Raw genomic sequence first — 445,880 nt, forward strand, 5'->3', positions numbered from 1 at the left:
TGGTATCCGGTCGGTACAGGGGTAATGGGGGAATCCAGCACCGACGTATCCGAGTACGAGGAGTACTTCAGGAACAAAATCACAGAGAGCTCGCTCGGACAGGAGTTGTTGGCGAAGATCGAGAGCACCAGCGGCCTGGTCCCCCTTGTGTGGACGGCTGAAGCCACGTACGAGCCAGGCCAGACCGTCGTGTACAACGGGAAGATCTGGCTGTGGTCAGACTCGGCGCCGGGCAACGAGCAGCCGCCCGGCACGAAGTGGCAGAACGTGGGTGATGCGCTTGCCGAGGCCGGGGCACTGGTGGGGCGCATGGATCGCGTCGAGATGGATATCGGCGAGCTGGACGGGAAGGTCACGGCGCAGGGGCAGAAGATCGATGGAATCTTTGCTCAGGTCGACGTGCAGGGCGCGGGTGATGGTGACTGGGGCGCCGGTGATACGACCTCCTATGCCGGGTCGTGGAGCATCCAGGCTGTTTCCGCGTCCGCAGACTATGCGGCTGCCAAGCGCACCGACACCGTCGAGGCCCGTGTTGATGAGACGCAGGCAATCGTGCAAGAGACCGCACAGACCGTTGTTGATTTGAACGGCAAGGTCAGCGCCTCGTGGAGCATGAAGCTGCAGATAACGGCCGATGGTCAGTACTACGCGGCGGGGATGGGCATCGGCATCGAGAACCAGCCTGACGGCAGTTACCAAAGCCAGATCCTGTTCCAGGCTGACCGGATGGCGCTGATCAACCTGGTGAACGGCCAGGTGACCACGCCCTTCGTGATTCAGGGCGGCCAGACGTTCATCAGCCAGGCCCTGATCGGCACGGCGTGGATCAAGAACGCCAATATCGAAGACGCGGCGATCACCAACGCGAAGATCAGCGGCACCATCCAGTCCGACGATTACGTGTCAGGGCAAACCGGCTGGCGGATCAACAAGGCGGCAGGTGGTGGATTCGAGTTCAACGGTGCCGTCGCCGGCGGCTATCGGCTGAACATCACCAACCAAGGCATCTACATCCGCTACCCGAACGGCAATCTCGCCGTGGAGCTTGGAGTGCTGCAGTAATGGTCGACATTGGGCTGAGGGTTCGGAGCGAGAGCGGGTACGTGGAGACCACGGTCACCACGCGGCTGACCAAGATCATCGGGTCGTACACGTTCCCGCTCTACAACCCGGTCAACTCCAACAACAAGTGGATCGCACCGCCCGAGGCAAACGGGGGGCTCATCGTCAATGACTTTTCAGGCGGTGAGCCCTTCTATTACTTCACCTGCGAGGGGCAGAGGTCAGCGTATGGAATGCTCGTTCCTTCGGTGTCCATCTCGGGCAATAGCATCAACTGGAGCTGGGATCCTGATGTGGTGAACTTCCACGTCAGGATGGAGATGTTCCCGAGCCGGCCCACCACCGACACGGTGGGCGGCATCACCCTTCATTACGGGATCTACAGCTGATGGCCGTCGGACTACGCGTACGAAACCAGGGAACCGGGCAGATTCAGATTGGTCTCGGCTATCGAAACCTGCAGCTGGCCAAGTCCGGGACGCTGAACACTGGATCCTTCTCCGGCGGGGCGACCGGCGGCTCGCCGCCGTTTGCCTCATGGTCGCCGCGAGGGGCCCTGGCGTCGACGAACGGGACAACGAACCTCCATGTCTGCCGTTACATCAACGACTCTGTGTCGACGAACACTGGGTTCTCTCTGGTTCAGAGCGGCGTGACGTGCGACGTGTACGCCTCCAGCGCGGCTCCCAACAAAACGTTGGAGTACTACACGTTCAGCGCGGCCGAGCGAGCGGCGAGCGGGCCGGTCGGGCTGCGCATGCGCGGCGAAGACGGCACGGTGTTCTATGACTCGCGGCGGAAGGGGCTGCGGGTCCTGCAGGTGGTGGCGCTGCCAGCGGTTTCAGGTCCTCCGATCGAGGTCGGCCAGTTCTTCCCGGGCGTAAAGATTGGCATCGCCATCCCGTCGCCGCGCTTCTACTACTTCGCGCAATCGCAGGATCGCTGCACGATGACGGCCGACTACTTCCACATGACGAGCGACAACCGGATCTTCATTTCCCGGCTGCAGACGGTTCAGCAGACCCTGATCACCAACACGTTCCCGGTGGGCGGCGTGACGATGGGGCCGCAGAACGCCACGATTTTCATCGTGGACCTGACCGAGGTGCCGCTGGGGTTCGGATGATGCGGGACTATGCGACCTGCAGCAGCAGGTCCTCGCGGTTGTTCCGCGGCGTGTTCACCGCGCGACTGACCCGGTAGGCCTCCATCGCCGGCGGCTCGCTGGCCAGCAGCATGGCCATGGCGTCGTCGGGGCTGGCGGCCATCCACTCATCGAGCTGGCCGGCCTGCAGCCACACCGGCATGCGATCGTGGATGTCGGCCGAGACGCCGCTGCTGTCCCCGGTGATGATGGTGAAGGTGCCCAGGTTGCCGTCGGGCAGCAGTGGGCTGGTGTCCTCCCACAGGCCAGCGGCCAGCAGCGGCCCTGTGGCGTGGATGAACCATGGATCCTTCTTTCCGTCATCGGGGCTCACCGACCACTCGTAGTAGCCCGCCATGGGGATCACGCAGCGGCGCTTCTTGAAGGCCGACCGGAATGCTGGTTTGGTGGCCACCGTCTCGATTCGGGCGTTGATGGTTGATCCCTGCAGGCCCTTGGCCTTGGCCCAGAAAGGCAGCAAGCCCCACGCCAAGCGGGTCACTTGCCGTCCTTCGCCGCGGTCCAGCATCACCGAGGCGCGCTGTGTCGGCGCCAGGTTATAGCTGGGCTGGATCTCGGCCAGGCCGGGGGCAAGGTCAGCCAGCCCCGGCTGGCCAAAGTCGATCACGGGGAGCTGGACGAAGCGGCCGCACATGGCCGGAGGGTAGCCCTGTCGGGCGTACTCGAGGTGTGTAGGGATGAGGGAGGGTCGAGCCTGGCTCGGTCGCAGGCTCTTCCATGGGTGGGCCATCCGTCAGTCGTGACTATTCCCGTACGTCCTTATGAACAGCCTGGCTGAACTGGTCAGAGAGATGGTCAATGAAGGTGGCCAGAAGATTACCGCTCAGTTCCCTGTAACAGAGCTTCTGTTCTTTGGCGGTTGTCTCATTGCGCCAAAAAATAGCGAAGCGAAGGCACTTTTCCTTACCATCGTTGACAACCGTAGGCCTGGCATAGCCGAGATCCTTGAGCTGGGGAGAGGAATGGATGAAGTCGCCATCCTTGTCCATCGTCCACGTTGCGATTCCGCCTTCCTTATTCCCCAGGGCCACTTTTTCTTTGAATGCGTGAAGGAGTGCGTCTGGAGAGGTGCTGTAAAACGAGAGCATTAGGGTCTTCCTTGAGTCTGGTAGGTTGGAGACTAGCTGAAGGTGGGTCGTATAAAAAGGGGAGTGCATGAATGCTTGCGAGTGCAGGGCGGGAAAGACTACGCACCCGAACTCTTTCCCCGCCTCTTACTCCGGCTCACCAAGCGGGAGTTCTAGCGTGTCCCCCTTCTTCGGAAGCACTTGGTCAACCATCTTTACGTAGCGTTGCCAGCCGTGCCCGCTAGCTATAGCTAAGCGCTGAAACATAATAAGGGAATGGAGATGCTGGGCTAGAAGCGGGTGGCCGACGTCATCGGACAACCACTGATGCAATTTGTTAGGTCGCGATCCGCTTTCGCTCTTGGGTGAGCGCAGTTCGAGCTCTTTGAGCACACCTGTACCCAGTCGGTCATAGACCAGGTCGCGAGTGTAGTGCGCAACGACACTGAACCGGTTCTTCTTCATGCCGGGCCATGTCCAGCCCTTCAGCTTGTAGATGTTCTCGTAGAACTCGTCCGGGAATCGCTTACTCCAAGCGGCAAGTTCTTTGCGAAGAACTGCATCCAAGTACTGCTGCAGCGCGTCTCGGGGTCTGACTTCCTGGTAGCCCGTAGCCTCGTCAACCAAAGCAATGATGCCCAGCTGCGACAACGCCCGAACAAGGACCTCCGCCTGCTGCGCGACGACGAGCTGTGTGGCCGTAAGGGCTTTGGCTTCGCGAGCTCGCAGATAGATGTCACACACGGCCGGCAGTGCCTCAGCGCGGAATGCTTCTGAAACGACGCCCTTGGTACTCCGCACTTCGGTCCCGGTCAGAATCTCCTTCAAGTCATTGTTTATAAAGGGGGAGAGGTTCCCAGCCTCGATGAAAACCGGCAATTCGGTCCCGGTGTACTTGCGGCCTCTCCACGGGCGCTTGAGCGCCTTCATGATTCCCCGCGTGCTGATGTACCGGTAGCCATCCTCCAGCACGTAGCAGGGAATGGGTACTTCAGCGATGGTGAGCGTTCCCTCATGGGTCGCTTTTCTCGCTCCCCCCCAACGTGCTTCGGCGGCTCTTTTGGCAATTTCGGAGCGCTTGCTTTCGGAGAGGGCAGAGGCCCTGGCCTTGCCGCCAGCGGACTGCGGGCTTTCGGTAGCTTCTTCGTTCACAGCAAGCACTCCTTCGTAGGATGCTTGCAATATGCATTAGCAAGCATCTTTGCGCAACATGCATGCTGGCCTGAGTTTGGGTAAGTGGGTTGAAGTCGAACGGTTCAGCCGGTGAACGCTTCCTTGTCGCAGCCTTTGCGACCGTCAGCCGTATCCTTCCGGCCATGCTTCCCTCCCATGGCTACCAAGGCTTCCGCGCCGCCCCGATCCCCACCGGCTGGGTCCAGCTGGGCGACACCTGGGTGCTGTGGTGGAACGGCAGTCAGATCGTCAACGTCTCGCCGGCCAAAGATGGCGGTGTGCGCGTCCGCCTCAATGCTCGGAAGATGTGGGATACCAAGGACGTGCGTGCCGCCAGCATCGCCCAAGGCAAGCGCTACGCCGAGCGCTGGTGTGCGGCCAGGCTCTACCCAGAGATGCGCCTGCGCGCGGCTGTGGCCCGGCTGCTGGACACCACGCCAGCCGAACCGCTCGAACCGCTTCCCGGCCTGCCGCCGACCCGCGAGCAGCAGGATCAGGCCCGGCGCCTGGCCGAGGCGACCGCGCTCGCCACTGCGCGAGTCAAGGAAGCGTTGGAGCCGGCCAAGCCGCTGCCGGCGACCAAGCCCCGCCCGAAGGACGCGCGCAAGGCGTGGGTGAGGGCAGGTCTGCAGCAAATGCGCCGCGGCGTGTAGCGAGAGAGGATGAAGAAAAAAAGGCGGAGCCGGAAGATTCACGACTCCATTACGCCATTTTCTTGGAAACCCTTATGCCGCAAGGGTCTTTGGTGCCGGTGAAAGGACTCGAACCTTCATGGGGTCACCCCCGGCTGATTTTGAGTCAGCTGCGTATACCATTCCGCCACACCGGCAGGCAGCGTGCGAGTGTAACCGAGGTCGGCGGGAGATGCATAGTAGGAGGGCCTATCAGGGCGGTTCCTGTCGGCATTGGCTCCTTGGTAGCTATACTCCCAGCGTGCAATTGCCTCCAGGAGCGGTAGCTGATGACAGTGTTGCAGGACCTGAGGGTGCTGGTGGTCGAGAACGACGAAATGAGTGCGGCCCTGCTGCAGATGCAGCTGGTGCATGCCGGTGCGACCGTGGTCGGGCTCGCAGCGAGCGTGTCCGAGGCCCTGCAGCTGCTGGAAAAGAGCGCCCCGGACGTGGCCCTGCTGGATTACCGGCTGGCCCGCAACGAGACCAGTGAGCCGGTGGCCGCAGCGCTTTCGGCACGTGGCATTCCGTTCGTGCTGGCAACCGGGATGCTGGCCGAGCAGCTGCCGGCACCGATGTTGGCCGGCCTGCTGCTGGTCAAGCCGTACCCGTCGGCGGATCTGTCGCGGGCGCTGGCCCGTGCGGTCGGCCGCTCCAGCGTCCAGGCCTGAGCCGCCCGCCATGCGCCGGCGGGGGTATGCTGCCGGGGCCTGAATGCTCAGGCCTACAAGGAGAGTGGCATGCAGAAGTGGATCAAGCGCATGGTTGCTGCGGGTGTCCTTTCGATGGCGGTCTTCGGTGGTACGGCGTCTGCCGCATGGTGCGGCCAGCCCTGTTTCCAGCTCTACAAGAGCTGCATCGCGCGCGGCGGTGAAGTTGAGCAATGCCTGCAGGAACAAGCCTTCTGCGAAGAGGCGATGTGCGGCGGCAACCCCTGATCCAGGAACCCCGCCCAGGCGGGGTTTTTCAATCGCGCGTGGCGCTCAACCCGCTTCCTCGTACACGTAACGGATCTCCTCGCGGTCATCGAGTATCTGGTACTGGCGCGCCAGGTCATCCGGGTCGGGATTGAGCCAGGCGTCGAGGTGTTCCCTGCGGATCGGTACCACGCCGCGGTCATGCCCGGCAGCGGCGATGTCGCTGGGAGGGACGTCGGTGATCGTGGCAAACGACAGCAGGCGGCCTTCCGGTCCTTCCCATTCCGCCCAGAGGCAGGCCAGCAGCAGGTCGCGGGGCGGATCGGGACGGAATTCGAGCACCACGTCCTGTTCCTTTTCGTCGTCACCGAGGGTGCGGCCGGCGATGGCGTGGCGTGGCACGTGCTCGTAGAACGCCTGCACCACCACCACGCCATGGCGCAGTCCGAACGCACCCCGCCAGTAACCTTCCAGACTGTCGCGCCGCGCATTGTAGGTGCCGGGGTACAGCACGTCGTTGCGCGCCGGTTTGTCCGGCAGCCGGCACTGGTAGCGCATCGGCTTGATCACGCGCTGGCCGTTCTCGCTGACCATCACCGGTGCGTAGGTGCCGGGAAAAATGCGGTTGTCGCGCGGCAGCAGCTGTACCCGATGCAGGTCTTCCAATCGGGCGTGCGCGCGCTCGATGCGGTTGCCGGCCACGCGCAGGTCATTGCGTGCCTTCTGCGTGGGCCGGGTGGCCAGCGTGGCATGGGCGATATCGCGTCGTTCGCGTTGCCGGGCCAGTTCGGCCTCCAGTGCCTGCTGCTCCTGCGCATGCCATTGCTGGATCTTCGCCACGATGTCGCGGCCCTGTTCGGTACGCGCACCGGCAAATCCGTCATCCATCGCCTTCGGGGTCTTCGGCCGCTTCTTGCCCGGATCGTGTGCGTACAGGTCGGCGAACTCCTCCAGCGACAGGATGGCACCGAACTCGCGTACCAGCTTGGCGTAGTCGGCGCGGATCAGGGCGGAATAGCACATGGGAAACTCGGGCCTGGGTCGCAACGACTGCGACGTGGATGCGGCAGGATAGCCCGACCCATCTGGAGATACCGCATGAATGATTCCACCTGCCAGTTCCGCGAGGCCGTGCCGACGGTCGAGGACTACTGCCGGTTGCGTGTGCTCGCAGGCCTCAGTGCCAAGAGCCCGGAAGCGGCCATGCGTGCGCTGCCCAACACCTTGTTCGGCGTGTGTGCCTACCAGGGGGCCGAACTGGTGGCGATGGGGCGTATCGTCGGCGATGGCGGCTGCCACCTGCAGGTCTGCGACATCGCGGTGCTGCCGCGGCTGCAGGGGCAGGGACTGGGCAAGGAGGTGATGCGACGCCTGGATGGCTGGATGCAGGCCAGCCTGCCGCCATCGGCGTACGTCAGCCTGCTGGCCGATGGCGAGGCGCATCGGTTGTACGCACAGTTTGGTTTCGCGCCCACGGCACCGGCATCGATCGGGATGTATCGGCGGTTCTGAGCCGTAATCGGGGTGAAGCCATCCACGCATGGCGTGGATTTACCCGGGCCCTGCGGTAGATCCACGCCATGCGTGGATAGGCCTTCCCAGGAACTGCAGGCAAAGAAAAACCCCGGCCGAAACCGGGGTTTTCAAGAATTGGCGTCCCCACGGGGATTCGAACCCCGGTCGCCACCGTGAAAGGGTGATGTCCTAGGCCTCTAGACGATGGGGACGCACGAAAACTTCAAGTTGTAGATCCTTCGACGGCCTAATGTCGAAGTGGTGGAGCCAAGCGGGATCGAACCGCTGACCTCCTGCATGCCATGCAGGCGCTCTCCCAGCTGAGCTATGGCCCCATGAAACTCCGGATGATCTGCCGGGAGCAGAGTCCGTTTTGAAACTGGCGTCCCCACGGGGATTCGAACCCCGGTCGCCACCGTGAAAGGGTGATGTCCTAGGCCTCTAGACGATGGGGACGCACGAAAAACTTCAAGTTGTAGAACCTTCGACGGCCTAATGTCGAAAGTGGTGGAGCCAAGCGGGATCGAACCGCTGACCTCCTGCATGCCATGCAGGCGCTCTCCCAGCTGAGCTATGGCCCCGTGTTACCGAGCCGCCTATCATACCTGCGTGTTCACGTTTGTGGAAGTCTTTTTTGAACTTTTTTCGTTCCGGTTCAACCGCAGCCACGAGGGCAGGGGAACCGCAACGCCACAACCTGAATGCCGGTAGGCGGTGAACAAAAAAGACCCGGTTATCGGCCGGGTCCTCGTTGTTCGTGATGAGTGGCGTCCCCACGGGGATTCGAACCCCGGTCGCCACCGTGAAAGGGTGATGTCCTAGGCCTCTAGACGATGGGGACGCAATTCTCATCAATGTTCTTTAGCGACCTTTCGACGGCCTAATGCCGAAAGATTGGTGGAGCCAAGCGGGATCGAACCGCTGACCTCCTGCATGCCATGCAGGCGCTCTCCCAGCTGAGCTATGGCCCCACGTCGCTGAGGAGCGAAATAATAGCCTTGCCCCAGGGGGTTGGCAAGCATTTGTTGCACTTTTCTTCACGCGCGTTGCGAGGTGGATGTCAGTCGCCCGGACTCACGCAGTGTCATCGGTCAGCGCCGCCAGGATCGGGCATTGATCCAGTGTGCCGTGGCCGGGGCAGGCGTCGACCAGCTGCGAAAGCGCGGTGTGCATGCGCTGCAGTTCGGCCATGCGCTGCGCGATGTCGTGCAGTCGGGCCTGCGCCGTGTCGCGCACGCTGCCCATGTCCTGCGAGTGACGGTCACTGAGTGCCAGCAGTTCGGCGATTTCTTCCAGGCTGAAGCCCAGCGTCTTGGCGCGACGGATGAAGCGCAGCCTGCGCAGGTCCTGCTCGCCGAAGATGCGGTAACCCCCGGCCGAGCGTGCCGCCGTGGGCAGCAGCTGCTGGCGCTCGTAGTAGCGCACCGTATCGATCGGCACGCCGGCCTGGCGCGCCAGTTGACCAATGTTCATGGCGGATTCCTGCGGATGCTGCCGCTCATTGTGAAGCCTTGAGTCTGGTCCAGGGTCAAGGTCCCGTCGCTGACGGCGCATTCAGCGCACTTTGCAACTTTCTTCATAGCCCCGCCGTCGTGGCAGTTCCTACCCTGCGCCTGAACCGGCCGCTGGATGGCCTGCAACGAACCGAGGAGATGGTCTGTGGAAGGATTCAGAAACGAAGGATTCGTCGAGGTCGCGGTGGTCGAGTACCCGGGAGGCGACCCGTCGGCCGCCTCCGTGCTGACTGAGATGGCACATGTCGCCAACCGGCTTGCCCAGCAGCAGCGCCGTCCGTTCAAGCGGGTCCTGGTGACCCGCTGGATCGTGCCGGCCAGCCAGACCGGCGTGCATCGCATTGCCGGCGCGGAGATGCTCGAGGCGGACATTCCCGCCGTGATCGCCGTGCCTGGCCAGATCAGCCAGGGCGTCTGCCTGCGCGCCGATGAGGTGCTGCTGGATTGGCTGCGCGCGCACTACGACGGTGGCAGTCTGCTGGCGGCGGCCAGCGACGGCGTGAGCATGCTCGCGCGTGCCGGACTGCTGGCCGGGCGCACGGTCAGTGGCCCGGACCTCGGGCGTCACCCGGGTCTGCAGGGGCAGTCGGCCAGCTGGGTGCCCAGTGAGCGCGCGCTGGTTGATGACGGCGACCTGCTGACGGTGGCCGGTTCCCAGGCCTGGCGCTTCCTCGCCCTGCGCCTGCTGTACCGGCTGCACGGCCAGGGCGTGGCGAGTTCCGTTGCGCAGCAGCTGGGGATCACGGTGCCGGCGGCGATCCAGCAGGATCTCGAGCGCTTCAGTGCCAACTTCGCCCACGGCGATCGCGACATACTGAAGGCGCAACGCTGGTTGCATACCACCGCTGCGCGCGGCGCCACGCTCGGTGCGATCTGCGAGATTTCCGGGCTGGAGCCGCGGACCCTGCAGCGGCGCTTCCTGAAGGCCACCGGCCTGCGCCCGATCGAGTATTGCCAGCGGTTGCGTATCGCCAAGGCGCAGACGCTGCTGCAGCAGGGCGCGGGTATCGATGAAGTGGCCTGGGGCGTGGGTTACGCCGATCAGAGCGCTTTCCGCCGCCTGTTCCTGCGCATTGTCGGAATGACGCCGGCCAACTATCGCCGGCTGGTCAACAACAAGCGACGCGAGCGGCCGCTGTTGTCATCGGTGGCGGGCAGCCTGCGCGGGCTGCAACCGGTGCCTGGCATGCAGATGCCGCGCAGCGCTGCCTGATGCCTGCGGTGGGCGTCGCGCTTGCAACCTGGGCGCGACGCTTCGACCATGCAGGCAACAGATGATGGGACAGGTGGGCTGATGTCGAGTGTTGGGCCGGTGCCGATGCCGGTGGTGTTGATCCTGATGTGCGTGCTGCTGGCCATGGCCGTGGCACACCTGTGGCCGCGTCGGAAGGACGGGATGGCAGTGCCTTCCGCGGCAAGCATGGTCCTGGACATGTTGCTGATCGGCCTGCTGTGCGGGCGCATCAGCTTCGTGGCCTTGAACTTCGCGCTCTATCGTGAGGCCCCCTGGAGCATCCTGCAGATCGCCGATGGTGGGTATCACCTCTCGGTCGTGCTGGTTGCAGGCCTCGCCTGGGGTGTTTGGCGGCTGAGGCTATGGCGCGCCTTGCGTGCCCCGGTGCTGGCGGGGGCGCTGGTGGGCGTGGTGCTGTGGGCGGCGGGCAGCCACCTGTTGGCAGCATGGCAGGAGCAGCGCATGCCGCTGCCGGCGGTGCAGGTGACCGATCTGCAGGGGCGCGTGATCGACCTGCAGCAGTTCCGGGGCAAACCGCTGGTGCTGAATCTCTGGGCCAGCTGGTGTGGGCCCTGCCGGCGCGAGATGCCGGTGCTGGCATCCGCACAGCAGACCCATACTGACGTGCAGTTCGTGTTCCTCAACCAGGGGGAAACGCTGGTCGAAGTAGAAGGTTTCATCGCGTCCGAGCGGCTTCGGCTGGGCAATGTGCTGCTGGACGATGCCGCCTCCGCGTCAACCGCACTGGGTGTGCAGGCCTATCCGTCGACGCTGTTTTTCGACGCCGAAGGGCGCCTGCGCGAACTGCACCTTGGCGAACTGACGGTGGCGGGCCTTGAACACAAACTGCGTCGGCTGCGGTAGCCTGCGCGGGCATCTCACTACGGAGTTCCCATGTTGTCGACTTCCCTGCGCATCGCTCCGGCGGTGCTGTTGCTGCCGGTCATGCTGGCATTGGCCGCCTGCAGCCAGGCCCAGACCCCGCCGGGCAAGACGGCCGCCGCACCGGCCGCCAGCGCTCCGGCCACTGCGGCCAAGGGTGACCGCCCCGCAGTGCTGAAAGGTATCGAGAAGCATGGCTTCGAAGTCGTTGCTGAGTTCGATGCACCGGGTGGCCTGCGCGGCTTCGCTGGCGTGGTGGGCGGGCAGCAGCCGGCCGCGGCCTACGTCACCGCCGACGGCAAGCACGTGCTGGTAGGCAGCCTGTTCGACGCCGAAGGCAACGATGTGGCCGCCGAGGCGGTGGAGAAGCTGGTCGCCGCACCGATGTCGGCCAAGATGTGGACCAAGCTGGAAGCCAGTGCCTGGGTGCGTGACGGCAAGGCCGATGCGCCGCGCGTGGTCTACACCTTCAGTGATGCCAACTGCCCGTACTGCCACAAGTTCTGGGAAGCGGCCCGCCCGTGGGTCGACGCGGGCAAGGTCCAGCTCCGCCACATCATGGTTGGCGTGATCCGCGAGGACAGCCCGGCCAAGGCCGCCGCCATCCTGTCCGCGCGTGACCCGAGTGCGGCGTTGCTGGAGAACGAACACCAGTTCGATCGTGGTGGCATCAAGGCCCTGCCGAGCATCAGCCGCGAGATCGCTGGCAAGCTCGACGCCAACCAGGTGCTGATGATCGAGTTGGGGTTCCAGGGCACGCCGGGCATCCTGTTCCAGGACGCACAGGGCCAGGTGCAGCGTCGCGCGGGCCTGCCGCAGGGCGCCGACCTGCAGACGGTGTTGGGCCCGCGCTGATCGCCGCCAACGTCGTGATGTAACCCACAGGCCCGCATGGCAGCATGCGGGCCTGTTGCTTTTCGTCGCTCCTGCAGAGGCTGCGGGGCTGCGCAGCAGCTGTTCGTCGTCACGTCTGAATCGTGACTGACATCAAGCATCGCGCCTTGATTCCAATCAAGGTCAAAAACGACAGGCGGATTAGCCTGTGACGCATGGAATACAGCGTCAACGCGCCATGGATGCCGCGCCAGACATGCCCTGAACCGGGGCGGTCGGCACAGCCATTCACGACACTCTCACCCCCCGATTGTTACCCAGACCGCTGCGGTCGCCACCTCTCTGGCAGCGCGGCCTTGATGGGCTCGACACCGGTGCGGGCAGGGCAGTGTCATCGTCCTGTTGCCTGCCGTATGCAGGCTGGCCGGTGTCGTCAACGCAGTATCCGCATTTCCAGCAACGGCAACGCGAGGCCAGGGCGCTGTGCGCCTGTGTCCGGCCAGCGCGTTGCGAGTGTTTGTCCAGGGAGGATGCAATGCGCTTGGCGGTACTGAGTCTGGCCTGTCTGATCGCGCTGGCGATCACGCCGGCGTATGCGCAGCAGGATGGCCAGGAAGATGCGCAGGCGTTGCGCCAGGAAATCGCTGCCATGCGCCAGGCGCTGGAAGGCATGCAGCAGCGCCTGGATCGGCTTGAGCAGCGAGAGGGAGCCGAAGCGGCCACGCCGCAGGTGCCGGCGCCGATGGTTGCCGCCGCCAGCAGCGCCAACCTGCTGCATCCCACCCAGGTGCCGGGCGTGGCGCAGCCGGTGCTGCCGCAGCGCGAATCCGTGGCCGACCCCTCAACGGCGGCCTCGCGTCCCGACAGCGCCGCTGGGCCGACCGACCCGGATCTGAAGGGCTTCTTTGCCATTCCGGGCACCGATACGGTGATCCGCATCGGCGGCTACGCCAAGCTCGATGCGATTGCCGATTCGCGTGCGGCCGGTGACGAGGATCAGTTCATTCCCTCGTCGATGCCGGTGGGTGGCAGTCATCGCGATGTCTCCAACTTCAACATCCATGCCAAGCAGACCCGCTTCAGCTTCGAGGCGCGGCGCCCGACCACGCACGGCAACCTGCGCTTCTACCTGGAGAACGATTTCTTCGGCAGCAGTGATGGGTATGAGTTCCGCCTGCGACATGCCTATGGCCAGCTTGGCAACACCTATGCCGGCTACGGCTATTCCAGCTTCATGGACCCGGACAGCCTGCCCGATACACTGGATTTCGCAGGGCCTGGCGGTGCCGGATACCTGCTGGTGGCGGGCATCCACCACAGCTTTGCGATGGGCAAGGGCAACACCCTGACCGTCGCCGCTGAAGACCCGAAGACTGAACTCGCCGGCGCCAGCGACGTCCGCGCGGCAGTCAACCGCCTGCCCGATGTGACAGTGACCGCGCGCATGGAGCGCGACTGGGGCCACCTGCAGCTGGGCGCGGTGGCACGCAGCCTGGCCTACGACGGCGTTGGCGAGCGCGACCGGCGCACGGCCGGCGGCCTACAGCTGAGCGGCTCGGCCTCAGTGGGCGAGCGCGACCTGCTGCTGTTCGGCGTACTCGGCGGGCGCGGCCTCAGTCGCTACACCGCCGACCTGACCGGCTCCGGACTGGACGCGGTGGTCGGTGCCGATGGCCGTCTCGACGCGCTGGACCTGCACGGCGGTTTCGTCGGCTACACCCATTACTGGTCCGAGCTGTGGCGTTCGAACCTGATCTTCGGCCAGCTGACCCTGGAGCGGAATGCCGCACTGGCGGCCGATGCATTCCGGCAGAGCCGCTACGGCGTGTTCAACCTGATCTGGAGCCCGGCACCGTCGTGGACGATGGGCATGGAGCTACTGTACGGCCGCCTGGAACAGCAGGGCGGCGCGCGCGGCGACACGGTCCGGGTGCAGGGCAGCCTGCAATACAACTTCATCAAATAAGCGCCAGCGGTCGTACGCCAGCGTAACCGTCCCCACGCCCGGCTGCACCGGGCTCATGCCAGTACAGGAGATTGTCATGGCAGAAGCAAAGAAAATCGGGGTGGTCGGAGCCACCTTCCTCGTCGCCGGCAACATGATGGGCTCAGGCGTGTTCCTGTTGCCGTCCAGCCTGGCCAAGATCGGTACCGCCTCGATCTGGGGCTGGCTGATCACCACCGCGGGTGCGCTGCTGCTGGCCTTCGTGTTCGCCAAGCTGGGCAAGCTGGCACCCAAGGCGGGCGGCCCCTATGCCTACGCGCGTGACTGGTTCGGGCCGTACATGGGCTTCCAGACCAACACCATCTACTGGTTCGCCAACTGGATCGGCAACGTCGCCATCCCGATCGCGGCGGTGGGCTACTTCAGCTACTTCTTCCCGATCCTGTCCGAGCCGCTGGTGCGCTGCATCGCGGTGCTGGTGCTGGTGTGGGCGCTGAGCTTCGCCAACATGATCGGTCCGGCCTTCGTCAGCCGCGTGCAGACGGTCACCACCAGCTTCGCGCTGGTGCCGATCCTGGGCATCGCCATCTTCGGCTGGTTCTTCTTCGATGCCGACATCTTCAAGGGCGCCTACAACGTGTCGGGTGAATCCAACTTCGGCGCGATTTCCAGCGCTGCGGCGCTTACGCTGTGGGCCTTCATCGGCGTGGAGTCGGCTTCGGTCACCGCCGGCGTGGTGGAGAACCCGGAAAAGAACGTGGCCCGCGCCACGCTGGCCGGTGTGTTCCTGGCCGCCATCGCCTACATCGCCAGCTCCTCGGTGATCATGGGCATGGTGCCGAACTCGGAACTGCAGGTGTCCGATGCCCCGTTCGCGCTGGCCGCGGCCAAGGCGGTAGGCGGCTGGGGCGGTGCACTGGTCAGCCTGTGCGCCTTCATCGGTGCGGCCGGTTCGCTGGGCGGCTGGATCCTGCTGACCGCACAGAGCGCCAAGGCGGCTTCCGATGATGGCCTGTTCCCGAGCATCTTCAGCAAGACCAACAAGGATGACGTGCCGGTCAAGGGCGTGCTGATCGTGGCGGTGCTGATGACCCTGGCGGTGCTGGTCACCTCCACCTCGGAAACCGCGTCGGCCCAGTTCGACGTGATCACGTCGGCGGCGGTGGTGCTGACCCTGCTGCCCTACATCTACTCGTGCGTGGCCTGCTACTTCGTGGTCGAGCGTTCGCACACCCTGGTCCACACCGGTGCGTTCTGGACCCTGACCAGCCTGACCGTCGTGTACTGCCTGTGGGCGATCTACGGCTCGTCGGGAACCATCGTGCAGTACGCCTTCCTGTTCGTGCTGTTCATCACCGTGTTCTATCCCTTCTTCAGCGAGGAGCGCCGCCAGCAGCGGCAGCGCGCCCGCGAGGCATCGGCCATCAGCGCCGGCGCCCAGCGTTCCTGAGTTCGACAAGGAGAATCAACGTGTACTTCAAGTCCCTGGACTATCCGGTCATTGTCATCGACAACGACTACGAGTCGCCGCGCATCGGCGGCATCCTGATCCGCGCCCTGGTGGAAGAGCTGCGCAGCAACGACCAGCGCGTGCTGTGCGGCCTGAACCTGGATGATGCCCGTGCCGGTGCCCGCACCTACGTGGCGGCCTCGGCGGTGCTGATCTCGATCGACGGCAGCGAAGAGGTGGATGGCGAGTTCCAGCGCCTGACTGCCTTCCTGCGCGAGCAGAGTGCGCGGCGCGCCAACCTGCCGGTGTTCCTGTACGGCGAGCGCCGCACCATCGAGAAGGTGCCGAGCAAGCTGCTCAAGTACATCCATGGCTTCATCTTCCTGTTTGAAGATACCAAGAGCTTCATCTCGCGGCAGGTGATGCGCGCGGCCGAAGACTACATGAAGAACCTGCTGCCACCGTTCTTCAAGGCACTGATCCATCACGCGGCCGAGTCGAACTATTCCTGGCATACGCCGGGCCATGCCGGCGGCGTGGCGTTCACCAAGTCGCCGGTCGGCCGTGCATTCCACCAGTTCTACGGCGAGAACACGCTGCGCAGCGATCTGTCGATCTCGGTGCCGGAGCTGGGCTCGCTGCTTGACCACACCGGCCCGATCAAGGACGCCGAGAACGAAGCGGCGCGCAATTTCGGTGCCGACCATACGTTCTTCGTCACCAACGGAACCTCGACCGCCAACAAGATCGTCTGGCATGGCACGGTGGCGCGCGGTGACGTGGTGTTCGTCGATCGCAACTGCCACAAGTCGCTGCTGCACGCGCTGATCATGACCGGTGCAGTGCCGGTGTACTTCACCCCCAGCCGCAACGCGCACGGCATCATCGGCCCGATCAGCCTTGACCAGTTCACGCCGGAGTCGCTGCAGCAGCGCATTGCCGCCAATCCGCTGGCCAGCCAGGCCTACAAGGCAGGCTCCAAGCCGCGCATCGCGGTGGTCACCAACTCGACCTACGACGGCCTGTGCTACAACGCCGAGAAGATCGCCGACGAGATCGGCAGCGCGGTCGACTTCCTGCATTTCGACGAAGCCTGGTACGCCTACGCCGCGTTCCACCCGTTCTACGAGAACCACTACGGCATGGCCAAGGGCAAGCCGCGTGAGCAGGATGCGATCATCTTCACCACGCATTCGACCCACAAGCTGCTGGCTGCGTTCTCGCAAGCGTCGATGATCCACGTGCGCAATTCGGCGCAGCGCAACCTGGATGCCGAACGCTTCAACGAGTCGTTCATGATGCACACCTCGACCAGCCCGCATTACGGGGTGATCGCGGCCTGTGACGTGGCCTCGAAGATGATGGAAGGCGATGCGGGCCGTTCGCTGGTGCAGGAAATGCACGACGAGGCCATCGCCTTCCGCCGCGCGATGCTGCATGTCCGCGATGATCTCGGCCGCGATGACTGGTGGTTCAGCGTGTGGCAGCCGACCCAGGTCGAGCGCAGCCTGGACAAGGGCGATACGCCGGCACCGCTGGTGGCCAAGCGCGAGGAGTGGTACCTGCAGCCGGATGCGCACTGGCATGGCTTCGAGAACCTGGTCGACGACTATGTGCTGATCGACCCGATCAAGGTGACCCTGCTGACGCCGGGCCTGGCGATGGACGGCAGCATGGGCAAGCTGGGCATCCCGGCAGCAGTGCTGAGCAAGTTCCTGTGGGGCCGCGGCATCACCGTGGAGAAGACCAACCTGTACTCGGTGCTGTTCCTGTTCTCGATGGGCATCACCAAGGGCAAGTGGAGCACCCTGGTGACCGAGCTGATGGCCTTCAAGGAACTCTACGACCGCAACGCGCCGCTGAGCCAGGCACTGCCGACGCTGGCTGCCGACTATCCGAATGCCTACGCCGGCTGGGGCCTGCGTGACCTGTGCGACGCGCTGCATGCGTTCAACCAGGAATTCGCCGTGGCCAAGGTGATGCGCGAGATGTACGTGGATCTGCCGACGCCGGTGATGACCCCGGCCGATGCCTACAACCACCTGGTGAAGGGCGAGATCGAGCGGGTCGACATCGAGCAGATCAGTGGCCGCATTGCGGCGACCATGCTGGTGCCGTACCCGCCGGGCATCCCGACCATCATGCCCGGCGAGCGCTTCGGCGACAGCGACGAGCCGATCATCCAGTCGCTGCGCATCGCCCGCGAGCAGAACGCCCGTTTCCCGGGCTTCGAATCGGACGTGCACGGGCTCATCATCGAGCAGGAGGGTGATGCGGTTTCGTACAAGGTGGAGGTGCTGAAGGCCTGACCCGTAACGGTCGGCCCTTCGGCGAACGATGGATACTGCGCGCGAGCAACGCATCCTGAAGTTCTCGATCGGGGTCACCCTTGCGGTGAGCGCGGTCGGCTTCATCGGTGGCCTGCTGGTGGGATCGCAGGCCATCCTGTTCGACGGCGTGTACAGCCTGGTCGACGTCGCCCTGACCCTGGTGTCGTTGTCGGTGCTGCGGCTGGTGGCGCGGGAGCAGAGCCCGCGCTTCCAGTACGGCTACTGGCACCTGGAGCCGATGGTCGAGGCGCTGGGCGGTGTGATCCTGTCGCTGGCCTGCGTGTATGCGCTGGCCAACGCCGTGATCGGATTGACCACGGGCGGGCACGAGGTGAAGTTCGGGCCCGCGCTGTGGTGGGCGGCACTGCTGAGTGCCAGCAATCTGGCGATGGCGGCATTCGTCGCACAGCGTGCGCGGCACCTGCGCTCCGCCCTGTTGTGGCTGGACGTGCGCGGCTGGCTGCTCGGCGGATTGATGAGCCTGGCGGTGGTGCTGGCCTTCGTGCTGGCGCTGGTCCTGCACGGCGGTAAGTGGCACCACTGGGTGCCGTACCTGGATTCGATCGTGCTGGCGTTGATCAGCCTGGCGGTGCTGCCGGTGCCGGCGCGCAGCGCGTGGAAGGCCATGCGCGAAGTGCTGCAGGTGGCACCGGATGATCTGGACCGGCGCGTGCAGCAGGTGATGCAGGCGTTCGTGGCCGAGCGTGGCTATGCCGGTTTCACCAGCCACGTGGCGAAGATGGGGCGGATGCGCTTCATCGAGATCCATGTGCTGGCTGACCCGGCCATGCCGCTGGGGTCGGTGGGCGAAGTCGACGCGATGCGCGACGAGATCGCGGTGCGGCTGGATGCGCGGGGCAATACCTTCTGGTTGACCATCGATTTCACGGCGGATCCGGCGTGGACGTGATCGTTGCGCGTGGCGAACCGATCTGTTGCACGGGCGTTGTTTGACCTCAACTCATGTTCAGGTTGCAGAATCACTCGCATCCCCAACGAGGCATGCGGCATGAACCTGCTGACCACCCCCGACCTCGGCCACGGCCTGCTGGAACTGTTCAATCCTGCGGGGCTTTACGACCCTTCGGCCAATGGCTACTCGCACGTGGCCGTGGTGCGCCTTCCCGCCCGGGTGATCCATATCGCCGGGCAGGGCGGTGAGGATGCCGATGGCCATCTCTCCCCCGGTTTCGAGGAACAGGTCGAGCAGGCACTGGACAACCTGCAGATTGCATTGGGTTCGGCGCAGGCCAGCCTGGCCGATGTCGCACGGTTGCGCATCCTGGTGGTCGACCACGACGAGGACCGGCTGGGCATCATCGCCCGTCAGGTGCGGCGGCGTTGGCCTAACCGCGCGGCGCCGACCTGCACCCTGATTCCCGTGCCGCGGCTGGCGCTGGACGGCATGCTGTTCGAGATCGAGGCGGAGGCCTACGCCGCCTAGCGCAGGTAGTACTCCACCGGCACCACCAGTTCCTGCGGTGCCTTCATTTCCACGGGAATGGGCGGCAGCGGCTGCGCGCGGCGGAACGTCTGCAGCGCGGCGTCGTCGAGCATCGGTTGGCCACTGGACTGCTCCAACCGCAGCGCCAGCAGGCGTCCCTCGCGATCGATGCTGGCCCTGACCCAGGCGGTCCCCTGCTGCCGGCGCGAGCGCGCGGCGGCGGGGTAGTAGCGGTAACGCTCCAGCCGCGCCATCAGGCGGGCTTCCCACTGGTCGCTGGCGGCGCCGGCCTGGAAGTCCGCCGGTGGTGCGTCGGGAGCGGGCGGCGCGGCCGTGATCGATGCCGGTGCGGGACTTGCATTGGTCACGGCCGCAGGCGGGGCGACCGGCAGGGCTTGCCGGCCAGGGCCACCGCGTTCGCTGGCGGCCACCTCGCCCTCGCTTGCGGCGGTGGGCTTCGGTGGCGGGGGCGACTTCGTTGGTTGCGATGCGCGCGCCTGCTGCGCCTGGCTCGGGGTCTCGGCCTGGCGTTCTTCCACTGGCTGGGGCGGCGTCGCCGGCGCCAGCAGGCGCAGGCTGATGCGCACGTCCTGCTCAGGCGGCGGCAGCAACGGCGGCGTGGCCACCCAGTGCACCAACAGCAGCAGGGGCAACAGGTGCAGGCCGATGCTGATGGCGATCGCCTGCCAGTGGTGGCCGCGCTCACTCATCGTCCAGCACCCATAGCAGATCGGCGTCGGCCGCATCGACGGTTTCACCTGGCGAGGCGAGTGCGATCACCAGCGCCGGCGTGTCCGCTGGCAGGTAGCCCGGGACGCCGGTACCGCGCAGTACATGCCAGCGACCAGCCACCAGCAGCGCGGGCACGGGTGCTGCGGTCAGTACCTGTGCCATGCGCGTGTCGCGGGCCTGTTGCACGGTCAGCATCCCTTCCAGCATCGGTGCTGCGTCCGCATGCTGGGCCAGCACCACGGCCGACAGGCGATGCCGGGCAGCGGGCACCGGGAACCGCACTGCATCCGCGGACGCCAGGCGGGCGTTGACCTCGGCGCGCGCGAGATTGCCGCCGAACAAGGGGATGCTGGCAGCGGTGGCGTCCTGCACCAGCCCCCCATAGGCGATCCACGGCCAGCGCGTATCCCAGCCCAGCAGCTCCTGCAGGCGCGCACCGTCGGCATGGTTGCCCTTGGCCAGCCAGCGCTGCACCCGCTGCAGGCGTGGCTGGCGTTCGCTGGCAATCATCTCCAGCACCAGCGCGCCTTGTGGACGCTGCTGCTGCAGCGCGTGCAGCAGCCAGCGCTGGGCGGCGTGGTCACCGGCCAGGTCGTGGCGTTCGCCCAGCAGCAGTCGCGGGACGTCCGCTGCGCGCTTCACGAATGCCGCTTCGTCCAGGTGCTGGCCACTGGCCAGGTCAATCACCGTGCCTGGCATTGGCTGCGCGCTGGCCATTGCGGCCAGCGCAAGCAGGTACAGTGGCAGCCAGCGACGGCTAGAACGCCACATTGACGCCCATCGAGACAGTGCGGCCACGGCCGTTGCCGCGGTCCAGGATCGGGCTGAAGATGCTGTCGATCGAGGCATTGTTGTCATAGGCCTTGTTCTGCAGGTTTTCGATGTTCAGCCACAGCGTGGTGTTGGGCTGGGGCTTGAAGCTGGCGTAGAAGTCGAGCAGTACACCGGTACCGCCGGTCTTGCGGGTCTGGAAGAAGTCGTAGCCTTCTTCGGTGGGCCCGGAGTATTCGGCGCGCAGGCCGGCCTGCACGCGCTGCTGCCACCAGCGGCCGCCCACGTCCAGCGTCCAGTAGCGGTCGGGCAGGGCGGTGATGTCTTCCAGGTTGACGAATTCGATGGCGGGCGCGCTGGTGTGCGAACGGGTCCAGCTCAGCGTGGCGTGGTAGTGCTCGCTGGCGTAGTGCGCTTCCAGCTCGATACCGCGCATGCGCACCACGCCCGGGTGGTTCATCCAGCGCGTGGTGGTGCTGAAGTCGTCCACGTCCAGCGCATTGGTCCAGGCAGTGAGCTGCGGATCGCTGTCGATCGGTACCACGAAAGGCTCCACTTCCGGCGGATGCACGATCAGCAGGTATTGCGGCTTGATGTAGTCGCGGATGCGGTTGTCGAAGCGGGTGACGCGCAGCTGGGCCAGGTCGCCGTCAACCAGCAGCGAGTCGGTGCTGAGGTTGGCGCCGAACTGCAGGTTGCGCGAGCGCTCACGGCGCAGGAACGGGTTGGCACCCACGCCATCGGCATCGCTCATGCCTTCCAGCGGGATTTTCTCGAAGAACATCTCCTGCACGCGCGGCGGGCGCGATGTGCGCGAGGCTTCGGCGAACAGCTGCAGCCAGTCGGTGGCCTGCCACGAAACCGCCAGGCTGGGGCTGAGCGCGTGCTGGGTGCGGCGCACGTCGATGCCGCCGCCGTTGATCTCCGCGCACTGGCCGGGGACATCCGAGCACACCGGGACGTGGCCACGGATGCCATAGCGATCCTGGCGCAGGCCTGCGGTCAGCGCGTAGACGTCGTACTGCAGCTCCAGCGTGCTGAACACACTGTCCAGCTGGCTGCGACCCTGGGGGTTGGCGCCGCGCAGGGTCGGGGTGTCGGCCACGTAGATGTCCGACTGGTGCTTGATGCCGGTGTTCCAGCGCGCCTGCAGTGCGCCGATGTCGAAGCGGCTGGTGTTGTCGAGTGTCCAGCTGCTCAGGCTGCTGTGGGTGCGGCGGCCGATGTAGCTGGAGTCCTCCACCGGTGGATAGAACAGCCGGGTCTTGTTGCTGGCGAAGGTCGCACGCAGGTCGATCCACGGCGTGTAGGGCGTGTAGTGGTAGCTGGCACGCTGGTTGCGCGCGGAAATCTGCCACGGGTAGTTGTGGTAGAAGTCGTTTTCGTAACGCATGTGGCTCAGGTCCAGCCGATGCTGGTCACTGGGCTGCAGGCGTGCTTTCAACAGCCAGCTGCTGGGTTGCTGGCTGCCGGGGTCGGCATTGTTCTTCTGCCCGCGTGCCGTGGCGTACTCGCCGCTGCGACTGCTGCTGGCGGCGGCCAGCAGGCCGAACTGGCGGTCACCACCGTCTTCGCTGTGGCGCCACGCGCCGGCGAAGGTGCGGCCGCTGCCATAGCCGTTGTTGCCATGGCGATAGCCCGCACGCAGGCCCCAGTCACGGCCTTCGCCGAGCAGGTCGTCGATGTCCAGCGTGCGGAAGTTGGCACTGCCGGCCAGCGTGCCGGCGCCATCACCGCCGGCCACCGCACCGCGCTGCACGTCCACGCCGGCCAGCAGGAATGGGTCGACATAAGCGAACGGGCCGCCCGAGCCATGCCCGGCGTTGTTGCGGAAGGTCTGGGTGACACCATCGATCATGGTGTTGACCCGGCCGGCGCCGGTCATGCCGCGGATGTTGACCTGCAGGCCAGGCTGGCTGCGCGAATGGAAACTGTGGGTGCCGGGCATCGAACGCAGCAGGCTGTTGCCGTCCTGGCGTTCGGCCATCGCCACGCGCTCGCTGCCGACCGCCGGCGCGAAGCCATCGCGCGTGGCCGGCACATACTGGCTGGCGCCTGCACCGGGGGAATGACCCTGCGCGGTATCGCCCTGTACGCGCAGCGGGCCGGTTTGACGGCTGCCATCGGCGGGTTCGGCCGGCGCCGGTTCCAGAGTGGCGCGGCGTGCGTCGATGAAGCGGGGACGCAGGCCGCTGCCGGCCAGCAGGCGCGACAGGGCTTGAGCGTCGTCGAACTGTCCGCGCAGCGCCGGCGCTGTCTGGCCGCCCGGCAGTGCCGCACCGATCACCAGGTCGACACCGGTCAACCGGCTGTAGGCGTCCAGTGCGCTGGCCAGCGGTTGTGCAGGAAGATCGAAGTGGCGGGTGGCGGCCTGCGCGTGTGCGCTGGCGGACAACAACGGAAGCGGACTGGCGCAGGCCAGTGAAAGGGCGAGGACAAGGGGGCGGTGAAACAGCATCGGGGGCTCCAGGGGCTGACGCAGTGCGTCGTCATCCTGGGTAGACGCAGCGGCAGGGCCGATGTCAGGGTGCATCGCGATGTCCCTTGCGTGGTGGCAGCCACACCTGCACGCCCGCGCCCAGGCGGAGCACGCGCACATGCAGCTGCGTGGCCAGCTGGTCACGGCTGCGCGCCGCACCGTCGGCGCTGCCGAGCAGGGTGACCGGCTGCTGGCGCAGGTGTGCGCCGATGATCCAGGTATGGCCGCCATGCCAGCGATCCAGGTCCTGGGCGACGTCGGCCAGGGGCGTGGAGATCCAATGCAGGCGACGTTCGCGCCAGGCCAGCGCACTGTGGCTGGCAGCCTGGCTGACGGTCGCTGCCTGTCCATCGAAGCGCAGCTGCTGCCCTTCGATGGCCTGCTCACTGCGGCTGCCGCTGTCCACGCGGACGCGATGCTCGGTGACGGTGACCACGCTGTCGTTGTCCTGCACGGCAAGGTCGAAGGCCGTGCCGAGCGCGGTGACCGTGCCGTGCGTCGTATGCACCTGGAACGGGTGCTGCACATCGGCGGCTACCTTGAACCAGGCCTGGCCGTGCTGCAGCTGCAGCTGCCGGCGCTGTGCATCGATGCGGATATGGACTTCGCTGCCGGGCGAGAGCAGCACGTGGGAACCATCCGGCAGGACTTCTTCGCGGATCTCGCCTGCCGCCGTGCGCATTACCTGGGCGGCGGGTGGCGCGGCCTGGCGGGTATACAGGCCCAAGGCACAGAGCAGCAGCACGGCAGTGCCGGCGTCGCGCAGGCGCCGGCGCTGCCGCTTGCGCTGGTGCCGCTGCAGGCTGGGCGTCGCGTCACCGGCCTGCCAGAGCGCCTGCAGGTGCTGGTACTGCGCGGCGTGGCGGCAATCGGCGTGGTACCACTGGTTGAAGGCGCGCTCGTCGCGGCCACCGTCGTGGCCGTCCAGCCACCAACGCGCGGCCTCGCGCGCGATCGCTTCGTGGCTCATGCGCCGGGTACCTGCTGCAGCGCCACCAGCGCACGCAGCAGATGGCCGTGCGCGGTCTGACGGCTGATGCCGAGCTGGCGGCCGATCTCGGCCAGTGCCATCTGCTCCACGCGGGCCAGCAGGAATACCTGGCGCGAGCGCGGTGGCAGCGCGGCGATGATCGCATCGAGATGGCGCAGCTGTTCGGCGTCCAGCAGGCGCTGCTCCGGCAGCGGTGCAGGATCGGCGAGGACGTGCAGTTGCGCGTCATCCAGCGCTTCCTCACGACGGCGCTGGCGTTGCCGGTAGTGATCAGCGATCAGATTGTGGGCGACGCGGTACAGGTAGGCACGGCCGTTGCTCAGCAGGCCGCTGGCGGCGACCTTGACGACGCGCAGCCAGGTTTCCTGGACGACGTCATCGGCGTCGCTGCGTTGCGGGAGTTTGCGGCGGACATGGGCGTGCAGCGGCCGGTAATGGGCCGCGCACAGCTGCGCGACATCCGTCGGTTCGACAGGCGTGGACACGGGGCGGGCGACAACTGGGAAAGGGAACAGCCCGCGGCGGCAAGGGCAGCGGCTGCACCTTACAGCAAAAGAGAATCATTTGCATCTATAGATGGGCATGGCACACCTGCCCGGACGCGGGATCAGTGCGGGCGATAATCGCAGTGGATCTGCAGGGCTTCGGTGGGGTTGTGGTGCAGTTCGAAGCCGCAGTGCTGCAGGCTGTGCTTCACCCGCGCGACCGCTTCGGCATGGCGGGCGACGCGACGATCCTGCCAGCGCGGCGGGGTGAACACGCCCAGCGGCAGCAGCCGTAGCCGCTTGCCGCGCAGTACCAGTGAGACATCGATATGACGGCCATCGATATCGTGGCCGTTGGCGCCGAAGATGGCATCGGCTTCATCGTGCCGCTGCGGATAGCAGGTGCGGAAGAGGGTGATGCCGAGTCGCCGCACCAGGCGCCGGAAGCCGCCGAGGCGGCTGTGGCGGGGCTCGAAGCCCCGGGTGAGCAGCAGGCGCAGTTCGGCAGGCAGCAGTGCCTGTGCCTCGAGCAGGCGTTGCAGCACCTCTGCGTCGATCTGGATATGGCGGGAGGGCCAGCGCGGGGCGACACGCAGCCCGTGGTGGCTGCCGCGGTGCAGGGTCAGCATGCGTGAAGCTTCGCATGCGGGCGAACAGCCGGGGTAGTGCCGGCCGCTGGCCGGCACCACCATCGTCGGGTCAGAGGTCGCGGTACTGGATCTGCGACGCCAGTACGCGCAGGCCATCGGCATTGCTGGACAGGATGCGCTCTTCGCCGACACCTTTCTGCCGTTTCAGCTGGAAGCCCTGTTCGGCAGGCAGCTGTGCGGCGATGGCGTCCATGCGTTGCAGAGCATCGGGGCCGCTGCAGTCGAAGTGGCCCCAGTGGGCGCCATCGCGGTGGATCTGCAATCGATAGTTCATCGCGGTAGCTCCGGCAGGCCCTGCAGCCAGTGGTCGAACATCGCGGTGGCGGCCGCGGCCAATGGCGCGCCATAGCGGCGTGCCTGTGCGCGAAGATCGTTCGGATCGATGCCGGCCTGCGCCAGTTCCAGGGTGTGGCCGATCAGCCAGCGCTCGAACTGGCGCGCATCCAGCTCCGGATGGCATTGCAGTGCCAGCGCATGGTTGCCGATGGCGAAGGCCTGGTGGCGGCAGGCCGGCGTGCTGGCCAGGCGGTTGGCACCGGCTGGGAGTTCGAACGCCTCGCCATGCCAATGCAGCACGGGAATGCCTTGTAGGGCCTGCAGCGGTGAACGCTGGCCTTCATCGGTCAACAGCAACGGTGCGAAGCCGATCTCCTTGCCACCACTGGCGGCGACGTCGGCGCCGAGCGCACGGGCCATCAGCTGCGCGCCGAGGCAGATGCCCAGGGTCGGCTGTTGCTGCTGCAGCCGGCGCTGCAGCAGGGCGATGCTGTCGGTGACGAAGGGATAGGTCTCTGTGTCATTGACGCTGATCGGACCGCCCAGCACCACCAGCAGGTCGGCGGTTTCGGCGGAGTCGAGCGCGTCGATACCGGCCTGCAGCACCTGCAGCTGCCAGCCCTGCGCCAGCAGCAGCGGTTGCAGGGTGCCGAGGTCTTCAAAGGCGACGTGTTGCAGAACGACTGCGCGCTTCATGCCGGGGCTCCGCTGGTCGGCCAGTAGAAGCTGTCCGGGGTGGCGCGGACACCGAAGATGGCCTGGCCGACGCGGACCACGGTGGCGCCTTCCTCGATGGCCACTTCGAAGTCGCCGGACATGCCCATCGACAGCTGCGACAGGTCGATGCCCGACGGGGCGGTGCGTTGCAACTGGTCGCGCAGCTCGCGCAGGCGCACGAAGCAGGCGCGCACGCGCTCGACCTCCGGGGTGAAGATGGCCAGTGTCATCAGGCCGCGCACGCGCAGCCGGTCGAATGCGGGAAGCTGCTGCACGAAGGCTTCGACGGCTTCCGGTTCCAGCCCGTACTTGCTGGGCTCGGCCGAGGTGTTGACCTGCACGAACACATCCAGCGTGCGATCTTCCAGTTGCAGGCGCTGCTGCAGGGCCTCGGCCACGCGCAGGCTGTCCAGCGCCTGGAACTCGCTGGCGAAGCGCGCCACGTAGCGCGCCTTGTTGGTCTGCAGGTGGCCGATCACCGACCAGTGCACGCCCAGGTCGGCCATGGTTTCGGCCTTGCGCTGCGCCTCCTGCACCTTGTTTTCGCCCAGTTCGTGGCAACCGGCGGCCACCGCCATGCGGATGCGGGCGTCATCGACGGTCTTGCTGACCGGCAGCAGGCGCACGCTGGCCGGGTCACGGCCAACGCGGGCGCAGGCCGCGGCGATGCGTTGGCGCACCGTGACCAGGTTGGCGGCGATCTGTTCAACGGACTGGGCGACGGGCCAGTCGGCAGCGGCAAGGGGCATGCAGGCACCTCCAATGCAGGATGGCCAGGGTGGGATACACTGGCACAGGACAAGAGATATTTTGGCATAGGACAAAATGAAAATCACCGGGTATAGCGCCGAGTCGATCTTCGACAGCATCCGCGAGGGCATCGGCAAGGGCCGCCTGCCGGCTGGCAGCGTGCTGCCGCCGGTGCGTGAGCTGGCCGAGCAGCTGGGCGTGAACCGCAATACGGTGGCCGCTGCCTACAAGCGATTGGATGCGACGGGCCTGGCCAGCACGGCGGGCCGTCGTGGCACGGTGGTGCGCGGATTGCCGCGGATGCTGGCGCGCGAGGGCAGCACGCCAGGGCTGGCGCTGCAGGACCTCGCCGGTGGCAACCCGGACCCGCGCCTGTTGCCGAACCTGCGCCTGGCCCCGGCGGCACCACGGCTGTATGGCGTGGGCACGGTCGACCCGAGGTTGCAGGCGCTGGCACGCGCCTCGCTGGATGCGGACTGCCCCGAGGGGTACGCGCTGGAGCTGACCCATGGCGCGGTCGATGGCATCGAACGCCTGCTGGCGGCGTGGCTGCTGCCGGGGGATCGCATCGCAGTGGAGGATCCGTGCTTCCTCGGCAGCCTCAATGTGCTCAATGCTGTGGGCCATGCGCCCTTGCCGGTGGCGGTGGACGCGCATGGCATGCAGGTCGAATCGCTGCGGCAGGCGCTGGAGGCCGGTGCACGTGCGGTGTTGCTGACGCCGCGTGCGCACAACCCGACCGGGGCCAGCCTGGATGCGAAGCGGGCACGGGCGTTGCGCCAGTTGCTGGCGGCCTACCCGCAGGTGGCGGTGCTGATCGACGATCACTACGCGCTGCTCTCGCAGCAGGCCTACCACTCGGTACTGCCGCTGGATTGCCGGCGCTGGGCGCTGCTGCGTTCGTTGTCCAAACCGCTCGGCCCGGATCTGCGGCTGGCCTGGCTGGCCTGTGATGAAGAGACCGCGTCGCGGTTGCGGCTGCGGTTGGCGTCCGGCACGGGCTGGGTCAGTCACCTGCTGCAGGATGCAGCGACCTCGGTGCTGGGGTCGGCAACGCAGCGGGCGAAGATCGCCTCGGCGGGCGAGCGTTACCAGCAGCGGCTGCAGTCGTTGCAGGAACTGCTGCGCGCGCGTGGCCTGCCGACGCCGTTGCCGATGGAGGGGCTGAACCTGTGGCTGCCGTTGCCGGCCGACAGCCATCCGCAGGTGCTGGCGCTGGCTTCGCGCGGATGGCATGTGCGTGCTGGCGAGGTGTTCGCGGTGGCGGCGCCGGGGCATGGCCTGCGCATCACCTGCGCGGCGCTGGGGGCCACACAGCTGCGGCCGCTGGCCGATGACCTGGCGGCGGTGTGCGGCTTGTAGCGTCGAGCCATGCTCGACTTTGCTTCGCGTTTGTAGAGCCGAGCCATGCTCGGCTGCTGTTGGTAGAAGCAGTCGAGCGTGGCTCGACGCTACATGACCGTCAGTCGAGCATGGCTTGACGCTACAGAAGCAGATCAGGGCGCGGCGTTGGCGCCCGGGCGCACGTAGTAGGATTGGCCGCTGTCATCGACGAACATCAGTTCCGGCTTGCCCTGCCAGGAGGTGAGCATGGCGCCGGTGTTGTTCTGGTGCTTGACCATCAGGCTGGCGCCGCGGTCCGGGTTGGCCACCACCTTGAACACCTCCGTGGTGCCATTGGCATCGTCCAGGGTCAGCACGGCTTCACCGCCACGATCGCTGGTGCCATAGCCCCCGCGTTCGGAGCCATCCGGGCCGAGCAGGATCAGGCCGGACAGGGCGGTGGCGCGCGGCCCCTGGGTACGGCCCCGGCTGAGTGGGTCGGGCACCGGCGCGCCGAGGATCACCCGTGGTTGGCCGTTGCCATCGTGGATGATCAGCCCGCGCGCTTCGATGATGCGCTGTGGCGATTGGCTGCGATGCAGGTTCCAGGCGGTCCAGCCGGAAACCAGCAGGGCGAGTGTGGAGACCACCAGCGTGGTCAGCAGCAGTGCGCGGGGCATCGTATCGTCCTTCCCTGGATGCAGCGACGATAGCGGATGCGGGGGACTGATGACCAGTTCGTTGTGTGACGGCGTGTATCGTCAATGGAAATCGCGGCTGCGGCTGCGCAGCCCCTGCAGCAGTTCATCCAGGCAATGCATGCGCTGCACGATGACATGCTGCACGCCATCGACGCGTTCCAGGCGGCCGTCGATCTGCATCAGCTGGGTATCGACCAGTACCCGGTGCTGGCGATCGGCCAGGTGCCGCCAGACCACGGCGTTGACCATGCCGGTCTCATCTTCGAGGGTGAGGAAGGTGACGCCGCTGGCGGTCTGCGGGCGCTGGCGCATGCGTACCAGGCCGGCGATGCGCACGCGACGGCCATGGCCGTGGCCCGCCAGCTGCGCGGCATCCAGGCAGCCACGGCTGCGCAGCTGCGTGCGCAGGAACGAGACTGGGTGCCGGCCGAGGGTGGTGCCGGTGCTGCGGTAGTCGGCCTGCATGTCTTCCCAGGCACTGGGCAGGGGCAGTGGAACGCGGGCTTCGGCGGTGGCGCGGGCCTGGTCGAACAGCGGCAGCCGGTTCTCCACGCCGGAGATATCCCAGCGTGCACGATGGCGATGGCCGCTGAGTCCACGCAGTGCACCGGCATCGGCCAGCAGGCCCTGCTGGCGGCGGTCCAGTGCGGTGCGCTGGCACAGGTCGCCGACATCGTCGAACGGGCGGCGCGCACGTTCGCGCATGATGGCCTGTACCGCCGCTTCGTTGCAGCCTTCGACCAGGCGCAGGCCGAGCCGGATCGCCGCTGGCCCCTTGCCGAAATCCAGCGTGCAGTCCCAGTCGCTGTGGCGCACGTCCACCGGCAGCACGCCGATGCCATGCCGGCGCGCGTCCTGCAGCAGTTGGTCGGGGCTGTAGAAGCCCAGCGGCTGGCTGTTGATCAGGCTGGCAGTGAACGCGGCCGGATGGTGGCACTTCAGCCAGCAGCTGGCATAGGTCAGCAGGGCGAAGCTGGCGGCATGGCTTTCCGGGAAACCGTAATCGCCGAAACCCTTGATCTGCTCGAACAGGTGTTCGCCATATTCGCGGCTGAAGCCGTTCTTCAGCATGCCGGACAGCAGCTTCTCGCGATGCGGCTCCAGACCGCCGCGGCGCTTCCAGGCCGCCATCGAACGGCGCAGGGCATCGGCCTCGCCCGGGGTGTAGCCGGCCGCATCCACCGCCAGCTGCATCACCTGCTCCTGGAACAGCGGCACGCCCAGGGTGCGCGCGAACACGCGCTCCAGCTGCGGCGGATACAGCGGTTCTTCGAGGCTGTCCAGCGCCTGCGGCCCCTGTTCGCGCAGCAGGCGGCGCCGCTCCAGGTAGGGGTGCACCATGTCGCCCTGGATCGGGCCCGGACGCACGATCGCCACCTCGATCACCAGGTCATAGAAATTGCGCGGCTGCATGCGCGGCAGCATCGCCATCTGTGCGCGCGACTCGATCTGGAACACGCCGATGGTGTCGGCAGCGCTGATCATGTCGTAGGTGGGGGTGTCCTCGTCGGGGATCGCATCCATACGCCCGCTGTGCAGGCCATGCTGCTGCAGCATCGCCAGGCATTTGCGGATGGCGGTGAGCATGCCCAGCGCCAGGCAGTCGACCTTCATCAGGCCGGTGGCATCCAGATCGTCCTTGTCCCACTGGATGACGGTGCGGTCGGCCATCGCCGCGTTCTCCACCGGCACCAGGGTCGACAGGGGATGCTCTGAAATCACGAAACCGCCCGGGTGCTGCGACAGGTGGCGGGGGAAGTCGATCAGCTCGGCGGTCAGCGCCAGCAGCCGCTGCATCAAGGGCGTGTCCGGGTCGAAACCGCGCTCGCGCAGGGTCTCGGGCAGCGGCACGTGGCCACCCCAATGGTCCATCGCCGCGCCCAGTTCGTTGACCTGGTCCATCGGCAGGCCGAGCGCGCGGGCTACGTCGCGGATCGCGCTGCGGCCACGGTAGCTGATCGCCACCGCAGTCAGGGCGGCGCGCTCGCGGCCGTAGCGCTTGAATACATACTGCAGCACTTCCTCGCGGCGCTCGTGCTCGAAGTCGATGTCGATATCCGGTGGCTCGTCGCGCTCGGCGGAGATGAAGCGCTCGAACAGCAGGTTGCTGCGCGCCGGGTCGATCTCGGTCACGCCCAGCACGAAGCACACCGCCGAGTTGGCCGCCGAGCCACGGCCCTGGCAGAGGATGTCCTGGCTGCGTGCGAAGGCCACGATGTCCTGCACGGTGAGGAAGTAGGAGGCGTAGTTCTTCTGCCGGATCAATGCCAGTTCGTGTTCGATCTGTTTGCGTTGTGCCGGTTCGATGCCGCCTTTCCAGCGCCAGGGGATGCCACGCTCGACCAGCACGCGCAGCCAGCTGTCCGGGTCGTGGCCTTCGGGCACCAGCTCGCGCGGGTAGGTGTACTGCAGCTGCTCCAGGGTGAAGTGGCAGCGCCCGGCGATGCGCAGGGTCTCGGCCAGCAATGCGGGCGGATACAGCTGGGCCAGCGCGGTGCGCGGGCGCAGGTGGCGCTCGCCGTTGGGGAACAGGCGCCAGCCAGCCTCGGCCACGCTGCAGCGGTGGCGGATCGCGGTCAGGGTGTCCTGCAGGGCGCGGCGGCGGCGCACGTGCATGTGCACATCGCCGCTGGCCACCAGCGGCAGGCGGTGTCGTTCGCCGAAAGCCTGCAGCTGCTGCAGGCGGCGCGCGTCGTCGTGCTCGTGGTGCAGCTCCACCGCCAGCCACAGCCGATCAGCGAAGCCGGTGCGCAGCAGCTCCAGGTCGGTGGCGGCCGGTTGCCGGTCCAGCCACAGGCACAGCAGGCCGTCGGGCAGGCCGAGCAGGTCCTCGCGCAGGCAGCGGTATTCGCCCTTGGCGGCCCGTCGCCGGCAGGTGGTGATCAACTGGCACAAGCCGGCGTAGGCGGCCTGGTCGGTGCACAGCAGGGCCAGCTTCGGCCCGTCCTCGACCTGGAATTCGGCGCCGACGATCAGTGCCACGCCATGCGTCTTCGCCGCCTGCCAGGCGCGCACGATGCCGGCCAGCGAGCATTCATCGGTGATCGCCAACGCGCGGTAGCCCTGGCCGGCGGCGCGCGCGAACAGTTCTTCGGCGATCGAGGCGCCACGCTGGAAACTGAAGGCCGACAGGCAGTGCAGTTCGGCGTAGCCGGGCAGTTCGTTGTGCATGACGGCTCAGCCGAACCAGCCGTGCAGCATCCACGGCGCATGCGGGTCATTGCGCTCACGGAAGGCCCAGCCGCGCTGGCCGTGTGCGGTTTCCACCACGTAGTAGTCGCGGCGCGCGTCGGCCTGGTCCCACCAGCCTGATTCGATCCGCTCCGGCCCGGCGACGATGCGCAGGCGCGGGTCACGCAGCGGTTGCGGGGTGTCCAGCAGCCAACCGGGGCGCAGTGGCCAGTATGCCGGTGGCTTGGCCGCAGGCTGGGTGCCGCTGGCACGCTCGGGCCGGTGGTCGGCCTGCACGGCCAGCGGTTGCACGGCGTCATCGCCGAGCCGCGCCCGCAGGCGCTCGCGCAGCTGGCTCCAGGGCATCGCCTGCGCCGGCCGGGTGTCGAACAGGTCGCGCGCGGCGGGCACGAACGGTGGCAGCTGTTCGGCCTGCAGGCGCAGTGCGCGGCTGCCAGCGGGCAGGGCGAACGCTTCCATGCGGTTGCGTGCGATCTCGAACAGCAGCGCGGGATCGCGCTCGGGTGCCAGCAGGCCGATGGTCAGCACGCTGGCCGGCAGCAGGTCATGCTCGAAATGCAGGTCGAAGCGCTGTACGCCGCCATCGCGCGAACACAGGAAGGCCGCCAGGTCCAGCAGCAGGCGGCGCAGCGGGAACAGCAGGGCCTGGCTGGATTCGATCTCGTATTCGAATTCGATGCGTGCATCGAAACGGTCCGGTGGCTGGTAGTAGCGCAGTGGCGCGGTGGGCAGGCCGCGCAATGCGTCCAGCTGTTGCAGCACGTCGGGCGCGAAGCGCCGGGCCAGGCTGTCGCGCGGCAGCTCGAGTACCGCACCCAGCGTGCGCAGCCCGGAGCGGCCGAGCACGGTCACTGCATCGCTGGGCAGGCCGCAGCGCGGCAACGGCAGCTGCGCCAGCGCCGCCGGCAGCTGCTGCGCATCGATGCCGAGGCCATCGTGGACGTTGGCCAGCACGCGCGCGGCATGCGCCGTGGGCGCGGCCACCAGGCGGTGGCGGAACCCGAGTTCATGCAGTTCGTTGCGCAGGCGCTTTTCGATCGTCAGCCAGTCACCGAACAGGGCACGGCTGGCGCCGATTTCCAGCACCAGTGCATGCGGGAAATCGAGGCTGACCTGCGAGCTGTAGGCGTAGGCCCAGCTGGCCAGCAGCTGGCGGGTGTGCTGTTCCGCGTTCGGGTCGTAGTCATGCAGGTGCATGTCCTGCACCAGCACCTGCGCGGCCGACAGCAGCATGCCCGGGCGCAGCCCCGCTGCGCGTGCGGACGGGCTGACCGCACGCAGCACGCGGCGCTGCGCCGGCCCCTGCAGCAACACCAGTGGCCGCTGCGGATCCGGTTGCAGGCGCAGCACGCTGTCCAGCGCCAGCTGCGGCAACAACAGGCAGGCCCAGTGCATGGCGCGGCCTCAGTGGGCGATGGCCAGCGGCAACGGCTGCGCGGGTGGCAGGCCGCCACGGCACTTCAGCACCCGTACCTGGCCGTGGTCGAGCTGCAGGCGCAGGCTGGCCGGGGAGGGGTTGCGCGCTGCCTGCGCCTCGCGGAACACGAAGCCCAGGCACTGGCCGCTGTCGGCGGCGACCTGCAGCCGGCGCAGGGCGCGATCATCGGCCTGGTGCGGCCAGCACAGCACCGCCGCGCAGGCCGCAGAGCGCAGGCATTGTTCGGTGGCCCACAGCGCCTGTTTCGGCGCGGCGTGGATGATCTGCAGCTGGGCCAGGTCCAGCCCGGCGGCGGCCCAGGCCGGGGCGTGCGGGCGGTAGGGCGGGGCGACCAGCACGATCGGGCGGTCGCACTGGCTCAGCTTTGCCAGCGCCGGCCAGACCAGGGCCAGCTCGCCCACGCCGGGCGCTGCCTGCAGTACCTCGCACAGCCCGCTGGCCGGCCAGCCACCGCCGGGCAGGCGTGCATCCAGTGCCGGGTGGCCGCTGGCCAGGTGGTCGCTGGCCGGTCCCTGGCGGGCCGGGCCACGCCACAACTGGCGGCCGTCCAGCAGCCGGTCGAGGGCGACGACGGCGCCCATCAGCCGGTCCTCCAGGGGAGGCGCCGGGTGGGCTGGAAGCGGCAGGAACGGGCGGAAACGACAGGCATGGCGCGAGTATCGACGGGCCGGTATCAGGGGCTGAGAGCGGACATGCTACTCGCCTTGTAAGTAGAATTACTAATGAAATCGGCGGGTCGGGTTTCAGGTTGCTGAAGGGGGAAAGGAGTGCCGACCAAGGTCGGCACCCACAGGCCCCGGTTACGGGCGGACCGGCAGCGCGACCGGGCGCAGCGGCGCGGCATCGCCGCCGCGGATCTTCAGCGGGCCGCCGATGAAGGCGAACTCGTAGACCTTGTCGCGGGCCAGTTCGTCCAGCGCCACCAGCTCGATGATCGGCGCGCCCTGCTGGGCCAGCAGGTAGGTATGCAGCGGCACGTAGTCGTCGGACACCTCCGAGGGGAAGGTCTCGAAGCTGAGGTTGTCGGCGCCGACGATCATCGCGCCGCTGTCTTCCACCAGGAAGCGCGCCGCGTCCAGGCCCATGCCCGGCGGGTTGGCCATGTAGGCCCTGGGCTGTTCGAACAGGCGCATGCGGCCGGTGCGGATCAGCACGATGTCACCCTGCTGCAGCTTCACCTGCTGGCGTGCCAGCGCATCCTTCAGGTCCTGGCGGGTGACGCGGTAGCTGTCCGGCAGCATGTCCACGCCCTTGGCGCCGGCCACATCGATCAGCACGCCGCGTGCGATCAGCGGCGGAAATTTCTCGATGCCGGTGACGTTCCAGCCACGGTCGCCGAGGTGCTTGTCGGCCTGGAAGCCGTTCCAGATCTTTCCGTGGATGCCGAAGTGGTTCAGCGCATCGATGTGGGTGCCGGTGTGGCTGTACATCGAGAACGCGGTGCCGGTGTAGCTGCGGGTGAGGTTCATGGTCTCGCCCACGCCCATCGGGTCGTCCATCACCGTGCCGCGCGGGGTGTGGGTCATCCAGAACTGGTAGTGCGGGTCGCCGGCATCCTGCCAGCTGGGCATGCCGACGTAGTACTCGGTGGCCAGGTCATAGGCCTTGCCGCCGCTGACCCGCGACAGGATCGCCGCGCGCGAGGCGTCGGTGATCAGGTTGAGCCGGCCGATCTCGTCCTTCGGCCCCCAGGGGCTGGTGCCGACCTGCTGGCCGGAGGGAACGCGTTCGTGCGCGGATACAGTGGAGGCGGCGGCAGCGCCGGCCAGCAGCAGGGCCAGCGCGGTGGCCAGGGTACGTGGGGTCATGGGGAATCTCCTTGCAGGGTGGGGGAGGGTGCGGCTCAGGCCGCGACCAGGGGCGCCAGGGCCTGGCGCAGTTGCGGCAGCGGCAGGGTCTGCAGGCGCAGGCCGTTGCCGCCGATCACGGTGGGAATGGAGCGGATGCCGAGGGCGGCGGCGTCGGCACGATCGGCCTGCACGCGCCGGGCTACTGCGTCGCTGCGCATGTGGTCAGCGAAGGCGCCACGGGGATGGCCCAGCGATTCGGCGATATCCAGCAGCACTTCGGCATCGCCGATGTTGCGGTGCTGGTGCAGGTGCGCCCATTGCACCGCATCGAACATCGCGCCATGGGCGTCGTTGCCGCCGAGCATGCCGGCGGACTGGCAGGCCAGTGCGCCGAGCCAGCCGGACGGATACTCGAAGTCCTGTGCGCGCATGCCTTCGATATCGATGCGCGCGCTGTCTTCATGCGCAGCGCAGTCGGTCCAGTGGCGCAGGATGATCGCCTTGGCGCGCTCCATCGAGCCGAACACCTCGACCATCTGCGCGCGCGAGTCCTGCAGCACGAAGCTGCGGTGACGCACCTGGATGCCGAGTTCGGCCGAGACCTGCTGCAGGCGCGGGGCCAGCACGAAGCACCAGCCACAGACCACATCGTGGAAGAAATCGACCACCGGCGCTGCGGTGGCGGGGGAAGGAACGGAAGACATCTGCCTGCCATCGGTGAGAGGGGAGGCGGCAGATTAGGCAGCGCGGCATGGCTGAAACAGCACGCCGCGGGCAGCTCAGTTTTCGCTGGCGGTTACGAATCCAGGCCGGCGCAGCCGGGCAGCTCAGCGTGCAGGAAATCGATGAAGGCACGCACCTTGGGTTGCAGGTGGCGCGATGTGGGGTAGACCGCATGCACGAAGCGTGGTGGATAGCGGTGGTCGGGCAGCACCTGCTGCAGTTCGCCACGGGCCAGCGCCGGCGCCGCCAGGAACGAGGGCAGGGCGCCGATGCCCATGCCGGCCATCAGCAGGTCGCGTAGCAGCAGACTATTGTTGACGGTGACACGCGCCGGCAGGGTGATGGTCACCTGCCCATCGGGGCCGAGCAGCGGCCAGCTGCCGGGCGAGTCGGACAGGCTGTAGGCCAACACGCTGTGCGCCTGCAGATCGTCCACCGCCTGCGGTGCCGGATGCTGCCGCAGGTAGGACGGGGCCGCGCACAGCACCTGCTGCAGCGAGGCCAGCCGGCGCGCAACCAGTCGCGAGTCATCCAGCTCGGCACGCAACCGCAGCGACACATCGAAACCTTCGCCCACCGCATCGAGCAGGCGGTCTTCCATCACCAGGTCCAGCGACAGCTGTGGGTGCTGTTGCAGGAAGCGCGGCAGCAGCGGCGACAGCGTGCTCAGTGCGAACGATTGCGGTGCATTGACACGCAGGCGCCCGGCCACCTCGCCACGCTGTTCGGCGATGCCACGTTCCAATGCGTCCAGCTCGTCGAGCAGGCGGCAGCATTCGCGGTAATAGGCGTGGCCGGTCTCGGTCAGGCTCATGCGCCGCGTGGTCCGCTGCAGCAGCACCACGCCCAGGTGTGTTTCCAGCGTGCGCAACTGCTTGCTCAACCCGGCCGGCGACATGCCCAGGTCTTCGGCGGCGCGGGCCAACCCGCCGCGTTCGACGATGCGGCGGAAGGCGCGCATCAGGTTGAAGGAATCCATGCCGGTCTCGGGCGCGAAGAGGGCGCCATTGTAGAGCCGCGCCGTGCGCGGATGCGGGAAACGCGATGCCGACCACGATGGACATCCACCAGAGACGGGCCGTGTTGCGCCGTTTGTTCAAGCCCGCAACCGTCGCGCCACGGCAGCATGCAGGCCCCTCACGTTTCGGGTTGCCCATGAAGCACTGGATCCTCCGCCTGTATACCCCGTTGTTCCTGCTCGGTTTCGTTGCCGCCGCCGTCGTCTGGGTCGGCCACCTCCACGGCGACCCGCTATGGCTGCTGGCTTTGCTGGCGGTCGCCATCGCGGTCTCGTTCGCTGCCGAACGTGCCTGGCCGTATGACCCCGCGTTCAACCACGGCCAGGGCGACAGCCTGCGTGACACCCTGCATGCGCTGGTCAACGAAAGCCTGAACCTGCTGTCGATCGCCGCAGTGCCGCTGCTGGCAACGCTCATTCCGTGGCAGCTGTGGCCGCTGCAGTGGCCGTTTGTTCTGCAGGTGCTGCTGGCCATCGTCTGCGCCGACCTTGGCATCACCCTGGTGCACTACGCCAGCCATCGCATCGACTGGCTGTGGCGGTTGCACGCGGTACATCACAGCGTCACCCGCATGTACGGTTTCAATGGCCTGATGAAACACCCGCTGCACCAGGCGGCCGAAGTCGTCGGTGGCGTGCTGCCGCTGCTGCTGCTGGGCCTGCCGATGCCGGTGGCCGCGGTGCTGGCGTTCGCCATTGCCATCCAGCTGCTGCTGCAGCACTCCAACGTGGACATGCGCCCGGGCGTGCTGGGCCGGGTGATGGCCTGGGCACCGCTGCACCGCTTCCACCACATGCGTTACGGCACCGCCGGCGACGTCAACTTCGGCCTGTTCCTGACTGTCTGGGATCACCTGCTGGGGACCGCCTTCGATGCGCCCGGCTATCGGCTGCAGCAACGCGACCTCGGCATCGGCAGCCAACCGGACTATCCGCGCGATTATCCGGGGCAGCTGCTGGCGCCGTTCCGCGAACTGCCGCATGGCGAGGTGCCGGAGCTGCCGGACGGGTTGCGCAGGCGCGGATGATCGGCGGTGTCAGGCCGCATGCAGCTGCAGGCCGTGCAGCTGTGCGGCACCGATGCCGAACATGCGGCGCAGGCTGCGTGACAGATGGGCGAGGTCGGCGAATCCGGCCGCGTGTGCGCTGTCGGTCAGGCTGTGCCCGCGCAGATGATGCATCAGTGCGCTGCGCAGCCGTTGCCACAGCACCCAGCCGCGCAGGGTCACCGCCAGATCGGACTGGAAGCGCCGATGCAGTTGGCTGGTCGATAGATGCGCCGCCTCGGCGATATCGGCGGCCGGCACCGGGCCGGGCAGGTGCTGGGCGATACGGGACAGCGCTGCCTGCACGCGGCGGTCCAGCGGTTGCGGCCGGCTCAGCCGTGGCAACCAGTCGTGCAGCGCCAGCGCGTTGCCCGGCAGCGCGTGCAGGTGCTGCTGGATCTGTGCGGGATCGGCGTGCGTCGGCTCCAGGAACACCGTGCAGCCTGCTTGCGGCGCCGACAGGATTGCGTGCGGCTGGAATGACGGCAGCCACAGCCGCTGGCCCTGCTGCTGCACGCCATCGATCTCGACCTGCCAGGGCGCGCCGTCGCTCAGCAGCAGTTGATGGGCGTAGTGCGCGTGCGTATCGCTGCCACCGGCGTGGCCCTGCAGCACGGCTACGTGAGCATCCAGCAGCAGCGTGCCATTCCAGGGCTGGGCGGGGGAGGACATGGAGGAATTGTAGATCCACGCCATGCGTGGATGGATCTCCATCGGAATGGAATATCTGGAGATCCGATCCCGTGCCGACCAACGGTCGGCACCCACCAACAGCAGCAGGTTCCAACAGCTCGCAGGAAACTGTCGAAGGCGGGGTGGGTCCGGTTGCGGGGGCGTGAGCGCCATGGATGGCGCGACCGAGCCTACAAGGACGTATTTACGGCGTCCCCCGCAACCGGACCCACCCCGCCCCCCACGGATAGCCGCTTTTGCTTTTGAGGTTGCCGGCCAGCGGCCGGCACTACCGCAGGTGCCGGGCGCAGCCCGGCCATGCGTACCCTCACCGCCCGTGCGGGTCGGGCCGGTGATGTACGTACTCGACCACGGTGCCATCGGGATGCACCGCATTGAACGCCGCCCCGGTCGGTACCACCTGCAGCGGGAAGATGATCTCGGCGCCCGCGGCGACCAGCTTGTCGTGATAGGGCCGAACGTCATCGACCAGCAGCGTCCCCGTGGTCGAGGTGAATGGCGCCAGCGCTTCATCGCACCCTTCGATCAGCAGGAATGCACCGACCATTGCCAGGCGCAGGCCGGCATCGGGAAACGGAAAACCCGCATCGGCCACCACGCCCTGCAGCTGCTCGTAGAAGGCCACGCTGCGCTCCAGTTCGCCAGGCGCAACAAATACCCGGATCAGCACGCGTGGGCTGCGTTGGCTCGAGGTATCACAGCGGTCGCGCCAGAGATGATCGAAGTCGCGGTGAATGTTCATGGGCGGGGTTCAGGGCCGGTGACGCCCCATTATCGGCAGCCCTGTGCGGCCTGCTGATGACTGCCGGTGATGGCCTGATAACCGGCGGCCAGGTTGCCCCTGTGACTTAGGTCCTGTTGACAGGTGTGAACGCCCTCGCACAATCTTCACATGATTGGGTCGCCCTGCGCGGCCCGGGCAGGCAGGTTGTCACGCCGGGAGGAGGGTCCCGCGCGCAGACCGGCCGGTCCTTCGGCCTGCGGGACGTTGCCTGGCAACCCCTGCGCGGCATGAACGCTGCACCCTTCGGCGGCACTTTCCCTGGACCGATTGCCTTGGCAACGGAATTACGCCTGCCGATGAAAACGTTTACAAAGCCGCTTGCACTGTCCCTGGCCCTGTCTGCCGCACTCGCCGCTCCGGCCTGGGCCGATCCTGCGGCGTTCACCGTGTTGACCCTGGAACAGGCGCCGACCGCCGAGGCGATGCCGGCCCTGGCCGCCCAGCTGAAGAGCCTGAAGGTGGACGCGGTGAGCGTGCGCCAGGTGCAGCGCGGTATCGGCCAGGTCGATCCGCTGCAGGTGCTGGCCGACGGCCTGGGCTACGAGTACCGCTTCATTGCGGCGGGCAAGGACGATGGCCAGACCCAGCGCGGCCAGGCTGTGCTGACCCGGTTGCCAATCGCTGCCGAATCCGGTCCGGACCAGCCGGGCCTGAACTACCTGCGCCTGGACGACGGCCGCCACACCGTGGCGGTCTACACCGATGCCGGTGCAGGTGCCGCACAGTTGCCGGCGCTGGTCACGCGCTCGCGGCTGGGCGCACCGGCGGTGCTGCTTGGCGCGGTGGCCGGTGAATCGGCCAAGGCTGCCGGCTTCGACCCGGCGCGTGTGGCGCTGGAAGCGGATGCCAGCTATTTCAGCGACGGCTTCCAGGCCGCCAGCAGTGCACCGTTCAAGGTGGAAGGCAGCACACTGCATGCCACGCTGCTGACCCTGGCCTACGCCGCCGACAAGCACGGCGACACGCCGTGGATGGACACCACCCTCAACGCCGATGCGCGCGCTGCGCTGCTGCTGAAGGCGATGACCGAGGATGAGAAGTTCCAGATGCTGCACAGCTACTTCGGGCTGGGCAAGGATGGTGGTCCGCTGCCGGAAGGTGCGGTCGGCTCGGCCGGCTTCGTGCCGGGCGTGGCGCGCCTGGGCATTCCGTCGCAGCAGTCGGCCGATGCCGGCGTCGGCGTGACCAATCCGGGTGGCATCCGTCCGGGCGACTTCGCCACGGCGATGCCGTCGGGCCCGTCCACCGCATCGAGCTGGAACCCGCAGGTTGCCTTTGCCGGTGGCGCGACGATGGGCCGCGAGGCGTGGCAGCAGCGCTTCAACATCCTGCTGTCGGGCAGCGTCAACCTGCAGCGCGACCCGCGCAACGGCCGCAATTTCGAATACGCCGGCGAAGACCCGCTGCTGGCCGGTTCGATGGTCGGCGCGCTGATCCAGGGCGTGCAGAGCCAGCACGTGATCTCCTCGATGAAGCACTTCGCGCTGAACGACATGGAGACCCGCCGCAACTTCCACGACGTGCGCATCGGCGAACAGGCCATGCACGAGTCCGACCTGCTGGCCTTCGAGATCGCGCTGGACGCCGGCCGCCCGGGCGTGGCGATGTGCTCGTACAACAAGATCAACGGCACCTACGGCTGCGAGAACGGCTACCTGATGAACCAGGTGCTGAAGCAGGAATGGAAGTTCCCCGGTTTCGTGATGTCCGATTGGGGCGGCGTGCACAGTGGCTCAAAGGCGGCGCTGGCCGGCCTGGACCAGCAGTCGGCCGGTGAAGTGTTCGACGCGGCGGTGTTCTTCGACGAACCGCTGCGCCTGGCCGTGCATGGCGGCGTGGTGCCGCAGGCGCGGCTGAACGACATGGTGGCGCGCATCCTGCGCACGATGTTCCTGCACGGCAACTTCGACAACCCGCCGCAGCACCAGAAAGTCGACGCCGAGGCTGGTTTCGCCGTCGCCCAGCGCACGGTGGAAGAAGGCAGCGTGCTGCTGCGCAATGAAGGCAACCTGCTGCCGCTGGCCGACAGCGTGAAGCGCATCGTCATCATCGGCGGTCATGCCGACAAGGGCGTGATCGGCGGTGGTGGTTCATCGATGGTGGGCGTGACCGCCAAGGGCACCAATGCGGTGCCGGGCGTGCTGCCGACCACCTGGCCGGGCCCGGTGATCTTCCACCCGTCCTCGCCGCTGGAATCGCTGCGTGAGGCACGTCCGGATGCAACCATCGAGTATGTGGACGGCACCAACGCCGCCGCTGCGGCCAAGGCAGCCGCGCAGGCCGACGTGGCCATCGTGTTCGCCACCCAGTGGGCGGCCGAATCGGTGGACCTGCCGGACATGCAGTTGCCGGACAACCAGGACGCCCTGATCTCGGCGGTGGCCAAGGCCAACCCGAAGACCGTGCTGGTGCTGGAAACCAACGGCCCGGTGCGCACGCCGTGGCTGGCGCAGGTGCCGGCGATGCTGCAGGCCTGGTACCCGGGCATCCGCGGTGGCGAAGGCATTGCCGCGCTGCTGACCGGCCAGGTCAATCCGTCCGGCCGCCTGCCGGTGACCTGGGTGGTGGACGAATCGCAGCTGCCGCGCCCGCACATCGACGGACTCGGCTTCAAGCCGGCCAAACCGTTCGGTGATGTGTTCGATTTCGATATCGAAGGCGCCAACGTCGGCTACAAGTGGATGGCGGCCAAGGGCCTGACCCCGACCTTCGCCTTCGGCCATGGCCTGTCCTACACCTCGTTCGCCTATGAAAACCTGAAGGTGAGCGTGGAAGGCTCGCGCCTGGTCGCCAGCGTCGACATCCGCAACACCGGCAAGCGCGCCGGTGCCGACGTCGCCCAGCTGTACCTGAAGCTGCCGGCCGGCAGCACCACGCCGATCCGCCTGATCGGCTACGACAAGGTGACCCTGCAGCCGGGCGAACAGCGCCGCATCCGCATCGAAGCCGAGCCGAAGACCCTGGCCCACTACGATGCGCAGGCCCGCCAGTGGAAGATCGACGGCGGCACCTACCAGGTGCAGCTGTCGCGCAACGCCGCCGAACCGCTGCAGGCGGTGGACGTGCAGCTGGTGGAGCAGGTGCTGCGCTGAGGCTTGAAGGCATGGCCCCGCAAGGGGCCACGCAAAAAAAGGGGACGGAGGGGTTTAAGTCGTTTATGCATAAACGACTTAAACCCCTCCGTCCCCTTTTCAGGTGACGAACCACCCGCGCAGGAAATCGATCAGCTGCCGCACCTTCGGTGAGGGCTGCGTGCTGTGCGGGTAGACCGCGTAAACGCTCTGCTGTGGAAACCGGTGCTGGCGCAGCACCGGGCGCAGGCGATCCTGGGCCAGGTCGTCCTCGATCAGCCAGCGTGGCAGCACGGTGACCCCGGCGCCGGCCACGGCGAAGGCGCGCAGGCTGCTGGCGCCATCCACGCGCACCACTGCATTGCCCGGGTTGGTGGCAAACAAGGCGTCGCTGCCATCCGGTGCCACCACCGGCACGTCGGCCAGGCGCGGGTAGCCGAGGCGGGGCAGGGTGCCCAGCTGCACGGGGTCATCGGCAGCATCGGCAGAGGGCAGGCGTGCCAGCAGGCACGGAGCCGCCACCGCGCACAGTGGGTGCCGTTCCAGTTCACTGGCATGCAGGCCCGAATCGGGCAGGCGACCGAGGCGGATCGCCAGGTCGAAACGTTCGGGAATCAGGTCGGCCGGCGCCGGTGAGGTCGACAGATGCAACTGCAGGGCCGGATGCCGCGCACGGAAGGCCTCCAGTGCGGGAATCAGGCGCAGCTGCGCGTACTCCGGGGTGGTGGTAAGGCGCAGCACGCCCTGCAGCTGATGCTGGTCGCGGCGTGCGGCATCGATCGCCGCCTGTGCGGCATCCAGCGCCTGCACGCAGTGCTGCAGGAACTGCTCGCCGGCATCGGTCAGGGCCAGGTGGCGGGTACTGCGCAGCAGCAGGGTCACGCCCAGCTCCTGCTCCAGCCGCTTCAGGTTGAAGCTGACCACCGCACGGCTCAGGCCCAGGCGGTCGGCGGCGGCGGTCAGGCTGCCGGCCTCGACCACGGCGCGGAAGATATCGAAGCGATCGAGGCTGACCATGGTGGTCCATTGTCAAAACAGATTTGACAGTGTTGCAGCTGCCGTCGTGTTGTTCCAATAAGGTCCGGACGGCATGCTTGCGACTTCCCCGCTGGAGCGCCGCCGATGCCGTCCCCCCGCCTGCGCCATGAGGCGATCTTCCTGCTGGTGTTCGCCCTGGATCTGGTCAACATGTTCATCGCCACGGTGGCCTATCCTGCATTGGCAGCGGAGCTGCACGCCGATATCAGCACCCTGGCCTGGGTGGGCACCGCCTACATGCTGGGCCTGAGCGTGGTGATTCCGCTGGCGCCCTGGCTGGCCGCGCGCTGTGGTGAGCGTCGCCTGCTGCTGGCGGCGTTGCTGCTGTTCGCGGTTGCCGCTGCGCTGGCGGGCGCCGCACCGGGTATCGGCTGGTTGCTGGGCTGGCGGCTGCTGCAGGGCCTGGCCGGTGGCCTGCTGATTCCGGTGGCACAGGCGGCAGCGTACCGGCACTGCACGCCAGACCAGCGTGGCGCGTTGACCCGGCGCATCCTGCTGGTGGCGCTGCTGGTGCCGGCACTGGCGCCCGCGCTCGGTGGGCTGCTGGTGCAGTGGTTGTCCTGGCGCGGTGTGCTCTGGGCCAGCCTGCCGCTGGCCGTGGTGGCGATTGGACTGGTGCTGGCGTGGATGCCGGCCGACGGCGCGCGTGGTGCGCCACGCCTGCAGGCCTATGCGCTGTCCACCGCGATGCTGGCGCTGGGCGCGCTGCTGCTGGCGCTGACCTGGCTGGGCGAACCCGGCCATCGGGCCGCCGGTGCCGTACTGCTGTTGATCGCAATGCTGTTGGCGGCGGCCCACCTGCGGCATGCACGGCAGCAGGCGCAGCCCCTGCTGCGCTGGTCACTGCTGTCCCATCGCGGGCTGCGCCTGGCGATGCTGGTCTATCTGGCAGTGCCCGGTGTGTTCATCGGCAGCCAGCTGGTCAGCACGCTGCAGTTGCACCAGGCCGGTTACAGCGCGGCACGCATCGGTGGGTTGATGCTGCCGTGGGCGCTGGCCTCGGCCATTGCGATCACGGCCAGCAAGCGCCTGCTGGCCCGCTTCGGCCCGGCCACGGTACTGCGTACGGGCATGCTTCTGCAGGCCAGCGGCCTGCTGTTGATGGCGCTGCTGCCGCAGCCGGCCTTCGCGTTGGCCGCGCTGTTGTTCGCGCTGATGGGCGCCGGTGGCAGCCTGTGCAGCAGCACCGCGCAGACGCTGGCCTTCCATGGGGTCGAGGGCGAAGCATTGGGTGATGCCAGCGCACTCTGGAACCTCAACCGCCAGCTCAGCTTCTGCCTGGGCACCGCGGCCATCGCGCTGCTGTTGGCATTGGCCATGCAATGGCTGCCGGCCCATGCCACCCGCGTAGCGCTGGGGCTGGCCGCCGTACTGACCCTGCTGCCTCTGGCGCTGTTGCGCCGGCCGCAACAGCTTTCCTTTCCGCAACCCGAGAATGCCTGATGGATACCACCGCAGAACATGAAATCCACCACCTGCACGACAAACTGCAGGCCTGGTTCCGTGCCGACGTCAGCACCGACGCGCTGCAGGACCTGATGGCGCATTTCTGCGCGGACTTCAGCATGGTCGGCATCGCGGGTCGCAGGCTGGACCGGACTGCCGTGCAGGCGCTGTTCGCGGGCGGCCATGGCGCGCGTCCAGGGCTGCAGATTTCCATCGACGCCGTGCAGGCGGTGGAAGCGCCTTCACCGCTGGCGGTGCTGCGCTATCGCGAAGGGCATTCGATCGATGGCGGCGCACCCGCATGGCGGGAGTCGCTGGCGGTGCTGAGGCAGGAAGAGGGTCGCTGGCGCTGGCTGGCGCTGCATGAAGTGCCGGTGGCCTGACCGGTAGTGCCGGCCGCTGGCCGGCAACCGCGTAACGCGCCCCAGGATCATGAAGTTGCCGGCCAGCGGCCGGCACTACCGGTTGCCGGCGAGCGCAGCGGCACCGGAGGCACATGTGCCATCAGTCCTGCCTGCATCCACCGCAGAATGCAAAGCCTGCACACACTTCACGGCACGGGGCAGGAGTAGGCTTGAGGCTTTCCTGCCGGGAGGGGTTGTCCATGCGTGTGCGTGCCGTTGCTGTAGCCATCGCCCTTTGCCTGTCCAGCACCGTGCTGGCCGCCGATACCCCGCCGATGACCCCGGACATCAGCGGCAAGCCCTTTGTTGCCCCCGATGTCGGCCGCGACTACGACAAGCGCGTGGTGATGGTGCCGATGCGTGATGGCACCAGGCTGTATACGGTGATCGTGGTGCCCAAGGGCGCCCACAACGCGCCGATCCTGCTGACCCGTACGCCCTACGATGCCGCTGGCCGCGCCAACCGCAGTGATTCGCCGCGCATGCGCGACCTGCTGCCGCAGGGCGACGAGGTGTTCGTCGACGGCGGTTACATCCGTGTGTTCCAGGATATCCGTGGCAAGTACGGCTCGGAAGGCGATTACGTGATGACCCGGCCGCTGCGCGGGCCGTTGAACAACACCAAAGTCGACCATTCCACCGACGCCTGGGACACCATCGACTGGCTGGTGAAGAACGTGCCGGAGAGCAACGGCAAGGTCGGCATGCTCGGCTCGTCGTACGAGGGCTTCACCGTGGTGATGGCGCTGACCGACCCGCACCCGGCGCTGAAGGTGGCTGCGCCGCAGAGCCCGATGGTCGATGGCTGGATGGGTGACGACTGGCTCAACTACGGTGCGTTCCGCCAGGTCAATTTCAACTATTTCGCGATGCAGACCGAGAAGCGCGGCAAGGGCACGCCGCTGCCCAGCCTCGGCTACGACGACTACAGCACCTTCCTGCGCATCGGTTCGGCCGGCGACTACGCGCGTTTCACCGGCGTGGACCAGCTGACCTGGTGGAAGAAGCTGGTCGAGCACCCGGCCTATGATGGCTTCTGGCAGGGCCAGGCGCTGGACGCGGTGATGGCGAAGACACCGTTGAAGGTGCCGACCATGTGGCTGCAGGGCCTGTGGGACCAGGAAGACATGTGGGGTGCCAACCACGCCTACCAGGCGATGGAAGGGCGCGACAGCGGCAACAACCGCAACTACCTGGTGATGGGCCCGTGGCGGCACAGCCAGGTGAACTACAGCGGCAGCGAGCTGGGTGCGCTGAAGTTCGATGGCGATACCGCGCTGCAGTTCCGTCGCGATGTGCTCAAGCCGTTCTTCGACCAGTACCTGGTGGACGGTGCGCCGAAGGCGGACACGCCGCCGGTGCTGATCTACAACACCGGTGAAAACCACTGGGATCGCCTGAAGGGCTGGCCGCGCAGCTGCGACAAGGGCTGTGCCGCCAGCAGCAAGCCGCTTTACCTGCGTGCCGGCGGCAAGCTGGCGTTCCAGGCACCGGCGGCGGGCGAGGGTGACTTCGAGGAATACGTGTCCGACCCGGCCAAGCCGGTGCCGTTCGTGCCGCGCCCGGTCCGCTTCGGTGACCGCGACATGTGGACCACCTGGCTGGTCAAGGATCAGCGCTTCGTTGATGGTCGCCCGGACGTGCTGACCTTCATCACCGAACCGCTGACCGCGCCGCTGCGCATCGGCGGCGCGCCGGTGGTGCACCTGCAGGCGTCGACCAGTGGCACCGACAGCGACTGGGTGGTGAAGCTGATCGACGTGTATCCGGACCAGGAAGCGTCGACGCCGGAGATGGGCGGTTACGAGCTGCCGGTGTCGCTAGCGATCTTCCGCGGCCGCTATCGCGAGAGCTTCAGCGATCCGAAGCCGCTGGCCGCCAACCAGGTGCTGCCGTACCGCTTCGACCTGCCCAATGCCAACCACACCTTCCAGAAGGGGCACCGGGTGATGGTGCAGGTGCAGTCCAGCCTGTTCCCGTTGTACGACCGCAACCCGCAGACCTACGTGCCGAACATCTACCTGGCCAAGCCGGGCGATTACCAGAAGGCCACGCAGCGGGTCTGGCACAGTGCGGCGCAGGCCAGCTACATCGATCTGCCGGTGTATTGAAGCGGAGAGGATGATGCCGGGCATAGCCCGGCAGCACGTGGTAGTGCCGGCCGCTGGCCGGCATTCCCATGTTCAAGGATAAAGGTTGTCGCTCGTCAGCAGCCCGCTGTCGAACTTCCGAAAGAGTTCGGCAATAGATTCGGCGATGGGCTTTCTCCGGCTGATGTCGAGATCGCCCATATCGAATGAGACGATCTGTCCGCGACTGAGCGGGCAGAGAACCAGCGCGATGAGCGTCGATCCACCGTCCGTTCCAATGCCCATCAGGGAGTCGCCAAGATAACGACAGATCTGGTAGCTGCGGTTGAGCTGAATGATGCTGGCGACGGACCATAGGTCGACATAAGCATGAGGGAACACGCAGCGCCCACCGTTTGACCAACGCAGGAGCTGTATGAAGTCCTCTGGAATCGCTACCTCGCTCCAATGTGCCTGTAAGCTGCGTAGATCGTCCGCATGCGCGCCTGTCTCGGGTAGCCATGGACTTTGGATGCATCGGATGAAGTAAGGCGTGCTTGGTTGATCTCGGTTGTCCACGAGAAGTCCCTGTAGTCAGCCTTACTACGATGGCGCTGCCCATCTTTGGTGGCAATGGGCATATGCGACATGTGCGGAGATGTCTCGGGAACAAGATCACTTCCGGCGCGTGTCGACCAAGGTCGACACCTAGCAAGGCGGGGCCATGGCATGTCGATTCAGGCGGGTGCAGTAGTGCCGGCCGCTGGCCGGCGTTCGCGATGGCGCGAGAGCGTGTCGACCAAGGTCGACACCTACCCGGGTTGAGCCACAGCGGGTTGATCCAGACGGGTGTGGTAGTGCCGGCCGCTGGCCGGCATCCGCAACGGTGCAGGAGCGTGTCGACCAAGGTCGACACCTACCGGAGCGGGGATCCTCATCCCACCTTCGAGGGCCCCGTACGCCAGCGGCTGGGGACCAGGCCGAAGCGCTTGCGGAACGCGGCGGCGAAGTTGCTGGGGTGGCGGTAGCCACTGGCGGCAGCGGCCTGTTCAACCGTCCAGCCGTCCTCGCGCAGGCCCTGTTCGGCATGGCGCATGCGCTGCTCGTGCAGGTAGTCGAATACCGAGCTTCCATACTGCTGGGCAAAGTGGCGGCGCAATGAGCTGGGGCTCATGCAGGCCAGCCGGGCCAGCTCGACCAGGCTGTGTGCATGACTGGGGTCGTCATGCAGGTAGCTGCGCACCCGTTCCAGGCGCTCACGCTGGCCGGCGCGCAGCGTGCGCACCTGGTCGGTCTGCAGATCCTCGGCCTGCAGGCCGAGGGCCAGCAGCTGCAGTGCCACGCCTTCGCGCCACAAGGCGTCGATGCCGTCCTGCCACGGGCTGTCGAACAACTGGCCCAGCACCGGCAGCATGGTGTGGGGAATGGCCCAGTGGCGGCATTCCAGGTGCGTGCCAAGCGCCTTTTCCAGCTGTGGCATCTGGAAGACATCCGCGTCGATGCCACCCGGCACGATCACGCTGACCCCGCGCAGGCGCGTTTCGCCGGGGTGTGCACCAGTCATCTCGATCTGGTCGCGATGGTGGGCGGTCATCGCGGTGCCGGCACGCAGGGTGAAACTTCCGCGTCGCGGGATACGCACGTCGACCTGGCCCTGCAGCATCACGCGGATGGCGAGCCCGGGGCGCTGCTGCGCGGTAGCCACATAGGGAAACCGGTTGTGCACGTCGGAGGCGATCAGGCTCATGCCACCGCGCATGAACTGTTCGTTGACTTCGCCGTGGCCGGCCCACTGGTCCTCGCGCAGGTGTTCCGGATCAGCGCGGTAATCGAAGCCATGGCGTTGGCCGAAGCGGCGGTAATCGGCAAAGGTGAAGTATCGGGACATCGCTCGGCACGTACAGGAGGGGGGAGGCGCTGGCGGCCATGGGGCCCTGTGCTGCCGCGTAGCGGGCAGCCTGGAAGGCTGGAAAACGCCAGGTTGGAAGGAATGTGTCGAAGAAACTGGAAACGTTTCCCATTGTCGCTGCGAATCATTCGCAGGGGATTTGAATACGGTCAAACCGATTGGTCATTACGGCCAAGTTGAACGGGGCGTCGAACATACGCCAGCGTTTTGGCGCTATATCCGTACTTGATTCCCTACATGAACCTCGGTTGAGGTTTCATTGCTGGAACGATCATCCGCGGGCATGCTGTTGGCCTGCTTGTCACAGCCGGCGGCGTAAGGTGGTTGATTGGCGGCCGCGCGCCGCACCGCTACCCCCACCGTTGGAGAATGCAGATGATTGATTACCAGTTGTCCGGCAAGACCGCGATCGTGACCGGCGGCGTGTCGGGCATCGGCTTGGCCGTGGCACAGACGCTGGCCGCATCCGGTGCCCGTATTTCGGTCTGGGACCTGAAGCAGGATGCGGTGGATGCCACCGTGGCGCAGTTGCGCAGCACCGGTGCACAGGCCATTGGCATCGCGCTGGACGTTACCGACGACGCTGCGGTGGAGGCAGCCGTGCAGCGCACGATCAAGGAACTCGACGGCCTGCATGTGGCGGTCAACAACGCCGGTATCGGCGGGCCGGCGGCCAGTAGCGGTGACTATCCGATCGATGGCTGGCAGCGCGTGATCGACGTCAACCTCACCAGCGTGTTCCTGTGCCAGCGTGCGCAGATCCAGGCGATGCGGGCGGCCGGTACCGGCGGCAGTATCATCAACATGGCCTCGATCCTGGGCCAGGTTGGCTATGCCGGTTCCACTGCGTACGTCGCGGCCAAGCACGGCGTGGTCGGGCTGACCCAGACCGCCGCCTGGGAGCATGCGGGCGATGGTATCCGTGTCAATGCGGTCGGCCCGGGTTTCATCAGCACGCCGCTGCTGGAGAAAATGGACCCGAAGGTGCGTGCCACGCTGGAAGGGCGGCACGCGCTGAAGCGGCTGGGTACGGCGGAGGAAGTGGCGGCACTGGTGGCCTGGCTGGCCAGTGACGATGCCTCGTTCGCGACCGGCGCGTACTACGCCATCGATGGTGGCTACCTCGCGCAGTGATGCGTTGAACGCAGGGTGCGGTGACGCCGGGCATGGCCCGGCGCTACCGGGTGAACGGACTGTGGGGTGGCCTTCACCTCTGTGCCACGGGCGCCACGCGACGCTCCGGGAAACTCCCGGAGCCTGCCCATGGAACTCACCCAGGATGTCTCGATCCTGCTGCGCGTGGCCGCAGCAATGCTGTTCGGCGGCGTGCTCGGCGTCGAGCGCGAGATGGGCAAGCACGCTGCCGGCCTGCGCACGCACATGCTGATTGCCGGCGCTGCTGCGCTGATTGTTGGACTCGGCGATTCAGTGGCAGAGCATTTCCAGCAGGAGCGTTACCGCGACCTGCTGCAGGTTGACCCGGTACGTCTTATCGAAGCGGTGGTGGCCTGCGTGGGATTCGTGGCCGCCGGCACCATCCTGCGCGGCTCGCGCGAGGACCAGGTCAGCGGATTGACCACCGCAAGCTCGTTGATCATGGCGGCGGCCATCGGCATCGCCGTGGGCATCGGCAAGTACGTGATTGCGATCGGGGTGAGCGTGCTGTGCGTGCTGGTGCTGGCAGTGATGCGGCGGTTGGAGAAACGGATTTCGTAGGGAATCTCGAGTTGCCGGCCAGCGGCCGGCACTACCATAGCGATCCATTTGGTCGGACCAATATGGCGCCTAGCCCTATGGTCTAATAGGCGCTTCGCCGGAGCGGCGGTTAAATCCGCTCCACGTGGTCCGATGATTCCACTTATTGGTATGACCAATAAATGTCGACCACGGCGACCCACCGCCCACGGTGGAGCACATCCCGCCCCAGTCGAGAGCCTTCATGCAGCCCTGGCAACACCTGTACGACCCCGCCGGCAACCTGTGGTTGTCCAGCCTGATCGCGCTGCTGCCGATCGCGTTCTTCTTCGTTGCCCTGGCCGTGCTGCGCATGAAGGGCTGGCTCGCCGGCACGATCACTGTGGCCATCGCACTCGGCGTGGCCCTGCTGTTCTACCGCATGCCGTTGACCCAGGCACTGGGCGCGGCCGGATTCGGCTTCGTCTACGGCCTGTGGCCGATCGCCTGGATCATCATCGGCGCGGTGTTCCTCTACAAAGTCTCGGTCAAGACCGGGCAGTTCGACATCATCCGCGCCTCGATCCTGTCGGTGACCGAAGACCAGCGCCTGCAGATGCTGATGGTCGGCTTCGCCTTCGGTGCCTTCCTCGAAGGTGCGGCCGGCTTCGGCGCGCCGGTGGCGATTACCGCGGCGCTGCTGGTCGGGCTGGGCTTCAAGCCGCTGTATGCCGCCGGCCTGTGCCTGATCGTCAACACGGCCCCAGTAGCGTTCGGTGCGATGGGCATTCCGATCATCGTAGCCGGGCAGGTCACCGGCCTGGACGCGTTCGAGATCGGCCAGATGGCCGGCCGCCAGCTGCCGTTCCTGACCCTCATCGTGCTGTTCTGGATCATGGCGATCATGGATGGCTGGCGCGGCATCAAGGAGACCTGGCCGGCGGTGCTGGTGGCCGGTGGTTCGTTCGCCATCGCCCAGTACCTGACCTCCAATTTCATCGGCCCGGAACTGCCGGACATCACCGCGTCGCTGGCATCGCTGGTCTGCCTGACCTTGTTCCTGCGCCGCTGGAAGCCGGTACGGATCTTCCGCTTCGACACCGAAACCAGCGCCGAGGCGGCTGCACAGGCACTGGAAGCGCCGCGCTACAGCGTCGGCCAGATCGCCAAGGCGTGGTCGCCGTTCCTGATTCTCACCGCGATGGTCACGCTGTGGAGCATCAAGCCGTTCAAGTTGCTGTTCGCGGCGGGTGGCCCGCTGGAAAGCTGGGTATTGAAGCTCCCGGTGCCGGGCCTGGACCAGAGGGTGCAGAAGATGCCACCGATCGTGGACGCGCCGCTCAGCTACGAGGCGATCTACAAGTTCGACTGGTTCTCGGCCACCGGTACCTCGATCATCCTCGCCGCAGTGATCGCCATCATCGCGCTGCGCATGCCGGCCCGGTCGGCGTTGCAGACCTTCGGTGAGACGGTGCGTGAGCTGCGCATGCCGATCTATTCGATCGGCATGGTGCTGGCCTTCGCCTTCATCGCCAACTACTCGGGCCTGTCGGCAACGCTGGCGCTGGCACTGGCGCACACCGGTGACGCGTTCCCGTTCTTCTCGCCGTTCCTGGGCTGGCTGGGCGTGTTCCTGACCGGCTCGGACACCTCGTCCAACGCTCTGTTCTCGGCGCTGCAGGCCACCACCGCGCAGCAGATCGGCGTATCCGACGTGCTGCTGGTGGCGGCCAACACCACCGGTGGCGTTACCGGCAAGATGATCTCGCCGCAGTCGATCGCCATTGCCTGCGCTGCGGTCGGCCTGGCCGGCAAGGAATCGGACCTGTTCCGTTTCACGGTCAAGCACAGCCTGATCTTCACCACGATGGTCGGCCTGATCACCCTGGCGCAGGCCTACTGGCTGACCTGGATGATTCCCTGAGCCATGCACGGTCAGCCGACCACCCGCTGCGCGCTTCGGGCCACAATGGCACCATGAGCACGCAACGTATTTCGGACAAGGTGGCCGCGCAGCTGCGCGGCCTGGTGCAGGAACAGCGGCTGCAGCCGGGTGACCGGTTGCCGGCCGAGCGCACCCTGGCGGTGCAGCTGGGGGTCTCGCGCACCGCGCTGCGCGAGGCCATCGCGCAGCTGGCCAGCCAGGGCCTGCTGACCGCACGGGTGGGTGGCGGCACCTACGTGGCCGAACCCGCGGCGCGCGCGCGGCAGGCGCTGGATGAACCGCTGGCGCCGTACCTGCCGCTGTTCCAGGGCGACCCGGAATACCGCTTCGACGTGCTGGAGATCCGCCACGCGCTGGAAGGTGCCACCGCCTGGCATGCGGCGCTGCGCGCGACAGACGATGATCGCACGCGCATCGCCCAGGCCTTCCAGACCATGATGGACGCGCACGGCAAGGACGACCCCACCGGCGAAGCCGAGGCCGATGCCGCCTTCCACCTGTCCATCGCCGAGGCTTCGCACAATCTGGTGCTGCTGCAGGTGATGCGCGGCCTGTTCGAACTGCTGCAGACCAACATCTCGCAGAGCCGCGAGAAGCTCTATACCTCGGCGAGGACCTTCTCGCCGCTGTCCGACCAGCACCGCGAGATGATGGACGCGGTGCTGGCCGGCGACCCCGAACGCGCGCGCGCCGCCGCGCATGCCCACCTCGAGTTCGTGCACACCACGCTGCGCACCCTCGATGACAACGAAGCCCGGCGTGCGCGGGCCTCGCGTCTACCTTCCCCACACGGTTGACCCCATGATCATCTCCGCCTCCACCGATTACCGTGCCGCAGCGCAACGCCGGCTGCCGCCGTTCCTGTTCCACTACATCGATGGCGGCGCGTATGCCGAGCACACGCTGAAGCGCAACGTTTCCGACCTGTCCGACATCGCGCTGCGCCAGCGCATCCTGCGCAACATGTCCGACCTGAGCCTGGAAACCGAACTGTTCGGCGAAACGCTGGCGATGCCGGTGGCGCTGGCGCCGGTCGGACTGACCGGCATGTATGCCCGGCGCGGTGAAGTACAGGCGGCGCGCGCGGCCGACAGCCGTGGCATCCCGTTCACCCTGTCCACCGTATCGGTGTGCCCGATCGAGGAAGTGGCCCCGGCGATCCAGCGGCCGATGTGGTTCCAGCTGTACGTGCTGCGCGATCGGGGCTTCATGCGCAATGCATTGGAGCGCGCACAGGCTGCGGGCGTGACCACGCTGGTGTTCACCGTGGACATGCCGGTGCCGGGCGCGCGCTACCGTGACGCGCACTCGGGCATGAGCGGTCCGAACGCCTCGCTGCGCCGCATCGGCCAGGCCATCACCCATCCGCACTGGGCGTGGGACGTGGGCCTGTTCGGCCGCCCGCATGACCTCGGCAACATCTCCACCTATCGTGGCAACCCGACCGGGCTGGAGGATTACATCGGTTGGTTGGGCAGCAACTTCGATCCGTCCATTTCGTGGAAGGACCTGGAATGGATCCGCGAGTTCTGGAAGGGCCCGATGGTGATCAAGGGCATCCTCGACCCGGATGACGCGCGCGACGCGGTCAAGTTCGGCGCCGATGGCATCGTGGTCTCCAACCACGGTGGTCGCCAGCTGGATGGCGTGCTGTCCACCGCGCGTGCATTGCCGGCGATTGCCGATGCGGTGCAGGGCGACCTGAAGATCCTCGCCGATTCCGGCATCCGCACCGGCCTGGACGTGGTGCGCATGCTGGCGCTGGGGGCCGATACCGTGCTGCTGGGCCGTGCCTTCGTCTATGCGCTGGCCGCACAGGGCGAGGCCGGCGTGGCCAACCTGCTGGACCTGATCGCCAAGGAGATGCGCGTGGCGATGACACTGACCGGCGCGCGCCGCATCGCCGACATCGGCCGCGATTCGCTGGTCAGCCTGCCATGAGTGGCCACGATGCCGTGCTGGCGCAGTTGCGCGACGCAGTCGGCAGTCGCCACGTACTGACCGGCGACAAGGCCACCCGCCGTTTCCGCCGTGGCTACCGCTTCGGTGAGGGCCCGGTGCTGGCGGTGGTGCGCCCGGGTACGCTGCTGGAGCTGTGGCGTGTGCTGCAGGCGGCGGTGCAGGGCGGCGCGGCGATCATCCTGCAGGCAGCCAACACCGGCCTGACCGGTGGCTCGACCCCGGATGGGAACGACTATGGGCGGCCGATCGTGCTGGTCAGCACGCTGCGCCTGACCGGCATCCAGCTGTTGAACGAGGGCCGCCAGGTGCTGTGCCTGCCCGGCGCCACGCTGGACCGCCTGGAGCAGGCGCTGGCACCGCTGGGCCGTGAACCGCATTCGGTGATCGGCTCGTCCTGCATCGGTGCCTCGGTGCTGGGCGGCATCTGCAACAACTCCGGCGGTGCGCTGGTGCGCCGTGGCCCGGCCTACACCGAGCTGGCGTTGTATGCGCAGGTCGATGCGCAGGGCCAGTTGCAGCTGGTCAACCATCTGGGCATCGCGCTGGGTGATGCGCCCGAGCAGATCCTGCAGCGCCTGCAGGCCGGCGACTACAGCGCCGCTGACGTGGGTGACGGCGGTGGCCGCGCTGCATCCGATCCACGCTATGCCGAGGAAGTGCGCAGGGTCGATGCCGATACACCGGCGCGCTTCAACGCCGATCCCAGCCGCCACTTCGAAGCGGCCGGTTCGGCTGGCAAGCTGGCGGTGTTCGCGGTGCGCCTGGACACCTTCGAAAAGGAGGCTGCCGAGGTCTTCTACATCGGCAGCAACCGCACCGACAGCCTCACTGCGATCCGGCGCCAGCTGCTGACCGGCTTCGAGCGCCTGCCGATTGCCGGTGAATACATCCACCGCGATGCCTATGACATCGGCGAGCGCTACGGCAAGGACAGCTTCCTGTTGATCGACCGCCTCGGCACTTCCCGTGTGCCCGCCGCGTTCGCGCTGAAGAGCCGGGTCGATGGCTGGTTCGAACGGCTGGGCCTGCGCGGGGTGACCGACCGGGTGATGCAGGTGCTGACCGGCCTGCTGCCCTCGCACCTGCCCAAGCGCATGGGCGAGTTCCGCCAGCGTTATGAGCATCACCTGTTGCTGAAGGTCTCCGCGCAGGACGCAGCAGAAACCGAGGCCTGGCTGCGCGGCTTCTTCGCCGACCATGAGGGTGGTTACTTCCACTGCACGGCCGATGAGGGGCGCAAGGCCTTCCTGCATCGCTTCGCCGTGGCCGGTGCGGCGGTGCGCTACCGCGAGGTGCATCGCGACCAGGTGCAGGACATCGTGGCGCTGGACATCGCCCTGCGCCGTGATGACGCCGACTGGTTCGAGCAGCTGCCGGCCGATATCGACGGCCGCCTGCTGCACAAGCTGTATTACGGCCACTTCCTGTGCCACGTGTTCCACCAGGACTACATCGCGCGCAAGGGCGAAGACCCGATGGCGATCGAGCATGCGATGTGGGCGCTGCTGGACCAGCGTGGCGCCGAGTATCCGGCCGAGCACAACGTCGGCCACCTGTACCCGGCCAAGCCGGCGCTGGCCGGTTTCTACCGGCAGCTGGACCCGAGCAATACCTTCAACCCGGGTATCGGCCAGACATCGAAGGCGAAGGGATGGGGCAGCTGTGATTGCAGTGGGCATTGACGGATACAACGCGGCTTTACTGTAGAGCCGAGCCTATGCTCGGCTGCTCTTCCCGACAGACAGCAGTCGAGCATGGCTCGACTCTACAAAGGTGAAGTCGAGCGAGCTCGACTCTACCGGGGCAGCGGTTACCATCGGAGTCCCAACCGCAGGAGCCGCCCATGCCCACCCTCGTTGCCCGCACGGCCCTGTGCGCTGCATTGCTGGCGACCCCGCTGCTGGTGTTGGCCCAGTCCTCGATCCTGCCGCAGCAGCGCGACGCCGCCGGCAATGTGATGGAGCCGCTGGGGCAGGTGCTGGAACAGAGCGGGCAGGGCGAGGCACGCATGCAGTACTGCACCCTCGATCGTGCCTGGTGCGTGCGCGTGCAGCCTGTGCCCGAGGACGGTGACCGTCCAACCTCGCTGGAAGTCTCTGAAAAGGTGGCCGGCGAAAGCAAACCGCATGTCTACCACGTCAGCATCGACGTGCCGCAGGAAAGCGAGCTGTCGCTGTGGCCGTGGATCGTGCGGCTGGCGCCGGGCGTGGGCAGCGATGAAGCAGTCACCGATCCGCAGCAGCGTGCCCGTCAGAACGTGCTGGTGGGCGGCATCGTCACGTTCAGCGCGATGTACTCCGGTGGGGGTGCCGACGCGTCCACACTGCAGCTGGCGCGTGTGCGCCACCTGCAGGACGACATCCAGGTGGACGACGACGTGCTGACCCTGCCATGGCTGGGCAACGCGATGATCCGCGCCTGTTTCAGCGAGCAGGACATGAAGCAGCGCGCCGGTGCCTGCCACGATGAGTACGGGTTCTCGGCAAGGCTGGGGCTGGATACGGCCGCCGGGGGCATGCCGGTGCTGCGCTACCAGACGGTGGCAACGCGGTTCCCGGCCGGTGTCTCACGCTTCGAGGATTCGCTGGCCAAGGGGCCGCTGAAGAAGAAGGACCTGCGCACCGAGCAGGACCCGGCGTGCAGCTACACGCGGCTGTTCCGCTTCAGCGATGGGGTGTTCCACCCCGACCAGCCACTGCCGGACTGCGCGGGGTATACCGAACCGTGAACCTTGGATTGTAGAGTCGAGCCATGCTCGACTGGCTTTCGGACGGACCGCACGGAACGCCAGTCGAGCATGGCTCGACGCTACAAAAACTGCTGCCGCGCTTACTCGCAGCGGGTGGACGTGATGATGTTGTCCTTGTCCACGTATACGCGCAGGCGGTCGTGGCGGATGTCCTTGGTGGTGATGGTGTTGGGGCCGATCGGGTTGACCAGGCCGGCACCGCTCTCGCTGGACAGGCGGCGGATGTTGGGTTCATTGGCCGGCTGGCCGATCGCCCAGCCGAGCTGGCTGGCGTCGCAGTGGCCGGTGCCCTTGACCTGCGGGCCCGGGGTGCTGACACAGGCCGACAGCAGCAGGGCAGAGGCCGGCAGCAACAGGGACAGACGGAATGCAGACATGCGAGCGCTCCTGCGCAGGGGAAGATGGCGGGAACGATAGCACCCGGCGCGCGAAAGGCGTCAGCGTCCCGGTCATTGCCCGCACAGCATGGTCATTGCATAGTGGGAGGGATGACTGGCAGCACGCCAGCGGGCAGGCCGGGCCATTCCGGTGCAGGTGCTGGATACGGTATGACGGCAGGCAGTTTCCGCGACAAGCGCAGGGCGATGATGGTACTTGCAGTGTCGGTGCTGGGCGTGGCGTTTGCCGCCACCGCGGCCGAGCCAGTGCCGGCCGCAGCCGCGGAAGCGCCGGTGTTCGGTGCCTGGCGCAACCTGCAGACCGAGGCCGGCTACGCGCCGGCCCAGCGCAATCTGGCCTTCGCGATGCTGCCGCAGGCGGCCACCCGCGGCGACCGTTTCGCCATCCTCGACCGTGAAGGCAAGCGGACAGTGTGCTGCCTGCAGGTGGCCAGCCCGTCGCTGGGCGTGGCTGCGCTGCGCGAGCAGTACCACCTGCCGCAGGCCTGGGTGACCGACCTGAGCAATGGCCGCAGCCCGGCGCGTCCTTATCTGCCGCATGTCTATGCGATGCAGCGGGTGGACGAACTGGCCGACTACGGCTTCGCCGATGTGCCCGGGGCCTACAGCGACCTGGGCGGGCTGCTGGTTCCCGAGGGTGCCGCCCTGGAGGCCGATGGCAGTGCCGTCCTGCTGGGCGACAACCGTTATCCCCTGCATTTCCAGCGCCAGCCGCACGCCGATGACGATGGTGCGCTGGACCGCTACACCCTGCAGGGCGGCGACGGCGGGGCCCCGTTCGTGGTTGAAGTGCCGTTCGGCACCTACTGATTGCAGCATTGCACTGGCTAGAATGCAGCGCGGCGCCGTCTGCCGTGCCTGTTCCGTGAGTCGCTGCCGTGTCCCTGCGCCCTTTGCTGCTGTCGCCCCTGCTGCTGTTGTCCGCCTGCGCCAGCGCGCCGCCTCCGCCGCCGGCCCATTCCGATGCGCTGTGGCGCCTGATCGAGCGTGACTGCAAGGCGGTGGAAGGGCCGCGTGGCAGCTGCCTGCGGGTGGAGACGGCGGCCGACCGCCGCGACGTGCTGGTCAAGGATGCGCACGGCGACTACCAGTTCCTGCTGATGCCGCTGGACAAGGTCAGTGGCATCGAGAGCCACGGCCTGTACCAGCGTGGGGCGCCCAACTATTTTGCGGCCGCCTGGCAGGCGCGCGGGCATACCGAACAGGCCCTGGGCCAGCCGCTGCCGCGCAACGTGGCCAGCCTGGCGCTGAATTCACCGCACGGCCGCTCGCAGCATCAGCTGCATATCCATGTCGACTGCCTGCGCGCGGATGTGCTGCAGGTACTGGATGCACATGCCGGTGCGCTCGGTCCGCGCTGGTCACCGTTGCCGGTGCCGCTGCGCGGGCATCAGTACCAGGCCTATCTGCTGCCGGGTGCGGAACTGACCGCCAATCCGCTCAACCTGCTGGCCTATGGCCTGAGCGGCGTGGGCGATGTGGGCCAGTGGAGCCTGGTGGTGGCCGGACGCGATGACGTGCAGCGCGGCCCCGGCTTCATCCTGCTGGCTACACGCGTGGATGCCGCCAGCGGCAACGATGCCAGCGGCGAGGAGCTGCAGGACCACGCCTGCACGGCGCTGACCGGCGCGGGTGCGGCACTGGAACGGGTGCGTTAACCGATCCGTTGCTGGCAGCTGTGCCAGGCCGGTGCTGTAAGCGCCAGCAATTGGCGGTCATGCCATCCCTGCGCGTCCAGGTGGTAGTCGCGCAGGATCCCTTCGCGGATGAACCCATGGGCGTGCAGCGCCTGGGCAAACGGGGTGGTGCAGCCTGGCGGCAGCAGCACGAAGAGGCGGTGCAGGCCGACATCGTCGAACAGGAACGGGCACAGTGCCCTCAGTGCCGCCTGCGGGTGCGCGTGCTGGTGCTGCAGCGATTGCAGCTCGGCGCAGCGCGAATGCAGCGACTGCAGGCGGATATGCAGCTGGTCGTGCAGGACGCCCTGCGCGTCGTCGAACACGCCCAGCACCAGCAGGTCGTTGTCTTCCTGGAGGCGTGAACGATAGACGCTGGCGAGGAACCGCGCCTCTTCATCAATGCCATGGGGATGCCGCTGGCCACGCTGGCGACGGTCGTCGAAGGCGCGCCAGCGTGGCAGGTCGGTGCGCTGGAACGAACGCAGGGTGATGGGCGTGGCCTGGAGGTGCAGCAAGTGGCGGCGCAGGACGGGTCGTAGCGGAGCGAAGTGGTTGGAAGGGGCGCTGTTGGTCATCCTGGCACGATGCGCACCAGCGATGCGCCAGGCCATGCAATTCATTGCAAAAGCGTGGCGGTGCCGGGAACGGGTCTGATTCGGTTCAGGCATAAGCCCATCAGGGCTGGTCATTTCCGTTGAAACCACCCATTCAGGACACTTTCGTTACGGGATCGTTATGTGCCGTACCGGCTGCGGCTCCCGTACCACCCGCCCACTCCCCCAGGAAGCTCATGTCCGCCTCCCACAAGGCGATGCACCCGCGTCCGCTGGTGCTCGCGCTGTCGTCCCTGATGCTGGTCTCGCTGCCGGCCTTCGCGCAGGAAAGCGCACCCACCACACTGCAGGAAGTGAAGGTCACCGGCTCGCGCATTCCACGTGCCAGTGTCGAGGGGCCATCGCCGGTGACGGTGATCAGCCGTGAGCAGATCGACGCCCAGGGTTACCGCAATGCCTTCGACGCCCTGAGTGCGCTGACCGAGAACACCGGCAACGTACAGGGCGAGGACTTCGGCAATACGTTCACGCCGGCCGCCAACACCATCAACCTGCGTGGCCTGGGCCCGAACCGCACGCTGGTGCTGGTCAACGGCCGCCGCCAGGCCGACTACCCGCTGGCCTACGAGGGCTCGGTGAACGTGGTCAACCTGGCCAACATTCCCAGCGCCCTGATCGAGCGCATCGAAGTGCTGGCCGCCGGTGCGTCAGCGGTCTATGGCTCCGACGCCATTGCCGGTGTGGTCAACATCATCCTCAAGGACCGCTTCGAGGGCGTGGACGTGAACGTGCGCGCCGGCGGCACCCAGCAGGGCGGCGGTGACAACCAGCGCGTGCAGGTGGTCTGGGGCACGTCCGGCGAACGCTGGGACGGCCTGTTCGGTTTCGAGTTCGATGTGCGCAAGGCGATCCACGCGCGCCAGCGCGACTTCATGGATTCGCTGGACGATGACCCCGCCGGCAAGGCACCGCAGGCGACGGCGATCGCCTATCGCCGCAATGCCGCCACCGGTCGCAACATCGATCCGGGCGTCACTGGCTGCGACACAGCGTCTGGCATCTATGGCGGCAGCGTGTTCCGCGCCAACAACCCGCGCCAGGGGTGGTACTGCGGCAGCAACGAGGCCGCCGCCAGCTACTGGACCGTGCAGACCGAGAAGCGCAACCTCAATGGCTACGGCCTGCTGACCTTCCATCTGGACGAGCACACCGACCTGTTCGCCGACCTGGCGGTGGGCAGCGCACGCATCAGCAACAACACCCGCGCCCCGACCTGGACGTCGTCGCGCAACTACTTCTACAACCAGAACACCGGCAACCTGGAGAGCTGGTACCGCCGGTTCGCGCCGGAGGAGATCGGGGGCCTGCCGCGCAACGCCAACCGGTTCCTGGAGAACTCGTGGTCGTTCAACGTGGGCGCGCGCGGCCAGATCGGCGAAAGCGGCTGGGACTATGAAGCGGTCTACAGCCGGTCGCGCTACGAGAACCGCACCCGGCGCCCGGTGCTGCTGGCCGGCATCAACGAGTACCTGCTCGGCCCGCAACGGGGCGTGCGCAACGGCGTGGAGGTCTATGCGCCGGATCCGTCGCGCCTGTTCCAGCCGCTGACGCCGGAGGAATACGGCCGCCTGTCCGGCTACCAGGAAAGCCGCAACGCGGCGTGGCTGCAGACCTTCAGCGCCAGCGTCAACGGCCGCCTGTTCGCGCTGCCGGGCGGTGACGCTGCGCTCGCGGCGGTGGTCGAGGCTGGCAGCCAGGGCTACCGCAACCGCCCGGACCCGCGCCTGGGCACCGGCGAGTTCTGGAACACCAGCGCCGGAATCGGTGCCGTCGGTGATCGTGACCGCTATGCGGCGGGCGTGGAGCTGCAGTTGCCGTTGCTGAAATCGCTGACCACGACGCTGGCCGGTCGCTATGACCAGTACCGCGCCGGCGGCGAGCACATCGGCAAGGCGACCTGGAGCTTCGGCGTCGAGTTCCGCCCGATCGAGAGCCTGTTGATCCGCGGCTCTGCTGCGACCAGCTTCCGTGCGCCGGACATGAACTACGTGTTCGCCACCGAGACCCGCGGCTACAACCCGGGCATGACCGACTACTGGCGCTGCCGCACCGCAGGCCAGTCGTACGACAACTGCGACTTCAACGGCCTGTCGATCGACTACAGCAACCGTGCCAACGCGCAGCTGCAGCCGGAAACCGCCAAGTCCTATGGTTTCGGCGTGGTCTGGTCGCCGCTGTCCGGGCTGGATTTCAGTGCCGATTACTACGACATCCGCATCGACAACGAGGTCACCAGCCTCGACACCAGCCGCATCCTGCGCGACGAGGCCGATTGCCGCCTGGGCCGCACGCTGGGTGGCGAAGCACGCGATATCGGTTCGCCGTTGTGCCAGGACGCGCTGTCGCGGGTGATCCGCAATCCGTCCAACGCCACGGTGCAGCCGGACCAGGTGACCCGCGTGCTGATCAACCCGATCAACGCGGCTTCCGAGTCGGTGCGCGGGCTGGACCTGAAGGGCAACTGGCGCTTCGATGCCGGCCGCTATGGCCGCTTCACCACGCGCCTGGCCTACACCGTGGTGCTGGAGCACACGTACCGGCAGTTCTCAGATGACCCGGAGCGTGACATCCGCAATTCGCTGGATGACTACCAGTGGCGCAGCAAGGCCAACGGCAGCATCACCTGGAATCAGGGTGACTGGACCACCACGCTGTACGGCAACCGTTTCGGCTCGCTTCCGAAGACCGATGGCAGCGGCCGCATCGCACCGTACATGACCTACAACGCCAGCGTGTTCCGCCAGTTCGGCGAGAACCTGTCGGTGGGCGTGATCGTCAACAACCTGCGTGACAGCCGTCCGCCGGCGGACAAGAACGGTGGTGGGTGGCCGTTCTATCCGGTCGGCAACTACGACCCGTATGGTCGCCAGTACTGGCTGCAGCTGGACTACCGGTTCCGCTGATCCGGCTGGCAAACAGAAGGCCCGGCATTGCCGGGCCTTCTGCTGTGTCGATATACGCTGTGATCGCGCGCGCCGGTCGCCTAGGGCAGTGCCTGCTGCAGGTACGACTCGATGACGTAGCTGAAAGGCTGCTGCTGGCGGTCGCGCAGCAGGGCACGCACCTCCAGGATCACGCCGTGATCGCCTTCGCCACGCGGTGGCCAGAAGGTCTGGTCAGCCAGTGTCTGGCGCTGGAAGCCGAGCGGGCCAACCACGCGGCCGAACGGTTCGTCGGTGCCGTCCAGCACCTGGTTCATGGCCGGACTGAGATGGTCCGGCAGGTACCAGTTGTCGGCCTCGGAGAGCACGCGGTTGCCACAGACCAGCTGCACGCGGCGGTAGCGCAGGGCGGTGCCGGGCTGCGTTGCGCCCAGCGCCTGCAGCACGTCGTCCGGGGCAGGCTTGTCCTGGCCGTGCACACGCACCGCGCGCACCCGTGCCTGTTCGGCCAGGCCGTGTTCGGCGCACCAGTGTTCCAGGGTGGCGGTGGCGCTCTGCCCGGACAGCACGCGCTGGTGCAGCCGCTCGACCAGGGCGGCCGAGGCGATGCGCTGTTGGCCAGGCGGCGCCTGCAGCGGTGCGGTGGCGGCCGCATCAGTGGCGGACAGGCTGGCCATCGGGGCAGCAGCAAGCAGGGACGCGGCCTGCCAGCGGCGGAGGCGATCGTGGCGGTCGGACGGGCCCATGCGGCATCACAGCGGAAACAGGTGCCTATGGTACCCGTTCAGGCGTGTGCACGGCGTGGCTGCGACCGGTTGTCGCGGGGGCATTCATTGTTCTGATGAATGTGTGGCATCCAGATATTTCGTTGGCCGATGGCAGTGCCAGCGCGCAGGATGGCGCCATGACTTGGCTTTCCGGGAGTTTCCGATGACGCTTCAGTTCGTCCACGGTGCGGTGGACCGCGCCGGCGCACCGCTGCATTTCCATATCCGTGAGGGGCGCATCCACGGCCTCAATGGCGCTGCCGTGCCGGCCGAAGGGGCGGAAAGCGTCGACTTGCAGGGCTATGCCGTCCTCCCGGGCCTGGTTGACGGCCACATTCATCTGGACAAGAGCTTTGTCGGCGACCGCTGGCACCCGCACCAGCCGGTGAACAGCCTGCGCGAGCGGCTGGCGGTGGAAAAGGCCGCCGTGGCGGCCGCCGCGCCGATGGTGGACCGCGCCGAGGCCTTGATCCGCCAATGCAGTGGCTTCGGCACCGTGGCGATGCGCTGTCACGTCGATATCGACGGCAGCACCGGCCTGCGCCACCTCGAGGCTGTACGCGAAGCGGCGCTGCGCTGTGCCGACATCATGCGCATCCAGCTGGTGGCGTTCCCGCAGGCCGGGGTGATGTCCTGCCCGGGTACGGCCGCCGTGCTGGAGCAGGCGCTTTCCGCGGGCGTGGAAGTGCTCGGCGGCATCGACCCGACCACGCTCGATGGTGATGCCGAAGGCCAACTGGCGTTGCTGTTCGGTCTGGCTGAACGTTATGGCGTGCAGCTGGACATCCATCTGCACGAGCCTGGTGAAACCGGCCTGGCCCAGCTGCTGCGCATCGCCGCGCGGACGCGGGCCGCCGGGCTGCAGGGGCGCGTTGCGGTCAGCCATGCCTATGCGCTGGGTGAAGTGCCGCTGGCACGCGCGCTGCAGGTGGCCGAGGCGCTGGCGACGGCGGGCGTGGCGATCATGAGCAATGCACCGGGCGACCATCCGTTCCCGCCGCTGCGTGCGCTGCATGACGCCGGCGTGCGCGTGTTCGCCGGCAACGACAACATCCGCGACTGCTGGTGGCCGTACGGCAACGGCGACCTGCTGCAGCGGGCGATGCTGCTGGGCTACCGCTCGGGCTTCTACACCGATGCCGATCTGATGCTGGCGCTGGACATGGTCACCACCCATGCCGCGCAGGTGATCGGGCTGCCGCAGTACGGCATTGCCGAAGGCCTGCCGGCCACCTTCGTGGCGGTGCGCGCCGACCACGGTCCGGCGGCCGTGACTGCAGTGCCGGTGGAACGACGCGTGGTAGTTGATGGCCGTTGGCTGTAGATCCACGCTGTGCGTGGATGACTGTGGCCGCGCGGTGGTTCCATCCATGCATGGCGTGGATCCACCCATCACGCCACGCCACGCCAGTTCCGGTTGCGCCGAGCCATGCTCGGCGGCTTCTCAGGCGTAATCGTCGGCGCGGGTAGCGACGAACTCTTCCAGCCACGCCAGCAGATGGGCGATGTCGATGACCTCACCCTGTTCGACGCGCTTGAGCAGCAGTGTGCTGGCGCCGATCTGCAGGCTGCTGTCGGCGTAGCGCAGCACCGCGTCGATGCCCCAGGCATCGGTGACCTGCATCCAGGCCAGGCCGGGAACGCGTTGGGCCAGGGTATCGCCGAACGCCACGCCCAGTGCTTCCCAGCCGTCGCAGTCGTCACGATCGATCAGCTCGGCATCGACCACCCGCTGCAGCGTGGTGGCCGCCAGTGGCCATTGCACCGGCAGCGTTGGGAAGCCGGCGGCCACGCGCGCGGCGATCAGCGAGCGCTGGTGCTGCAGGTGCGTCTGCAGGGCGGCGGGCAGGGGGTCGAAGCGGGCCGGGGTTTCGTCGGACATCACAAAGCGCCGTGGAGCACGGAAACAGCGCGCACTATAGGGGGAGACGCGTGATTTCCGTGCGACAGGCGTGATCAGGTTTCGATGCTCAATGCGCGGATTTCATCCGTACGTGGCGTGGATCTGCAGTGCAGTGCTCAATCCGGTTCGCGCTGTACCTGCCGCCACAGCTCGCTGGCCAGCGCACGCACCGCATCATCGGCATCGGCGCGATGCAGCAGGCCGATCTCGTAGTTGTCGATCACCGGCAGGTCGCGCTCACCATCGATGATGCGGTGATCGCGGGCAACCGCACGGCGCGGCAGCAGGCTGATGCCGATGCCGTCGGCGACCGCCCCCTGGATGCCGCTGAGCGAGGAACTGGTGAAGGCAATGCGCCAACGCAGGCCCAGCGCCTCCACGGCGTGGATCATCTCGTCGCGGTACAGCCCGCGGGGTGGGAACGTGACCAGTGGCAGTGGGTCCTGCAGCAGGCAACTGCTGCGCAGGCTGTCGATCCAGTGCATCGGCTCGCGGCGGCAGTGCACCGCCTGGCGGCTGTTGCGCCGCTGCTTGACCAGCACAAGATCCAGTTCGCCGTGGTCGAAGCCGTGCGCCAGGTCGCGGCTGAGGCCGCTGCTGATTTCCAGTTTCACCTGTGGGTGGCGGCGGCTGAAAGCGGCCAGCATGCGTGTGGTCTGCGCGTTGACGAAGTCCTCGGGGACACCGATGCGCACCGCGGTTTCCACGGTGGCGCCCGCCAGCGCCTGTGCCATTTCCTCGTTCAGGTCGAGCATGCGCCGCGCGTAGCCGAGCAGGGTGTGGCCGGCGTCGGTGGGGTGCACATCGCGGTGCCCGCGCTCGAGCAGGCGATGCCCGGCCAGTTCTTCCAGCCGGCGCACCTTCTGGCTGACCGTGGACTGGGTCGAATGCAGGCGCGTGGCCGCCGTGGTGAAGCTGCCGCAGTCGGCCACCATCACCAACGCCCGCAGCAGGTCCAGTTCGAACAGGGTTCTATTCGATTTGGCACTGTCTTGCATTTGAACATTTCACTTCTGGATACCCAGGCCGACTTCTACCATGCAGGGCAGGGGCCGGCAATGCCCGGCTGTTGCTACCGTCGCCCGGCGTTCCGAGGCGACGGACAGGAGGAAACACCGTCATGCGCTTCCATTGTTCCCCCGCCTGGCCTGCGCCGTTCACACGCGTGCTGTTGCTGTGCCTGCTGGCCATGGTCACCCCTGCCTGCACGGCCACGTCCAGGGCCGACGCGGATGCGCGCCTGCGGGACGCCGCCAGCCGGGGCGACGCCGATGCGGTGCGGCAGGCAATCGAATCTGGCGCCACGCTGGAGGCGCGCGATGGCCAGGGCCGCACCGCGTTGCTGCTGGCCACGCATGGCAACAACGTGGATGCCGCGCGCGAACTGATCGAAGCCGGTGCTGACGTCAACGCCAAGGATGCGCTGCAGGACAGCGCTTACCTGTACGCCGGCGCGCGTGGCCTGGACGAGATCCTGGCGATCACCCTGGCGCACGGCGCCGATCTGCGCAGCACCAACCGCTATGGCGGCACCGCGCTGATTCCGGCCGCCGAACGCGGCCATGTCGCCACCGTACGTACGCTGCTGCGCGCGGGCGTGGCGGTCGATCATGTCAACCGCCTGCACTGGACCGCGCTGCTGGAAGCGATCCTGCTCGGCGATGGCGGCGCGCGCCACGCACAGATCGTGCAGCTGCTGCTGGATGCCGGTGCCGACCCGGAGCTGGCCGATGGCGATGGCGTAACGCCGCTGGCCCATGCGCGCCAGCGCGGCTATACCGGAATTGAAACCCTGCTGCGCCAGCACGGCGCGGTGCGCTGAACCCCAACCCTTCCACCCGCACGCGGGTCGTGCCTACCAGGATGCCGTCCATGTTCCGTTCCCGTCCGCTGTCCCTTGCCATCCTTCTTGCGGTGGCCCCGTTGTCGGCCTCCGCCGCCGAGCGCGCCGACCTGCTGATCCGCAATGCCACCGTGGTCGATGTCGAGCACGCCAGCACGCTGGCCGGGCAGAGCGTGGTGATCCGGGGCGAGGACATCGTCGCCGTCGGTCCGGATGCACAGCTGCGCAGCCAGTGGAGCGCGGCCCGCCAGATCGATGCCAAGGGCAAATACCTGATTCCGGGCCTGTGGGACATGCACGTGCACTTCGGTGGCGGCCCGGCGCTGATCGAAGAGAACAAGGCGCTGCTGCCGCTGTACATCGCGCACGGCATCACCACGGTGCGCGATTGCTCCGGTGATCTTCCCGAACAGGTGCTGCAATGGCGCGGTGAGATCGCCAAGGGCACGCTGTTCGGCCCGCGCCTGCTGAGCTCGGGCGCGAAGATCGAAGGCATCAAGCCGGTCTGGAAGGGCACGATCGAAGTGGGCAGCGAGGCCGACGTCGACAAGGCGATCACCCGCCTGCAGCACGACAAGGTCGATTTCGTGAAGATCACCGACAGCACGTTGAAGCCGGAACTGTTCCTGTACTCGGCCAGTGCCGCACGCAAGGCCGGCTTCAAGGCCTCGGGCCACATCCCGATGGCGCTGACCGTGGAGCAGGCGGTCGATGCCGGCCTGGCCTCGATCGAGCATCTGGACTACGCATTCAAGGCCGGCAGCAAGAACGAAGCGCAGATCGCCGCCGACTTCGGTGCTGGCCGCATCGACCGCGCCGAAGCCAACCGGCGTCTCGACGCCAGCTTCGACCGCGACACCGCGATGCATGCGTACCGCGATTTCGCAAAGCGCGGCGTATTCGTGACCCCGACCCTCAACGGCGGCCGCATCCTCGATTACCTTGACCAGGATGACCACGCCAATGATCCGTACCTGGCCTATATCGGTCCGGGCCTGCGCGCGACCTACCAGTGGCGCGTCGACCGTGCCGCCAAGGCAACGCCGGCGCAGATCGAAGCGCGCCACGCGCAGTACCACCAGGTGGCGGCGGTGCTGCCGATGCTGCAGGAAGCCGGCGTGACGATCATCGCCGGCACCGATGCAGGCTTCCTCAATTCGTTCAACTTCCCGGGCATCGCCCTGCACCAGGAGCTGCAGCTGTTCGTGAAGGAAGGCCTGAGCGCGCCGCAGGCGCTGTCCGCCGCGACCCGTTCCGGCCCGGCCTGGTTCGGCCAGATGGACCGTTACGGTGGTGTCGCACAGGGCAAGGCCGCCGATCTGGTGCTGCTGACCGCCAACCCGCTGCAGGACATTGCCGCCACCGAAAAGATCGACAGCGTGGTCCTGCGTGGCAACGTGTATGACCGCGCCGCGCTGGACAAGATGCTGGCCGATACCAAGGCCAAGGTCGCGGCGTGGAATGCCGAAGCTGCGAAGACGCAATGATGGACAGGGTCAGAGCCCTTCCCCGTGGGAAGGGATCCGACCCCGGGGCCCCGAACGGAATCCACGCATGGCGTGGATCTACCGGAAACCTTCAAGGCATCGCTGCCGGCAGTAGATCCACGCCATGCGTGGATGAGCCCCTTGCTTCCGGCACGGGAACGATCCGGTGCGGGCACCTAGCATGGTGCCCGTTTCCGGTTTGAATCCCTGCATGCCTGTTTCCCCTGCCTTCCTGCTGCCTGCCGCAGAGCCACCGCTTTCGTTGCCACGCCCGTGTTGGGTGATGCTGGCCCTGTGGGGGCTGTTGATCGCCACCGCGGTGCCTGCAGTTCACCTGAGCCAGGCACCCGGTGGTCTGCTGCCGGCGGCGTTGTTCATCCTCGGCGCCGAGCTGCCCTGGATGCTGGCGACGCCGGCGTTGTGGGCAGCGTGCCGGCGCTGGCCACTGCCTGGACGCCGGCACCTGATTGGCTGGCTGGGGCTGGGCCTGCTGCTGACCCCATTGCTGACCGCACTGGGATGGACCTTGGGCCACCTGCTGCTGCAACAGTGGCAGGCGCGACCCTGGCCTGCACCGGCGCAGGTGATGCGTGCGATCGGTATCACGGCCTTGTTCGCATTGCCGACCTTCATCGCGGTGGCGGGCGTGGGCCATGGCCTGGCCGGGTTGCAGCGGTTGAAGGCGCAGTCGGAGGTGCTGCGGCAGGCCCGTGAAGCCGCCCTGCGCCAACATCTGCAGCACCACTTCCTGTTCAACGCGCTCAACGCCATTGGTGGCCTGGCCCTGCAGCGCCCCGGCATGGCGGACATGGCATTGGCACATTTGTCCTCGCTGCTTCGCGATACCCTGCAATGCCCGCCGCATCGCGCCCTGGCCGATGAGCTCGGAGCCGCCCAGGACTATGTGGCCCTGCAGTCGCTGCTGCGCGACGAGGCGTTGCATCTGCACCTGCAGGCCAGCGCCCAGGCGCTGGCGTGGCAGGTGCCGGGCCTGCTGCTGCAGCCATTGATCGAGAACGCGGTCCTGCACAGCGGCTGGCAGCCCGGCGATGCGCCCTTGCGGATCGAGCTGCATGCGCAGGTGGATGGCGGCCTGCTTGAGGTGACGGTGTTCAATCCCTGCCTGCGCCCCTCTACGAGCAACGGACTGGGTACCGGCCACGCTGCGGTGCAGCGGCGGCTGGCGCTGTTGGGAGGCAGGCTGCTGGCCGGCAGCGAGCACGGTGGCTACCGTGCACGGCTGGTCCTGCCGGAGGTCGTCGCATGACGCGTCCATTGAGTGTCCTGCTGGTGGATGACGTTGCACTGGCGCGTGACCGCCTGCGTCAGTTGCTGGTGGACATTCCGCAGGTCCGGGTCGATGCCGAAGCCGCCACTCTTTCGCAGGCACGCGAGCAGCTGCGGGGGCGCCGATTCGATCTGTTGCTGCTGGATCTGGTGCTGCCCGACGGTCGCGGCTGGGAGTTGCCGCAGCAGCAGCCGACGCTGGCGGCACACACCATCTTCGTCACCGCGCTGCCACAGCACGCGCTGCGCGCCTTTGAACTGGGCGTAGCCGACTATCTGCTCAAACCGGTGGCGGCGCCGCGCCTGCAGGAAGCGATCGAGCGCGTGCGCCGGTTGGCGGGGCTGGCACCGGACACGGACCACGGTGCGCCGGCGCTGGCAGTACCTGGCGCCGGTGGCGTCCAGTATGTGCCGCTGGCGCAGATCGACTATGTCGACATGGCCGGGCACTACGCCTGCGTGCACGTAGGACGGCAACTGCATCTGCTGCGTGAACCACTGGCACAGCTGGCGGGGCGACTGGCGGGGGGAGGGCTGCTGCGCGTGCACCGCTCGGTACTGGTGAATCCGCTGCGGGTGCGATCACTGATCGAGCGTCACAATGGCGATGCGCTGCTGGTGCTGGTACTGGCCGACGATGTGCAGCTGCCGGTCAGCCGCAGCTACCGGCCAGCGCTGGAAGCAGCACTGGCGGCACGTACCTGACACACGGCCGGTGCCAGAGAGGGAACGGTTGGCGCCATCGCCGCCGAAGTACGCAATCCAGACGTTGCGGGCAGCGCACCCTGCGGTTTTGCAGAGCGAGGCGGGAGATGCGGATGCGTTGGAGCGTGGGGGTGTTGCTGGGCGTGCTGACGCTGCCTGCGTTGGCTGATGTAAGGGTCAACGTCGAGGATCATCAGGGGCGCGCCGATCGCGTACCCATCATTACCGTCGAGGGGCTGGCGGCGGCCGAGGCGATCCAGCTGCGGTTGTCGATGCAGGACAGCGCCGGCCAGCGCTGGCAGTCACAGGCTGTACTTCGCGCGGACCTCCAGGGGATTGTCGACACCTCACGCAGCGGCTCCGAGCAGGGCAGCTACCGGGGTATCGACGCCAGCGGGCTGATCTGGTCGATGCAGCCGCAGGAAGGAAGGGCCCGTGCACTTCCCGTGCAGTGGCAGCGCTCCGGCGATGGCGTGGGGTTCGAGCCACAGACCTTCGAACTGGAGGTGGAGCGTGCAGGATCGGTGGTCGCACGGCGTTCCCTGCAGCGCCACCTGATGCTGCCTGGGGTGCGGGTGCAACGGGTGCAGATCGAGGGCCGCCCCGCGCACCTGTACCTGCCGGAGGACCTGAAAACCGATGCAGGGGCGCCTGCACTGGTTGCCCTGGGCGGTGCGGAAGGTGGATTCGAGGGTGGCGACCTTTATGCCGCCTGGTTGGCGAGCAACGGCTACGTCGCGCTGTCGGTGGCGTGGTACCGCGGGCCGGGTGTGCCCAAGGACCTGATCGAGGTTCCGCTGGAAACCGTGCGCGATGCAGTGCATTGGCTGCAACGGCATCCCCGCGTGGACCCGCAGCGGGTGGGGCTGATGGGGGGCTCCTGGGGCGGCATCGTGACCATGGCGACGGCGGTGCATCTGCCCGGGCTGCGCGTCGCCGTGTCCTGGGTCGGCAGTCCAGCCCCGTTCCGCGGTATTGCACGTGACGTGGCTCCTGCGGATTTCCGCGCGGTGGAGCGATCACCATTGAGCTGGCAGGGCCGGCCGCTGCCGTGGCTGCCATACCGCGAGGAGGTTGACTGGGGGAGGCCGGGGCCGCAATGGGAACCGGCATTGCGTGCGGCGATGCTGCCCATCGGGAACATTGCCGCCCGCACGCTGTGGATTGGCGGAGGCGATGATCGCCTTGGCGATTCAGGTGTGATGATGGCGGTGGCGCAGCGCCAGCTGGCGGCGGCCGGGCGGGGGGAGCGTGATCGCTTCCTGTATTACGCAGACGCCGGGCATCTGATCACGCCGATCGTGCAGCCGACCACTCATCGCCATGATGTAGGCCCGTTCATTGAAGTGGGGGGTACCGCCGAAGGTCACGCGCGTGCAGACCGTGAGGTAGGGCCCGCAGTGCTGGCGTTCCTGGCCGAGGCGCTGTAGCTGGAAGTGCACCGCCTTGTCCTTGGATCGAACGTCGGGATGGTCGAGCCCGATTGAGATTGATCCACGCATGGCGTGGCTCTACTGCCATCCCATGGATTCCATGCTGTTGCTGTTGAGGTTGCCGGCCAGCGGCCGGCACTACCGCTCGGCAGGGCTGCAAGCCCTGCCGAGCCCCTCTAATCGTGTCCACTGTCGTCAAGGCTGATGATGCCGCGCCGCAGTGCCTGGGTTACCGCATGCGTGCGATCGCCCACGCCCAGCTTGTCCATCAGGCTCTTCATGTGCGCCTTCACCGTCTGCTCGGAAATCTGCATGCGCTCGCCGATCCGCTTGTTCGACAGGCCGCCGGCCACGTGCCGCAGCACTTCGGTCTCGCGCGGCGACAACCGGTCTTCCACCACATGCGCGGCGATGCTGGCCGCCACCGCCGGGGGAATCGGTGCGCGCCGGCCGCCGGCGACCATGCGGATCGTATCGACCAGCTCATGGCGCAGCATGTCCTTCAGCAGGTACGCACTGGCGCCGGCCTGCAGCGCCCTCACCGCGCGTACGTCACCGCGATAGGTGGTCAGCACGATGATGCGTGCACGCGGATCCATCGCGCGGATCCGCACGATGGCCTCGACGCCATCCAGGCGTGGCATCTGCAGGTCCATCAGCACGACGTCCGGCTGCAGCTGCTGGTAGCGCGCGATGGCTTCCTCGCCATCGGCGGCCTCGCCGAGCAGGCGCAGGTCGGAATGGGCGCCCAGCAGTGCCGCCAGGCCGTCGCGCAGCAGCGGATGGTCGTCGACCACCAGCACGCCGATGGGGGCAGGGGACTCAGTCATGGTGTGTTCTACTCCAGGGCCAGCGCCAACGTGATGGACGGCGGTGATACAGGCGCCGGGCAGGCACCGCCAGCGCGACTTCGGTGCCCAGGCCGGGCCGGGTCCACAGCTGCAGTTCGGCGCCGAGGCGCTGCGCACGCTCACGCATGCCCTGCAGGCCCCAATGGCCATGGCCGGCATTCTCGTCGTCGATGCCGACGCCATCGTCGCGCACGTGCAGCAGGAAACACCGTGTGCCGTAGGACAGCTCCACTTCAATGGCGCTGGCATGGGCATGGCGCAACGCGTTGCGGATGGCTTCGCGTCCGATCAGGAACACCTCCTCGGCGGCATCGGCCTGCAGTGCTGGTGTTGCGCCTTCCACGGTCAGGCGCAGCGGATTGGTGCCGTGCCCGGCGTATTCGGCGTGAACATCGGCCAGCGCCGAAGCGAGGTCGCGGCCCGCGAAAGGACCGTCGCGCAGTGCGTTGACCCGCTCGCGACCCTCGGCCAGGTTGCGTTCGGCCAGCTGCATCGCCGATTCCAGCTGGCTGCGCACGGGCTCAGGCGTCTGCGCGGCCTGGCTGATCGCGTGCAGGCGCAGGATCAGGCCCTGGCTGCCCTGCAGCAGGGTGTCATGCAGGTCGCGGGCAATGCGTTCGCGTTCGCCATGGCGTTCCTGCAGGCGCGCGCGGAACAGGGCCGCCAGCTGCCCGCTGCGGATGCGCACCGCCATCACCAGCAGCGCGAGTATCGCGGCTGCGCACAGCAGCTTGAACCACACGGTCTGCATGAAGGTGGGGGCGATGCGGAAGCTGCGGCTGGCCGGTGCAGTGCTCCAGATGCCGTCCTCGTTGGCGGCTTCCACCTCGAACCGGTAATTGCCCGGAGCGAGGTTGGTGTAATACGCGCGGGTGCTGCTGCCGGCATCCTGCCAGCCGTCGTCGACGCCGGACAGGCGATAGCGGTAGCGGTTGCGCTCCGGGCGCGCCAGCGACAGCGCCACGTAATCGATCTGCAATTGGCTGGTGCCGGCCGGAAGGCGCAGGCCATCGCGCAGTGGCTCGTGCTCACTGCCATACAGCACTTCGCCGATGCGCACGCTGGGCGCCATGGTGTTGACGTGCGAGCGGGTGGTGTCCAGCCAGGCCAGGCCCTGGTTGGTGGCCAGCCACAACAGGCCATCGTTGGCCAGTGCGGCGGTGGCGATCGGTCCGCTCTGCAGGGCGATGCCCGGCATGCCATCCACTGCATCGAACAGGCGTGGCGTCACCGGCTGCCCGCTGCGCAGGGCGCGCCGCAGCTGATCGCTCCCCAGCCGGACCAGGCCACGACTGCCATTGAGCCAGAGGTAGCCATTTGCATCGGCGACCATGCCGGTGATGCCTTCCATCACGCCGGCCATGTCGGTGCTCACCTGGACGAACCGGCCATTGCCCAGGCGCACGGCCAACCCGGCCTCGCCAGCAACCAGCAGCAGGTCCTGATGATCGAGTAGCGCCGTGATCGGCCCGACCGACAGGCCGTGGCCGGCGTCGAAGGTTTCGATGCGCGTCGCCCCCACGCGGCGCAACCGGCCATCTGCATAGCCGAGCAGCAGCTGGCCGTTGGCATCCAGTGCCAGCGACGAGCAGGCCTGCTCGGGCAGGCGGCGTTCGCGTTGCCACTGGTCGTGCTGGTAGTGCAGCACCCCCCGTTCGCCGGTGCAGACCCAGGCCTGCTCGTCGTCGGGGAACAGCAGGGCATGCAGTGGTTGCCCGGTGAAGGGCGCAGGCAGCGGAATCCGCGTGGTGCGGCCGGCCACGGTGCGTGCAAGGTTGACCCAGTCGAACTGCCAGATCGGGGTGGGTGCCTGGCGCGCGGCGGCCTGCAGCTGCGAGGCACTGCCATCGAGCAGGATGCGCCTGAGGTCGTAAGGCTTGAGGTCTTCGCCATAGCCATACACATGCCCATCGCTGGCCCGTACCAGTGAGCGGTAGGGATCACTGGGGCCTACCGCCAGCGTGTGCACGCTGCGTGCGCGGAAGCGGTTGAGGCCGAGATTGGTGCCGACCCAGAGATTGCCTTCGCGATCGACGATGATCGGCACGGCCGAGGTGGCGGTCAGCCCGTGTGGCGAATCGAAGCGCTCCATGCGCACGGCGCGGCCACCATCGAAGGTGACGCGGGCGACACCGCCATGCGGGCTCATCGTTGCCCACAGCGCGCCATCGGCAGTGAACTGCAAGCGCGCAGCGACCAGGTCCGGCAGGCGTCGCGCTTCGCGTTCGCTGTCCGGCAGCAGGCCCTGCGCGTTGGCCAGCGGCGACGTACCGCGCACGCGGTCGGCCAGCCAGACTTCGCCCTGCGGGCTTTCGGCCAGCGTCGCCATCTGCGAGACGGCGATGCCGGTGTCTTCGAACGCGGTCTGGCCGGCCGCGCGCATCCAGACCTTCAGGTCGGCCAGTACCCAGAACCTGCCGCGGTTGTCGTGCAGCAGCCATTGCACGCGGTGTTCCGGCACCCCCATGCCAGTGGGCAGCGGCTGCCAGCGTTGGCCATTGAACTCGCGTAGTCCACCATTGATCGCGGCCCACAGCCGGCCGTCACGGTCCTGGCTGAAGTGTGGCACTACACCCACCGGCACGCCCTGGTCGCGGCCGTAGTTGTGCAGCTGGCCGCGCGCGAACTGGCTGATGCCGGCCTGGAAGTAGCCGATCCACAGTGCATCGTCGCGACCCAGCGCAAGGGTGACCATGTTGGTGGACGGGAAATGGCTGCCCGCGGGAGGTGCCTGGCGTTCAAAACGACGACCGTCGAAGCGGTACAGCCCCGAGCCGGTGGCCAGCCACAACAGGCCGTCCCGGTCCTGGGTGATGTCCCAGATATCGCCGGGCGCGCCCTGGCCGACGCGCCAGGCCGTGTGCTCGTAATCGGGCAACCCGCCGCTCACCGGTGGGCGCTGCACGGCAAGGGCGGGCAGGGCGGTCAACAGCAGCAGGCAGGTCAGCAGCGTCCGCAGGCGACGTTGCAACGGGAAGGGGCGGCCACGCATGGCGCGCATTCTGGCAGGTGTGGGGCAGCCAAGGGTGACCCGAACGGGGTAGGCGGCAGGCGCCGCCGTCGGCTATCACGCCGGCATGTCCTCTGGAGCCCGGCAATGCAGCGCCTGTTCGTGATGTTCCCCGACCGCGGTCCGGGCATCGGCCTGCTGTGGCTGCGGCTGTGCGTGGCCGCTGCGTTGTGCCTGCCGGGCGCGCAGGCGGGCTGGCTGTCGGCGCTGTGCCTGCTGGCGGTGGCGATGCTCGCGCTGGGCGTATTGACGCCGCTGGCGGTAGTGCCGGCAACACTGGGCCTGTATGCACAGGCACTGCCGTGGCCACTGGTGGTGTTGCCGCTGGCCTTGCTGGCGCTGGGCCCGGGTGCCTATTCGCTGGATGCGCGGCTGTTCGGTCGTCGCCGGCTCGGCCATCGGCCTCCCCCATTCGGGTAGGTGCCGGCCTCGACCGACGGGGGTAGGGCATCGTGCGGCGGCCACGCACCATGGGCCACCCCCTCGCTGCGTCCCCCATGGCCACCGTTGTTCCGCCCGATCCGCCCGCCGTGTCGCTGGCACCGCAGCAGGCCGCCGCATTGCAGCGCGCCCTGCGCTACGTCGACGAGCATCTGTCACAACCGTTGCGGGTGACCGAACTGGCGCAGGCCGCCTGTGTCAGCCGTTTCCACCTGGTGCGCCTGTTCCGCAGCGGCACCGGTGCAAGCCCGCTGCGCTACGTGCGCCGCCGTCGCATCGAACGCGCGCGGCAACTGCTGCCCGGCGCGCAGCTGCCGATGGCATGCCTGGCGCAGCAGCTGGGCTTCTTCGACCAGAGCCATTTCGTCCGCAGCTTCCGCGCCGAGACCGGCTGCAGCCCCGGCCAGTACCTGGCCGGTGATGCCGCCCTGTTGCTTCCCCCTGATCATGTTTCCAACGGAGTCCATCCATGAGCCTTGCCACCGCCACGCCCGCCCCGGCCCTGCTGTCGCCTACCGACCATGCCCTGGTGCTGATCGACTTCCAGTCGCAGATGGCGTTCGCCACCCACACGATCGACATCTCCGCGCTGCGCAACAACGTGTCGCTGATCAGCAAGGGCGCCAAGGGCTTCAACGTGCCGGTACTGCTGACCACCGTTGCCGAAGCGTCGTTCTCCGGCCCGATGTTCCCGGAACTGCCGGAGATCTTCCCGGGCCAGACAGTGTTCGACCGCACCTCGATGAACACCTGGGAAGACCAGCCGGTGATCGATGAGATCAATCGCATCGGCAAGCGTCGCCTGGTTGTTGCCGGGCTGTGGACCAGCGTCTGCATCGTGGGTCCGGCGCTGTCGGCGCTGGCGCAGGGCTTCGAGGTCTACGTGATCACCGATGCCTGCGGCGATGTCAGCGAAGAAGCCCACGAGCGTGCGATCACCCGAATGGTGCAGGCCGGTGCGGTGCCGATGACCAGCGTGCAGTACCTGCTTGAGCTGCAGCGCGACTGGGCACGGGGTGAGACCTACGAGCTGACCACCGGCATTGCCCGCGACCATGCCGGCGGCTATGGCATCGGCATCCAGTACGCCAAGCGCATGTTCGGCGCGCAGGAAGGCGGGCACTGAGCATGCTGGCCGGCCATGGCCTCGACCTGGCCCTGCTGATGCTGCGCGTGGCGGCAGGAGGCTTCCTGCTGCCGCACGCGCTGGGCAAGCTGTTCGGTTGGTTCGGTGGTCCCGGGCTGACTGGCTTCGCCACGGAGCTGCGCGGCTTCGGCCTACCAGCGGTGGCTCCGCTGCCGCTGCTGCTGGCCCTGCTGCAGGTGCTGTCCGGGCTGGCCGTGCTGCTGGGCTGGCAGACCCGTGTCGCCGCGCTTGCGGCGGCCGCCTTCATCGGCTTCACCGTACTGTTGGCCCTGCCCAGGGGCTGGTTCTGGATGCGCGGTGGCAGCGAGTACCCGTTGATGTGGACCACGGTACTGCTGGCCCTCGCGCTGACCGGGCCCGGCGCCTGGGCACTGGACGGCCAACGCCTTCCAGGAGACCTCGCATGAGTCACGATCCACTCGATCACGGCCGCCGCAACGTGGTGCTGGCTGGCAGCGCCGCGGTGGCGCTGGGCCTGGGCGGCCGTGCCGGTGCCGCACTCGATTCCACTTCCAAGGAGCGTCGCATGAGCACGCTGGTCATCCGCAATGCCCGCATCACCACCCTCGACCCTCAGCAGCCGCATGCACAGGCGCTGGCCGTGCAGGATGGGCGCATCGTTGCCGTCGGCAGCGACGAGGAGATCATGCGCGGCTGGGGCAACGAAGCGACCCTGATCGACGCGCAGGGCCGGCGCCTGCTGCCCGGGCTCAACGACAGCCATACCCATCTGATCCGCGGCGGCCTGAATTACAACCTGGAGCTGCGCTGGGACGGCCTGCGTTCGCTGGCCGACGCGATGGCGATGCTCAAGGCGCAGGTCGACCGCACCCCTGCGCCGCAGTGGGTGCGCGTGGTCGGTGGCTTCACCGCCGCGCAGTTCAACGAGAAGCGCCTGCCCACGCTGCAGGAGCTCAACGACATCGCGCCGGACACGCCGGTGTTCCTGCTGCACCTGTACGACCGGGCGCTGCTCAACCGTGCGGCGTTGCGCGCCTGTGGCTACACCAAGGACACGCCGGATCCGCCGGGTGGGCAGATCGTGCGTGACTCGCTCGGCAACCCGACCGGGCTGCTGCTGGCCAAGCCCAATGCGCTGATCCTGTACGCGACGCTGGCCAAGGGGCCACGCCTGCCGATCGAGTACCAGGCCAACTCGACGCGCCATTTCATGCGCGAACTGAACCGGCTCGGCATCACGTCGGTGATCGATGCCGGCGGTGGTTTCCAGAACTATCCCGAGGACTACCAGGTCATCGAGCAGCTGCATCGCGATGACCAGCTGACGGTGCGCATCGCCTACAACCTGTTCACCCAGAACAAGGGCAGGGAAGTGGACGACTTCCGCGGCTGGAGCGAGATGCTTCAGCCGCGACAGGGCGATGACCTGCTGCGCCACAACGGTGCCGGCGAGATGCTGGTGTTCTCCGCGGCCGACTTCGAGCTGTTCAACGAGCCGCGCCCGGAACTGCCGCCGGAGCTGGAGCCGGAACTGCGCGACGTGGTGAGGCTGCTGGTCGAGAAGCGTTGGCCGTTCCGCATCCATGCGACGTACGACGAGAGCATCACCCGCATCCTCGATGTGTACGAACAGGTCAACCGCGAGGTGCCGTTCGATGGCCTGCACTGGTTCATCGACCACGCCGAGACCATCACCCCGCGCAACATCGAACGCATCCGCGCGCTGGGCGGCGGCATTGCCGTGCAGCATCGCATGGCCTACCAGGGCGAGGCCTTCGTCGAGCGCTACGGCGTGCAGGCAGCGCGGCATACCCCGCCGGTCAAGCGCATGCTGGCCGAAGGCGTGCCGGTCGGTGCAGGAACCGATGCCACCCGTGTGGCCAGCTACAACCCGTGGGTGGCGCTGTCCTGGCTGGTGACCGGACGCACCGTGGGCGGGCTGGCCCTGTATGGCGATGAGAACCTGCTCGAACGTGAGCAGGCGCTGCGCCTGTGGACCCAGGGCAGCGCGTGGTTCTCCGGCGACGAAGCGGTGAAGGGCACGCTGAAGGCCGGCCAGCTCGCCGACTTCATCCTGCTTTCGGCCGACTTCTTCCGCGTGGATGACGCGCAGATCGCCGACATCACCAGCGTGTTGACCGTGGTTGGCGGCCGCATCGTGCATGCCGACGCCGACTATGCAGGGCTTGCGCCGCAGCTGCCGCCGGCGATGCCCAACTGGTCGCCGGTCAACAGGTTCGGTGGCTACCACGTTGGCGGTACCGCCACTGGATTGACCGCCGCGCATCACCACCATCACGGTGTGGCCTGCAGCACCCACGGCGCGCACGGCCATGCGGCCCGGCATGCTGCACCCACCGACGACCTGACCGCGTTCTGGGGCGCGATGGGATGCTCGTGCTTCGCGTTCTGAGCCTTGCGCTGCTGGCCGCACCCTCGCTGGTGCAGGCCTGCGACGGCGGTCACTGCAGCGACGCGGGCGACGGTCAACTGCAATGGGATGCGTCGCTGCGCGTGCGTGGGCTGTACTACGACCCGAGCCGGTTCGGCATTGGCGGTAGCGAGGATGGCTATGGCCTGCTGCGCGCGCTGGCCTCGGCCAGCTATGTGGAAGAGACCTGGCAGGCGAAGCTGCAGCTGGGTGTGCATGGTGAGAGTGGCAAGGCCGGCGGCCCGGGCCGTACCGACCGCAGCGCGCTGGACGTGCAGCAGGCGTACTGGCGCTGGCAGCACGGTGGCCTTCATCTGCAGCTGGGCCGGCAGGAAGCCGGCTACGGCAGCTCTCGGCTGCTGTCGGTGCGCGATGGGCCGAACATCCGCCTGGCGTTCGACGGTGCACGTGCAGGCTGGAAAGGCCGCTTCGGCACGCTGGATCTGACGGCGCTGCGGCCGGTGGAGAACCGACCCGGTGCCTTCGATGATCGCGGCGAACACGGCGCACATCTGTGGGGTGCCTATGCCACCACGGCGCGTGGACAGGGCGCGGGACAGTGGGATCTGTACCTGCTGGACTACCGCCGCGACGGCGCGCGCTTCGCCGCAGGCAGCGGTACCGAACGTCGGCAGACCCTGGGCACGCGCTGGTTCGGCCAGGCTGGTGCACTGGACTGGAACAGCGAGCTGGTGGCGCAGGGCGGTGAACTGCGGACGACCACCGGCACGCTCGATATCCGCGCCTGGACACTGGCTACCGATACGGGGTGGCGCTGGACGAACCTGCCGCTGCAACCGCGGCTGGGGCTGAAGGCGGACATCGCCAGTGGCGATGGAAATCTGCATGACGGCCGCCTGGGAACCTTCAACGCCTTGTTCCCGAAGTCGGCCTATTTCAGCGAGGCCAGCCTGCTGGCCCCGGCCAACCTGATGGACGTCCAGCCGACCCTGACCCTGCGCCTGCACGACGCGGTGACGACGGAACTGGGCGTACAGATGGCCTGGAAGCATCGTCGCGCGGACGCGGTCTACACCACGCCCGCACCGCTGGTGGCGTTGCCGGGCAGCGCCGGTGGCGCGCGCCGCATCGGTACTCAGTACAAATCCGAAACCCGCTGGCAGGCCAGCGAACACTGGCAATGGCAGCTTCAGCTGGCCTGGGTCGATGCCGGGCCTGCACTGAAGCAGGCCGGTGGCCAGGACACGTTGTTCGCCTCGATCGTTGGAGCATGGCAATGGTGAACGCAACCGCGTCGCAACCCCCCGCACAGGCCGCAGGCGCCTGGTCCCCGCTGAAGATCCAGATGTTCCGTTCGATCTGGCTGGCGATCCTGGCCAGCAACATCGGCACCTGGGTCAATGATGTCGCCGCTGCCTGGGTGATGGCCGAGCGTACCGGCTCCCCGTTGATGGTGGCCCTGGTGCAGTCCGCCACCACCGTGCCGATCGTGCTGCTGGCACTGGCCGCCGGAACCCTGGCCGACATCGTCGATCGCCGCAGGTACCTGCTGGCCACCCAGGGCTGGATGCTGCTGGTCGCGGCGGTGATGGCGGCACTGACCGCGATGGACATGCTGACCCCGCAACTGCTGGTGCTGCTGACCTTCTGCATGGGCTGCGGTGCGGCGATGGCGATGCCGGCGCAGGCCGCGATCGTGTCCGAACTGGTGCCGCAGCCGATGCTGGCTTCGGCGGTGGCGCTGAACTCGATCGGCATCAACATCGCGCGCTCGATCGGCCCGGCCATCGGCGGCGTGATCGTTGCCCAGCTGGGCGCCGTCTGGGCGTTCGGCTTCAATGCCATCACCTTCGCCGCGATGCTGTTCGTGGTGTGGGGCTGGAAGCGCGACCCGAAGCAGTCCAGCCTGCCGCCGGAAGGGTTCGGTGCCGGCCTTAAGGCGGGCCTGCGCTATGCCAGCCGCGCCGGGCGGTTGCAGGCGGTGTTGATCAAGTCGGTCGGCTTCTTCTTCTTCGCCGCTGCGATGAACGCGTTGCTGCCGGTGGTGGTACGCGGGCAGATGCACGGCGGGGCGGGGCAGTACGGCATGCTGCTCGGCTGCATCGGCATCGGTGCCGTGGGTGGTGCGTTGCTGCTGCCGAAGCTGCGCGCACAGATGGATCGTGACCTGCTGGTGCTGCTGGCCACCCTGTCGCTGGCCCTGAGCCTGGTCGGCCTGGCGCTGACCCGCAACTGGTACGTGCTGCCGCTGGTGATGCTGATCAACGGTTTTGCCTGGATCACCGTGCTGTCGTCGCTGCAGATCGCGGCGCAGACGGCGGTGCCGGCGTGGGTGCGTGCGCGTGCACTGGCGTTGTACATCATGGTGTTCTCTGCCGGCATGGCCGCCGGCGGGCTGAGCTGGGGCGCGCTGGCACAGCGCACCTCGCCGGAGCTGGCCTTGCTGGTGGCTGCTGCGGGTGCGGTGATCGGCGGGTTGCTGGTGTGGCGCGTGCGCATCGCCGGCACCGAAGACCTCAACCTGCGCCCGGCGGGGCATTGGCCGGCCCCCGAACTGTCGGTACTGGTATCCAACGATCGCGGCCCGGTGCTGGTGACCATCGAGTACCGCATCGATGACGCTGATCGCGCCGCGTTCCAGGCACAGATGCGCGCACTGGGCACGATCCGTCGCCGCGATGGCGCCGTGGTCTGGGGCGTGGTCGAGGATGTGGCCACCCCGGGCATCCACCTGGAGTATTTCGTGACCCCGTCGTGGCTGGAGCACCTGCGCCAGCACGAACGCATCACCGCCGACGACAAGGCGATCCAGGAAGTGCTGCGCGCGTTGCATCGGGGCGAGCGTGCACCGGTGGTGCGTCATTTCGTGGGTGGGCACGATCCCCTGCCGAAGACCGGCGTACCACACCACCACAGCGATATCTGACCCAAAAAGGGGACGGAGGGGATTAAGTCGTTTGTGCACAAACGACTTAATCCCCTCCGTCCCCTTTTTGCGCGATCAATCCATCCCGATCCTGCGCAGCCGGCCAGCGGCCGGCTCTACCACAGGGGCGGCGGCGCTGGGTGACGCCGCCGCCGCACCTCACTTGCGTGCGAACGCCAGCAGGTCGGCGTTGAACTGCTCGGCGTGGGTGACGGTCAGGCCGTGCGGGGCACCGGCGTATACCTTCAGTTCGGCATCCTTGATGATCTGCGAGGAGAGCTTGGCCGAGGCATCGAACGGCACGATCTGGTCGTCGTCGCCGTGCACGACCAGTGCCGGCACGTCGATCTTCTTCAGGTCTTCGGTGTAGTCCACTTCCGAGAATTCGTGCACGCAGTCGTACTGGCCCTTGACGCCACCGAGCATGCCCTGCAGCCAGAACGAATCACGCATGCCCTGGGTGACCGTGTCGCCATCGCGGTTGGCGCCGAAGAACGGGGTGGACAGGTCCTTGAAGAACTGCGAGCGGTCGCCGCCGGTGCCCTTGCGGATGCCGTCGAAGACCTCCAGCGGGGTACCGGCCGGGTTGGCAGCGGTCTTCAGCATCAGCGGCGGCACGGCGCCGACCAGCACCACCTTGGCCACGCGCGTGCTGCCGTGGCGGCCAATGTAGTGGGCCACTTCACCGCCGCCGGTGGAATGGCCGACCAGGATCGCGTCCTTCAGGTCCAGCGCCTCGATCACCGCAGCCAGGTCGTCGGCGTAGGTGTCCATGTTGTTGCCATCCCAGGTCTGGCTGGAACGGCCGTGGCTGCGGCGGTCGTGGGCGATCACGCGGTAGCCGTTCTGGCCCATGAACAGCATCTGCGGGTCCCAGGCATCGGAAGACAGCGGCCAGCCGTGGGCGAACACGATCGGCTGGCCGTTGCCCCAATCCTTGTAGAAGATGCGGGCGCCGTCGGCGACGGTGACGAAGTTGCTCATTGCAGGTTCCTTGGCGGAAGGGAGGGAAGGCATCGGCAGGCTGCCGGTGCCTCCGGCAGTACAGCGCAGGTGCCGGCGACGGACTTGCACCGCTGTGCTGGATTGCAAAGGATGTGACGCATATCGCTCTGGCGGGACCGGAGTCGCGCGCCGAGGATGTCCGCAGCCTGCCTGTGGAACGCCCGGATGCCCGCCACGCGATGGTCCCTGATGGTGTGCCTGCTGTTGCCGATGGCGGCGCCGGCGCAGACCAACGTCTACAAGTGCGTGGGTGGGCCGCACCCGGTCTACCAGCAGACGCCCTGCCAGGGCCGTGCGGCGTGGCGCTGGGAGGTCCCGGAGGAGCAGTCAATGTCCCGTGGTCCGGTGGTTCCCGCAGTCACGCCATCGAAGCCGTCACGTCGCCCGCGCCGTGCCACCCGGGCGCAGGGCGCGCTGATCACGATCAGCACGGATGCTGCGGCCTGCGAGCGTGCGCGCCGGCAGCGCGAGCGGGAGTTGCTCAAGCGCCGACGGCTGGATTTCGTGCAGCGCAGGCAGCTGGATGACGCGGTCTACGACGCCTGCCAGTGAAGTGAGTTGCTGAAGTGCCGAAAACGACAACGGCGCCCTGGGGCGCCGTTGCGTGGAGTAGCGTAAGTGCAGCTCTCAGCGACCGTCGCTGGCGGCGGCCGGGGCGGGCACGCTGTCCGGCTTGGGCAGGCTCAACTCCGGGTTGCCCTGTTCGGCCTGCAGGATCTGGATGCGGCGCTGCAGGGCGTCCAGCTGGTTGTTGGTGCTCTGCACATCGGTGCTGAGGCTCACGGCCTGCTGCTGGGCCTGCTGCAGGGCGGCGCTGACCTGCGCCGACTGCGCCTGCTGCTGTTCCATTTCCTGCTGCAGGGTGCGCAGGCGTTCTTCGTTGTAGGCCACCAGGCGCTCGGTGTAGCGCTTGCCGGCTTCCAGGCGGGTGGTGTCGATGTAGACCTGGGCCAGCTGCTCGGACTGCTGCGCGAAGGTGCGGTAGACACGTTCGGCGTTGTCCACCGCGTCGGTCTTGATCACCCGCCAGAAGTTCTTCTCCTGGAACAGGGCGACGTAGTAGGTCAGGGTGTTGGCGTTGAACAGCAGGCTGGCGCCGTAGTTGCCGTTGTAGGTGGTGCGCAGCTCGGTCAGCTGGCGCAAATCCATCAACTGCTTGAGCTCGTCCACGGTGTTGCGCACCACCGGCGCGCTGCGCGTCGGTTCGGCTGCAGGCTCACGATCGCCACGTGCGGCCATCGCCGCCGGTGCCACCAGCATCATGGCCACGGCCAGCACTGCCGCGCTGCGCGCGTGCCGGGCGAAGACCGCGCCCCCTGAAGTTTCTCGCATGTCTAGACCATCCACGGATGAGTGTGGGTTGAGATGAAGGTGGTTCCCCGCCGGGAGTCTAGCATGCGCGCGGGCGCCGCCAAGGGCGCCCGTCACGGCTCGATTTCAATAGACCAGCTGTGCGGCGCTGCACTGGATCGACTGCACGTTGACGTCGGTCCGGCCCAGCTCCAGGCCCAGCACGCTGGCCAGCAGGTTGGTCAGCAGGGTGCCGACACTGTTGAGCACCGGCCGCAGTGCGGCCAGGATCGGCTTCAGCAGGGTGCACAGCAGGCCGCTGCAGCTGACGCTGCCGTCGGGGTTGGTGACGCCGCTGCCACCGGCACCATCGAGGAAGCCGGCCGGCGCGGTCTGGATGTACGACGCCAGGTTGTTGCGCACGCAGCCGTTGTAGTCGATCAGGTTGCCGAGCAGGCTGTCGCAGCGGTTGATCAGCAGGCCGCCGACCAGCGAGCCGAGCAGGCCATCGAGCAGGCCGAGGCCCTGGCCGGTGACGGTCGTCTTGTAACCGGTCCACACCGAACCGTCTTCCCAGCAGGTGGTCAGGCCCAGCAGGCAAGGCTTGGGGACGCCATTCTTCACCGTCCAGTTGCCCAGCGGCGCGAGATTGCGTGCCGGGTCGCCATCGCGCAGCAGCGGGATGACCTGGTCGACGTTGTAGCGCCCGCCAGTGGGGAAGGCCGCCTGCAGGTAGCGGTCGGCCAGTGCCTTGGCCGTGTCGTTGGCGCTCATGCCCTGCTTGGGCGAGCTGAGCATGCCCGACAGCACCCGCAGTAGTTCGTTGACCAGGCTCGACACCGCGTCACCGATCGCGAGCGGGTTGATCCGGGTCGAGCCGGTCTCGCCGGCAGCCAGGGTCAGGTTCTGCGAGCTGGTCAGCGCGGGCAGGGTGATCTTGTCGTTGATCAGCGGCTGGCCCAGCAGCTTCAACAGCTGCTCGTTCTGCAGCGTGGCGTCGCAGACATTGGCCTTGGAGAAGCGCTGTGCGGGGTCGACATTGCCGACGCAGGCACGCAGCACCGATGAATCGACCTGGATGGTGGCCTTGGGGGGACTGCCGCCGCACTGGATGCCGGTCAGTGTGCCCATGCCGTTGGCCACGTCGACGTGCAGCGGCAGGTGCAGGCGCGTGCCGAGCAGGTTCAGCAGCGGCCCCAGCGCGAACAGGTTGTTGCTGTCCACGTCCACCATCAGCCGCACCTGCGCATTGTAGGCACGGGTGCCGACGCCGCCGATGGCGATCGATGGCGGTTCGACCACGCCGCCCTGGATGTTGATGCCCAGCAGGTCCAGCCCCTTGATCGTCACGCCGTTGCCATCGTTGGCGATGGAGATGGCGGTGTTGATCAGGTTGAGCACGTTGATCTTCGATTCCAGCGCGCTGCCGACGGTGCCGTCGGGTGAGACAACTTCCGCGAACAGGCCACCGCCGCCGGCCTGGCTGCCAAGCACGATGTTGAGCTTGTTGATGTCCAGCTGGGTGGCGACCAGGTCGGACAGGGCGCGCAGCTGCACGCCCACCGTCGAGTCACGGCCGACGACGGTGGCGGTGGCATCGACCAGCTGCGCCAGCGAAATCTTGTTGACCGACAGCAGGCGGTTGAAGTCGGCCACGCTGAGGTTTGCGCTCACCGGGATGTTGAGTGCCTTCAGCAGGCCGGATGGCGTGACGTTGGCCTGCGCCAGGCCGTCATAGGACAGCACCGTGGCATTGGTGACGTCCAGGCCGACCAGGCGCAGGGTCGACAGCAGTACGGAATTGCCATTGGTACGCAGCAGCTGCGAGCCCACCGCGAACACCGCCGTGGGCTCCGAGCGGCGGGCTACCGCCTGTACGCTGACGGTCGGCAGGCTGGTGTTCTGGCCGAAGAAGGGCAGCACGCTGCGCTCGGCGATCACCTGCACGGCATTGCGCGGGTTGCTGGCATCAACGCTGGTGACGAAACGGTTGCTGGTGCCGCGGCTGGCACTCCAGTTGCCGCAGCGGATCTGCAGGGTACCTGCGAACCTGTTCTGGGCCAGCGCGCTTTGCCGGGCTGCGCTGTTGTCGCTGTTGTCCGCACTGCACAGCTCCAGCCGCTGTGCGCCGGCCAGCGCGGCCAGGTCGGCCACCTTCTGCGCATCACGCTTGGCCCAGAACAGATAGCCGATCTCGATCAGGCCCAGCATGGCCAGCAGCGCCAGCATGACCAGCATCATCGTGACCGACATGCCGCCGCGTGGGCGACTGAAACTGAACTGGCGTGGGCGTTTCATGGCCGACCTCAGCGTCCGGAGGAGGAGGCGTCCTTGGACCGGGCAACATCGGTCTCAAAGAAGTCCGGGATCTCGTGTTCAAAGCTCTTCAGGTAACGCGCATAGCTCAGCGTGGCCTGGTCACCCAGGATCGGCAGGCGCTGGCCGGCCTGCTGCCCCGACGCCTGCAGGCGGAACAGGTTGCGGGTGGCTTCGCCGCTCTGCAGGCGCGCACGCGGTGTTGCCGGTGGTGCAACGTCGGTTGCGGGGATTGCCGGCGGCGCCGCAGCCACCGCTGCGGATGCGGCGGGTGAGGACAGCTCCACGGTGGGAAGCGGCTCGGCCTGCATCGGCGCTGCGGCCGGTGCCGACGGCAAGGGGCCACCGAGCATCTGTCCGGTCAATGGCTGTTGCTGTGCCTGCACGGCACCGGCAGCAAGCAGGCAGGACAGCACGGGCAACAGGCGTCGGGTCAGGCGCATCGCGGTCATGGGGTGCTTCCGGTCGGGTGATCGGTGGTGCTGAAGCGTTCCAGCATCGACGGTGGCAGGCGCTGCGGATCGCGCTCGTCACGTGCTTCGCGGCGTGGTTCGGCTGCCAGCCGGGTGCTGCCCGATGCACGGGCGCCGCGTTCGCTGCTGGCCGTGAGCGCAGGCGCCGGGGCGTTGACGGTGGCCGCAGCCTGCCGCTGCTGCAGGCGGGTGCGGATCTGCTGGGCCTGCTGCTGGATGCTGCGGCGCGTTTCCTCGTTGAGGTTGGCCTGTTCCGACAGGCGCTCTGCCGTGGCCTGATCGCCGCGCAGTACCGCCCACAGTGCGAGATTGGCCGTGGCCTTGGCGTTGCCTGGCGAAAGTTCCAGAGCCTTGGCCAGCGGCTCGCGCGCCTGGTCGAACTGGCCGGCGCGCAGCCGCGCATAGCCCAGGTCGCCCAGGTAGTCGGTGTTCAAGGGCTGCAACTGCGTGGCGCGCGCCAGCGCCTGTTCGCTGCCGGTATCGTCGTCGCGGCGTGCCGCGATCAGGCCCAGGCCATGCGCGGCAGCGGCGGCCTGCGGTCCGCTGGACAGCTCGCGATACAGCGCGACCGCTGCGTCGGTCTGGCCGGTCTCGCGCAGTGCATCGGCTTGCAGCAGGCGCAGGGCAGGGCGATCACCATAGCGTTGGCGGAAGGCCTCCACGTGGGCCAGCGAGGCATACCAGGCGCCCTGCTGCTGCATGCGTTCGATCAGTTCCAGATAGGCGTTGCGGCTGTCCTGCGGATCGGGTTCCGGCGGCGCAAGGCTGGGCGCCCGCACGTACTTCGGCGTGGTCGAGGCGCAGCCACTGGCCAGGGCGGCGAGGGCGGTGGCAAGCAGCAGGCAGGAAGTGCGCAGGGCAGGCATCAGGGCGATCCCATCTTGGACATGGTGGTGGCCAGCGCGACCAGCGCTGGACCGGCAAGCACCAGCATCAGTGCCGGCAACAGGGTCAGCATCATCACCACGGTCATCTTCACCGAGAGCTTGCCGACCTTTTCCTTCAACGTGTTGCGGCGCTGTTCGCGCAGGCGGATGCTGAACTGGCGCAGCGGTTCCTGCACCGCGCCGCCGTGTGCATGCACCTGCAGGATCAGCTGCATCAGGCTGGTCAGATCGTCATCGGCGTAGACCTCGCTCAACCGACGCAGTGACTGCGCGCGGGTGCGGCCGTGGGTGTAGGCCACGTTCGCTTCCTGCAGTTCGCCGCCCAGTACCGGCAGCGCATCGCGCAGCTTGTCGCCCAGCGTCTGCAGGCTCTGGTCCATGCTGAAGCCCACGCCCTGCAGCAGGCGCAGCAGGTCGATCAGCAGGGGCAGCTCGTTCTCGACCGCGCGGCGGCGGCGCTTGACCCATGACGACAGCACGAACTTGGGCAGCAGCAGCCCGGCTGCCAGCGCACCGATCACCACCATCACCTTGGCCAGCCCGTGCGCGCTGCTGAACGCCAGCGCCAGGGCCAGCACCAGCAGCGCAAGCAGCAGGCGCAGGCCCAGGTAGATGGCCGTGCCCCGGCGCGTATTCCAGCCGGCCAGGTCCAGCAGCAGCTTGTCCTCGTTGGCCAGCAGCGCGGCCTCCAGGCGGCCACCACTGAGCGAGCGGCCGAAGCGCTCGAGCCAGCCCAGCGAGTCGCGGCGGGTGGCCTCGCTGTCGCGGGCTTCGTCGCGCGGTTGCAGGGCGGTCTTCAGCGTGGCCGAGGTGCGGTGCTCGCGATGGCTGCGAACCCAGCCGGCAATGCCGAGCAGGGCGACACCGGCCGCCAACACCAGCAGTGAGAGAGCGAACCAGGCGGTGGCGCTCATCGGGTACCTCCGTGGCGGCGGCGGGCGGTCATAGCGACTTGGCCAGGCGGTACAGCAGGAACGCTCCGAGCAGTTCCAGGCCCAGTGCGATCAGCAGGATTCGGTGGCCGAGCGGGTCATGCAGCACCGGCTGGAAGAACGCCGGGCTGGAGATCGCCATCAGCACCGCACTGGCCGGTGGCAGCAGCCCCAGCACCCAGGCCGACATGCGCGTTTCCGAGGTGGTGGCCGCCAGCTCCTGCTGGGCCTGCTCCAGGTCGCGCATGAAGTCGCCCATGCGCTGCAGGATCTGGTCGGCGCGGCCGCCGATGCGCACGCTCACCCCGATCACCACCGCCAGCACCTTCAGCACGTCCATGCGATATGGCTGCGCGGCCAGGCTCAACGCGCGATCCAGGTCCATGCCGCTGCGCGCATAGCGCACGGTGGTGTCCAGCAGGCCACGCAGTGGTGCGCTGGTCTGCATCGAAGAGACCTGGAACGCGGCCTGCAGGCTGTTGCCCAGCGCGGTGAGGCGGACCAGGTTGTCGAGGAAGTCCGGCATCTGGTGCAGCAGCTGCGCACGCAGTTTCGTGATCCGGCGCATCACCCACAGCCAGCAGCCCAGCAGGTACAGCAGCAGGGTCAGCGGAAACATCCAGGCCGTGCCCAGCCGCATCGCCGCGACGACCGCAAGCACAACGCCGGGCACCAGCAGCATCAGTGGCAGCTTCCAGCCCGGCTGCAGGCCGGCGCGCTGCAGCACGCCGTCCCAGGGCAGTACACGGCTCCCACTGCTGGCGGGGCGGGCGGAATCGTTGGCTGCGGCAACGGCGGGCCCGGCCGGTACCGCACCGGCGGCGCTGCCGCGCGCCAGCTGCTGCTCGGCATGCTGCAACGAGGCCTGGCGCTGTTCGCGGCTGCTGGCGGTGCCCCACAGCCAGACGGCCAGCGCCAGCAGCACCGAGATGATGCTCAACACGCCCAGCAGCAGGCCGGTACCCATGCTCAGAAATCCCCGTAGAGTGATTCGCGCAGCTCTTGGCGGAACGGCTCCAGCTTGTGCGAATGCGGATGGAAGCCCAGGCCGATCCAGCGGTCGGTCTCGCGGCCGCTGCCGTCGATCTGCACCTCGTGCCGGAACATCTCCTGGGTGGTGATCAGGTTGTCGCTGACCCCGGTGATCTCGGTGATCGAGACCAGCACCCGGCGCCCGCTGCCCAGCCGGGAGATCTGCACGATGAAATCGATGGCGCTGGCGATCTGGCGGCGCAGGCTGTCCTCGCTGCCCTGGAAGCCGGCAAAGCCGGCCAGCATCTCGATGCGGTAGAGGCAGTCGCGGGGTGTATTGGCGTGGATGGTGGCCATCGATCCGTCATGGCCGGTGTTCATCGCCTGCAGCATTTCCAGCACTTCTGCGCCACGCACTTCGCCGACCACGATGCGGTCCGGGCGCATGCGCAGGCTGTTGCGCACCAGGTCGCGGATGCTGACCGCGCCCTGGCCCTCGGCGCCGCCGATGCGGCTCTCCAGGCGCACTACGTGCGGATGGTTCAGCGAAAGCTCGGCGGTGTCTTCCACGGTGATGACGCGCTCGTTGGCCGGCACGTAGCTGGCCAGGGCATTGAGCAGCGAGGTCTTGCCCGAGCTGGTGCCGCCGGAGACCAGGATGTTGCAGCGGCCCAGCACCATTGCCTTCAGCAGGGCCTGCATCGGCGCATCGAAGGTGCCCTTGGCGAGCAGTTCGTCGGGGGTGAACGGGTCCTTGCGGAACTTGCGGATGGACACCATCGGTCCGTCCACCGCCAGCGGCGAGATGATCGCGTTGAGGCGGCCGCCGTTGGGCAGGCGCGCGTCGACCATGGGGTTGGAGTCATCCAGCCGGCGGCCGAGCGGCGCGAGAATGCGACGCAGGATGCGCAGCAGGTGGGTGTCATCGGTGAAGCGCTGGGTGGCGCGCTTGAGCTGGCCGCCCTGCGAAACGTGCACGTCCTTGAAGCCGTTGATCAGGATGTCTTCGATGGAGGGGTCGTGGAGCAGGTCGTCGAGCGGGCCGAAACCGGTCAGCTCCTTGACCAGGCCCTCGGCGACCACCTGCATCTCTTCCTCGTTGATCGGGATGCGCCATTCCTGGATGAAGCCCACGGTCTGCACCTGCACCCAGCGGGCGATGGTGTCCGGGGCCCAGGAATCGATGTCGATGCGCTCGTCCTCGATGCTGTTGAGCAGGTGCTCATGCGCGGCCGACAGCACCTTCTGGTACTGCTCGGTCTGCGCGAACGGCAGGTGGCCCGGGGTAGTTTCGGGCAGCACCGGGCGGGCAACGGCATGCGGGAACGGGGTTACCTTGTCTTCCATTGCGATCCACCCAGGGCAAGGGAGAGTCTTTCCCGCAGGCCATGCGGCTGGACCGGGCAGGCGGCCGGATCCAGGCGTGACACGAGCGGGGCGAGGGCACGCAGATAGGGGTCGCGCGGGGCATCCTGCAGCAGCAGGTGGCCCTGGCTGGCGGCCAGGCGCACGCGCGGTCGTTCGGGCAGCGTCGCCAGCAGCGGTACTTCGAAGCGGCGCGCGATCTGTTCCGGGCTCATGCCGCTGCTGTCATCGTGGCGGTTGATCACCAGCTGCAGGCGCTTCTCGCGTTCGCGCTGGCCGGCCAGGTGCTTCAGCGCCTGGTCCAGCGAGACCAGCGTGGCGATCGAGGCATCGGTGACCAGCCAGATCTCGTCAGCCTGGTCCAGCAACAGGGGCGGAAGCTGCCGCAGCGGGCAGCCGCCGGCGTCGCACAGCACGCTGGCGAACACGCCGCGCAGGCGCTGCAGCAGCGCGCCAGGATCGGAGGGCGGAACGGCATCGCCACCACTGGCACGATCCAGCAGCACCAGTCCGGAGTCATGGCGCGCCATGGCCGTGCGGGCGAGGGTGGCATCGATGCGGCTGGCATTGCGCAGCGCGTCTTCGTAATGGAATCGGCTGTCGAGATTGAGATACAGCGCGAGGTCACCAGAGGGCTGCGCCAGCTCCATCAGCAGGCCGTCCTGCTGCAGGGCTTCGCCCTGGGCCAGGGCACGCGTCTGCTGCGCCAGCACCGAAAGATGTGCGGCCAGGGTGCTGGTGCCGACGCCGGCGCGCACGCCCAGCAACACGATCAGGCGCGCCTTGTGCGCATGCTGGGCAACCGCTGCCGGGCGCGGAGACAGCGCACGCCGCAGGGCCGCCTCGATGCCTGCGTCGTCACTGTCCAGGTCCAGTACATCGCGCAGGCCAGCGCGCAGCGCGATCACCACGCCTTCGACCTGGCCGGCGCTGGTGGCGCCCACTGCCACCAGGGGCAGGTCGGGTTGGGTCTGCTGCAGCTGCTGTGCCAGCACGCTCGAGGCAGCCGCATGCTCGGGCCGGAAGTCGAGCAGGACCAGGCTCTGCGGGCCGCGTTGCAGGTCCTGCGCGGAGGTGGGGGCGTTGCTGTCCTGCCAATGCAGGGCGGTGCTCGGCGGCAGCTTGGCGGCCAGCCGGGGCAGCAGTTCGCGATCCATGCCATACAGGACCAGGTTCATCGGGGGGCCTTGCGGATGCAGCGGCTGGGCAGTGGCGTAGGGCATGGGCGTGGTATCGCAGGCATCATGGAGTCAGCGCGAGAAACCGGGCACCGGGTCCTGGCTGACCGGACCCAGCAGCCAGGAACCCCACTCGGGGAGATGTGGCTTGGCTTCGCGCTCGCCGGGCAGCGGCAGTTCGGTGTTGCGCGCCAGGGGTTGCACCAGGCGCGGGGTGACGATGATCACCAGCTCCTTGTCCTGGCGCTTGTAGTCGAAGTTGCGGAAGAACGAACCGATGATCGGCAGGTCGCCCAGCAGCGGAATCTTGCTGACGTTGGAGACGATGTTGGAGCTGACCAGGCCGCCGATGACGAAACTCTCGCCATCGCCCAGCTCGACGGTGGTGTCGGCGCGGCGGGTGGTGATCGAGGGGATCTGCACGTTGTTGAGCATGATGGAATTGCTGTAGTCCAGGTCGCTCGCCTCGGGCGCCACCTTCAGCGCGATGCGGTTCGCCGCCAGCACGGTCGGGGTCACGGTCAGGCCGATGCCGAACGGCTTGTAGGTGATGGTGGTGGTGCCAAGCCCTTGCGGTTCCAGGATCGGCAGTTCGCCGCCGGCCAGGAAACTGGCGCTCTGCCCGGACAGTGCCACCAGCGTCGGCTCGGCCAGCACGCGGGCCATGCCATTGCTCTGCAGCAGTTCGACGTCGGCGTTCCACAGGCCCTTGGTCGAGCCGAACACCAGGCGGAATGCCGAGGAAATCGGTGACACCGCTTCGTTGCTGACGTTGCCTTCCTTCATGCCCGGCAGTACGCCGGTGTTGCCCGGCAACCCGGTACCGGGCCGCGCGAAGCCATAGGCGAAGCCGCCGTTGCGGTTCTGGAAGTTGATGCCGATCTGCTTCATCGCGGTCTTGTTGAACTCGACCACCTTGACCTCGACCTGGACCACGCCGCCGCTGCTGATGGTGGACGTATCGGCAAGCACACCGTCCTTGCCCAGTGCCATCGCCGCCGTGCGTTGTTCCTGCATGTGCGAGAGCACACTGTCGGTGCTTCCCTGCAACAGGCCCTGCTGGTCCTGCTGGGTGAACACCAGATCATTGCCACCGGTGCTGGCAGCACCCTGTACGGCGCTCTGCACCCGTACTGTCACCCGTTGCGGCTCGGCCTGCTTGCGGTGCCACAGCAGCAGGGTGGTGGTGCCGGGCATCTTGCCCACCAGCAGCGCCTGGCGCTGGCCACGCAGCATCACGATGTCGGCCACGCCGGGGTCGGCAATGGCCACCCGCTCCAGGTCGGCCGGCAGGTTCCAGGGACGCTGCTCACGGGCCTGCAGCACCAGGTCATCGGCGGCCACGCTCGTTGCCGGTGCCAGCAGCACCAGCAGCAGGGCCAGCCAGCGCTGGCGGGGAGAGAGGCGTGGACGGCGGCGACGTTCGGTCATGGATGCGCTCGATGCAGGTCAAAGGGAGCCACGGGGGGCGGAACTGTCGCCACGGATGATCTCGATGCCCGACGCGCGGGGGGCGCTGCGACGTGGCGCCGGTGCACGCGCGGGTGCATCCGCGGTGCTGCGTGGCGGGGCACTGCCACGGCCGGCCAGCGCGTCGCCGTCGATACCGGCGAAGGCGTGGTTCTCCGGGCGCTGCAGTGCCAGCTGCTGCTCCGCGTCGAGCCCACGCAGCGGATCGATCACGCCGCGCGACTGCGGGAACAGCGCCAGGTCGGGCAGGCCGGTATCGGCGGGATTGCGCAGCGCCAGGAACAGCTTGCCCTGCTGTGCACCCAGCAGCAGCCGATTGGCGTCGGCCACCGGTACCGCCAGCACCGCGCTGCGCGCGGGTTGCGGGGCTTCATTGCTGCTGCTGTGGCTGCCGCCACCGCCGGTGATGTCGGCCGCGCGCGGGTCGTTGCGGGTGTCGGCCCCGCTATTGGAGGTGGCCTCTGACGCGACCGGCGCGATGTCCTGCTGGCCATAGCTCAGCACGCGCAGGCGCGACAGCAGCAGGCGCGTCTGCGCGGCTTCGGCGGGGCTGTTGATGCTGGGCTGGGCATTGCGCAGGTTGAGGAAGACGTCGACGAAGTCACCGGGAAGGATGCGGTTGCCGGCACCGACCAGTTCGTCCACGGGCACGGCCAGTGCGCGCTCGCCCGGCCGCAGCTGCAGCGAGAAGCCCTGTGCCAATGCGCTGCTGCTGATCGGGCTGCCTTCGGCGATGTCCTGCACCGGCACCTTGCCGACCACGGCGGCGATGCTGGTGGCGGCACCGGCGACGGGTGAGGTGCGCTGGGCCAGGCGCAGGCCATTGGCGCTGATCGGCTCGCCCGCTGGCAGGCGTGCCACGGCTTCCACCACCGTGATGGCCTGCGCCTCGTTGTGCGCGATTGGCGCGACCGTGACCGGTGCGGCCGGTTTGCGCCCGATCATGAAAGCGATCAGCGCCAGCAGCACGGCCAGGCCGATCAGGGCGACGGCAGCGATGCGGGTCAACTTGAGCATGGGACCGTCTCCAAAATACCGATCATCAGTTGCCGCTGCCGAGATCGAGCTGGGCGACCGCGACGCTGCGGATGGGAGCCTGCATCACCCACTTGTAGAGCGTGGCGGTGCCGGGCAGGAAGGGATAGCTGGCGTAGTCGTAGCTGACCGTCACGGTCATGCACTGGGCCGTGGCCAGGCCGGCGCAGGGCGCCTGTGCCGACACCACGATGGCGTTGCTGCCGCCCGCGCTGCAGTCCACGTTCTGCTTGGAAAACTGCAGCAGCCATTGCATCGAGGTGCGTGCGGCGACGCAGGCGGCAGTGCGCCGCTCGCCGGCCGTGCCGTAACGCAGCGAGGCGCGCGCGCCTTCGGCCGAAGCGGTGGCCAGGGTCTGTTGCGCCGCCATGATCATTACCCCGGAGAAGGTGAACAGCAGCAGCGGCAACAGGCCGAGCATCAGCATCAGCGCGAACTCGATGCTGGCGACGCCGCGTTGCAGGCGTGGGCTGCGGATGTTCATGGTGCACCTCCGTAGATGCTGGCCAGCACCCAGCCGATGGCGGCGAGTGCCAGGTAGGCTGCATAGGGAATGCCACGTCGTCCCTGGCGGGCGGCCTGCATGTCGCGCAGGGCCGGATGCGCTTGCCACTGCGCGTTGGTGCGATTGACCTGCATCTGCAGGTGGCCGGGCAGCAACACGCCCAGGCGCCGGCCAGCCAGCACCAGCACGGCGTGCAGCCCGGCGGCGAGGCTGGCGACCAGCCAGACCGGCAGCAGCGCCTGCCAGCCCAGCATCAGCCCCAGCACGGCGAAGAACTTCACATCACCGGCGCCCATCCAGCGCAGGGCATAGAACGGCAGCAGCGCCAACAGGCCGAGCGCCGCGCCGGCAACGTGGGGCAGCCACGGCTGGCGCGGCGCGCTGAACTGGCCGGCGACGATCACCACGGTGGCGATCACGCATGCGGCGATCAGCCAGGCGTTGGGCACCCGACGGGCATACAGATCACTGATCGCGATCCGCAGGCACACGCCGATGGCCAACAATCCCAGCAGTGTCATCGCACACTCCATCGTCCGTCACTGGACGGTCTTCGCCTGGTTCCATGCGCCCCGCCGTCGCGGCCCTGGCGGCCGCGCGCGGTCGCCGCTTAGGTCGTCGAGCCCGACGCCTTGGTGGCCAGTGCGGAGAGGTTCTTGAACAGCGTTTCGAAGAACCCCTTGATCTGGTCGTTGCCGACCGCGATCAGGATGCCGGCGATGACGGCAGCCAGCAGCCCGTACTCGAGCGCGGTGACGCCGTCTTCTTCCTTCAGGAATTTGCGGATCGATGCGTTCATGACCAATGTCTCCCTCTACCTGTCTGCGGATGCAGTACACCTGCGTTGGGCGGTGGCCCGGCTCCGCCGGGATCGTCCGTGGGCCTCCGCGCGTCCTGGCGGAGGAGGCACGGCGGGTTGGACCCGCTGTGCTCAAGCAGGGTGATCGTCTCCAGGCGGGACATTGGCCGCACGGTCGCGACCGCACGGCGCGGGGCCGGTGGTCGAGGCATCCAATGATGCGTGCGTGGTCATGCTGTCCCCCTGGGTGCGGCCAGATCAGATGGCCGGATCACCGTGATATCGACTTTGCCTGAATGGCGGTTGGCTGCAACTGGAACCTATATGCAAATTCGGCAGAAACCCCGGGATCCTGAAACTTTCAGATTGTTTCTGTGACGAAAATCCGTTCGCAGGCACAACGATTCATGGTCGTGCAGATAATGTGATTCCATTTTCCGGCGCATGCGAAAAGCGTGCCACTCGCTCCGACATTTTCTTCACCTGTGTATCTATTTTCTTCATTTCAGTCCGCGGGTTTACCTTTGCGGATTATTGGGCATACTCGCATTCAAGCTATCGCTTTTCCCTGCACGGCCGCATCGAAGGCGAGGTGGCCGGCACGGCAACGGAAGTGGTTTCTGGATCGCTGCGCGCCCTGTCAGGCAGTGGGGGCCGCATCGCATGGCGGATCAACGGGGGACAACACTGTCATGGTCGATGGTGGGGTAGGAGACAGCGACGACAGCGGCCTGCGGTCGATAGACCTGGCCACGCTGAGCGGCGTGCTTCGTGTCTGTGATGTCGAATTGCTGCTGCTCGATGGCAATGGGCCACGTGCGGCGTTCGCTTCGCGCGTGCACGAGGAAGCCCTGTTCTGCAGCATCAGTTGCGGTTTCCATTGCCGTGGCCGTTTCATGCTGCCACCGGACTGGGCGATGCTGGGTTACCTGCACACCACCGATGAGACGCTGAGCTGGTGCCATGGTGTACCGCTCACGCCGGGCATGGCGTTGACGATCATGCCGGAGGGCATCAGTGAGTTCACCCTGAGCCCGGGCACGCACATGACCCTGATGCTGGTGCCGGTGGCACGGGTGCAGCGCAAGCTGACCGAACTGAGCCTGCGCAGCACGCCTCCCGCTGGCCAGGCACTGTCGCTGTTCAACCTGGCCAGCGAAGCCGCGCCGTTGGCACGCCACTACCAGCAGCTGCATCTGCAGCTGGGGCAGGGTGCAGGCCTGCAGCCGGAAGAAACTGAAACCCTGTTGCACGAACATGTGCAGGCCCTTCTGGGCGCCGGTGTGGCGGATCGCCCGGGCTGCAGCCGTGCACGGCGCACGCATTATCTGATCGCGCAGCGAGCAGAGAACTTCATGCGGCTCAACCTGCGCCGCAATATCTACATGAATGAGATCTGCGATGCCGCCGGCGTCAGTGAGCGCGGCCTGCGCTATGCGTTCGAAGACCTGTTTGGAACCTCGCCGAACCGCTATCTCTCCATGCTGCGCCTGTGCGCGGCCTGCCGCAGCCTGTCGATGGCCGATTCCAGCCGTCGCTCGGTGAAAGCCATCGCCCTCAGCTGCGGCCTGTGGGACCTTTCGCGCTTTGCCGACAATTACCGCAAGGTATTCGGCGAACTGCCGCGCGATACCCTGATGCGCGCGCCCGCGCAGATCGGCCAGCCGGCCTGAGCCAAGCCCCGCAAGGGTTTTCGCGGCGTTCATGCCGGAATTGCGTATCCGCTTGCCGATCATGTTGCCGCTTCTGCATAACCGGCTGCCGATTCCGGCCGTGGATTTGCCGGAATGCGCGATTGCCGTGCCGGATTGAAGTGCGCGGCCGCCGTTGCAACCGCTGAAATGTCACTCACCTGCCTAACGGCAAGTCCACTGACATTCCAGTTGTTCGCCTACGGGGGAAATGCTCATGAACCGCATCTACCGGCGTGTATGGAACCGCCAGCTCAATGCTCTGGTTGTGGCCTCGGAACTGGCCACCGGCGACAGCGGCGGCAGCGCCGCACGCGATCCGCGCGCCTTCCTGCTGATGCCCACCGCCCTGGCCCTGGCACTGCTGTGCGCGCTGGCCAGCGGCCACGCAGGGGCATCGGAAACCAATCAATCGCTGCGTGACCTGCAAGCGCTTGCGGCGAAGTATGCGCAGCCAATGCCGGTCAAGGTCGACGCCGAAGTGGCCCTGGCTGCCGCCGCGCGACAGGCGCAGAGCAGCCCCGCGATCAGTGCGGACGCTCGCCTGGGCCTGCAGTTGAACACCACGTCGCTGCCGGTGGCGCGTGACGTATTGCCGGCCACCGTGCAGGTGAAGCTGGCAGCGGACACCACGCCGAAGCAGGTGGCCGTGCCGGCGCTGGCGGCCGATGTCCGCGCCACTGTCGGCCTGGGCAAGGCTGCGGGCAAGGCCGCACAGGTGGATGCATCGCTGGCAGCGCACGTTGCGCCCGGCGCGCAGGCGCCGTTGGGTGTCACCGCCGATGCACGCGCCAAGGCCAAGGTCGGCGTCGCCGGCCGCCAGGTCGCTTCGATCGATGCTGGTGCCAAGGCCTTGGCGGGCCTCAGCGGTTCGTCCCTGAAGACCTCTGTCGACGCCAACACCGACGCGCATCTGGCGGTGGCTGGCCATCACATCGAAGGTCAGGGCCAGGCCCGGGCGACAGCCGCAGTCACGCTGCCGGCCAAGGAGGAATTGCCGGGTGACACGCATGATCGCGCCATCAGTGCCGCGTTCGATGCCGGCGCCGGCGGCAAGGTGCGGGTGCAGGCGCCGGACGGCCAGGAAGTGATCGCCGACCGCAACCTGAAGCTGGCCGGACAGGCGACCGTCGCCGCGCAGCACAGCGCGCTGGGCGTTGGCAACCTGGTGGGCGGCGCGGTGGGTGCTGTCGGTGGGACGCTTCACGGTGCTGCGGGTGCGGTCGGCAGCACGGTGGGTGGTGCGCTGAACGGCACCGTCGGAACGGTGGGCGGTGCTGTCGGCGGCGCGCTGAACGGTACTGTCGGAACGGTTGCCGGTGCAGTGAGCGGCGCACTGAACGGTACCGTTGGCACCGTTGGCACCGTTGGCAGCGCAGTGGGCGGTGCACTCAATGGCACGGTTGGCCAGGTCGGTAGTGCGGTGGGTGGCACGCTCAACAACACCGTCGGCGCAGTCGGCGGTGCAGTGGGTGGTGCTCTGAACGGCACCGTTGGCACAGTTGGCGGCGCAGTGGGTGGCACGCTCAACAACACGGTCGGCGCAGTCGGTGGCGCACTGAACGGCACCGTTGGCACCGTTGGCAGCGCAGTAGGTGGCGCGCTCAACAACACGGTCGGCGCAGTCGGCGGAGCACTGAACGGCACCGTCGGAACGGTTGGCGGTGCGGTGGGTGGCACGCTCAACAACACGGTCGGCACAGTCGGCGGAGCACTGAACGGCACCGTCGGAACGGTTGGCGGTGCGGTGGGTGGCACGCTCAACAACACGCCCCGCACAGCCAGCGGCGCACTCTACGCCACCGTCGGCACAGTTGGCAGTGCGGTGGGTGGCACGCTCAACAACGCCGTCGGCGCAGTCGGCGGTGCAGTGGGTGGTGCTCTGAACGGCACCGTTGGCACGGTTGGCGGCGCAGTGGGTGGCACGCTCAACAACACGGTCGGCACAGTCGGCGGTGCACTGAACGGCACCGTCGGAACGGTTGGGGGTGCAGTGGGCGGCACGCTCAACAACACGGTCGGCACAGTCGGCGGTGCACTGAACGGCACCGTCGGAACGGTTGGGGGTGCAGTGGGCGGCGCGCTCAACGGCACGGTTGGCCAGGTCGGCAGCGCAGTGGACGGCACGCTCAACAACACGGTCGGCGCAGTTGGTGGTGCACTGAACGGCACCGTCGGAACGGTTGGTAGCGCAGTGGGCGGCACGCTGAACGGCACCGTTGGCACCGTTGGCAGCGCTGTGGGCGGCGCACTCAACGGCACGGTTGGCCAGGTCGGCAGCGCAGTGGGTGGCACGCTCAACAACACCGTCGGCACGGTCGGTGGTGCAGTGGGCGGCATTCTCAACGGCACCACCGGCAGCCCCACCAGCGGCCTGGGCGGTGTGCTGGGTAGCACGCTGGGCAATGTCGGCAGCGCGGTGGGCAACCTGCTCAACGGCAATCTCAATGGCACCATCGGCAATCTGGGCAGCGCCGTGGGTGGCCTGGTCGGTGGCACGCTCAGCGGTCTCGGCCTGACCCAACCCTCTGCGATTCCGCCGACCAGCCCGAAGGCGCCGGCGGCGGCCGACCCGAATGCGGGCCTGATCATCGGTACCGGTGGCCTGGTCGGCAATGTCGGCCAGCTGATCGGGCCGACCACCACCAGCCTGTTCGGTGGCAACGGCTACCTGAGCAACGGCAACCTCAAGCTCAGCAACGCCAACGTGATGCAGACCTATTCAACGGTCAATGTGCTGGGCCTGCCGGTGGTCAACCTGTCGCCGGTCGGCAGCACCCTCAACGGACTGGGCGGCGCTGCCACGGGTGGCAGCTCGCACCTGACCCTGATCGGTGGCGTCACCTCCGACAGCTACATCTACAACATCAACAACGGCAATCCGGGTGGCCTGCTGGGTCTGCTGCTGCCGAAGGATTCCCCGGCCTGGGCGGCCAAGTGCCTGGACATCGCGCTGGCCGACATTTCCTGCTGGGCCGTCAACGCGGCTCAGGATTACCAGGTGCTGATGGGCGATGGTGCCTTCGCCAACGGCTCCAAGGAAGTGGTGATCGGTGCCAACGCGCGCCATGAACTGCCGAAGGTCGATGCCAACGTCGCCTTCCCCGGTGATGGCGTGAACGATCCGAGCAATCCCACCGGCGTGCCGACGGCCGACTATGCCGCGCGCATGGGTCATTCGGTCGTCGTCGGCGACAGCGCCGTCGGTACCGCCAACGGGCAGACCCTGCTGGGTGCCGAATCCACCTCCAACCAGGCCAACTCGGTCGCGCTGGGCTACCGCTCGGCTGCGCTGCGCGGCGCGCAGGCCAGCTACAGTGCCTATGGCCTCACCGCGCCGCAGGTCTCGGCCGGTGAAGTGTCGGTGGGCACCGCCGGCGGTGGCGAGCGCCAGATCACCAATGTGGCTGCCGGCAGCGTCAACACCGACGCGGTCAACGTGGCGCAGCTGAAGGGTGCGATCAGCCTGATCAACGGCGTGGCGGATGCCGCGGTGACCTACGATCTGGATGCCGGCGGCAATCCGAACTATCGCCGAGTCACGCTCGGCGCAGGCACCGGCACCACCACCATCGGCAACCTTGCCGCCGGTGCGGTCACCGCAGGCAGCCTGGAAGCGGTCAACGGCGGCCAGCTGGCGGCGACCAACAGCGCCATCGCCAGCTTCTTCGGTGGCCGCGCGGCCTTCGATCCCGCCAGCGGCATCTTCACCGCACCGCTGTTCGAGATCAGCACGATCTCCACCGGCGGCGCCATCGCCAAGGGCCTGTACACCAACGCCACCGATGCCTTCGCGGCGGTGGATGGCTCGCTGGTCAACCTCAACTCGCAGATCACCGATATCCGCAATGGCGGCACCAAGTACCTGCGGGTGAACTCGACCGGCACCGAGGCGGTGGCCAGTGGCACCGATTCGATCGCGGTCGGCACCAATGCGCGGGCGACGGCGGCCAACAGCATCGCGGTGGGGGCAGGCAGCCTGGCCGATCGTGCCAACTCGGTCTCGATCGGCGCCGCCGGTGCCGAGCGCCAGGTCACCAACATGGCGGCCGGTACCGCGGCGACCGATGCGGTCAACCTGGGCCAGCTGCAGGCCTCGGAGCAGGGCGCGCTGCGCTATGACCTCAACCCCGATGGCAGCGTCAACTACGCCAGCGCCACGCTGGGCCAGACCGGTACCGCCACCACGCTGCGCAACCTCGGCCCGGGCCAGGTCAGTGCCACCAGCAGCGAGGCCATCAACGGTGCCCAGCTGTTCGCGGCCAACCAGGCCGTGGCCACCCACCTCGGCGGTGGTGCTGCGGTCAACGCCAGCGGCGTGCTGACCGCACCGTCGTACTCGATCAACAACGTCGCCGCCAACGGCACCGTGACCAAGGGCAGCTACAACGACGTCGGCACCGCGTTCGATGCGGTCAGCAATTCGCTGGCCAACGTTGCCGACCAGACCGGCGAGATCGACAAGCTGGCTGTGAAGTACGACGTTGATGGCAGTGGCAACGTGCTCAACAGCGTGACCCTCAAGGGGACCGGCACGGGCGCGGTGAAGCTCACCAATGTCGCTGCCGGCAGCATCCTGGCCGGCAGCAGCGACGCCATCACCGGCGACCAGCTGTTCAGCACGAACAGCACCATCGCCAACTACTTCGGCGGCACCACTGCCTTCAACGGCACCACCAATGTGTGGACCGCGCCGACGTTCAGCATCTCCAGCATCGCCACCGATGGCACCTTCACCAGCGGCGATTACAACAACGTCACCGCCGCCTTCACTGCTGTCGATGGTTCGCTGAAGGTCCTCAACCAGCGCATCACCAACGGTGGCGGCAGTGCCTACCTGGCGGTGAATTCGACGGCGGCCGCAGCAACCGCAGCCGGTGCGGAAGCGGTGGCGGTCGGCCCGCAGGCCAGTGCGGCCGGCGCCAACAGCGTGGCGGTCGGCAATGGCGCCAGCAGCAGTGCCGGCAACAGCGTGGCACTGGGTGCCGGCTCGGTGGCCAGCGTCGGTGCGCAGAGCGGTTACACCGGCGCCTATGGGCAGACGGGTGCCAGCAATTCCGCTGGCGAGGTGTCGATCGGCAGCAGTGGCAGCGAGCGCAAGATCACCCACGTCGCGGATGGCTCCGATGACCACGATGCGACCAATGTCGGGCAGCTGAAGAACGGCGTGAACTACGCCATCGACCAGTCCAAGTCCTACACCGACCAGAAGATCCAGAACATCACCAACGTGGCCGGCAGCTTCCGTGCCAACAACACCAACAACCTGGCCGACCCGTCCGCCAGCGGCGCCAATTCGGCCGCCGGTGGTGCAGGCTCCACCGCCGCCGGTGCCAACTCGACCGCGCTGGGCAATGGTTCGCAGGCGCAGGCCGACAACTCGGTGGCGCTGGGTGCGGGTTCGGTGGCGAACCGGGCCAACACGGTCTCGGTCGGCGCCGCCGGTGCCGAACGCCAGGTGGTCAACGTGGCCGACGGCTCGCAGGCCACCGATGCGGTCAACGTGCGCCAGCTGCAGGCTTCGCAGCAGGGCACGATCCGCTACGACACCACGGTGAATGGCGCGACCAACTACAACAGTGTCACCCTGGGCAGCACCAGCAGCGGCCCGACCACGGTCCGCAACGTTGCCGCCGGCACCGCCGGTACCGACGCCGTCAATGTGGACCAGCTGAAGTCGGGCATGGCGCAGACCCTGGACTGGTCGAAGGCCTACACCGACGAGCGCATGGGCGGCTTCGAGCGCGACCTGCGCAAGACCGACAACCGTGCCTCGGCCGGTATCGCCTCGGCAATGGCCACCGCGGCGCTGCCGCAGCCCAGCGAGGCGGGCCGCAGCATGGCCTCGATCGCCGCCGGCAGCTACAACGGCGAATCGGGCGTGGCGCTCGGTATCTCCGGTGTCTCCGAAGGCGGCCGCTGGATCTACAAGTTCAGCGGTTCGACCAACAGCCGTGGCGAGGCCGGTGTGGCCGTCGGTGCCGGCATCCAGTGGTGATCCCCGCCGCCGGGCCGCACGCGCGGCCCGGCATCGCGGAAACGTCTACAGGGGGAATGACATGAAACAGCATCGCATCGCCCGCGCCGGCCAATGCGCCGCCACGCTGGGCCTGATCCTGGGGATGGGCCTGCTGGCCGCCTGCCGCAGCCATGCGCCGGCCGCCGAGGGTCCTGCCGAAGCCACCGCCGTGCACTTCCCGGAGGCCTCGAAGGCCTCGCTGAAGGAGGGCATCTATCCCGACGTCGCCGACCTGCGCCGCTTCGCGCCGGGCATGACCAAGCGGCAGCTGTACACGCTGCTGGGCACGCCGCATTTCAATGAAGGCATGTGGGGCGTGCGCGAGTGGAACTACCTGTTCAATTTCCGCACCGCGCAAGGTGCGGAGTACTTCACCTGCCAGTTCCAGGTCCGTTTTGACAGCAAGGGCATTGCCCAGGCGGGCTACTGGAAGCCGGAATCGTGCGCGGCCGTGCTGGAGCCGCCGCGGCCACCGGCCCCACCAGCACCGGTACCGGCACCGCTGCCGGAACAGCCGCTGCGGCTGTCGGCCGATGCGTTGTTCGGATTCGACAGCGCGGTGCTCAGCGCCGAAGGCCAGCACGCGGTGCAGGGCATCCTGGCGCAGGTACGCGAAGCTGCGCAGGTGCAGTCGATCAGGGTAACCGGCTACACCGACCGTATCGGCAGCGCCAGTTACAACCAGACGTTGTCGCAGCGTCGCGCCGAGGCCGTGCGCAGCGCGCTGGTGCAGGGCGGCGTGCCTGCAGCCAGCATCAGTGCCGAAGGGCGCGGCGCGGCCGAGCCGATCGTGCAGTGCGGACAGCGCAACCGGCGCGAGCTGATTGCCTGCCTGGCGCCGAACCGGCGCGTGCAGATCGCCGGGATGGCACAGCCACGCTGATCTTCCTGCGCCGGGGCGGTGCCCCGGCATCCCGAGTCCCCCCTGACCACCGGCAGGCGTGGCAACGTCTCCCCCGTCGTCCACGCCTGCCGGCGGCTCAGGTTTTCAAATGGTGCACGCGATGAATGCCCAATTCCTGCCCCTCTCCATGAAGACGGAAGCCACTCTCAGCGTGTACGGCCAGCTCGGCAACCATGCCGTGGTGCGCATCCCCGGGCGACGCTTGCCGGGCCTGATCCTGCAGGCCGATACCGTGGCCGGGTTCCTGGCCCAGCTGCAGGAAGCCCAGGCCTGCCTGCGCAGCGGCCGCGCACAGCGCACCGATGCCGAGCTGGACATGCTGATCGACGTGCTGCAGCAGTGGTACGCACTGATCGAATCGCGCCTGGCCGACGCCGGCGAGGCGCTGTAGAAGAAAAAGGGGACGGAGGGGATTAAGTCGTTTCCGGCATACCTGGGGCAAGAACGACTTAATCCCCTCCGTCCCCTTTTCCTAGGCGCGGGCGCGGACCAGCCAGCAGGCGGCATCCACGCGTACGCGGTCGCCTTCGATGAACGGCGCGAATGCGGCCAGTGCCTGGTCGCGGAGCACGGTGGCGCGGTCTTCCGGCATTGCGCGCAGGGCCAGCCCCAACGGGCCCAGCTGGCCGACATAGGTCGGCAGGTCTTGGCGGGCGATCGAGCAGGGCAGGTCTACCGCAACCACCTCCACATCCTTCCAACCGGCGGCCTGGAGCAGCCGCTGGACCTGCCCGCCATCGGCAAAGGCGAACTGTCCCGGCGCGCCGGGTACCCGGGGCGGCAGATCCAGTGCATCGCCGATGGCGCGTTCGGCCGTGGTCATGAATGGGTTCTCGTGGGCACTGCGCCAGGCGATGAAGCGCAGCCCCGCGCCGGGTGTCGCGGCACGATGCAGGTTGGCGAAGGCAGCCTGGCTGTCCTCGAAGAACATCACGCCCAGCCGCGACTGGATCCAGTCGAAGTGCGCGGACGGCAGTGGATGCCGCTGCGCGTCTGCCACGATGAAGTCCGCGTCCAGTCCCGCAGCCTCGGCGCGCTGACGGGCCAGCGCCAGCATCGGCGCGGAGATGTCCAGGCCGGTGCTGTGTGCCGCCGGGCGAGCGCGGGCTGACGCCAGCAGGCTGGCGCCGGTGCCGCAGCCGATGTCGAGCAGTTGCGTGACGGTCTCCGGGAGTTCGGCGACCAGCAGGTCGGCCATCGGCTGGAACAGGCCATCGAGGATGGCCTGCTGGGCGACCCAGATCTGGCCGCCAGGGCCATTCCAGAGCGCATTCTGATCAACAGGGGATGTACTGGCCATGGCCTTGTCCTGCCGGGAAGTTGCCCATAGGTTGATGCTTGAAGGCGACTTGAGGTCAAGCCCGTGCGTGAACTGGATATCGGCGAGGTGGTGAAGCGCAGTGGCGTGCCGGCCTCGACCCTGCGCTACTACGAGCAGCTGGGGTTGTTGCAGGCCCTCGGCCGTCGCGGCCTGCGCCGGCAGTACGACGAGCAGGTGCTGGAACGGCTGGCGCTGATCGGCCTTGGCCAGGCGGCCGGGCTGTCGCTGCAGCAGATCGGGGCATCGCTGCCGCCGCAGCGCGGCTGCCTCACGCTGGATCGTGAGGCGCTGCTGGCGCAGGCTGATGTGCTGCAGCAACAGATCAGCCAGCTGCAGCGGATACGCCGTCACCTGCAACGCGCCGCGGCCTGCCCGGAAGCGCAGGATGCACGCCAGTGCGGTTCGTTCCGCAAGCTGCTGCGCGCGCAGCAGCGCAGGGCGGGTGGGTGAGAGAAGGGCATCCACGCATGGCGTGGATCTACTGCACCACGACCTCGGTAGGTCCACGCCATGCGTGGGTGAATCAATCGCGGGTGCTGACTTCCCAGGTGGCATGCAGCACGCCCGGCACGTGTTCCATCCGTGCCAGCACCACGTCCAGCTCGTCGGCACTGACCGCCGTACTGACCAGCACCGCGATCACGTCGGTGGGGGCGTCGGCATGCTCGACCACCTGAACATCGCCCACCGGGTACTGCGCAGCCTCCAGCGCATCGACCAGGCGCTCGCGCACCCGCGGCACGGCTTCGGCATCCACGCTCAGGCGCACTTCATAGGTGGCTTCGGTCGCCGCCTCGTTGATCGGAATCCGGTTGATCGCATTCACCAGCGGCCGCAGCAGGGTGTTGCCGGCAATGATCAATACCGTCAGCAGCACGCCCTCGGCCAGCATGTCCGCACCGGTGCAGCTGCCGACCGCCGCCGAACACCACAGGGTGGCGGCAGTGTTCAGGCCGCGTACGTTCATGCCTTCCTTCATGATCACGCCGGCGCCGAGGAAGCCGACCCCGGAGACCACGTAGGAGATCACCCGCACCGCCTCGGCGCTGCCGGCGATACGCATGCCCAGGTCGACGAAGGCAGCGGCACCCACCGCCACCAGCACGTTGGTGCGCAGGCCGGCGGTGCGTTGCCGGTACTGGCGCTCGGCGCCGATCAGCGTGCCGAGCACGAAGGCGGCCAGCAGGCTGACCACGGTGTCGGCGAAGGGGCCGGCCTGGAAGGTTTCAATGAAGCGCATGGTCGGAGTCTACCCGGTCGAAGTGACAGTAGATCCACGCCATGCGTGGATTTCCAGCGTGCCAGAAACGACTTAATCCCCTCCGTCCCCTTTTCGCGGGTCAGTCGGTGTCCTCGACGCGCTCGCCCATCAGTTCGCGCTGGCGCTTGTCCAGTTCCTCGGCGTAGCGCTTGCGCACGAAGGCTTCGGAGACCACGCCCAGCACCTGGCCGTCGGCGGCGACCACGGCCAGTTCGTCGGCCTGGGTCTGGTCGAAGCGTTGCATCACGCTGACCACGTCCGAGGCCGGTGACAATGACACGTCACGGTTCTCGGCCAGCTCGCCGATGATGGTCTCCGGCTTCACGCCGTCGCCGTAGACGCGTGGGATCTGCACGATGCCGGCATAGTGGCCTTCGCCATCGATCAGCACGACCCGGCTGCCCGAGCCCAGCGGGAAACGCTGGCGGAAGGCATCGGCGTCGAGGTCGGCCGGGGCGGTGGCCACGCCCTTGCGCATCAGCCGGCCGGCATTGAGGTTCTGCACCCAGCCGACGTCGCGTGCGCTCTTGATGGTCTCGCCGCGCAGGTGCATGCGCCAGGTCGAGAACGAATAGCCGAACCACTGCCGCACCAGCGTGCTGGAGACCAGCACCGCACTCATCACCACGCTGGTCAACAGGAAGTCGTGGGTGCCTTCCAGCACCAGCATGGCCATGGTCATCGGCGCGCCGACCACGGCGGCGGCCAGCGCCGCCATCCCGGCCAGGGCGGCAGAAGTTGCATCAATCACCGGCACGCCGGTGGCCATCGCCAGCAGGCCGGCGAACAGGGCGCCGACCAGGGTGCCCATGAACAACGAGGCGAAGAACAGGCCACCGCGGAAACCAAACCCGAGCGAGATGCCCGAGGCCAGGCACTTCAGCGTGAGCAGCCCGCCGATCCAGATCAGCGGCAGATGCGTGGTCAGGTCCAGGTGCAGGGCGCCATGGCCGGACGACAGCACCTGCGGGCTGGCCAGTGCCAGCGGAATCAGCAGCAGGCCACCCACCACCGGCCGGCCCCACAACGGCAACGGGCTGCGCTTGACCGTGCCTTCGATCGAAGCGATCAGCCGCATCACCGCGATGCCGACCATCGCGCAGCAGCAGCCGAGCAGGCCGTAGATGGCGTAGTCGGCGGCGCGGACATCAATCGTCGAGGCGGCCGGCAGCAGGTAGGCCTCGATGCCGGCCTGGTCGGCCACGAACGCGCCGGCCAGTGCAGCGACCGCCACCGGGGCCAGCGCGGCCGGGGTGTAGGCGCCGATGACGATCTCGAAGGCGTAGAACGCACCGGCCAATGGCGCACCGAAGGCGGCGGCGATGGCACCGGCGGCACCGGCGCCGACCAGGATGCGCACGTCATTGCGGCGCAGGCGCATCACCCGGCCCAGCTGCGAACCACTGCCGGCGCCCATCTGTGTATACGAAGCCTCCAGCCCGACCGAGGCGCCGCAGCCATTGGACAGCAAGGTCTGGGTCAGCACGATCAGGTTGTCGCGCATCGACATGCGGCCGCCATGCAGGGCATTGGCTTCCACCGCATCGAGCAGGGGCCGCTTGAGCCGCGTCGCCGCCAGGCTCACCAGGCCGACCAGCAGGCCACCCAGCGGCAGCACCAGCAGCGCGGTCCAGGTCAGCGAGGGCAGGGAGCTCAGGCGCATGCCTTCGTCCAGCCCGTACAGGGCTCCCTGCAGCCAGCGTGCGATGCCCGACTGCAGCAGGGTCAGGTAGCCGGCAAGCAGGCCGACCAGCAGGGCAAGCGCGATGAACCACAGGTCGCTGCCGCGCAGCCGCAGGCGCAGGCCCTGGAAGGCCGAGTGCAGGCGCGATGGCGAAGCAGGCAGTGACATGGTGGCGGCATGATACGCCGCCACCGTGATCGCCACCGTCACTGCATCGGGCGGTTACTGCCTCAGAAGCGGTAGCGGCCCTGCACGTAGAACGTGCGCGGCGCGGCCACCATGCGGCCAGCGTTGCCATCGACGTTGCGGGTGTACCAGCGCTTGTCGGCCAGGTTGTTCACGCCCAGCGCGATCTCGCTGTCGCCCAGGCCGGGCACCTGCCAGGCCACCTGTGCATTCCACAGGCGCACGCCCGGCACGCGGCCCACGCGCGCGTCGGCGGTCTCATCCCAGGTGTTGGCCGCATCGGAGAACTGGCCGCTCTGGTGGGTGCTGGAGACATTGAAGGTCCAGCCGGCCAGCGCGTAGCGGGCGCCGACGCTGTCGGTGTCGCGCGAGTAGAACGGCACGTCCAGGCCACGGTTGTCGCCGGACTGCTGGATCGCCTTGGTCCAGGTGTAGTTGGCGTACAGCTCCAACCCGGTCAGCGCGCTGTCTTCGCTGAAGTGGTACTCCAGCGCGCTCTCCACGCCCTTGTGGTCGGTGGCGCCGATGTTCTGGAAGGTCGGCGGGGTGATCCCCGGTACCTGCAGGATCTGGTTGTCGAAGCGCATCTTGAACACGGTCACTTCCGCGCGCAGTGCGCCGTCCTGCCAGCGTGCGCCCAGTTCGGTGGTCTTGGCCACTTCCGGGTTCAGCGGGTTGCTGGCGGTCTGCGAATTCAGCTGGATGTTCTGCACCGGCCCGAACGAGGTGGTGTAGTTGCCGAACACGGTCAGCTGCGGGGTCAGCAGGTAGGCGATGTTGAGCGAGGGCAGCGCCTTGTCGTTGCGGCTGCTGAAGGTCGCCGCGCCACCCGCCTGGCGGCGGTCCATGTCGATCCATTCCATGCGCACGCCCGGGGTGATCCGCCATTGGCCGATCGCGATGCGGTCGTCGATGTAGAACGCATGGGCATCGGTCGCGTTGTCGAAGCGGGTGGTGGAGCTGGCCACGCCGGTGCGGCGGGTGACGGTGTAGCTGCGGTCGTTGCCACGCTCGCGCAGGAAACGGTAGCCGGCGGTGATGTCGTGCACGCTGGCGCCCCAGTGCAGGCGCTGGGTGTAGCGCGGCTCGATGCCGAGCACGCGGTAGTCGCGCGGCTGCACGGTCAGCTGGGTATTGGCGGCGTTGATCAGCGAGCTGGCACGGCTGCTCTCGTTGTAATAGGCCAGCACCTCGAACTCGCTGTTGGCCGACAGCGTGTTGGTGTAGCCCAGGTCGATGCCGGTGCGGTGGCCCTTCCAGAAATCGGTGGGGCGGGTGTTCTGGAACGGGTCGGCCTCATACTGCGCGCGGGTCAGGCCGCCCGGGGTCAGCGAGCGCACATCGTAGTAGGACAGCTTGGCACGCAGTTCCTGCTGTTCGTCGATGGCGTAGGCGAACTTCAGCGCCAGGTCGTTGAAGCGGTCATCGCTGCCCTGGCGCCAGCCGCGGCCGTCCTGGCCGGAGTACAGCAGGGCCGCGCCCAGGCCGTTGTCGCCGGTGCCGCCAAGGAAAGCGTTGTACTGGGTGCTGTCGCCGCCGCCATGGTCGTAGGCGGTGTAGCGCACGCCGGCCTCACCGTGCAGGCCGGCACCGGTGGGAATGGCGCGGGTACTGAAGTTGATGATGCCGCCCACGTTCTGCGGCCCGTAGCGCACCGCGCCGCCGCCACGCACCACGTCGATCGATTCGATGTTGGACAGGCTGGTCGGTGCGAACGACAGCTGCGGCTGGCCATACGGCGCCACCGCCAGCGGTACGCCGTCCAGCAGCACGGTCGAGCGCGGCGAGTAGCGCCCGGTCAGGCCGCGCACGCCGATGTTCAGCGACACCGAGCTGCCGGCGGTACCGGAGTTGTCGGTGACCTGCACGCCGGGGATGCGGCGCATGGCATCGCCGATGCTGGCCGCGCCGCTGGCTTCGATGCGCTGACGGTCCACCACGGTGCGCGCGCCAGCGAAGCTCTTCACGCTGTCGTGCAGGCCGGTGCCCAGCCAGCTGCCGGAGACCTGGATGCTGTCCAGCGTGGTGGCGCCGTCCTGGGCGAAGGCGCTGGCGGCCGGAAGCAGGCACAGGGCGAGGGCGGCGGCCAGGGGCAGGCGGGCCGGTTGCGGGGCGTGAATGGGCATCGGTGCAGGTTGTGGAAGGTCGTAAATGAGAATTATTGCTGATTCCATTCGCCAATGGAATGCGTCTGCGGTTCCTGCCGGCGGCCCGGTGGTAAAGTGCGTGATTGCTTCCTGACTCGCTGAGATCCGCCATGTCCCAAGCCGCTTTCTACCCCGTCGGAACCCCTGGCCAGCCGTGGGGAACGGCGGAACGGGAGGCGTGGCGTGGCCGCCAGCAGCGCCTGCGTCGCTACGACGAGGAGGTGCTGCCGCGCATCGAAGCGCTGGCCCCGCGCTTCGACAAGGTGGCCTATGGCCAGCTCGAGTACGCCGGCGAGACCTACACCCTGTTCGCCCTGCGCAGCCGCGACTGGAACCCGGCGCTGCCGGCCGCTCTGGTCACCGGTGGCGTGCACGGCTACGAGACCAGCGGCGTGATGGGCGCGCTGGAGTTCCTCGAAAAGCACGCCGCCGACTATGCCGGCAAGGCCAACTTGCTGGTGGCGCCGTGCGTGAATCCGTGGGGCTTCGAGCGCATCAACCGCTGGAACTTCGATGCGATCGACCCGAACCGCAATTTCCGCGCCGATGGCCCGGCCCGCGAATCGACCGCTGTCATCGAGCTGATCACGCCGTACCAGGGCCAGTTCGTGCTGCACATCGACCTGCACGAAACCACCGACAGCGACGAAAGCGAGTTCCGCCCGGCGCTGGCGGCGCGTGATGGCAAGCCGTTCGAGCCGGGCCTGATTCCCGATGGCTTCTACCTGGTGGACGACAGCGAGAACCCGCAGGCGGCCTTCCAGCAGGCAGTGATCGCCGCGGTGGAAAAGGTCACCCACATCGCGCCGGCCGACGACAAGGGCGAGATCATCGGTTCGCCGGTGGTGGCCCATGGCGTGATCGAGTACCCGCTGGTGAAGCTGGGCCTGTGCGCCGGCATTACCGGCGCGAAGTACACCACCACCACCGAGGTCTACCCGGACAGCCCGCGGGCGACCCCGCAGCAGTGCAACGACGCACAGGTGGCGGCGGTGTGCTCGGCGCTGGATTACGCGCTCGCCCATCGCTGATCGGTTCGGTAGTGCCGGCCGCTGGCCGGCAGCCACGGGACAATGAGATTGCCGGCCAGCGGCCGGCACTACCTCAGCCCAGCGCGTCGGCCCACCAGAGTGCGGCTGGCCCTGGCGGCGTGTCGCGGCGCCACAGCAGGTCGCTGTGGATGCGCCGCGGCCAGCCGGGCAGTACCAGTTCCAGCAGCCGCCCGCGGTCGTAGCGCTGTACCAGCGCCCGCGGCAGTTCGGCCCAGCCGATGCCGTCCTCGGCCATCTCCATCACCATCAGGTAGTCGGTTGCCGTCCAGGCCAGGCCGGTGACCACGCGGGATTGATCGACTTCTGCGCTCAGGCGCACCTGTCTATGTCGCGCCAGCTGTGCGGCGGCGCGACGACCGGCGCTGGCCAGCGGATGCTCGCGCGCCACGTACACCGACAGTTCGCTATGGTGGGCCAGCGGCCGTGCCACCAGCCCATCCGGATAGTGCTCCTGCCGTGGCAGCAGGCCCAGCGCGGCGCGACCGCTGCTCACCAGTTCCAGTACGTCCTCGCCTTCGGCATCCAGCCATTCCAGCTCGATCTCCGGGAATGCCTCGGCGAAGCGTTGCAGGATCCGCTGCTCCGGATCCAGCTGGTACACATCGGAGAACACCACGGTCAGGCGCGCTTCGACCGGTGCGGCCAGGCGCACGCTCAATTGCTGCAGGCGGGCATCGGCCGCGAGGATCTCCTGCGCGTGGCCCAGCACCTGGCGGCCGGCCTCGGTCAGCTGCGGGTAGCGCCCGCTGCGGTCGAACAGGCTCACGCCCAGGTCGGCTTCCAGGTGGGCAATGGCGGTACTGACCGTCGACTGGGTCTTGCGCAGGCGCCGCGCCGCCGCCGAGAACGAGCCCAGCGCCGCGGCTTCGACGAAGGCCTGCAGGGATTCAGGGGAGTAGGGCATTGATCCATCGCTCCTGTCGATGGAATCCATTTTGATACCACCGTAAAAGGCGATGATACTGGCTTCCGTCGCCCCCGTCTGCGGGGCGTTCCGGACCCTCCACGCATGGCGTGGATCCATCGGTGAGGCGGCGTGGTCCCCGCCCTGCAAGGAGCTTCACATGTCCCGTACTGTTCCCGCCCGTGGCGCGCTGGTCGCCTGGGCCTGCCTGACCGTGGCGATCGTCGCCGAAGTGGTCGGCACTTCGTTCATGGCCCATGCCGCCCGCGATGGCGGCTGGACCGGCTACCTGATCATGGCCGGCGCGCTGGCGCTGTCCTACTTCTTCCTGGCGCAGTCGGTGCGCCGTATCGCCGTTGGCGTGGCCTATGCGGTCTGGGAAGGCCTCGGCCTGACCCTGCTGACCGTGGTCGGCCTCACCGTGTTTGGTGAAAGCCTGTCGCTGCAGCAGCTGGCCGGCCTGGTGCTGGCGGTGGTCGGCATCGTCTGCGTCACCCTCGGGGAGGCGCACTGATGAATACCCTCGCTCTGTTTTTCGTGATCTGTTCTGCACTGATCGACGTCGCCGCCAACATGATGGTGGCCAAGTCGGAGGGCTTCCGCCGCTGGCGCTGGGGCGTCGCCGCGATCGTCATGGTCTGGATCGCCTTCGCCCTGCTGGGACAGGCCGTGCGTTACATGGACCTGGCCACCGCCTATGCGATGTGGGGTGCGATCGGTGTGATCGGTACCGCTACCTGCGGCCGCCTGTTGTTCGGCAATCGCCTGCGTCCGATCGGCTGGGTCGGCATCGCGCTGGTCACTTTCGCGGTGCTGCTGCTGAGTACCGCGAAGTGATGTATCGTTGCGCCAACCAAGGTTGGCGCCTGCCAGAACCACGGTTGGGACCTGCCAGCGCGTGAGCTGCCGCAGGCAAGCGCCCCGGGGATGATCTCCCCGGGGCGTTGCTGTTTCTGCAGCACTCAGAAGCGTGCGGTGAAGTTCAGCCGCGTGGTGCGACCCGGGCCCGGCATCAGGCTCATCGCCAGCGTGTCCATGTAGTAGGTGTTGCGCAGGTTGCTGACCACCAGCTCCACTTCGCTGCGCGGGGTGAACTGCCAGCGTGCGTAGAAGTCATAGATCGCGGTCGGCAGGTAGATGTTCTGCAGGCCGGTCGAACCGGTGGTGTTCCAGGGCTTGTCCAGTTCGTGGGTGGGGCCGCTGTTGTAGGTGCGGCGGATGCCGGTATCCAGGCGCTTGTCGAACAGGCGGAAGCCGAGCGTGCTGTGGATCGAGTACTTCGGCGGGTTCTGTGCGTTGACGAACGAGGTGCCGAAGCCGCCGTCCACGCAGTCTGGCGTGGTGTCCAGCTTGCTCCACTTCGCATAGGGGTCTTCGCGCAGGCGCTTGGCGGTGGCCGCATCGCAGGTGCGCGCGCGCTGGTAGTAGCTGGCCGACAGGTCCAGGTAGGCGATGCTGGCGTCATAACCCGACTGCAGCTCGTAGCCGGACACCGTGTAATTGTCGACGTTGTCGACGTAGAAGGCCCAGTTGCTGGAATCGAAGCGGCGGGTGATCGCGTTGTCGATATCGTTCTTGAACCAGGCGACCTTGAACGCCAGGCGATCACCGTCGCGCCACAGGTCCTGCTTGAGCAGGCTGAAGCCGATGTCCCAGGAACGGTTCTTCTCCGGCTTCAGGTCAGCCACCGGCGCCGAGGTGCTGTTGCCCAGCGTCGACTCGAACAGGCTGGGCATCTTCCAGCCCTGCGCGTACTTCACGTAGAAGAACATGTCCGCGTCGAGGTTGAAGCGTGCTTCGGCATAGGGCGCGAAGCCGTGGCCGGAGCGCCGGATCGCCGGCTTGTAGCCCCAGGCGGTGGGAATCTGCTTGGTGTAGAAGCCATTGGCACCACGCGGGTCAGGGATGAACCCGTCGAAGTCATAGGTCTGGCCCAGCGTGCTGTCGCCATAGGGTGTGGCGCGCAGCGAGTCATAGGTGTAGTTGCCCTGTGCATCCGGGTACCACTCCTTGTACCAGCCCGGCAGCAGCTGGCCGCCCTTGCTCAGCCGCGCGAAGGTGTAGCGCAGGTCACGCGATTCGCTGACGAAGGCCACGCGGTTGCGGTCGCGGGTGCGGTAGTCGATGAAGCGGCCGCCGGCTGTCAGCGACAGCCAGTCCCACGGCTGCCACTGCAGCGACGCCACCACGCTGGCCTCGCGGCGCGTGCCCGAGCGCAGGTAACGGTTGTTGTTGTAGTCCACCGGCAGCACCGGCGAGTTCGGCGCGGTGTCTTCATGCTGGAAGGACGCGCCGAAGCGCAGCGTCCAGTCGCCCAGGCCGTTGCTGAAGCGCGTGGTGTTGCTGCTGTCCACGCCCCAGCGCTGGGTCTTCACGTCCGACTGCAGACCGGGGCCGTAGGTCTCGCCCAGCGTGTCGGGCATCTGGTCGGAGGCCATTTCCTTGAACAGCGGCGTGTTGGCGATGTTGCTGTTGAACATGCGGCTGGTGGCGGTGGTGAACCACAGCGTGCTGCTGAGATCCAGCCATGGATGCGCCTCGGGCCGGTACCGGTGGCGCAGCGAGGTGGCATTGACCCGCATTTTCCCCGGCTCGAACTGGAACATGGTGTTGGCCTTGTCCACGTAGGTCACCCATTCGTTGGACTCGCCCACGCGGCCGATCGCCGACGGCATGATCTCGCCGAAGCTCGAATTGAAGTAGCGATGGCTCAGCTCCAGGCGTTGGTCCGGACTGGGCGTCCAGGTGAACTTCAGCAGCGCCGATTCGTTGTCCGTATGCGTGTTGAGCACCTCATCGCCGGGGTGGTACATGTCAGAGACCGCCTGGCTGGACATGCCCGTACCGCCGCTGGACAGGTGCTGGTCGTCGTAGCGATGTGCACCGTTGCTGCCGGCGAAGTAGTTGCCCTGGCGGCGCCGCGCATAGGCCGCGACCAGCTGCCAGTCTTCGCCGCGCTGGGCGAAGGCCACGCTGCCATTCCAGTCGCGCGGGTCACGCAGGCTGTTGCGGTTCTCGCTGCCACGTGCCACCTGCTTGAACACGCGCGTACGGTCGATGCTGTTGTCGGCCACGCCGCCGCGCACGCGCAGGCCCCAGGCCTGGTCGTCGTCGAGGATGTCATCGACATTCAGCGTTTCCATGTAGACCACGCCACCGATCGCGCTGGCCGCATTGGCGGCGAGGCTCGGGCCCTTCTCGATGCTGACCGCGCTGATCAGGTCCGGGTCCAGATAGCTGCGCTGCTGCACGCCGGCATAGCCGCGGTACACGTCGATGGCCTGCTGGCCACCGTCGATGATCACGGGCACCCGGTTCTGGCCCTGCAGGCCGCGGATGTTGACGTCGAGTGCGCCGCCATTGCGCACGTCTGCGGTATGCACGCCGACCGCACCGGCCAGCACATCGCCGATCGACTGGCCGCGGAAGCGTTCCAGCTGCTGGCGGTCCAGGTGCACGCGCGAGCCGCTGTCACGGTAGACCGCATCGGCATCGGCCAGCCCCCACGGCGAAGCACCTTCGCTGGCCTGGCCGGCCACGCGCAGCGTGCCGATCTGGCGCACGCCGGCTTCAGCGTCGGGTGCCGCCTGCAGCGCCACGCCATTGGCATCACGCTGGAAGGTCAGGCCGGTACCGGCCAGCAGCTGCGCCAATGCGGCGTCCGTGCCGAGCGTGGCCTGCACGCCGTTGCTGTGGCGGCCGCGGGTGAGGCGCGCGTCGGCGGCGATGGACAGGCCCGATTGCTGGCCGAACGCGGTCAGGGCCTGGTCGAGCGGGCCAGCTGGAATCTGCCAGCGAACGGCGGCAGCGGTGTCCTGTGCATGGACCGTGGCAGGCAGCAGGCAGGGGGTCGCCAGGGCCATGCACAAGGCGACGGCCAGGGGACGAGGGGAGGGGCAGGGCAGTTTCATGGGGGCGGCAACATCCGCAATGGGTTCCCTTGTAGTGCCCGGTGAGCGCGCAGAAAGGGAACCGCGATTTCAAAGCGGACGCACGACGGTCCACCACGGCCAGCGCTGCTCGATGCGGATCGGCAGGGCGCGGGCCAGCAGTTGCAGAGCCTGCAGGCTGTCCAGGCGCGGTAGTACGGCGGTGACATTCAATGCGGCAAGTGCCGGATCACAGCCCAGATAGCCCTGGTGGTGGCGGGCCAGTTCGTCGATGACGCGGATCAAGGGTGTGTGCTGCACCTGCAGCCGGCCGTCCTGCCAGTCGCCACGCAGTGGATCCGCATCGACCGTCGACAGTCCACCCATCGGGCCGATCCGTGCCGCCCCGCCTGTGGGTACGTCAAGGGTCGCGCCGAACAGCGGCAGGCAGCGCACCACGCCCTCGAACACATCCAGGCGACTGCCCTGCGCCTCGCGGCCTACCGCGAAACGGGTGCCGATCGGCTGCAGGCGCGCGCCCGGCACGTGCACGGTCAAGGGCAGGCCGGCATGGGCGGGGTGGTGGCCGGTCTGCAGCAGCAGTTCGCCACGCAGCAGATGCAGGGCGCGGCGGCCGTTTCCGATGTCGATGGTGACTTCGCTGTCCGCGTTGAGCCACAGCTGGCTGCCATCCATCAGCGACCAGTGCCCGATATGCCCGGCAGCGGTGCGCTGTGTCTGCAGGCCGCGTTGTTCGCGCAGCCCGTGCAGGCCGAGCAGGGAGACCGCACCGATGCCGAGTGCGCCACCGAGACTGCGAAGTGCGCGTCGGCGGCGACGGCCGGCAGCATCGAGCGCCGTGGCAGCAGCCGGTGCCGACAGTGGAGCAAACGACTGCCAGACCGTCTCGACCCGGCGCCACGCATCGGCATGGCCAGCATCGGCATGCAGCCATGCGTGCCATTGCTGCTGGTCGCTGTCACTCCAGCCCTGCTGGCGCAGCGCGAACCACTCTGCCGCCTGCTCCAGCGCCGGGCTGGCCAGTGCGGCATTCATGCCGTGGCGTCGCCGGACAGGCGCAGGCAATGCAGCATCGCCTGCGCCATGTACTTCTTGACCATGCGCTCGGACACGCCCAGTTGTTGGCCGATCTCCGCATAGCCCAGGCCAGACAGTCGTGCCAGCAGGAACGCACGGCGTGGGCGTTCGGCCAGGCCGGACAGCATGTCGGCGATGGCATGCAGCAGCTGCAGCGCCTGCGTGCGTTCTTCCGCCGATGGATGCACTGGCTCCGGTTGCGCAGCCAGTGCGGCCAGGTAGGCACGCTCCAGGTCCGCGCGCTGCCAGTGGTTGACCAGCAGGGCGTGCGCGATGGTGCTGAGGTAAGCGCGCGGCAGCCGCAGTTCGGATGGATCGACGCGACGGCTGAGCAGGCGCACGAAGGTGTCCTGGGTAAGGTCGGCAGCGCAGTCGGCGTTGTGGGTGCGGCGGCGCAGCCAGCCCAGCAGCCAGCCATGGTGTTCGCGGTAGAACCCCGCCAGCGCAGTGCTGGAGGCGGCGGGCACGGCCATCGGCATCGATCATTAATGAGAATGATTCCCATTATATAGTGATCGAACGGCGGACGACAAACCCTGCGCACGCAGCAGCAGGCCGGAGGCGTGCATTTGCGATGCCCGCCGGGCTCGCCGACACTGCGGTTTTCCACAAGGAGTGCCCGCATGTTCAGCCACATCACCGTTGGAACGAACGACATGGACGTCGCGCATCGCTTCTACGATGCCCTGTTCACCGCGTTGGGCGCCCGTCCGGGTGTCTTCGATGACAAGGGTCGGCTGGTGTACTTCAAGGATGGCCGCATGTTCATCGTCACTGCACCGATCGATGGGCAGCCGGCGTGCCATGCCAACGGCGGCACCATCGGTTTCACCCTCGACAGCGCCGAGGCGGTGCGTGGCTGGCAGGATGCGGGCGTGGCCCATGGCGGCACCGCCATCGAAGACCCGGCCGGTATCCGCAACATGGCCGGGCGCCAGCTGTTCCTGGCCTACCTGCGCGATCCGGATGGCAACAAACTGTGCGCGGTGCATGTGATGTCGTGATTGGACAGTATGCGCGTGGCCGCGGTGCACGCGGTCCGCGCGCGGCTGCGCTCGCAGGCACGCTCCGGCGCGCGCGTGATAACACGGATTGGTAGGCCGGGCCTGTGACCACGGGCCGCAACTTCATGCTCTGTCCACTGCGGTTCAGCCAGAATCGGTCGGCTAACCCTTTGATCTACCGGAGAACGCCGCCCCATGGAAGCATTGGAGCCGCAACAATCCCCGGTGCGCACCCTTCGACCTGTGTTCGCCTTCGCGGCGATCGTTGTCGTGGCGTTCGCGCTGTTCGTCAGCCTGTTCCCGCTCGGTGCGGGCCGCCTTCTGGTCAAGGCGCAGGACTGGGCCGCACTCAATGTCGGCTGGTACTACCTGCTGGCGATGACCCTGTACCTGGTGTTCGTGGTCGGCGTGGCGCTGTCCAAGTACGGTGGCATCAAGCTCGGTGCCGACCATGACGAGCCGGAGTTCAGCTATCTCTCCTGGGCCGGCATGCTGTTCGCCGCCGGCATCAGCATCACCCTGTTCTTCTTCTGCGTCTCCGAGCCCCTGACCCATTACATGCAGCCGCCGCAGGGCGACCCGGCTGCGGGCGAGGCCGGGGCGCGCCAGGCCATGCAGCTGCTGTTCCTGCACTGGGGCCTGCATGGCTGGGGCGTGTTCGCGCTGGCGGCGATGGCGATGGCCTACTTCGCCTACCGCCACAACCTGCCGCTGGCGCTGCGTTCGGCGCTGTACCCGCTGATCGGCAAGCGCATCAACGGCCCGATCGGCTACACCGTGGACGCGCTGGGCATTGTCGCCACCGTGTTCGGCATCGGCGCCGACATGGGCTTCGGCGTGCTGCACCTCAACGCCGGCCTGTCGCACCTGTTCAACATCCCGCACTCCAACCTGGTGCAGATCATCCTGGTGGTCAGCATGATGGGTGCGGCGGTGGCCGTGGCCGTCTCCGGGGTGGAGAAGGGCGTGCGCTGGATGGCCAACATCAACATGCTGCTGGCGATCGCGCTGGTGCTGTTCATGCTGTGCGCCGGCCCCACCCAGTACCTGCTCAGCACGCTGATGCAGAACCTGGGCGACTACCTCGGCAGCGTGGTCGGCAAGAGTTTCGACGTGTACGCCTATGGCGGCCGACCGGAATGGCTGGGCGGCTGGACGGTGTTCTACTGGGCCTGGTGGATCGGCTGGGCGCCGTTCGTCGGCCTGTTCATCGCGCGTATCTCGCGCGGCCGCACCATCCGCGAATTCGTGTTCGGCGTGCTGCTGATTCCGCTGGGCTTCACCCTGGCGTGGCTGTCGATCTTCGGCAACAGCGCGCTGGACCAGGTGCTGCATCATGGCCAGCAGCAGCTGGCACAGCTGGCGGTGGATGATCCACCGACGGTGCTGTATGCATTGCTGGATGGCTACCCGTGGAGCCGCACGGTGATCGCCGTGACGGTGCTGGTCAGTTTCATCTTCTTCGTGACGTCGGCGGATTCGGGGGCGGTGGTGTTGTCCACGTTGTCCTCGCATGGCGGCGCGCCTGAGGATGACGGCCCGCGCTGGCTGCGCGTGTTCTGGGGCACCGTGATCGCGGTGCTGACCGCCGGGCTGCTGCTGGCCGGCAGCATCGATGCGCTCAAATCGGCGGTGGTGCTGGCGTCGCTGCCGTTCTCGGCGGTGCTGCTGCTGATGATGTGGGGGTTGACCCGCGCCTTCAGTGACGAATCGCACCGCAAGCGCGCGCTGCAGTACCGGCCCTCGCCGCTGATCGGTGACGACCGCCACCACCAGGGCTGGCGCCAGCGCCTGAGCCAGGCCATGCACTTCCCGGTGCGCGACCAGGTCTACCGCTTCATGGACGACACGGTGAAGCCGGCGATGGAAGCGGTGGCCGAACAGCTGCGCGGGCAGGGCTGGGACGTGGCCACGCGCTTCGAGGCCGGTGACATGGAGCTGTCGGTGAACCACGGCGAGCAGCAGGACTTCCTGTACCGGGTGATCCTGAGTGGCTACCTGACGCCGTCGTTCGCCGCGCAGCAGCTGCGCAACCAGCGCTACTACCGCGCTGAAGTGCACCTGTTCGAAGGCAGCCAGGACTACGACCTGGTCGGCTACAGCCGCAAGCAGATCATCAACGACATCATCAGCCAGTACGAACGGCACCTGCAGTTCCTGCACCTGAGCCGGTGATGCGGTGGGTGCGGACCGTTGGTCCGCACACCCCTGTAGAGCCGAGCCCATGCTCGGCTTCCTGTTGCCGAAGAGCAGCCGAGCATGGGCTCGGCTCTACAGGTGGCCTATCAGAACCGGTAGCGCGCGCCCAGCGAGACGAACTGCCCGCGCAGGTTGTACTGGCTGATGTCGAAGCCGTTGGAGCCACCGGCCGGGTCGAACGGCGGATCCTTGTCGGTCAGGTTCAGCACCGACAGCGACAGCGTGGTGTTGGGAATACCTTCGTAGGCCACGTACAGGTCCAGCTGGTGATACGGCTTGATCCGGTCGCGCAGCCCCGGGTTGCTGGTCGCCGTCGCCACACGCTGGTCATAGCCGCTCACGTACTGCAGGCTCAGCGTGCTGCTCCAGTCGCCCACCGCCCAGTTCAGCGAGGTGGTGCCGCGGGTGCGCGGCAGTGCGCCGTGGCGGTTGTTGCCGGCGCCGTCATACGGTGCCTGGCCGGCCACCAGCGGCTGCTTGAAGCTGAGCAGGTGGGTCCAGCTGCCGGCCACGGTGAAGTTGCCCCAGCCCTCGGTGCGGAAGGTGTGGTTGGCGTCCAGGTCCAGCCCCGAGGTGGTCAGCTCCCCCTGGTTGGCATACTGGTTGGTGATGAACTGGATGCGCCCCTGTGCATCACGCTGCACGCGTCCGGGGAACAGCGTCGGGTTGTCGACGATGAACTGCGCGCTGTCCGGCTTGACCAGGTTGTCCTGCTCGATGCGGTACCAGTCCAGGCCGATGCTGGTATCGCCATCGGGCGACCACACCGCGCCCACGTTGAAGTTGCGCGAGCGCTCGGCCTTCAGGTCCGGGTTACCGGTGCGGATGTTGGTCACGCCACGGCTGCCACCGGGCTGCAGCGGATCCAGTGGATCGATCACCGAGCCATAGCTGACGGTCTGGCCCGGCGCGATCTCCGGCAGCGACGGTGCACGGAAGCCACGCGAGAACGAGCCGCGCAGCAGCAGGCTGTCCAGCGGCTGCCAGCGCAGCGCTACCTTCGGCGAGAACGCGTTGCCGAAGTCGTCATAGTGATCGCCACGACCGGCCACCTGCAGCTCCAGGGTGCGGTGCAGCGGCACGCTCAGTTCGGCGTAGGCGGCGCTGACCTGGCGCTCGCCGTTCACCACGTTGATGGCCGGGCGCAGTTCGGTGCCCGACAGTACCTGCGCACTGGTACGTGCATCCAGCGATTCCTTGCGGAATTCGGCACCCCAGGCGAAGCCGACCGTGCCGGCCGGCAGTTCCCACAGCGAGGTCGATGCTTTGACGTTCAATGAGTGCAGCTTGTACCAGCCCGGTCGCTTGGTCTGCAGGCGCAGGGCATCCAGCGCCCCCGGCGTGCTGGACGGGTTGAGGAAGTTGTAGCTGCCATCGCGCAGGATCTGCTCGAACGCGTAGCGGTTGACGAAGTTGTCCACGTATTCGCGCTGTGCACTCTGCGAGGTCAGCGCTGCCACCTCCCAGTCCCAGCGCTCGCCGCTGCCGCGCACGCCGGCCAGGGCGCGGTAGAACACCTGCGTGTTGTCCTTCAGGCGCGGACCGAGGTCGAAGAAGGTGTACTCGAACGGCAGCGGCGTGCTGCCCGGATTGTTCGGGTGGCCGACCGGCAGCACCGCCGGCACGTCGATCAGGGTGCCGGTGGCCGGGTTGTACGCGCGCAGGCCGGGGCCGACGGTCAGCGGCGCGCTGAAGATCTGGTCGGCCTTGTTGTGGCTGTACAGTAGGTCGGCGAAGGCTTCGACGCTGTCGTTGAAGCGGTAGGTCGCGCTCAACGACGCCTGCAGGCGCTCGGCGCCGGGCTGCAGGGTCTTGAACGGCTGCGCGTTGAAGGCGCAGGCCTGGCCGGGCAGGGTGCTGCCGAAGTCGCTGTACGGGCGCAGCTGGCTGCCGTCGGGGCAGTTGGCGAACGGCTGCGGCGCGCGTGGGTTGGACAGCCAGTTGCCACCGGCGGTGGACCAGCCGGCCAGGCGGCCACCGGGCTTGTCGCGGAAGTCACCACTGCGGGTATAGGCACGGTCGTCGCCATCGAGGCGGTCACGCTTGAGCAGGTCCAGCCCGAACAGCACGTTCCAGCCCTGCTGTTCCAGGTCACCGAAGCCGGCCAGCAGGTTGGCCTTGCGCTCGTCCAGGCCGCCCTGGGTGGCGGTACCGAAGCCGCCGCCGATTTCCACGCCCTGGAAGTTCTTTCGCAGGATGATGTTGATGACGCCGGCGATGGCGTCGGAGCCGTACACCGCCGAGGCACCGTCCTTCAGCACTTCGATGCGTTCGACCGCGCTGATCGGCAGTGCGTTGAGGTCGACGAAGGTGTCCTGGGTATTGAGTGCGAAGCCGAAGTTGGAGACTCGATAGCCGTTGACCAGCACCAGCGTGTTCTTCGGCGACAGGCCGCGCAGGCCGATCGACGCCGAGCCCGCGGCGAAGCTGCCGGTGTACTGCTCGTCGAAACTGTTGCCGGCATTGGCCGACAGGTTGCGCAGCACGTCGGTGAGGGTGGAGCGGCCGGTCTGTTCGATCTGTTCGCGGCTGACGATCTGCACCGGGTTCGGCCCGGCGGTATCGCTGCGCTTGATGTTGGAGCCGGTCACCAGCACGGTGCCGAGGGTGGTGCTGTCCTTGCCGGAGTCGGCGGTTTCAGCGGCGCCGGCAGCGCCGGCGGTGAGGCCCAGCGCAATCGCGCCGGCAAGCAGGTTCAGGGTGGTGCGGTACATGGAAGCGACAACGCCGAACGGGGGAGGAGCCGTCAGTACCGCACGCAGCCGCGCACGCCTTCCAATGACGAAAGCGCATTCAGTTATACATCACAGGTTCTTAACGAAATGGGCGGTCCTGTCATCGACCGCTGCGGTGGGTGCGGACCGATCTGTGGTGGGTGCGGACCGTTGGTCCGCACGCTCCTGGCGGGTCAGAGCCTTTCCATTCTGGAAAGGGATCCGACCCGGGGCCCATCAAGGCCGCAGCAGCACCTTGCCGTTGCGGCCCGAACCCGCGCCTGCCTTCACTGCCTGGGCGATGTCGTCCAGTGCGAAGACCTGCTCCACCGGCAGCGTCAGCTCACCACTGGCCGCACGCTTGAGCAGCTCGCTGACCAGCCGGCGCTTGTCCTCCACTGCCATCGCCTGGCTGACCTTGCTGCCCCAGAAGCCCTTCACCGTGGCTTCCTTGTAGATCAGGCCGCCGGCGGGAATGCGCATCGGTTCGCCGCTCATCACCCCGAACGACACCAGGGTGCCGTGGTGGCCGAGCAGGTCGACCAGATCGCCGCTGGCGTCGCCGCCAATGGAATCCACCGCGGCCGCCGCCTGGGCTTCGCCGGTGGCGGCGCGCACGCGATCCTTCCAGCCGTCCACCGAGGTATCGAACACATGATCGATGCCCAGCGCCTGCAGCTGCGCGACCGCGTCGGCATTGCGCACCAGGTTGGCCACGTGCACGCCGCGCGCCCGCGCCAGCATCGCCAGCGACTTGCCCACCGCGCCGTTGGCGGTGTTCTGCACGATCCACTGGCCCGCTTCGACGTGCAGGAATTCCAGCAGCATCAGCGCGCTCAGCGGCATCGCGATCAGCTGCGCGGCCATTTCGTCGGGGATCGCGTCCGGCATCGGAATCACCATGCGTGCCGGTGCAATGAACGCTTCGGCCCAGGTGCCATGCACCGAAGCGGCGGCAACCCGTTGGCCGATCTGCAGGCCGTCGACGCCTTCGCCAAGCGCATCGACCACGCCCAGCGCTTCACTGCCACCGATGGCCGGCAGCGTCGGCTTGTAGCCGTAGAGGCCGCGCACGGTCAGCAGGTCGTGATTGTGGATGGAAGCCAGCACGGTGCGGATGCGCACCTCGCCGGGGCCGGGCTCGGGCAGGGCGGCATCGGCAATGGCGAGGACGTCGGCCGGGTTGCCGAAGGAGGGGTACTGGGCAGCGCGCATGGGCGATGTTCCGGGGAATGTGGATGTTGTATCGAACTGGGGACGCTGGGGGTGTCGACAAGGCGTCGCCACTGCAACACGGCATCCTGCGACGGATCGTCGCGTCATGTCGTGATTACCGCATCTTGTGTTGACGGCTCGGAATATCCCCACTATGTTGTGGCCGTCACTCCCGGTCAGCCGCCGCCGCCGGACATGCAGCAAACGTCCCGCGGCCCGCCCCTGAAGGCTTGCCGTGTCGACGCGGCCGCCATCGTGCGGACACAGGTCGCCCCCACGGCCCGGATACCGGCCGCAGGCGCAGGCGCATGCCGACGACCTGGTGTTCCCGCGCTTTGGCATCCCACCCCGATCGCCCCGTGCGCCGGTATCGCGTGCAGGGCTGCCACGGCATCGACGCCACCGTGCGTGCGAGCCTGGAGACGCAGGACCATGACCGACAACACCTACCGCGCGGCCGATCTGGCCGGCGCCGGCGACGCTTTGCGCGCTGGTGGCGAGCGCGTGCCAACCTGGATCACCAAGGAGGCCGGCAACCGCCGCCTGCCGTTCGACGCCGAGCGCCTGCAGCGCAGCATCGATGCGGTGCATGCCGAGTTCCCGCAGCTGGATGTGAGCGACTACCGCCGCGTGGTGCAGGCGATGGTCGAGCGCAAGCCGAGCATCAGCGCCGACGACCTGGTCGATCTGCTGATCCGCGAGGCCGAATCGCGCGTGGACCTGGTCGCGCCGGAGTGGGAGCAGTTTGCCGCGCGCATCTACCTGCGCCGCCTGTACAAGCGCGCCAGCCGCAACCGCTTCTACGATGTCAGCCTGAAGTACGGCTCCTACGTGGGCCTGCAGGAAAGCCTGGCTGACCGAGGCATCTACAGCAACGACATCCTGCGCTGCTATTCGAAGGAAGAGCTGCAGCAGGCCGGCGAGATGATCGACCCGGATCGCGACCGCCTGTTTGCCTACAACGGCCTGTACCTGCTGGCCACGCGCTACCTGGCCAGCGACCGCAGTCGTGAGGTCTATGAGCTGCCACAGGAACGCTGGCTGACCATCGCGCTGTACCTGATGCAGGAGGAAAAACCGCGTGAGCGGCGCATGCAGCTGGTTGGCGAGGCGTACTGGGCGCTGTCCAACCTGTACATGACCGTGGCCACGCCGACGCTGGCCAATGCCGGCAAGGTGGGCGGCCAGCTGTCCAGCTGCTTCATCGACACGGTGGACGACAGCCTGCAGGGCATCTATGACTCCAATACCGACATCGCGCGCGTGTCCAAGCACGGCGGCGGCGTTGGTGCCTATCTGGGCTATGTGCGCAGCAGCGGCGCGCCGATCCGTGGCGTGCCCAATTCCTCCGGCGGCGTGGTGCCGTGGATCAAGCAGCTCAACAACACCGCGGTGTCGGTCGACCAGCTCGGCCAGCGCAAGGGCGCGGTGGCGGTGTACCTGGACATCTGGCACCGCGACATCGAAGCCTTCATGGACCTGCGCCTCAACAACGGTGACCAGCGCCTGCGCGCGCACGATGTGTTCACCTCGGTGTGCGTGCCGGACCTGTTCATGGAAGCGGTCGAGCGCCGTGCCGACTGGTACCTGTTCGACCCGCACGAGGTGAAGCAGGCCAAGGGCTGGTACCTGCAGGATTTCTACGACGAGAAGCGTGGTTCGGGCAGCTTCCGCGACCGCTATGCCGAGCTGGTGGCCGATGAACGCATCAGTCGCCGCACGGTGAAGGCCATCGATCTGTTCAAGCGGATCATGCTCAGCCAGCTGGAGACCGGCAACCCGTTCCTGTTCTACCGCGACGAGGTCAACCGTCGTAACCCGAACAAGCACGCGGGCATGATCTATTCCAGCAACCTGTGCACCGAGATCCTGCAGAACATGAGCCCGACGCGGATGATCCAGGAGATCGTCAGCGGCGACCAGATCGTCACCACGCGCCGCGCCGGCGACTTCGTGGTCTGCAACCTGTCCTCGATCAACCTCGGTCGGGCGATCAGTGCGCCGGATGACCTGCTGGCCACCGATGTGCTGGAGCGCCTGATCCCGATCCAGGTGCGCATGCTCGACAACGTGATCGACCTCAACGCACTGCCGGTGCCGCAGGCCACGATCACCAACCGCAAGTACCGCGCCATCGGCCTGGGTACCTTCGGCTGGCACCACCTGCTGGCGCAGCAGGCGATCCAGTGGGAATCGCCGGATGCCGAACAGCTGGCCGACCGCCTGTATGAGCGCATCAACTTCCTGACCATCCAGGCCAGCATGCAGCTGGCAAAGGAGAAGGGCAGCTACCCGATGTTCGCCGGCAGCGATTGGCACAACGGACGCTACTTCAGCGACCGCGACTACAGCGGCGCGGCCTGGGACAGCCTGGCCCGCGAGGTCGCCACGCACGGCCTGCGCAACGGATGGCTGCTGGCGGTCGCGCCGAACATGAGCACCGCGCAGATTGCCGGTTCCACCGCCTCGATCGACCCGATCTACAGCGCGTTCTACTACGAGGAGAAGAAGGACTTCCGGCGGCCGGTGGCAGCACCGGGGCTGTCGCTGGAAACCTGGCCGTATTACGAGAAGGGCGCCTACAAGGTCGATCAGTTCGCCAGCGTCCGCCAGAATGCGCGCCGCCAGCGCCATGTTGATCAGTCGATCAGCTTCAACCTGTACGTGCCCAGCACGATCCGCGCCAGCACGCTGCTGGAGCTGCACCTGAGCGCCTGGCGCGAAGGCCTGAAGACCACCTACTACGTGCGCTCCAACGATATCGACATCAGCGAATGCGAGTGGTGCTCCAGCTGATCACTGCTGACCCACGGTAGTGCCGGCCATTGGCCGGCAACCCCGCGATCTACGGTAGTGCCGGCCGCTGGCCGGCAACACGATAGAAAGAGAACGAAGGCAGAAACCCATGGCAACCCCCCTCGACCGCATCAAGATCCTCGAACCGCGCCATCCCAATCGCAGCACCGGCATCATCAACGGTCGCACCAGCGGCATCCTCAACTGGAACGATATCCCGTACCCGTCCTTCTATCGGGCCTACAAGGAGCTGTCGACCAACTTCTGGATTCCCGACGAGGTCGACATGAAGGCCGATGCGCGCCAGTACGGCGAGCTGTCCGGGCGCGAGAAGAACGCCTACGATTCCATCATCGGCCTGCTCGCCACACTGGATTCACCGCAGACCCGCTTCATCTACAACGTGGCCGAGTACATCACCGACCCGGCTGCGCATGCCAATGCCGCGATCATCGGCCAGCAGGAAGTGATCCACAACGAGAGCTACAGCTACGTGCTGGCCTCGATCACCGACCTGCCGAACCAGAACCGCGTGTTTGAGCTGGCACGCACCCATCCGACCATCATCAAGCGCAACGCACCGATCATGGGCGCGTATGACGATTTCATGCGCGAGAAGACCGCCGAGACCCTGCTGAAGTCGCTGATCCAGTCCTCGATCCTGGAGGGCATCAACTTCTATTCCGGGTTTGCGTACTTCTATAACATGGTGCGGCAGAACCGCATGACCGGCACCGGCAAGATCATCAGCTTCATCAACCGCGACGAGCTGGCCCATACCAAGTTCATCAGCGAGCTGATCCGCGCCATCATCGGCGAGAACCCGGAGCTGCAGACCAACGAACTGACCGCCTATGTGCACCAGGCGTTCGAGCACGCCATCGAACTGGAGACCCAGTGGTCGTCGGAAGTACTCGACGGCATCGACGGTATCGATGTGGAGGAAATGACGCGCTACGTGAAGTACCGGGCCAACAAGATGGCCGGCATGCTCGGCATCGAGCGCCTGTACAGCGATACCACCGACAACGTGATGCCGTGGATCAAGGCCTACGCCGACAACTTCACCGAGACCAAGACCGACTTCTTCGAGATGCGCAATGCAAGTTACAAGAAGACCAACGTCGACAACGGCTTCGACGACCTCTGAGCCCGGCGCGGCGCTGCGCATCCTGCTGGTGGTGGCCTCGTTGAGTGGCAACACCCGCGAGCTTGGCCGGCAGATTGCCGAGCATTGCCGCGCTGCCGGCCATGCCGTCCACTGGCAGGAGGCCGACGACCTGCGCCAGGCGCCGCCGCTGGCGGCCGATGAGGCCGACCTGGTGCTGCTGGGTTGCTGGACCGACAACGCCGGCCGCACGCCGTCGGAGATGAAGGCGTGGGTGGCCGGTATTGCCGAGCGCGGCGAGCAGCCACGGCAGCTGGCGGTGTTCGGCACTGGCGAAACGCAGTGGGGGCAGGAGTACTACTGCGGCGCCGTGCACCGCCTGATCCGCTATTTCCGCAGTGACTACCCGCCGCTGGAAATCGAACAGATGCCGCATGGTCAACGCCATGCGGGGGCCATCGAGGCCTGGACCGACGCGGTCCTGGCCCATTACTGGAGCAACACCGATGCAGATCATCGACGCCACCACGCCTGAGCAGTTCCAGCAGCTGCTGGCCGAACACCCGCGGGTGCTGGTGGATTTCCACAAGGATCAGTGCCCGGGCTGCCGGATGCTGGAAATGTCGCTGCACCGCGTGGCCAACAGCGTGGCGGGGCAGGGCACCACCTTGCTGCGCGTGCAGCTGGAAGTGCTGGGCGAGGCGTTCTTCAGGGAACTGGGGCTGCGGCAGACGCCGACGCTCTCGCTGTTCCGTGACGGTGATGAACGCACCCGCCTGGCCGGGTTCCAGTCGCCGCAGCAGATCGAGGCCGCGATCGCGTTGCATCTGTAGCGCGCGATCCGGGCTTCTGTAGAGTCGAGCCATGCTCGACTGCTGTTCGCACGATGATGGATGGAGTCGAGCATGGCTCGACTCTACAAGAGCATCCACGCATGGCGTGGATCTACTGGCGGAACCCGATGTCTGTAGAGTCGAGCCATGCTCGACTGCTGTTCGCGCGGTGTGCGATGAGTCGAGCATGGCTCGACTCTACAAGAGCATCCACGCATGGCGTGGATCTACTGGGTCCAACCCCTGGATCTGGCCTCACCCGCCGTTGAAGGTATCCACCAGCAGCTTCACGTTCAACACCATGATCACCAGCGCGATCACCCAGGCGATGCTGCCCAGCCAGCGTGGGGCCACCAGTGCACCCATCGTCACCTTGTCGGTCACGATCCGCACCAGCGGGATGATCGCGAACGGCAGCTGCATCGACAGCACCACCTGGCTCAGCACCAGCAGCTTCACCGCGCCCTGGTCGCCGAACAGCATGATCACCACCACCACCGGAATGATCGCCAGCGCCCGCGTGATCAGCCGCCGCAGCCACGGCGGCAGGCGCAGGTGCAGGAAGCCTTCCATGACGATCTGGCCGGCCAACGTCGCGGTCACCGTCGAATTCAGGCCGGAGGCCAGCAGGGCGATCGCGAACAGCGTCGCCGCCGCACCCACGCCCAGCATCGGTGCCAGCAGCTGGTGCGCCTGTTCGATGTCTTCCACATCGAAACGTCCATTGGCATGGAACACCGCCGCCGCCAGGATCAGGATGCTGGCGTTGATGAACAACGCGAGGGTCAGCGCAATGGTGCTGTCGGTGACCGCCCAGCGCAGCGCGCTGCGGCGGCCTTCATCGGTACGCGGGTAGGCGCGGGTCTGCACGATGGAGGAATGCAGGTACAGGTTGTGCGGCATCACCGTGGCGCCAATGATGCCGATGGCGATGTACAGCGCATGCGGATCGGTCACCACCTGTGCGCGCGGTATGAAGCCGCCCAGCACCGCCATCACCGGCGGCGCCGCCATCGCGATCTGCACCACGAAGCACGCGAAGATCACCATCAGCAGCGCGATCACGAAGGCTTCCAGTGCACGGAAACCTCGGTTCATCAGCAGCAGCACCAGCAGCGTATCCAGCGCAGTGATCACCGCGCCCCACAGCAGCGGCAGGTCGAACAACAGCTTCAAGGCGATTGCGGTGCCGATCACCTCGGCCAGGTCGCAGGCGATGATCGCCGCCTCGCACAGCGCCCACAGCGCCAGGTTCACCGGCTTCGGGTAACGCGCGCGGCAGGCCTGCGCCAGGTCCATGCCGGTGGCGATGCCGAGCCGCGCCGACAGCGCCTGCAGGATCACCGCCATCAGGTTGGAAATCAGGATGACCGACAGCAGCAGGTAGCCGAAGCGCGAACCGCCGGCGAGGTCGGTGGCCCAGTTTCCCGGGTCCATGTAGCCGACCGAGATCATGTAGCCGGGGCCGAGGAAGGCCAGCAGGCGGAACCACCAATGGCCCTTGTCGGGCACCGCGACCGAGGCGTTGAGCGCACCCAGGCTGGCCGGAGTGGAGGCCGAAGGGTCGCGGGGCGCCAGGGTGTTCATGGGTCCGAATATAGCTCCTGCTATAGTCATTAGCAATGTGAAACAATCGTCTTTATCGCGTTACTGGTCCAGAATTCAGGTTCAACACCGGAGTACACCGGAAGGACAGGCGCAGGCGTGGGCAAGACCGACGATTCGACATCGCTGAAAAGCACCCCCTTGATCGAGGCCGAGCGCCAGGTCGAGAGCTTCCGGCAGGTACGCGAGGCGCACCGGATGGAGCTGGTGGAGGACTATGTCGAGCTGATCTCGGACCTGCTGGCCGACGGCGGCGAGGCCCGCCAGGTCGATATCGCCACCCGCCTGGGCGTGGCCCAGCCTACCGTGGCGAAGATGCTGCGGCGGCTGGCCCGTGACGGCTGGGTGGTGCAGCGGCCCTACCGCGGTGTGTTCCTGACCCCGGAAGGCGAGGCGCTGGCCCATGCCAGCCGTCAGCGCCACCAGACGGTGGAGCGTTTCCTGCTGGCGCTGGGTGTGGACCCGGATACCGCACGGCGCGATGCCGAGGGTATCGAACACCATGTAAGTGAACAGACGTTGGCGTTGTTCGAAGCGTTCGTGCGCAAGGCCGAGGGCGGGGCGCCGTAACGGTAGCGCCGGGCCATGCCCGGCGGGTGTCCGTGTGGTGGCGGAATCAGGTGTTCTGTAGAGCCGAGCCATGCTCGGCTGCCGTTCGCGCGGTGATGGAATCAGTCGAGCATGGCTCGACTCTACAAATGCATCCACGCATGGCGTGGATCTACTTGCGGAATCTGCTTTTGTTCGCGCGACCCTACAATCCAGGCGGACATCGCGCCTGCTGCTGCGCGCACGCCCGTTTCGTCCATTCCTTCAATACAGGTTGCAGGCCATCGTAGCGGCGCCCGTGCCAGCCATTGGCAAGTACATTCCCGTCGGCATCGATCAGCACCAGGTTCGGCGGTGCCAGCCCAGCCAAGGCCTGCAGTGCCGGCATGCGCGCGGCGCGGCGCGGGTCCAGCACCGGCCACGGCATGTCCTGCGCGTGCATGTAACGGCGCAGTGCGGCCTCGCTCTCATCCAGGCTGACGTACACCACCTCGGTGTCGGCGCCGGCCTGGCGCAGCGCATCGCGCACGCCGCGCAGCGTGGGAACGAAGGCATGGCACGGTGCACACCAGTCGGCGCCGAAATACAGTGCAACCAGTTTCGGTGGCGGCGACCATTGCATCGGCCGCAGCGATCGCTGCTCGGGACGCATCAACGAGGCGGCGACCTGCGTGTGCAGGTCTGCCGCCATCGCCGGTACGGCCAGCAGCAGCGCGCCGGCCAGCAGTAGCGCTCGCAATGCTTCAGCTCGCAGTGCTTCAGAACGCATAGCGCAGGTTGACGTACCACGAGCGCGCGAAACGCGGCCCGTAGACATAGTCGCTGTCACGCAGCGCCCCCACTTCCAGGTCCTTCTGTCGCTGGTCGAAGACGTTCTTGACGCCTGCGGCCACCGACACTTCCTGCTGTGCCTGCGCGCCCAGATGCCGGTGCCAGCGCGCCCCGAGGTCGGTGACCAGGAACGAGCGCGTGCGGTGCAACTCGCCCAGCCGGTTGTTCAGCACCGACATCGGGCCCGTGTGGCGCAGCGCGACGAAGGTCTCCCACGGCTCGGCCGGCATCCAGCTGAGTTGGGCCAGGCCGGTCCAGCGCGGGGTCTTCAGGTAGTCGCGGCTTTCGATCACGGTGTCGCCACCGTCGCCGGTGTCGTCGAAGATGCGTTGCGGTTCGCGGAAGCGCGTGCGGTACCACGAGGCACCGGCGGTCAGGCGCCACTGCGGCGACGGCTGCCAGCCGAGGTTGGTTTCCGCGCCCAGCACATTGGAGCCGGAGGCGTTGTAGCGCAGCTGGCTCAGTTGTCCGTCATCACCGCGCTGGATCTCGCCCAGAGCGAACGTGTCGCGGATACGGGCGTACGAGGCGGTGGCATCCCAGCTCCAGACCGGATTGGCCGGGTCCGAACGCCAGTCGAAGCCGAACAGGGTGGTCAACGCGCGCTCCTCCTTCAGGCCGTCGATGTTGCGCACACGCACCTGTTCGCCACCCAGGGTATCGACATGCACGTCCTCGACGAAGATTTCCGGTGCACGGAAGCCAGTGGCAACGCCTGCCCGCCACTTCAGGTTCGGCGTGGCCTGCCAGGCCAGCGCGATGCGCGGCGAGAACACCGCGTTGTCCAGCTCCGAGCTCTTGTCCACGCGTGCGCCCAGCACCAGGTCGACGTTGTCGCGCAGGCTCCATTCGTCCTGGATGAAGGCGCCCAGATTGTGGAAGGTCGCATCCTCCAGCACGGCGAGACGCTGCCCGTCACCGGTGCGGTTGTCGTCGCGCAGCGCCTCGTGCTTGTACTGCACGCCGAAGGCGAGCGCGTGCGCGCCCAGCCGCCAGTTCAACTGGCTGTCGATGTAGTGCAGCGGGTTGTGGGTGCGGCCGTACTGGCGCCATGAACGCGAGGCCGCGCTGCCGGCGACGTTGGGGTCCAGCTGCGACGGGTCATAGCCGGGCGCGGACGGATCGGTGACCACGTCACCCAGACCGCCATAGAAGCTGTCACGGTCGATGTCGGCGAAGGCGTAGGCCAGGCGGAAGTCGACGTCGGCATTGATCTCCTGGTCCCACGACACGCTGCCGCGCCGGTACTTCGTATCCAGCGATTCGGCGATGTTGGCCAGGTATTCGGGCTGGTCCAGGCGGTTGCCGCCGCGGCGGGTTTCATCGGTCACCTGCAGGTCCAGGCGAAGCCGCGTGCCCGGCGTGGGCGCATACCAGGCCTGCAGCCCGCCGACCTTGAGGTTCTTGCGGGTGATCTCGGTGTAGCCGTCACCGTTGTAGTCGATGCCGCTGTTCCAGTTGCGCTGGGCGATCACCGACAGGCCGGCGTCTGCGTCCTTGGCCACCAGGTCCAGCCGCACGTCGGCGTTCTTCTGCGGTGTTCCCTTCAGGACATCCACGCCGGCCTGCACATGGCCACCGCTGCGCGCCGGCAGCGGCGGGATCAGGTTGATCACACCGGCAACCGCGCCCGGGCCGTACAACGCCGAGCCGCCGCCCTTGACCACTTCGATGCGGTCGACGAACCCGGCCGGGATCTGTTCCAGGCCGTACACGCTGCCCAGCGTGGACAGCAGCGGGATGCCATCGAACAGCAACTGGTTGTAGGCACCGGGCAGGCCCAGCAGCTGCACTTCGCTGGTGTTGCAGTTCTGGCAGTTGCTCTCCACGCGCAGGCCGTTGATCAGCTCGGCGGCACGCGAGAAGTCGGTGGCCGCATGCAGTGCGATGTCTTCCTTGCGCAGCACTTCGGTGCGGATCGGCACGTCCGACAGCAGGCGTTCGCTGCGGGTGGCGGTGCTGACTTTCACCTGCACCCGATCCAGTTCGGTCGGTTTCGGGGTGGCTGCCACTGCGGGCAGTGGCAGGGTGAGGGCAATGGCGGCAGCCAGTGGCAGGCGGCGAAGGAGGGAAACGGGCATGAGGCGTCGTCCTTGGGGAGGGAGGGCGGCGAGGGCGACCTGGCTGGCGCATATGAAAGCAGTGGCTTATCAATATAGCAAGAGCTATATAACGAAGCCGCGGCAATTCGGTGAGGAGCACTCATTCAGGTGGATCATGGGTGTGTTATAACATTACATTAAGCGACCACAACCCTGCCGGTGGTCATGCACGGAGAATGGCGTTGCCGTGTGGCGCAGGGAGACGGGGTCAGAGCCCTTTCCTTTGGAAAGGGATCCGACCCGGGAAGCGGGTTGTCAGCCGCGGCGGAACGCGGCGGGGGTACGCGCGCCGACGATGATCATGCGGATCATCGTGGAGATCTGCTCGACCAGCTCCGGATCCTTCTCCGGCGGCAGGTCCATGGCGGTGGCGCCCATCGCGAACACCAGCCGGGTGATGGCCTTGGCCACCAGTTCCGGCGCATGCAGTACCGCGCCGTCCAATGCAGCCAGGCGCACCAGGTCGTGCTGCAGCTCTTCCTCGAAGTAGTGCAGCTCGCGTTCGACCGCGTGCTTGAAGTCGTCCGAGCCAACCGCGCCCTCGCGCAGCAGCACGTGCAGCAGCTTGTCGTCGGCGCGCAGCTGCTCCATGAAGGTCTCCACCGAGACCCGCACCACGCTGGTGGCGGTGGAGGTGGCACGCTGGCGGGCCTCGCCGATGATGGTGCGCAGCGAGCGGCCGGCCGCATCGATCAGCGCCACGGCCAGTTCGTCCATGTCGCGGAACTGCCGGTAGAAGCTGTTCGGCGCGATGCCGGCCTCACGTGCCACTTCGCGCAGGCTGAGCGTGGACAGGCTGCGGTGCGGCCCGATCAGTTTCAGGGCGGCGGCCAGCAGATCCTCGCGGCTCACCGTACGGCGGGCCGGGCTGTTGGCATCTTCGGGCGTCGACAAGGCGGTGGCAGCGGCCATGGGGGTTCCGGTGGGGCGAGGCTGAATCATACCCAATCCGGTTCAATATACACATGTATACACAGGTGTATGTGCGCCCGTATAGTTCGCCCATGAGCGCTGTCGTCCGTCCGTCCCTGTTCTCTCCTTACCGCTGGGTCTCGCCGTCGCTGTTCGATTTCTGGGCGGGCCAGCTCAATCCCCTGTGGACCCTGCGCGAGCCGGTGGCCCGCCTGGTCCGGCGCGAGCCGGCCGGCGAGGGCGCGGCAACCCTGGTCCTGCGCACCAACCGGCACTGGGCCGGCATGCGCGCTGGCCAGCACGTCACCCTGGGCGTGGAGATTGAAGGGCGCCTGTGGCAGCGCAGCTACAGCCCCACCGCACTTGGCCCGCGCGAGCTGGCGATCACCGTCAAGGCGGTCGACGGCGGCCGGGTCAGCCAGCACCTGGTGAACCATGCGCAGCCGGGCGAGCTGTTCCGCCTCGATGCCGCCTTCGGTGAATTCCATATGCCGGCCGCGGCGCCGGTGCTGCTGCTGGCGGCCGGCAGTGGCATCACGCCGATGCGCAGCCTGTTGCGCGAAGCCTGCCAACGCCCGCTGGCCGCCCCCGTGGATCTGTTCTACTGGGAGCGCAGCGCTGCCCACCTGCAGTTCCGTGATGAGCTGCAGGCATTGGCCGCCAGCCAGCCGAACCTGCGTGTGCACCTGCTGACCACCCGCGAAGGCGATGTACCCGCCGCACGCATCGATGCCCACGACCTTCAGGTGGCCGGCGATGACACCCCGCTGGCGCAGCGCCATGTACTGGCCTGTGGCCCGGATGGATTCGTTGCCGCCGCGCGCGAACGCCTGGCGCACCAGGTCGCCGGTTTCCAGGCAGAAGCGTTCACTCCGCCGGCACCGCTGCGTGACGCCAGCAGTGAAGGGCAGGTGGTGCTGACACTGGCGCGCAGTGGCCGCCAGCTGAGCGTGCCGCGTGGCAGCTCGTTGCTGGAAAGCCTGGAAGCGCATGGCATCAAGCCCAAGCATGGCTGCCGCATGGGCATCTGCAACACCTGCAGCTGTGACCGCGTCAGTGGCGCCACCCGCCACCTGCGTACCGGCGACCTGCAGTCCGAATCGGCACAGCCGGTGCGGATCTGCGTGAGCGCACCGACCACCGACCTGACCCTGGATCTCTGAGGACGCCTGCCATGACCCGCGCTACCGACCGTGCCCTGAGTACTGCCGAGATGCATGCCTTCGGTGAGGAACTCGACGCGATCCGCGACCGTGTGATCGGCAGCCTCGGCGCCTCCGATACCCGCTACATCCGTCGCGTGGCCGCTGCCGTGCGCTGGTTCGGTGTGGGGGGCCGTGGCCTGCTGTTCCTGGCGGCGTTCTCGCCGCTGTTCTGGATGCCGCTGCTGTGGCCGGCCGCGATCACCGGCACGCTGCTGCTGGCGCTGTCGAAGATCCTGGAGAACATGGAGCTGGGCCACAACGTCATGCACGGCCAGTTCGACTGGACCGGCGACCCCAAGCTCAACGGCAACACCTACGAGTGGGACATCGTTGCCACCGCCGACAACTGGCGCAAGACCCACAATTTCCGCCACCACACCTACACCAACGTGCGTGGCATGGACGATGACATCGGTTATGGCCTGCTGCGCATCTTCCCGGAGCAGCGCTGGAAGCCGTTCTACCTGCTGCAGCCGATCATCGCGCCGATCTTCGCGCTGCTGTTCCAGTGGGGCGTGGCCGCGCAGGACCTGCGCCTGGGCCGCTGGCTGAAGGGCCGCATGAGTGCCCGTGCGATGTGGCTGCAGACCCGCCCGGTGGCGCGCAAGATGCTGCGCCAGGTGCTGAAGGACTACGTGTTCTTCCCGCTGCTGGCCGGCCCGTTCTTCCTCACCGTGATGCTGGGCAACCTGGTTGCCAACGGCCTGCGCAACATCTGGACCTACGTGATCATCTTCTGCGGCCACTTCACCGCCGAATCGGAAACCTTCCCGAAGGAATGCCTGCGCAATGAATCGCGCGGCCACTGGTACCTGCGCCAGCTGCGCGGTTCGTCCAACATCAGCGGCGGCTTCCTGATCAACGTGCTTTCGGGCAACCTCAGCCACCAGATCGAGCACCACTTCTACCCGGACCTGCCGGCCAACCGCTACGCGGCCATCGCCAAGGAAGTGAAGGACATCTGTCGCCGTTACGGCCAGCACTACAACAACGGCTCGCTGCCGCGCCAGTTCGGCCAGGTGGTCTGGCGCATCCTGCGCCACGCATTCCCGAGCAAGCCGCGCCGCCTGCCGATGTCGGACATCATGTCCGCACCGGCATCGGCCAACGCGGGCTGATCGACTCAGCCCGCTTTCGCCAGGTCCGCCTGCTCGCGGTCCAGGCGCCGCAGGAACACCTGCATTTCCTTGCGTGCCTGCTGGTCGCCCTTGCTGCCGGCCACGCTCAGCCCGCGCTGCCACGCTTCGCGCGCCGCCTGCGGCTGGCCACTGGCCAGCCAGGCCTTGCCGAGCAGCTTCCACGCCGCTGAATACTGCGGATCAAGCACCACGCAACGGCCAAGATGGGTCGCCGCACGCACCGGGTTGCCGGCATCCAGCCAGCCTTTGCCCAGGCCGAAGCGCAGCAGCGCGCCGTCCTTGCCGGCGGCGAGCATGCATTCCAGAGCCTCGATGTTCATCCGCGCACCTCCACCAGCAGTTCGGCCGGTCCGGGCTGGAAACGGCCGCGATGGAACAGCAGCGGCGCACCGCCGTTCTCGTGTACCGCTATGATGCGACCGGCCAGCAGCAGGTGATCACCCACCGGCCACTGCGCGTGGCGGGTACAGGTGAGATGGGCCACCGCACCGGCGATGCGCGGTGGTGCGTCTTCGTCGTCGTCCAGCAGTGGCAGGTCGTCGAAGCGGTTGCGTACCTGCGGATCGGCGAAGCGCCGTGCCAGTGCTTCCTGGTCGGCCGCCAGCACGCTGATCGCAAAGCGGGTGGCGCGCTGGAAGGTGGACAGGCTCTGCGCGTGCAGCGCCAGGTTCCACAACACCAGCGGCGGCTGCAGCGACACCGGCACGAACGAGTTGATGGTCAGGCCGACCGGTTTTCCCTGCGCATCGCGTGCGCAGACGATGGCGACGCCGGTCGGGAAATGGCCGAGCAGCCGCCGCAATGCACGCGGCGGCATCTTGACCGACGGCACCGGGGCCGGAGCGGGGAAGACCCCCGCCCACGGCCCGGCGTACGGCAGTGTCTCGCCGCTCATGAGGCCCGGGCCTGGCGGTAGCGCCGGCCGACCTCGGCCCAGTTGATGATGTTGAAGAAGGCGCCGATGTAGTCCGGGCGACGGTTCTGGTAGTGCAGGTAGTAGGCGTGCTCCCAGACGTCCAGTGCGAGGATCGGGGTATTGCCGGACAGGCCGACGGCTGCACCCATCAGCGGGCTGTCCTGGTTGGCACTGCTTTCCACCTGCAGGCCGCCATCACGATCGCTGGTCAGCCAGGCCCAGCCACTGCCGAAACGGGTCTGCGCAGCCTTGGTGAAGGCGTCCTTGAAGGCGTCGAAACTGCCGAGGTCACGGTCAATGGCCGCGGCCAGCTCGTCATCGGGCGCGCCGCCGTCGGTGCTGAGCACGGTCCAGAACAGGCTGTGGTTGGCGTGGCCGCCGCCGTTGTTGCGGACCGCGCCGCGCTGCGCCTCGGGCACGGCATCGAGGTTGGCGATCAGCGCCTCGACCGGTTGTTCGGCGATGCCGGCCTGCTCGATGGCGGCATTGAGGTTGTTGACGTAGGTCTGGTGGTGCTTGCTGTGATGGATTTCCATCGTGCGCGCATCGAAATGCGGCTCGAGGGCGTCATAGGCGTAGGGGAGCGGGGGGAGCGAGTACGACATCGAAGCAATCTCCGTGGGGAAGGCCAGGGGGTTGGCCGTGCGGAGATCGTTATCTCACCTCAACATTGGTTGAGGTCAAGAGCGGGATTGAAATGCGTGCGCGTTCATCGCCTTGATTCTTCCTGGCAGGCAGGGGCTGATGGGTCAGCCCCTGCAGGAAAGCTCCCTGCGCTGGCGTGGAGGCGGAATCAAAGGCAGGAGCAGGAGCGGAATGGTAGTGCAGGCCGCTGGCCGGCAATCAGCGAAGGTCGGGTTGCCGGCCAACGGCCTGCACTACCAGAACCCGCTTTCCGAACCCTCACCGGCGCGCTGATGCGCTCCCCCCGCCACAACCGATATCAACAAAAGCGCCGGCAGGCGAACCAGCCGCCAGCGCTTTCATCAACTCAACCACTCCTTGCACGCGCCATCCACCTGCTCGCCGCACGCTTGCTGCATCCGCTGCTGCAACCGCGCCAGCGTCTCAGCGCCCTGGTGCTTGCTGCTCCACGCCTTCAACTGCCCGGCCAGGCGCTCGAAGCGCTGGCGGGTGCGCTGGTGATAGCCCGAAGGCTGTGCTTCCAGTTCGGCGATCAGCGAGGCGGTAGCCTGCTCGATGCGCGGCGCATCGTCCGGCGCCAGCCTGAGCAGGCCCTCCACGTACAGCACGCCCCACTGCACGCGCGTCGCGGGGCCCTGCGCGCCATCGTAGGCACGCTTCAACCACTCCAGCGCCCCGGCGGTGTCGCCACGCTGCTCGGCCAGTTCGGCCAGCTCGGGCATGTAGTAGTACGGCTGCTCGCTGCGCTTCAGTTCGGCCAGTAGCAGGGCCTCGGCACCGGCGTCGTCACCGACCTCGCGCAATGCGTACACCGCGCTGCTGATCGTGGCCTGACGTGCATGCGCATCGGTGGCGGCGGCATCGGCCGCGGCCACGCGCTGCTTGACCCGGTCCACGAGTGCCGCCGGCAACGCGCCCTTCGGTTGCTGCTGGCGGGCCAGCGATACTTCGGTCAGCGCGCGCGACAACGCATCGTCGGCGCGGTCACCGCGCTCGGCATCGGCGCGCTCCAGCGCGACCAGCAGCTGCTGCCCCAGCGTGTTGCTGGTGGCCGGCCCGGCGCTGGCCTGTTTGACCAGCTGCACGCCGGCATAGCCCAGCAACTCACGGTTGCGGCGCACTTCCGCCGGTTGCGCCAGCACCGCCTGCAGCAGCTCGCGTACTTCGGTGGGCGAGGCATCGGGTTTTTCGGCCGTTGCCAAGGCAAGCAGGGCGAAGCGACGCTGCAGGGCGGCATCCGGTGCGGCCTTGGACAACTGGCGCAGCACGTCCTGGCTCCTGCGCTCGCCGGCCAGGCGGTTGGCGTCCACTTCCCAGCCGTAGTCGCCCAGCACCTGCCAGTCTTCGGCGGCCAGTCGGTCCGGCGTTGCCAACGCGGTGGCCAGGGTGGCAGCAACAGCACTGCGGCGGCCTGCGGCAACGGTCAGGGCCCGGGTCAGTTCGGCGGCGTCATTGCCACCGGCGACGCGGGTGATTTCGTTGCGTTGCGGGTCCAGCACGATCAGCGTCGGGTAGCCGCGTACGCCGAAGCGCTCGCCCCAGGCCTGCGCACCTTCCTCGTCGCCATCCAGGTAGACCGGCACGAACTTGCTGGTCAGCGCGATGAACGCCGGGTCCTTGAACAGGCCGGCCTTGAGCTGGTTGCACGGCGGGCACCAGACCGCGCCCCAGTACAGCAGCACCGGCTTGCCGCTGTCGGCGGCCTCGGCGAAGGCATCGTCGACGTCACCCTGGCGCCAGGCGATGGAGCTGGCCGGCGCGGGCGCCTCGGCGGAACTGGCGGTGGAAACCGGGGCCGGAGTGCAGGCGCTCAGCGCCGAAGCCAGCAGCAACACGGAAAGCGCGACGCGCATCGGCAGCATCTCGAAGGGCGGGGTGACAGGCCATTGTAGGAACGGCCGGCGCAGGTGCTGATTCAGTTTGCTTATATCGGACACGCTGCAGGGAATGTGGGCCGGAGGTCAATGCGGACCAGGGGCTGCCCCTGCCGAAGGCGGCGCCGCCCGCACCATCTGCTGGTACACCAGCCCGTTGAACTCGCCGACCTCGCCATCCAGCACGAAGCCATAGCGCAGGTAGGTCGGCACCGCATTGAGCGAGGCACGCACGGTCAGCACCGGTTCGCGCACCTGCGGCAGCACCGCCTCGAACAGCGCATGGCCGATGCCCTGGCCCTGGCAGGCGGGATCGACGAACAGCATCGCCAGGTGCCGGCCCTCCTTCAGTTCGACCACGCCGACCACGCGCGCATCCTGCTCGGCCACCAGGATGTGGTTGTCACCCTGCAGGCGCGCAGCGAACGCATCGGCTGCAGCGACACTGCCGAAGGTGGCGATGCCGGCCGCGCCGAGCGACGGCGCCACTGCCTCGTTGAACGCGGCCAGGCACACCGCACTGATCGCAGGCAGGTCATCGGCATAAGCGGGGCGGATCTTCGGCATGCAGCGTTCTTCCTGTGGTGTGTGGCGTGTCATCGTCGCCGGGTACCTGCACGCTAAGCTGGTGGCATGAGTGAATTCAATCCCGCCTACGCATCGTTGTTTCCGCAACAGGGACTGAGCCTGGGCCTGATGACGCCCGTTGCGGCGCATGGGCTGGCCGATCCGCGCGAGGCGCGGCGCATCGCACGGCTGGCCGACGATCTTGGCTTCGCCGCGTTGTGGACGCGCGACGTGCCGCTGATGGTCCCACAGGGGCCAGACGCGACAGCCAGTGCACTGGACGATCCGTTCCTGTGGCTGGGCATGCTGGCGGCCGCGACCGGGCGCATCGTGGTCGGCAGCGCAGCGATCGTGCTGCCGTTGCGCCAGCCGTTGCAGGTGGCGAAGTCGGCACTGAGCCTGGACCGGATCAGCGATGGGCGCTTCGTGTTGGGCCTGGGTTCGGGTGACCGCCCGGAGGAGTTCGCCGCGTTCGGCGAGGACCTGGAGGGCAGGGCGGCGACCTTCCGTGATCGTTGGTGGTTGCTGCGCGCGGCGCTGTCCCCCGATACGAACGAACGGGCGACCGTCCTGCGGGCGACCGGTGGCTTCGATGTGCTGCCCGCGCCGGCCACGCGAATCCCGATGCTGGTGGTGGGCACGGCACGGCAGAGCCTGCAGTGGATCGCGCGCGAAGCCGAGGGCTGGGCCACCTATCACCGCGAGGAAGCTGCGCAGGAGGGGCGGATCGGCCTGTGGCAGCAGGCGCTGGTGCAGCGTGGTGGGCCAGGCAAGCCGTTCGTGCAGTCGATGCTGCTGGACCTGCAGGCCGATCCGCAGGCGCCGGCCGAGCCGCTGCCGCTGGGCCTGAAGGTCGGCCGCGATGGCCTGCGTGACTACCTGCTGCGCGTACATGCGCAGGGTGTGGCGCATGTGATGTTCAATCTGGTCGACAACGGGCGGCCGATGGATGAAGTGCTGCGTGAGATTGGCGAGCAGGTTCTGCCGGTGGTATCCGCGCACCGACTTTAGAGTCGAGCCATGCTCGACTGCTTCTGTGCGATATGCCGAATCAACGGCAGTCGAGCATGGCTCGACTCTACAGAGTGTGCGCATCTGCGTATCATTCGCATTTGATATCCCGATGCCGGAGCCCCGCGTGACCCAACGTTCCCCCATGCACCCGACTGGACGCCTGTTCGCGGCGGTCGCTTTCATCGAGGCCGTGACCTGGGCCGGCCTGCTCATCGGCATGTGGATGAAGTACGGCCCGATGGCCAACGTGGCACTGGTCAAGCTGTTCGGGCCCCTGCACGGCGTGGCCTTCCTGGTCTATGTGGCGGTCACCCTGTTCGCGGCGGTACGCCTGCGTTGGCCGTGGTGGGCCAGTGCGCTGGCGCTGCTGGCGGCCATTCCGCCGCTGGTGACGCTGCCGCTGGAATGGTGGTTCAAGCGCCGTGGCCTGCTGGGCCTGCGCGTCGTGCGCTGAAGTCGCTGTTGCGTGCCCGTTCAAGAGAATGGGTATCAAATGCAAATACGAGCCGTTATCATTTGCGGGTGGCGTCCGGTCCTGAACAGGGCCGGTGCCAGGCAGGGCGCAGGTGCGCCCGGCGATCCCTCCCTGTTACGGCTGGTGTTCCATGCACGCACGTCCCGTCGTTCCCGGCTTGCCGGCACTGGTGTTGGCCGCCCTGATCGGCACCATGGCGATGATGTCCTTCGTCGCCGTGATCGGCCCGGTGGTCCGCATGCTCGGTCTGTCCGAGTGGCATGCAGGCCTGTCGGTCACCGCCGCAGGCGTGCTGTGGATGCTGGCGGCACGTCCGTGGGGCCAGCTCAGCGATCGCATCGGCCGCAAGCGCGTGCTGATGCTGGCGATGAGCGCGTACACCGTGGTCTACATCGTGCTGGCGGTGTTCATCGACGTCGCCCTGCAGACGGTGCCGCCGGTACTGGTATCGGTGCTGGTGCTGGTCGGTGCGCGTGGCTTGATCGGCCTGTTCTACGCAGCGGTGCCGCCTACCGCTGCCGCGCTGATTGCCGACAAGGCGCCGACCGGGCAGCGCGCCCGCTTCCTCGCCCGTCTGGGCAGTGCCAACGCGCTGGGCATGGTGCTGGGTCCGGCCGCTGCCGGCTGGCTGGCCTATACCAATCTTTCGCTGGCGCTGTATGTGGCCGCGTTGCTGCCGTTGCTGGCACTGGCATTGCTGGCTTGGCGGCTGCCAGCGACGCCGCCGGTGGTGGGGGCTTCCGCGCAGCGCCGCGCGCCGATGAGCCGTCTCGACCCGCGCTTGCGCCTGCCGCAGCTCGCGGCGTTCATCGCAATGGTCTCGGTGACCATCGCGCAGGTGACGGTGGGCTTTTTCGCGATTGATCGCCTTGGCCTGGATGCGGCCGCCGGTGCACGCATGGCCGGCATCGCGCTGACCGCGGTCGGTGTCGGCCTGATCCTGGCGCAGGCGCTGGTAATGAAGCTGGACGTGCATCCTCACCGCTGGATCATCCTCGGCGCCGTGATTTCCGGCATCGGCTTTGCCTCGGTGGCGGGCGTGCAGCAGGCCTGGCAGTTGCCGGCGGCGTACGCGCTGGCCGCATTCGGCATGGGCTTCGTGTTCCCCTCGTTCCAGGCGCTGGCCGCCGACGCGGTGGAAGCGCACGAGCAGGGTGCCGCCGCTGGCACCGTCGCGGCCGCGCAGGGGCTGGGCATGGTGGCCGGGCCGATGCTCGGCACGCTGTTGTATCGCGGCGGGCCCAGCCTGCCATATCTGCTGGTCGGCGCACTGTTGCTGCTGCTGTGTGCGCTGGCCGCAGCGCATCGGATGAAGGAGACCCCATGAACGATTCCCTGATGCAGGGTGCGTGGCCGGAGGCTGCGCCGGCGCCGCTGGAGAGCACTGACGACGCGTCGCTGTTCCTGCTGCAGCATGCCGGCCAGCACGTGCACGCACGTGGTTGCCGGGCCGCGCTGCCGAGTGGCGCCCTGGCAACCCTGGCTGAGCGCGTTGCGGCGTTCTTTGCCCAGCAGCGTGGCGGCCCGGGGCTGCTGGTCGGTGCGGTGCCGTTCGAGCCGCGTGCCGACGATGCGTTGTACCAGCCCGAGCGCCTGTTGCCGGCCCTGCCGTTGCAGCCGCAGGCGGCACCGGCGCTGCAGGGCGCGCTGCAGGCGGAGCCCGCAGCGCAGGACTATGCCGCTGCGGTTGCCGCGGCAGTGAAGGCGTTGCGCGCGCCCGACCAGGACCTGCACAAGGTGGTGCTGGCGCGCAGCCTGTTGGCACGCACCCGCGTGGCGTTGTCTCCGGAGGTGCTGCTGGCGCGGTTGGGCGCGGATCCCTCGGTGGCCACCTATGCGGTGCCGCTGCCGGTCGAACTGGGGCAGGCCCCGGCCTGGCTGGTCGGCGCTACACCGGAACTGCTGCTGCGCAAGCGCGGCGCGGAGCTGTTGTCGCATCCGCTGGCCGGGTCCGCACGCCGCAGTGCCGATGCCGCCGAGGACGAGCGTGCAGCGCAGGCATTGCTGGCTTCAAGCAAGGACCATGACGAGCACCGCCATGTGGTCGAAGCCATCGTCGAGGGCCTGGCACCGTATTGCAGCCACATCGATGCGCAGCCGCGCCCGGCACTGCATGCCACCGCCAGCATGTGGCACCTGGGCACCCGCATCCACGCCACCCTGAAGGATCCGCAGACATCGGCGGCCGAGCTGTTGGCGCAGCTGCATCCCACCCCGGCGGTCTGCGGTACGCCGCGGTTGGCGGCACTGCAGCGCATCCGCGAACTGGAGCCGGTGCCGCGTGGCTTCTATGCCGGCGCGGTCGGCTGGCTGGATGCGCAAGGGGATGGCGACTGGTACGTGGCGATCCGCTGCGCACGCCTGCAGGGTACGCAGCTGCGCCTGTACGCCGGCGCCGGCATCGTCGCTGAGTCGCAGCCCGAGGCCGAGGTGGCCGAGACCGCAGCGAAGTTCGCTGCCCTGTTGAACGCGCTGGGTGTCCATGAATCCGCGCCTGCCATCGAGCCTGCTGCATGAACACGCCTACCGTTTCTTCCCGCCTGCCACTGCAGCAGGTGTGGCCTGATGACCTGATGGCGCGCTATCGCGAGGCGGGTCACTGGCGCGGCGAGACCTTCCCTGCGTTCCTGCGCGAGCGTGCGGAATGCTACGCGGATGACATCGCGGTGGTCGCTGGCGATGTGCGCCTGAGCTATGCGCAGCTGTGGCACGAAGCCGGTCGCATCGGTGCCGGCCTGCTGGCGCTCGGCCTGCAGCCCGGTGAGCGGGTGCTGGTACAGCTGGGCAACACCGCCGGATTCATCACCACCATCTGCGGGCTGTTCCGCGCCGGCCTGGTGCCGGTGTACGCGCTGCCTGCACACCGCATCACCGAACTGGTGCACTTCGCCAACAAGGCCGAAGCCAGTGCCTACATCACTACCGACCTGCACGATGGCTTTGATCATCGCGGGCTGGCGCGGGCGCTGCAGGCCGAGGTGCCGGCACTGCGCCAGGTGGTCATCGATGGCGATGCGGCGGAGTTCACCGCGCTGGAGGCGCTGCAGGGAGACCGCAGCCAGCTGCCGGCCGACCCGGACCCGCAGTCGGTGGCGTTCCTGCAGATTTCCGGAGGCAGCACCGGGTTGTCCAAGCTGATTCCGCGCACCCACGACGACTACATCTATTCGTTCCGTGCCAGCAATGACCTCTGCGGCATCGACCGCGACAGCGTCTACCTGGTCGCGCTGCCGGCCGCGCACAATTTTCCGATGAGCTCGCCCGGTTTCTTCGGCGCGCTGTATGCCGGTGCCCGCGTGGTGCTCAGCCCGGGCCCGGGACCGGATGCGGCCTTCCCGCTGATCGCCCGCGAACGGGTGACCTGCTGCGGGCTGGTGCCGCCGCTGGCGTTGCTGTGGGCACAGGCCGCGGCTACGAGCAAGCACGACCTGTCCAGCCTGCAGGTACTGCAGGTAGGCGGCGCCAAACTGGTGCCGGAAGCCGCACGGCGGGTGATCGATGGCCTTGGCTGCACGCTGCAGCAGGTGTTCGGCATGGCCGAGGGACTGGTCAACTACACGCGCCTGGATGATCCGGAGGAACTGATCGTGGCCTGCCAGGGCCGGCCGATCAGTCCGGATGACGAGGTGCGCGTGGTCGATGACCATGACCAACCGGTAGCCGAAGGCGAAGTGGGGCATCTGCTCACCCGCGGCCCGTACACCATCCGTGGCTACCACAACGATGCGGTGGCCAATGCACGTTCGTTCACCGACGACGGCTTCTACCGCACCGGCGACCGCGTGCAGCAGCTGCCCGGTGGCTACCTGGTGGTGCAGGGCCGCGCCGGTGACCACATCAACCGGGCGGGCGAGAAAATCTCCGCCGAAGAGATCGAAGACCATCTGCTGGCGCACCCCGGCGTGTTCGACGCCGCCGTGGTCTCCATTCCCGACGAGTATCTAGGTGAGCGCAGCTGCGCGTTCGTGATCCAGCAGGGTGAGCCGATCAAGGCGCCGGCACTGAAGGCCTGGATGCGTACGCGCGGCCTGGCCGCCTTCAAGGTGCCGGACCAGGTCGTGTTCGTCGACAGTTTCGATACCACCGCGGTCGGCAAGATCAGCCGCCGCGAACTGCGCGCGCAGCTGCGCGCGCGTCATCTGCAACAGACAGGAGGAACGCGCTGATGGCGCTGCCCCGTATTACCGATTACCCCTTGCCGACCGCCGCCGAACTGCCGCAGGCCCGTGGCCCATGGCGCCCGCAGCGCGATCGAATTGCGCTGCTGGTGCATGACATGCAGCGCTACTTCCTGGCAGCATTCGACGCTGGCAGTGCGCCGCTGCGGCCGGCGGTGGACAATATCGTGCGCCTGCTGGCGCATTGCCGCGCGCACGGCATTCCCGTGTTCTACACCGCCCAGCATGGCGACCAGGATCGCCGTGACCGTGGCCTGCAGGCCGACCTGTGGGGGCCGGGCATGCGCCGCAGCGCCGACCATGAACCGATCATCGAGGCACTGGCACCGCAGCCGGGTGAGCACGTGCTGGTGAAGCACCGCTACAGCGCGTTCCAGCGCAGCAACCTGGAGACGCTGATGCGGGTACGTGGGCGCGACCAGCTGCTGGTGACCGGCGTGTACGCCCATATCGGCTGCACCGCGACCGTGGTGGAGGCGTTCCAGCGTGATATCGAGGCCTTCATCGCCGCCGATGCGGTGGCGGACTTCTCGCGTGCCGACCACGATCAGGCGCTGCATTGGATTGCGCGCACCAGCGGGGTGCCGATGACCACCGATCAGCTGCTGGAGGTGCTGTGATGGCTGCCACGGGTGACATGCTGGATCTGGAGCGGATGCGTGCCGATGTGGCGCGGGTGCTGGAATGCACCCCGGCAGAGATCGGTGACGACGACAACCTGATCGACCTGGACCTGGACTCGATGCGCATGCTTGGCCTGGTCCTGGCCTGGGGTAACACTGGGTTGCCGCTGGAGTTCTCGCAGCTGGCCGAGCACACCACGCTGCGCCAGTGGTGGGGTGTGGTGCAGACGCTGCAGGCCGCGCAGAACGCATGAACGCCGCCGCGCTGGCCACGCCGGTGGCACTGACCGAGGCCCAGGCCGGACTGTGGTTCGCACAGCGGCTGGCACCGGACAATCCGTCGTTCAATACCGCACATGCGGTGTGGATCGACGGTCCGCTGGATGTGGCCGCGTTCGTCGCCGCGGCGGACCAGGCTGCGGGTGAGGCCCAGGCCTTCGCATTGCGCTTTGCCGAGGGGGCCGACGGCCAGCCGTTGCAGTGGCATGACCCGGCGCACGTGCCGCGGCTTTCGGTGCGTGATGTTTCCGCCGAGTCGGATCCCGCCGCTGCGGCCCGCAGGCTGATGCAGGCCGACCGTCTCAGCGCGGTCGATCCGACCCGCGACCGGATCAGCCAGCAGGTGTTGTTCGATCTGGGCGGACAGCGTTGGGTCTGGTACCTGCGCGTGCATCATCTGGCGGCCGACGGCTATGGCATGGCGCTGTTCACTGATCGGGTGTGCGCGTTGCATGCCTGCCGCAGGGGTGAGCCGCTGCCAGGACTGTCCGGTGTGCTGGCGGATGATGCCGCCTACCGTGTCGATCCACGCCGCGTGCAGGCCGGGCACTGGTGGCGCGAGCAGTTGCAGGGGGCGCCGGCAGGCGTGGGCCTGGCGGGTACCGTGGCGGCCAGCGACGATGCGCTGCGCTGGGTGCAGCCGCTGGATGCGGGGTTCCGGGAGCAGCTGCTGCAGGCCTCGGTGCGCTGGTTGCAGCCGTGGCCGGATGTACTGGCCGCGCTCGCCGCCGAGTATCTGCGACGGATGAGCGCTGCCGATGAAGTGGTGCTGGGCGTGCCTTACATGGGGCGGCTTGGCAACGCGTCCGCCCGTGTGCCTGCAATGGTGATGAACGTGCTGCCGCTGCGGGTGGCGGCCGGCGAGGGCAGTGTCGAGGCGTTTACCCGGGCATTGGGCCGGCAACTCAGCCAGGGCCGCAAGCACGGTCGTTATCGTGGCGAGCAGTTGCGCCGTGACCTGGGCCTGGTGGGCGCGCAGCAACGGCTGCATGGTCCGCTGGTGAATGTGCAGCCGTTCTACAAGCCGCTTGCGCTGACCGGCGTGCAGGCAACGCTGGAGGTGCTGTGTACCGGGCCGGTGGATGACCTGACGCTGGGCTTCCGTGGCGACGGCCAGCGCCTGCTCGACCTGGAGATTGAAGCCAATCCTGCGCTCTACAGCCGCGAGGACGTGCAGGCGCACGCGGCGCGGCTGCTGCATTTCGTGTCGGCGGCGCTGGAGGCTGAAGACATCGCGGCGGTGCCGCTGGCCACTGGCGAAGAAACGCAGCAGGTAGTGCACGGTTTCAATGCCACCGCGCATGCACTGCCGCAGACCACGCTGGTTGAGCTGCTGCAACAGGGCATGGACCGCGATCCACACGCACCCGCGCTGGTGTTCGGCGACGCTGCGTTGGATTACGCAACGCTGGAAGCGCGTAGCTTCGCACTCGCCGCGCAGCTGCGCGCGATGGGCGTCGGCCCGGGCAGTGTGGTGGCAGTGGCATTGCCGCGCTCGCTGGAACTGGTGATCGGGCTGGTGGCGGTGCTGCGCGCGGGCGCCGCCTACCTGCCGCTGGATCTGGCGCATCCTGACGAACGCCTTGCCCGCATCCTGGCCTCGGCGCAACCGGCCTGCGTGCTGGCAGCGGCGGACGTGCAGCCGCGACTGGCCGGGGTGCCGGTGCTTGCCCCTGAGCAATGGACCGGGTTGAGTTTCGCAGCGCCGTGGGCCGATCCGGCGCCCAGCGATGCAGCCTATGTGATCTATACCTCCGGCTCGACCGGCGAGCCGAAGGGCGTGGTCATCGAGCACCGTGCCATCGTCAATCGCCTGCTGTGGATGCGCGAGCACTACGGTGTGCGCGCAGATGACCGCGTGCTGCAGAAGACGCCAGCCACCTTCGATGTCTCGGTCTGGGAATTCTTCTTGCCGCTGCTGTGCGGGTCTACGCTGGTGATCGTCGCGCCGGATGCGCATCGTGATCCGACCGAGCTGGCGCGGCTGATCCGCGATCATGGCATCACCACGGCGCACTTCGTGCCCTCGATGCTCGACGCCTTCCTCGCTGCGCCGGCTTCCGAGGGCCTGCAGCTGCGCCGCGTATTCACCAGTGGCGAGGCGCTGGACGCTTCACTGCGCGATCGCTTCCATGCGCGCGTGCACGCCGAACTGCACAACCTGTACGGCCCCACCGAAGCCGCGGTGGACGTCAGCTACTGGCCGGCTTCGGCCCAGGACCACTCGCGGCCAGTGCCAATCGGGTTCCCGGTCTGGAATACCCGCTTGTATGTGCTGGACGCGCGGATGCAGCCGGTGCCGGTCGGTGTGGCCGGCGACCTGTACCTGGGCGGCGTGCAGCTGGCGCGTGGCTACCTCGGCCGCGATGATCTGACCGCCGAGCGCTTCCTGGCCGATCCCTTCCTGCCGGGCGAGCGGATCTACCGCACCGGCGATGTGGCCCGTTGGCGCCGCGATGGTGCGGTCGAGTATCTCGGCCGCAGCGACCATCAGGTGAAACTGCGCGGCCTGCGCATCGAGCTGGGCGAGATCGAGGCGGCACTGCGCGAGCTGCCGGGCATGGAACGCGTGGAAGTGCTGCTGCGCCAGGACACGCCGGGCGATGCGCGGCTGGTGGCCTATGTGCCAGCCGCGCTTGCCGATGCCGTGATGCTGCGCAGCCACCTGACCAAGCGCGTGCCGGACTACATGATGCCCTCGGCGTTCGTCGGTGTGGATCACTGGCCGGTGACCGCGAACGGCAAGCTCGACCGCAATGCCTTGCCGAAGCCGCCGCAGAACGAGATTGCCGGACTGGCGCCGCGCACGCCGCTGGAGCAGGAGCTGGCCGTGCTGTTCGCCCAGGCACTGGGCCGCGATGCGCCCGTGGCGGTGGATGCGGACTTCTTCAGCCTCGGCGGCGACTCGCTGTCCGCGGTGCACCTGCTGCTGGCGATCGAACAACGCTGGCGCTGTGACCTCGGCCTCGGTGCCTTGTTCGCGCAGCCGACCGTGGCCGCGTTGGCGACGCGCATTGCCGAGCCGCCGGCGCTGGCCGACCACGCGTTGGGGCCGGTGATCTCGTTGGCTGCCACTGATGCTGATGGGCCCACTCCGCTGTTCGTGCTGCACCCGGCCGGTGGCATCGCCTGGAACTACCGCAGCCTGGCGCGCGCGCTGCAGCCGGCACGACCGGTGTACGGCCTGCAGTCGCCCGCGCTGGATCCGAAGCAGCCGTTGCCGTCCAGCATCGAAGCCATGGCCAATGACTATGTGCAGCGCGTGGTTGCGCTGCAGCCGAAGGGACCGGTGCATCTGCTGGGCTGGTCGGTGGGCGGCATCCTCGCCCAGGCGATGGCGGTGCGCCTGCATGAAATCGGGCGTGAAGTCGGTGAACTGGTGCTGCTGGACGCCTACCCCAGCGAATGCTGGCGGGCCGAACCGGAACCCGATGCCATCGCCGCATTGCGCGCACTGCTGGCGATTGCCGGCCATGACCCGGACGCGCATCCGGAGCTGGACAGCCGCGAACGCATTCTCGGCTTCCTGCGTCGCGGTGGTAGTGCGCTCGGCAGCCTGCCGGACGTGGTGCTCGATGGCGTGGTGCGCGCAGTGACTGGCACCAACCGACTGATCCGCGAACACATCCACCGTCCGTTCGACGGCACGCTGGTGCACGTCCGCGCTGGCCGGGACCATCAGGCGCGGCCACAGTTGCAGTCGGCACTGTGGCGCGCGCACGCACGCAAGGTGCAGGCGCTGGAACTGCCGTTCCTGCATGCCGAGCTGACCGGGCGCGATGCGGTGGCGCAGCTGGCGCCGTGGCTGTCGGCGCGCCTGCGCCACTGGGATGAGCAACAGGAGATCGCAACATGCAGTTGACCGGCTTTGAAGGTCGCGTGGCACTGGTGACCGGCGCCGCCGGCGGCATCGGCGAGGCACTGGTACGGCTGTTGGCCGAGGCCGGCTGCACGGTGGTGGCGACCGACCGTGAGGCGCCCGTGGTAGTGGATGCACGTGTGCAGGCGTTTGCGCTCGACGTGACCGACAGCGTGGCAGTGGATGCACTGGTGGATCGTGTAGAAGCCAGCATTGGGCCAATTTGCCTTGCCGCCAGCGTGGCGGGCGTCCTGCATGTGGGAGCTGTTACGGAGACCACCGAAGGCGATTGGCGCCGGGTGTTCGCGGTCAATGCCGATGGTGTGTTCCATGTCGGGCGTGCATTGGCGCGGGTGATGTCACCGCGAGGCCAGGGCGCGATCGTCACCGTCAGTTCGAATGCGGCCGCGGTACCGCGGCACGGCATGGCCGCCTATGCCGCGTCCAAGGCCGCCGCCACGATGTTCACCCGCTGCCTCGGGCTTGAGCTGGCGCCGCTCGGCATCCGCTGCAACATCGTCGCCCCGGGCTCAACGCTGACCCCGATGCAGACCGGCATGTGGCAGGACGAGCATGGCGCAGAGCGGGTGATCGCCGGCAACCTGGAGACCTACAAGGCCGGCATCCCGCTGCGCAAGCTGGCCACCCCGGAAGACATTGCCCATTCGGTGATGTTCCTGCTCTCCGAGCAGGCTGGGCACGTCGCGATGAGCGACCTGTACGTGGACGGCGGCGCCACCCTGCGCGGTTGAGTCCTGTCGATACCGGCTGGCAATCCATGGTCCCGGTAGGGCCGGCCGCTGGCCGGCAACCTGCAAGTGTCGGTAGTGCCGGCCGCTGGCCGGCAATCCAACTTCCCTGGTAGTGCCGGCCGCTGGCCGGCAACCTCATTCAACTTCAGACAACTCCGAACACCCCTCGAGGCGTGGCCTGACGTTCAACGCGCAACGATCGCTCCACCATGGGGCATGAGCAGCCATCGCCTCCGCCTGGGCCGGCGTTCCATTGTCGGTCAGGTCTACGTTCTGACAACGACTACACATCTGCGCCGCCGGCTCTTTGAAAGCGAAGCTGCAGTGGCATGTGTAATCGACCAGTTTCATTACATCGAGCGGCGGGGGCTGGTGCAGTCACTCGCATGGGTCGTCATGCCGGATCACCTCCACTGGATGTTCGAGCTGCGTGCAGCTCACCTTCCAGACATTGCACGCCGAATGAAGTCGTCGAGCGCGCTTGCCTTGAATCGCCTACAGGGTCGTCGAAGTACGATCTGGCAGTCTGGCTACTTCGATCATGCCATGAGGGCTGATGAGTCGCTGGCGCGGCAAGCCCTGTACATCCTCGGGAATCCGGTGCGCGCTGGTCTTGCTGGGCAGATTGGCGAGTACCCGCATGCGTGGTCGGTCTGGGCGTAATGCCGGCCAGCGGCCGGCACTACCCGTTGCGTTGAGGGCTGAGGAGTCGCTGGCGCGGCCAGCCCTGTACATCCTCGGGAATCCGGTGCGCGCTGGTCTTGCTGGGCGGATTGGCGAGTACCCGCATGCGTGGTCGGTCTGGGCGTAATGCCGGCCAGCGGCCGGCACTACCCGTTGCGTTGAGGGCTGAGGAGTCGCTGGCGCGGCCAGCCCTGTACATCCTCGGGAATCCGGTGCGCGCTGGTCTTGCTGGGCAGATTGGCGAGTACCTGCATGCGTGGTCGGTCTGGGCGTGATGCCGGCCAGCGGCCGGCACTACTCGTTGCGTTGAGGGCTGAGGAGTCGCTGGCGCGGCAAGCCCTGTACATCCTCGGGAATCCGGTGCGCGCTGGTCTTGCTGGGCAGATTGGCGAGTACCCGCATGCGTGGTCGGTCTGGGCGTGATGCCGGCCAGCGGCCGGCACTACCAGGCTTTCGAGCGAGACGGTTGCGGCAATGCCCGTTGCAGTCAAGGCAGGGTCAGTCGGTAGACCAGCACGCGGTTGTCGTTGTCGTACGGGCTGTCGCAGGGCTGGCCCTGCATGCGGCAGTTGCGGGCGATGAAGTCGTTGTCGTTGCCGATCAGCAGCAGCACGTCGTTCGGATGCTGCGGGTCCAGCGCAGGCAGTACGTCCATGGCCTCCCACTTTTCGGAAAGCAGGCCGGCATGCGGGCCGCGCTTGGTGTCCAGGTCCAGCCCGGCACGCGCGAGCTGGGGGCGGTCGAGCAGGTTCAGCAGTTCGTCGCTGCGTGCGGGCACGATGCCTGCCTTCAACGTGGTATCCGCTGGATCAGCCAGCACCGAGGCCGTGCCGGTTTCGTAGGTGCTGCCGGCCAGGTTGCTGGCTTCGGCCACATCCACCAGCAGCACCGACTTGTAGACGATCGGGTCGTCGCCATCCTTGCCCAGCCCGTTGCCGTCGCGAGCCAGCAGCAGGAAGCGGTGGGCATCCAGCGCGCGCAGTTCGCTCTGCGCGGCGGTGCGGTCCAGCTTGCCCTTGCCGTCGTGCGCGTAGGCGGGCAGAGCCATCACGTAATGGCCGATCGGCTGCTGTGGCGTCGGCGAGGCCGTCACGTCGTAGACCAGTACGCGGGTATTGATGCGGCCCGCCGCGTTGCCCTGTGCGCTGTCCTGCAGCGTGGCACTCTGCAGGGCGACGAACAGGCGGGTGCCGTCGGGTGACAGGCCCATGCCTTCCACGCCCTGGTTGTTGCGTCGGCCGGTCTGGGGTGGCGCCAGCGAACCGAACGCCGGCTTGCCCTCGCGCTGCGGCCTGATCGCGGGCGGTGCCACGATCACGCCCTGCAGCTGACCCTGCGCATCGAAGTAGTAGACGTTGGCGGTGTACTCGTCGCCGATGTAGAAATGGCCATCGGCGGTGAACTGCAGCGACTCGGCATCCAGCGAGACCTTGCCCGCGCCCGCGCCGCTGGCGGGCGAGGGTAGCACCACCTCGCGCTGCGTGATCGTGTGGTCCCGCGGGTCGGCACCGGTGAACGGCTGACCGTTGAAGTCCTTCAGCACCACGCCCTTGTCCGGCACCATCAACAGCGTGCCGAGAGCACCGGGCTTGCCTAGGGCAATGTCGATGCGCAGCTGCATGCGCTCCACGCGTCCAGCGTAGTCGTAGAACAGGCCGGCCTCGGGGTCGTTGCGGCCGCGGTCGGGCAGTGTCCAGAGCACGCCTTCGTAGCCCTTGGTGGTGCGCTTCCAGGTACCGGGCTGCACCGCCAGCGACGAGAACGAGCCCAGCGTGTCGCCGAGGAAGTCCACCGTGCCCGCCGGCAGCCGCCCGGCGGCGACCAGGCCTTTATCCACGTAGGTACGACCGCCCAACTGCAGGGTGCGTGGCGGTGCGCCAGCGGCCTCGTGCGGAGCGGAGTATCCGCTGGCGGAGAGGGTGGCCAGCAGCAGGGCGGTCGCGAACATCGGTGGACTCCGGGCGGTCGATCAGAAGCGAAGGTCGATCGTACCGAACACCTGGCGCGGTGCCGAGGCATGGAACACGTACAGCTTGCCGGCCGGGTCGCTGGGCGCGAACACGCTCGAATCCAGGTTGCTGGCGTAGCGCTTGTTGGTCAGGTTGGTCACGTTGAACGACAGGCGCATGCCCTTGGCGAAGCCGACCTGGCCGAAGTCATAGCCACCGGCCAGATCGAACACGGTAAAGCCGCCGAAGCCCTGGTCGTTGGTGTAGGTGTAGAAACGTTCGCCGGTGTATTTGCCACGCAGGCTGGCGAACCAGCCGTTGTCGCGCCAGGTGATCTCGGTGGCCAGCAGCTGCTTGGGCGTATCGGTCTGGATCTTGCCCTTGATCTGCTGCTCGACACCGGCCTGCACGTAGTTGGAGGCGTAGGTCGAACGGTTCAGCGAGGCCGAGGTGTACCAGCTGAAGTGCTCGTTCGGGGTCCACAGCACGGTCAGCTCGGCACCGCGGCTGTCGACGCCGCCCACGTTGTAGAAGCGGTTGCCGCAGGTCGGGCCGACCGGCTGCCGCGAATCGCAGGGGTTGTACTGCAGCAGGCGGTTGTCGAAGCGCACGCTGTAGGCCGCGATCGAGGCCTGCACGGTATCGGTGACGAAGCGATAGCCGGCTTCGAGTGAGCGCGACTCCTCCGGTTTCAGGTTGCCCTGTGCGTTCCAGGTCGCCTGGCTGACCGCCTGCGGACCGAGCTTGAAGCCGCCCTGGAACATGGCGATGTTCTCGGCATAGCTGGCGAAGATCTCGTGGTGCTCGGTCAGGCGGAAGTTCGCGCCGATGCTGGGCAGGAAATTCTTGCTGGCCTTCAACGAACCGGTGGCGAACTGGTTGTTCGAGGTCGGCGAGATCGGCGTCTTCGCGTCGCCCGGCAGTGCCTGTGCATCGGAGGTGGCGTGTGGGCTCTTGGCGCCGAACTCCAGGGTCAGGCGATCATCGAGCAGGCGCCAGGTGTCCTTCAGGAAGAACTGGTGGGTCTTCCAGCGGGTGCGCTGGGCGAACACGCCCACATCGGAGGGCAGGGTATTCATGCCGCTCAGGTCACGCGGGCCGTCCACGGCAGTCTGGTAGCGCTCGGCGCTGCTGGTGTTGCGCTCGTACCAGACGCCGCCTTCGATGCGGTGCGCGCCCAGCTCCCAGTCGAAGGACAGCGTGCCGCCGTCGCGGTCGATGGTATAGATGGTGTTGCGGAAGATGATCGGAATCTCCTGCGCGGTGCCCTTGTTCGACCACGCGCCGCTGTTCCAGTTGTGGCCTTCGCCACGGTCATCGTGGTGGTAGGCCAGGGCGCGCAGGCTGAAGCCATCGGCCAGGAAGAAATCACCGGCCAGGTAGTACAGGTTGTCGTCACGCAGGATCTGCCCGGCGGTGAAGGCACCATCGGCGTCCTTGTCCGGGCCGCTGCTGTCGCACTTCTTCGCATTGAAGCTGGCGGTGTTGCAGTAGGCCTTGGCCACCGCCTTGTTCCAGTCCGGCGCGTAGCCGCCCCAGTCCCAGCCCAGGCCGCGCGACATCTCGTCCTTGGACAGGTAGAAGTAGTCGGCCTGGGTGGTGCGCGAGGTATCGACGAAACCGGTGATCTGGCCGCGGCCAAAGTTCCACACGCCCTTGGCGTTGAACTGCTTGGTGGTGGATTTGTTGTAGGCGGTCTGGTCGTTCCACAGATCGGAGACGGCATTCATGCCGGAGACGTAGCCGGAGAAACCGTTGTACTCGCCGCTGTCCACGCGCACGAAGGTGCGGCGGTTGGCATCGCTGCCGAAGGTCTGCACCACGCGGCCGCCGAGTTCCTGGGCCGGGCGGTCGGAGGTATAGGAAATCGTGCCGCCGAGGTTGCTGGTGGACGGCGTGCCGAGGCTGCCGATGCCCACCGCCAGTTCGGCGCCGGCCATGTTCTCGCTGATCAGCGCACGGTTGATGGTCAGGCCGTTGTAGTTGTTGTACGCGCCATCGCCCAGCGGCACGCCGTCGAGCGTGTAACCGAGGCGGGTGGAGTTGAAGCCGCGCAGGCTGAGGGTCATCGACTGCTCGTTGGTGCCCAGCGCATCGGCCGACTGCGCGTTGACGCCCGGCAGCAGGTTGAGCGTCTTCTGCAGGCTGGTGCCCGGCGGCAGGATGTCGAGGTTCTCGCGGGTGATGCGCTGCACCTGGCGCGCTTCACCGCTGCCGATCACCGAGACCGCATCGAGGGTGGTGGCGGAGGGCGTGCTGGAGGTCGGGGCAGCATCCTGCGCCCAGGCCGCAGGAGCGAGCGCGATCGACAGCGCAGCGGCCAACAAAGTCTTCGTCATGTTACGGACACTCAGGCAGGCACGAGCCACCGCACGGGCGCGGAGCTCATGGCGTTCAAAAGGGGAGACAACCGATGCGACCGGTGGCGCTTCATGCGCCGTGGGTCAACGTGAAAATGGTGCGCTAGACAGATGACTGTCTGGTGACATGTTCAGTTGTTGTGAGGCGCCTACCAGGACGGGTAGTGCCGGCCGCTGGCCGGCAGCCCGATGAACCTGCGGCTATCAATCAATTGCCGGCCAGCGGCCGGCACTACCAATCGGTGTTCAGCGCGGCTTGCGCGTGCGCTTCGGCTTCGCGGTATCACCACCGCTGGAGGCGCCATCCTGCAGCGCCTGCAACCAGGACAGGGTGTCCACGTAGTCGATGAAGTGGCGCAGGTAACCGGGGCTGGTTGCCTGCATGGTGTCCAGCATGCGCTGCACCAACACCGCCGAGTTCAACGGGCCGCCGTCGGCCGGGGCTTCGGTGCGCAGCGAACGGCGTACCTGCAGCTCGCTGCGCAGCTCCGACCATTCGCGCTGCACCTGCTGCAGCATCGGCACGTGCGGGTAATGCGGCAGCGAGCGCGACCCCGCGTCGAGGTCGCGCACCAGTGCGCGCAGGCCCTCCAGTGCGGGCGGCTTACTTGGCATCCGGGGCCTTGGGCTTGGGAATCGGCGCGATTTCCACGCGCCGGTTGCGCGCGCGGCCGTCTTCGCTGGCATTGGAGCTGACCGGCTGCTCGCTGCCGAACGCGGCGGCGAACACCGCGTCGGCCGGTACGCCATCGGCGATGAGGGTGCGGGTCACGGTCAGGGATCGCTGCGCCGACAGCTCCCAGTTGTCGGCGAAACGCCGGTTACCTTCGCGCACCGGTGCGTCATCGGTGAAGCCGCTGACCATCAGGATCTCTTCGCGCGTGCCCAGGTAGGCGGCCAGCGGTGCGGCCAGGCTGCGCAGCAGCTCCTGGCCTTCCGGCTGCAGCTGGTCGGAGTTCAGCGCGAACAACACGCTGCCACTGATGCCGATGCGGCCATCCACCAGCGTCACGCGACCGGCGGCCAACGGGCCGGCCAGCGCCTGTTCCAGGGTCTGCAGGCGCTTGGCTTCGGCCTGGCGCTGCTTCACTTCCTGGTCCAGCCGCTGCGACAGCTCCAGCTGCACGGCGACCACACCGACGAGTATCAGCACGAACGCACCCAGCAGCACCGACATCAGGTCGCCGAAGGCGGCCCAGATCGGGGCGTGCGAACCGCCATCGACCTCCAGCTCGTCGCTCATGCGCTGCCGGCCTTGCCGCGGCGCGTGGCCAGCTGCTGCAGTTCTTCCATCACCTGCTTCTGCGACAGCAGGCTGAGGTCGACCACCTCGCGCGCCTGCGCCACGTAGTAGGCCAGCTGCTCGTCGCTGCGGGCCAGCGAGGCATCCAGTGCGCCGCCGATCTGTTCCAGGCGGCCGGACAGCTCGGTGGAGGCGCTGCCGAACTGCGCGACCGCCTCACCGAAGGCGCCGGCCAACTGGCCAACGTCGCCCGCGCTGCCGCTGAGCGCTGCGGCAATGCCATCCAGCTTGCCGGTCTCGGCGGCGATATGGTCGGTGAAACGGTTGCCGACGCGTTCCAGCAGCTCGGCCGAACCGCCGACCAGCGCGTCCACCGCGGTGCGCTGCTCGTGCGAAGCATGGTTGATCGCATCCAGCAGGGTCTGCACGGTGGCCAGCAGGCGGCCGCGCTCTTCCAGCATCGCGTTGTCGCGCACCAGGCTCTCGGAGAGCGTGCTGCGCAGCTCGTTGATGACGTCGGCGGCGGCCTTCGGCGCAGCGGCGGCGGTCTGCAGCAGGGTGGACACTTCCGCCAGCGTGGCGCTGGCCTGGGCGCGACCGTTCTCGCCGATCTGCTGCGCGGTTGCCGCCAGCGTGTCGCAGACCTGCTGCTGCTGGGTGGCCAGGCGTTCGCCGTTGGCCTGCAGGCGCTCGGCCAGATCGGTGGAAACATGCTGCAGGGCATCGCTCCAGCGCTGCAGGCGCTGTTCGTCGCCGGCCTGCAGCTGGGCCTGCAGCGCGGCGTGGGCCTGCTGCAGTTCGGCACTGACCGCATCCCAGCGCGCCTGGCGCTGCTGCTCGCGGCTGTCCAGGCTGGCCTGCAGTTCGGCGTGCGCGGTGGCCGTGGCGGCCTGCGCGGCCTGCCACTGCTGCGAACGCTGCAGTTCGTGATCCTGCAGCAGCGCCTGGCTGGCGCTGTGGTGCTGTTCCAGTGACTGCAGCAGCGCCTGCGCACGCGCGTCCAGATGCTCGCTGGCGTCCAGCAACGCCTGCTGCTGGCGTTCGACCAGCGCGGTATTCAATGCCTGCTGCTGTTCGGCGGCGGCGCGCCAGGTCTCGGCATTGCCGCTGGCATCGGCCTGCAGGCGCTCGCCGATGCGCGCGACCAGTGCTTCGGCCTGCGTGCCCTGGCCATCGCTGAAGGCCTGCAGGTGCTGACGCAGATCACTCACCAGCGCCTGTTGTGCCTGGGTCTGCTCGTTCACCACCTTGGCCCAGCTGGCTTCGGTGGCGACGCGGCTGCGCTCGAAACCGTCGCTCAGGCCAGACAACTGCTGCTGCACCGCCTGCTCGACACGGGCATGGAGTGCCTCACCATGGTGGGCCAGGCCGGCCAGCGTGGTTTCGGCCATCGGCTGCAGCGCGCCACCGATGGCAGCGGCGCTGGCCTCGGCACCTTCGCGCAGCGACTGCTGCAGAGAGACGGCCAGGCGTTCCTGCAGCGCCTGGCTCTGGGTCAGGAACTCGGCCTGGCCGGCCAGCAGACGCTCATTGGCGGCCGCACTGTGCTGTTCGAAGGTGCTGGTCATCGCCTGCAGGCGGTCGACCAGCGCCGGCAGCGCGGCGGACTGTGCCTGCAACAGTCGCAGCGATTCGGCGCGCTGCCAGGCCTGCGAGTAGGGGTGCAGGTCGCCGGCAATGGCACGGTCCAGCTGCTGCACGGCCTGCAGGCGGTCACGGCGCAGCAGCGCCGCCAGCAGGCCGAGCATGGCCGAACTGGCAACACCGGCGATCGAGGTGCCGAACGCCACCGCCAGGCCCTGTACTGGCGACGCCAGCGAACCGCGGATGGCGGCCATGTCGGTTGCGCTCTGCAGGGCCAGGCCGGTGCCGCGCAGGGTGTCCATCATGCCCAGCAGGGTACCGAGCATGCCCAGCAGTACCAGCAGGCCAACCAGGTACGGGGTCAGCACCGGCGCGGGCAGGGCGGTGCGTTCGCCTTCCACGCGCAGGCGCACGGCGTTGCGCAGGCCCATCGGCACGCGCTCCAGCCAGGGGGCTAGGCTTTCCTTCGCGCTGGACAGGTCACTCAGTGCGCTGCGCAGGCCGTTGCTGGCCTGGCGGTAGCGGTACAGCTCCACGCCACCGGCGATGTAGCAGGCCGCGATGATCGCCGCCACCGCTGCACCCAACGGATGCACCGAAAAGTAGCCAATGCCGATCCAGCACACGGCCAGCAGGCCGACAAGGAAAACAACGACATGGAAAGCAGTTCTGGACATGGTGTTCCGGTCAGTGGGAGCGCAGGGCGTCTTGCAGCCCTTCGATCGGGTGGAAGCGCAGCTGCAGCTCGGCAAGCAGCAGGGTGCGCATGTCATGGCGGAAGGCCGCGCGCCAGCCGGGCTGGCCGTGCACGCGTTCAAAACGGGCGCCGAGCACCGCCGGCGCAGTGGCCAGCAGGCTGTGCTCGCGCGGAGTGAGGGTCTGTTCCATCACCGCATCGACCTCGGCCAGCCGTGCCAGTTCGGGTGAAACCTGTACCAACTGGTCGCGCAGGCGGCCGCGCAGGCGCCCGGTGGCGGTCTGGATGGCCTGCTGCAGCACCCGGTAGCGCTGGCGCAGCGAGGCGAAGTTGGGGGTGGCGGCGGCTTCGGCCAGGTCCAGCAGGCGCTCGGCCTCGGCATCCTCGCTGATCGAGGCCAGCAGGCTGGCATGGGCCTGGGCGCAGCCGTCCAGCACATCCCCGGCCGCTTCGGCGGCCTCACCCGGCTCGGGCAGGCGTCCGCCGAGCGCCCCGGACAGGGCCACGGCACGGCTCCAGTCCACCCACTGGCCGAGGCGATCGGTCAGGGCGGGACTGCTGGCCGGCATCGCGCCGTCGCTGAGACGGGCGAGCAGGCGGAGGAATTCCGGTCCACCCAGGACCGGCTGCGCTGCTTTCGCCATCAAGGGGTGAGGGGCCAAAAACCGTTGATTTTACAACCAGATGACCCGGCCTGGATGAAGGCGGGGCCGGGGGGAGGGCGCCCGCAGGCGCGACAGGGCTTAGAATGTCCGGCTGCACCCATCCGTTCGACCCTTGGAGTACCCAATGACTGTTGCGCAGTTCTACCCGATCGGCACCCCCGGACAGCCCTGGGGCGACGCGGAACGCGCACAGTGGCGGGCCCGCCAGCAGCGCCAGCGCAGCTACCACGACGACGTGGTGGCCGCGCTTGAACGCCTGGACGACAGCTTCGACGTGATCCAGTACGGCCAGCTCGACTACGCGCCGGACCATTACCCGCTGTTCGCCGTGGTCAACCACGACTGGAACCCGGCGCTGCCGACCGCGCTGATCACCGGCGGCGTGCATGGCTACGAGACCAGCGGCGTGCATGGCGCCCTGCAGTTCCTGGAACAGCAGGCCGAGCGCTACCTGGGCCGGTTGAACCTGATCGTGGCGCCGTGCGTCAGCCCGTGGGGCTACGAGCGCATCCAGCGCTGGAACCCGGATGCCATCGACCCGAACCGCAGCTTCCGTGACGGCGGCCAGATCGAGGAAGCCGCCGCGCTGATGCGCTGGGTGGCCGAGCGCAAGCCGAACCTGCTGGTGCACCTGGACCTGCACGAGACCACCGACAGCGACCTGCACGAGTTCGATCCGGCCCGCTGCGCGCGCGACGGCAAGCCGTTCGAGCGCGACACCATTCCGGATGGCTTCTACGTGATCGGCAACAGCGAAGATCCGCAGGCCGAATTCCAGAAGGCACTGATCACCGCCGTGGCCCCGGTCACCCATATCGCCCCGGCCGACGCCGAAGGCAACCTGGTCGGCCTGCCGCTGCAGTCGCCGGGCGTGGTCTGGGGTGAATCGCGCTCGATCGGCGCCTGCGCCGGCTTCACCGACGCGCGCTTTGCCACCACCACCGAGGTCTACCCGGATAGCCCGCGCACCAACCCGCAGGAATGCAACGACGCCCAGGTGGCGGCGGTCTGCGCGGGTCTGGATTTCGCCCTGGCCACGCAGTAATACCTCCGTCCAGGGGCGCGCCGGGTCATGCCCGGCGGCTCGGGCGTGCGCTAGCCCAGCAGGATCACCCCCCACACTGTGCCGACCATCAGCAGTGCGGTGGTCTGTGCGGCGCTGCCCATGTCCTTGGCGTTCTTGGACAGTGGGTGGTGGTCAAGCGAGATGCGGTCGACCACCGCTTCGATGGCCGAGTTGAGCAGTTCCACCAGCAGGCTGATGAAGCAGACTGCCAGCACCACGGCGCGTTCGACCCGGCTGATGTCCAGCAGGAACGCGGTGGCGATCAGCAGTGCATGCAGCAGCAACAGCTGCCGGAAGGCCGCTTCGCCACGGAAGGTGGCGATGAAGCCATCGCGCGAATGGATCAGCGTATGGAAGATGCGGCGAATCCCGGTCTTGCCGTGCGGGTACTTGCCGCTGTCCCTGGGGTGAGGTGGCTGCATGCCGGTCCTGCCATGAATTGACCTCACGACAGGATGTGCAGGCGGGCGTCGGGAAAGCGTCGGACGCCCGTTGGATTTTCCTTCAGCCGGCCTGGCGCTGCGCCTGGATGGCCTGGTCGAGGGCATCCAGATCATCCGTCGGCGAGGCCAGCCATGCCGGGTACGCCTCGGTCTCGACGAAGGCGGAGGATCGCAGCACGTCATCGAACGCCGGATTGTCCTTCTCCGCATGACGCAGCAGGCCGGACATCAACCCGCAGATGCGGATGGCCGCCTGGAAGGCACCCTGCAATGAACCGGCCGGCTCGGTGACCGTGTTGAGGAAGGCCGCATAGGCCGGCCCATCGAAGACGAAGTCCTCGCGCTGCTGGAAGGCGTCGCCGCTGAGGTTGGCTTCGCCGGAGACGTGCCGTGAGAATCCCCAGGACCAGATGTCGAGGAAACGGAGGTCATCCAGCATCCGGCGCGCATCGTCATTCAGTGGAACGGCACCGGACAGGGCGTGTTCCAGCGTGGCCGCTGCGAACGGTTCGGTGCCTTCGTGGGCCAGGAAATCGCTCAGGCAGCGCAGCGCACCGGGATGATGCGGGTCCAGTTGCAGCGCCCGGTAGATCACGCGGGCGCCTTCCACGTGACGGCCCTGGGCGATGAAGATGTTGAGGGCATGGTGCGCGAGCTGGTCGGCGCTGAGGTCGGCAATCCGGGTCATCGGGTCTGGCGGGTGTGGACGAACGGTGTGGACCAGTCTGACAGATCACTCATTCGGCCGGGCTGCGTGAATCGCGGATCGAATAGATCACCGAGAAGATCTTCCAGCCCTGTTCGGTGCGGATCAGCTGCCACATTTCCTTGCCCCAGTTGGTCTTCACTCCATCGTCGTGGAAGCTGTAGTCGAACGATACCGAGGCCACATCGCCATCCGTCTCGATCTTCGTGTTGGAGAATGTCTCCTCCTTCGGTTTCGGCGAGGCCACCGCCCCGTCGATCAGTGCGATGAAGTTGTTGGCGGGAATCTGCCGTGCCTTGATCGCATCGGGCTTGGCCTTGCGGATGTCCTGCAGGCGCACATCCTCGGAGACGTACTGCCAGCCGATGTCTTCCGGTTTGTCCGAGAAGAACAGGCCCATGTAGGTCGGCTTGTCCTTGTTGATCAGCGAGGTGCGGAACGATTCGACCACCTGTTCGATCGCCTTGACGTCGGCGGGGGCGTTCTGCGCGGCGTAGACCGGCAACCACGCCGGAAGAAAGACGGCGAGGGCGGCGAAGCGTGCACGTGCGTTGGGCATCATGGGGTCCTGGGGAGGAGTGAGGTGGCGCCGGCGCATCACCGCGTGTAGGCGAGTGGAAACATCGTCCTTGTGTCCCCGTGGAATGCGGTCCGACCTATCGGGTCAGGGCGTCGAACAGGCGATTACGGTCCGCATCGCTCATCGACCAGCTCTGCCCGAGCGGGGCCATGCGAACGGATTCGGTCCGGCCACAGGCCCGGTACTGCCAGGTTTCCGAGCCATCGGGCTGGGCTGCCACGTCGATGCCCTCCAGGCGCGCGCACTGCAGCCGGGCCAGCGCCATCGGCGCGAAGTGCAGCATGTAGTGCTGCACCCGGTCGGCCGGCATTGCCGTGCCGGCAGGCAGCGGATGGGCCGGGCCGTACTCGGCGAGCAGGCCAACGCAGGTCGCTGCGGCGGACAGGGGATTGCGACCGAAGGCGCGGGAGGCATCCCGCTCCACGCCTTTTTCCAGCGCCTTGCCTTCCTTGCTGCTGGCATAGACCTCGGCGGCCTGCAGTTGTGCGGCGCCGAGTGTCGACAGCCAGTGCTGGCGGCCCTCCTGCAACTGCAGTTCCAGGCCGGGCAGCGTCTTCTGGCAGCGCGCGGCGATCGCCTGTGTCTGCACGAAGTCCTGGCTGCGATCACCGGTCGTTACAGCCGGTGATGCGGCCGCCGCCGCCGTCGCGAGGGCCATGCAGGCCATGACCAGGCCACATCGCATTCCATTGCGCATCCTGCACCTCATGGAGAGTTTGACGGCGCACGCTAACACGGATGCCGGGCGCCGCAACAGGCCGGTTTGACGTTGAAGAAGGTCTGCGCGGATGATGCGCGGGCGCGCGGCGCAGGAGGGGATCCGTCAATGAAGACGCTGATGTGGGGGCTTGCCGGCCTGTTCGTGGCGTACGTTGCCGGTTGCTCGGCGATCTCAGCGTGGCATTCCCATGCGCTTGCCTCGGTTCCGGCGGGGGCGGGCAAGGCCGAAGTACTCCGGGCGCTGGGGCAACCTGACGTGGTGGAGCACGCCGGTGCTCCCTTTACCCGCTATGCCAGCAGGGGATGCAGTGGTCGCTGTGCGCAGCGATGGTGGTATGAGAACCGGCTGGGCCTGGATACCGAAGCCTGGTCGGTGGAGCTGGATGCTTCCGATCGCGTGCTTGCAACGTCGCGCTGGACATCGCCCTAGAAGACCGCGACGAGCGCATGCGCATCCATCGACCTTTCATTTTCATCGCAAGCCTGGCCCTGATGGCGTTGTGCGGGCTGATGGGTGTACTGGTGCTCATCTATGGCTTCAACGAGCAGGGCCTGCGCTGCGGCAGGCTGTGCTCACTGGAGATCTCCATCCGCCTGCTCTTTGGTGATCGCGGATTCGAATTGCTGGTGGCGATGGGGCTCTTTGCTGCGGCGTTGATGTGCGGGAGTATTGCACTGCGGCCCGGCATGAATGCCGGGCCGCCTCGCAAGCAGGTGCGGCGCCGTGGGCGCAAGCACCGACGATCGGGTCGGCCCCGGTCGTAAGGTGTCTGCACCGGGGTAATTCGCCGCGTGTGGAGACGCAGCAAGTCGCTTCAGCGATGCAGCGCGTCGATGATCAAACCGGTGGCGATCTCCACCAACAGGTACTCGTTATCGGACTGGCGCACCCAACGCCGGTCGCGGCCCGGCTCGCGCAGGTGATAGCGCGCGTAATCGTCCACCCAGTAGCGGCGGTCCACTTCCGCCCATGGCAGGCGCTCGCCGCGACGCCAGGCCTTCTTCTGCCAGCCCGGCGGCGGTGCATCACGGTTGTGTGGGCCACCGGCGTGCGGCGGTGGCCCGTTGCCGCGCGCATTGTGCGGCGGATCGGCGAAGGCGGATGCCGCGGCCAGCGCGGCAGCCGTGGTCAACGCAATGGCGAACAAGCGTGCAGTGTTCATCGCATCCTCCGGGCCTTGCCGCTGCATGCGGCGTGGTGCCGTGGAGTATGGATCAATGAACGTGAACGGACTTCTGAACTGTCACCTTCGCAGCAGGGCGCTTTCCACTGCGCTGCAACTGACGGCTCGGGCGCGACGCCGCCGCCTCCGGCATGGCCGCCTCAGGCGCGCTCGCGTGCCTCATACCAGTCGTGTGACCGGTTCACGATCTTCACCACAGAAAGCATCACGGGGACTTCAATCAGCACTCCCACCACCGTAGCCAGCGCCGCACCGGAGTGGACACCGAACAGGCCCACGGCCGTCGCAACCGCCAGTTCGAAGAAGTTGCTGGCGCCGATCAGCGCCGACGGCCCGGCCACGCAATGCGCCACACCCAGGCGCCGGTTGAGCAGGTACGCCAGGCCGGAGGTGAAATAGACCTGGATCAGGATCGGGACCGCGATCAACGCAATCACCAGCGGCTGCTGCACGATCTGCTGGCCCTGGAACCCGAACAGCAGCACCAGCGTCAGCAGCAGTGCCGACAGTGACAGTGGCCCCAGCCGGCGCAGCGCCGTCTGCAGCCCGGATTCGCCATGGCGTGACAGGATCCAGCGCCGCAGCATCGCGGCCACCAGCACCGGCGCCACGATGTACAGGACGACCGACAGCAGCAACGTATCCCACGGCACGGTGATGGCCGACAGCCCCAGCAGTAGCGCCACCACGGGTGCATAGGCCACCACCATGATCGCGTCGTTCAGTGCCACCTGGCTCAGCGTGAAATTGGCATCGCCGCGGCACAGGTTGCTCCACACGAACACCATGGCCGTGCACGGCGCGGCGGCCAGGAGGATCAGGCCGGCGATGTAGCTGTCGATCTGGCTGGCGGGCAGCCAGTCCGCAAAGACGTGGCGCAGGAAGATCCAGCCCAGCAGCGCCATCGAGAATGGCTTTACGGCCCAGTTGATGAACAGCGTCACCCCGATGCCTTTCCAGTGCTGGCCCAGCTGGCGCATTGCACCGAAATCCACCCGCAGCAGCATCGGGATGATCATCAGCCAGATCAGCACCGCCACCGGCAGGTTGACCTTGGCCACTTCGGCCGCCGCCAGGGAGGCGAAAGCACCGGGCAGGAAGTGCCCGAGCAGCGTGCCGGTGATGATGCACAGCGCGACCCAGAGCGTCAGGTGGCGCTCGAACAGGCCCATGGGTGCCGCTGTGCTCATGGTGTGCGCGCTGCCGGCAGCAGGTGGCCGATCTGGTCCAGCGCCTGCTGGAGCATTCCGCGGTCTTCCCACACGTGCCCGGGCAGCGCCAGCAGGGCCTGCACGCGTGCCTTCACGATGGCATGCGCGTGGGCGAAGGCGGCGGCCCTGTCGGCATCGCTGCCCTCTGCCTCGGCCGGGTCCGGCAGGCCCCAATGGCTGCGGATGAAGTCACCGAACACCACGGGGCAGGCTTCCGCTGCCGCCGCATCGCAGACGGTGATCACAAGATCCATGGGGGCGGCATCAGCGAACTCATCCCAGGATTTGCTGCGCAGTCCCGCGACCGGGATGCCTTCTGCGCGCAGCTGTGCAAGCGCGAACGGATTGACCTGGCCGGTCGGGTGGCTGCCGGCACTGTAGGCCGTGAAGCGGTCGCCGCCCCATGCGCGCAGGGTGGCTTCGGCCAGCACGCTGCGGGCGCTGTTGCCGGTGCAGAGAAACAGGATGGAGCGGGACATGAAGGCGTTTCCGTATCAGCAGCTGCAGGGATTGCCCGACGGTGCGCACTGTTCGCTGGGCGAACCGGCGCAGCAGTTGTGCGTGAGGTACTCGATCAGGCTGGTCATTGCGCTGAAATTCGCGCGGTAGCAGACGTGGCGGCCCTGGCTCTCGCTCTCGACCAGGCCGGCCTGTACCAGCTCCTTCAGGTGGAAGCTGAGGGTGGCGGGAGGAACCTGGAGCGCTGCGGCAATGTCGCCGGCCATGCGACCGGCTGGGCCGGCTTCGACCAGCAAGCGGAAGGCTGCCAGGCGGGTGGCGTGGCCGAGCGCGGTAAGCGCAGTGATTGCATTTGATGTTTCCATATTTCTAGAATAGTCGAATGAATAAGCCGACCACAAGTCCTTCGCTGCCCCATCTGAGGCAAGCCTCCCTTCCCCAGCCTGATCACCAGCGTTTGGCGGCCGAACGCCAGGGGCCGCCACGTATCCTGCTGCTGTACGGCTCACTGCGGCCGCAATCGTTCAGCCGCAAGCTGGCACTGGAGGCCGAACGCCTGCTGCAGCATCTGGGCTGCGAAACGCGCGTGTTCGATCCACATGCCTTGCCGCTGCTGGACAGCGTGGACAAGGAGCACCCGGAAGTGCAGCGGCTGCGCGAGTGGTCGCACTGGTCGGAAGGGCAGGTGTGGGTCAGCCCGGAGCGGCACGGTACGGTGACCGGCGTGTTCAAGAACCAGATCGACTGGCTGCCACTGGAAGACGGCAGCGTGCGGCCGACCCAGGGCAGGACGCTGGCGGTGATGCAGGTCTGCGGCGGTTCGCAGTCGTTCAACACGGTCAATACGCTGCGGGTACTGGGCCGTTGGATGCGCATGCTGACCATTCCCAACCAGTCGTCGGTGGCCAAGGCCTGGCAGGAGTTCGACGAAGACGGGCGGATGAAGCCCTCGCCCTATTACGATCGTGTGGTGGATGTGGTCGAAGAACTGGTGAAGTTCACGCTGCTGACCCGTGGCCGTGCCGACTACCTCGTGGATCGTTACAGCGAGCGCAAGGGCGATGCGTTGGCGGCGGAGCTGGCGCGGGCGGCGGGAGCAACCGGCGTCTAAGGCAGATGCCGAATCGCGCGTGGTTCCCGCTCAGGTAGCTGGCGCGGGCTGCTGGGCTTCCAGTACCCGACAAAGCGCCGGTTTCCGCACCAGGCGGGTGGAGGTTGCACTCTGCCAATCACCCTTCGGGCTGCAACCGCCCCACCGCCTGCGCGCACAACGACTGGCAGGCCATGACCAACCCCTCCATCACCCGGTCGCCCACGTACTGCCCGGGTTCGCCGTTCTGCCGGGTGCGTTCCGCCGCCAGCAGCATTTCCAGCACCACCCGCAATCCGTTCAGCGCGCAATCGGCATCGGCCAGGGCCAGGCAGCGCCCGGGCAGTTGATGCCGCTCCGGCCAGGGTTGGCCATCGGCCGCCGCTCCGGAGCCGATGCGGTTGAGGTTGGCAATGAAGGTGTTCCGGTCAACCGCAGGCGCAGCCGGTGGCGAACCGTCGTCGCGGGCGGTACTGCGGTAGGCGTGCAGATGCGGAAAGTCCGATTCGTTCATGGCAAGGCTCCGTGCAGGGCAATCGGTAGCCGCCACCCGAAAGGTGGCGGGCGGTACGTGGTTCGAATCCGGGTTGGCCTCAAGCCGGCGGGCGCGAACGCCCCCAACGCACCGCCCGCCATAGCCGGCAGACGGATTGCCAGCCGGCGCCACGCATGGTGACGCCGGCTGGCAAGCGCACTTACTCAAGGCCAACACGGGATTCGAAGCCCGGCCACCCTTTTCCGGTGGCACGCCATCTGAGCCCCTGGCGCTGTGCTATGCCAATCAGAAGAGTTGCAAACATCACTCGATTGGAGACGCTTTCGGCATTCTCCCACGCTGTTACGCACTGCCAGCGCTGGCTGGCGTGGTGATCCGCCCGAACTGTGCAATCTGCGACAGGTGTCGAGGTTGGGGGACGTTGGGGAACATCGGGGGAGGGGCGATGGCGACAGGCTTTGTGGGGAGGGCCTGAGTCGAGCATGGCTCGCCTCTACAGCCGTCAAAGCGTGATGTGCGACTCGGGTTGACGTTCCCAGCCACCAAGCGCAGGCTTGTTCAGCATGTTTCCTAAACAGAAGGAGACTTATGACCGCGACCGCTTCGCTGCACCCAACCCCCGACACCCAGGGCCGTTCCCGCCTGTGGAGTGTGTTCTGGCTGCAGGGCGTCATTCCCAGCAACATTCTGTGGGCGGTAGCCCTCTGGGCCCTGGCCAACCAACGCACCACGCTGCTGTTGGGGGTATTTGCCGTGCTGCTGCTTTATACCGGCTGGATCATCCCGGCGGTCTGGCGGGCGGCGCCCACCGCGCGCACCCCCAACCTGGGCGTGGCCGCGCGCGGGCTGACCGTGGCCTGGGGGCTGAACACCGTGCTGGTGATCTTCTTCCTGACCCTGCAGCTGGTGGCTCAATAGAACTGAACAGGCTCGCCGCCCCGGTCGAAGGCGGCGAAGCGGCCGATCTGACCGTCGTGGATGGCGTTGACCATCAGCTGCAGCGGGCGCGCAGCTTCGTCGCTGTTGGGGGCGAAACCGGCGCGGCCGTCCAGCGCGGCCACGAAGACCAGATCCCAGTCGATGCCGGTGGTGGTCGATTCGGTCGCCAGCGCCTGGAAGCTGGGCACCTCAGCCGGCAGCTTGTCCACGCACAGCACCGGCGACAGGGTGCCGCCCTCGCGGCGGTCATGCCGGTCGCGCTGGTCGCTGGTGGGCGATTCGGGCAGCTCGGCGCGCACGAATACGAACAGCAAGCGTTGCGGTTCAGCCTGCTGGCCTGCGGCGTGCAGCAGCTGCTGGAAATCGTTCATCATCATGAGGGTTGTCACACGCCCGCTGCACGGAAAGCCGCATGCTGCCATAACGCCTGCAGCGCGGGGCCGAAGACGATTGATTTAAGTCATGCCCATGGAACTGACTGCCGCGTACTCTGGCAATCGTTCCAGCAGACGAGGGTTTCCGGGCCGTTCCGGGCACAGGCAAGACGGTGGAGCAACAAGGTGGACCAGCCATGAGCCAACTCACCGACGGTTTCGGACGCAGCTTTCCGTACCTGCGCCTGTCGTTGACCGAAGCCTGCAACTTCCGTTGCAGCTACTGCCTGCCCGACGGTTACCAGGCCGATGGCCGCCCGCGCTTCCTGCAGGTGGATGAAATCGCGCGCCTGGTGCGTGCGTTCGCCGCGCTGGGCATGAGCAAGATCCGCCTGACCGGCGGCGAGCCCAGCCTGCGCAAGGACCTGGACGAGATCATCGCCACCGTGGCGGCGGTGCCGGGCATCCGTAAGGTGGCCATCACCACCAATGGCACGCTGCTGCCGCGGCGCCTGCCGGGCTGGCACCGCGCCGGCCTGACCGCGCTGAACGTGAGCATGGACAGCCTGCAGCGCGAACGCTTCAGGACCATCACCGGGCATGACCGCCTGCCGGAGATCGAACAGGGCCTGGCGCTGGCGCAGGCGCTGGGCCTGCCGGCGATCAAGCTCAACGCGGTACTGCTGCGTGGCCTGAACGACGACGAGCTGCCGCAATGGATGGACTACCTGCGCGACCGCCCCTTCAGCGTGCGCTTCATCGAACTGATGCGCACCGGCGACAACGAAGCCTATTTCCAGCGCCACCACCTGCGCGCCGACCTGGTGATCGAGCAGCTGCTGGCGGCCGGCTGGCACGAGCGTCCGCGCGCGGCCGATGCCGGCCCAGCGCGCGAGTTCGGGCATCCGGACCATCGCGGCAGCATCGGCATCATTGCCCCGTATTCGCGTGACTTCTGCAAGGGCTGCAACCGCCTGCGGGTGACCGCCAAGGGCGACCTGCGGCTGTGCCTGTTCGGCGAGTTCGGCGTGCCGCTGCGCCCGCTGCTGCAGAGCGACGATGACCACGACGCGCTGCTGGCACGCATCACCACACAGCTTGGCCTGAAAGCGGCCGGGCATGGACTGCACCAGGGCCAGACCGGGCTGACCCCGCACCTGGCCTCCATCGGAGGATGAGCAACACGATGAGTGGGGAATTGAATGCGGCCTTCCATATGGCCGATGTCCGCGACAAGCGCATCACCCGCCGCCGTGCGGTGGCGGTGGGCGAGCTGCATGCCGGTCCGGTGGCCTATCCGCTGATCGTCGAGCGCCGCCTGCCCAAGGGCGATGCGCTGGTGATGGCCGAGATTGCCGGCCTGCAGGGCGCCAAGATGGCCTCGATGCTGATGCCGCTGTGCCACCCGCTTCCGCTGGAGCTGGTGCAGGTGTTCTGCGCGGCGGTGCCGGAGCGGCAGGCGATCCGCGTGTGGTGCGAGTGCGCCAGCGAGGCGCGCACCGGCGTGGAGATGGAGGCACTGGCTGGCGTCAACGCGGCGCTGCTGACCCTGTACGACCTGAGCAAGCCGGTGGAACCGGCGCTGCGCATCGAAGGCATCCGCTTGCTGTTCAAGGAAGGCGGCAAGCGCGGTGTGTGGCTGCACCCGGATGGCATGGACGATGCCGAGCGCGCGCGGTTCAAGCCGCGTGCGCCGAAGGGCCTGGAGGGCGCGGCCTGTGCGGTGATCACGCTGAGTGATCGTGCCAGCGAGGGCACCTATGAAGATGTGTCTGGCCCGACCCTGGTGACCGGCGTGAAAAAGCTGGGCGGCGAGGTGGTGGCCGCCGAGGTGTTGCCCGATGGTATCGAGCCGTTGGCGGGCCGCCTTCAGGCTCTGGCGGCCGAGGGCGTGCGTCTGTGCCTGTGTACCGGCGGTACCGGGCTGGGCCCGCGTGACCTGACCCCGGAGGCGCTGCGTTCCTTGAACGCACGGCCGGTGCATGGCCTGGCGCAGATGGTGCGCGCACTGAGCGCACAGCACACGCCGATGGCCTGGCTGAGCCGCGCCGAGGTGGTGCAGCTGGGCAACATGCTGGTGTTCGCACTGCCAGGCAGCCCGAAGGCGGCGGCGCAGTGCCTCGATATTCTGGCGCCGGTGCTGGGCCACGCTTTGGCGATGGTCGATGGTGGTGGCCACTGATGATTGCCTACAGCGAAGCCCTGCAGCACCTGCTGGATGCGGCCACGCCGCTGCCGGCCGAGCGCCTGCCGTTGCATGAGGCCGGCGGCCGCACTCTGGCCAGTGACATCATCAGTGGGCAGTCGCTGCCGCCGTTCGACAATTCTGCGATGGACGGTTTCGCGCTGCGCGCCAACGGCGCGACGTTCGAAGCCGGTACCGAATTTGCCGTGCAGGGTTGGCAGGCGGCCGGCGATGCCGGCGCCGAAGGCGGCGAGGGTGCCTGGGAAATCATGACCGGTGCGCGCATGCCGGTTGGGCTGGATACGGTGGTGCCGGTCGAGAACGTGGACGTCCTCGCCAGCGAGGATGGCCGCCCGACCCGCATCGCCTTGAAGGGCACGGTGAAGCCGGGCCAGAACGTGCGCCTGCGCGGCCAGGACGTGAGCGACGGCGAGCGCGTGCTGCAGGCCGGGCAGGTGCTGGATATCAATGCGCGCACCCTGCTGCATGCCATCGGCGTGGGCCAGGTGGCGGTGGTGGCACGGCCGAAGGCTGCGGTGATCGCCACCGGCAAGGAGCTGGTGACCGAGGCGGCGCAGACGCTGGAATCCGGGCAGATCCGTGACAGCAACCGGCCGTACCTGGTCGGCCGCCTGCAGGCCGCCGGTGCCGAGGTGGTCTGGCAGGGTACGGTGGGCGACGACGTGGCCGCGTTCAATGCGGTGCTGGATGAGGCGCTGGGCGCTGGCGCGCAGGTGCTGATCAGCACCGGCGCGGTGTCGGCTGGTCGCTACGATTTCGTTCCCGATGCGCTGCGCGGCCGTGGTGCGCGCATCGTCTTCCACAAGGTGGCGATCCGCCCGGGCAAGCCGCTGCTGTTCGCGGTGCTGCCCAATGGTGTGCTGTACTTCGGCCTGCCGGGCAACCCGGTCTCCGCTGCCGTGGGCCAGCGCTTCTTCGTCGAGCCGGTGCTGCGCCGCCTGTTGGGGCTGGCGCCGGAAGTCATGTTGCAGCTGCCGCTGCAGGCCGACGTGCGCAAGCCGCCGGGCCTGCGCTTCCACGCGCGGGCGCGGGTGGAAGTGGACGGTCAGGGGCGTCTGAGTGCGCGCGTGCTGTCCGGGCAGGAGTCGTTCCGTTTGATGTCCATGCTGCAGGCCAACGCCTGGGTGGTGCTGGAGGCCGAGGGTGACCTGGCCAGCGCTGGTACCTACGTGCGCGTGCAGGGCTGGGGTCACCATGACCCGGTGCAGCTGGCGAGCCAGGAGTCATGATGAAACAGGTGAATCTGCAGTTGTTTGGTGCGTTTTCCGATCTGGATGCCAGCCGCGAGATCGCGGTGGAGGTGGCCGGTGGCACCGTGGCCGATCTGCGCCAGGCGCTGCGCGAACTGCTGCCGCTGCGTTGGCCGGGCTTCCGCGCGGGCCTGCTGGACTACTCGGCGTTTGCCGACCAGCAACGCGTGCTGCGTGACCACGAGGCGCTGCCCGACGATGGCCGGGTGGCGATCCTGCCGCCGGTGAGCGGGGGCTAAGCGATGAGCGAGAAGATCATCGCCAAGGTGGTGGACCGCGCGCAGGCGGCGATCGATCCGGCCGAGGGCATCGCGGCGGTGTCCGATCCGGGTTTCGGTGGCATCGATGTGTTCATCGGCAAGGTGCGCGACGTCAACATCGGCCGGCCGGTGACCGGGATCACCTACGACCTGTTCGAACCGTTGGTGTTGAACGAGTTCAAGCGCTTGGCCGCCGAGGTTGAGGCTACGTTTGGACCGAAGCTGAAGCTGTATGTGGCTCACGCAAAGGGCCGGTTGGGCATTGGCGATGTGGCGGTGGTGGTGGCGGCGGGCAGCCCGCACCGTGACGAGGCGTTCCGGGCCTGCCGGCAGTTGATCGAGGTGGTGAAGCACCAGTGCCCGATCTGGAAGCAGGAGCATTACGAGGACGGCGACAGCGAGTGGAGCGAGGGCTGCAGCCTGTGCCACGCGGACAGCGAACCCGCACATGCCCATGACCATGCGCACGACCACGGGCATTGACCCCGCCCTTCAGGGCGGCGCGGGGTTCAGTAGATCCACGCCATGCGTGGATGAGGGCTTTCCCGCGCATCCGGCCGGCGCAGCCACGCATGGCGTGGCTCTACTGCGATGAGCATCAACGGCATCGTGCTGGCCGGTGGCCTGTCCACCCGGATGGGCCGCGACAAGGCACTGCTGCCGTGGCAGGGCCGCACGCTGCTGGAACACATGCGTGGCCTGTTGACGCAGGCTGGTGCACGCGAGGTCTGGGTCAGCGGAAATTACCCGGCGTTCGGCGGCGTGCCGGACCGCGTGGCACGTTGCGGGCCGCTTGGCGGGCTCTACAGCGTGGCGATGCGCATGCCCGATGGCCCGGCCTGGGTGGTGCCGGTGGATACGCCGCTACTGCCGCCGCGATTGCTGCAGCAATTGCGTGACGGCCATCGCGGTCCATGCACGATCTTTGTGGGCCACCCCCTGCCCATGCTGGTGGATATAGACGATGCTTGTCGCAACGTACTTGGATCGATGCTGGATGACCCGGACGGTCCGCGCTCGCTGCAGGCCCTGCAGCGTCGTCTTGGCGTGAATTCCGTGGCTCTGGCGCCGGTTGACGAGGCCGGGCTGGTCAACTGCAATACCCCCGAACAATGGGAGGATGTTGCGTCATGAAAGTGCAGTTGCAGGACCAATCGGTACGGCTTCGCCTGGACGAGGCCGAGCTGGCGCGCCTGCTGGCCGGTGAATCGGTCGAGAACATGACCCGCTTCGGCGGTATCGAAGGCTGGGGCATGGCGGTGTCGCTGCATGGCGGTGAACAGCCCGTGCTGCTGGACGGCGGCACCTTCTGCCGCCTGGTACTGCCGCGCCCGGCAGTCGAGGCCTTGGCGGCGCGGCTGCCGTGCCGGGATGGCCTGCCATTCGACATCGCCCTGGAAGATGGCAGCCAGCTTCAGCTGCAGTTCGATGTGGACGTGCGCGACAGCGTGCGCCAGCGCGGGGTGACCCGCCGCAACACCGCTTCACCGGTTTGACATTTGTCAGGGGCACGGTGGAAACCGGCCCCTGATTGATCCAGATCAACCCCGTCGTAGTTGCTGCGCGGCCTAATGGCTGCATGACGACGGGTCACAACTTGAAACGCAGTACCCACGTCATTCCACAGCCTTGGAGCCATGTATGACCGTCGGTAGCGATCCTGTTGTCCGCAGCACTGCCAGTCCCGGTCGCGTCATCAGCGACTGGACGCCGGAGGACCCCGGCTATTGGGAGCGCACCGGCAAGCGGGTCGCCACCCGCAACCTGGTCATCTCGATCCCCTCGCTGCTGCTGGCCTTCTCGGTCTGGGTGCTGTTCTCGGCGGTGTCGATCAGCCTGCCGAAGATCGGCTTCAACTTCAGCACCGACCAGCTGTTCTGGCTGGTGGCGCTGCCCAGCCTGTCCGGCGCGACCCTGCGCATCTTCTATTCGTTCGTGATCCCGATCTTCGGCGGCCGCCGCTGGACCGCGCTGTCCACCGCCTCGCTGCTGGCGCCGACGCTCTGGCTCGGCTTTGCGGTGCAGGACCCGGCCACGCCGTACTGGGTGTTCGTGGCCATCGCGATCCTGTGTGGCTTCGGCGGTGCGAACTTCTCGTCGTCGATGTCCAACATCTCCTTCTTCTACCCCAAGCAGAAGCAGGGCCTGGCGCTGGGCCTGAACGCCGGCCTGGGCAATGTGGGCGTGTCGGTGGCGCAGGCGGTGATTCCGCTGGTCATCACCGTGGGCGTGTTCGGTGCGCTGGGTGGTGCGCCGCAGCCCGCGGTGGAGGGTGGGGCGCCGCTGTTCCTGCAGAACGCCGGCTTCATCTGGGTGCCGGCCATCGCGCTGTGCGCCGTCGCGGCCTGGTTCGGCATGAACGACCTGACCAGTGCCCGCTCGTCGTTCTCCGAGCAGGCGGTGATCTTCCGCCGCAAGCACAACTGGCTGATGTGCTGGTTGTACATCGGCACCTTCGGTTCCTACATCGGTTTCTCGGCCGGCTTCCCGATGCTGGTGAAGAGCCAGTTTCCGGACGTGAACCCGCTGGCCTATGCCTTCATCGGCCCGCTGCTGGGTGCACTGATGCGCTCGGTGGGTGGCAGCATGGCCGACCGCTGGGGTGGCGCACGCCTGACCTTCTGGGTGTTCGCGCTGATGATCGCGGCCGTGTTCGGCGTGCTGCACTTCCTGCCCAGCGATGGCCAGGGCGGCAACTTCTACGGCTTCCTGCTCAGCTTCATGGCGCTGTTCGTGCTTAGTGGCATCGGCAACGGCACCACCTTCCGCATGATTCCGGTGATCTTCCGCACCCTGCATGAGCGCTGGTCGGCCAACGACAACGCCGAAGGCAAGGCCACGGCCGCGCACCAGGCCAGCATCGAGTCGGCCGCGGTGGTTGGTTTCTCCGGTGCGATCGGTGCCTATGGCGGCTTCTTCATTCCCAAGAGCTATGGCTCGTCCATCACCTTGACCGGCAGCCCCGACATGGCGCTGTACGGATTCGTTGTTTTCTACGTCACCTGCCTGGCCGTGACCTGGTGGTGGTACTACCGGCGCGGTGCCGAGACACCCTGCTGACGACATGAAAACGCACCGCAGCCAGATGACACACACAGCCACGATGCCGATGTCCGCAAAGGGAGACCCCCGATGAGCTATTTCCTCGATCGCTTGCAGTTCTTCAAGCGTGACCCCCAGACCTTTGCCGATGGCCACGGATTCGCCAAGAGCGAAGGCCGTGACTGGGAAAACAGCTACCGCGCCCGGTGGCAGTACGACAAGATCGTGCGTTCCACCCACGGCGTGAACTGCACCGGTTCGTGCAGCTGGAAGATCTACGTCAAGAACGGCCTGGTCACCTGGGAAACCCAGCAGACCGACTACCCGCGCACGCGCCCGGACCTGCCCAACCATGAACCGCGTGGCTGCCCGCGTGGCGCCAGCTATTCCTGGTACCTGTACAGCGCCAACCGGCTGAAGTACCCGCTGATCCGCGGCACGCTGCTGCGCCTGTGGCGCGAAGCGCGCAAGAGCAAGGCCCCGGTTGATGCCTGGGCCAGCATTGTCGAGGACAAGGAAAAGGCGCGTTCGTACAAGACCCGCCGTGGCATGGGCGGCTTCGTGCGCCTGCAGTGGGAAGAGGCCAACGAGATCATCGCCGCCTCCAACCTGTACACGGTGAAGCAGTATGGCCCGGACCGCGTGGTCGGCTTCTCGCCGATTCCGGCGATGTCGATGGTGTCCTATGCGGCCGGTGCGCGCTACCTGTCGCTGCTGGGCGGCGCCTGCCTGTCCTTCTATGACTGGTACTGCGACCTGCCGCCGGCCTCGCCGCAGATCTGGGGCGAGCAGACCGACGTGCCCGAATCAGCCGACTGGTACAACAGCCGCTACATCATCGCCTGGGGCTCGAACGTGCCGCAGACGCGCACGCCCGATGCGCACTTCTTCACCGAGGCGCGCTACAACGGTACCAAGACGGTGGCGATCTGCCCGGACTATTCCGAGCTGGCCAAGCTGACCGACCACTGGCTGCACCCGAAGCAGGGCACCGACGCGGCGCTGGCCTTCGCCTTCGGCCATGTGATCCTGCGCGAGTTCCACGTCGATTCGCCCTCGCAGTACTTCCAGGACTACTGCCGCCAGTACTCGGACATGCCGATGCTGGTGCGCCTGGAGCGCCGCGACGACGGCCGCCTGGTGCCGGGCCGCTTCCTGCGTGCCAGTGAACTGGGCGGGCTGGGTGAAGCCAACAACCCTGACTGGAAGACGCTGGCCTATGACGAGACCAGCGGCCAGATCGTGGTGCCGAACGGCTCGATCGGCTTCCGCTGGGGCGAGAAGGGTAAGTGGAACATCGAAGAGAAGGAAAGCAAGGGCGCCGATACACGCCTGCGCCTGAGCCTCGCCGATGGCCATGAGGGCATCGAAGCGGTGAGCTTCCCGTACTTCGGTGGCATCGAGACCGACGGCTGGACCGCGGCGCCGGCCGACGACGTGCTTGAGCGCAACATCCCGGTGCGTCGCCTGGCCCTGGCCGACGGTTGCGAGACCCTGGTGGCCACGGTCTACGACCTGCTGCTGGCCCAGTACGGCGTGGACCGTGGCTTTGGCGGCGGCAACGTGGCATCGAGCTTCGACGATATGGTGCCGGGCACCCCGGCCTGGCAGGAGCGCATCACCGGCGTGTCGCGTGCCGAGGTGATCGAGATCGCCCGCGAATTCGCGCGTACCGCCGACAAGACCCATGGCCGCTCGATGATCATCGTCGGCGCGGGCATGAACCACTGGTTCCACAACGACATGAACTACCGCGGCCTGATCAACATGCTGATCATGTGCGGTTGCGTGGGCCAGACCGGTGGTGGTTGGGCGCACTACGTGGGCCAGGAGAAGCTGCGCCCGCAGACCGGCTGGCAGCCGCTGGCGTTCGGCCTGGACTGGAGCCGCCCGCCGCGCCACATGAACGGTACGTCGTTCTTCTACTTCAACACCGGGCAGTGGCGCTACGAGAAGCTGCAGGTGGACGAACTCCTGTCGCCGCTGGCGGACGCGAGCAAGTACAGCGGCAGCCTGGCCGACCTGAACCTGCGCGCGGTGCGCATGGGCTGGCTGCCCTGTGCGCCGCAGCTGGACCGCAACCCGCTGCAGCTGGTACGCGAGGCGGACGCGGCGGGCGTTGCCCCGGCCGACTACGCGCTGGGCAAGTTCAAGGACGGCTCGCTGGACTTCGCCTTCGCCGATCCGGATGCACAGCAGAACCACCCGCGGATGATGTTCATCTGGCGCTCGAATCTGCTCGGTTCCTCGGGCAAGGGCCACGAGTACATGCTGCGGCATCTGCTCGGCACGCGCCACGGCCTGCAGGGCAAGGACCTGGGCGAGATGGGGGCGATCAAGCCCGAGGAAGTGACGTGGCGTGACGAGGCACCGGAAGGCAAGCTGGACCTGCTGGTCACGCTCGACTTCCGCATGTGCACCACCGCGCTGTACTCGGACATCGTGCTGCCGACCGCGACCTGGTACGAGAAGGACGACCTCAACACCTCGGACATGCACCCGTTCATCCACCCGCTGTCGAAGGCGGTGGACCCGGCGTGGGAATCGCGCAGCGACTGGGAGATCTTCAAGGAGGTCGCCCGTACCGTGAGCGAGATGGCGCCAGGCGTGCTGGGCGTGGAGAAGGACCTGGTACTGGTGCCGACCCTGCACGACACTCCGAACGAGCTGGGCATGCCGTTCGGCGTGGCCGACTGGAAGAAGGGCGAGTGCGAGGCCATCCCGGGCCAGACCATGCCGTCGATGACGGTGGTGGAGCGTGACTACCCGAACCTGTACCGCAAGTTCACCTCGCTGGGCCCGCTGCTGGACACGCTGGGCAACGGTGGCAAGGGCATGAGCTGGGACACGAAGCACGAGGTCGAATTCCTCGGCAAGCTCAACCACACCGTGCACGACGCGGGCGTGAGCCAGGGTCGCCCGGCCATTTCGACCGCGATCGATGCGGCCGAGGTGATCCTGCACCTGGCGCCGGAGACCAATGGCCACGTGGCAGTGAAGGCCTGGGAATCGCTGGGGACCTTCACCGGCCGCGAGCATACCCACCTGGCGGTGGGCAAGGAGCACGAGGCGATCCGCTTCCGTGACATCCAGGCACAGCCGCGCAAGATCATCTCCTCGCCGATCTGGTCGGGCCTGGAGGACGACAACGTCAGCTACAACGCTGGCTACACCAACGTGCACGAGCTGATTCCGTGGCGAACGGTGACCGGCCGCCAGCAGTTCTACCAGGACCACGAGTGGATGATCGACTTCGGCGAGGCCTTCATGGGCTACCGGCCGCCGGTCAACACGCGCACGGTGGAGCCGCTGCTGAACCAGCGCCCGAACGGCAACAAGGAGATCGTGCTGAACTGGATCACGCCACACCAGAAGTGGGGCATCCACAGCACCTACAGCGACAACCTGATCATGCAGACGCTGTCGCGCGGTGGCCCGATCGTGTGGATCAGCGAGGACGACGCGCGCAGCGCCGGCATCGTCGACAACGACTGGATCGAGCTGTTCAACGTCAACGGTGCGATTGCCGCGCGTGCGGTGGTCAGCCAGCGCGTGATGCCGGGCATGGCGATGATGTACCACGCCCAGGAACGCATCATCAACGTGCCGGGCTCGGAGATTTCCGGGACCCGCGGCGGCATCCACAACTCGGTGACCCGCATCGTGCTCAAGCCCACCCACATGATCGGCGGCTACGCGCAGCTGGCCTACGGCTTCAACTACTACGGCACCTGCGGCACCAACCGCGACGAGTTCGTGATCGTGCGCAAGATGGACAAGATCGATTGGCTTGACGATGAACAAGGAAGTTCGAGTGTCGCGGGCGCAGGACGCGCAGGAGCGACGGGCGAGGCCGTACCGGCCGCTGCCAAGGAGGTGGTGTGATGAAGGTCCGTGCACAGATCGCGATGGTGCTGAACCTGGACAAGTGCATCGGCTGCCATACCTGCTCGATCACCTGCAAGAACGTCTGGACCTCGCGCGAAGGCGTCGAGTACGCCTGGTTCAACAACGTGGAAACCAAGCCGGGCATCGGCTACCCGAAGGAATGGGAGAACCAGGACAAGTGGAACGGCGGCTGGGTACGTACCCGCGCCGGCAAGCTGGTGCCGCGTGCCGGTGGCCGCTGGCGCATGCTCGCCAAGATCTTCGCCAACCCGGACCTGCCGCAGATCGACGACTACTACGAGCCGTTCGATTTCGACTACCAGAACCTGCACACCGCCAAGGACAGCCAGCACCAGCCCACCGCGCGGCCGCGTTCGCTGATCAGCGGCGAACGCATGCAGAAGATCGAGTGGGGCCCGAACTGGGAGGAAATCCTCGGTTCGGAGTTCAGCAAGCGCTCGCGTGACTACAACTTCGACCAGGTGCAGAAGGAAATCTACGGCGCCTTCGAGAAGACCTTCATGATGTACCTGCCACGCCTGTGCGAGCACTGCCTGAACCCGGCGTGCGTATCGGCGTGCCCGTCGGGCGCGATCTACAAGCGCGAGGAAGACGGCATCGTGCTGATCGACCAGGACAAGTGCCGTGGCTGGCGCATGTGCGTGTCGGCCTGCCCGTACAAGAAGATCTATTACAACTGGAAGAGCGGCAAGTCGGAGAAGTGCATCTTCTGCTATCCGCGCATCGAGATGGGCGAGCCGACCGTGTGCTCGGAGACCTGCGTGGGTCGCATCCGCTACCTGGGTGTGATGCTGTACGACGCCGACCGCATTGCCGAGGCCGCCTCGGTGGCCGCCGAGAAGGACCTGTACCAGGCGCACCTGGACATCTTCCTGGACCCGAACGACCCGGCGGTGATCGCTGCCGCGCGCAAGGAGGGCATCCCGGACAGCTGGCTGGACGCGGCCAAGCAGTCGCCGGTCTACAAGCTGGCCATCGACTGGAAGCTGGCGCTGCCGCTGCACCCGGAGTACCGCACGCTGCCGATGGTCTGGTACGTGCCGCCGCTGTCGCCGATCCAGTCGGCGGCCGAGCGTGGCCGGGTGGGCATGAGCGGCGAGCTGCCGGACGTGGCGTCGCTGCGCATTCCGATGCGCTACCTGGCCAACCTGCTGACGGCCGGTGACGAGGCGCCGGTGGTACGCGCGCTGGAGCGGCTGATGGCGATGCGTGCCTGGCGCCGGGCCAAGAACGTGGACGGCGTGGAAGATACCGCCGTGCTGGAACAGACCGGGCTGAGCATCGCCCAGGTGGAAGAGATGTACCGCTACCTGGCCATCGCCAACTACGAGGACCGTTTCGTGATTCCGACCGGCCACCGCGAGTACGCCAATGATGCCTTCGGCGAGCGCGGCGGCTGCGGCTTCACCTTCGGCAACGGTTGCAATGGTGACAGCCCGGCCGACCTGTTCGGCCAGCGCAAGACCACCACCTTCGTGGTGGACAAGGGACCGAACCACCGCCGCAAGGAGGTGGTGTGATGAGCGTGCTCAAGCTGGTCGGGGTGTTGCTGGATTACCCACGTGAAGAACTGTGGCAGCACGGCGAGGAACTGCTCGCCGCCTGCGACGACCCGGCGCTGAACGCCGCCCGCCGCCAGCAGTTGCGCAGCTTCGTGCAGCAGCTGCTGGCCACCGATGCGCTGGATGCGCAGGCGGCGTGGCTGGCCAGTTTCGACCGCGGCCGCTCGATGAGCCTGCTGCTGTTCGAGCACATCCATGGCGAGTCGCGCGACCGTGGCCAGGCCATGGTCGATCTGGTCGAAACCTACCGCCGCAACGGCTTCGAACTGGATGCACGCGAGCTGCCGGATTACCTGCCGCTGCTGCTGGAGTTCCTGGCCCATCGCCCCGGCAGCGAGGCCCGCGAGTGGCTGCACCACATCGGCCATATCGCCGGGATGCTGGCGGCGCGTGCCGCCGAGCGTGAGCTGCCGCACCGGGTGCTGTTCGAGATCCTGGTCGAAGCCGGCGACGGCAAGGCCGATCTGCAGGCGCTGCGCCAGCGTGCCAGCGAAGAAGTCCGCGACGATACCGCCGAGGCCATGGACCGCTTGTGGGAGGAGGAGGCGGTGCGCTTCGGCGCCGAAGCCCCTGCCGAAGACTGCAAGCCGCCCGTGCGTTCGCCGGCCCGTCCTTCGCATCGAGAGGTCCAGCCATGAGTTACTCCCTGCATCAATTCGCCTTCCAGTACTACCCGTACATCGCCGTGGCGGTGCTGCTGATCGGCAGCTGGGCCCGCTACGACAAGGCCATGTACACCTGGCGCACCGGCTCCAGCCAGATGCTGTCGGACAAGGGCATGCGGATCGGCAGCAACTGCTTCCACATCGGCATCCTGGCCATCCTCGGCGGCCACCTGGTCGGCCTGCTGACCCCGCACGCGGTGTACGAGCACTTCATCACCTCGTCGCAGAAGCAGATGCTGGCGATGGTGGTCGGTGGTGTGTTCGGCGCGCTGTGCTTCATCGGCATCAGCATCCTGCTGGTACGCCGCCTGTTCAACGCGCGGGTACGGGCCACCGGCAGCTTCGGTGACACACTGGTGCTGGTGCTGCTGTTCGCCCAGTTGTGCCTGGGCCTGTACAGCATCCGCATCTCGTCCGGCCACCTGGACGGTGGGGTGATGGTGCAGCTGGCCGAATGGGCGCAGCACATCGTGACCTTCCGTGCCGGTGCCGCTGATTACATCGAGGGCGTCAGTTGGGTCTACAAGATGCATATCTTCCTGGGCCTGACCCTGTTCCTGATCGCGCCGTTCACCCGCCTGGTGCACGTGTGGAGCATTCCGATCAGTTACCTGTGGAGGCCCTACCAGGTGGTGCGCCGCCGCCAGGCCACGCTGCGCTACGGGCCGCGGGAGTAAGCCATGGGCAGCCTGCCGAAATTCCTGCCGATCACCGTGATCGACTCCGCCGCGCCGGTTCCTGCCGAGGCGCATTCGCATCACCACGACGCGGAAGCGCAGGGGCCGCGCTCGCTCGGGCAGCCGGCACCGTGCCGGCTGTTCGTGGACGAGACCGCGATCAGCGAGGCCGACATCGCCCGCGAGATGCAGCACCACCGGGCGATGCGCCCGGAACAGTCACGTGCCGAAGCGGCACGTGCGCTGGTGGTGCGCGAGCTGCTGCGCCTGGAGGCGCAGCGGCTGGGCCTGCAGGCGCCGGAGGGCAACCGGGTCAGCGACGAGGAAGTGCTGATCCAGCAGCTGCTGGAAGACGCGATCGAAGACCGCGTGCCGACCGACGAGGACTGCCGCCGCTACTTCGAACAGAACCCGGAGCGCTTCCGCTCGCCCGATCGCGTGCGCCTGCGCCATATCCTGCTGGCCGCGCCGGCCGACGACGTGGCCGGGCGCTTCGCCGCACGCACCGAAGGCGAGCGGCTGGTCGGACTGCTGAAGGAGTCGCCGCACCTGTTCGCCGATTTCGCCCTGCGCCATTCGCGTTGCCCCTCCCGCAGCGAGGGCGGCGACCTGGGCTGGCTGCAGCGTGGGCAGACCACGCCGGAGTTCGACCGCCAGGTGTTCCGCCTGCGCGAGGGCCTGGCCGGTTTCCCGGTGGAATCGCGCTGGGGCTACCACGTGGTCTGCGTCGATGCCCGCGAGGAAGGCCAGCCGCAGCCGTTCGAGGCCGTGCTGCCGCAGCTGCGTGACTACCTGGAGCTGCAGGTACGGCAGCGCGAGGTGCAGGCCTACCTGCTGCAGCTGCAGGAACGCTACCCGGTGCGCGGGCTGGATGAGATCGAAGCCGAAGCGGATATCGGCTGAACCCCCTTGAACGAGGAGAATTCATGAACCAGGCCCTTGCCCCCGCCAGTGCCGGGCAGCAGCAACGTGCGCTGTGGCTGAGCACGTTCGCCTTCACCGTGTGCTTCGCGGTGTGGATGATCTTTTCGATCATCGGCATCCAGATCAGTCAACAGCTTGGCTTGAATGACACCCAGTTCGGCCTGTTGATCGCCACGCCGGTGCTGACGGGTTCGGTCAGCCGCGTCTTCCTCGGCATCTGGTCCGACCAGTTCGGTGGCCGCAAGGTGATGGTGCTGGTGATGCTGTGTGGCGCCGTGGCCACCTGGATGCTGACCTATGCGCAGACCTACACCCAGTTCCTGATCGCCGCGCTGTGCGTGGGCATCGCCGGCGGCAACTTCTCGGTGGGCGTGGCCTACGTGTCGAAGTGGTTCCCGGCCAGCAAGCAGGGCACTGCGCTGGGCATCTTCGGTGCCGGCAACATCGGCTCGGCGGTGACCAAGCTGTTGGCGCCGCTGGTGATGGTGGCCGCGGGTTGGACCATGGTTGCCAAGGTCTGGGCGGTCGCGCTGGCGGTCACGGCGGTGCTGTTCTTCCTCTTCAGCAAGGAAGATCCGTCGCTGGAGCAGCGCCGCCGCGAGGGCGTGAAGCCGGTGCCGTTCGCCGAGCAGATGGCACCGCTGAAGAACCTGCAGGTCTGGCGATTCTCGCTGTACTACTTCTTCGTGTTCGGCGGCTTCGTGGCGCTGGCGCTGTGGCTGCCGCACTACCTGGTGGGCGCCTACGGCATGGACGTGGGCCACGCCGGCATGCTGGCGGCGTGCTATTCGATCCCGGCCAGCCTGTTCCGCGTGGTCGGTGGCTGGATGTCGGACCGGATGGGCGCGCGCCGGGTGATGTACTGGACCTTCGGCGTGTCGGCCATCTGCACCTTCCTGCTGGCCTACCCGGATACCGAGTACGTGGTGAAGGGCATCCATGGCCCGATCCATTTCCATCTGGCCATCGGCGTGGTGATGTTCACCGTGCTGGTGTTCGTGCTGGGCTTCTTCATGTCGCTGGGCAAGGCCGCAGTCTACAAGCACATTCCGGTGTACTACCCGCAGCACGTGGGTGCGGTGGGCGGTGTGGTCGGCATGATCGGCGGCCTGGGCGGCTTCATCCTGCCGATCGTGTTCGGGGCATTGAACGATGCCGTGGGCATCTGGAGCAGCTGTTTCATGCTGCTGTTCGTGCTGGTGGCGGCTGCACTGGCGTGGATGCACTTTGCGATCCGCCGCATGGAACGCCGCCACTTCCCGCAGATTGACCGCGAGACCGACCTGCCCGAAGCCATCGATGCGGCCGCCGCCGAGCGGGTGCGCGGCAGGTGAACGGGGTTGCCGGCCAGTGGCCGGCACTACCGGGACGGTGCGCGGTGGGTGGAGGGGGTTGCCGGCCAGCGGCGGGCACTACCGGGGTGGTGCGCGGTGGGTGGAGGGGGTTGCCGGCCAGCGGCCGGCACTACCGGGTAGCGGGTGAAAGGGTAGTGCCGGCCGCTGGCCGGCAGGAACCATCAGATGCGCCACGCTTGATTTCAATCAGGGCCACGCGAAGAGGAACGCCCGAAGATGTCTGCCATGAGCTTCCACGTCGATGAGAGTGAGGACACTGCGCTGCAGGCGGCATTGCTGCGGCAGCCCCGGCACGTGCTGTTCCCGCCGGCTGACCAGTTCAGCACCGGGTTTGGCGAAAGCGGCTGGCGTGCCGCCGTGCGCGCCAGCAACGAGCACCTGATCCCGCGTGGCTTGACGCTCGGCTTCCAGGCCGGCCGTGGTGGTCGCGACGTGCCGCCGCAGGCGTATCTGGACACCTTGCTGCTGGCCCTGCAGCTGCAGGCCGATGCCCTGGCCGAGGACCGCGAAGTGGTGGCGATGGTGCTGCAGCTGGGCCTGGCCGAGACCTTGCCACCGCCCCAGCTGGGCCAGCTGCTGGACGCCGTGCCGCAGCACCTGCGCACGGTAGCGCGCCCGCAGGTGGAAGTGCGGCTGGACGCCGGCAGCGCGCTGTCACCGGCGCAGCTGCGGGCGGTGGGCTGCACCCGCCTGAACGTGATCGACCGTGCCGATGCGCCGGGGCCGACCCTGCTGGCACAGGCGCGGCAGGTCGGCTTCACCGCGCGCTACTACCAGCTGCGCGTGCCCGCCAGTGAGGACGCCGGTTTCATCGAGCGCCTGCATGAGGTGCTGGCCGAAGCGCCCGAGCGCATCCTGTTGCCAGCGCCGTGCGCATTGCCACGGGATCCCTCGGCGGCCCACTGGCTGCAGGCCTGGCGCCTGCTGCGCGCCGCCGGTTACGAACCGATCGGTGGTGACCACTACCAGCGCGGCGACCTGCCAAACCCGCATGGGCCGGGTGACGGCCAGCGCCATTGCGACCTGGCGGGTGTGCCACGGCGTGACCGCAGTGATTTCATCGGGCTTGGCCTGTCCGCCTGCAGCCAGATCGGCGAAGTGTTCTACCGGCTGGAGGACGAGCTGGGCGAATGGCGGGCGCGATTGCAGTCCGGTCACATGGGCGTGGCCGCGGGCCTGATCCTGTCCGAGGACGAGCGGATGGCGGCCGAGGTGGCACAGAGCATCGCCTGCGACCATGCCCTGGATGCCGCGGCCTTCGAGTGGCGTAATGATGAACCCTTCGAGGAATGCTTCGCCGAACAGCTGCCGGCGCTGTCGCCGTTGCTGGCGCGCGGCTGGGCGCAGTGGGATGCACGCGTGCTGCGGCTGGCCGAAGAAGGGCGGTTGCTGTGGCGTATGATGGCCGCATGCTTCCGGCCGGCGGCCGCCATCGCTTGAGTCCTGCCTCGATGTCTTCGAATCCGCCTTCCCAGGGCCGTCTCGGCCGGGCCACGCCGAACCCTGCCGCCGCTGATGACGGCGACGCGCTGCACTTCTGCAGCACCTGTGCGTTTTCCGATGCCTGCATGTCACAGGGTTACGACAAGACCGCGCTGGGAGACCTGCACGTGCTGGTCGACCACGTCGGTCCGTTCCATGCGGGTGACTACATCTTCCGCGCCGGCGAATCGTTCGATTCGATCGCGGCGGTGCGCGCCGGCATGGTCAAGACCTTCGTTGATGACAGCCAGGGCAACGAGCAGGTGCTGGGCTTCAGCCTGCCGGGCGAAGTGATCGGCCTGAATGCGATCCACGGTTCGCGCTTCCCCTGCAATGCGGTGGCGCTGGATACGGTGCACCTGTGCCGCATCTCGTTCCCCAAGTTGAGCCTGCTGGCCACGCGCATGCCGGGGCTGCAGGCCAAGCTGTTCAGCCTGCTCAGTGCAGAGATCGGCAAGGTCGCCACGCTGGCCGCCAATCACCGTACCGAAGAGCGGATGGCGGCGTTCCTGCTGGACATGTCCGAGCGCTACGCGCGCCGCGGCTTTTCCGCCACGCGCTTCAACCTGACGATGGCACGCACCGAGATCGCCAATTACCTGCGGATGGCGCCGGAAACCGCCAGCCGCGTGCTGCGCCGCCTGAGCGATGATGGGATCATCGCGGTGAAGCAGCGCGAGATCCTGCTGCTGCAGCCCGAGCGCCTGGCGGCGCTGGCGGTGGCCGACGAATCCGATCCGAACTGAACCTGGCCGGGAGCTGACGATGAAGCGAGCTGGACTGTTGTTGCTGGGACTGCTGGCCACGGTGCCAGCCTGGGCGGCCGACCTGACGGTGTCGGCGGCATCGAGCCTGACCGAGAGCTTCCGCGAACTGGGCACCGCCTACGAGAAGGCGCACCCGGGGACCAAGGTCGATTTCAACTTCGCCGCGTCTGGCGTGCTGCTGCAGCAGATCAGCCGCGGCGCGCCGGTGGATGTCTTCGCGTCGGCCGATGAAACCACGATGGACCAGGCCCAGCAGCAGGACCTGCTGGCGGCCGGAACTCGCGAGGTGTTCGCGGTGAACGCGCTGTGGGTGGTGGTGCCGCCGCAGGCCAAGGCGGCGCCGCGTACCTTGAAGGACCTGGCCGGTGCCGGCGTGCAGCGCATCGCACTGGGCAACCCGGACAGCGTGCCGGTCGGCCGCTATGCCAAGGGCGCACTGGAGGCGGCGGGCCTGTGGCCGTCGGTGCAGGGCAAGACCATCACCACCCAGAACGTTCGCCAGTCGCTGGATTACGTGGCGCGCGGTGAAGTGGATGCCGGCTTCGTCTATGCCACCGATGCGCAGGCCATGCCCGACCGGGTGCGCCGTGCCTTCGCGGTGCCGGTGGCGGGGCGCATCGCCTATCCGCTGGCGGTGACCAAGGCCAGTGTGCAGCCGGCCGAAGCCAAGCGCTTCACCGCCTTCGTACGTTCGGCGCAGGGCCAGGCGATCCTGGCCAAGCACGGGTTCGGCAAGCCCTGAGGCATGGATCTCGACTGGAGCGCACTGGGGTTGTCGCTGAAGGTGGCCGGCTGGGCCACCGCGATCAATCTGGTGCTGGGCGTGGCACTGGGCGCGCTGCTGGCGCGGCGGCGATTTCCCGGCCGTGAGCTGCTGGATTCGCTGCTGACCCTGCCGATGGTGCTGCCACCGACGGTGCTGGGCTACTACCTGCTGGTGCTGATCGGACGCAATGGCCCGATCGGCGCGTGGCTGCAATCGTGGTTCGGCATCAACCTGGTGTTCACCTGGCAGGCGGCGGTGATCGCTGCGGCGGTGGCGTCGCTACCGCTGGTGTTCAAGCCGGCACGCGCGGCATTCGAGGAAGTGGACGGGCAGCTGGAGCAGGCCGCGCGCACGCTTGGGGTGTCCGAAGCAGCGGTGTTCTTCCGCATCACGTTGCCGCTGGCCTGGCGCGGCATCCTCGCCGGCCTGCTGCTGGCGTTTGCACGCGCGATGGGCGAGTTCGGCGCCACCCTGATGGTGGCCGGCAGCATTCCGGGCCGCACGCAGACGCTGTCGATCGCCATCTACGAAGCGGTGCAGGCCGGGCAGGACGGCAAGGCCAATGCGCTGGTGATCCTGACCTCGGTGGTCTGCATCGTGATCCTGCTGCTGGCCGCACGGCTGGTGGGCGGGCGTCGCCGGGAGCTGCGTGATGTGGCTTGATCTGCAGGTGCAGCGTCGCCTGCAGGCGGCCGGCCAGGATTTCATGCTGGACGTAGCTTTGCAGTGCACGCAGCGGCAGGTGGTGCTGTTCGGGCCCTCCGGTGCGGGCAAGAGCCTGACCCTGAAGGCAGTGGCCGGGCTGCTGCGGCCGGGCCAGGGGCATGTACGGCTGCAGGGGCAGACCCTGTTCGATGCGGCCACCGGCGTGGATCTGCCGCCGCAACGCCGCCGGCTGGGCTACGTGTTCCAGGATTACGCGTTGTTCCCGCATCTGAGCGTGCGCCAGAACGTGGCGTTCGGTCTGCAGAAGGGCTGGTTGAATCCGCGCGCCGGGCAGCGCTTCGAAGCGGTGGAGCAGTGGTTGCACGCATTCCGTATCGACACGGTGGGCGATCTGCTGCCCTCGCAGGTATCCGGGGGACAGCGCCAGCGTACCGCCCTGGCGCGCGCCCTGGTGACACAGCCGCAGGCGCTGCTGCTGGATGAGCCGTTCTCCGCGCTGGACCACGACCTGCGCCAGCACCTGCGCCATGAGCTGGAGACCGTGCTGGACAAGACCGGCATCCCGCTGCTGTTGATCAGCCACGACCCGCAGGATGTGGCCATGTTCGGCCAGCAGGTGGCACGCGTAGTGGATGGCCGCATCGTCGGTGAATGACCCGTGATGGACGCACGGGCGATGGTTGGTTGCATCTGATGGTAGTGCCGGCCGCTGGCCGGCAACCATGGAATCCGGGGCAGCCGGCCGGCGGCCGGCTCTATCGGTTCAACCGTTGGTCGCCCACTGGATGAACGCCCAGCGTCGCGTTGGCGCCATGCCGAAGCGGTGCTGCGGCGAGCGTGCATGCCACGCGCGCACGCGTGCGTCCTCATCCGCATCCAACGCACCGAACAGCTCTACTGCCTGGCGCACCAGGCCATCGGCATCCTGCGCGACGTCGCGCACCGATTCGGGCAGGTAGTCGACCTGCGGTTCACGGCCCATGTCCAGCAGCATGTTGATCGGGTAGCGGTGGTCGGGCATCGGCACCCAGTCACGGCCAAGCAGCTCGGCCAACTCCGGCACACCGGCCCGGGGGCCGGTGGCGAAGGTGATGCAGGCACGCTGGCGAGCGTGCGCATCCAGCCTGCGCAGCGCGGCCTCCAGATCCGCCACCATCAGCGAGCGCGAGGCAATGGCCAGATCACAGCGCGGCACGTCGTGCCAGTCGTCGGTCCACGACAACGCCCACGGCGTGACGTTGGAAACGCCGTCGCGGGTGATCGCGGCGCGCAGGCCGTCGAGCATGCCGGTGCTGTAGTCGAGCGCGTGCACTTGGCCGACCTGCGCGGCAATCGGCAGGCTCAACAGGCCGGGGCCACAGCCCACATCCAGCACCGTGGCCACGCCACTGAGATCAAGCCGGTCGAGGAATGCCCCGCTGTAATCATCGTGGCGGCGCTTCCAGCTGGACTGCGCGGCCCGCGCATCCCAGGCGCTGGCCGGCTTGGCCTGGAAGCCGCAGGCCTGCAGGTGCTGCCGGTAGCGTGCGCTGTGATCGATCGGAGTGGGTAGGGGTGTACTCATAGTGGCATTCCAGAAGCGGGCAGGGCGGCGGCGACGCGTGCGGCATCGACGCCATACAGCGCAGCAAGGCGCTCGGGGGTTGCGATCTCGTGGGCACGACCGAGTGCCTGCAGGCTGCCGGCGGACATCAACGCGATGCGGTCGGCCACCTGCAGCGCGTGCTGCGGTTGATGGGTGGACAGCAGCACACCGATGCCACGTTCGGCCAGGCGGCGCACGGTATCGAGGATACGCAGCTGGTTGCCGAAATCGAGGCTGGCGGTAGGTTCATCCATCACCAGCAGTTGCGCCCGCTGGGCCAGTGCACGTGCGATCAGCAGCAGCTGGCGTTCGCCTCCGCTGAGCGTGGTGACGGTGCGTTCGGCCAGGGCCTGCAGGCCCAGTTCGCGCAGGCAGTCATCGGCGATGGCCTCGTCGGCGCGGCCAGGTGCGGACAGCAGGCCCAGGTGCGCGGCACGGCCCATGGCTACCACCTCGCGCACGCGCCAGGCGAAGGGTAGCGGCGCGGCCTGCGGCACGTACGCCATGCGGCGGGCGCGGGCGGCGCGATCATGCGCGCGCAGCGGCGTGCCCTGCAGGTCCACTTCGCCGCGTACCGCAGGCAGCAGGCCGAGCAGGGTGCGGAACAGGGTGGTCTTGCCACAGCCGTTCGGGCCAAGCAGGCACAGCACCTCGCCGGGCTGCACCGACAGTGCAAACGGCACGCCCAGTGCCACGCCGGCATGGCCGATGACCAGGCCACGTGCTTCCAGAAGCGGGGCCGCAGCATTCATGGGCGACGCTCGCTGCGCGCCAGCACCAGCAGGAAACACGGCACGCCGACGAAGGCGGTGAGGATGCCGAGTGGCAGTTCGATCGGCGCCAGGGTGCGCGCGAGCGTATCGGCGGCAAGCAGGAAGCTGGCGCCGAGCAGCAGGCTGGCCGGCAGCAGGCGGCGGAAATCAGCGCCGACCAGCAGCCGCGCGATGTGCGGAACCACCAGCCCGACCCAGCCGATGATGCCGGCCAGTGACACCGCTGCCGCCGTGCACAGCGTAGTGGCGGCGATCAATGTCCAGCGCAGCGGGGTGACCGCCACGCCCAGCGCGCTGGCCTCCTCGTCACCCAGGCCCAGCAGGTTCACCCGCCAGCGCAGCAGCACCAGCGGCAGCAGCCCGATCAGCAGCAATGGCGCAGTGACCTTGAGGTCGTCGATGACCACCGCGTTCAAACCACCCAGCAGCCAGAAGGTGATCGACGGCAGCTGCGTGTAGGGATCGGCCAGCAGCTTCAGCAGCGAGATGCCGGCGCTGAGCAGCGCCGACACCGCAACGCCGGCCAGCACCAGCACCAAGACCGGATCGTGCCGCCGTACCAGCGCTGCCACCAGGCAGACCAGGCCCACGGCCCCCAGCCCACCGGCGAAGGCGATGCCCTGCACCAGCAGCATCGGCAGGCCGAGGAACAGCCCCAGCGAAGCGCCAAGGCCCGCGCCGGCGGAGACGCCGAGGATGTCCGGCGACACCAGCGGATTGCGGAACATGGCCTGGTAGGCCGCACCGGCTGCCGACAGTACCGCGCCGATGAGCATGGCCGCGAGCACGCGTGGCAGGCGGATGTGCCAGAGCGCGGCCTGCACTGCAGGTGGGCTGGGTTCGCCGATGCCGAACAGCTGCCAACCGATCGCGTGCAGCAGCGCCGCCGGGCGTACCGGGAACTGGCCGACCGAGAACGCGAGCAACAACATCGCCAGCAACAGGCTCCAGCCACCGGCATGCCAGGCCCAACGTGGAAGCGTGCGCATGTTCAGGCGTTCGCATCCAGGCTGCGTGCCAGCGCGGTGGGCAATGGTTGGCCCCACAGCAGCTGATGCAGCGAACCGATGCGCGCGCGCAACGCCGCCGGCGCCAATGCGGGCACTGCACCAGGATGCAGCCTGGACAGCAGCCACGGCAGGCCGGGCAGGCGGTTGACGCCGGGCGGACCATCCAGCCATCCGAACGGCAGTACGGGTGCGCAGTACAGGCGACGCTCGCGTACGGCACGCAGGGCGCGCCAGCGCGGATCCTGTGCCGCATGCGCGGCGAACCCGGCATCCTGGGTCAGGATCACGTCCGGATCCCAGGCCAGCAGTTGTTCGAACGACACGCGGGCGAGGCCACCGGCACCGGCGCTGGCGGCCACGTTGCGGCCGCCGCAGAACTCGATGACTTCAGTGTTGATCGAGCCGGACAGGCCGCTTTCCAGGCCGTCGCTGCCACGCCCGTAGTACACCGTGGGCCGCGTTGCTGCAGGCCGCGTCGCCAGCACCTCGCGCACCAGTGCCAGCTGTGCCTCGGCCGCCTGCGCCAGCGCTTCGCCGCGCGCGGCGGCACCCAGCAGCCGGCCCACGTGGCGCAGCTGTGCCGGATGTTCGGGCAGGCGCCCGGCAATCAGTTCGAAGGGAATCGCGGTCTGCTTCCAGACCCGCTCGGCCGAGTCGCGGTAATTGGCATCGAAATCACCGGCATCCAGCACCAGGTCCGGCTGCATCGCGAGCAGGCGTTCAAGGCTGACCGTGCTGCCGCGCCCGGCCAGGCGACCGACCACCGGCAGCGTGCGCAGGGCTGCCGGCAGCTGCTCCAGGGATTCGGGCGAAACCTTCATCGGCCAACCGAGCAGGCGTTCGGGTGCCACGGCGGCAAGCAGTACCGCAGCCGGTGGGCCGGCCGCGAACACGCGCTTGGGCGTGGCCTTGGGCGCACCCAGCCGCAGCACGCGCTGCGCCGGCATCGCCAGCAGCTTGGCATTGGCGACCAGCAACGGTGCGAGCGCGAATGCCTGCAGCAGGGCGCGCCGCCTCATGCGGCGGTCCCCGGTGCGGTGCGGCAGGCATCCCACCAGGCCTGCAACGCCGCGTCATCGGCAGGCAGCTCGACGGCCATGCCGCCGGTGAACTGGCGCCACGCATCGAGGTAGGGCAGCTTCACCGCGGTCAACAACGGAATGCCGGCCAGCATCAATGCCAGCAGCTCATCGGCCATGCCGCCGCCTTCCGACTCCAGCGTGCCGAAACGGTTGGCGATGGCGAGCTCGGCATGTTCCTGCAACGCGCGGCGCAGCACCGAGCTGGCATCGGCGATGCCGCCCGGGTCCAGGTTGCAGCCACAGGAGGCCGGGCCCAGTGCCTGGCTGATCGGGAAGCGCGAACCGGGATCGGTCACGTCCATCAGTGCCATGCGCTTGTTGCCGTTGGCGGTGGGTTCGTGCGGCAGGTGCACCAGCCCGCGCACGCGGTGGCCGGCGGCCAGCTGGCGTGCGGCGAACGCGGCCAGCAGGGCATCGGGCTCGCCGCTGTGGTCATGCACGATCGCGGCAATGCGCGGGGCCTGTAGGGCGGTCATGCTCAGAACCTCCAGTTGGCGTTGGCGAACCAGGTGCGGCCCGGCATCGGGTAGCCGTCGGCCAGTTCGTACCATGTGTCACCGATGTTGCGCACGCCGAGGTCGAAATCCCAGGCCTCGCGCGGGCTCCAGCTCGCCTTGAAGCCAGTGATGCCATAGCCGGGCAGGTCACGTACCGGGCGTGCGGTATCGGCGTAGCTGACCTTGCGGCCCTGTTCGGCTTCCAGCGTGGCCTGCAGCTTCAGTTGTGGCAGCAGTTGCCAGCCCACCGCCATGAACAGCCGTTGGCGCGGACTGTCGAGCAGGGCCACGCGGCGGTCCTGCAGGTTGGTGCGGCGCAGCCAGGTGTAGCTGGTCTGCACGTCCCAGTCGTTGCCGATGCGCTGGCGCAGGCCCAGTTCGACACCCTGGTGGCGGGCCTTGCCGATGTTCTGCGCCTGGTTGCAGGTGCTGCCACCACATTCGCGCGAGGCCACCACCGCGTTCTGGATCAGGTCATCGATGCGGCTCTGGAAGAGGGCGGCCTGCAGTTGGCCGCCTTCCCACCAACGGCCACGCAGGCCCACTTCGAAGTGGGTCGCGTGTTCGGCTTTCAGGTCCGGATTGGGCAGTGCCGCACCCATGCGCGCCGAGTAGCGGTCCTTGATGGTCGGGAAACGCGTGCGCCGCGCGGCGCTTGCGTACCACTGCTGGTCCGGTGCCAGCTGCTGCACGTACTCCAGCACGGCGTTGGTGGCATCGGTGCTGCCGGTTGGCCAGAAGTACACGCGCTTGGCGTCGCGACGGTCATGGCCGATGCCCACGCGCAGGTGCGAGCTGTCGGTCAGCGCGATGCGGTCTTCGATCGCCACCGAGGTGGTGACATCACGGAAGTCCTTGGTGGGCGAGTGCGGGTTGCGCTCGCTGTGCTGGTCTTCCTTGTAGTGGATCGCGAACTGCAGTTCCTGGCGCGGCAGCGCCGTCGTGGCCAGGGTCACCGAGCCGCCCACGGTGCGGTCATCGTAGATGCTGGGGAAGCTGCTGTTGTCCATCGCCACCTGGTAGCTGCCGTCGGTGTACGCGTCCAGGCCGTTGCCATAGGTATCGCGGTAGACGCGGGTGCGCAGCGTGGTGTGCTCACCCAGGCGGGTGTTGCCGATGAAGTACAGGCTGTCCTTGTCCCACCACGGCCAGCGCCAGTAACGGATGCCGCTGCGCGCGGTGCCGGTGTAGACCGGGTTGTCCTTCTCGCCGTCCTGGCGCGCGTAGCCGATCGCGTACTCATCGCCCTCGCGAGGGGTGTAGCCCAGCTTGAACGACAGGCGACGGTCGTCGCGCGAGGCATTGCGCCGGTCCTTGCCGGTATCGGTGGGCACGCGCTTGTAGTCGACGAAGCCATCCGGCAGCGGGAACTCATCGGCTTTCAGGATCGATGCGCCGAGCTGGAAGTACCAGTCGCCACGGCGCCCGCCGAGGTTGACCGCCGCCTTGCGCTCGCCGCCATCGGCGATGCCCAGCCGCACGTCGCCTTCCAATGGGCGCTCAGGACGGCGGCTGACCAGGTTGATCGCACCGCCGAGGATGTTCGGCCCGTACAGCAGCGACGCGCCGCCGCTGGCGACCTGGATCTCGGCGAGATCGAAGGTGGTGAAGCGGCCGAAGTCCACGTAGCCGTCATAGGGCACGTAGAGCGGGATGCCGTCCAGGAACACCGGCACCTGGCGCGCATCGAAGCCGCGCAGGTAGACCATGTCCTCGTTGCGCGAGTTGCGCGCCAGGCTCACGCCCGGCAATACGCTGACCGCATCACCGACCGTGTTGCGGTCGAGCTGCTGGATGCGTTCGGCGTCGAGGCTGCGTTCGGCCACGGTGGGCGAGGTGCCGCGCTCGGCATGCACGTCGATCGTGCCCAGGGTGAACACCGGCGGCGAGGCCGTGTCGGCCGCGGTGGCGGCAAGCGGGAGCAGCAGGGCGGACAGGGGTAGAACGAAACGACAGGTACGCATCCTCGCGAGTCCTCGGGTTCGTTATATCCAAGATGATATAACGGTTGGCAGGGGTCAACTTGATGACCGACCCGGGGATTCTCGGCGCTGGCCGGCACGGCCACCTTGATCGATATCAAGCCCGGTGCAGGGCGGTCACGCCGTACACTGGCCGCTCGCGCGAACGCAGGGATCGAAGCACGATGAGTGAGGCCGAGCCGCCGTTGGAACTGCAGGGCAACCTGTGGCTGAGCATTGCCGGGCAGAGCGTGGGCGGTCGTGGCCGCTTTGCGTTGCTGGGGCTGATCGATGCCTGTGGTTCGATCAGCCAGGCCGCCAAGCGCATGGGCATGACCTACAAGAATGCCTGGGACGCGGTGGATGCGATGAACACCGCTGCCGGCGAGCCGCTGGTCGTGCGCAGCGTGGGCGGTCGTGGAGGCGGCGGTGCGCAGTTGACTGAACGTGGCCGCCAGCTGATCACCCGCTTCGAGGACGTCGAGCGTGCGCATCGCACCTTCCTGCAATCGCTGCAGGCCACCCCGGGGCTGGACGAGGATCTGGCCCTGATCCGGAGAATCGGCATGATCACCAGTGCACGCAACCAGTTCCATGGCCGGGTCAGTGCGCTGGCCAGCGGCGCCGTCAACGATGAAGTGCAGATTGAAGTAGCGCCGGGCCTTGCGCTGGTCGCCACCATCACCCATGGCAGCGTGGAATCGCTGGGCCTGGCGGTGGGCGTGCCGGCCTATGCGCTGGTGAAGGCGTCGTCGGTGATCGTGGCGCAGGGCGAGGGTGCGCGTTACTCGGCACGCAACCAGTTCACCGGCACGGTGGAGCGGATCACCGAGGGCGCGGTGAATGACGAGGTGGTGGTGGACATCGGCCATGGCTGCAGCGTGGTGGCGGTGATCACCCGCGCCAGTACCGCAGCGCTGGAACTGCGCGAAGGCAGCCCGGCAACAGTACTGTTCAAGGCGTCGAGCGTGATTGTGGGCGTGCCGATGTAGAGCAGTCTGGTAGTGCCGGCCGCTGGCCGGCAGCTTCATGGTGCGAAGCGCAGCAGGCCAGCGGCCGGCTCTGCCGATCCAGGATTCGTGCAGTCCAGTGGTGATGGATCAATACAACTCGCAGTGCGTGCGGCCTTCACTTCGCAGCGCGTCCCAGTGCCCTTCGCCACCGATGGCATCGATGGCCTCGCGCACCGCGCTTTCCAGGTGGCTCTTGTTGCCGCACAGGTACAGATGCCCGCCGCGGGCCAGCACATCGCGCACTTCATCGCCGCGCTGCTGCAGCACATGCTGCACATAGACCTTTTCGGCGCCATCGCGCGAGAACGCGGTATGCAGGCCGGCCAGCACACCGCGCGCGTGCCAGTCCTGCAGCTGCTCGCGATACAGGTAGTCGTGCTGGCTGTGCTTCTCGCCGAACACCAGGTGCACTTCGCGTTCGCAGGCGTTGGCCTGCAGCTCCTGCATCAGGCCCATCAGCGGCGCGATGCCGGTGCCGGTGCCGACCAGCAGCAGGGGTGCTTCGCCGGTATCGGGCAGATGGAAGCCCGGATTGGAGCGGCAGTACACACGGGCATGGTCGCCGCCATACAGCAGGCTGCCGGTGGCAGTGCCGAAGCGCTCGCGGCCGCGCAGGGTGTAGCGCACTTCGCGCACGCACAGGCTCAGCTGGTCGTTGCAGGGGTGCGAGGCGATGGAATAGGCGCGCGGCAGGCGCGGTGACAGCAGTTCGCGCAGTCGGGCCAGCGGCACCCTGTCCGGGGTAGCGTGGTCCTGCAGCACGTCCAGCAGGTCCAGCCCGTGCAGGTAGGCGTCCAGCTCGCGCTTCTGGCTGACCTTCAACAGGCCCTTCAGCACCTCGCTGCCGCCGAGCCTGGCCAGTTCGCGCAGCACGCCCTTGCTCAGCAGGCGCAGCTCGCGGTCATGCAGGGCGGCGACGGCGGCGGTGTCGCCATACCAGGTGGCCAATGCCTGCAGCAGGGCAGGGTCGTTCTCAGGTACCACGTGCAGGGTGTCACCGGCGCGATACGCCATGCCACTGCCGGCGATATCCAGCTGCAGGTGCCAGGCGGCCGGGTCGCTGCTGTTCAAGCGGCGGCGCTCGAGAATGGGGGCGGCAAAGGCATTGTCTTCGCCATAGGCGGTGACCTGAAGGCGCAGGTCGTGGCCAGCGTTGACGTCGCCGTCCAGCACCTGGCCCAGCACCGGCTGCCATTGCTGGAAGAACTGCTCGTAGCCCAGGTCGGCATCCACGCGGTGCAGCAGCGGCTGTGCCTGGCGCTCGCTCAGCGCCGCATCCAGCGCCTTGGTGAAGCCGCAGAAACTGGGGTAGCCGGTGTCACCGAGGCCGAACACCGCATAGCGCAGGCCGCTCAACGTCGGAGTCTGGCGCAGCGTTTCGAAGAACTGCTCACCGTTGGCCGGCGGTTCGCCATCGCCGAATGAGCTGGAGATCGCCAGCAGCACGTCGCCGTGGCCGAGGCTGGCCACGTCGATGTCGTTGAAGGGAAGCACCTGCGGCGCGTGCGGCTGCAGGTCCGCGCCCAGGCGCTGGGCCAGGGCGCGGGCATTGCCCGACTCGGACGCGAAACCCACCAGCAGGCGGCTGAAGGGCGTACTGGTCGGGAGGGCGTTCACGCGGCCTCGTAGAAATCGTCGAACTTTTCCTTGCTGAACTCGACCAGGTCGTAGTTCTGCATCAGATCGTTCACCACGCGGCGGATGCTGATGTACGAGGTGATGTTGCCCTCGGCGTCGAACAGCGGCTGCACGGTGGTGTCGACCACGTAGAGCACGCCGCCCTTGCCGAGGTTGGGCACGATGCCGGTCCAGGTCTTGCCGGCCTTGATGGTGTCCCACATGTCCTTGTAGACCGCCTTGGGCACGTCCGGGTGGCGCACGATGCTGTGCGGCTGGCCGATCAGCTCCTCGCGGGCGAAGCCGGTGAGCGTGCAGAACAGGTCGTTGGCGTAGGTGATGTTGCCCTGCAGGTCGGTGGTGGAGATCACCATGACGTTCTGCATGGCATTCAGAAGCTGGGCGTTGTCGGGGGTGTAGCTCATCGCAGGGTCCTTGTGGATGCCGGTAGCGCCGGCGTGTTCGGGTCCTGCATAGAGATACGCCCGCGCGGCGGCGGGCGGTTTGACATTGATCAAGTGGATGGCGGGATCGACTGCGACCGGGTGTCGCAGGGAGAATCTCTGTAGAGCTGAGCCCATGCGCGGCTCATGCGGCAAGCGGGAATGCCAGCAGTCGAGCATGGGCTCGGCTCTACAGGAACGGCGAGCGCGTCAGCCCATCAGATAGCGCAGTACACCCGCCGAGACCACGCCGATCAGCACGGTCGGCAGCATCGACAGCCGCGTGGCGGCCAGCAGGGTGATCGCCAGCGCGGCGAGGTCGGCGGGCTTGTCGGCGACGAAGTCGGGCGCGATCACCGAGATCAGCACGCAGCCCGGCGCGGCTTCCATCACCGTTACCGCGCGCTTGCTCAGCGTGCGGTTGCGCAGGGCGAGGAAGCCGACGATGCGGGTCAGGTAGGTGGCGGCGGCCATCAGCACGATGGTCAGCACCGAGGTCCAGTGGATCAGGCCGTTGAAGATCATGCTGCGTCCTCCGCCAGCAGCCAGGCCGCGGCCAGGCCCGCCAGTGCGCCGCTGGCCACGTACCACGCACCCGGCACCAGCAGGTAGGTGGCAGCGGCGACCACCAGGCTGACCAGCCACGGGCGCGCGGCCTTCATGCCCTGCCACATGCCGCGCAGCAGGACCAGGAACACGGCGGGGAAGGCCATGTCGAAGCCGTAGGCATGGATGTCGCCCAGCATCGGCCCAACGATCGCGCCCAGCGCGGTGCAGGCCACCCAGACCGTGTACAGGCCTGCCGACACGCCCAGGTAATAGGCCAGGCTGAAGCCGAGCGCACGGCGGCGCGCATCGGCCACGCCCATCGCCCAGCTCTCGTCGCACATGAAGAACAGCGCCGGCAGCACGCGGCGGCGCGGCAGGTGCTGCAGCAGCGGGGCCAGGCTGGCGCCCATCAGCAGGTGGCGGCTGTTGACCAGCGCGGTGATCGCCACGATCAGCGCGATATGCGGCGGCGAGGTCCACAGTTCGACGGCGGCGAACTCCGAGCCGCCGGCGAAGTTGAGGCCGGTCATCAGCGGCACTTCCAATGCGCTCAGGCCCTTCTGGGCCGCCTGCGCGCCGAGCACCAGGGCGAAGGGGATGAAGCCGATCATCACCGGCACGGCGGCGCGCAGGCCACGCAGGAATTCGGCACGCGGGGCGGTATCGCAGGTGTCGGGCAGGGGGAGGGTGGTACGGGCGTCCATGGAGCGGCACAACAAGGTGGGGGTGGCCCATGCTAGCGGCCTGATCGCGAAATCGGGTTGCGTTGATGCCATTCGATTCGGGAATATTGAGATTCCATGCGGCCAATGTCGCCAACGGTGAAATCCCATGCAGTACCAGCTCGACAATCTCGATCGCCGCATCCTCGACGCCCTGCAGCGTGACGGACGGCTGCAGAACCTGGAGCTGGCCCGGCTGGTGGGCCTTTCGCCCTCGGCCTGCCTGCGGCGGGTGCGGCTGCTGGAGGAGGGCGGCTACATCGACCGCTACGTCGCCCTGCTGAATGAGGCCAAGGTGGGGCGTGGCTTCACGGTGTTCGTGCGGGTCTGGCTGCGCGGGCAGGACGAAGACACCACCAACCACTTCATCAACAGCATCAAGTCTTTCCCCGAAGTGCTTGAATGTCATCTGATGGCGGGCGACTGCGATTTCCTGCTGCGGGTGGCGGTGGCGGACCTTGATGCCTACCGGCAGTTCCAGATGCAGCACCTGAACCGGATTGCCGGGGTGCAGAACACCAAGACCGAGATCCCGATGCAGCGGATCAAGCAGACCACCCAGCTGCCGCTTTGAGGATGGGTGGTTTCCGGCCGGGTTGCACCCGGCACCCGCGGTAGTGCCGGCCGCTGGCCGGCAACGTCAGGAGCAACGGCCGAAGCAACGGCGTGCATTCCGTGGGATGGCGGGGTGGGTCCGGTTGCAGGGGACGCTGCAAGTACGTCCATGTAAGCTCGGTCGCCGCATCCATGCGGCTCACGCCCCCGCAACCGGACCCACTCCGCCTTCGACAGATTTCCGCGATCTGTCGGAACGGCATGAGCCGCTCTTGGTGGGTGTCGACCTTGGTCGACACGTTTTGGCCGGCAAGGGGTCGGATCCCGTTGCTGCGCAACGGGCTCTGACCCCAGGCGTGGATGACGTGGTCTGTTCGATTCATTGATGCCTGATGAGTGACTGGGTTCACGGAGCCTGGCTCCACGCCGGCCGTAGGCGGCGGTCATCGCAATGACATGTGCCCCCGGTACGGTTTGAGCCCGCTTGCTGGTCGCGCGCGGGCCGGGGTTCCGGTCGTGCCGCGCGTCCACTGCAGCTGCTGTCGCTGCCGAGGGTCATGTGTTCTACGTCAGGGGGCTGAATGGACACCATGCGGTCAGAACTTGGAAGGTGGCCATCGCCGCATGGCTGCTGCTGTCCTTTGCCGCTGTGGCGCAGGACGGTGTTCATGCCTACGACATCCCCGCGCAACCGCTGGAGCAGGCGGTCGAGCGTTTCAGTGTCATCAGCGGGTGGTCGGTGATGTACCCGGGCGACCTTGCCGCCGGCCGCAACAGCCATGCGCTGCGCGCCAGCCTGGCGCCGCTTCCTGCGCTGCAGATGCTGCTGCAGGACACCGGTATCGAGGCCGAGGTGATCGGCGAGCAGCGCGTGGTGCTGCGCCGGGGCGGGCAGCCGGCGGCCGAGGCGGATGTTGGCACCGGCCTTCCCGAGGCCGAGCGTCGGCGCCGCTATGGCGGCCTGCAGCAGCGCCTGCGTGCGGCGTTCTGTGACGACTCCGAGATCGCGCCCGGCCGCTATGCCGCAACGCTGCGCTTCCGCGTCGACGGCGAAGGCCAGGTGCAGCAGCCCGAGCTGCTGTCCGGCAGTGGCAGTGCCCGCCGCGATGCGCGCCTGCTGCAGGCGCTGCAGGGCCTGGTGCTGGCGCCGGATGCCGCTGCGCTGCCGCAGCCGGTGACCCTGCAGATCCGTCCTTCCGGCACCGACCACGACTGTGGCCGGCGCGCGCCCCTTCCATGACTTCAAGGATTCGAACATGAGCAACGGTACGGCTGGGGCAGTTGACCTGATGGACCACCTTCTGGGGGCCTACGACGAGCTGAAGCGCCGGCTGGTGCGCAAGCTGGGCTCGGAAGAGCTGGCCGGTGACGCGCTGCAGGACACCTGGATGCGCCTGAGTGCGCGCCGTGACCGCCTGGATGCCGTGCAGAACCCCGCGGCCTACCTGCTGCGCATGGCGATGAATACCGTGATCGACCGCCAACGTGCCGACCACCGCCTGCTGAGCCTGGAAGAGGTGGAGACGCTGATGGACATGGCCGACCCGGCACCGGGCCCGGCGCAGGCGGCCGAACTGGACTTCGCGCTGGAAGACATGGTCGGTCTGCTGCAGCGCATGCCCGAGCGCCGTCGCCGCATCCTGCTGGCGATCCGCGTCGACGGCCTGCAGCAGCGCGACGTCGCCGATCACCTCGGCGTGTCGCTGCGGTTGGTGCAGCGTGAGTTGAAGGCGGCCCAGGACTATCTGGCCGAGCGCAGCGGGCAGGGGCGCCAGGTGCGGTTCTGAGCGGCGGCATCCGTCTACACTTTGACGCCGAGCAGAACCCCGCAGCGTGCGGGTCCGGCATGAGCCCCCATGGATCCTGACGATCGCCCGCAACGCCCGCTGGATGCCGTCGAGCGTCAGGCCCACGCGTGGGTGGTGCGGCTGACCTCGGGCGAGGCCACTGCGGCCGACGGGCGCAGGTTCCGCGCGTGGTGCGAGGCCGATCCGTGTCATCGCGAAGCATTCGGGCGCGCGCGCCAGCAATGGGAGCAGGTGCGACTGGCCGGCGAGCAGCTGCCTGTCGCCGCACGGCAACCGGTCGCGCCGACACCGGCCCAGCGCTGGAGCCGGCGTGCCTTCCTGGGCGCCGCGATTGCCGCCCCGGCCAGCCTGGTAGTGGTGGCGGCGATCCGCCCGCCGCTGGGGCTGTGGCCCTCGGTGACGGCGATGACGGCCGATTTCCACACCGGTACCGGTGAGCGCCTGCAGATCGCACCTTCGCCACAGCTGAAGATCGAGCTGGATACGCAGAGCAGCCTGCGCCGCCGTGCGGACGCGCAGGGCGAAGGCTTCGAACTGGTGCAGGGCCAGGCCGCGATCGAAACCCAGGCCGGCCTGCGCCTGGCCCTGTTCGCAGGGCCGGGCTGCGTGATTGCCGATGAAGGTGCGGTGCGCCTGGACGTGCGCAACACCCACGGCCAGGTACGGGTGACCTGCCTGCAGGGCAGCGCCCGCATCGAGCATCCGCAGGGCCGCCTGCAGCTGCAGGCGGGCCAGCAGACCCAGTACGACGAGCGCCTCAGTGGCGTGGTGGCCGAAGCCGTGGCCTCGGAAGTGAGTGCCTGGACCGAAGGCATGCTGGTGTTCCGCCGCGCGCCGCTGCGCGAGGTGGTGGATGAAATCAACCGCTACCGCCGCGGCAAGGTGCTGCTGGGCGAATCGGCGTTGGCACGTGCCCCGGTCAGCGGCCGCTTCCGCATCGATGACCCGGACGCGGCGCTGGAGCAGCTGCGACTGACGATGTCGCTGGATCTGCGTCGCTTTCCGGGTGGCATTGCCGTCCTTGGTTAGGTGAAGACGCTGGCCGTGCGCGCCGCGCAGGGCTGTTGCAAGCAAGGAGACGCCAAGGATGCGCAACGAGACCATCGGTGTGCTGGATCTGCGCCGCAATCTGTCGGCGTTGCTGGAAACCACCCAGCGACGGCCTTTGATGGTGCACCGCTACGGCTCGCCATGGGTGTGTGTGGTGTCCGACGCGCAGTGGCAGCAACAGGTCGTGCTGCTGGACTTCGATCCGCAGTCGCACCCGCTGGCGATGCTGTTGCGCCTGCAGCAGCAGGTGTTGCCACTGGCTGAAACCGGTGCGTTGCCGCCTGCGGTGCTTGCACGCGCACTGCTGCTGATGGACATGCATGGCATCGAGGATCTCGCGCAGCTGCACGAGCAGGTGCTGCACCATCGGCTGTGGCACTGGTTCGTGGCGGGCACCCGCGGGGTGATGGACGGCTGGCAGCTGCCGGCGGTGCGCATTGCGATGGCGTCATGGTGCGATGACGTGGACATGACGGATGCGCTGGTCGCGTTCGCCGCGCGCAGCGACGTGGCGGTACTGGCCCGCCGCTGCGGCGGTGACGCACCGCGACTGCAGCGCGAAGCCTTCAGGCGCATGACGCTGCGATGACGTTGCCGATGAAGCGCCATGCAGCGCACAGACTTGCGTTCGCGGTGTCGCTTCACCTGCCTTGCTGACGTCTTCTCCAGAGTACGACGCACCACGCGTCGCGGAGCACGGGCGACGCAGATGGCAGACAGTCGCAGGATCAGCATGCTGGAGCTGGATCGTCACCTGAGCCAGTCTCTGGAGCAGGCGCGGCACACGCCCTTGAACGTGCAACGTTACGGGCACTCGTGGGTCTGGGTGCTGTCCAGTGATGCCTGGGCCGATGCAGCGCGCTGGGCGGCACTGGACAGCAGCGCGCATCCGTTGGCGGCGCTGCGACGCGCCCTCGATCTGCAGCTGCGGCCCTGGCCCGAAGCGGCCATGAACGCGCTGCCGCTTGATGCAGGCGATGTGCGGGTGCTGCAACGTGCGGCCCTGCTGGTGGTCGTGCGTGATCTCAACAGTGCGCAGCGCGTGTACGACGATCTGCGCTATCACCAGGCCTACCGGACGTTCATCGGCCTCGACCATGGCACCGCATGGTCGCCGATGCAGTGCGTGCGCCTGCTGCAGGCGTGCGCGCATCCGCTGCTGCGCGGCTGCATCGACGAAACGCTGGCCAGCGTGCCACCCCACCTGTTCGAGGCGGCACGCGTACCGGCTGCCCCTGCGCCCGCGCAGGCACAGGCGCAGCGAATTGCCGGCGGATGTTTATCGTACTGACACATGCACCGCTGACCATGGCGCAGCGGTCTCTTCCAGGATGACGAGGGCGGAACAATGGCAAGGCAGGTGGGTGGTCGCAGGGCTCGGCAGCAGGGTTTCAGCCTGATCGAGATCATGGTGGTGGTGGTGATCATCGGCATTCTCGCGGCATTGATCGTGCCGCGGTTGATGGACCGTCCCGACCAGGCGCGCGTGGTGGCGGCGCGCCAGGACATCGCGGCGCTGATGCAGGCGCTGAAGCTGTTCAAGCTGGACAATGGTCGCTATCCCAGTGCCGAGCAGGGCCTGCAGGCGCTGGTGAAGCCGCCGCAGGGCAGCGGTGCGATGCCGGTGACACCGTATCTGGATCGCCTGCCGAATGACCCATGGGGCCATCCGTACCAGTACCAGATTCCCGGGACCCATGGCGACATCGATGTGTTCTCGCTGGGTGCGGACAGCAAGCCCGGTGGCGACGCCGGGAACGCGGATATCGGCTCCTGGCAGCTGTGAGGCGTGCTGATGACAGCCCGGACGCGTTCGGTCCCGTGCGCCCGCCAGCGTGGCATGGCGGTGATTGTCGCCCTGCTGGTGGTGGCATTGGTGGCGGTGATTGCCACTGCACTGCTGACCCGGCAGTCGGCGCAGCTGCGCGCGCTGCGTAGTGACCAGCTGCGTGCACAGGTGCGCATGGCGGTCGATGCCACCCTGGAGCGGGCGGCGCAGCAGCTGCGTGACGATGTAAAGGAGCAGCTGACCACGGTGCGTGGCGGCCGTTGGGCGCGTCCGCTGACGCTGCAGGCGCCGTTGGCGGTGCAGCTGCAGCTGGTTGATGCGCAGTCGAAGTTCAACCTGCGCAACCTGCTGGCACATGGCCTGCCGGATCCCGAGGCGCGACGCGCGTTCATCTCGTTGTGTGCTGCACAGGGGCTGGGCCAGGGCGCCTGCGCATCCGCGGCGGACCACATCCAGGCGCGCCTGCGCGACGGCGACATCCAGGCACAGGCCCCACTGCCGCGCGAATCACTGATCGCGCAGGCACTGGCCGGTGCCGATCCGGTGGCACTACAGGCGCTGGCGCGGCGCACCGTGGTGCTGCCGGCGCAGACCCTGGTCAACGCCAACACCAGCGACCTGAGCGTTCTGCAGGCGGTGACGCCTGCGGTCGAGCCGGCACGGCTGCAGGCGCTGCTCAGTGAGCGCGACGGCGGCCATTGGCTGCTCAACCGCGGCGACATCGCCAATCGACTTCAACTGAGCAACGAACAGATGGCCGTGCTTCCCTTGGGCATCCATAGCGAGTGGTTCCTTGCGGTCGGCCAGGTGCAGGCCGATGGCAGTGCGGTCGAGTTCCGTGCGTTGCTCTGGCGCGAGTACCGCGACGATGGGGCGCGCGTGCAGCGCGTGTGGACGAGGATCGGCGCATGAACGTGCAGCTTCGGGTGCGCCTGCCGGCGCTGGAGTGCCTGCGCGCCGACAGCACGGTGGAGTGGGTTCAGCTGCACAAGGGCGAGGTAGTGGCACACGGCCGCGACACGCTGGCCGCGCTTGGTCTGCGTCATCCGAAGGCGACGGTGCGCGCCTGCCTCGATCCGCACGACCTGATCCTGCTGGAACTTCAGCTGCCGCCGTTGTCCGGGCGGCGCCTGCAGTCGGCGCTGCAGGGCGAGGTGGAGGCGATGCTGCTGGATGACCTGCAGGAGGTGGCGCTGGCGCACGGTGCACAGGCGGCTGACGGCACCGTTCCGGTGGCCTGGCTCGGCCAGCAGGCGGTCCTGCAGGCGCAGCAGCTGCTGGCCTCGTGCGCACTGCAGCTGCAGGCGCTGTATCCGACGCCGCTGCTGCTGCCGTGGCAGGACGGACAGGCCACGCTGCAGGTCAGCGGCGAGCACCTGCTGGTGCGCAGCGGGCGCGATCGTGGGTTCGTCCAATGGTATGGCGGACGGGACGCGTGTGCCGTGATGCAGGCCCTGGCCGTGCGCCTGCAACAGGCCGGCGTGCAGGCCGTGCAATGGATCGACAGCGTGCCGCCTGCGTGGCCGGACAGCCTGCCGGCCACCGCCGTCACGCATGAACAGCAGGCGTGTGGCCCTCTGCCGGGGTGGTCATTGCCGCTGCCCGGTGCGGGTCGGCAAGCGCCACGACTGGCGATCGGCCTCGCGTTGGCGGCAGTGCTGCTGGCCGCGCTCGGCCTGCAGCTGCAGGTCTCGCGCTGGCGGATCGAGGGCGAGGCGCTGCAACAGGACATGGCGCGGCAGTTCAGCGCACGCTTCCCGGAGATCACCGATGTGGTGGATCCGGTGCTGCAGGCACGGCGTGCTCTGGCGGTGCCACCGCCGGCGCCGCCGTTGCCGCCGTTGCAACGGCAGGTCGCCAGCACGCTGCAGGCCGTTCCGGAGCTGGCGGGGCAGGTGCGCAGCCTGCATTACCAGCCTGGCCAGCTGGACATGGAGCTGGATGCCGATGCCCAGGCGTTGGCCGATGATCCTCAACGCCTGGAGCACTGGCAGCAGGCGGTGCAGGTGCAGGGCCTGCAGCTGGCGCGCGACGCCGGTGGGCGCCTGCGGGTGAGCGGAGCTGGACAGTGACTGCCCGTACACTGCGGCTGGGGGAGGGAGTGGCGGGCCTGCAGCAGCGCTGGCAGCGCCTGCCACCACGCGACCGGCTGATGCTGTGGGTGATGGTGGTGGCGCTGCTGGCAGCGGGCCTGTGGTCGTTGTGGCTGGAGCCCCTGCTGAAGCAGCGCACGCACTGGCAGGCCGAACTGCCACGGCTGCAGGCGCAGTCCCGCGCACTGGCGCCGCTGCTTCGCGCCCGTGAGCGCCAGCAGCAGGCGCAGGGCCAGCACCCGACGCTGGCCAGCCTGCGGGACGGAATCAGATCCGCCGGCCTTGCCGACGGCCTGCATATCGAAGCGCGCGACGGGCGCTGGCACCTGCAGGTGCAGGCGGTGCCCGCCGACGCGCTATGGAACTGGCTGCTGCCGCTGCTGGCCGACCCGGCCATCGAGCTGCAGCAGCTGCAACTGACACGCACAGGGGATGCGAACATGCCGGCGGCACGGATTTCCGGAAACATCGTGATGGTGGCCACTGCGGGTGCCCATCCATGAGGGCGATGCGCAGCCTTGCCTGCAGTACTGCATTGGCCCTGATCGTGGGCATGGCCCACGTGCCGGCGCCGGTGGCGGCGCAGGACACCCGCGATGAGCCGGTGCAGCTGAACCTGGTGGATACCGATATCGGTGGCGTGCTGCGCATGGCAGCACGGTTCACCGGCCGCCAGTTCCTGGTCGACCCACGGGTGACCGGCAAGATGACAGTGGTCTCCGATGGCCCGGTCAGCCGTACCCAGGCCTACCAGCTGCTGCTGGGCGCGCTGCGCATGCGCGGCTTCGCCGTGGTCGAGAACGGCGGCGTCAGCCGGGTGGTGCCGCAGGCCGACGCCAAGCTGCTCGGTGGCCGCGTGGGCAGTGGCGGTGCAGGGGGCGAGATCGCCACGCGCACCTTCGCGCTGCGCTACGAGAACGCGGCCGCGCTGGTGGCAGTGCTGCGGCCGATGATCAGCCCGGACAATCCGATCACTGCCAACCCGGGCAACAACACCCTGGTGATCACCGACTATGCCGACAACCTGGAGCGCATCGCACGGGTGATCGCCAGCGTCGACACGCCGGCTGGCATGGACACTGATGTGGTGAAGCTGCAGCAGGGCATTGCCGTTGACGTGGCGGCGATGGTCGCGCCGCTGCTGGATGCGCAGGGCGCCGAACCGAGCCAGAAAGTGGTGGTGATGGCCGACCCGCGCAGCAACAGCGTGCTGCTGCGTTCCAGCAGTCCCGGCCGCACCCGTCTGGCGCGGCAGCTGGTGGAGAAACTGGACCGCGCGCAGGACGAGTCCGGCAACCTGCATGTGGTCTACCTGCGCAATGCCCAGGCCAACCAGCTCGCCGGTGTGCTGCGCGGCGTTGTGGCCGGGCAGAGCGATGCACCGGCAATGGGCAGCAACGAAGGCATCACGCCACTGCCCGGCGATGCAAACCGTTCCACACCCGCGCAACCGTCGCAGCCACAGCAGGCCAAGACCGGTGGCAATGCGCTGGAGTCGCAGCGGCTGGACCCGAACCGCCGCGACCCGATCGACGCCGGCAGCACCGGCTTCAGCCAGAACGGCATTTCGGTGCAGGCGGACGTGGCCACCAACACGCTGCTGATCTCGGCGCCGGAGCCGGTGTACCGCAACCTGCGGCGGGTGATCGACCAGCTCGACCAGCGCCGTGCACAGGTGCTGGTGGAAAGCCTGATCGTGGAGGTCAACCAGACCGACGCGGCCGAACTGGGCGTGCAGTGGATGCTGGGCAATGGCCGCACCTTCGGCGGCACCCACTTCGGCGGCACCACCGGCGGCAGCGGGCTGAACACCACCGCACGCACCACCCTGGACGTGTTGCCCAAGGACGGCCTGAAGATCGGCGTCATCGACGGCACCATCAACCTGCCCGGTGTCGGCCAGATCCTCAACATGAAGGCGCTGGCCAACGCGCTGCAGAGCAAGGGCGGTGCCAACATCCTGTCCACGCCGAACCTGATGACGCTGGACAACGAGGCGGCCAGCATCATGGTCGGCCAGACCGTGCCGTTCGTCAGCGGCCGCTACGTGACCGACGGTGGCGGCGGCAGCAACAACCCGTTCCAGACCATCGTGCGCGAGGACGTGGGCCTGAAGCTGCGGGTACGCCCGCAGATTTCCGAGGGCGGCACGGTGAAGCTGGACATCTACCAGGAAGTCAGCAGCATCGACGCGCAGAGTGCGAACAGCACGGCCGGCATCATCACCAACAAGCGCGCCCTGGATACCAGCGTGCTGCTGGACGATGGCCAGATCATGGTGCTGGGTGGCCTGCTGGAAGACAGCGTCAGCCATGGCCGTGATGCAGTGCCGGGGCTTGGAAAGATCCCGGTGCTGGGCGCCTTGTTCCGCAGCGACACGCGCAAGCGCGCCAAGACCAACCTGATGGTGTTCCTGCGCCCGCACGTGGTGCGCGACCCCGCCGCCGGCCAGCGCCTGACCCGCGACCGCTACGACTACATGCGCAACGCGCAGGCCGGCGCGCAGCCAGTACAGAGCTGGGCATTGCCCGCGCTTTCGGCGCCGCAGCTGCCACCGCAGGACCTGTCTGTGCTCGGCCAGGGCAACGCGCGCGATGGGCAGGGCCAGCCGCTGCAGAACACCAGCCTGGCGGCGTTGTACCCGTCCGGTGACGGCGATGCGCAGCTGGTGCAGTTCGCGCAGGGGCTGGACCCGGCGCGTGCCAGCCAGGGCGTGGCACAGGCGCGGGCACTGGGCCTGCAGGCCTATGCCGAAGCGACGCCCGGCGAGAGCGGGCAACGCCTGCGCGTGCGATTGCCACGCGATCCGGCGACGCTGGACCCGGCACTGCAGCAGCTGCGCGGGCTGGGCTACACGCCGGAACTGGTGATTGGGCCGTGAGCGCCGCCGCGCCACTGCCGTACGCCTGGGTGCGCAGCCACGGCGTGATGCTGTCCGAAGCGGGGGGCGAACCGGTGTTGCTTGGCACCGCCGACACCGCGGCGTGGGCCGTGGCCGAGCTGCGCCGCCGGCATGGCCCACTGCCGTTCCATGCCCTGGATGCGGCGACCTGGCAGCAGCGGTTGGGTGAGCAGTACCGTGACGGCGGCGATGCCGCTGCCGTAGTGGGTGCCGCCGAAAGCGAAGTCGATCTGGACCGGCTGATGCAGGACATGCCGGAAGTCACCGACCTGCTGGACGCGCAGGACGATGCGCCGGTGATCCGCATGATCAACGCGCTGCTGGCACAGGCCGCACGCGATGGCGCCAGCGACCTGCACATCGAACCCTTCGAAACCCACTCGGTGGTGCGCTACCGGGTGGACGGCACCCTGCGCGACATGGTGCAGCCACGGCGGGCACTGCACGCGGCACTGGTGTCGCGCATCAAGATCATGGCCCACCTGGACATCGCCGAGAAGCGGCTGCCGCAGGACGGGCGCATCGCGATCCGAGTGGGTGGGCGTCCGCTGGACATCCGTGTCTCCACGGTGCCGACCGGGCACGGCGAGCGCGCCGTGCTGCGACTGCTGGAGAAGGATGCCGGTCGCCTGCAGCTGCAGCGCCTGGGCATGGCCGATGACACCCTGGCCACGTTCACCGGATTGATCCGGCAGCCGCATGGCATCGTGCTGGTCACCGGGCCGACCGGCAGTGGCAAGACCACCTCGCTGTACGCCGCGTTGGGCCAGCTCGACAGCAGCACCAGCAACATCCTCACCGTGGAGGACCCGGTGGAGTATGACTTCGCCGGCATCGGCCAGATCCAGGTCAACGCGCGTATCGGCATGAGCTTCGGCACGGCGCTGCGCGCCATTCTGCGCCAGGACCCGGACACCATCATGATCGGTGAGATCCGCGACCTGGAGACCGCGCAGATTGCGGTGCAGTCGTCGCTGACCGGCCATGGCGTGCTGGCGTCCCTGCACACCAACGACGCAATCTCGGCAGTGACCCGCCTGGCCGATATGGGCGTGGAGCCATTCCTGCTGGCCTCGTCGTTGCGTGGTATACTGGCGCAGCGGCTGGTGCGGCGGCTGTGCACGCAATGCCGGCGTGCCGAGGTGGATGGCGACGGCCGTACCGTGTGGCGCGCGGTGGGCTGCGCGGCCTGTGCCAACAGCGGCTACCGGGGGCGTACCGGCATCCACGAGCTGTTCGTGGTGGACGATCGCGTGCGTGCGCTGATCCATGAAGGGCAGGGTGAACCTGCGCTGCGCGAGGCGGCGCGGCGTGCCGGCATGCGGACCTTGCGCCAGGACGGCCAGCGTTGGGTCGACAGCGGAGTGACCACGCTGGAAGAGATCCTGCGCGTCACCGGCGACGACTGAGGCGGCGATGGCATTGTTCGACTACCAGGCCGCCAACGCGCAGGGCCGCATCGAGAAGGGGCAGCTGGACGCCGACAGCCCGCGCGGCGCGCGCCAGGTGCTGCGCGGTCGTGGGCTGACGCCCGTGCAGGTCAGCGCGGCGCGCAGTGCGGGCAGTGGCTGGGGCACGCGCCGGCTGTCCGCCAGCGAGCTGGCCTGGGCCACGCGCCAGCTGGCCAGCCTGCTGGCCGCGAGCCTGCCGTTGGAAGGTGCATTGAGTGCGGTGATCGAACAGGCCGAGCGCCCGCATGTTGCCCAGGCACTCACCGCCGTACGCGCCGACGTGCGTGCCGGCCAGCGCCTGACCGTGGCATTGGCTGCACGGCCACGTGATTTTCCGCCGATCTACCGGGCGCTGGTGGGCGCCGGTGAGGACTCCGGCGATCTGGCACGGGTGATGGAGCGCCTGGCCGACTACATCGAAGAACGCAATGCGCTGCAGGCCAAGGTGCTGACCGCCTTCATCTACCCGGCGGCGATCAGCCTGGTGTCAGTGGCGATCGTGATCTTCCTGCTCAGCTACGTGGTGCCGCAGGTGGTGACCGCATTCGTGCAGGCGCGGCAGACGCTGCCGATGCTGACCCAGGTGATGCTGGCGGCCAGCGCGTTCGTGCGCAGCTGGGGCGTGTGGGCAGGGCTCGGCATCGCTGCGCTGGTGGTGGCATGGCGGTTGGCGTTGCGCCGGCCCGAACTGCGCCTGCGCTGGGACGCGATGCTGCTGCGGGTGCCCATGGTCGGACGCTTCGTGCTGGGTGTGAACAGTGCGCGCTTCGCCTCCACGCTGGCGATCCTGCTGGATGCCGGTGTGCCGCTGCTGCGTGCACTGGAAGCAGCGCGACAGACCCTGGGAAACGCGCTGCTGGCGCGCTGTGCCGATGATGTGGCTGCACGCGTACGCGAAGGTGCCGCGCTCGGCTCTGCGCTGAAGGTGCAGAAGGTGTATCCGCCGATCCTGGTGCATCTGGTGGCCAGTGGTGAGAAGACCGGTTCGCTGGCGCCGCTGCTGGATCGCGCCGCACAGACCATCTCGCGCGAGATCGAGCGTCGCGCGATGGCGCTCACTGCGCTGCTGGAACCGACCATGATCCTGGTGATGGGTGGCGTGGTGCTGACGATCGTGCTGGCCGTGCTGATGCCGATCATGGAAATGAACCAGCTGGTGCAGTGATGCGCGAAGCGCATCACGGGTAGAGTCGACTGTTGGTCGACTGCCTTTCAAACGCACTTCGAAACGACCCGCGCTCCGCGCGCCAGCCGACTGGCAGTCGACTCTACCCAGACGTCGCCGAAGTGCCACCCATGGCAACAGCCGCAGGTGGCCTGTGGCCACGCTTTCGATTCTCCACACAATCCTCCATACCTTTTTTCGATCTTCCACAGGTTTCTTAAGCGGCCTGTCATCGGCGCGGACCAGCATGGACACGTCGCCGCAGAGTGGGCTGGGAGGCCCTCGGCGGCAGCAGGCGTGTAGTGACCGTTCCTCCCTTGGTGTTTCCCTTCGCAGTAAACCCTTCAGGAGAAGATCATGAACAAGTACAAGACCCTGGCCGCGCTGGTTGCCACCGCGCTGCTCGCTACCGTTGGCGCCGCCTCGGCGCAGACCGTTACCGGCGGTGGCGCTTCGCTGCCGGCCGACCTCTACAAGGGTTCGTCCGACAGCATCCTGCCGGCGAACTTCACCTACGCCGTGACCGGTTCGGGCACCGGCAAGAAGGCCTTCCTGGAAAACAACTCGCTGCTGTTCTCGACCACCGGCACCGTGCACTTCGCCGGCAGCGATTCGGTGCTGAGCGGCACTGAGCTGACCACCTACACCACCAACTTCAACCAGCCGACCAATGCCAACCGCTACGGCGCGCTGATCCAGGTGCCGTCGGTGGCCACCTCGGTCACCATCCCGTTCAACAAGGCCGGTTCTGCGGTGAACCTGAGCGTGGCGCAGATCTGCGGCGTGTTCTCGGGTGCGATCAGCGACTGGTCGACCATCGATGCCAACCGCAGCGGCCCGATCCAGGTGGTGTACCGCCCGGAAAGCAGCGGCACCAGCGAAATGTTCAGCCGCTTCCTGACCGCGGCCTGTGCCGCTGAGAACGCTGACACCTCGAAGCTGGTCGGCGGCAAGTTCGCCATCAAGTCGACCTTCGCCGACCTGTACAAGCGCGATGCCAACGGCAACCTGCCGGCGTTCCTGGTGCCGGCCCCGGCTACCGGTGGCACCTCGCTGTACAACGCTGTCTACGCTGCTGAAGGCCGTATCGGCTACGTTGGCCCGGACGTCATCCCGAACGTGACCGATGCAACCAAGGTCGCCAAGGTCAAGGGCTTCTCGCCGGACCAGGTGAGCGTGCAGGCCACCCTGGACACCGTCGCTCCGCCGACCGGCACCGCTGCCGAGGACCCCGCCAACTGGGTGCCGGTGTTCGGCAACCCGTCGGCCGGCTACCCGATCGCCGGCTACACCAACCTGGTGATCGGCCAGTGCTACAAGGATGCGGCGGTTGCCACCAGCCTGCGCGGCTTCCTGGCCCGTCACTATCCGGCGACCTACACCGTCGCGTATGAGAAGTCGATCACCGACCACGGCTTCATCCCGCTGACCAAGGCGTGGCGCGATGCGATCCGCAACCGTTTCGTGCTGGCCAGCAGCACTGCCGGCCTGAACAACCCCAGCACCTGCGCCAGCATCGGTCGTCCGCTGTAATCCGCAGTACTGGTTGAATCCTGCTTGACCCGACGCCGGCCTCTGGGCCGGCGTCGCCATTTCCGCGACGGTGCCGCCAGTGCAGCGTTTCGCTGTCGGCTTCGTGTCACGTGAACCGTCTATCAGTGGCAGGGCATGCGTTGTGCGTGCCTCCCCGATCGTCGCCGCAGCCGCGGCCCACCAGGTTGATGAGGTCCCGATGTCGCACCCGCTCCCGTCTGCTGTTCATCCGGCCGCGTCGATGCGCCGCAATCATCCGATGGCGTGGGCCATCGCGGTCGCACTGGGCAGCATGGTGGCCCCGGCCAGCCAGGCGCAGCAGGCGTTCAGTCCGGGCTGGTTCGCCGAAAGGGGCGCGGCCCAGGGCAGCGCGGCACAGAGTGGCAGGATGCCCAACGGCGTGCCGATCCAGTTCCAGTTGCCGGCCCAGCAGCAGGATGCAGCGCGGCAGAAGCTGCAGCAGTCGATCGACAATCTGGGCACTGCGGCGCAGGCGATTGCCCTGCAGCAGCGCCTGCAGGAACAGGCGCGGCAGGCGCGCCGCGAGGCTGGCTTCATCGTTGCCGATGGCCTCGGCAAGGACGGCCTGAGCGTCGACCAGAACCCGCTGACCCGTGGCTGGCTCAATGCGCGCGACGCGATCCAGTCGCAGGGCAACGACGGGCGGGTGCAGGTCACGGTCGAGCAGACCGCGGACAAGGCGATCCTGAACTGGGAGACCTTCAACATCGGCGGCAACACCACGCTGAACTTCCTGCAGAACCCCGACTGGGCAGTACTGAACCGCGTCAACGATCCGCAGGCGCGGCCCAGCCAGATCCTGGGCCAGCTGAAGGCCAATGGCACGGTATTCGTGGCCAACCGCAACGGGGTGGTGTTCGGCAACAACAGCCAGGTCAATGTACGCAATCTGCTGGCGGCTGCAGCGCGGATCAGCGATGCGCAGTTCCGCGACAACGGCCTGTACAGCCCCGACGCCAGCAGCAGCGCGCTCAGCGATGCATTTGGCAAGGTGATGGTGGAGCAGGGCGCCCGCATCGCCACCCATGAGCCGACCAGTGCCACGCGCGGCGGTGGCTACGTGCTGCTGGCCGGGCACAGCGTGGAGAATGCTGGCCATATCGAGGCGCGCAAGGGCCAGGTGCAGCTCGCTGCCGGTGACAGTTTCGTGATCCGGCGCGGCGTGGGTACGGCCACCAACACCAGCTCCACCACCCGTGGCAACGAAATCGCGCCGCGCTTTATCGCTGGCAGCATGGCCGGCAGCGTGCGCAATACCGGCCTGCTGCGTGCGCTCGAAGGTGACGTGACTCTGGCCGGGCGCAGCGTCGAGCAGGCCGGTGTGGCCGTGGCGAGTACCACGCTTGCACAGCGCGGCACCGTGCATCTTCTGGCCTCGGCCAGTGATGCAGGCGGCAGCGTCACGCTTGCCGATGGCGCCACCACGGCGGTGTTGATCGAGGACGATGGCAAGACCACGGTGCTGGATACGCAGCGCGACAGCCTCATCAAGGAGTCGGCAGAGCAGGACGCGATCCGCGCTGGCACTCGCTCGGCAACCTTCGACAATCTGTCCCAGCACAATGATCGCCGGGACCAGTCGCGGGTAGAGATCGTCTCGGGTGGCAACATCCATTTCAGCCCGAATTCGCTGACGGTTGCCACGGGCGGCCAGATCATCGCCGATGCGGCGGCCCGCAGCTACGTAGACGACGCCGCGCGCCTGGACGTGTCCGGCGCAGTGGGCGTACAGGTGTCGATGGAGAGCAACAATGTCCAGGTCAAGGTGCAGGGCAACGAACTGCGCGATGCCCTGGACAACCGCGACAGCGGCAAGCTGACCAGCAGCGAGGTCTGGGTCGACCGTCGCAGGCTGGTCCACGTTCCGGCCGGTACCGGGGGCTACGAAGGTGAGCGCTGGTACGCTGCAGGCGGCCTGCTGGAAGTGGGTGGCTACCTCGACAACCAGGGGCACTCGATCGGCGAATGGGCCGCGCAGGGAGGCACCGTCCTGCTGGGCGGCAGGGAAGTGGTCACGCAGGGGAGTTCACGCATCAACCTTGCCGGCGGCAGCCTGGATGTGCAGAGCGGCGTGATCCGGCAGAGCTGGGTGCGCGGCGTCGACGGCCAGGTCTACCGCCTTGATGATGCGCCGGCGGAGATGCTGTTCGATGGCCTGTACAGCGGCCATGAAGTGAAGCAGGAGCGCTGGGGCATCACCGAGACCTTCCGTGATCCGATCGTATTCGCGGCGCAGCGTGTCGATAACGGGTACACGGTCGGCCGCGATGCAGGACGCCTGATCATCTCCGCACCGACCGCGGTGCTGGATGGGAAGGTTGAGACGGCCACCTTCCAGGGCGCGCAGCAGAACCGCAGGCCGGATACCGCGCTGGAGGGTTATGCGCAGGCGCAGACGGCGGTCGCGCGCAATGCGCAGCTGTACCTGGGGCGCTACGACGGCCAGGGCCGCAGCGGTGTGTTCGGCTCGGACGTGCGCCTGGATGACAAGGCTCGGACGAAGGCCGCGTGGTCGCTGCTGGCCCCGGTCAACGAGGAGCGGCGTGGCACGGTGTGGCTGGATATCGCAGAGCTGAGTGCCCAGCAGTGGGGACGGATCGACCTGGCGACCGCCGATCGCATCCGCATCGACGGCAGCCTTCGGCTTCAGGCCGGCGGACAGCTCAACCTGACCGGCAGCGAGGTGGAACTGGCAGGCGACATCGGCATTGCCGGCGGCCAGCTGTTGGCGGGCAACCTGCTGGATGTCCAAGGCCGGCCGACGGCGCTGCTGCACGATGGCCGCGCCCGCACCGCCATTGCCGACGGCACGCGGATCGATCTCTCCGGTGAATGGAACAACGCGTCACTGGCGATTCCGCGCGACGCGAGCGGTGCCTGGACGGATGGCGGCCGCCTGAGCCTAGGCAACAGTCATGACGTGGCCGTGGGCGCCGGGGCAACGGTTGACGTCGAGGCCGGTGCCGCGTTGGACCTGCGCGGCAAGGCCCACATCGGCAAAGGGGGCAGCATCAGCCTGCAGGCGAACAGCGGCACGGTGACGACCGACGGCAGTGGCCGGGTGCAACTGGGCGAGGGGAGCCGGTTCAGTGGTCGAGGACAGGGCAGTGGTTCCTTCTCGCTGGGGACCGGTGGCCAGGTGCGGGTGGGCGGTGCGGAGCTGGCGGGCGCGTTGCGACTGGACCCCGGCCTGTTCGGTAGTGGCTTTGCGCAGTACGACATCAACGGCCACCAGGGCCTGGAGGTGGCCGATGGCACGCGGCTGGTCGCTGCCCTGCCAGGCCTGCGCCTGACCCAGGACGCGCGGATGGCAACCGATCGGGCGTCCGGACTGGCGGCGTGGGATGCGCCGCTGTACAGCGCCGATCCGTCGAGCGGGCGCGTCAGCCAGCGCGCGGGTGCGGGCATCAGCCTGCGTTCGGACCGCAACAGCGTGGGCGGTGACCTGCGGGTCGGCAAGGATGCACTGGTGGCGGTCGATCCAGGGCAGACGATCTCGATGCTGGGTGCAGGCAACATCGATGTTGAAGGCACGCTGCGCGCGAAGGGCGGCCGCATCGTGATCGACGATGTGCGTCCGGAAAATGCTCTGTACGCTGGGCAGCGCACCGAACGCACCTGGCGTTTCGCCGAAGGCGCGCTGCTGGATGCCGATGCAGACGCCATTTCGCTGCCCGATCCCAGCGGCCGTCTGCGCGGGCAGGTGCGCGCGGGTGGACGCATCGAGATTGGTGGGGCGCTGGACTGGGAGACCACCGCATTCGTCGACAACCGACCACCGGAAGCCTTCGTGGTGGTCGAACGCGGTGCGCGCCTGCAGGCGCGGGGTGCGTCGGCCGAACTGGACATCGACGGCCAGGGCCGTGTACGCGTGGACAGCGACGGCGGGCAGATCGTGCTGCGCTCGGCCAATGCGCTGTACCTGGACGGCGGGATGGACGCGGCCGCCGGTGGTGCCGGCGCACGCGGCGGCACGCTTGGGCTGGCCTTTGGCGGCAGCATCCATGCACGTGGCGCCAGCGAGGAGGTACTGCGGGCCCGTGCGATCACCCTCAGCCAGCACAGTGCACCGGCGCAGCCACTGCCGGTCGCGTTGGAGTATGGCCACGCCGCGTTGTCGGTCGAGCAGCTGCAGGCTGGCGGCTTCGACAACCTGTCCATGTTCGGTGACATCCGAGCCGTCGGCGATGTCGACCTGCGCCTGGCCCAGAGCCTGCGCATCCACGGCCAGGGCACTTCGAGCCTGGGCATGGCCGTGGACGCCGGGCCGTCGTCGGCGTTGCGGCTGAGTGCGCCCTACGTCCGCCTGGCGCAGGCGCGCTGGCGCCAGCTGGCGGGCGAGAACCTGCAGGGCACCGCCGCGGTCGCCTCGGCCGGGCCGGAAGATCACGCGCTGGCGGTGCAGGCCGAGCTGATCGACATCCGCGACGTCACCTGGCTGCCGGGTTTCGAGCACGTGGCGCTGGAAAGCCGCAGTGACGTGCGCCTGACCAACGGCATTGCCAGCAGTGGCAGCACCAGCGCGTTGATGACGGCCGGTTCGATGGACGTGACCGCTGCCCGCCTGTACCCCACCACAGGCGCGGTCGGTACGCTGGTGGCCGGCGCTTCGGCGCAGACCGTGCAGACCGCCGATTACTGGGCAGATCCGGACGCGGTGCTGCGCATCCACGGCACAGGTGCGGCTACGCAGCCGACGCCGGAGTCGGCGCTGGGAACGCTTCGCCTGGTGGCCGCCACGGTGCAGCAGGGCGGCAACGTACAGGCGCCGATGGGCACGCTGCAGCTGGGCGGCCTGATCCAGAACGGAACCGTCGGCAGCCGGGTGGAACTGCTGCCGGGCAGCGTTACCTCCACCAGCGGTGCCGGCTTGTCGCTGCCCTATGGTGGCACCGTCGACGGTGTCGACTGGCGGGTCGGCACGCGCAGCCTGAGTTCGCTGACGCCGGCCGGCATCTCCTCGATGGGGGTGACACTGAAGGCCAACGAGATCGAGGTGGCCCCGGGGGCACTGCTGGACATGTCCGGCGGTGGTGAGTTGACCGGTGCCGCCTTCGTGTCAGGACGCGGCGGCTCTGTCGACGTGCTGCGAACGGCATTGGCCGACGCCAATCCGCGCTACGAGTTCAGTGCGTTGGGCAACCTGGTGTACGCGATCGTACCGGGTCGCGCCGGGGCGTTCGCCCCCAGCGGCGAGGAAGGATTCACAGCACCGGCGGTGGGCCAGCAGATCACCGTGCCGGCTGGCGTGCCCGGCTTGGCGGCCGGCACCTACACGCTGATGCCGGCAAGCTATGCGCTGCAGCCCGGTGCATTCCGGGTGGAGCTGGGCGCCACCGGCACCTCGGGCATCGTGCAACCGATTGCGACCGGCACCGGCACCTGGCGCGTATCCGGGCAGCAGCGCACGGCGCTGGGCGCGGCAATCTCGCCGTTGGTCACCGACATCCTGCTGACTCCCGCCGCAGTGGTACGCCGGCACTCGGGCTACAACGAAACCTCCTACAACAGCTTCGCGCAATCGGTGGCCGACCGCCGCGGCGAGTCGCGTGGCTGGCAGACCATCGATGCGCTCGGGTTGACCGTTGCACTGGGCGAAGGCGCAGGTCGTGCAGCAACACCTGCCATCCGCTTCGCCGGCACCGCGCGGTTCACGGCCGCCACCGACAAGGGGCGCGGCGGCACGCTGGCAGCCACGTTGGCCAGCCCGGCGGTCGGTTCACTGGAGATCGTCGATGGCAGCGCGCAATCGCAGGCGCGTGATCGCGGCGCCACCTTCAGCGACGACGCGCTCAATGCCTTCCTGCCGGCGCGGATGATCATCGGCGGGCAGTTCAACCAGGTTGCCTCGCAGGTGGCGGTGACCGGCCAGGCGCGCAGCGTGGCGGTCCGTTCCGGCGTCACCCTGAATGCACCGGAAGTGCTGGTGGCAGCGGCCTCTGGTGGCAGCGGCATCCTGGTCGAGGCCGGCGCTACCCTCGATACACTGCCGTTCGCATCCGCCAATGCGGATGCCAACGCGACCCTGCCTTACCAGGTCTCCGGCGGCCTGCTGGCGGTATCCAACCAGCGGCTGAACCTGATCACCGGCACCACCGACGTGGGGGGCGGCCCGGTGGCGATCGACATTGGTGGTTGCCAGAATGCGTGCAACGGCCAGACCCGGCTGGTCTCCGATGGCAGCATCGCGGTTGCGACCGATGGCACGCTGCAGATGCGCGACTCGGCCAGCTATGGCACCCGCCAGCTCGGCCTGAGCATGGCGGCGCTGAACCTCGGCAGTGCCGAAGCGATCGCGCAGGCCGCTGCGGCAGGGGCGTTGCCCAGTGGCATGACCATGAACCAGTCCGTGCTGCAGCAACTGCTGCGCGGCAATGATGCGACTGGCGCACCGGCGCTGGACACGCTGAGCCTGGTCGCCCGGGACTCTGTCAACGTGTTCGGAAGCGTCGACCTGGACGCGCGCGACGGTGCCACCGGGCGCAGTGGCCTGCAGACGCTTGTGCTCGGTGCGCAGGCCATCCACGGCTATGGTGCGGCGACCGATCGTGCGCGCATCCTGGTGGATACGCTGATCTGGGATGGCGCACTGGCGGCAACACAGACAGCGGGCAGCGACGCGTCGGTGCCGCCGGCCGACCCGATGGCAGGGCGGCTCGGCGCCGGTCAACTGGACATCGTCACCCGCCAGCTGCAACTGGGGCGGGCGCCGTTCAGCCGTCCCAGCTCCGAGGTGCCCGCGAACCGGCAGGTCCTCGGTTTCAGCGCGCTCAACCTGAGTGCTTCCGAGCGGCTGTCGTTCTCCGCGCAGGGTACGCTGGACGTGTTCCAGCGGCGCGGCGACTATCTGGCCGACAAAGGCTGGCAGTACAGCGGAGGCAGCCTCGGCATCGATACCCCGCTGTTGACCGCCGATCCCGCCGCGCAGCTGCGCGTGCGCAGCGGCGGCGACTTCCGCCTGCAGGGTGGCGCCGGCAAGACGGGTGGCGACGCACTGGGCAGTGAGCTGAGCATCGACGCCAACCGGATCGCGCTGGACAGCACGATCGCGCTGGCGTCAGGACGGCTGTCGGCGAACGCACGCGAGGGCATCACGCTTGGCAGCCGGGCGGCGCTGGATCTGGCCGGGCGCAAGGTCTCGCTGTACGACGTGGACAAGTTCAGCTGGGGCGGCGATGTCCTGCTGTCCAGCGACACGGGGGACATCCGCACCGATGCTGCCTCCCGCATCGATGTTTCCGCCCGCAACAACCGCGGCGGGCGCCTGACGGTCACCGCAATGGCCGGCCGAGCCGATCTGGCCGGTGATCTGCAGGGCGCCGCCAGTGGCCGCTACGACGCCGGTGGCACGCTGGTGCCGTACGACGGTGGCGAACTGGTGGTGCGGGCACGCCAGCTGCAGGATTTCGCCGGTCTGAACCAGCGACTGACCGCCGGCGGCGTCGTCGGCGGCCGCAGCTTCCAGATCGGCGAAGGCGATCTGCGGATCGGTGACGAAGTGAAGGCGCGCCGGGTCGACATCAGTGTCGATGCTGGCAGCCTGACCGTGGCAGGCCGCATCGATGCCAGCGGCGAGCAGGTTGGCAGCATCCGCCTGTACGCCCGCGACCAGCTGCAAGTGGACGGCACGCTGGATGCGCACGGTACCCGCGTGCGCGTGGATAGCCATGGCAAGATCATCGGCAGCCCGAACCGGGCCACCATTACCCTGGGCAGCGCCGAAGGCGCCGTCGGCCTGGGCGGCGCGGCACACCTGGACCTGCGTGCCGGCAGCGACGTTGCCGTCGGTGACGGCCCTGGACAGAACGATGGCGTGGCGCGTGGCACGCTGAAGATCGATGTGCCGCGGGTGGGCAGCAACGACGCGGCCATTGCGGCGGCCAATGGCCTGCGCATCGATGGCGCGGCCGACATACAGCTCAATGGTGTCCGCCGCTACGACGATGCGCCTCTGGCCAGCACCGTTGATGTGCGCGGCAACCGCGCGCAGCTGGTCACCCAGCAGTGGCTGGACCAGGTGGTCGATCCGCACAGCGTGGCCTGGATCGATGGTGCGCTGGGCAACCCGGATCTGCAGCAGCGCACGCGCGCGCTGGGCGACGTCCGCCTTCGTCCCGGCGTGCAGGTGGTGGCGCGGCGCAGCGACGTCAACCCGGAGGGTGATCTGACCATTGCCGGCGACATCGATCTGTCCGGCTACCGCTACGGCCCCGATGCCAACCGTGCCGATCCATCGCGGCGTGGCTTCGGCGAATCGGCCTCGCTGGTGCTGCGGGCCGAAGGCAACATCAACGTCTACGGCAGCATCAACGATGGGTTCGCACCGCCGCCGTCCACGCCGGATGAAGGCGGCTGGCAGCTATATGAGGGTCGCAATGGCAGCGCGGGGCACACTCCCTTCGGTGGCGGCCTGGTGGTGCCGGTGGACGGAGTGAAGCTGCAGCCCGGCACCGAGTTCCAGGCCGGCACCCGCCTGAACTATGACGTGCCGGTCGAATCGGTAACGCTTCCGGTCGGTACCGTGCTGCCCGCGCCGATGGTGATCTCGGAGAACCTGCGCCTGCCTGCGGGTACCGTATTGGGTGCGGCAGTGACCACCGAATCCGGGCAAACGCTGGCGGCCGGCACCGTGCTGCAGGAGCCGCTGATGCTGGAGGCCGGTGCGCGGCTGGGAGCCGGCTTCCGCCTGCGCAGTGCGGTACAGATGGCGGCACAGGAGTGGCCCGCCGGCGCGGTGCTGCCGGTTGCGCTGCGACTGGCACGCGAAGTCGCGCTCAAGGTGGGCGCGTATATTCCCTCGTTGACCAAGGTGGAGCTGCCCGGCCACGCGCCGGTGAATCTGAGGCCGGCCGATGCTGACGGCAACCAGGGGCGCAACTGGGCGCTGGCGCCGATGTTGCCCGAGGGCACCACCTCCTGGGACCTGACCGTTGTTGCCGGTGCTGATGCCGGGGCGGCCGATCCACGCAGCCGGCGCTGGGGCAGCGAAGGCAGCGTGGTGCTGGCCGATACCCACCAGGGCTCGATCGGCACGGTCAAGACGGAAATCATCTGGGTGGGGGATCGCGCCTTGACCGAGCAGGCATCGCTGGACTGGATCGGCGACACCTCCTATGCAGGCCGCCCGATCTCGGAGCTGGCCGATATGTTCGGCTTCACCGAAGATGAGTTCTGCGCGATGTCGGCCGACTACTGCGGCCCGGCACCACGCCAGGTGGCCGCGCAGGGCTCGCTGGACTTCTGGGGCGACGAGTCCTACGTGGGCACTTCCGCGAAGGACTTCGCGGCGATGTTCGGCATGACCGAAGACGAGTTCTGCAGCACCGCGCCCACCTACTGCGCCGGCGGTGGCACGCAGACCGAAGTGACCACCTATGGCAAGCGCGCAGGCACGCCGGCGTGGAGCGTACTGCGCACCGGCAAGGGTGACATGGAGCTGCTCGCCGCTGGTGACGTCGTGATGAAGTCTGGCTTCGGTGTCTACACTGCCGGCACTCCCACCGCGCTGGGTGAGGGCCGCGACGCTGCCTTCAATTCGCCCCGTGCGGCGGCCCCTTGGAACACCGCACTGCTGGGGCCGAACCTGGTGCCGGGCAGCTATGACCCCGCGCTGGCCGGCTACCAGGCCTGGTATCCCGATCATGGCGGCAACCTGCGCGTCGAAGCCGGTCGCGATATCGTCGGCGATGCCTGGACCGCCCGCGCAGAGTCGGGCAGCAGTGATCGCGACTGGGCGCTGTACTCCAGTGCCGCGGTCGGCAACTGGCTGTGGCGGCAGGGTACCGGCGGCACCACTGGCGTGGAGCCGGTGCCGACCAGCTGGTGGGTGAATTTCGGCGCCTATACCAACGTCTCCGCTGCCGCCGGCAGCTCCCCACGGATGGTCGGCTTCACCGGCTTCGGCACCCTGGGCGGCGGCGACCTGACGCTTGAGGCCGGGCGCAATGCCGGCGTCCGCGATCCAATGGGCGACGCGCTGGGCTCGCTGAGCGCACCGCGTTCGGGTGCGATCATTGCGGCAGTAGGATCGACCGGCCGGGTCAGCAATGGCCAGCTGCACCTGACCGGAGGCGGCGACCTGCGGTTGCGCATCGGTGGCGCACTGAATCCGAATCTGCAGGCGACGATCTCCAGCCTCAATCCCTCCAGGGCGGGACAGAATCTCGACCTCAACGGTACCTTCACCAATCTGCGTGGCAGCCTCCAGTTCGATGCGGGGCGCATCGGTGCAATGGGCGTTACCCAGGAGAACTACGCGACGCTGGGTGAGCAGCGCGCGGCAGACCTGTTTGCGCCCGACGCCGCCCGCGCGATGGGCGGACCGGTGCTGGTGCTGGGCGATGCGGTCGCGCAGCTGCAGGCGCGGGGTGATGTGGTGCTCGGTGGCGTTGCCGATGCAGGCCGCGTTCCGCTGGCAAACTACAGCGCGGTGCTGCAGGATGATGGCGTGCGCGCTGCAGGCAGTACGTGGTTCTCCCTGTGGACTGCCAACACGGCCGTGGATCTGTTCAGTGCCGGTGGCGATCTCGCGCCGGGCCTCGCCGGGCCGGAAAACGTGACGGGCAGCAATCTGTGGCCCGAGCGAGTCCCGCTTGTAGTGGGCGGCGGCGAGGACCTGCTGAATTACTGGCTCTATCCTTCGCGCTTCAGTGCCATTGCTGCGCAGGGCGACATCAAGCTGGACCGGATCAGCGCCACGCCGGGGACGCAGGATGTGATCCTGCTGGCACCCTCAGCGACAGGACGGCTGGACGTCCTGGCGGGTGGCGGCATTTTCGCCCAGCGTGGCGCGACCCAGATCGCGCGCTCCGGCGCGGATGCGCGCCTGCCGGGACCATTCGACCCCGCATTCCTGGCCCAGCAGGGGGATTCCGGCGGCAATGTGACCCGCTCGCGGCACAACCTGTCGGTCGACGGCAACACCGCCTCGCCGGAGGCGTCGCTTCCGCTGTTCGCGTTCGGTCCGAATACTCCGCTGTCCACAGTGTCTGCGGCACTGGCGCCGAGCCGCTTCTACGCGGTGCAGCGCGACATCACTGGTCTGGCCACCGGTGCACGGCGCAGCCTGGACGGTATCAGTGGGCAGCGCACACAGCTGAACTGGTTCGAGGCCGCCGGCGCGGTGCAACTGCGGGCGGGCCGGGATGTGCTGGGGGTGTCGTTGACCGCGCTCAACAGCACGGCCACCGACATGTCGGTGGTCGAGGCCGGGCGCGATATCGTGCATCTGAATGCGACCATCGCCGGCCCCGGCAACGTCGAGATCAGTGCCGGCCGCCAGCTGCGCCAGGAGGATGCGGGCAGCATCGTCAGCCTCGGTGGCATCGTGCAGGGCGACACCCGTCCCGGCGCCAGCATCGCGCTGACGGCCGGCAACCAGCAGATTGATTTCGCGGCCCTGCGTGCCCGCTACCTGGACCCTGCCAACCTTGCCGATCCGGCGCAATCGCTTGCGTCGCAGCCGGGCAAGGCAGCCAAGGTGTACGACCAGGAACTGAAGCAGTGGCTGCAGCAACGCTTCGGCGTGGCCGCCGACGGCGACGGGGCGCTGGCGGCGTTCGATCGCTTGCCGAAGGAGCAGCAGCGCATCTTCCTGCGTCAGGTCTATTACGCCGAGCTGCGCGAAGGTGGACGTGAGTATACCGATGCAGAAGGGCCACGCTTCGGCTCCTACCTGCGCGGTCGCGAGGCCATCGCCACGCTGATGCCGGACAAGGATGCAACCGGAGCGACCACCGACCGTACCGGCGATATCGTGATGTACGGCGGTTCCGGCGTGCGCACCGAGGCGGGCGGCAACATCGAGCTGATGGCGCCGGGTGGGCAGATCGTGATCGGTGTGCAGGGCGTGGTGCCACCTGCCAGCGCCGGCCTTGTCACTCAGGGGCAGGGCGATATCCGCCTGTTCAGCCAGGACAGCGTGCTGCTGGGTCTGTCGCGGGTGATGACCACGTTCGGTGGTGACATCCTGGCGTGGTCGGAGCAGGGTGACATCAATGCCGGTCGTGGTTCGCGGACGACGTTGTTGTACACGCCACCGCGCCGCGTCTATGACGGCTGGGGCAATGTGATCCTGTCGCCGCAGGCCCCGGCCAGCGGTGCTGGCATCGCGACCCTGAACCCCATCGCCGAAGTGCCGCCGGGCGACGTCGACCTGATCGCGCCGCTGGGCACCATCGATGCGGGCGAAGCGGGCATCCGTGTCTCGGGCAACATCAACCTGGCCGCGCTGCAGGTACTCAATGCGGCCAACATCCAAGTGCAGGGCGAGAGCAAGGGCCTGCCGGTGCTGGCATCGGTCAACGTCAATGCGCTGGCCTCGGCCAGTGCGGCAGCGAACAGCGCCAGCCAGGCGGCACAGGATGTGATGCGCAAGAGCCAGGACGAGGCACGGCGCAACCAGCCGTCGGTGATCAGCGTGCAGATCCTGGGCTTCGGCAGCGGCACCAGCAGCATCACGCCGCCGGCGCGTGGCACCACCGCCAACAGCGGTTACGACGCCGACAGCGCGTTCCAGTTCCCGCAGGCCAGCCGCGACGACGGCACGCAGCGCCGGTAGGTGCCGACCCTGGTCGGCACGATCGCGGCCAGTAGTAGATCCACGCCATGCGTGGATGGGACTGACCAGGAAGAACGGACAGCATCGGGCCAGCCGCCAGGGAACGGTGGCGGCCCCAGCCAGGACGGCACGGAGGGCAGGGAGCGGCCATCAGCGGTGAGGACCACCGACACAGCGCCGCCGGGTGCAGGAGAGCACCCGGCGGCAGGAGGGCAGGGGATCCATGCCATGCGTGGATGCCGGGGCTGGCCTCAGTGCCGACCAACGGTCGGCACCCACCAGGGCAGGCTCGGGGGTAGATGCTCGCCATCACCAGAGCAGGCTCGGTAGTAGATCCACGCCGTGCGTGGATGCGGTGCCACGAACGAATCCTAAAGCTCCAGCACCCGCCGGTAACTCAACGGCCCACGCCCATCGCGCAGGCCCAACCGCAGTTCAAGTCCGGTGGCCGGCAATACCTCGCCTTCGCTCGGCAACACGGCCCATCCCGTTCCAGGCTGCCACGCCCGCACCTCGAACCGTTGTACATCGCGCGCCACCGCAATGCCTCTCGACGGATCCGGTGCGGGCAGGGGATAGCGGTCCGTAGCCGCACCACTGGCCCGCCACAGCGTGTTGCCCTGCCGCCACCAGCGCACCCGCTGCCAGCGCAGCCCATCACTGTCTACGCTGCGGGTGATTTCCAGCGCAAAGCTGCCATCCGGATGCCGTTCGCTCACCAGCGAAGGGGGCAGCAGTCGCTGCGGACGATCTGCCGGGCGCACCGCGCCGTTCATCAGCGCGTCGTCGGCACGCATTTCGATATCGCGCTGGAACTGCTGCAGCACGCGCAGTGCCGTCGTGGTCTCGGCATCGGCCCGGCGCAGGCGCTGGTCGCTGCTGGCCACGCTGTCCAGCGCACGCCAGCAGATCAGTGCCAGCACGCCCATGATGGTGATCGCGATCATCACCTCGAACAGGGTGAAACCTGCTGCCGTACGCTTCATTGCGCCGCCGTCCACGGTAGCTGCATCCGGGCCAGCGACTGCCGCGGTGCATCTTCGGCCACCACGCTCAGTTCCAGTTGCGGCTGGCTGTCGCTGCCGGTGCCGAGATGTTGCAGCACCAGGAACGTGCTGCGCCCCTGCACGCAGCGCAGTCGCGCATCCTGCGGTGGCTGCCCGGCCAGGCGCAGCTCCTGCCAGCGGTCCTGCGCGCACAACAGCGCCAGGCGACGGTCGCGCAGGCGTGACTGATCGTCGGTGGCCACCGCGACCGAGCGCATGACCGCAGCCAGCGCAATCGAAACGATCGCCAGTGCGATCAGCACTTCGATCAGGGTGAATCCGCGCATGTTCCGCTTCACTGCACGACCTGCAACTGTCCGCTGCCATCATCACGAAGACGCAGCTGGCGGCCCTGCAACGACAACGTCAGTTCCCATGCCACGCCGATCCACTCCGGGCTCAGTTCAATCGGCGTGGCCGGCTGCACCACGATGCCCGCCGGTTGCCAGGGCTGTGGGCGCAGCAGGTCGTCGCGTTGCACATCGACCCAGCGGGCACCCTCGCGGCGGCTGAACCGGTAGCCGGCGGCGTCGGCCTGCCAGCGCAGGGGACGGCCATCGATGCGGGCCTCGTCGCGCGCCACCTGCAGGCGCTGCGCCAGTCGCTCGCCTTCCTGCCGCAGCTGGCGCGCGGGGTCGAGCAGGCTGCCCAGGCCCAGGCCGATGCCCGCCGTGCAGATGCCGATGATCACCAGCACCACCATCAGTTCCAGCAGGGTGAAACCACGCGGGATGTGTCGCATCGACATCGCCTCCTGTCCCTTGCCGATGCGTGCCAGCGTAGGCCCGCATGATGAAACAAAAGCGTCAGCCGAACCTGCTAGCGTAGGCGGACACGAACGTGGCGATGATGCGGAACATGGACGGCAGGCGCTGGGATCGGAATCGGATGTTGACCCTGCTGGCGGCAACGCTGCTGCTGGCCGTGGTGGCCTATTGGAGCGTCACCCTGTCTGCGGTGGCGCCTACGGCGGCGGCCAGCGAAGCGCATGCCGAGGCGCCGGCACGGCCGCTGTTCGATGCGGTGGCCAGCCTGCCGCTGGTGCGGCTGCTGTCGCCCGGTGCAGTGCAGACCGAGGTGGTCGTGCTCGGCGTGATGGCCGGTGACCACGCGCCGCTGGCGCTGCTTTCGGTGGATGGCCGTCCTGCCGAAGCCTACGCGCCGGGCCAGCGGTTGGGGCCGTGTACGGTGCTGGCCAGCATCAACGCCAACGCGGTGGAACTGAACCAGGCCGGGCAATCGCGCAGCCTGCCGGTGCCCGCGCTGCCACCGGTGCCGAGCGATGGCATCGTGCCGGCCGTTCCGCAGGGTGGTGCTCCGTAGCGCCGAGCCCACGCCCGGCTGCGTCTGGAAGAACAGTCGAGCATGGCTCGACTCTACAAAATCCAGTCGAGCATGGCTCGACTCTACAGAATCCTGCCGGGCGCGGCCGCGGGTCTGCAGCTGCGCAGGTTCAGCGCGCCGGGCGCTGCGGCACCACCGAACGCCCGAAGGCATCACCCATGCGCTGTCGCGTGCCCTCCAGGTTGTACTGCATCAGCTGGTTGCCGGGCTGCCGCATCAGGCGTTCGGCTTCAGGCAGCGCCGGTGACTTCGCCGATTTCGGCACCGGGGCCAGCTTGCGTTGCAGGCACTCCCAGGCGGGGATGCGCTCGCCGTTGACCTGTACTTCGATGCACGGCGCGGCATCGTCCTGCTTCTTCGCCTCGTCGGCCCAGGCCGTTGGCAACGCCAGCAACACGGCAAGGGCGAGGGCAGGGCGAACGCCCGCCTTCAACGGCTCACTCATCTCGAATCTCCTGCGACAACCGGCGCTCTGCAATGAAGACGTGCGGCGAAGGCAGGGTCCGCCTGCGGGTGTTGCGGCGCTGTCAAAAGATGACAGCGCTGTCACAAAACTGTTGGCGGCTTTGACGCGACGTACACGTCCTGTTGGTAGACCCACGCGCCGCTCCCTGGCCACTCCCTTCGATACGACGCGATGCCTTCGATGAATCCTGTTCCGTGCCGAGCCGTCCGCCTTCCGCTGCGCCTGCATCCATTGATGCTGGCCCTGGCAGCGCTGCCGCTGCCGCTGTTCGCGCAGGAGGCAGCGCCTGCGCCCAGCGTGAACATCAATGAATACATCGTGCGCGGCAATACCGTGCTCGATCCCCGGGACATTGAACGCGCGGTGGAACCGTTCCTCGGCCCTGGCAGGACCCTGGCCGATGTCGAGAAGGCGCGCGATGCGGTCCATGCGCTCTACCAGCAGGCCGGCTACCAGTCGGTCTACGTCGAGCTTCCCGAGCAGCAGGTCAGTGGTGGCGTGGTGCTGCTGAAGGTGCAGCAGACGCCGATCGGCCAGCTGCGCGTGGTCGGTACCCGCCACGAATCGCCCGAACGCATCCGCGATCGCGTACCGGCACTGGCCGAGGGCAAGGTGCCTGATTTCGACCAGGCCCAGAAGGAATTGACCGCGCTGAACGAAGGCGGGCGCCGCCAGGTGATGCCACTGGTTCGCGAAGGCCAGGTGCCGGGCACGATGGATGTGGACCTGCAGGTCGAGGAGAAGTCGCCGTGGCGCACCAGCGTGGCGCTCAACAACGACCACAGCGCCGACACCGAGAAGCTGCGCCTGAGTGCATCGCTGGGCTACGACAACCTGTGGAAGCGCGGGCACAGCGCCAACATCGGCGTGTACCTGGCGCCGGAAGATACAAAGCAGGCCAAGGTGTTCTCGGCCTCGTACACGATGCCGTTCGAAGGCACGCCGTGGAGCCTGGAAGCGTCCGGCTACAAGTCCGACAGCCGCGTGTTGAATGCAGGCGGCCAGGTCGGTACCGGTACCGGTACCAATGTGATCGGCAACGGCCATTCGATCGGCCTCAAGCTCAACTACCGCCTGGCCGGCAGCAGCCAGTGGTGGCGCCAGCTCAGCCTTGGTGTGGATTTCAAGGACACCGAGGAAGACACGCAGATGGGCAAGGACAGCCTGAAGACACCGTTGAAGTACGCGCCGATCACCCTGGCCTTCGTCGGCGTGCGCCAGGGCGAGCAGGATCAGCTGAGCATCAACACCCAGCTGGTGGCCGGTACCCGCCGCCTGTTCGGCTACGGCAGCGACGCCACCGCCTTCGGCCAGAAGCGCTATTGGGCCGACCCGAGCTTCGTGGCCTTCAAGGCCGACGTGGCCAACACCCACACCTTCAGCAATGACTGGCAGTGGTATGCGCGTGGCTCGCTGCAGGTCACCGATGCGCCGCTGGTGTCGGCCGAGCAGTTCGCCGCCGGCGGCATGTACACCGTGCGCGGCTACCTGTCGGCCGAGGCAATCGGCGACTACGGCGGCCTGGCCAGCCTGGAATGGCGCACCCCGGCGTGGTCGCTGTGGAGCGACACTGATCTGCGCGTCTACAGCTTTGCCGATGCGGCCTACCTGCGCCTGCGCCAGCCACTGCCCGAACAGCGTGACAAGTACAACCTGGCCTCGGTCGGCCTGGGCGCGCAGCTGCGCCTGGGCGAGCACCTGCAGCTGCGCCTGGACTACGCCTGGCCCTATGCCGATGGCCCGGTCACGCGCAAGGACGACCCGCGCCTGCATTTCAACATCAGCACCAGTTACTGACCCTTCCCTTGAACATGCGTTCTCCGGAGACCCTTCGCATGGACCGTTTGCTTTCCCGAGTGTTGCTGCTGCTGGCCGCGCTGGTTGCGTTGCCTGCTGCTGCGGCCGATGCCAATTGGTGGCAGGCCGAATGGAAGTACCGCAAGCCGATCACCGTCGACGCCGGCCCGCAGGGCGCGGGCCTGGCCGGTGACCCGGGCCGCACGCCGCTGCTGCTGCGCCTGCATACCGGCAACTTCGGTTTCGACGGTACCCAGGACGCGGGCAACGACCTGCGTTTCGTCTCGGGCGATGGCCGCACCGTGCTGGCCCATCAGATCGAACAGTTCGATCCCAAGCTGGGCCTGGCCCTGGTCTGGGTGGACGTACCGGCAGTCAGCGCCGCCGCGCCGCAGACGATCTGGATGTACTACGGCAATGAGAAGGCACCGGCCAGCGGCAACGGCCAGCAGGTGTTCGACCCGGATTACACGCTGGTCTACCACTTTGCCGAGGCCAATGCGCCGGCGCGCGACACCACCGCTTACGGCAACAACGCCGGTGCCGTCGTGCCGCCGTCCGAGGGCGCGGTGATCGGTCGTGGCGTGCAGCTGGGTGCGGGCCCGCTGCCGCTGCCGGCCAGCGCGTCGCTGGCGCAGGAAGCGGGTACGCCGCTGACGATTTCGGCCTGGATCAAGCCGGGCGGCAACAACGCGGCTCAGGCGATCTACGCGCGTCGTGACGGTGCTTCCGAACTGGTGCTGGGCATCGAGAACCGCGTGCCGTTCGTGCAGCTCAACGGCCAGCGCAGCACCCCGGCGCAGCCGATTCCGGAAGGACAGTGGGCGCACGTGGCACTGACTGCGGAGAAGGGCGCGCTGCAGCTGTACCTCAATGGGCGCGTAGTTGCCCAGCTGAGCGGTGCGCTGCCCGCGCTGACCACCGCGCCGGTGGTGGGCGCCGATGCGCCGGGCGCGGCGCAGCCGCTGGCCAATTTCGAGGGCGCGCTGGATGAGCTGCGCGTCTCGCGTGTGGCACGCCCGGCAGCACTGCTGCTGGCCGATGCCACCGCTCAGGGCGCCGATTCGCGCCTGATCAGCTACGGCGCCGACGAGCAGTCCGCCGGGCAGAGCCACTTCGCCTTCATCCTCAAGGCGATGCCGTTCGATGCCTGGGTGGTGGTCGCCATCCTCGGCCTGATGATGCTGCTGTCGTGGGCGATCATGATTGCCAAGAGCCGCCATTTCGGCCGTACCAGCAAGGCCAATGCGGTGTTCACCGAGAGTTTCGGCAAGCTGTCCGGCGTACCGCTGCGCACCCTGTCCGACATGGACCGCCAGGGCAAGGCACCGACCGCCATGCACGATGGCTCGTTGTGGCGCATCTACCAGGTGGCCATCGATGAAATGCAGCAACGCCACCAGCGTGATGGCAACAGTGGTTACCTCAGTGGTGCCACCATCGCCGCGATCCGCGCCTCGATGGATGCGGTGATGGTGCGCGAGCAGGAAGCGATGGCGCGGCGCATGAACTGGCTGTCGACCACCATCGAAGGCGCACCCTACGTGGGCCTGTTCGGCACCGTGATCGGCATCATGCTGGTGTTCGTGGTGGCGGCGATGGCCGGCGCGGTGGACATCAACTCGGTGGCGCCGGGCATGGCCGCGGCGCTGCTGTGTACCGCAGCCGGCCTCGGCGTCGCGATCCCGGCACTGTTCGGCTACAACTACCTGGGCGCGCGTGCCGAAGCGATCGGTGCGGACATGGCGGTGTTCATCGACGAGTTCGCCGCGCGCCTGGCCGAAGAGCAGGACGGACGCGGCCCGGCCGCGGTCCAGGGCTGAGGGGCGCGCCATGGGCCAGAAGGCGAAGTTCGGCATCAAGAAGCGCGAGAAGGGCATCAACGTGACGCCCTTCGTCGACGTGCTGCTGGTGGTGCTGGTGATCTTCATCCTGACCAGCAACGCCTCCATCCCCGGCATCGAGGTCAACCTGCCGAAGGCCAGCAACAGCGTGGCGCTGGAGAAGCCGAAGACCAAGGCGATCACCATCGACCCCAGCGGCCAGGTGTTCCTGGATGCCTACCCGGTGACGATGGCCGAGCTGGAAGACCGGCTGCGCACCGAGCGCGCGACCACGCCGGATTTCCCGGTGATCGTGCGCGGTGACGCGCAGGTGCAGTACGCCCGCGTGGTCGAGGTGCTGGACCTGTTGCGGCGGCTGGAGCTGGCCCAGGTGGGCCTGGTCACCGGCAAGGCGCAGGGCTGAGGCATGACGGCCCATCAACCCCCTCGGCCGGAGCCCGGCATGCGCGGTCGCCCGTTGCTGGTGACCGTCGCGCTGGTGCTGGCCGCGTTGCTGGTGCTCGGTGTCGCGCTGTGGTGGCTGCTGTTCAAGGACACTGCGAGCACCCGTCGGCCGGTGGTGCAGCCGCCGATGCTGGCGCTGCCGCCACCCCCTCCGCCGCCACCGCCGCCGCCGGAAAAGCCGCCGGAACCGGAAACGCCGCCGGAAGAAACGATGCCTGAGCCGGAGCCGCTGGATCAACCGACGCCGGCCGAAGAGCCGACGCCGACCCCGGACAACGCTGACCCGGTGACGATGAATGCCGATGCGCAGGCCGGCGGTGACAACTTCGGTATCCAGTCCGGCAGCGGTGGCGGCTCGTCCGGCGTCGGCCGTGGCGGTGCCGGCAATGCCACCTATGGGCGCTATCTCGGCTACCTGATGCAGCAGGCGATCTCGCGCGACGACAAGGTCAAGCGCCTGGCGTTCCAGCTGCAGGTGAATGTGTGGCTGGCCAGCGATGGCCGCCTGGAAAAGGTCGAGCTGGTGCGTGGCAGTGGCAACGAGGAGGCCGACGCGGCCGTGCTCGATGCATTGCGTCGCATCGGCAAGGTCGACCAGGCACCTCCGCCGTCGCTTGATTTCCCCGCCCGTGTCCTGATCCAGGGCCGCCGGCCCGGGGCCTGATTCCCGACCTCCGTGATTTCCCTTCTTTCGATGAGAACCGTGATGAACGACCACGTCCGCGCACGAACCGACTCCCGCCGCCCGCGGCCGGCCCGACGGGCGCTGCTGTGCTGCGCCGTGCTGCTCAGCCTGGCCGCCCCGGCCGGTGCGATGGCCGCCGAAACCACCATGGTCAAGCTGATCAAGGGCCTGATCGCCAGCGGTGCACTGAAACCCGAAGACGGCCAGGCATTGCTGGTGCAGGCCGAGGCTGAAGCAGCGGCCGCATCGCGCACCGCGACCACGGCACCTTCGGCCGCCAGCGGTGGCGTGGCCCTGGAGGCCGGTGACGTGCGCGTGCCCTACGTGCCGCAGAGCGTGCGCGACGGCATTCGTGACGAAGTGCGCCAGGACGTGATGGCGCAGGCCAAGTCCGAGGGCTGGGCGGCACCGAACGAAGTGGCTGAGTGGACCAAGCGCATCAAGGTCACCGGTGACATGCGCGTACGCAGCGAGTCGCGCTTCTTCTCCGAACGCAACAGCGACATCGTGAGCAACTGGTCGTCGATCAATTCCGGCAACGGCTTCGACACGAACACCAACACCAACCTGCAGTTGCCGCCGCTGCTGAACACCCGCCAGGACCGCCGCAACCTATGGCGCATCCGCGCCCGCCTGGGCATCGAGGCGACCATCGGCCAGCACACCACGGCCGGTGTGCGCCTGGCCAGCGGCAGCAGCAATGGCCCGGTGTCGACCACCGAGCAGCTGGGGGGTGGCCTGAGCAAGAAGGACGTGTGGCTGGACCAGGCCTGGCTGGCCTACAGCCCGGCCGACTGGGTGACGGTGCGCGGTGGCCGCTTCGGCAATCCGTTCTGGACCAGCGATACGCTGTTCTCCAACGACCTGAACTTCGACGGCCTGGCCGCCAACCTGCAGTACGACTTCGACGGCGGTGACCTCGGCCTGTTCGGCAATCTGGCGGTGGTGCCGCTGGAGTACACCTCCGACAGCGCGCCCAGCCAGAGCCGGGTCAAGACCCCGAACGAGAACAAGTGGCTGTCCGGTGCGCAGGTGGGCGTGAACTGGCGCTTCAACGACGACAATGCGCTGCGTGCCGCGTTGGGCTACTACGACTTCAAGAACATCAGCGGCCGCCTGTCCTCGCCGTGCGCGCTGTATGCGGGCGCAGTGGGCTGCGACACCGACTGGTCGCGCCCGGCGTTCATGCAGAAGGGCAACACCCTGATGCTGATCCGCGACATCGCCCGCAATCCGCTGGATCCGGCCAACACGCCGACCCCGCAGTACGTCGGCCTGGCCTCGGCATTCCGCCTGGCCACGCTGAACCTGCGCTGGGATACCCAGCTGGCCCAGGACATCGGCATGCGCCTGGAGGGCGACTACATCCGCAACCTGGCCTACGACAAGCAGGCCATGTTCAGCCGAGCCAACAACGGCATCGTCAACAACTACGGCGCCGGTGGCACCGCCAGCATCGATACCTTCCGCAGCGGCGACACCGCATGGATGGTGCAGGCCACCTTCGGTGCCACCGAGCTGAAGGAGAAGGGCCAGTGGCAGGCGCTGCTGGGCTACAAGCACATCGAGGCCGATGCGCTGCCCGATGCCTACAACGACCCGAACTTCCACCTCGGCGGCACCAACGCCCGCGGCTACTACGTGGGCGGTGCCTATGCGCTGGATGCGCGCAGCTGGATCAGTGGCAAGTGGATGGCGGCCAAGGAAGTGTCCGGCGCGCCGCTGTCGATCGACGTGTTCCAACTGGAGTTCAATACCGGGTTCTGAGCGGCCGGCGTGATGCGGGTCACGTAGTACGTGGCGGGGGCGCAGCGATGCGCTCGTCTAAGGAAAGGAGACCACGCGTTGTTCAAAAGGAGGAGTGGATGAGCCGTCGCAAGCTGTTCGAGAGTCCCGAACCGTCCAGCCAGATGCTGGGTGTTGGACCGGCCTATGTTTCCGTCGAGGGCCTGCGCCAGCACCTGGCCGAGTTCCTGCTGTATGCGGGCCGGCCGGTGGTGATCATGCGCGGGCGCAGTGAGGTGGGCTATTTCCTGCCGGCGCGCTGCTGGCGCCAGCGTGACGATGATCCGCTGGCGGCCGCCGCCGCCGACCAGCTGCTGGATGCGGCCGGTTTCCAGGCCGAAGACATCCAGCAGGTGGAGCAGGAATTCAACGCCATGCGCCAGCGCACCGTGCTGCATTCACGACGCTGAGCCTTCCGTAGAGCCGAGCATAGGCTCGGCTCTACAGTAGATCCACGCCATGCGTGGATGGGGTTACGCTGCAGCCCCCCGCTCGCTGGTGATGCGTGCACCTTCACGCATCACCAGGGTCACCGGGGTCTTTTCCACCACCTCCAGCAGTCGCTGCCACTGCGCATCGCTCAGCGCGGCGCTGGCATGCAGCACGCGGTGCACGTGGAAGCGTCCATCCTCGTCGCGTTCCGAGCGCAGCTCGGCATGGAACTCGCCCAGTTCCCAGCCCTTGCGCTGTGCATACATGCGCAGGGTAATCGCGGTGCAGGCCGCCAGCGAGGCCAGGTACAGATCGAACGGGGCGAAGCCCTTGCCCTGGCCGCCCAACGATGCCGGCTCGTCCGCATCCACATCAAAGCTGCCATTGCTGATGTGGTGCAGGTAGTTGTCGCCGGTTGAAACAATGCGTGCGTAGGCCATCAGGGTCTCCTGCCATCTGTAGAGTCGAGCCATGCTCGACCAACCCAACTGTAGAGTCGAGCCTTGCTCGACTGCTTCAAAAGACGGCGCGGGCTACCTGCCTGCGCCGCCACGAATTCACTCGGTACGATCGTACGAGAACTGGATGCCCGCCGTACCCCCGGTTTCAATGAAGAGGTTCATGAACGCGGGGACCGTTTCCGAACGCGCCCAGTCGCGCTGCAGCTCGCAGAACAGCTGCGGCACGCTGATCAGCTGGCCACCGGCCTGTTCGATGCGGCGCAGTGCTGCGTCATGCGCCGCCAGCGAGGTACCGCCGACGGCGTCGACCACCACATACACCTCATAGCCTTCCTTCAACGCATCCAGGGCCGGGAAAGTCAGGCACGCCTCGGTCCACAGCGCGGTCATGATCAGCTTGCGGCGGCCGGTGGCTTCCACCGCCCTGCGGAACTCGACGTCCTCCCAGGAGTTGATGGTGGTGCGGTCGTAGGTGGGGTAGTCGCCCAACACCTTGCGCAGCTGTGGAATCGGCGGCTTGTTCAGGCCGGTCTTGACGTTCACCGTCGAATGCACGATCGGCAGACCGTAAGCCACAGCGGCCTTGGCGGTGCCGACGATGTTGTTGACCAGCAGCTGGCGGTCCATCGAGGCGATGGAGTTCACCTGCACCGGCTGGTAGTCGATGATGATGAAGGTGGAATTCTGCGGGGTCAGCAGATGATCGCTGGCCGGGTCGCGGATCGGTTCACTGGACATGATGGGTCTCCGGTTGAAAGGAGTGCCGACAGCGGGCGGCACCCGGGGGCAGCTCAGCTGCGCTGCGAATCCAGCTGCTCCTGGTTCTTCTGCACGTCCTGCGCCTTCAGGTAGCTTTCGATCAGCAGTTGGTAGTTCGGGAAGATCTTCGTGTAGACCTCGGCCCACTGCTGGGCATCGTCGCGGTTCCAGGTGCGCTGGATCTCAGAGGCCACCGCGGCGGTGTCCATCGGCACCACACCGGCCTGCACCACGCGGGCCAGGGTGATCTCCTCGGCCATCTTCGAGTAGGTACCCGACGCGTCGATGACCGCGAACACCTGGTAGCCATCGGCGACGGCGGCGATCGACGGGAAGGCCATGCACACGCTGGTGATGGTGCCGGCAATGATCAGCTGCCTGCGGCCGGTGGCCTTCACCGCGGCAACGAATTCCGGGTTGTCCCAGGCGTTGATCTCGCCCTTGCGCGCCACGTACTGGGCATGCGGGGCTGCGTCGTGGATCTCCGGAATCAGCGGGCCGTTCGGGCCCTGCGGGACCGAGGCGGTGGTGATCACCGGCATCTTTGCCAGCGTGGCCATCCTGGCCAGCGCGGTGGCGTGGGCGCGCACGGTGGTGAACGGCATGTCACCGATGGTCTGGAACAGGCCGCTCTGATGGTCGATCAGCAGCATCGCGGCGTTGTCCGGATCGATCACCGGGCGGGCACCGTTGAAGTTGGCGGGGGTACTCATGGTCAGTCTCCTGGGGGAAGTGGGCGATGGCCCGTTGGCGCGGCGGGTGATCGCCCGCCGCGCGGAAGCGCTCAGTGCGCGATCCGGCCGAAGCGGCCGCTGTTGAAGTCGTTCACCGCCTGCGCGATCTCGGCCTGGCTGTTCATGACGAACGGGCCATAGCCCACCACCGGCTCGTCGATCGGCTCACCGCTGAGCAGCAGCACGGTGGCGTCGCTGTCGGCGTCGACGAACACGTCCTCGCCGCTGCGGTCGAAGGTGACCAGCTGCGCCTCGCCGACCGGCTGGCCGCCGTTGATCCGGACCGTGCCCTTCAGCACCACCAGCGCCAGCGTGCGGCCGTCGGCTACCGGCAGTTCGGCGTGCTGGCCCTGCCGCAGGCGGATGTCCCAGACATCCATCGGCGTGTGGGTACGGGCCGGGCCGGCGTGGCCGTCGAAGTGGCCGGCGATGACACGCACGCGTCCGGCGCCGTCGGGCAGATCCACCGAGGGAATGTCTGCATCGAGCAGGGTCTGGTAGCCCGGCGCACCCATCTTGTCCCGGGCCGGCAGGTTGACCCACAGCTGGACCATGTCCAGGGTGCCGCCGCGCTTGCTGAACTCCGGTGTGTGGAATTCCTCGTGGAGGATGCCGGAGGCGGCGGTCATCCACTGCACGTCACCCGGGCCGATGGTGCCGCCGGCCCCGGTCGAATCGCGGTGGGCGACCTCGCCCTCATAGACGATGGTGACCGTCTCGAAACCGCGGTGCGGATGCTGGCCGACGCCGCGCGGCGCATCGCTGGGGGCGAAGGTGTAGGGGCCGGCATAGTCCAGCAGCAGGAACGGGCTCAGGTGCTGGCCGTGGGTGTTGTAGGAAAACATCGAGCGGGCGGGGAATCCGTCGCCCACCCAGTGCGGGCGGGGGGCGCTGTAGGTACCGGTGACACGCTTCATGGCGATCTCCTGGCCGGGGCTGCCGGCCGCTGTTCTTCGTTGCGGGAGACGATATCGCCGCGACAATAGGGTCGGTAGACGCCAATATTTGCCGTCATAGTCCTATCTGGTGAACAATGGGTGCGCGCCTTGGGCCACAGGAGATCGCCCCGTGTTCATCGCTGATATCCGCCGTTGCGACCTCAACGACCTGTTCTATTTCGCCATGGTGGTCGAGCACGGTGGCTTCTCGCAGGCCGGCCGGGCGCTGGCGATGCCGAAGTCGAAACTGAGCCGGCGCATCGCGCTGCTGGAGGAGCGCCTGGGCGTGCGGCTGATCCAGCGTTCGACCCGGCGCTTCTCGGTCACCGAGGTCGGCCAGGACTACTACCGCCATTGCAAGGCGATGCTGGTCGAGGCCGAAGCGGCCGAAGAAGCGATTGCGCTGTCACGCGCCGAGCCGCGCGGCACGATCCGCCTGGCGTGCCCGATCGCGATCCTGCACGCGCGCATCGGCCCGATGCTGGCCGACTTCCTGGCCCTGCATCCGCAGGTGACGGTGCAGCTGGACGCCACCAACCGCCGCGTGGACGTGGTGGGCGAGGGCGTGGACGTGGCGATCCGGGTACGGCCACCGCCACTGGAGGACAGCGACCTGGTGGTGCGCGTGCTGGCGCGCCGGGTCTGGTGCACCAGTGCCAGTCCGGCGCTGCTGCAGCGGCTGGGCACGCCGCAGGTGCCGGCCGACCTGGCGATGATGCCGACCGTCGATCTGGCATCGCCCAGCCAGCAGCATGTCTGGGAATACACCGGGCCCGACGATGTGCTGGCCAGCGTGCACCACCGCCCGCGGCTGGTCAGCGATGACATGATCGCGCTGCGCACCGCCGCGACAGCCGGAGTGGGCCTGCTGATGCTGCCGCGGATGATGATCAGCGACGAACTGGCCAGTGGTGCGCTGGTGCCGGTGCTGCCGGAATGGGTGCCGAAGCATGGCATCGTGCACGCGGTGTTCCCGTCGCGGCGCGGCTTGTTGCCTGCGGTGCGTGCGCTGATCGATTACCTCGCCGAACGTTTCGAAGCGCTGGACGAACCGTAGGCTCCGCATCCACGCATGGCGTGGATCTACCGGGCCGGGGCGGCTCCCTCCGGCACATACACCATGCGCCCGTCCGGCAACCGATAGGTCACGCCGGCCTTGACCCCGCCACCTTCGCCGATCTCGCCGGTGGACTGGTAGCGGGTCAGTTCCTCGCCCTGCTTCACGGTGATGCGCATGTTGGCCTGGCCGGGGTTCTCGATCACGGTCACGTCCTGGCTGGTGAAAGGATTGAGCGGGTTGCGCACGATCACGATCATCAGGATGCCGGTGACCACCAGGAACAGGTCGATCAGGTTCACCACCGACAGGATCGGGTCATCGGCTTCGTCGTCATCCAGGAAGCGCATCAGTGCGCCTCCTGCAGGCGTTCGAACATGCGCAGTTCCTGCAGCAGCCAGCGCCGGCGCACGGTCAGCACCAGGTAGGTCAGGCTGGCGGCCACCAGGGCCAGGATCACCGACGAGAAGGCCACCACCATGTTCTCGCCCACCCCCTGCGCGTCGCTGCGGGTCAGCGCCAGCAGGGCGGGCCCCATCGGGATCATGGTTGCCACCAGGCCCAGCATCGGTGCGGTTCGCGAGACGATGCGCAGGCCTTCCAGGCGCTTGAGGATATGCAGTTCCAGATCGTCACTGCTGCCGCCGTGGCGGGCCTGCCAGGCCAGCAGTTCGGGCCGGTGGCGGCCACGCCTGCGCTGCAGGCCTTCCCACAGGAAGGCGCCGAAGCTGAGGAAGGCGTAGGCCAGCGACAGCAGGATCAGCAGCAGGACCGGAGCCAGGAACAGGTGGGAGAGATCGTAGAGCGTGGATTCAAGCGCGTTCATGCGGAAGCCGGGTTGGAAGGAGAAGGGGAAGGGTCGGCGCGCCGTGCGTTGCGCCGCGATTGCAGCACGGCGCCTGCGCCGAGCAGGCCCAGCAGCACGGCGAGTGCCCAGCGCGTGGCCGGCGCGTGCGGGGCAGGCGGCGGCACCTGCCGCATCACCTGGCCACGCACGCTGGGCGAGGGGGCCGGTGCCGGCTCGACGGTGGCGGGTTGTCGGGCGGCGGCGGCTACATCGGGTGCCGGTGGGGCGGCCGATGCGCGGCCGAGCCCATAGCCCGGATGCACCTGCGTCGGTACCGGCTCCGATGTCGACGACGCCTGCAGCTGCTGCAGCCGCGCCTGAAGCTCCGCGCGGGTGCGGTCATCGGCGTGCCAGTAGCCGCGCGAGATTGCTTCCTGCAGGCGCTCGATCATCTGCACCTGGGCGCTGGCGTTGTGCTGCTCGAACCACTGCGCCAGGCGCAGCTGCCGGCTGTCGCGCACGAAGGTGTCATGCACCGCCTGCCACTGGTCGGTGCGGACGGTGTCCGGCGCGGTCACCTGCCAGCCGAACAGGTTGTCGACGTTCTTCAGCACTTCCAGCGTGCCGGCATAGCCTTCGGCCTGCATCGCGCCGATCCATTGCGGATTGAGCGTCTGCGCGCGCAGCTCGTCGGCGAGGAAGCGTGCGGTGCTGCGCGTGCGCGGTGCGGGTTCGCGCAGGTCGGAGACGTACAGCGCCGGGCTGGCACCATCGAGGTGGCGCACGGCCAGCGCCAGCCCGCCCAGATACTCGAAGGGGTGGTCGGTGCTGAGCAGGCCATGGGTGTTGGAGGAGCGTGACAGCACTGCCGCCTGCACGCCGCGCAGTTGTTCGGCGAACAGGTTGCCACCGGGCAGGGTGCTCGCCTGGCCATCACTGCCGTAGCCATGCTGCAGGCGATCCAGGAAGCCGCTGGCCAGCGCCGCATCGTCCTTGCCGGCCGTGCTGCCGCGCGCCAGCACGGCATGGTTCAGGCCGCTACCATACTCGCCGGGGGCGTTGCTGAAGATGCGCAGGCGCGACAGACGCTGCGCCTGCTCCGCAGGAACGCCGTCGCGCTGCAGGCGCTGCTGCACGGCCACTGCATTGCCGGCGATCGGATTGCCGGGCGAGGCCGGCATCGCCGCCAGCTGCTCGATGGCGCCAGCCAGCAACCGCAGGAATGGATCGAACTGGTCGCGGTAGACGCTGGTGGCCTGGATCACCACGTCGATGCGCGGGCGTTGCAATTCCGCATCGGGCACGATGTCAAGGGCGATCACCTTGCCAGCACTGTCCCAGCGTGGGCGCAGGCCCAGCGCGTGCAGCACCTGCGCCTCCAGCACGCCGAGGTGGCGGATGGCCTCGCTCGACCACAGGCTGATGGCCAGCTTGCGTGGCAGCTGTCCATCGTGATCATCACGATAGGCCTGCAACAGCTGCTGCAGGGCCAGCTCGCCGCTGTCGAACGCTGCGCGGGTGGGAATGCGGTCGGGCTCGAACGCGAACAGGTTGCGGCCACTGCGCAGTTCCGGCGTGCGGATCGGATCGCCGCCGGCACCAGGCAGCACGAAGCCACCACGCAGGCCGCGCAGCAGCGATTCGACCTCCTGTGTATCGGCCAGGGCTGCATCCAGTTGCACGGCATGCTGCAGCGCTGCGCGCAGATCGGGGGTGGCGACGCTGGCGATCGGCGCACCTTCGCGCAGATGACGCGCCAGCGTGCGATAGGCGAGGCCCTGCTGGATCTGCTGGTAATCCACCGCAGTGGCCTCCATCGGGTCCTCGCCCAGCGCCTTCAGATAGCCGGGCCCCAGCTGCTGCATCACCATCAGCAGGCGGTGTTCGGGCGAAGCTGGTTCGCCGAAGGTATGCAGCCCCAGTGGCAGGTTGCGCCGGGCAAGTTCGTGCAGGTGGTCGTGCAGCACCGGCAGGAAGCTGTCGAAGCGCGCCTGCATGTCCACTGCGCTCCAGCCCAGGTCGGCGGCGATGCCGCTGTCGGTGGCCAGTGCGCGCAGGCGTGCGGCAGTGGCATCACGCACCGGCCCCTGGTCCAGCTGCTGCAGTTCGTGCACCACCGCGTGCAGGTCGCGCAGTTCGTCGTACAGCCCGGACGGTGCAAACGGTGGGGTCTGGTGGCTGACCACCACGGCACGGCCGCGGCGCTTGGCCTGGATCGCCTCGCCGACGTTGTCCTGGATGTACGGGTAGAACACCGGCAGCTCGCCCACTGCCAGCCACGGATAATCGGCAGCCCATAGGCCGCGGTCCTTGCCCGGGGTCCACTCCTGCGTGCCGTGGGTACCGAAGTGGATCAGCGCATCGGCCTTCCACTGCTGGCGCAGGTACAGGTAGGCGGCCAGGTAATAGTGGCTCGGCACTGACGCCATATCGTGGGTGGCTTCGCCAACGCGGCCCGCGCGGGGCGGCTGCGGCATCAGCAGCAGCTTGCCCAGGCGCAGGCGCGGCAGCACGAACACGGCCTGTCCATGCCGCTCGCGTACCGCGGGGTGGCGTGCAGGATCGCCCCACTGGGCGCGCAGTTCGTCGCGGCGCGCGGCGGGCAGGGTGGCCAGCCAGCGGCGGTAGTCGGCCACCGGCAGGGTATCGGCCAGCCCGGCATCGAGCAGCGCGTCCAGCCGCTCCGGATGATAGTAGCCACCGAGCAGGGCCTGCAGCTGCTCGATCAGGGTTTTTTCATCCACCGGCTGCGTTGAATACCCGGCCTGTGCCAGCTGTGGCAGCAGCGCCTCGATGCTGCGCGGCACGTTGAGATGCGACGCGGACAGGTTGCGCTCGCCGTCCGGTGCATTCCAGAACAGCAGCGCCAGGCGCTTGTTGGCGGCAGCCGTGTGGCGCAGCGCGGCCAGCCGCTGCAGTTTGGCAGCCAGCGCATCGATCTGTTCGGGAATCGGCTGCAGTTCGCCACGCGCATTGGCCGAGACCACGATCGGATCACTGGCGCCCCAGGCTTCGGGCACGGCGACGAAGGTCGCCAGGGTCGCCATCGGAATGCCGGTGGTCGCCGCGCGCCAGTCATCCGCATCGCCTTGCCGATGGTTCAGCGCCTGCAGCACCGGCACGTCCAGCGTGGAAAATTCGGCCGCACGCGCGCTGCCGTTCTGCAGATGGGTCAGGTTGATCAGCGCATCCACCTCGATGCCGCGCAGCGCCTGCTGCAGGCCGTCGTCGGCGGCGGCATCGAACCAGACGCCGAACAGCGCGATCCTGCGTGCGCGCCCGGCCTCGATCAGCGCGTCCAGCACCTGGGTCTGCATGCCGCTGAGCATGCTGCCGGAGATCAGCACCGCCACCTTCGGCCATGTTGCCTGATTGTCGCGCTGCCACTGCGCCTGCAATGCGTGCGGGCTGTCCAGCCACTGGCTGCCGGCCGTGCTGTAGCCGGTGGCCGGCAGCACCTGCGGCAGCGGCAGTCCGTCGGTTCCGGCATCGCTGCGCCAGGCCTGCAGGTATGCAGCCAGCGTGCGGATGTTGGCCTCGCCACCGTTGCCGTAGTAGCCGGCGATCCTGCGCGCCACCTCGGCGGGCAGGTGGCCGGAGGCCGGTGCGCCACCTCCCACGCGCAGCCACGGCACCTTGCCGTTCTGCAAGGGCCCATCAACCACCGCCATCACCTGTTCGACATCGGTCGGTCGCGGCGTATCCAGCAGCACCAGGTCGGCGCTCGCCGGCCAGTCGTGCGGCAGCGCGGTCGCAGGGTCGACCACCCGCTGCCGGAAGCGCACCCCTGCGGGCGCGCCCAGCGCGTCCAGGCGGGCGATTTTGCCGGGCAGCACGAAGCTGCTGCTGACCACGTCCATCTGCAGTGGCTCAGGCTCGGCATGGGCCAATGCGGCCGGCATCAGCCACCCGAGCAGCAGCCATGTCCACCCGCTGCGCATGGTCAGAAGGCCAGTTCGATGCCGGCATGCACGTAGCGGCCGGTTTCCGGGTACGGGTACAGCGCACCGGTTTCGTCCAGCCGCTTGTCGGCCAGGTTGTCGATGCCGGCCACCACGCTCACCGCCGCGGTGACGCGCCAGCGCGCATCCAGCGACCACAACCAGTAATCAGGCAGGGTCACCTGGCTGCTGCCGGCCACCTGTTGCTGCGGGCCGATGTACTCGCCGCGCACGGCGGCCTGCAGCGGTCCGCGCTGCCAGTTCAGCGCGGTGGCGCCGCTGCGGCGCGGGCGCTCCGGCAACCACTGGTCGGTCTGGCGGTCGCGCGGGTCCAGCCAGCTCCAGTTCGCTTCGAAGGTCAGATGCTCGCTGATCGGCGCGGTGCCGGCCAGCTCCAGGCCACGGATGCGGGCACGGGCCACGTTGGTGTAGTTGCGCAGTTCGCGGCCGCGCACGCCGCAGGCACGCACGCAGGTGGTCTGGATCAGGTCCTTGAGGTCGTTCTGGAAGGCGGTCGCCTGCAGTGACCAGCGTTGTTGCTGCCAGGCCACCGACAATTCGGCGCTGGTGTTCTGTTCCGGCTTCAGCTGCGGATTGCCGACAATGGTGAAGCGCCCGCCGCCACCCACCGCGGAATACTCCGGCGACAGCTGCTTCAGGCTCGGCGCCTTGAAGCCGCTGCCGATGCCGCCCTTGATCGTCAGTGCTTCGGTGGCATGCCACACCGCATAGGCGCGCGGGCTGTGGTGCCAGCCGAACTCGGGATGGCGGTCGCCGCGGCTGCCGAATACCAGCGAGAGCGCGTCGCTCACCTGGATCTCGTCCTGCACGAACAGCGCGCTCTGATCCGATTGCAGGTGTCCACTGCGTGCGCCGGCCGCATCGTCCAGTTGCTGGCGCCGCCATTCGCCACCGATGCTGACGCGGTGGCGCGCACCCAGCGCAACGGCGGCGCGGGCATCGACGATCTGGTCGGTCAGCTGCTGCGGCCGCGAAGCCTCACCGCGGTCGCGACGGTTGTCGCGGTCCAGCGTCGCGCGGTAGGCACTCACCCGGGTTTGCCCCCAGTCCCAATCGCCCTGATGGCTCAGCGTGGTCTGGCGGCGACGGATGTCGTCGATGGTTTCGTACACATAGGGCGCGGCACCGGCCTGCAGCGCATGGCGGCGTCGTTCCTCGCTGCCCTGCAGGTGCGACAGGTCAATGCGCTGGTGTGCGTCCGGAGTCCAGGTGAGTACCGCGCGGCCGGTGTTGGCGCGGCGCCCCTCCTGCTCGTCCAGGCGGCCGTCGCTCGGATCGCGGCTGGCATCCTTCTGCCGGTGTTCGGCAAACACGCTCAGGCCCAGCGTGCCGGGCAGCAGTGCGCCACCCGCATAGAAGCCGGCCTGGGCGGTGTTGCCACCACGGTCGCCGCCGACCACGCCGGCGTTGTAGACCAGGTTGCCCTGCCAGTCATCGGTGGCGCGGCGGCTGATCACGTTGACCACGCCACCCAGCGCCTCCGAGCCGTACAGCGAGGACATCGGGCCGCGTACCACCTCGATGCGTTCGATCGCCGGGGCCGGCAGCCAGCCCAGGTCGAAATCCGAATGGGCGATGGCATCGGCCGACGCACTGACGCGCTGGCCGTCCAGCAGCACCAGCGTGTAGCCAGGGTCCATGCCGCGGATGCGGATGCTGCGGCGGCCGAAGCCGACCCCGGCCACGGTCACGCCCGGGCTGCCGCGCAGCGCATCGGCCAGGTCCAGCACCGGCCGCAGCTGGATCTGCTCGCGGGTGATCACGCTGATCGAGGCAGGTGCGTCGCTGGCCAGGCGATCGGTAGCGGTTGCGGTGACCACGATCGGGTCCAGCTGCGAAGGGGCGTCGGCCGCCGCTGCCAGTGCGGGGGCCAGGGCAAGGAGGATCGCGCCGGACAGGCGGCGGGCGGGGGTGAACCGGGACATGGGAAGGGGTCGCTACGAATGTGACGATATAACATAGCATTACCTTCACGGAATCTTCATAGGCCGAAGGTCCTGCTCCCGGCGACATCGCTGAACAAGGGTGCGGTATCGCGGCGGGGCGCCTACAATCCGGGCTCGGACCGTCGCCATCACGCCCATCATTCCCCGGTCCGGCCTTGGCACCTATGTCTCCCAATGCCCTGGCGCTGGTCGAGCTGCTGATCCGCGAGCGCCGTGCGTTGTCTCGCTTCATCGCGCGCTACCTCGACCCGGCCAGTACCGAGGACACCCTGCAGAACCTGTACCTGAAGGCCAGCAGCGTGCCCGGTGATCCACCGATCCTGGAGCCGCGCGGCTATCTGTACCGGATGGCCTATCACCATGCGCTCAACCGCAGCCAGGCCGACGCCCGCGAGCGGCGCGCGATGGCCGAGTACGCCACCGACATGGCCGAGGCGGGCCACGACGGCGAGGCCCAGGCGCTGGACCAGGCACAACTGCGCGAGATCACCCAGACCATCCTCGCGCTGCCGGCGCAGGTGCGCGAGTGCTTCGTGCTCAACCGCTACCTGGGCCTGAGCGAACGCGATATTGCCGCGCGCCTGGGAATCTCCAAGAGCCTGGTCGGCAAGCATGTGCTGCGCGCCGCGCTGTTGATCCAGCAGCATCAACAGGGAGCGCGCCGATGACCGGCGTTTGCCGTGGGCAGATCGCGCCCGCCGTTGTCACAACAGGAAAGCGCACCCGTTCGCGGTGCGGCAGGCCACAACCATGACCACGTCCGAACCCTCGCCGCGTCAGGCCAGGCAGGCGTTGCGCTGGGTGATCCGGTGCAGTGCAGGCCCGCTGCCGGAACGCCAGCAACGAACCCTGCAGCGCTGGCTGCAGGCCGATCCGCGCCACGCGCTGGCCTGGCGCCAGCAGCAGGCGTTCTGGCAGGGGCTGGATGCCGCCGGGCCCGACGTGCTGGCGGCGCTGCCCGGGTTGACGGCTGATCGCCAATGGCTGCGTCCGATCACGCCGCGCCGCCGCCTGCCGTGGCTGCTGGCCAGTGCTGCCGCGGTGGTGCTGATGGTTGCCGCTGCGCCGCACGCGCTGCTGCTTGCTCGTAGTGACCTGCGCAGCAGCGATGCGCCGCGCGTGGTGCAGCTGGACGACGGCAGCACCGCCGTACTCGACGCCGGCACCGCACTGGCGATCGAGTTCGATGGCCAGCAGCGCCACCTGCGCCTGCTGCGCGGCCAGGCCTGGTTCCAGGTAGCGCACGAGGCTCGCCCGTTCCAGGTCGAGGCGGCGGGCGGCGTGGTCCGTGACGTCGGCACCGCCTTCAGCGTGTCGATGCTGGATACCACGGTCACCACTCAGGTCAGCGAAGGTGTGGTCGATGTGCGCCCGGGCGATGGCAGCGTGCAGCGCCTGCATGCCGGACAGGCACGCGTGTTCCGTGACGGGCGCTGGCTGCAGCCGGTGCAACTGGAAGATCCGGAGAGCATGGCGCCATGGCGGCGTGGCGAGGTGGTGATCGATGATCAGCCGGCCGCGCAGGCCATCGCCGATCTGGCGCGCTACCGTCGTGCGCCGGTCTGGGTACTGGGCGGGCAGGGTGCACGCGTACGGGTCAGTGGCCTGTTCCATCTGCAGCAACCGGAGACCGCCATCGATGCGGTGGCCGCGCAGGCGGGACTGCGCGTGCAGCGCCTGCCTGGCGGCGCGATGGTGTTGTGGTGAGGTGCAGCCGGTTGGCGGCAGAAAGCGCCGCATGAAAAAAACATGAAAGAACCGTGGGCACTCGCCGTGCCCCGTTGTCTATAGAGGTATAGCCAGAGCGAAACACCGTTTTTCCTCAAGCCAGACACACCACCGGCACCGGATGTGCCGATGGTCCCGCCCCGCTTGAGGAGTTCCTGTCCATGCCGTCCACGGCATCCGCCTGTCATCGCCGCGCCACTGTCCTGGCCCTGGCCATCTCCACCGCATTGCTGCCGCTGGCCTGGGTGCCGGCCGTGCAGGCGCAAACGGCGATCGTCGCGCCGCTGCGCCAGTACACCATTCCGGAACAGCCCCTTGCTGACGCTGTGCGTGCCTTTGGCCGCCAGGCCGATGTGCAGGTGGTGTTCCGCAGCGATCTGGTGGAAGGCCGTCGCTCCAGCGCGGTGAGTGGCGAGTACAGCCAGATGCAGGCCCTGCAGCAGCTGTTGCGTGGCAGCGGCGTGCGCGCGCAGCGCGGCATGGACGGCACCTGGAGCCTGCGTGCCGCAGCGGAGTCGGGTGAAGGGGAAGGGGTGCGGGTGACCGAGACACTGGACGTGGCCGGTCGCCTGCAGTCGGAAGGGGGCGAGGCCCGCGATCGGCGCGGCTACGATGATGTATTCGCGCTGGACCTGACCACGGCGTATTCGGGGCGCGACCGGGTGGAGCGCTACCGCGGCTCCAACCCGGCCGACGTGGTCAAGGATCTGGTCGGTGTGTTCAGTGGCGATGCGCGCAACAGCGGCGCGCTGGACATCAACATCCGTGGCATCCAGGGGCCGGGGCGGGTGCCGGTCAGCATCGACGGTGGCGAACAGGCGTTGACCGTGTGGCGTGGCTACAACGGCGTCAGCAACCGCAACTACATCGATCCCAACCTGATTGGTGGCATCCAGGTCATCAAGGGGCCAGGGCTGGTGCGCGATGTGCACAGCGGGATCGGTGGCGCGCTGGTGATCAAGACCATCGACGTCGATGACATCGTGGAAGCGGGTGAGCGCTTCGGCGGGGAGCTGAAGATCGAAGGCAGCAGCAATGCGGTGGCGCCGCGCCTGCCTCGCCTGCACACCGGCGAGGATTACCGCACGGTGCCGGGGTTCCCGCAGGGCTCGCCGAACTCGCCCTACGACGACCGCACCCTGGTGGTGCCGGTGAAGTCGCGCAGTGGCAACAACCCCTTCGATGGCGAAGACCAGGCCTGGCGCCTGGCGCTGGGTGTGCGTGGCGACAACGTCGACCTGATGGCTGCCTACGCCTGGCGCAAGCGTGGCAACTATTTCTCCGGCACCCAGGGCAGCGCCTACTACGACCAGGACCGGCGTGAGCAGTTCGAGTACCAGGGCATCGACTACATCACCACGCTGGCGCGCTACTTCAAGCCGGGCGATGAAGTGCCCAATACCTCCAGCGAACAGGAGTCCTGGCTGGTCAAGGGCAGCTGGCAGATCAACGACGACCAGCAGCTGAAGGCGACCTGGCGGCGCACGCTGTCGCACTACGGCGAGATCATGCCGTCGCGCATCCTCTCGGCGCCGGACTATGGGCGCATCCAGTGGCCGCTCAGCCGGGTTGCGTCCGATGCCTGGAACCTGGAATACCGCTTCCAGCCGGCCGGCAGCCGCTGGCTGGACCTCTACGCCAACCTGTGGCGCACCGAGACGGACAGCGATACCTACACCGCAGGCGGCTTCCCGAACTTCGCCCCCGGCAATCCGGACTGGAATGCCGGTGCGAGCCCGATTCTGCGCAACACCGCGCTGGCGAATGCGAGCAACGACCGCACCGGCCTGACCCTGAGCAACCGCTTCGCCCTGCATTCCACCCTGGACCTGACCGTGGGCGGCAACTGGCAATACGAGAAGCTGGGTTCGCGTGACCCGTATTTCGGCCCGTCCGATGGCTGGCGCATGTACCCGCGCGCTGGCCGTCGCCAGGAGGGCGAGGGCTACCTCACTCTGGAATGGCGTCCGGTCGACTTCCTGACCCTCAATGCCGGCGTGCGTTACAGCCGTTACTGGGCGTTCGACGACTTCCTGCAGGCCCACCCGGAACTGCAGACAACCTCGATCGTGCCGCGCGAAGCGCAGTACCGGGTGAATGAACTGCCGCCGCGGCCGGACAGCCTGCAGGGCGAGATCGACGCACTCGAGAGCGAGCGGGAATTCTGGGACAGCATCGGCATGGGCTGGATCGTCGATCAGTCGCTGGCCGACCTGCTGCGCAAGTACGAGACACCCATGGAGGTCCAGCACGGCATTCCCTGGTTGCCCGATGCCAATGGCAACTACAGCCGCGCCACCAATCCGTGCCTCAACGGCCAGGTCGCCGCGATCCCCGGGCTGCTGCCGATGGTGCTCGGCACCGACATCCGCTGCAGGATCGGGGGTGGGGCGATGCAGTCCGTGGCCGGGCGCAACGAACGGCACCGCGATCACGCCTGGTTGCCGACGTTCTCGGCGACGGTGCGTTTCTCGCCGGCCGCCCGTGCCTATCTGCGCTACAGCGAGGCGGTGCGCTTCCCCAGCATGTTCGAAAGCACCATTGCGTTCTCCAGCAGCCTCAATCCGCTGTATCCGCTCAAGCCGGAGCATGCCTACAACTACGAGCTGGGGTACGTGCACAACCTTTCCATCCTGTTCGGCAACACCGCCGATGCCGACGTCAAGCTGGCCTACTACGTGCACAAGACCCGCAACGTCATCGAGCGCGATGCGTACTTCATGTTCGACAACATCGACAAGCAGACCATCCGCGGCCTCGAGCTGCAGGCCCGCTTCGACAACCGGCGCTTCTTCACCGACCTGGGCATCAGCCGCGTCCTTGAAAACGAAGTCTGCGATGAAAGCTCGGCGGTACGGCTGGATGCGGACCAGGGGCGGGTGCCCAACTGCGTCCAGGATGGCTTCGTCAGCGGCTATCTGTTGACCCAGGCCACGCCGAAGCTGTCGGTGAACTGGTCACTCGGCACCCGCCTGTTCGATGAGCGCCTGGAACTGGGCAGCCGCATCGTGCACTACCAGCGGCACGACAATCCGGACCTGCAGGCCTACCGCGACCGCCTCGTCGCCGGGGGCAGCAGCCTGCTCTGGCAGAACGTGCCCTTCACCTGGGGAAACATCACCACGGTGGATGCCTACGCCCGCTGGCGTTTCAACGAGCACGCCAGCGTCGAACTGGTCGGCAGCAATCTCGGCAACCGCTATTACGTCGACCCGGCAACACGCTCAACGCTGCCGGCACCGGGCCGCACGATCAAGCTTGGCGTCACCGCGCGCTTCTGAGTCCGCATTCGACAGGGAGAATCATCCATGAAACAGCACCGCACCCTTGTAGTTTTGATCTGCCTGCTGGCTTCCATGCCGGTCATGGCGGCCGACATCGCGGGCGGGCAGAGCCCGGCCCAGGACGGCGTCCATTACATCAACGCAGGCGAATCGACACTCAATGCCGGTCCGCACCGTTCCGGTCGCGCAGGCGTTTCGCTGGGGCCGTATGCCAACGCGGCGCGGGTGGACGTGGCCAGCCTGCTGCCCTACGCCACCACGGTGGTGCGTGGCGCAACCACGGTCCGCACGCTGGGCCCGGACGCAGGCCTGCCGTTCCCCACCGCTGGCGTGGGCCACTTCAGCTTCGTGCAGGTGGGCAATGCAGATGTCTGGTTCGGTGAATGGTCATCCAGCGGCGCGCAGGCGGGCTTCAATCACCGCCAGGTGTTCTTCGTCGGTGACCGTGCCGGTACTTCGCTGCCGGCCGGCGTCGTCACCTACACCCTGGCCGGCATCAACCGCTTCGATGGCAGCGGCGTGCTGGAAGGTGCACTGCGGGCCAATTTCGATACCGGCACCGTCACCGCCGGCCTGGTCGGCACCGGATACAGGCTCGCCGCGAGCGCCACGCTGGATCGTGCCACCGGTGCATTCAGCGGATCGGCCGTTGCCAATGGTTCGATCATCGGTACCAGCAGCGGCCAGTTCTTCGGCGCCGGTGCCAGTGCCGTGACCGGCATCGCCACCTTCGCCGGCAACAGCCAGTTCGATACGTCCTTCGGTGGTCAGCGCAACTGATCCGCCGCCGTTCCTTTTCGTGTTGTACCCGTAGTTCCCTCAATCCAAGGAGCAATACCATGAAAATGATCAACCGTTCCCTGCTGGCCGTCGCCGCTGCGCTGGCCCTGGCCGGTACCGCGCAGGCAGCCGACATCGTCGGCGCTGCCAGCCCGGCGACCGATGCGCAGCTGTACGTCAAGGTCGGTGCGTCGGAAGTCAACGGCGGCCCGCACTCGGCCGGCAAGGCCGGTATCGGCGTCGGTACCGTGTCCAATGCCAAGCCGGTCGATTTCCAGGGGCTAGCGGCCTACTCGGCCCCGACCACCGTCAACGGCGTCACCGTGCGCACCCTGGCCATGCCGATCACCGGTACCCCGGGCAGCCATTCCGGCATGGGCCACTTCAACTTCGTCAAGGTTGGCAGTGGTGACGTGTGGTTCGGCGAATGGTCCAAGGATGGCGCCGCCGGTGGCTTCAACAACCGCCAGGTCTACTTCGTCGGTGACCGTGCCGGCACCACGCTGCCGGCCGGTGTCGCCACCTACAGCGTTGCGGGCCTGAACAAGTTCAACGGCAGCAACCTGCTGTCCGGCACCTTCCGTGCGGACTTCGGCAGCGGCAAGCTGCTCGGCGGCCTGACCGGTGGCGGCCTGGCGATCAACGTCAATGCCAACATCAACAGCGCCAATGCGTCGTTCGCCGGTTCGGCCACCGCCAACGGCAGCGTTGCCGGCACCACCCAGGGCCAGTTCTTCGGCGCCAACGCCGCCACCCTGGCCGGTATCGCCACGTTCGCCGGCAACAGCCAGTACGACACCGCCTTCGGCGGCAGCAAGAACTGATCGCCACGCCCCTGACGGGGCAGGGCAGGGACAAGCCGCGATCCGCCAGTCCCTGCTTCGGCCCGCGGCATGCACCACCACGGATCGACCATGCACCATTCCATTTTCCTTGTCGTATTGCTGTTGGCCGCCGCTGATGTGCGCGCCCAGCAGGACGATCTTCGACGCGTGCTTGAACAGGGCACCGAACTGCGCCACCAGCAGCAGGACCAGCAGCGCCTGCAGCAGGCCGAGTCGGAGCGGCCGACCATCACCATCGACGGCCAGACCCTGCGCGTGGAGCGCACGGTCGATGATCTGGGCCAGGCGCTGTACCTGTCACTGCAGCATCAGCAATGGCAGGCCGCCGCTGCGTTTCTCGCGGAGTACATCGAACTGCCGGGGCATGACCCGCTGCTGCGCCACTATGCACAGGGGGCGCTGGCGCGGGTGGCCGGCGACCATCGTCGCGCGGCGACGGAGTACGAAGCGCTGCTGGCGGCGCAGCCGGATTTCCTGCCGGCCCGCCTCGAACTGGCGCGTGTCTATGCGGAAGACCAGCGCGATCGCGATGCGGTCGCGTTGTTCACGGCCATCGCTGCGGGCATCAATGCCGATGATCCGGCCACGGCCGGCGTCCGCGCGCGCGTGGACGGCTACCTGGCTGCCCTGCAGGCGCGCCAGCGCTGGAAAGGCGCGCTGTCGGCCGGCCCGGCATGGAGTGACAACATCAACCGCAGCTCGGCCAGCCGCACCTGCCTGTTCGGCGTGGGCGACGCCTGCATCATCGAACGGAAACTGCCCGACGCCCAGCGCGCGGCGGGCCTCGACTACGACGCCAGCCTGGAACGGCGCTGGGTGCTCGGCGGGCATCATGGTCTGTACGTGCGCGGTCTCGCCTTCGGTCAGGCATGGCGCGGGCACAGTGCCTACAACGAGCTCAATGCCAACGTGCAGGCGGGTTACAGCTGGCGTAGTGCACGGCAGACCGTGATGCTGGCTCCCAGCTATGACTACCAGGGCCTGGGCAACCATGCGCTGCAGGGCGGCAGTGGCGTGCACGGGGAATGGCAGTACGCCCAGGATGCACGCAGCCTGCTCAAGCTGGAGGCTGACTGGAAGCGCCAGCGGTATCGCCAGCAGGGCCTGGCCAGCAACTACGACGGCGAGCTGGCGTCGCTGTATGCCACCTGGTTCCGCGCGCTCAATCCGCGCTGGACGGTCTTCGCCGGGCTGGATGTCACCGACAGCAGCGCAGCCGACCCGGCCAACGGCTACCGCCAGCGCGGCCTGCGGCTGGGCGCGGCACGGCAGTGGAGTGGCACCTCGGCCACCGTATTCGTGTCGCTGCGCCATCGCGACTACGACGCCTGGAGTCCATTGCTGGAGGCGCGCAGGCAGGACGACGAACAGAACCTGATCGCCATCGTGCGCAGCGAGCGGCTGGCAGTGGCCGGGCTGGTGCCCAGCCTGAGCCTGCGCTACGCCCGCATCGACAGCAACGTCGGCTGGCTGTACAGCCACGACCGCAGCCTGCTCAGCCTGAAATGGGAGCGTGCGTTCTGAACGCGCCGCTGCAATGCCGGAGTGAATGCGCCGTGGCGGCGATCTTCATCGATCATCACGCGCCCTTGTAGCCCGGTTCGCGCATCCTGCGGGCGTTGCGGCAGAGGTGGGCCGCGTGTATCGAGGAGCGCCGGTCGTGCTGGAAGCGGGCAATAAACCAGAGGGCCTGAAAGGGCTGAGGGTGCTGGTGGCGGAGGATGAATTCGCCATCGCGATGTTCCTGGTGGACTACCTGGAGCTGAAGGGCGCGCAGGTGGTGGGGCCGGCCGGAGACCTGCAGGCGCTGGGGCGGCTGCTGGATGACAACCCCATTGATGTGGCCCTGCTGGACATCAACCTGGGCGGTGAACAGGTGTACCCGCTGGCCGATCGCCTGGCCGAGGCGGGCACCCCGTTCATGCTGACCTCCGGCTACGACGACAACCTGCCCAGCCGCTTCGCCAGCGCGCCCCGCTGCACCAAGCCCTATCACATCGAGGCCCTGGTCCAGCAGCTGGCGGGGCTGGTGGCGACGCCGCAGGCCCCTGCGGGCATCGCCTGATTGCGCGGCATGTCGCGCCGCATCGAAGGCCTCCAGTCCGCCGCCTCGCGGGGTTCCATGCCGCCAGCGCCCCGCCTGCAGGCGCGCCTCGACGGCATGGCCGCCCGCATCGCACGCCATGACTGGGCGTCCACCCCGTTGGGCGCGATTGAACGATGGCCGCCGCACCTGCGCGCCACCGTCGACCTGATGCTGGCCCATGGCTTCCCGATGATCGTGCTGTGGGGCGAACAGCTGGTGCAGCTCTACAACGATGGCTATGCCGAGGTCCTGGCCGACAAGCATCCCGCTGGACTCGGCCAGCCGACCCGCGAGTGCTGGCCCGAGGTCTGGCACATCAACGGGCCGCTCTACACCCGCGTCTGGCAGGGCGAGACACTCACCTTCGAGGACAAGCTGTATCCGCTGGTCCGGCGGGGACGGCTGGAAGACATCTGGTTCACCATCACCTACAGCCCGATACGCGGCGAGGAAGGGCGCATCAATGGCGTGCTGGTGACGATGTTCGAGACCACCGCCGCGCATCTGGCGCTGGCCGCGCGCGAGCGCGAGGAACAGCGGCGGCGCGAGAGCGAACGGCGCCTGGAGCTGGCCTTCAGGATGCTGCCGGTGGGACTGTGCATCGTTGATCTGGAGGGCCGCATGCTGCTGTCCAACGACCAGATGCGCGCCTACCTGCCCAGTGGCAAGGTGCCCTCGACCGATGCGGAGAACCTGCATCGCTGGCGTGGCTGGCATGCGGACGGTTCGGCCATCGGGCCCGAGGACTTCGCCATCGCCCGCGCGATGCGCGGCGAAACCGTGGTGCCCGGGCTGGAGTTCCAGTATCTGCACGACGACGGTCGCGCTCGCTGGACGCGTGTGGCGGCCGCACCGCTGCGCGATGCCGAGGGCGAGGTGAGTGGCGTGTTCGCGATCGCCGTGGACATCGACGACCTCAAGCGCGCCACCGAGCGCCAGTCGGTGCTGCTGGCCGAGCTGCAGCATCGGGTCCGCAACATCATGTCCACCATCCATGCCATTGCCTGGCGCACCCGCGTATCGGTCGGTAGCGTGGACGAGTACGCCGAGCGCCTGTGTGCGCGGTTGATGTCACTGGCGCGCACGCAGAGCCTGTTGACCCGCGGCGCCAATGTAGGAGTCTGCCTGCGCGGCATGCTCGACGAGGAGATCGCGGCACAGACACCGGCGGCGGCCGCCTATCACCTGCAGGGTGAGGATGTGCTGTTGCCACCGAAGGCGGCCGAAGTGCTGTCGCTGGCCATCCATGAGCTGGCCACCAACGCGCTCCGGCATGGCGCGCTCACCCACGAGGATGGCCGGATCGACGTCTGCTGGCACCTGCAGGTGCAGGACGGGCAGCCGTGGCTGGGCCTGCACTGGTGCGAGCGCCATGCCGAGGTGGAGGGCTGGGAGATGCCGCGCCAGCGCGGCCTGGGCCGGGTCCTGATCGAGCAGCGGGTGCCCTATGAACTGGCGGGTAGTGGCGAGCTGCGCTTTGGCCCGCAAGGGCTGGATGCCTGGATCCGCTTCCCGCTGCGCGAGCGCGACAGCCTGCTGCAGACCGACGCCCCGGACGCTGGGCCCCTGCGATAAAAGGGGATTTATCTCCAATTTGGCCAATTTGGGTATAGTGGTGCTCATCCACCCTGCCTGGAGCCGTGCCATGACCCTGCCGCTGGATCTGCCTGGCCTCGAGAAGGCCCCGGCCTCGTCGGTGAAGACCCGGGGCTGGCCGAGCCTGATGCGCACGGTGCGCGAAAAGCAGGCGCTGGTCATCACCAACCACAATCACCCGGAAGCGGTGATCGTGGACATCCGCACCTACCAGGAACTGCTGGCCAAGGCCGCTGGCGGTGATGCCGGTGAGCGCAACGAGGAACTGCAGCGCCTGCGCAGCGAGTTTGACCAGACCCTGGCCGGGCTGCAGCGTGGGGAAGGGCTGGGCAAGGTGCTGGGCCAGCCGATCCGGCGCGGCCGCAAGGTCACCCTCGGCCGTCCGCTCTGATCGATGGGACGCATCCTGGCGTTGGCCGGTGTCAATGGCGCTGGCAAGAGTTCGTTGCTGGGCACCTGGCTGGACGCCGAAGGGCTGAGCTGGTTCAACCCGGATTCCTTCACCCGCCGCCTGGTCGATGCCGGCTGGCCATTGCCGGAGGCCAACGCCGAGGCCTGGCAGGAAGGCACCCGACGCCTGCGCCAGGCCATGGCCGAGGGCACCGACTTCGCCTTCGAGACCACACTCGGCGGCAATACCATTCCGCGCCTGCTGCGTGAGGCCTGCGAACGGCATCAGGTGGCGATCTGGTTCTGCGGCCTGGCCAATGTCGAGCTGCATGTCGCCCGTGTCGCCGCGCGAGTGGCCGCCGGTGGCCACGATATCCCGGTGGAGAAGATCCACGCGCGTTTCGATTCCGCGCGCGCGAACCTGCTGGAGCTGCTGCCGTACCTGGCCGAGCTGCATGTCTACGACAACAGCGCACCGGCCGACGCGCAGGGCGGCGTGGTGCCGCTGCCGGTATTGGCCATGGCCGCGGGTGAACTGCAGTACCCGGTTGCGGTAGCCGACCTGCTGCACACGCCGGGCTGGGCCAAGCCCATCGTGATGCGTGCGATGGAGTTGAACACCCCACGCTAGAGCCACGCCTGCATGGATGCCTTGGCTGCGGCTAGACTGACCGTACATTCAAGGAGGATGACATGCACGGACCTGCGACGTTCCGCTCCACTTCGATCTGCCTGGTGCTTGCTGCGCTGGCGCTGTCCAGCCTGCCGGCGATGGCCGGACAGCCGGCCGTCAAGCGCACGGTGCCGCCACCCAGCCTGGTACAGGCCTTCCACGCCGCCGAAGCCAACTTGCGGCTGATTCCCGGCGACGATATCGAATCGGACTTCCGCCCGGTATGGACGGGAGTTGCCGATCTCGATGGTGATGGTCGTTCCGAAGTTGTGTACTTCTACACGTCCACCTACACAGGTGGCAGCTTCGCGCAACGCAATGTGGTGGCGGTGATGACGGCGCTGACGGCAAACGATCCGCGCGGCCAGGAGAACCCGAAGAGCCTGTCACCGGTGGAAGCAGAGGACTATGCCGCCATCCGCAGGTATGGCTATGGCGATGATGCCGGCATCCAGATTCCGGGCGCGGCGCAGTCGATCCGAATCGATGGCAACCGGATCATCGTTGCCTTCACCGTTACCGCGGGCGCAACGGTCTGCGAAATTCCCCGCGATTTCCGCCACGTCTGTCCGCCGGACGGAAACTACACCTGGACGCTGCGCTGGACGCCGGGGAAGTTGACCCGCATCAAGACGTAACGCCAGGCAGCGCCGGGCGTATCCGCCCGGCGCCACTGGCCCAGTAGGTCCACGCCAAATGTGGATGGCGTTTCGCGCCCAGCCTCAGGCCGGCTTCACCTGCTCGGGCTCCGTAACGTCCGGCAGCGGCGGCAGGGTCGGGTCCACCGTCACCGGCACATCGCTCTTCAACAGCGCAGCGGCTTCCTTGTCGCTGCCGACGGCCGGCGGTGAACCGCGCAGCGGCAGGCCGGCGGTTTCCTTCACGAACAGCATGGTCACCAGGCCGATCACCGCCGCGCCCATCAGGTAATAGGCCGGCACCAGCGGGTCGCCGGTACGCTCCACCAGCCACGCGGTCACCAGCGGCGTGGTGCCACCGAACAGCGACACCGACACATTGAAGGCGATCGACAGCGCGCTGTAGCGCACCGGGGTGTAGAACAGCGCCGGCAGCGTGGACGGCATCGAACTGGTGAAGCACACCAGCGCCAACCCCAGCAGCATCAGGCCGAGGAAGATCAGTCCGTCATTGCCGCTGCCGACCAGCAGCAGGCACGGCACCGCCAGCACCAGCAGCGCGATGCAGGCACCGATGATCATCGGGCGGCGGCCAAGCTTGTCACTGAACAATCCGCCGACGATGTTCAGCGGCATCATCACCAGCATCACGATGATGATCAGCAGCAGGCCCTTGCTCTCTGCATAGCCCATGGTGACGCTGAGGTAGCTGGGCATGTAGGTCAGCAGCATGTAATCGGTGACGTTGAACACCAGCACCAGGCCCATGCACACCAGCAGCTGTCGGCCGTGTACCTGGAACAGCGCGCCCAGCCCGGGCCGGTCGTGCTCGCGCTTCTCGGCTTCCTCGGCGAAGGCACGGAATGCCGGGGTTTCCTCCAGTTTCATGCGCATGTACAGGCCGAGCAGGCCCAGCGGGCCGGCCACCAGGAACGGAATGCGCCAGCCCCAGTCCAGCATCTGCTCGCTGCTCAACAGCATGTGCAGTGCGGTGACGGTACCGGCGCCGGCGATGTAGCCGCCCAGCGTGCCGAACTCCAGCCAGCTGCCCATCAGGCCGCGGTTGCGGTCGGTGGAATACTCGGCGATGAAGGTGGCCGCGCCGCCGTACTCGCCACCGGTGGAGAAACCCTGCACCACGCGCGCCAGCAGCAACAGCACCGGCGCCCAGATGCCGATGCGTTCGTAGGCGGGAATCAGGCCGATCGAGAAGGTGCCCAGCGCCATCAGGATCATGGTGAACGCCAGCACTTTCTGGCGGCCATAGCGATCACCCAGCGGGCCGAACACCAGGCCGCCCAGGGGGCGCACCAGGAATGCCACGGTGAAGGTGGCGAAGGCCGCGATCACCTGTGCGGTGGGATTGCTGGACGGGAAGAACACCTGGCCGATGGTGACGGCGAGATAGCCGTAGACACCGAAGTCGAACCACTCCATGGCATTGCCGAGGGCGGCGGCGCCGACGGCGCGCTTGAGCATGGGCTTGTCGACGACGGTGATCTCATCGACCTTCAGGTGGCGGCGGCGTTTGAACCAGCCGAAATGGGCATGTGCATCGGGGGTGTCCTGCATGGGGGCTCCCTTGTGGGTAGAAGTGGGGAAATGAGCGGTGAGACAGGTCCCGGAAATCGGAAACGGCGATGCAGGCGCAAGCGGCGCAGGGGCATCGGAAGGCGGCGTGGGGGCCGGGGAAGGTGTGCAGGCGCAACGCCACGCGCACGGCAAAGCACCGCCGCAGGGGCGGAAACGCGGCAACGCAATCACAGCGGCCGCGAAGTCAGCGGCCGGGGGTCACAGCAGCGTGGGGAGTGCAGGCCGAGGGCCTGCGGGCGTCATCCGCCGGGATCCAGCGCGAGGCGATGGAAGGGCAGGGCGGGAGCAATCGTGGCAAGCGAAGCGCCGGTCGGCAGTGCTTCCCACGTAACAGGTGCGCCCGTCACGTAGTGGGTCGTGTCGATCATCCGTTCATCATAACGGCATCGGCGTGAGCATGCAGAGAAGCGGGCTGATCTGCACGCTGTGTTCCATCGCGCCTGTTCATCTGCGAATGCAATGCGATGACATGCGTTGAACGAACTCTGGTCGCGCCGCTCACGCAACGCTGTCTACGGTGGGGGTGAACGCAATCGAGAAGGAGCATCGCATGACCCGTCGCATTCCCGAAGGTACGCTGATCATCGTCGCCGACGGTGGTTCGGCCCGCGTGTTCACCAACGTCGGCAGCGAACATCAGCTGGCCCTGAAGCAGGAAGGCGAACTGCGCCTGCAGGACATCAGCGAACAGGGTGTCTCCGGGCAGGGGCCGGCCGGTGCGGTGCCCAAGGACATGTCCATCTCCCAGCTCAACGAAGCGACGTTCGCCAAGCAGGTGGCCGAGCAGCTCAACGAAGATGCACTGAACAACCGCTATGCGCACCTGGTGCTGGTGGCCGACCCGACCACGCTGGGGCGCATCCGGCCGCTGCTGCACAAGGAAGTGCAGGCGCGCCTGCTCGGTGATATCGCCAAGGACCTGACCAACGCACCGTTGGCGGATATCCAGAAGATGCTGGCGGCGTAGATTCTTGGAACATCAAAACGGCACTCGGCGCGGCGTCGAAAGGGCCATGCCCTCGTTAGTTCGATGGCGGGGGTGTTTAGACCCTGCAGCGGCGCTGCGGCCGCGTTGATGCGGCCGCAGGTCAGATGGCGCCACCTGCTACCAGGTGTAATTGATGCCGAGTTGCGCACTGGTCTGGTGATAGCCGCCGCTCTTCTGCACCGTCATACCTGCCCAGGCGCCGATGCCGCTGGCGAACTTCATGGAAGCACCTGCAGTGATTTCGCCGCGACTGCGAGGAATACGGGCGTTTGCCAGTTCGTCGCCCATCAGAATCTGAGATCTTGCTCGGTCATGAAGCCAATTGGCAGCGATGTAGGGCTGTACCACGGCAGCGGCACCGCCCCAGCGGGTTACCCCGGATAGGCGTAGCCCCACATGACCGAACACGCCGTTGGCGCCAAGTGTCCTCACCACAGTTCCGTTTGCTTCGGTGTGGCCTTCATTGTCCCATCGGTTGTATCCAATCTGCAGCGACGGTTCCAGATAGACGCTGCGGCTGTCGTTACCAGCAATGCGGAACGTGTAGCCGGACTCAATGGCGCTCTGCCACGCGCGAGCTTCATACCGCTCGGTGTCCAGGCCGATGCCCTCCACGCGATTGCGGAACTGAGCCCGCTGCAGCGAACCATCCACGTAGAAGCCAGCATACGGCTCGTCACTTTCACTGCGGCGCCAGGTGCCGTAAAGGCCCAGCATTTCTCCCTTGACCTTGCCGCGTGCGTAGTAGCCACTAAGTTCATTGGTGGAGGTGCTGGTGGCGTTGCCAGCCGACAACTGCACGCCGATGCTGCCGGCGTCGGCACGCCATACATCGGTACCTACCGTCAGCGATTGACTGTTCCCGCGGATATCCAGTTGACGCGCAATAGCGTCGAAGCCCTGTCGGGATCCACTGGCACGGACCCATGCCCGGCCCGCGTTCTGCCCGGCATGCCGATCGTGGTAACCAGAGCGGAAGAGGGTCTGTGCGGCCTGCAGATTGGACAGATATGCACCGACCTCTGGGCGCAACACCTGTTGGGGATTGCATTGTGGAAGACTGGGATCCAATTCGCAGGGCTCGGGTTGGACGGGCAGCTGCGAGCGGAGGTACCAGTTCCCGTCGGTACCGTTCCCCTTATGCAGGAAGTATTCGTACTGCCCGGCCACGGTACGCCCGAGCAGGTTGAAGGTGGCCGCCGAAGTACCCCTTACAGTTATGAGCTCTATGCCCTTGCTGGTCTGAGCACCGCCGCCGCCGACGTTTCTCACCTCCACGTTGGCGCTGCCGGTTGTGGATCCGCCGATGATGAGTCGATCAGTCGGTGAGTCGTCGCCAGCCAATGCAGTGTTGAAGACGATGGTTCCGATGCTGCCCAGCGAGCTGATTCTGCCCTGGAAGTCCCCTTTGACGTCCAGGGTATGAAAGTCGCCTCCCGCGCCCAGTTCGACCGTATTTCGTCCGTAGAAGTTGAGGCCTGAAATACGTGCGCTGCGTGCGAGTTGCCAGGAGCCGCCAGCCTCCATGTACAGTGCGACGTCTCCGGATATGTCGCCACGCAGCGTAGTGACGTCCCTGAGTGTCACCGTGGCAGTCTCGCCGGGGGCCACGCGAATATCACCGGCAAGATTGCTTTCGCCAATCGAGATGGCCGTAGATGCGCCCGAGGCACGGGGCGATGAGTTGGCTTGAACATCGATGAGGATGCCGTTGCCGGCGATCAGATCAACTTTGCGCAGGATAAGGGAATTGCCCAGGATGTCAGGCGAAGGGGCGACTACGATGGAACTGCCGCTCGTGCCCTCAATGCGTGTCTGATAAGCCCAGAAGACCGTGGGTACATCAGTGCGTGTGGTTTCCCTGGATGCGATGAGTACGCCATTCAGATCGCCGCGCAAGGCAGAGTCACTCAGGTGCACGTCAGCCTTTTCGAGATGAAGCGCAGTGCCGTTGTCATCAGCGGCGGGGCGTGATCTGTCGAATGTCGCAACGAACTTTGTGTTGGAGGCTACAACGTGGCCACCGTTGCTGACATGAACGGCAGTGCCTGCGCCCTCGATGTTGCCGGTGTCAATGCTAAGCCGCGATGGAGGAAGCGTCGTAATCGCCGTGTCTGCACCAAGCGATAGGCCAATGCCGGAGGCGTTCTTCACCGTAGTCCTGGTGAGCGTTGCGTTCGAATTGACAAGTTGCAGAAGCACGCTTCCGGTCGAGCCGGAAAGAGAAGCGTCGGTGGCGACCAAGGTACTCTGGCCGAACAGGCTGACAGAACCCGCTGAAGCCCCAGGGGCCAGCGTTAGGTGTGACGCCTGCTCGATCAGCCAGTCTTCCTTGACATCCGAGTTCGTCACTGTATGGCTTGCCCCTCCGGTGAGGTTCCCCGCGAAAGCTGGCAGTGCCAGACAGAGTGAGAGTGCGGATGTCAGTGCCGCTCGCTGTGTAGAGCAACGCAAGCATGAAATCGGAGCATGGGTGCGAGTGGCCATGGATTCGAGTCCGTTCGAAGAGCAGGTATCTTGAGTGGCTCACATCAGATTGTCGAGAGCCGATTTCGGGGGAGGGCCATGACAGGCCACTAATGCTTCGCGCTACTGGCGATCCTGCGATCCTATGTGCCTCTGCACTGCAGCATGCGACAGGGCAGGCCCGGTGCTACTCTCTGGCCACCACCTGAATCGATCCAAATGCCGATGCCCATGCTGGACCGTCGCCTCCTGATCGCCTTCGCCGCTACCGCCGTGCTTGCCTCCGGTGCCGCCTTGGCGGCCCCGCCGAAAACCGCTGCCGAGCGCGCCTACGCCGCAGTCGATCCCTTCATCGGAACCGGTGGCGAGGGCCACACCTACCCGGGCGCGACGGTGCCGTTCGGCATGGTCCAGCTCAGCCCGGACACACGCATCCAGCCGCGCGAAAAGGCCTATGGCTGGGCGGCCGGTTATCGCTATGACGACAGCAGCATCGTTGGCTTCTCGCATACGCATTTTTCCGGCACCGGTCATTCGGACCTGGGCGACATCCTGCTGATGCCGTTCACCGGCAATCCCGGCCTGGAGCGGGGCGATCCGGAGAAGCCGCGCAGCGGATACGCCTCGCGCTTCCGCCACGCCGACGAGAAGGCCGAGCCGGGCTACTACGCGGTCACCCTGGATGACTACAAGGTGCGCGCCGAGCTGACCACCAGTACCCGCGTGGGCGTGCATCGCTACGCGTTCCCCAAGGGCACCGACGCCAAGGTGCTGCTGGACATGCGCACCAGCATGTACGACTACCCGGGCAAGGTGCTGTGGTCGCGGGTGCGGGTGCGCGCCGACGGTACGGTGACCGGCTTCCGTGAGACGCGCGGCTGGGCGCCGGGCCGCCAGCTGTATTTCGCGATGCGTTTCTCGCGCCCGTTGACCGGGCACGAGCTGCACAACACCGAGCAGGACATCGTCTACAAGGGCTTCCCCCCGCCGGGTGAGAAGGATCCCGCGCAGCGTGCGCAGATCGAAGGCCGCCAGCTGGTCGGTACCTTCGCACTCGGCAAGCTGGACGCACCACTGGTGGTCAAGGTGGCGATCTCGCCGGTCAGCGAAGCCGGTGCCATCGCCAACCTCGACGCGGAAGTGGCTGACTTCGATTTTGACCGTGTGCGTGCGCAGGCAAAGCAGGAATGGACGCAGGCGCTGTCGGTGCTCGATATCGATGCGCCGGAACATGCGCGACGCAGCGCCTATACCGCGCTGTACCACACGATGCTGGGGCCGACGTTGTTCATGGATGCCGATGGCCAGTACCGCGGTTCGGACAACGCGGTGCACAAAGCCGATGGTTTCACGAACTATTCTACGTTCTCGCTGTGGGACACCTACCGTGCGTTGCACCCGTTGTTGACGCTGGTGCAGCCGGAGAAGCGCAACAGCGACTTCGTCAATTCGATGCTGGCCCACCATGAGCACAGCCCTTACGGCATGCTGCCCGTGTGGTCGTTCCATGGCCTGGAAGACTGGTGCATGATCGGCTACCACGCGGTGCCGGTGATCGCCGACGCCTACGTGAAGGGCATCCGCGGCTTCGACGCCGACAAGGCGCTGAAGGCAATGGTCGAGACTGCCAACTACGGCCCGTACGATGGCATCGCGCAGTACCGTGAGCTGGGCTACGTGCCGATCGACGAGGAAGGCGAAGCGGCCAGCAAGACGCTGGAATATGCCTTCGATGACTGGACCATCGCACGCATGGCGCAGGCCATGGGCAAGACCGATATCGCGGCCACCTTCGACAAGCGCGCCGGCAACTGGCGCAATGCCTTCGACAAGGACACCGGCTTCATGCGTGCGCGCAAGCGTGATGGCAGTTTCCGCACGCCGTTCGATCCCAGTGCCAGTGGTTACGGCACCGACTACACCGAGGGCAACGCCTGGCAGTACTCATGGTACGTGCCGCAGGATGTGGCCGGCCTGGCGGCAGCGCACGGTGGCAGTGACAAGCTGCTCGCGCGCCTGGACGAGGTGTTCAACGCCAAGGTCGATCCGTCCATCTTCGAGCACATGGAAGACATCACCGGCCTGATCGGCTGGTATGCGCATGGCAACGAGCCCAGCCACCACGTGGCCTACCTGTATTCGTACGCCGGCCAGCCGTGGCGCACGCAGGCGCGCCTGAAGCAGATCATGGATACCCAGTATGCCGACCGCCCCGATGGCCTGGCCGGCAACGATGACGTCGGCCAGATGTCGGCGTGGTACGTGTTCACCGCGTTGGGCTTCTACCCGGTGGCACCGGGTTCGGGCGAGTACATCCTGGGTCGTCCGTTCCTGCCGAAGACCGCGATGCGACTGCCGAACGGCAAGACCTTCACCATCGTGGCCGACGGGCTGGATGACAAGCACACCTATGTGGGCAGCGTGAGCCTCAACGGCAAGCCGTTGCAGCGCACCTTCCTGCGCCATGACGAGATCCTGGCCGGTGGCGAGCTGCGCTTCAGCATGCAGGCCGAGCCGAACAAGGCATGGCCGGGGCAGGGCGCGCAGGCGCCGTATTCGATGAGCCGGTGATGATGGGTAGGTGCCAACCTTGGTTGGCACGCTACACGGCTGACCTGGAACCTGTAGAGCCGAGCCCATGCTCGGCTCAGGCATCGTGTCAGGAGCAGCCGAGCATAGGCTCGGCTCTACGAGGGCAATTCGACAAAGGTCAGCGGAACCGCAACCCCACCCGCGCGCCACCGATCGGCGCGCCATCAATCACCAGCACCGCACCATGCCGCTGCGCGATCTCGGCCACGATCGCCAGACCCAGCCCGCAGCCGTCGCCCTCGCTGCTGGCCCGGTAGAAGCGTTCCGTGACGCGCGCGCGTTCGGCTTCGGCGATGCCGGCGCCATCATCGTCCACCCATACCTGTACGCCGTCGCTCTCCTGCCGAACGCCGAGGGTGATCACACCGGGCGCGGCGCCATAACGCAGCGCGTTGTCCAGCAGATTGCCCAGTGCCTCGCGCAGCAGCTGTGGATCGCCCTGTACGTGCACGCCGTCGTCGGGTCCGTCGTAACCCAGGTCCACGCCCGTCGCCAACGCACGATCGGCGTAACGCTCGACCACGCCACGCGCCAGCGCAGCCAGGTCCAGCGGTTGCAGCGGCAGCGCGCTGCCATGGGGATCTTCGGAGCGGCTGAGCATCAGCAGCTGATTGACCAGGTGCTGCAGCCGCGCCAGCCCGGCCAGCGTGCCGGACAGCGCCAGCTGCTGTGCCTGCGGATCATGCTGGCGCAATGAACTTTCCAGCTCCACCTGCATTGCCGCAAGCGGCGTGCGCAGCTGGTGTGCGGCATTGCTGACGAAGCGCCGTTGCGCAGCCTGCATGGCGTCCAGTCGCTGCAGTAGTGCGTTGTACGCCTCCACCGCCGGCCACAGCTCGCGTGGGGCTTCCTGCGCGGGCTCCAGTGGCGCCAGCGGGTCCGGACGCGGGCTGACCAAGCGCCGCGCCACCTGGTTGGCATGCCGTGCGGCGGCACCGGTACCGGACCAGGCCAACCATGCGGCCAGCGCCAGGATCGCGGCCTGGAACGGGATGCTGGTCAGCAGCAGCTTGCGTTCCAGGCGATGGCGCTTGCGCAGCGTTTCGGCCACGCGCAGCCGGATATCGTGGCCCGGCCCGGCACTGACCACCACTTCCACCATGCGCACGGCTTGCCCACGAAGGCGCGCATCGTAGTAGACGGCATCGTCATCACCTGCAGGGCCGGCCGCGGGGCGTGGCAGCGCTTCAGGCAGGTCGCCATACAGTCGCCCGCCATCGGCATCCACCACCTCGCCGTGCACTTCGTCGGCGGTGTCCCAGGTGAACATGCGCGACACCGCCGGGGTGATCTCGATCGCGGCACGCCCGTCCTGTACCTTCACCAGCTCGGACAACGACATCGCCGAGTCCAGCAGCCAGCGGTCGTAGACCTGGCCGGCGTAGAAGCGCGCCAGCGCGAAGGAACCCACTGCGCTGCACAGCAGCAGTACCAGCAGCGGCAGCCACAGGCGGCGCAGCAGCAGGCCACGCAGGCTGTGCACGCGCTCAGTCACCGCCGGCCTCCAGCCGATAGCCCAGGCCACGCAGCATGCGGATGCCGACGCCGGCGCGCGCCTGCTCCAGCTTGCGGCGCAGGCGGCTGACATGCACTTCGATCACCGACAGGTTGGCCTCGTGATCCCAGCTGTACAGCGCGTCGAACAGGCGCTGCTTGGTGACGGTGCGGCCGGGGTGCTGCATCAGTGCCTCGACCAGCGACAGCTCGCGGGCGGTCAGTTCGATGCGCTGGCCGTCCACCTGCGCTTCATTGCGGATGCTATCGAAGCACAGGCGGCCCAATCGCTTCTGCGCAGGTGCATCGCTGCGGCGGCGCGACAGTGCACGCAGGCGGGCTTCCAGCTCACCCAGTGCGAACGGCTTGGCCAGGTAATCATCGCCACCGCGGTCCAGGCCAAGAATGCGGTCCTCCACACCATCGCGTGCGGTCAGGATCAGCACCGGCAGGGTGACGCCGTCGTTGCGCAGGCGCGAGAGCAGGTCCAGGCCATCGACGTCGGGCAATGAAAGGTCGAGCACCATCATGTCATACGGCGCGCTGGCCAGTGCAGCCGGCGCGTGCAGCCCACGCGAGAGGTGGTCGCACAGATGGCCGGCACCCTGCAGGGCGCGGATCAGTCCATCGGCCAGGGCGGCGTCGTCTTCGATCAGCAGGATTCGCATTGCAAGCTTCGTGCAAGGTTGGGGCAAGTTTGGCGCAAGTGCGTCACCTTACCGTGACGTGCATGAATTTCTCCCCTCGTCTTGCGGCCCTGCTGGCCGCCCTTTCGTGCGCGCCTGCGGCTTCGGCGCTGTCCCTGGCGGATGCGCAGCGTGCAATGGAAGCGCACAACCCGGACCTGCGCGCGGCGGCACTGGAGCTGCGCGGGGTGCAGGGCGATGCACAGGCAGCGGCATTGCGCCCGGCCACCGAGCTGTCGATCGGCACCAGCAAGATCAGCCCCAAGCACGGTATCGGCCCGGGGCGCTGGCAGGACAAGCGGGTGGACAGCACGTTGGGCCTGGGCTGGACCTGGGAGCGCGGCGGCAAGCGCGCATTGCGCATCCGCCAGGCGGACGCGCTGCTGGAAGTGGCTGGACTGGACATGCTCGATACCCGGCGCCGCCAGCAGGTGGCACTGCATGAAGCCTATTTCGGCCTGAAGGGTGCGCAGGAGCGGGCGCAGATTGCCGACGCCAACCGCCAGAGTTCGGTCGAACAGATGGCGGCGGCCGACAAGCAGGTGGCCACCGGGGCGATGGCGCCGGTGGATCGCGCGCGGCTGGCGGTGGACGATCTGGCGGTGGCCGACGCGGCGCGCGAGGCGGACCTGGATCTGCGCGATGCGCGGCATGCGCTGGGCCTGCTGCTCGGCAGCGATGACAGGCGCGACCTCAGTGCCGATGACCCCTGGCCGGATGCCAGCAGCGTGGCCGATGTGCGCGCGTTCGATCCGCAGCAGCGCGCCGACCTGCGTGCGGCGCGTTCGCGCCTGGCCGCCGCCGACGCGGGCGTGGCACTGGCGCGTAGCGAGCGCCATCGCGACATCCAGCTGGGCGTGGAGGCGGAGCGCGAGCCCACCGACATCAGCGGTGTCACCTGGGGTGTGTCGTTGACCATTCCACTGGGTGGCCCGTCGCGCGCACGCGGCGCGATCCAGCGTGCCGAGGCCGACCGCGACAGCGCCGCGCTGGAATTGCAGGTGCTGCAGCGCGAAGCACGCGCCGAGCTGGATCAGCTGCAGGCCAGCGCGCAGTCCGCCGCACAGCGCCGCAGCGACTACGAGGGGCTGCAGTCCGACGCTGCACGCAAGGCGGTGCAGGGCATCGAATTGGCCTATCGCCGTGGCGCCGCCAGCCTGACCGATCTGCTCGACGCGCGGCGCAGCTGGCGCGATTTCGAGGCCGCGCTGATTGAGGCGCGTGCCGACCATGCCATTGCCCTGGCGCGCTGGGAAGCGGCCACATACGTTGTTGAAGGAGAGTCCCGATGAAGTCCACCGTCGCCCGTCGCCTGCGGGCGCGACACGCCCTGCTGCCGGCCTTGCTGGCGCTGGCCCTGCTGGGCGGCTGCGGTCGCGAGCCGGCGTCCTATGCCGAGGACGCGCCCCAGGTCAGTGCCGGCCAGATCCAGTTTCCCGCCGACAGCCGCCAGCTGGACGTGCTGCGCAGCGAGGCGGTGACCGCCGGCGCCAGCGCCAGCCTGCAGCTGCCGGGCCGGGTGGTCTGGGACGAGACGCGCTCCAGCGCGCTGCGCACGCCGCTGGCGGGGCAGGTGGCGCGCATCGAGGCGCAGCCGGGGCAGAAAGTGAACGCCGGCCAGGTGATCGCCTGGATCACCTCGCCCGAGTTCGGCCAGGCGCAGGCGGAGGGCGTGCGTGGCCGCGCCGAGCTGCAGCAGGCGCGCAAGGAGCTGGACCGTACCCGTGAACTGCATGCCGCGGGCGTGGCTTCCGGCCGTGAGCTGGATGAAGCCGAGGCCAACTTCGCGGGCAGCCAGGCCGATCATGCGCGCGCGACCGCCTTCGCCAGGGCCTATGGCAATGGCCAGCACGTCGACCAGCGCCTGCCGCTGCGCGCGCCCATCGATGGCGTGCTGGTGGAGCGGCGGATGAGCCCGGGCATGTCGGTCAGCCCCGACAGTGAACAACCATTGGCGGTGATCGGCGATCCGGACCGGCTGTGGTTGCTGCTGGACATCCCCGAAAGCCTGGCGGGACGGCTCAAGGCGGGCATGCAGGTGAGCGTGCCCGGTGCCGATGGACAGCCGTTGCAGGCAACCCTGCAGCACGTGGATGACTTCGTCGACAGCGAACGCCGCGTGGTGCAGGCGCGCGCCGAGCTGGACAACCGTGCGCGTGGCTTCAAGGCAGGGCAGTACGTGCGCGCCCAGGTGGCGTTGCCGGCCGAGGGCGGTGTCTCGCTGCCTGATGCCGCAGTGCTGCTGATCGATGGGAAGCAGGTGGTGTTCGTGGAGGAAGGCAAGGGCCGCTTCGTGCGCCATGCCGTGCACGCCGAGGAGCTGGGTGACGGCCGTCTGTGGGTACGTGAGGGCCTGCCCGTGGGCAGCAGGGTGGTGGTCGAAGGGGGCCTGCTGCTGCAGCAGCTGGTCGACAGTGCGCCGGCAGCGGCCAGCACCGGCACGGGGCATGCCGCCCCATGATCGATCGCCTGATTGCCTATTGCCTGCGCCAGCCGCTGATGGTGATGCTGGCGCTGCTGTTGTTCATCGGCGGCGGTATCGCCGCGTTCCGCGTGCTGCCGGTGGAGGCCTTCCCGGACGTCTCCGACACCCAGGTGACGGTGGTGTCGCTGCACCCGGGCCGTGCCGCCGAAGAGGTGGAACGCGAAGTGACGATGCCGCTGGAAGTGGCGCTGTCCGGCATTCCGCATTCGGTGCGGGTGTTCTCGCATACGCAGTTCGGCCTGTCGATGATCATCCTGACCTTCGACGACAAGGCCGATGACTATTTCGCGCGCCAGCAGGTGCTGGAGCGCCTGCAGGGCGTGGAGCTGCCGGAAGGGGTGAGCCCGGAGCTGGAGGCGATGAGTTCGGCGGTGGGCGAGATCTACCGTTACGTGCTCAAGGGCCCGCACATGACGCCGACCCAGCTGCGCACCGTGCAGGAATGGACGATGGAGCGCAGCCTGCGCACCGTGCCGGGCGTGGCCGATGTGATCAGCTTCGGCGGCTTCGCGCGCACCTTCCAGGTCAAGCCGGACCTGGACAAGCTGCGTGACCGCGGGATCAGCCTCGGTGAGTTCGCCGAGGCGCTGGAAAAGGGCAGCTCGAACGCCGGCGGCGGCTACGTGGAGCGCGGCCAGCAGCAGTTCCTGATCCGCGGCGTGGGCCTGATGCGTTCGCCGGCCGACATCGGCAACGTGGTGGTGGCGCAGCGTGGTGGCACGCCGATACTGGTGCGCGACCTGGCCAGCATCGCCGATATCGGCCTGCCACGGCAGGGCCTGGTCGGCCAGGACGACAATGACGATGCGGTGTTCGGCATGGTGCTGATGCGCAAGGGCGAGAATCCGTCCGACGTGCTCGACGCCCTGCATGCGCGCATTGCCGAGATCCAGGCGAACCAGCTGCCGGCCGGGGTCAGCATCGAGCCGTTCTACGACCGCTCGTGGCTGGTCTCGACCACGCTGAAGACCGTTTTCCGCAACCTGCTGGAAGGCGCGGTGCTGGTGTTCCTGGTGCTGTGGCTGTTCCTGTACAACGCCCGTGCCGCGCTGATCGTGGCGGCGATGATGCCGCTGGCGCTGCTGTCGACCTTCCTCGGCCTGCATCTGTGGGGTGTACCGGCCAACCTGCTGTCGCTGGGCGCGATGGACTTCGGCATCATCATCGATGGCGCGGTGATCGTGACAGAGCACATCGTCTCGCGATTGTCGAAGCTGCCCCCCACCGCCGATCGGAAGACGCGGTTCTCGACCATTCTTTCGGCCGCATCGGAAGTGGGTCGGCCGACGTTCTTCTCGATGCTGATCATCATCGCCGCGCATATCCCGATCTTCACCCTGCAGCGCCAGGAAGGCCGCATGTTCGCGCCGATGGCGTACTCGGTGACCTCGGCATTGATCGGTGCGTTGATCCTGGCGCTGACCGTGGTGCCACTGTTCTGCTACTGGTGGCTGCGCCGCGACCGCATGCGCGACGGCAATCCGCTGATGGACCGCCTGACTGGCTGGTATCGGCCGATCCTGGAGCGCGCACTGGCCCGCCCGCGTGCGGTGGTGCTGACCGCGGTTGCGTTGCTGGTCGGCACGCTGGCACTGGGTACCCGCCTGGGTTCGGAATTCCTGCCCGAGCTGGACGAGGGATCGATCTGGCTGACCGCCACGCTCGACCCCAGCACCAGCCTGGCCGAAGCACAGCAGCAGTCGCGGCGCATCCGTGAGCTGGTCGGCACCTTCCCGCAGGTGTCGACGGTGGTGGCCAAGCTGGGGCGCCCGGAAGACGGCTCCGATGCCAAGGGTGCCAACCAGATCGAAGCGCTGGTGGCGTTGAAGCCGGAGAAGGAATGGCCGAAGGGCGTGGACAAGCGGCAGCTGGTCAGTGATCTGCAGCGCACGCTGGAGCAGCGTATTCCAGGGCCGGAGTTCTCGATCTCGCAGCCGGTGCGCGACAACATCCTGGAGAGCATCTCGCAGATCAAGGGCCAGGTGGTGATCAAGGTGAGTGGCTCGGATCTGGACGTGCTCAACCAGCAGGCGCAGGCGATTCTGGGCCAGGTACGTGGCGTGGAGGGCGTGGAGAGTGCCTTCATCGACCGCGACGGCTCATTGCCGCAGCTGCAGATCGAGATCGACCGCGACCGTGCTGCACGCTACGGCCTAAATGTGCGCGACATCGACGAGGTGATCGAGACCGCACTGGGCGGGCGCCAGGTCGGTGAACTGTGGGAAGGTGACCGCAGGTTCCCGATCACGCTGCGCCTGGACGACGCCGACCGCGACCTGCAGCGGCTGCGCACGGTGCCAGTGGGCATCGGCGATGGCCACACGGTGACACTGTCCGACGTGGCCGATTTCCGCATGGCCAGCGGCGCGATCAACATCTCGCGCGAGAACGCACAGCGGGTGAAGGCGGTGAGCATCTTCATCGCCGGCCGCGACATGGGCAGCGTGGTGGCCGACATGCGCAAGCGCGTGGACGCCAGCGTGCAGCTGCCGGAAGGCTACCGGCTGGAGTGGTCCGGCGAGTTCGAGAACCAGCAGCGTGCGATGAAACGGCTGGGATGGGTGATCCCGCTGTCGGTGCTGATCATCTTCGTGCTGCTGTTCGATGCCTTCAAGGACATCAGCAGCGCCGCACTGATCCTGGCCAACGTGCCCCTGGCGATGATCGGCGGCATCCTGGCCCTGTGGCTGACCGGCATTCCGCTGTCGGTGTCGGCGGCCATCGGCTTCATTGCCTTGTTCGGGCAGGCGGTGCTGAACGGCGTGGTGATGCTCAGTCGCTTCGCGCAGCTGCGCGAGCAGGGCATGGACCTGCTGCAGTCGGTGGTGCAGGGCTCGCTGCAGCGCCTGCGTACGGTGCTGATGACCGCGCTGCTGGCGATGTTCGGCCTGCTGCCGATGGCGACCTCGCATGCGATCGGTGCCGAGACCCAGAAACCGCTCGCGGTGGTGGTGATCGGCGGCCTGCTGTCGGCGATGCTGCTGACCCTGCTGGTATTGCCCACGCTGTACTACTGGGTGCATCGTCGCCGCGAGGCCCGGGCCGACTGATCTGCACGGTAGATCCACGCCATGCGTGGATGCGACCCGGCCGCCGGGCATGACCCGGCGCTACCGAGTTCCCGCGCTCCGCGTAGATGCGATCAGTAGATCCACGCCATGCGTGGATGCCGTCCGCGCGATCTATACCATCCCGCCGTTGGCGCGCAGCACTTGGCCATTGATCCACCCGCCGTCCGTTCCAGCCAGGAACCCCACCGCACCGGCGATGTCCTCCGGCGTACCCAGCCGCTCCAGAGGATTCATCTTCGCCAGCCGCTCGATCAGCTCGGGCGACTTGCCGTCCAGGAAAAGATCGGTGGCGGTCGGGCCGGGCGCTACCGCATTCACGGTGATGTTGCGCCCGCGCAGCTCCTTGCTGAGGATCGCGCCCATCGTCTCCACGGCTGCCTTGCTGGCCGCGTACACGCTGTAGTTCTCCAGCCTGATGCCGACCACGCTGGTCGACAGGGTGATCAGCCGGCCACCGTCGCGTACCCGTCGTGCACTTTCGCGCAGCACGTTGAAGGCGCCCTTGAGGTTGATGCCGATCACCCGCTCGAACAGGGCGTCGTCGGTATCGGCCAGCGGTGCCAGCTGCAGCACGCCGGCACTGTTGACCACCACGTCGATGCCACCGAAACGGGCCTCGATGGCGTCGAACAGCTGCCGCACCGCCTGCGGGTCGGCCACGTCGGCCTGCAGCGCGATGGCCTGCGCACCGGCTGCGTTGAGTTCGGCCGCCAAGGCCTCGGCGTCGTCGCGGCGCCCCGCATAGTTGATGGCGACCGCGTGGCCATCGGCGGCCAGGCGGCGGGAGATGGCCGCGCCGATGCCACGGGAACCGCCGGTGACCAGGGCGACAGAGCGGGCGGGGGAGAGGGTCATGGTCGATTCCAGCGGAGCGCGCCGGAGTGGCGCAGGGCCATCTTCGCGACATTGCCTCTTCGGATAATCCTGCATAATCCGTCAACATCATCCGGAGTGCCGAACAATGGACCGCTTCACGGCCATGCGCGCCTTCGTCCGTATCGTCGAGCGCCGCAGCTTCACCCGGGCTTCCGAGGACCTCGGCCTGCCGCGGGCCACGGTGACCGACGCGATCAAGGCGCTGGAACAGCGGCTGGGCGTGCGCCTGCTGCACCGGACCACGCGGCTGGTGGTGCCGACGCTGGAAGGCGAAGCCTTCTATAGCCGTTGCCTGCGCCTGATCGCCGACATGGACGATGCCGAGGCCGCGTTCCGTGATGCGCCCCCACGCGGCCCGCTGCGTATCGAAGTGCATGGCACGCTGGGCAGGCACCTGCTGATCCCGCACCTGCCGGAATTCCTGCAGCGCTACCCGGAGATCGAACTGGAGGTCAGCGAAGGCGACCGCTATGTCGACCTGCTGCGCGAAGGCGTGGATGCGGCGTTGCGGGTGGGGACGCTGGCCGACAGCGATCTGGCGGCGCGCCGGTTGGCGATGCTGCGCGAGGTGACGGTGGCCGCGCCTGGCTACGTGCAGGCCAAGGGCGTGCCGGGCAGCATTGATGCCCTGCAGGACGGCCACCAGATGGTCGGCTACCGCTCCAGCGCCACCGGCCAGCTGATTCCGCTGGAGTTCCAGCAGGGTGGGCAGGTGCGCTACGTGCCGCTGCCGGCGCGGGTGCGAGTGTCCGGCGCGGATGCCTTCCTCGGTGCCGCGCTGGCGGGCCTGGGCATCATCCAGGCGCCGCGCTACCGGATGGACCCGTATATCGCGCGCGGGCAGCTGGTAGAGCTGCTGCCGGAGGCGCCACCGACGCCGAGCCCGTTGAGCCTGGTCTACCCGCGCAACCGCACGCCGTCGCCACGGTTGCGGGTGTTCATCGACTGGGTGGCCGGGGTGTTCGAGCAGACCGGGGTTGCCGGCCAGCGGCCGGCACTACCGAAGCAGCGCTCCTGAGACGCGGTGACCGGCCGGCACTAGCGGGCTGCTGCGCCCGGCAGCACCAGCTCGAACACGGTGCCGGTGTCATCTGACGCAACACTCACGCTGCCGCCATGCGCCTGTGCAATCGCACGGGTGATCGCCAGGCCCAGCCCCGCTCCTTCGTGGCGGCCGCGCTCGCCACGATAGAAGCGATCGAACAGGCGCGGCAGTGCTTCTTCAGCAATCGCGGTTCCGACGTTGTGCACGCTGACCCTGCACACGCCATCGGCCTCGGCCAGCCGCACCCGCACCTCGCTGCCGGCGGTGGCATGCTTCAACGCGTTGGACAGCAGGTTGGCAATCGCCCGGTGCAGCATCAAGCGGTTGCCTTCCACGCTCGCCGCACCTTCGCGGCGCAGGGTCAACTGCCGGTCCTCGGCCAGCAGGTCGTAGAACTCCAGCAGCGAATCCACCACCGCGTCCAGCGCCACCGGCTCGCGCGAGGGCAGAGCGCCCGGCGCTTCGGCCTGCGCCAGGTACAGCAGGTCGCCCACGGTCTGCGCCAGCTGCTGCAGTTCCTCGGCACACGACGCCAGCGTCTCGCGGTAGGCCTCGTTGCTGCGTGGGTGCGCCAGCACCACCTGCACCTGCGTCAGCATGTTCGTTATCGGCGTGCGCAGCTCGTGGGCGAGATCACCGGAGAACCCGGTCAGCCGCGCGAAGTCCTGCTGCAACCGTGCCAGCATGCCGTTGAGGGTCTGCGCCAGCTGTTCCAGTTCGGCCGGTGCACTGCGCGCGCTCAGGCGCCGCTGCAACCGGCCGGCGGTGATCTGCCGGGCTTCATCGGCCAGTGTGCGCAGTGGCCGCAATGTTCGCCGCACGACGTAGCCACCGAGCAGGCTGCTGGCCACGGCGGCACCGATGATCGCGATCGCCAGCAGGTGGCGGAAGCGCTGCAGGAAATCGGCATGGCGGTCGTCGTCGATGGCCAGCAGGGTCACCAGCTGGCTGCCATCGGCCAGGGTCAGGCGCAGGTGCAGGGCATGCATGCAGCGGCCATCGGCGAGGATCCAGTCGTGGCGGCGCGGTGCGGTGTCGATGGGCTGGCTGCGTGCGTGCTCGCGCAGCAGTACCGGTGCGGTGGAGAACAGCACCGCACCGCTCCCATCAGCAATGTGGAAGGCGATATCCGGATGGTGGCCCAGCGCCTCGGCCAAGCGCTGCCCGCGCGCGGATGCAGGCCCGTTGCCGGCGAGGTCACGGATCAGCGCGACCTTGTTTTCCAGTTCGATGAAATCCTGGGCGACCAGGTCGTGTCGGGCGCTGACATAGATCGCCACGCCCAGCACGGCCAGCACCAGCGTGGCCACGGTGGCGAACAGCAGCGTCAGCCGCACCGCGATGGAACGACGCAGGCTCATCCGCTGTGCACGGCACCGTCGTCCGGCGCCTCCAGCACATAGCCCATGCCGCGCACGGTGACGATCAGCTTGGCATCGAAGTCATCGTCGATCTTCGCGCGCAGGCGGCGGATCGCCACGTCGATCACGTTGGTGTCGCTGTCGAAGTTCATGTCCCACACCTGCGAGGCGATCAGCGAGCGTGGCAGCACTTCGCCCTGGCGACGCGCCAGCAGCTCCAGCAAGGTGTATTCCTTCTGGCTGAGGGCGATGCGCTGGCCGCCGCGTTCGACCCGGCGGCGCAGGGTGTCCACCACCAGGTCGGCGATGACGATGCGCTCGGCCTGCGGCTGCGCCTGGCCCCGGCGCAGCAGGGTGCGAACCCGCGCCAGCAGCTCGGCGAAGGCGAACGGCTTGGCCAGGTAGTCATCGGCGCCCAGCTCCAGGCCCTGCACGCGGTCGGCGATGCTGCTGCGCGCGGTGAGGAACAGCACCGGCACCTGCCATCCAGCGGCGCGCAGCCGCGACAGCACGTTCCATCCATCCAGGCCGGGCAGCATCACATCGAGAATGACCAGCTGGTACTCGCCACTGCCGGCCAGGTGCAGCCCGTCGATGCCGTTGCAGGCGAGATCGACCACGTAGCCGGCCTCGATCAGGCCCTGGCGCAGGTAGTTGCCGGTCTTGGGTTCGTCTTCGACGATCAGCAGTTTCATGATGCGCCCATCATCGCAGCTTGCACGTGGGCTGGCTGCGCAGGCTCACGCCAATGGGTCCAGCGTACCGAGCACCGCCACGCAGGCCAGCACCAGCACGGCCAGCACCGACTCGCAGGCCAGGCTGTGGCGCAGGGAACGCAGCGGCCGCGGTTGCCAGCCGTCGCGGATGGAGGTGGCCAAGGCCGGAACCAATCGCCAGCGATGCAGCGCCGCCAACCCCAGCATGCCGCCCACCAGGGCCAGCTTGAGCAGCAGCCAGCGCCCATGCGCGGTACCGGTCAGGGTCTGCATGGAACCGCCGAGATCGACATAGGTATAGGTGCCGGTCATCGCCAGGGTGGCGACGATGACCGTACCGGGCAGGGCGAAGCTGTGGGCGGCCTGCCACAGCGCATGGGTGCGCTCGCGCAGGCGCAGGCCCTGTGGACGCAGCGCCAGTTGCAGAATGGCGGCGATCGCGCCGACCCAGGCGCCGGCGGCCAGCAGGTGCACGATGCCGGCCAGCAGCCGCAAGGTGCCGGCGAACCCATCGCCGGCAGCGGCGTGACCGTTCCAGGACAGGCTGGCCAACGCCGTGGCGGACAATGCGAGCAGGGCCACGCGGCGCAGGCCCTGCAGCGGCGTGGCGAATGCCAGCAGGGGCAGCATCGCCAGCACCGCCATGGTACGCAGCAGGCCGGCTTTACCCACCGGCGTGCCGGTGAGGAACCAGTGCGCCGTTGCAGGGTCGATGTCGGCCGGCGCGATGCCGAGGACACCGGACAAGCGGGTGATGGCATCGGTGACCACCACGGCCAACGCGATCAGGGCGAGCGCCAGCGAGACGCCGCGCGGCAGCCCCGGACGGACGAACAGCATCCGCCCGAACAGCAGCATCAGCACCAGGTACAGCGCCAGCCGCAGTGCATACGGCGAGAGCTCGGCCACGACGGCAGCCTTACTTCACGGTGAAGCGGTAGCTGCCGGTGATCGGGTGGCTGTCCTGGCCCACCGCGCGCCACTGCAGTGCGTAGCTGCCTGCCGGCAGCGGCTTGGCGAAGCGCGCACGCAACGTGTGGCCATCTTCGGAGAGGTCCTGCGCGGTGGTAGGCATGGCCATCTTCATGCGGCCATGGTCCATGCTCAGTTCGATGCGGGTGGCACGCGGCATCACCTTCTCGCTGAACTGCAGTTCGATCTGGCTGGCCGGGGCCACGGTCGCGTCGGCGGCCGGTGTCGAGCGCACCAGGCTGGGATGGGCCAGCGCCAGCGGCGCAACCGCGAGGCCGGACACGAGGACAACAAGGGCGGAGGAGAGGAGCAGGGGACGGGCCATGTGTGGGACACCTGTGGAAGACGTGGCCCACAGGGTGGAGGGCAGCGCCTTTCGCTGCCCTGACCCGAACATTACCGATCTGTAATGTTCCGTCCACTCACCTGTGGTGCCGGCCGCTGGCCGGCATCACAGCGCTGCCAGCGGCCCCTGCATGCGATGGAAACTGCCATCGGTGGCGGTGAACCAGGCCAGCGAACGCCCGCCCACGAAGTCGTCGACATGCACGACCGTAGCGCCATCGGCTTCCTGCCACGAAATGGCATAGACCCCTTCGCTGATCCGCTGCCATTCACAGGCGGCTTCGCCCTGCGCACCGGCATAGGCGCCGGAGACGATGGCGTACTGCACGTGGCGGCCATCGGCGCTGTAGACATTGTCGGCGGCCAGGCCGTCATAGCTGACGCGGAAGCGGCGGCCGGCGAACACGGGAAGGTCAGCCGCGGTGTTCATCGGATCGCCACCGGGTTGATGTTCACCTGGGTCGAGCCGACGTACAGCGGCTGGCCGAGCACGAACAGGAACTCCCAGGCCTTGTCACGCACCAGCGCACGGCTGTCGATCAGCTCCAGGTTGTAGATGCCGCGCTTGGCCAGCATGTACTGGTTGATCGGAAACTCCTCGGCACCGTTCGGGTTCGGGTAGACCTCCGAGGCCCAGGTGTCGCCACCGAAGGCGACGATGCCCTGGTCGGCCAGCCACTTCGCGGCCTCCATGCCGATACCCGGTTCCACTTCCAGGAACTGTTTGTCGTCCTTGCCGATCAGTTCCAGCCAGCCGGTGTTGAACAGCACCACGTCGCCCTTGCGCAGGCTCAGGCCCTGCTTCTTCAGCACGGCCTGGATGTCGGCCACGGTGAACTCGGTGCCGCCGGGCACGATCGCCTTGCCGTAGTACGCGGTCATGTCCAGCACGACGCCGCGGGTGACCATCGGTGGCACCTTCTCGACGCCGAGCTTGCGCACGCCGTCCACGGTGACGAAGTCGGCGGCCTTGTTGCCGTTGTAGTAGACGTTGTCGATGCCGATATGGCCGATGCCGTTGAGCTGGGTGCCTACGCCGGTCCAGGCGTTCACCAGTTCATCGTTGAAGGTGAACTTGTTGGGGCCCAGCGACTTGCCGGCCTGCTGGCCGACCTGCACGTTGTACAGGCGGAAGCTGCGGTGGCGGAACGCGGGCAGGTTCTTGTCCACCGGCACCGCCAGCGGATAGGTCTTGCCGGTCCTGACCAGCGATACCGCGTGCTTGACCACGTCCGCGGTCAGCAGGTTGGCCGCGCCGATCTCATCGTTGGCGCCGTAGGCAGAGGGATACCAGTCCTCGGCAGTGGCCTGGAAGGACAGCGGCAGGGTGGCCAGCGCAAGCGCGGCCAGGGTCTTCATCTTCATGGCAAAGCTCCGGTAACTGTCAGGCCGTCGTGGGGGCGGCAAGCGGGGCATGCGGCGCAGCGGCACCGGCATGGGCCGGGAAGTGCGGCAGCACGTACTCGGCGATTTCGTGGAAGGTCTCGGCCAACGGCCGTTCGTTGCGGCGGAACTGCAGGCCGATGTGGTCGACACCGGCCGCCTGCATGGCGTGCAGCTCGGCCAGCAGCGCGTTGCGGCCGCCGCGCAGGCCGAAGCGCCAGCGCTGCAGGGGGGCATTGGCATCGGCCACCAGGTCCAGGTGGATGAAGCTGGCATAGGGCTTGTTGCCCGCCACGGCGCGCCAGGCCGCCACGCGTTGCGCATGGTCCTGTGGCGTGCCCGGGTAGGCCAGGCAACCGTCCATGTGCTGGCCGATCCACGCCGGTTGCTGCTGGGCCAGGCCGGCGACGAACAACGGCAGGGCCGGGCCATCCGCGGGCAGCACGTCCAAGCCCTGCGGCAGGTGCGCGGCGGCGCCTTCGCGCAGCAGTGCGATCTGCTCGCGGAAGCGGCGGCCACGCGTGTCGAAGTCGCGGCCGAACAGCGGGTACTCCACCGGGCGGTCGCCACTGGCTACGCCCAGCAGGAGGCGGTCGCCGCTGAGCCGCTGCACGCTGCGCGCCGACTTCAGGGTCAGCAACGGCTCACGGATCGGCAGCACCACCGCACCGGTGCCCAGCAAGATGTTCTCGGTGATGCCGGCCAGGTAGCCGAGGTAACTGAATACCTCGAACACCTGCGCCGCATCGCCGAAGGCCGGGTCGTACACCGGCACGTCGCGTACCCAGAGCGCACGGAAGCCGAGGCGGTCGGCCAACCGTGCCAGTTCCGCATGGCGCTGCAGGTCCGGTTCGCCGGGCAGGCGTCGCGCGGCGCGTCGTGCCTGTTCGCCCGGCGGCGTCCAGTCATTGTCCAGCGGTGCTTCGATGCCGATGCTGAAGCCACCGGCCTGCAGCCGCGCCAACGCACTGCCCATGGCGAGGCTCCTCAGTCCCAGGCCGGGGCCAGGCCCGGCGGATCGACTTCGCGGCCGTTGCGGTCAAGCGCAGCGATCGCAGCCATGTCATCGGCATCCAGGTGCAGGTCCTGGGCGAGCAGGTTGCTGGCCAGGTTCTCGCGCTTGGTCGAGGACGGGATGACCGAGTAACCACTCTGCAGCGCCCACGCCAGCGCGACCTGGGCCACGGTGGCCTGGTGCTTGCCGGCGATGGCGGCCAGCACCGGATCCTTCAGCACCTTGCCGTAGGCCAGGGTCATGTAGGAGGTGACGGTGATGCCCTGGTCCTGCAGGAAAGCGGTCAGTGCCGGGTTCTGCAGGTAGGGGCTCAGTTCGATCTGGTTGGTGGCGATCTCGCCAGCGCCGACCACCTCGATGGCCTGCCGGGTCAGCTCGATGTTGAAGTTGGACACACCGATCTGGCGGGTCAGGCCCAGCGTCTTGGCTTCGGCCAGCGCGGTCATGTATTCGCGCAGTTCAACGCCATTGCCCGGCGCCGGCCAGTGGATCAGCAGCAGGTCCACGTAGTCGGTGCGCAGCTTGGCCAGGCTGTCGCGCAGGCTCGGGATCAGTTTGTCGGCAGCGTAGTTGTCCACCCAGATCTTGGTGGTCAGGAACAGCTGGTCGCGCGGGACGCCGGATTCGGCGATGGCCTGGCCGACCTCGGCTTCGTTGCCGTAGATCTGCGCGGTATCGACCGCACGGTAGCCGACTTCCAGGGCATTGCGCACCGAGTCGATGACGGTCTGGCCGGTCAGGCGGAAGGTGCCGACGCCAAAGGAAGGAACGCTCATGATGGACTCCAGGGACTTCGTTGAGAGCCGGTGGGCTCGGGACAGGGCGAAGTGTGGGCGCTTTACATTTGTTGATTAAGCCGTGTATACGGGAAACGCTTTTGCGCCGAGGTAAAAAATGAAAACCACCCTGGATGAGCTGAAGGCCTTCGTGGCCGTGGTCGACAGTGGTTCGATCACGGCGGCGGCCGAGGAGCTGGAGTTGACCATCTCGGCCACCAGCCGCACCCTGGCGCGGCTGGAGGACAAGCTGCAGACCACGCTGCTGCGGCGGACCACGCGGCGGCTGGAACTGACCGAGGAAGGCGCGGCGTTCCTGGAGTACGCGCGCACGATCCTGGCCACGGTGGACGAGGCCGAGGAACAGATGGCCGCGCGGCGGCTGCAGCCGGTCGGGCGCCTGCGCGTGGACGCCGCCACGCCGTTCATGCTGCACGTGATCGTGCCGTTGCTGGAGGGCTTCCGCGAGCGCTACCCGCAGGTCGAGCTGGAGCTGAATTCCAACGAGGGCATCACCGACCTGATCGAGAAGCGCACCGACGTGGCATTCCGCATTGGCGTGCTGCGCGACTCGACCCTGCATGCGCGGCCGATCGGCCACAGCCGCATCCGCGTGGTGGCCAGCCCCGAGTACCTGCGCCGGCACGGCACGCCGACGCGCGTGGAGCAGCTGCGCACGCATGACCTGCTCGGCTTCACCCAGCCCAGTTCATTGAACGAGTGGCCGCTGCTCGATGACGATGGTGGGCCGTTCGTGATCGAGCCGGCCATCGCTTCGTCCAGCGGCGAGACGCTGCGGCAGATGGCGGTGGCCGGGCTGGGCATCGCCTGCCTGTCCGATTTCCTGACCCGACAGGACCGGCGTGAGGGCCGACTGGTGCAGCTGTTCGCCAGGCAGACGCAGGACGTGCGGCAGCCGATCAACGCGGTGTACTACCGCAACACCGCGCTGGCTGCGCGCATCACCTGCTTCGTCGACCACGTGACGCAGACACTGGGGCAGCGCCCGTTCGACGAGTGAGGGCCCGGCGCTATCGCAGGCCGCGGTGCTGCGCGGCCCACGCAGACGGTGAGCAGCCAGCGACACGCCGGAAGGCCGCGCTGAATTTGCTGGGGTTGGCGTAGCCACAGGCCAGTGCGACTTCGGTGACGTTGTGTCCCTGCGCAAGCTGCGCGCACGCCCACTGCATGCGGCGCCGGGTCAGGAACGCATAGGGTGGCAGCCCGGTGGCTGCACGCAGCGCACGGCTGAACGTCGATGGATCCATCTGCAGCGCCGCCGCCAGCTGCGCAACCGCCAGCGGTTGGCCGTACTGCGCGTCGATGTACTCCTGCAGGTGCTGCAGCTGCCGCGCGGACAGCGCAGTGGCCCGCGGCGGCATCGCGTGCGCGTGCCCGGCAAGCTGTTGCAGGCGGTGCAGCAGCACCCGCGCGCCGTGTTCGAGAAATCCGGGAAGGCAGGCATCGGCCTGCGCGCTGCACCACAACGCCTGCAGCACCGAGGTGACCACCGGGTCGCGCTGCAGGCGCGCCGCCAGCGGTTGCAGGTCATGCATCCGGTGCGCCTCCTGCTGCAGCGGGCCGGTGTCGATGGCGAGGCCCAGCACATCCACTGCGGGGCTGGCATAGGTGCCGAAGTCACCGGGCAGGACCACGTTGAACTGGCCAGGTTGCCAGACGCCCTGCAGCAGGCCGCCATGGCTGCGTTGCTGCAAGCGCCCGCCGCCACCGATGGCCATGCCCAGGCGCAGCTGGTGGGGATGGCCCATGCAGCCTTCGCTGGGCTCGAAGCGATGGCGCAGCAGCACCACCGCCCCATCGTCGCTGCTCACCATCGCGGGCGGTTGTGGGCCGGTTTCCTGCAGCAGCTGGTCGGCGAGGGCTCGCATCAGGAAGGCGCGCGTCATGGATCCGGAAACGGAGCAGCGCCGCCGGGAATGGAGTGGCGGCACCGCGCGAATGTTACAGGATAACACTCCTGTTGCGCGCTGCCGCCGCCCGCGCGCCCGCCAATTCATCCGCTGAGGTTCATCCGTTGAAGTCGTCCACGCCTGCCGCCGCGCTTGTCGCGGCATCCCTGCTCATTCCTGCCATGCCTGTACTCGCCCAGCAGGCCGACCCGACCACGCTCGACGGCGTCCGGGTCACTGGTTCCAAGCGCGACACTCCGTACCTGAAGAGCGATCTGTCGGTGACGGTGCTTGATCGGCAGGCGCTGAAGGAGGCCGGTGTCACCGAGTTCCGTGATCTCGACAAGCTCGCGCCCAACGTGAAGTTCAACGCGATGGGCCAGCTCAGCAACATGTTCATCTCGATCCGCGGCATCGAGTCCAACCCCTTCCTGGTCAACCGTGCCTCGGTCTACATCGATGGCATCCCGTTCCGCGAACTGAGCAACGCCGTGCTCAACCAGGTCGAGTCGGTGGAGGTGCTGCGCGGCCCGCAGGGCACGCTGTACGGTGCCAACAGCGAGTCGGGGCTGGTGCTGGTGCGCACACGCGGCCCGGCCGATGCACGCGAGGGCGAGATCAATATGCGCAGCACCTGGTTCGGCAACGGCAATGGCACCGCGCTCGATGGCTTCCTGGCAGGGCCGTTGAACAAGGCGGGCAGCCTGTCCGGCTCGGTGGCGTTCATGGGCTCGGACGAAGATGCCTACCTCAAGAACCTCACGCCCTCCGGTGCGCGCGGCAGGGTGGGCGAAGGCTACCTGCAGGGCAAGCTGCGCTGGCGGCCCAGCGACTATGTCTCGGTGAACGCGCTCGCGTACCACCTGCGCACACGCGCGCCGGGCATGTTCGAGTACGAATACCTGCCGCTGGATACCGGCCTCTACAACCGCACCTACGGCACCTCGCTCAATGGCGGCCGTCGTGCCGGTGACTTCACCTACATCAACGACGCGCCCAAGCGCACCGAAAAGGATGAATCGGTGGCCGGCCTGAGCGCGCAATGGCAGCTGCAGGCCGGCACGCTGGACGTGGCCGCCTCCTGGCGGGACGAGGAGGTGACCTCGGCCGGCTACGACTTCGACATGACCAACAGCCCGGCATTGGCCGGCCGCATCTACGACAGGAAGAAGGAATGGACGGCCGAGGCGCGCTTCAGTTCGCCCAGTGACCAGCCTCTGACCTGGATGGCCGGTGTGTCGACCTACCGCAACAGCAAGGATTCGATCCTGGGTACGTTCGTCGGCCCTGCGTTGCATGGGCTGGACAGTTACAACCTGGCACCGCGGCAGACCTCGAAGGGCGAGGACTACAGCGTGTTCGCCACCGCCAGCTACACTTTCCTCGCGCTGCCCAGGCTGACCGCGAGTGCCGGCCTGCGCCATGAACAGGCGCGGCGTTCCACCGAGCAGCGCGCCGGTGCGCTGGACCTGGGCGCCGGTGGCCGCGTGCTGTATCGCGATGCCGCGCTGGCGCATACCTTCTCGGCCACGCTGCCGCGGGTGTCGCTGCGCTACGACGCCACCGACGACCTGTCCTTCTACGCGGCTTCGGCCAAGGGCTACATTCCGGGCGGCTTCAATCTGGCAGCCGCACAGAGCGATGTGGTCAACGACAAGGTGCTGCGCTACGAGTCCGAACGCATGTGGAGCCATGAGCTTGGCTTCAAGATGAACCTGGCCGGCGGCCGTGGCCATATCGGCGGGGCGCTGTTCCACATCACCTCGGACAACTGGCAGGAGATCCAGGTGGCCACCGATGGCAACGGCCGCCCGATCTCGTCGGACTACGTGGGATCGGACGCCTCGATCCGGTCACGGGGTGCGGAACTGGAGGGCGTGTTCGAAGTGCTGCCGGGCTTCACCCTGATGGCCAATGTGGGCTATGTGGATGCGAAGTACACCAGGCTGTGGGTCAGCGTCGACCAGAACCTGGAAGGGAAGCGGGTCAAGCTGACCCCGCACTACACCGGCTATCTGGCCGCACGCTACCAGTTCGCGTTTGGCCTCTACGCGCGGCTGGAATCGCAGTTCACCGGCTCCAGTGCGCTGGACGAGCGCAACCGTGCATTCCAGCCGGCCGTGGCCGTGCTGGGTGCGCAGCTGGGCTACGAGAGCGGGCCGTGGAGCGCGCGGGTGTTCGTGCAGAACCTCACCAACAAGCGTCGCATCAACGGCCTGATCTTCGACAACCTGGCCTTTGGCCGCGACGGCAACTACTACGGCCCGGTGGACAGCCCGCGGATCTTTGGCGCGGAAGTGGGTTACCGCTTCTGACCAAGGAGCGTGCCGGTCGCTGGCCGGCATCCTTGGGGCGCCGGCCAGCGGCCGGCGCTACCGGCGGTTGTGCAGCGCGCGCCGGTTGCCGATGTGCGCGCATGCCAGCAGCACGCCACCACCGGCCGTCGCCACGCCGTGCCAGAGCAGCGATTCCTTCAGCGGCAGGTAGAGCGAGGCGGACAACAGCAGGATGGCGCCGGCGCAGGCCAGCTGCAGGGATCGCCAGTGACCATGCCGGTGCACCCCGGCCGTGGTACTGGCCAATGCCAGCGATGAGGCCAGCAGCGCGAACAGCCATTCCCAGCGCGACATCACCAGCAGCACCGTCATCGCGCCATGGCCGGGGTGCTGGAACGAACGCAGCGCCATCATCGCCGCCGGCACGAAGGCGAGCAGCAGGGGCAGGGCGATGCAGTGGGCGGCGCAGGCGAGGGACAGCCAGGCGCCGGCCAGATCAACGCGGGGATGCCAGCGTGCCGAAGTTGGCGGCTGGGCCAGGGCCCTTGCGGGCGTCGTGGGGATGTGGTCCATAATGTTACATAGTAACAATTGGAGTCTCCCCCATGAAGCGTTCTGCTGCTCTTTTCCTGCTGCTGGCTGCCAGTGCCGCACAGGCCCATGATGTCCGCCAGCTGGGTGCGCACGTACACGGCCAGGCCACCGTTGATCTTGCGCTCGACCAGCAGACGCTGGAATTCGCCCTGCAGGCCCCCGGTATCGGCATCCTTGATTTCGAACGGCCGCCGGCCAATGCGACCGAGCAGGTGGCATTGGCGCGTGCGGTTGCGCTGCTGAAGGACGGCCGCTGGGTCACCCTGCCCACCGCTGCGGGCTGCAGCCTTTCCGGCAACGATGCCAAGGCCGAGGGCTTCGATGCGACGGCCACGCCGCCGCCGGCAGGACAGCATCGGCATGCGGGATTCAGCGCAACGCTGCAGTACCACTGCGCCAAGCCTGGCGAGCTGCGGGCCATTGTCGTGCGCCTGCCCGCACTGTTTCCGAGCCTGCACGAAGTGATCGTCAACAGTGCCACCGCCCATGGCCAGAACCGCAGCGTGCTGACCCCGGACAACCTGCGCGTGGTGCTGGCACCGTGAGCATGCGACCGGTGATCGCGCTGGATGGCGTGCAGTTCGGCTATGGCCGGCGGCTGGTGCTGGACGTGCCGCGGCTGTGGATCGAGCAGGGCAGCAGCGTGCTGCTGCGCGGGATCAGTGGCGGTGGCAAGAGCACGCTGCTGGGCCTGCTCGCGGGCGTGCTGCTGCCCGGCAAGGGCAGCATCGAGGTCGCCGGTCACGCGCTGCAGGCGATGCGTGGTGCCGCACGGGATCGCTTCCGCGCCGACCACCTGGGCGTGATCTTCCAGCAGTTCAACCTGCTGCCGTTTCTCAGCGTGCGCGACAACATCGCGCTGGGCCTGCGCTTCTCGCGCCTGCGCAGCGCACGCATCAGCGGCCCGCTGGATGCCGAGATCGCCCGCCTGCTGCAGGCGCTGCAGCTGGACCCGGCGCTGATGCCGCGGCGCGCAGGCACGCTCAGCGTCGGCCAGCAGCAGCGCGTGGCGGCGGCACGCGCCCTGATCGGCCGCCCGGCGTTGCTGCTGGCCGATGAGCCGACCTCGGCGCTCGACCGCGACGCGGCCACCGCGTTCCTGCAGCTGATGGCGGCGCAGTGCCAGGCAGCCGGCACCACGGTGCTGGTGGTCAGCCATGACGACAGCCTGCAGCCATTGTTCGACCGCACGATTGCCCTGTCGGAGATCAACCAGGCAGGTGCCGGCCATGCTTGAGCTTGCCTGGGCCAGCCTGCGCAGCCGTGCGTTGAGCGTGGGCCTGACCGTGCTGGTCATCACCCTCAGCGTGGTGCTGTTGCTGGGCGTCGAGCGCGTGCGCACGCAGGCACACGAAGGCTTCGCCAGCACCGTGTCTGGTACCGACCTGATCGTCGGTGCGCGGTCGGGGCCGGTGAACCTGCTGCTGTACTCGGTGTTCCATATCGGTGACCCGACCAACAACGTGTCCTGGCAGTCCTACCAGGAGCTGTCCGCGCTGCCGCAGGTGAAGTGGGCGGTGCCACTTTCGCTGGGCGATTCCTGGCGCGGCTACCGCGTGGTCGGTACCAGCGATGGCTATTTCGAGCACTACCGCTATGGCGCCGGGCACGCGCTTGCGTTTGCGAGCGGAAGGCCGTTCGATGACCTGTATGACGTGGTGATCGGTGCCGAGGTGGCGCGCGCGCAGAAGGTCGGCCTCGGTGACCAGATCGTGCTGGCACACGGCACCGGCGCGGTCACCCTGGCCACGCATGCCGACAAGCCGTTCCGTGTTGCGGGCATCCTGCAACGCACCGGCACGCCGGTGGATTCGTCGCTGCTGGTCTCGCTGCCGGCGATCGAGGCGATCCATGTCGACTGGCGATCGGGCGTGCAGTTGCGCAGCCAGCGCGTCAGCGCCGAGCAGGCGCGTCATCTGGATCTGACCCCGACCAGCATCACCGCCTTCATGCTCGGCCTGAACTCGCGCATCGCCACCTTCTCGGTACAGCGCAGGATCAACGAGTATCCCGAGGAAGCGATGCTGGCCATCCTTCCCGGCGTGACGCTGCAGCAGCTGTGGCAGTCGCTGGGCACGGCCGAGCGCGCCCTGCAGCTGATCAGCGCGATGGTGGTGCTGCTGGGCATGGTCTCGCTGGTGGCGTTGCTGGTCTCGACACTGCAGGAGCGGCGGCGCGAGATGGCGATCCTGCGTGCGACCGGCGCACGGCCGGGTTACATCGCCGGCCTGCTGGTGGTGGAAGCGGTGGCGACCAGTGCCGTGGCCTGCGTGCTGGCGTTGGCGCTGCTGGTGGCCGCCAGCATTGCCGGGCGTGGCTGGGCGCTGGCGACCTTCGGTCTGTCGATCACCCATGTGTGGCCGGATGGCCGCGAGCTGGCGTGGGTGGTAGGGGTGCTGGCGATCAGCGCGGTGGCCGGGCTGGTGCCGGCGTTGCTGGCCTACCGGCGCACGCTGGCCGATGGCCTGTCGCCGGGAGGCTGAGCATGCGCTGGATGCTGTCGCTGCCGATGGTGCTGGCCCTGGCCGCCTGCGAGCGGCCGGTGGATACCGGTGTGCAGGCCTTGCCACCCTCGCCGGTTGTCGACCGCGCTGACGCTGACGCTGCGGATGCGGCAGAGCAGGAACTGGACTGGCTGCAGATGATGCCCAAGGACGAGCTGGCCGCGCTGGAGCGGGGCGAGGGCCCGGAGGTCGAGCACAACGGCAACCGGCGCATGCCGCAGTTCGGTACGTTCCGCACGGTGGACACGGTGCTGCAGCGGCCGGTGCGCCTGCCCGGCTATGTGGTGCCGCTGGCCAACACGCAGGACGGGCGGTTGACCGAATTCCTGTTCGTGCCGTACTACGGCGCCTGCATCCACGTGCCACCACCACCACCGAACCAGATCGTGCACGTGGTGCTGCCACGCCCGATCGCGATGCCGGACATGTACTCGCCGTTCTTCCTGGCCGGCACCCTGCGTGCCGAACGGCTGGATGATGATCTGGCCGGCTCCGCCTACACCATGCGCGATGCACAGCTGAGGCCGTATGAACCGTAATGTCCTGATGGGAGTGGCGTGCTGCCTGGGCTTGCTGGGGTGCACGCAGGCAGGCGGGGACGCGACGACCGTCATCGCTGCACCGGCCCCCGCGCCGTCACAGCCCGTCGTGGCTGGAACACCCATCGACCGTTGGGATGCGCTGCGGCCCGACGAAGTCACCTATCAGCGCCCGCCACCGCAGATCGGCCTGTCACGCAATGGCATGGACGGGGTGGGCGGGCTGATCGACGACACCGGCTCGGGCACGCCACCGGGACAGGAGATCGATCATTCCAGCCCGGACCGCGCCAGACAGTTCGGCTCTTCGCAGGTGGTCGATGCTGCCGATGGCCGCGCCGTGGACCTGGATGGCTACGTGGTACCGCTGGGCACCAACGATGCCGGCCTGGTCGATGAACTGCTGTTCGTGCCGTTCTACGGTGCGTGCATCCACGTGCCACCACCGCCACCGAACCAGATCATCCACGTGACCCTGGCCACGCCCATCGCACTGGGTGACCTGTGGGATCCGTACCGGTTGGCCGGCCGCCTGCAGGTGAAGCGCTTCGATGCGGACATTGCCAGCGCGTCCTACGATGCCGCAGCGGCAACGCTGACGGCGATCCACAACTGATGCGTGCGCGCTGGATCATCGTTGCAGCAGCCTTGCTGGTGGCGGTTGCGCTGCTGGTGTGGTGGCAGCGGCAGGCTGCACCCATCGCGCCACCCGCGATCGCATTTCCGCCGCCTTCGTCCGATGCCCGCCAGCGCATCGAACAGCGGCTGGGTGATGACCATGCCTTTCGCAACGACGTGCTGTTCCTACTTGCGGCGACCCTGCGCGACCGCTGCCAGCCGGCGCAGGCGGGACTGCTGGCGCGCATGGCCAATCGTGCATCGCTGCCGGTGCTGGCGGCGGTCAGCGCGGTGACCCAGCAGGATCCATCACTGGACCGGCCGATCTACCAGTACATCCAGCACCGGGCCGATGCGACGCCGTGTGGCCAGCCGCTGCAGATACCGTTGGCCGGTGGGCGCAGCATGGCCGTGGACATCGAGCAGTACGCGCGCACCTTCCCGGACAGCTATTTCGACCCGCAGCGCAGCAGCGAGCCGCGGGATTTCGGCGGACTGTCGTTGCAGCAACGCGCAGGGAATGCCTGCAACAGCGTGGTGTATTCGGTGCTGCCGTTGGGCGGCACCGATTGGCGGTGCAGCAGCCTGCGCGCCAATGCCCGGGCGCGGGTGCGCGGGCTGTGCGAGGACGAACTGCGGCGCCAGCATGGGGGAACGGGCGGGGAACTGGACATGGCCGTGGGGCAGGGCATGCAGGGTGCGGTGGTGTCGGCGATTGCCGCGCTGCCGGAAGACTGCCGATAAGCGTTTACCAGTAGAGCCAGGCCATGCCTGGCTGGCGGTTCACCCAAGCAGGCCACCCCTACAAACGCTGAACCGGTGGATCCCGAAGTTCATAACTATACAGGACATCCGGTATAGTTATGGTCGTACTCCACCCCATCAGGTTCTCCCATGGCTTTGTCCCAGCCCTTGGCCGGTGCTCCGGCCCTGTCGCGTGCCCGTCGCTGGGCACTGTTGTTCACCGTCGCCGCCGGTCTGTTGCTGGTCACGCTCGACAACTCCGTGCTGTACACCGCCCTGCCCACCCTGACCGAGGAACTCTCGGCCAGTGCCGGCCAGGCGTTGTGGATCATCAACGCCTATCCGCTGGTGATGGCCGGCCTGCTGCTGGGTGCCGGCACGCTGGGCGACCGCATCGGTCACCGCCGCATGTTCCTGATCGGCCTGGTGGTGTTTGGCATCGCCTCGCTGGCAGCGGCGTTCGCCGACACCGCAACGCAGCTGATTGCCGCACGTGCCCTCCTCGCGGTCGGCGCGGCCGCGATGATGCCGGCCACGTTGGCGCTGATCGGCCTGAGCTTCCACGAAGAGCGCGAACGCAACATCGCCATCGCGATCTGGGGTTCGGTGGCCATCGTCGGTGCGGGTCTCGGCCCGATCATCGGCGGCTGGCTGCTGCAGCACTTCTGGTGGGGTTCGGTGTTCCTGATCAACGTGCCGGTGGTGGTGGTCGCGTTCGTGGCGACGCTGCTGCTGGCGCCGGAAGGCCAGCGCGACACCTCGCGGCCGTGGGACCTGGTTTCGTCGCTGCTGGCATTGGCGGCACTGTCCGGCCTGGTGCTGGCGATCAAGTCGCTGATCGCTACGCCGCCGTCGTATGCGCTGGGCGCGGGCGCGCTGCTGTTGGCCGTCATCAGTGGTGCGGCGTTCGCGCGCCGCCAGCAGCAGCTGCCGTACCCGCTGCTGGACTTCGCGATCTTCCGCAATCCTGCGTTCCTGGCCGGCACGCTGTCGGCGGTGTTCACCCTGTTCGCGATGGCCGGCCTGCAGCTGGTCACCACCCAGCGCTTCCAGCTGGTGGCAGGCTTTACGCCGCTGCAGGCAGGCCTGCTGGTCTCGGTGGCGGCGCTGGGCAGCCTGCCGAGTGCGCTGCTGGGCGGCAGCATCCTGCACCGGGTGGGCCTGCGCCCGCTGATCTGCGGCGGCCTGGCCGCAGGTGCACTGGGTGTCGGCGTGGTGGCGTTCGGTTTCCCGCATGGCCTGGGTTGGGTGGTGGCTGGCATGGCCATCACCGGGTTCGGCATGGGCTCGGCCATCTCGGTGGCGTCCACTGCCATCCTCAACAACGTACCGGCGCACCGTGCGGGCATGGCCTCGTCGGTCGAAGAGGTGTCGTATGAATTCGGTGGCCTGCTGGCGGTGGCGATGCTGGGCAGCCTGAGCGCGGCGATGTATGGCGCCTTCCTGCCGGCCTCGGCCGACATGCCCGAGCTTGCCCGCGAAGGCTTCACCCAGGCGCTGCACGTGGCACGCGAAAGCGGGCAGGGCGAGTGGTTCGCACTGGCTGCGGCCGCGTATGACCGCGGCTACCAGATCGTGCTGCTGGTGATCACGGTGATGCTGGTGCTCGGCGCGACGATCATCGCGCGCCTGCTGCGTGGCCGCGTCGGCAGCCGCGAGGGCGCGGCCGATCGCGTAAAATAAGGCGATGAGAACCAGCAAGCGCGACCGCATCCTCGACGCCGCCGTCAACGTAATCAATCGTGACGGCGTGCGTGCGGTGACCTTCGAGTCGGTGGCGGCCGAGGCCAAGCTGACCCGTGGCGGCCTGCTGTACCACTTCCCGTCGCGCGAGGCGCTGCTGCGTGGCATCGACGAGCACCTGGTGCAGGCCTGGGAGACGTCGATGGAAACGCTGCTGGGCAAGCGCGCGGACGAAGCCTCGGCGCTTGAGCGTTACCAGACCTTCGTGCGCGTCTCGGCACAGAGCGCTACCCGTGCCGAACTGATGTTCATGCTCGAATCGGCCGACCCTGACGCTGATGAGCGTCCTTGGGGCCCGGCGGTACGGCGTTGGGCGCCGTTGCCGCCGTCGGCCGGGCAGAATGACCCGGCCGCGCTCGACAATTTCGTGGCACGGCTGGCCGCCGATGGCCTGTGGATCTACGAGGCGATGTACGAAGGGCAGCTGGATGAAAGCGTGCGCGCCCAGGTTGCCGAACGCATCGCCGGGTTGTTGGCAAAGAATGACGGAACGTCCAGTTGAGCGGCCAGCCGGTGCGCAGACATCGCCCGTGGAAGAGCCGACCGCTGGTCGGCTGCCCTTCGGTCAGGGCACGAAAATGCCGCTTCGGTAGGGTAGACTGTCAGTCGACTGCCCTTCGGTCAGACAACGAAACCCCCGCGCGTCGCGCGATAGTCGACCCGCGATCGACTCTACCCCTCACCCATTACCCAGCCTGCGCTGCGCTCGCGGCCAACCACGCCCGTGGCGAAGCCCCCAATCGCTTGCGGAATGCTTTCGACAGCGACGCGGTATCGGCAAACCCCACCTCGATCGCCACCTGCTTGACCGCCACGCCTGCCCGCAACTGCGCGCAGGCCAGGCTCAGCCGCCAGTCGAGCAGATAGCTGGCCGGCGTTGCCTGCATCACGTCCTTGAACACCGCCGCGAACGCGCTGCGTGACATGCCGGCGGTCGCGGCCATCCGCGGCAGCGTCCATTCGTCCTGCGGCGCCTGGTGCATCGCCACCAGCGTACGGGCCAGCCGCGCATCGGACAGCCCGCGCATCAGCCCATGACTGACGCCGGCTGCATCCGGGTGGTCCACCACCCAGCGCAGGACCTGGATCAGCGCCACCTCGAACAGGCGGTTGGTCAGCAGCCGTGACCCGCAGCGCTGGCGATCGGCCTCGGCGAACAGCAGGTGCAGGGTGTCATCCAGTTCGCCGATCGCGGCCAGCGGTACCACCATCACCGGCGGCAGTGACTGCACGATCGGATTGCGCGCGCCGCCATCGAAATCCAGCGTGGCGCAGGTGAAATCCGGGCCATCCAGCGGTGCATTGAAGAACACATGGTGCAGCGGCTGCGGATACAGCAGCAGGCTGGGTGTGTCGATCTTCAACCGGGGCAGCGCGATATCGCCGTCGGGATGACGAACCTCCATTTCACCCTGGCGCAGGATGTGCAGGAACGCACGACCGGGCTGCGGCTCGAAGACATGGCGCCCGCACAGCGGACCGCTGTGAAACAGCGCGGCCTGTACCCGGAAGCGTTCCAGCAGGGAGGAGAGGCGGTCGGGTGCTGAAGTGTCGGTGGGTAGGGTCATGGATGAATGGACAACATGTGTGGCGAATTACGCATGATTCGTCCACGGAGTCTACCTAGGATGAGCGGGTCGTCCAATCCCGGGCGCTTTTCCAAGGAGATCCACCATGTCCCGTGTCCCCCTGATCGATGCCGCCAACACCACCGCCGACCGCCAGGCCCTGCTGGGCCAGGTCCACGCCGCCTTCGGCGCCACCCCGGCCATGTTCCGCGCCGTGGCCAATTCGCCGGCCGCGCTGCAGAGCATGTGGGGTTCGTTCGGCGCACTGGGCGGCGGTCGCCTGTCGCCGCTGCTGGGCGAGCAGATCGCGGTAGCCATCGCCAACCGCAATGCCTGCGAGTATTGCCTCGCCGCACATACCGCGCTGGGCCGCAAGGCCGGTGCCAGCAGCGAGCAGATGGCTGCCGCGCAGATCGGCCAGTCCAGCGATCCGGCTACTTCGGCGGCGCTCGACTTCGCGCTGAATGTGGTCGAGCAGCGTGCACAGATCGCCGACGGCGACGTGCAGGCGCTGCGTGCGGCGGGCTTCGATGATGAGCAGATCGTGGAGATCCTCGCGCATGTGGCGCTCAACCTGTTCACCAACTACGTCAACGTTGCGTTCGACGTGCCGGTGGACTTCCCGAAGGTGGCCCTGCGCTGAGATGTATCAGGCCGGGAGCGCCTTGCTCCCGGCCGTTCTCAGCTGTCGTGGCCGTCGTCCGGCCGAAGCCGTTCGGGATGGGTATACACATTGAACCCGCTCTCCCGCGCGAACCCGACCAGGCACAGGCCGGCGCTGCGGGCCAGGTCGATCGCCAGCGCGGTCGGCGCCGACACCGCGGCCAGCACGCTGGCGCCGGCGCGCACCGCCTTGCTGACCATCTCGTAGCTGGCGCGGCTGGAAATCACCAGCAGGCCACCGTCGATGGCGTGTTCGTTGTGGTGCAGCGCGCCGATCAGCTTGTCCAGCGCATTGTGGCGACCGACGTCCTCGCGCACCCAGCCGATCCGCCCGCTGGCATCGGCCCAGGCCGCTGCGTGGGTGGAGCCGCTTACCGCATTCATCGGTTGATGTTGTGCCAGCGTGGCCAGTGCCCGCTGCAACGCGGCATGCGGATAGGTGCGGCGCTCGCGGATCTGCGGTAACGGGCGCAGCACTTCTTCCAGCTGGCGCGTGCCACACAGGCCACAGCCACCACGACCGGGCAGCAGGCGCCCATTGGCCGGGTCCAGGTCGGCGCCGGGCGCCTCGTCGGCCACGGTCATCTGTAGTTCGATGCCTTCCAGTTGCGGGCGGATGTCGATCGACAGCAGCTGTGCGGGGGCGTCGATCAACCCTTCGCTGAGCGAAAAACCGAGTGCGAAATCTTCCAGGTCGCACGGGGTGGCCATCATCACCGCGAAGGCAGCGCCGTTGTAGCGCAGCGCCACCGGTACTTCTTCGGCCACCACGTCGACCTGCTGCTGGTGCCCCTCGTTGCGCCAGCGCTGCAACGGGCGCTGGGCCGTGCCGGCAGGCGGGGTATGCGGCGGGATCGAATCAGGCATGCAACGCGTCCGGGCAAGGGAGAAACGCGGGCGGGCCACCGCCTGCGGTTTCGAGAATAGCGCAGTGGTCGCTCGCAGACGCGGCTGTAACCGTTGCCATGGCAGCGTGTGTTGAAAACAGCCCGCCCCCTCTGGCGAAGCAGCGTGGGCCGTGCTTGACTGTGGGGCTGGCCACGCAGTTGAAACCACCGCTGGCCGGCGTTGTGCCGTTCGTTGCTGCGTTCCTCCCGCCAGGTTCCCGAACATGTCCGAGCAGAAGCCGCCGCGTTACAAGCCCTACAACCAGCCCGCCGGTGGCTGGGGTGCCGCCGGCGCCACCGCCAAGGTGCTGCTGCAGCAGAGCGTGATCGGCAAGGGGTCGAAGGCGTTGCTGGCGATGAACCAGCCCGGTGGCTTCAAGTGCCCCAGCTGCGCGTTCCCCGACGCCGACGAACGCAAGAAGCTGGAGTTCTGCGAGAACGGCGCGAAGGCACTGGCGTGGGAAGCCACCCAGTTCCGTGCCGGTCGTGAGCTCTTCGCCCAGCACAACGTGACCGAACTGATGGCGCAGACCGACTACTGGCTGGAGATGCAGGGTCGGCTGACCGAGCCGATGCGCTACGACGCGGCGACTGACCACTATGTGCCGTGCAGCTGGGATGATGCCTTCGCGCTGATCGGCCGCCACTTGCAGGCGCTGGACAGCCCGCACCAGGCCGAGTTCTACACCTCCGGTCGCACGCCCAACGAAGCCGCGTTCCTGTACTCGATCTTCGTGCGCGAGTTCGGCACCAACAACTTCCCGGACTGCTCGAACATGTGCCACGAGCCGACCAGCCGCGGCCTGCCGCCGGCCATCGGCGTGGGCAAGGGCACCATCGTGCTGCAGGATTTCGAGCATGCCGAGGCGATCTTCGTGATCGGCCAGAACACCGGCACCAATTCGCCGCGGATGATGAGCAACCTGGTCGAGGCGCGCAAACGCGGCATCCCGATCGTGGCGGTCAATCCGATGCCAGAGCGCGCGCTGATCCGTTTCGCCGAACCGCAGGATGTGGTGCAGATGGCCACGTTTGGTTCGACCGAGATCACCAGCGAGTTCGTGCACATCCGCATCGGCGGCGACCTGGCCCTGATCAAGGGCATGATGAAGGTGATGTTCGAGCGCGAAGCGCAGGGCGAGCGTGTGCTCGACCATGCGTTCCTGTCAGAACACACGGTGGGCCTGGAGGCGCTGCGCGAGGACGTGCTGGCGCAGGACTGGGACCAGATCGTGCAGGTGTCCGGCATTTCGCAGGCGCAGATCCGTCGCTGTGCGGAGATCTACATCCGTTCCAAGGCCACCGTGATCTGCTACGGCATGGGCCTGACCCAGCACCAGTACGGCTCGCGCCTGCTGCAGCAGGTCGCGAACCTGCTGATGCTGCGCGGCAACTTCGGCAAGCCCGGTGCTGGCATCGGGCCGATCCGTGGGCATTCCAATGTGCAGGGCGACCGCACCGTCGGCATCGACGAGAAGCCCAAGCCGGCCTACCTGGATCGCGTGCAGCAGGTGTTCGGCTTCGATCCGCCGCGTGAGCACGGCCATCATGTGGTCGAGTCGATCGAGGCGATGCTGGAGGGTAGTGCCAAGGTGTTCATCGGCCTGGGTGGCAACTTCATCCATGCGGTGCCCGATACGCCGCGCGCATACGAAGCGATGCGTGGGCTGGACCTGACCGTGGGCATCGCCACCAAGCTCAACCGAGGTCATCTGGTTCATGGCCGCGATGCGCTGATCCTGCCGGTGGTGGCGCGCTCGGAGCGCATCGTCACGCCGGCCGGCGAGCAGTTCGTCACCATCGAAGACGCGATGTCGAACGTGACCGCCTCGCGCGGCGTGCTCGAACCGGTCAGCGCCGATGTGTTGCCCGAGGTCGAGATCGTCTGCCGCATGGCGATGACCGCGCTGCCACGCAGCAAGGTCGACTGGGCAGGCTGCATGCACGATTACGCCCCCATCCGTGAGCTGATCGCGGCCGTGTACCCGGAGATCTACACCGGTTTCAACGAGCGCATCCAGCAGCCGCATGGCTTCCACCTGGACATTCCGCCGCGCCGCCGCGTCTGGCCTACACCCAATGGCAAGGCCAACATCCTGGTGATGCCGGGCCTGGACGTGGACGATCCCGTACATGATCCGGACATGCTGCGTCTGGCCACTGTGCGCTCGCACGATCAGTACAACACCACCATCTACAGCTACAACGATCGCTATCGCGGCGTGTACAACGATCGCATGGTGCTGTTCATGAACATCGAGGACCGGCTGGCGCGCGGTCTGGAGAAGGAGGCGCTGGTCAGCCTGGAGACGATCAGCGGCGATGGTGTGCAGCGGCGCATCGAGGGCCTGACCGTGCTGGACTACCCGATGCCGCGCGGCGCGCTGGCCGGTTACTACCCCGAACTGAACCCGTTGCTACCGCTGGACTACTACGACCGGATCAGCGGCACACCCGCCGCCAAGTCGATTCCGGTGCGGATGAGTGCAATGGCGGCGGCGATTGCGTGACGCGCGCATCGGCTATCATCGGCGGGTGAACCTGCCTGATCTGCTGCTGCGTTGGATGCTGCTTGTCGCCCTGGTGCTGAATGCACCGGCGCTGGCGCTTGCCTCGTCTTCGTACAGCGGGTCGGCCAACCAGGATCACTGCGCTGCACCGCACGCGGCCGCGATGGCGGCAGTCGGCTGCTGCGATGATGCGGCCCCGATGGCCTGCAAGAGTGGTGAGTGTGAATGCCCCCCTGCCTGCCTCGGCATGCTGGCAACGTCGAATGGAACGCCGGCCTCGCCGTGGCGCGAGGCGCCTGTAGCCGCCCGTTCCCAGCAACGCGCATCGCCGCCGATGCCGGACCCGTTGCGGCCCCCCATCGGGTGATTCCCTGCAGGCGCTCTAGCGCCAGCCATGACTGTTCGACTTTTTCTCGACTCTGCCTGCGACTTCGATGCGCGGGCGGCGGGCTGCGTTGCCCGCCTCTGCAAAGGAATCACTCAATGAACCGTACTCTCTCCCTCGGCCTGCTGCTGGGCACTGTGTTGGCCACGACCGCCTGCGCACGTGCCGCTGAAGAATCCTCCGCCGCACCGGTCGCCAGCGCGGCACCGGTGGCACCGATCCAGGCCAGCCCGGCCAAGGTCGATCCGGCCTTGCCGGTGGCCATTGTGCACAAGACCGCCAGCTGTGGCTGCTGTGGCATCTGGGTCGACCACTTGAAGGCCGCCGGCTTCCAGGTGGACGTGCGCGACACCGATGACATGAACCCGATCAAGGTTCGTCTGGGTGTTCCGGTCGGCAAGGCTTCCTGCCATACCGCCGAGATCGGCGGCTATGTGGTCGAGGGCCACATTCCGGCCGAAGACATCAAGCGACTGCTGGCCCAGCGCCCGGCCGCGCGCGGGCTGGTGCTGCCCGGCATGCCGGCCGGCTCGCCGGGCATGGAAATGCCGGACGGCTACGTGCAGCCGTATACCGTCGAGCTGGTGCGCACCGATGGCAGCACCGAGCCGTTTGCCCAGCACGGGCAGGGCGGCTGACAGTCGCGGGTGCCGGTCGTCCTGACCGGCACCCTTCGGAGAGCCGAGCCCACCCTCGGCTTGCTTTTTGTAGAGTCGAGCCGTGCTCGACTGCTCTGCTCGACGCTACAGAATCAGCGGGCCCCAGCGACTTCCTTGGCCAGCTGGGCGTCGAACTTCTGTTCGGCCGCATCCGCGTAGGCCTTGCAGGTCAGCGCCTTGGCACCGGCCTTGGCACCCGCGGCGTAGTCCCAATTGCTGGCGCCCGGGTGCGGGGTCAGCAACAGGTCGCAGGGAAGGCCGCGCACCGTAGCGAAGCTGCGTCGGTAGTCCTCGACCAGGCGCGGATAGCGGGCGTTCTCCTGCAGCTTGTAACCCGGTGCACTCAGGCTGTCGGCATAGGCGATGCGCACCGGCTTGCCATCGCGGGTATCGGTCCAGGTCCAGGCGGTGCTGCCCGGGGTGTGGCCAGGCATGAAGTGCGCGGTGAACGTGATGCCGCCCACCGTGACCACCTCGCCATCCATGATGATGCGGTCGACATTGGCTGGCGGATAAGTGATGTCATCACCGAAGTGCAGGTCGTTGCTGCCGCCGCGTGCGAGAAGCACCGCTGATTCGGCGTTGGCCGCTATTTTCGCACCGGTACGGCGCTTCAGCTCCGCCACCGGCCCGGCATGGTCGGCGTGTGCGTGGCTGAGCAGGATCAAGCGCAGGTCCTGCGGCGCCACGCCGCGCACCTTCATGTTGCTGATGAGGTGGCTGGCCATCTGCGGCATGCCGCCGTCGAGCAGCACCGCGCCGTCGGCAGTCTGCACCAGCAGCGCGGTCAGGTCCTCGGTGCCGATCTGCCAGGTGTGGTCGGCGATCTGCAGCGGTGCCATCGGCTGCAGCCACGAGGCGTCCACGGTGTAGGCCTGCAGCTGCGGCAAGGGCGCTTCGGCAGCGCTGGCGTGGGTGATCGGGAGTGCGGCGGCAAGGGCGAGGGCGAGCATGTGCGGGCGCATGGGAAAGGTGTATCGGGAAGGTGTATCGGGAAGGTGGATCGAGGCTAGCACGCTGTTTTTCGCAAGCGAATCGAGGATTCCTCACCACTGCCATGAGTGGCATTGATGGCTCGATTGGCCGGATCGCTCAACGGGGAGCTGCTAGGATTCCGATCCTGCATCCATCACGCTGATGGACAAGGGCCGCAAGGAGGCTGTTGTGCCAAAGTATGCTCTGGACCGTAATGCGGTCATCGAAATGGAGAAGGTTAACGCTGGCGAGTGGTCGCCCATGGGCGCCAAGCTGCGTGAAATCGACAAGTGGAAGAACTTCGCAAGCTGCCTGTTGTCTGTTCTCGAGACCAGCAGGAGCGCGTCCCGTGATTCTGCTGCGGTGACTGAGAGCATCACGCGCGAGGAGGCTGTCATGCGAACCTTCTTCCGCAAGGCACGTACTGATTCGGGGTATCTCCTCGACAACCAGCATGTCCTTTCGGGCAGGTTCCTGGAATCACTGACGCAGAACCAGGCGCAGGACCTTCAGTTCATTGCTTCGGCGCAGCAACTGCTGGCCAAGCAGACCGCAGGCGACGTGGTCCGGAAGGAGTTCAAGCGTGTCGTCGAGTTCGTGAGGGACGCTGGCAGGATGCTCCAGGATCCCCTGTCACTTGTCGTGCTGGCATGCCCACTGGGCAGCGAGAGAGCACGAGGGCTGCTGAAGCCCAGTACAGAGACGGACGACGAGGCTGCATTCAATGCATTGGCCGATGTGGAAAAGATCAAACTCGTCAACTATATCGAGGCGTTGATGAGAGAGCATGGTGAGCGTAGTGAGCTGCGTCTGTTCAGTGAGGACAGGGGGCTGATGGGAATGAAGGCTGCCATTGTTGTCACGCACTCTGGGACGATTCGGAACTCGGAGCTGGGTCATGAGGTCGGATACTGCTTCAATCCCGAAAAGTACCTTGTAGCGATGCCGTTCCTTGAAAGCCGTCCCAAGATCAGCGGCGAGGTGCGGGCGACGCTGTTCGGCCATTGCTGAGGCCGTTGGCGGTCCGCCGCATGTGCAGCAGCCCCACGAAAGGGCTGCTGCGGCGACGGCTCAGTACCGGTACTGCCACCCCAGCGTCAGCACCCGGCCGCGCCCGGAGAAGTAACTCGGGTTCGACGGTGTGGTCTGCGAGTAGTAGCTGATGTACTGCCTGTTGGCCAGGTTCTGCACGCCCAGCGTGAAGGCATGCTTGTCCAGCGCATAGCGCGCGACCAGATCCACGGTGGTGTAGCCCTTGAACTCGGCCACCCGCGCGCCCTGCAGGTCGAAGTCGCGGTCGAAGGCGTGGCTGGCCTGCAGGCGGGTGCTCAGCTGCGGGGTCCAGTTCTGCTCCCAGAACGCGGTCAGCCGGTTCGGCGCGATGTTGACGCCGGCCAGGTCGCTGTCCAGCTGGCCATCGACATTGGCATCGTAGCGGCCGTTGGCGCGCGCATAGCCCAGGCCAAGGCGGCTCCCACCCAGCCGCAGCCGCAGGTTGCTTTCGAAACCCTCAACGCGGGTGGCCTGGCGCTGCACGTTGTAGGCATCGATGCCTGCGTCGTAGACCAGCACCGAGCCGAGCTTCGATTCGGAGGTGTAGTACGCGATATCGCCGCTGAAGCGGCCATCGTCGTACTCCAGGCCGATCTCGCGGTTGTCCGACACCACCGGTGACAGGTCCACCAGGCTTTCCACGCGCTGGCCGTCCCGGTTGATCGCGCGCAGCACACGGCCGACATCGGCCACGGTGTAGCCCTCCGAGTACGAGGCATAGGCATTGAGGCGATCGTTGATGTACCAGACCGCGCCGAAGTTGGGCAGGGTCTCGCTCATGGTCGGCTTGCCGCCAGCCACCTTGCGTGCGCCGTAGCGGGGCAGGGTGGTGTAGTCGCCTACTTCCAGTTCGCCCTTTTCGTAGCGCAGGCCGCCGGACAGCATCAGGTGGTCGGTCGGCCACCAGTGCAGCTGCAGCAGCGGCGACAGGCTCTGGTAGGTGGTCAACGGCACCCAGTTCATGCCGCTGGCCAGCAGGACCTGGTGGGTGCGGTCATGCAGGCCGTCCAGGCCCAGGGTCACGTCCAGCGTGGTGCCGGCGATGCGGCTCCAGCTCTGGGTGAGCTTGAAGCCACGCTTGTCCGATTCGTTCTGGGTCTGGTCCCAGGCGGCATTGGCGCCGGTGTTGCCCCACGGGTCCCACTGGCTGGCGCCATAGCGACCTTCGAAGTCGACCGCGAAGGCCTGGGCCTGGAAGCGGCCACCCAACAGATCGGCGGCGCTGTAGTCCATGGTCAGCGAGCGCGAGCGGTTCATCGGCGGGTCCAGAGGGGTATCGCCGGGCACCGAAAGTGTCGGGCGACCGCTGCGGTAGTCACCGTTCACCGCCAGGTAGTTGTCCAGCCCGCGCAGTTCGTAACGATTGGCCATCAGCTGCAGGCGATGGCCCTCGGCAATGTTCCAGCCGAGCTTGGCGAACACGTTCGAGGAGGTCGAATCCATCAGTTCGCCCTGCGCGTTGGTGCCGATCGAGCGCCCCTCGCCGTCATGGAACAGGCCCTGGCGCTCGTAGGCCAGGCCGGCCACCAGATCGAACTGCTCGCCGCGCATGCCCACCAGCGCCGAAGCGCGCTGGCCGTTGTCGTCGTGGCGGCGAGGCAGGGCGGCGCTGTAGCTGAGGTTGCTGTCGAACAGGAACGCCCCGGGTTCGCTGGGCGCGCTGCGGGTGATGATGTTGACGATGCCGCCGGTACCGCCAATGCCCTGCAGGGCGTTGGCACCGTGGATGACTTCGATGCGTTCGATCATCGCCGCATCGATGGTGTGCGAGTCACGCGAGCCATCGCGCAGCGGCGTGGACTGCGGCACGCCGTCGACCATGTACAGGATGCCGCGGCCGCGCATGGTTTCGCCGTAGTTGGACATCTTCTCGCGGGCAGGCGCAAACGCCGGGATCTGTGACGAGAGTACGCGCGAGACATCCGAGCCCAGCGCCAGCTGCTGGGCGATGTCCTCGCGGGTCAGCACGGTGATGGTGTTGGGCATGGCGGTCTCGCCCTGCGGCATGCGTGCGGTGGACGCCGATACCGTGACGCGGGCCAGGGAGGTGGCCGCGGCCTGCGGCGCGGGGCGCGCAGGCGTGGTGGCCTTGGCCGGTGCCGGTGCAGTGGCCGCCACACTCAGCACGAAGGCGCCCGGCGAGCGTTCCTGCAGCGCCAGGCCCTGGCCGGCCAGCAGGCGCTGCAGCGCCTCGCGCGGGGTGTAACGGCCGTCCAGTGCCGGAGCGTTGCGCCCGCCTACGCTTTCCGCGGCGAACAGCAGCTGGATGCCACTCTGCCGGGCCAGCGCGTTGAGCGAGGCCTGCAGGGAGCCTGCGGGCAGGTGGAATTCCACGGCGGCCGGTGCCGATGTCTGGGCGGCGGCGGGCAGTGCCACGCACAGGCAGGCGGCAAGCAGGGTGGGGGCCAACCGGCGCAATGCGGCAGGCGGGACGGGGCGGGTCATGCGGAGGTCCTTCGGAGGGATTCAGACACCTGCCGGATGGGAGGGCGCACAACCCACCCTCGCAACGGCGATCAATCGCGGGCGCGCAGGTGCAGGCTGCCGTCGGCGGCGGTCTGCAGCTGCACCGGCAGGATGTCCGGCAGCAGTGCCACGGCGGTCTCGGCGCGATCGGCATCGAACACACCCGAGACCAGCAGCGGGCCCAGCGCCGGGTCATCCAGCACGATCGGGCGGTCGTGGTAGCGCTGCAGGATGCGCAGCACCTCCGACAGCGGCAGCCGATCGAACTGCAGCCGGCCGTGGGTCCAGTCGGCCCGCTCCGGGCTGACCGCCTCGGGGGGCGACAGCGATCCTGCCTGGGCCAGCAGGCGCTGGCCCGGCTTCAGCCGTTGCTCGGCCTCGCTGCCGTCGACGCGCACGCCCACCTCGCCGCGCCACAGGGTCACCTCGCTCAGATCACCCTGGCGGTCCACGTCGAACACGGTGCCGTAGTTGCGTACATGCACCGGACCGGCATCGACCTGGAAGCGGCGCCAGGCCGAGTGCTGCACCTCGAAGCGCACCTGGCCGCGCACCAGCAGCACCTGCCGCGAGCGCAGATGGCGGCGTACCTGCAGGCGGGTACCGGCATCGAGCAGCACCTGGCTGCCGTCGGGCAGGGTGACGTTGCGGCGTTCGCCGACGGCGGTCTGGTAATCGCGTACCTGCCAGGCAGGGTCGGCCGCCAGCAGGGTGCCGGCGGCCACCAGCAGCAGCGCCAGCGCGGCCTTCGTGGGGCCAACGCTGCGCCGACGCTGCAGTGCTTCAGGGCTGGGCAGCGGGAAGCGTTGCTTCAAGGCATCGCGGTGCTGCTCCAGCATCTGCTCGGTGGAGGTGGATGGCGGTGGCGGTTCGGAAGGGGCGGGCGTGCGGCTCATTGCAGCCCCGCGTGCAGGCGGCAGTCGGCCATCGCCAGGCGCAGGTGGCGCTCCACGGCCTTCAGGCCGATGCCCATGCGCTGCGCGACCTCCGCCTGTGGCAGCTCGTGGATCTTGTGCAGGATGAAGACCTGCTGGCGCCGGCAGGGCATCCGCTCGATGGTGATGCTCAAGTGTTCAAGCGCGTGCATGCCCTGCGCCTGCTGCTCGGGCCCGGGGCGCGGGCAGGCGCCCTCGGGCAGTTCGGCGCGCGGCTCGACCCAGTGCCGGCGCAGGTCTTCGGCGCGGCAGCGGTCCACCGCCGCGTCGTGGGCGATCCGGCGCAGCAGCGCGATCGGTTGCCGTGCGTCATGGGCGGGCGGTCGCTCCAGCAGGCGCACGCAGACATCGTGGACCACTTCGCGGGCCAGCCCGGGCGAGCGGAAGCGGCGACGCAGGTAATCCACCAGTTCCTCGTAGTGGCGCACCAGCGAAGACACCAGCGGCAGCGCAGGCGGGTGGGGTGAAGGCAGCTGGGACATCCGGACCGGCAGCAAGGACGAAGGGCAAGCGCGGGGAGGGCATCCCTGCGTGATGACGCAATACTAATGGGAACCGTTCGCGTTTGCTATGCGCGGCCGGCCGCGCCGATTGTTCGCGGCGGCTGGAAAGTGAAACCACGATCATCGGCTGGAGCGCAGAATCGGCCCGGGCTAGCCTGCCTGGGGATTCAAGGAGATCGACGGATGCATGTGATTCTGGTGATCACCGCAGGCGTGCTGCTGCTGGGGGTGTTCCTGTTGTTCGGCCATCTCTGGAGCGTGGGCACCTCGCAGCTGCCCACGGCGCTGATCGCATTCATCGCCACCTGGCTGCTGGTGGCCGTGGCCAACATGTGGGTGGGGGTCAGCAAGGCCGGTTATGCAGTGCGCGAGGAGCTGCCGATCCTGCTGCTGGTCTTCGCCGTGCCGGCGCTGCTGGCCGGTTTCCTGTACTGGCGCCTGGCGCGCTGAAGGAGTTCCATGAGCACCCGACTGCGCCTGCCCGCGCTGCGCCACCGCGATGGCCATCATGCACGCGTGACCTACGAAGAACTGTTCTTCGACCTGGTCTACGTGTTCGCGGTCACCCAGCTCAGCCATCACCTGCTGCACCACCTGGACCTGGCCGGCGTGCTGCAGACGCTGGTGCTGTGGTTCGCGGTCTGGCTCGGCTGGCAGTACGCCTGCTGGATCAGCAACTGGTTCGACCCACAGGCGCCGCGCATCCGGGGCCTGTTGTTCGCGACCATGCTGCTGGCGTTGTTGATGTCCTCGTCCATTCCCGAGGCATTCGCCGACCGCGCATGGATGTTCGCCGGGGCCTACGCCACGATGCAGGTGGGGCGAACCGCGTTCGTGCTGCTGGAGGTCGGCCGCAACCATCCGTTGGCACCGAACTTCCGCCGCATGCTGGCCTGGGTCAGCGTCGCGGCCTGCTTCTGGCTGGCCGGCGCCGCAGCCGAGGGCAACCTGCGGCTGGCACTGTGGGCGGTGGCGGTGGCCTGCGAGTACATCTCGCCGATGTTCGGCTTCGCTTTCCCGGGCATGGGGCGTTCGCACACCCGCGACTGGACCATCGAGGGCGGTCACCTGGCCGAACGTTGCCAGCTGTTCGTCATCGTCGCGCTGGGCGAGACGTTGCTGGCCACCGGTGGCGTGCTCAGCGAGGTCGAGCACTGGAGCCTGCAGGTGGTATCCGCGGTGCTTGCCACCTTCGCTGGCACGATTGCGATGTGGTGGCTGTACTTCGGCATCTCCAGCCGTGATGCCACAGAGGCCATCACCCACGCCGAAGACCCCGGACGGATGGGCGCCAACTTCCATTACGTGCACGCGCTGCTGATCGCCGGCATCATCGCCACCGCAGTGGGCAACGATCTGGTCATGGACCACCCGGCGGCGGCCGTCACCACGGTGTACGCCACCGTGATGGTGGCGGGACCGCTGATCTATCTGCTGGGCAGCGCCCTGTACAAGCGCGTGGTCTATGGGCACGCGCCGCGCTCGCATCTGCTGGGCGCCGCCGCGCTGCTGGTGCTGGGCCTGGCGTTGCCATGGATGCACCTGCTGGCCGCCGGCTGGCTGACCAGCCTGGTGCTGCTGGGCGTTGGACTGCTGGACACGCGGCTGAAGCGGCGCACCCGGCAGCTGTAGGGCTAGAACCCGCCGCCGGTCTTGAAGCCACCGCCACCGCTGATGCCGCCGCCGCTGTGGAAGCTGCTGCCGCTGGAACTGGAGCTTGAACTCGAGCTTGAACTCGAGCTGGAACTGGAACGAGAGCTTGAACTGCTGGATCCGCCCGCAAGCAGGTCGAAGAGGCTGCCAGAGGAGCGGGTGGTGCTTCGGCTGCTGGTGGTGCTGAAGAAGGATGCGGCGACGGTGGCCGGGGCGGCGGCCCGGTAGCTCGGTGCCTCGTACGCCTGGCGCTCGATATCCGCAGCGGCCTGGTAGCTCCTGCGCGCAGCCTGCAGGCTGTCCAGGCGCTTCTTCAGCACGGCCATTTCGCGGGTGTGCTCGCCCACCATGCCATCGATCTCGCCCAGGCGCAGGCGACTGCGATGGATGCGTTCGAGCACGGCATCGTCCTCGCCGGAGGCGGTGGCGGCGACGCGCCGGTACAGGTCGTCCATGCTCTTGGCCGACAGCGTGCGCGCCAGGGCGGTGAGCAGGGCGCCGCCTTCGGCATCGGTCCAGCTGCGGAAACCATCGATCTGTGCCTGCTTGGCATCCACGGTCTGCCGATGCAGCTGCTCGGCCAACAGCGCCTGCGCCACTGCGCTCTGCGCCGTCTGCAACTGCTGGCGCAGCGGGTCGCCACCGGCGGCGGCGAGGGCGGCGTCGCGGGCCTGCTGCACCGGCTGGCGGGCCGCGTCGACGTCGGCACGGGCCCGGCCGGCATGTTCCTGCAGATAGGGCGGAAGCTCGACCAGGGTGGCGTACTCGCGACGGGCACGGTCGAAGCCGCACAGCTCGGCCAGCCAGCCATCGACCGTGCGCACCAGCGGCCAGCCGCGATAGGCCGCGCTGCCGAAGCTGCGACGGTGCAGGTACATGAAGATCGGGTCGGCCTGATAGGCGCTGGCCTTGGCGTCATGCTCCGACTGCGCAGAGGCGGCCATGCGCTCCACTGTGTCGGCGCGCGCCTCGGCCAGCTGCAGGTCGTCCTGCAGCACCCTGTAGGTGGGTTCCGCTTCCAGCGTGGTGTCCACCTGGTTCTGCAGGGCCTGCCACTGGCCGCCGGCGGCGTCGCGTGTGGCAACGGCCTCCTGCGAGCGCTGCTGCAGCGACTGTTCGATGTCCAGCAGCGCCTGCAGCTCGTCGGCCAGCACCGCCGCTTTGCGATCGCGGCGCTGCAGGTCGGCGCTGGACTGCTGCAGCAGGTCCCTGGCCACCACCGGCGGCGAATCAGTGGCGGCCTCGGCCTGCAGGCGTGCCAGTGCATTGAAGTCTTCGCGGACCCGGCCGTGCAGCGCTTCCTGTTCCTTGATCAGTTCCCGGCACTGGTCGCCACGCGTGGCCAGTTGTGCCTGCACCTGGCCGATATCGGTTTCGACATCGGCAATCGCGTCGTTCAGATCTCTCATGTCAGTTCCTTACCCATCACCATTCGGTGATGTAGCCGCCGGTGGTGGGCATGCGGAAACGTGGCGACAGGCTGCCGCGCGGCTTGCTGCCGATCTGGTCGTCTTCGATGATGCCGTTGTCCTGCTTGTCTGCGGCAACCCGGTTGTAGGTTGCCTCCGGCACGCGCACGGCGAACAGCGAGGTCCATTCGTCCTTGCCGGTTTCCTCGTTGCGGATCAGCAGTTCGGTGGCCTTGCCAGCCTCGTCCAGTGCTTCGGTCACCAGGTAGTAATTGCGGCCACCGTTGGCCTTTTCGTTGTAGCGCCAGACGCCGGTGCGCTCATCGTCGCGATTGACGATGCGGTAGACCAGGGTCTGCGACAGCAACGCCACCAGCTGGGCGACCTCGTCCATCGCCGGCCCGGCCTCGGCCAGTGTCTCGACGCGGATCAGCTGGGCGGCCTGGTCCAGCGCACGTTCCAGCCGTTTGCGGTCCTCGCCAGCAACGCCCGTGGCCAGGCCGTCGGCCTTGAGCTGGGCCAACCGTTCGTTGAGCGCGGCCAGTTTGTCGGCACTGCCGATCAGGTCCTTCAGGGTGGTCACCGCCTGGCCGGCCGCGGCCATGTCGCCGGCGCGAAGTGCGACGTCGCCGCCGGTGTAGGCGCGTGCCCGTACCTTCTCGGCGTCCGGTGTGAGGCGTGCTGCTTTTGCGGCCGCATTGGTGGTGTCCAGCAGTTCGCTGGCGTCGATGGCCTGGCCGAGGGTGGTCACCCGCTCGGTCAGCGTGGGCAGGGTTTCCCTGGCCTGCGCCAGCAGTTGCGCGGCGGCCAGCCTGTGCTGTTCCACCTGGGCGGCTGCCTGTTCGCCGGTGGCGCTGCCGCCGCTGCTGATACGCGTGAGCTTGTCCTTGCGGATCAGGGTGGGCAGGTCCGCCATGGCGGCGGGCACGCCGGCGAAGCGCCGCTGTGCTTCGGCCAGCGCGGCCTGTGCGCCTTCGGTCAGCGGCTGCAGGCGCTCACCGCTGGCCGTGGCACGTGGCAGCAGCCCCTGCAGGGCCTGTTCCTGCCCGGCCAGAAGGGCGCGCGCTGCGGCAGCCTCCTGTTGCTGCGCGGCCACCTTGTCGTTCAGCACCTGCACGTTCTTCTGCACGTTGCTCTCATGCACGAACGCACCGAAGCTGCGCGCCATCACCAGCAGCATGCCGAGCACCAGCAGCAGGAACGCCGCCAGCAGCGCCCACTTCAACAGGCGGGCCCGATCGATCCAGCGCCGCGCCAGCCAGGCCTTCCAGCCACGCGGCGCGGCATAGAGGTAGCGCTGCTCACGCTGGGCCTGGATGCCGGCCTCGAGGATCTCGTCGGAGACCTCGATGCCCTGCGAGCGGTACAGCTCAAGCAGGCGCTGTTTCAGCGTCGCCTTGTCATGGCCGCTGTCGGCCAGCGCCTTCATTTCGGCATTGCGGTAGCGCAGCTGGTCGACCACATCCATGGTCAGCAGCGCATCCTGCAGCTCGGCAGGGGCCATCGTCGCACTCACCTCAGCGCGACTCCGGGCTCGGCGGTGCCTGCAGCAGCGCGGCGAAACGCTGCTTGCCCTGTTCGACATACTCGGCGATCTCGGCCGAATCACGGGTGGCCTGGCCGCGCAGCTGCTCGATCTCCTGCAGCGAGGTTTCCTGGAAGCGCACCACCGCATCGACCAGCTTGCGCACCGAATCGACGCCGATGGTGGCGCCGTAGCCTGCCTTCAGGCCTTCGTGCAGTACTTCATCGCCGATGTTGGCCACCGCTTCCAGGCCCTTGGAGGTGCCCTCGGTCATCGCATTGAGCGCCTGCGTGGACTCGTGCAGGCCCATCTGCGTGGTGAAGGCCAGGTTCAAGGCGGTGAAGCTGGTTTCATTGGTGGAGAAGAACACCACCGAGCGCTCGTTGACGCGGCGCTTGACCTCGTGCGACTGGTGCACGCGCAGCATGATCGCCTCGGAGGTGGCGTAGTTCACCTGCAGGTTCTCGGCCAGGTCCTTGGCCAGCTGGTAGCGCGACTCCTCGGCCTGGTTGTTGCGCAGGGCTTCATCGCGGGCCATCACCAGGCGGCCGGTGTCGGCGGCATCGGCCGCCGGGTCGGCCGATTCCACGCGCTGCTGCGCCTGCTTCAGCGCCTCGCGCGCATCGGCCAGCACCTGTTCCTGCAGTTTCAACAGCTCATGCGCCTGGATTTCGGCATCCTTGATCGACAGGCGGAAGTCGCCGTACATCTCCAGCACGCGCGATTCGCGCTGCAGCTGCTCGGCCGAATCGCGGCTGACCTCCAGGAACGTACGGCGGATCTTCTCGAACCGGCTCGGAATGTCACCGCGGGTGACCTTCATCCACAGGTTCTGCAGGCGTTCGCCCATGTCGATCTTGCCGTCGCGCACCTGTTCGACCATGGTGCTGGCGTCGTCACGGATGCTGTCGAAGGCGCGGATGATCTCGGTATAGCGGTCGGACACCTTGGCCGAGCTGATTTCATCACGCATCACGGCATTGAAATGGCCGGACTGCTGCAGCACGCGGGCAATGGCCACCACGCGGCCCTGGTCGAGGGTGGACAGCTGCGAAACCAGCGCGATGGCCGGTGCGTTGTTGTCCTGCGGGGCGGCCAGGCCCAGGCTGCGCAGCGTGGCCATGGCGCGGTCGAGGTACTTGATCGGCGCGGTAGCGGCCGGCGTGGCAAGGAGAGTGTTCTCGGGCATTTCGACGGCTCCGGTCAGGGCAAGCGATGAGGAACCTGCCGCGCCGAACGGGCAGGTTGCTGCGAAACAAAGGGGAAGGGGAGCGGCAGCCGGGTGCTGCACGGCAGGGCGGCCCGGTCGAGGGCGGCGGGCCCGGCAAGGGCGAGGATGATGTCCTGTTCAAGCATGGTGCATTCCCTGCAGATCGCCCCCCTGGCGATTCCGTGCCCATTGTAGCGGCGGTGACGGGCAGGTGAAGCCCCACCGATGGCAGGGTGGAGTAGCGTTGGCGCACATGTCCGTGCAGGCAAGCGAGGCCTTCGTGCAGAACCTACCGCAGTGGTTGATCTGGGCTGGACTGTCTGCCGTGTTCGCGGCGCTGACCGCGCTGTTCGCCAAGGTGGGTGTCAAGGGTGTCGACTCGGACCTGGCCATGGCCATCCGCACCCTGGTGGTGGCGGCGGTGATCCTGCCGCTGGTGGTGGTCACCGGCAAATGGTCCAATCCGCTGTTGCTGCCCGGGCGCACCCAGCTGTTCCTGGTGCTCTCCGCGCTGGCCACCGGTGCGTCGTGGCTGTTCTACTTCCGCGCGTTGCAGAGCGGCGAGCTGGCCAAGGTGGCGGTGGTGGACAAGTTCAGCGTGGTGCTGGTGATCGTGCTCGCTTATCTGTTGCTGGGCGAACGGCCCAGCCTGCGGGAGTGGAGCGGCATCGGCCTGGTGCTGGCCGGGGTGATCGTACTGGCGACAAAGAAGTAGCAGCGTTCAACCGATCAGACGGGAGAGCAGGATGCAGGGCGAAGCACACGGTACGTTTGAAGTGGATCTGCGGCCGATCGGTGGCAACGACGGCCCGATCGCGGTGATGTCGATCAACAAGACCTTCGCCGGCGACCTGCGGGGCAGCAGCGTCGGCCAGATGCTGGCCTTCCGCACGCCGGTGCAGGGCTCGGCCGGCTACGTGGCGATGGAGCGGGTGACGGCCACGCTGGCCGGGCGCGAGGGTGCATTCACCCTGCAGCACAACGGCGTCATGACCCGCGGTGTTCCGGAGCTGAGCGTGATCGTGGTGCCCGATTCCGGCAGCGAGGGGCTGCTCGGCCTGACCGGCACTTTGGAGATCACCATCAGCGACGGTCGCCACGACTACCGGCTGCAGTACACGCTGCCTGACCCGGAGTAGGACTGGCCGGCGTTGCAATCAGCTGTTGCCGGCCTGCAAGCGGTCGTACATCCGCACCAGGTCGACCAGGGTGCGCGCGCCCATCTTGCGCATCACCTGTGCGCGGCGCACCTTCACCGTGATCTCGCTGACGCTCAGGTCGCCGGCGATCTGCTTGTTGAGACGGCCGCGCACCACGCCATCGACCACCTCGCGCTCGCCCGCGTTGAGCGTGTTCCAGCGCTGCTGCAGGGCATCGAGTGCCTCGCCGTCGCGACGGCGCTGGCGGTCGATCTCGATGCCCTTGTGGATCGCATCCAGCAGTTCCTGGTCACGGAAGGGCTTGGTCAGGAATTCGATGGCACCGTCCTTGATCGCGTTGACGCCCATCGCGATGTCGCCGTGGCCGGTAATGAACACCACCGGCAGCTGCAGCCCGTGGCTGCCCATCGTCCGGTGGAATTCGAGGCCACTCTGGCCGGGCATGCGTACGTCCAGCACCAGGCAGGCCGGTGCATCTTCCAGCTCGTGTTCGAGGAACGCCTGGGTGGAGGCGAAGGCCCGCACCTGCAGGCCCATCGAGGCCAGCAGGTCTTCCAGCGCGGCGCGCACCGACGGATCGTCGTCGATCACGTAGACGATGGGTGCCGGGTCGGTGAAGGGTGCAGCGGGCTTACGCATGGGGAGATTCCGTGGCGATGGGCAGGTCGAACACGAAGCAGGCACCGCCGCCTGCCGGTCGTTCGGCGCGGATCTGGCCGTCGTTGGCCTCGATCATTGAACGGCTCAGGCTGAGCCCAAGGCCCAGTCCGTGTGACTTGGTGGTCCAGAAGGCATCGAACACCCGCTCGGGATGGTCGGCGGGCAGGCCGACACCGCGGTCACGCACACTGAGACTGACCCGCTGGCCGTCACGCCGGGTCAGCATGGACAGGCGACGATCAGCAGCCGGCACCGCTTCCATCGCGTCCACCGCATTGAGGATCAGGTTGCCGATCACCTGCTGCACCTGCACGCGGTCGGCCTGCACCAGTGGCAGATCGGCATCGAGCAGCAAGGCCACGGCCACGCCGTGCTGGTCCAGTTCACTGCGCGACAGCGCCAGCATTTCCTCCACGGCCTGGTTCAGATCGAAGGCGCGCCGTTCCGGTGCCGCGCCCTGGGTCAGGCCACGGATACGGGCGATCACGTCACCGGCGCGATGCGCATCGGCCAGGATGCGGGCCACGGTCTGCCGCGCCTTGTCCACGTTCGGTGGGTCCTGTGCCAGCCAGCGCTGGCAGGCTTCGGCGCTGCTGGCGATGGCCGCCAGCGGCTGATTCACTTCATGGGCGATGGAGGTGGTCAGCTCGCCCACTGTGGAGGCGCGCGCCACCCGCAGCAGGCGGCCCTGCGCTTCCTGCACGGCGGCCTTGGCCGCTTCCATGTTCAGGGCAAGGTAGGTGGTGATGCCGATCACCAGCATGCCGATCACCGAGTTGACGAGGCCGATGCGGTAGGTGCCGAAGCGGGTCAGGAAGAAGCTCAGCCCGGTCAGCGCGATGCAGGCAATGGCCAGGGTGATCAGCCCACGCGCGCTCAGTACGCGCGATGCGGCGAGGATGACCGCTGCGTAGAAGCAGGCGGCGGCGACCGCGTAGTCGGTGACGGTATCGATCAGGAAGATCGCCGCCATCACGACGATCAGGGCCAGCAGCACCAGCGGGCGACGGGGCGACAGCGATGGCATCGGAACGGCTCCCGGGCGTGGGGGGAAAGGATAGCAAAGCCGCCTTTGGGTGGACGCCGGCTCTTGGTGGATGCCCGCTCTTGGTGGGCGCCGACCGTTGGTCGGCACGAACGTCTGGCGTCGGGATTCTGCGGTCTGTGCCGACCAACGGTCGGCACCCACCAGAGCAATGCACGGTTTTACCGGCGTCCATGAGGTTGCCGGCCAGCGGCCGGCACTACCCCGGCGGCGGGCATGACCTCTGGTGGTGTTATGCCGACCAACGGTCGGCACCTACCGAAGCGCGGTATGCCAGCTCCTGGTGGGTGCCGACCGTTGGTCGGCACAACCTGGGATAGCCCACCGTGCTATTCCTCCAGGCTGGCGTTCCAGAACCCCTGCAGTACGCCGGGCGTGGTCGCCAGCGTGGCCAGCACCGCATCGAGCTCACCGGCATCGACGGTGGTGGCATACAGCACCGCTTCTATCTCCACGTCGCGCTCGCCGAACGGGCGCTGGTCCACCGCGCGCACCGGGTAGTGCGCCTGTTCCAGCAGCAGCAACAGCTGGTCCAGCACCTCGGCCTGCTGCTCGCGCTGGCAGACCACGTTGATCGCATAGGTCGCCTCGCTGAACGCCTCCGGCAGCGGCTGCCGCTGGATGCGGTTAACCACCGGCCGCAGCAAAGTATTGGCGGCCAGCACGAACACCGCCGCCATCACCGCCTCCGGCAGCAGCTTGATACCTGCGCAGGCGCCGACCGCCGCCGAGCCCCACAGGGTGGCGGCGGTGTTCAGGCCGGACACCTGCGCACCGTCCTTCATGATCGCACCGGCGCCGAGGAAGCCGACGCCGGAGATCACATAGGCCACCACATGCAGCGGCGAGGGCGGGCCGCCATACAGGTCATGGAAGCGCACGGCGAGGTCGACGAACACCGCCGCACCCACCGCCACCAGCGTATTGGTACGCAGGCCGGCGGTGCGTTGGCGCAGTTGCCGTTCCAGGCCGATGGCCGTGCCCAGCATGAACGCCACCGACAGGCTGATCAGCGAGCTCAGGGTTGCGCCGGCGTTGAACGCCGGCAGGTTCGGATTGATGTCCATTGTGTTTCTCCCTGGACAAGGCGGCGGGCGCTTACTGCCAGCCGTAGCGACGGATGTAGAACTTCTTCAGTGCGGTGGTCAGCACCGCGTAGCCGAACAGGATCGCCACCAGGAACGGCCAGTAGCCGGTCGGAAGGGCCTGCAGCTTGAAGTAGCCGGCCAGCGGACTCATCGGCAGGGCCACGCCGATGGCCATGATCAGGCCGGTCATCACCAGCAGCGGCGGTGCGGCGATGCTCTGCAGGAACGGCACCTTCGGCGTACGGATCATGTGCACGATCAGGGTCTGGGTCAGCAGGCCCACCACGAACCAGCCGGACTGGAACAGGCCCTGGTCGGCCGGCGTGCGTGCATCGAACACGTACCACATCAGGGCGAAGCAGGTCAGGTCGAAGATCGAGCTGATCGGCCCGAAGAACACCATGAAGCGGCCGATGTCCGCCGGGTTCCACTTCAGCGGCCTGCGCACCAGTTCCTCGTCCACGTTGTCGAACGGAATGGCGATCTGCGAGATGTCATACAGCAGGTTCTGCACCAGCAGTTGCAGCGGCAGCATCGGCAGGAATGGCAGGAAGGCCGACGCCACCAGTACCGAGAACACGTTGCCGAAGTTGGAGCTGGCCGTCATGCGGATGTACTTCAGCATGTTGTTGAACGTGCGTCGGCCCTGGATGACGCCTTCCTCCAGCACCATCAGGTTCTTCTCCAGCAGGATGATGTCGGCGGCCTCCTTGGCGATGTCCACCGCGCTGTCCACGCTGATGCCGATGTCGGCCGCGCGCAGCGCCGGTGCATCGTTGATGCCGTCGCCGAGGAAGCCGACCACCTTGCCCTGTGCGCGCAGCTCGCGCACCAGGCGCTCCTTGTGCAGCGGCGTCAGGCGGGCGAATACGCGGTGGTGGTGCAGCGCCCGCGACAGCGCGCCGTCATCCATGCGCTCGATCTGCGGGCCGGTCAGGATGGTGTCCGCGTCCAGCCCCACCTGCGCGCAGACGCGGGCGGTCACCAGCTCGTTGTCGCCGGTGAAGACCTTCACTTCCACGCCATGCGCGGCCAGCGCCTGCAGCGCCTGCGCCGCCGATTCCTTTGGCGGGTCCAGGAAGGCCACGTAGCCGACCAGGGTCAGGTCCCACTCGTCGGCCTGCGAGTAGGCGGTCTGGCTGGCGGCGGTCTCCTTCATCGCCACCGCCACCACGCGCAGGCCCTGTTCGTTCAGCTCCTCGGTGGTCTGCCGCACCCGCGCCAGGCGGCGCTCGTCCAGCGGCATGTCCTGGCCGTTCTCACGCACGGTGCTGCACACCGCCAGCATCTCTTCCACCGCGCCCTTGCAGATCAGCTCATGGTGGTCCTCGCGCTCGGACACCACCACCGACATGCGGCGGCGCTCGAAGTCGAACGGGATCTCATCCACCTTGTGGTAGTCCTGCGACAGCCGCAGCGAACTCTGCAGCTCGACATGCTCCAGCACCGCACGGTCGAGCAGGTTGATCAGGCCGGTCTGGAAGTGGCTGTTGAGGTAGGCAAACTTCAGCACGTCCTCGGAATCGTGGCCGAACACATCGGTATGCCGCTCCAGCGCGATCTTGTCCTGGGTGAGGGTGCCGGTCTTGTCGGTGCACAGCACTTCCATCGCGCCGAAGTTCTGGATCGCATCCAGGCGCTTGACGATCACCTTGCGCCGCGACAACAGCACCGCACCCTTGGCCAGGGTGGAGGTGACGATCATCGGCAGCATTTCCGGAGTCAGGCCCACCGCCACCGACAGTGCGAACAGGAACGCTTCGGTCCAGTCGCCCTTGGTCCAGCCGTTGATCAGCAGCACGAACGGCACCATCACCAGCGCGAAGCGGATCAGCAGCCAGCTGACGCTGTTGACGCCGGCCTGGAACGCGGTGGGTGCGCGGTCGGTGGCGGTGCTGCGCTGGGCCAGGGTGCCGAAGTAGGTGCGGTTGCCGGTGGCCAGCACCACGGCGGTCGCAGTGCCGGATACCACGTTGGTGCCCATGAACAGCAGGTTGTGCTGCTCCAGCAGGCCGGCCAGGCCGTCGCCCGGGTGCGCGAACTTCTCCACCGGCAGCGATTCGCCGGTCATCGCCGCCTGTGCCACGAACAGATCCTTGGCGGTCAGCACGCGGCAATCGGCCGGAATCATGTCGCCAGCCGACAGCACGATGTGGTCACCGGGCACCAGCTCGCGGATCGGCAGGTCCAGCAGGCGGGCCGGGCGACGGCTGTGCAGGTGCGCACCGAAGTACTGGTCGGCCACATCGGCGGCCTCGGTACCCGGATTGCGGCGCAGCACGCGTGCGGTGTTGCCGACCAGTGCCTTCAGCCGCTCGGCGGCACGGTTGGAGCGGCCTTCCTGCACGAAGCGGATCAGCGTGGACAGCAGCACCATCGCGCCGATCACGATCGTGGCCTTGATGTCCTCGGTCAGCCAGGACACCGCCGCCAGTACGGTCAGCAGCAGGTTGAACGGGTTGCGGTAGCACTGCCACAGGTGCCGCCACCACGGCAGCGGCTTTTCGTGATCGACCTCGTTGGGGCCGAGCGTGGCCAGCCGCTCCTCGGCCTCATGCGGGCTGAGGCCATCGGCATGCGATTCCAGCGTGGTCAGCAGCTGGGCTTCATCCTGCTGGGCAAGGGTGACCAGGCCGGTGGTGAGCGCGAACGGCGCTGCCTCGGCGCTGCCCGGGCCGAAGCCGGCTTCGGGCATCGCGCGGCGGCGGAACAGGTTGCCTGCGCGACGGCTGCGCAGGAAGGCGTTGAACCAGGCGTTGAGCAGGCTCATGGGACTCTCCTCGAATGTCAGAGCCGGCCGGGGCCGGAACACGAACGGAACGGATGGAACAGGTCAGGCGTGGCGCATCGCCAGCACCGCGGGCGACCACGGCTGCATGTGCAGGCGCTGGCTGCCACCGATGCACAGCGGCTTCATCGCATCGCGCAGCGGGTAGGGCAGGTGGCGCAGCACGTTGATGCGCTCGCTGATCGGCAGCAGCGACAGCGCGTCGGCCACCACGCGTGGCGAGCCGAGCGACAGCGAGCGGGCGAACATGACCGGGCGGTGCTGCAGCAGTTGGCTGCGCAGGGCGGCAACATCGCGCTCACCGATCAGGCGGCGCAGGGTGATGTAGAGGATCTTGTAGGACATGGGGGCGATCTCCAGGCAGGCGGCACCTGGCGATCCCCCGTCACTCAGGCAGGCAGGGACCGGCGGGCAGGCGCCAGGAACAGGCGGATTGCGGGCATCGGGGGCGCGGTGCGCCCGGCAGGGTCGGGGTCCATCTGCGTCTCCATGAGGGGAGGGGGCCGACCAGGATTGCCCTGGCCAGTGGCGCTATTGTCCGCCCCTGAATGGGGCAGTCCTAGAGGCTCGTGGGTTAGCCCGGCTATACCTTGGTATAGCCGGGCACGCGTCGCGCCAGACAATGGCGCATCAAGCGATCAATGCGCGGTGCTGGTCTGCTTGCACACGTCGTATTCGCCGCGGGTCAGCTTCTGGTCGCGGTCAGTATCGCAGGCGTGCAGGCGCTCGGCCCAGTCGGGTGCCACGGCATCCACTTCGGCCAGGGTGACGATGCCGTCCTTGTCCTTGTCCAGCGACTCATAGGACGGAATCAGCTTCACTTCGGTCACGTCCTCGGCGGCCGTGGCCTTGCTGGCCTCCTGCGGCTTGGAGCAGGCCCCCAGCAGCAGGCCGGCGACAACGACGAGGGCGGCGGGAAGGTAGCGGAAACCGGTCATGGCGTGCTCCTGTAAGGGGTTGGGTTCGCCACCGTGGCGCCCATGGCCGGATCATCGGCACCGGTCTGTAAGGGAGGTGCGAAGAATGCAGGTGATCCGGCGGGCGGGTGGGGCGCCGTTCACGGGCCGCCTGCCGCTGCGACAGCTGACGAAATTGTCAGGCAGGCGACAGCAAGGCGCCGGAGGCCAGCCATGAGGATGGCATCAGGCCCGCGCAGCCCCCGCGCCGGCACCGGTATGGATCCCTGTCATGCGAATCCCCTTCCTGTCCTCGCGAATGCGTCGCCGCAACCTGGCCCTGGGCGCGCTGCTGCTGGTGGCACTGTCGCTGGTGATGCTGTTCCATGGCGTGTCGCGCGGCGATGCGCAGCCGGCCAGCGTGCCGCCGCCGGTGCCGGTGGTGACCGGGCGCGTCGAGCAGCGCGACGTGGCGCATTGGCGCAGCGGCGTGGGCACGGTGCAGTCACTGCAGAGCACGGTGTTGCGGCCGCAGGTCGATGGCGTACTGACCGAGGTGCTGTTCGAAGAAGGCCAGAAAGTGCGCAAGGGCCAGTTGCTGGCGCGCATCGACGATCGTGCGATCCGTGCCGACCTGGGCGGGGCCCAGGCCGCAGTGGTGCGCGATCGGGCCACGCTCGATGCCGCACGCTCGGACCTGGCGCGGCTGCAACACCTGTCGACCGACCAGCTGGTCTCGCGGCAGATGCTGGAGCAGCAGTCCGCCACGGTGCAGCAGTTGCAGGCGACGGGGCGTGGCAACCAGGCGGCGGTGGACGCTGCACAGGTGCAGCTGTCGTACACCCGCATCCTGGCGCCGATGGACGGGCGCATCGGCCTGCGCCAGGTGGACCCCGGCAACCTGGTGCGCGCCACTGATACCCAGGGCCTGGTGACCGTGCAGCAGACCGACCCGATCTCGGTGGTGTTCGCGCTGCCCCAGGATGCGCTGCCGCAGCTGCGCCAGGCGCTGGCGGCCGGCGAGGTGGCGGTGCAGGCCCTCGACCGCGATGGCGGGCAGTTGCTGGCCGTTGGCCGCCTGCAGGTGATCGACAACCAGGTGGACGAGACCTCCGGCACGGTGCGGTTGCGCGCACGCTTCAGCAATGCTGACGACAAGCTGTGGCCTGGACAGCTTGTGAGCGTGCGGGTGCGCACCGGCCAGACGACGGGCGCGCTGGTGGTGGACGCAGCCGCGATCCAGCGTGGTGTCGAAGGCAGCTTCGTGTACCGCGTGATCGCCGACAGCAGCGTGGAAGTGCTGCCGGTCACTGTCGGCGAGGCCGAGAACGGGCAGGTGGCCGTGCAGGGTGAACTGCGCGTGGGCGATGTGATCGTGCGTGATGGCCAGTCGCGCCTGCGCCCGGGCGTGGTCGTCGCCGAAGCCGCTATGCCGGCTGTCAAGGCCGGGGCCGCACCATGAGTGCCCGCGTGTCGCTGTCCAGCTGGTTCGTCAGGCACCCGGTGGCCACCACGCTGCTGACCCTGGCGGTGATCCTGCTCGGCGTGGCCGCATTGCCACGGCTGCCGGTGGCGCCCTTGCCGGAAGCGGAGTTCCCGACCATCCGGGTCAGCGCTAGCCTGCCAGGCGCCAGTGCCGAAACCATGGCATCGGCCGTCGCCACGCCATTGGAAACGCAGCTCACCGGTGTGCCCGGCATCATCGAAATGACCTCCACCAGCGCGCTGGGCAGCACCTCGATCACGCTGCAGTTCGATCTGGAAAAGAACATCGATACCGCCGCGCAGGAAGTGCAGGCGGCAATCAATGCGGCGGCAGGGCGCCTGCCCAGCGATCTGCCGAACCTGCCGACCTGGCGCAAGGTCAACCCGGCCGACAGCCCGATCCTGGTGCTCAGCGTGGTCTCGGCACAGATGTCGATGACCGAGCTGAGCGACCTCGCCGAAAGCCGGTTGGCGCGTTCGATCAGCCAGATCAGTGGCGTGTCCGAAGTCGGCATTGTCGGCCAGCAGCGCCCCGCCATCCGCATCCAGGCCCAGCCCGAGCGCCTGGCCGCGATGGGGATGACCTTGTCCGACCTGCGCGGTGTCGCCCAGAACGCCAGCCTCAACCAGGCCAAGGGCGCACTGATGGGCGAACAGCGCACATCCACGTTCGAGGCCAATGACCAGCTGTTCGACGCCCAGGACTACCGCCAGCTGGTGGTGGCCTATCGCGAGGGCGCACCGGTCACGCTGGGCGATGTCGCGCAGGTGGTCGACGGTGCCGAGAACGCCTATGTGCAGGCGTGGCCGAACGGTCAGCCCGGCGTGGGCCTGATCATCAGCCGGCAGCCGGGTGCGAACATCGTGCGTACCACCGATGCGGTGCTGGCGGCGCTGCCGGCGTTGAGCGCGAACCTGCCGGCCAGCGTCGATGTGGAGGTGCTCAACGACCGCACGCGCACCATCCGTGCCTCGCTGCACGAAGTGGAAGTCACGCTGGTGCTGACCATCGTGCTGGTGGTGCTGGTGATGGGGCTGTTCCTGCGCCAGCTCTCGGCCACGCTCATCGTCGGTGCGGTGCTGGTGGTGGCGCTGGTCGCCACCTTCGCGGCGATGTATGTGGCCGGCTTCAGCCTCAACAATCTCACCCTGGTCGCACTGGTGGTGGCGGTCGGCTTCGTGGTGGACGATGCGATCGTGGTGGTGGAGAACATCCACCGCCATCGCGAGGCCGGGCTGGGGCCGATGGAAGCGGCATTGAAGGGCGCCGAGGAGATCGGCTTCACCGTGGTCTCGATCAGCCTGTCGCTGATCGCGGCGTTCATCCCGCTGCTGTTCATGGGCGGCGTGGTCGGCCGGTTGTTCGCCGAGTTCGCGTTGACGATCACGGTCGCGATCCTGATTTCGATCGTGGCCTCGTTGACGCTGGCGCCGATGATGGCCGCGCACCTGATGAAGCGCATGCCGGCCCACCGCGACGGCCAGGACACGCTGGCCGGGCGCCTGCTGGCGGGCTACGACCGCAGCCTGCAGTGGGCGTTGGGTCACCAGCGGCTGGTGCTGCTCGGCTTCGGCGCCACCGTGGCGGTGGCGGTGGCCTCGTATGTGGTGATCCCGAAGGGCTTCTTCCCGCTGCAGGACACCGCCTTCGTGTTCGCCACCACCGAAGCGGCGCAGGACATCGGTTTCGAGGAGATGGCGGCCAAGCACCAGCAGTTGGCGAAGATCGCCGCGGAGGATCCGGCGCTGCAGGCCTACAACCATGCAGTGGGCGCCACCGGCGGCAGCCAGACCCTGTCCAACGGACGCTTCTGGTTCATCCTCAAGGACCGCGGCGACCGTGATGTGGACGTGCATGGTTTCATCGACCGCCTGCGCGCGAAGATGGCCAGCGTGCCCGGCATCACCGTGTACATGCGTGCCGCGCAGGACATCAATCTGGGCGCCGGGCCGGCGCGCACGCAGTACCAGTACGCACTGCGAGGCCAGGACAGCCGGGAGCTGTCACGCTGGGCCGAGCAGCTGACCGAGCGCCTGCGCGGGATGCCGCAGCTGCGCGATGTGTCCAACGACCAGCAGGTCGGCGCCAGCGTCACCCGACTGCAGATCGACCGTACTGCAGCGGCACGCTTCGGCTTGACCGCCAACGACATCGACCAGGTGCTCTACGATGCGTTCGGCCAGCGCCAGATCAACGAGTTCCAGACCGAAACCAACCAGTACCGGGTGATCCTGGAGATCGCGCCGGGCCTGCTTGGCCAGGTTGACGCGCTGTCCTACTTCCACCTTCGCTCGCCGCTGACCGGGCAGATGGTGCCGCTGTCGGCGGTGGCGCAGGTACAGCCACCGGGCAACGGGCCGCTGTCGATCAGCCACAACGGCATGCTGCCGGCGGTGAACCTGTCGTTCAACCTGGCACCGGGCGTCTCGCTGGGCGAGGCGGTCACCCTGGTCGAACAGGCCCAGGCGCAGATCGGCATGCCCGACAGCATCAGCGGCCGCTTCCAGGGCACCGCGCAGGCCTTCCAGGAATCGCTGGCCAGCCAGCCGTTGCTGATCCTGGCCGCGCTGCTGGCGGTCTACATCATCCTCGGCGTGCTGTACGAGAGCTTCGTGCACCCGCTCACCATCCTGTCCACGCTGCCGTCGGCCGGTATCGGTGCGGTGCTGATGCTGTGGGTATGGGGGCTGGATTTCTCGATCATGGCGCTGATCGGCATCGTGCTGCTGATCGGCATCGTCAAGAAGAACGGCATCCTGATGGTCGATTTCGCGCTTGATGCCCAGCGCACTCGTGGCTTGACTCCGCTGCAGGCCATCCACGAAGCCTGCCTGACCCGCTTCCGCCCGATCATGATGACCACACTGGCTGCACTGCTGGGTGCCATTCCGCTGATGATCGGGTTCGGTACCGGTTCGGAGCTGCGCCAGCCGCTGGGTGTGGCGGTGGTCGGCGGCCTGCTGATCAGCCAGTTGCTGACCCTGTACAGTACCCCGGTGATCTACCTGGCCCTGGACCGGCTGTTCCTGCAGCGCCGACGCGAGCGCAGGGCGGCGGCAGGCGCTGCACTGACGGAGCCCGGATGAAACTGCTGATCGTCGAGGATGAGAGCAAGACCGCCCACTACCTGCGCACCGGCCTGGGCGAGCAGGGCTGGGCGGTGGACCTGGCCGCCGACGGCGTGACCGGCCTGCACCTTGCCCGCGAGTTCGACTACGACGTGATCGTGCTGGACGTGATGCTGCCCGGCATGGACGGCTTCAATGTGCTGCGTGAACTGCGCCGCAGCAAGCAGACCCCGGTGATCATGCTGACCGCACGCGACCGCGTGGATGACCGCGTGCATGGGCTGGGGCAGGGTGCCGATGACTACCTGGTCAAGCCGTTCTCGTTCATCGAACTGCTGGCGCGCCTGCAGGCGCTGGTCCGACGCGGCCGCCAGCAGGAGCCGACCGAACTGCAGGTGGGCGACCTGCAGGTCAGCCTGCTGGCGCGCCGCGCCTATCGTGACGGCGCGCGGCTGGACCTGACCGGCAAGGAGTTCGCACTGCTGGCCCTGCTCGCGCAGCGGCGTGGGCAGATCCTGTCCAAGACGGTGATTGCCGCCCAGGTCTGGGACATCAATTTCGACAGCAACACCAACGTGGTGGAAGTGGCGATCAAGCGCCTGCGCAGCAAGCTCGATGGCCCGTACCCGAGCAAGCTGCTGCATACCGTGCGCGGCATGGGCTACGTGCTGGAAGTGCGTGACGACGAGGACGATGGCCGATGAGGAGGTGGTCGATCGCCCAGCGCCTGTCGGCGATGTTCGCGTTGGCCGCGCTGCTGGTGTTCACCCTGTTGGGCATCGGCGTATACGGCGTGCTGGAACGGCAGGTGGTGCGCTACCAGCACGCGGAGCTGCAGACCAAGCTGCACGCGGTCAGCGGCAGTGTGGCCATGTGCGATACCCGCGAACGCTGGAGCAAGGTGCGCGATAAGGTCGGCAACCTGATTTCCGGCGACCGCGACACGCTGGTCTGGGCCTGGAGTGACGACCCGACCTTCCGCATCGGTGGCGAGCGCCCACAGGTGCAGCCACCCAATGGCCACGACAGCGGCATGGGCACGCTGCAGCGCGAGGGCCAGCATCCGCTGCGCACGCTGTACGAGCGAGTGCCGGGCAAGGGTGTGCGGCCGGCGGTGGACCTGTGGATCGGTATCGACTCCGAACCTTACACGCATGCGTTGCAGCGCTTCGCCGTGGCGCTGTGGGTTGCCGGCGTGCTGGGCGTGCTGCTGGTGGCCGGTCTCGGCTACTGGATCGCCCGGCTGGGACTGGCACCGTTGCGCGCGCTTTCGGATGAGGCGCGCTCGCTCAGCCCGCAGCGGCTGTCACAGCGGCTCGGCACACAGGCGCTGCCGGCGGAGTTGGGTCATCTGACCGGCGCGTTCAACGGTGCACTGGATCGCCTCGAGGCCGCCTACACGCGGCTGGATGCATTCAACGCAGACGTGGCGCATGAGCTGCGCACGCCGCTGGCCAACCTGATGGGGCAGACCCAGGTGGCCCTGTCACGACCGCGCGACAACGCGCAGCTGCAGGAGGTGATGCAGTCCAACCTGGAAGAGCTGGAGCGGCTGCGCGCCATCGTCAACGACATGCTGTTCCTGTCGCGGGCCGGGCAGGGCGACATCGCGATGGAAACCCGCCGGGTGCCCTTGGCTGGGGAAGTGGCCGCTGCTGGCGACTTCCTGGAATTCCTGTTCGAGGAAGCCGGGCTGACCCTGCGCATCGAAGGTGAAGCGACCGCCAGCATCGATCCCTCACTGTTCCGGCGTGCCCTGACCAACCTGCTGCACAACGCCGTGCAGCATGCGCGGCCCGGCACCGAGGTGCGGGTGCAGTTGCAGGGTGAAGGCAAGGGCGCGCGCATTGCGGTGTTGAACGAAGGCGACGGCATTGCCACCGAGCACCTGCCGCTGCTGTTCGAGCGCTTCTACCGGGTTGACCAGGCCCGCGAGTACCGGGGCGAACGCCACCACGGCCTGGGCCTGTCGATCGTCAAGGCCATCGCCGTGCTGCATGGTGGCGATGTGTTCGTGGCCAGCCGCGATGGGCTGACCACGGTGGGGTTCACGGTGGCGTGTTGACGCGGCGGGTCAGGTGCCGTTGCCGAACCGGTCGGCAAATGCATCCGTGGCCCGCACCAGCGCATCGACCGTGGCCGGCTCGTTGGCGCTGTGGCCGGAGGTCACCATCTCCAGCCGCGCTTCCGGCCACGCCTTGGCCAGGTCCCAGGCGCTGCGCGGCGGGCAGATGATGTCGTAGCGGCCCTGCACGATCACGCCGGGCAGATGGCGGATGCGGTCGATGTCGCGCAGCAGCTGGTCTGGCTCCAGGAAGATGCCGTTGCGGAAGTAGTGCGCTTCGATGCGTGCCTTGGCCAGCGTGTCCAGCGGGTCGTCTGTAGAAACAGCATCCACGTCGTGCTGCAGGGTGGCGGCGTTGTCTTCCCAGCCGAGCCAGGCCTGCGCGGCGGTGATGCGGGTAGCCTCATCGGTGCTGTCCAGGCGCGCCCAGTAGGCCGCAATCATGTCGCCACGCTCGGCTTCCGGGATATAGGCTTCGTAGCGGTCCCAGCGTTCCGGGAAGATCCAGCGCGCACCGCCATTGGTTTCCGCAAACCAGCGGTTTTCCATCTCGCGGCCGAGGAACACGCCACGCACGATCAGGCCGGTGGCGCGTTCGGGATGTGCCTGCGCATAGGCCAGCGACAGGGTTGAACCCCAGGAGCCGCCATAGGCCAGCCAGCGTTCGATGCCCAGGTGCTCGCGCACCTTCTCGATGTCGGCCACCAGATCCTGCGTGGTGTTGTCGCGCAGCTCGCCGAACGGCGTGGAGCGGCCGCTGCCGCGCTGGTCGATCAGCACGATGCGGTAGCGCGCCGGGTCGAAGAAGCGGCGATGGGTTGGCGAGATACCGGCGCCCGGGCCGCCATGCAGGTACACCACCGGGATGCCCTCTGGCGTGCCGCACTCTTCGATATGCAGGGTGTGCAGATCGCTCACCGGCAGGGTGAACTCGCGGTAGGGCTCGATGGCGGGGTAGAGGGTACGCATGGGAGTGCTCACAAGCAGGGGCTTCAAGGATAGCAACGGCGCAGGCTCAGCGCCGCTGCAGAAGGCTCAAGGCTGCCGGCAGCAGCACCAGTACAAGCACATACTGCAGGCACAGGCCCGAGATGATCGAGATCGCCAACGGCTGCTGGATGCCCGCGCCACGACCGATCGCCATCGCCAGCGGCAGCAGCGTCAGGACCGCAGCCAGGGTGGTCATGGTGATCGGTCGCAACCGGTTGCGCGTGGCTTCCATCAACGCCTGTGGCCCCGGCAGTTGCGCCTGCAGGGCGCGGTACTCGCTGACCAGGAAGATGGCCATCTCGGTGGAAATTCCGACCACCATCGTCATGCCCATCAGGGCGGTGATGTTCAGTTCCACGCCGGTCAGCCATAGCGCCGTGAATACCGCAGAGGTCGACAGGGTCGACGTCAGTACGATCACCAGCGACGTGCCCAGCTCGCCATACAGCAGCATCAGCAGGATCAGCTCGGCTACGAATGCGGCCGCGAACACGGCAATGAGTCCGCCGAACGCCTGTTGCTGCTGCTGGTAGAGCCCACCCAGTTCGTAGCGCACGCCGGGTGCCAGTATCCCGGGCCGGTCCAGTGCCGCACGGATCTGTGCGGCGGCCGTGCCCAAGCCTTGGCCATCCAGCCGCGCGGTCACCGCCGTCATCGGTTGCAGGTTGTCGCGACCGATTTCCGCTTCGCCCCGGGTCACTGCGATCGTGGCCACGCGGCTGAGCGGGAAGACATGGCCATCCGCAGCGGTGATCGGCAACGCCGCCAGATCCTCGCGCGTCGGCGCGGGTCCTGTCGCCGCCCGCACGCGGACATCCATCAAACGGGTCGCGGTCGGAATCTGCGCTGCCACCGCACCGGTCAGGCCCGTGCCGAGTGCCGTGGAGATCTCCGCGGGGCTCATGCCTTCCTGTGCGGCCTTTGCCGGGTCGATGCGGACGTCCAGTCCATCGCCCGCCAGGTTGATGCCATCCTTGACCTCGACGATTCCCGGAAGGGTGGCGATCACGCCGGCCACCTTCTTCGCCTGCGCCGCCAGCTGCCCGGCATCGTCGGCGAAGAGCTTGATCTCGATCGGCTGCGGTACGGCGGTCAGGTCACCGATCAGGTCTTCCATCAATTGTGCGGTTTCCACCTGCAGCCCGGGAATGTCCTGCTCGACCCGTTTACGCACCGCCGACATCACCTGTTCGGTGCCGCGCGCGTGATCGCGGTGCAGCTTCACGAAGTAGTCGCCATGGTGCGGCTCACCCAGGTCACCACCGAGGCCGGTGCCGGTGCGCCGCGAGAAGGTCTCGACCTCCGGTTGGGCGCGGAGCAGGGCATCGAGCTGCTTCAGTTCCCGCTCGGTCTCCTGCAGCGACGTGCCCGGTGGCGTGCGGAAGTCCATCACGAATCCACCTTCATCCACCTTCGGCATGAAGCCACTGGGCACCTGCTGCCAGGCCAGCGCACCCAGCAGCAGGATTGGCAGCAGGATCAGCAGTGCCCGTCGCGGCCGCGCCAGCGCCCGTGCCAGCACGCGCTGGTGCAGGCGCTCCAGCCAGCCATCGGCCTGCGCGCCCGGGTCATGCCAGCGGCTGAAATCGATGAGGCGGCGAGCGAGCAGGGGCACCAGCAACAGCGCGAACAGGTAGGACAGTGACAACGCCGATGCCATGGTGATCGACAAGGCACGCGAGAATTCACCGGCAACGCCGCCCAGGAACGCAAGCGGGATGAACACCACCAGGGTTGCCAGGCTGGATCCGGTCAACGGGCGCAGGAATTCGCGCGCCGCCGGGAGCACCTGCTGCGTACCTTCGCGCCCACGGTTTCCGGACCGACGCGCGATGTGCTCGATCATCACGATGACATCGTCGATGATCAGCCCGACCGCCGCCGCAATGCCCCCCAGGGTCATGATGTTGAAGGTCATGCCCAGCAGGTACAGCAGCAGCACCGTTACGGCGATCACGGCAGGTACCACCAGCATCGCCACCAGCACGATGCGCAGGCTGCGCAGGAAGGCGAACAGCACCAGGCCGGCCAGCAGCAACCCGATCGCTACCGCATCGCGGACACTGGCCTGCGAGTCGCCGACCAGCTCGCTCTGGTCGTACCAGCTGCGCAGCCGCACGTCGCCGGGCAGCGCGGCTGTGGCCAACCGTTCGCGCACGTCGCGCGCGATCTGCATGGCATTGCCGTCGGGTTGCTGGTAGATGTTCAGCAGCACCGCAGGGTGGCCGTCCTCGGCCACATCCAGCCACTTCGGCGCGAGGCCGTAGCCGACGGTTGCCACGTCGCCCAGCCGGATCACGCCCGCGGGGCTGGTACGCAGCACCACCTCGCGCAGCTGCGCCATCGATTGCAGGTCCGTGCGTGCGATCACCAGCGACAGCTTGTCACGGTCCTGCAGGCGCCCCACGGCCTTGATCTGGGTTGCCGACGCCAAGGCGGAGGTCAGGTTGTCCAGGCTCAGCCCAGCGGCCGCCAGGCGATGGATATCGGCCTCGACATGGATCTCCTGCAGGTCACCGCCCTGGACCGCCACACGCGCGATTCCCGGTACCGAGGCCAGGCGCGGGCCGAGATCGAACTCGGCCAACTCGTGCAGGCGTGCCTGCGTCACCTGGGTAGAGGTGAGCGCGTAGGACATCACCGGAAAGACCGTCGGGTCCATCCGCCGCACTTCGAACTGGGTGCCTGCGGGCATCGAGGGCATGGCCTGGGCCATGGCAGCGTCGACCAGCAGGGTGGAGGCGACCATGTCCCGCCCCCAGCCGAAGTCGACCGAGATCTGCGCCGACCCGCGGCTGGAAGTCGAACGGACTGCGCGCACGCCGGGAATGGCGCGGATCGCGTCTTCGGCGGGACGGGTGACGGCCAGGACCGTCTGCGCGGCCGGTCGATCGCCTGCGGACAGATCCACCACCACCCGCGGGAAGGGAACCTGCGGGAACAGCCCCACCGGTACGCGCAGGCTTACCCCCAGGCCTGCGATCACCAGCGCGGCCGCGACCAGCAGCAACGTCCTGGCGTGTCGTTCAATGCCTTCGACGAACCTCACTGCGCGCCTCCGCTGGCCGCAGCCGTGGTCGGGCCAGGCCCACGCACGCCGGCACCGTCGGACAGCTGGTAGGCCCCGGCGCTGACCACGTCGCGGTGCGGGTCCAGCCTGCCGCTGACCAGAACGCCGCCATCAACCTCGGCGGGAAGGCGTTGCACGACGACCCGCACTGCGCTGGAACCCTGTACCTGGAACAGATGCGCGCCGCTCTCATCATCCTGTACCGCGTCGGCGGGTACCTGCCATCCGGCAACGCTGCCAGCGCTGATCACCGCGCGATACGGCAGTCCCTTGAACAGCCCCGCCGAGGTGCCGACATCGACATCGACCAGATGGGTGGCCTCGTTGACCGAGGTGCCGACGCGGGATACGGTGCCCGCCATCGCGATGCCACCGACCAGAGGCTTCAGTTCGACCGCCTGGCCCACCGCCAGTTTGCCGATCTCGGAAGGCTCGACACCGCACTGCACGATGAGTGCGTCGCGGCGCGCCAGCACGACCAGGGGCGCGCCGGCAGCGGTGCGCTGTCCGGTGCTGGCCGGAACGGCACTGACGATCGCGTCGAAGGGCGCCGTCAGCATCTGCTGCGGGGTGCCGCCGACCTCGCTGGATGCTGCCTTGAACGCCGCAGTGGCATCGGCAGCGGTCTTGTCGGCCAGGGTGAGCTGATCAGGCGCGGCGAGGCCATCGGCGGCCAGCCGATGGATGCGGGCCTGCTCCCGACGCGCGGCAGCCAGCGCAGTGCTGGCCTGCTGCAGTGTGCTCTGCAGCGCAGCGGAGACCTGGAAGTCGAGCAGGGGTTGGCCCTGGCGCACGTGGTCGCCGGGCGCGACGCGCACCTGCGCCACCTGTCCGTCCACGGCCTTGCTGACGGTATAGGTGCCGGCAGCGGAGGCGGAGACCGTCCCATAGGCCACAACATGCTGATCGGCCTGCACCCAGCGCGGTGGCACGCGCTCGATCAGCACGCTGGGATGCGCCGTATCGTCGGGAGCACTCGAGCAGCCGGCCAGCAACAGGGCCAGCGGCAGGGCGGCGGCGTATCGATTCATGGACGGTCTCCCGTTGAAGTAAGGGGGGGCTGCACGCGTTGCATCTGCGGCATGCCAAGGCCGCACAGTGTTTCGGCGGCCAGGTTGCTGGCGGCCAGGGCAGCGTCGAGTCCGATCAGGTCCTGCGCCTTGCTGTTCTGTGCCGACAGCGTGTCCAGATAGCTGCGCGCATCGATGTCGCCGCGGGCGTAGGCACGCTGTAGCGCGGGAAGCAGCGCTGCGGACTGCGCCATCTGCTGCCGGCGCTCGTCACGTTGGCGAACCAGCAGGGCCTGCTGGCCAAGCAACGAGGTCAGCTCGTTGCGGGCGGCGCGCTGGCGCGCCTCGAACTCGGCTTTCAGCTTGCTGCGGGTGGCCTGCTCAAGGCTCACCGCAGCCCGATGATGATTGAACAGCGGCAGTTCCATCGAGACATCAACGCCGGCGGTCTTGACGTTGCCGGTATCGCGCCCGTAGTTGCCGCCCAGGGTCAACGCGGGAAACTGCGAGAGCACCGATGCGCGCACCTGCTGTTCCTGCGCCTGGTAGCCGGCTTCAAGCGCGATCAGGTCCGGCCGGAAGTCGACCAGGTGTTCCTGGCGTGCGGTGATCGTGCTGGCCGGCAACGGCTGGACGTCATCAGGTGCTGCGATGTCCAGTTGCACCGCACTGGACAGGCCCAGCAGGCCATCAAGTTCCTGTTGCCTGGCAAGTGCCAGGGTCTCCAGCGCAGCCGCCTGGCTGCGCGCATCGGCCAGCAGTGTGTTGTCCAGCGTGAACGCCGGCAGGCTGACGTCACCCCGTTGCTGGGCGTTGTGGAGATGCTCGACATGCGTGGTCCACAGCGTGACTGTCTGCTGGGCCAGCGCCAGTTGGCGTCGCGCGGTGACCAGCTCCAGTGCTGTCAGCTCGGCCTTGCTGGCGGTCTGCCACTCCTGCCACAGCACGGCCGCATCCACCGATTGCAGCTGGGCGCGGGCCGACGCCACCTTGGCAGGGCGCACGATCAGCGCCTTGATGTCCTGGCCGAGCCCCAATGCCAGCGCAGGCAGTGCACCGGGCCCGCTGATCACACTGGCGAAGCTGCCCGACAGGGTCGGGTTGGGCAGTTCGCCTGCCGCATCCAGTTGTGCCTGGGCAATCCCATGGTCCGCGCGCACGGCGACCAGGTCCGGATTGTGGGCGATGGCCAGTGCGCCGATCCCGGCCAGGCTCAGCGGACCCTGGCCTGCATGTGCCGGTGCAAGCTCCGCCAATGAGCCGGCCGGCCGGGCCTGCAGATCCGGTGGGTCGGGCCGGTAGGTGGCGCAGCCGGTCAGCGCCAACAGCAGCGCAGCCAGCAACGGCGGGGCACTCGAATGAGCCATCTCGCATCTCGATGGAGGGACAGGTGGCCAGCCTGCGCCCGGAGACCTCACCGCACGGTTGGCTGAACATTGGGATTTCACAACTTGACCGGTTCCGGCCCACGGCCTAAAACGCATGCAGGCCCCGGACCGGACAGGGAGTGCCAGGTGAAGATTCTGGTCGTCGAGGACGACATCGAAACCGCCCGCTACATCAGCAGCGGGTTGGCCGAGCTTGGGCACAACGTGACGCTGGCCGCAGACGGCCGCGACGGCCTGTTCCAGGCCTCCGAGCACGAATGGGACTTGCTGCTGGTCGACCGCATGCTGCCGCTGCTGGACGGCCTGGCAATGGTCAAGGCGCTGCGTGCGATGGATATCCCCACGCCAGTGCTGTTTCTCACCACGCTGGGGGGCATCAATGACCGCGTCGCCGGCCTCAACGCCGGTGGCGACGACTATCTGGTCAAGCCCTTTGCCTTTTCCGAACTGGCTGCACGGGTGGCCGCGCTGGGGCGGCGCCCACGCCGCACCAAGGCCGAGACGCTGCTGCGCGTGGCCGACCTGCAGATGGACCTGATCGCCCGCACCGTGCAGCGCGCCGGCCAGGCGATCGAGCTGCAGCCGCGGGAGTTCCGCCTGCTGGAAGTGCTGCTGCGCCATGCGGGCGAGGTGGTGACCCGCACCATGCTGCTGGAAAAGGTCTGGGATCTGCATTTCGATCCGCAGACGAACGTGGTCGAGAGCCACATGAGCCGCCTGCGCGCCAAGCTGGACGTAGGCGCCGAACCGCTGATCCACACCGTGCGCGGCGCCGGCTACTCGATCCGGGAAGCGCGTACGTGAGCGCACCGCGCCTGCTGCGCACCTCCGGCTTTCGCCTGACGCTGCTGTACGCACTCATCACCGGGCTCAGTTTCCTGGTGATGTTCGGGGTCATGTACTGGTCGGCGACGCACTACATGAAGGAGCAGATCGATGGCGCGGTTGCCGCCGAGCTGCATGAAGTTGAACTCGCCGCGGCCGGTGATGGCTGGCGTTCGCTGTCCATGGCGGTGGACGCCTCCACGCGGGCGGGAAATGGATTCCACTACCTGGTGTTGAACCCGGACGGCGAGAAGGTGGCGGGCGACCTGCCGGTGCGGCCGCCGCAGTTGGGGCTCGTGGATGGGCTGCACTTGCCCGCATCGGGTGATGCACCCGCACTGGAGCTGCGCGGCGGTGGTCGTGCCAGCGCCGACGGGGGCTATCTGCTGGTCGCCGCCAGCGCCCGCCAGATCGAAGAACTGCAGGAATCGATCCTGCGCTCCTTCCTGCTGGGGCTGCTGGTATCCATGGTGCTGGTCATTGTCGGCGGCGGCATCCTCAGTGCCGCTTCGCTGCGCCGGGTGGAAGCGATGAGCCGCAGCAGCCGCGACATCATGAACGGCGATCTGGCACAGCGGCTCCCCCTGAACGGCAGTGGCGACGAGTTCGACCACCTGGCCGGCAGCCTCAACGCCATGCTGGACCGGATCACCACGCTGATGCGCGGCCTGGAACAGGTGTCCGTGGACATTGCACATGACCTGCGCACCCCACTGGCGCGGCTGCGGCAGAAGCTGGAACGGATACACGGGCGCGGCGCAGACGCGCAGGCACTTGAGGCCGCGGTCGCGGCAGCACTGGACGATACCGACGCGATCCTCGCCACGTTTGCGGCATTGCTGAGGATCTCGCAGATCGAGAGTGGCGACCGGCTGTCGCGGTTCGAACCGGTGGACCTGCAGGCGGTGGTCGACGTCGTCGCCGAGGTCTACCAGCCGGCGATCGAAGACCGCCAGCAACAGCTGCACGTTGAATCCGGTGGTTCCCTGTGGGTGCAGGGCGACCGCGCCCTGCTGGTGCAGATGCTGGCCAACCTGGTCGAGAACGCGACCCGGCATTCGCCCGCGGGTGCGTTGCTGTGGCTGTGCAGTGGTACACAGCAGGGATGCGTGTGGCTGCAGGTGCGCGACGATGGCCCCGGTATTCCTGCCGAAGCTCGCGAACGCGTGCTCGACCGGTTCTATCGATTGGACGTCAGCCGCAGCACGCCCGGCAATGGGCTGGGCCTGAGCCTGGTGAAGGCCGTGGCCGAGTTGCACGGTGCAACCCTGGTGCTCGAGGATGCGTCCCCCGGCCTGCAGGTCACGATCACGTTTCCGCAGGAATAGGGCGCCTGTGCGGCAACGCATCGACTAAGCTCTGCACACCGCCGCTGCTGGCGGATGGCGGTCTCCAGGAGCCCTTTCTGCGTGGAAGCACAGCATCACCCGACCCGCACCCTCCGGTTTGACCCCAGCCTCAGCAGCGGCGCACGCGAGCTGCTGAAGTGGATCGCGCTGCTGACCATGACCGGTGACCACGTGGCAAAAGTGGTCTACGGCGGCTGCCTGCCGGTCATAAGCGAACTGGGGCGCATCGCGTTCCCGCTGTTCGCGCTGGTGATGGCCTGCAACCTCGCCCAGCCGGGCGCGGGCCTGCGCAAGTCGATCCGTCGCCTGGCCGTATGGGGCGTGATCGCGCAACCGCTGCATGCACTGGCCTTCGGTTCCTGGTTGCCGCTCAACATCCTGCTCACTTTCGCGCTGGCCGCGGTGGCGGTGCATGCACTGGCCAGCAATCGGCCGCTGCTGTTGTTGCTGGCGGCGGGCATGGCGCCAATGCTGGTGGATTACCAGTGGGCCGGCGTCGGTTTCGTGCTGCTGGGCTGGATCGCATTCCGGCATCGCGCGTGGTGGCTGCTGCTGGTCGGTCTCGGTGCGGTGTGCTGGGCCAACCACAATGGCTGGGCACTGCTGGCCATCCCAGTGGTGCTGGCAGCGGCGCGCGTGCCATGGCGGCTGCCGCGCTGGCGCTGGGCGTTCTACGGGTACTACGTGGGGCATCTGGCGGTGCTGGCGCTGGTTGCCCATCTGCTTGCGTAATGTCGGAACTGGCATGTCGGCTGTCTTGAACGCTGGATGCGGTCAAGGAATACGCGGTGCCGATGCGGGTGGAGAGTGCCGCCATCGGCATGACGCAAGTTGTTGAAACTTCGGCTCGATTGTCGATATGCGACAATGTCACCGCTGCGTGAACGTCGCTGTCTTTGCACTTGGGTTGTTGGCGCCTGTCGCCCCGTTGTGCACATGATGGGTTGCCACCGAAAAAGGGTGGCCGGGTGTGGAAACCCGTCGGTTATGTGTTGTTTGCGCTTGCCAGCCGGCGTCGCCTTGTGCGGCGTCGGCTGGCATTCCGTTCGCGTTCCATGGCGGGCGGTGCGTGGGGTGTGCGCAAGCACACCCACCGGCTAATGACACTTAACCACCGGTTTCCACACACGCACCGTCCGCCGCCTTTGTTAAGGGCGGTGGTCCCGCATGCCTTGCACGGAGACCTGCCATGAACGCATCGGAGTTCCCTCATCAGCACGCCCCGGCCAATGCCGATGAAGGGCACGACATCGCGACTGATCCCAACAGCCTGATGGCCCTGCTGCATCGCATCGGGTTGGGCGCGGCTGCTGACGGCCAGCCCTGGCCTGAGCGCCATCAACTACCCGGCCGCTGCCTGGCGCTGGCCGATGCCGATGGGGCATTGGCCGGCCTGCGTATCGTGCAGGAGATCCTGCTGGCGGCGGAGCGTGCACGGCAGAATGGCGGGCCGGAGCACTACGTGGGCGACCGGGTGATGGAAGGCTTGAAGCTGGCCGCGTTGGCGTTGACGAACCAGGCTATTTATCGCCTGCATCCGGAATGAAAGGGTAGGCCGAGGTTCAGTAGATCCACGCCATGCGTGGATGCTTTCGGCGGATCAACATGGCGGCAGCCAGGCATGGCCTGGCTCTACTGATGAGCGGGGTGGCGCACGCCAGTAGATCCACGCCATGCGTGGATGCTTTTGGCGGATCACCATGGCGGCAGCCAGGCATGGCCTGGCTCTACTGATGAGCGGTGTGGCGCATGCCAGTAGATCCACGCCATGCGTGGATGCTTTTGGCGGATCACCATGGCGGCAGCCAGGCATGGCCTGGCTCTACTGATGAGCGGTGTGGCGCATGCCAGTAGATCCACGCCATGCGTGGATGCCTTTCAGAAATCCATCGTGGCCGACAACAACACCGTCCTCGGCGCACCCAATGCGAGGCTCGACAACAACGGCATGCCCCAGTACGCCTTGTTGGTCACGTTGTTCACGCTGGCTCTCAGGGCAAGCGGTCGGCCCGCCATCGTGGTGCTGTAACGCGCACCCACATCAAACAACGTACGCCCCGGCACCGACAGGCGGTTATCAGCACTGATGTACTGCTTCGACATCGCGGTGGCATTGCCGGTCAGGGTCAAGCCCTCCAGCGCAGGCACATCCCATTCCACGCCCAGCTTCGCCTGCCGCTGCGCAACGGCGGTAGCAATGCGGCCTTCATTCACACCACCCGCCGTACGGGTCAGCTTCGGCTGCACGTAGGCCACGCCACCCAGCAGGCGTACGCCGTCCAGCGGTGAGCCGAAGAAGCCCCATTCGACGCCACGGTTACGCTGTTCGCCACCAAACGAGAAGATATTCGTGACCGGGTCGGTGTAGCTGCTCGGTCGCTTGATCTCGTACACGCTGAAGGTGTGCGCGAAGCTGCCCAGGTCCAGCTTCAGGCCCAGCTCCTTCTGCTTGGTGCGGAACGGTGCGAACACATCGCCGGCATTGGCGGCGGTCATCGGCGCGGTGGCGCCCTGGCTGAGGCCTTCGATGTAGTTGGCGTAGAGGGAGATCGTGTCGGTGGCCTTCACCAGCAAGGCTGCTGCCGGGGTAGTGGCGCCCTCGTCATACCGCGAAGTACGTGCGCCCGTGGCCACGTTGAAGGTCTCACTGACCACCTGCTGGCGGCGCACGCCCAGCGTCAACTGCACGCGGTCATCGGCGAAGGAGAGGGTATCGGCGAAGCCGAGGCTGTCCAGCTTCAGCTCGGTATGCAAGATGTGCGGTGCCACGAACGGCGCCGCCGGGCCCCACACCGGGTTGTACAGATTGGTGGTCCAGTCCCAGCCCGGCACGCTGCGGCGGCCGTAGTCGTTCTGGGTGTGCTGGTAATGGGTCACGTTGGCCGCCCACTGGTGGCCGACAGCGCCGGTGCGGAAGCTGCCACGCAGGCCGGCATCTCCGGACTGCTTCTTGATGTCGAAGGCGAGCTGGCCGATCACCGTCGTGAAGTCGCCGGCCGGATTGAGGATCTGCGCGCTGATCGAACCGTTGTAGCGGTAGTCGGTCCTGCTGGTGCCGTAGGCGAGGTAGGCCATCAGGCTATCGTTGATATCCAGCTCGCCGCGCAGCATCGCGCCCTTGTCCTGGCTGTCCACGTAGGCCCAGTCCGGGTTGATCAGCGTATCGCCGCGTGGGGGGCGTGGAATGGCCACGCCCGGTGCCAGGCCGACGCCACGTGCCGGGCCGTCGACACGGTCATCGGCGCTGTACAGATCGGCCGACAGCCGCGCATGTTCGCCGCGCCAGTCCAGTGCCAGCGAACCGAGCTGTACCTTCTTGCGCTGCTTGCCCACGGCGCCATCACCGTCACGCCAGGCGCCGTTGAAGCGGATGCCGAACTGCTTGTCGGCGCCGAGGCGGCGGCCCATATCCACATGGGTGCCGAACTGCGCATCGGAGGCGAAGTTGGCACTGACCCGCAGCAGCGGTTGATCGCCGGCACGCTTGGGTACCAGATTGACGCTGCCACCGACCGAGCCGCCCGGCGGCATGCCGTTGAGCAGCGCGGAGGGACCTTTCAGCACTTCGATGCGCTCGAACATTTCCGGCGAGGTGCGGTAGTACGGCGCCATGCCGCTGAGCCCGTTGAAGGTGGTGTCGCTGGTGCTGGAGGCGAAGCCGCGGATCGCATAGTTCTCGCTCCAGGAACCGGTGACGCCATTGCTGAATACCGTGGGGTCGGTGGCGGCAATGACGTCGGTCAGGTCCTTGGCCTGGCGATCACGGATGAAGGACTCGGTGTAGCTGACCGTACTGAACGGCGTGTCCATGAAGTCCTTGTCACCGAGCAGGCCGACGCGGCTGCCGGCAGCCACGTGCCCGCCTGCATAGTCTGCAGTGACCCGGCGCTGTTCCTGCACCTGCACCGAGGGCAGGGTGGACGGTGCGGTGTCGGCCAGCGCGGCAAACGAGGCCAGCAGCCCCAGTGCCAGGGCCGACATCCGGTAGCGCCGGGCCATCGGCGTATGCATCTGCACGCGGGTCATATCGGCCGCTGCGGGCTGCAGCGGAGAGGAAAGGTGGTACACGGTCATGCCAGGTTCCTGTGAATCGCAGGTGCGAACGCGCCTGGCGCGCTGCCGACGGCAAGCACGGGGGAGGGCGCAGCGCAGGGTTGTCGGCTGGGTGGGGACCTGGCGGGAAGTGAGCCATGGGCTCGATTGCGGACGGCGGCGGGGTTGCGAACCACACGCATTCCGAATTAGTTGAGTAAATTAAACTAAACAATATGAAGCGGACAAGAGGGTCCTTTTGCTGGCACCCTCGCTACGGTATGAACATGCACCCTGAAACCCCGGTGTCGGCCCGTGGCCGTCCGCCCACCATCACCCCCGATCGCCTGGCCGACATCGGTATCAAGCTGGGCCTGCCGAACCTGACCATGGCCAACGTGGCCGCCGAACTGGCGGTGACCCAGGCGGCGCTGTACAAGCGCGTGGCGAATCTGGAGGCGCTGAAGCGCCTGGTGGCGGAGGCGGTGTTCCAGCGCTGGCAGATTCCTCGCGCGTCGGTCGATGCACCGGGTGGGCTGGAGGCCTACCTGATGGGGTTCGTGGAGTCGCTGTGCGAAGTGGTGAAAGCACACCCCGGGCTGCCGCCGTACCTGCTGCGCCGTTCGGTGGCGACCGCACCGATGCTGGACAAGATCGCCTCGCACCAGGCGCATGTGGCCGAGGTGTTCGGCCTGCCGCTGGACAAGGCGCGCTGGCTGCTGGCCACGATCGCGTTCTACTGCATTGCCGGTGCGGATACGGTCTACGGGATTGCCGACGACGAAGAGGGCCAGGTGATCACCGAGTTCAAGCAGGGCATGCGTGCGCTGGTGATCGGTTCGCTGGAGGTGTTGGAGCTTCGGTAGATCCACGCCATGCGTGGATGCCGTTGCACGGTTCGCCACGGCCCCATCCACGCATGGCGTGGATCTACAATGCGGCCATGCCTGCCACGCCCACCCTCGATGATCTGCGCCGCCATGCGGTGGCGCGCACGCTGTTCAAACCCACCACGCTGCTGACCGCGATCCGGCGCCTGGGCTTCGTGCAGGCCGACCCGATCCGCGCACCGGCACGCGCACAGGACCTGACCCTGCGCCACCGGGTGAAGGACTACCGCGCCGGTGATCTGGAGCGGCGTTATACGCGTCTGCCGGTGGAAGAGGATTGCCTGGTGAACTACGGCTTCCTGCCGCGTGAGCACCTGGCACTGATGCACCCGCGTGTGTCCAGGCGCGAGTGGGACGCCGAGACCCATCGCCGCGCGGAAGATGTGCTGGCCTTCGTGCGCGAACGTGGCAGCGTGCATCCGCGCGAGGTTGATCAGGCGTTCGCGCATGGCCGGGTGACCAACTACTGGGGCGGTACCAGCAATGCCAGCACGCACCTGCTGGATGGCATGCACTACCGTGGCCTGCTGCGCGTGCAGCGGCGTGACAGCGGCACCCGCATCTACGCGGTGGCCGACCACGCCGAGGCGGATGCCAGCGAGCAGGCGCAGATCGAACGCGCCGCGGCCCTGATCGACCTGGTGGTGCGCAAGTACGCGCCGCTGCCGTCGGCAAGCCTGACCTACCTGGTGCGCCTGCTGGGCTACGGCGCACCGCATCTGGCCGAGCAGACCCGGCAGGCGTTGAAGCTGGCCAAGCAGCAGCTGGCCAGCTGCACGCTGGACGGCACCACCTGGTACTGGCCCGCCGACGAGAACCCGCGCTCGCGCCGGCACGCACCGGACGACCAGGTACGCCTACTGGCCCCGTTCGATCCGGTGGTGTGGGACCGCCGCCGCTTCGAGCTGCTGTGGGGCTGGGTCTACAAGTTCGAGGCCTACACGCCTGCACCGAAGCGCCAATACGGCTACTACGCGTTGCCGATGTTGTGGCACGACCAGGTGGTGGGCTGGGCCAATCTCAGCGTACGCGACAGTGAATTGGTGTCCAGCGTGGGCTACGCCGGCAAGTCACTGGCCCGCGACAAGGTGTTTCGTGGTGGGCTTGAAGACGAACTGCAGCGCATGGCCGCTTTTTTGTAGAGCCGAGCCATGCTCGGCTGTTTTTCGCGCGGGCCAGTCGCCAACCTTGGTTGGCGCTGGCTTCCACCGGTGCCCACCAAGGTGGGCATCTACCAGAGCTGAAGCCGCCGATGGTTTGCCGTTATGTTGATCATCACGCACGGGCATTCACGCTCCCGCCAACGCGTTCGTACGCCTGCACCGTGCTAGCGACCATGGATTGGAGGTCACGATGACGATCAAGGCATTCTGGGACGATCCCTATCGGCTGCGCCATGAGGCGCGGGTCAGCGCTGCCTTGGGTGATGAGGTCCGGCTGGACGAGACCATCTTCTTCGCGTTCTCCGGCGGCCAGGAAAGCGACGCCGGCTCCATCGGCGGCCATCCGGTGCTGGAGGCGCGCAAGGATGGACTGGACATCGCCTATCGATTGCCAGAGGGGCATGGCCTGCGGGTAGGCGATGCGGTCACGGTCGAGATTGATGGCCCGCGCCGCTACGGCTTGATGCGCCACCATTTCGCAGCAGAGATGATCCTGCAGCTGATGTATGCGCTGGAGCCGGGCATCGAGAAGGTGGGTGCGCATATCGGCCCGGCAAAGGCTCGCATCGACTTTGCGAGGGATGGCAGCATTTCGTCCCTGTTCGAGGCATTACAGTCCAAATCCGCTGCGCTGGTAGTAGCAGACTTGCCGATCATTACTGCCTTCTCCGATGAGGCCAACCACCGCCGTTTCTGGAAGGTGGAAGGCTTCGCGCAGATGGGGTGTGGTGGCACCCATCCACGCCGGACCGGGGAGATCGGCACGCTCTCGCTGAAGCGGAAGAACCAGGGCAAGGGCGTGGAGCGCATCGAGATCACCCTGGACACCCGGCCGCTTCCGGCATAGCGCAGGCGGCCGCATGCCACTGTCGCCCGTTGATGCCGCGTTGCATCGGTGCCCACCAAGGTGGGCATCTACCGATTCCACCGCCCATGCGCCACCATCGCCAGCACCACCACGCCAGCGGCGACGCTGGTATGACCGGACAGCGCGGCCAGACCAGAACCCACGCCCAACCCGCGCATGGCAAACACGGCACTGAACACCAGCAGCGCCCAACCAACGGCGCGCAGTTGTTGGACGGCCTGCACGCTCAGTGTGCGGCGCAACACATCGCGCTGATGCCGCTCCATCGCCAGTGCCAGGCAACCGAACGCGGCCAGTGACAGCACGAACAGAATGACGTGGATCATGCGCTGGCCTCCGGTACGGCCGTGCGTGTTGCGGCCGGCGTGCGTGCGCGCTTCACCTTCGGTGCGTGCTTCCAGGTGCGCCACGCCAGCATTGCATGCAGGACGGCCAATGCCAGCAGGGTCAGGTCGGTACCGGCAAAGGCCCAATCACCTGCGGCCAGGGTGCGCCACAACGGATGTGCCGTCGTCATCGCCGTCAGCAAAGGCAGTAGCGCAAGCATCAACGCACCCAGCGCGAACTGTTCGATCCACGCACGCTTGGGTGTGCGCAGCGTGGCATGAGCGAACATCGCCGCCCAGGCCAGGAAGAACACATGCACCTCCCACGCTGCGCGCCCATCCATGGCAACCGGCAGCAGGCGGTTCGCCCACAGATAGGCCGCCATCGCCACGGACAGGCCAGCCACCGTGGCGATGTTGAGCCGCTCCACCAACCGGAAGCCGAAATAGGGCCGTTGCGGATCGGGCAGCTGGGCACGGCGCTTGACCGTCCACAGCACCAGCCCGGTGCCGACCATGGCGGTGCCGGCCAAGCTGACGACGAAGTACAGCCAGCGCAGCGTGGCGTCGGCAAAGCGCCCCAGATGCAGGCCGTACAGCACGCCCTGGGTATCAGCAGCGACGCCCGAGTGCTCCTTGATCTGCAGCAGCTGCCCGCCGCTGCCATCGAACAGCAGGTAGTTCGGCGTGGTCGAAACACGGCTGGACTGCGCGCGCACAACGGCGACACGTGCGTTCTCGTCGCCCGGGTTCTGCACCTGCACTCTGCCCACCGTGCCGGTTCCCCAGCGCTGTTCGGCCTGCCGCACCAGTGCGCTGATGTTGGTAAGTGGAGCGGCGTGCCCCGCGGGCTTCTGCGGCGGCAGGAGCAGCCGCATCTCGCTGACCACCTCGGCCTGCTGGCGCTTGTCCGGCAGTTTGGACAGCCCCCACGGCATGTACAGCACCGCCAGCATCACCAGGCCGCTCCAGGTAATCATGAAGTGGAAGGGCAGGCCGAGCACCGACAGCGCCGCGTGACCATCCAGCCACGAGCGCTGGCCCTTGCCCCAGCGGAAGGTGAAGAAGTCGGTGAAGATCTTCTTGTGGGTGATCACGCCGCTGACGATGGCCACCAGCATGAACATCGCGCACAGGCCGACGATCCAGCGGCCCCACATCGCTGGCATGTAGTGCAGATTGAAGTGGAACGCATAGAAGAAGTCGCCACCGCCGGTATCCCGCGCCTGCAGGGGCGCACCGGTGCTGGCGTCGAACAGGCCCGAGTCGAAGCCATGCCGGCCGCGTCCACCCGGGCTGGCCCACATCGCCGACACCCATGGCATGCGCGTGCTCGGCAGGCTCAGGTTGATCTGGCTGGCCGCAGGGGTGTCGGCCATGATCGCCGTGACGGTACGCTGCGCGACCGTAGCGGCGTCCGGCAACGTGGAGGGCGTGGCGATTTCAGGACGTGTGTAGCGCGAGAGCTCGTCGCGGAAGTAGCTGGCGGTGCCGGTGAGGAACATCGCGTACAGGATCCAGCCGGCGAGCAGGCCAACCCAGATATGCAGGTCGGACATGGTCTGGCGGATGCCGCGTGGCTTGGGGGTGCGATCGGCCTTGCTCATGCGCCCGCTCCCTGGCCGACCGTTTGCGCGACCAGCCACAGCGGCAGGGCGATCACGATCAGGCCGATCCATGCGCGCCACGCCGAGCGTACGGCGAACACCCAGACCACGGCGCCGGCATACAGCAGGAAGCTGGCCAGCATGCCGGTGAACACGGCTTGGCGGCCATCGATGGGCAGCGCCAGTGTGGCGATGCTGCATAGTGCGGCCAGCACATAGCCGCCGAACAACGCGGCGATGATGCGTGAGACCAGGGGCAGCCAGGCCAGCACGGAAGCGGTACGGGAAACGGTCAAGGCACTTCTCCAGGGCACCACGCGCCATGGCGTGGTGCCCTTGAAACGAGGATCAGAAATCGACGGTGGCCGACAGCACGGCGGTGCGTGGCGTGCCCAGCCCGGAGCCGAGGCTGCCCGCCCAGTACGCCTTGTTGGTCACGTTCTGCACGATGGCGCGCAGGACCAGCGGATGGCCGGCCGCCTGCGTCGCATAGCGGGCACCGAGATCGAACACGGTGCGGCCCGCCACCCACTGGCTGTTGTCAGCATTGATGTAACCCTTGGACAGGCTGACCGCGTTGCCGGTGAGGGTGAGGCCGGCCACGGTCGGCACGTCCCATTCGACGCCCAGCTTGCCCTGCCATTGCGGGGTGGCCGTCGCCAGCCGGCCTTCGTTGATGCCGCCCTGGGTGCGGGTCAGCTTCGGCTGCAGCCAGCCGATGCCGCCCAGTACGCGCAGCTGTTCGGTGGCCTGGCCGAACACGGTCCATTCCACGCCCCGGTTGCGCTGCTGGCCGCCGAACGAGAACACGTTGGTCGCCGGGTCGGTATAGGCGCCGGGCTTTTCGATCTCGTACACGCTCAATGCGCTGGCCAAGCGGCCGAAGTCGAACTTGGCACCGACCTCACGCTGGCGGGTCTTGAACGGCGGGAACACGTCGCCCGCGTTGGCGGCGGTTGCCGGGGCGGTGCTGCCCTGGCTCAGGCCTTCGATGTAATTGGCATACAGTGACAGGCGGTCGCTGGCCTTGAACAGCAGTGCACCGGCCGGTGTGTTGGCGCTGGCGTCGTAGCGTGCGGTGCGCTTGCCCGTGCCGCCATCGAAGGTATCGCTGAGCACGGTCTGGTGACGAATGCCCAGAGTCAGCTGCACGCGATCATCGATGAAGGACAGCGTATCGGCGATGCCGAAGCTGGTGGTGCGCACTTCCGCAGTCTTCGGCAGCGCCGCATCACTGAAGCTGCGGTCGATGGCCGGGCCCCACTGTGGGTCGTACAGGTTGGTCACCCAGTCGCGGGCAAGCAGGTTGCGCTTGAAGCCGAATTTCTGGTCGTGCTGGTACCAGGCCGCACTGATCGCCAGCGCGTGATCGACCGCGCCGGTGCGGAAACGCGCCGTCAATCCGGCTTCGGCGGTGTCCTTGCTGTAGATGAAGCGCTGGTGGGCAAAGTTGTTGCGGAAATCGCCGGCGGTGTTGGTGATCAGCGTGGTGGCGCTGGCGATGGAATCGAAATCGGTATGGCCGTGGCCGTAGCTGGCGTGCGCCTGCAGGTGGTCAGTGATGTCGAACGACCAGCGCAGCGCGGCGGCCGAGTCCTTGACGGTGCTGAAGGTCCAGTCCGGTGCGAACAGGGTGCTGGCTCTCGGCGGGCGGGGCACGGCGACGCCGGGCGCCAGCGATACACCGCGATTGAGGCCATCCACATGGTCGCGGCTGCTGAACAGGTCCAGCGACACCTGCGAGCGCTCACCACGCCAGTCCAGGCCGAGCGATGCGAGCTGCGCCTTGTGCTGCTGGTGGTCGGTGGCGGTGTCACCATCGCGATGCACGGCATTGAGGCGCACGCCGAACTGCTGCTTGGCACCGAAGCGACGGCCAACATCCAGATGGCCGCCAAACTGTGCGTCGCTGCTGTAGCTGGCCGTGAAGCGGGTCAACGGTGTATCACCTGCGCGCTTGGGCACCAGGTTCACCGCGCCACCCACCGAACCGCCCGGCGGCATGCCGTTGAGCAGTGCCGATGGCCCCTTGAGCACTTCGATGCTCTCGGCCAGTTCGGGGGTGACGCGGTAGTAGGGGATCAGGCCGTAGAGGCCGCCGAATCCGATATCCGACGAGGCAACACTGAAGCCCCGGATGTTGAAGTAGTCGGTGATGCCGCCGCTGGAGCCACTGCTGTATACGCTGGGGTCGGTCAGCGCGATCACCCGTACCAGATCCGGTGCCTGGATGTTCTCGATGAACCCGGCGGTGTAACGGGTGGTGTTGAACGGGGTGTCCATGAAGTCGAGCTCGCCAAGCAGGCCAACGCCACTGCCGCGGGCGACCTGGCCGCCGGCGTAGGCATCGGTAGGCGCGGTCTTGTCGGCGCGCACGTTCACCGTGGGCAGCTGGCGGGCCCCATCGGGCGCCTCGTCGGCGTGGGCGGCGGTGGCGATCAGCAGGGTGGGCAGCAACGCGGCACGTGCGGCCAGGGACAGCGCCGAGCGGCGTGGGAGGGACAGGGTTCGCAGGGGGAAGGACATGGCGGTTCTCGTGTGGTCGGTCGTGCGATCGGCCAGCGCGGCGCCGTCGGTGACCTGCAGGGGCAGGACGACGCGGGCTGTGGAATGGCTGGCAGAGGGCACGGCGCTGCCGCTGTGGCAGTGCTGCACGCGAGGTGCGTGGGCGATCTGTGGCTGGGTGGAACGAAGCGCGGGGCGCGGATGCTGCGGGGTGGATCAGATGTCGTCGGCGAGGTCGTCGAGGTCCTGCAGGCCACCGCCGCGCGCCAGCACGCGCTCGTAGTTGCGGCAGCGACGCTGGTCGGTCTCGGTGGTGGTCTCGCCACGCTTCCAGTAGCCGGCCACGGCAACGTCGCTGCGTGGCAGGCCGACCGTGTCGATGAAGTGGCGGCGCAGGGCACGCATTTCCTCGCGCTCGCCGGCCGCCCAGACCGTGCTGCCGGGTTCCGGCTGCAGTTGGCGCGCCCGCTGCAGCAACGGCGCGTCACCGGTGACGAGGCGGTGCACGCGGACGCCTTCGATGGCGGGCAGTTCGTCTACCGGGAAAGCATCATCCGAGGCGATCCAGGCCTGCGCGTGCAGGCCGGTGGGCCACTGCTGCAGCAGCGCAAACAGGGCCGGGATGGCGCTCGGGTCGGCGAACAGCAGGGCGCAGGTGCCTTCGCGCTGCGGCACCTGCAGATGGGGGCGCGGCCCGGTCAGATCGAAGGCATCACCGGGACGCAGCGCACGTACCCAGGCCAGCATCGGCCCCGGCGCCTCGTGCAGCACCACGTCCAGCGTGAAGCGGCGCGTCTGCGTATCCACGCTGCGCACGGTGTAGATCCGTGACACATCGCCGAACGTGGCACCCAACTGGATGCGCACGGCGGTGTTGGCACGCTGCCAGCGCGCGGGTTCTGCATGTTCCGGCAGCTGGACCACGAGGCGCAGCAGGCTGGCGCACGGCTGCGCAACCGCGACCACCTGGACCTGCAGCGCCTGCAGGCCGCGATCGTGGTCGGCGCCGCGCAGCGGCCCGGCCGGGGTGATGGAAGTGGGGGACGCGGACATCGACAACGATCCTGGACACTGCAGATGCGAATTAGTTACATCATAGTAAACTAAATTGATCGCGCCGCAACCCGGCTTGTCCAGCGGGCGCAGGATGCGTTGACCACTGCGTCGCTGCGCACCACCATGACAGCCCTTGCCCGCGCACCGCGCAGGAACCGTTACCGCATGGCTGCACCGAAAAAGACCACTGCCCGTGGGCGGCCGCCCAGTATCACCCGCGAGCGCATCGCCGACGCCGGCATTGCCATGACGCTGCCGGGGCTGAGCTTCGTGGGCGTGGCGGCGGCGCTGGGGGTCAGCCACATCGCGCTGTACAAGCATGTGGCGAATCTGGCGGCACTGCGCGAGCTGGTGGCCGAGGCGATCTTCGAGCGTTGGCAGGCACCGCCGCTGGATGCCGCGGGCCGGTGCAGCATCGAGGAGGATCTGCGTGCGTTCCAGCGTTCACTGCGGACGCTGGTGGACGCTAATCCGGGGCTGGCGCCGTTCCTGGTCAGCCACGGCGCGAAGACGCCGGAGATGCTGGCGCGCATCCAGCGCCACCATGCCGAATTCAGCCGGGTGCATGGCCTGCCGCTGGAGCAGGCGGCGTGGCTGCTGTCGACCGTGGCCTATCACGCCGTGGCGTTGGCCGACACCGTGTACTCGCAGCATGCGGTGGTGGATACCACGCGACGTCCGTTGGATCGGCAGGCGCAGGAGGCCGAGTTCGACCGCGGCATGGAAGCGTTGATCATCGGTGCATTGGCGATGTGCGGGCGCACGGCAGCCTCCGGGTAACCCCCATTCCAGGTTGGCGCCGTTGCCGTGGTAGTGGCCAACCTTGGTTGGCCCCGCGATGTAGCGTCGCCCACCCGGGTGGGCATCTACCGGTCAAGCGGCGTCCTTGCGCTCCGCATCCTCCATGCCCGGGCTGACCCGGCGGCCGATGTCCTTCAACCGCGCCAGCTGATCCACCATCGACGGTGCATCATCCAGGCTGCCGACGAACGTCCACAGGTAGGTCATCACCGCGTACACATGGCCCGGGGTCACCCCGTCGGTGGTGGCGAGACGGCCGATGGTCAGCGCGAACAGGACCGCCGCCGCCGCGCCAACGACCACGAAGGCACCGGCTTCGCGATCGGAGAGCAGGATGCGCAGCCGCGACAGCGTGGTGTAGTGGCGACGCAGCACCGAGGGGCTGACCCGGTCGACCAGGCGGATCTCATGTTCCAGCCGGTTGTTCAGGCGTCCATGCAGCTGCTCGTTGCGGCGTGCGAACGATGGCAGCAGCAACAATGCACCCAGCAGTGCGACCAGGCTTGCAGCGCCCACCAGCGGTTCGATCGCCAGCAGCATCGCCGCCGCACCGAACATCGATACCAGCGCGGTGGCGATGATCGGCACGTGCTTCTCGAAGAAGTCGACGAATTCACGGGCCAGCACAACGCGTGCGGCCGAGGTGGAGGTGGCCTGGCCCAGCCTGCGCTGCGCCTGCACCACGTTCACCGCCAGGTCGGCATAGATGCGGGTGAAGGTACGGGTATCGACCGCACGGCGGGCAGCACCGACCAGCCAGAACAGCAGCACCACACCGGCGTAGGAGATGGCGTGGCCGATGTTGCCGCGGATGATCGCGTCCACCGCGAAGCCGGCAAACAGCGGATACGCCAGCAGCAGCGCGTTCTCCAGCGCCACCAGCGAGAAGGTGCCGGTGAGCTGCCAGGGGTAGGTGCGCAGGATGGCCTTGAGGGTGGCGGCCGCGTTCTGCTGGCCGATGCTGCCGGCGGCGGCCGCAGGATCGTGCGGGTGGTTCATGGGGATGCCTGGGTGGGTCGGAGACAGGGCAGGGGGCCGGATACCTGTCGCCTCCCTGGTCACGCCCAGTATCGGCAGCCCTTTGGAGCGGGCATGGAGGGACGATGGAGATTGCGTGGAGGAACCGGCACCGTTCAGCGATGCGAATGCCCACCAAGGTGGGCCGCTACGAGAGCCGCGCCCGCTGCAACGTTGTGCCCTCAACGACGCGCATGCACCGGCCAGCAGATCTCGAATGAACTGCCGCCACGTTCGGTGGCCCGGCATAGCGCCGTTCCGTGATGGGCCACGGCAATCGCGCGCACCACCGCCAGGCCCAGCCCGGAGCCACCGCTCTGCCGCGAACGCGAGACATCGGTGCGCTGGAACGCTTCGAAAATGCTGTCACGCAGTTCGTCCGGCACGCCGGGGCCACCATCCTCCACCGCCACCGTGCAATGGCCCTGCGCCAGCGTGACGCGCACCCGCAGCGGGCAGGGAATGGCGTGGCGACGCGCGTTCTCCAGCAGCGCCAGCACCGCCTGGCGGATGCGTGCCGGATCGCAGTCGGCCAGCGACGGCCGTGCGTCCAGCGTTACCGAGAACCCGCTTTCGGTCAGAGCCTCGGACATCGCTTCCACCACCGCGGCCACCTGCACGCTGACATCGCTGCGCTGCAGGCGCAGGTCCAGATGGCCACTCTCGGCCAGGCTGACCACGCGCAGGTCCTCGATGATGCGGGTGAGGCCCTCCAGCTGGGTGAGCATGCTGTTGAACTGCTCCGGGCCCGGCTCGAACACGCCTTCGGCGATGCCCTGCAGGCGGCCGCGCAGGATGGTCATCGGCGTGCGCAGTTCATGTGCGATCGCTGCGTTCCAGAACACCCGGTTCTCCGACATGCGGCTGAGCCGCTCTGCCATGGAGTTGAAATCGCTGACCAGCGTGGCCGCTTCGGCCATCGTGGTGTCACCGCCGCGCGCACGCGCCTCCAGATCGCCGCTGGCGACCCGGCGCAGGCTCTCGGCCACCGAATTCAACGGGGTGATGATGCGGCGGGTCAGGCGCGAGGCGACCAGCGTGGCGAAGATGACGACCACGGTGGCGGTCAAGCCGATCCACAGCCATTCCAGCCCGGACGGCATGATCGTTTCCGGCTCGTCATACCAGCGCGGGTAAAACACCTCCATCAGGTAATAGAACAGGTAGAAGCCGCTGATCGAAAGCACTGTCGAACACAGCGAGGCCACCGTGATGGACAGCGTGATCTGGCGTCCGATGCTCTTGCCTTTGGGATTCATCATTCAGTCCAGGAAACGGTAGCCAACGCCGCGGATGGTGGCGGGAATGCCGATGACGCCCACATCCTCCAGCTTGCGCCGCAGTTTGCTGACATGGCTGTCGACGGTGCGTTCCTGCGCATCGCCTTCGGGCAGACAGGCGTGCAGAAGGTCCACCCGCGCATGCACCTGCCGCGGCGCGCGCGCCATGTGCACCAGCAGCCGGAATTCGGTGAGGGTGAAGTTCAATGCGTGCACCTGCTCGCCGTTGCGCACCGTTACTTCGTGGCTGCGCAGGTCGATCTCGAACGGGCCCTGGCGGATGAGCCCGTTGGGCTCTTCGACCACGGTGCGGGAACTCCGGCGCAGCACGGCCTGGATGCGGGCGACGATCTCGGCCGGATTGAACGGCTTGGCCACGTAGTCGTCGGCGCCGACGCGCAGGCCGGTCAGCTTGTCCACGTCCTGGTCGAGCGCGGTGAGCATGATCACCGGGGTGTTGCCGCGGCGCCGCAGTTCGCTCAGTACCTGCCAGCCGTCCAGTTTGGGCATCTGCACATCCAGCAGCACCAGGTCCGGGCGCAGTTGGCGGTGGCTGGCGAGCGCCGCCTCGCCGTCGGCGGCGCGTGCGCTGCGCAGGCCGGAACGGGCCAGGTAGGCGCCGAGGATGTCGGCGATTTCGCCTTCATCTTCGGCAATCAGCACCAAGGGGGGCTGTCGGTTGCGGAGATCGTGTTTCATTGCGTGCTGCGGGTTCGAGGCCAGGACAGACAAGGGCGGGATCAGGGGCAGGGTCATCGTCGGTATTCCAGTTCCTGCGCCTCTTCATTGGCAGCCCAGGCCAAGGTGGCCAGCACCAGCGTGCGCTGCAGGCTGGGTTCCAGCGCACCCGCGCCGCGCAGCTGCTGCAGCATCAGGGTGGACGCCGCCGTCGGCAGCTTGCTCCAGCGCGAGGCCATGGGAGTGGCGTTCACCCGGGCCTGCAGCCGCGAGGCCATGTCCACGATGGTGCGCAGGCGCACTGCCAGCAGGGCGGCGACCACGGCGGTGGCAAGGGCAAGCAGCAGATGCAGGGTGACGTTGGCCGCCGGGTGCGTTGTCGCCCAGACCGCCAGGCCGATCAGCGCCAGCGCTGCGAGGGAACCGGCGCGGCGGGTGCGGCCGGGCCCATCACTGCGGAACCCCACCAGTGCGGCGGCCCCGAAGCCCGCCAGCAATGGCAGTACCGGATACGGCGCGACCCACATCCATGTGCTGGTCGATGCCAGCACCAGTGCAATCAACCACGGCGAAGGCGCACACCACGCCAGGTAGGCATGGCGCACATCGATGGGTGGCAGGTCTGGGTAGGAAGGGGACACGGCAGGCTGGCAGTCGGCGAGGCCGACGAGGCTAGCGACCGTTGATGGAGACTCGGTCGAGATTGTGTCGAGATTGCGTGGATGCGGGCTGCCACGTTCAGGCGCGGGGCTGATGCCTGAACGGCCGCGGCGCCTCCATGCAATCTCCACAGTGGCTCCAAGAAACGTCCATCGGTGGCTTCCAGACTGTGGTTTCGGCGGTCGCATGGGGCGACTGCACGCAACCGGGCGTTTCGATGAGCAACCGCAGGACCTGGATCATTGCCGCCGCCGTGGCCTCGCTGGCCGCCGGCGCTGGATGGTGGGCGTTTGCCGACGGTGATGATGCCGCGCTGATCACCGCGCCGGCAAGGGTGGCGGACCTGGAGAAGACCGTACAGGCGGTCGGCCGGGTCCATCCGAAGGAACTGGTGGCGGTGGGTGCGCAGGTGTCCGGCCAGGTCAAGCGCCTGCATGTGGTGCTGGGCCAGCGCGTGCAGGCCGGCGATCTGATCGCCGAAGTCGATTCGCAGCCACAGCGTATCGCGCTACGCAGCGCCGAGGCGGCCACCAACACGCTGCGTGCCCAGCATGCCGCCAGCGAGGCCCGCTATGCGCAGGCCAGTCGTGCCTACCAGCGCCAGTCGCAGCTGGTGGCATCGCGCCTGGTGTCTCAGGAAGGCTTCGAAGCCGCGCGCGTGGCACGCGATGCGGCGCGTTCGGAGGTGGCCGCGCTGCAGGCGCAGATCGACCAGGCGGTGACCCAGGTCGAAACCGCACGGATCAATCTGGGCTATACCCGCATCGTGTCGCCCAGCGATGGCTACATCGTGGCCATCGTCACCAAGGCCGGGCAGACGCTGAACTCGATGCAGACCACGCCGACCATCGTGATGCTGGCGCAGATGGATACGATGACCGTGCGTGCCGAGATCGCCGAGGCCGATGTCGAGCTGGTGGCGCCCGGACAGGCGTTGTGGTTCTCGACATTGGGGCCGAGTGGCCGCCGCTATGAATCCCATCTGCAGCAGCTGGAGCCGGCGCCATCCTCGATTGCCGACGTCGCCTCCGGCAGTGCGGGCGGCTCTGCGCAGACGCCGAAGGCGGTGTACTACGCCGGCCTGTTCGATGTGGCCAATCCTGGCCTGAAGCTGAAGCCTTCGATGACGGTGAAAGTGACCCTGCAGCTGGCGCGGGTCGCAAACGCGCTGCAGGTGCCTTTGACGGCGCTGGCCGGGCCGGATGACAAGGACGGCAACCGCGGCACCGTGCGTGTGCTCGATGCCAAGGGCCGCCCCCAGGAGCGTGCGGTGACGACCGGCCTGCGCACCGCCACCGCCGTGCAGATCCTGTCCGGCCTGCGCGAGGGTGAGAACGTGGTGGTCGGCCAGGCACCCAGCGGCGCTGAGCCGGAAGCCGCCAGCCTGTTGGGGATGTGAGCATGACCGACGCACTGCTGGAACTGCATGGCGTATCGCGCGCCTATCGCTCGGCCGCCGGCGAGGTGGTGGTGCTGAAGGACGTTTCGCTGCGCATCGATGCCGGCGAGTTCATCGCCATCATTGGCCCCTCGGGCTCGGGCAAGTCCACGCTGATGAACATCCTTGGCTGCCTGGACCGGCCGACCGAGGGCAGCTATCGCGTGAACGGCGAGGCCACCGAGCAGATGGCGCCGGACGCGCTGGCACGCCTGCGCCGCGAGCATTTCGGCTTCATCTTCCAGCGCTACAACCTGATGGAGAACCTGAGTGCCACCGAGAACGTGGCGCTGCCGGCGGTCTATGCGGGCGTGGACGCAGAGACGCGTAATGCGCGCGCACGCACGCTGCTGGAAACGCTGGGGCTGGGCGAACGCACCGGGAACCGGCCGAGCCAGCTGTCCGGTGGCCAGCAGCAGCGCGTGTCCATTGCCCGTTCGCTGATGAACGGCGGCGCGATCGTGCTGGCTGATGAGCCGACCGGCGCGCTGGACCACGCCAGTGGCCAGCAGGTGATGGCAGAGCTGAAGCGCCTGCACGCGCAGGGCCATACGGTGATCCTGGTGACGCACGACGCAGCGATCGCCGCCAACGCGGCGCGGGTGATCGAGATCGCCGACGGCCGGGTGGTGGCCGACCGCGACGAGCCAGGGTTGCGTGCTGCGACCTCGGGACGCGCGACCGAGCGCGGCGAGTCGCCGGTCACCGAGCGCCGCGCACGCATCGATGCGGTCCGCGAAGCCGCACGCATGGCTGTGCGCTCGATGCTGGCCCATCGCCTGCGCACACTGCTGACCATGCTCGGCATCATCATCGGTGTCGCGGCGCTGGTGACCGTGATTGCGCTGGGCAAGGGCGCACAGGCGCAGGTTGAATCACAGATCAACGAACTGGGCGCCAGCACGCTGGAGATCTTCCCGGGCGCCGATTTCGGTGACCCGCGTTCGGCGGAGATCGAGACCCTGGTGGTTGGCGACGCGGACCATCTTGCGGCGTTGAGTTACGTGGACAGCGTCAGCCCGAACCTGAGCGGATCGGTGGCGGCGCTGCAGGGCAACCGGCGTGCCAACACCCAGGTGCTCGGCGTAGGGGCCGACATGCCGCGCGTGCGTGGGCTGCGGCTGAAGGCCGGCCGCTTCTTCACCGACGCCGAAGTCGATGCACACCGTGCAGTGGGCGTGGTCGACCAGAAGGCCGCCAAAGCGCTGTTCAACGGCAGCCCGATCGGCAGCACGGTGCTGCTGGGCGGCATGCCGGTGGAGGTGATCGGTGTGGTCGGGGCCAATGCGTTCGCGGGGGGGGCAACCCCGACGGTCTACGTGCCGTACACCTCGGCAGCCTCGCGGTTGCTGGGCAGCCAGCGCCTGGAGAGCATCACCGTGCGCGTACGCGACAACGTGCCCACCAATGCCGCCGAGGCCTCGCTGGGCGCCGAGCTGGAGCGCCTGCATGGCCGCCGCGATTTCTTCATCTACAACGCCGACCAGATCCGAAAAGCCGTGATGAAGTCCAGTCAGACCATGGCCGCGTTGGTCTCCGCCATTGCCGCCGTGGCGCTGGTGGTCGGCGGAGTGGGGGTGATGAACATCATGCTGGTCTCGGTGAAGGAGCGCGTGCGCGAGATCGGCGTGCGCCTGGCTGTGGGCGCGCGGCAGGGCGACATCCTGCGCCAGTTCCTGATCGAGGCCGTGCTGATCTGCCTGTTCGGTGGCGTGCTGGGGGTGCTGTTCGCGTTCGGGGTGGGTGCGCTGTCCAGCCTGCTGTCGCTGGGTGTGCCGTTCCTGTTCACGGCGGGCCCGGTGATGGCTGCACTGGCGTGCTCTTCAGCCATCGGACTGGGCTTTGGCTATTTCCCGGCACGCAGCGCGGCGCAGCTGGACCCGATCCAGGCGCTGGCGGCGGAGTGAGCGTGTCAGCGAGGCGGGAAGGCAATGACGATGTCGTTCAGCGGCAATTGGTTGCCGCGCGGTACGGCCACGCCGGGTTTCCAGGCATCCCCTTGGCCGAACAGCTGCGCCTCGCTTTCAGGACCGAAATCGTCGAAGGCCTGGAAGACGTACGGAATGCCCTCGGACCCTTCGAACGTAGCCTTGTTGGAAAGCTGGAAGTGCAGGTGGGGGGCTGCGGAATTGCCCGACTGGCCGAGTTGGGCCAATGCCTGTCCGCGCTGGACCCGTTGCCCGGGCTTTACCTTGATGCTGCCGGTGCGCAGATGGGCGTAGCTGGCAAAGACGCCCGGCGAGATTTCCAGGACAACGTAGTTGCCGAACAGGCCATCCGCCGTCAGTGAGGAGGGTTCAGGCTGCGCGGTCAACGGCGGGTGCTCGGGCTGCCCATCACGGACCGCACGCACGATGCCGTCTGCCACCGCCAGCACGGGCGCCGCGTAACCCACCCAGTCCGAATGGCGGGTGTGCTGCAGATCGCGGGTCGTTGGACGCACGGCGCGTCCTCGTTCGTCGACGCCGACCAGATCGAGCGCGAAGCGCTGCGGAATGGTCAGGTCACCATTCACCGCCACCAGGCTGCCCCAGTGGTGCGACTGCGCCGCGCCAGGCCCTTCGTGGGCGAGCCATCGACCGCCTTGCAGGGGCGGAGCGAGCGCCATCACCGGCGCCGCGTTGACCGCAACCCGGGCGCCATCCAGTTCCACGCTGCCGTGGCGCTCGGTGCCCAGCAGCATGCGGTGGCGAAGGACGTGCGGCATGCTACCGGTGGCTGGCAAGGACAGCCACACGAACACCACCATGCGCTTTCCGGCTGCAATGGAGATGGCGCCATCCCCTGAAGGCGACGGCCGTACCCAGTCGCGCAGGGCAGGGGCATCCAGGCTCAGCAACGGGGTTTCGGCATCGTCGCCGAACACCTGCAGCGATTGCGGCTGCAGCGCCCCGGTGTCGCCGTAGTAGTTGGTGATGTGCAGCTCGTAGGCCAGATGGCGTAGGCCGTCGCTGCCAACGAAGGGAGTCGGCGCGAAGGGCACCCGTGCTTCGACCGGCGCAGGCGCTGGCGCTGGCGCTGACAGCGTGAGGGAAGGAAGCAGCAACAGCAGCAGAGCCAGGCAGACGCTGCGGGTCATTGCGTGTTCCCCCAAAGGCCGACGGTGGCCGCTGCCGAGCATAGCGCTACGCCCGGGGCGCCGGTATACCGGCGGGCGTATCAGCGCTCCGGACGGGGATGCTGGCGCACGCGTGCGCGCTCGCGGTACAGGCGGCTGTCAGCACGCTGCAGGGTATCGGCCACCGATTCGCCCGGGGTGTGGTGGGTCGAACCGAGCGAGAAGGGTGTGGGTGACTGCCCCGCCTGCTGCACATACCACTGCTCCAGTGCGGCCAACCGTCCCGGTTCCGGCGCAGTCAGCACCACCATGAATTCGTCGCCGCCCATGCGCACCACATTCTCCGCCGCACCCAGCGGGGCACGCAGGAAGGCGGCAAACTCGACCAGCACCGTGTCACCCCGCGCATGGCCCTGGGTGTCGTTGATCTGCTTGAAATGATCCAGATCGAACATCAGGCAGGCCCAGGGCTGGTCGATCAGTTCGTCCAGGCGTGGCAGGAAGCGGCGGTTGTAGCTCTGGGTGAGCGGGTCCTTGAAGGACATCTCGCGCAGTTGCTGTTCCTGCATCCGCAGCGCCGTCACGTCCTGCGCATGGCCCAGCACGTATGGGGGATTGGCCTCGCTGTCGAGCACGTTGTGATAGGCCCAGAAATGGCGGGTGCCATCGGCAGCAATCAGCTCGATGACGCCGGCATCGGTGTGGTTGACTGCGATGCGTCCCAGATACGCCTTGAAGGCGGCCCGCTTCTCCGGCGGCATCAGGTCGCACAGGCTGCGCCCGATCATGTAGCTCTCATCGAAGCCCAGCGACTGCACGGCCGCCGGGTTCACCGAGGTCAGCACGCCATCCAGCGTATGCGTGCAGATCAGGCCAAGGCTGTAGTGGAACAGCCGCCGGTAGCGGGTTTCGCTGGCCTCCAGGGCATCCAGCGCGGCACGTTCCTCGGTGATGTCCTGGATGGCGCCGACCAGTCGCGGTCGGCCATCGACCTGCTGCCGCCCTCCAACCACACGGGTCCAGATGGCCCGATCGTCGGCGGTGGTCATCGGCAACTGCACCTCCCACGACGTGCCTTCATCGATGCAGCGCTGCACCGCCGTGCGGATGATGTTGCGGCTGTCCTCGCGATAGAACGAGAGCGCGGTGTCGAGCGTCGGTTCGAAATTGCTGCGCACGCCGTGGATCTGCTTGGTCTCGCGGGTCCAGCGCACTTCGTTGCTGGCCAGGTCCATTTCCCAGCCGCCCACCCGCGCCGCACGGTTGGTGCGTTCCAGGAAGTCCTCGCTGCGCTTCAGCTCACGATGCAGGGCCTTGGCCTGGCCGACCTGCGCCATCAGCGTGCTGCGCTGCTCCAGTACCTGGGTGGTGACCCGCGCCAGATGCACCATCAGTTCGCGCTGCGAGGGAGACAGCACGCCCGGCATCGGATCAAGGAGGCACAGCGTTCCTATGCGCGCGCCGTGCGCCGAGCCCAGCGAGATGCCGGCGTAGTGACGGATGCGAGGGCCACCGGTGACCAGCGGATTGGTGGCGAATCGCGGGTCCTGGCGCGCGTCCGGGATCTCGAACAGCGCGTCCTGCTGGATGGCATGCGTGCAGAACGAAATCTCGCGTGCGGTCTCGCTGACGCCTTCCAGCCCGATGTTGGCCTTGAACCACTGCCGCTCGTCGGCTACCACCGAGATCAGCCCCATGGTCATGCCGGTGGCGGCGCGGGCGGCGGCGACGATCGCATCAAAAACGGGCTCTGGCGGGGTGTCGAGCAGATGCAGGCGGTCGAGTTCAAGCAGTCGTTCGGCTTCGTCCATGGCGCTTTTCAGGGCAGGGTGGCGAGGGCGGCTTCGGCGGCTGTCGGGCACTACGCTAGTGTGTACCGCGTTATGTATCGCCACGACGGGGTGATGCCGACGTGACGCATCCCGGTCAGGGTTTGCGGGGCCCGCGCGAGGGACGCACCGAAACGTGACGGTGGTCGCGAACATGCCAGCGCCAGGGAAAGTCCACCGCACGGGTGATGCCGATACGGGGCCCGACCACCGGATCCTTGGGGGGAGGCAGGCCATCGCTGGCAATGACGATGCCGTGGCTGCCGGTCACCAGGTCTGCGCCATCGAAGCTGCGGTCCAGCCCGAAGGCCTGCGAGAGCTTGCCGGGGCCGCTGGCCAGATCATGGTCACGTCGGGCTGCCGGGCGCAGTTCGCGCATTCGTTCCAGCCCCGCCAACGGCTCGGCGGCGCGCAGCAGGACGGCCACGCCTTCACCGATGAGGCCGCAGACCACGTTGCTGCCCCAGTGCATGCCGTAGGTGAAGTAGACATACAGATGGCCGGCCTCACCGAACATGCTGGCGGTGCGTGGTGTCTGCCCGCGATAGGAGTGCGCGGCCGGATCGATGCTGCCGGCATAGGCCTCGACCTCGACGATGCGGGCCGCGCGACCATCGTTGCGTACCAGCAGCTTGTTGAGCAGCTCCGGCGCAACGTCGGTAGAAGGGCGCTGGTAGAAGCGACGCGGAAGAATTTTCCAGTGATCGGGCAACCCATCCAGCACGGCTGAGGCTCACGTAGCAGAAGGAGCCTGCAGTGTGGCGGCCTCGCGGTGAAGCTGCCGGCACTACCGTTCGATCGGCCGGCAGGCGACGCAACGCAGGCATTACGGGGCCGCCCGCCAGCAGCCGCAATGGTGGGGCCCATGGGCTGGGTAGTGCCGGCCGCTGGCCGGCAACCCGGTGGCAGGCGGGTCATTGCAGATGCCGGCCAGCGGCCGGCACTACCCCATCACACGGCCAATCGCATCGGCCAGCAACGCGCGTACCCGTTCCGGCGGCAGGTCCGGGTCGCGCACAGCACGCATGGCCAGGCCTTCCACCAGCAGCCGCAGCAGCAGGGTGCGCCCGGCAATCTGCTCTTCGTCCACGATCCGGCCCTGATCGACATCACGCTGGCGCAGCCAGGCATGGATCGCGGCACTGGTCTGCTTGTCATGGGTGCGCAGCACCCCGGCCAGCACCGGGTCGCGATGCGCTTCGGCGTTGATTTCCGCATACAGCGCCACGCTGGCAATGGCATTGCCATGGATCGGCAGCACCTCGCCGCGTGCCCACTGCTGGTAGCACGCGAGCAGGCCATCGACCAGGTCCGACGCCGGCGGCATCGCGCTGATCGATACCTGGTCGTGGCGCAGCTGGCGCTCGATCAGGGCCAGGATCAGGGCGCGCTTGTTGGCGAAATAGCGGTACATCAGCCCCTGGCTGATCTCGGCCTCGGCGGCGATATCGCCGATGGAACCGGCATGGAAACCGCGGGTGATGAAGCACTTCTGGGCGGCGTCGAGGATGCGCCGGCGCTGTGCCTCGGCATGGGCTGCAGCAGGATCTTCGATGGTCGGGGCTACGGCGGATTTCGGCGTCATTGCGTGCGGTCAGGGCGTCCAGAGGCGGGATAGTACGTCACAAAAGGTGTGAATGAACGGTCATTCATTTGTAATTCCCGCCTCCCAGACTGCGCCGGCCTTCTCCTTCCGCGAATGAGTCCGATGCGCCACGCCCTGCTGCACCGCCCGCTGCTCACCCTCGCCATTGCCGCCGCGCTGCCGGCGCTGGCCCATGCCGAAGACAGTTCCAACGCCGACGCTGCCACATCCGCCGATGCCGCGCGCAGCGTGGTCGCCCTCGACCAGGTGATGGTGACTGCGCAGAAACGCGCCACCAACCTGCAGGAGACCCCGATCTCGGTATCGGTGGTCGATGCCGAAGCGCTGAAGGACCGCAGCGCGATTTCGCTGGGCAGCCTGTCCGATGGCTCCATCCCATCGCTGCGGGTCACGCCATTCGCTACCCGCAGCTCGGCGCTGAACATCGGCATTCGCGGCATCGGCGCCTCAGGTGATGCCAACCAGCCGGCCCGCGATGCCGGCGTCGGCATCTACGTCGATGGGGTGTTCATGGGCCGCGCACAGGGCCTGGGCAACATGCTCTACGACGTGGAGCGCATCGAAGTGTTGAAGGGCCCGCAGGGCACGCTGTTCGGCCGCAATACAGAAGGCGGCGCTGTGAGCATCGTGACCAAGGCGCCCACCGGTGAATTCGGCGGCAGCGTCAGCGCCGGCGTGTCCAACTTCAGCGGCTACAACAGTGCGCTGCACCTGGACCTGCCCAAGGTGGGCGATGTCAGCTTCAAGATCGATGCCGTGCAGGCCAAGCGCGGTGGCACCACCGACAACCCGATGCGCGGCGAGCGGGACTTCAACAGCTACGACAAGCGCGGCGCTCGCCTGAGTGCGCTGTGGCAGCCGAGCGATGATTTCTCGCTGTTGTACGCGTTCGACCGCTCCTACGACGCCACTACGCCGTACCACACCCAGGTGCTGGTGCCGGGCGCCTATCTCAGCCCGCTGCAGAAGGCGGGTGCCAGCCTGGACCGCCTTGACAGCGCCATCCTCGGTGGACCGCAGGAAGACAACATCGGCCGCACCAGCGGCCATCTGTTGAACCTGTCGTGGGTGTTGAATGACAACCTTGAACTGAAATCGATCAGTTCCTACCGCGAACTCACCCAGGGCCAGTTCGACATGGGCCTGGTCGATGCGATTTCCGCCTATGGTGGCGCAGGGACGCCGTTCGGTCGTTACAGCCTGGCGCAGGTTTATCAGCACCAGTACAGCCAGGAGTTCCAGCTGATCGGCAACACCTCGCAGGTGCAGTTCCTCGGCGGTGCGTTCTACTACCACGAAACCGCCGGTGACAATGCGCAGACCCCGAACATGCTGGTGTGGGGGCCGGGCGGCAACAGCTATACGGTGAACCCGGCGACCAATCCGCTGGATCTTTCCCGCGTGCGTATCGACCGCGCCAGCAAGGCATGGACCGACAGCCTGGGTGTGTTCGGCCAGGCCACGTGGACGCCGGAAGCACTGCAGCGCTTGCACCTGACTGCCGGCGGCCGCTACACGCGCGATGACAAGAAGGGCAGCCTGTACATCGTCAACGGCGCGGCGACGAATCTCGCCTTCAAGGACCGCTGGAGCCGCTTCGACCCGATGGTCAATATCGCCTACGACCTTGGCGAGCACGCGATGGTCTATGCCAGGTACAGCACCGGCTTCAAGGCCGGCGGTGCCAATTCGCGCTCGACCAACTACACCGCGTTCGGTCCGGAAGAAGTGACGGCCTATGAACTGGGCTTCAAATCGCAGTTCTGGGACAACCGCGCCCGCCTGAACCTGGCCGTGTTCGATTCGACCATCGCGCACAAGCAGATGGATTTCTCGCTGCCGTTCGACCCGAACAGCGGCGAAACCCGCACCACCATGGTCACGACCAACGCATTGAGCGATGGCAAGTCGCGTGGCGCGGAGCTGGAGTTCAATGTGATGCCGATCGACAACCTCACCCTCGGCCTCAACTACGCCTACTCGAAGATCGATGCGCAGACCGCGACGGACCCGTTCGGCGCAGGGGTGCAGGTGACCGTGCAGCCGCTGCTGGCACCGAAGAACGCGGGCAGCCTGTCGCTGGACTATCTGGTGCCATTCGCCAATTTCTCGGCGCTGAAATTCCATGTGGACGGCAACTGGTCCGATGGCTACTACACCAGCGAGTACGACCAGATGCTGACCGACAGCTCGTTCGTGGTGAATGCACGGGTGGCGCTGGTGGATGTGCCGGTCAACAGCACCGGCACCACCATGTCGTTCTCGCTGTGGGCGCGCAACCTGCTGGATGAGCAGCACCTGTTCTACAAGCTCAACAGCCCGGCGCTGGGCCAGACCGGCATCTTCAATGACCCGCGTACCTTCGGCCTGGATGTGGCCGTCAACTTCTGATTCGAACGGAGAACCCCATGAAGCACCGCTCTACCGAACTTGCCCTGGCCCTGATGCTCAGCCTGCCGCTGGCCGTGACCGCCGTTGCGGCCGATGCACCGCAGGCCACCGCCGCAAAGCCGACGGCCGCTGCCAACGTGAAGCCGGTGGCTGCCGATGCGCAGCGGGTGATCCCGCTGCAGGGGGCCTGGAACGTGCGTACCTTCGCCGGCCTGCAGGGCCGCCACGGTCCGATTCCGGCCGATGCGTTCGTGCGCACCGCCGACCTCGGTCGCCTCACCGATGCCGACCGTGATGCCCTGGCCGCTGCAGGCGTGAAGCTGGACATCGACCTGCGCACCGCCGATGAGGAAGCGCAGTCGCCGGACCTGCTGGCCAGGGATGATCGCTTCGCCTACCAGCGCATCTCGCTGATGGGCACCGAGAAGATGGACCTGCAGAAGATGATGAGCAGCTTCCCCGATTCGCTGGGCGAAGCCTACGTGCAGTGGCTGGGCCACAGCCAGCCGCAGTTCAAGCAGGTGTTCCAGCGCATCGCCGCGCAGCAGGATGGCGCCGTGCTGTTCCATTGCACGGCCGGCAAGGACCGCACCGGCATCATCGCCGGCCTGCTGCTGGACCTGGCGGGCGTGCCGAAGGCCGAGATCGTGCACAACTACGCGATCTCCGCGCACTACCTGGAAGGGCAGCCGAAGGACAGTGCGATGAACGCGCAGATCATGGCGCTGATCAAGCAGAATCCCGAGATCGCCCGCAAGATGGCCGGCATGTCCGGTACCGCACCGGACAACATGGAACAGTTCCTGGCGGCACTGCACAGCCAGTACGGTGGTGCCGAGGGTTACCTGAAATCGATCGGCGTCAGCGAACAGGAGATCCAGCAGCTGAAGGTGCGGCTGGGGCAGGCAGGCTGAGGACTGCCAGGCCGAAGGCAGGTGCCGGACAGCGCCGGCACCTGCCGTGCATCATCACGGCTGCAGCGGCGCAACCAGGATGGACGCGTCCAGCACCGGGAACGTCTGCGGCGCCTGGCCGGACGACGCAACCAGGCGGATCTCCAGCGTGGTCGTGCCGCCGTCGGCAGCGTTGAGTGCCTGCAGCGCTCCCAGCTTCTGCGGCAATGGCACCGCGAACGTGGTGGGATGGCTGTGGTCCATGCCCGGCATGCTGGGCCCGAAGAACGACACGGTACCGGCGTAGTACGGGCTGTCGGCGGTCACCGCCGAAGTGCCGGCCGGTGCGTTGACCAGCACGTCGAACTCGCGGGTATTGTTCAAGCCGCGTGGACGCTCGAGCGTCACTTCAGCAATCAACTGCCGTGGGGCCGACGTGGCCAGGTGCGCGCGCACCGCTTCATTGGGCACGGTCACGCGCACAGCACCATCGGCGCGCGTACCGTGCACCAGCCGCACCGCGCCGGCAGCTGCTGGCAGCGTGGCCGCCTCCAGCAGGTCGTTGCGGCGCGCGTAGACGTAGTCGTAGTCGAAAGCCGTGGTGGAGAAGAATGCGCTGGCCGGACGCTCGCCAACGGGCTTGCCCTGTGCATCGACGAAGAAGCGGAACGGTTCGTTCATGAACTGGCGCCGCTGGTCGACATTGACGGGCATGATCGGCTTGCCGCGGGATTGCTGCAGCTGGTTCCAGACGTCCCACAGGCGGTCCATGTTGGCGTGGTGCAGGTAGAAGATCGGATCGAGTGGTGACAGGAAATTGGTCATGTTGCCGTAGGGGCCGGGATCGACCGCGCCGACGCCACCGATGCAGTTGTGCACCTTGTTGTGCGGGAAGCCTTCGAGCACCGAGAATTTCGTGGCGCCGTCCGGTTGCACCACGTGCGAGGCGGTGCGCGAGCTGGTGAAGCTGCGACTCACATCGTCGTTGTAGAACTCGACCGGCGACAGCCCTGCGTGAATGGTATCGGGAGACACGGCCGAAGCGGTCTTTGCATCGAAGCCGGGATTCTCGCGCCACAGATAGCGGGCACCGCAGGTGATCGCATACGCCGCATTGCCCGAGATGCCGGTTTTCTCCGGGACGCTGTAGCCGGTCACATCGTTCCAGACATCGTCCGCAGTGAGGTAGCCGCGGAACTTGAGCTGGCCGCGTTGGCCTGCATCCAGCGTGTCCCAGTAGCGCTGCAGCGCCGGGCGCATGAACCGGGTGAAGACTGCCAGGTTGCGCGTATACGGCGCATAGGCGCTGTCAGTGGGCGTCAATACGCCGTCGAACATCGCCGGGGGAATCCGTGGCAGCTCGGTCCAGTCCCAGTAGGGCATGGCGAACTGCGGATCACCACTGAGCGTGCGGATGGTCTGTTCGAAGTAGCCGACATAGCCACGGTGCCAGACATAGAACCACCAGTTGCCATGCGGGCAGTCCATCAGGTGCACGAAGGCGTTGCGGAACCAGTTGCGTGGATCGTCTGCCGGCAATGCCAGCATGGCCTTGATGCCGCGTGCATAGCTGGCCAGCATGCGCTGGCCTTCGGGGCTGGTGACGTTGTAGCGGTGGTAGCGTGCCTGTGCGGCCTTGCCGGCCGGCTCAGCACCGCTGGCCCAGGCCCCGGGTGCGACCAGAGACGCCAATGAAGCGCTGGCGGTGGTGGCAAGAAAATCACGACGTGTGTAGCGCATAGCCTTCCCCCTGGTGATTGGTTGAACCGCTTCGGGTTACAAATCACTGGCAGGGCCGGCGGCAGCGTGGCGGCCGGCCCGACGGGGACATCCAGCCCCGCCGCTTCCACCGGCAGGTGCAACGATGACCGGGGTGGAAGCGGCGGTAGTATAGGCATGGCAAGCAGGGCTGATCTGCGAAGCAGACCACAGTCGCAGGCGCGTACACATGTGCCCGGCTGAAGCTGTTCACCGTCGTCGTTGCGGCGTCGCCGATCAGCCAGGCATGGCCTGGCGTTACGGGTCGGGCTTCACCCTGACCACCCGTTTCCGGTACTCGTACACATTGTCACCGCGGATGCGCTTTTCCTCGGTACCGGTGACTCTTCCTACCTGCTGATCCGAGCCGGTGACCGGCTTGGCCTCGATCTCGGTCTCGTGCTCGAAGGAGTGCGATTTGTCGGTGTTGCGGTAATAGCGGTACAGCGCCCAGTACAGCGCGGTTGCGCCGGCCGGACCTGCCGCCAACAGCCAGAGGCCACTGTCGTCGCTCATGTCGATGCCACCAGGAAGGCAATTGCGAGGGCTTCAATGACGGTGCCGGTGGCCAGGGCCGCCAGCAGCATCTTCCATTGCTGCACGGGCACGCTGCCCATGGTTTCGCCGGTACGGCCGTTTACCGCGATGTAGTGCAGCATGCCGCCGTTCTTGCCGGGCTGGTGGTACGAATACAACCACACCGGCAGGTACATCGACACCCAGCGGGTGCCATGCACCTCCAGCTGTTCCTGTTCCCAGCGCACGCCACGGTTGTAGCGCTTCACCGAACCTTCCACCTGCGAGCGGGCGATCGACAGCAGCTGGTCTTCCAGCCGCGGCCGCAGCTTCTCCACGTCCAGGTTGCGCTTCTCAGAGGTGAAGCCGGCCAGGTACGAAGCGTTCCACTTCACCGCGTTCTTGGTATCGAACGGCAGGATGGTGTTGATGATGTTGTTGGTGTTGGCGCGGGTATCCAGATTGCCGCGCTCTGCCGAGGATTCCAGCGGCAGGTCATCGACGGTGAAGTCCACCTGGCGTTCGATCTGGTAGACATCGGCGTCGTAGAGCGTGCGCTTGTTCTTCTCGCTGCCCACGGTGTACTGCCGGGTCTGGATCTCGCCCTTGCCAGCCACCGCCGCGCTGACATTGCTGTCGACGATCATGTAGGGCAGGAACACGCCCACCACGTTTTCCGGGGTGAACTGGTCCTTGAACGCCTTCAGCGCGAACATGCGGCGCTTGTCGACGAACTGGCGGATGCGCGCGACCGCATCGTCCTTCTTTATATGGAAGGGCAGCACCGCATCGGGCACCGCGCCGTTGGCGATCTGTTCGTTGACGCCGAACACATGGCGGCACCAGTGGCAGCGCGCCGTCATCGTACTTTCGGTATTGACCGTCACCTCGGCACCGCACCCAGTGCATTTGAACGTCATCAGCGCCGAGGTGTCGGCGTCGATGTCACGTGCGCCGGAGGCGATGACCGTGCCGCGCAGCTGGTCGATGGCCTCGCCCAGCCCGAATTCCTCCTCCACGCGTGCGCCATGCCATTCGTGACGGCAATACAGGCAGACCAGGATGTCGGTACCGGCCTTGGGCCGGATGTCGGTGGCGCCGCACTTCGGGCAGCGGTTGAGGCCGTCCTTCAGCTCGCTGGCCGACGTATCGATGGCCACAGGGTCGGGCGCTTCCACTTCATCGCGGATGGCCTGCGGCAGTTTCGAGGTGTCCAGCGGGAAGCTGCCGGGCAGGGGAGGGACGTCCTGCGGCGAACCGGGCCCATCCAACGACGCCGCCGGCAAGGGCGGCGGCGTCGCGGGCGCGGATCCGGGCAGCGGCGGTGGGCCGTTTCGGGGATCGGACATGTTCGTTGTGCGTCCTGCTGTTACAGGCCCAGTGCCTTGGCTTTCAGGGCGTCATAGTCGCCCTGGGTGATCAGGCCCAGGTCCAGCATTTCCTTGGCCTTCTTCAGCTTGGCGACCGGGTCGTCGGCGGCCGGGGTGACCGGCTGCTGCATGCCACCCACACCGAACATGCCCGAGGCCATGCCGACGCCGACCAGGCCGGCCGCGCCGCCGTTCTCGCCGGCCGACTGGATGCCCTGGGCGACACTGGCCTGCAGGTTGGAATTGCCGCGCGAGCCCGACAGGGCATCGGCGCGCTGCACGGTCTTCAGCAGCTCGCGGGTATTGGCGTCGTACTCGATGGAGACGATGGCGGTCTTGACGATGGCCAGGCCGCGGTCCGACTTCCACTGGTAACCCTGTTCGACGGCGGCCGACAGGCTCTGCGCGAAGCCCAGCGAGTCCTGCTGCAGCTTGGTGATGCGGTTGCCCTTGCCCGGGTCGTTCGTATACAGGCTGAAGGCCGGGGCCAGCGAACCGACCACTTCATTGAACAGCTGGCTGGCGGCGGCGTTGTCCAGATCGGTGAAGTCGAATACCTGGCCAGGACGCAGATAGCTGGCCGGCACGAAGTTCTTCACGAACAGGATCGGGTCGACGATCTTCAGCGTGTACGAACCACGCGTGACCGCACCCACCTGGGTGTTGAGGAAGCCGTCGTCCCAGTAGATTTCCGACTGGGTACCGAAGCGGTTGTCCGGCAGCTCCTTCAGCGACACGAAGTAGGCCGCCTGCTGCGAGCCCGGCTGGCCGCCGAACTTGAAGCGCTCCCAGCTCTGCTTGATGAAGGTGCTGACCAGGCCGTCACCGGCGAAGATCGACTGCGAGTTCAGATCGTCCGAACGCCACTCGTAGCCACCCGGTTCGGCGACGAACGCGGTGATCGCGCCGTCCTGGAACAGCAGCAGGCCATAGCCCTCCGGCACGATGATCTTCGAGCCGTTGGTGATGATGTTGGACGAGCCGCTGGTGTTGGAGCCGCGGCCGGCGTTGGTGCCCTGCGGCACCGCCGCGAACAGGGCCGCCGTCGAGGGCAGGCCTGTCGGCACGGTGTAGAAGTCCTTCCACTGGTCGGCCAGCACACCACCGACCGCACCCTTCACCGCCTGTACCAGACCCATGTCCAACTCCCTGTGATTCGAGGGCAGGCACCATGCCTGCCGAGCTGGACTGAATATAGCAGCGGGCAGGGACCACTGTGGTGCCGGAAGATGAATCCGGATCAGGCCCCGCCGGTGGCCGCCGGGCGGCCCCGGATCGCCTGCAGTACAGCCGCCATGTCCAGCCCGCCCAGCCCCATCTGCTGCGCCCGCGCGAACAGTGCATCACTGGCGTCGATCAGGGGGGCGTGCATGCCCGCCTCCCGCGCGGCACCGGCCACCAGGCCGCTGTTCTTCAGAACATCGGTGATCGAGGCCTGGACCGCGAAGTCCCCGCGGATCATCTTGTCCAGCTTGATCCGCGATACCTCGCTGGCCATCGGTCCGGCGTTGAGCACTTCGGCGAAGCGCGCCAGGGCAATGCCGTGGCGCTCGGCGAAGTGCACGGCCTCGCCCAGTGCGGTGACCAACGTGATCAGGTACAGGTTGACCGCCAGCTTCATGCGCAACGCCGCTGGCACCTGGCCGCACGCAATGCACTGCCGGCCCAGCGGCGCAAGCAGGGGCGAGGCCTCCGCAACGTCGGCATCCTCGCCGGCCAGCATCACCACCAGTTGCGCGGATTCGGCCTGCACCCGCGAGCCGGAGACCGGTGCCTCGACGTAACGTCCACCCGCCGCGCGGATCTGTTCGTCCAGCGCCTGCGAATAGGCCGCCGAGCTGGTGCCCATGTTGATCACCAGGCGGCCGTGAACGCGGGCAGGGAAAGTCGCCGCGTTCCGCCCCAGCACGCTGTCGATGGCCTCGTCGTTGGCCAGCATGAGAACGAGGGTGCGGCATGCAGAGAACACATCCTGCAGTTGCGTGACGGGCTGTACGCCGGCGATGCGTGCCGCTTCGTGGTTGCGACCGGAGCGGGACCAGCCCAGCACGACGTGCCCGGCCCGCGCGAGGTGGCCCGCCATCGGCGTGCCCATCACGCCCAGGCCGATGAATCCCAATGGCATGGCAGGTTCCCGATCATGGCAAGGCGCCCATCATGCCGCAGATCGGCGAAGGGCAGGTTGCGCGCAGCACATGCAGTTCACCACGCCCTGCGCTGCATCGCAGGGAAAGATAATCCCGGATATTCACGTGATTATCATCACGATTTTCATGAAACTCGCTTTCGATAATCCCGGAGGCGAATGCGCGTGTCTGCGCGCGGGGAACCGGGATCCGTCCGACGTCCGCATCGTCGACCTACCGACGGCAACCCCCTGGGGGCATGGGGGCGGACAGTGTGCACGTTCACCTGCGTGTGCTGTGGCTGGCGCGAGGCGCGGCGGGGGCGTCGCAGCATCACGCAGTGAAGCCGCACGGTACCCATTGCGCGATCGCCCGCTGCAACGGCAGCGGGTTGCCATTCGAAAGGGGAGTTTCAATGCACAGGCAAGTCAGTGAGATGTTGCAGCGCGCCTATCGACCCCACCGGTCCTTGCCCGACCTGTTGGGCGCGTTCGTGAAGGAGTTTTCGCAACACCATGCAGTGCGAGGCGGCCGCGTTCATCTGCGCGGTTCCGGTGCAGGCCATCCGGACGGGGCCCCGATGGCGGACGCGGACGATGAAACCGGCGCCAGCCAGCGTCTGCCGATCCGCTATGCCGGTGAAGTGCTGGGCGAGCTGCAGCTGGAAACGCAGGCGGGGCGGCTGGACAGCAGTGCGCTGGCACTGGGTGAAGCATTCGCGCATCGCTGCGCGCACCTGATCAAGCGATACGAAGCACAGGCGTGGGCCGAGCAGGCGCTGAGCCGGCCGTTGCTGCTGGTCGGTACCTGCGATGCGCTGAAGCGGCTGGAGGAATTCATCGAGCGCGCTGCCGCCAGTTCACTGCCTGTGCTGCTGCGCGGCGAGTTCGGTACCGAGAAGATGGAACTGGCCGCCGCACTGCACAGCGGCAGTCCGCTGCGGCGGGGGCCCTTCATCGAGGTGAACTGCGCCCATCCCCAGGAGGAACCCTCGGACTGGTTCCGTCACGCGCGCGGCGGCACCCTGTACTTCCACGAAGTCGACGAGTTGCCGGTGGCGCTGCAGGGGCAGCTCTCGCATTGCATCCGTGGCCTGCAGCCTGCATCGGGCGAAGCGGGTGCGGCACAGGCCATCCGGGTGATCGCGTCCACCAGCGCCGATCTGGAGCAGCGCGTGCGCGACCGGTTGTTCTCGCGGGCGCTGCTGGCTGGCCTCGAGTTCCTGACAGTGGATGTTCCGCCCCTGCGCGAGCGAACCGAGGACATCGGCGCACTGGTTGCGCGCTCGCTGCAGATGCACGGCTTCAATCCGCAGGTAATCAGCGAGGACGTACTGCAGACGCTGCGCAGCCATGATTGGCCGGGCAACCTCCTGGAGATGGAGCGCGTGGTGGTTCGCCTGGCGGTGATGACCGGCGGCCGGAGCATCCGCCGTGAGGATGTGCTGCGGCATGCCCCCGGGTTGATGGCCGTCGATGATTCCGTTGGTACCGAGGCAGGGGCCGAGGCCGGCATGGACACGCCGGCAACACAGGACACCGGGCGCGATGTCGCCACAGCGGCGGCGGCAACGGCACAGGAAGGCCTGCACGATGGCCTGAAACGCGCCCTGGCCTATCTGAGGGACCATGCCGCAGAGCCGCTTACCCTGGGCGACCTCGCTCGCCAGGCGCATGTCAGCCAGTCGCACCTGGGGTTCCTGTTCCGCAGCGAGCTGGGCACGACCTTCAAGCTGCTGCTGCAGCAGCTGCGCATCGAACATGCCAAGCGGCTGTTGCGGGATGGGCAACGCCTGCGCATTACCGATGTCGCACTGCAGGTCGGCTTCGGTGACCTGAGCCACTTTGAAAAGAGCTTCCGGCGCGCGGTGGGGGTCAGCCCGCGCAGCTACCGGCGAACGGCGGACCAGTAAAAAAAATCGCCCCGGTGCAGGCGCGGGCCTGCCCGGGGCGCTGGGATGGCAGACCAGGCGTCAGCGCGCGTTGGCTTCAGCAGCGCGCTGCACGGCCAGTTCGGCGGCTTCGTCCGCGCGGCGCGCCGCCTCGGCGGCCGACTCGACCGCGCGTTGCGAAACCTCCATCGCGGCGCGGATGCCTTCTTCACTGGCGGCCATGGCAGCGTCCGCGAGCGCCTGGGCGATCTCCATCGGGGTTTTGCCCGCCGGATGGGCGGGGGTGGGCGTGCCGGGAAGCGGGGTCGGGAAGGTCATCGTAGGTGCTCCTGCTGGGGATGAGGGGGGAGCACCGTCGCTGCGCTCCCCCAGGATATGGCGCAATGCCGCCTGGGCATCGGCCAGGATCTTCTGCGCCTGTTGCCGCGCTGCCAGGCGTCCGGCGGCCACGGCTTCGCCGGCTGCCGAAGCGAGGGCCTCCGTCGCTGCCTGTACGCCATCGCCACCTGGCGCCGGAGGCGGGTTCACACCGCGTCCGCCTGATAGCCCACCTGCGCTTCATCGCCCAGGTAGCGGCGGGATCGGCGATAGTCCTGCAGGGTGATCACATTGTCCTCCACCTGCACCAGCGCCTGCGCTCGGGAGCCGTCGATCGCGAACTGCACGCTGGCACCATCCTGGCCGAGCTGGCCACGCGAGACCGGGTGTTCGTTGAGGAATTCCTGCGCATCGCGCAGCTGCCAGCGTGCGGCCTCGCGCAACCTGTGGTCATCCAGCAGCAGGTCGGGATCGTTGTCGAAGCAGGCCGCCATCTGCTGGGCGGCCAGCGAGATGCGGGCATAGCCGATCTGCCGGTTCGCTGCCAGGCTCGCGGCGATCGCCTCGCGTACCTGCTCCGGCGATGGCAGCTGTGGCAGCTGCGGCCCGTCCAGGAAGCCGAACAGCATCGGCAGCAGCTGCTGCAACGCGCGGGTGGCACGATTCAACCGGTGCTCGCTGCTTCCGCCACCTGCGCTCACCCGCTGGTAGAAGCGGAAGTAATCGGCGAACTCGATGGGCCGGCGTGCGTGCAGCAGCGCGAAGCGGGCAGCGTCGGCCAGATCGTCGCGCCCTGCGCTGGACATGCCGACCTCACCGGCCAGCTGGTGGAGTGCCACCGATTCACGAAAATCCAGTTGCTGCAGCAGGGGCGCATCGGCCGCACTGATTGAAGCCAGGAAGGGGCGGATGGCACCGAGTTCGCTGTTGGTCAGCAGCCGGTGCCTGGCCAGTACCCCCTGTGCCTCGCTGTGCGACAGGCGAGTGTCTTCGCCCAGCTCAATGTTGTGCAGGGCCTCGAGGTCGCTGGTATTGAGGCTGAGCAGCTTGATCGGGCCGATCTGCACGCCGAGACGCGGCAACCAGGTCATGCGCGAACCATGCAGGCCCTGCTGCACGCCATCGAGCATCGTGCCTTCGTCGGAGAAGGCGTAACGGTGCTCATGGGATTCAATGGCCCACCTCAACCAGTGCTCGCCACCGTCGATGAACTGGAGGGCCCGCTGGCACGATTTACTGAGCAGGTTGGCCTGGGGAAGGGAACGACCGGCAATGAAAACGCTCATGCGTGGCTCTCCTGGCGGCCTCACTGGGCCGGAAAATCCTTGAGGACGGTCGCAGCGGCACTGCCGACCCGGGTGAAGTCGTCGGTGGCCCCCTGCATCATGGTCTGCGCCTGCGTGAGCACCCTCGCATACTTCTCGTCCCCCGTCGCCAGGTACTGGGCCATGGCTACGCCGGCTGCGGTGGTCGCGATGGTTGAGACATTGCGCAGGGCGTCGGCGGCATCCTGCACGGCAATCGCCGCAGACTGGGCCACCGACTGGTAGGCCTTGCCGGCGCCACTGGTCTTCACCACGGTCGCGGACATGGTGGCCGTCTGCACCTGGTTGATCACATCGATGACCTGGGCGTTGACGTTGCTCGGGTCCATACGGGCTCCTTGATGGGCGGGCGGGGCCGCAGGCGGCCTGCGCGGTGTCAGGCCCCGGCGTCAGGGTCGTCTGCCGGGGAAGGGGAGGCGGAGTCTGGCGCGGGATCCTGGGCGGGACCTGCGGCCGGATCCGGACCGGGCGTGGGGTCGGGCGCAGGACCGGGCGCGGGCGCTGCCGCATTGCCTGCGAGCGTTTCGAGTGCATGCAGGCTGCTGGTAGCGGCCGCAGCGTCGGCAGTGGCACCGTGGGTCTGTGCCTGCAGGACGCTGATGGCGGTCTTTCCTTCTGCGGTGGCCGCGGCGATCACTGCCGCAGGCGAAGGCGGCGCCGGCACCGGGCCGGGCAGGGGGATGACCTGCGGCGGTGGCGGCGGAGGTGGTTCCGGCGCGGGCGGCGGTACCGGCCAGGGGGCGTTGATCATCTTCGCGCAGGTGGCGGTCACCGCTGCGTTGCTGACCATGCCCGCACCCTGCTGGCGCGCGACGGCGTTGTGCATGGCCGTGCCCAGCGTCTCCAGCATCACCATGTCCAGCATGCTGAAGGACTGCGCCGGCCCCTGGGCCACCAGCAGGGTCGACGCAGCGCTGACGCTGTCGACGATCTGGCTGTTGACGGTGTTCTCACTGCTCATGACGGAACGGCTCCCTTCTGGATGATCAGGGCCAGGACCTGGGCCAGGCTTGCGCCGGCGGTCACCTGGCCGCGTTGCTGGTTGGCCACCGCGTTCTGCATGGCCAGGCCGAGGCTGTCGGCCATCGCCAGGTACGTGGCGGACATCGCGAACGAGGGGGCGAGGGCGATCGCCAGCCCGGAACCGGTACTGGTTGCAGCCAGCAGGTAGCCGGTGGCGGGCGATGCGGCCATCGATCAGGGGCCCGGCGTGACGCCGCCCTGAGCGGGGGCGCGGTGGTTGGCGTCACGCCGGGCCGACACGTCAGCGCAGGCCCAGGATTTCGCGGGTGGCCACGCCGTTGGAGGCGGTGTCGATCGCATACAGCGTGGACACCCCCTGGGTGGTCGACGCCTGCATGGTCACGTAGGACTGCTGCTGGTTGTTGGTGGCGTTGTGCGCGGCGTTGGACAGCGCCTGGCTGGTGGCCACGAACAGGTTGCCCATTGCGATGGCCGGCGCATCACCAAGCACCTTGGTGTTGACCTGCGAGACCGAATCGGTGATCTGGCTGTTGACGGCGGTGGGAAATGCCATGGTGGAAGCTCCTAGGATGGACAGCACTACAGGAACGGAGATTGCCGGCACTCAATGGATTCAGCCGAGAATCTTCCGGGTGGCGGCGCCGGTGGCGCCGGTATCGACGGCGTAGAGCAGTGCGACGCCCATCGTGGTCGCAGCCTGCGCCGTGACATACATCTGCTGCTGGGCGAGCGTCGCGTTGTGGGCGGCATTGGCCAGCGCCTGTGCGGTGGCCTGGTACAGCGTGCCCATTGCTGTGGCAGGCGCCACGCCCAGCACCTGCAGGTTGGCCTGGCTGACCGAGTCGGTGATCTGGTCGTTGACGGCCGTGGGAAATGCCATGGCTCAGCTCCTTGCCTGCCGGCGCATCACGCGCCGAGGATCTGCTTGGTGGCCACGCCGGTGGTGGCGGTGTCGATCGAGTACAGCGTGGCCACGCCCATGGTGGTGGCCGCCTGCGCGGTCACGTAGGACTGCTGCTGCGCATTGGTGGCGTTGTGGGCGGCGTTGGCCAGCGCCTGCGCAGTGGCCTGGTACAGATTGCCCATGGCCACGGCGGGCGCGTCGCCCAGCACCTTGGTGTTGGCCTGGGTGACTGAATCGGTGATCTGGTCGTTTACAGCGGTCGGGAATGCCATGTCGATCTCCTTGGGGTTGGCGGGTCAGCTACGGAACGACGGATCAGGAACCCAGGCCGCGAACGCGGGTGCTGAGGATTTCCCGGCTTGCCACGGCGGTGGTTGCGGTATCGACCGAGTACAGCGTGGCCACGCCCATGGTGGTGGCCGACTGCGCGGTCACGTAGGACTGCTGCTGCGCGTTGGTGGCGTTGTGGGCGGCGTTGGCCAGCGCCTGTGCGGTGGCCTGGTACAGATTGCCCACCGCCACGGCGGGCGCGTCGCCCAGCACTTTGGTGTTGGCCTGGGTGACCGAATCGGTGATCTGGTCGTTTACCGCGGTTGGAAATGCCATGTCCTGCTCCTGCGAAAGGGTGGAAGTGCGTGGTATCCAGTCTCACGGTGCGTTGCCTGCAGCGGCCTGGGCTTCACCGTGGGGCCAGAGTAGGAAATGGCGTCGCCGCCGGATTGGCGGAATCGACGGAGAATGCGGGCGGATCACCGTGAAGGTGCGGCGTGAATACGGCGGAACTGATGATCAACGCCATCATCGCCAGCGCTGGCGGGTTGCCCGGGAGCACACACAGGGCCTGCACAGCGGGGGGCCGCGATTCGACGACGACGGGTGGCTGCCACGTCGTCGCCGAGCCGGGCGGGTCAGAGCATGTACGGAATCTTGAACGCCAAGGTGAAGTCCGGCGCATCCGGGGTCAGCCCGATGCCCAGCAGGGTGACCAGCGTGGTGTGCTGGTTGAGTGCATAGGTCACACCCAGATTCAGTGACGCCGCGTTGGCATCGCTGCCGATCACTTTCATCCACTTGCCGCCCTGGAACCGGGTGGAAGCGCGGGCGCTGATGCGGTCGCTGAAGGACAGGCTGAGGCTGGTGCGCTCGTTGAACGCGAAGGCCACGCCGGCGCCGAAGTAGACCGAGCCGCCCAGCTTCACGTCACCCGGGTTGACCGTGTCGGGGTTGCTGTCGATGTCACTGAAACCACGCGGGAACGAATGCACGTAGCCGAGGTTGGCGAACAGGATCGCCGGATCGGCGGTCTTGACCATCGACAGGCCCACGTTGGCCTGCCACACGCCATTGCCGGTGGGTTGCTCCTTGGGCACGGCGAAGCGGATGTAGTCATCGTCGTCGCGTTCGATCACCTTCCAGTCCAGGCCGTAAGGTGCGCGCCCGGTGGGGGCGGTCACGCCCGCAGTAAGCACGGTTTCCGGGCGCCAGCCGCGTTCGCCGAACAGGCGGTAATTCGCACTCAGGCCGATATCGCCCAGGCCGTTGCCATTGGTTTCTTCCTGCGCGATCGCGGCCGCCGCGCCGCCGGCGCCGCCCTTCTGGTAGACGGTGCGCCGCGCCAGGTAAGGCACGTCCAGGTTGAGCGTCAGGTTCGGGCTGACGCCCCAACGGGCGGCCAGATTGTAAGTGAGCGAATCGGATTCGACGTTCTCGATGGCGATGTTGCCGAGGAAGATCGCGTCCAGTGCGAGGAAGCCGTTGAGGGTGAGCTGCTTGCGGTCGTAACGGGCGTAGGTGAGGCTGTTCTCGACGGTGAAGCGGCGCGAGAACAGCGCCGATTGCTGCTGCTTCACGTCATCCACGCTGCGCCGCGATTCCTGCTTCGCCTGCTGCGCCTCGGCGGCGGTACTGGCGTAGCCCTCGCCACCCGGCGAAGATTGTAGAGTCGAGCCATGCTCGACTGCCGTAGCCGTAGCCGTAGCCGTAGCCGTGGATGGGGCCATCGGACCAACCTTCCCACTCAGCCGCGCCTGCATCGCCTGCACCTGCATGTCCAGTTCGCGCAGCCGCCGCACTTCCTGTGCGTAGTTGGATTTCAGCTGCTCCAGCTGGTTGGCCAGTGCCTGCACGTCGGCGCCATCGTCCGCCGCGGGTGGCGCGGCGAAGGCGGTGCCCGCCAGCGCCGCCAGCGCCAACGGGGTGATCCTCATCAGGGTGTGCATGTTCGTGTCCTGCGTTGTGGAACGCTTCCCCCAACGCCGTGCCGTGGTGCTACCGGCCCGGCCCCATGCCGCGGTTCATCGCAATCGCCTGGGCCACGTTCTGGCTCAACGGCAGGTTGCCGCCCGCGGTATCCCGCACCAGCTCCAGCCGCAGCTGGTTGCTGGCGATCTGGCCGTCACCGTTCAGGGCGATGCCCTGGCCGACGCTGCCGTTGCGTATCCATTGCTGGACCAGGCCCTGGCCATCCACCTGCAACAGCAGGCGTGCCTGGTTGCCGTCGAGCACCGCAGAGGCCGAGAGGCCTGCATCCTGCGCACTGAGCGAATGCGCACCGTCACCCGACAGGGCCGGCACTGCGCCATTGCGTACCACCAGCGTGGTCGCATTGCGGGCGACGTTGCCATCGCCGGCCACCTGCACGCTCTGCACCAGGCCGCTGGCATTGGCCAGGCCACTGCTGTCGATGTGGCGCCCCTGCGTCTCCGGCAGCGGCGCATCTGCGGCGGTCACGTGCACGCTGGGCTGGAAGCTCAGTTTCGGGCTGCCGCCGCCACGGAAGTCCATGCCCAGGGTCAATGCCCCCTGCAGCGCACTGCCGTTGCTGGCCTGCCACTGCGAGACCATCGTCACCCCGAACCAGGCCACGGTATTGCCACCCACGGTGTAGCGGCCACGCATCAGGTTCAGTTCGGGATCCGGGATTTCCTTCAGGCCGCGGCCAGGCGCAGCATCCGCCGCCTGCAGGGGCAGGGCGGGGCACACCAGCAGCAGGACCATCAGCAGAGGTTGGCGGAACATGGCGGAGCCTCCTTCAGAACAGGTCGGCGTGGCTGAAGCCGAAGTCGACCAGTTCGGCATCGGTGATCGGCCCCTGCCGCGCGTAGAGCGCGCGGGCACTGGGCCGTTCGCTGGGTTGCAGCAGGACCGTGTTGCGATCGAAATCGCTGCCGATCACCACGAATACGGCACGTGATGGCCACGCAGCGAGGAACTCAGGCAGCGCCAGGCTGCGGTTGCCAAGGATGGGATCAGCCACCTCGACCACACCGTCGCGCACCTGCTTGAGCACCACGAAGTGGCGAAAGCCACGCACGTCCATCAGCACAAGACCGGGAACGCGAAGCGTGCGCAGGCGTGCCTCATCGATGCGATAGCCGCGCCCACGCATGCCCAGCGATTCCACATAGCGCTTGATGTCGAGCAGCGAGAAACCGCGCTCGGCCACCAGCGCCGGATCGGAGACCCCCATCATCCCTTCGATCACCGTAGCCTCGTCGGTATCGAGGTGGTAGGCATGGCGCAGGATGGTTGCCAGGGCCGCGGCACCGCAGCTGTAGTCGGTGTGCTGACGCACCACGTTGCGGTAGCGCCGTTCCTGCATGCTTTCCACTTTCTGCTGCAGCAGTGCGCCATTGGGCAGCACGCCGGCGAAACGGACATCGCCCGCCCATGCCGACGCGCTGCCCAGCAACAGCAGGCAGGCCAGCAGGCATATCGAGAGGCGGTAGCGGCTCATCGTGCTCTCCAGCAGCAGGAGGGAGCCCCTGCCCCAAGGGGGAGGAGGGACAGGGGCTCCCGGGAACCCGGCCATTGGCGGACGGCCGGGGTGGTGCGCTTACTCGCCGTTGCCGCCACCACCGCCGGTGCTGGGCTGGGCTACGGCCAGGGCCAGGCTGTTGGCCTGCAGGTTGCCGGTGCCCGCCGCCACGTTCACGCCGATGTTGCCGGAGGCGCCGGAGAAGGCACTGCCGGACAAGGCCGAGGTGTTGGTGGCATCGACGTTCACCCAGCGCGTGGTGCTGACCGTGCCGCTCAGGCTGGCGTACAGATCGGCCACGCCCAGTTCGACGAACTGGCTGGTGCCGCTTTCACGCGTATCGAAGCCCAGGCCGCCCACCCCCGGCCGGTTGGGGTTCATCGTGGCGTTCTGGATCTCGTTGTCCAGGTCGATGTGGCCGGTACTGTTGCCACCCGGATGCGGCAGTGCGCCGTTCCACGTATCCAGGTAGTAGTTGGCCATCTGGTAGGCGTTGCCGGTGCCACGGTAGGTGCCGGCGCCATAGCCCAGGGTCAGGCCGCTGACGCCGCCATGCAGGCCGACCTGCACGGTGTCGGTGTAGGACTGCACGAAGCCGGCATTGCTGACCGTATTGCCGGTGGAGACCTGGTTGGAGCTGATGCTCGACTGCGCCACCGCGGTGGTCGCTACCGAGGCCGCGAGCGCGTTCTTCTGCTCGTTGTTGTTGCCCGAGGCGATGTTCACGCCGATGTTGCCGGACGCACCGCCGAAGGCATTGCCACTGAGACCCGCAGCATTGGTGACGCCGGAGTTCATGGTGGCATTGCCGAAGCCGGCCTGGTTGACGAACACCTCGGCGTCGGCCATGCCGAAGCTGAAGGACGCATCGGCAGCGGACAGCGAGGCGGCGTTGTCCTGGGCGTTGTTGTCGCCCGATACCACGTTGAAGCCCAGGTTGCCCGAGGCACCGGCACCCACGCTGTCACCGATGGACGCACTGTTGGTGACCAGGCTGTTGCTGGTGGCGTTGTTGCTGATCGACTGGCGGTTGTCGATCACCGCGATGGCCGCCGAGTCGAGGTCGATGTCGCCGGTGATGGTGGGGTCACCGGAGAAATTGACGTCGGTGCTGAGGCGCAGGTCCTTCTCCAGGTTCACGTCGACGCCGTGGTTGTTCTTCTCCTTGCGCTCGTCGGCCTGGATGGTGCTGTGCTTCTGCACGTCGACGTTGACGGTGCGGTTGCGTACGTCGTTGTCGGTATGGTTGTGGGTGTCGTTGCGGGTTTCGCTGACGGTGTGGTTGTGGTTGATGTTCGCGTTGGCGTTCTGGTTGTCCCAGCCATTGGCCGCAGCGGCGGTCGAGGCAGTGGCAATCGCCATGGCGAGCATGGTCCGTTTGACGGTCGCTTTCATGGTGCCCTCTCTCTCATCGGGTGGTGCATCGGTTGGGTGGTTGTCACGGGCGGTCCTGCACAACCAGGCCCAGCACATTGGCCGTGTCGTTGCCGCTGCCCGCGATCTGATTGAGTTGCAGGACCCCGTCGAATCCCCGCAGCGCCGTGCTGGTGACACCGGCGCTGCGGGTGCCCGTCGCGACGCCGCGACCGGCGTCGTCCCGCCCCCCTGCCAACGCGGAACCCTCGGCGGCCAAGGCCGTATCGTCGGTTTCGCGTATGCCCTGTCGGGCCAGCGTCGCGCTGACGACGTTGAGCGTCGTGTTGGCGATGCCGCTGGCCTGGTTGATGGATGCGATGCCACTGGCACCGGCCAGCGTCGTGCCATCGATGACGGCGGTGGCGTGCAGCGGTGCACCCAGCACGCGGTTGCCGCCCTGCAGTTGCTGGTTGCCGATCGATACGTCGGCATGTTCGCCAGTGGCGATGCCGCGCAGGTTGGCCTGCAGGTTGAGGTCGCCGGCCGCCTGGTTCACCGCGATGGCACCGTTCGCACCGGCCAGTGCATGGCCGTCGATGCGGGCAACGTCGAGGTAGGCGAGCATGCCGCTGTAGTCATCGGCCTGCGCCATCAACGGCGTGGCGAACAGGACCAGCAGCAGCCAACGTACCCGCTTCACTTGCCACCTGCCGGGGCCGGGCCCTGCAACGGGAACTGGGCGAGCGCGCCGCGCACGGTATCGCCGATGCCGCGGGTGCTGTTGCCGACCGCGCCGAGGGGGCCGCCCAGGGCGCCACCGAGGCTGCTGCCGACCATGCCGTCACTGCTGCGGCCCAGCGTGCCGCCCAGGGCCTGCTGGGTAACCCGTTCAACCGTCGTGCCACGCGGCGACGCGGCGGTGGCCGCCTGGCCGGCCCCCATGCCGGCATAGTCCTCATCGCTCAGTTCGTCCATGCCGGTCGACGGGGCACCGGCGCCCAATGCGCTGGCAATCTCGCGCTGTGGTTTCGGGTCGGCGATCAGCGCCATGCCAGGGGGCGCCATGCGATAGGCCGGCCGTGCAGACACGTCCCGCAACAGGACAATCTCGCCCGGTTGTGCCTTCACGCCCTGGCGGGCACCGGATGCAGCGGCGTCCGCGCTAACCGTCAGCAGGGTCACTGCCAGTGCTGCGGCCAGGCCGCGAAACAGGGTGGTGCCGTCCATGCCGATCTCCCGCGATGGGTGCGGCGGATCCACGCATCAACCGTGCCAACCCCGGAAGGCCTGTGCGGCCTGCCGGCAGCCGCTGGACGGAGCAGGGTGCTGCTGCCGGGCTGTTACAGCGGCGTGGGAAAAATGTTGGGATTGCGCAGCGCCAGGCGCCGCGGGGCAAGGCGGGCGCCCGACTGTCGCACGGGTGTTACAGGTGCCGCCGCGGACTGTAACGACGTCGCTTCAGCCAGTGTTTTCTTGACGCGCCGCTCATTGCGCCGCCGTTTAGCGCAGCGCTAGGATCCGCCCAACAAAGGCCGCCGCGGTGGCCGTAGAGGTCCCGGCGGGGGGCGGCACGCCGGTGATTGCCTGACAGTCCGCCGACGGTGTCCGGATGCTGGGGGAAGCATGGCGGCGGTCCCGGAGGCTTCAACGTCACGCTGCGTGCTCTGGTTCGGCGAGCCGCAGGCGAACGAACGCAGTGCGCTGGCGGCTGCGGGCTGGTACGTGCGCCGTATCCATCCCGATCCAGCGATGGCCATCGGCCTGCGCGGGCGTGATCGGCTGCTCGCCGTGCTGGATCTTCGCCATCTGGATGCGCCGGGCCTGCAACTGCTGGCGCCATGGATCGAACAGCACGCGCATCTGCCGTGGCTGGCGGTGCTGCCACCTGGCGCAGGGCCCACGCCGGCGGCCTGGCTGCCCTTGCTGCAGCGCTGCCTTGCGCGGTTCACGCTGCCATTCGGGCTGCAGGATCTTGTGGCGGCGATGCGCCAACAGTTCGAGGCGGACGAACCTGCTGCCGATGACGCCTGCGGGGGACAGGGCCCGCGCGCTTTGATCGGCGAAAGTCCTGCGCTGCACGCGGTGCGCACGGTGCTGCACAAGTTCGCGCCGGTTGAACTGCCGGTCCTGGTGACCGGTGAAACCGGCACCGGCAAGGAGCTGGCGGCACATGCGCTGCACGCGCTGTCCGGCCGCGCTGGCAAGCCGTTCATCGCGGTCAACTGCGGTGCCATCCCGGCCAACCTGGTGCAGTCGGAGCTGTTCGGCCACGAGCGCGGTTCGTTCACCGGCGCCGACAAGCGCCAGATCGGCGTGTTCGAAACCGCACACGGCGGTACCGTGTTCCTCGACGAGGTGGGAGACCTGCCGCCCGAGGCGCAGACCAGCCTGCTGCGCGTGCTGCAGGAGGGCACCTTCGAGCGCGTGGGCAGCAGCCAGCCGCTGCGAGCGAACGTGCGGGTACTCGCGGCGACCCACGTCGAACTGGAGCGCGCGGTGGCGCAGGGGCGGTTCCGCAGTGATCTCTACTACCGGCTCAACGTACTGCGCCTGCTGATGCCTCCACTGCGCGAGCGCGGTGCCGATGTGCAGCTGCTGGCCGAACACTTCCTGCGCTGCTTCCGGCTGCGACACAGCGTGCGAGCGCGGGGCTTCGCACCGGCGGCGCTGCAGGCGCTGCGTCGATTCAGCTGGCCCGGCAACGTGCGTGAACTGCTCAACCGGGTGCAACGCGCAGCGATCATGGCCGAAGGCGAGCTGATCAGTGAACGTGACCTGGAACTGGGCGAGCCGGCGCAGGCGCTGCCGAGCCCGATGCTGCACGATGCCCGCGGCCAGGCCGAGCGCGATGTGCTGCTGCAGACCCTGCGCCAGACCGGCTACAACGTCTCCGAGTGCGCGCGGCAGATGCAGATCTCGCGGGTGACCGTGTATCGGTTGTGCCGCAAGCACCGGCTGGAACTGCCGGCGCAGCGCTGAACCGGGTTGACGCGGCGCTGCGCCCCGCCCACGCTTCGGCCAATGCCCTTTGCATGGCCATGCGTGCGAGATGAACCAGAGCCCCGAACTGCTGCGACGCCTGCTGCGTGCCAAGGACCGGATGGACCGTGCCAGCCATGAGGAATGGCCGGTCACGCGCCTGGCCGAGGTGAGCGCCGTCTCGCCCGCGCATTTCGCGCGCTCGTTCAAGCAGGCATTCGGCCTGCCACCGCATCGTTACCTGCTCAGCCGCCGCATCGAGCGTGCCGTGGCGCTGTTGCGTGATACCGACCTGCCGGTTACCGAGATCGCTGCGCAGACCGGCTGGCGCAGCCTGGGCACCTTCGGCCGCATCTTCCGTGACATCACCGGCGACAGCCCCGGCAATGTGCGCGAGCGGGAGCGCGCCGGCCAGACGACGCCGGCCAGCGTGCCGGAATGCCACGCACGCGCCGCGCAGCGCCCGGACCTGAACATCGCAGTTTTGGAGAAGCGCCGCCGCGGGGCGGCTGCTAACGTGGACCCCACCTGAGGGAGGTCCCATGACGAACACTGTGAACACGGTCGGCCTGTATGTGCGCGACCAGGATGAAGCACTCGCGTTCTACGTCGGCACGCTCGGCTTCGAAGTGCACACCGACGTGCGTAATGGCAGCTACCGCTGGCTGACGGTACGCAGCCCCGGCCAGGACGGTTTCCAGCTGGGACTGTTCGTGCCCGGTCCGCCCACCCACGACGCGGCCACCGCGCAGGCGCTGCAGCAACTTGTGGCCAAGGGCGCGATGCCGCCATTGGTACTGGCCGTGGATGATTGCCAGGCGCGTTACGCGCAATGGCTGGCGCAGGGCGTCGAGTTCACCCAGGAGCCGGTCGAACGCTACGGCGCCGTCGATGCCGGATTCCGTGACCCGTCCGGCAATGGCTGGAAGATGATCGAAGCCCGCTCTGAAGCGAGGCGCAAGCAATGAGCCGGGGCGGCTGGGCGCGGCCCGTGCATCGCTGGACCTCGATCGTCTTCACCCTGGCGGTGATCGCCAACTTCGCCGTTCGCGGGCTGGGGCAGGGCGAGCCTGCAGCGTGGATCACCTATTCGCCGCTGCCGCCACTGTTCCTGCAGCTGTTCACCGGCCTGTACCTGTTCGTGCTGCACTACGCCGGGAAACGCCGCAGCGCCGCACTGGGCGCTGCGGGCTGAGGCAACGTCAGGCAGCCGCGTCGGCGGCGTAGGCAGCCAGCAATGCCGGCAGCTGGTCCATGCGCTGGAAGATCACTTTGGCACCGGCAGCGCGCAGGGCTTCCGGTGTGCTGTGGTGCGGGCCACCTTCGCTGAAACCGAACACGGTCGCACCTGCCGCAACGCCGGCGGTCGCACCGGTCACGGTATCTTCGATCACCGCGCAGCGCTTCGGGTCCACGCCCAGCGCTGCGGCGGCGGCCAGGTAAACGTCCGGGTGAGGCTTGGTGTTCGGCATGTCCTGGCCACTGAACACATGGGCACCGAAGGCATCAAGGATGCCGACCTTGCCCAGCTGCAGCTTCACCTTGTGCAGGTCGGCGCCGGACGCACAGGCGATCCGGCCGCCGGTGGCGGCGCCGATCGCGCGCACGGCCTCGGGCGCGCCCTGGATCGCAACCAGGTCGCGCTCCAGCGCCCGGTTGCGCTGCTGACGGAATTCTTCCAGCCATTCCTCGGTGAACGGCTTGCCGGTGCGCTCTTCGATCAGCCCCGCCAGATGGGCCACGGACTGGCCAAGGAACACCTCGCCGGCCTGTGCCGGCGTCAGCGGCCAGCCGCGCTCGGTCAGCATTTCCGAGAGTACACGGGCCACCAGCGGCTCGGAATCGACCAGCACGCCGTCGCAGTCGAACAGCACGGCATCAAAGGGAAAACAGGACATCTACAGCTCCGGGAACAGACAAAGGGACGACGTGCCCGCCATTTTCCCACAGCGGGCCGGGCAGGGCACGCTGGCCACAGGAACGCTAGACTGCCGGGGACACCCCGCCCAGCGCCTGCACGGGAATACGCCTTGAAGCGATTGCGATCATTCTTAGGTGCTTACCCCATCCAGTTCGCGATGGCCGCCAAGCTCTACGTGCTCTGCCTGTACCTGCCCGTGGCCCTCCGCCTGATCGCATTCGGGTATCGCCTGGGGCCGCCCGAGGCCTCACGTGAAATCGGCAACGCGGTGGCTGAGCTCGGTTTCCGCCTGAGTCTGTTTGCCGGGGCGGCGGTACTGGTGTCGATGCTGCTGTTCGGGCGCCGCGGCGCGCTGCGGATCCGCCACCCGGTGATCGCTTCGATCGCCTTTTTCGGGTTGCTCGTCGTGCTGGATCGCACCATGCGCATTCCGATGGCGCAGTTGCCGTTTCCGGTCCACAGTGTCGCAGCCATCAGTCTGGTTCCGCTTGCGCATGCACTGGTCCTCACGCTGCTGGCCTTGGTGCCGGCGCTGCTGATGCAGCGGCGCATCCGTGCCGAGGGCGAGCACCATCACCTCATCAGTGCCAGCATCGCCGGCGCGGTGACGCTGGTGGCCGGTAGCTGCTTGCTCCCCATCCTGGTGTTGCAGCTGCCCGTGGGATTCTCGCCAGGCGAGTTCATCATGCCCGTTGCCGACGGCGCCGCGCAGCTGCAGATTGCGAGCCTGATCCTGCTGGTGGCCTGCGCACTGGCCACGTTTGCCGGCCTATGGGCCAGCGAGCTGTCACCGCGACCCGCATCGATGGTGCGCACGATGGTGGTGTCGCTGGTCCTGCTTGCCACCTCCCTGCTCATCAGCCTGGCCAGCGTGGCGTACCTGCTGCGAACGCTGTCCGCTGGGGCGCCGACGATAGGTCGCGGGCTTGTCGATGCCACCGTCGTCGGCGCCGCATTGCAGTTCCTGCTTGCCAGAGTGCTGGCGTCACGATGGCTGCGTATGCAGGCATCGTGACGTTCTCCCGCCCGTCACTCAGCTCAGGTCACATCCGGCCGGCTGCGGCCAGGTGGTGGCCGGCAGCATGTTCTTCAGCGAGGCCGGTGCGTTGATCGCCACGTAGCTGGCACCGAGCAGCTCCTCCAGATCGGCAATGGTCACCAGGTAGTTGTCCAGGCTGCCCAGGTTGGCCTCGTTGGGAATGATCCAGCTGATCGCCTTGGCGGTGCCGGTGTTCGGATCACGGGTGATGATCGTCTTCCAGAAGAATTCCGGCGTGGGAATGCCGTGGCTGGCCAGGAAATAATCGTTGGAGGCATCGCCATAGACCACACCGCCGTAGACGTCCACCGGCGCGATGTCGCGGTAGCACTCGGCCACGTTCTCGGCCTTCACCCAGATGCCCTGGTTGAAGCTGGACACCTGCGGCACGATGTTGGTCATGTAGTTGGCGCGGCGGATGTAGGTCGCGTCGTAGTCCATGTGGTTGGACGTGACCAGATGGCCGCGGTCATAACCGGACTTGATGCTGGCATAGGACGCGGTGCTGGTCTGGCCCAGGCAACCGGCCGGCAGGTCCGGGTCCTTGTAGAAGCTGGACGGCCGTGCAGCGGAACCGGTATCGGCGGTGAGCGTGTACTCGTAGCGGGTGGCGCTGTGGATGCTGCAGTCGTAGGTGAGCACGAAGCCGCCCTTGTTGAGGGTGACCACCTGGGCCTGGGCTGCGCCGGCAAAGGCGCTGAGGACGAAGGCAAAGACGAAGCTTGCAAGGCGCATTGCGATTCTCCAGCAAAGGATTCGGGACGCAGCGACCCGCCACGACCAGGCCGGGCCTGTGTCATGTGGAGGCGTTGCGGATACGGGTGATGCGGAGTGCGGTGGGACTGACCGCGATGACAGGGCCACGGAGGCCGTGCGGTGTCGCAAGCGTCACAAGCTGTCACTGTTAGGTCAACGACGAAACGACGAAGCTGTGACAGCCCGCAAGCATTGGAGATGTGTCAGATCGCGCAAGGTGTGGTGGAAATATGCGCGTGGTAGGGCGGATCCATCGGATCGCTATGCGTCGGCACTCTTCGTGTGCGGATGAGCGTGCTCACTTTCCATGGAGAGCGGGAGGCGCCAGCTGCAGCTGGCCAACGCGCTTGCCTTGGACTATCGACCATCCTGGCTTCAGGGTCAGCGACCATCCGGGGCCCTGCAACGGCGAGGCGCCACTGGCCGGTGCCTGTACGAACACGGCCTTCCAGTCGCTCTGCAGCAGTGCTCCATCGGTGACGTTGAGGCTGCCCCACACATCGGTCAGCTGCATCGTTGGATATACCATTCCACTGCCCGGCAAGGGCTGCACGCTGTTGGGATCGAACTGGATGCGCATGTTGCGCAGTTCCAGTCGCAGCACAGGCCCTGTCACAAAGCGGGCTCGGTTGTGCTCGAGCTGCGCAAGGCGCTGTTGCTCGCGCAGGACTTCGGTGTCGCGCAGCGCCTCCCCCCCGTAGCGCGCGACGGCGGCGCGCAGTGCGAACGCGTCCCATGATGGATCCGTGTGAATCGCCTCGGCCAGGAGCGAACCGAGATCTTTCGGGTGACGGGCCAGGTCGCGGCGCCATCCCGGCACTACCTGATCCAGCATCAGTCCATATGCAGGGCCGGTCGCATAGGCGAAGGATCGGACGAAGCTCGGGTCGTCAACGTGGGCGCGGAGGTCATGCAGCGCCGCCTCGATACGGGCATCGGGCCCTGCGTTGCCAACGAAGACGCCGGTGTACTCGGCCAGGCCCTCGTTCAACTCCAGTGCGGCTTCCTCCATCGCGGCGGCAGGGAATCGACGGTGGCGCTCCGCGCGGAAGGTGAGTGCGTCGATCGCCGCGCTGCGCTGCGCGCCGGTGTCTGGGGCTGCGAGTGCCGCAGCAAGGGCCCGCCATTCCATCTGTAACCAGTAGCGACCTTCGAGGGTATCAAGGTGCTCATTGCCGCCTTCGGCAGGCGGGGCGATCGACAGCGCGGGCTGCACCCGGTGGAACATTTCGTGAGCCAGCAGCGTGCTGCGGCGCGCGTCGTTCTCAGGCAGGGGCCACAGCAGTTGCGTCCAGCGCGTTCCAGACCAGTCGACGGCCGTGTTGGCGATGATCGCATCCGATGGAAGCTGGCCGACGAAGACTTCGCCACGCGCCCTCAGGAGGCCATGTGGATCCGCCTGGGAGGCAACGACCCGTCGAGTGGCGCGATCAACCAGCATCATCGGTCCACACAGCGAGGCCCCCCACAGGTCTCCGTTGTCTTTCCGGCACAGCGCGTTCGCCTGATCGAAGATCGCCTTGGCTGCGTCATCAGAGAGCTCTGGGCTGGCGGCCGCGGCAGGCCCGGCGGCAAGCAGCGTCAGCGCGGCAAGAACGAAGGGCCGGTGCCTCATGGTGTCCATCCTTCCTTGGGGAGCGTCCGTCATAGCACCGGTCCAAAGGTGGCGGCAATGCCGCAAACGTCATGCTGCGTCGCAAGGTGCCAGTCACCATTCGCACTGGTACGGTCCAACCCGTTGCACCACCACCGACGGGGAGAGACGACGATGCGCAAGGTATTGCTGCTGTTGATCCTGCTGACCGGGCTGGCGCCCACCGCCTGGGCAGCCACGGTCAAGACCACCCATCGCACCATCCCAAGCTGGGATGGCACGCCCCTCGGGGCCTTCGTCATCGAACCGCAGGATGCCGGCAGCGGCCGCTATCCACTGCTGGTGATGCCCAGCAGCTGGGCGGTGCCCAGCGTGGAATACGTGGGGGTGGCACAGTTGCTGGCGCAGCGCGGCTATGTGGTCATCAGCTACAGCTCGCGCGGCTTCTGGGAATCGGGTGGCAGCATCGACATCGCCGGGCCCGCCACGGTCGAGGATGTCAGCGCGCTGATCGACTGGGCGCTGGACAACACCCGCGCCGACCCGGCAAGGATCGGTGTCTCGGGCATTTCCTACGGCGCCGGTACCAGCCTGCTGGCGGCGGCACGCGACCCACGCATCAAGGCCGTTGCCGCACTGAGCGGCTGGGCCGACCTGCAGGCGTCGCTGTACAGCCATGACACGCCCAGCGCGCAGGGCATCGCCCTGCTGGTGGCAGCGGGCCTGGCCACCGGCCGCCCCGGCGCGGAGCTGGCCACCATCAACCGCAACGTGCTGGTCGGCAATTACCAGGGGGCGGTGGACTCGCTGCTGCCGGTGGCGGCGCAGCGCAGCCCGGCCAGCAGCCTCGACGAGATCAACGCCAACCAGCCGGCGGTGTTCCTTGCCAATGCCTTCAATGACAGCCTGTTCCCGCCGGGCCAGCTGGTCGATTTCTTCAACCGCCTGAAGGGGCCCAAGCAGCTGCAGCTGCGCCATGGCGACCATGCCCTCAACGAGGCCTTCGGTGCGCTCGGCATTCCCAATGAGGTCTATGCCGCCGTGGGCGACTGGTTCGACCACTACCTGAAGGGCGTGGCCAATGGCATCGACCGCCAGGCGGCGGTGCAGCTGAAGTCGCAGAAAGGCAGCTGGAGCCGCTATCCGGACTGGCAGGCCACCAATGCGGGTGCTGTCAGCTACGGGCTGACCGCGCCGAACGGGCTGCTGCTGCCCACCGGCGGGCTGGCGGAGAACGGTGGCGCCACCGGCTGGAACTACCGGATCGGCAGCGGCCTGCTGACCGCCGCCAATTCCGGCGTGGCGATGGCGTCCGGCGCGCTGCAGATGTTCAACCTGCCGCCCGGCGCCTATATACCCTTCGTTGGCCGTAGCGCCGCAGGCGTCTGGCAGGGCCCGATCCAGTGGAGCGCCAAACGCCTGGACGGTGCGCCGGAAGTGCGCCTGACGGTCACGCCCAGCCGCGCCAACACCACGCTGTATGCGTACCTGTATGCCGAGGATGTGCTGGGCAATGGCCAGCTGATCAGCCACAAGCCGTACACGCTGCGCGGGGCCACGCCCGGCCAGGCGAAGACCATCGATCTGCGGCTCGAGGCCAGCAGCTGGAATCTCCCGGCGGGCAGCCGGCTGACCCTGGTGGTCGATACCGTGGACCTGCGCTATGCGGGCATCAGCCAGCTGGGCGGGGCGGTGACCTTCAGTTCACCGGCCAACGCGCCTTCGGTGCTGAAGGTGCCGCTGCATTGATGTGACGCCGCGCCCGTTGCGGCGGGCGCGGCACGACCGGCCACGCGCAATTCCCAGCAGCTGACCGACAGGCGCTGGAGGCATGGATCCGCTTGGGCAGGGGGGGCGATCAAGCCCGATGGAAATCCGCGTTCCGCGCAGCGGTGACCGAGGATCACTCCCCCTGCGGCAACAGCACCCGGATCATCTCGTGCTGCCTGGACAGATTCGCCCGTTGCACGAACCCCTGGATGATCGAGGCTGCCACCTTGCGCTGGTTGTCCATGTCCAGCAACGATGCGATGGCCTGCCCGGAACCATCGGGGCTGTCACGGAACGGGCAACCGACCGGGCCTGCAGTGGTCAACGTCAGGATCGCCTTGGCCACGCGCGCCGTCGGCGCGCGCGGCGCATCGAAGATCACCAGCGTTCGCTCGTAGCTGATCCCCGTCGCACGTACGGTCGAGTGCAGGGAATCCTCGATGGTCATGTCCGCGCCAAGGTCCTGGGCAAGCGCAATGAGGCAGTTGGCCGCCGTCGCATTGCGCAACGTCGCAGGGTCGGCGCGGATGATCATCGCGCAGTCGACGCCGGAGATCGGCACCTGGGTGACATCCAGGTACGGGTTCTGTGCCAGCGTCCCGATCAACGCCAGATCGTCGCTGTAGCCACAGGATGCGGTAGATGTACCCAGGCGTTGCAGCAGCGTTGCGACCCGTTGCGCACCCCACTGCCGCCCGTACAACAGGCGCTGCGTGTGGGTGGCCGACAGGGCGCCGTGATCGAATCCCGATGACGATGCCTGCATGCGCGCCTTGACCACCCGCATGCAGGCATCGACCTGCTGCATGCAGTTCGTGTCATCGGTGAACACCGGCGCCGCCGAGATGCCATCGATCACCCGGCCGAATGTCGCCAGGTCGCCCTGCTGGTCGCGGTACCAGTCGTGGATGCGCTGCACATTGCGACGACGTTTCTCCAGCTTGTCCGCACCCGGCCAGCCGGGGTAGGCGGCGATCTCGCACAGCATGGTCAGGCCTTCCCACAGGTGGTACTCCATGCTGGGCAGCGGCAGCCGCCAGCGCTCTTCCGAGCCGGCATCCTCGGCAATCACCAGATGGTTGCGGATGATGTCCGACCACACTGTCACGGCCTCCACGGTATCGCGGCGCGGCGTGGTCACATCGATCAGTTCCATCAGGATCGGCCGCGGCGTCACCGGGTCGTCGCCGGCAGGCGCCTTCGGATCCTTCACCCATCGCGCGTGCCAGGTATAGCCCATGCGATACAGCACGAAGGGTTTGATGCCGTCGTTGAGGATGATGCCTGGCGGCGGCGGAGGGGTAGGCGGCGGCTGCGCGGGCTGCGGCATCGGCGGCTGCGGAGGGGGCAGCACGGACGGGCTTGTCACCGGCGTGGCAGTGCCGATGCCCTTCAGCGGCTCGCTGGTGAACAGATGCAGGCCCGCACGGTCACGCTCGTACACCTTCCGGAACGTCTGCGGATTGTCACAGGTCACCAGGCACTGCTCGCCTGGCGGCACATGGATGTCCACCGATGCAAGGTCCACCACCTGGCCGGCCAACGGATTCTGGTTCGGCGGGAAGACGCTGATCTCCAGCGCGATGTTGAGGCCGGCACCCTGCATCACGTCGATCACGATGTCTTCAACACCGCCGTGCAGGGCATCCTGTGCCGGGATCGGGATCCAGGGGTTGATCACCACCTGCGTATCCCAGTCGGACCTGCCGAAATCGAACAGCGTGGGCGGCGGAACGGACGGGCGTTCAAGCAGTGCGTCCAGCGCGTTGCCGCCCTTGACGTAGAAGAACATCAACGGCTCACCGGGCTTCAGGCTGTAGTCGCGCCGTACCTTGCTGGACAGGCTGCGCAGCTGGTCCTTGATGTCCGACAGTGCCTTGACCACGACCGTGCGAACGTCGGGATACGCCTGCGCGTTGTTGATCTGCGCGGTGAGCTGCTTGCTGATGTAGCGCCGGGCCTCGCGTTCGGGCGTGCTCTCTTTCATGGTGGGCCTCGCGGGGGTTGCAGGGGATCACGCAGCTGCGCGCTGTACGCTCAGGCGGGTGACAGCAGGGCAGCGATCTCCCGGTACCAGCCGATCTCCTGGCTACCGGGCCTGGCGCTGGCCAGGGCCTCGTCAACCTCCAGTGTTCCTTCGCCTGGAACCCCCACCCTTACCCCCAGGACATTGCGCAGATTGGCCACCGGCACCCGTCCGACGCCCGCCACCTCCCAGTCGGTCACCAGGCAGGACTGGGGACGCGCAGGGCTGCTGGCACTGGCCTGGACATGGTTCTCGGCCTCCTGCGCCATCCGCAGAAGCTCCTCGGCCGTTGTGCGGAAGCGAACCAGGGAGAAGCTGTCTCCCACATCCGGAATCAGCCGGGCACGCAGATCGCATGCGGCGCGTCCCTGCCCAAGCCAGATGCCAAGCTCTTCCTCGAACTCGCGGCGCGCGGCGCGCTCCTTGCGTTCGTTGTTCAGCCGGCCCCCGCCGGGCAGGGCCCATTGTCCCGCCTGGTTCACCAGCGCCGGGGGCAGGCCATCCGACCACGCATCGACTTCCGCCACCAGACGTTGTGCGACTACCAACGCAGCGGCCCAGTTCGGGGTTCCCCGGGTAGGCGGCGGCAATGCGATGGCGAGCTCCCGCAAGGTTGCACGCGCAGGGCTGAACGAGGGAGGGGTTCTTGCGTCCTCGCGGAACAGGCTCTGCAGAGCGGCCAGCGTTTCCATGGCGACGTCATCGGTTTGCGGATGCGTGCGTTCGGCGCTTTCAAGCGCTCGGTCCAGTGCGTCCATGGTGCGGGGCAGCGTGCGTTCGCCGCGGTAGGCGACTGACCCCGCAGCGCGCCAAGCGCCGGAAAGCAGCCTCCTCAACTGCTCCCAATCCTGCTCTGTGCCACCGCCGGGCGCGTTGCGGATGGCCAGCACAGCGGCCATCGCTTCGGCAGAAAGTACGACAACGGAATTGCTGCCCCACCAGCTGTTGAGCACACGTTTGCGGACGACCAGATAGTGGGCTCCATCCCAGACTGCGACGTAGACCTGGTTCATGGTGCACACCTCCGTTCAACCTGCGTGGAGGGGGCTGGGCGCATTGCCGCTGTGCCAGCGGTAGTCCAGGAAAGGCATGCCATGTCTCGCTCCTGCGGGCTCGAAAGAGTGGGGGGCTTGGCGGCGTTGCCATCGGAGTGCAGGCAGTGCGGCGCCGTGGGTCCACTGTAGGAGCGGGGGGGCGAGGGAGGATCGGCGCCAGCCACGATGTATGCGGTGGAACCGACGGAACAGGAGGGACGGGGGCATTGATTTCCCCGCATTGGCGCATCGCCCGTGGGCGCCCAGGCATCAGCGGCCAGCGCTTGCCTCCGGGTCATGCAGTCCACGCAGCTTCTTCTTGTTGATCTTGCCGACGCTGGTGCGCTCGATCACATCGACGAAGCGGACGCGTTCCGGAATCGCATAGCGTGAGATATCTCCTGAGTGGCTGCGCGCCGCCACCAACGCGATGATCTCGGCCTCGGTCACGTCACTACCGGGCCGCCTGACCACCAGCGGCAGCGGTCGCTCACCCCATTTTGCATCGGCGATGCCGATCACCGCGACTTCGTTCACCGCAGGATGCAGGGCGATGATGTCTTCCAGCGCCAGCGAGGAGATCCATTCGCCACCGGTCTTGATCACATCCTTGATGCGGTCGGTCACCCGCAGGTAGCCATCTGCATCGATGTTGCCGATGTCCCCGGTGTGCAGGTAGCCGCCCGCCCACAGCGTCGCCGAAGCGTCCGGATCGTGCAGGTAGCCCTGGGTGAGCCAGGGCGCGCGCACCACCACCTCGCCGGTAGCCACCCCGTCGTGGGCGACATCCCTCATCTCCGGGTCGACAATGCGCAGGTCCACCAGCGGCACCGGAATGCCGGCCTTGGTCCGCAGTGACAGCGCCTCATCCGGCCCGGCCAATGCATCGGCATCAATCTGTGCAAGGGTGAGCAGCGGGCAGGTTTCGGACATGCCGTAGCCACCGAAGATATCGATGCCACGTGCAAGTGCACGCTGCGCCAGTGCTCGCGGCAGCGCCGCGCCGCCGATGATTACTTTCCAGTTGCGCAGGTCGGTCTGTGCCGCGTCGGGGTGTTCGAGCAGCATGTGCAGGATGGTCGGCACGCAGTGCGAGAAGGTCACCTTCTCGCGGGCGATCAGCGCCAGAAGGGTTGCTGGCAGGTAGCGGCCGGGATAGACCTGCTTGATGCCGAGCAGCGTGGCCACGTAGGGTACGCCCCAGGCGTGTACATGGAACATCGGCGTGATCGGCATGTAGACATCGCCGCGGTGCAGCCGCCCCTGGCTCGGGGCGCTGCCCAGCGCGGCCATCGCCGCCAGGGAGTGCAGCACCAGCTGCCGATGGCTGAAGTACACGCCTTTGGGCAGGCCGGTGGTGCCGGTCGTATAGAACACCGTGGCACGCGTGTTCTCGTCGAAGTCCGGGAAGTGCTCGACCGGCGTGGCCGCGCGCAGGCCTGTTTCATACTCCGTCACGAAGCCCGGTGGCAGTGGCCCTTCCGCGTCGTCCAGCAGCACGCGTGCACGCAGGTCGGGCAGCTGATCTTCCAGACCCTCCAGCAGCGGCAGGAACTCGCGGTTGGCCAGGATCACCCGCGCGCCGCTGTGGTTCAGCGTGTAGGCAATCTGCTCTGGTGCCAAACGGACGTTCACCATCATCAGCACTGCGCCGATCATCGGCACGGCGAAGTAGGCTTCCAGGTAGCGGTTGCTGTCCCAGTCCATCACCGCCACGGTATCGCCCTGGCGGACGCCCAGCGATGCCAGCAGTCCGGCCAGCTGGCCGATACGTGCCTGCAGCGTGCGGTAGTCGAAGCGGACCTTGTCGCCGTACACGATCTCCTGCCCGGGATGCATCGCCAGCGGCGTGAGCAGCAACTGCTTGATCAGCAGCGGGCAGGTATCGGTGGCGGGGGCGGATGACATGGGGGCTCCTGGTGGGCGGCGTAGCGGTCGCCGGTCGTCCCTGCCCACACTAGCCATCCACGCGCAGCGCGCCAGCGTACCTAGGTCCCCTGTCCACGCCCGCGTGATTTGCTAATCTCGCCTGGACATGCCAAGCCTGCTTATCGCCGATGACCACCCGTTGTTCCGCGCCGCGCTGCATCGCGCGGCGGCGGAGGCCGTCGACGACCTGCAGATCAGCGAGGCCGATTCACTGGACAGCGTGCTGGAGGCCGTCGAGCGCCAGCCGGTCGACCTGATGCTGCTGGACCTGCACATGCCCGGCAATCACGGGCTTGCTGGATTGGCGACCCTGCGGGCATTGCAGCCCGGTCTTGCGATCATCATCGTCTCGGCCAATGAAGAACCGCAGGTGATCCGCCGTGCCATTGATCTGGGTGCCGCCGGCTATCTGCCCAAGAGTTCGGGACTGAGCGAACTGCAGTCCGCGCTGCATTCTGTGCTGGAAGGCGAACGTTGGATTCCGGCATTGCTGCGCGAGCCGGTGGCCAGGGTGGCCCCCTTCAGCAAGGATGCGGATCTCGCCGCGCGGTTGGCCAGCCTGTCCGCGCATCAGTACAAGGTGCTGAGCCTGGTGGCCGAAGGCCTGCTCAACAAGCAGATCGCCGACCGCCTGGGCGTGCAGCTGCGCACGGTCAAGGCACACATGACGCGCATCATGGAACGGTTGGGGGTGCGCAATCGTGCGCAGGCCATACGCGTGCTGCACGAGATGGGGTTGGCCGATCCATCCCGGCAGCTCGAAGGGCCCCAGGACGCCTGAATCTTCAGGTCGCGGTCGCACCCTTCGTCGCCAACAGATGGTTGATCGCCCAGCGCAGCGCCAGCGGCTTGAACGGCTTGTTCAACAGAGAAAGCCCGGCTTCGCGTACCGCTTCGCGGGTATCGCTGCCGGTATCGGCACTGAGGATCACGGTCGGCCGCTGCCCGTGCACGGTCACCAGCCGCTTCCAGACCGCCACCCCCGTATCACCCTCATCGAGGTGATAGTCGAACAACCAGAGTGCCGCCTCACCCGCTGACGGCCCGATCGCTGCGGCATCACCTGCTGTGGTGACGTCGCAGCCCCAGGACGTCAGCAGCTGCTGCATCGCCGCCAGCGCGTCCCGATCGTTGTCGACCACCAGCACGCGGATGCCTTTCAGCGTGCTGCTGCCGGCAGCAGCGGGCAGGGCGTCCGGCGCGGCTGGCGGAGCTGCCCGTGGCACCCGGATGGAGAATGCCGAACCGCGGCCAGGGATGCTGTGCAGGTGCAGCGGTGCATCCAGCAGGCCGGCGACGCGCTGCGCGATGGCCAGGCCCAGGCCGAGTCCCTGGCCATTGCTGCGGTCACCGCGATGGAATTCCTCGAACACGATCGCCTGCTGCTCCGGCGCGATGCCCGGGCCGCTGTCATGCACGCCGATCACCAGTGAGGTGCCCTGGCGGCGCACGCCCAGCAGCACGCCTCCGCGGTGCGTGTAGCGGATGGCATTGGCCAGGAAATTCTGCAGCACCCGGCGCAGCAGCAGCGGATCGCTGTGCACCCAGGCCCGGGTCGGCACATAGCCGAACTGCAGGCCACGTGCCGCCGCCAGCACCGCGAACTCCTGCGCAAGCGGATCCAGCACGGTGGACAGCGCGAACGGGCGTGGGTCGGCCACCCAGCCACCAGCGTCCAGCCGCGACATATCGAGCAGGCCCGACAGCAGGTCATCGGTGGAATCCAGCGCGCCGCGGATCTGGCGCAGGAAGCTGCCCAGGAACTCGGACTCGATGTGCTGGGACATCGCATCAGCCAGCAACTGGGCCGCATGCAATGGCTGGATCAGGTCGTGGCCGACCGCGGTCAGGAACCGCGTCTTGGCCACGTTGGCTCGTTCGGCCTCGTGCACCGCCTGTTCCAGCCGGGCCGTGCGGTCCTGCACACGGCGCTCCAGTGTCTCATTGCTGCGCTTGAGTGCATCTTCAGCGCGGCGGAATGCGGTGACATCGGTGAAGGTGGCCACGTAGCCGCCGCGCGGCATCGGGTTGCCGCGGATTTCCACGATGGTGTCGTCAGGGAAGATCCGCTCGGACAGATGCGGGGTGCCGCGCCGCATGTGGGCAACGCGGCGCTGCAGTGCCTTTTCGGGCGAGTCGCCAACGGCAGCGCCGATACCCAGTTGGTCCAGGGCCCACGCAGTAAGATGGACCACCGGCTGCCCGACCTGCAGCAGCGCCGGCGGGAACTTGAACAGGTCGGCATAGCGGCTGTTCCAGGCCACCAGCTGCAACTGCGCATCCACCACGCTGATGCCCTGGCTCATGTTCTCCAGCGCGGCTTCCAGCAGGCGCTGGTTGAAGCGCAGCGCCTGGGTGGCTTCACCGACCGCACGGGTGACCGCATCCAGTGGCGCCGCACCACCCTCGCGTGCCGCCTCCACCAGCAGCCGGGCCATGCCGGCGCCGACCACGGCCGTCAGCTCACGTTCCACCGCCATGACCCGGTCGTCATCCAGCATCTGTCCCGCATGCCCGTCGAGCAGCTGCCGCGCCCGTTCCTGGCCAAGGAAGCGGCCGGCGGTCTTGCGCAGTGATGCCGTGGCCACCGCATCACGCTGGCGTGGCAGCGACGGGCGCACCGCGCGCGATACCAGCACCACGGCAACCAGGTTCGCCGCCAGGCTGGCGCCCATGCTGATGGCGATATGCCCCGGCTGCAGGCGCATCGACAGCAGCGACAGCCAGTGCAGCCCGTCGGGACGGGTCGACGGCGTTGCAGCAGGCACGATCATGGGCAACAGCACCAGCCACAGCCAGACCAGCGAGCCCACCACGATGCCGGTGATGATCGCCGGCGAGGGCGTGCGTGGCCGGTACACCGCCAGCAGCACGGCCGGTGCCAGCTGCGAGAGCGCGGTGAAGGACATCAGGCCGAAATCGCTGAGCGCCTCGGTATCGCTCATCGCCCGGCTGTACAGCCACGCCATCAGGAACACGGCGATGATGCCGGCACGGCGCAGGGCCAGCACGCGCGGGCGCAGGTCGCCGGCAGCGCGGCCGCCATCGATGCCGCCCAGCAGTCGCGAGCCCACGCCGTGATTGCCGAGCATGATCGACAGTGTCAGCCCGGACAGGATCATCATGCCGGTGGCCGCGCTCAGGCTGCCCAGGTACGCCACCAGCGCCAACAGGTGGTGTCCGCCGGCCTGCGGCAGGGCCAGCACATACAGATCCGGCGACACCGATGCCGGCAGCTGGGCGGCGCCGTACAGCGCCATCGGCACCGACGGTAGGCCGATCAACAGCAGGTACACCGGGAACAACCAGCGCGCCGTCTTCAGGTCGGAAGGCTGGCGAAGCTCGACCACGCCCACGTGGAACTGGTGGGGCAGGGTAAAGGCGGAGATCGCGCCCAGCGCCACCATGGTCAGGTAATCCGGAATGACTGCGGGCGGCGGCAGGTGGGCCATTTTCTCCAGCAGGGGCGTGCCGGCGCGGTGCACCGACAGTCCGGCATACAGGCCGATCGCCAGCAGCGCCACCAGCTTCAGTACCGATTCCAGGCCCAGCGCCACCACGATGCCGCGGTTGTGTTCGGTGGCCGAAGCCTTGCGTGCACCGAACAGCAGGGTGAACGCCGCCATCGTCAGCGCGAACCAGAACGACATGTCCAGTTGCCAGCCGGCAGGTGCGAAGCGATCGCCCAGCAGCGCACCCAGGCCCTGGCTGACTGCTTTGAGCTGCAGTGCGATGTAGGGAATGATGCCGAACAGCGCGACCAGGGTGATGGTGATGCCCAGCCCCTGGTCCGCACGCAGTCGCGCGACCACCAGGTCGGCGATGGTGGCGCTGTTGTGCTGCTTGGCCAACCGCCCCAGCCGCGTCAGGAACGGCAGGCCGAACGCAAAGATCAACGCCATTCCGACCAGCGTCGGTGGAATCGGGAAGCCCCATTGCACGCCCTGTGAGGCGGCCCCGTAATAGGTCCAGGCCGTGCAATGCACGGCCAGTGACAGCGCATAGATGATCGGCCAGATCCGTGCGAGGCGATGTCCCCGGCGCTCACCCCACAGGGCCACGCCAAACAACAGAACGGTCCACGCAATACAGGCGAACAGGACGATGGAGGGCGTCAACATCGCTCCAGTGTAGAGAGAAGCGGGGCAGGGCAGCGCTAGGCGGATACCACGATCAGTGACAACTGCTCGGCAACCACTGCAACCTCGCCATCGTCAGCGAGCTCCACGGTCTTGCGCTGGGTCAGCAGCCACTGCCCCGGCTGGCGCGGCTGCAGGGAGACCAGCTGCGAACGCACCCGCACGTCCGAGCCGCTGGGTACCGGCGCAAGGAAGCGCACCTTGTTCAGTCCGTAATTGAGCACATGCGCGATACCCGGGAAACCGGCCAACGCGGCCACATCCTCTTCCACCGTCAATGACAACAGCAGGAAGCCATGGGCGATGGTCCGGCCACCCGGCAGCTGCGCCCGCGCGCGCACCGGGTCGACGTGGATCCAGTTGTGGTCGCCGGTGGCGTCGGCGAAGGCAGTGATCCGCGCTTGCGAGACCTGCGTGATGCCGCCCAGCCGCTCGCCGGCCGCCCATTGCTGGAGAGGGCGCAGGGCGGCCGGCATTGCCTCGGTGGATGTGGCGGTGCTCACCGCACGTCGTCCAGCAGGGCCAGGATGGCATCGCGTGCCTCCGGCTCGTTCAACATCGGCGCATGGCCCACGTCCGGCACTTCAACCAGGCGTGCGCGGGGCGATGTCGCGGCCATCTGCCGGGCAACATCGGCTGGCAGGATGTCGGACAGGGCGCCACGCACCACCAGCACCGGCACGCGTGCGGTCAACCCGCGAACCGCACGCCACAGCACGGGGCGCAACAGCCACAGCACCCACGGTCGGGTGGTGCGGATCACCGCCGGGTCGTAGTCCAGTTCCAGCATGCCGTCTTCGCGCTGGCGGAACGTGCGCAGGGCCATGGCCCGCCAGTCCTCCACGGTGTAGCGCGGGAATGCCGCCTTGCCGATGGTGCCCATGTAGGCCGCGGCCTGCTGCAGATCCATCGGCGGCACGGGCTTGCCGGCGTACTTGCCGATCCGTGCCAGCGCCTCGCGCGGCACCTTGGGGCCGGCATCGTTCAGTACCGCCGCGGCAATCGTCTGCGGGGCACGCGAGGCCAGGGTGATGGTGACCAGCACACCCAGCGACGTGCCGATGAATACCGCCGAGTCGATGCGCTGCGAGCGCAGCAGCGCCACCATGTCATCCGCATAGGCGCGTGGGTTGTAGCTGGATGGATCCTGCGCGCGTTCCGAGCCGGCACGGCCGCGCAGGTCGACGGCGATCACGCGCCAGCCCGCGCCGGTGAGCACGTCGGCCAGCGCATCGAAATCAGCGCCATTGCGGGTCAGGCCGGGAATGCATACCACGGTGCCGCGTGGCAGCTGTCCTGCCCCCGGCGCATGGTCGCGCGCGTGCAGGCGCAGACCATCATTGCTGTTCCAGTACAGATCTTGGTAAGGCTGCGTCATGCAGGGGCTTCCTGGGAATCGTAACGGACGCGCTAGAAATCGTAACGGACGCTGAGACTATATTGGCGCGGCGGTCCATAGAAGCCAATCAGCGTGCCGACCGCCGGGATGTTGTAACCGGTGGTGCGGTATTCCTTGTCGGCCAGGTTGGTGCCCTGCAGTGAGAATGTCCAGGCATCATCCAGCCGCCAGATCACACCAGCATTGACCAGCCCATAGCCCTCCTGGCGGATCACCGGGCTCAGGTCGGTGGTCGGCCACACCTCGCTCTGGTAGCTGTAACTCACCCGCGCCGACAGGTTGCTGCCGTTGGCCAGGTCGGTGCGGTATTCCACGTTCAGCGCCCCCGAGAATTCCGGCGCATTGGTGAACTTCATCTGCCGGGCCACGTTGATGCCGCGGTCCATGTACTCGTCGTACTTCGTGTCCAGCCAGGCCAGATTGCCGGAAATCAACCAGTGCCGGCTGGGCAGGTACTGGTATTCGACCTCGAGGCCCTTGACGGCGCCGGCGCCGGCATTGGTGAAATCACCGAAGAAGGAATCATCGATGCCGTCGCCATTGGTATCCAGGCCGGTGAACACCGACAGCTGGATATCCTTGTACTTGTTGTAGAAGGCCGAAACGTTCAGGAACAGCCGCTGGTCGAGGAAGGCCATCTTGCTGCCGACCTCGTAGCTGTCCACGGTCTCGTCATCGAACGGTTCGGCCGAGCGCGGCACGGCCACCGCGTTGGCGCGGATGTTGTAGCCGCCGGACTTGAAGCCACGCGTGGCCAGCCCGTAGACCATGATGTCCGGGGTGATCTGGTAGTCCAGCGAGACCTTGGGCGAGACGTTCTTGAAGTTGGTCTTCTTGTCGAAGTCCGCGGTCACCGCCACCGGCCGGCTGAAACCCGGGTCGGCGTAGAGGCGGTTCAGCACGATCGCGCGCTTGTCCTCGTCGGTGTAGCGGGCGCCCACATCCAGCTTGAGCCCGCTGGTCAGGTCGAAGGTCCAGTCCGCATACAGTGCGATGCTGTCGGTCAGCACCTTGCCCTGGTTGTCGGCGAACTGCGCGCTGAAGTAGTTGTTCTGGATCTGCCCACCGGCCTCGCCACTGAACTGGTACAGGCCCACCACGCCACGCGCCCGGCCACCGGCATCGTAGTTCAGCTGCACCTCGTTGCTGACCTGGTTGTCGTTGTAGGTGCCGCTCACGTCGGCCAGCTTGACCGGCGTGGTGTCGAAGTCGATGTTGGCTTCACTGTCCGACTCGCGCTTGGCCACCACGTACTTCACCGCGATGTCGTCGTTCGGCCGCCAGTTCACCGTGGCCGACGCGCCCTTGGTTTCCACGTTGTTGAGGTTGCGCATGCCCGAGCGGATGTCATAACGGCTGTCCATCGGCGGGTAGGCGCGCAGGAACGGATTGGGCGCCAGCATCTTCGAACCGCGCATGCCCGACTGGTCATCGATCCAGTCCAGCGCGAACTGCACATCGAAGTCGTCGCCCGCATACGCGCCGAGATTCAGGCGTGCCGCGTTGATCTGCTTGTCGCTGACCGGCTGGCCATCGAAGGTGTTTTCGCCAAAGCCGTCGTGGTTCATGCTGGCCACCGCCACGCGCGCGCGCAGGCCGCTGTCGGCGCCGCCGATCGGGCCGCCGATCGCCGCCTTGGCGTCCAGCTGGCTGTAGTTGCCCACGGTGATCTGGGCGAAACCCTCGGTCTGGGTGGGCAGGCCGCGCGAGATGTACTTGATCGCACCGCCAATGGTGTTCTTGCCGTACAGCGTTCCCTGCGGGCCGCGCAGCACCTCGATGCGCGATACATCGAACACATCCAGAAGTGCGCCCTGCGGGCGTGCGATGTAGACGTCATCCAGGTAGATGCCCACCCCCGGGTCCGCACCCCAGGTCGGGTCGGACTGGCCGATGCCGCGGATGTAGGCGGTGACCGTGCTGCTGGCGCCGCGCGCCGCGTAGATGGTCAGGTTCGGCACCTGCCCGTCCAGGTCGCTGATGTCCTGGACATTCATCCTGTCCAGCGCCTCGGAGGTGAACGCGGTGACCGCCACCGGCACTTCCTGCAGGGTCTCCTCGCGCTTGCGTGCGGTGACCTTGATGCTGTCCAGGTTGGTGGGTGATGCATTCCTGCCCACGGTCGCCGCCCCCTGCGGCGCGTCCTGTGCCAGTACCGGGCCAGACGCCAGCAGCGCGCCGATCATCAGGCTCAGACAATTCCGTTTCATTCGATCCTCCCCAGGGCATGTCCATTGCAGATGGCCCGATGCCACCCCTGCAGCCAAGGCTAGCGGTGTCATCGGGCAGCGGCGAGTGGACCTAGGTCCAGTCGGCAGCCACCGCCGGATGCGGATACTGGGCTCGCCCCCAGCCGGACGCGTTCCCCGGTACTCCTTCATCCACGACTCACCCATGAGGATCTGGTCATGAAATCCGGAATCGATTCGATCAAGGCAATGGTGCTGGTGCTGTGCACCTGGCTGGCAGCGGCGGGCAGCGCGCTCGCCGCAGGCCCGGCAGGGCATTGGGACATCGGCCTGTACGGCAATCTGTTTGGTGCCCGCGAGTACCAGGTCTGGGTGCCAGCCGGCTACGACGCGGCCCAGCCACTGCCGCTGCTGCTGGTGCTGCACGGCTGTGTGACCGGCCCGAACCTGATGGGCGAGGCCTCCGGCTTCAATGATGTGGCCGATACCGAGGGCTTCATCGTGGTGTATCCGCGCCAGAACGTCACCTCCAACCCCGCACGTTGCTGGAACTGGCAGCTGCCGATCAACCAGACGCGTGACAGTGGCGAGCCATCACTTCTGGCAGGCATCGTGGACAAGGTAAAAGCCGGCTACAGCGTCGATCCGCACCGGGTCTATGTAACCGGCATTTCTGCTGGCGGTGCGATGACCTCGATCATGCTGGCCTGCTACTCGGATGTGTTCGCCGCCGGCGCCATCCATTCCGGTGGCATGTACAAGGGCGCGACCACGATTTCCGGCAGCGCCTATGCACTGTTGGCCGGCAGCATCTACTCACCGGACAGCAATGGACGGCTGGCGTGGCAGTGCTCGGGCTCGCCATCACCGCGACCGCTGCCGGTGCTGGTGTTCCATGGCAGTGCCGACCTCACCGTCAACCCGGTGAACGGTGAGCAGGCGGTGCGCCAGTTCCTGCAGACCAATGATCTGGCCGATGACGGCCTGGACAACGACTCGGTGAAGTACGTGCCGACCAGCACCTACCACGGGCAGGTGCCGGGCGGGCGCGCCTACACGGTCAATACCTACGCCTATGGCGGCAGGACACTGGTGCAGCACTATGTGGTGCAGGGGATGGGGCATGCGTGGAGTGGCAGCCAGTCGGGCCTGCCGTTCACCGATCCGAAGGGCCCCGATGCCACGCTGATCACCTGGTTGTTCCTGAAGGACTACCAGCGCTGAGTGGCAGCCACTACAGCGTCAATCCTGGCGGTCGAGACACCATGCTAGCCTTCCCCCTGGCAGGATTGCCTGACAGGGGGAAGGCATGGACACCCGACGCCGCGTTTCCAGCGTATCGGCTGCATTCGGCATGCTCGCACTGGCCCTGTCCGCCAATGCGCTCGCGCATCCGGGCGGGCTCGACAAGCAGGGTTGCCACACCAACCGGAAAACGGGTGACTATCACTGCCATCGAGGCGCCCCAGCCGCACCTCGCTACGTCGACACCCCGCGCAGCAGTTTCGCCCCCGCTCCCGCGCGCAGTTCCCGGGCATTTGCCAACTGCGCGGAGGCCCGCGCCGCCGGGGCTGCGCCGGTACGGCGTGGTGATCCGGGGTATGGCCCGCACCTCGATCGTGACAATGACGGCGTGGGCTGCGAACCCTATCGGGGCCGCAGGTAGAGCATGGCCCGGCCGGCTTCAACTCCCGTTCCCCCGCGTTCGTCGGTCATCGCCGGGGATTGGTCGCACGATCTCCCCGTATGGCAGGGCCATGCCCTAGGCTGTTGTGACTGAACTGCAGGGCCGAAGGCTTCCATGAACCGCTGGCTTTTCCTCGCACTTGCTGCGCTCCCGTTCGCCGCCGGCGCCGTGGTCATCCGCGATGATGTCGACGATGCCAGGTATCAGATCGATGCATCCGTCTTCCCGGCACTGGCGGACATGCCGGGCGAGGGGCACGGCGTCCTGATCGCGCCGCGCTGGGTGCTGACCGCAGCACATGCCGCACCGATGGAGGGCATGGGCGCCACCATCACCATCCATGGGAAGGGCTACGGCGTCGAGCGTGTTTTCCTGCACCCCGGCTACCGGAGGATGCCCGAGGCGCTGGGCAAGGAAGCGATGGCAACGGGGAGTGCGTCGAAAATCCACGCGTTTCTGGCGGCGTCGGATGACATTGCGCTGATCAGACTTGCCACACCGGTGAGCGCCGTGCAGCCGGTGGCGCTCTACCGTGGCAGCGCCGAGGTCACCCAGATCGCCGCCTTGATCGGCAAGGGCGCCACCGGCAACGGTGCGACTGGACTGGTGCCGGGCGGGCCGCATCGTACGACGCTGCGGCGGGCCTACAACGCGATTACCGGTGGCAACACGCGCTATCTCTGGTACCGGTTCGATCCGCCGCCGCAGGGCCTGCCCCTTGAAGGCGTGCTCGGCAACGGCGACAGCGGCGGCCCGCTGGTGATCGAGAAAGATGGGGCCTGGCAGCTGGTGGGCCTCGGCTCCTGGATCACCGCCGTTCCCGAGCATGCGCTGGAAGCGGGCTTCTATGGGCAGGTGGTCTACAACGTGCGCGTGTCCCGCTACCTCGATTGGATCGAAAGCGTGGCCGGCCGTGACGCGTCACACTAATAGCCGGTTTCGCAGCGGGTCGCGTAGCGGTAGCGCCGGTCGCTGGCCGGCAACGCGCCGCCCGGTACACTGCTGTCCCACTAAAGACCGATGACCTTCACCGACTCGCCGAGCAGCGGCCTTGCAAGCACGCTGTAGCCATCACGATCGAACCCGGCCGCCGGGGTATCCAGGCGGCGCGCAGCGGCGATCGTCGGCGCCGAGCCCAGGTACGTCCAGTTGCGCACCACATGGATCTGCTTGAGGTCCTCCGAGCGCTCCACGATGCCGATCGCCCCCGGGTAGGGCCATGCGCGCTGGTGATAGCAGGCCAGGCCGGCCTGCAGGCGCTCATCATGCGCTGACGTCGATTCCATTCCGTTGCAGACCCCCGAGCAGCGCTTGAGCAGATGGCGGAAGCAGGGTGCCCCGGCACGTACTGATTCGACACCCAGCCGCCCGTAGCAGAGCCGGTGCTCATCAGCCAGTCGCTGCAGTGCGGCGATGGCAGCGTGGCGACTGGGGAAGAGGCCGTAGGCCTGCAAAGGATCGGCCGCGTGGACGTCCTCGATACGAACGGCGTCGCCGCTCAGTACGATCGTGCACAACCGCTTGTTGCGGCGGAGCTTCTGGTTGAACAGCGGCTTGGCCTGCTTGATCAACCGCGCTTCCAGCAGCTGTGCCCCGATATCGCCCGCCGTGCGGATGCAGGAGAACGCGTCTGTCCTGTCGACAAGCCGTTGTTCGTCCGATGCCCGCAGGTGATCCATTACCCGGCGCCGGATGTCCACGCTTTTACCGATGTACAGCGCAGTGCCCGCCGCATCGTGGAAGGTATACACCCCCGGCAAGCGGGGCAATGACGCGGCCTTGGCCACGAGCGTGCTGCGAAAGGCGTTGGGCGCGGAAGACATGGGGCAACAGGGTAGCGCCTTGAAACAGAGTTCACCCGGCGGCTTCTTGAACGATTCATGGTCACCGGCCATAGCGTCGTTGCAATCTCATTCCCTGCGACGGCCGATCGTATGCTTCCGGCCATGCATTCCTCCTTTGATCTTCCCGCGTACATGACGGTCACCCGGCCCTCCGGCTGGGTGCAGAGCGGCGAGCGCTGGGACCTGTGGTGGAACGGGCGCTCGGTGGCCAACATCGTGCCGCATGCCGTGCTTGGCTTCCGGGTGTACCTGGACGCACGCAAGATGTCCCAGACCAAGGTGGTGGCCGCCACGAATGTGCGACAGGCCAGGCGCTACGCAGAACGCTGGTGTGCCGCGCGGCTCTGCCCACAGCTGCGGCTGCGCGAGGCAGTGGCGCGCCTGGTGGACGTAGCGTCGGAAGCGAGCGCTGCGCCGTCGCCGGCACTTTCGGCGGAGCAACGGCAGCAGGCCCGCCGCCTGGCCGAGGCCGGGGCGGGGGAGGTGGCACGGATCAAGCAGGCGCTGGCACCGCGACCGCCCGCGATGGAGGCCAGGCCGGAGCTGCAGGCGCGAGGTGGAACCTGGTCGATACCCGGCCAGGCGCCGTCAAGCCGCCATTCGAACGGCAATGCCTCCCCTGCCGGGGTTATGCCGAGAGTTCCTCGCGCACGATCCTCGCCCCTTCGCTGAGCGCGCGCAGCTTGCCCCTGGCCACGTCGCGCGCCAGCGGCGCCATGCCGCAGTTGGTGCTCGGGTAGAGCTTGTCGGCGTCCACGAACTGCAGCGCCTTGCGCAGGGTGCTGGCTACTTCATCGGCGGTCTCCACCGTGCTGGAGGCCACGTCGATGGCACCGACCATCACTTTCTTGCCGCGCACCAGCTCGATCAGGTCGATCGGCACGTGGGAGTTGTGGCATTCCAGCGAGATGATGTCGATGTTGGAGGCCTGCAGCTTCGGGAACGACTCCTCGTACTGGCGCCATTCCGACCCCAGCGTCTGCTTCCAGTCGGTGTTGGCCTTGATGCCGTAGCCGTAGCAGATGTGCACGGCGGTCTCGCACTTCAGTCCTTCGATCGCACGCTCCAGTGCGGCTACGCCCCAATCATTCACTTCGTCGAAGAATACGTTGAAGGCGGGCTCGTCGAACTGGATGATGTCCACGCCTGCAGCCTCCAGCTCCTTCGCTTCCTCGTTGAGGATCTTCGCGAATTCCCAGGCCAGCTTTTCGCGGCTCTTGTAGTGCGCGTCGTACAGCGTGTCGATCATCGTCATCGGGCCGGGCAGCGCCCACTTGATCGGCTGCGTGGTCTGGCGGCGCAGGAACTTCGCATCCTCGACGAACACCGGCCTGGGGCGGCTCACGGCGCCAACCACGGTCGGCACGCTGGCATCGTAGCGGTTGCGGATGCGCACGGTTTCGCGCTTCTCGAAGTCCACGCCGCTGAGATGCTCGATGAAGGTGGTGACGAAGTGCTGCCGGGTCTGCTCGCCGTCACTGACGATATCGATGCCGGCATGCTGCTGTTCCTGCAGGGACAGGCGCAGGGCGTCCTGCTTGCCCTCGATCAGGCCTTCGTCCTGCAGCTTCCAGGGTGACCAGAGCTTCTCGGGCTCTGCCAGCCAGGAGGGTTTGGGCAGGCTGCCTGCGGTGGAGGTGGGGAGCAGCGTCTTCGTCGGCATTGTGAGGTGTGTCCTGGGGGGGCGAATGGAAAATCGATGGATCAGCGGGCGGCCCACTGCTCAAGCACGGCGCGGTACGGCTTGATGAAGTGTTCTTCGGTGAACCGGCCCTGCTTGACCGCCAGCTGGCTGCGCTCTTCGCGGTCGTAGACGATGCGGGTGGAAGAGTAGTCCTGGTGCTTCAGGCTGGGCTGATAGACCTTGCCGGCCACGGAATTGGCGTTGTAGATCTCCGGACGGTAGATCTTCTGGAAGGCTTCCATCGTGCTGATGGTGCCGATCAGTTCCAGGTTCGAGTAATCGCCCAGCAGGTCGCCCTGGAAGTAGAACGCCAGCGGCGCGACGCTGCCCGGCGGCATGAAATAGCGCACCTGCAGGCCCATCTTGTCGAAGTACTGGTCGGTGGGGGAGAACTCACCCTGGCGGTACTCCACGCCCAGGATCGGGTGATGGTTTTCGGTGCGGTGGTAGGTCTTGCTGCTGGAAACGCTGATGCAGATCACCGGCCCCTTGCTGAAGTTGGCGCGGTAGGCGTCCGAGCGCAGGAAGTGCTGGAACAGCTTGCCGTGCAGGTCGCCAAAACCTTCCGGAATGCCGAAGGTGGCCTTGCCCTCGTTGCTGGCCGGCAGCACCACGCTGAAGTCGTAGTCGCGCACGTAGGACGAGAAGTTGTTGCCAACGATGCCCTCGGTGCGAACGCCGGTCTGCGTGTCGACGATGGTCGGCCGCAGCACCTCGATCAACGGGAACGGATCGCTGCCGTCGCCGCCATCGATGTGCATCTCCACCGAGATGATGTCCAGCTCGACCGCGTAGCGATCCGCGTTCGGGTTGTCCCAGTGCGCCAGGTCGTTGAAGCGGTTGTTGATCATGCTGATCGTGTTGCGCAGGTTTTCCTGCCGGGACGCGCCGCGGGCCAGGTTGGCGAAATTGGTGGTGATGCGCGTGCCTTCGGCCGGCTGGTAGTCCTCGTTGAAGGGGATGCGCGTGATGCTGAAGGTGAAGGTGTCGGTCGTCATGGCGGCGTTCCGGGTTGCGGGGTGACATCCAGATGCAGGTCGGCGGCATCTGGCATTCAAAGCGTTGCGGTGGCCTCGGCGGCAGCGAGAGGTGCGGCGCGATGGGACAGCGCCAGCAGGGGCAGTGCCCGCTGCACTGCCAGTCGCGCACGCTGGATCAGTGCTTCGTTGTGCACGCGTCCCTCGGCAAAATCGCGATCGGTGGCATAGACCCCCAGGGGCAGGGTGCGGGCCTGGAAGAAGCTGAAGAGCGGCCGCAGCTGGTGGTCGATCACCAGCGCGTGGCGCTCGCTGCCACCAGTGGCAGCGAGCAGGATCGGGGTATCGACCAGTGCATCCTGGTCGATGAAATCGAAAAAGTGCTTGAACAGGCCGGTGTAGGAGCCGCGGTAGACCGGCGTAGCCACCACCAGTACGTCGGCCTGTTCAACCGCAACCAGCTGCCGCTCCACCGCCTCGGGCAACTGCGAGCGCCACAGTGCACCGGCCAGCTGCGGTGCCAGCTCACCGAGTTCGATCAGCTGCTGCTCACTGTGGATGTCCTCGCCGATCAGGTCCAGCAGATGCTCGGCCAGGGTGGCGGCCCGGGAGGGGCGTTGCAGTCCACCGGAAACGGCGACGATACGGAGGGGGCGGGTCATCTGTTCGCTTTCAGCGGGGGAGGGGAGGCTCCTTCGGGCATCTGCGGGGGGCACAGTCCTGCGGGCCGGCTGGATCAGCAGGCTGTCAGGCAACCGAAGGCATGACCCGATGCTAGTCATGCCTTCCCATGACGTAAAATGGTATTACTTCACTAATCCATGAGTGAGATTCATCGTCATGCTGGAACGGATCCACCTCAGCATCGTGCAGCAGGTCGAGCAGCAGGGCTCGCTCACCGCTGCTGCCGGCGTGCTCAACCTGACCCAGTCTGCCCTCAGCCACAGCATGAAAAAGCTGGAGCAGCAGCTCGGCACCGATGTCTGGCTGCGCGAAGGCCGCAGCCTGCGGCTTACCCAGGCCGGGCAGTACCTGCTGGCGGTCGCCAACCGGGTGCTGCCGCAGCTGGACCTGGCCGAGGAGCGGCTGGGCCAGTTCGCGCAAGGCGAGCGTGGCGCGCTGCGCATCGGCATGGAGTGCCATCCGTGTTACCAGTGGCTGCTGAAGATCGTCTCGCCGTACCTGGCCGCGTGGCCGGATGTGGATGTGGACGTCAAGCAGAAGTTCCAGTTCGGCGGCATCGGCGCGCTGTTCGGCTACGAGATCGACCTGCTGGTCACCCCCGATCCGCTGCTGAAGCCGGGCCTGAAGTTCATTCCCGTGTTCGACTACGAGCAGGTGCTGGTGGTGGCCAGCAACCACGCCCTGGCCAAGGCGGATCACGTAAAGCCGCGCCAGCTCAGCCAGGAAGTGCTGATCAGCTACCCGGTGCCGTTCGAGCGCCTGGACATCTACAACCAGTTCCTGCTGCCGGCCGGCATCACGCCGCGACGCCACAAGGCCATTGAAACCACCGACATCATGATGCAGATGGTGGCCAGCGGCCGCGGCGTCGCCGCCATGCCGCGCTGGCTGGTGGAGGAGTACGCCGCGCGCATGGACGTGGTGCCCGTTCGCCTCGGCGCCAAAGGCATTCCCAAGCAGATCTACCTGGGCGCGCGCGAGGCCGATACCGGCATCGACTACCTGCAGGCCTTCATCGAACTGGCCCGCAACAGCTCGCCGCTGGCCGGCAATGTGCGCGGGGCGCGTTGATGCCAGCCGGTACCTCATCGCGGGCGGACGCCTTCATCAACGCCTTTTCACTGGAAGTCAGCACGAAGGCCATGCCGGCACTGCGCGCCGAGGCGGCCCGCATACCGCGTGGCACGGTCATCTCCATTCCCTGGCTGGCCAGCGAGGACGACGACGCACGCCTGGCTGCCGCGCGCACGGTGCGCGAGCTCGGCCTGGAGCCGATGCCGCATCTCTCTGTCCGCCGCATCGGCTCGCACGCAGCGCTTGAGCGCTTTCTGGAGCGCGCCACCAGCGAAGCCGGGGTCACCCGCTGCCTGCTGATCGCGGGTGACCTGGCTACACCCGCCGGGCCGTTCGCCGACAGCGCTTCGATCATCCAGACCGGTCTTCTGGAGCGCTTCGGGATCAAGGTCGTTGGTATTGGCGGGCACCCGGAAGGCCACCCGGTGATGAGCGCTGACGACCGCTGGCAGGTGCTTGGGCGTAAATGCCAGGCCATCGAAGCACGCGGCATGGCCCCCTTGGTCGTCACCCAGTTCGCCTTCGATGCCGATACCGTGCTGGCCTGGCTGGATGCACTGCGCGCGCGTGGCATCACGGTTCCGGTGCTGGTTGGTGTACCGGGCCCGGCCAGCATCACCCGGTTGCTGCGTTACGCCGCGATGTGCGGTGTGGGTGCCAGTGCATCGATGCTGGCCAGGTACGGCGTCTCGATCGGCCGACTGCTCGGCACGGCGGGGCCGGAAGTGTTCGTCGATCGGCTGTTGAAAGGGCTGACGGACGCCCATGGCCCGGTCAGCCCGCATTTCTTCCCGTTCGGCGGAATTGCGCCGTCGCTGGAGTGGATCGCGCAGTACCGGCAGCGCGTTTGCGACTCCGGCCGCTGATCCGTATCGATGGCTGTGCTGCCGGGACTGTCAGCCCGGCAGTTCGCACTTCATCTTGCCGTCCACGTAGTACGGCTTGGGTACGTTCGGGTTCGGGCTGGTCTTCTCGAAGACCACTTCGAACGAGGCGGCATCGGGCGAGCCCTTGCGTTCGGTACAGGCGTCCTGCAGCTTCTTCTTGACCGCGGTGATGCCGGCATCGCGATTGGCGCCCTCGGCGCTGTTGGTCAGGTTCACGGTCTCGGCCAAGGCCAAAGGGCTCAGCGCAAGCAGGCCGCCGGTCAGCATCAGGGTATGCAGCTTCGTCATGGTTGGTACCTGGCAGGTCTCCAATGAGGCCCCCAGCATAGGGCCGGGCCGTTAACGGTGTGTGCCCGGCGGGGTGAGGGGAGGGCGCGCACAACGGCCCGTAACCCGCGACACCTGACAGCTGTCACTGGCTGCAACCCGGGCGGAAGCGAATAGTGAGCGCCAAGGCGAGGGCACCTCGCCACCACTCACCAAGGGGACCGCTCATGAACATGCTCCAGCAACTCGCCGCGCAGACGCCGATCTGGGTCTGGCTGCTCCTGGCCTTCCTGATCACCCGCGGCATCGCCGCCATGAAGCCGGGGGAGACCTCGCTGCAGAAGCTGGCGATCGTGCCTGCCCTGTTCGCCGTATGGGGTGCTTGGTCGATCAGCCATCGCTTCGGCACGTCGCCGAGCGCCTGGGGTGAATGGCTGGCCGGCATCACTGCGGGTGCCGCGCTGGGCTGGCTGCTGCTGAATCGCCTGAAGCTGACGCTGGACAGCAGCACCGGCAAGCTCTGGCGCAACGCGGACTTCAGCCTGCTGCCGCTGCTGCTGGTCACCTTCCTGGTGAAGTACGGCTTCGAAGTCGCATTTGCGGTGTCGCCGTCGCTGTCCGCCAATGCCGGCTTCAGTGCCGCCTACCTGCTGCTGGCAGGCGGATTCACCGGCATCTTCGTCGGCAAGTACTGCCGGTACCTGGCCTCGCTGCGGATGGATGCGGCAGGCAAGGGACTGGAAACCGCAGGCTGATTGACCGGGTAGTGCCGGTCGCTGGCCGGCTTCCCCATCCAGGGTTGTGCGGGGCTGGTGCAGGCATCACGATGCCCGCCACTGGCCATCATCGGAAACGCTCACGTCATGAAGCCCACATTCTGGTTCTGGATCAACGTGGCCAGTCACTTCGGCATTGTCGCAGCCCTCGCTTGGCTGCCCGCACGGTGGACGGGGCAACTTGTGGAGGCCCTGGCCGGGACTCAGCCGGCTATCGGCGAAACCCAGCATCTGGCCCTCATTGGCTCCCTGTTCGGCTTCTGCGTGACCGCACTGATCCTGATGGGGGCACTGACTGTCACCGGCGAACTCCTGGGTTTCTCCAGGCCCTATGCGCGGCGGCCGGAGTCCCAGAACGAAGCGCAGGTCGTCCACCGGAAGGTGCTGTTGACTGCCTTCGCCACGCTCTCGTGGGTGGCTGTGGGATCGCTCGCAGGTATTGCGTCGATCTTCGCGGCTTCGTGACGAAAGTGAAGATTCTGATCTCTTTCCTAACATCCCTGGGCCTGGTGGTTGCGGCAGGAATCGTTTGGATAACGTATCCAACCTCTCTCGAATCTGAGCTCAGAACATTCCGCTCACTTCCACCAGAAACATTCAAGATGCTTCGCGACGATGCGATCGCCTTCGCTCGGGCGAACGCATCGAAAGGCATTACCATCGAAGCAGGCCCCCCGCAATCGAGCGTGTTCGAACTTCGGTGCAGAAAGGTTCCATTACTCCTGGTCGAGAACGGGCATGACCTGCTCACCCTCGATATCTTTGGATACGCAGACCGACGTGCGCCAGGCATTGTCACGCTTCAAGATCAGATGGCATCGAGGTTGATCCCGGAAGGCCGGCCCGGCAAGCCCGGCCCGATTTCTGGAGAACCCTCGGGACTGGAGGCGCTCATCATGAAGCATCGAGACGGCATCGACGTCGTGCAGTAGTGCCATTGAATCCAGGGCGGCGGATTGAAGAGCGCAAAACGCATCGATCTCCTGTACCGCCACATTCACCCTGCAGCGGCGAGAATAGGCCACCGGGTGCGCCCTGACGCGCGCCGCTCATTGCCCGCAGGATCGCGAAGATGTCCAACCCCCCCTTTGGTGAATCGTCATGTGCAGCCGCAGCCAGCGGCTGTATTGAGGTCCGCGGCGCGCGCGAGCACAACCTCAAGGATGTCGACGTCGCCATTCCGCGCAATGCGCTGGTGGTGTTCTCCGGCGTATCGGGTTCCGGCAAGTCATCGCTGGCTTTCGGTACCGTCTTCGCCGAGGCGCAGCGGCGCTACTTCGAATCCGTCGCACCCTATGCACGCCGCCTGATCGACCAGGCGGGCGTGCCCGACGTCGATGCCATCGACGGGCTGCCACCAGCAGTAGCCCTGCAGCAGCAACGCGGCGCAAGCAATGCGCGATCATCGGTGGGCAGCGTGACCACGCTGTCCAGCCTGGTGCGCATGATGTACTCGCGCGCAGGTGCCTACCCGGCCAACCAGCCCATGCTGTATGCCGAGGACTTTTCACCCAACACCCCGCAGGGCGCCTGCAGCACCTGCCACGGCCTGGGGCATGTCTACGAGGTGACCGAAGCACTGATGGTTCCGGACCCGTCGCTGAGCATCCGCGAGCGCGCCATCGCCTCCTGGCCGCCGGCATGGCATGGCCAGAACCTGCGCGACATCCTGGTCACCCTGGGCTACGACATCGACGTGCCATGGAAGAAGCTGTCGAAGAAGGACCGGGACTGGATCCTGTTCACCGAGGAAGCCCCCAGCGTGCCGGTCTATGCCGGCTTCACGCCCGCCGAAACCCGTGCCGCGCTCAAGCGGAAGCAGGAGCCCAGCTACATGGGCACGTATACCGGCGCACGCCGCTACGTACTGCACACCTTTGCCAATACCCAGAGCGCGCTGATGCGCAAGCGCGTATCCCGCTACATGGAAGGCAGGCTATGCCCGGCCTGCCACGGAAAGCGCCTGAAGCCGGAGGCACTCTCAGTCACCTTTGCCGGCGTGGATATCGGCGAGTTCATGCGGCTGCCGCTGGACCAGCTGGCGGAGCTCCTGGAGCCCATCGCGCAAGGCGACTTCGGCGCACACAGCAAGGGCGCACGTACCAGCAGGAATGCAACACCCCGCGATCGCGCGCGGCGAGCCGCGAGTGGCCGCGCGACCCACGAAGGCGCCCCCGACGTACGCCTGACCTCGGCCCTGTCGGAAGAAAAACGCCTGGCGGCACAGCGGCTGGCCGGCGGGGTCATGGCGCGGGTACGACAGCTGCGTGGGCTGGGGCTGGGCTACCTCTCGCTGGATCGCGCCACGCCCACACTGTCGGCCGGCGAACTGCAGCGCCTGCGCCTGGCCACCCAGCTCAGCTCGTTGCTGTTCGGCGTGCTGTACGTGCTCGACGAGCCCTCGGCCGGCCTGCATCCGGCCGACAGCCAATCGCTGTACGACGCACTGGAGCGGCTTCGCGACGGCGGCAACTCGGTATTCGTTGTTGAACACGATCTGGAGCTGATGCGCCGCGCGCAGTGGCTGGTGGATGTGGGACCGCAGGCGGGCGAGCACGGCGGGCGCGTGCTCTACAGTGGCGAGCCCGACGGCCTGCGCAAGGTTCAGGATTCGCGCACGGCGCGGTATCTGTTCGACCAGGTGCCTGCGCCTGCCAACCGACAGCGCATTGCCACCAGCTGGCTGGAACTGAAGGGCATCCATCGCCACAACCTGCAGGGCGTGGACGCGCAGGTGCCGCTGGGGCTGCTGACCGCAGTGACCGGCATTTCCGGGTCGGGCAAGTCCAGCCTGATGGCGCAGGCACTGCCTGAGCTGATGCTGCTGCACCTGGGGCACGAGACCGTAGACGACAGCGCCGACAGCGCGCCCACAGACGGACCGACCGTGATCGAAGCCACGCGCGGCCAGCTGGCCGGCGACGTGGACGCCATTCAACGCGTGGTGCAGGTGGACCAGAAGCCCATCGGCCGCACGCCCCGCTCCAATCTGGCGACTTACACCGGCCTGTTCGACCACGTGCGCAAGCTGTTCGCCGCAACGCCCGACGCGCGCCGCCGCCGTTTCGATGCGGGCCGCTTCTCGTTCAACGTGGCCAAGGGTCGGTGCGAGACCTGCGAAGGCGAGGGCTTCGTCAGTGTCGAACTGCTGTTCATGCCCAGCGTCTATGCGCCATGCCCCACCTGCCATGGGGCGCGCTACAACGAGGCCACGCTGAAAGTGTTGTGGAACGGACGCAACATCGCCGAGGTCCTGCAGATGACGGTCGACCAGGCGCAGGCGTTCTTCGCCGAGGAAGAGGCCATTGCCCGCCCGTTGCAGTTGCTGCAGGAGATCGGCCTGGGCTACCTGCGGTTGGGCCAGCCGGCCACGGAGCTTTCAGGCGGCGAAGCGCAACGCATCAAGCTGGCGACCGAGCTGCAGCGCAGCCAGCGCGGGCGCACGCTGTACGTGCTGGATGAACCCACCACCGGCCTGCATGCATCGGACGCGGACCGGCTGCTGGTGCAGCTGCAGCGGTTGGTGGACGCAGGAAACACCGTGGTGATGATCGAGCATGACATGCGCTCTGTCGCACAGGCAGACTGGGTGATTGATGTCGGCCCGGGTGCGGGCGGGGCAGGTGGCACCCTTGTGGCGAAGGGCACGCCGCAGCAGGTGGCCCGCGCCAAGGGAAGCAGGACGGCGCCGTTTCTTGCGCGCGAGCTGGCTTCTCTGTAGAGCCGAGCCATGCTCGACTGACCCTCGAACCTGTCGCTTGCCATGTACAGCAGCGCCGCCATCAGCAGCAGATATCCAGGTGCCAGAACGGGAAGATGCGAGAAAACAAGGAAGCCTGACGAAACCGTGCAATGGCGAATCCTCTGGTGACGCTCCAGCCAAAGGCGTCCACTTTGATGCTGCAGCGCACACAGAAAAGCACGGCCCAGCTAGTCCCATCCGGCTATAGGTCGCCAGCGCAACTCGACGCACACTTCGCCCCGTAAAGGCCGACGGGAGGGCGTGATATGAGTCTGCATGTGGGGAAACTGCGCGGGCTGGCAGTGCTTCTGTTCCTGCTGAATCCCTTGCTCGCGGGCGCGGTGCCGGCAGCGCCGCCTATACCGGCACCCGAGGTGGTTCCGCTGTGGCCGCAGGGCCACTGGCAGCAACGTGTACGCGGCCCGGAACGGCTCGGTATCGAAGGCAGCGCAAAGGGCGCGGTCTCGGGAGTCAGTAACGCGCGCATGGAGATCTACCGACCGCTGAAGCCCAATGGGACAGCCGTGGTGATCTTCGGCGGTGGCGGTTACTTCCGCATCCAGATCGGCAGCGCTGCCAAGCCGACGGCACAGTGGCTGCAATCGCTGGGTGTCACGGCCGTCGTGGTCTACTACCGGCTGCCTGCCGATGGGTGGGCGCCGGTCTCACCCTTCCAGGATGGTCAGCGCGCCATGCGGCTGCTGCGCGCGCAGGCGGCAAGCCTGGGGGTCGATCCGGAACGCATCGGCGCATTGGGCTTTTCCGCTGGCGGCAATCTTGCCGGCATCGTTGCCACGCGCTTCGATGCCCCGTTGTATCCGCCGGTGGATGCAGCCGACCAGCTGTCAGCGCGCCCGAACTTCCTTGGCATGATCTATCCGGTCGTCTCAATGCGTGCGCCGCTGGACCACACCCGGTCGAAGCGGGAACTGGAGAGCCAGGACGACGCACAGCAGGCCTATTCGGTCGAACAACACGTCCGCAAGGACATGCCGCCGGTATTCCTGGCCCAGGCCGTGGATGATCGCACGGTGGATGTCGGCCACAGCGTGGCCATGTACCAGGCCACGCATGCGGCGGGCATTCCGGTGGAGCTGCATCTGTTCGAAGCCGGAGGTCACAGCTGGGGGTTGGGCAAGCCCGGAACACTGGTTGCGCAGTGGCCGCGGCTTTTTGCCAACTGGGCACGCAGCCACGGCTACCTCGGTCCGCCGCCTGCGCGGCTCCCGCCGCACGGTGCCAGCGCGATACCCGCCGCTGCAGCTCAGCCACCGCGCTCGCTGGACGATGACGGCGCGGGCGACTGAGCCGCGCACTGTATTCCATTCGGGAGAACTGCATGAATTCACTGAAGCGTGCCGCAATTGGCGCGGCTGCCGGCGGCTGCCTGTTGCTGGCTTCACCCTCCGTGCTGGCTGCGGCCGGCGATACCGAAGCCGGATTGCGTGCGCAGGTGCAGCAGCAGGCCAAGCAGTTGCGTGAGCAGGCATCCCTGCTGGAGCAGCTGAGCGCACGCCTGGCTGCGCTGGAGAGTGGATCGCAAAGTACGGGCGGGGCACCCGGCAGCGATGCGAACGTCGACGCGCAGGTGGCTGCGGCCATCGCTGACACCCGGCAGGATGACATGGCCATTCTGCAGGCGCAGGTGGCACAGCTCGCCGCAACCGGTGGAGGCGGTGATGGCAATGTGCGCTGGCGCAAGGGAGGCCCTGAGTTCCGCAGCAGTGATGGCCAGTTCACCTTCCACCCCCGCGGCCGGGTGATGGTCGATTTCAGCAGTACCCATGGTTCCGGATTCGACGCACGCAATATCACCGGCACCGACCTGGCCAGCGGCCGCCTCGGTGCCGAAGGCCGGATGGGACCGCTGGGTTACAAGATCGATGCGGACTTTGCAGGTAACGATGTCTCGCTGAAGGACACCTATCTGTCCTGGGAAACGCGGCTGGGTGGCCTGCCAACGGAAATCTACGTGGGCAACAAGCTCAAGGACCGTGGCCTCGATGGTGGAACCAGCGGCGTCAATACGCCCTTCATGCAGCGCAATGCGGTGGCATCGGTCGGTGCCCAGCAGAGCGGATACTACGGGCTGGGCGTCACCACCAAGGTGATCGGTGATGGCTGGCACGCCAGTCTGGCGGTGACCGGCGACGATATCGGCAATGACAGCACGGCCAGCGACACCCTCGCGTATCTATTTCGCGCGCACTGGAACCCGCTGCGTGGCCAGGCAGGCTTCGTGCATCTGGGAGGCTGGTACTGGTACGAGGATCTCGGCCAGGACGTGGGCAGCATCAACAAGACTTCTCCGATCGCGTTGGGCTGGAACGGCAACGTGCGCGTGTCGGCCAGCTCCATCGCCAACGTCACCGACAACCGCGCCTGGGGGCTGGAGCTGGGCGGAGTGTACGGCCCGATGTGGGCCTTCGCCGAGCACACCACCCGCACCATCGAGTCACGCACGGTCGACTCGGTCGACCAGCGGGCGACATCGGTCTACGCAGGCTGGCTGATCACCGGTGAGCGCCCCGGATTCAGCAGCCGCTCCGGGGTATGGGGCACCACGCGGGTATTGCGTCCGGTGCAGGAAGGAGGAATCGGCGCTTTCGAGCTGGCTGCGCGCTATGACCGCTACGACTTTCTGGATGCGACCCGGGGCGGCGAGGGCACGGCATGGACGCTCGGAGTGAACTGGTACCTCAACAACTGGTCGCGCCTGATGCTGAACTATGTTCACTGGAAGACCGACAACAAGGTTGGTAGCGCCCAGGGGCCTGATTCCGGCAATACCGTGGGCGTGCGAGCGCAGGTTTCGTTCTGAGCAAAGCCGGCGATGGCGCAGCCAGCGCATCTGTAGAGTCGAGCCATTCTCGACTACGGCGTGCCACATCGCGCTCCATCAGGCCCCTCGCCGGCAAGAACCCGCAGCACCTGATCCATCAGGACAGGCTCCGACACGCCAGCCACCATCTGTTCCAGACAGTCGAATGGATCCAACTGCCGTTGAAGGCGTGCACGCAACTGCAGAGCGGGGCGCAAACGCCTGCGCGGCGTCAACTCACGCCTGCCTTGCCCGTTCCGAGACATTCCGCTGCAGCAGCCGCTCCCGCACCTTGTCATACACCAGGTTGTAGACATAGGTGTAAGGCAGGAAGAACGCGATCAGGCCCAGCTCCAGCAGGAACGCGTCCCAGTAGGAGATGGACAGCCACCACGCGGCAAGCAGCACCACAACCACCACCAGGCCGCCTTCAAACCCCACCGCATGCGCAATCCGCACCGGCACGGTTCGCTTGAACCCGATCTTCTTCTCAACCCGCTCGAACAGCGCGTTATAGATCATGTTCCAGAGCATCGCGCACGTCGCCAGGGCGATGGTCAGCACACCCGTTTCAAACAGCGATTTGCCCAGGAAGTAAGACATCACCGGAGCGCACAGGCACAGGGCAATGGCTTCGAAGAGGACGGCGTGGAGGAGGCGGTCCCAGAGGGTCTTTTTGGAATTCATGCTGCAACACCTGATGTTCACCGCCGGCAGTGCCGAGCGGATGTAAGAGCGAATCGAGAGGGGGTGGGGCAGAGCGGCGATCCACGCTCGTAATGTGCCCGGGCGCCATGATATAAGCTTCAAAAATGAAGCAAAACCACCAATAACGCAGGCCGCCGTTTCAGATATGAAACACTTTCCCTGGGACAACCTGATCGTGCTGTTGGCCGTGATCCGCGGCGGCACCCTGCGCGAGGCGGCGAAGGCGGCCCGCATGAGCACGGCCACACTATCGCGCCGGCTGGATGCGCTGGAGGAGCGGCTGGGTGGCAAGGTGGTAGAGCGCACGTCAACCGGCTGCGTTCCCACGGAACTGGGGCAGCGCGTGTTTGCACTGGCGGAGCAGATGGAGGAGGCCGCCGACGAGATCGCTCGCCAGGTTGATACGCCCCGGGAGCTGGTGGGCACCGTGCGCATCAACGCCGATGAGTGGGCCAGCTTCATGCTGATTACGCTGCTACCCGGTTTGAACCGCCAGCACCCTTCGCTGGATGTGGAGGTGCTCACCTCGCGCGAGCCTTACAATCTGGCCCGCCGCGAGGCCGATGCCCTGCTGCGCTACGGTCCGCCCGACACAGGTGATCTGCGCGGTGACCGCGTGGGGCAGATGGACTATGCGCTGTATGCCAATCAGGCCTACGCTGCGCGGCGGCAGGCAGAGATTGCCAGCCAGGCATGGCATGAGCTGGAATTCGTGGGTCTGGATGAGCCGCGCGTGGAATTTGAGGTGGAGCGCTGGATGCGTTCGTTGCCCGGTGCAAACCGCCCTTGGCTTCGCTGCAACTATTCTGTTGGAGTGCTCGATGGGGTCACCTCAGGAGCCGGGCTGGGCGTCATAGAGTGCGCGGTTGCCCAGCATGTAGGCGGGTTGATCCGCGTGCGCGATGCGCCGGCACTGAGCAAGGAAGTGTGGCTGTGGACGCACCGGTCGCTGTATGACACCCCGCGCTTCCAGGCCGTGCGGGATTTTCTCAAGCAAACCTGGCTCAGTGGCACGACCGGGCGCCAGCGGGCGGCGAAGTAGGCCCCAAGGGCGCGCGCAGAAGAGGATGCCGCACTGGCACGCCTTGACCGAGCCGGCGTCAGCTATGCAGGGGAAATCTGTCGTTTGGTTTCTCCAACACGTCGATGGAGATGATCGCTGCGCAGCCTGTATGCCGGCATTGCCGGCGTTCTCTTGGGGACGATTCTGGGACCGGAGGAGTTCTACATGGAGCGCGATGGGGCGCATGCCGCCCCCGCCAACCTCGGGTACGATGAGACGGTCGGCATCCGCGCCGGCGGGGCAGGGGGCGCAATGGACATGCAGGCAGGGGGCGGATTCGATCCGCCAGCGAAGACCGATTCGCAGGAGCTGACATTCCACTGGCTTTACCAGCGGGTACAGGGACTGGTTGAGCACAGCATCTACCCGAAGGCGGGCAGAGTGGAGACGTGGGCGTTTCGCATCGGCATGGCTGCGGCGATCATCGGCATTCTCACGGGCCAGCTTCCGGATCGATGGCTGCCTGTTGGCGTAGTACTCCAGGTGGTTATTGCCTGCCTGGCAATCGAAATCGGAGGTTTCATTGTCGGGGGCACCCTGGCCGCCCGCAGGGGCATTCGCCAGTTCAGCCAGCCACGGCTCTCGCACGCGCGGGAGATGGATGGCGACTTCGCTCACTGGCAAGCGGTGGTGACCGAGGTTCGCGGATTCCCGCGCGTCCAGCGCGAGCGGCCCCTCAAGTACGTCAGTCACCTGCGCACAAACATGATTGAGCGCATGGGCATGATGTATGGCGGCCTGCAGCGGCTTGGACCATTTCCACTGTTGATTGCCCTCTACCTGCAGTTCCGTGGATGGAAATGGGGCGACTGGGCGGGTGCTTTCGATGTTGGGCTACTGGGCGCACTACTGATCTTTGCCATGGTGCTGCTGTACCTGCTGGGCTGGATGCTGATCGGCCTTCGCACCAGGCTGGATACCTACGTTGCCTTGTTGGAGGGCTCCATCCACGAACTCGAGCCCTCGAAGCCAGCGACTTTGTAGAGTTGGGCCATGCTCGACAGAACACCCGAAGGGAAAGGGTCAACAGCCATCCTGGGGGCGGGTGAACTTCATGAACGAGGGCGGCGTCAAATGACCCTATTTAAGAGAACCGGTCTTCTCCTGTGCCTGGCAGGCGCAGGGTTGGTTAATGCGCAGGTGCCGCCTCAACCGGACAGGCCGAAAGTTGAGCTTGACGGCTCGATCGCAACGGATAGTGGCGCGGAGCTTGATGACGAGCAGCTACGCACGTTGATTGGGCGCGCAGATGCAGGCGATGCTGACGCGGCGTTTCGGATTTCACGCCACTTTGAGGGCAAAGGCACGGTCGGCAGCTCCCATATGTGGCTTGTCTATGCCGCAGCGCTGGGGCACCCGATTGCACAGTACAACGTGTTCTTCATGTTGAGGGACAAACAGGACTGTGAGTCATCCAGTGAGGCATACGCATGGCTCAAGAGTGCCGCGCTGAAGAGGGTGAAGGGCGCGGACTCCGAGCTTGAGCAAGCGACTCGCATGGCGGCTCAGCGATGTGCCAGCAAACGATAGGAAGAGAGAAACCATCTACGAAATGAGCAGATACAATCGATTTCTTCGGGCTTACTACATCATGTTCTTCTGGGCACTCAGGCTGGTTGCCTGCCTTGGAGCTGCCGTGAATTCAGTAATCCTTGCTTTCGTGCTGATTGATCTTGCTGATGGTGGCCGAGACTATGGGTTTGCGGGCTTAGCGTTTGTGGCTTTCTCTCTTTGCATGGCATTTGTCATGTGGAAAATCGGGTCTGCCGGCCTGCTTCGCCTCCGGCAAGCGAACGCCTCATAGGCCTTTACGTGCCACACCGCACCCCATCAGGCACCTCGCCAGCAAGAACCCGCAGCACCCGATCCTTCAACACAGGCTCCGGCACACCTGCCAGTACCTGCTCCAGATGACCCAGCGGCTGCAGCTGCCATTGAAAGATTGCACGCAGCTGCAGAACGTCGCGGGCCCGCTCCTCGGCGTCCAGTGTTGCCTGCAACAACAAGAACTGCGCGCGCCTCTCCAGCCACAGCACTGGAACGCCTCTACAGTGAATCTGGAATCCGGCGTTCTGATGCCGCTCGACGAGCTGGAAGCCCCGCCGTGGCCGGGCCTCCACGAACTGCATCGCTTGGCGGCGCAGCTGCTGGAAGCGATCGTCGGGAATGTTGCGGAACCCGATAGTCGAGGGCACGGGCGGTGCCAGCCAATGCGTCTGGGCCGCAACTACCGCCACAAGGCACAGTGCCGTGGCCGTCCAGCGGTAACGCGCCACTCAGCCGTCCGGTCGCATCCGCGTACTGGCATGTGCAGTCAGCCCCAATCCGGCCATGATCAGCCCCTCCATCACCCGCGGGCCGACGTATTGCTCCAGTTCGCCGTTCTCGCGGGCGCGCTGCGCGGCCAGCAGGATCTCCAACACCACGCGAAGGCCGGCCAGCGAGCAATCGGTATCCGCCAGGGCGATGCGTCGGCCTGGCATCTGATGGCGCTCTGGCCAGGGCTGGCCATCGGAGGCGGCGCCGGCGCCGATGCTGTGCAGCAGGGCGATGAGCGTGTTGGGGTCCAGTGCGGGGCCGTTGGCGGGCGCGTCGTGGATCGGGTGCGGGGCAGGGGAGTGGGGCTGGGTCATGGCTGGGCTCCTTGCGTGCATGCAGAAGCCGCCACCGATAAAGGTGGCGGACGGTGCGGGGCTCGAAATCCGGTGTGCAATCTTCCCGGCGGGCACAAGGCCCCCACGCACCGCCCGCCATAGCCGGCCGACGGATTGCCAGCCGGCACCACAGAGCGTGATGCCGGCTGGCAAGCGCATACTTCTCTTGCACAACCGAGGATTTCGAGGCCTCGGCCACCCGTTTTCGGTGGCATGAACAGGAATACGCCTGGCTGTGCGCGATGCCAATGCAGTAAGGCCGATGCCGTCACCACTTTCAACATTTTCAGAATCGTTGCATGCGGCGCAATGAGGCGGGAACCATGCCCTGTAAGGCTATCGGCGATGTCGGTGGTGCAGTCCTGCGCGCTGTCGGCATCCGCCCGGCGAGGCCATGAGCGAGGCGGATACGACAGGATCGCCAAAGGCCGCCAGGCGTCAGTAGCCCTTCAACGCAACCTTGGTTCGCTCCAACCATGCGGCATTGTGGCTGCGCGCGTGGCGCGACCAGTGCTGCGCATCGTCGATGATGCTGGTGAACAGGCTGCGGGCTTGCTCACGATCGTCGGGCTGCGGCTGTGCCATCAGCCATTCGGCGTACAGGCAACGGGCGGCCGCATCGTTTCCGCATTCGACAGCGCGCTCGAATGCGGCGCGGGCTCCGGGTGCTTGGGCGGCAGCCAGTGCCTGCGCGTAAAGCAGCGTCTGTTCCGGCTTGCGGCGCACATCCGGATGGCGGGCGAACAGGCCGTCCAGCGTCTCCACCGCAAGCGCGGGCTGCCCGGAATCGAGGCGGGCACGGGCAAGGCCGGTCAGGATGTAGGGATCGTCGCCCAGCGGCGAGCTGGCCGCCTGCTCGAGCAGGGTCCTGGCTTCCTCTGCCTGGCCGGCATCCAGCAGCGTCATGCCCAGGCGAACCCGGTTCTGCACGGTGGGCGTACGCGCCAGTTCGGCACGGGCGTTGCGCAGGTCCTGGCCCGGGTCCATGAGCTGCTTGGCGGAACGGACGACCTGCCGGGCGCCGCGCGAATGGCGGACTTCCGGGAAGTAGATCGCCAGGAAGTAGACGACGCTGCCGAGCAGCGGGAACGAGAAGAGGAGGATGAGCCAATAGAGGCTCTGGCCCGAGCGGATGGCGTGCACCGCGAAGTAGATGGCTGCCAGTACGTGGAGTCCGATTCCGATATAGGGCATGTGCGCCGCCTCGTCCTTGTGAGGGTTGGCACTATAGTGGGGGAGGGGTGGGGCGCCAATGGGGCGGGGCGATCGGGCGTGACGCGTCACGTTAACAGGGTGGATTCTGCAGGTCGGAGCGCTGCATGCCACTATGTGGCGGGGCTGCATCGATGGAAGGGGGATACATGGAGCGTACGAAAAAGACACTGACGATGGCCGATGTTGCTGGATGGGGTTCGGCGCTCGTCACCTTTGGATTGATTCAAGGGGCCTTCTATCTGAAGGCGTACTGGGGCCATTTCGGCCTGGATCCCTTTCAGTTTGTCGCGGTGAGCGAGCTTGCGCTGGCGGGGCTTGCGGGGATCGGCATGGTGTTGTTCTTCATACTGATTGCGCTGCTGTTTGGAGGGTGGGTCGAAGGGAAGGTGACAGCGAGGCCGTCCCAAGCCAATCTGCTGATGTGGCTGACCCTGGCTCTTTGTCTTGTTGGAATGGGTGCCTTGCTTTGGTGGTCCAATGCCTGGCCCGTTTTGATAGGTGTGGTGCTGACGGGCATATGTGCAATGGCAGTACGCCTGTCCCCAGTGTTGCCGACCGCCGTGAAGGACTCGCCGTGGCTGGTCTATGCGCTCGCGATGATTGTCTATGTCCCGATCTCGTCAAACTGGCTTGGCTTCGAACGCGCCAAGGCGATTACTTCTGGCAGTAGCGAGTACACCGTCAATGTGACGATTGATGAGAAGGTGCAAGGCAGCCTGGGCCTAGTGGGGCGTTTGGGTGATAGCTATGTGCTTTGGAGCCCGGCGCAGAGGGCGGCAGTTCTTGTGCCTGTGGGTGACGTGAGCAGGCTGGAGCTCGCGCGAAAGCCCATTTTGCCCGCCAAATCGGTTCAGTCGCGATAAGGGATGTTTATCAGGGGTAGGGCAGGTGGCCACTTCTGGAAGGTTGCGCTCCTGCCCCTATCAATTCCCTCTCAGCCTCCCTCGCTATTCGCCGCGCCCGGATGTGGATCGATACGAACGACACGAAAGACGCTGCAACATCTCGGCGCGCAGTGACAATCGCATGAAATACTGCCAAGGTCAGGGCTCAATAGTGGCGACTTGATCGAGCCAGAGCTCTATCTGCTACATCTCATCCGCTCGACCTCATTCAGAACTTGCTTGTCTAATGAACTGAAGTCGTTCGGAACTTCCTTCTCTGTGACAAAGGAATAGGTCACAGCAAAGTCGTCCCCATGAAGTACACGACTGCAGGAAACATTGCCCAACGTGTCACAGGATGCCATTAGCTCATCGTCATCCAACGGTTGTGTGGTGGCACGAGCACTCGGGCGCCATACGAAAAAGTGGCTCTTGTCGCCACCGTCGGGAACGGCAAGCAGTCCCTTCTCCAGCATCTTCGCTTTTTGCCAGCCTTCAATAGCGCTCGTACGCAGATGGGATCCTTGGGGGAGGTCGTCAAACCTTCTGCCAGGAAAGTACGATTTGGCTACCACCGCTACCGCGATCAAATTATCGGGGCCGATACAAGCCTCGCTATGGGTTGAGTAACAGCCATGGAGCGTGAAGCCACCCGCCACAGGATCCTGATGACCCCGCCGGGAAGGCGTTGCGTCCAGATCGCTAGGAATGCAGAAGTCGGTCTTCGCACCATTGATATGATATGAAGTGGACGAATCCACACACCCGGACCCTAGAGCTGCCACGGCACATACAAAAAGCCTAGTTACTGCAACTCGGTTGAGGGCAATAGTCATATACGTCTCGCGTCGTTGATCCAAGAACATTGATTACGGTCTCCAGAGCATCCGTCTTGTATCCACCAAATGCCTTGGGATCAGCTCCATTTCGCTCAAAGACTCGCTCATGGAACTCCCCGATGACACTCCTGTCTAACATCACCGGGTTCTTCTCGGTTGCGCCAGCCTGATCCAGCGCCTGCACATGCGCTTTCGCAAGATCAATCCTTATCGCTTCCATCTTGAACGCGACCGCAATTGCCTGCGTGCTTGTCATGGCCCTGGGGTCGGCGCCCATGTTTCTCGCAATGGAATCTCCGAGAATTTTATTGGTAATCTCTGAAAGCCGACCATTCAGAGGGGTGGCGCCACTGTTGCTGGCTACTTCGCCCGCGCGTACCGCATATCTATCGCCACCCGATCCCGCCAACTGGTAATACGCCTTCCAATCGCCCGATACGGCGGCCGCTCTTTCCTCAACGGTGACCCAGCAACCCTTGCCGCTACACTCGCGACCGTCGGGATCTCGGTTGGTGTAGGGATTGCTGTTGGCATACCAATAACGATTGAAATTGTCCCCGCGTGGTCGAGCAGCCACTGGGTCGACCGATAGAAAGCGCCCGATCGTAGGATCATAGTAGCGCTGCTGCATGTAGTTGAGTCCTGTTTGCGCATCGGACACATGACCGGTGAAGCCCGGCTGATCATCGCTGCCTGCGACGAGCATGGACCCGTATGGATCATAGAATGAATCAGCTATCAAATTTCCAGATGCGTCCGACTCTGCCACTGGGGTGCCCAAGGCATCGGTATGCACGTATATGACTGTCGCCTGTGCATACACATCAGGACTGAGCGCCCCGAAGATCAGCATCAGCGAGGTTATGTGGCGGGTAGCTATGCCGGCTCGGTTCATTCGCACTACCCTCCAGTTGCGGAAACGGCGGGTGCCCAGGCCGAGCACCCTATGGGCTTGCATGCTCTCACCTGGAACGTGGCGCCTGCAGGAACGCCCGTGTAGTCGATCTGCACCGATGTGGCAGGTCCCGAATAGGTTCCCCTTCCCGTGACTTCGTACCAGGCAGCACCGGCCACTGCGTTCCAGCTGACGAAGTAGCGCACCTGCCACGGTGGGAATGCATTGGTGACTACGAAGCGCGCGGTCAGTCCGGTTGGTGTTACGGGCGGAACATTCACTGCCACCACAACTGATCCACTGTAGCCGCTGCATCCCCCCTGATTGCATGCGGCGACCCGATATGCATAGGTGCCATCGCCGCGACCGGAGATGACCGCAGAAGTACTCGCGCCGCTATAGACTGCCGTCCACCCTCCACCATTCGCGCTCTCTTCAACTACATAGCTACTGGCTCGATCAACCGCGTTCCAACTGATCGTGTAACTGCCAGTGCCGGAGCTGCCCGGCCCGGATAGCGCCGGCTCCGACGGTGGCCGCATCACTACCACGTTCAACGCCGGGCCCTGCGGCCCGCAGCCCCCATCGTTGCAAGCGGCAACACTGTAGCTGAGGTTTCCATTTGCGCGCCCAGTCAATGTCGCGCTGGTGCTGCCGCTATTGAGGATGGCATTCCACCCGCCGCCGGATACGCTTTCGAAGAGCCTGTATGTCGTCGCAAGGGGAACCGGCGACCAGCTCAGAGCGACATTTCCATCATTTGATAGGGCCGGGCCGGAAAGGCTTGAAGTGCCTGTCGGAGCACGAACCACCCGCACAGTCGCGGGGCCGGTGCTTGGCCCGCATCCGCTGCTGTTGCAGGCGGACACACGGTAGCCGTAGCTTCCATCTGGCTTCTGTGAGAATTCCCTCGCCGTCGCCGCGCCTGTTGCCGCCACGATCCAGGCGGAGCCACCGCTGCTTTCTTCCAAACGATAGGTGCTCGAGCCGGAGACTGGAGACCAAGAGACGGTGTAGATACCGTTCGCAGACAGTGCGGGAGCACTCAATCCAGCGGGTGATCCTGGCACGCGCAGGACCTGCACCGACGCCGTCGAACCATAATCACCGCAGCCGGCGGCATTGCAGGCGCGTGCGCGGTAGGCGAATGTGCCATCGGGCTTGCCGACAAAGGAGCGAGAGAGGATGGCGTCGTTCTGGATCTCGACCCATCCACTTCCTGCGGCGGACTCCTCCAATCTATAAGTTTGGGCGCCGTCTACTGCTGGCCACGAGACGCTGTAGTTGCCGTCTATTGAGAGCCCAGGCGCGTTTACGGAGGGCCCAGCTGAAGGTAGCGACTGGACCGACGTGATAGCAGTGGCACTCCAGCCACCGCAAGCAGTAGCACGACAGGCCCGCACACGGTAGCCGTAAGACCCGCCAGCCCTGTCGGTCACTTCTCTTGTCCGGTCAGGCCCGGAATACATATTGGACCACGCGCCAGCGCCTGCTTGCTCTTGCAGATCGTACCGGCTGGCTTGGGCCACCTCTGACCAGAAGACTGTGTAATTTCCGCTGGAACTCTGGATGGGCGCGCTGATCACCGGGCTGGCGGGTGCCGTCGATGTGGTGGCCTTTGCGACCAGACTTCCATTCAGGTATACGTACTCCACGCTGCTCGCGGTACGATCATTGTCTTGTCGACGAAGCACCCCGTCATTTCCGTAGAAAGATGCGATGGTGCCAGAGTCGGCCGAGGACAGGACTCTTCGTCCGCTACCGTCGTATCGATAGCTTTCCTTGCCGACCGCTGTGCGAAGTCGGTTGCCGTAGTCGAACTGAAATCCTTGACCGTTCTTGACAGAAAGGTTTCCCTGCACGTCGAAAGCGAGCCCCGCTACCGTCGAGCCGCTACTGTCGATGATGTTGGTCAGGCGATTGTTGGCGTCATACCAGTAGGAAAGATCCTTGAGGCCATCAAGCCTGACCGCACGGATGTTGTCCAAGGCGTCGTAGCTGTAGGTTAGCTGCCCATTGCCACCAAAGGCGGTTGAATGGGTGGACAGCAGGCGATCCTGCGAGTCATACGTCATCGAGCGAGTGCGCGCTGAGTTCAAGCCATCGGCGATCTGCGCTACGTTGCCTGCGGCATCGTAGCTATAGGTGTTGTTGAGAACCCCCGCATCGGAAACACTGGCTGGAAGCTGTCTTCCGTTCTGTTGCATTGTGTGTACTATCCCGTTGCCGTACACGAACCGGCTCATGCCACCATTAGGGAAGTACGAGACGCTGGACACGAAGGTGCCCGCGCGCGTTGGCTGACCCAGCGCATTCGGGGCGTAATCAACGCTTAGCCCGCTTGGATACTGAACACTGGCCAAGGAAGCCTGCGGGTCGTAGACGTACCCAGCCGACTGTGCAGGCATTCCCGTCTGTTCGATCGATTCTCCGGTAACGAGGCGACGTTTGTTGTAGCTATAGGTATTCACCACCTGGCTACTACCAGCATCATTGCGCGTGGTGACCTGGGCGACCTTGCCGTCGCCGGTGTAGCTCCATATCTGGTCACCATTGCCGTCCGGAAACGACAAGGCGAGTAGGCGATTTCGGGCATCGTACGATCTGGAAACGCGTCGCGGAGCTACCGCCGCCGAGTTGCCGTCTGGCTCGCAGCCGGTACTACTCGCGAGGCCGGATGCAGACCAGGCGATGTTCCCAGCGCCGTCGTAGCCGGCGAGCGTAGCGCCTGTCTCAGGCTCTACTGTCCGGCACAGCTCTTGGGCCGCGTTGTAGGAATAGGCTCGCGTGACCTCGAGGCTGCCATCTGCGCTGCTGCGGCGAATGCTCAGCGGCTTTCCGAAGGCGTCGCGATCAATGACTGTCAGCCCGCCTTCCGGTTGAAGGATCCGCGTAGGACTGTCGAAGGAGGGCTGATCCAGCATGCGATACCACGTCCGGGTCTCGGCACCCCTGGGATTGCGGGCAAGGGTGAACACGCCTGACGCATCTCGGAGATAACTGAGCGAGGTGGTAAGGTCACCCAACTCGGAGTTCTGGGTAACAGAGGTGGTGCGACCCAGTGCGTCATAGACGGTCCAAGTGCCACGGTCACTATTAGCTGTTGCCGCAGGATAGGAGGAGAACACCGTCCTGCCTTCGTTGTCGTACTCCTTGCCGGTGAATCTGATGGTGCCTGGGTCGGCGGCATCGTACTCCGAGACAATCAACGGACGCCACAGTGCGTCGTAGTACGCGATGGAAACTCGGTTTCCAGTAATGGTGGTTTTTCGCCAATGGCCGGCCGCAAGACCGTACTCGTCGCCCATGACCTGAACAAAGCCCTGGTTCATCGGGCTCCAAGCGGTGCTATCTCCGCTCGGATAATCAATGCCCGCCACCCGTCCCATCGCGTCATAGCGATATCCGGTCGAGAACCCGTTCTGATCGGTGACTTGGCTGATCCAGCCGTGATCATCCACGATAGCGCTTTGCGTTGTGCCGTCAGGGAAGCTGATCAGCTGCGGAACACCGCGCTTCCAAGAACTCAGCGCGATAGTGTTGCCATTTCCATCGCGTACATATGCAATGGTGCCGTCGGCGTTGTAGCCAAGCGATTGGGTCAACTTCCCGAACGCCAAGAACTGCGTGGGTCGAGAGGTGACAGGATCGAACATCGTCTGATCGGCTAGGACGCCATTGATCGCACGAGTAGCAACTTGACCCAGAATCCATGAGCTTTCGTTGTCATGGTAGCTCAGGGTTTCCAAGGTGGTGGCGGCACGGGCTTCTGGAAGGCAGGCCGTTGCGATCAGAGCAGCTGCGAGCAGCGTCTTGTTCGGATATGTGCTACTACGAGGCGATTTACGTGCCATACGCTTCCCTAGATTGTGCGGCGCAGCGCAGGAGCACTGCCATTCGACTGCCTGTCGTACCCACCTTCACGGCGAGCTGGATCGCGTGACCTTCAGCGGTCTCGCATAAGCGTCAAACTGGTCCACGCGATAGAGAAATGTATTTCCATCCTGCGTGATGGTGCGTGTCTCCAGCGGCTTGGGTAGCTCTTCTTCCTTCGAGCATGACCAACAGGGATTGCTGCCAATCCGGGCGTAGCTGCCGTCCGAGCTACGCCGGTACTGGATGTCGATCCGCCGCAGCACGCCCTGCGTATTGCCGCGTTCCTCGCTCAGCAGCTGGCCTTCGAGATCGCCATACTTTTGACTGAAGGTGAAACGATCCCAGCTGCCGTCCTCGCGGGTAACGGTGAGTGCGCGGGTCTCAGGGCACGGCGTAGTTGAACAGTAGATATGCTGTCCAGTGTCCAGACTCGCAGCAAGCGGCGTGTACTGGTAGTTCCATGTCATGCTCGCGAGCCCGGGCCCTGAGATGACCTTGCGATTCAGTGCCAGCACGGTCAGGAGGTGGGACTCCACCGGATAGAATATCTGCGTGAAGGGCCGGCAGGTGTTCGGTGCATTGGTTCTGCCATGAAGTCGATAGCTCATCTCAAATGTGCCCCTGGCTCCTGAAGGATGAGTCATGACCACCGTTGCGGATGAGCTTGGGCCTGGTGTGAAGGACACAAAGTCAGCACAGTTCCTCCAGCCGCCAATGGGGCTATCGAACGCAGCTCCGGCATCAAATGACCAACTTGAGCCATCCGGAAGAACCACACGGGTGAGCTTGCGATCGACAGTGCTGCCGGCGTACTCATAGTTCCAAGTGCGACCGTTGGCGACGACACTCTCTACCCCGTCAGCGCCTGAGTTCACCGTAATGGAGCGGCCGTCGCTCGCGCTCATGACGACCTGATTTGGGGAGTAGGTGAATGTAATGAAATTCCCGTTCCTGTCTTCGATACGGGTCGGCAACGCGCGGAACTCACGTAGCCCCATCGTGCTCGTATAATTGAAGAAGCCATTGCCGTAGTTCGCGGTCATGGTCCCGCGGGGGATAGCTACAATGCGGTCAAACCAGTACCTGTCCCCATTGGGAGCATGCGCCATGAAGGCCTCCCCGCTCTCGCCGTTACTGGTGCTTGGGAGACAGGAAAATACCCAGCGATCCGCGGTAGTCCAGTGATAGGCACGACCGTCGGTTGGTTGCTTGGCACCCGCAGCCATGATGATCATGGGCTTGCTATCGCTCCCGGGAAGACTCAGGGAGAGCCCGCCCCAGAAGAAGTGAGGGTCGAAGGAGAAGCCTACGTCTCCTTGCCCGCTACTCACATACTCGGATGGAGCGCTGGCCTGCTGTGGTGAATTCAGTGGGATCGAACAACGACGCAGTGGCTCGCCAGGCACCATGGACACCCAGCCACTCTTCCCAAACATGCCCGAGATGTAAGGGAGGTCAAAATCCCAGTCCCTCATCGATTTGAGGGTGTCCCGGCGCCCGCCCATTCTCAATGTGCGCGAGAACTTCATTGGCAACGCGTTGTTTCCAGGTAGATCAACGTCAACCTGGGTGAACTGGATGCCGCCCGTATAGAGGCTGACCTTGTCACCGAACAGGTCATTACCTAACGCCGTGAGTTCGCTCAGACCCTTGAGCTTGTCTTCGTAGAAGACGCCCGCCTGCGAAGAGGTCAGTGGCGCGCCAGTCTGTGCTTGAGCAGCGGCAGCGAGTGTCAGCAAAAGTAGATTGAGGACAGTGCTGATGACTTTCGAATGCAATGACACGTACGTCTCCATGTAGCGCTGGCCGAGCGGCCAGACATGATCCGGTGACTACTACGTCTGCAACGAGACAACTTCAGGACTTATCGGATAGCAATGAGGCATCGCATGGACAAACGCTGCCAAGAGAGCATCATTCACTGCGCTTTACGCACGAACTGCCGGCGCTGCGATAGCTGCGCTTGAGAATGACAGTTACGTCCCCTTGCAATGCGGCGGACACTATCTCAAGAAATGACGGCGCGCAACTGGCTTTGGTTTGCGCCTCCAGCCAGGGTCAGGGATATGCCGCGAGTGACAGCCAGTGCTCTTGCGTGGTCCAACCGATCGGTGGCCATCTAGCGCCCCCAAGCCAGCCGTGGCCCAGACAGAACTGCTGCGCCATGCGCGCCTGCTGACTACCTCAGCGAGCAGCCGGGGCGGCGGCGGCAGCAGCGGCTGGGTTTCTGTAGAAAGAGCAGTCCTTGTTCAAGGGTCCAGGAGGGGTCTGGGTCCTTGGAGCCAATCCGGCTAGCGTTATGATTCGATCCCACCTTATCTTCCGTCTCGGGACCGCGGTACGCTCAAGATCATCCGTGGATTAGGAAGATTTATCGGGGGTAGGGCTGCCGCAGCCGACCCATAGCTGGCAGACTGCTCTGGGATCTCAGGGCAGTCGGCGCTTTGGGGCTGGCGTCGATCGCGCCCTTGAGGCAGTTGTGGCGGCGCCCCCTCACTATTTGCTTGGTGCAATGGAAGTCTGACGTGCGATAGTTTGGCCGGGCGCTTACGTCATTCGCAGGAGGAAGCGATGCTCAAATCTATAGAAATTGAGAACGTTAGGGGTATCAAGAGTTGCACGTTTCAACTCGACATTATTCCTAACAAGCCGTCGCTCCTTGTCGCTCCAAATGGGTTCGGAAAAAGTTCGCTTGCAGCGGCATTTGCCGCGCTCAAAACCAACCGAATAGAGCTCCCAAAGGATCAGTTCCACTTGGGAGACGAATCGCTCGCGCCAAAACTAACCCTCACCATCAGGCGGGATGACGGGACTTCCACTCTCGTTGCAGACAGAAACTGCAACGCAATTGCGGCATTCTTTGATATCCATGTGGTCGCCAGCAGGCTTCGGGCAAAGGCCACTAAGCACAATATGGGCAAGTTCACGACCGCAACAGCATCGCTGGAGATCAGTGACCTGGTGCTGGTTCAGACCATTCCCCCCAAGGCACAACATGCCTATGACGTGATGGAGATGCGCACGCGTTTTGGGCTATCCGGCAAGGTTTTTCAGAACCTCGGCAAGACACTCGGGAGCCCGACGCTAGCCGACGGTTTGATTGATCTGTATGGCGTGATGGACAAAGTGTCGGGTGTCCGCATTCAAAACGACATAGAAGAGATGACCGCGTTGCTTCAGGTCCAAGCCGGAACCGCCGACGAAATACGTGCGTGGGCTGGCGGTGCCCTCGCGCCACGCCTTGAAGCGATAGACGCCGTCAAGGCGCTGGCTGATCTCTTGGCGATGGCTGCCGGTCCCACTCAAGCCCGTATCGATGCTCTGCTATCGGGCCTGCAGGTGGTGCTGACCTATCTAGGCAACAAGAAAGCGTTCAAGGAAGCGTGTAAGTATCTTTCATACGTCAACGAAAAGGAGAGCTTCGAGGACATCATCAAAGCGTTCGGTTCTACATGGAAAAGGGTCAAGCCTACTGAGCGCAAGGGGAGTCTCGTTGTCTCGTTCCCGCCAGCCTTGCATATCTCTAATGGCCAGCGCGACTCTCTATGCTTTGCGGCCGAGTTGAGGAAGATTGAGCGATCAATCTCGTCGCGCGACATCATTCTCGTCATTGACGAGGTGTTTGATTACCTAGATGACGCCAATCTCGTGGCGGTCCAGTACTACATCACCAGGCTCATCAAGAAGGTCCGTGAAAAACAAAGGAACATGTACCCCCTGATTCTAACGCATCTGAATCCTTACTACTTTAGGAACTTCACATTCGCTAGTCAGAAGGTATACTTTCTGAAGAAGTCCAAGCCAGCCATCAACAAGGACTTTCGCGCTCTCATCGCAAAGCGGGAAGATCCATCCATTAAAGAAGACGTTGGTCGCCACTATCTGCACTATGATCCGTCACCGGTTGACGTAACGACGCAGTTCCAAGCTCTTGGCTTGAAGGAGTCCTGGGGAGATTCGATCGCATTCCATTCTTACACAGAAACGGAGTGGAATAAGTACGTCAACGAATCGGATAACTATGATCCATTTGCGGTCTGCTGCTTTGTCCGTGTCAGGATTGAGAAGATTGTCCATGACGCAATCCAAGGCCCGGTTCAGAAGTCTGATTTCCTCGGCAAGCGGATGACAAGGAACAAGCTGGATTTTGCGGCTGCAAATGGTGTCGACGTTGACGACACTATCTATCTCCTGGGCATCATCTACAATGACGGGATGCACGTTCACGACAACGTAGATGACAATAGTCCCATCGTTTCTAAGCTGGAGAATCGGACCATCCGCCATATGCTCATCGAGAGCGTAAGGGAGTAAGCCGCTCTTGCACTTTGCAGTACTGATGTCTGTTTGCGGCCGGAAACGGAAGCCCGCGGGCAGGTGATCAGGAGGCTTTATCGGGGGTAAGCAGCCGCGCGGCTAGTGGCCGAGCGCAATTTGCGCCTTGTCTGCTGAGAAGATGGAGGCGCAACCAGAACGCCGAGGCCTCGCAAAGCCAAGTTCAGAGCTGTCCGGCTCAGACCTTCTTGAGCACAGTCCACCGCTCAACGCAGCTACTCTCCTTCGCCGCGGGACGCGCGAGGCCTGGGTCCAATAGGCCCGTGCTGGCCGCGGCACATAAGCGAGCGAGGCGGGGTTCGCGTTGGCCTAGTTTCGGGCAAATCCGCGCAGGGCGACTGGAGGGAAAAGGCAGCGGCGTCTCTGGCTACTCCGAGCGGCGCAACTCGGCGGCAGAGTCATCAGCGGAGTCGATCCGCCAGGCGATCTCGTCGATCGTCACGACACTGAGTAAAGACTCGTCCTTGACCGCGCAGAATCGTTCCGTGCATCGGACGAGTTGCAAGAGCGCGCCCGACTCTGCCTTGAATCCGACCAGCTGTGCCTGTTGGCCGAGGGGCGCTCACTCTTCAATGCGCGCTCCGCTCGTGCGCTGCAGATACTATGCGCCGCGCTCAGCGGCATCACGATCACAAACGCGGCCGATGAGGACGAGAGTGGGGGCACCAAAGAGCACGAGCTGAGCGGCGTGATTAGAGAGGCTTGGAAGCGGCGCATCAGCGCACCCAATGGATCTGGCCATCGCGCACCCAGAAGTGCGAGCGGCAACCGGTGCTGCGCCACACTGAGGGATGAAGAGTCGGCAAGTCGCCGCGCGCAGTGAGGGTCCATCGAGGCCTCGCTGTCGGAGACAGCAGGAGCTCGATCACCGCACCGCAGCCGCATGGGCAAGTCATCACCGCGGCCCATGCCTCGCCCTCATCCATCATGCGAAGAAGCCGCTTCGGCGGAACGCTGGAAGGCGCGTCATATCCAATCGTATCCAGCACGCGGATGTCGATGCGCCGGCGACCGAGCAGCTGGCGGAAGAAGTCCTTGACCCACCAGATCATGCGCACCGCTTATCCTCCAATGCCGGAAGGCCGAGCAGCGGGGCGCCGAGGCCGAGCGCTGTCTGCGAGGCCCGCTGGGCCGGGAACTCAGTCTCGGGCGCGTGGGAGGTCTCTTCGATCACCAGATCGAACTCGGTTCGCGCGTAGGGCCCGTTGTCCTTCCTATATGGCGTGAGGCGCGCGACCAGCTCCTGCACCACCATACTCGCGGCGCGCATGTTCACCGAGATCACGGCTGGTGCTTCTTCATGACTGCCAGACATGTAGCCCTCCATCACCTGCTGCGCGAAGGCTTCGGGGTTTCGCCTGCGAAGATCCTCGGCAGCGAGCTGCTCGGGCGAGTATACGCGGCGGTCGAGCAGGGTCGAGCGGCCGGGCTGGATAAAGTCGATACGGCCAGAAATGTTGGCGATCCTCATACGCCCACGCGGGTGGAACACAGGAATGTTCACGCCAACATCGAAGAGCGGCTGGAGCATGGACGCGGCGAGACGGTCGGCAATGTGGCGTCCGTCCACGCTGTCTACGCACGAGAAGAGAATATCCGCGTCAGCCGCAGCCCGGATTGCGGGCCAGGTGCCGATTCGCTCCGGCACCGCGATCACGCGCGTACCGGGATGGCTCAGCGCAGCCGCGTCCTTGAACACATCCACCTTCAAGCGCCGGTTGATCGCGTCGGCGGCGGTGGAGTTGAGGATGCGGTTGAGGTTCTTGGGCTCGACCCGATCGTCGTCAATCACGATCAGCTCGCCGACCCCCATCCGGAGCAGCATCTCGGCCACGAGGCTCCCGGTGCCCGAGATCCCGACGATGGCCACCGAGAGCCGCGAGAGCTCGGCGCGCATCTGGGCACTGAACGGGAGGATCGACGGGCCAGGCGGATCGTCGTGCCAGCAGAGATTGATCTCCTCGCCGTGGACGGCGACGAGGTCGATGGGCTGGGGTGTCATGTCGCGGGCGTAAAGGCGTGCCCGGATCGCGCCGCCCGGAAGCATGACCGCCGTACCGTGCCACAGCGCGTCGGTGCGTGCGTAGGGATACAGGTAGGGCATCAACTCCTGGTCGGAGGCGTCATCCAGGGGCGAGAACTCGGGATAGCCGCTGGGGTGGGAGTGGATCAGGACCAGAGCGAGTCCTTCCTCTTCGTTCCGGTCGAGCCACTCATCGAGCACGTCCGTCGGCCAAGTGAGGCGATCGGGCTTGCGCCGGCAAGCATCATGGGGAACCGGAACCACCGAGCGGACCAGGAGCTTCAAGCGCTGGCCCGTGTCGCGCGTGCACACCAAGATGGCGGCGGCTTCCTTGCCGTCGCCGGGGAACAGGTGATCCCGAAGCACGTCGTGGTCGACGCCCGCCATCACAAGCGTGCTGCTGCGCTTCACGCGCCGACCTCCCGCGCCAGCGCCTCGTCGATCAGCGCGAAGTGGGAGGCGAGGTTGTCGACGCCCGGGCTCCACTGGCTGGCGCCGCCGCGGTGGCGCGACCAACGCTGGAAGTTCCGGCCATCGATCGCCTGGTGGTGCTCGGTCTGCGGCGGGATGCGGCCGTTGATGCTGAGTGGCGGGTGGCAGAAGAACATGTCCAGCGCGGCCGTCGGGTAACTCGGCGGTATCAGGACGGCCAAGGTGCAGACGGCGGCGTTGTAGCCCAGCGGCAGCGGGAATTCGCTCACGATCAACCACTGCCCGTCGTTGTTGACGGCCTGCCATTGCAGGCCGCGCCTGTCGAGGAACTCGGCGTCCGCAGCGAGCAGACTGAACTCCCGGCGGGCGTCCTGCCCGTCGCCGTTGTTCACCTCGCTGGGCGCGACGCGCAGGCGCTCTACGCCGGCTTGGCTGAGGTCGAGCTCGTCATCGAGGTTCACCGCGCGCACCGGCTGACCCTGCACCTTGAACTTCATCGTCCAGGGCCGCGACACGTTGAAGCCGGCTGCAGTCAGTGCGTCGCGCACCAAGACGCGCGACTGCGGCCACTCAGTGTCTTCGTCATTCACGCGCAGGTGCCAGACCGCGCGCTTGGTGTAGAGGCGCTCGACGCCCGGCATGTCGAGGTCGATCACCTCGCCCGGCTGGACCAGGCGATCCTTCTGGTCGCTGAGCTCAAGCCAGAGCTCCATCGCCGGATCGACGCGACCGATCCGGCGCACGGTGTCCGCATCCAGCGGGCCAGCCCAGGCGTAGCGCTCCTCGTCCAGCGTGAAGTAGGACACCCTGTCCGACTTGATGGCGAAGAATGCGAGGAGTGGGCCGCTGCGCGGCAGCTTTATGGTGTCATCGAGGGCCACCTCGTTGGTCGGGCCGCTGTCGGGCCAGCGCAGGAGGGCGTAGTCAGCCGCGGGGCGGAGCCGGGCTGCAGACAGAATCTGTTCGCCGGTCGGGGTGTGGTCGCCGAGTTCGATGGGCTGGTCGTTCACGATCACCGCGCTATGGCGGCGGTCGCCGGCTTGGTCGGGCGGTTCGCTCCGGTCTTGCTGGTTCATAGTCGTAGTCTCGGTTTGGAGGATGAGGGGGTCAGCCCTTCGGGGGGAAGGGATCGCTGCCGTAGCTGTTGGAGTCGCGGATTCGGCCGTTCGGCCGATGGATCACGACCTCGCCGCGCTCGCGGATGGCCTGCTGGCGGGCGGCCTCGGCGGCCTCGGTCTGGGTGCCGTGGGTGCTGCCGACCCGGCTGCCCCCCTCGGAGCGGGTGGCCCAGCCCGGGCCATGGGGAACCACATGAATGCGCTTGGACATGTGTGCCTCCTAGCGGCCGAATTGACCGCATAGAAAGAATACGCATAGTTTCTATAGGTAGTCAACTATCTTGTCTGATGGTAATATGCGGTCAATCCTCGGGAGGCGCCATATGAACCAAGCAGCCGAGAAGGCAAAGCATCGGTGGGGGCAGAACCGCCGACTGCACTTCATCGATGTCCGCTTGCAATACGACGGGCGGATCAACCGGGCCGACCTGATGTCCTTCTTCGACATCTCGCTGCCACAAGCCAGCGCGGATTTGAAGCTCTATCAAGACCTAGCGCCCCAGAATTTGCTCTATGACCCTCGGCTGCGGATGTATCTGGCCGATCCCAGGTTCGAGCCGGCATTCGCGCGAAGCGAAGCGACACGCTACTTGAATGAGTTGCAGCGCCTGGCGCGCGGGATCATCGAGCCAGACGAAAGCTTCATCGGGTTCCAGCCGGACACCGGCGTGGTGGCGACGCCAGTGCGAAAGATTGGCGCTGTCGAGGTCGCCATCTTCGTGCGCGCTATCCGTGATGAGGTTGCGCTACGGGTGCGCTACCAGTCCATGGAAGAGGATGACCCGAGAGAGTTCGTCCTGACACCGCACGCTATGGGCTTCGATGGCCTGCGCTGGCACGTGAGGGCGTGGTGTCATTCCAGAGCGCGGTTTCGGGATTACGCAATCGGCCGGCTGACTGTCCTGGGACCGGTACTAGCGCCCAAGATTGACGCAGCCACTGACGAAGGATGGAACACTCAGGTCGTAGTCCTCCTTGTACCTCATCCTGGCCTTTCGAGTTCGCAGCGCGAATGCGTGATGCGTGATTACGACATGCAGAACGGCAAGATAGAGTTGAAGTGTAGAAAAGCGATGCTCTTCTACACGCTGCGGCATCTAAATCTTCAAGACCTCGAGGTCGGGAAGGTTCCTGCTCAACAGCATGTCGTCGTTCAGAACAGCGAAGATGTGCGGCGCTGGGTCGACGAGGACAGAGAGGGCATCGCGACGCAGTCATAGCGGGCGCTGTCGCATTGATCGGCCGATGCGGTGACGCGGACAGCCTCCCCGACTAGTCGTGCGTTGGGTAATTGCTCGGTAATTTCGATGGAGCGAACGCCGATGCGAGTCGGAACGATGTGCGTACCAAGGTGCGCACCGCGTTCGCGGAGCGGGGACTCAGTTCAGAGATATTCGTGGTCGGAGGGGGCGATGGACCTGGGGGGGCGGGCACCACGTGAGGTTGATACTCTGGGTGCGGAAAAGCCCAGCAGGAAAACCATTGATCACCAGCACCTACTTCAATAGTCGCGCCGCAGGATTGTCCTCAGCAGCGCCGGCTTGGAAGTATCCAATGACGCTCGCCACAGATCGGTGCTCGGTCATCGCCATCACCGCTGGCAGCGGCACACCTTGCTTACCTGCTTCGGTCACGAAGCCCGAGCGCAAGCTATGAGCCCCAAAGTCCCCCTCCAATCCCGCCAAACGCGCCCGGCGCTTCACGATAGCGGCCACTGAGCCCGGGAGCAGGGCAGGGCCAACTCGCCCCTTCCAGATCCGCCGAAAGATCGCTCCCTCGTGGATCCCCGCCCCATCGATCCAGGCCGCAAGCGCTTCGGCACTCCGCCCCAGAATGAGGGTTGGCAGGGAATCGTTACGAACACGGCCAGATTTTCGCTAACCGATTGATGGATTGGTGAATTCTACCCTCGGCCGCCCTTCCAGGGTCGGCCCTCCCCAGGGAGCTGTGGCACCATT

398 protein-coding genes, 7 tRNA genes and 4 pseudogenes (1 of these 409 cut by a window edge) are annotated in these 445,880 nt (G+C 67.1%); 200 read left to right on the top strand and 209 right to left on the bottom strand.

Annotation, left to right across the window (positions count from 1 at the left end; all coding sequences use genetic code 11):
• The 3 genes in view from BKE09_RS20825 to BKE09_RS20835 are tightly spaced (at most 41 nt apart) and all read left to right on the top strand, a layout consistent with a single transcriptional unit that may run on beyond the window.
• Positions 1-1,062: the end of a phage tail protein gene (locus BKE09_RS20825; RefSeq protein ID WP_075677753.1), read on the top strand. The gene continues 2,451 nt to the left of window position 1, outside the view; the window shows 1,062 of its 3,513 coding nt (coding positions 2,452-3,513); its start codon lies beyond the left edge, outside the window; the stop codon is at positions 1,060-1,062.
• A gap of 41 nt (positions 1,063-1,103) precedes the next feature.
• On the top strand, positions 1,104-1,451 hold the full coding sequence (locus tag BKE09_RS20830) for a hypothetical protein (RefSeq protein ID WP_240502965.1): 348 nt from the start codon (positions 1,104-1,106) through the stop codon (positions 1,449-1,451).
• Positions 1,451-2,188, top strand: a complete 738-nt coding sequence (locus BKE09_RS20835; RefSeq protein WP_075677757.1) for a hypothetical protein — start codon at positions 1,451-1,453, stop codon at positions 2,186-2,188. Before BKE09_RS20830 ends, BKE09_RS20835 begins: the two co-directional genes overlap by 1 nt.
• Positions 2,189-2,195: 7 nt before the next feature.
• On the opposite strand, the gene BKE09_RS20840 is transcribed toward BKE09_RS20835, so the two are convergent.
• The 3 genes from BKE09_RS20840 to BKE09_RS20850 form a co-directional block, all read right to left on the bottom strand.
• Positions 2,196-2,861 (bottom strand): SOS response-associated peptidase, encoded by a 666-nt coding sequence (locus BKE09_RS20840; RefSeq protein WP_075677759.1) that lies wholly within the window; start codon positions 2,859-2,861, stop codon positions 2,196-2,198.
• Positions 2,862-2,970: 109 nt separating this feature from the next.
• A complete protein-coding gene (locus tag BKE09_RS20845) occupies positions 2,971-3,315 on the bottom strand; it encodes a hypothetical protein (RefSeq protein WP_075677761.1) in 345 nt (114 codons plus the stop codon).
• A gap of 126 nt (positions 3,316-3,441) precedes the next feature.
• Positions 3,442-4,446: a P63C domain-containing protein gene (locus tag BKE09_RS20850; RefSeq protein ID WP_075677763.1), complete on the bottom strand. Its 1,005-nt coding sequence runs from the start codon at positions 4,444-4,446 to the stop codon at positions 3,442-3,444.
• Between the two features lie 164 nt (positions 4,447-4,610).
• On the opposite strand from BKE09_RS20850, the gene BKE09_RS20855 reads away from it, so the two are divergent.
• Positions 4,611-5,120 carry a hypothetical protein gene (locus BKE09_RS20855; protein WP_075678335.1) on the top strand — a complete coding sequence of 170 codons (510 nt, stop codon included), beginning with the start codon at positions 4,611-4,613 and terminating at the stop codon, positions 5,118-5,120.
• A gap of 90 nt (positions 5,121-5,210) precedes the next feature.
• On the opposite strand, the gene BKE09_RS20860 is transcribed toward BKE09_RS20855, so the two are convergent.
• Positions 5,211-5,296, bottom strand: a tRNA-Leu gene (locus tag BKE09_RS20860).
• A gap of 132 nt (positions 5,297-5,428) precedes the next feature.
• Here BKE09_RS20860 and BKE09_RS20865 point away from each other — a divergent pair.
• Positions 5,429-5,809: a response regulator gene (locus BKE09_RS20865; protein WP_075677765.1), complete on the top strand. Its 381-nt coding sequence runs from the start codon at positions 5,429-5,431 to the stop codon at positions 5,807-5,809.
• A 69-nt stretch (positions 5,810-5,878) separates the two neighbouring features.
• Positions 5,879-6,076: a hypothetical protein gene (locus BKE09_RS20870; RefSeq protein WP_075677767.1), complete on the top strand. Its 198-nt coding sequence runs from the start codon at positions 5,879-5,881 to the stop codon at positions 6,074-6,076.
• A 45-nt stretch (positions 6,077-6,121) separates the two neighbouring features.
• On the opposite strand, the gene BKE09_RS20875 is transcribed toward BKE09_RS20870, so the two are convergent.
• Entirely contained in the window at positions 6,122-7,078 is a 957-nt protein-coding gene (locus tag BKE09_RS20875; RefSeq protein ID WP_075677769.1) for an SOS response-associated peptidase family protein, read from the bottom strand.
• 75 nt (positions 7,079-7,153) lie between these two features.
• On the opposite strand from BKE09_RS20875, the gene BKE09_RS20880 reads away from it, so the two are divergent.
• Positions 7,154-7,567, top strand: a complete 414-nt coding sequence (locus BKE09_RS20880) for a GNAT family N-acetyltransferase (protein ID WP_075677771.1) — start codon at positions 7,154-7,156, stop codon at positions 7,565-7,567.
• A 139-nt stretch (positions 7,568-7,706) separates the two neighbouring features.
• On the opposite strand, the gene BKE09_RS20885 is transcribed toward BKE09_RS20880, so the two are convergent.
• The 7 genes from BKE09_RS20885 to BKE09_RS20915 form a co-directional block, all read right to left on the bottom strand.
• Positions 7,707-7,782: transfer RNA gene (locus BKE09_RS20885), tRNA-Glu, on the bottom strand.
• 47 nt (positions 7,783-7,829) lie between these two features.
• Positions 7,830-7,905, bottom strand: a tRNA-Ala gene (locus BKE09_RS20890).
• A gap of 45 nt (positions 7,906-7,950) precedes the next feature.
• Positions 7,951-8,026, bottom strand: a tRNA-Glu gene (locus BKE09_RS20895).
• A 49-nt stretch (positions 8,027-8,075) separates the two neighbouring features.
• Positions 8,076-8,151: transfer RNA gene (locus tag BKE09_RS20900), tRNA-Ala, on the bottom strand.
• Between the two features lie 184 nt (positions 8,152-8,335).
• Positions 8,336-8,411, bottom strand: a tRNA-Glu gene (locus BKE09_RS20905).
• A 54-nt stretch (positions 8,412-8,465) separates the two neighbouring features.
• Positions 8,466-8,541, bottom strand: a tRNA-Ala gene (locus BKE09_RS20910).
• Positions 8,542-8,644: 103 nt separating this feature from the next.
• A complete protein-coding gene (locus tag BKE09_RS20915; protein WP_075677773.1) occupies positions 8,645-9,043 on the bottom strand; it encodes a heavy metal-responsive transcriptional regulator in 399 nt (132 codons plus the stop codon).
• Positions 9,044-9,229: 186 nt separating this feature from the next.
• Here BKE09_RS20915 and BKE09_RS20920 point away from each other — a divergent pair, with 186 nt between their 5' ends.
• The 8 genes from BKE09_RS20920 to BKE09_RS20955 all read left to right on the top strand — a co-directional run bounded on the left by BKE09_RS20920 (position 9,230) and on the right by BKE09_RS20955 (position 19,203).
• Positions 9,230-10,297 carry a helix-turn-helix domain-containing protein gene (locus BKE09_RS20920; RefSeq protein WP_075677775.1) on the top strand — a complete coding sequence of 356 codons (1,068 nt, stop codon included), beginning with the start codon at positions 9,230-9,232 and terminating at the stop codon, positions 10,295-10,297.
• 81 nt (positions 10,298-10,378) lie between these two features.
• Positions 10,379-11,182 carry a redoxin family protein gene (locus BKE09_RS20925; RefSeq protein ID WP_075677777.1) on the top strand — a complete coding sequence of 268 codons (804 nt, stop codon included), beginning with the start codon at positions 10,379-10,381 and terminating at the stop codon, positions 11,180-11,182.
• Between the two features lie 30 nt (positions 11,183-11,212).
• A complete protein-coding gene (gene dsbG / locus BKE09_RS20930; protein ID WP_075677779.1) occupies positions 11,213-12,055 on the top strand; it encodes a thiol:disulfide interchange protein DsbG in 843 nt (280 codons plus the stop codon).
• A 514-nt stretch (positions 12,056-12,569) separates the two neighbouring features.
• Positions 12,570-14,000 carry a DcaP family trimeric outer membrane transporter gene (locus BKE09_RS20935; RefSeq protein ID WP_075677781.1) on the top strand — a complete coding sequence of 477 codons (1,431 nt, stop codon included), beginning with the start codon at positions 12,570-12,572 and terminating at the stop codon, positions 13,998-14,000.
• 76 nt (positions 14,001-14,076) lie between these two features.
• Positions 14,077-15,429: an arginine/agmatine antiporter gene (adiC, locus tag BKE09_RS20940; RefSeq protein ID WP_014037589.1), complete on the top strand. Its 1,353-nt coding sequence runs from the start codon at positions 14,077-14,079 to the stop codon at positions 15,427-15,429.
• 20 nt (positions 15,430-15,449) lie between these two features.
• Positions 15,450-17,738: an Orn/Lys/Arg decarboxylase N-terminal domain-containing protein gene (locus tag BKE09_RS20945; RefSeq protein WP_006373744.1), complete on the top strand. Its 2,289-nt coding sequence runs from the start codon at positions 15,450-15,452 to the stop codon at positions 17,736-17,738.
• Between the two features lie 28 nt (positions 17,739-17,766).
• Positions 17,767-18,669, top strand: a complete 903-nt coding sequence (locus tag BKE09_RS20950) for a cation diffusion facilitator family transporter (protein ID WP_075677783.1) — start codon at positions 17,767-17,769, stop codon at positions 18,667-18,669.
• 99 nt (positions 18,670-18,768) lie between these two features.
• A complete protein-coding gene (locus BKE09_RS20955; protein WP_014037586.1) occupies positions 18,769-19,203 on the top strand; it encodes a RidA family protein in 435 nt (144 codons plus the stop codon).
• Here BKE09_RS20955 and BKE09_RS20960 read toward each other — a convergent pair.
• The 9 genes from BKE09_RS20960 to BKE09_RS21000 all read right to left on the bottom strand — a co-directional run bounded on the left by BKE09_RS20960 (position 19,200) and on the right by BKE09_RS21000 (position 27,053).
• On the bottom strand, positions 19,200-19,913 hold the full coding sequence (locus BKE09_RS20960) for an energy transducer TonB (RefSeq protein ID WP_075677785.1): 714 nt from the start codon (positions 19,911-19,913) through the stop codon (positions 19,200-19,202). The two genes, BKE09_RS20955 and BKE09_RS20960, sit on opposite strands and share 4 nt — an antisense overlap.
• Positions 19,906-20,706, bottom strand: a complete 801-nt coding sequence (locus BKE09_RS20965) for a ChaN family lipoprotein (RefSeq protein ID WP_075677787.1) — start codon at positions 20,704-20,706, stop codon at positions 19,906-19,908. The genes BKE09_RS20960 and BKE09_RS20965 overlap by 8 nt, the downstream gene beginning before the upstream one ends.
• Positions 20,693-23,164 (bottom strand): TonB-dependent receptor, encoded by a 2,472-nt coding sequence (locus tag BKE09_RS20970; RefSeq protein ID WP_075677789.1) that lies wholly within the window; start codon positions 23,162-23,164, stop codon positions 20,693-20,695. Before BKE09_RS20970 ends, BKE09_RS20965 begins: the two co-directional genes overlap by 14 nt.
• Positions 23,165-23,228: 64 nt before the next feature.
• Positions 23,229-24,155 (bottom strand): FecR domain-containing protein, encoded by a 927-nt coding sequence (locus BKE09_RS20975; RefSeq protein WP_075677791.1) that lies wholly within the window; start codon positions 24,153-24,155, stop codon positions 23,229-23,231.
• Positions 24,152-24,661: an RNA polymerase sigma factor gene (locus BKE09_RS20980; protein WP_075677793.1), complete on the bottom strand. Its 510-nt coding sequence runs from the start codon at positions 24,659-24,661 to the stop codon at positions 24,152-24,154. The genes BKE09_RS20975 and BKE09_RS20980 overlap by 4 nt, the downstream gene beginning before the upstream one ends.
• A gap of 122 nt (positions 24,662-24,783) precedes the next feature.
• Complete coding sequence (locus tag BKE09_RS20985; RefSeq protein WP_075678336.1) at positions 24,784-25,290, bottom strand: hypothetical protein; 507 nt, start codon at positions 25,288-25,290, stop codon at positions 24,784-24,786.
• A 70-nt stretch (positions 25,291-25,360) separates the two neighbouring features.
• Positions 25,361-25,585 carry a hypothetical protein gene (locus BKE09_RS20990; protein ID WP_075677795.1) on the bottom strand — a complete coding sequence of 75 codons (225 nt, stop codon included), beginning with the start codon at positions 25,583-25,585 and terminating at the stop codon, positions 25,361-25,363.
• Positions 25,582-26,283 (bottom strand): glutamine amidotransferase, encoded by a 702-nt coding sequence (locus BKE09_RS20995; RefSeq protein ID WP_075677797.1) that lies wholly within the window; start codon positions 26,281-26,283, stop codon positions 25,582-25,584. Before BKE09_RS20995 ends, BKE09_RS20990 begins: the two co-directional genes overlap by 4 nt.
• Entirely contained in the window at positions 26,280-27,053 is a 774-nt protein-coding gene (locus BKE09_RS21000) for a YggS family pyridoxal phosphate-dependent enzyme (protein ID WP_075677799.1), read from the bottom strand. The genes BKE09_RS20995 and BKE09_RS21000 overlap by 4 nt, the downstream gene beginning before the upstream one ends.
• Positions 27,054-27,129: 76 nt before the next feature.
• Between BKE09_RS21000 and ptsJ the strand changes: the two genes are divergently transcribed.
• Positions 27,130-28,416, top strand: a complete 1,287-nt coding sequence (gene ptsJ / locus BKE09_RS21005) for a transcriptional regulator PtsJ (RefSeq protein ID WP_075677801.1) — start codon at positions 27,130-27,132, stop codon at positions 28,414-28,416.
• Between the two features lie 134 nt (positions 28,417-28,550).
• Here the strand turns inward: ptsJ and BKE09_RS21010 are convergent, their stop codons facing one another.
• The 7 genes from BKE09_RS21010 to BKE09_RS21040 form a co-directional block, all read right to left on the bottom strand.
• The gene (locus tag BKE09_RS21010; protein WP_014037575.1) at positions 28,551-29,057 is read right to left on the bottom strand and encodes a hypothetical protein; all 507 of its coding nucleotides are present in this window, start codon (positions 29,055-29,057) and stop codon (positions 28,551-28,553) included.
• Between the two features lie 81 nt (positions 29,058-29,138).
• Positions 29,139-32,249 (bottom strand): error-prone DNA polymerase, encoded by a 3,111-nt coding sequence (locus tag BKE09_RS21015; protein WP_075677803.1) that lies wholly within the window; start codon positions 32,247-32,249, stop codon positions 29,139-29,141.
• 6 nt (positions 32,250-32,255) lie between these two features.
• Complete coding sequence (locus tag BKE09_RS21020; protein ID WP_075677805.1) at positions 32,256-33,665, bottom strand: DNA polymerase Y family protein; 1,410 nt, start codon at positions 33,663-33,665, stop codon at positions 32,256-32,258.
• 9 nt (positions 33,666-33,674) lie between these two features.
• Positions 33,675-34,289: a translesion DNA synthesis-associated protein ImuA gene (gene imuA, locus BKE09_RS21025; RefSeq protein ID WP_075677807.1), complete on the bottom strand. Its 615-nt coding sequence runs from the start codon at positions 34,287-34,289 to the stop codon at positions 33,675-33,677.
• A 219-nt stretch (positions 34,290-34,508) separates the two neighbouring features.
• Positions 34,509-35,516, bottom strand: coding sequence for a cyclase family protein (locus BKE09_RS21030; protein ID WP_075677809.1), 1,008 nt, complete (start codon positions 35,514-35,516; stop codon positions 34,509-34,511).
• Positions 35,517-35,551: 35 nt separating this feature from the next.
• Complete coding sequence (locus BKE09_RS21035) at positions 35,552-36,202, bottom strand: DsbA family protein (protein WP_075677811.1); 651 nt, start codon at positions 36,200-36,202, stop codon at positions 35,552-35,554.
• A 92-nt stretch (positions 36,203-36,294) separates the two neighbouring features.
• Positions 36,295-37,200, bottom strand: coding sequence for a LysR family transcriptional regulator (locus tag BKE09_RS21040; RefSeq protein ID WP_075677813.1), 906 nt, complete (start codon positions 37,198-37,200; stop codon positions 36,295-36,297).
• Between the two features lie 176 nt (positions 37,201-37,376).
• Here BKE09_RS21040 and BKE09_RS21045 point away from each other — a divergent pair, with 176 nt between their 5' ends.
• Complete coding sequence (locus BKE09_RS21045) at positions 37,377-38,267, top strand: sterol desaturase family protein (RefSeq protein WP_075677814.1); 891 nt, start codon at positions 37,377-37,379, stop codon at positions 38,265-38,267.
• A 9-nt stretch (positions 38,268-38,276) separates the two neighbouring features.
• Here BKE09_RS21045 and BKE09_RS21050 read toward each other — a convergent pair whose 3' ends face one another.
• Together BKE09_RS21050 and BKE09_RS21055 are read right to left on the bottom strand one after the other, a co-directional pair.
• On the bottom strand, positions 38,277-38,981 hold the full coding sequence (locus BKE09_RS21050) for an AraC family transcriptional regulator (protein ID WP_075677816.1): 705 nt from the start codon (positions 38,979-38,981) through the stop codon (positions 38,277-38,279).
• Between the two features lie 304 nt (positions 38,982-39,285).
• Complete coding sequence (locus BKE09_RS21055; protein ID WP_014037567.1) at positions 39,286-39,720, bottom strand: glyoxalase/bleomycin resistance/dioxygenase family protein; 435 nt, start codon at positions 39,718-39,720, stop codon at positions 39,286-39,288.
• Between the two features lie 338 nt (positions 39,721-40,058).
• Here BKE09_RS21055 and BKE09_RS21060 point away from each other — a divergent pair, with 338 nt between their 5' ends.
• Positions 40,059-42,854 carry a glycoside hydrolase family 3 C-terminal domain-containing protein gene (locus BKE09_RS21060; RefSeq protein WP_075677818.1) on the top strand — a complete coding sequence of 932 codons (2,796 nt, stop codon included), beginning with the start codon at positions 40,059-40,061 and terminating at the stop codon, positions 42,852-42,854.
• Between the two features lie 99 nt (positions 42,855-42,953).
• Here the strand turns inward: BKE09_RS21060 and BKE09_RS21065 are convergent, their stop codons facing one another.
• Positions 42,954-43,850 carry a LysR family transcriptional regulator gene (locus BKE09_RS21065; RefSeq protein ID WP_075677820.1) on the bottom strand — a complete coding sequence of 299 codons (897 nt, stop codon included), beginning with the start codon at positions 43,848-43,850 and terminating at the stop codon, positions 42,954-42,956.
• Positions 43,851-43,955: 105 nt separating this feature from the next.
• Between BKE09_RS21065 and BKE09_RS21070 the strand changes: the two genes are divergently transcribed.
• The 3 genes from BKE09_RS21070 (at position 43,956) to BKE09_RS21080 (ending at position 47,832) form a co-directional block, all read left to right on the top strand.
• Positions 43,956-45,314: an MFS transporter gene (locus BKE09_RS21070; protein ID WP_075677822.1), complete on the top strand. Its 1,359-nt coding sequence runs from the start codon at positions 43,956-43,958 to the stop codon at positions 45,312-45,314.
• Complete coding sequence (locus tag BKE09_RS21075) at positions 45,314-45,700, top strand: DUF4440 domain-containing protein (RefSeq protein WP_075677824.1); 387 nt, start codon at positions 45,314-45,316, stop codon at positions 45,698-45,700. Before BKE09_RS21070 ends, BKE09_RS21075 begins: the two co-directional genes overlap by 1 nt.
• A 221-nt stretch (positions 45,701-45,921) precedes the next feature.
• Entirely contained in the window at positions 45,922-47,832 is a 1,911-nt protein-coding gene (locus tag BKE09_RS21080) for a CocE/NonD family hydrolase (RefSeq protein WP_075677826.1), read from the top strand.
• 72 nt (positions 47,833-47,904) lie between these two features.
• Here the strand turns inward: BKE09_RS21080 and BKE09_RS21085 are convergent, their stop codons facing one another.
• Both BKE09_RS21085 and BKE09_RS21090 read right to left on the bottom strand, forming a co-directional pair.
• Entirely contained in the window at positions 47,905-48,369 is a 465-nt protein-coding gene (locus BKE09_RS21085) for an SMI1/KNR4 family protein (RefSeq protein ID WP_075677828.1), read from the bottom strand.
• Between the two features lie 355 nt (positions 48,370-48,724).
• The gene (locus BKE09_RS21090; protein WP_075677830.1) at positions 48,725-49,678 is read right to left on the bottom strand and encodes an AraC family transcriptional regulator; all 954 of its coding nucleotides are present in this window, start codon (positions 49,676-49,678) and stop codon (positions 48,725-48,727) included.
• Between the two features lie 396 nt (positions 49,679-50,074).
• Between BKE09_RS21090 and BKE09_RS21095 the strand changes: the two genes are divergently transcribed.
• From BKE09_RS21095 to BKE09_RS21125, 7 genes are all read left to right on the top strand, one after another.
• Positions 50,075-50,833: an SDR family NAD(P)-dependent oxidoreductase gene (locus BKE09_RS21095; protein WP_075677832.1), complete on the top strand. Its 759-nt coding sequence runs from the start codon at positions 50,075-50,077 to the stop codon at positions 50,831-50,833.
• 129 nt (positions 50,834-50,962) lie between these two features.
• Positions 50,963-51,415 carry an MgtC/SapB family protein gene (locus tag BKE09_RS21100; protein ID WP_005410036.1) on the top strand — a complete coding sequence of 151 codons (453 nt, stop codon included), beginning with the start codon at positions 50,963-50,965 and terminating at the stop codon, positions 51,413-51,415.
• 223 nt (positions 51,416-51,638) lie between these two features.
• Positions 51,639-53,297: an L-lactate permease gene (lldP, locus tag BKE09_RS21105; RefSeq protein WP_075677834.1), complete on the top strand. Its 1,659-nt coding sequence runs from the start codon at positions 51,639-51,641 to the stop codon at positions 53,295-53,297.
• 53 nt (positions 53,298-53,350) lie between these two features.
• Positions 53,351-54,115, top strand: coding sequence for a transcriptional regulator LldR (lldR, locus tag BKE09_RS21110; protein ID WP_075677836.1), 765 nt, complete (start codon positions 53,351-53,353; stop codon positions 54,113-54,115).
• A 4-nt stretch (positions 54,116-54,119) separates the two neighbouring features.
• Positions 54,120-55,259 (top strand): FMN-dependent L-lactate dehydrogenase LldD, encoded by a 1,140-nt coding sequence (gene lldD / locus BKE09_RS21115; RefSeq protein WP_014037557.1) that lies wholly within the window; start codon positions 54,120-54,122, stop codon positions 55,257-55,259.
• Positions 55,256-56,962 carry a D-lactate dehydrogenase gene (gene dld, locus BKE09_RS21120; RefSeq protein WP_075677838.1) on the top strand — a complete coding sequence of 569 codons (1,707 nt, stop codon included), beginning with the start codon at positions 55,256-55,258 and terminating at the stop codon, positions 56,960-56,962. Before lldD ends, dld begins: the two co-directional genes overlap by 4 nt.
• 161 nt (positions 56,963-57,123) lie before the next feature.
• A complete protein-coding gene (locus BKE09_RS21125; protein ID WP_075677840.1) occupies positions 57,124-58,008 on the top strand; it encodes a hypothetical protein in 885 nt (294 codons plus the stop codon).
• A gap of 101 nt (positions 58,009-58,109) precedes the next feature.
• Here BKE09_RS21125 and BKE09_RS21130 read toward each other — a convergent pair whose 3' ends face one another.
• Entirely contained in the window at positions 58,110-58,406 is a 297-nt protein-coding gene (locus tag BKE09_RS21130; RefSeq protein ID WP_075677842.1) for a hypothetical protein, read from the bottom strand.
• 171 nt (positions 58,407-58,577) lie between these two features.
• Here BKE09_RS21130 and BKE09_RS21135 point away from each other — a divergent pair, with 171 nt between their 5' ends.
• Complete coding sequence (locus BKE09_RS21135) at positions 58,578-59,237, top strand: hypothetical protein (RefSeq protein WP_014037552.1); 660 nt, start codon at positions 58,578-58,580, stop codon at positions 59,235-59,237.
• 68 nt (positions 59,238-59,305) lie between these two features.
• Positions 59,306-60,085, top strand: coding sequence for a CDP-diacylglycerol diphosphatase (locus BKE09_RS21140; protein WP_075677843.1), 780 nt, complete (start codon positions 59,306-59,308; stop codon positions 60,083-60,085).
• Here the strand turns inward: BKE09_RS21140 and BKE09_RS21145 are convergent.
• Positions 60,082-60,717 (bottom strand): GNAT family protein, encoded by a 636-nt coding sequence (locus BKE09_RS21145; protein ID WP_075677844.1) that lies wholly within the window; start codon positions 60,715-60,717, stop codon positions 60,082-60,084. The two genes, BKE09_RS21140 and BKE09_RS21145, sit on opposite strands and share 4 nt — an antisense overlap.
• Positions 60,718-60,896: 179 nt before the next feature.
• Here BKE09_RS21145 and BKE09_RS21150 point away from each other — a divergent pair, with 179 nt between their 5' ends.
• Positions 60,897-63,623, top strand: a complete 2,727-nt coding sequence (locus BKE09_RS21150; RefSeq protein ID WP_075677845.1) for a TonB-dependent receptor — start codon at positions 60,897-60,899, stop codon at positions 63,621-63,623.
• Positions 63,624-63,703: 80 nt separating this feature from the next.
• Here the strand turns inward: BKE09_RS21150 and BKE09_RS21155 are convergent, their stop codons facing one another.
• Positions 63,704-64,348: a hypothetical protein gene (locus BKE09_RS21155; protein ID WP_075677846.1), complete on the bottom strand. Its 645-nt coding sequence runs from the start codon at positions 64,346-64,348 to the stop codon at positions 63,704-63,706.
• Positions 64,349-64,532: 184 nt separating this feature from the next.
• Here BKE09_RS21155 and BKE09_RS21160 point away from each other — a divergent pair, with 184 nt between their 5' ends.
• Positions 64,533-65,693: an amidohydrolase family protein gene (locus tag BKE09_RS21160; RefSeq protein ID WP_075677847.1), complete on the top strand. Its 1,161-nt coding sequence runs from the start codon at positions 64,533-64,535 to the stop codon at positions 65,691-65,693.
• A 120-nt stretch (positions 65,694-65,813) separates the two neighbouring features.
• Here the strand turns inward: BKE09_RS21160 and BKE09_RS21165 are convergent, their stop codons facing one another.
• Both BKE09_RS21165 and BKE09_RS21170 read right to left on the bottom strand, forming a co-directional pair.
• Positions 65,814-66,251, bottom strand: coding sequence for a DUF3806 domain-containing protein (locus BKE09_RS21165; protein ID WP_014037546.1), 438 nt, complete (start codon positions 66,249-66,251; stop codon positions 65,814-65,816).
• Between the two features lie 137 nt (positions 66,252-66,388).
• Complete coding sequence (locus BKE09_RS21170) at positions 66,389-67,270, bottom strand: LysR substrate-binding domain-containing protein (RefSeq protein WP_014037545.1); 882 nt, start codon at positions 67,268-67,270, stop codon at positions 66,389-66,391.
• A gap of 122 nt (positions 67,271-67,392) precedes the next feature.
• On the opposite strand from BKE09_RS21170, the gene BKE09_RS21175 reads away from it, so the two are divergent.
• From BKE09_RS21175 to BKE09_RS21195, 5 genes are all read left to right on the top strand, one after another.
• Positions 67,393-68,094, top strand: coding sequence for an ankyrin repeat domain-containing protein (locus BKE09_RS21175; RefSeq protein WP_075677849.1), 702 nt, complete (start codon positions 67,393-67,395; stop codon positions 68,092-68,094).
• Between the two features lie 50 nt (positions 68,095-68,144).
• Complete coding sequence (locus BKE09_RS21180) at positions 68,145-69,602, top strand: amidohydrolase family protein (protein ID WP_075677851.1); 1,458 nt, start codon at positions 68,145-68,147, stop codon at positions 69,600-69,602.
• A 211-nt stretch (positions 69,603-69,813) separates the two neighbouring features.
• Positions 69,814-70,869 (top strand): histidine kinase, encoded by a 1,056-nt coding sequence (locus tag BKE09_RS21185; RefSeq protein ID WP_240502967.1) that lies wholly within the window; start codon positions 69,814-69,816, stop codon positions 70,867-70,869.
• Complete coding sequence (locus BKE09_RS21190; protein ID WP_075677855.1) at positions 70,866-71,594, top strand: LytTR family DNA-binding domain-containing protein; 729 nt, start codon at positions 70,866-70,868, stop codon at positions 71,592-71,594. The genes BKE09_RS21185 and BKE09_RS21190 overlap by 4 nt, the downstream gene beginning before the upstream one ends.
• A gap of 113 nt (positions 71,595-71,707) precedes the next feature.
• On the top strand, positions 71,708-73,024 hold the full coding sequence (locus BKE09_RS21195; protein ID WP_240502968.1) for an acyl-CoA thioesterase/bile acid-CoA:amino acid N-acyltransferase family protein: 1,317 nt from the start codon (positions 71,708-71,710) through the stop codon (positions 73,022-73,024).
• A gap of 179 nt (positions 73,025-73,203) precedes the next feature.
• Here the strand turns inward: BKE09_RS21195 and BKE09_RS21200 are convergent, their stop codons facing one another.
• Together BKE09_RS21200 and BKE09_RS21205 are read right to left on the bottom strand one after the other, a co-directional pair.
• Positions 73,204-73,857 carry a response regulator transcription factor gene (locus BKE09_RS21200; RefSeq protein WP_014037539.1) on the bottom strand — a complete coding sequence of 218 codons (654 nt, stop codon included), beginning with the start codon at positions 73,855-73,857 and terminating at the stop codon, positions 73,204-73,206.
• Entirely contained in the window at positions 73,850-76,879 is a 3,030-nt protein-coding gene (locus BKE09_RS21205; protein ID WP_075677857.1) for a sensor histidine kinase, read from the bottom strand. Before BKE09_RS21205 ends, BKE09_RS21200 begins: the two co-directional genes overlap by 8 nt.
• 96 nt (positions 76,880-76,975) lie before the next feature.
• On the opposite strand from BKE09_RS21205, the gene BKE09_RS21210 reads away from it, so the two are divergent.
• The 7 genes from BKE09_RS21210 to BKE09_RS21240 all read left to right on the top strand — a co-directional run bounded on the left by BKE09_RS21210 (position 76,976) and on the right by BKE09_RS21240 (position 83,755).
• Positions 76,976-77,308: a hypothetical protein gene (locus tag BKE09_RS21210; RefSeq protein WP_075677859.1), complete on the top strand. Its 333-nt coding sequence runs from the start codon at positions 76,976-76,978 to the stop codon at positions 77,306-77,308.
• 50 nt (positions 77,309-77,358) lie between these two features.
• Entirely contained in the window at positions 77,359-77,802 is a 444-nt protein-coding gene (locus tag BKE09_RS21215) for an AraC family transcriptional regulator (RefSeq protein ID WP_075677861.1), read from the top strand.
• Entirely contained in the window at positions 77,799-78,455 is a 657-nt protein-coding gene (locus BKE09_RS21220) for a hydrolase (protein ID WP_049422794.1), read from the top strand. Before BKE09_RS21215 ends, BKE09_RS21220 begins: the two co-directional genes overlap by 4 nt.
• Positions 78,456-78,457: 2 nt before the next feature.
• Positions 78,458-78,883 carry a DoxX family protein gene (locus BKE09_RS21225; protein WP_075677863.1) on the top strand — a complete coding sequence of 142 codons (426 nt, stop codon included), beginning with the start codon at positions 78,458-78,460 and terminating at the stop codon, positions 78,881-78,883.
• A gap of 119 nt (positions 78,884-79,002) precedes the next feature.
• Positions 79,003-80,850 carry an amidohydrolase gene (locus tag BKE09_RS21230; RefSeq protein ID WP_170871786.1) on the top strand — a complete coding sequence of 616 codons (1,848 nt, stop codon included), beginning with the start codon at positions 79,003-79,005 and terminating at the stop codon, positions 80,848-80,850.
• Positions 80,829-82,112: an alginate export family protein gene (locus BKE09_RS21235; RefSeq protein ID WP_075677867.1), complete on the top strand. Its 1,284-nt coding sequence runs from the start codon at positions 80,829-80,831 to the stop codon at positions 82,110-82,112. The genes BKE09_RS21230 and BKE09_RS21235 overlap by 22 nt, the downstream gene beginning before the upstream one ends.
• Positions 82,106-83,755, top strand: coding sequence for an MFS transporter (locus tag BKE09_RS21240; RefSeq protein ID WP_075677869.1), 1,650 nt, complete (start codon positions 82,106-82,108; stop codon positions 83,753-83,755). Before BKE09_RS21235 ends, BKE09_RS21240 begins: the two co-directional genes overlap by 7 nt.
• A gap of 159 nt (positions 83,756-83,914) precedes the next feature.
• Here the strand turns inward: BKE09_RS21240 and BKE09_RS21245 are convergent, their stop codons facing one another.
• Positions 83,915-84,739, bottom strand: a complete 825-nt coding sequence (locus tag BKE09_RS21245) for an alpha/beta hydrolase (protein ID WP_075677871.1) — start codon at positions 84,737-84,739, stop codon at positions 83,915-83,917.
• A gap of 186 nt (positions 84,740-84,925) precedes the next feature.
• Between BKE09_RS21245 and BKE09_RS21250 the strand changes: the two genes are divergently transcribed.
• Positions 84,926-85,312, top strand: a complete 387-nt coding sequence (locus tag BKE09_RS21250; protein ID WP_075677873.1) for a hypothetical protein — start codon at positions 84,926-84,928, stop codon at positions 85,310-85,312.
• A 75-nt stretch (positions 85,313-85,387) separates the two neighbouring features.
• Here BKE09_RS21250 and BKE09_RS21255 read toward each other — a convergent pair whose 3' ends face one another.
• The 13 genes from BKE09_RS21255 to BKE09_RS21315 form a co-directional block, all read right to left on the bottom strand.
• A complete protein-coding gene (locus BKE09_RS21255; protein WP_075677875.1) occupies positions 85,388-86,092 on the bottom strand; it encodes a DUF2968 domain-containing protein in 705 nt (234 codons plus the stop codon).
• 105 nt (positions 86,093-86,197) lie between these two features.
• Positions 86,198-88,348 carry a TadG family pilus assembly protein gene (locus tag BKE09_RS21260; RefSeq protein ID WP_075677877.1) on the bottom strand — a complete coding sequence of 717 codons (2,151 nt, stop codon included), beginning with the start codon at positions 88,346-88,348 and terminating at the stop codon, positions 86,198-86,200.
• An 8-nt stretch (positions 88,349-88,356) separates the two neighbouring features.
• The gene (locus BKE09_RS21265) at positions 88,357-88,818 is read right to left on the bottom strand and encodes a DUF3613 domain-containing protein (RefSeq protein WP_075677878.1); all 462 of its coding nucleotides are present in this window, start codon (positions 88,816-88,818) and stop codon (positions 88,357-88,359) included.
• Positions 88,815-89,705, bottom strand: a complete 891-nt coding sequence (locus BKE09_RS21270) for a Flp pilus assembly protein TadD (protein ID WP_075677880.1) — start codon at positions 89,703-89,705, stop codon at positions 88,815-88,817. Before BKE09_RS21270 ends, BKE09_RS21265 begins: the two co-directional genes overlap by 4 nt.
• Complete coding sequence (locus tag BKE09_RS21275) at positions 89,705-90,640, bottom strand: type II secretion system F family protein (RefSeq protein WP_075677882.1); 936 nt, start codon at positions 90,638-90,640, stop codon at positions 89,705-89,707. The genes BKE09_RS21270 and BKE09_RS21275 overlap by 1 nt, the downstream gene beginning before the upstream one ends.
• Before the next feature lie 28 nt (positions 90,641-90,668).
• Complete coding sequence (locus BKE09_RS21280) at positions 90,669-91,625, bottom strand: type II secretion system F family protein (RefSeq protein ID WP_049443368.1); 957 nt, start codon at positions 91,623-91,625, stop codon at positions 90,669-90,671.
• Positions 91,626-91,627: 2 nt separating this feature from the next.
• On the bottom strand, positions 91,628-92,977 hold the full coding sequence (locus tag BKE09_RS21285; RefSeq protein WP_049443369.1) for a CpaF family protein: 1,350 nt from the start codon (positions 92,975-92,977) through the stop codon (positions 91,628-91,630).
• Positions 92,962-94,218: a fimbrial protein gene (locus BKE09_RS21290; RefSeq protein WP_075677884.1), complete on the bottom strand. Its 1,257-nt coding sequence runs from the start codon at positions 94,216-94,218 to the stop codon at positions 92,962-92,964. Before BKE09_RS21290 ends, BKE09_RS21285 begins: the two co-directional genes overlap by 16 nt.
• Positions 94,219-94,245: 27 nt before the next feature.
• Complete coding sequence (locus BKE09_RS21295; RefSeq protein WP_075677886.1) at positions 94,246-95,604, bottom strand: type II and III secretion system protein family protein; 1,359 nt, start codon at positions 95,602-95,604, stop codon at positions 94,246-94,248.
• A gap of 18 nt (positions 95,605-95,622) precedes the next feature.
• Positions 95,623-96,660: a Flp pilus assembly protein CpaB gene (gene cpaB, locus BKE09_RS21300; RefSeq protein WP_075677888.1), complete on the bottom strand. Its 1,038-nt coding sequence runs from the start codon at positions 96,658-96,660 to the stop codon at positions 95,623-95,625.
• Between the two features lie 25 nt (positions 96,661-96,685).
• Positions 96,686-97,162, bottom strand: a complete 477-nt coding sequence (locus BKE09_RS21305) for a TadE/TadG family type IV pilus assembly protein (protein WP_075677890.1) — start codon at positions 97,160-97,162, stop codon at positions 96,686-96,688.
• Entirely contained in the window at positions 97,159-97,704 is a 546-nt protein-coding gene (locus BKE09_RS21310) for a prepilin peptidase (RefSeq protein ID WP_075677892.1), read from the bottom strand. Before BKE09_RS21310 ends, BKE09_RS21305 begins: the two co-directional genes overlap by 4 nt.
• Before the next feature lie 89 nt (positions 97,705-97,793).
• A complete protein-coding gene (locus BKE09_RS21315) occupies positions 97,794-97,982 on the bottom strand; it encodes a Flp family type IVb pilin (RefSeq protein WP_014037517.1) in 189 nt (62 codons plus the stop codon).
• A gap of 692 nt (positions 97,983-98,674) precedes the next feature.
• On the opposite strand from BKE09_RS21315, the gene BKE09_RS21320 reads away from it, so the two are divergent.
• The 4 genes from BKE09_RS21320 (at position 98,675) to BKE09_RS21335 (ending at position 106,987) form a co-directional block, all read left to right on the top strand.
• Positions 98,675-99,655: a helix-turn-helix domain-containing protein gene (locus BKE09_RS21320; RefSeq protein WP_075677894.1), complete on the top strand. Its 981-nt coding sequence runs from the start codon at positions 98,675-98,677 to the stop codon at positions 99,653-99,655.
• Positions 99,656-99,890: 235 nt separating this feature from the next.
• Complete coding sequence (locus BKE09_RS21325) at positions 99,891-105,671, top strand: ESPR-type extended signal peptide-containing protein (RefSeq protein WP_075677896.1); 5,781 nt, start codon at positions 99,891-99,893, stop codon at positions 105,669-105,671.
• A gap of 61 nt (positions 105,672-105,732) precedes the next feature.
• On the top strand, positions 105,733-106,575 hold the full coding sequence (locus BKE09_RS21330) for an OmpA family protein (RefSeq protein WP_075677898.1): 843 nt from the start codon (positions 105,733-105,735) through the stop codon (positions 106,573-106,575).
• 109 nt (positions 106,576-106,684) lie between these two features.
• Complete coding sequence (locus tag BKE09_RS21335) at positions 106,685-106,987, top strand: hypothetical protein (RefSeq protein WP_019337865.1); 303 nt, start codon at positions 106,685-106,687, stop codon at positions 106,985-106,987.
• 81 nt (positions 106,988-107,068) lie between these two features.
• On the opposite strand, the gene BKE09_RS21340 is transcribed toward BKE09_RS21335, so the two are convergent.
• Complete coding sequence (locus BKE09_RS21340) at positions 107,069-107,896, bottom strand: class I SAM-dependent methyltransferase (protein ID WP_075677900.1); 828 nt, start codon at positions 107,894-107,896, stop codon at positions 107,069-107,071.
• A 63-nt stretch (positions 107,897-107,959) separates the two neighbouring features.
• On the opposite strand from BKE09_RS21340, the gene BKE09_RS21345 reads away from it, so the two are divergent.
• On the top strand, positions 107,960-108,367 hold the full coding sequence (locus BKE09_RS21345) for a MerR family transcriptional regulator (protein WP_075677902.1): 408 nt from the start codon (positions 107,960-107,962) through the stop codon (positions 108,365-108,367).
• A 73-nt stretch (positions 108,368-108,440) separates the two neighbouring features.
• Here BKE09_RS21345 and BKE09_RS21350 read toward each other — a convergent pair whose 3' ends face one another.
• From BKE09_RS21350 to BKE09_RS21360, 3 genes are all read right to left on the bottom strand, one after another.
• Positions 108,441-109,157 carry an MgtC/SapB family protein gene (locus BKE09_RS21350; RefSeq protein WP_005409984.1) on the bottom strand — a complete coding sequence of 239 codons (717 nt, stop codon included), beginning with the start codon at positions 109,155-109,157 and terminating at the stop codon, positions 108,441-108,443.
• Between the two features lie 100 nt (positions 109,158-109,257).
• The gene (locus BKE09_RS21355) at positions 109,258-111,030 is read right to left on the bottom strand and encodes a chloride channel protein (protein WP_075678337.1); all 1,773 of its coding nucleotides are present in this window, start codon (positions 111,028-111,030) and stop codon (positions 109,258-109,260) included.
• A gap of 62 nt (positions 111,031-111,092) precedes the next feature.
• Positions 111,093-113,174: a TonB-dependent siderophore receptor gene (locus tag BKE09_RS21360; protein WP_075677904.1), complete on the bottom strand. Its 2,082-nt coding sequence runs from the start codon at positions 113,172-113,174 to the stop codon at positions 111,093-111,095.
• A 131-nt stretch (positions 113,175-113,305) separates the two neighbouring features.
• On the opposite strand from BKE09_RS21360, the gene BKE09_RS21365 reads away from it, so the two are divergent.
• Positions 113,306-114,226 (top strand): M14 family metallocarboxypeptidase, encoded by a 921-nt coding sequence (locus tag BKE09_RS21365; RefSeq protein WP_075677906.1) that lies wholly within the window; start codon positions 113,306-113,308, stop codon positions 114,224-114,226.
• A gap of 73 nt (positions 114,227-114,299) precedes the next feature.
• Here the strand turns inward: BKE09_RS21365 and BKE09_RS21370 are convergent, their stop codons facing one another.
• A complete protein-coding gene (locus BKE09_RS21370; RefSeq protein WP_075677908.1) occupies positions 114,300-115,151 on the bottom strand; it encodes a LysR family transcriptional regulator in 852 nt (283 codons plus the stop codon).
• A gap of 160 nt (positions 115,152-115,311) precedes the next feature.
• On the opposite strand from BKE09_RS21370, the gene BKE09_RS21375 reads away from it, so the two are divergent.
• Both BKE09_RS21375 and BKE09_RS21380 read left to right on the top strand, forming a co-directional pair.
• Positions 115,312-115,665: an SMR family transporter gene (locus tag BKE09_RS21375; protein ID WP_010485170.1), complete on the top strand. Its 354-nt coding sequence runs from the start codon at positions 115,312-115,314 to the stop codon at positions 115,663-115,665.
• Positions 115,665-115,988 carry an SMR family transporter gene (locus BKE09_RS21380; RefSeq protein WP_053512188.1) on the top strand — a complete coding sequence of 108 codons (324 nt, stop codon included), beginning with the start codon at positions 115,665-115,667 and terminating at the stop codon, positions 115,986-115,988. Before BKE09_RS21375 ends, BKE09_RS21380 begins: the two co-directional genes overlap by 1 nt.
• 125 nt (positions 115,989-116,113) lie before the next feature.
• Here the strand turns inward: BKE09_RS21380 and BKE09_RS21385 are convergent, their stop codons facing one another.
• The 3 genes from BKE09_RS21385 to BKE09_RS21395 all read right to left on the bottom strand — a co-directional run bounded on the left by BKE09_RS21385 (position 116,114) and on the right by BKE09_RS21395 (position 120,591).
• Complete coding sequence (locus tag BKE09_RS21385) at positions 116,114-119,062, bottom strand: TonB-dependent receptor (protein WP_075677910.1); 2,949 nt, start codon at positions 119,060-119,062, stop codon at positions 116,114-116,116.
• 69 nt (positions 119,063-119,131) lie between these two features.
• On the bottom strand, positions 119,132-120,076 hold the full coding sequence (locus tag BKE09_RS21390) for a FecR domain-containing protein (protein WP_075677912.1): 945 nt from the start codon (positions 120,074-120,076) through the stop codon (positions 119,132-119,134).
• Positions 120,073-120,591, bottom strand: coding sequence for a sigma-70 family RNA polymerase sigma factor (locus BKE09_RS21395; RefSeq protein WP_075677914.1), 519 nt, complete (start codon positions 120,589-120,591; stop codon positions 120,073-120,075). The genes BKE09_RS21390 and BKE09_RS21395 overlap by 4 nt, the downstream gene beginning before the upstream one ends.
• A gap of 150 nt (positions 120,592-120,741) precedes the next feature.
• Here BKE09_RS21395 and BKE09_RS21400 point away from each other — a divergent pair, with 150 nt between their 5' ends.
• Together BKE09_RS21400 and betT are read left to right on the top strand one after the other, a co-directional pair.
• Positions 120,742-121,122 carry a VOC family protein gene (locus BKE09_RS21400; RefSeq protein ID WP_014037502.1) on the top strand — a complete coding sequence of 127 codons (381 nt, stop codon included), beginning with the start codon at positions 120,742-120,744 and terminating at the stop codon, positions 121,120-121,122.
• A 195-nt stretch (positions 121,123-121,317) separates the two neighbouring features.
• Positions 121,318-123,297: a choline BCCT transporter BetT gene (gene betT / locus BKE09_RS21405; protein WP_075677916.1), complete on the top strand. Its 1,980-nt coding sequence runs from the start codon at positions 121,318-121,320 to the stop codon at positions 123,295-123,297.
• Positions 123,298-123,407: 110 nt separating this feature from the next.
• On the opposite strand, the gene BKE09_RS21410 is transcribed toward betT, so the two are convergent.
• Entirely contained in the window at positions 123,408-126,035 is a 2,628-nt protein-coding gene (locus BKE09_RS21410) for a TonB-dependent receptor (RefSeq protein WP_075677918.1), read from the bottom strand.
• A 237-nt stretch (positions 126,036-126,272) separates the two neighbouring features.
• Positions 126,273-127,250, bottom strand: a complete 978-nt coding sequence (locus BKE09_RS21415; protein ID WP_075677920.1) for a zinc-binding dehydrogenase — start codon at positions 127,248-127,250, stop codon at positions 126,273-126,275.
• Positions 127,251-127,682: 432 nt separating this feature from the next.
• Between BKE09_RS21415 and BKE09_RS21420 the strand changes: the two genes are divergently transcribed.
• From BKE09_RS21420 to BKE09_RS21435, 4 genes are all read left to right on the top strand, one after another.
• Complete coding sequence (locus BKE09_RS21420) at positions 127,683-130,046, top strand: ribonucleoside-diphosphate reductase subunit alpha (protein ID WP_075677922.1); 2,364 nt, start codon at positions 127,683-127,685, stop codon at positions 130,044-130,046.
• A 109-nt stretch (positions 130,047-130,155) separates the two neighbouring features.
• Positions 130,156-131,196 carry a ribonucleotide-diphosphate reductase subunit beta gene (locus BKE09_RS21425; protein ID WP_008267116.1) on the top strand — a complete coding sequence of 347 codons (1,041 nt, stop codon included), beginning with the start codon at positions 130,156-130,158 and terminating at the stop codon, positions 131,194-131,196.
• 13 nt (positions 131,197-131,209) lie between these two features.
• Positions 131,210-131,689: a flavodoxin gene (locus tag BKE09_RS21430; protein WP_075678338.1), complete on the top strand. Its 480-nt coding sequence runs from the start codon at positions 131,210-131,212 to the stop codon at positions 131,687-131,689.
• On the top strand, positions 131,661-131,987 hold the full coding sequence (locus tag BKE09_RS21435; RefSeq protein WP_005409967.1) for a thioredoxin family protein: 327 nt from the start codon (positions 131,661-131,663) through the stop codon (positions 131,985-131,987). The genes BKE09_RS21430 and BKE09_RS21435 overlap by 29 nt, the downstream gene beginning before the upstream one ends.
• Before the next feature lie 255 nt (positions 131,988-132,242).
• Here BKE09_RS21435 and BKE09_RS21440 read toward each other — a convergent pair whose 3' ends face one another.
• Positions 132,243-133,574: an Nramp family divalent metal transporter gene (locus BKE09_RS21440; RefSeq protein ID WP_075677924.1), complete on the bottom strand. Its 1,332-nt coding sequence runs from the start codon at positions 133,572-133,574 to the stop codon at positions 132,243-132,245.
• 117 nt (positions 133,575-133,691) lie between these two features.
• Between BKE09_RS21440 and mntR the strand changes: the two genes are divergently transcribed.
• Positions 133,692-134,162: a manganese-binding transcriptional regulator MntR gene (mntR, locus tag BKE09_RS21445; RefSeq protein ID WP_014037494.1), complete on the top strand. Its 471-nt coding sequence runs from the start codon at positions 133,692-133,694 to the stop codon at positions 134,160-134,162.
• Between the two features lie 184 nt (positions 134,163-134,346).
• Here mntR and BKE09_RS21450 read toward each other — a convergent pair whose 3' ends face one another.
• The 3 genes from BKE09_RS21450 to fabR all read right to left on the bottom strand — a co-directional run bounded on the left by BKE09_RS21450 (position 134,347) and on the right by fabR (position 137,986).
• On the bottom strand, positions 134,347-134,895 hold the full coding sequence (locus tag BKE09_RS21450) for a thioredoxin-like domain-containing protein (RefSeq protein ID WP_075678339.1): 549 nt from the start codon (positions 134,893-134,895) through the stop codon (positions 134,347-134,349).
• Between the two features lie 4 nt (positions 134,896-134,899).
• Positions 134,900-137,053: a TonB-dependent receptor gene (locus BKE09_RS21455; RefSeq protein WP_075677926.1), complete on the bottom strand. Its 2,154-nt coding sequence runs from the start codon at positions 137,051-137,053 to the stop codon at positions 134,900-134,902.
• A gap of 276 nt (positions 137,054-137,329) precedes the next feature.
• The gene (fabR, locus tag BKE09_RS21460; protein ID WP_005409961.1) at positions 137,330-137,986 is read right to left on the bottom strand and encodes an HTH-type transcriptional repressor FabR; all 657 of its coding nucleotides are present in this window, start codon (positions 137,984-137,986) and stop codon (positions 137,330-137,332) included.
• A 92-nt stretch (positions 137,987-138,078) separates the two neighbouring features.
• Here fabR and BKE09_RS21465 point away from each other — a divergent pair, with 92 nt between their 5' ends.
• A complete protein-coding gene (locus BKE09_RS21465; protein ID WP_075677928.1) occupies positions 138,079-139,149 on the top strand; it encodes a ferredoxin reductase in 1,071 nt (356 codons plus the stop codon).
• An 11-nt stretch (positions 139,150-139,160) separates the two neighbouring features.
• Positions 139,161-140,309, top strand: a complete 1,149-nt coding sequence (locus BKE09_RS21470) for an acyl-CoA desaturase (RefSeq protein ID WP_075677930.1) — start codon at positions 139,161-139,163, stop codon at positions 140,307-140,309.
• 5 nt (positions 140,310-140,314) lie between these two features.
• On the opposite strand, the gene BKE09_RS21475 is transcribed toward BKE09_RS21470, so the two are convergent.
• From BKE09_RS21475 to BKE09_RS21495, 5 genes are all read right to left on the bottom strand, one after another.
• Positions 140,315-140,650 (bottom strand): tetratricopeptide repeat protein, encoded by a 336-nt coding sequence (locus BKE09_RS21475; RefSeq protein ID WP_005409958.1) that lies wholly within the window; start codon positions 140,648-140,650, stop codon positions 140,315-140,317.
• Entirely contained in the window at positions 140,647-141,225 is a 579-nt protein-coding gene (locus BKE09_RS21480; protein WP_075677932.1) for a flavin reductase family protein, read from the bottom strand. The genes BKE09_RS21475 and BKE09_RS21480 overlap by 4 nt, the downstream gene beginning before the upstream one ends.
• The gene (locus BKE09_RS21485; protein WP_075677934.1) at positions 141,222-141,851 is read right to left on the bottom strand and encodes a superoxide dismutase; all 630 of its coding nucleotides are present in this window, start codon (positions 141,849-141,851) and stop codon (positions 141,222-141,224) included. The genes BKE09_RS21480 and BKE09_RS21485 overlap by 4 nt, the downstream gene beginning before the upstream one ends.
• A 381-nt stretch (positions 141,852-142,232) precedes the next feature.
• Positions 142,233-143,753: a thioredoxin family protein gene (locus BKE09_RS21490; RefSeq protein ID WP_075677936.1), complete on the bottom strand. Its 1,521-nt coding sequence runs from the start codon at positions 143,751-143,753 to the stop codon at positions 142,233-142,235.
• A gap of 99 nt (positions 143,754-143,852) precedes the next feature.
• Positions 143,853-144,332, bottom strand: coding sequence for a GNAT family N-acetyltransferase (locus BKE09_RS21495; protein ID WP_075677938.1), 480 nt, complete (start codon positions 144,330-144,332; stop codon positions 143,853-143,855).
• A gap of 66 nt (positions 144,333-144,398) precedes the next feature.
• Here BKE09_RS21495 and BKE09_RS21500 point away from each other — a divergent pair, with 66 nt between their 5' ends.
• From BKE09_RS21500 to BKE09_RS23795, 12 genes and pseudogenes are all read left to right on the top strand, one after another.
• A complete protein-coding gene (locus BKE09_RS21500) occupies positions 144,399-145,343 on the top strand; it encodes a TIGR03571 family LLM class oxidoreductase (RefSeq protein ID WP_075677940.1) in 945 nt (314 codons plus the stop codon).
• A 145-nt stretch (positions 145,344-145,488) separates the two neighbouring features.
• A complete protein-coding gene (locus tag BKE09_RS21505; protein WP_075677942.1) occupies positions 145,489-145,800 on the top strand; it encodes a DUF3817 domain-containing protein in 312 nt (103 codons plus the stop codon).
• Between the two features lie 151 nt (positions 145,801-145,951).
• Positions 145,952-147,148, top strand: coding sequence for an MFS transporter (locus BKE09_RS21510; protein WP_075677944.1), 1,197 nt, complete (start codon positions 145,952-145,954; stop codon positions 147,146-147,148).
• Entirely contained in the window at positions 147,145-148,338 is a 1,194-nt protein-coding gene (locus BKE09_RS21515) for an isochorismate synthase (protein WP_075677946.1), read from the top strand. The genes BKE09_RS21510 and BKE09_RS21515 overlap by 4 nt, the downstream gene beginning before the upstream one ends.
• Positions 148,335-149,987, top strand: a complete 1,653-nt coding sequence (locus BKE09_RS21520) for an AMP-binding protein (protein ID WP_075677948.1) — start codon at positions 148,335-148,337, stop codon at positions 149,985-149,987. Before BKE09_RS21515 ends, BKE09_RS21520 begins: the two co-directional genes overlap by 4 nt.
• Complete coding sequence (locus BKE09_RS21525; RefSeq protein WP_075677950.1) at positions 149,987-150,619, top strand: isochorismatase family protein; 633 nt, start codon at positions 149,987-149,989, stop codon at positions 150,617-150,619. Before BKE09_RS21520 ends, BKE09_RS21525 begins: the two co-directional genes overlap by 1 nt.
• Entirely contained in the window at positions 150,619-150,876 is a 258-nt protein-coding gene (locus tag BKE09_RS21530) for a phosphopantetheine-binding protein (RefSeq protein WP_075677952.1), read from the top strand. Before BKE09_RS21525 ends, BKE09_RS21530 begins: the two co-directional genes overlap by 1 nt.
• Positions 150,873-154,763: an enterobactin synthase subunit F gene (locus BKE09_RS21535; RefSeq protein ID WP_075677954.1), complete on the top strand. Its 3,891-nt coding sequence runs from the start codon at positions 150,873-150,875 to the stop codon at positions 154,761-154,763. Before BKE09_RS21530 ends, BKE09_RS21535 begins: the two co-directional genes overlap by 4 nt.
• On the top strand, positions 154,754-155,512 hold the full coding sequence (locus BKE09_RS21540) for a 2,3-dihydro-2,3-dihydroxybenzoate dehydrogenase (RefSeq protein WP_075677956.1): 759 nt from the start codon (positions 154,754-154,756) through the stop codon (positions 155,510-155,512). The genes BKE09_RS21535 and BKE09_RS21540 overlap by 10 nt, the downstream gene beginning before the upstream one ends.
• A gap of 216 nt (positions 155,513-155,728) precedes the next feature.
• Positions 155,729-156,175, top strand: a complete 447-nt coding sequence (locus BKE09_RS21545; RefSeq protein ID WP_075677958.1) for a transposase — start codon at positions 155,729-155,731, stop codon at positions 156,173-156,175.
• Positions 156,176-156,351: 176 nt separating this feature from the next.
• Positions 156,352-156,471: pseudogene (locus BKE09_RS23790) on the top strand (transposase); the annotation flags it as partial.
• A gap of 28 nt (positions 156,472-156,499) precedes the next feature.
• Positions 156,500-156,619: pseudogene (locus BKE09_RS23795) on the top strand (transposase); the annotation flags it as partial.
• A 64-nt stretch (positions 156,620-156,683) separates the two neighbouring features.
• On the opposite strand, the gene BKE09_RS21550 reads toward BKE09_RS23795, so the two are convergent.
• From BKE09_RS21550 to BKE09_RS21575, 6 genes are all read right to left on the bottom strand, one after another.
• Entirely contained in the window at positions 156,684-158,144 is a 1,461-nt protein-coding gene (locus tag BKE09_RS21550; RefSeq protein ID WP_075677960.1) for an esterase-like activity of phytase family protein, read from the bottom strand.
• Positions 158,145-158,165: 21 nt separating this feature from the next.
• The gene (locus tag BKE09_RS21555) at positions 158,166-160,484 is read right to left on the bottom strand and encodes a TonB-dependent receptor (protein WP_075677962.1); all 2,319 of its coding nucleotides are present in this window, start codon (positions 160,482-160,484) and stop codon (positions 158,166-158,168) included.
• Positions 160,485-160,751: 267 nt separating this feature from the next.
• Positions 160,752-161,192: a DUF2894 domain-containing protein gene (locus tag BKE09_RS21560; RefSeq protein WP_239530108.1), complete on the bottom strand. Its 441-nt coding sequence runs from the start codon at positions 161,190-161,192 to the stop codon at positions 160,752-160,754.
• On the bottom strand, positions 161,110-161,748 hold the full coding sequence (locus BKE09_RS21565) for an OmpA family protein (RefSeq protein ID WP_014037471.1): 639 nt from the start codon (positions 161,746-161,748) through the stop codon (positions 161,110-161,112). The genes BKE09_RS21560 and BKE09_RS21565 overlap by 83 nt, the downstream gene beginning before the upstream one ends.
• Positions 161,745-164,009: a DUF802 domain-containing protein gene (locus BKE09_RS21570; protein WP_075677966.1), complete on the bottom strand. Its 2,265-nt coding sequence runs from the start codon at positions 164,007-164,009 to the stop codon at positions 161,745-161,747. The genes BKE09_RS21565 and BKE09_RS21570 overlap by 4 nt, the downstream gene beginning before the upstream one ends.
• A gap of 10 nt (positions 164,010-164,019) precedes the next feature.
• On the bottom strand, positions 164,020-164,673 hold the full coding sequence (locus BKE09_RS21575; RefSeq protein WP_075677968.1) for a DUF3348 family protein: 654 nt from the start codon (positions 164,671-164,673) through the stop codon (positions 164,020-164,022).
• Positions 164,674-164,818: 145 nt separating this feature from the next.
• On the opposite strand from BKE09_RS21575, the gene BKE09_RS21580 reads away from it, so the two are divergent.
• Entirely contained in the window at positions 164,819-165,739 is a 921-nt protein-coding gene (locus BKE09_RS21580; protein ID WP_006371858.1) for a M14 family metallocarboxypeptidase, read from the top strand.
• A 50-nt stretch (positions 165,740-165,789) separates the two neighbouring features.
• Here BKE09_RS21580 and BKE09_RS21585 read toward each other — a convergent pair whose 3' ends face one another.
• From BKE09_RS21585 to BKE09_RS21600, 4 genes are all read right to left on the bottom strand, one after another.
• Entirely contained in the window at positions 165,790-166,182 is a 393-nt protein-coding gene (locus BKE09_RS21585; RefSeq protein WP_012511296.1) for a diacylglycerol kinase, read from the bottom strand.
• 82 nt (positions 166,183-166,264) lie between these two features.
• Positions 166,265-166,891, bottom strand: a complete 627-nt coding sequence (locus BKE09_RS21590; RefSeq protein WP_075677970.1) for a hypothetical protein — start codon at positions 166,889-166,891, stop codon at positions 166,265-166,267.
• A gap of 49 nt (positions 166,892-166,940) precedes the next feature.
• Positions 166,941-167,471: a nuclear transport factor 2 family protein gene (locus BKE09_RS21595; RefSeq protein WP_075677972.1), complete on the bottom strand. Its 531-nt coding sequence runs from the start codon at positions 167,469-167,471 to the stop codon at positions 166,941-166,943.
• A gap of 94 nt (positions 167,472-167,565) precedes the next feature.
• On the bottom strand, positions 167,566-168,147 hold the full coding sequence (locus tag BKE09_RS21600; protein ID WP_240502971.1) for a hypothetical protein: 582 nt from the start codon (positions 168,145-168,147) through the stop codon (positions 167,566-167,568).
• A gap of 168 nt (positions 168,148-168,315) precedes the next feature.
• Between BKE09_RS21600 and BKE09_RS21605 the strand changes: the two genes are divergently transcribed.
• Positions 168,316-168,639 (top strand): hypothetical protein, encoded by a 324-nt coding sequence (locus tag BKE09_RS21605; protein WP_075677974.1) that lies wholly within the window; start codon positions 168,316-168,318, stop codon positions 168,637-168,639.
• 17 nt (positions 168,640-168,656) lie between these two features.
• On the top strand, positions 168,657-168,974 hold the full coding sequence (locus tag BKE09_RS21610; RefSeq protein ID WP_075677976.1) for a hypothetical protein: 318 nt from the start codon (positions 168,657-168,659) through the stop codon (positions 168,972-168,974).
• Positions 168,975-169,024: 50 nt separating this feature from the next.
• On the opposite strand, the gene BKE09_RS21615 is transcribed toward BKE09_RS21610, so the two are convergent.
• From BKE09_RS21615 to BKE09_RS21630, 4 genes are all read right to left on the bottom strand, one after another.
• Positions 169,025-169,372 carry an RcnB family protein gene (locus BKE09_RS21615; protein WP_075678341.1) on the bottom strand — a complete coding sequence of 116 codons (348 nt, stop codon included), beginning with the start codon at positions 169,370-169,372 and terminating at the stop codon, positions 169,025-169,027.
• A gap of 161 nt (positions 169,373-169,533) precedes the next feature.
• Positions 169,534-170,565: an ACR3 family arsenite efflux transporter gene (arsB, locus tag BKE09_RS21620; protein ID WP_075677978.1), complete on the bottom strand. Its 1,032-nt coding sequence runs from the start codon at positions 170,563-170,565 to the stop codon at positions 169,534-169,536.
• Between the two features lie 14 nt (positions 170,566-170,579).
• Complete coding sequence (locus BKE09_RS21625) at positions 170,580-171,083, bottom strand: arsenate reductase ArsC (protein WP_075677980.1); 504 nt, start codon at positions 171,081-171,083, stop codon at positions 170,580-170,582.
• 15 nt (positions 171,084-171,098) lie between these two features.
• Positions 171,099-171,428: a winged helix-turn-helix domain-containing protein gene (locus tag BKE09_RS21630; RefSeq protein WP_075677982.1), complete on the bottom strand. Its 330-nt coding sequence runs from the start codon at positions 171,426-171,428 to the stop codon at positions 171,099-171,101.
• A 17-nt stretch (positions 171,429-171,445) separates the two neighbouring features.
• On the opposite strand from BKE09_RS21630, the gene arsH reads away from it, so the two are divergent.
• A complete protein-coding gene (gene arsH / locus BKE09_RS21635; protein ID WP_075677984.1) occupies positions 171,446-172,174 on the top strand; it encodes an arsenical resistance protein ArsH in 729 nt (242 codons plus the stop codon).
• 118 nt (positions 172,175-172,292) lie between these two features.
• On the opposite strand, the gene BKE09_RS21640 is transcribed toward arsH, so the two are convergent.
• Positions 172,293-172,667, bottom strand: a complete 375-nt coding sequence (locus BKE09_RS21640; protein WP_075677986.1) for a hypothetical protein — start codon at positions 172,665-172,667, stop codon at positions 172,293-172,295.
• Between the two features lie 570 nt (positions 172,668-173,237).
• Between BKE09_RS21640 and BKE09_RS21645 the strand changes: the two genes are divergently transcribed.
• Positions 173,238-173,567, top strand: a complete 330-nt coding sequence (locus BKE09_RS21645) for a hypothetical protein (protein ID WP_075677988.1) — start codon at positions 173,238-173,240, stop codon at positions 173,565-173,567.
• Here the strand turns inward: BKE09_RS21645 and BKE09_RS21650 are convergent.
• The gene (locus BKE09_RS21650) at positions 173,561-173,965 is read right to left on the bottom strand and encodes a ribonucleotide reductase subunit alpha (protein WP_075677990.1); all 405 of its coding nucleotides are present in this window, start codon (positions 173,963-173,965) and stop codon (positions 173,561-173,563) included. The two genes, BKE09_RS21645 and BKE09_RS21650, sit on opposite strands and share 7 nt — an antisense overlap.
• Before the next feature lie 194 nt (positions 173,966-174,159).
• Between BKE09_RS21650 and moaA the strand changes: the two genes are divergently transcribed.
• The 19 genes from moaA (at position 174,160) to BKE09_RS21745 (ending at position 194,148) form a co-directional block, all read left to right on the top strand.
• Positions 174,160-175,140 carry a GTP 3',8-cyclase MoaA gene (gene moaA / locus BKE09_RS21655; protein WP_075677992.1) on the top strand — a complete coding sequence of 327 codons (981 nt, stop codon included), beginning with the start codon at positions 174,160-174,162 and terminating at the stop codon, positions 175,138-175,140.
• Between the two features lie 8 nt (positions 175,141-175,148).
• Positions 175,149-176,144 (top strand): bifunctional molybdenum cofactor biosynthesis protein MoaC/MoaB, encoded by a 996-nt coding sequence (gene moaCB / locus BKE09_RS21660; RefSeq protein ID WP_012511280.1) that lies wholly within the window; start codon positions 175,149-175,151, stop codon positions 176,142-176,144.
• Positions 176,144-177,397, top strand: coding sequence for a gephyrin-like molybdotransferase Glp (gene glp, locus BKE09_RS21665; protein ID WP_075677994.1), 1,254 nt, complete (start codon positions 176,144-176,146; stop codon positions 177,395-177,397). The genes moaCB and glp overlap by 1 nt, the downstream gene beginning before the upstream one ends.
• Positions 177,397-177,657 carry a MoaD/ThiS family protein gene (locus BKE09_RS21670; RefSeq protein ID WP_005416856.1) on the top strand — a complete coding sequence of 87 codons (261 nt, stop codon included), beginning with the start codon at positions 177,397-177,399 and terminating at the stop codon, positions 177,655-177,657. The genes glp and BKE09_RS21670 overlap by 1 nt, the downstream gene beginning before the upstream one ends.
• 3 nt (positions 177,658-177,660) lie before the next feature.
• Positions 177,661-178,161 (top strand): molybdenum cofactor biosynthesis protein MoaE, encoded by a 501-nt coding sequence (locus tag BKE09_RS21675; RefSeq protein ID WP_075677996.1) that lies wholly within the window; start codon positions 177,661-177,663, stop codon positions 178,159-178,161.
• A gap of 108 nt (positions 178,162-178,269) precedes the next feature.
• Positions 178,270-178,812, top strand: a complete 543-nt coding sequence (locus BKE09_RS21680) for a molybdenum cofactor guanylyltransferase (protein WP_075677999.1) — start codon at positions 178,270-178,272, stop codon at positions 178,810-178,812.
• A complete protein-coding gene (locus BKE09_RS21685; protein ID WP_075678001.1) occupies positions 178,809-179,174 on the top strand; it encodes a hypothetical protein in 366 nt (121 codons plus the stop codon). Before BKE09_RS21680 ends, BKE09_RS21685 begins: the two co-directional genes overlap by 4 nt.
• Before the next feature lie 145 nt (positions 179,175-179,319).
• On the top strand, positions 179,320-180,738 hold the full coding sequence (locus tag BKE09_RS21690; protein WP_075678003.1) for a NarK family nitrate/nitrite MFS transporter: 1,419 nt from the start codon (positions 179,320-179,322) through the stop codon (positions 180,736-180,738).
• A 72-nt stretch (positions 180,739-180,810) separates the two neighbouring features.
• On the top strand, positions 180,811-184,605 hold the full coding sequence (locus tag BKE09_RS21695) for a nitrate reductase subunit alpha (RefSeq protein ID WP_075678005.1): 3,795 nt from the start codon (positions 180,811-180,813) through the stop codon (positions 184,603-184,605).
• Positions 184,605-186,149, top strand: a complete 1,545-nt coding sequence (narH, locus tag BKE09_RS21700; protein WP_075678007.1) for a nitrate reductase subunit beta — start codon at positions 184,605-184,607, stop codon at positions 186,147-186,149. Before BKE09_RS21695 ends, narH begins: the two co-directional genes overlap by 1 nt.
• Entirely contained in the window at positions 186,149-186,829 is a 681-nt protein-coding gene (gene narJ / locus BKE09_RS21705) for a nitrate reductase molybdenum cofactor assembly chaperone (RefSeq protein ID WP_075678009.1), read from the top strand. Before narH ends, narJ begins: the two co-directional genes overlap by 1 nt.
• Positions 186,826-187,533 (top strand): respiratory nitrate reductase subunit gamma, encoded by a 708-nt coding sequence (gene narI / locus BKE09_RS21710; protein WP_010485313.1) that lies wholly within the window; start codon positions 186,826-186,828, stop codon positions 187,531-187,533. Before narJ ends, narI begins: the two co-directional genes overlap by 4 nt.
• Positions 187,534-187,536: 3 nt before the next feature.
• Complete coding sequence (locus BKE09_RS21715) at positions 187,537-188,436, top strand: peptidylprolyl isomerase (RefSeq protein ID WP_075678011.1); 900 nt, start codon at positions 187,537-187,539, stop codon at positions 188,434-188,436.
• A gap of 23 nt (positions 188,437-188,459) precedes the next feature.
• The gene (locus BKE09_RS21720) at positions 188,460-189,791 is read left to right on the top strand and encodes a nitrate/nitrite transporter (protein WP_014037437.1); all 1,332 of its coding nucleotides are present in this window, start codon (positions 188,460-188,462) and stop codon (positions 189,789-189,791) included.
• A 246-nt stretch (positions 189,792-190,037) separates the two neighbouring features.
• Positions 190,038-191,252, top strand: coding sequence for a coproporphyrinogen III oxidase (locus BKE09_RS21725; protein WP_075678013.1), 1,215 nt, complete (start codon positions 190,038-190,040; stop codon positions 191,250-191,252).
• Positions 191,253-191,263: 11 nt separating this feature from the next.
• On the top strand, positions 191,264-192,040 hold the full coding sequence (locus tag BKE09_RS21730) for a helix-turn-helix domain-containing protein (protein ID WP_014037435.1): 777 nt from the start codon (positions 191,264-191,266) through the stop codon (positions 192,038-192,040).
• Between the two features lie 19 nt (positions 192,041-192,059).
• On the top strand, positions 192,060-192,803 hold the full coding sequence (modA, locus tag BKE09_RS21735) for a molybdate ABC transporter substrate-binding protein (protein ID WP_075678015.1): 744 nt from the start codon (positions 192,060-192,062) through the stop codon (positions 192,801-192,803).
• A 3-nt stretch (positions 192,804-192,806) separates the two neighbouring features.
• The gene (gene modB, locus BKE09_RS21740) at positions 192,807-193,490 is read left to right on the top strand and encodes a molybdate ABC transporter permease subunit (protein WP_006371078.1); all 684 of its coding nucleotides are present in this window, start codon (positions 192,807-192,809) and stop codon (positions 193,488-193,490) included.
• Entirely contained in the window at positions 193,480-194,148 is a 669-nt protein-coding gene (locus BKE09_RS21745; RefSeq protein ID WP_075678017.1) for an ATP-binding cassette domain-containing protein, read from the top strand. Before modB ends, BKE09_RS21745 begins: the two co-directional genes overlap by 11 nt.
• 108 nt (positions 194,149-194,256) lie before the next feature.
• Here the strand turns inward: BKE09_RS21745 and BKE09_RS21750 are convergent, their stop codons facing one another.
• From BKE09_RS21750 to BKE09_RS21775, 6 genes are read right to left on the bottom strand one after another with little or no spacing between them, the layout of a single operon-like run.
• Complete coding sequence (locus tag BKE09_RS21750) at positions 194,257-195,057, bottom strand: class I SAM-dependent methyltransferase (RefSeq protein ID WP_075678019.1); 801 nt, start codon at positions 195,055-195,057, stop codon at positions 194,257-194,259.
• A complete protein-coding gene (locus BKE09_RS21755) occupies positions 195,054-195,830 on the bottom strand; it encodes an ABC transporter ATP-binding protein (protein ID WP_075678021.1) in 777 nt (258 codons plus the stop codon). The genes BKE09_RS21750 and BKE09_RS21755 overlap by 4 nt, the downstream gene beginning before the upstream one ends.
• A complete protein-coding gene (locus BKE09_RS21760) occupies positions 195,827-196,840 on the bottom strand; it encodes an iron ABC transporter permease (RefSeq protein WP_075678023.1) in 1,014 nt (337 codons plus the stop codon). The genes BKE09_RS21755 and BKE09_RS21760 overlap by 4 nt, the downstream gene beginning before the upstream one ends.
• A gap of 2 nt (positions 196,841-196,842) precedes the next feature.
• Positions 196,843-197,880 (bottom strand): ABC transporter substrate-binding protein, encoded by a 1,038-nt coding sequence (locus BKE09_RS21765; protein ID WP_075678025.1) that lies wholly within the window; start codon positions 197,878-197,880, stop codon positions 196,843-196,845.
• Positions 197,877-198,419: a DUF2478 domain-containing protein gene (locus tag BKE09_RS21770; protein WP_075678027.1), complete on the bottom strand. Its 543-nt coding sequence runs from the start codon at positions 198,417-198,419 to the stop codon at positions 197,877-197,879. The genes BKE09_RS21765 and BKE09_RS21770 overlap by 4 nt, the downstream gene beginning before the upstream one ends.
• A gap of 2 nt (positions 198,420-198,421) precedes the next feature.
• Positions 198,422-200,404 (bottom strand): TonB-dependent receptor, encoded by a 1,983-nt coding sequence (locus BKE09_RS21775; protein WP_075678029.1) that lies wholly within the window; start codon positions 200,402-200,404, stop codon positions 198,422-198,424.
• Positions 200,405-200,586: 182 nt separating this feature from the next.
• Between BKE09_RS21775 and BKE09_RS21780 the strand changes: the two genes are divergently transcribed.
• The gene (locus BKE09_RS21780; RefSeq protein ID WP_075678031.1) at positions 200,587-201,393 is read left to right on the top strand and encodes a TOBE domain-containing protein; all 807 of its coding nucleotides are present in this window, start codon (positions 200,587-200,589) and stop codon (positions 201,391-201,393) included.
• A gap of 108 nt (positions 201,394-201,501) precedes the next feature.
• On the opposite strand, the gene BKE09_RS21785 is transcribed toward BKE09_RS21780, so the two are convergent.
• The 4 genes from BKE09_RS21785 to BKE09_RS21800 form a co-directional block, all read right to left on the bottom strand.
• On the bottom strand, positions 201,502-203,031 hold the full coding sequence (locus BKE09_RS21785; protein WP_075678033.1) for a sulfite reductase flavoprotein subunit alpha: 1,530 nt from the start codon (positions 203,029-203,031) through the stop codon (positions 201,502-201,504).
• Positions 203,028-203,456: a PAS sensor domain-containing protein gene (locus BKE09_RS21790; protein ID WP_032128130.1), complete on the bottom strand. Its 429-nt coding sequence runs from the start codon at positions 203,454-203,456 to the stop codon at positions 203,028-203,030. Before BKE09_RS21790 ends, BKE09_RS21785 begins: the two co-directional genes overlap by 4 nt.
• A gap of 228 nt (positions 203,457-203,684) precedes the next feature.
• On the bottom strand, positions 203,685-203,999 hold the full coding sequence (locus tag BKE09_RS21795; RefSeq protein ID WP_005409898.1) for an AzlD family protein: 315 nt from the start codon (positions 203,997-203,999) through the stop codon (positions 203,685-203,687).
• Complete coding sequence (locus BKE09_RS21800; RefSeq protein WP_014037422.1) at positions 203,996-204,727, bottom strand: AzlC family ABC transporter permease; 732 nt, start codon at positions 204,725-204,727, stop codon at positions 203,996-203,998. Before BKE09_RS21800 ends, BKE09_RS21795 begins: the two co-directional genes overlap by 4 nt.
• 127 nt (positions 204,728-204,854) lie before the next feature.
• Between BKE09_RS21800 and BKE09_RS21805 the strand changes: the two genes are divergently transcribed.
• From BKE09_RS21805 to BKE09_RS21875, 15 genes are all read left to right on the top strand, one after another.
• The gene (locus BKE09_RS21805; RefSeq protein ID WP_005413654.1) at positions 204,855-205,319 is read left to right on the top strand and encodes an Lrp/AsnC family transcriptional regulator; all 465 of its coding nucleotides are present in this window, start codon (positions 204,855-204,857) and stop codon (positions 205,317-205,319) included.
• Between the two features lie 540 nt (positions 205,320-205,859).
• Positions 205,860-206,540 carry a TonB-dependent receptor gene (locus BKE09_RS21810; protein WP_075678035.1) on the top strand — a complete coding sequence of 227 codons (681 nt, stop codon included), beginning with the start codon at positions 205,860-205,862 and terminating at the stop codon, positions 206,538-206,540.
• Positions 206,541-206,556: 16 nt separating this feature from the next.
• Complete coding sequence (locus tag BKE09_RS21815; RefSeq protein ID WP_032961748.1) at positions 206,557-207,087, top strand: sigma-70 family RNA polymerase sigma factor; 531 nt, start codon at positions 206,557-206,559, stop codon at positions 207,085-207,087.
• A 69-nt stretch (positions 207,088-207,156) separates the two neighbouring features.
• On the top strand, positions 207,157-208,137 hold the full coding sequence (locus BKE09_RS21820) for a DUF4880 domain-containing protein (RefSeq protein WP_075678037.1): 981 nt from the start codon (positions 207,157-207,159) through the stop codon (positions 208,135-208,137).
• A gap of 58 nt (positions 208,138-208,195) precedes the next feature.
• Complete coding sequence (locus BKE09_RS21825; protein ID WP_075678039.1) at positions 208,196-208,747, top strand: hypothetical protein; 552 nt, start codon at positions 208,196-208,198, stop codon at positions 208,745-208,747.
• A 120-nt stretch (positions 208,748-208,867) separates the two neighbouring features.
• Positions 208,868-209,449 carry a hypothetical protein gene (locus BKE09_RS21830; RefSeq protein ID WP_075678041.1) on the top strand — a complete coding sequence of 194 codons (582 nt, stop codon included), beginning with the start codon at positions 208,868-208,870 and terminating at the stop codon, positions 209,447-209,449.
• 57 nt (positions 209,450-209,506) lie between these two features.
• Positions 209,507-209,944, top strand: coding sequence for a type II secretion system major pseudopilin GspG (gene gspG, locus BKE09_RS21835; RefSeq protein WP_014037416.1), 438 nt, complete (start codon positions 209,507-209,509; stop codon positions 209,942-209,944).
• A 9-nt stretch (positions 209,945-209,953) separates the two neighbouring features.
• Positions 209,954-210,859, top strand: a complete 906-nt coding sequence (gene gspK, locus BKE09_RS21840) for a type II secretion system minor pseudopilin GspK (RefSeq protein ID WP_075678342.1) — start codon at positions 209,954-209,956, stop codon at positions 210,857-210,859.
• Positions 210,856-212,019, top strand: coding sequence for a type II secretion system protein GspL (gene gspL, locus BKE09_RS21845; RefSeq protein WP_075678043.1), 1,164 nt, complete (start codon positions 210,856-210,858; stop codon positions 212,017-212,019). Before gspK ends, gspL begins: the two co-directional genes overlap by 4 nt.
• Entirely contained in the window at positions 212,016-212,543 is a 528-nt protein-coding gene (gene gspM, locus BKE09_RS21850) for a type II secretion system protein GspM (RefSeq protein WP_049444703.1), read from the top strand. The genes gspL and gspM overlap by 4 nt, the downstream gene beginning before the upstream one ends.
• Complete coding sequence (gene gspD, locus BKE09_RS21855; RefSeq protein ID WP_075678045.1) at positions 212,540-214,921, top strand: type II secretion system secretin GspD; 2,382 nt, start codon at positions 212,540-212,542, stop codon at positions 214,919-214,921. Before gspM ends, gspD begins: the two co-directional genes overlap by 4 nt.
• Positions 214,918-216,351 (top strand): type II secretion system ATPase GspE, encoded by a 1,434-nt coding sequence (gspE, locus tag BKE09_RS21860; RefSeq protein ID WP_075678047.1) that lies wholly within the window; start codon positions 214,918-214,920, stop codon positions 216,349-216,351. The genes gspD and gspE overlap by 4 nt, the downstream gene beginning before the upstream one ends.
• 7 nt (positions 216,352-216,358) lie before the next feature.
• Complete coding sequence (gene gspF, locus BKE09_RS21865; protein ID WP_075678049.1) at positions 216,359-217,558, top strand: type II secretion system inner membrane protein GspF; 1,200 nt, start codon at positions 216,359-216,361, stop codon at positions 217,556-217,558.
• A 357-nt stretch (positions 217,559-217,915) separates the two neighbouring features.
• The gene (locus tag BKE09_RS21870; protein ID WP_075678051.1) at positions 217,916-219,091 is read left to right on the top strand and encodes a substrate-binding domain-containing protein; all 1,176 of its coding nucleotides are present in this window, start codon (positions 217,916-217,918) and stop codon (positions 219,089-219,091) included.
• 199 nt (positions 219,092-219,290) lie between these two features.
• Positions 219,291-231,671 (top strand): filamentous haemagglutinin family protein, encoded by a 12,381-nt coding sequence (locus BKE09_RS21875; RefSeq protein ID WP_075678053.1) that lies wholly within the window; start codon positions 219,291-219,293, stop codon positions 231,669-231,671.
• Positions 231,672-232,042: 371 nt separating this feature from the next.
• Here the strand turns inward: BKE09_RS21875 and BKE09_RS21880 are convergent, their stop codons facing one another.
• From BKE09_RS21880 to gspH, 3 genes are read right to left on the bottom strand one after another with little or no spacing between them, the layout of a single operon-like run.
• Entirely contained in the window at positions 232,043-232,657 is a 615-nt protein-coding gene (locus tag BKE09_RS21880; RefSeq protein WP_075678055.1) for a prepilin-type N-terminal cleavage/methylation domain-containing protein, read from the bottom strand.
• Entirely contained in the window at positions 232,654-233,004 is a 351-nt protein-coding gene (gene gspI, locus BKE09_RS21885; RefSeq protein ID WP_170871779.1) for a type II secretion system minor pseudopilin GspI, read from the bottom strand. Before gspI ends, BKE09_RS21880 begins: the two co-directional genes overlap by 4 nt.
• An 8-nt stretch (positions 233,005-233,012) precedes the next feature.
• Entirely contained in the window at positions 233,013-233,459 is a 447-nt protein-coding gene (gspH, locus tag BKE09_RS21890; RefSeq protein ID WP_075678343.1) for a type II secretion system minor pseudopilin GspH, read from the bottom strand.
• Positions 233,460-233,563: 104 nt separating this feature from the next.
• Between gspH and BKE09_RS21895 the strand changes: the two genes are divergently transcribed.
• On the top strand, positions 233,564-234,040 hold the full coding sequence (locus BKE09_RS21895) for a general secretion pathway protein (RefSeq protein WP_170871780.1): 477 nt from the start codon (positions 233,564-233,566) through the stop codon (positions 234,038-234,040).
• Between the two features lie 130 nt (positions 234,041-234,170).
• On the opposite strand, the gene BKE09_RS21900 is transcribed toward BKE09_RS21895, so the two are convergent.
• Entirely contained in the window at positions 234,171-234,506 is a 336-nt protein-coding gene (locus BKE09_RS21900; protein WP_075678059.1) for a hypothetical protein, read from the bottom strand.
• 201 nt (positions 234,507-234,707) lie between these two features.
• Between BKE09_RS21900 and BKE09_RS21905 the strand changes: the two genes are divergently transcribed.
• The 6 genes from BKE09_RS21905 to BKE09_RS21930 all read left to right on the top strand — a co-directional run bounded on the left by BKE09_RS21905 (position 234,708) and on the right by BKE09_RS21930 (position 241,492).
• A complete protein-coding gene (locus BKE09_RS21905; RefSeq protein ID WP_075678061.1) occupies positions 234,708-236,324 on the top strand; it encodes a ShlB/FhaC/HecB family hemolysin secretion/activation protein in 1,617 nt (538 codons plus the stop codon).
• A 38-nt stretch (positions 236,325-236,362) separates the two neighbouring features.
• Entirely contained in the window at positions 236,363-238,147 is a 1,785-nt protein-coding gene (locus BKE09_RS21910) for a MotA/TolQ/ExbB proton channel family protein (protein ID WP_075678063.1), read from the top strand.
• A gap of 10 nt (positions 238,148-238,157) precedes the next feature.
• Positions 238,158-238,571, top strand: coding sequence for a biopolymer transporter ExbD (locus BKE09_RS21915; protein ID WP_005409874.1), 414 nt, complete (start codon positions 238,158-238,160; stop codon positions 238,569-238,571).
• 39 nt (positions 238,572-238,610) lie between these two features.
• Positions 238,611-239,276 (top strand): cell envelope integrity protein TolA, encoded by a 666-nt coding sequence (locus BKE09_RS21920; RefSeq protein ID WP_075678065.1) that lies wholly within the window; start codon positions 238,611-238,613, stop codon positions 239,274-239,276.
• A 42-nt stretch (positions 239,277-239,318) separates the two neighbouring features.
• Positions 239,319-241,064: a putative porin gene (locus BKE09_RS21925; RefSeq protein ID WP_075678067.1), complete on the top strand. Its 1,746-nt coding sequence runs from the start codon at positions 239,319-239,321 to the stop codon at positions 241,062-241,064.
• A gap of 98 nt (positions 241,065-241,162) precedes the next feature.
• Positions 241,163-241,492, top strand: a complete 330-nt coding sequence (locus tag BKE09_RS21930) for a hypothetical protein (RefSeq protein ID WP_005409871.1) — start codon at positions 241,163-241,165, stop codon at positions 241,490-241,492.
• A gap of 63 nt (positions 241,493-241,555) precedes the next feature.
• Here the strand turns inward: BKE09_RS21930 and BKE09_RS21935 are convergent, their stop codons facing one another.
• From BKE09_RS21935 to BKE09_RS21950, 4 genes are all read right to left on the bottom strand, one after another.
• Positions 241,556-241,954: an OsmC family protein gene (locus tag BKE09_RS21935; protein WP_075678069.1), complete on the bottom strand. Its 399-nt coding sequence runs from the start codon at positions 241,952-241,954 to the stop codon at positions 241,556-241,558.
• A gap of 117 nt (positions 241,955-242,071) precedes the next feature.
• Complete coding sequence (locus BKE09_RS21940; protein ID WP_075678071.1) at positions 242,072-242,713, bottom strand: hydrolase; 642 nt, start codon at positions 242,711-242,713, stop codon at positions 242,072-242,074.
• Positions 242,714-242,766: 53 nt separating this feature from the next.
• The gene (locus BKE09_RS21945; protein WP_075678073.1) at positions 242,767-243,447 is read right to left on the bottom strand and encodes a hydrolase; all 681 of its coding nucleotides are present in this window, start codon (positions 243,445-243,447) and stop codon (positions 242,767-242,769) included.
• Positions 243,448-243,518: 71 nt separating this feature from the next.
• On the bottom strand, positions 243,519-244,385 hold the full coding sequence (locus BKE09_RS21950) for a pirin family protein (RefSeq protein WP_075678075.1): 867 nt from the start codon (positions 244,383-244,385) through the stop codon (positions 243,519-243,521).
• Positions 244,386-244,536: 151 nt separating this feature from the next.
• Here BKE09_RS21950 and BKE09_RS21955 point away from each other — a divergent pair, with 151 nt between their 5' ends.
• Entirely contained in the window at positions 244,537-245,463 is a 927-nt protein-coding gene (locus BKE09_RS21955; RefSeq protein WP_075678077.1) for a LysR family transcriptional regulator, read from the top strand.
• A 26-nt stretch (positions 245,464-245,489) separates the two neighbouring features.
• Here BKE09_RS21955 and BKE09_RS21960 read toward each other — a convergent pair whose 3' ends face one another.
• From BKE09_RS21960 to BKE09_RS21975, 4 genes are read right to left on the bottom strand one after another with little or no spacing between them, the layout of a single operon-like run.
• The gene (locus BKE09_RS21960; protein ID WP_014037392.1) at positions 245,490-245,813 is read right to left on the bottom strand and encodes a DUF2149 domain-containing protein; all 324 of its coding nucleotides are present in this window, start codon (positions 245,811-245,813) and stop codon (positions 245,490-245,492) included.
• On the bottom strand, positions 245,813-246,289 hold the full coding sequence (locus BKE09_RS21965) for a MotA/TolQ/ExbB proton channel family protein (RefSeq protein WP_075678079.1): 477 nt from the start codon (positions 246,287-246,289) through the stop codon (positions 245,813-245,815). The genes BKE09_RS21960 and BKE09_RS21965 overlap by 1 nt, the downstream gene beginning before the upstream one ends.
• Entirely contained in the window at positions 246,286-250,191 is a 3,906-nt protein-coding gene (gene cobN, locus BKE09_RS21970) for a cobaltochelatase subunit CobN (RefSeq protein WP_075678081.1), read from the bottom strand. The genes BKE09_RS21965 and cobN overlap by 4 nt, the downstream gene beginning before the upstream one ends.
• A 2-nt stretch (positions 250,192-250,193) precedes the next feature.
• Entirely contained in the window at positions 250,194-252,137 is a 1,944-nt protein-coding gene (locus BKE09_RS21975; protein WP_075678083.1) for a TonB-dependent receptor, read from the bottom strand.
• A 185-nt stretch (positions 252,138-252,322) separates the two neighbouring features.
• On the opposite strand from BKE09_RS21975, the gene BKE09_RS21980 reads away from it, so the two are divergent.
• The 11 genes from BKE09_RS21980 to BKE09_RS22030 all read left to right on the top strand — a co-directional run bounded on the left by BKE09_RS21980 (position 252,323) and on the right by BKE09_RS22030 (position 264,178).
• Positions 252,323-252,826 carry an RNA polymerase sigma factor gene (locus tag BKE09_RS21980; protein ID WP_075678085.1) on the top strand — a complete coding sequence of 168 codons (504 nt, stop codon included), beginning with the start codon at positions 252,323-252,325 and terminating at the stop codon, positions 252,824-252,826.
• A gap of 82 nt (positions 252,827-252,908) precedes the next feature.
• On the top strand, positions 252,909-253,865 hold the full coding sequence (locus tag BKE09_RS21985) for a FecR domain-containing protein (protein ID WP_075678087.1): 957 nt from the start codon (positions 252,909-252,911) through the stop codon (positions 253,863-253,865).
• A gap of 182 nt (positions 253,866-254,047) precedes the next feature.
• Positions 254,048-257,167: a TonB-dependent receptor gene (locus BKE09_RS21990; protein WP_075678089.1), complete on the top strand. Its 3,120-nt coding sequence runs from the start codon at positions 254,048-254,050 to the stop codon at positions 257,165-257,167.
• Positions 257,168-257,194: 27 nt separating this feature from the next.
• Positions 257,195-257,950 (top strand): Slam-dependent surface lipoprotein, encoded by a 756-nt coding sequence (locus tag BKE09_RS21995; protein ID WP_075678091.1) that lies wholly within the window; start codon positions 257,195-257,197, stop codon positions 257,948-257,950.
• A 59-nt stretch (positions 257,951-258,009) separates the two neighbouring features.
• Positions 258,010-258,774 (top strand): Slam-dependent surface lipoprotein, encoded by a 765-nt coding sequence (locus BKE09_RS22000; RefSeq protein ID WP_075678093.1) that lies wholly within the window; start codon positions 258,010-258,012, stop codon positions 258,772-258,774.
• 90 nt (positions 258,775-258,864) lie between these two features.
• Entirely contained in the window at positions 258,865-260,319 is a 1,455-nt protein-coding gene (locus tag BKE09_RS22005) for a porin family protein (RefSeq protein ID WP_075678095.1), read from the top strand.
• 136 nt (positions 260,320-260,455) lie between these two features.
• Positions 260,456-260,860 carry a response regulator gene (locus BKE09_RS22010; RefSeq protein WP_049447331.1) on the top strand — a complete coding sequence of 135 codons (405 nt, stop codon included), beginning with the start codon at positions 260,456-260,458 and terminating at the stop codon, positions 260,858-260,860.
• Between the two features lie 9 nt (positions 260,861-260,869).
• A complete protein-coding gene (locus BKE09_RS22015) occupies positions 260,870-262,456 on the top strand; it encodes a PAS domain-containing protein (RefSeq protein ID WP_075678097.1) in 1,587 nt (528 codons plus the stop codon).
• Positions 262,457-262,526: 70 nt separating this feature from the next.
• The gene (locus BKE09_RS22020) at positions 262,527-262,868 is read left to right on the top strand and encodes a type II toxin-antitoxin system prevent-host-death family antitoxin (protein WP_014037381.1); all 342 of its coding nucleotides are present in this window, start codon (positions 262,527-262,529) and stop codon (positions 262,866-262,868) included.
• 3 nt (positions 262,869-262,871) lie between these two features.
• The gene (locus tag BKE09_RS22025) at positions 262,872-263,498 is read left to right on the top strand and encodes a hypothetical protein (protein ID WP_075678099.1); all 627 of its coding nucleotides are present in this window, start codon (positions 262,872-262,874) and stop codon (positions 263,496-263,498) included.
• Positions 263,499-263,560: 62 nt separating this feature from the next.
• A complete protein-coding gene (locus tag BKE09_RS22030) occupies positions 263,561-264,178 on the top strand; it encodes a hypothetical protein (protein WP_075678101.1) in 618 nt (205 codons plus the stop codon).
• An 84-nt stretch (positions 264,179-264,262) separates the two neighbouring features.
• Here the strand turns inward: BKE09_RS22030 and proP are convergent, their stop codons facing one another.
• Complete coding sequence (gene proP / locus BKE09_RS22035; protein WP_075678103.1) at positions 264,263-265,750, bottom strand: glycine betaine/L-proline transporter ProP; 1,488 nt, start codon at positions 265,748-265,750, stop codon at positions 264,263-264,265.
• A gap of 260 nt (positions 265,751-266,010) precedes the next feature.
• Positions 266,011-266,139: a hypothetical protein gene (locus BKE09_RS23855; protein ID WP_259344776.1), complete on the bottom strand. Its 129-nt coding sequence runs from the start codon at positions 266,137-266,139 to the stop codon at positions 266,011-266,013.
• A gap of 182 nt (positions 266,140-266,321) precedes the next feature.
• Here BKE09_RS23855 and BKE09_RS22040 point away from each other — a divergent pair, with 182 nt between their 5' ends.
• Positions 266,322-266,738: a host attachment family protein gene (locus tag BKE09_RS22040; protein ID WP_075678105.1), complete on the top strand. Its 417-nt coding sequence runs from the start codon at positions 266,322-266,324 to the stop codon at positions 266,736-266,738.
• 138 nt (positions 266,739-266,876) lie between these two features.
• Here BKE09_RS22040 and BKE09_RS22045 read toward each other — a convergent pair whose 3' ends face one another.
• Positions 266,877-269,111, bottom strand: a complete 2,235-nt coding sequence (locus tag BKE09_RS22045) for an autotransporter outer membrane beta-barrel domain-containing protein (protein WP_240502975.1) — start codon at positions 269,109-269,111, stop codon at positions 266,877-266,879.
• A gap of 333 nt (positions 269,112-269,444) precedes the next feature.
• On the opposite strand from BKE09_RS22045, the gene BKE09_RS22050 reads away from it, so the two are divergent.
• Positions 269,445-271,796 (top strand): GH92 family glycosyl hydrolase, encoded by a 2,352-nt coding sequence (locus BKE09_RS22050; protein WP_075678107.1) that lies wholly within the window; start codon positions 269,445-269,447, stop codon positions 271,794-271,796.
• 139 nt (positions 271,797-271,935) lie between these two features.
• Here the strand turns inward: BKE09_RS22050 and BKE09_RS22055 are convergent, their stop codons facing one another.
• Both BKE09_RS22055 and BKE09_RS22060 read right to left on the bottom strand, forming a co-directional pair.
• Positions 271,936-273,312 (bottom strand): sensor histidine kinase, encoded by a 1,377-nt coding sequence (locus tag BKE09_RS22055; protein ID WP_075678109.1) that lies wholly within the window; start codon positions 273,310-273,312, stop codon positions 271,936-271,938.
• Positions 273,305-273,979, bottom strand: coding sequence for a response regulator (locus tag BKE09_RS22060; RefSeq protein ID WP_075678111.1), 675 nt, complete (start codon positions 273,977-273,979; stop codon positions 273,305-273,307). The genes BKE09_RS22055 and BKE09_RS22060 overlap by 8 nt, the downstream gene beginning before the upstream one ends.
• Positions 273,980-274,041: 62 nt before the next feature.
• Here BKE09_RS22060 and BKE09_RS22065 point away from each other — a divergent pair, with 62 nt between their 5' ends.
• From BKE09_RS22065 to BKE09_RS22075, 3 genes are read left to right on the top strand one after another with little or no spacing between them, the layout of a single operon-like run.
• Positions 274,042-275,289, top strand: coding sequence for a TolC family protein (locus BKE09_RS22065; protein WP_075678113.1), 1,248 nt, complete (start codon positions 274,042-274,044; stop codon positions 275,287-275,289).
• Complete coding sequence (locus BKE09_RS22070; RefSeq protein ID WP_075678115.1) at positions 275,286-276,458, top strand: efflux RND transporter periplasmic adaptor subunit; 1,173 nt, start codon at positions 275,286-275,288, stop codon at positions 276,456-276,458. The genes BKE09_RS22065 and BKE09_RS22070 overlap by 4 nt, the downstream gene beginning before the upstream one ends.
• On the top strand, positions 276,455-279,532 hold the full coding sequence (locus BKE09_RS22075) for a CusA/CzcA family heavy metal efflux RND transporter (protein WP_075678117.1): 3,078 nt from the start codon (positions 276,455-276,457) through the stop codon (positions 279,530-279,532). Before BKE09_RS22070 ends, BKE09_RS22075 begins: the two co-directional genes overlap by 4 nt.
• A gap of 132 nt (positions 279,533-279,664) precedes the next feature.
• On the opposite strand, the gene BKE09_RS22080 is transcribed toward BKE09_RS22075, so the two are convergent.
• The gene (locus BKE09_RS22080) at positions 279,665-280,408 is read right to left on the bottom strand and encodes an SDR family oxidoreductase (RefSeq protein ID WP_075678119.1); all 744 of its coding nucleotides are present in this window, start codon (positions 280,406-280,408) and stop codon (positions 279,665-279,667) included.
• 106 nt (positions 280,409-280,514) lie between these two features.
• Here BKE09_RS22080 and BKE09_RS22085 point away from each other — a divergent pair, with 106 nt between their 5' ends.
• Positions 280,515-281,447, top strand: coding sequence for a LysR family transcriptional regulator (locus tag BKE09_RS22085; RefSeq protein WP_075678121.1), 933 nt, complete (start codon positions 280,515-280,517; stop codon positions 281,445-281,447).
• A 20-nt stretch (positions 281,448-281,467) separates the two neighbouring features.
• Here the strand turns inward: BKE09_RS22085 and BKE09_RS22090 are convergent, their stop codons facing one another.
• From BKE09_RS22090 to dkgB, 8 genes are all read right to left on the bottom strand, one after another.
• Positions 281,468-282,835, bottom strand: a complete 1,368-nt coding sequence (locus tag BKE09_RS22090) for a heavy metal sensor histidine kinase (RefSeq protein WP_075678123.1) — start codon at positions 282,833-282,835, stop codon at positions 281,468-281,470.
• Positions 282,832-283,530: a heavy metal response regulator transcription factor gene (locus tag BKE09_RS22095; protein WP_075678125.1), complete on the bottom strand. Its 699-nt coding sequence runs from the start codon at positions 283,528-283,530 to the stop codon at positions 282,832-282,834. The genes BKE09_RS22090 and BKE09_RS22095 overlap by 4 nt, the downstream gene beginning before the upstream one ends.
• 45 nt (positions 283,531-283,575) lie before the next feature.
• Positions 283,576-284,460, bottom strand: coding sequence for a copper homeostasis membrane protein CopD (gene copD, locus BKE09_RS22100; RefSeq protein WP_075678127.1), 885 nt, complete (start codon positions 284,458-284,460; stop codon positions 283,576-283,578).
• A 10-nt stretch (positions 284,461-284,470) separates the two neighbouring features.
• Entirely contained in the window at positions 284,471-284,848 is a 378-nt protein-coding gene (gene copC, locus BKE09_RS22105) for a copper homeostasis periplasmic binding protein CopC (RefSeq protein WP_075678129.1), read from the bottom strand.
• 126 nt (positions 284,849-284,974) lie between these two features.
• On the bottom strand, positions 284,975-285,298 hold the full coding sequence (locus tag BKE09_RS22110) for an adenylate cyclase (RefSeq protein ID WP_049448058.1): 324 nt from the start codon (positions 285,296-285,298) through the stop codon (positions 284,975-284,977).
• Positions 285,295-286,233 (bottom strand): cyclase family protein, encoded by a 939-nt coding sequence (locus tag BKE09_RS22115; RefSeq protein ID WP_139319704.1) that lies wholly within the window; start codon positions 286,231-286,233, stop codon positions 285,295-285,297. Before BKE09_RS22115 ends, BKE09_RS22110 begins: the two co-directional genes overlap by 4 nt.
• 19 nt (positions 286,234-286,252) lie before the next feature.
• The gene (locus BKE09_RS22120; protein WP_075678131.1) at positions 286,253-287,227 is read right to left on the bottom strand and encodes a TIGR03571 family LLM class oxidoreductase; all 975 of its coding nucleotides are present in this window, start codon (positions 287,225-287,227) and stop codon (positions 286,253-286,255) included.
• 11 nt (positions 287,228-287,238) lie between these two features.
• Positions 287,239-288,042: a 2,5-didehydrogluconate reductase DkgB gene (dkgB, locus tag BKE09_RS22125; RefSeq protein ID WP_075678133.1), complete on the bottom strand. Its 804-nt coding sequence runs from the start codon at positions 288,040-288,042 to the stop codon at positions 287,239-287,241.
• Positions 288,043-288,160: 118 nt separating this feature from the next.
• Here dkgB and BKE09_RS22130 point away from each other — a divergent pair, with 118 nt between their 5' ends.
• Positions 288,161-289,063 carry a LysR family transcriptional regulator gene (locus BKE09_RS22130; protein WP_075678135.1) on the top strand — a complete coding sequence of 301 codons (903 nt, stop codon included), beginning with the start codon at positions 288,161-288,163 and terminating at the stop codon, positions 289,061-289,063.
• A gap of 10 nt (positions 289,064-289,073) precedes the next feature.
• Here the strand turns inward: BKE09_RS22130 and BKE09_RS22135 are convergent, their stop codons facing one another.
• Positions 289,074-289,949 (bottom strand): AraC family transcriptional regulator, encoded by an 876-nt coding sequence (locus BKE09_RS22135; RefSeq protein ID WP_240502976.1) that lies wholly within the window; start codon positions 289,947-289,949, stop codon positions 289,074-289,076.
• 185 nt (positions 289,950-290,134) lie between these two features.
• Here BKE09_RS22135 and BKE09_RS22140 point away from each other — a divergent pair, with 185 nt between their 5' ends.
• The gene (locus tag BKE09_RS22140) at positions 290,135-292,267 is read left to right on the top strand and encodes a TonB-dependent receptor (RefSeq protein ID WP_075678137.1); all 2,133 of its coding nucleotides are present in this window, start codon (positions 290,135-290,137) and stop codon (positions 292,265-292,267) included.
• Between the two features lie 57 nt (positions 292,268-292,324).
• On the opposite strand, the gene BKE09_RS22145 is transcribed toward BKE09_RS22140, so the two are convergent.
• Entirely contained in the window at positions 292,325-292,801 is a 477-nt protein-coding gene (locus tag BKE09_RS22145; protein ID WP_075678139.1) for a MerC domain-containing protein, read from the bottom strand.
• A gap of 32 nt (positions 292,802-292,833) precedes the next feature.
• Here BKE09_RS22145 and BKE09_RS22150 point away from each other — a divergent pair, with 32 nt between their 5' ends.
• From BKE09_RS22150 to BKE09_RS22185, 8 genes are all read left to right on the top strand, one after another.
• Positions 292,834-293,367 carry a DUF2796 domain-containing protein gene (locus tag BKE09_RS22150; RefSeq protein WP_075678141.1) on the top strand — a complete coding sequence of 178 codons (534 nt, stop codon included), beginning with the start codon at positions 292,834-292,836 and terminating at the stop codon, positions 293,365-293,367.
• A complete protein-coding gene (locus tag BKE09_RS22155) occupies positions 293,364-294,059 on the top strand; it encodes an ATP-binding cassette domain-containing protein (protein WP_075678143.1) in 696 nt (231 codons plus the stop codon). The genes BKE09_RS22150 and BKE09_RS22155 overlap by 4 nt, the downstream gene beginning before the upstream one ends.
• The gene (locus BKE09_RS22160) at positions 294,052-295,305 is read left to right on the top strand and encodes an ABC transporter permease (RefSeq protein WP_075678145.1); all 1,254 of its coding nucleotides are present in this window, start codon (positions 294,052-294,054) and stop codon (positions 295,303-295,305) included. Before BKE09_RS22155 ends, BKE09_RS22160 begins: the two co-directional genes overlap by 8 nt.
• Before the next feature lie 2 nt (positions 295,306-295,307).
• Positions 295,308-295,865, top strand: coding sequence for a DUF3299 domain-containing protein (locus BKE09_RS22165; RefSeq protein ID WP_075678147.1), 558 nt, complete (start codon positions 295,308-295,310; stop codon positions 295,863-295,865).
• On the top strand, positions 295,855-296,481 hold the full coding sequence (locus tag BKE09_RS22170) for a DUF3299 domain-containing protein (protein WP_075678149.1): 627 nt from the start codon (positions 295,855-295,857) through the stop codon (positions 296,479-296,481). The genes BKE09_RS22165 and BKE09_RS22170 overlap by 11 nt, the downstream gene beginning before the upstream one ends.
• Positions 296,481-297,227 carry a hypothetical protein gene (locus BKE09_RS22175; protein WP_075678151.1) on the top strand — a complete coding sequence of 249 codons (747 nt, stop codon included), beginning with the start codon at positions 296,481-296,483 and terminating at the stop codon, positions 297,225-297,227. Before BKE09_RS22170 ends, BKE09_RS22175 begins: the two co-directional genes overlap by 1 nt.
• A gap of 150 nt (positions 297,228-297,377) precedes the next feature.
• The gene (locus BKE09_RS22180) at positions 297,378-298,910 is read left to right on the top strand and encodes an MFS transporter (protein ID WP_075678153.1); all 1,533 of its coding nucleotides are present in this window, start codon (positions 297,378-297,380) and stop codon (positions 298,908-298,910) included.
• Positions 298,911-298,914: 4 nt separating this feature from the next.
• Entirely contained in the window at positions 298,915-299,472 is a 558-nt protein-coding gene (locus tag BKE09_RS22185) for a TetR family transcriptional regulator (protein ID WP_075678155.1), read from the top strand.
• A gap of 184 nt (positions 299,473-299,656) precedes the next feature.
• On the opposite strand, the gene BKE09_RS22190 is transcribed toward BKE09_RS22185, so the two are convergent.
• A complete protein-coding gene (locus BKE09_RS22190) occupies positions 299,657-300,538 on the bottom strand; it encodes an AraC family transcriptional regulator (RefSeq protein ID WP_075678157.1) in 882 nt (293 codons plus the stop codon).
• Positions 300,539-300,644: 106 nt separating this feature from the next.
• On the opposite strand from BKE09_RS22190, the gene BKE09_RS22195 reads away from it, so the two are divergent.
• On the top strand, positions 300,645-301,181 hold the full coding sequence (locus tag BKE09_RS22195) for a peroxidase-related enzyme (protein ID WP_075678159.1): 537 nt from the start codon (positions 300,645-300,647) through the stop codon (positions 301,179-301,181).
• 38 nt (positions 301,182-301,219) lie between these two features.
• On the opposite strand, the gene fdhD is transcribed toward BKE09_RS22195, so the two are convergent.
• Complete coding sequence (fdhD, locus tag BKE09_RS22200) at positions 301,220-302,068, bottom strand: formate dehydrogenase accessory sulfurtransferase FdhD (RefSeq protein ID WP_075678161.1); 849 nt, start codon at positions 302,066-302,068, stop codon at positions 301,220-301,222.
• 244 nt (positions 302,069-302,312) lie between these two features.
• On the opposite strand from fdhD, the gene BKE09_RS22205 reads away from it, so the two are divergent.
• From BKE09_RS22205 to BKE09_RS22215, 3 genes are all read left to right on the top strand, one after another.
• A complete protein-coding gene (locus BKE09_RS22205; protein WP_075678163.1) occupies positions 302,313-304,598 on the top strand; it encodes an FdhF/YdeP family oxidoreductase in 2,286 nt (761 codons plus the stop codon).
• A 25-nt stretch (positions 304,599-304,623) separates the two neighbouring features.
• Positions 304,624-304,965, top strand: coding sequence for a hypothetical protein (locus BKE09_RS22210; protein ID WP_075678348.1), 342 nt, complete (start codon positions 304,624-304,626; stop codon positions 304,963-304,965).
• A gap of 116 nt (positions 304,966-305,081) precedes the next feature.
• Positions 305,082-305,621, top strand: a complete 540-nt coding sequence (locus BKE09_RS22215; protein ID WP_083663133.1) for a DUF411 domain-containing protein — start codon at positions 305,082-305,084, stop codon at positions 305,619-305,621.
• A gap of 113 nt (positions 305,622-305,734) precedes the next feature.
• Here BKE09_RS22215 and blaL1 read toward each other — a convergent pair whose 3' ends face one another.
• Positions 305,735-306,607, bottom strand: coding sequence for a L1 family subclass B3 metallo-beta-lactamase (blaL1, locus tag BKE09_RS22220; RefSeq protein ID WP_075678165.1), 873 nt, complete (start codon positions 306,605-306,607; stop codon positions 305,735-305,737).
• Positions 306,608-306,779: 172 nt separating this feature from the next.
• On the opposite strand from blaL1, the gene BKE09_RS22225 reads away from it, so the two are divergent.
• Positions 306,780-307,628 (top strand): hypothetical protein, encoded by an 849-nt coding sequence (locus BKE09_RS22225; protein ID WP_075678167.1) that lies wholly within the window; start codon positions 306,780-306,782, stop codon positions 307,626-307,628.
• 60 nt (positions 307,629-307,688) lie between these two features.
• On the opposite strand, the gene BKE09_RS22230 is transcribed toward BKE09_RS22225, so the two are convergent.
• From BKE09_RS22230 to BKE09_RS22240, 3 genes are all read right to left on the bottom strand, one after another.
• On the bottom strand, positions 307,689-310,115 hold the full coding sequence (locus BKE09_RS22230) for a TonB-dependent receptor (protein WP_075678169.1): 2,427 nt from the start codon (positions 310,113-310,115) through the stop codon (positions 307,689-307,691).
• 71 nt (positions 310,116-310,186) lie between these two features.
• Positions 310,187-311,032 (bottom strand): FecR domain-containing protein, encoded by an 846-nt coding sequence (locus tag BKE09_RS22235; RefSeq protein WP_075678171.1) that lies wholly within the window; start codon positions 311,030-311,032, stop codon positions 310,187-310,189.
• Positions 311,029-311,553 carry an RNA polymerase sigma factor gene (locus tag BKE09_RS22240; protein ID WP_075678173.1) on the bottom strand — a complete coding sequence of 175 codons (525 nt, stop codon included), beginning with the start codon at positions 311,551-311,553 and terminating at the stop codon, positions 311,029-311,031. The genes BKE09_RS22235 and BKE09_RS22240 overlap by 4 nt, the downstream gene beginning before the upstream one ends.
• Before the next feature lie 204 nt (positions 311,554-311,757).
• Between BKE09_RS22240 and BKE09_RS22245 the strand changes: the two genes are divergently transcribed.
• Entirely contained in the window at positions 311,758-312,024 is a 267-nt protein-coding gene (locus BKE09_RS22245; protein WP_014037340.1) for a hypothetical protein, read from the top strand.
• Between the two features lie 9 nt (positions 312,025-312,033).
• Positions 312,034-313,206: a low temperature requirement protein A gene (locus BKE09_RS22250; protein ID WP_075678175.1), complete on the top strand. Its 1,173-nt coding sequence runs from the start codon at positions 312,034-312,036 to the stop codon at positions 313,204-313,206.
• Between the two features lie 2 nt (positions 313,207-313,208).
• Here the strand turns inward: BKE09_RS22250 and BKE09_RS22255 are convergent, their stop codons facing one another.
• The 4 genes from BKE09_RS22255 to BKE09_RS23585 are packed head-to-tail and all read right to left on the bottom strand — an operon-like array spanning position 313,209 to position 317,517.
• The gene (locus tag BKE09_RS22255) at positions 313,209-314,636 is read right to left on the bottom strand and encodes a hypothetical protein (RefSeq protein ID WP_075678177.1); all 1,428 of its coding nucleotides are present in this window, start codon (positions 314,634-314,636) and stop codon (positions 313,209-313,211) included.
• Positions 314,637-314,652: 16 nt separating this feature from the next.
• Positions 314,653-316,140, bottom strand: a complete 1,488-nt coding sequence (locus BKE09_RS22260; RefSeq protein ID WP_075678179.1) for a DUF6384 family protein — start codon at positions 316,138-316,140, stop codon at positions 314,653-314,655.
• A gap of 13 nt (positions 316,141-316,153) precedes the next feature.
• Positions 316,154-317,350, bottom strand: coding sequence for a cell surface protein (locus BKE09_RS22265; RefSeq protein WP_075678181.1), 1,197 nt, complete (start codon positions 317,348-317,350; stop codon positions 316,154-316,156).
• Between the two features lie 14 nt (positions 317,351-317,364).
• Positions 317,365-317,517 carry a hypothetical protein gene (locus tag BKE09_RS23585; protein ID WP_170871781.1) on the bottom strand — a complete coding sequence of 51 codons (153 nt, stop codon included), beginning with the start codon at positions 317,515-317,517 and terminating at the stop codon, positions 317,365-317,367.
• A 107-nt stretch (positions 317,518-317,624) separates the two neighbouring features.
• Here BKE09_RS23585 and BKE09_RS22270 point away from each other — a divergent pair, with 107 nt between their 5' ends.
• Positions 317,625-318,086, top strand: coding sequence for an EamA family transporter (locus BKE09_RS22270; RefSeq protein ID WP_170871782.1), 462 nt, complete (start codon positions 317,625-317,627; stop codon positions 318,084-318,086).
• A gap of 31 nt (positions 318,087-318,117) precedes the next feature.
• Positions 318,118-318,510: a DUF3224 domain-containing protein gene (locus tag BKE09_RS22275; RefSeq protein WP_075678183.1), complete on the top strand. Its 393-nt coding sequence runs from the start codon at positions 318,118-318,120 to the stop codon at positions 318,508-318,510.
• A gap of 18 nt (positions 318,511-318,528) precedes the next feature.
• Here BKE09_RS22275 and BKE09_RS22280 read toward each other — a convergent pair whose 3' ends face one another.
• The 6 genes from BKE09_RS22280 to BKE09_RS22305 form a co-directional block, all read right to left on the bottom strand.
• Positions 318,529-319,170, bottom strand: coding sequence for a response regulator (locus tag BKE09_RS22280; RefSeq protein WP_075678185.1), 642 nt, complete (start codon positions 319,168-319,170; stop codon positions 318,529-318,531).
• Positions 319,163-320,218, bottom strand: coding sequence for an ATP-binding protein (locus BKE09_RS22285; protein WP_075678187.1), 1,056 nt, complete (start codon positions 320,216-320,218; stop codon positions 319,163-319,165). The genes BKE09_RS22280 and BKE09_RS22285 overlap by 8 nt, the downstream gene beginning before the upstream one ends.
• Before the next feature lie 347 nt (positions 320,219-320,565).
• Positions 320,566-321,303 carry an MgtC/SapB family protein gene (locus BKE09_RS22290; protein ID WP_075678189.1) on the bottom strand — a complete coding sequence of 246 codons (738 nt, stop codon included), beginning with the start codon at positions 321,301-321,303 and terminating at the stop codon, positions 320,566-320,568.
• A gap of 31 nt (positions 321,304-321,334) precedes the next feature.
• Positions 321,335-324,094 (bottom strand): magnesium-translocating P-type ATPase, encoded by a 2,760-nt coding sequence (gene mgtA / locus BKE09_RS22295; RefSeq protein ID WP_075678191.1) that lies wholly within the window; start codon positions 324,092-324,094, stop codon positions 321,335-321,337.
• Positions 324,095-324,157: 63 nt separating this feature from the next.
• Complete coding sequence (locus BKE09_RS22300; protein ID WP_075678193.1) at positions 324,158-324,457, bottom strand: hypothetical protein; 300 nt, start codon at positions 324,455-324,457, stop codon at positions 324,158-324,160.
• 293 nt (positions 324,458-324,750) lie between these two features.
• Complete coding sequence (locus BKE09_RS22305) at positions 324,751-325,050, bottom strand: hypothetical protein (RefSeq protein ID WP_075678195.1); 300 nt, start codon at positions 325,048-325,050, stop codon at positions 324,751-324,753.
• Positions 325,051-325,300: 250 nt separating this feature from the next.
• Here BKE09_RS22305 and BKE09_RS22310 point away from each other — a divergent pair, with 250 nt between their 5' ends.
• Genes BKE09_RS22310 through BKE09_RS22325 form a run of 4 tightly spaced genes read left to right on the top strand, consistent with a single transcriptional unit; the run spans position 325,301 to position 331,627 of the window.
• Entirely contained in the window at positions 325,301-326,470 is a 1,170-nt protein-coding gene (locus BKE09_RS22310) for an efflux RND transporter periplasmic adaptor subunit (protein WP_083663134.1), read from the top strand.
• Positions 326,467-329,580 carry a multidrug efflux RND transporter permease subunit gene (locus BKE09_RS22315; RefSeq protein ID WP_075678199.1) on the top strand — a complete coding sequence of 1,038 codons (3,114 nt, stop codon included), beginning with the start codon at positions 326,467-326,469 and terminating at the stop codon, positions 329,578-329,580. Before BKE09_RS22310 ends, BKE09_RS22315 begins: the two co-directional genes overlap by 4 nt.
• Positions 329,577-330,266: a heavy metal response regulator transcription factor gene (locus tag BKE09_RS22320; RefSeq protein ID WP_075678201.1), complete on the top strand. Its 690-nt coding sequence runs from the start codon at positions 329,577-329,579 to the stop codon at positions 330,264-330,266. Before BKE09_RS22315 ends, BKE09_RS22320 begins: the two co-directional genes overlap by 4 nt.
• Positions 330,263-331,627, top strand: a complete 1,365-nt coding sequence (locus BKE09_RS22325; RefSeq protein ID WP_075678203.1) for a heavy metal sensor histidine kinase — start codon at positions 330,263-330,265, stop codon at positions 331,625-331,627. The genes BKE09_RS22320 and BKE09_RS22325 overlap by 4 nt, the downstream gene beginning before the upstream one ends.
• 9 nt (positions 331,628-331,636) lie before the next feature.
• On the opposite strand, the gene pip is transcribed toward BKE09_RS22325, so the two are convergent.
• From pip to BKE09_RS22345, 4 genes are read right to left on the bottom strand one after another with little or no spacing between them, the layout of a single operon-like run.
• A complete protein-coding gene (gene pip / locus BKE09_RS22330) occupies positions 331,637-332,596 on the bottom strand; it encodes a prolyl aminopeptidase (protein ID WP_075678205.1) in 960 nt (319 codons plus the stop codon).
• 46 nt (positions 332,597-332,642) lie between these two features.
• Entirely contained in the window at positions 332,643-335,666 is a 3,024-nt protein-coding gene (locus tag BKE09_RS22335; RefSeq protein WP_075678207.1) for an efflux RND transporter permease subunit, read from the bottom strand.
• The gene (locus tag BKE09_RS22340) at positions 335,663-336,718 is read right to left on the bottom strand and encodes an efflux RND transporter periplasmic adaptor subunit (protein ID WP_075678209.1); all 1,056 of its coding nucleotides are present in this window, start codon (positions 336,716-336,718) and stop codon (positions 335,663-335,665) included. The genes BKE09_RS22335 and BKE09_RS22340 overlap by 4 nt, the downstream gene beginning before the upstream one ends.
• Complete coding sequence (locus tag BKE09_RS22345; RefSeq protein WP_170871783.1) at positions 336,715-338,064, bottom strand: TolC family protein; 1,350 nt, start codon at positions 338,062-338,064, stop codon at positions 336,715-336,717. The genes BKE09_RS22340 and BKE09_RS22345 overlap by 4 nt, the downstream gene beginning before the upstream one ends.
• 147 nt (positions 338,065-338,211) lie before the next feature.
• On the opposite strand from BKE09_RS22345, the gene BKE09_RS22350 reads away from it, so the two are divergent.
• The 4 genes from BKE09_RS22350 (at position 338,212) to BKE09_RS22365 (ending at position 341,805) form a co-directional block, all read left to right on the top strand.
• Positions 338,212-338,889 (top strand): response regulator transcription factor, encoded by a 678-nt coding sequence (locus BKE09_RS22350; RefSeq protein ID WP_075678213.1) that lies wholly within the window; start codon positions 338,212-338,214, stop codon positions 338,887-338,889.
• Entirely contained in the window at positions 338,886-340,238 is a 1,353-nt protein-coding gene (locus BKE09_RS23860; protein ID WP_075678215.1) for an ATP-binding protein, read from the top strand. Before BKE09_RS22350 ends, BKE09_RS23860 begins: the two co-directional genes overlap by 4 nt.
• Positions 340,239-340,319: 81 nt before the next feature.
• The gene (locus BKE09_RS22360; protein WP_139319705.1) at positions 340,320-340,991 is read left to right on the top strand and encodes a TraX family protein; all 672 of its coding nucleotides are present in this window, start codon (positions 340,320-340,322) and stop codon (positions 340,989-340,991) included.
• Positions 340,992-341,448: 457 nt separating this feature from the next.
• Positions 341,449-341,805 (top strand): hypothetical protein, encoded by a 357-nt coding sequence (locus BKE09_RS22365; RefSeq protein WP_075678219.1) that lies wholly within the window; start codon positions 341,449-341,451, stop codon positions 341,803-341,805.
• Positions 341,806-342,137: 332 nt separating this feature from the next.
• On the opposite strand, the gene BKE09_RS22370 is transcribed toward BKE09_RS22365, so the two are convergent.
• A complete protein-coding gene (locus BKE09_RS22370) occupies positions 342,138-344,333 on the bottom strand; it encodes a TonB-dependent siderophore receptor (protein ID WP_075678221.1) in 2,196 nt (731 codons plus the stop codon).
• 239 nt (positions 344,334-344,572) lie between these two features.
• Here BKE09_RS22370 and BKE09_RS22375 point away from each other — a divergent pair, with 239 nt between their 5' ends.
• The 3 genes from BKE09_RS22375 (at position 344,573) to BKE09_RS22385 (ending at position 347,191) form a co-directional block, all read left to right on the top strand.
• Positions 344,573-345,157 (top strand): TetR/AcrR family transcriptional regulator, encoded by a 585-nt coding sequence (locus BKE09_RS22375; RefSeq protein ID WP_075678223.1) that lies wholly within the window; start codon positions 344,573-344,575, stop codon positions 345,155-345,157.
• Positions 345,158-345,234: 77 nt separating this feature from the next.
• Complete coding sequence (locus tag BKE09_RS22380) at positions 345,235-346,323, top strand: crosslink repair DNA glycosylase YcaQ family protein (RefSeq protein WP_075678350.1); 1,089 nt, start codon at positions 345,235-345,237, stop codon at positions 346,321-346,323.
• 199 nt (positions 346,324-346,522) lie between these two features.
• Positions 346,523-347,191, top strand: a complete 669-nt coding sequence (locus tag BKE09_RS22385) for an alanyl-tRNA editing protein (protein WP_206120597.1) — start codon at positions 346,523-346,525, stop codon at positions 347,189-347,191.
• Positions 347,192-347,259: 68 nt separating this feature from the next.
• On the opposite strand, the gene BKE09_RS22390 is transcribed toward BKE09_RS22385, so the two are convergent.
• From BKE09_RS22390 to BKE09_RS22410, 5 genes are all read right to left on the bottom strand, one after another.
• Positions 347,260-347,538 carry a DUF3325 domain-containing protein gene (locus tag BKE09_RS22390; RefSeq protein WP_075678351.1) on the bottom strand — a complete coding sequence of 93 codons (279 nt, stop codon included), beginning with the start codon at positions 347,536-347,538 and terminating at the stop codon, positions 347,260-347,262.
• Positions 347,535-349,145, bottom strand: coding sequence for a PepSY-associated TM helix domain-containing protein (locus BKE09_RS22395; protein ID WP_075678227.1), 1,611 nt, complete (start codon positions 349,143-349,145; stop codon positions 347,535-347,537). The genes BKE09_RS22390 and BKE09_RS22395 overlap by 4 nt, the downstream gene beginning before the upstream one ends.
• A complete protein-coding gene (locus tag BKE09_RS22400; protein WP_075678229.1) occupies positions 349,142-349,441 on the bottom strand; it encodes a DUF3649 domain-containing protein in 300 nt (99 codons plus the stop codon). Before BKE09_RS22400 ends, BKE09_RS22395 begins: the two co-directional genes overlap by 4 nt.
• Before the next feature lie 52 nt (positions 349,442-349,493).
• Complete coding sequence (locus BKE09_RS22405) at positions 349,494-351,671, bottom strand: TonB-dependent siderophore receptor (protein WP_075678352.1); 2,178 nt, start codon at positions 351,669-351,671, stop codon at positions 349,494-349,496.
• 195 nt (positions 351,672-351,866) lie between these two features.
• Positions 351,867-352,703, bottom strand: a complete 837-nt coding sequence (locus BKE09_RS22410) for a siderophore-interacting protein (RefSeq protein ID WP_075678231.1) — start codon at positions 352,701-352,703, stop codon at positions 351,867-351,869.
• Positions 352,704-352,871: 168 nt separating this feature from the next.
• On the opposite strand from BKE09_RS22410, the gene BKE09_RS22415 reads away from it, so the two are divergent.
• Positions 352,872-353,486 carry a TetR family transcriptional regulator gene (locus tag BKE09_RS22415; protein ID WP_075678233.1) on the top strand — a complete coding sequence of 205 codons (615 nt, stop codon included), beginning with the start codon at positions 352,872-352,874 and terminating at the stop codon, positions 353,484-353,486.
• 93 nt (positions 353,487-353,579) lie between these two features.
• Here the strand turns inward: BKE09_RS22415 and BKE09_RS22420 are convergent, their stop codons facing one another.
• The 4 genes from BKE09_RS22420 to BKE09_RS22435 all read right to left on the bottom strand — a co-directional run bounded on the left by BKE09_RS22420 (position 353,580) and on the right by BKE09_RS22435 (position 357,123).
• Positions 353,580-354,506, bottom strand: a complete 927-nt coding sequence (locus BKE09_RS22420; RefSeq protein WP_075678235.1) for an ABC transporter six-transmembrane domain-containing protein — start codon at positions 354,504-354,506, stop codon at positions 353,580-353,582.
• 200 nt (positions 354,507-354,706) lie between these two features.
• Complete coding sequence (locus BKE09_RS22425) at positions 354,707-355,783, bottom strand: ATP-binding protein (protein WP_075678353.1); 1,077 nt, start codon at positions 355,781-355,783, stop codon at positions 354,707-354,709.
• 3 nt (positions 355,784-355,786) lie between these two features.
• Positions 355,787-356,503, bottom strand: a complete 717-nt coding sequence (locus tag BKE09_RS22430; RefSeq protein ID WP_075678354.1) for a response regulator — start codon at positions 356,501-356,503, stop codon at positions 355,787-355,789.
• Between the two features lie 53 nt (positions 356,504-356,556).
• Positions 356,557-357,123, bottom strand: a complete 567-nt coding sequence (locus BKE09_RS22435; protein ID WP_240502980.1) for a hypothetical protein — start codon at positions 357,121-357,123, stop codon at positions 356,557-356,559.
• A 236-nt stretch (positions 357,124-357,359) separates the two neighbouring features.
• On the opposite strand from BKE09_RS22435, the gene BKE09_RS22440 reads away from it, so the two are divergent.
• Positions 357,360-358,541, top strand: coding sequence for an efflux RND transporter periplasmic adaptor subunit (locus BKE09_RS22440; RefSeq protein ID WP_075678237.1), 1,182 nt, complete (start codon positions 357,360-357,362; stop codon positions 358,539-358,541).
• A 2-nt stretch (positions 358,542-358,543) separates the two neighbouring features.
• Positions 358,544-360,487: a MacB family efflux pump subunit gene (locus tag BKE09_RS22445; protein ID WP_075678239.1), complete on the top strand. Its 1,944-nt coding sequence runs from the start codon at positions 358,544-358,546 to the stop codon at positions 360,485-360,487.
• Between the two features lie 5 nt (positions 360,488-360,492).
• Here the strand turns inward: BKE09_RS22445 and BKE09_RS22450 are convergent, their stop codons facing one another.
• The 4 genes from BKE09_RS22450 to BKE09_RS22465 form a co-directional block, all read right to left on the bottom strand.
• Positions 360,493-361,659 (bottom strand): M23 family metallopeptidase, encoded by a 1,167-nt coding sequence (locus BKE09_RS22450; RefSeq protein WP_075678241.1) that lies wholly within the window; start codon positions 361,657-361,659, stop codon positions 360,493-360,495.
• An 80-nt stretch (positions 361,660-361,739) separates the two neighbouring features.
• On the bottom strand, positions 361,740-363,449 hold the full coding sequence (locus tag BKE09_RS22455; protein ID WP_083663138.1) for a diguanylate cyclase: 1,710 nt from the start codon (positions 363,447-363,449) through the stop codon (positions 361,740-361,742).
• A gap of 115 nt (positions 363,450-363,564) precedes the next feature.
• Positions 363,565-364,191: a DNA-3-methyladenine glycosylase gene (locus BKE09_RS22460; RefSeq protein WP_075678245.1), complete on the bottom strand. Its 627-nt coding sequence runs from the start codon at positions 364,189-364,191 to the stop codon at positions 363,565-363,567.
• A 219-nt stretch (positions 364,192-364,410) separates the two neighbouring features.
• Positions 364,411-365,052, bottom strand: a complete 642-nt coding sequence (locus BKE09_RS22465) for a TetR/AcrR family transcriptional regulator (RefSeq protein ID WP_075678247.1) — start codon at positions 365,050-365,052, stop codon at positions 364,411-364,413.
• Positions 365,053-365,175: 123 nt separating this feature from the next.
• Between BKE09_RS22465 and BKE09_RS22470 the strand changes: the two genes are divergently transcribed.
• Complete coding sequence (locus BKE09_RS22470; RefSeq protein WP_075678249.1) at positions 365,176-367,464, top strand: TonB-dependent receptor; 2,289 nt, start codon at positions 365,176-365,178, stop codon at positions 367,462-367,464.
• 17 nt (positions 367,465-367,481) lie between these two features.
• Positions 367,482-368,378 (top strand): tyrosine-protein phosphatase, encoded by an 897-nt coding sequence (locus tag BKE09_RS22475; protein ID WP_075678251.1) that lies wholly within the window; start codon positions 367,482-367,484, stop codon positions 368,376-368,378.
• 54 nt (positions 368,379-368,432) lie between these two features.
• Here the strand turns inward: BKE09_RS22475 and BKE09_RS22480 are convergent, their stop codons facing one another.
• The 6 genes and pseudogenes from BKE09_RS22480 to BKE09_RS23870 form a co-directional block, all read right to left on the bottom strand.
• Positions 368,433-370,097, bottom strand: coding sequence for a tyrosinase family protein (locus BKE09_RS22480; RefSeq protein WP_075678253.1), 1,665 nt, complete (start codon positions 370,095-370,097; stop codon positions 368,433-368,435).
• 276 nt (positions 370,098-370,373) lie between these two features.
• Positions 370,374-370,631 (bottom strand): hypothetical protein, encoded by a 258-nt coding sequence (locus BKE09_RS22485; RefSeq protein WP_014037272.1) that lies wholly within the window; start codon positions 370,629-370,631, stop codon positions 370,374-370,376.
• Positions 370,628-371,980, bottom strand: coding sequence for a hypothetical protein (locus tag BKE09_RS22490; RefSeq protein ID WP_075678254.1), 1,353 nt, complete (start codon positions 371,978-371,980; stop codon positions 370,628-370,630). Before BKE09_RS22490 ends, BKE09_RS22485 begins: the two co-directional genes overlap by 4 nt.
• Before the next feature lie 20 nt (positions 371,981-372,000).
• Positions 372,001-373,140: an SPFH domain-containing protein gene (locus tag BKE09_RS22495; protein WP_014037270.1), complete on the bottom strand. Its 1,140-nt coding sequence runs from the start codon at positions 373,138-373,140 to the stop codon at positions 372,001-372,003.
• A 101-nt stretch (positions 373,141-373,241) separates the two neighbouring features.
• Entirely contained in the window at positions 373,242-373,622 is a 381-nt protein-coding gene (locus tag BKE09_RS23865) for an NAD-binding protein (RefSeq protein WP_276204773.1), read from the bottom strand.
• 36 nt (positions 373,623-373,658) lie between these two features.
• Positions 373,659-374,129 (bottom strand): annotated as a pseudogene (locus BKE09_RS23870) (NAD(P)-binding domain-containing protein); the annotation flags it as partial.
• Positions 374,130-374,542: 413 nt separating this feature from the next.
• Between BKE09_RS23870 and BKE09_RS22505 the strand changes: the two are divergent.
• On the top strand, positions 374,543-376,039 hold the full coding sequence (locus BKE09_RS22505; protein ID WP_075678256.1) for a helix-turn-helix domain-containing protein: 1,497 nt from the start codon (positions 374,543-374,545) through the stop codon (positions 376,037-376,039).
• Between the two features lie 60 nt (positions 376,040-376,099).
• Here BKE09_RS22505 and BKE09_RS22510 read toward each other — a convergent pair whose 3' ends face one another.
• The 15 genes from BKE09_RS22510 to BKE09_RS22580 form a co-directional block, all read right to left on the bottom strand.
• Positions 376,100-376,336, bottom strand: coding sequence for a hypothetical protein (locus tag BKE09_RS22510; protein ID WP_075678257.1), 237 nt, complete (start codon positions 376,334-376,336; stop codon positions 376,100-376,102).
• A gap of 206 nt (positions 376,337-376,542) precedes the next feature.
• Positions 376,543-377,622 carry a hypothetical protein gene (locus BKE09_RS22515; RefSeq protein ID WP_075678258.1) on the bottom strand — a complete coding sequence of 360 codons (1,080 nt, stop codon included), beginning with the start codon at positions 377,620-377,622 and terminating at the stop codon, positions 376,543-376,545.
• Between the two features lie 20 nt (positions 377,623-377,642).
• Positions 377,643-377,990: a hypothetical protein gene (locus tag BKE09_RS22520; protein WP_014037265.1), complete on the bottom strand. Its 348-nt coding sequence runs from the start codon at positions 377,988-377,990 to the stop codon at positions 377,643-377,645.
• Positions 377,991-378,037: 47 nt separating this feature from the next.
• Positions 378,038-378,622, bottom strand: coding sequence for a RebB family R body protein (locus BKE09_RS22525; RefSeq protein ID WP_014037264.1), 585 nt, complete (start codon positions 378,620-378,622; stop codon positions 378,038-378,040).
• A complete protein-coding gene (locus tag BKE09_RS22530) occupies positions 378,619-378,855 on the bottom strand; it encodes a RebB family R body protein (RefSeq protein ID WP_014037263.1) in 237 nt (78 codons plus the stop codon). Before BKE09_RS22530 ends, BKE09_RS22525 begins: the two co-directional genes overlap by 4 nt.
• Positions 378,856-378,925: 70 nt before the next feature.
• Complete coding sequence (locus tag BKE09_RS22535) at positions 378,926-379,198, bottom strand: RebB family R body protein (RefSeq protein WP_005416651.1); 273 nt, start codon at positions 379,196-379,198, stop codon at positions 378,926-378,928.
• Positions 379,199-379,258: 60 nt separating this feature from the next.
• Positions 379,259-379,525, bottom strand: a complete 267-nt coding sequence (locus BKE09_RS22540; protein WP_006446865.1) for a RebB family R body protein — start codon at positions 379,523-379,525, stop codon at positions 379,259-379,261.
• Between the two features lie 26 nt (positions 379,526-379,551).
• Positions 379,552-379,821 (bottom strand): RebB family R body protein, encoded by a 270-nt coding sequence (locus BKE09_RS22545; RefSeq protein ID WP_005416649.1) that lies wholly within the window; start codon positions 379,819-379,821, stop codon positions 379,552-379,554.
• Between the two features lie 43 nt (positions 379,822-379,864).
• Positions 379,865-380,155 carry a RebB family R body protein gene (locus BKE09_RS22550; RefSeq protein ID WP_049445059.1) on the bottom strand — a complete coding sequence of 97 codons (291 nt, stop codon included), beginning with the start codon at positions 380,153-380,155 and terminating at the stop codon, positions 379,865-379,867.
• A 302-nt stretch (positions 380,156-380,457) separates the two neighbouring features.
• Positions 380,458-381,768 (bottom strand): transporter, encoded by a 1,311-nt coding sequence (locus BKE09_RS22555; protein WP_075678259.1) that lies wholly within the window; start codon positions 381,766-381,768, stop codon positions 380,458-380,460.
• A 49-nt stretch (positions 381,769-381,817) separates the two neighbouring features.
• A complete protein-coding gene (locus tag BKE09_RS22560) occupies positions 381,818-382,567 on the bottom strand; it encodes a hypothetical protein (protein ID WP_075678260.1) in 750 nt (249 codons plus the stop codon).
• A 13-nt stretch (positions 382,568-382,580) separates the two neighbouring features.
• A complete protein-coding gene (locus BKE09_RS22565; RefSeq protein WP_075678261.1) occupies positions 382,581-383,285 on the bottom strand; it encodes a C39 family peptidase in 705 nt (234 codons plus the stop codon).
• Between the two features lie 99 nt (positions 383,286-383,384).
• Positions 383,385-384,701: an adhesin gene (locus BKE09_RS22570; protein WP_075678262.1), complete on the bottom strand. Its 1,317-nt coding sequence runs from the start codon at positions 384,699-384,701 to the stop codon at positions 383,385-383,387.
• 43 nt (positions 384,702-384,744) lie between these two features.
• Positions 384,745-385,362, bottom strand: coding sequence for a hypothetical protein (locus BKE09_RS22575; protein ID WP_075678263.1), 618 nt, complete (start codon positions 385,360-385,362; stop codon positions 384,745-384,747).
• A complete protein-coding gene (locus BKE09_RS22580; protein ID WP_075678264.1) occupies positions 385,359-385,889 on the bottom strand; it encodes a hypothetical protein in 531 nt (176 codons plus the stop codon). The genes BKE09_RS22575 and BKE09_RS22580 overlap by 4 nt, the downstream gene beginning before the upstream one ends.
• 396 nt (positions 385,890-386,285) lie before the next feature.
• On the opposite strand from BKE09_RS22580, the gene BKE09_RS22585 reads away from it, so the two are divergent.
• The 4 genes from BKE09_RS22585 (at position 386,286) to BKE09_RS22600 (ending at position 388,836) form a co-directional block, all read left to right on the top strand.
• Complete coding sequence (locus BKE09_RS22585) at positions 386,286-387,641, top strand: sigma-54 dependent transcriptional regulator (RefSeq protein WP_075678265.1); 1,356 nt, start codon at positions 386,286-386,288, stop codon at positions 387,639-387,641.
• Between the two features lie 70 nt (positions 387,642-387,711).
• Entirely contained in the window at positions 387,712-388,173 is a 462-nt protein-coding gene (locus tag BKE09_RS22590; protein WP_075678266.1) for a helix-turn-helix transcriptional regulator, read from the top strand.
• A 10-nt stretch (positions 388,174-388,183) separates the two neighbouring features.
• A complete protein-coding gene (locus tag BKE09_RS22595; protein ID WP_049445088.1) occupies positions 388,184-388,609 on the top strand; it encodes a VOC family protein in 426 nt (141 codons plus the stop codon).
• Entirely contained in the window at positions 388,606-388,836 is a 231-nt protein-coding gene (locus BKE09_RS22600) for a hypothetical protein (RefSeq protein ID WP_075678267.1), read from the top strand. The genes BKE09_RS22595 and BKE09_RS22600 overlap by 4 nt, the downstream gene beginning before the upstream one ends.
• A gap of 7 nt (positions 388,837-388,843) precedes the next feature.
• Here BKE09_RS22600 and BKE09_RS22605 read toward each other — a convergent pair whose 3' ends face one another.
• On the bottom strand, positions 388,844-389,539 hold the full coding sequence (locus BKE09_RS22605; RefSeq protein ID WP_075678268.1) for an HAD family phosphatase: 696 nt from the start codon (positions 389,537-389,539) through the stop codon (positions 388,844-388,846).
• 180 nt (positions 389,540-389,719) lie between these two features.
• On the opposite strand from BKE09_RS22605, the gene BKE09_RS22610 reads away from it, so the two are divergent.
• Positions 389,720-390,577 carry a hypothetical protein gene (locus tag BKE09_RS22610; protein ID WP_240502984.1) on the top strand — a complete coding sequence of 286 codons (858 nt, stop codon included), beginning with the start codon at positions 389,720-389,722 and terminating at the stop codon, positions 390,575-390,577.
• Positions 390,578-390,595: 18 nt separating this feature from the next.
• Here the strand turns inward: BKE09_RS22610 and BKE09_RS22615 are convergent, their stop codons facing one another.
• Entirely contained in the window at positions 390,596-391,336 is a 741-nt protein-coding gene (locus BKE09_RS22615; protein WP_075678270.1) for a DNA/RNA non-specific endonuclease, read from the bottom strand.
• Between the two features lie 319 nt (positions 391,337-391,655).
• Complete coding sequence (locus tag BKE09_RS22620; RefSeq protein WP_240502986.1) at positions 391,656-392,981, bottom strand: hypothetical protein; 1,326 nt, start codon at positions 392,979-392,981, stop codon at positions 391,656-391,658.
• Positions 392,982-393,125: 144 nt separating this feature from the next.
• Here BKE09_RS22620 and BKE09_RS22625 point away from each other — a divergent pair, with 144 nt between their 5' ends.
• A complete protein-coding gene (locus BKE09_RS22625) occupies positions 393,126-394,700 on the top strand; it encodes an alpha/beta fold hydrolase (protein WP_075678271.1) in 1,575 nt (524 codons plus the stop codon).
• Positions 394,701-394,854: 154 nt separating this feature from the next.
• On the opposite strand, the gene BKE09_RS22630 is transcribed toward BKE09_RS22625, so the two are convergent.
• The 3 genes from BKE09_RS22630 to BKE09_RS22640 all read right to left on the bottom strand — a co-directional run bounded on the left by BKE09_RS22630 (position 394,855) and on the right by BKE09_RS22640 (position 399,689).
• The gene (locus BKE09_RS22630; protein ID WP_075678272.1) at positions 394,855-396,708 is read right to left on the bottom strand and encodes a hypothetical protein; all 1,854 of its coding nucleotides are present in this window, start codon (positions 396,706-396,708) and stop codon (positions 394,855-394,857) included.
• 50 nt (positions 396,709-396,758) lie between these two features.
• Positions 396,759-397,760, bottom strand: a complete 1,002-nt coding sequence (locus BKE09_RS22635) for an NUDIX hydrolase (protein WP_075678273.1) — start codon at positions 397,758-397,760, stop codon at positions 396,759-396,761.
• A 291-nt stretch (positions 397,761-398,051) separates the two neighbouring features.
• The gene (locus tag BKE09_RS22640; protein ID WP_075678274.1) at positions 398,052-399,689 is read right to left on the bottom strand and encodes a fatty acid--CoA ligase; all 1,638 of its coding nucleotides are present in this window, start codon (positions 399,687-399,689) and stop codon (positions 398,052-398,054) included.
• A gap of 127 nt (positions 399,690-399,816) precedes the next feature.
• On the opposite strand from BKE09_RS22640, the gene BKE09_RS22645 reads away from it, so the two are divergent.
• A complete protein-coding gene (locus BKE09_RS22645; protein ID WP_075678275.1) occupies positions 399,817-400,491 on the top strand; it encodes a response regulator transcription factor in 675 nt (224 codons plus the stop codon).
• 4 nt (positions 400,492-400,495) lie between these two features.
• On the opposite strand, the gene BKE09_RS22650 is transcribed toward BKE09_RS22645, so the two are convergent.
• The 4 genes from BKE09_RS22650 to BKE09_RS22665 are packed head-to-tail and all read right to left on the bottom strand — an operon-like array spanning position 400,496 to position 407,458.
• On the bottom strand, positions 400,496-403,831 hold the full coding sequence (locus BKE09_RS22650; protein ID WP_075678276.1) for a PAS-domain containing protein: 3,336 nt from the start codon (positions 403,829-403,831) through the stop codon (positions 400,496-400,498).
• A gap of 35 nt (positions 403,832-403,866) precedes the next feature.
• A complete protein-coding gene (locus BKE09_RS22655; protein WP_075678357.1) occupies positions 403,867-404,325 on the bottom strand; it encodes a MaoC family dehydratase in 459 nt (152 codons plus the stop codon).
• A 23-nt stretch (positions 404,326-404,348) separates the two neighbouring features.
• Entirely contained in the window at positions 404,349-405,227 is an 879-nt protein-coding gene (locus BKE09_RS22660; protein WP_075678277.1) for an alpha/beta hydrolase, read from the bottom strand.
• 32 nt (positions 405,228-405,259) lie between these two features.
• Positions 405,260-407,458 (bottom strand): TonB-dependent receptor, encoded by a 2,199-nt coding sequence (locus BKE09_RS22665; RefSeq protein WP_240502988.1) that lies wholly within the window; start codon positions 407,456-407,458, stop codon positions 405,260-405,262.
• Between the two features lie 198 nt (positions 407,459-407,656).
• On the opposite strand from BKE09_RS22665, the gene BKE09_RS22670 reads away from it, so the two are divergent.
• The 3 genes from BKE09_RS22670 to BKE09_RS22680 all read left to right on the top strand — a co-directional run bounded on the left by BKE09_RS22670 (position 407,657) and on the right by BKE09_RS22680 (position 410,054).
• Entirely contained in the window at positions 407,657-408,661 is a 1,005-nt protein-coding gene (locus BKE09_RS22670; RefSeq protein ID WP_075678279.1) for a PHB depolymerase family esterase, read from the top strand.
• A gap of 85 nt (positions 408,662-408,746) precedes the next feature.
• The gene (locus BKE09_RS22675; protein WP_139319706.1) at positions 408,747-409,103 is read left to right on the top strand and encodes an excalibur calcium-binding domain-containing protein; all 357 of its coding nucleotides are present in this window, start codon (positions 408,747-408,749) and stop codon (positions 409,101-409,103) included.
• A gap of 135 nt (positions 409,104-409,238) precedes the next feature.
• Positions 409,239-410,054, top strand: a complete 816-nt coding sequence (locus tag BKE09_RS22680) for a trypsin-like serine protease (protein ID WP_075678280.1) — start codon at positions 409,239-409,241, stop codon at positions 410,052-410,054.
• An 80-nt stretch (positions 410,055-410,134) separates the two neighbouring features.
• Here the strand turns inward: BKE09_RS22680 and BKE09_RS22685 are convergent, their stop codons facing one another.
• On the bottom strand, positions 410,135-410,947 hold the full coding sequence (locus BKE09_RS22685) for a hypothetical protein (protein WP_075678281.1): 813 nt from the start codon (positions 410,945-410,947) through the stop codon (positions 410,135-410,137).
• A gap of 57 nt (positions 410,948-411,004) precedes the next feature.
• Between BKE09_RS22685 and BKE09_RS22690 the strand changes: the two genes are divergently transcribed.
• Positions 411,005-411,640: a hypothetical protein gene (locus tag BKE09_RS22690; RefSeq protein WP_075678282.1), complete on the top strand. Its 636-nt coding sequence runs from the start codon at positions 411,005-411,007 to the stop codon at positions 411,638-411,640.
• Here BKE09_RS22690 and BKE09_RS22695 read toward each other — a convergent pair.
• Genes BKE09_RS22695 through msuE form a run of 3 tightly spaced genes read right to left on the bottom strand, consistent with a single transcriptional unit; the run spans position 411,597 to position 414,291 of the window.
• Positions 411,597-412,631: a methionine synthase gene (locus tag BKE09_RS22695; RefSeq protein ID WP_075678283.1), complete on the bottom strand. Its 1,035-nt coding sequence runs from the start codon at positions 412,629-412,631 to the stop codon at positions 411,597-411,599. The two genes, BKE09_RS22690 and BKE09_RS22695, sit on opposite strands and share 44 nt — an antisense overlap.
• 41 nt (positions 412,632-412,672) lie before the next feature.
• Positions 412,673-413,650: a DUF1852 domain-containing protein gene (locus BKE09_RS22700; protein ID WP_075678284.1), complete on the bottom strand. Its 978-nt coding sequence runs from the start codon at positions 413,648-413,650 to the stop codon at positions 412,673-412,675.
• Positions 413,651-413,706: 56 nt separating this feature from the next.
• The gene (gene msuE, locus BKE09_RS22705; protein ID WP_075678285.1) at positions 413,707-414,291 is read right to left on the bottom strand and encodes an FMN reductase; all 585 of its coding nucleotides are present in this window, start codon (positions 414,289-414,291) and stop codon (positions 413,707-413,709) included.
• A 178-nt stretch (positions 414,292-414,469) separates the two neighbouring features.
• On the opposite strand from msuE, the gene BKE09_RS22710 reads away from it, so the two are divergent.
• Positions 414,470-415,384 (top strand): LysR family transcriptional regulator, encoded by a 915-nt coding sequence (locus tag BKE09_RS22710; protein WP_075678286.1) that lies wholly within the window; start codon positions 414,470-414,472, stop codon positions 415,382-415,384.
• The gene (locus tag BKE09_RS22715) at positions 415,384-416,253 is read left to right on the top strand and encodes a methylenetetrahydrofolate reductase (protein ID WP_075678287.1); all 870 of its coding nucleotides are present in this window, start codon (positions 415,384-415,386) and stop codon (positions 416,251-416,253) included. Before BKE09_RS22710 ends, BKE09_RS22715 begins: the two co-directional genes overlap by 1 nt.
• Before the next feature lie 30 nt (positions 416,254-416,283).
• Here BKE09_RS22715 and BKE09_RS22720 read toward each other — a convergent pair whose 3' ends face one another.
• Positions 416,284-416,562: a hypothetical protein gene (locus tag BKE09_RS22720; protein ID WP_075678288.1), complete on the bottom strand. Its 279-nt coding sequence runs from the start codon at positions 416,560-416,562 to the stop codon at positions 416,284-416,286.
• A gap of 206 nt (positions 416,563-416,768) precedes the next feature.
• On the opposite strand from BKE09_RS22720, the gene BKE09_RS22725 reads away from it, so the two are divergent.
• The 6 genes from BKE09_RS22725 (at position 416,769) to BKE09_RS22750 (ending at position 423,880) form a co-directional block, all read left to right on the top strand.
• Positions 416,769-417,296 carry a DUF6622 family protein gene (locus BKE09_RS22725; RefSeq protein WP_075678289.1) on the top strand — a complete coding sequence of 176 codons (528 nt, stop codon included), beginning with the start codon at positions 416,769-416,771 and terminating at the stop codon, positions 417,294-417,296.
• 108 nt (positions 417,297-417,404) lie between these two features.
• Entirely contained in the window at positions 417,405-417,782 is a 378-nt protein-coding gene (locus BKE09_RS22730; protein ID WP_075678290.1) for a hypothetical protein, read from the top strand.
• 137 nt (positions 417,783-417,919) lie between these two features.
• A complete protein-coding gene (locus BKE09_RS23460; protein WP_139319707.1) occupies positions 417,920-418,249 on the top strand; it encodes a hypothetical protein in 330 nt (109 codons plus the stop codon).
• Between the two features lie 140 nt (positions 418,250-418,389).
• Positions 418,390-421,038: an excinuclease ABC subunit UvrA gene (locus BKE09_RS22740; protein ID WP_075678292.1), complete on the top strand. Its 2,649-nt coding sequence runs from the start codon at positions 418,390-418,392 to the stop codon at positions 421,036-421,038.
• Between the two features lie 287 nt (positions 421,039-421,325).
• Positions 421,326-422,366, top strand: a complete 1,041-nt coding sequence (locus tag BKE09_RS22745; RefSeq protein WP_075678293.1) for an alpha/beta hydrolase — start codon at positions 421,326-421,328, stop codon at positions 422,364-422,366.
• Positions 422,367-422,398: 32 nt separating this feature from the next.
• Positions 422,399-423,880: a porin gene (locus tag BKE09_RS22750; RefSeq protein ID WP_075678294.1), complete on the top strand. Its 1,482-nt coding sequence runs from the start codon at positions 422,399-422,401 to the stop codon at positions 423,878-423,880.
• A 237-nt stretch (positions 423,881-424,117) separates the two neighbouring features.
• On the opposite strand, the gene BKE09_RS22760 is transcribed toward BKE09_RS22750, so the two are convergent.
• Complete coding sequence (locus BKE09_RS22760) at positions 424,118-424,567, bottom strand: multidrug/biocide efflux PACE transporter (RefSeq protein WP_075678296.1); 450 nt, start codon at positions 424,565-424,567, stop codon at positions 424,118-424,120.
• A gap of 166 nt (positions 424,568-424,733) precedes the next feature.
• Between BKE09_RS22760 and BKE09_RS22765 the strand changes: the two genes are divergently transcribed.
• From BKE09_RS22765 to BKE09_RS22775, 3 genes are all read left to right on the top strand, one after another.
• The gene (locus tag BKE09_RS22765) at positions 424,734-425,630 is read left to right on the top strand and encodes a LysR family transcriptional regulator (RefSeq protein ID WP_075678297.1); all 897 of its coding nucleotides are present in this window, start codon (positions 424,734-424,736) and stop codon (positions 425,628-425,630) included.
• A 186-nt stretch (positions 425,631-425,816) separates the two neighbouring features.
• Positions 425,817-426,635: a hypothetical protein gene (locus tag BKE09_RS22770; RefSeq protein ID WP_240502990.1), complete on the top strand. Its 819-nt coding sequence runs from the start codon at positions 425,817-425,819 to the stop codon at positions 426,633-426,635.
• A 90-nt stretch (positions 426,636-426,725) separates the two neighbouring features.
• Positions 426,726-427,181: a hypothetical protein gene (locus BKE09_RS22775; protein ID WP_075678298.1), complete on the top strand. Its 456-nt coding sequence runs from the start codon at positions 426,726-426,728 to the stop codon at positions 427,179-427,181.
• Positions 427,182-427,459: 278 nt separating this feature from the next.
• Here the strand turns inward: BKE09_RS22775 and BKE09_RS22785 are convergent, their stop codons facing one another.
• From BKE09_RS22785 to BKE09_RS22795, 3 genes are all read right to left on the bottom strand, one after another.
• On the bottom strand, positions 427,460-427,927 hold the full coding sequence (locus BKE09_RS22785) for a hypothetical protein (RefSeq protein ID WP_075678300.1): 468 nt from the start codon (positions 427,925-427,927) through the stop codon (positions 427,460-427,462).
• Positions 427,928-428,284: a hypothetical protein gene (locus BKE09_RS22790; protein WP_075678301.1), complete on the bottom strand. Its 357-nt coding sequence runs from the start codon at positions 428,282-428,284 to the stop codon at positions 427,928-427,930.
• Between the two features lie 459 nt (positions 428,285-428,743).
• Positions 428,744-429,499 carry a tetratricopeptide repeat protein gene (locus BKE09_RS22795; protein ID WP_075678302.1) on the bottom strand — a complete coding sequence of 252 codons (756 nt, stop codon included), beginning with the start codon at positions 429,497-429,499 and terminating at the stop codon, positions 428,744-428,746.
• Positions 429,500-429,666: 167 nt separating this feature from the next.
• Between BKE09_RS22795 and BKE09_RS22800 the strand changes: the two genes are divergently transcribed.
• Complete coding sequence (locus BKE09_RS22800; RefSeq protein ID WP_075678303.1) at positions 429,667-430,383, top strand: hypothetical protein; 717 nt, start codon at positions 429,667-429,669, stop codon at positions 430,381-430,383.
• Between the two features lie 822 nt (positions 430,384-431,205).
• Here BKE09_RS22800 and BKE09_RS22805 read toward each other — a convergent pair.
• The 3 genes from BKE09_RS22805 to BKE09_RS22815 all read right to left on the bottom strand — a co-directional run bounded on the left by BKE09_RS22805 (position 431,206) and on the right by BKE09_RS22815 (position 437,798).
• Entirely contained in the window at positions 431,206-432,138 is a 933-nt protein-coding gene (locus tag BKE09_RS22805) for an RHS repeat-associated core domain-containing protein (RefSeq protein ID WP_075678304.1), read from the bottom strand.
• Positions 432,139-432,143: 5 nt separating this feature from the next.
• Positions 432,144-435,992 (bottom strand): hypothetical protein, encoded by a 3,849-nt coding sequence (locus BKE09_RS22810; protein WP_083663141.1) that lies wholly within the window; start codon positions 435,990-435,992, stop codon positions 432,144-432,146.
• 66 nt (positions 435,993-436,058) lie between these two features.
• On the bottom strand, positions 436,059-437,798 hold the full coding sequence (locus tag BKE09_RS22815) for a hypothetical protein (protein ID WP_139319708.1): 1,740 nt from the start codon (positions 437,796-437,798) through the stop codon (positions 436,059-436,061).
• 787 nt (positions 437,799-438,585) lie between these two features.
• Here BKE09_RS22815 and BKE09_RS22820 point away from each other — a divergent pair.
• On the top strand, positions 438,586-440,328 hold the full coding sequence (locus BKE09_RS22820; RefSeq protein WP_075678307.1) for a hypothetical protein: 1,743 nt from the start codon (positions 438,586-438,588) through the stop codon (positions 440,326-440,328).
• Positions 440,329-441,065: 737 nt separating this feature from the next.
• On the opposite strand, the gene BKE09_RS22825 is transcribed toward BKE09_RS22820, so the two are convergent.
• From BKE09_RS22825 to BKE09_RS22840, 4 genes are read right to left on the bottom strand one after another with little or no spacing between them, the layout of a single operon-like run.
• Positions 441,066-441,401 carry a DUF6527 family protein gene (locus BKE09_RS22825; RefSeq protein ID WP_075678308.1) on the bottom strand — a complete coding sequence of 112 codons (336 nt, stop codon included), beginning with the start codon at positions 441,399-441,401 and terminating at the stop codon, positions 441,066-441,068.
• The gene (locus BKE09_RS22830) at positions 441,398-442,783 is read right to left on the bottom strand and encodes a ThiF family adenylyltransferase (RefSeq protein WP_240502994.1); all 1,386 of its coding nucleotides are present in this window, start codon (positions 442,781-442,783) and stop codon (positions 441,398-441,400) included. Before BKE09_RS22830 ends, BKE09_RS22825 begins: the two co-directional genes overlap by 4 nt.
• Positions 442,780-443,880, bottom strand: coding sequence for a multiubiquitin domain-containing protein (locus tag BKE09_RS22835; protein ID WP_075678310.1), 1,101 nt, complete (start codon positions 443,878-443,880; stop codon positions 442,780-442,782). Before BKE09_RS22835 ends, BKE09_RS22830 begins: the two co-directional genes overlap by 4 nt.
• Before the next feature lie 31 nt (positions 443,881-443,911).
• Positions 443,912-444,133, bottom strand: a complete 222-nt coding sequence (locus tag BKE09_RS22840; protein ID WP_075678311.1) for a DUF2188 domain-containing protein — start codon at positions 444,131-444,133, stop codon at positions 443,912-443,914.
• Positions 444,134-444,245: 112 nt separating this feature from the next.
• On the opposite strand from BKE09_RS22840, the gene BKE09_RS22845 reads away from it, so the two are divergent.
• Positions 444,246-445,142 (top strand): WYL domain-containing protein, encoded by an 897-nt coding sequence (locus BKE09_RS22845; RefSeq protein ID WP_075678312.1) that lies wholly within the window; start codon positions 444,246-444,248, stop codon positions 445,140-445,142.
• Positions 445,143-445,418: 276 nt separating this feature from the next.
• On the opposite strand, the pseudogene BKE09_RS22850 reads toward BKE09_RS22845, so the two are convergent.
• Positions 445,419-445,757: pseudogene (locus BKE09_RS22850) on the bottom strand (tyrosine-type recombinase/integrase); the annotation flags it as partial.
• Positions 445,758-445,880 lie beyond the last annotated feature (123 nt).

The sequence above is a fragment of the Stenotrophomonas sp. TD3 genome, assembly GCF_001939825.1.
Taxonomy (GTDB): Bacteria; Pseudomonadota; Gammaproteobacteria; order Xanthomonadales; family Xanthomonadaceae; genus Stenotrophomonas.

Bases quoted from the DNA above. Each gene is read 5' to 3' on its own strand.
- BKE09_RS20835 (WP_075677757.1), top strand. From the start codon at position 1,451: ATGGCCGTCGGACTACGCGTACGAAACCAGGGAACCGGGCAGATTCAG.
- BKE09_RS20840 (WP_075677759.1), bottom strand. From the start codon at position 2,861: ATGTGCGGCCGCTTCGTCCAGCTCCCCGTGATCGACTTTGGCCAGCCG.
- BKE09_RS20845 (WP_075677761.1), bottom strand. From the start codon at position 3,315: ATGCTCTCGTTTTACAGCACCTCTCCAGACGCACTCCTTCACGCATTC.
- BKE09_RS20855 (WP_075678335.1), top strand. From the start codon at position 4,611: ATGCTTCCCTCCCATGGCTACCAAGGCTTCCGCGCCGCCCCGATCCCC.
- BKE09_RS20865 (WP_075677765.1), top strand. From the start codon at position 5,429: ATGACAGTGTTGCAGGACCTGAGGGTGCTGGTGGTCGAGAACGACGAA.
- BKE09_RS20870 (WP_075677767.1), top strand. From the start codon at position 5,879: ATGCAGAAGTGGATCAAGCGCATGGTTGCTGCGGGTGTCCTTTCGATG.
- BKE09_RS20875 (WP_075677769.1), bottom strand. From the start codon at position 7,078: ATGTGCTATTCCGCCCTGATCCGCGCCGACTACGCCAAGCTGGTACGC.
- BKE09_RS20880 (WP_075677771.1), top strand. From the start codon at position 7,154: ATGAATGATTCCACCTGCCAGTTCCGCGAGGCCGTGCCGACGGTCGAG.
- BKE09_RS20915 (WP_075677773.1), bottom strand. From the start codon at position 9,043: ATGAACATTGGTCAACTGGCGCGCCAGGCCGGCGTGCCGATCGATACG.
- BKE09_RS20925 (WP_075677777.1), top strand. From the start codon at position 10,379: ATGTCGAGTGTTGGGCCGGTGCCGATGCCGGTGGTGTTGATCCTGATG.
- dsbG (WP_075677779.1), top strand. From the start codon at position 11,213: ATGTTGTCGACTTCCCTGCGCATCGCTCCGGCGGTGCTGTTGCTGCCG.
- BKE09_RS20935 (WP_075677781.1), top strand. From the start codon at position 12,570: ATGCGCTTGGCGGTACTGAGTCTGGCCTGTCTGATCGCGCTGGCGATC.
- adiC (WP_014037589.1), top strand. From the start codon at position 14,077: ATGGCAGAAGCAAAGAAAATCGGGGTGGTCGGAGCCACCTTCCTCGTC.
- BKE09_RS20950 (WP_075677783.1), top strand. From the start codon at position 17,767: ATGGATACTGCGCGCGAGCAACGCATCCTGAAGTTCTCGATCGGGGTC.
- BKE09_RS20955 (WP_014037586.1), top strand. From the start codon at position 18,769: ATGAACCTGCTGACCACCCCCGACCTCGGCCACGGCCTGCTGGAACTG.
- BKE09_RS20960 (WP_075677785.1), bottom strand. From the start codon at position 19,913: ATGAGTGAGCGCGGCCACCACTGGCAGGCGATCGCCATCAGCATCGGC.
- BKE09_RS20965 (WP_075677787.1), bottom strand. From the start codon at position 20,706: ATGTGGCGTTCTAGCCGTCGCTGGCTGCCACTGTACCTGCTTGCGCTG.
- BKE09_RS20970 (WP_075677789.1), bottom strand. From the start codon at position 23,164: ATGCTGTTTCACCGCCCCCTTGTCCTCGCCCTTTCACTGGCCTGCGCC.
- BKE09_RS20975 (WP_075677791.1), bottom strand. From the start codon at position 24,155: ATGAGCCACGAAGCGATCGCGCGCGAGGCCGCGCGTTGGTGGCTGGAC.
- BKE09_RS20985 (WP_075678336.1), bottom strand. From the start codon at position 25,290: ATGCTGACCCTGCACCGCGGCAGCCACCACGGGCTGCGTGTCGCCCCG.
- BKE09_RS20990 (WP_075677795.1), bottom strand. From the start codon at position 25,585: ATGAACTATCGATTGCAGATCCACCGCGATGGCGCCCACTGGGGCCAC.
- BKE09_RS20995 (WP_075677797.1), bottom strand. From the start codon at position 26,283: ATGAAGCGCGCAGTCGTTCTGCAACACGTCGCCTTTGAAGACCTCGGC.
- BKE09_RS21000 (WP_075677799.1), bottom strand. From the start codon at position 27,053: ATGCCCCTTGCCGCTGCCGACTGGCCCGTCGCCCAGTCCGTTGAACAG.
- ptsJ (WP_075677801.1), top strand. From the start codon at position 27,130: ATGAAAATCACCGGGTATAGCGCCGAGTCGATCTTCGACAGCATCCGC.
- BKE09_RS21010 (WP_014037575.1), bottom strand. From the start codon at position 29,057: ATGCCCCGCGCACTGCTGCTGACCACGCTGGTGGTCTCCACACTCGCC.
- BKE09_RS21015 (WP_075677803.1), bottom strand. From the start codon at position 32,249: ATGCACAACGAACTGCCCGGCTACGCCGAACTGCACTGCCTGTCGGCC.
- BKE09_RS21020 (WP_075677805.1), bottom strand. From the start codon at position 33,665: ATGCACTGGGCCTGCCTGTTGTTGCCGCAGCTGGCGCTGGACAGCGTG.
- imuA (WP_075677807.1), bottom strand. From the start codon at position 34,289: ATGGGCGCCGTCGTCGCCCTCGACCGGCTGCTGGACGGCCGCCAGTTG.
- BKE09_RS21030 (WP_075677809.1), bottom strand. From the start codon at position 35,516: ATGACCCCACGTACCCTGGCCACCGCGCTGGCCCTGCTGCTGGCCGGC.
- BKE09_RS21035 (WP_075677811.1), bottom strand. From the start codon at position 36,202: ATGTCTTCCGTTCCTTCCCCCGCCACCGCAGCGCCGGTGGTCGATTTC.
- BKE09_RS21040 (WP_075677813.1), bottom strand. From the start codon at position 37,200: ATGGATTCCTTCAACCTGATGCGCGCCTTCCGCCGCATCGTCGAACGC.
- BKE09_RS21045 (WP_075677814.1), top strand. From the start codon at position 37,377: ATGAAGCACTGGATCCTCCGCCTGTATACCCCGTTGTTCCTGCTCGGT.
- BKE09_RS21050 (WP_075677816.1), bottom strand. From the start codon at position 38,981: ATGGCGTGGATCTACAATTCCTCCATGTCCTCCCCCGCCCAGCCCTGG.
- BKE09_RS21055 (WP_014037567.1), bottom strand. From the start codon at position 39,720: ATGAACATTCACCGCGACTTCGATCATCTCTGGCGCGACCGCTGTGAT.
- BKE09_RS21060 (WP_075677818.1), top strand. From the start codon at position 40,059: ATGAAAACGTTTACAAAGCCGCTTGCACTGTCCCTGGCCCTGTCTGCC.
- BKE09_RS21065 (WP_075677820.1), bottom strand. From the start codon at position 43,850: ATGGTCAGCCTCGATCGCTTCGATATCTTCCGCGCCGTGGTCGAGGCC.
- BKE09_RS21070 (WP_075677822.1), top strand. From the start codon at position 43,956: ATGCCGTCCCCCCGCCTGCGCCATGAGGCGATCTTCCTGCTGGTGTTC.
- BKE09_RS21075 (WP_075677824.1), top strand. From the start codon at position 45,314: ATGGATACCACCGCAGAACATGAAATCCACCACCTGCACGACAAACTG.
- BKE09_RS21080 (WP_075677826.1), top strand. From the start codon at position 45,922: ATGCGTGTGCGTGCCGTTGCTGTAGCCATCGCCCTTTGCCTGTCCAGC.
- BKE09_RS21090 (WP_075677830.1), bottom strand. From the start codon at position 49,678: ATGTCCCGATACTTCACCTTTGCCGATTACCGCCGCTTCGGCCAACGC.
- BKE09_RS21095 (WP_075677832.1), top strand. From the start codon at position 50,075: ATGATTGATTACCAGTTGTCCGGCAAGACCGCGATCGTGACCGGCGGC.
- BKE09_RS21100 (WP_005410036.1), top strand. From the start codon at position 50,963: ATGGAACTCACCCAGGATGTCTCGATCCTGCTGCGCGTGGCCGCAGCA.
- lldP (WP_075677834.1), top strand. From the start codon at position 51,639: ATGCAGCCCTGGCAACACCTGTACGACCCCGCCGGCAACCTGTGGTTG.
- lldR (WP_075677836.1), top strand. From the start codon at position 53,351: ATGAGCACGCAACGTATTTCGGACAAGGTGGCCGCGCAGCTGCGCGGC.
- lldD (WP_014037557.1), top strand. From the start codon at position 54,120: ATGATCATCTCCGCCTCCACCGATTACCGTGCCGCAGCGCAACGCCGG.
- dld (WP_075677838.1), top strand. From the start codon at position 55,256: ATGAGTGGCCACGATGCCGTGCTGGCGCAGTTGCGCGACGCAGTCGGC.
- BKE09_RS21125 (WP_075677840.1), top strand. From the start codon at position 57,124: ATGCCCACCCTCGTTGCCCGCACGGCCCTGTGCGCTGCATTGCTGGCG.
- BKE09_RS21130 (WP_075677842.1), bottom strand. From the start codon at position 58,406: ATGTCTGCATTCCGTCTGTCCCTGTTGCTGCCGGCCTCTGCCCTGCTG.
- BKE09_RS21135 (WP_014037552.1), top strand. From the start codon at position 58,578: ATGACGGCAGGCAGTTTCCGCGACAAGCGCAGGGCGATGATGGTACTT.
- BKE09_RS21145 (WP_075677844.1), bottom strand. From the start codon at position 60,717: ATGGCCTGGCGCATCGCTGGTGCGCATCGTGCCAGGATGACCAACAGC.
- BKE09_RS21150 (WP_075677845.1), top strand. From the start codon at position 60,897: ATGTCCGCCTCCCACAAGGCGATGCACCCGCGTCCGCTGGTGCTCGCG.
- BKE09_RS21155 (WP_075677846.1), bottom strand. From the start codon at position 64,348: ATGGGCCCGTCCGACCGCCACGATCGCCTCCGCCGCTGGCAGGCCGCG.
- BKE09_RS21160 (WP_075677847.1), top strand. From the start codon at position 64,533: ATGACGCTTCAGTTCGTCCACGGTGCGGTGGACCGCGCCGGCGCACCG.
- BKE09_RS21165 (WP_014037546.1), bottom strand. From the start codon at position 66,251: ATGTCCGACGAAACCCCGGCCCGCTTCGACCCCCTGCCCGCCGCCCTG.
- BKE09_RS21170 (WP_014037545.1), bottom strand. From the start codon at position 67,270: ATGCAAGACAGTGCCAAATCGAATAGAACCCTGTTCGAACTGGACCTG.
- BKE09_RS21175 (WP_075677849.1), top strand. From the start codon at position 67,393: ATGCGCTTCCATTGTTCCCCCGCCTGGCCTGCGCCGTTCACACGCGTG.
- BKE09_RS21180 (WP_075677851.1), top strand. From the start codon at position 68,145: ATGTTCCGTTCCCGTCCGCTGTCCCTTGCCATCCTTCTTGCGGTGGCC.
- BKE09_RS21185 (WP_240502967.1), top strand. From the start codon at position 69,814: ATGCCTGTTTCCCCTGCCTTCCTGCTGCCTGCCGCAGAGCCACCGCTT.
- BKE09_RS21190 (WP_075677855.1), top strand. From the start codon at position 70,866: ATGACGCGTCCATTGAGTGTCCTGCTGGTGGATGACGTTGCACTGGCG.
- BKE09_RS21195 (WP_240502968.1), top strand. From the start codon at position 71,708: ATGCGTTGGAGCGTGGGGGTGTTGCTGGGCGTGCTGACGCTGCCTGCG.
- BKE09_RS21200 (WP_014037539.1), bottom strand. From the start codon at position 73,857: ATGACTGAGTCCCCTGCCCCCATCGGCGTGCTGGTGGTCGACGACCAT.
- BKE09_RS21205 (WP_075677857.1), bottom strand. From the start codon at position 76,879: ATGCGCGCCATGCGTGGCCGCCCCTTCCCGTTGCAACGTCGCCTGCGG.
- BKE09_RS21210 (WP_075677859.1), top strand. From the start codon at position 76,976: ATGCAGCGCCTGTTCGTGATGTTCCCCGACCGCGGTCCGGGCATCGGC.
- BKE09_RS21215 (WP_075677861.1), top strand. From the start codon at position 77,359: ATGGGCCACCCCCTCGCTGCGTCCCCCATGGCCACCGTTGTTCCGCCC.
- BKE09_RS21220 (WP_049422794.1), top strand. From the start codon at position 77,799: ATGAGCCTTGCCACCGCCACGCCCGCCCCGGCCCTGCTGTCGCCTACC.
- BKE09_RS21225 (WP_075677863.1), top strand. From the start codon at position 78,458: ATGCTGGCCGGCCATGGCCTCGACCTGGCCCTGCTGATGCTGCGCGTG.
- BKE09_RS21230 (WP_170871786.1), top strand. From the start codon at position 79,003: ATGAGCACGCTGGTCATCCGCAATGCCCGCATCACCACCCTCGACCCT.
- BKE09_RS21235 (WP_075677867.1), top strand. From the start codon at position 80,829: ATGCTCGTGCTTCGCGTTCTGAGCCTTGCGCTGCTGGCCGCACCCTCG.
- BKE09_RS21240 (WP_075677869.1), top strand. From the start codon at position 82,106: ATGGTGAACGCAACCGCGTCGCAACCCCCCGCACAGGCCGCAGGCGCC.
- BKE09_RS21245 (WP_075677871.1), bottom strand. From the start codon at position 84,739: ATGAGCAACTTCGTCACCGTCGCCGACGGCGCCCGCATCTTCTACAAG.
- BKE09_RS21250 (WP_075677873.1), top strand. From the start codon at position 84,926: ATGCCCGCCACGCGATGGTCCCTGATGGTGTGCCTGCTGTTGCCGATG.
- BKE09_RS21255 (WP_075677875.1), bottom strand. From the start codon at position 86,092: ATGCGAGAAACTTCAGGGGGCGCGGTCTTCGCCCGGCACGCGCGCAGC.
- BKE09_RS21260 (WP_075677877.1), bottom strand. From the start codon at position 88,348: ATGAAACGCCCACGCCAGTTCAGTTTCAGTCGCCCACGCGGCGGCATG.
- BKE09_RS21265 (WP_075677878.1), bottom strand. From the start codon at position 88,818: ATGACCGCGATGCGCCTGACCCGACGCCTGTTGCCCGTGCTGTCCTGC.
- BKE09_RS21270 (WP_075677880.1), bottom strand. From the start codon at position 89,705: ATGCCTGCCCTGCGCACTTCCTGCCTGCTGCTTGCCACCGCCCTCGCC.
- BKE09_RS21275 (WP_075677882.1), bottom strand. From the start codon at position 90,640: ATGAGCGCCACCGCCTGGTTCGCTCTCTCACTGCTGGTGTTGGCGGCC.
- BKE09_RS21280 (WP_049443368.1), bottom strand. From the start codon at position 91,625: ATGGGTACCGGCCTGCTGCTGGGCGTGTTGAGCATCATCTCGGTGCTG.
- BKE09_RS21285 (WP_049443369.1), bottom strand. From the start codon at position 92,977: ATGGAAGACAAGGTAACCCCGTTCCCGCATGCCGTTGCCCGCCCGGTG.
- BKE09_RS21290 (WP_075677884.1), bottom strand. From the start codon at position 94,218: ATGCCCTACGCCACTGCCCAGCCGCTGCATCCGCAAGGCCCCCCGATG.
- BKE09_RS21295 (WP_075677886.1), bottom strand. From the start codon at position 95,604: ATGACCGAACGTCGCCGCCGTCCACGCCTCTCTCCCCGCCAGCGCTGG.
- cpaB (WP_075677888.1), bottom strand. From the start codon at position 96,660: ATGCTCAAGTTGACCCGCATCGCTGCCGTCGCCCTGATCGGCCTGGCC.
- BKE09_RS21305 (WP_075677890.1), bottom strand. From the start codon at position 97,162: ATGAACATCCGCAGCCCACGCCTGCAACGCGGCGTCGCCAGCATCGAG.
- BKE09_RS21310 (WP_075677892.1), bottom strand. From the start codon at position 97,704: ATGACACTGCTGGGATTGTTGGCCATCGGCGTGTGCCTGCGGATCGCG.
- BKE09_RS21315 (WP_014037517.1), bottom strand. From the start codon at position 97,982: ATGAACGCATCGATCCGCAAATTCCTGAAGGAAGAAGACGGCGTCACC.
- BKE09_RS21320 (WP_075677894.1), top strand. From the start codon at position 98,675: ATGGTCGATGGTGGGGTAGGAGACAGCGACGACAGCGGCCTGCGGTCG.
- BKE09_RS21325 (WP_075677896.1), top strand. From the start codon at position 99,891: ATGAACCGCATCTACCGGCGTGTATGGAACCGCCAGCTCAATGCTCTG.
- BKE09_RS21330 (WP_075677898.1), top strand. From the start codon at position 105,733: ATGAAACAGCATCGCATCGCCCGCGCCGGCCAATGCGCCGCCACGCTG.
- BKE09_RS21335 (WP_019337865.1), top strand. From the start codon at position 106,685: ATGGTGCACGCGATGAATGCCCAATTCCTGCCCCTCTCCATGAAGACG.
- BKE09_RS21340 (WP_075677900.1), bottom strand. From the start codon at position 107,896: ATGGCCAGTACATCCCCTGTTGATCAGAATGCGCTCTGGAATGGCCCT.
- BKE09_RS21350 (WP_005409984.1), bottom strand. From the start codon at position 109,157: ATGCGCTTCATTGAAACCTTCCAGGCCGGCCCCTTCGCCGACACCGTG.
- BKE09_RS21355 (WP_075678337.1), bottom strand. From the start codon at position 111,030: ATGTCACTGCCTGCTTCGCCATCGCGCCTGCACTCGGCCTTCCAGGGC.
- BKE09_RS21360 (WP_075677904.1), bottom strand. From the start codon at position 113,174: ATGCCCATTCACGCCCCGCAACCGGCCCGCCTGCCCCTGGCCGCCGCC.
- BKE09_RS21365 (WP_075677906.1), top strand. From the start codon at position 113,306: ATGTCCCAAGCCGCTTTCTACCCCGTCGGAACCCCTGGCCAGCCGTGG.
- BKE09_RS21370 (WP_075677908.1), bottom strand. From the start codon at position 115,151: ATGCCCTACTCCCCTGAATCCCTGCAGGCCTTCGTCGAAGCCGCGGCG.
- BKE09_RS21375 (WP_010485170.1), top strand. From the start codon at position 115,312: ATGTCCCGTACTGTTCCCGCCCGTGGCGCGCTGGTCGCCTGGGCCTGC.
- BKE09_RS21380 (WP_053512188.1), top strand. From the start codon at position 115,665: ATGAATACCCTCGCTCTGTTTTTCGTGATCTGTTCTGCACTGATCGAC.
- BKE09_RS21385 (WP_075677910.1), bottom strand. From the start codon at position 119,062: ATGAAACTGCCCTGCCCCTCCCCTCGTCCCCTGGCCGTCGCCTTGTGC.
- BKE09_RS21390 (WP_075677912.1), bottom strand. From the start codon at position 120,076: ATGAATGCCGCACTGGCCAGCCCGGCGCTGGAGCAGGCGGCAGAGTGG.
- BKE09_RS21395 (WP_075677914.1), bottom strand. From the start codon at position 120,591: ATGGCCGTGCCCGCCGCCTCCAGCACTGCGCTGGCGGGGTTCTACCGC.
- BKE09_RS21400 (WP_014037502.1), top strand. From the start codon at position 120,742: ATGTTCAGCCACATCACCGTTGGAACGAACGACATGGACGTCGCGCAT.
- betT (WP_075677916.1), top strand. From the start codon at position 121,318: ATGGAAGCATTGGAGCCGCAACAATCCCCGGTGCGCACCCTTCGACCT.
- BKE09_RS21410 (WP_075677918.1), bottom strand. From the start codon at position 126,035: ATGTACCGCACCACCCTGAACCTGCTTGCCGGCGCGATTGCGCTGGGC.
- BKE09_RS21415 (WP_075677920.1), bottom strand. From the start codon at position 127,250: ATGCGCGCTGCCCAGTACCCCTCCTTCGGCAACCCGGCCGACGTCCTC.
- BKE09_RS21420 (WP_075677922.1), top strand. From the start codon at position 127,683: ATGACCGACAACACCTACCGCGCGGCCGATCTGGCCGGCGCCGGCGAC.
- BKE09_RS21425 (WP_008267116.1), top strand. From the start codon at position 130,156: ATGGCAACCCCCCTCGACCGCATCAAGATCCTCGAACCGCGCCATCCC.
- BKE09_RS21435 (WP_005409967.1), top strand. From the start codon at position 131,661: ATGCAGATCATCGACGCCACCACGCCTGAGCAGTTCCAGCAGCTGCTG.
- BKE09_RS21440 (WP_075677924.1), bottom strand. From the start codon at position 133,574: ATGAACACCCTGGCGCCCCGCGACCCTTCGGCCTCCACTCCGGCCAGC.
- BKE09_RS21455 (WP_075677926.1), bottom strand. From the start codon at position 137,053: ATGCCCGTTTCCCTCCTTCGCCGCCTGCCACTGGCTGCCGCCATTGCC.
- fabR (WP_005409961.1), bottom strand. From the start codon at position 137,986: ATGGCCGCTGCCACCGCCTTGTCGACGCCCGAAGATGCCAACAGCCCG.
- BKE09_RS21465 (WP_075677928.1), top strand. From the start codon at position 138,079: ATGAGCGCTGTCGTCCGTCCGTCCCTGTTCTCTCCTTACCGCTGGGTC.
- BKE09_RS21470 (WP_075677930.1), top strand. From the start codon at position 139,161: ATGACCCGCGCTACCGACCGTGCCCTGAGTACTGCCGAGATGCATGCC.
- BKE09_RS21475 (WP_005409958.1), bottom strand. From the start codon at position 140,650: ATGAACATCGAGGCTCTGGAATGCATGCTCGCCGCCGGCAAGGACGGC.
- BKE09_RS21480 (WP_075677932.1), bottom strand. From the start codon at position 141,225: ATGAGCGGCGAGACACTGCCGTACGCCGGGCCGTGGGCGGGGGTCTTC.
- BKE09_RS21485 (WP_075677934.1), bottom strand. From the start codon at position 141,851: ATGTCGTACTCGCTCCCCCCGCTCCCCTACGCCTATGACGCCCTCGAG.
- BKE09_RS21490 (WP_075677936.1), bottom strand. From the start codon at position 143,753: ATGCTGCCGATGCGCGTCGCGCTTTCCGTGTTGCTGCTGGCTTCGGCG.
- BKE09_RS21495 (WP_075677938.1), bottom strand. From the start codon at position 144,332: ATGCCGAAGATCCGCCCCGCTTATGCCGATGACCTGCCTGCGATCAGT.
- BKE09_RS21500 (WP_075677940.1), top strand. From the start codon at position 144,399: ATGAGTGAATTCAATCCCGCCTACGCATCGTTGTTTCCGCAACAGGGA.
- BKE09_RS21505 (WP_075677942.1), top strand. From the start codon at position 145,489: ATGCACCCGACTGGACGCCTGTTCGCGGCGGTCGCTTTCATCGAGGCC.
- BKE09_RS21510 (WP_075677944.1), top strand. From the start codon at position 145,952: ATGCACGCACGTCCCGTCGTTCCCGGCTTGCCGGCACTGGTGTTGGCC.
- BKE09_RS21515 (WP_075677946.1), top strand. From the start codon at position 147,145: ATGAACGATTCCCTGATGCAGGGTGCGTGGCCGGAGGCTGCGCCGGCG.
- BKE09_RS21520 (WP_075677948.1), top strand. From the start codon at position 148,335: ATGAACACGCCTACCGTTTCTTCCCGCCTGCCACTGCAGCAGGTGTGG.
- BKE09_RS21525 (WP_075677950.1), top strand. From the start codon at position 149,987: ATGGCGCTGCCCCGTATTACCGATTACCCCTTGCCGACCGCCGCCGAA.
- BKE09_RS21530 (WP_075677952.1), top strand. From the start codon at position 150,619: ATGGCTGCCACGGGTGACATGCTGGATCTGGAGCGGATGCGTGCCGAT.
- BKE09_RS21535 (WP_075677954.1), top strand. From the start codon at position 150,873: ATGAACGCCGCCGCGCTGGCCACGCCGGTGGCACTGACCGAGGCCCAG.
- BKE09_RS21540 (WP_075677956.1), top strand. From the start codon at position 154,754: ATGCAGTTGACCGGCTTTGAAGGTCGCGTGGCACTGGTGACCGGCGCC.
- BKE09_RS21545 (WP_075677958.1), top strand. From the start codon at position 155,729: ATGAGCAGCCATCGCCTCCGCCTGGGCCGGCGTTCCATTGTCGGTCAG.
- BKE09_RS21550 (WP_075677960.1), bottom strand. From the start codon at position 158,144: ATGTTCGCGACCGCCCTGCTGCTGGCCACCCTCTCCGCCAGCGGATAC.
- BKE09_RS21555 (WP_075677962.1), bottom strand. From the start codon at position 160,484: ATGACGAAGACTTTGTTGGCCGCTGCGCTGTCGATCGCGCTCGCTCCT.
- BKE09_RS21560 (WP_239530108.1), bottom strand. From the start codon at position 161,192: ATGCCAGCGAAGACGGCCGCGCGCGCAACCGGCGCGTGGAAATCGCGC.
- BKE09_RS21565 (WP_014037471.1), bottom strand. From the start codon at position 161,748: ATGAGCGACGAGCTGGAGGTCGATGGCGGTTCGCACGCCCCGATCTGG.
- BKE09_RS21570 (WP_075677966.1), bottom strand. From the start codon at position 164,009: ATGTCCAGAACTGCTTTCCATGTCGTTGTTTTCCTTGTCGGCCTGCTG.
- BKE09_RS21575 (WP_075677968.1), bottom strand. From the start codon at position 164,673: ATGGCGAAAGCAGCGCAGCCGGTCCTGGGTGGACCGGAATTCCTCCGC.
- BKE09_RS21580 (WP_006371858.1), top strand. From the start codon at position 164,819: ATGACTGTTGCGCAGTTCTACCCGATCGGCACCCCCGGACAGCCCTGG.
- BKE09_RS21585 (WP_012511296.1), bottom strand. From the start codon at position 166,182: ATGCAGCCACCTCACCCCAGGGACAGCGGCAAGTACCCGCACGGCAAG.
- BKE09_RS21590 (WP_075677970.1), bottom strand. From the start codon at position 166,891: ATGACCCGGATTGCCGACCTCAGCGCCGACCAGCTCGCGCACCATGCC.
- BKE09_RS21595 (WP_075677972.1), bottom strand. From the start codon at position 167,471: ATGATGCCCAACGCACGTGCACGCTTCGCCGCCCTCGCCGTCTTTCTT.
- BKE09_RS21600 (WP_240502971.1), bottom strand. From the start codon at position 168,147: ATGGCCCTCGCGACGGCGGCGGCGGCCGCATCACCGGCTGTAACGACC.
- BKE09_RS21605 (WP_075677974.1), top strand. From the start codon at position 168,316: ATGAAGACGCTGATGTGGGGGCTTGCCGGCCTGTTCGTGGCGTACGTT.
- BKE09_RS21610 (WP_075677976.1), top strand. From the start codon at position 168,657: ATGCGCATCCATCGACCTTTCATTTTCATCGCAAGCCTGGCCCTGATG.
- BKE09_RS21615 (WP_075678341.1), bottom strand. From the start codon at position 169,372: ATGAACACTGCACGCTTGTTCGCCATTGCGTTGACCACGGCTGCCGCG.
- arsB (WP_075677978.1), bottom strand. From the start codon at position 170,565: ATGGGCCTGTTCGAGCGCCACCTGACGCTCTGGGTCGCGCTGTGCATC.
- BKE09_RS21625 (WP_075677980.1), bottom strand. From the start codon at position 171,083: ATGTCCCGCTCCATCCTGTTTCTCTGCACCGGCAACAGCGCCCGCAGC.
- BKE09_RS21630 (WP_075677982.1), bottom strand. From the start codon at position 171,428: ATGGAAACATCAAATGCAATCACTGCGCTTACCGCGCTCGGCCACGCC.
- arsH (WP_075677984.1), top strand. From the start codon at position 171,446: ATGAATAAGCCGACCACAAGTCCTTCGCTGCCCCATCTGAGGCAAGCC.
- BKE09_RS21640 (WP_075677986.1), bottom strand. From the start codon at position 172,667: ATGAACGAATCGGACTTTCCGCATCTGCACGCCTACCGCAGTACCGCC.
- BKE09_RS21645 (WP_075677988.1), top strand. From the start codon at position 173,238: ATGACCGCGACCGCTTCGCTGCACCCAACCCCCGACACCCAGGGCCGT.
- BKE09_RS21650 (WP_075677990.1), bottom strand. From the start codon at position 173,965: ATGATGATGAACGATTTCCAGCAGCTGCTGCACGCCGCAGGCCAGCAG.
- moaA (WP_075677992.1), top strand. From the start codon at position 174,160: ATGAGCCAACTCACCGACGGTTTCGGACGCAGCTTTCCGTACCTGCGC.
- moaCB (WP_012511280.1), top strand. From the start codon at position 175,149: ATGAGTGGGGAATTGAATGCGGCCTTCCATATGGCCGATGTCCGCGAC.
- glp (WP_075677994.1), top strand. From the start codon at position 176,144: ATGATTGCCTACAGCGAAGCCCTGCAGCACCTGCTGGATGCGGCCACG.
- BKE09_RS21670 (WP_005416856.1), top strand. From the start codon at position 177,397: ATGAAACAGGTGAATCTGCAGTTGTTTGGTGCGTTTTCCGATCTGGAT.
- BKE09_RS21675 (WP_075677996.1), top strand. From the start codon at position 177,661: ATGAGCGAGAAGATCATCGCCAAGGTGGTGGACCGCGCGCAGGCGGCG.
- BKE09_RS21680 (WP_075677999.1), top strand. From the start codon at position 178,270: ATGAGCATCAACGGCATCGTGCTGGCCGGTGGCCTGTCCACCCGGATG.
- BKE09_RS21685 (WP_075678001.1), top strand. From the start codon at position 178,809: ATGAAAGTGCAGTTGCAGGACCAATCGGTACGGCTTCGCCTGGACGAG.
- BKE09_RS21690 (WP_075678003.1), top strand. From the start codon at position 179,320: ATGACCGTCGGTAGCGATCCTGTTGTCCGCAGCACTGCCAGTCCCGGT.
- BKE09_RS21695 (WP_075678005.1), top strand. From the start codon at position 180,811: ATGAGCTATTTCCTCGATCGCTTGCAGTTCTTCAAGCGTGACCCCCAG.
- narH (WP_075678007.1), top strand. From the start codon at position 184,605: ATGAAGGTCCGTGCACAGATCGCGATGGTGCTGAACCTGGACAAGTGC.
- narJ (WP_075678009.1), top strand. From the start codon at position 186,149: ATGAGCGTGCTCAAGCTGGTCGGGGTGTTGCTGGATTACCCACGTGAA.
- narI (WP_010485313.1), top strand. From the start codon at position 186,826: ATGAGTTACTCCCTGCATCAATTCGCCTTCCAGTACTACCCGTACATC.
- BKE09_RS21715 (WP_075678011.1), top strand. From the start codon at position 187,537: ATGGGCAGCCTGCCGAAATTCCTGCCGATCACCGTGATCGACTCCGCC.
- BKE09_RS21720 (WP_014037437.1), top strand. From the start codon at position 188,460: ATGAACCAGGCCCTTGCCCCCGCCAGTGCCGGGCAGCAGCAACGTGCG.
- BKE09_RS21725 (WP_075678013.1), top strand. From the start codon at position 190,038: ATGAGCTTCCACGTCGATGAGAGTGAGGACACTGCGCTGCAGGCGGCA.
- BKE09_RS21730 (WP_014037435.1), top strand. From the start codon at position 191,264: ATGTCTTCGAATCCGCCTTCCCAGGGCCGTCTCGGCCGGGCCACGCCG.
- modA (WP_075678015.1), top strand. From the start codon at position 192,060: ATGAAGCGAGCTGGACTGTTGTTGCTGGGACTGCTGGCCACGGTGCCA.
- modB (WP_006371078.1), top strand. From the start codon at position 192,807: ATGGATCTCGACTGGAGCGCACTGGGGTTGTCGCTGAAGGTGGCCGGC.
- BKE09_RS21745 (WP_075678017.1), top strand. From the start codon at position 193,480: ATGTGGCTTGATCTGCAGGTGCAGCGTCGCCTGCAGGCGGCCGGCCAG.
- BKE09_RS21750 (WP_075678019.1), bottom strand. From the start codon at position 195,057: ATGAGTACACCCCTACCCACTCCGATCGATCACAGCGCACGCTACCGG.
- BKE09_RS21755 (WP_075678021.1), bottom strand. From the start codon at position 195,830: ATGAATGCTGCGGCCCCGCTTCTGGAAGCACGTGGCCTGGTCATCGGC.
- BKE09_RS21760 (WP_075678023.1), bottom strand. From the start codon at position 196,840: ATGCGCACGCTTCCACGTTGGGCCTGGCATGCCGGTGGCTGGAGCCTG.
- BKE09_RS21765 (WP_075678025.1), bottom strand. From the start codon at position 197,880: ATGAGGCGGCGCGCCCTGCTGCAGGCATTCGCGCTCGCACCGTTGCTG.
- BKE09_RS21770 (WP_075678027.1), bottom strand. From the start codon at position 198,419: ATGACCGCCCTACAGGCCCCGCGCATTGCCGCGATCGTGCATGACCAC.
- BKE09_RS21775 (WP_075678029.1), bottom strand. From the start codon at position 200,404: ATGCGTACCTGTCGTTTCGTTCTACCCCTGTCCGCCCTGCTGCTCCCG.
- BKE09_RS21780 (WP_075678031.1), top strand. From the start codon at position 200,587: ATGAGTGAGGCCGAGCCGCCGTTGGAACTGCAGGGCAACCTGTGGCTG.
- BKE09_RS21790 (WP_032128130.1), bottom strand. From the start codon at position 203,456: ATGAGCTACACCCCCGACAACGCCCAGCTTCTGAATGCCATGCAGAAC.
- BKE09_RS21795 (WP_005409898.1), bottom strand. From the start codon at position 203,999: ATGATCTTCAACGGCCTGATCCACTGGACCTCGGTGCTGACCATCGTG.
- BKE09_RS21800 (WP_014037422.1), bottom strand. From the start codon at position 204,727: ATGGACGCCCGTACCACCCTCCCCCTGCCCGACACCTGCGATACCGCC.
- BKE09_RS21805 (WP_005413654.1), top strand. From the start codon at position 204,855: ATGCAGTACCAGCTCGACAATCTCGATCGCCGCATCCTCGACGCCCTG.
- BKE09_RS21815 (WP_032961748.1), top strand. From the start codon at position 206,557: ATGAGCAACGGTACGGCTGGGGCAGTTGACCTGATGGACCACCTTCTG.
- BKE09_RS21820 (WP_075678037.1), top strand. From the start codon at position 207,157: ATGGATCCTGACGATCGCCCGCAACGCCCGCTGGATGCCGTCGAGCGT.
- BKE09_RS21825 (WP_075678039.1), top strand. From the start codon at position 208,196: ATGCGCAACGAGACCATCGGTGTGCTGGATCTGCGCCGCAATCTGTCG.
- BKE09_RS21830 (WP_075678041.1), top strand. From the start codon at position 208,868: ATGGCAGACAGTCGCAGGATCAGCATGCTGGAGCTGGATCGTCACCTG.
- gspG (WP_014037416.1), top strand. From the start codon at position 209,507: ATGGCAAGGCAGGTGGGTGGTCGCAGGGCTCGGCAGCAGGGTTTCAGC.
- gspK (WP_075678342.1), top strand. From the start codon at position 209,954: ATGACAGCCCGGACGCGTTCGGTCCCGTGCGCCCGCCAGCGTGGCATG.
- gspL (WP_075678043.1), top strand. From the start codon at position 210,856: ATGAACGTGCAGCTTCGGGTGCGCCTGCCGGCGCTGGAGTGCCTGCGC.
- gspD (WP_075678045.1), top strand. From the start codon at position 212,540: ATGAGGGCGATGCGCAGCCTTGCCTGCAGTACTGCATTGGCCCTGATC.
- gspF (WP_075678049.1), top strand. From the start codon at position 216,359: ATGGCATTGTTCGACTACCAGGCCGCCAACGCGCAGGGCCGCATCGAG.
- BKE09_RS21870 (WP_075678051.1), top strand. From the start codon at position 217,916: ATGAACAAGTACAAGACCCTGGCCGCGCTGGTTGCCACCGCGCTGCTC.
- BKE09_RS21875 (WP_075678053.1), top strand. From the start codon at position 219,291: ATGTCGCACCCGCTCCCGTCTGCTGTTCATCCGGCCGCGTCGATGCGC.
- BKE09_RS21880 (WP_075678055.1), bottom strand. From the start codon at position 232,657: ATGAAGCGTACGGCAGCAGGTTTCACCCTGTTCGAGGTGATGATCGCG.
- gspI (WP_170871779.1), bottom strand. From the start codon at position 233,004: ATGCGCGGATTCACCCTGATCGAAGTGCTGATCGCACTGGCGATCGTT.
- gspH (WP_075678343.1), bottom strand. From the start codon at position 233,459: ATGCGACACATCCCGCGTGGTTTCACCCTGCTGGAACTGATGGTGGTG.
- BKE09_RS21895 (WP_170871780.1), top strand. From the start codon at position 233,564: ATGATGCGGAACATGGACGGCAGGCGCTGGGATCGGAATCGGATGTTG.
- BKE09_RS21900 (WP_075678059.1), bottom strand. From the start codon at position 234,506: ATGAGTGAGCCGTTGAAGGCGGGCGTTCGCCCTGCCCTCGCCCTTGCC.
- BKE09_RS21905 (WP_075678061.1), top strand. From the start codon at position 234,708: ATGAATCCTGTTCCGTGCCGAGCCGTCCGCCTTCCGCTGCGCCTGCAT.
- BKE09_RS21910 (WP_075678063.1), top strand. From the start codon at position 236,363: ATGGACCGTTTGCTTTCCCGAGTGTTGCTGCTGCTGGCCGCGCTGGTT.
- BKE09_RS21915 (WP_005409874.1), top strand. From the start codon at position 238,158: ATGGGCCAGAAGGCGAAGTTCGGCATCAAGAAGCGCGAGAAGGGCATC.
- BKE09_RS21920 (WP_075678065.1), top strand. From the start codon at position 238,611: ATGCGCGGTCGCCCGTTGCTGGTGACCGTCGCGCTGGTGCTGGCCGCG.
- BKE09_RS21925 (WP_075678067.1), top strand. From the start codon at position 239,319: ATGAACGACCACGTCCGCGCACGAACCGACTCCCGCCGCCCGCGGCCG.
- BKE09_RS21930 (WP_005409871.1), top strand. From the start codon at position 241,163: ATGAGCCGTCGCAAGCTGTTCGAGAGTCCCGAACCGTCCAGCCAGATG.
- BKE09_RS21935 (WP_075678069.1), bottom strand. From the start codon at position 241,954: ATGGCCTACGCACGCATTGTTTCAACCGGCGACAACTACCTGCACCAC.
- BKE09_RS21940 (WP_075678071.1), bottom strand. From the start codon at position 242,713: ATGTCCAGTGAACCGATCCGCGACCCGGCCAGCGATCATCTGCTGACC.
- BKE09_RS21945 (WP_075678073.1), bottom strand. From the start codon at position 243,447: ATGAGTACCCCCGCCAACTTCAACGGTGCCCGCCCGGTGATCGATCCG.
- BKE09_RS21950 (WP_075678075.1), bottom strand. From the start codon at position 244,385: ATGAAGCGTGTCACCGGTACCTACAGCGCCCCCCGCCCGCACTGGGTG.
- BKE09_RS21960 (WP_014037392.1), bottom strand. From the start codon at position 245,813: ATGCGCTTCCTGGATGACGACGAAGCCGATGACCCGATCCTGTCGGTG.
- BKE09_RS21965 (WP_075678079.1), bottom strand. From the start codon at position 246,289: ATGAACGCGCTTGAATCCACGCTCTACGATCTCTCCCACCTGTTCCTG.
- cobN (WP_075678081.1), bottom strand. From the start codon at position 250,191: ATGCGCAGCGGGTGGACATGGCTGCTGCTCGGGTGGCTGATGCCGGCC.
- BKE09_RS21975 (WP_075678083.1), bottom strand. From the start codon at position 252,137: ATGTCCCGGTTCACCCCCGCCCGCCGCCTGTCCGGCGCGATCCTCCTT.
- BKE09_RS21980 (WP_075678085.1), top strand. From the start codon at position 252,323: ATGTCTCCCAATGCCCTGGCGCTGGTCGAGCTGCTGATCCGCGAGCGC.
- BKE09_RS21985 (WP_075678087.1), top strand. From the start codon at position 252,909: ATGACCACGTCCGAACCCTCGCCGCGTCAGGCCAGGCAGGCGTTGCGC.
- BKE09_RS21990 (WP_075678089.1), top strand. From the start codon at position 254,048: ATGCCGTCCACGGCATCCGCCTGTCATCGCCGCGCCACTGTCCTGGCC.
- BKE09_RS21995 (WP_075678091.1), top strand. From the start codon at position 257,195: ATGAAACAGCACCGCACCCTTGTAGTTTTGATCTGCCTGCTGGCTTCC.
- BKE09_RS22000 (WP_075678093.1), top strand. From the start codon at position 258,010: ATGAAAATGATCAACCGTTCCCTGCTGGCCGTCGCCGCTGCGCTGGCC.
- BKE09_RS22005 (WP_075678095.1), top strand. From the start codon at position 258,865: ATGCACCATTCCATTTTCCTTGTCGTATTGCTGTTGGCCGCCGCTGAT.
- BKE09_RS22015 (WP_075678097.1), top strand. From the start codon at position 260,870: ATGTCGCGCCGCATCGAAGGCCTCCAGTCCGCCGCCTCGCGGGGTTCC.
- BKE09_RS22020 (WP_014037381.1), top strand. From the start codon at position 262,527: ATGACCCTGCCGCTGGATCTGCCTGGCCTCGAGAAGGCCCCGGCCTCG.
- BKE09_RS22025 (WP_075678099.1), top strand. From the start codon at position 262,872: ATGGGACGCATCCTGGCGTTGGCCGGTGTCAATGGCGCTGGCAAGAGT.
- BKE09_RS22030 (WP_075678101.1), top strand. From the start codon at position 263,561: ATGCACGGACCTGCGACGTTCCGCTCCACTTCGATCTGCCTGGTGCTT.
- proP (WP_075678103.1), bottom strand. From the start codon at position 265,750: ATGCAGGACACCCCCGATGCACATGCCCATTTCGGCTGGTTCAAACGC.
- BKE09_RS23855 (WP_259344776.1), bottom strand. From the start codon at position 266,139: ATGATCGACACGACCCACTACGTGACGGGCGCACCTGTTACGTGGGAA.
- BKE09_RS22040 (WP_075678105.1), top strand. From the start codon at position 266,322: ATGACCCGTCGCATTCCCGAAGGTACGCTGATCATCGTCGCCGACGGT.
- BKE09_RS22050 (WP_075678107.1), top strand. From the start codon at position 269,445: ATGCCGATGCCCATGCTGGACCGTCGCCTCCTGATCGCCTTCGCCGCT.
- BKE09_RS22060 (WP_075678111.1), bottom strand. From the start codon at position 273,979: ATGCGAATCCTGCTGATCGAAGACGACGCCGCCCTGGCCGATGGACTG.
- BKE09_RS22065 (WP_075678113.1), top strand. From the start codon at position 274,042: ATGAATTTCTCCCCTCGTCTTGCGGCCCTGCTGGCCGCCCTTTCGTGC.
- BKE09_RS22070 (WP_075678115.1), top strand. From the start codon at position 275,286: ATGAAGTCCACCGTCGCCCGTCGCCTGCGGGCGCGACACGCCCTGCTG.
- BKE09_RS22075 (WP_075678117.1), top strand. From the start codon at position 276,455: ATGATCGATCGCCTGATTGCCTATTGCCTGCGCCAGCCGCTGATGGTG.
- BKE09_RS22080 (WP_075678119.1), bottom strand. From the start codon at position 280,408: ATGACCCTCTCCCCCGCCCGCTCTGTCGCCCTGGTCACCGGCGGTTCC.
- BKE09_RS22085 (WP_075678121.1), top strand. From the start codon at position 280,515: ATGGACCGCTTCACGGCCATGCGCGCCTTCGTCCGTATCGTCGAGCGC.
- BKE09_RS22090 (WP_075678123.1), bottom strand. From the start codon at position 282,835: ATGAGCCTGCGTCGTTCCATCGCGGTGCGGCTGACGCTGCTGTTCGCC.
- BKE09_RS22095 (WP_075678125.1), bottom strand. From the start codon at position 283,530: ATGAAACTGCTGATCGTCGAAGACGAACCCAAGACCGGCAACTACCTG.
- copC (WP_075678129.1), bottom strand. From the start codon at position 284,848: ATGGCCCGTCCCCTGCTCCTCTCCTCCGCCCTTGTTGTCCTCGTGTCC.
- BKE09_RS22110 (WP_049448058.1), bottom strand. From the start codon at position 285,298: ATGAACACCGCGGCTGACCTTCCCGTGTTCGCCGGCCGCCGCTTCCGC.
- BKE09_RS22115 (WP_139319704.1), bottom strand. From the start codon at position 286,233: ATGAAGATGAAGACCCTGGCCGCGCTTGCGCTGGCCACCCTGCCGCTG.
- BKE09_RS22120 (WP_075678131.1), bottom strand. From the start codon at position 287,227: ATGGGCAGTGCGTTGGCGCGGCTGCAGGCCGGTGGCTTCAGCATCGGC.
- dkgB (WP_075678133.1), bottom strand. From the start codon at position 288,042: ATGAGCGTTCCTTCCTTTGGCGTCGGCACCTTCCGCCTGACCGGCCAG.
- BKE09_RS22130 (WP_075678135.1), top strand. From the start codon at position 288,161: ATGAAAACCACCCTGGATGAGCTGAAGGCCTTCGTGGCCGTGGTCGAC.
- BKE09_RS22135 (WP_240502976.1), bottom strand. From the start codon at position 289,949: ATGACGCGCGCCTTCCTGATGCGAGCCCTCGCCGACCAGCTGCTGCAG.
- BKE09_RS22140 (WP_075678137.1), top strand. From the start codon at position 290,135: ATGCCTGTACTCGCCCAGCAGGCCGACCCGACCACGCTCGACGGCGTC.
- BKE09_RS22145 (WP_075678139.1), bottom strand. From the start codon at position 292,801: ATGGACCACATCCCCACGACGCCCGCAAGGGCCCTGGCCCAGCCGCCA.
- BKE09_RS22150 (WP_075678141.1), top strand. From the start codon at position 292,834: ATGAAGCGTTCTGCTGCTCTTTTCCTGCTGCTGGCTGCCAGTGCCGCA.
- BKE09_RS22160 (WP_075678145.1), top strand. From the start codon at position 294,052: ATGCTTGAGCTTGCCTGGGCCAGCCTGCGCAGCCGTGCGTTGAGCGTG.
- BKE09_RS22165 (WP_075678147.1), top strand. From the start codon at position 295,308: ATGCGCTGGATGCTGTCGCTGCCGATGGTGCTGGCCCTGGCCGCCTGC.
- BKE09_RS22170 (WP_075678149.1), top strand. From the start codon at position 295,855: ATGAACCGTAATGTCCTGATGGGAGTGGCGTGCTGCCTGGGCTTGCTG.
- BKE09_RS22175 (WP_075678151.1), top strand. From the start codon at position 296,481: ATGCGTGCGCGCTGGATCATCGTTGCAGCAGCCTTGCTGGTGGCGGTT.
- BKE09_RS22180 (WP_075678153.1), top strand. From the start codon at position 297,378: ATGGCTTTGTCCCAGCCCTTGGCCGGTGCTCCGGCCCTGTCGCGTGCC.
- BKE09_RS22185 (WP_075678155.1), top strand. From the start codon at position 298,915: ATGAGAACCAGCAAGCGCGACCGCATCCTCGACGCCGCCGTCAACGTA.
- BKE09_RS22190 (WP_075678157.1), bottom strand. From the start codon at position 300,538: ATGACCCTACCCACCGACACTTCAGCACCCGACCGCCTCTCCTCCCTG.
- BKE09_RS22195 (WP_075678159.1), top strand. From the start codon at position 300,645: ATGTCCCGTGTCCCCCTGATCGATGCCGCCAACACCACCGCCGACCGC.
- fdhD (WP_075678161.1), bottom strand. From the start codon at position 302,068: ATGCCTGATTCGATCCCGCCGCATACCCCGCCTGCCGGCACGGCCCAG.
- BKE09_RS22205 (WP_075678163.1), top strand. From the start codon at position 302,313: ATGTCCGAGCAGAAGCCGCCGCGTTACAAGCCCTACAACCAGCCCGCC.
- BKE09_RS22215 (WP_083663133.1), top strand. From the start codon at position 305,082: ATGAACCGTACTCTCTCCCTCGGCCTGCTGCTGGGCACTGTGTTGGCC.
- blaL1 (WP_075678165.1), bottom strand. From the start codon at position 306,607: ATGCGCCCGCACATGCTCGCCCTCGCCCTTGCCGCCGCACTCCCGATC.
- BKE09_RS22225 (WP_075678167.1), top strand. From the start codon at position 306,780: ATGGACAAGGGCCGCAAGGAGGCTGTTGTGCCAAAGTATGCTCTGGAC.
- BKE09_RS22230 (WP_075678169.1), bottom strand. From the start codon at position 310,115: ATGACCCGCCCCGTCCCGCCTGCCGCATTGCGCCGGTTGGCCCCCACC.
- BKE09_RS22235 (WP_075678171.1), bottom strand. From the start codon at position 311,032: ATGAGCCGCACGCCCGCCCCTTCCGAACCGCCACCGCCATCCACCTCC.
- BKE09_RS22240 (WP_075678173.1), bottom strand. From the start codon at position 311,553: ATGTCCCAGCTGCCTTCACCCCACCCGCCTGCGCTGCCGCTGGTGTCT.
- BKE09_RS22245 (WP_014037340.1), top strand. From the start codon at position 311,758: ATGCATGTGATTCTGGTGATCACCGCAGGCGTGCTGCTGCTGGGGGTG.
- BKE09_RS22250 (WP_075678175.1), top strand. From the start codon at position 312,034: ATGAGCACCCGACTGCGCCTGCCCGCGCTGCGCCACCGCGATGGCCAT.
- BKE09_RS22255 (WP_075678177.1), bottom strand. From the start codon at position 314,636: ATGAGAGATCTGAACGACGCGATTGCCGATGTCGAAACCGATATCGGC.
- BKE09_RS22260 (WP_075678179.1), bottom strand. From the start codon at position 316,140: ATGGCCCCTGCCGAGCTGCAGGATGCGCTGCTGACCATGGATGTGGTC.
- BKE09_RS22265 (WP_075678181.1), bottom strand. From the start codon at position 317,350: ATGCCCGAGAACACTCTCCTTGCCACGCCGGCCGCTACCGCGCCGATC.
- BKE09_RS23585 (WP_170871781.1), bottom strand. From the start codon at position 317,517: ATGCTTGAACAGGACATCATCCTCGCCCTTGCCGGGCCCGCCGCCCTC.
- BKE09_RS22270 (WP_170871782.1), top strand. From the start codon at position 317,625: ATGTCCGTGCAGGCAAGCGAGGCCTTCGTGCAGAACCTACCGCAGTGG.
- BKE09_RS22275 (WP_075678183.1), top strand. From the start codon at position 318,118: ATGCAGGGCGAAGCACACGGTACGTTTGAAGTGGATCTGCGGCCGATC.
- BKE09_RS22280 (WP_075678185.1), bottom strand. From the start codon at position 319,170: ATGCGTAAGCCCGCTGCACCCTTCACCGACCCGGCACCCATCGTCTAC.
- BKE09_RS22285 (WP_075678187.1), bottom strand. From the start codon at position 320,218: ATGCCATCGCTGTCGCCCCGTCGCCCGCTGGTGCTGCTGGCCCTGATC.
- BKE09_RS22290 (WP_075678189.1), bottom strand. From the start codon at position 321,303: ATGGACATCAATCCGAACCTGCCGGCGTTCAACGCCGGCGCAACCCTG.
- mgtA (WP_075678191.1), bottom strand. From the start codon at position 324,094: ATGAGCCTGCTCAACGCCTGGTTCAACGCCTTCCTGCGCAGCCGTCGC.
- BKE09_RS22300 (WP_075678193.1), bottom strand. From the start codon at position 324,457: ATGTCCTACAAGATCCTCTACATCACCCTGCGCCGCCTGATCGGTGAG.
- BKE09_RS22305 (WP_075678195.1), bottom strand. From the start codon at position 325,050: ATGACCGGTTTCCGCTACCTTCCCGCCGCCCTCGTCGTTGTCGCCGGC.
- BKE09_RS22310 (WP_083663134.1), top strand. From the start codon at position 325,301: ATGCGAATCCCCTTCCTGTCCTCGCGAATGCGTCGCCGCAACCTGGCC.
- BKE09_RS22315 (WP_075678199.1), top strand. From the start codon at position 326,467: ATGAGTGCCCGCGTGTCGCTGTCCAGCTGGTTCGTCAGGCACCCGGTG.
- BKE09_RS22320 (WP_075678201.1), top strand. From the start codon at position 329,577: ATGAAACTGCTGATCGTCGAGGATGAGAGCAAGACCGCCCACTACCTG.
- BKE09_RS22325 (WP_075678203.1), top strand. From the start codon at position 330,263: ATGAGGAGGTGGTCGATCGCCCAGCGCCTGTCGGCGATGTTCGCGTTG.
- pip (WP_075678205.1), bottom strand. From the start codon at position 332,596: ATGCGTACCCTCTACCCCGCCATCGAGCCCTACCGCGAGTTCACCCTG.
- BKE09_RS22340 (WP_075678209.1), bottom strand. From the start codon at position 336,718: ATGAATCGATACGCCGCCGCCCTGCCGCTGGCCCTGTTGCTGGCCGGC.
- BKE09_RS22345 (WP_170871783.1), bottom strand. From the start codon at position 338,064: ATGGCTCATTCGAGTGCCCCGCCGTTGCTGGCTGCGCTGCTGTTGGCG.
- BKE09_RS22365 (WP_075678219.1), top strand. From the start codon at position 341,449: ATGAACGCATCGGAGTTCCCTCATCAGCACGCCCCGGCCAATGCCGAT.
- BKE09_RS22370 (WP_075678221.1), bottom strand. From the start codon at position 344,333: ATGACCGTGTACCACCTTTCCTCTCCGCTGCAGCCCGCAGCGGCCGAT.
- BKE09_RS22375 (WP_075678223.1), top strand. From the start codon at position 344,573: ATGAACATGCACCCTGAAACCCCGGTGTCGGCCCGTGGCCGTCCGCCC.
- BKE09_RS22380 (WP_075678350.1), top strand. From the start codon at position 345,235: ATGCCTGCCACGCCCACCCTCGATGATCTGCGCCGCCATGCGGTGGCG.
- BKE09_RS22390 (WP_075678351.1), bottom strand. From the start codon at position 347,538: ATGATCCACGTCATTCTGTTCGTGCTGTCACTGGCCGCGTTCGGTTGC.
- BKE09_RS22395 (WP_075678227.1), bottom strand. From the start codon at position 349,145: ATGAGCAAGGCCGATCGCACCCCCAAGCCACGCGGCATCCGCCAGACC.
- BKE09_RS22405 (WP_075678352.1), bottom strand. From the start codon at position 351,671: ATGTCCTTCCCCCTGCGAACCCTGTCCCTCCCACGCCGCTCGGCGCTG.
- BKE09_RS22410 (WP_075678231.1), bottom strand. From the start codon at position 352,703: ATGTCCGCGTCCCCCACTTCCATCACCCCGGCCGGGCCGCTGCGCGGC.
- BKE09_RS22415 (WP_075678233.1), top strand. From the start codon at position 352,872: ATGGCTGCACCGAAAAAGACCACTGCCCGTGGGCGGCCGCCCAGTATC.
- BKE09_RS22420 (WP_075678235.1), bottom strand. From the start codon at position 354,506: ATGAACCACCCGCACGATCCTGCGGCCGCCGCCGGCAGCATCGGCCAG.
- BKE09_RS22425 (WP_075678353.1), bottom strand. From the start codon at position 355,783: ATGAATCCCAAAGGCAAGAGCATCGGACGCCAGATCACGCTGTCCATC.
- BKE09_RS22430 (WP_075678354.1), bottom strand. From the start codon at position 356,503: ATGAAACACGATCTCCGCAACCGACAGCCCCCCTTGGTGCTGATTGCC.
- BKE09_RS22440 (WP_075678237.1), top strand. From the start codon at position 357,360: ATGAGCAACCGCAGGACCTGGATCATTGCCGCCGCCGTGGCCTCGCTG.
- BKE09_RS22445 (WP_075678239.1), top strand. From the start codon at position 358,544: ATGACCGACGCACTGCTGGAACTGCATGGCGTATCGCGCGCCTATCGC.
- BKE09_RS22450 (WP_075678241.1), bottom strand. From the start codon at position 361,659: ATGACCCGCAGCGTCTGCCTGGCTCTGCTGCTGTTGCTGCTTCCTTCC.
- BKE09_RS22455 (WP_083663138.1), bottom strand. From the start codon at position 363,449: ATGGACGAAGCCGAACGACTGCTTGAACTCGACCGCCTGCATCTGCTC.
- BKE09_RS22465 (WP_075678247.1), bottom strand. From the start codon at position 365,052: ATGACGCCGAAATCCGCCGTAGCCCCGACCATCGAAGATCCTGCTGCA.
- BKE09_RS22470 (WP_075678249.1), top strand. From the start codon at position 365,176: ATGCGCCACGCCCTGCTGCACCGCCCGCTGCTCACCCTCGCCATTGCC.
- BKE09_RS22475 (WP_075678251.1), top strand. From the start codon at position 367,482: ATGAAGCACCGCTCTACCGAACTTGCCCTGGCCCTGATGCTCAGCCTG.
- BKE09_RS22480 (WP_075678253.1), bottom strand. From the start codon at position 370,097: ATGCGCTACACACGTCGTGATTTTCTTGCCACCACCGCCAGCGCTTCA.
- BKE09_RS22485 (WP_014037272.1), bottom strand. From the start codon at position 370,631: ATGAGCGACGACAGTGGCCTCTGGCTGTTGGCGGCAGGTCCGGCCGGC.
- BKE09_RS22490 (WP_075678254.1), bottom strand. From the start codon at position 371,980: ATGTCCGATCCCCGAAACGGCCCACCGCCGCTGCCCGGATCCGCGCCC.
- BKE09_RS22495 (WP_014037270.1), bottom strand. From the start codon at position 373,140: ATGGGTCTGGTACAGGCGGTGAAGGGTGCGGTCGGTGGTGTGCTGGCC.
- BKE09_RS23865 (WP_276204773.1), bottom strand. From the start codon at position 373,622: ATGAAGCTGGCGGTCAACCTGTACCTGATCACGTTGGTCACCGCACTG.
- BKE09_RS22505 (WP_075678256.1), top strand. From the start codon at position 374,543: ATGCACAGGCAAGTCAGTGAGATGTTGCAGCGCGCCTATCGACCCCAC.
- BKE09_RS22510 (WP_075678257.1), bottom strand. From the start codon at position 376,336: ATGACCTTCCCGACCCCGCTTCCCGGCACGCCCACCCCCGCCCATCCG.
- BKE09_RS22515 (WP_075678258.1), bottom strand. From the start codon at position 377,622: ATGAGCGTTTTCATTGCCGGTCGTTCCCTTCCCCAGGCCAACCTGCTC.
- BKE09_RS22520 (WP_014037265.1), bottom strand. From the start codon at position 377,990: ATGGACCCGAGCAACGTCAACGCCCAGGTCATCGATGTGATCAACCAG.
- BKE09_RS22525 (WP_014037264.1), bottom strand. From the start codon at position 378,622: ATGAGCAGTGAGAACACCGTCAACAGCCAGATCGTCGACAGCGTCAGC.
- BKE09_RS22530 (WP_014037263.1), bottom strand. From the start codon at position 378,855: ATGGCCGCATCGCCCGCCACCGGCTACCTGCTGGCTGCAACCAGTACC.
- BKE09_RS22535 (WP_005416651.1), bottom strand. From the start codon at position 379,198: ATGGCATTTCCCACCGCCGTCAACAGCCAGATCACCGATTCGGTCTCG.
- BKE09_RS22540 (WP_006446865.1), bottom strand. From the start codon at position 379,525: ATGGCATTTCCCACGGCCGTCAACGACCAGATCACCGACTCGGTCAGC.
- BKE09_RS22545 (WP_005416649.1), bottom strand. From the start codon at position 379,821: ATGGCATTCCCGACCGCTGTAAACGACCAGATCACCGATTCAGTCACC.
- BKE09_RS22550 (WP_049445059.1), bottom strand. From the start codon at position 380,155: ATGGCATTTCCAACCGCGGTAAACGACCAGATCACCGATTCGGTCACC.
- BKE09_RS22555 (WP_075678259.1), bottom strand. From the start codon at position 381,768: ATGCACACCCTGATGAGGATCACCCCGTTGGCGCTGGCGGCGCTGGCG.
- BKE09_RS22560 (WP_075678260.1), bottom strand. From the start codon at position 382,567: ATGTTCCGCCAACCTCTGCTGATGGTCCTGCTGCTGGTGTGCCCCGCC.
- BKE09_RS22565 (WP_075678261.1), bottom strand. From the start codon at position 383,285: ATGAGCCGCTACCGCCTCTCGATATGCCTGCTGGCCTGCCTGCTGTTG.
- BKE09_RS22570 (WP_075678262.1), bottom strand. From the start codon at position 384,701: ATGAAAGCGACCGTCAAACGGACCATGCTCGCCATGGCGATTGCCACT.
- BKE09_RS22580 (WP_075678264.1), bottom strand. From the start codon at position 385,889: ATGGACGGCACCACCCTGTTTCGCGGCCTGGCCGCAGCACTGGCAGTG.
- BKE09_RS22585 (WP_075678265.1), top strand. From the start codon at position 386,286: ATGGCGGCGGTCCCGGAGGCTTCAACGTCACGCTGCGTGCTCTGGTTC.
- BKE09_RS22590 (WP_075678266.1), top strand. From the start codon at position 387,712: ATGAACCAGAGCCCCGAACTGCTGCGACGCCTGCTGCGTGCCAAGGAC.
- BKE09_RS22595 (WP_049445088.1), top strand. From the start codon at position 388,184: ATGACGAACACTGTGAACACGGTCGGCCTGTATGTGCGCGACCAGGAT.
- BKE09_RS22600 (WP_075678267.1), top strand. From the start codon at position 388,606: ATGAGCCGGGGCGGCTGGGCGCGGCCCGTGCATCGCTGGACCTCGATC.
- BKE09_RS22605 (WP_075678268.1), bottom strand. From the start codon at position 389,539: ATGTCCTGTTTTCCCTTTGATGCCGTGCTGTTCGACTGCGACGGCGTG.
- BKE09_RS22610 (WP_240502984.1), top strand. From the start codon at position 389,720: ATGGCCGCCAAGCTCTACGTGCTCTGCCTGTACCTGCCCGTGGCCCTC.
- BKE09_RS22615 (WP_075678270.1), bottom strand. From the start codon at position 391,336: ATGCGCCTTGCAAGCTTCGTCTTTGCCTTCGTCCTCAGCGCCTTTGCC.
- BKE09_RS22620 (WP_240502986.1), bottom strand. From the start codon at position 392,981: ATGGACACCATGAGGCACCGGCCCTTCGTTCTTGCCGCGCTGACGCTG.
- BKE09_RS22625 (WP_075678271.1), top strand. From the start codon at position 393,126: ATGCGCAAGGTATTGCTGCTGTTGATCCTGCTGACCGGGCTGGCGCCC.
- BKE09_RS22630 (WP_075678272.1), bottom strand. From the start codon at position 396,708: ATGAAAGAGAGCACGCCCGAACGCGAGGCCCGGCGCTACATCAGCAAG.
- BKE09_RS22635 (WP_075678273.1), bottom strand. From the start codon at position 397,760: ATGAACCAGGTCTACGTCGCAGTCTGGGATGGAGCCCACTATCTGGTC.
- BKE09_RS22640 (WP_075678274.1), bottom strand. From the start codon at position 399,689: ATGTCATCCGCCCCCGCCACCGATACCTGCCCGCTGCTGATCAAGCAG.
- BKE09_RS22645 (WP_075678275.1), top strand. From the start codon at position 399,817: ATGCCAAGCCTGCTTATCGCCGATGACCACCCGTTGTTCCGCGCCGCG.
- BKE09_RS22650 (WP_075678276.1), bottom strand. From the start codon at position 403,831: ATGTTGACGCCCTCCATCGTCCTGTTCGCCTGTATTGCGTGGACCGTT.
- BKE09_RS22655 (WP_075678357.1), bottom strand. From the start codon at position 404,325: ATGCCGGCCGCCCTGCGCCCTCTCCAGCAATGGGCGGCCGGCGAGCGG.
- BKE09_RS22660 (WP_075678277.1), bottom strand. From the start codon at position 405,227: ATGACGCAGCCTTACCAAGATCTGTACTGGAACAGCAATGATGGTCTG.
- BKE09_RS22665 (WP_240502988.1), bottom strand. From the start codon at position 407,458: ATGAAACGGAATTGTCTGAGCCTGATGATCGGCGCGCTGCTGGCGTCT.
- BKE09_RS22670 (WP_075678279.1), top strand. From the start codon at position 407,657: ATGAAATCCGGAATCGATTCGATCAAGGCAATGGTGCTGGTGCTGTGC.
- BKE09_RS22675 (WP_139319706.1), top strand. From the start codon at position 408,747: ATGGACACCCGACGCCGCGTTTCCAGCGTATCGGCTGCATTCGGCATG.
- BKE09_RS22680 (WP_075678280.1), top strand. From the start codon at position 409,239: ATGAACCGCTGGCTTTTCCTCGCACTTGCTGCGCTCCCGTTCGCCGCC.
- BKE09_RS22685 (WP_075678281.1), bottom strand. From the start codon at position 410,947: ATGTCTTCCGCGCCCAACGCCTTTCGCAGCACGCTCGTGGCCAAGGCC.
- BKE09_RS22690 (WP_075678282.1), top strand. From the start codon at position 411,005: ATGGTCACCGGCCATAGCGTCGTTGCAATCTCATTCCCTGCGACGGCC.
- BKE09_RS22695 (WP_075678283.1), bottom strand. From the start codon at position 412,631: ATGCCGACGAAGACGCTGCTCCCCACCTCCACCGCAGGCAGCCTGCCC.
- BKE09_RS22700 (WP_075678284.1), bottom strand. From the start codon at position 413,650: ATGACGACCGACACCTTCACCTTCAGCATCACGCGCATCCCCTTCAAC.
- msuE (WP_075678285.1), bottom strand. From the start codon at position 414,291: ATGACCCGCCCCCTCCGTATCGTCGCCGTTTCCGGTGGACTGCAACGC.
- BKE09_RS22710 (WP_075678286.1), top strand. From the start codon at position 414,470: ATGCTGGAACGGATCCACCTCAGCATCGTGCAGCAGGTCGAGCAGCAG.
- BKE09_RS22715 (WP_075678287.1), top strand. From the start codon at position 415,384: ATGCCAGCCGGTACCTCATCGCGGGCGGACGCCTTCATCAACGCCTTT.
- BKE09_RS22720 (WP_075678288.1), bottom strand. From the start codon at position 416,562: ATGACGAAGCTGCATACCCTGATGCTGACCGGCGGCCTGCTTGCGCTG.
- BKE09_RS22725 (WP_075678289.1), top strand. From the start codon at position 416,769: ATGAACATGCTCCAGCAACTCGCCGCGCAGACGCCGATCTGGGTCTGG.
- BKE09_RS22730 (WP_075678290.1), top strand. From the start codon at position 417,405: ATGAAGCCCACATTCTGGTTCTGGATCAACGTGGCCAGTCACTTCGGC.
- BKE09_RS23460 (WP_139319707.1), top strand. From the start codon at position 417,920: ATGCTTCGCGACGATGCGATCGCCTTCGCTCGGGCGAACGCATCGAAA.
- BKE09_RS22740 (WP_075678292.1), top strand. From the start codon at position 418,390: ATGTCCAACCCCCCCTTTGGTGAATCGTCATGTGCAGCCGCAGCCAGC.
- BKE09_RS22745 (WP_075678293.1), top strand. From the start codon at position 421,326: ATGAGTCTGCATGTGGGGAAACTGCGCGGGCTGGCAGTGCTTCTGTTC.
- BKE09_RS22750 (WP_075678294.1), top strand. From the start codon at position 422,399: ATGAATTCACTGAAGCGTGCCGCAATTGGCGCGGCTGCCGGCGGCTGC.
- BKE09_RS22760 (WP_075678296.1), bottom strand. From the start codon at position 424,567: ATGAATTCCAAAAAGACCCTCTGGGACCGCCTCCTCCACGCCGTCCTC.
- BKE09_RS22765 (WP_075678297.1), top strand. From the start codon at position 424,734: ATGAAACACTTTCCCTGGGACAACCTGATCGTGCTGTTGGCCGTGATC.
- BKE09_RS22770 (WP_240502990.1), top strand. From the start codon at position 425,817: ATGGAGCGCGATGGGGCGCATGCCGCCCCCGCCAACCTCGGGTACGAT.
- BKE09_RS22775 (WP_075678298.1), top strand. From the start codon at position 426,726: ATGACCCTATTTAAGAGAACCGGTCTTCTCCTGTGCCTGGCAGGCGCA.
- BKE09_RS22790 (WP_075678301.1), bottom strand. From the start codon at position 428,284: ATGACCCAGCCCCACTCCCCTGCCCCGCACCCGATCCACGACGCGCCC.
- BKE09_RS22795 (WP_075678302.1), bottom strand. From the start codon at position 429,499: ATGCCCTATATCGGAATCGGACTCCACGTACTGGCAGCCATCTACTTC.
- BKE09_RS22800 (WP_075678303.1), top strand. From the start codon at position 429,667: ATGGAGCGTACGAAAAAGACACTGACGATGGCCGATGTTGCTGGATGG.
- BKE09_RS22805 (WP_075678304.1), bottom strand. From the start codon at position 432,138: ATGAACCGAGCCGGCATAGCTACCCGCCACATAACCTCGCTGATGCTG.
- BKE09_RS22810 (WP_083663141.1), bottom strand. From the start codon at position 435,992: ATGGCACGTAAATCGCCTCGTAGTAGCACATATCCGAACAAGACGCTG.
- BKE09_RS22820 (WP_075678307.1), top strand. From the start codon at position 438,586: ATGCTCAAATCTATAGAAATTGAGAACGTTAGGGGTATCAAGAGTTGC.
- BKE09_RS22825 (WP_075678308.1), bottom strand. From the start codon at position 441,401: ATGATCTGGTGGGTCAAGGACTTCTTCCGCCAGCTGCTCGGTCGCCGG.
- BKE09_RS22835 (WP_075678310.1), bottom strand. From the start codon at position 443,880: ATGAACCAGCAAGACCGGAGCGAACCGCCCGACCAAGCCGGCGACCGC.
- BKE09_RS22840 (WP_075678311.1), bottom strand. From the start codon at position 444,133: ATGTCCAAGCGCATTCATGTGGTTCCCCATGGCCCGGGCTGGGCCACC.
- BKE09_RS22845 (WP_075678312.1), top strand. From the start codon at position 444,246: ATGAACCAAGCAGCCGAGAAGGCAAAGCATCGGTGGGGGCAGAACCGC.